423 protein-coding genes, 7 tRNA genes, 1 other RNA gene and 2 pseudogenes (2 of these 433 cut by a window edge) are annotated in these 458,831 nt (G+C 70.9%); 254 read left to right on the top strand and 179 right to left on the bottom strand.

The genetic code is table 11. From position 1 onward, the window contains the following. The 20 genes from DEJ20_RS10905 to DEJ20_RS10810 all read left to right on the top strand — a co-directional run. A protein-coding gene (locus tag DEJ20_RS10905) for a Cg1360 family ATP-synthase-associated protein (RefSeq protein ID WP_258377137.1) crosses the window boundary here: on the top strand, positions 1 to 478 show its 3' portion. It extends 14 nt beyond the left edge of the window; the window shows 478 of its 492 coding nt (coding positions 15-492); its start codon lies beyond the left edge, outside the window; the stop codon is at positions 476 to 478. Between the two features lie 107 nt (positions 479 to 585). Beyond that, on the top strand, positions 586 to 1,446 hold the full coding sequence (gene atpB, locus DEJ20_RS10900; protein ID WP_258377136.1) for a F0F1 ATP synthase subunit A: 861 nt from the start codon (positions 586 to 588) through the stop codon (positions 1,444 to 1,446). 61 nt (positions 1,447 to 1,507) lie between these two features. Then, positions 1,508 to 1,744 (top strand): ATP synthase F0 subunit C, encoded by a 237-nt coding sequence (gene atpE / locus DEJ20_RS10895; protein ID WP_027465781.1) that lies wholly within the window; start codon positions 1,508 to 1,510, stop codon positions 1,742 to 1,744. 9 nt (positions 1,745 to 1,753) lie between these two features. Then, positions 1,754 to 2,308 carry a F0F1 ATP synthase subunit B gene (locus tag DEJ20_RS10890; RefSeq protein WP_110859012.1) on the top strand — a complete coding sequence of 185 codons (555 nt, stop codon included), beginning with the start codon at positions 1,754 to 1,756 and terminating at the stop codon, positions 2,306 to 2,308. Positions 2,309 to 2,310: 2 nt separating this feature from the next. Then, positions 2,311 to 3,105 (top strand): F0F1 ATP synthase subunit delta, encoded by a 795-nt coding sequence (locus DEJ20_RS10885; RefSeq protein WP_111235089.1) that lies wholly within the window; start codon positions 2,311 to 2,313, stop codon positions 3,103 to 3,105. A 108-nt stretch (positions 3,106 to 3,213) separates the two neighbouring features. Beyond that, positions 3,214 to 4,842, top strand: a complete 1,629-nt coding sequence (gene atpA / locus DEJ20_RS10880) for a F0F1 ATP synthase subunit alpha (protein ID WP_110859011.1) — start codon at positions 3,214 to 3,216, stop codon at positions 4,840 to 4,842. Further along, positions 4,843 to 5,745, top strand: a complete 903-nt coding sequence (locus tag DEJ20_RS10875; protein ID WP_027465777.1) for a F0F1 ATP synthase subunit gamma — start codon at positions 4,843 to 4,845, stop codon at positions 5,743 to 5,745. Between the two features lie 47 nt (positions 5,746 to 5,792). Further along, on the top strand, positions 5,793 to 7,247 hold the full coding sequence (gene atpD / locus DEJ20_RS10870) for a F0F1 ATP synthase subunit beta (RefSeq protein WP_017885744.1): 1,455 nt from the start codon (positions 5,793 to 5,795) through the stop codon (positions 7,245 to 7,247). Position 7,248: 1 nt separating this feature from the next. After that, positions 7,249 to 7,512 carry a F0F1 ATP synthase subunit epsilon gene (locus DEJ20_RS10865; protein ID WP_027465776.1) on the top strand — a complete coding sequence of 88 codons (264 nt, stop codon included), beginning with the start codon at positions 7,249 to 7,251 and terminating at the stop codon, positions 7,510 to 7,512. After that, positions 7,509 to 8,279 carry a YaaA family protein gene (locus tag DEJ20_RS10860; protein ID WP_349815006.1) on the top strand — a complete coding sequence of 257 codons (771 nt, stop codon included), beginning with the start codon at positions 7,509 to 7,511 and terminating at the stop codon, positions 8,277 to 8,279. The genes DEJ20_RS10865 and DEJ20_RS10860 overlap by 4 nt, the downstream gene beginning before the upstream one ends. A 108-nt stretch (positions 8,280 to 8,387) precedes the next feature. Beyond that, positions 8,388 to 8,945 carry a hypothetical protein gene (locus DEJ20_RS10855; RefSeq protein ID WP_111235087.1) on the top strand — a complete coding sequence of 186 codons (558 nt, stop codon included), beginning with the start codon at positions 8,388 to 8,390 and terminating at the stop codon, positions 8,943 to 8,945. 55 nt (positions 8,946 to 9,000) lie between these two features. Further along, a complete protein-coding gene (locus tag DEJ20_RS10850; protein ID WP_111235086.1) occupies positions 9,001 to 9,783 on the top strand; it encodes an FHA domain-containing protein in 783 nt (260 codons plus the stop codon). Positions 9,784 to 9,786: 3 nt separating this feature from the next. Continuing rightward, positions 9,787 to 10,608: a PP2C family protein-serine/threonine phosphatase gene (locus DEJ20_RS10845; RefSeq protein ID WP_017885739.1), complete on the top strand. Its 822-nt coding sequence runs from the start codon at positions 9,787 to 9,789 to the stop codon at positions 10,606 to 10,608. A gap of 130 nt (positions 10,609 to 10,738) precedes the next feature. Next, the gene (locus DEJ20_RS10840; protein ID WP_111235085.1) at positions 10,739 to 12,151 is read left to right on the top strand and encodes a serine/threonine-protein kinase; all 1,413 of its coding nucleotides are present in this window, start codon (positions 10,739 to 10,741) and stop codon (positions 12,149 to 12,151) included. Beyond that, positions 12,124 to 18,021, top strand: a complete 5,898-nt coding sequence (locus tag DEJ20_RS10835; RefSeq protein WP_111235084.1) for an Ig-like domain-containing protein — start codon at positions 12,124 to 12,126, stop codon at positions 18,019 to 18,021. Before DEJ20_RS10840 ends, DEJ20_RS10835 begins: the two co-directional genes overlap by 28 nt. Before the next feature lie 69 nt (positions 18,022 to 18,090). Further along, on the top strand, positions 18,091 to 19,062 hold the full coding sequence (locus DEJ20_RS10830) for an AAA family ATPase (RefSeq protein ID WP_027465773.1): 972 nt from the start codon (positions 18,091 to 18,093) through the stop codon (positions 19,060 to 19,062). A gap of 98 nt (positions 19,063 to 19,160) precedes the next feature. Beyond that, positions 19,161 to 20,474: a DUF58 domain-containing protein gene (locus tag DEJ20_RS10825; RefSeq protein WP_258377135.1), complete on the top strand. Its 1,314-nt coding sequence runs from the start codon at positions 19,161 to 19,163 to the stop codon at positions 20,472 to 20,474. After that, on the top strand, positions 20,471 to 22,942 hold the full coding sequence (locus DEJ20_RS10820) for a TgpA N-terminal domain-containing protein (RefSeq protein WP_111235082.1): 2,472 nt from the start codon (positions 20,471 to 20,473) through the stop codon (positions 22,940 to 22,942). The genes DEJ20_RS10825 and DEJ20_RS10820 overlap by 4 nt, the downstream gene beginning before the upstream one ends. Beyond that, positions 22,939 to 24,936 (top strand): zinc-ribbon domain-containing protein, encoded by a 1,998-nt coding sequence (locus DEJ20_RS10815; RefSeq protein WP_111235081.1) that lies wholly within the window; start codon positions 22,939 to 22,941, stop codon positions 24,934 to 24,936. Before DEJ20_RS10820 ends, DEJ20_RS10815 begins: the two co-directional genes overlap by 4 nt. Positions 24,937 to 25,001: 65 nt before the next feature. Continuing rightward, positions 25,002 to 25,754, top strand: a complete 753-nt coding sequence (locus DEJ20_RS10810) for a hypothetical protein (RefSeq protein WP_111235080.1) — start codon at positions 25,002 to 25,004, stop codon at positions 25,752 to 25,754. A 34-nt stretch (positions 25,755 to 25,788) separates the two neighbouring features. On the opposite strand, the gene DEJ20_RS10805 is transcribed toward DEJ20_RS10810, so the two are convergent. Next, positions 25,789 to 26,781, bottom strand: a complete 993-nt coding sequence (locus DEJ20_RS10805; RefSeq protein ID WP_111235079.1) for an asparaginase — start codon at positions 26,779 to 26,781, stop codon at positions 25,789 to 25,791. Between the two features lie 34 nt (positions 26,782 to 26,815). Between DEJ20_RS10805 and DEJ20_RS10800 the strand changes: the two genes are divergently transcribed. The 12 genes from DEJ20_RS10800 to rbfA all read left to right on the top strand — a co-directional run bounded on the left by DEJ20_RS10800 (position 26,816) and on the right by rbfA (position 41,482). Continuing rightward, the gene (locus tag DEJ20_RS10800; protein ID WP_071404620.1) at positions 26,816 to 27,325 is read left to right on the top strand and encodes an OsmC family protein; all 510 of its coding nucleotides are present in this window, start codon (positions 26,816 to 26,818) and stop codon (positions 27,323 to 27,325) included. 6 nt (positions 27,326 to 27,331) lie between these two features. Further along, the gene (locus DEJ20_RS10795; RefSeq protein ID WP_071404621.1) at positions 27,332 to 28,303 is read left to right on the top strand and encodes an FKBP-type peptidyl-prolyl cis-trans isomerase; all 972 of its coding nucleotides are present in this window, start codon (positions 27,332 to 27,334) and stop codon (positions 28,301 to 28,303) included. Positions 28,304 to 28,305: 2 nt separating this feature from the next. Continuing rightward, positions 28,306 to 29,418, top strand: coding sequence for a 1-deoxy-D-xylulose-5-phosphate reductoisomerase (gene dxr, locus DEJ20_RS10790; RefSeq protein WP_111235078.1), 1,113 nt, complete (start codon positions 28,306 to 28,308; stop codon positions 29,416 to 29,418). Between the two features lie 128 nt (positions 29,419 to 29,546). After that, positions 29,547 to 30,881, top strand: a complete 1,335-nt coding sequence (locus DEJ20_RS10785) for a M50 family metallopeptidase (RefSeq protein ID WP_181431516.1) — start codon at positions 29,547 to 29,549, stop codon at positions 30,879 to 30,881. A 24-nt stretch (positions 30,882 to 30,905) separates the two neighbouring features. Then, a complete protein-coding gene (locus DEJ20_RS10780) occupies positions 30,906 to 32,384 on the top strand; it encodes a purine-cytosine permease family protein (RefSeq protein WP_111235076.1) in 1,479 nt (492 codons plus the stop codon). Next, positions 32,381 to 32,941: a cysteine hydrolase family protein gene (locus DEJ20_RS10775; RefSeq protein WP_111235075.1), complete on the top strand. Its 561-nt coding sequence runs from the start codon at positions 32,381 to 32,383 to the stop codon at positions 32,939 to 32,941. Before DEJ20_RS10780 ends, DEJ20_RS10775 begins: the two co-directional genes overlap by 4 nt. A 56-nt stretch (positions 32,942 to 32,997) precedes the next feature. After that, the gene (ispG, locus tag DEJ20_RS10770; RefSeq protein WP_181431515.1) at positions 32,998 to 34,152 is read left to right on the top strand and encodes a flavodoxin-dependent (E)-4-hydroxy-3-methylbut-2-enyl-diphosphate synthase; all 1,155 of its coding nucleotides are present in this window, start codon (positions 32,998 to 33,000) and stop codon (positions 34,150 to 34,152) included. A 486-nt stretch (positions 34,153 to 34,638) separates the two neighbouring features. After that, positions 34,639 to 36,390 (top strand): proline--tRNA ligase, encoded by a 1,752-nt coding sequence (locus tag DEJ20_RS10765; protein ID WP_111235073.1) that lies wholly within the window; start codon positions 34,639 to 34,641, stop codon positions 36,388 to 36,390. A gap of 203 nt (positions 36,391 to 36,593) precedes the next feature. Further along, a complete protein-coding gene (gene nusA / locus DEJ20_RS10760) occupies positions 36,594 to 37,589 on the top strand; it encodes a transcription termination factor NusA (protein ID WP_071414715.1) in 996 nt (331 codons plus the stop codon). Further along, positions 37,540 to 37,968 carry a YlxR family protein gene (locus DEJ20_RS10755; protein ID WP_349814992.1) on the top strand — a complete coding sequence of 143 codons (429 nt, stop codon included), beginning with the start codon at positions 37,540 to 37,542 and terminating at the stop codon, positions 37,966 to 37,968. Before nusA ends, DEJ20_RS10755 begins: the two co-directional genes overlap by 50 nt. A 74-nt stretch (positions 37,969 to 38,042) precedes the next feature. Continuing rightward, entirely contained in the window at positions 38,043 to 40,895 is a 2,853-nt protein-coding gene (gene infB, locus DEJ20_RS10750) for a translation initiation factor IF-2 (protein WP_111235071.1), read from the top strand. Positions 40,896 to 41,008: 113 nt separating this feature from the next. After that, positions 41,009 to 41,482 carry a 30S ribosome-binding factor RbfA gene (gene rbfA / locus DEJ20_RS10745; RefSeq protein WP_111235070.1) on the top strand — a complete coding sequence of 158 codons (474 nt, stop codon included), beginning with the start codon at positions 41,009 to 41,011 and terminating at the stop codon, positions 41,480 to 41,482. On the opposite strand, the gene DEJ20_RS10740 is transcribed toward rbfA, so the two are convergent. Further along, entirely contained in the window at positions 41,479 to 42,405 is a 927-nt protein-coding gene (locus tag DEJ20_RS10740; RefSeq protein WP_502866577.1) for an iron-sulfur binding domain-containing protein, read from the bottom strand. The two genes, rbfA and DEJ20_RS10740, sit on opposite strands and share 4 nt — an antisense overlap. 52 nt (positions 42,406 to 42,457) lie before the next feature. Here DEJ20_RS10740 and DEJ20_RS10735 point away from each other — a divergent pair, with 52 nt between their 5' ends. From DEJ20_RS10735 to DEJ20_RS10715, 5 genes are read left to right on the top strand one after another with little or no spacing between them, the layout of a single operon-like run. Continuing rightward, positions 42,458 to 42,904: a hypothetical protein gene (locus DEJ20_RS10735; RefSeq protein WP_051596740.1), complete on the top strand. Its 447-nt coding sequence runs from the start codon at positions 42,458 to 42,460 to the stop codon at positions 42,902 to 42,904. Between the two features lie 22 nt (positions 42,905 to 42,926). Next, positions 42,927 to 43,889: a tRNA pseudouridine(55) synthase TruB gene (gene truB, locus DEJ20_RS10730; protein ID WP_111235069.1), complete on the top strand. Its 963-nt coding sequence runs from the start codon at positions 42,927 to 42,929 to the stop codon at positions 43,887 to 43,889. Continuing rightward, positions 43,886 to 44,251, top strand: coding sequence for a hypothetical protein (locus DEJ20_RS10725; protein WP_071244774.1), 366 nt, complete (start codon positions 43,886 to 43,888; stop codon positions 44,249 to 44,251). The genes truB and DEJ20_RS10725 overlap by 4 nt, the downstream gene beginning before the upstream one ends. 45 nt (positions 44,252 to 44,296) lie before the next feature. Then, a complete protein-coding gene (locus DEJ20_RS10720) occupies positions 44,297 to 44,752 on the top strand; it encodes a hypothetical protein (protein ID WP_111235068.1) in 456 nt (151 codons plus the stop codon). 8 nt (positions 44,753 to 44,760) lie between these two features. Next, complete coding sequence (locus DEJ20_RS10715) at positions 44,761 to 45,723, top strand: bifunctional riboflavin kinase/FAD synthetase (RefSeq protein WP_111235165.1); 963 nt, start codon at positions 44,761 to 44,763, stop codon at positions 45,721 to 45,723. A gap of 115 nt (positions 45,724 to 45,838) precedes the next feature. Here the strand turns inward: DEJ20_RS10715 and DEJ20_RS10710 are convergent, their stop codons facing one another. Continuing rightward, positions 45,839 to 47,071, bottom strand: coding sequence for a DUF349 domain-containing protein (locus DEJ20_RS10710; protein ID WP_110864584.1), 1,233 nt, complete (start codon positions 47,069 to 47,071; stop codon positions 45,839 to 45,841). 113 nt (positions 47,072 to 47,184) lie between these two features. Then, complete coding sequence (locus DEJ20_RS10705) at positions 47,185 to 47,997, bottom strand: peptidylprolyl isomerase (RefSeq protein WP_111235067.1); 813 nt, start codon at positions 47,995 to 47,997, stop codon at positions 47,185 to 47,187. Between the two features lie 132 nt (positions 47,998 to 48,129). Here DEJ20_RS10705 and DEJ20_RS10700 point away from each other — a divergent pair, with 132 nt between their 5' ends. From DEJ20_RS10700 to aroB, 9 genes are all read left to right on the top strand, one after another. Continuing rightward, positions 48,130 to 49,482, top strand: a complete 1,353-nt coding sequence (locus DEJ20_RS10700; RefSeq protein ID WP_110891562.1) for a replication-associated recombination protein A — start codon at positions 48,130 to 48,132, stop codon at positions 49,480 to 49,482. Positions 49,483 to 49,716: 234 nt separating this feature from the next. Beyond that, the gene (rpsD, locus tag DEJ20_RS10695) at positions 49,717 to 50,346 is read left to right on the top strand and encodes a 30S ribosomal protein S4 (RefSeq protein ID WP_017887166.1); all 630 of its coding nucleotides are present in this window, start codon (positions 49,717 to 49,719) and stop codon (positions 50,344 to 50,346) included. 420 nt (positions 50,347 to 50,766) lie between these two features. Beyond that, positions 50,767 to 50,949 (top strand): hypothetical protein, encoded by a 183-nt coding sequence (locus DEJ20_RS10690; protein WP_027465751.1) that lies wholly within the window; start codon positions 50,767 to 50,769, stop codon positions 50,947 to 50,949. A 59-nt stretch (positions 50,950 to 51,008) separates the two neighbouring features. Continuing rightward, positions 51,009 to 53,666, top strand: coding sequence for an alanine--tRNA ligase (gene alaS / locus DEJ20_RS10685; RefSeq protein WP_111235066.1), 2,658 nt, complete (start codon positions 51,009 to 51,011; stop codon positions 53,664 to 53,666). A gap of 8 nt (positions 53,667 to 53,674) precedes the next feature. Next, positions 53,675 to 54,118 carry a Holliday junction resolvase RuvX gene (gene ruvX, locus DEJ20_RS10680; RefSeq protein WP_171907752.1) on the top strand — a complete coding sequence of 148 codons (444 nt, stop codon included), beginning with the start codon at positions 53,675 to 53,677 and terminating at the stop codon, positions 54,116 to 54,118. Positions 54,119 to 54,211: 93 nt separating this feature from the next. Next, positions 54,212 to 55,774: an endolytic transglycosylase MltG gene (gene mltG / locus DEJ20_RS10675; protein WP_146245405.1), complete on the top strand. Its 1,563-nt coding sequence runs from the start codon at positions 54,212 to 54,214 to the stop codon at positions 55,772 to 55,774. A 42-nt stretch (positions 55,775 to 55,816) separates the two neighbouring features. Further along, the gene (gene aroC, locus DEJ20_RS10670; protein ID WP_110858979.1) at positions 55,817 to 57,037 is read left to right on the top strand and encodes a chorismate synthase; all 1,221 of its coding nucleotides are present in this window, start codon (positions 55,817 to 55,819) and stop codon (positions 57,035 to 57,037) included. Next, positions 57,034 to 57,585, top strand: coding sequence for a shikimate kinase (locus DEJ20_RS10665; RefSeq protein WP_111235064.1), 552 nt, complete (start codon positions 57,034 to 57,036; stop codon positions 57,583 to 57,585). The genes aroC and DEJ20_RS10665 overlap by 4 nt, the downstream gene beginning before the upstream one ends. Continuing rightward, positions 57,582 to 58,679, top strand: a complete 1,098-nt coding sequence (gene aroB / locus DEJ20_RS10660) for a 3-dehydroquinate synthase (RefSeq protein WP_111235063.1) — start codon at positions 57,582 to 57,584, stop codon at positions 58,677 to 58,679. The genes DEJ20_RS10665 and aroB overlap by 4 nt, the downstream gene beginning before the upstream one ends. Positions 58,680 to 58,688: 9 nt before the next feature. On the opposite strand, the gene DEJ20_RS10655 is transcribed toward aroB, so the two are convergent. Beyond that, a complete protein-coding gene (locus DEJ20_RS10655) occupies positions 58,689 to 58,868 on the bottom strand; it encodes a hypothetical protein (protein WP_111235062.1) in 180 nt (59 codons plus the stop codon). A 466-nt stretch (positions 58,869 to 59,334) separates the two neighbouring features. On the opposite strand from DEJ20_RS10655, the gene DEJ20_RS10650 reads away from it, so the two are divergent. The 14 genes from DEJ20_RS10650 (at position 59,335) to DEJ20_RS10585 (ending at position 75,499) form a co-directional block, all read left to right on the top strand. Next, on the top strand, positions 59,335 to 61,026 hold the full coding sequence (locus DEJ20_RS10650) for an ABC1 kinase family protein (protein WP_111235060.1): 1,692 nt from the start codon (positions 59,335 to 59,337) through the stop codon (positions 61,024 to 61,026). Between the two features lie 110 nt (positions 61,027 to 61,136). After that, positions 61,137 to 61,700, top strand: coding sequence for an elongation factor P (gene efp / locus DEJ20_RS10645; RefSeq protein WP_027465745.1), 564 nt, complete (start codon positions 61,137 to 61,139; stop codon positions 61,698 to 61,700). Positions 61,701 to 61,711: 11 nt separating this feature from the next. Then, the gene (gene nusB / locus DEJ20_RS10640; RefSeq protein ID WP_027465744.1) at positions 61,712 to 62,164 is read left to right on the top strand and encodes a transcription antitermination factor NusB; all 453 of its coding nucleotides are present in this window, start codon (positions 61,712 to 61,714) and stop codon (positions 62,162 to 62,164) included. Between the two features lie 24 nt (positions 62,165 to 62,188). Next, positions 62,189 to 62,788, top strand: a complete 600-nt coding sequence (pyrR, locus tag DEJ20_RS10635) for a bifunctional pyr operon transcriptional regulator/uracil phosphoribosyltransferase PyrR (protein WP_017887177.1) — start codon at positions 62,189 to 62,191, stop codon at positions 62,786 to 62,788. Next, on the top strand, positions 62,788 to 63,762 hold the full coding sequence (locus DEJ20_RS10630; protein WP_111235059.1) for an aspartate carbamoyltransferase catalytic subunit: 975 nt from the start codon (positions 62,788 to 62,790) through the stop codon (positions 63,760 to 63,762). Before pyrR ends, DEJ20_RS10630 begins: the two co-directional genes overlap by 1 nt. Beyond that, positions 63,759 to 65,117 carry a dihydroorotase gene (locus tag DEJ20_RS10625; RefSeq protein WP_111235058.1) on the top strand — a complete coding sequence of 453 codons (1,359 nt, stop codon included), beginning with the start codon at positions 63,759 to 63,761 and terminating at the stop codon, positions 65,115 to 65,117. Before DEJ20_RS10630 ends, DEJ20_RS10625 begins: the two co-directional genes overlap by 4 nt. Next, entirely contained in the window at positions 65,114 to 65,677 is a 564-nt protein-coding gene (locus DEJ20_RS10620; RefSeq protein WP_051596738.1) for a PH-like domain-containing protein, read from the top strand. Before DEJ20_RS10625 ends, DEJ20_RS10620 begins: the two co-directional genes overlap by 4 nt. After that, positions 65,674 to 66,873, top strand: coding sequence for a glutamine-hydrolyzing carbamoyl-phosphate synthase small subunit (gene carA, locus DEJ20_RS10615; RefSeq protein WP_111235057.1), 1,200 nt, complete (start codon positions 65,674 to 65,676; stop codon positions 66,871 to 66,873). Before DEJ20_RS10620 ends, carA begins: the two co-directional genes overlap by 4 nt. Continuing rightward, the gene (gene carB, locus DEJ20_RS10610; RefSeq protein ID WP_111235056.1) at positions 66,873 to 70,166 is read left to right on the top strand and encodes a carbamoyl-phosphate synthase large subunit; all 3,294 of its coding nucleotides are present in this window, start codon (positions 66,873 to 66,875) and stop codon (positions 70,164 to 70,166) included. The genes carA and carB overlap by 1 nt, the downstream gene beginning before the upstream one ends. 11 nt (positions 70,167 to 70,177) lie before the next feature. After that, positions 70,178 to 71,062, top strand: a complete 885-nt coding sequence (gene pyrF, locus DEJ20_RS10605; protein ID WP_258377134.1) for an orotidine-5'-phosphate decarboxylase — start codon at positions 70,178 to 70,180, stop codon at positions 71,060 to 71,062. Next, the gene (gene gmk / locus DEJ20_RS10600; protein WP_258377133.1) at positions 71,059 to 71,982 is read left to right on the top strand and encodes a guanylate kinase; all 924 of its coding nucleotides are present in this window, start codon (positions 71,059 to 71,061) and stop codon (positions 71,980 to 71,982) included. Before pyrF ends, gmk begins: the two co-directional genes overlap by 4 nt. 27 nt (positions 71,983 to 72,009) lie before the next feature. After that, positions 72,010 to 72,273, top strand: a complete 264-nt coding sequence (gene rpoZ / locus DEJ20_RS10595) for a DNA-directed RNA polymerase subunit omega (RefSeq protein ID WP_017887186.1) — start codon at positions 72,010 to 72,012, stop codon at positions 72,271 to 72,273. A gap of 5 nt (positions 72,274 to 72,278) precedes the next feature. Next, positions 72,279 to 73,490, top strand: a complete 1,212-nt coding sequence (gene metK / locus DEJ20_RS10590) for a methionine adenosyltransferase (protein WP_111235054.1) — start codon at positions 72,279 to 72,281, stop codon at positions 73,488 to 73,490. An 8-nt stretch (positions 73,491 to 73,498) separates the two neighbouring features. Then, positions 73,499 to 75,499 carry a primosomal protein N' family DNA-binding protein gene (locus tag DEJ20_RS10585; protein ID WP_111235053.1) on the top strand — a complete coding sequence of 667 codons (2,001 nt, stop codon included), beginning with the start codon at positions 73,499 to 73,501 and terminating at the stop codon, positions 75,497 to 75,499. A 110-nt stretch (positions 75,500 to 75,609) separates the two neighbouring features. On the opposite strand, the gene DEJ20_RS10580 is transcribed toward DEJ20_RS10585, so the two are convergent. Then, on the bottom strand, positions 75,610 to 76,065 hold the full coding sequence (locus DEJ20_RS10580) for a DUF4383 domain-containing protein (protein WP_111235052.1): 456 nt from the start codon (positions 76,063 to 76,065) through the stop codon (positions 75,610 to 75,612). Positions 76,066 to 76,079: 14 nt separating this feature from the next. Beyond that, the gene (locus tag DEJ20_RS10575; RefSeq protein ID WP_111235051.1) at positions 76,080 to 76,409 is read right to left on the bottom strand and encodes a DUF8129 domain-containing protein; all 330 of its coding nucleotides are present in this window, start codon (positions 76,407 to 76,409) and stop codon (positions 76,080 to 76,082) included. A 134-nt stretch (positions 76,410 to 76,543) separates the two neighbouring features. On the opposite strand from DEJ20_RS10575, the gene DEJ20_RS10570 reads away from it, so the two are divergent. From DEJ20_RS10570 to DEJ20_RS10485, 18 genes are all read left to right on the top strand, one after another. Then, positions 76,544 to 77,479, top strand: coding sequence for a methionyl-tRNA formyltransferase (locus tag DEJ20_RS10570; RefSeq protein ID WP_111235050.1), 936 nt, complete (start codon positions 76,544 to 76,546; stop codon positions 77,477 to 77,479). Further along, complete coding sequence (locus DEJ20_RS10565) at positions 77,476 to 79,044, top strand: RsmB/NOP family class I SAM-dependent RNA methyltransferase (protein ID WP_258377132.1); 1,569 nt, start codon at positions 77,476 to 77,478, stop codon at positions 79,042 to 79,044. The genes DEJ20_RS10570 and DEJ20_RS10565 overlap by 4 nt, the downstream gene beginning before the upstream one ends. Before the next feature lie 34 nt (positions 79,045 to 79,078). Beyond that, positions 79,079 to 79,738: a ribulose-phosphate 3-epimerase gene (gene rpe / locus DEJ20_RS10560; RefSeq protein WP_111235049.1), complete on the top strand. Its 660-nt coding sequence runs from the start codon at positions 79,079 to 79,081 to the stop codon at positions 79,736 to 79,738. A 101-nt stretch (positions 79,739 to 79,839) separates the two neighbouring features. Further along, entirely contained in the window at positions 79,840 to 80,103 is a 264-nt protein-coding gene (locus DEJ20_RS10555) for a phosphoribosyl-ATP diphosphatase (RefSeq protein ID WP_027465728.1), read from the top strand. Positions 80,104 to 80,161: 58 nt separating this feature from the next. After that, on the top strand, positions 80,162 to 81,001 hold the full coding sequence (gene hisG / locus DEJ20_RS10550) for an ATP phosphoribosyltransferase (RefSeq protein WP_027465727.1): 840 nt from the start codon (positions 80,162 to 80,164) through the stop codon (positions 80,999 to 81,001). A gap of 11 nt (positions 81,002 to 81,012) precedes the next feature. Continuing rightward, complete coding sequence (gene hisF, locus DEJ20_RS10545) at positions 81,013 to 81,768, top strand: imidazole glycerol phosphate synthase subunit HisF (RefSeq protein WP_258374845.1); 756 nt, start codon at positions 81,013 to 81,015, stop codon at positions 81,766 to 81,768. A 25-nt stretch (positions 81,769 to 81,793) separates the two neighbouring features. Then, positions 81,794 to 82,192 carry a phosphoribosyl-AMP cyclohydrolase gene (gene hisI / locus DEJ20_RS10540; protein WP_027465725.1) on the top strand — a complete coding sequence of 133 codons (399 nt, stop codon included), beginning with the start codon at positions 81,794 to 81,796 and terminating at the stop codon, positions 82,190 to 82,192. Further along, the gene (locus tag DEJ20_RS10535; protein ID WP_111235047.1) at positions 82,189 to 83,733 is read left to right on the top strand and encodes an anthranilate synthase component I; all 1,545 of its coding nucleotides are present in this window, start codon (positions 82,189 to 82,191) and stop codon (positions 83,731 to 83,733) included. The genes hisI and DEJ20_RS10535 overlap by 4 nt, the downstream gene beginning before the upstream one ends. Then, entirely contained in the window at positions 83,730 to 84,428 is a 699-nt protein-coding gene (locus DEJ20_RS10530) for a Trp biosynthesis-associated membrane protein (protein WP_111235046.1), read from the top strand. The genes DEJ20_RS10535 and DEJ20_RS10530 overlap by 4 nt, the downstream gene beginning before the upstream one ends. Beyond that, positions 84,425 to 84,664 (top strand): HGxxPAAW family protein, encoded by a 240-nt coding sequence (locus tag DEJ20_RS10525; RefSeq protein ID WP_017887200.1) that lies wholly within the window; start codon positions 84,425 to 84,427, stop codon positions 84,662 to 84,664. The genes DEJ20_RS10530 and DEJ20_RS10525 overlap by 4 nt, the downstream gene beginning before the upstream one ends. A 19-nt stretch (positions 84,665 to 84,683) precedes the next feature. After that, on the top strand, positions 84,684 to 85,469 hold the full coding sequence (gene trpC, locus DEJ20_RS10520) for an indole-3-glycerol phosphate synthase TrpC (protein WP_111235163.1): 786 nt from the start codon (positions 84,684 to 84,686) through the stop codon (positions 85,467 to 85,469). A 127-nt stretch (positions 85,470 to 85,596) separates the two neighbouring features. Continuing rightward, the gene (trpB, locus tag DEJ20_RS10515) at positions 85,597 to 86,811 is read left to right on the top strand and encodes a tryptophan synthase subunit beta (RefSeq protein WP_071244754.1); all 1,215 of its coding nucleotides are present in this window, start codon (positions 85,597 to 85,599) and stop codon (positions 86,809 to 86,811) included. Beyond that, positions 86,808 to 87,602 (top strand): tryptophan synthase subunit alpha, encoded by a 795-nt coding sequence (trpA, locus tag DEJ20_RS10510; protein WP_111094250.1) that lies wholly within the window; start codon positions 86,808 to 86,810, stop codon positions 87,600 to 87,602. Before trpB ends, trpA begins: the two co-directional genes overlap by 4 nt. 96 nt (positions 87,603 to 87,698) lie before the next feature. Beyond that, positions 87,699 to 88,685, top strand: coding sequence for a prolipoprotein diacylglyceryl transferase (gene lgt / locus DEJ20_RS10505; RefSeq protein WP_071244753.1), 987 nt, complete (start codon positions 87,699 to 87,701; stop codon positions 88,683 to 88,685). A 225-nt stretch (positions 88,686 to 88,910) separates the two neighbouring features. Next, complete coding sequence (gene gltB / locus DEJ20_RS10500) at positions 88,911 to 93,515, top strand: glutamate synthase large subunit (RefSeq protein ID WP_502866575.1); 4,605 nt, start codon at positions 88,911 to 88,913, stop codon at positions 93,513 to 93,515. Then, positions 93,508 to 94,965, top strand: coding sequence for a glutamate synthase subunit beta (locus tag DEJ20_RS10495; RefSeq protein WP_111023053.1), 1,458 nt, complete (start codon positions 93,508 to 93,510; stop codon positions 94,963 to 94,965). Before gltB ends, DEJ20_RS10495 begins: the two co-directional genes overlap by 8 nt. A gap of 179 nt (positions 94,966 to 95,144) precedes the next feature. Continuing rightward, complete coding sequence (gene pyk / locus DEJ20_RS10490) at positions 95,145 to 96,590, top strand: pyruvate kinase (protein ID WP_017887208.1); 1,446 nt, start codon at positions 95,145 to 95,147, stop codon at positions 96,588 to 96,590. Between the two features lie 130 nt (positions 96,591 to 96,720). Beyond that, positions 96,721 to 97,815 (top strand): VIT1/CCC1 transporter family protein, encoded by a 1,095-nt coding sequence (locus DEJ20_RS10485; protein WP_071244751.1) that lies wholly within the window; start codon positions 96,721 to 96,723, stop codon positions 97,813 to 97,815. Between the two features lie 30 nt (positions 97,816 to 97,845). Here DEJ20_RS10485 and DEJ20_RS10480 read toward each other — a convergent pair whose 3' ends face one another. Next, positions 97,846 to 98,385, bottom strand: coding sequence for an HdeD family acid-resistance protein (locus DEJ20_RS10480; RefSeq protein ID WP_173033968.1), 540 nt, complete (start codon positions 98,383 to 98,385; stop codon positions 97,846 to 97,848). A gap of 151 nt (positions 98,386 to 98,536) precedes the next feature. Here DEJ20_RS10480 and exaC point away from each other — a divergent pair, with 151 nt between their 5' ends. After that, positions 98,537 to 100,078 (top strand): acetaldehyde dehydrogenase ExaC, encoded by a 1,542-nt coding sequence (exaC, locus tag DEJ20_RS10475; RefSeq protein WP_111235045.1) that lies wholly within the window; start codon positions 98,537 to 98,539, stop codon positions 100,076 to 100,078. Beyond that, positions 100,078 to 100,470, top strand: a complete 393-nt coding sequence (locus DEJ20_RS10470) for a DUF779 domain-containing protein (protein ID WP_111235044.1) — start codon at positions 100,078 to 100,080, stop codon at positions 100,468 to 100,470. Before exaC ends, DEJ20_RS10470 begins: the two co-directional genes overlap by 1 nt. Here DEJ20_RS10470 and DEJ20_RS10465 read toward each other — a convergent pair. The 3 genes and pseudogenes from DEJ20_RS10465 to DEJ20_RS10460 all read right to left on the bottom strand — a co-directional run bounded on the left by DEJ20_RS10465 (position 100,451) and on the right by DEJ20_RS10460 (position 102,104). Further along, on the bottom strand, positions 100,451 to 101,218 hold the full coding sequence (locus DEJ20_RS10465) for a tyrosine-type recombinase/integrase (RefSeq protein ID WP_181431514.1): 768 nt from the start codon (positions 101,216 to 101,218) through the stop codon (positions 100,451 to 100,453). The two genes, DEJ20_RS10470 and DEJ20_RS10465, sit on opposite strands and share 20 nt — an antisense overlap. Positions 101,219 to 101,470: 252 nt before the next feature. Continuing rightward, positions 101,471 to 101,542, bottom strand: a pseudogene (locus DEJ20_RS18125) (hypothetical protein); the annotation flags it as partial. Beyond that, entirely contained in the window at positions 101,517 to 102,104 is a 588-nt protein-coding gene (locus tag DEJ20_RS10460) for a helix-turn-helix domain-containing protein (protein ID WP_146245403.1), read from the bottom strand. The pseudogene DEJ20_RS18125 and the gene DEJ20_RS10460, both read right to left, overlap by 26 nt. Before the next feature lie 176 nt (positions 102,105 to 102,280). On the opposite strand from DEJ20_RS10460, the gene DEJ20_RS10455 reads away from it, so the two are divergent. The 6 genes from DEJ20_RS10455 to DEJ20_RS10430 all read left to right on the top strand — a co-directional run bounded on the left by DEJ20_RS10455 (position 102,281) and on the right by DEJ20_RS10430 (position 105,655). Further along, entirely contained in the window at positions 102,281 to 102,448 is a 168-nt protein-coding gene (locus DEJ20_RS10455; protein ID WP_284183325.1) for a helix-turn-helix domain-containing protein, read from the top strand. A gap of 432 nt (positions 102,449 to 102,880) precedes the next feature. Next, positions 102,881 to 103,222 (top strand): hypothetical protein, encoded by a 342-nt coding sequence (locus DEJ20_RS10450; RefSeq protein WP_146245402.1) that lies wholly within the window; start codon positions 102,881 to 102,883, stop codon positions 103,220 to 103,222. Continuing rightward, complete coding sequence (locus DEJ20_RS10445; protein WP_111235040.1) at positions 103,222 to 103,446, top strand: hypothetical protein; 225 nt, start codon at positions 103,222 to 103,224, stop codon at positions 103,444 to 103,446. Before DEJ20_RS10450 ends, DEJ20_RS10445 begins: the two co-directional genes overlap by 1 nt. A gap of 283 nt (positions 103,447 to 103,729) precedes the next feature. Beyond that, positions 103,730 to 104,032 (top strand): hypothetical protein, encoded by a 303-nt coding sequence (locus DEJ20_RS10440; protein ID WP_146245401.1) that lies wholly within the window; start codon positions 103,730 to 103,732, stop codon positions 104,030 to 104,032. Further along, a complete protein-coding gene (locus DEJ20_RS10435) occupies positions 104,029 to 105,087 on the top strand; it encodes an AAA family ATPase (RefSeq protein WP_111235038.1) in 1,059 nt (352 codons plus the stop codon). Before DEJ20_RS10440 ends, DEJ20_RS10435 begins: the two co-directional genes overlap by 4 nt. A gap of 154 nt (positions 105,088 to 105,241) precedes the next feature. Next, positions 105,242 to 105,655, top strand: coding sequence for a hypothetical protein (locus DEJ20_RS10430; protein ID WP_111235037.1), 414 nt, complete (start codon positions 105,242 to 105,244; stop codon positions 105,653 to 105,655). Here DEJ20_RS10430 and DEJ20_RS10425 read toward each other — a convergent pair. Then, positions 105,645 to 106,055 carry a hypothetical protein gene (locus DEJ20_RS10425; RefSeq protein WP_146245400.1) on the bottom strand — a complete coding sequence of 137 codons (411 nt, stop codon included), beginning with the start codon at positions 106,053 to 106,055 and terminating at the stop codon, positions 105,645 to 105,647. The two genes, DEJ20_RS10430 and DEJ20_RS10425, sit on opposite strands and share 11 nt — an antisense overlap. Positions 106,056 to 106,099: 44 nt before the next feature. Between DEJ20_RS10425 and DEJ20_RS10420 the strand changes: the two genes are divergently transcribed. From DEJ20_RS10420 to DEJ20_RS10385, 8 genes are all read left to right on the top strand, one after another. Beyond that, entirely contained in the window at positions 106,100 to 106,504 is a 405-nt protein-coding gene (locus DEJ20_RS10420) for an excisionase family DNA-binding protein (protein WP_111235035.1), read from the top strand. Then, a complete protein-coding gene (locus DEJ20_RS10415) occupies positions 106,501 to 107,106 on the top strand; it encodes a hypothetical protein (RefSeq protein ID WP_111235034.1) in 606 nt (201 codons plus the stop codon). The genes DEJ20_RS10420 and DEJ20_RS10415 overlap by 4 nt, the downstream gene beginning before the upstream one ends. A gap of 78 nt (positions 107,107 to 107,184) precedes the next feature. Then, positions 107,185 to 107,580, top strand: coding sequence for a P27 family phage terminase small subunit (locus tag DEJ20_RS10410; RefSeq protein ID WP_258377131.1), 396 nt, complete (start codon positions 107,185 to 107,187; stop codon positions 107,578 to 107,580). Positions 107,581 to 108,136: 556 nt separating this feature from the next. Then, complete coding sequence (locus DEJ20_RS10405) at positions 108,137 to 111,025, top strand: phage tail tape measure protein (protein WP_181431513.1); 2,889 nt, start codon at positions 108,137 to 108,139, stop codon at positions 111,023 to 111,025. A 242-nt stretch (positions 111,026 to 111,267) separates the two neighbouring features. Further along, on the top strand, positions 111,268 to 111,768 hold the full coding sequence (locus DEJ20_RS10400; protein WP_181431512.1) for an ImmA/IrrE family metallo-endopeptidase: 501 nt from the start codon (positions 111,268 to 111,270) through the stop codon (positions 111,766 to 111,768). Between the two features lie 163 nt (positions 111,769 to 111,931). Next, entirely contained in the window at positions 111,932 to 112,228 is a 297-nt protein-coding gene (locus tag DEJ20_RS10395) for a hypothetical protein (protein WP_146245399.1), read from the top strand. A gap of 56 nt (positions 112,229 to 112,284) precedes the next feature. Continuing rightward, entirely contained in the window at positions 112,285 to 112,791 is a 507-nt protein-coding gene (locus tag DEJ20_RS10390; protein WP_146245398.1) for a hypothetical protein, read from the top strand. 270 nt (positions 112,792 to 113,061) lie between these two features. Beyond that, positions 113,062 to 113,235 (top strand): hypothetical protein, encoded by a 174-nt coding sequence (locus DEJ20_RS10385; RefSeq protein WP_181431511.1) that lies wholly within the window; start codon positions 113,062 to 113,064, stop codon positions 113,233 to 113,235. A 6-nt stretch (positions 113,236 to 113,241) separates the two neighbouring features. Here DEJ20_RS10385 and DEJ20_RS10380 read toward each other — a convergent pair whose 3' ends face one another. Further along, positions 113,242 to 113,538, bottom strand: a complete 297-nt coding sequence (locus tag DEJ20_RS10380; RefSeq protein WP_111235160.1) for a hypothetical protein — start codon at positions 113,536 to 113,538, stop codon at positions 113,242 to 113,244. A 166-nt stretch (positions 113,539 to 113,704) separates the two neighbouring features. Here DEJ20_RS10380 and DEJ20_RS18095 point away from each other — a divergent pair, with 166 nt between their 5' ends. Further along, positions 113,705 to 114,061: a helix-turn-helix domain-containing protein gene (locus DEJ20_RS18095; RefSeq protein WP_349815005.1), complete on the top strand. Its 357-nt coding sequence runs from the start codon at positions 113,705 to 113,707 to the stop codon at positions 114,059 to 114,061. A gap of 192 nt (positions 114,062 to 114,253) precedes the next feature. Here DEJ20_RS18095 and DEJ20_RS10375 read toward each other — a convergent pair whose 3' ends face one another. Beyond that, positions 114,254 to 114,475 carry a hypothetical protein gene (locus tag DEJ20_RS10375; protein ID WP_258377130.1) on the bottom strand — a complete coding sequence of 74 codons (222 nt, stop codon included), beginning with the start codon at positions 114,473 to 114,475 and terminating at the stop codon, positions 114,254 to 114,256. Positions 114,476 to 114,631: 156 nt separating this feature from the next. Between DEJ20_RS10375 and DEJ20_RS10370 the strand changes: the two genes are divergently transcribed. Continuing rightward, positions 114,632 to 114,847, top strand: a complete 216-nt coding sequence (locus tag DEJ20_RS10370) for a helix-turn-helix domain-containing protein (RefSeq protein WP_111235026.1) — start codon at positions 114,632 to 114,634, stop codon at positions 114,845 to 114,847. Between the two features lie 3 nt (positions 114,848 to 114,850). On the opposite strand, the gene DEJ20_RS10365 is transcribed toward DEJ20_RS10370, so the two are convergent. Further along, on the bottom strand, positions 114,851 to 115,162 hold the full coding sequence (locus tag DEJ20_RS10365; protein WP_146245397.1) for a hypothetical protein: 312 nt from the start codon (positions 115,160 to 115,162) through the stop codon (positions 114,851 to 114,853). A 133-nt stretch (positions 115,163 to 115,295) separates the two neighbouring features. Between DEJ20_RS10365 and DEJ20_RS10360 the strand changes: the two are divergent. The 5 genes and pseudogenes from DEJ20_RS10360 to DEJ20_RS10340 form a co-directional block, all read left to right on the top strand. After that, positions 115,296 to 115,460, top strand: a pseudogene (locus DEJ20_RS10360) (DUF779 domain-containing protein); the annotation flags it as partial. Positions 115,461 to 115,512: 52 nt separating this feature from the next. After that, positions 115,513 to 116,682 carry a helix-turn-helix domain-containing protein gene (locus tag DEJ20_RS10355; RefSeq protein ID WP_146245396.1) on the top strand — a complete coding sequence of 390 codons (1,170 nt, stop codon included), beginning with the start codon at positions 115,513 to 115,515 and terminating at the stop codon, positions 116,680 to 116,682. A gap of 55 nt (positions 116,683 to 116,737) precedes the next feature. Next, positions 116,738 to 116,819 (top strand) — tRNA-Leu (locus DEJ20_RS10350). 129 nt (positions 116,820 to 116,948) lie between these two features. Further along, complete coding sequence (locus DEJ20_RS10345; protein WP_017887240.1) at positions 116,949 to 117,554, top strand: ANTAR domain-containing response regulator; 606 nt, start codon at positions 116,949 to 116,951, stop codon at positions 117,552 to 117,554. Between the two features lie 109 nt (positions 117,555 to 117,663). Continuing rightward, complete coding sequence (locus DEJ20_RS10340) at positions 117,664 to 118,134, top strand: GNAT family N-acetyltransferase (protein WP_111235024.1); 471 nt, start codon at positions 117,664 to 117,666, stop codon at positions 118,132 to 118,134. A gap of 32 nt (positions 118,135 to 118,166) precedes the next feature. Here DEJ20_RS10340 and DEJ20_RS10335 read toward each other — a convergent pair whose 3' ends face one another. Further along, on the bottom strand, positions 118,167 to 118,535 hold the full coding sequence (locus DEJ20_RS10335; RefSeq protein ID WP_051596794.1) for a PaaI family thioesterase: 369 nt from the start codon (positions 118,533 to 118,535) through the stop codon (positions 118,167 to 118,169). A gap of 128 nt (positions 118,536 to 118,663) precedes the next feature. On the opposite strand from DEJ20_RS10335, the gene polA reads away from it, so the two are divergent. The 7 genes from polA to DEJ20_RS10300 all read left to right on the top strand — a co-directional run bounded on the left by polA (position 118,664) and on the right by DEJ20_RS10300 (position 129,216). Next, positions 118,664 to 121,306, top strand: a complete 2,643-nt coding sequence (gene polA / locus DEJ20_RS10330; protein WP_258377129.1) for a DNA polymerase I — start codon at positions 118,664 to 118,666, stop codon at positions 121,304 to 121,306. Between the two features lie 50 nt (positions 121,307 to 121,356). Then, positions 121,357 to 123,036, top strand: a complete 1,680-nt coding sequence (locus tag DEJ20_RS10325; protein WP_111235022.1) for a DUF885 domain-containing protein — start codon at positions 121,357 to 121,359, stop codon at positions 123,034 to 123,036. 158 nt (positions 123,037 to 123,194) lie between these two features. Further along, positions 123,195 to 124,670 (top strand): 30S ribosomal protein S1, encoded by a 1,476-nt coding sequence (gene rpsA, locus DEJ20_RS10320; RefSeq protein WP_071403741.1) that lies wholly within the window; start codon positions 123,195 to 123,197, stop codon positions 124,668 to 124,670. Between the two features lie 92 nt (positions 124,671 to 124,762). Next, on the top strand, positions 124,763 to 125,365 hold the full coding sequence (coaE, locus tag DEJ20_RS10315) for a dephospho-CoA kinase (RefSeq protein ID WP_111235021.1): 603 nt from the start codon (positions 124,763 to 124,765) through the stop codon (positions 125,363 to 125,365). Next, the gene (locus DEJ20_RS10310) at positions 125,362 to 126,405 is read left to right on the top strand and encodes a BPSS1187 family protein (protein WP_111235020.1); all 1,044 of its coding nucleotides are present in this window, start codon (positions 125,362 to 125,364) and stop codon (positions 126,403 to 126,405) included. Before coaE ends, DEJ20_RS10310 begins: the two co-directional genes overlap by 4 nt. A gap of 22 nt (positions 126,406 to 126,427) precedes the next feature. Beyond that, a complete protein-coding gene (locus tag DEJ20_RS10305) occupies positions 126,428 to 127,924 on the top strand; it encodes a class I adenylate-forming enzyme family protein (RefSeq protein WP_111235019.1) in 1,497 nt (498 codons plus the stop codon). A 47-nt stretch (positions 127,925 to 127,971) separates the two neighbouring features. Then, on the top strand, positions 127,972 to 129,216 hold the full coding sequence (locus tag DEJ20_RS10300) for an acyltransferase (protein ID WP_181431509.1): 1,245 nt from the start codon (positions 127,972 to 127,974) through the stop codon (positions 129,214 to 129,216). A gap of 216 nt (positions 129,217 to 129,432) precedes the next feature. Here DEJ20_RS10300 and DEJ20_RS10295 read toward each other — a convergent pair whose 3' ends face one another. After that, positions 129,433 to 130,761, bottom strand: coding sequence for an MFS transporter (locus DEJ20_RS10295; RefSeq protein ID WP_071403746.1), 1,329 nt, complete (start codon positions 130,759 to 130,761; stop codon positions 129,433 to 129,435). Positions 130,762 to 130,931: 170 nt separating this feature from the next. Between DEJ20_RS10295 and uvrB the strand changes: the two genes are divergently transcribed. The 11 genes from uvrB (at position 130,932) to DEJ20_RS10240 (ending at position 145,094) form a co-directional block, all read left to right on the top strand. After that, complete coding sequence (gene uvrB / locus DEJ20_RS10290; RefSeq protein ID WP_071403981.1) at positions 130,932 to 133,004, top strand: excinuclease ABC subunit UvrB; 2,073 nt, start codon at positions 130,932 to 130,934, stop codon at positions 133,002 to 133,004. Then, on the top strand, positions 132,994 to 133,911 hold the full coding sequence (locus DEJ20_RS10285; protein ID WP_111235017.1) for an SDR family NAD(P)-dependent oxidoreductase: 918 nt from the start codon (positions 132,994 to 132,996) through the stop codon (positions 133,909 to 133,911). The genes uvrB and DEJ20_RS10285 overlap by 11 nt, the downstream gene beginning before the upstream one ends. A 48-nt stretch (positions 133,912 to 133,959) precedes the next feature. Beyond that, positions 133,960 to 136,989: an excinuclease ABC subunit UvrA gene (uvrA, locus tag DEJ20_RS10280; RefSeq protein WP_258377128.1), complete on the top strand. Its 3,030-nt coding sequence runs from the start codon at positions 133,960 to 133,962 to the stop codon at positions 136,987 to 136,989. Next, positions 136,990 to 139,032: an excinuclease ABC subunit UvrC gene (gene uvrC, locus DEJ20_RS10275; RefSeq protein ID WP_111235016.1), complete on the top strand. Its 2,043-nt coding sequence runs from the start codon at positions 136,990 to 136,992 to the stop codon at positions 139,030 to 139,032. It abuts the gene before it with no gap. A gap of 103 nt (positions 139,033 to 139,135) precedes the next feature. After that, positions 139,136 to 140,035 (top strand): RNase adapter RapZ, encoded by a 900-nt coding sequence (rapZ, locus tag DEJ20_RS10270; RefSeq protein ID WP_027465691.1) that lies wholly within the window; start codon positions 139,136 to 139,138, stop codon positions 140,033 to 140,035. A 75-nt stretch (positions 140,036 to 140,110) separates the two neighbouring features. Next, positions 140,111 to 141,091, top strand: coding sequence for a DNA-binding protein WhiA (gene whiA / locus DEJ20_RS10265; protein WP_027465690.1), 981 nt, complete (start codon positions 140,111 to 140,113; stop codon positions 141,089 to 141,091). Positions 141,092 to 141,360: 269 nt separating this feature from the next. Further along, complete coding sequence (gene gap / locus DEJ20_RS10260; RefSeq protein ID WP_027465689.1) at positions 141,361 to 142,365, top strand: type I glyceraldehyde-3-phosphate dehydrogenase; 1,005 nt, start codon at positions 141,361 to 141,363, stop codon at positions 142,363 to 142,365. A 3-nt stretch (positions 142,366 to 142,368) separates the two neighbouring features. Then, positions 142,369 to 143,586 carry a phosphoglycerate kinase gene (locus tag DEJ20_RS10255; protein ID WP_111235015.1) on the top strand — a complete coding sequence of 406 codons (1,218 nt, stop codon included), beginning with the start codon at positions 142,369 to 142,371 and terminating at the stop codon, positions 143,584 to 143,586. Then, positions 143,583 to 144,362 carry a triose-phosphate isomerase gene (tpiA, locus tag DEJ20_RS10250; protein ID WP_111235014.1) on the top strand — a complete coding sequence of 260 codons (780 nt, stop codon included), beginning with the start codon at positions 143,583 to 143,585 and terminating at the stop codon, positions 144,360 to 144,362. The genes DEJ20_RS10255 and tpiA overlap by 4 nt, the downstream gene beginning before the upstream one ends. Positions 144,363 to 144,470: 108 nt before the next feature. Beyond that, positions 144,471 to 144,722, top strand: a complete 252-nt coding sequence (gene secG, locus DEJ20_RS10245) for a preprotein translocase subunit SecG (RefSeq protein WP_017887256.1) — start codon at positions 144,471 to 144,473, stop codon at positions 144,720 to 144,722. A 3-nt stretch (positions 144,723 to 144,725) separates the two neighbouring features. Then, complete coding sequence (locus tag DEJ20_RS10240) at positions 144,726 to 145,094, top strand: RNA polymerase-binding protein RbpA (RefSeq protein ID WP_027465686.1); 369 nt, start codon at positions 144,726 to 144,728, stop codon at positions 145,092 to 145,094. Between the two features lie 422 nt (positions 145,095 to 145,516). Here the strand turns inward: DEJ20_RS10240 and pgl are convergent, their stop codons facing one another. The 6 genes from pgl to tkt form a co-directional block, all read right to left on the bottom strand. Continuing rightward, positions 145,517 to 146,287 (bottom strand): 6-phosphogluconolactonase, encoded by a 771-nt coding sequence (pgl, locus tag DEJ20_RS10235; RefSeq protein WP_027465685.1) that lies wholly within the window; start codon positions 146,285 to 146,287, stop codon positions 145,517 to 145,519. A gap of 100 nt (positions 146,288 to 146,387) precedes the next feature. Continuing rightward, entirely contained in the window at positions 146,388 to 147,332 is a 945-nt protein-coding gene (locus tag DEJ20_RS10230) for a glucose-6-phosphate dehydrogenase assembly protein OpcA (protein WP_071244913.1), read from the bottom strand. Continuing rightward, complete coding sequence (gene zwf, locus DEJ20_RS10225; protein WP_027465683.1) at positions 147,329 to 148,867, bottom strand: glucose-6-phosphate dehydrogenase; 1,539 nt, start codon at positions 148,865 to 148,867, stop codon at positions 147,329 to 147,331. The genes DEJ20_RS10230 and zwf overlap by 4 nt, the downstream gene beginning before the upstream one ends. A gap of 22 nt (positions 148,868 to 148,889) precedes the next feature. Next, positions 148,890 to 150,488, bottom strand: a complete 1,599-nt coding sequence (locus DEJ20_RS10220; protein WP_111235013.1) for a phosphoglucose isomerase-related protein — start codon at positions 150,486 to 150,488, stop codon at positions 148,890 to 148,892. Continuing rightward, the gene (gene tal, locus DEJ20_RS10215; protein ID WP_071403753.1) at positions 150,488 to 151,600 is read right to left on the bottom strand and encodes a transaldolase; all 1,113 of its coding nucleotides are present in this window, start codon (positions 151,598 to 151,600) and stop codon (positions 150,488 to 150,490) included. The genes DEJ20_RS10220 and tal overlap by 1 nt, the downstream gene beginning before the upstream one ends. Before the next feature lie 138 nt (positions 151,601 to 151,738). Further along, the gene (gene tkt, locus DEJ20_RS10210; protein ID WP_111235012.1) at positions 151,739 to 153,832 is read right to left on the bottom strand and encodes a transketolase; all 2,094 of its coding nucleotides are present in this window, start codon (positions 153,830 to 153,832) and stop codon (positions 151,739 to 151,741) included. Positions 153,833 to 154,256: 424 nt separating this feature from the next. On the opposite strand from tkt, the gene DEJ20_RS10205 reads away from it, so the two are divergent. Beyond that, on the top strand, positions 154,257 to 155,183 hold the full coding sequence (locus tag DEJ20_RS10205) for a heme o synthase (RefSeq protein WP_111235011.1): 927 nt from the start codon (positions 154,257 to 154,259) through the stop codon (positions 155,181 to 155,183). Between the two features lie 491 nt (positions 155,184 to 155,674). On the opposite strand, the gene DEJ20_RS10200 is transcribed toward DEJ20_RS10205, so the two are convergent. Then, on the bottom strand, positions 155,675 to 156,649 hold the full coding sequence (locus DEJ20_RS10200; protein WP_111235010.1) for a COX15/CtaA family protein: 975 nt from the start codon (positions 156,647 to 156,649) through the stop codon (positions 155,675 to 155,677). Between the two features lie 251 nt (positions 156,650 to 156,900). On the opposite strand from DEJ20_RS10200, the gene sufB reads away from it, so the two are divergent. Genes sufB through DEJ20_RS10175 form a run of 5 tightly spaced genes read left to right on the top strand, consistent with a single transcriptional unit; the run spans position 156,901 to position 161,116 of the window. Beyond that, positions 156,901 to 158,319, top strand: a complete 1,419-nt coding sequence (sufB, locus tag DEJ20_RS10195; RefSeq protein WP_071403757.1) for a Fe-S cluster assembly protein SufB — start codon at positions 156,901 to 156,903, stop codon at positions 158,317 to 158,319. Further along, positions 158,320 to 159,630 (top strand): Fe-S cluster assembly protein SufD, encoded by a 1,311-nt coding sequence (sufD, locus tag DEJ20_RS10190; protein WP_111235009.1) that lies wholly within the window; start codon positions 158,320 to 158,322, stop codon positions 159,628 to 159,630. After that, positions 159,630 to 159,956, top strand: a complete 327-nt coding sequence (locus DEJ20_RS10185) for a non-heme iron oxygenase ferredoxin subunit (RefSeq protein ID WP_372496365.1) — start codon at positions 159,630 to 159,632, stop codon at positions 159,954 to 159,956. The genes sufD and DEJ20_RS10185 overlap by 1 nt, the downstream gene beginning before the upstream one ends. A gap of 57 nt (positions 159,957 to 160,013) precedes the next feature. After that, positions 160,014 to 160,787, top strand: coding sequence for a Fe-S cluster assembly ATPase SufC (gene sufC / locus DEJ20_RS10180; RefSeq protein ID WP_071403760.1), 774 nt, complete (start codon positions 160,014 to 160,016; stop codon positions 160,785 to 160,787). Next, positions 160,787 to 161,116: a metal-sulfur cluster assembly factor gene (locus DEJ20_RS10175; RefSeq protein WP_017887270.1), complete on the top strand. Its 330-nt coding sequence runs from the start codon at positions 160,787 to 160,789 to the stop codon at positions 161,114 to 161,116. The genes sufC and DEJ20_RS10175 overlap by 1 nt, the downstream gene beginning before the upstream one ends. A 273-nt stretch (positions 161,117 to 161,389) precedes the next feature. On the opposite strand, the gene DEJ20_RS10170 is transcribed toward DEJ20_RS10175, so the two are convergent. Continuing rightward, positions 161,390 to 161,989: a biotin transporter BioY gene (locus DEJ20_RS10170; protein ID WP_111023032.1), complete on the bottom strand. Its 600-nt coding sequence runs from the start codon at positions 161,987 to 161,989 to the stop codon at positions 161,390 to 161,392. 115 nt (positions 161,990 to 162,104) lie between these two features. Between DEJ20_RS10170 and DEJ20_RS10165 the strand changes: the two genes are divergently transcribed. Further along, a complete protein-coding gene (locus DEJ20_RS10165) occupies positions 162,105 to 163,703 on the top strand; it encodes an ABC-F family ATP-binding cassette domain-containing protein (protein WP_027465675.1) in 1,599 nt (532 codons plus the stop codon). Between the two features lie 479 nt (positions 163,704 to 164,182). On the opposite strand, the gene DEJ20_RS10160 is transcribed toward DEJ20_RS10165, so the two are convergent. From DEJ20_RS10160 to DEJ20_RS10150, 3 genes are read right to left on the bottom strand one after another with little or no spacing between them, the layout of a single operon-like run. After that, entirely contained in the window at positions 164,183 to 165,166 is a 984-nt protein-coding gene (locus DEJ20_RS10160) for an SURF1 family cytochrome oxidase biogenesis protein (RefSeq protein WP_111235008.1), read from the bottom strand. Next, entirely contained in the window at positions 165,163 to 165,471 is a 309-nt protein-coding gene (locus DEJ20_RS10155) for a hypothetical protein (RefSeq protein ID WP_502866574.1), read from the bottom strand. Before DEJ20_RS10155 ends, DEJ20_RS10160 begins: the two co-directional genes overlap by 4 nt. Beyond that, positions 165,471 to 165,893 (bottom strand): DUF3099 domain-containing protein, encoded by a 423-nt coding sequence (locus tag DEJ20_RS10150; protein WP_051596733.1) that lies wholly within the window; start codon positions 165,891 to 165,893, stop codon positions 165,471 to 165,473. Before DEJ20_RS10150 ends, DEJ20_RS10155 begins: the two co-directional genes overlap by 1 nt. A gap of 165 nt (positions 165,894 to 166,058) precedes the next feature. Between DEJ20_RS10150 and fabG the strand changes: the two genes are divergently transcribed. Continuing rightward, the gene (fabG, locus tag DEJ20_RS10145; protein ID WP_071403764.1) at positions 166,059 to 166,772 is read left to right on the top strand and encodes a 3-oxoacyl-ACP reductase FabG; all 714 of its coding nucleotides are present in this window, start codon (positions 166,059 to 166,061) and stop codon (positions 166,770 to 166,772) included. Positions 166,773 to 166,784: 12 nt separating this feature from the next. On the opposite strand, the gene serB is transcribed toward fabG, so the two are convergent. Both serB and DEJ20_RS10135 read right to left on the bottom strand, forming a co-directional pair. Next, positions 166,785 to 167,423, bottom strand: a complete 639-nt coding sequence (serB, locus tag DEJ20_RS10140) for a phosphoserine phosphatase SerB (protein WP_111039106.1) — start codon at positions 167,421 to 167,423, stop codon at positions 166,785 to 166,787. A gap of 159 nt (positions 167,424 to 167,582) precedes the next feature. After that, on the bottom strand, positions 167,583 to 168,824 hold the full coding sequence (locus DEJ20_RS10135) for a glucose-1-phosphate adenylyltransferase (RefSeq protein WP_071244725.1): 1,242 nt from the start codon (positions 168,822 to 168,824) through the stop codon (positions 167,583 to 167,585). A gap of 47 nt (positions 168,825 to 168,871) precedes the next feature. Here DEJ20_RS10135 and glgA point away from each other — a divergent pair, with 47 nt between their 5' ends. The 3 genes from glgA (at position 168,872) to DEJ20_RS10120 (ending at position 171,214) form a co-directional block, all read left to right on the top strand. Next, a complete protein-coding gene (gene glgA, locus DEJ20_RS10130) occupies positions 168,872 to 170,071 on the top strand; it encodes a glycogen synthase (protein ID WP_111235007.1) in 1,200 nt (399 codons plus the stop codon). A 9-nt stretch (positions 170,072 to 170,080) separates the two neighbouring features. Continuing rightward, a complete protein-coding gene (locus tag DEJ20_RS10125; RefSeq protein ID WP_017887279.1) occupies positions 170,081 to 170,863 on the top strand; it encodes an ABC transporter ATP-binding protein in 783 nt (260 codons plus the stop codon). Between the two features lie 102 nt (positions 170,864 to 170,965). After that, positions 170,966 to 171,214 carry a type B 50S ribosomal protein L31 gene (locus DEJ20_RS10120; RefSeq protein ID WP_017887280.1) on the top strand — a complete coding sequence of 83 codons (249 nt, stop codon included), beginning with the start codon at positions 170,966 to 170,968 and terminating at the stop codon, positions 171,212 to 171,214. A gap of 177 nt (positions 171,215 to 171,391) precedes the next feature. Here DEJ20_RS10120 and DEJ20_RS10115 read toward each other — a convergent pair whose 3' ends face one another. After that, complete coding sequence (locus tag DEJ20_RS10115) at positions 171,392 to 172,138, bottom strand: 3'-5' exonuclease (protein ID WP_111223637.1); 747 nt, start codon at positions 172,136 to 172,138, stop codon at positions 171,392 to 171,394. A gap of 35 nt (positions 172,139 to 172,173) precedes the next feature. Next, the gene (gene treS / locus DEJ20_RS10110) at positions 172,174 to 173,883 is read right to left on the bottom strand and encodes a maltose alpha-D-glucosyltransferase (protein WP_111235158.1); all 1,710 of its coding nucleotides are present in this window, start codon (positions 173,881 to 173,883) and stop codon (positions 172,174 to 172,176) included. A 113-nt stretch (positions 173,884 to 173,996) separates the two neighbouring features. On the opposite strand from treS, the gene DEJ20_RS10105 reads away from it, so the two are divergent. Then, positions 173,997 to 174,989, top strand: a complete 993-nt coding sequence (locus DEJ20_RS10105) for an alpha/beta fold hydrolase (protein WP_258377127.1) — start codon at positions 173,997 to 173,999, stop codon at positions 174,987 to 174,989. 5 nt (positions 174,990 to 174,994) lie between these two features. Beyond that, positions 174,995 to 176,065, top strand: coding sequence for a glycosyltransferase family 4 protein (locus DEJ20_RS10100; RefSeq protein ID WP_111235157.1), 1,071 nt, complete (start codon positions 174,995 to 174,997; stop codon positions 176,063 to 176,065). Between the two features lie 138 nt (positions 176,066 to 176,203). Here DEJ20_RS10100 and DEJ20_RS10095 read toward each other — a convergent pair whose 3' ends face one another. The 3 genes from DEJ20_RS10095 to DEJ20_RS10085 form a co-directional block, all read right to left on the bottom strand. Next, positions 176,204 to 176,935, bottom strand: a complete 732-nt coding sequence (locus tag DEJ20_RS10095; RefSeq protein WP_111235006.1) for a hypothetical protein — start codon at positions 176,933 to 176,935, stop codon at positions 176,204 to 176,206. A 49-nt stretch (positions 176,936 to 176,984) separates the two neighbouring features. Continuing rightward, positions 176,985 to 177,623 (bottom strand): histidine phosphatase family protein, encoded by a 639-nt coding sequence (locus tag DEJ20_RS10090; RefSeq protein WP_111024980.1) that lies wholly within the window; start codon positions 177,621 to 177,623, stop codon positions 176,985 to 176,987. 106 nt (positions 177,624 to 177,729) lie between these two features. Beyond that, a complete protein-coding gene (locus DEJ20_RS10085) occupies positions 177,730 to 178,584 on the bottom strand; it encodes a Sir2 family NAD-dependent protein deacetylase (protein ID WP_111235156.1) in 855 nt (284 codons plus the stop codon). A gap of 230 nt (positions 178,585 to 178,814) precedes the next feature. Here DEJ20_RS10085 and DEJ20_RS10080 point away from each other — a divergent pair, with 230 nt between their 5' ends. After that, entirely contained in the window at positions 178,815 to 179,633 is an 819-nt protein-coding gene (locus tag DEJ20_RS10080; RefSeq protein ID WP_111046379.1) for a TrmH family RNA methyltransferase, read from the top strand. Here the strand turns inward: DEJ20_RS10080 and DEJ20_RS10075 are convergent. From DEJ20_RS10075 to DEJ20_RS10065, 3 genes are read right to left on the bottom strand one after another with little or no spacing between them, the layout of a single operon-like run. After that, a complete protein-coding gene (locus DEJ20_RS10075) occupies positions 179,630 to 181,240 on the bottom strand; it encodes an AtzH-like domain-containing protein (RefSeq protein WP_111236768.1) in 1,611 nt (536 codons plus the stop codon). The two genes, DEJ20_RS10080 and DEJ20_RS10075, sit on opposite strands and share 4 nt — an antisense overlap. Beyond that, the gene (locus DEJ20_RS10070; RefSeq protein ID WP_111236769.1) at positions 181,237 to 182,364 is read right to left on the bottom strand and encodes an acetamidase/formamidase family protein; all 1,128 of its coding nucleotides are present in this window, start codon (positions 182,362 to 182,364) and stop codon (positions 181,237 to 181,239) included. Before DEJ20_RS10070 ends, DEJ20_RS10075 begins: the two co-directional genes overlap by 4 nt. After that, complete coding sequence (locus DEJ20_RS10065; RefSeq protein ID WP_111236770.1) at positions 182,361 to 183,038, bottom strand: FadR/GntR family transcriptional regulator; 678 nt, start codon at positions 183,036 to 183,038, stop codon at positions 182,361 to 182,363. Before DEJ20_RS10065 ends, DEJ20_RS10070 begins: the two co-directional genes overlap by 4 nt. A gap of 219 nt (positions 183,039 to 183,257) precedes the next feature. On the opposite strand from DEJ20_RS10065, the gene DEJ20_RS10060 reads away from it, so the two are divergent. Next, positions 183,258 to 184,490, top strand: a complete 1,233-nt coding sequence (locus DEJ20_RS10060) for a D-alanyl-D-alanine carboxypeptidase family protein (RefSeq protein ID WP_146245521.1) — start codon at positions 183,258 to 183,260, stop codon at positions 184,488 to 184,490. 42 nt (positions 184,491 to 184,532) lie between these two features. Next, positions 184,533 to 185,867 (top strand): serine hydrolase domain-containing protein, encoded by a 1,335-nt coding sequence (locus DEJ20_RS10055; protein WP_181431665.1) that lies wholly within the window; start codon positions 184,533 to 184,535, stop codon positions 185,865 to 185,867. Positions 185,868 to 185,913: 46 nt separating this feature from the next. Here the strand turns inward: DEJ20_RS10055 and DEJ20_RS10050 are convergent, their stop codons facing one another. After that, entirely contained in the window at positions 185,914 to 186,708 is a 795-nt protein-coding gene (locus tag DEJ20_RS10050; RefSeq protein WP_071244716.1) for an SGNH/GDSL hydrolase family protein, read from the bottom strand. A gap of 23 nt (positions 186,709 to 186,731) precedes the next feature. Here DEJ20_RS10050 and DEJ20_RS10045 point away from each other — a divergent pair, with 23 nt between their 5' ends. The 7 genes from DEJ20_RS10045 to DEJ20_RS10015 all read left to right on the top strand — a co-directional run bounded on the left by DEJ20_RS10045 (position 186,732) and on the right by DEJ20_RS10015 (position 195,026). Continuing rightward, positions 186,732 to 187,895, top strand: a complete 1,164-nt coding sequence (locus DEJ20_RS10045; RefSeq protein ID WP_111236773.1) for an acyl-CoA dehydrogenase family protein — start codon at positions 186,732 to 186,734, stop codon at positions 187,893 to 187,895. 386 nt (positions 187,896 to 188,281) lie between these two features. Next, positions 188,282 to 189,526, top strand: coding sequence for a DNA polymerase IV (gene dinB / locus DEJ20_RS10040; protein WP_111236774.1), 1,245 nt, complete (start codon positions 188,282 to 188,284; stop codon positions 189,524 to 189,526). Positions 189,527 to 189,714: 188 nt separating this feature from the next. Next, a complete protein-coding gene (locus DEJ20_RS10035) occupies positions 189,715 to 191,505 on the top strand; it encodes a DEAD/DEAH box helicase (protein WP_111024996.1) in 1,791 nt (596 codons plus the stop codon). Between the two features lie 7 nt (positions 191,506 to 191,512). Further along, on the top strand, positions 191,513 to 191,722 hold the full coding sequence (locus DEJ20_RS10030; RefSeq protein WP_017887301.1) for a hypothetical protein: 210 nt from the start codon (positions 191,513 to 191,515) through the stop codon (positions 191,720 to 191,722). 32 nt (positions 191,723 to 191,754) lie between these two features. Continuing rightward, positions 191,755 to 193,083, top strand: a complete 1,329-nt coding sequence (locus tag DEJ20_RS10025; protein WP_111236775.1) for an NAD(P)/FAD-dependent oxidoreductase — start codon at positions 191,755 to 191,757, stop codon at positions 193,081 to 193,083. Positions 193,084 to 193,290: 207 nt separating this feature from the next. Then, entirely contained in the window at positions 193,291 to 194,430 is a 1,140-nt protein-coding gene (locus DEJ20_RS10020) for a zinc-dependent alcohol dehydrogenase (RefSeq protein WP_111236776.1), read from the top strand. An 11-nt stretch (positions 194,431 to 194,441) separates the two neighbouring features. Then, complete coding sequence (locus DEJ20_RS10015; protein WP_111055571.1) at positions 194,442 to 195,026, top strand: CxxCxxCC domain-containing protein; 585 nt, start codon at positions 194,442 to 194,444, stop codon at positions 195,024 to 195,026. Between the two features lie 429 nt (positions 195,027 to 195,455). Here the strand turns inward: DEJ20_RS10015 and DEJ20_RS10010 are convergent. Continuing rightward, positions 195,456 to 195,541 (bottom strand) — tRNA-Leu (locus tag DEJ20_RS10010). Between the two features lie 161 nt (positions 195,542 to 195,702). On the opposite strand from DEJ20_RS10010, the gene DEJ20_RS10005 reads away from it, so the two are divergent. The 3 genes from DEJ20_RS10005 (at position 195,703) to mshC (ending at position 199,165) form a co-directional block, all read left to right on the top strand. Then, positions 195,703 to 197,031 carry a M20/M25/M40 family metallo-hydrolase gene (locus DEJ20_RS10005; RefSeq protein WP_111236777.1) on the top strand — a complete coding sequence of 443 codons (1,329 nt, stop codon included), beginning with the start codon at positions 195,703 to 195,705 and terminating at the stop codon, positions 197,029 to 197,031. Between the two features lie 62 nt (positions 197,032 to 197,093). Then, a complete protein-coding gene (locus DEJ20_RS10000; protein ID WP_027465647.1) occupies positions 197,094 to 197,924 on the top strand; it encodes an undecaprenyl-diphosphate phosphatase in 831 nt (276 codons plus the stop codon). Beyond that, a complete protein-coding gene (gene mshC, locus DEJ20_RS09995) occupies positions 197,921 to 199,165 on the top strand; it encodes a cysteine--1-D-myo-inosityl 2-amino-2-deoxy-alpha-D-glucopyranoside ligase (RefSeq protein WP_111236778.1) in 1,245 nt (414 codons plus the stop codon). Before DEJ20_RS10000 ends, mshC begins: the two co-directional genes overlap by 4 nt. A gap of 371 nt (positions 199,166 to 199,536) precedes the next feature. On the opposite strand, the gene DEJ20_RS09990 is transcribed toward mshC, so the two are convergent. Beyond that, positions 199,537 to 200,460, bottom strand: a complete 924-nt coding sequence (locus tag DEJ20_RS09990) for a proteasome assembly chaperone family protein (RefSeq protein ID WP_027465645.1) — start codon at positions 200,458 to 200,460, stop codon at positions 199,537 to 199,539. A 147-nt stretch (positions 200,461 to 200,607) separates the two neighbouring features. Here DEJ20_RS09990 and DEJ20_RS09985 point away from each other — a divergent pair, with 147 nt between their 5' ends. The 9 genes from DEJ20_RS09985 to DEJ20_RS09945 all read left to right on the top strand — a co-directional run bounded on the left by DEJ20_RS09985 (position 200,608) and on the right by DEJ20_RS09945 (position 211,615). After that, positions 200,608 to 201,426, top strand: coding sequence for an HAD family hydrolase (locus tag DEJ20_RS09985; protein ID WP_258377282.1), 819 nt, complete (start codon positions 200,608 to 200,610; stop codon positions 201,424 to 201,426). Further along, the gene (locus DEJ20_RS09980) at positions 201,423 to 202,559 is read left to right on the top strand and encodes a tRNA (adenine-N1)-methyltransferase (protein ID WP_111236779.1); all 1,137 of its coding nucleotides are present in this window, start codon (positions 201,423 to 201,425) and stop codon (positions 202,557 to 202,559) included. Before DEJ20_RS09985 ends, DEJ20_RS09980 begins: the two co-directional genes overlap by 4 nt. Positions 202,560 to 202,601: 42 nt before the next feature. Then, positions 202,602 to 203,522, top strand: a complete 921-nt coding sequence (locus DEJ20_RS09975) for an FKBP-type peptidyl-prolyl cis-trans isomerase (protein WP_111236780.1) — start codon at positions 202,602 to 202,604, stop codon at positions 203,520 to 203,522. 71 nt (positions 203,523 to 203,593) lie between these two features. Further along, positions 203,594 to 204,646 (top strand): helix-turn-helix transcriptional regulator, encoded by a 1,053-nt coding sequence (locus DEJ20_RS09970; RefSeq protein ID WP_111236781.1) that lies wholly within the window; start codon positions 203,594 to 203,596, stop codon positions 204,644 to 204,646. Further along, positions 204,639 to 205,610, top strand: a complete 972-nt coding sequence (locus tag DEJ20_RS09965; protein WP_111236783.1) for a helix-turn-helix transcriptional regulator — start codon at positions 204,639 to 204,641, stop codon at positions 205,608 to 205,610. Before DEJ20_RS09970 ends, DEJ20_RS09965 begins: the two co-directional genes overlap by 8 nt. Before the next feature lie 752 nt (positions 205,611 to 206,362). Beyond that, positions 206,363 to 207,115: a twin-arginine translocase subunit TatC gene (tatC, locus tag DEJ20_RS09960; protein WP_111054254.1), complete on the top strand. Its 753-nt coding sequence runs from the start codon at positions 206,363 to 206,365 to the stop codon at positions 207,113 to 207,115. After that, positions 207,112 to 209,550, top strand: a complete 2,439-nt coding sequence (locus DEJ20_RS09955) for a DEAD/DEAH box helicase (RefSeq protein WP_071244709.1) — start codon at positions 207,112 to 207,114, stop codon at positions 209,548 to 209,550. The genes tatC and DEJ20_RS09955 overlap by 4 nt, the downstream gene beginning before the upstream one ends. 11 nt (positions 209,551 to 209,561) lie before the next feature. Then, a complete protein-coding gene (lnt, locus tag DEJ20_RS09950) occupies positions 209,562 to 211,154 on the top strand; it encodes an apolipoprotein N-acyltransferase (protein ID WP_258377238.1) in 1,593 nt (530 codons plus the stop codon). Between the two features lie 110 nt (positions 211,155 to 211,264). Continuing rightward, positions 211,265 to 211,615: an RNA polymerase-binding protein RbpA gene (locus DEJ20_RS09945; protein WP_027465636.1), complete on the top strand. Its 351-nt coding sequence runs from the start codon at positions 211,265 to 211,267 to the stop codon at positions 211,613 to 211,615. 72 nt (positions 211,616 to 211,687) lie between these two features. Here DEJ20_RS09945 and DEJ20_RS09940 read toward each other — a convergent pair whose 3' ends face one another. Both DEJ20_RS09940 and DEJ20_RS09935 read right to left on the bottom strand, forming a co-directional pair. Then, positions 211,688 to 212,890, bottom strand: a complete 1,203-nt coding sequence (locus tag DEJ20_RS09940) for an SPFH domain-containing protein (protein ID WP_111236229.1) — start codon at positions 212,888 to 212,890, stop codon at positions 211,688 to 211,690. Then, positions 212,887 to 213,360, bottom strand: coding sequence for an NfeD family protein (locus DEJ20_RS09935; RefSeq protein WP_035808305.1), 474 nt, complete (start codon positions 213,358 to 213,360; stop codon positions 212,887 to 212,889). The genes DEJ20_RS09940 and DEJ20_RS09935 overlap by 4 nt, the downstream gene beginning before the upstream one ends. Positions 213,361 to 213,514: 154 nt before the next feature. Between DEJ20_RS09935 and DEJ20_RS09930 the strand changes: the two genes are divergently transcribed. The 6 genes from DEJ20_RS09930 to DEJ20_RS09905 all read left to right on the top strand — a co-directional run bounded on the left by DEJ20_RS09930 (position 213,515) and on the right by DEJ20_RS09905 (position 218,740). After that, the gene (locus DEJ20_RS09930) at positions 213,515 to 214,276 is read left to right on the top strand and encodes an SDR family oxidoreductase (protein WP_027465633.1); all 762 of its coding nucleotides are present in this window, start codon (positions 213,515 to 213,517) and stop codon (positions 214,274 to 214,276) included. 10 nt (positions 214,277 to 214,286) lie between these two features. After that, positions 214,287 to 214,739, top strand: a complete 453-nt coding sequence (locus DEJ20_RS09925) for an NUDIX hydrolase (RefSeq protein ID WP_111236230.1) — start codon at positions 214,287 to 214,289, stop codon at positions 214,737 to 214,739. A gap of 91 nt (positions 214,740 to 214,830) precedes the next feature. Beyond that, on the top strand, positions 214,831 to 217,224 hold the full coding sequence (locus DEJ20_RS09920) for an ATP-binding cassette domain-containing protein (RefSeq protein WP_111236231.1): 2,394 nt from the start codon (positions 214,831 to 214,833) through the stop codon (positions 217,222 to 217,224). A 123-nt stretch (positions 217,225 to 217,347) separates the two neighbouring features. After that, positions 217,348 to 217,614, top strand: coding sequence for a DUF4190 domain-containing protein (locus tag DEJ20_RS09915; RefSeq protein WP_111236232.1), 267 nt, complete (start codon positions 217,348 to 217,350; stop codon positions 217,612 to 217,614). A gap of 127 nt (positions 217,615 to 217,741) precedes the next feature. Further along, positions 217,742 to 217,897, top strand: a complete 156-nt coding sequence (locus DEJ20_RS09910; RefSeq protein WP_163343611.1) for a hypothetical protein — start codon at positions 217,742 to 217,744, stop codon at positions 217,895 to 217,897. 240 nt (positions 217,898 to 218,137) lie between these two features. Beyond that, complete coding sequence (locus tag DEJ20_RS09905) at positions 218,138 to 218,740, top strand: copper resistance CopC family protein (RefSeq protein WP_181431618.1); 603 nt, start codon at positions 218,138 to 218,140, stop codon at positions 218,738 to 218,740. A gap of 15 nt (positions 218,741 to 218,755) precedes the next feature. On the opposite strand, the gene DEJ20_RS09900 is transcribed toward DEJ20_RS09905, so the two are convergent. Continuing rightward, positions 218,756 to 219,787, bottom strand: a complete 1,032-nt coding sequence (locus DEJ20_RS09900) for an alcohol dehydrogenase catalytic domain-containing protein (protein WP_111236234.1) — start codon at positions 219,785 to 219,787, stop codon at positions 218,756 to 218,758. 259 nt (positions 219,788 to 220,046) lie between these two features. On the opposite strand from DEJ20_RS09900, the gene DEJ20_RS09895 reads away from it, so the two are divergent. Then, on the top strand, positions 220,047 to 220,487 hold the full coding sequence (locus DEJ20_RS09895) for a GNAT family N-acetyltransferase (protein ID WP_027465627.1): 441 nt from the start codon (positions 220,047 to 220,049) through the stop codon (positions 220,485 to 220,487). Between the two features lie 31 nt (positions 220,488 to 220,518). Here the strand turns inward: DEJ20_RS09895 and DEJ20_RS09890 are convergent, their stop codons facing one another. Continuing rightward, positions 220,519 to 221,199, bottom strand: coding sequence for an SDR family NAD(P)-dependent oxidoreductase (locus DEJ20_RS09890; RefSeq protein ID WP_111236235.1), 681 nt, complete (start codon positions 221,197 to 221,199; stop codon positions 220,519 to 220,521). 102 nt (positions 221,200 to 221,301) lie between these two features. Here DEJ20_RS09890 and DEJ20_RS09885 point away from each other — a divergent pair, with 102 nt between their 5' ends. Next, complete coding sequence (locus DEJ20_RS09885) at positions 221,302 to 222,135, top strand: helix-turn-helix domain-containing protein (protein WP_181431619.1); 834 nt, start codon at positions 221,302 to 221,304, stop codon at positions 222,133 to 222,135. On the opposite strand, the gene DEJ20_RS09880 is transcribed toward DEJ20_RS09885, so the two are convergent. Next, positions 222,122 to 223,342: a beta-ketoacyl-[acyl-carrier-protein] synthase family protein gene (locus DEJ20_RS09880; protein WP_111236237.1), complete on the bottom strand. Its 1,221-nt coding sequence runs from the start codon at positions 223,340 to 223,342 to the stop codon at positions 222,122 to 222,124. The genes DEJ20_RS09885 and DEJ20_RS09880 overlap by 14 nt on opposite strands. Before the next feature lie 54 nt (positions 223,343 to 223,396). Between DEJ20_RS09880 and DEJ20_RS09875 the strand changes: the two genes are divergently transcribed. Then, positions 223,397 to 223,975, top strand: coding sequence for a TetR/AcrR family transcriptional regulator C-terminal domain-containing protein (locus DEJ20_RS09875; protein WP_111236238.1), 579 nt, complete (start codon positions 223,397 to 223,399; stop codon positions 223,973 to 223,975). Between the two features lie 62 nt (positions 223,976 to 224,037). Here DEJ20_RS09875 and dhaM read toward each other — a convergent pair whose 3' ends face one another. The 3 genes from dhaM to dhaK form a co-directional block, all read right to left on the bottom strand. Then, the gene (gene dhaM, locus DEJ20_RS09870; protein WP_111236239.1) at positions 224,038 to 224,772 is read right to left on the bottom strand and encodes a dihydroxyacetone kinase phosphoryl donor subunit DhaM; all 735 of its coding nucleotides are present in this window, start codon (positions 224,770 to 224,772) and stop codon (positions 224,038 to 224,040) included. Then, on the bottom strand, positions 224,769 to 225,395 hold the full coding sequence (gene dhaL, locus DEJ20_RS09865; protein WP_111030104.1) for a dihydroxyacetone kinase subunit DhaL: 627 nt from the start codon (positions 225,393 to 225,395) through the stop codon (positions 224,769 to 224,771). The genes dhaM and dhaL overlap by 4 nt, the downstream gene beginning before the upstream one ends. Positions 225,396 to 225,475: 80 nt before the next feature. Continuing rightward, positions 225,476 to 226,477 carry a dihydroxyacetone kinase subunit DhaK gene (dhaK, locus tag DEJ20_RS09860; protein ID WP_027465620.1) on the bottom strand — a complete coding sequence of 334 codons (1,002 nt, stop codon included), beginning with the start codon at positions 226,475 to 226,477 and terminating at the stop codon, positions 225,476 to 225,478. A gap of 315 nt (positions 226,478 to 226,792) precedes the next feature. Between dhaK and DEJ20_RS09855 the strand changes: the two genes are divergently transcribed. After that, a complete protein-coding gene (locus DEJ20_RS09855) occupies positions 226,793 to 227,518 on the top strand; it encodes an MIP/aquaporin family protein (RefSeq protein ID WP_111236240.1) in 726 nt (241 codons plus the stop codon). Between the two features lie 80 nt (positions 227,519 to 227,598). After that, a complete protein-coding gene (gene glpK / locus DEJ20_RS09850) occupies positions 227,599 to 229,110 on the top strand; it encodes a glycerol kinase GlpK (RefSeq protein ID WP_110860038.1) in 1,512 nt (503 codons plus the stop codon). 269 nt (positions 229,111 to 229,379) lie between these two features. Here glpK and trpD read toward each other — a convergent pair whose 3' ends face one another. Then, positions 229,380 to 230,435 carry an anthranilate phosphoribosyltransferase gene (trpD, locus tag DEJ20_RS09845; protein ID WP_111236241.1) on the bottom strand — a complete coding sequence of 352 codons (1,056 nt, stop codon included), beginning with the start codon at positions 230,433 to 230,435 and terminating at the stop codon, positions 229,380 to 229,382. A gap of 70 nt (positions 230,436 to 230,505) precedes the next feature. Here trpD and ctaE point away from each other — a divergent pair, with 70 nt between their 5' ends. From ctaE to DEJ20_RS09820, 5 genes are all read left to right on the top strand, one after another. Beyond that, on the top strand, positions 230,506 to 231,144 hold the full coding sequence (ctaE, locus tag DEJ20_RS09840) for an aa3-type cytochrome oxidase subunit III (protein WP_027465617.1): 639 nt from the start codon (positions 230,506 to 230,508) through the stop codon (positions 231,142 to 231,144). A 21-nt stretch (positions 231,145 to 231,165) separates the two neighbouring features. Beyond that, positions 231,166 to 231,975 (top strand): cytochrome bc1 complex diheme cytochrome c subunit, encoded by an 810-nt coding sequence (qcrC, locus tag DEJ20_RS09835; protein WP_111236242.1) that lies wholly within the window; start codon positions 231,166 to 231,168, stop codon positions 231,973 to 231,975. A 33-nt stretch (positions 231,976 to 232,008) separates the two neighbouring features. Continuing rightward, a complete protein-coding gene (qcrA, locus tag DEJ20_RS09830) occupies positions 232,009 to 233,073 on the top strand; it encodes a cytochrome bc1 complex Rieske iron-sulfur subunit (RefSeq protein WP_027465615.1) in 1,065 nt (354 codons plus the stop codon). Beyond that, complete coding sequence (gene qcrB, locus DEJ20_RS09825; protein WP_111236243.1) at positions 233,073 to 234,761, top strand: cytochrome bc1 complex cytochrome b subunit; 1,689 nt, start codon at positions 233,073 to 233,075, stop codon at positions 234,759 to 234,761. Before qcrA ends, qcrB begins: the two co-directional genes overlap by 1 nt. Positions 234,762 to 234,928: 167 nt before the next feature. Continuing rightward, complete coding sequence (locus tag DEJ20_RS09820; RefSeq protein WP_111236244.1) at positions 234,929 to 235,888, top strand: phosphodiesterase; 960 nt, start codon at positions 234,929 to 234,931, stop codon at positions 235,886 to 235,888. Between the two features lie 463 nt (positions 235,889 to 236,351). On the opposite strand, the gene DEJ20_RS09815 is transcribed toward DEJ20_RS09820, so the two are convergent. The 4 genes from DEJ20_RS09815 to DEJ20_RS09800 are packed head-to-tail and all read right to left on the bottom strand — an operon-like array spanning position 236,352 to position 240,490. Then, entirely contained in the window at positions 236,352 to 237,905 is a 1,554-nt protein-coding gene (locus DEJ20_RS09815; protein ID WP_111236245.1) for a stealth family protein, read from the bottom strand. Positions 237,906 to 237,954: 49 nt separating this feature from the next. Next, positions 237,955 to 238,377, bottom strand: coding sequence for a DUF6804 family protein (locus DEJ20_RS09810; protein ID WP_111236246.1), 423 nt, complete (start codon positions 238,375 to 238,377; stop codon positions 237,955 to 237,957). Beyond that, a complete protein-coding gene (locus DEJ20_RS09805) occupies positions 238,377 to 238,961 on the bottom strand; it encodes a GDSL-type esterase/lipase family protein (protein WP_111236247.1) in 585 nt (194 codons plus the stop codon). Before DEJ20_RS09805 ends, DEJ20_RS09810 begins: the two co-directional genes overlap by 1 nt. Further along, positions 238,958 to 240,490: an SDR family oxidoreductase gene (locus DEJ20_RS09800; RefSeq protein ID WP_258377239.1), complete on the bottom strand. Its 1,533-nt coding sequence runs from the start codon at positions 240,488 to 240,490 to the stop codon at positions 238,958 to 238,960. The genes DEJ20_RS09805 and DEJ20_RS09800 overlap by 4 nt, the downstream gene beginning before the upstream one ends. A gap of 43 nt (positions 240,491 to 240,533) precedes the next feature. On the opposite strand from DEJ20_RS09800, the gene deoC reads away from it, so the two are divergent. From deoC to DEJ20_RS09785, 3 genes are all read left to right on the top strand, one after another. Next, positions 240,534 to 241,265: a deoxyribose-phosphate aldolase gene (deoC, locus tag DEJ20_RS09795; RefSeq protein ID WP_111236249.1), complete on the top strand. Its 732-nt coding sequence runs from the start codon at positions 240,534 to 240,536 to the stop codon at positions 241,263 to 241,265. A gap of 159 nt (positions 241,266 to 241,424) precedes the next feature. Next, positions 241,425 to 242,378, top strand: a complete 954-nt coding sequence (locus DEJ20_RS09790) for an ROK family protein (protein ID WP_111236304.1) — start codon at positions 241,425 to 241,427, stop codon at positions 242,376 to 242,378. A gap of 196 nt (positions 242,379 to 242,574) precedes the next feature. After that, positions 242,575 to 243,147 (top strand): type IV toxin-antitoxin system AbiEi family antitoxin, encoded by a 573-nt coding sequence (locus tag DEJ20_RS09785; RefSeq protein ID WP_111236250.1) that lies wholly within the window; start codon positions 242,575 to 242,577, stop codon positions 243,145 to 243,147. Positions 243,148 to 243,458: 311 nt separating this feature from the next. Here DEJ20_RS09785 and DEJ20_RS09780 read toward each other — a convergent pair whose 3' ends face one another. The 17 genes from DEJ20_RS09780 to ybaK form a co-directional block, all read right to left on the bottom strand. Next, positions 243,459 to 245,783, bottom strand: a complete 2,325-nt coding sequence (locus DEJ20_RS09780; RefSeq protein WP_228513657.1) for a RelA/SpoT family protein — start codon at positions 245,781 to 245,783, stop codon at positions 243,459 to 243,461. A 69-nt stretch (positions 245,784 to 245,852) separates the two neighbouring features. Next, on the bottom strand, positions 245,853 to 246,200 hold the full coding sequence (locus tag DEJ20_RS09775; protein ID WP_071403840.1) for a rhodanese-like domain-containing protein: 348 nt from the start codon (positions 246,198 to 246,200) through the stop codon (positions 245,853 to 245,855). Further along, on the bottom strand, positions 246,200 to 247,204 hold the full coding sequence (gene secF / locus DEJ20_RS09770; RefSeq protein ID WP_071403841.1) for a protein translocase subunit SecF: 1,005 nt from the start codon (positions 247,202 to 247,204) through the stop codon (positions 246,200 to 246,202). The genes DEJ20_RS09775 and secF overlap by 1 nt, the downstream gene beginning before the upstream one ends. Then, entirely contained in the window at positions 247,204 to 248,955 is a 1,752-nt protein-coding gene (gene secD, locus DEJ20_RS09765; RefSeq protein ID WP_110860016.1) for a protein translocase subunit SecD, read from the bottom strand. Before secD ends, secF begins: the two co-directional genes overlap by 1 nt. 91 nt (positions 248,956 to 249,046) lie before the next feature. Further along, positions 249,047 to 249,448: a preprotein translocase subunit YajC gene (locus DEJ20_RS09760; RefSeq protein WP_051596726.1), complete on the bottom strand. Its 402-nt coding sequence runs from the start codon at positions 249,446 to 249,448 to the stop codon at positions 249,047 to 249,049. A gap of 90 nt (positions 249,449 to 249,538) precedes the next feature. After that, positions 249,539 to 250,582, bottom strand: a complete 1,044-nt coding sequence (ruvB, locus tag DEJ20_RS09755) for a Holliday junction branch migration DNA helicase RuvB (RefSeq protein WP_027465603.1) — start codon at positions 250,580 to 250,582, stop codon at positions 249,539 to 249,541. Then, entirely contained in the window at positions 250,579 to 251,199 is a 621-nt protein-coding gene (gene ruvA, locus DEJ20_RS09750) for a Holliday junction branch migration protein RuvA (RefSeq protein WP_071403844.1), read from the bottom strand. Before ruvA ends, ruvB begins: the two co-directional genes overlap by 4 nt. Next, complete coding sequence (ruvC, locus tag DEJ20_RS09745; protein ID WP_111236251.1) at positions 251,196 to 251,843, bottom strand: crossover junction endodeoxyribonuclease RuvC; 648 nt, start codon at positions 251,841 to 251,843, stop codon at positions 251,196 to 251,198. The genes ruvA and ruvC overlap by 4 nt, the downstream gene beginning before the upstream one ends. A gap of 2 nt (positions 251,844 to 251,845) precedes the next feature. Beyond that, positions 251,846 to 252,613: a YebC/PmpR family DNA-binding transcriptional regulator gene (locus DEJ20_RS09740; protein WP_017887357.1), complete on the bottom strand. Its 768-nt coding sequence runs from the start codon at positions 252,611 to 252,613 to the stop codon at positions 251,846 to 251,848. A gap of 119 nt (positions 252,614 to 252,732) precedes the next feature. Then, positions 252,733 to 253,344, bottom strand: coding sequence for a pyridoxal 5'-phosphate synthase glutaminase subunit PdxT (gene pdxT, locus DEJ20_RS09735; protein ID WP_111236252.1), 612 nt, complete (start codon positions 253,342 to 253,344; stop codon positions 252,733 to 252,735). Next, positions 253,334 to 254,254, bottom strand: coding sequence for a pyridoxal 5'-phosphate synthase lyase subunit PdxS (gene pdxS, locus DEJ20_RS09730; RefSeq protein ID WP_017887361.1), 921 nt, complete (start codon positions 254,252 to 254,254; stop codon positions 253,334 to 253,336). Before pdxS ends, pdxT begins: the two co-directional genes overlap by 11 nt. A gap of 13 nt (positions 254,255 to 254,267) precedes the next feature. Continuing rightward, positions 254,268 to 254,921 (bottom strand): HIT family protein, encoded by a 654-nt coding sequence (locus tag DEJ20_RS09725; protein WP_258377240.1) that lies wholly within the window; start codon positions 254,919 to 254,921, stop codon positions 254,268 to 254,270. After that, positions 254,921 to 256,942 (bottom strand): threonine--tRNA ligase, encoded by a 2,022-nt coding sequence (thrS, locus tag DEJ20_RS09720; protein WP_111236253.1) that lies wholly within the window; start codon positions 256,940 to 256,942, stop codon positions 254,921 to 254,923. The genes DEJ20_RS09725 and thrS overlap by 1 nt, the downstream gene beginning before the upstream one ends. A gap of 123 nt (positions 256,943 to 257,065) precedes the next feature. Further along, positions 257,066 to 257,608, bottom strand: a complete 543-nt coding sequence (locus DEJ20_RS09715; protein ID WP_017887364.1) for an adenine phosphoribosyltransferase — start codon at positions 257,606 to 257,608, stop codon at positions 257,066 to 257,068. 240 nt (positions 257,609 to 257,848) lie between these two features. Continuing rightward, on the bottom strand, positions 257,849 to 258,082 hold the full coding sequence (locus DEJ20_RS09710) for a hypothetical protein (protein WP_146245480.1): 234 nt from the start codon (positions 258,080 to 258,082) through the stop codon (positions 257,849 to 257,851). Between the two features lie 786 nt (positions 258,083 to 258,868). Next, positions 258,869 to 261,475, bottom strand: a complete 2,607-nt coding sequence (locus DEJ20_RS09705) for an ATP-dependent Clp protease ATP-binding subunit (protein WP_111236255.1) — start codon at positions 261,473 to 261,475, stop codon at positions 258,869 to 258,871. A gap of 96 nt (positions 261,476 to 261,571) precedes the next feature. After that, a complete protein-coding gene (gene ybaK / locus DEJ20_RS09700) occupies positions 261,572 to 262,057 on the bottom strand; it encodes a Cys-tRNA(Pro) deacylase (RefSeq protein WP_111236256.1) in 486 nt (161 codons plus the stop codon). Positions 262,058 to 262,123: 66 nt separating this feature from the next. Between ybaK and DEJ20_RS09695 the strand changes: the two genes are divergently transcribed. Both DEJ20_RS09695 and DEJ20_RS09690 read left to right on the top strand, forming a co-directional pair. Beyond that, complete coding sequence (locus tag DEJ20_RS09695) at positions 262,124 to 262,417, top strand: DUF6412 domain-containing protein (protein WP_111236257.1); 294 nt, start codon at positions 262,124 to 262,126, stop codon at positions 262,415 to 262,417. Between the two features lie 61 nt (positions 262,418 to 262,478). Beyond that, positions 262,479 to 263,216 (top strand): YidC/Oxa1 family membrane protein insertase, encoded by a 738-nt coding sequence (locus DEJ20_RS09690; protein ID WP_111236258.1) that lies wholly within the window; start codon positions 262,479 to 262,481, stop codon positions 263,214 to 263,216. Here the strand turns inward: DEJ20_RS09690 and DEJ20_RS09685 are convergent. After that, positions 263,213 to 263,428, bottom strand: coding sequence for a hypothetical protein (locus tag DEJ20_RS09685; protein WP_027465592.1), 216 nt, complete (start codon positions 263,426 to 263,428; stop codon positions 263,213 to 263,215). The genes DEJ20_RS09690 and DEJ20_RS09685 overlap by 4 nt on opposite strands. A 360-nt stretch (positions 263,429 to 263,788) precedes the next feature. Between DEJ20_RS09685 and DEJ20_RS09680 the strand changes: the two genes are divergently transcribed. Both DEJ20_RS09680 and DEJ20_RS09675 read left to right on the top strand, forming a co-directional pair. Then, the gene (locus DEJ20_RS09680) at positions 263,789 to 264,439 is read left to right on the top strand and encodes a hypothetical protein (protein WP_146245481.1); all 651 of its coding nucleotides are present in this window, start codon (positions 263,789 to 263,791) and stop codon (positions 264,437 to 264,439) included. A gap of 229 nt (positions 264,440 to 264,668) precedes the next feature. Next, positions 264,669 to 266,030: an MFS transporter gene (locus DEJ20_RS09675; protein WP_111236260.1), complete on the top strand. Its 1,362-nt coding sequence runs from the start codon at positions 264,669 to 264,671 to the stop codon at positions 266,028 to 266,030. 386 nt (positions 266,031 to 266,416) lie between these two features. Here the strand turns inward: DEJ20_RS09675 and DEJ20_RS09670 are convergent, their stop codons facing one another. Beyond that, entirely contained in the window at positions 266,417 to 268,501 is a 2,085-nt protein-coding gene (locus DEJ20_RS09670; protein ID WP_111236261.1) for an MSCRAMM family protein, read from the bottom strand. 207 nt (positions 268,502 to 268,708) lie between these two features. Continuing rightward, positions 268,709 to 269,188: an NUDIX hydrolase gene (locus DEJ20_RS09665; protein WP_111236262.1), complete on the bottom strand. Its 480-nt coding sequence runs from the start codon at positions 269,186 to 269,188 to the stop codon at positions 268,709 to 268,711. Between the two features lie 175 nt (positions 269,189 to 269,363). On the opposite strand from DEJ20_RS09665, the gene DEJ20_RS09660 reads away from it, so the two are divergent. Continuing rightward, positions 269,364 to 270,233 (top strand): universal stress protein, encoded by an 870-nt coding sequence (locus DEJ20_RS09660; protein ID WP_111236263.1) that lies wholly within the window; start codon positions 269,364 to 269,366, stop codon positions 270,231 to 270,233. Here DEJ20_RS09660 and DEJ20_RS09655 read toward each other — a convergent pair. The 3 genes from DEJ20_RS09655 to DEJ20_RS09645 form a co-directional block, all read right to left on the bottom strand. After that, complete coding sequence (locus DEJ20_RS09655; RefSeq protein ID WP_111236264.1) at positions 270,190 to 271,146, bottom strand: SGNH/GDSL hydrolase family protein; 957 nt, start codon at positions 271,144 to 271,146, stop codon at positions 270,190 to 270,192. The two genes, DEJ20_RS09660 and DEJ20_RS09655, sit on opposite strands and share 44 nt — an antisense overlap. Before the next feature lie 164 nt (positions 271,147 to 271,310). Next, on the bottom strand, positions 271,311 to 271,667 hold the full coding sequence (locus DEJ20_RS09650; RefSeq protein WP_110859982.1) for a PRC-barrel domain-containing protein: 357 nt from the start codon (positions 271,665 to 271,667) through the stop codon (positions 271,311 to 271,313). A gap of 50 nt (positions 271,668 to 271,717) precedes the next feature. Next, positions 271,718 to 272,701: a glycosyltransferase family 9 protein gene (locus tag DEJ20_RS09645; protein WP_111236265.1), complete on the bottom strand. Its 984-nt coding sequence runs from the start codon at positions 272,699 to 272,701 to the stop codon at positions 271,718 to 271,720. A gap of 100 nt (positions 272,702 to 272,801) precedes the next feature. Here DEJ20_RS09645 and DEJ20_RS09640 point away from each other — a divergent pair, with 100 nt between their 5' ends. The 7 genes from DEJ20_RS09640 to DEJ20_RS09610 all read left to right on the top strand — a co-directional run bounded on the left by DEJ20_RS09640 (position 272,802) and on the right by DEJ20_RS09610 (position 279,666). Next, on the top strand, positions 272,802 to 273,359 hold the full coding sequence (locus DEJ20_RS09640) for a D-glycero-alpha-D-manno-heptose-1,7-bisphosphate 7-phosphatase (protein WP_111236266.1): 558 nt from the start codon (positions 272,802 to 272,804) through the stop codon (positions 273,357 to 273,359). Then, entirely contained in the window at positions 273,356 to 274,435 is a 1,080-nt protein-coding gene (locus DEJ20_RS09635) for a glycosyltransferase family 9 protein (protein ID WP_111236267.1), read from the top strand. The genes DEJ20_RS09640 and DEJ20_RS09635 overlap by 4 nt, the downstream gene beginning before the upstream one ends. Before the next feature lie 87 nt (positions 274,436 to 274,522). Next, on the top strand, positions 274,523 to 275,524 hold the full coding sequence (locus tag DEJ20_RS09630) for a glycosyltransferase (RefSeq protein WP_111236268.1): 1,002 nt from the start codon (positions 274,523 to 274,525) through the stop codon (positions 275,522 to 275,524). Beyond that, positions 275,521 to 276,849, top strand: a complete 1,329-nt coding sequence (locus DEJ20_RS09625; RefSeq protein ID WP_111046034.1) for a glycosyltransferase — start codon at positions 275,521 to 275,523, stop codon at positions 276,847 to 276,849. The genes DEJ20_RS09630 and DEJ20_RS09625 overlap by 4 nt, the downstream gene beginning before the upstream one ends. Further along, positions 276,846 to 277,469 carry a D-sedoheptulose-7-phosphate isomerase gene (locus DEJ20_RS09620; protein ID WP_035808290.1) on the top strand — a complete coding sequence of 208 codons (624 nt, stop codon included), beginning with the start codon at positions 276,846 to 276,848 and terminating at the stop codon, positions 277,467 to 277,469. Before DEJ20_RS09625 ends, DEJ20_RS09620 begins: the two co-directional genes overlap by 4 nt. Beyond that, complete coding sequence (locus DEJ20_RS09615; protein ID WP_258377241.1) at positions 277,466 to 278,899, top strand: PfkB family carbohydrate kinase; 1,434 nt, start codon at positions 277,466 to 277,468, stop codon at positions 278,897 to 278,899. The genes DEJ20_RS09620 and DEJ20_RS09615 overlap by 4 nt, the downstream gene beginning before the upstream one ends. A 62-nt stretch (positions 278,900 to 278,961) precedes the next feature. Continuing rightward, positions 278,962 to 279,666, top strand: a complete 705-nt coding sequence (locus DEJ20_RS09610) for an SDR family oxidoreductase (protein WP_027465581.1) — start codon at positions 278,962 to 278,964, stop codon at positions 279,664 to 279,666. 734 nt (positions 279,667 to 280,400) lie between these two features. Here the strand turns inward: DEJ20_RS09610 and DEJ20_RS09605 are convergent. Then, a complete protein-coding gene (locus DEJ20_RS09605) occupies positions 280,401 to 281,489 on the bottom strand; it encodes a glycosyltransferase family 9 protein (RefSeq protein WP_111236269.1) in 1,089 nt (362 codons plus the stop codon). Between the two features lie 134 nt (positions 281,490 to 281,623). On the opposite strand from DEJ20_RS09605, the gene DEJ20_RS09600 reads away from it, so the two are divergent. From DEJ20_RS09600 to DEJ20_RS09585, 4 genes are all read left to right on the top strand, one after another. Continuing rightward, positions 281,624 to 283,135 carry an aldehyde dehydrogenase family protein gene (locus DEJ20_RS09600; protein ID WP_111236270.1) on the top strand — a complete coding sequence of 504 codons (1,512 nt, stop codon included), beginning with the start codon at positions 281,624 to 281,626 and terminating at the stop codon, positions 283,133 to 283,135. After that, the gene (rfaE2, locus tag DEJ20_RS09595; protein ID WP_111236271.1) at positions 283,132 to 284,625 is read left to right on the top strand and encodes a D-glycero-beta-D-manno-heptose 1-phosphate adenylyltransferase; all 1,494 of its coding nucleotides are present in this window, start codon (positions 283,132 to 283,134) and stop codon (positions 284,623 to 284,625) included. Before DEJ20_RS09600 ends, rfaE2 begins: the two co-directional genes overlap by 4 nt. Continuing rightward, positions 284,622 to 285,506, top strand: coding sequence for a glycosyltransferase family 2 protein (locus DEJ20_RS09590; RefSeq protein ID WP_111236272.1), 885 nt, complete (start codon positions 284,622 to 284,624; stop codon positions 285,504 to 285,506). Before rfaE2 ends, DEJ20_RS09590 begins: the two co-directional genes overlap by 4 nt. Before the next feature lie 93 nt (positions 285,507 to 285,599). After that, entirely contained in the window at positions 285,600 to 286,289 is a 690-nt protein-coding gene (locus tag DEJ20_RS09585; RefSeq protein ID WP_258377242.1) for a DedA family protein, read from the top strand. 116 nt (positions 286,290 to 286,405) lie between these two features. Here DEJ20_RS09585 and DEJ20_RS09580 read toward each other — a convergent pair whose 3' ends face one another. The 8 genes from DEJ20_RS09580 to DEJ20_RS09545 all read right to left on the bottom strand — a co-directional run bounded on the left by DEJ20_RS09580 (position 286,406) and on the right by DEJ20_RS09545 (position 295,582). Further along, positions 286,406 to 286,909, bottom strand: a complete 504-nt coding sequence (locus DEJ20_RS09580; protein WP_111236273.1) for a Dps family protein — start codon at positions 286,907 to 286,909, stop codon at positions 286,406 to 286,408. Between the two features lie 123 nt (positions 286,910 to 287,032). Continuing rightward, positions 287,033 to 287,455 carry an SIP domain-containing protein gene (locus tag DEJ20_RS09575; protein ID WP_111236274.1) on the bottom strand — a complete coding sequence of 141 codons (423 nt, stop codon included), beginning with the start codon at positions 287,453 to 287,455 and terminating at the stop codon, positions 287,033 to 287,035. Positions 287,456 to 287,484: 29 nt separating this feature from the next. Then, positions 287,485 to 288,129 (bottom strand): TetR/AcrR family transcriptional regulator, encoded by a 645-nt coding sequence (locus DEJ20_RS09570; RefSeq protein WP_111236275.1) that lies wholly within the window; start codon positions 288,127 to 288,129, stop codon positions 287,485 to 287,487. Then, the gene (locus tag DEJ20_RS09565; protein WP_111236276.1) at positions 288,126 to 290,222 is read right to left on the bottom strand and encodes a CocE/NonD family hydrolase; all 2,097 of its coding nucleotides are present in this window, start codon (positions 290,220 to 290,222) and stop codon (positions 288,126 to 288,128) included. Before DEJ20_RS09565 ends, DEJ20_RS09570 begins: the two co-directional genes overlap by 4 nt. Beyond that, positions 290,219 to 292,066, bottom strand: a complete 1,848-nt coding sequence (locus tag DEJ20_RS09560; RefSeq protein ID WP_111236277.1) for a dipeptide ABC transporter ATP-binding protein — start codon at positions 292,064 to 292,066, stop codon at positions 290,219 to 290,221. Before DEJ20_RS09560 ends, DEJ20_RS09565 begins: the two co-directional genes overlap by 4 nt. After that, a complete protein-coding gene (locus DEJ20_RS09555) occupies positions 292,063 to 292,950 on the bottom strand; it encodes an ABC transporter permease (RefSeq protein WP_111236278.1) in 888 nt (295 codons plus the stop codon). The genes DEJ20_RS09560 and DEJ20_RS09555 overlap by 4 nt, the downstream gene beginning before the upstream one ends. Beyond that, positions 292,947 to 293,984 (bottom strand): ABC transporter permease, encoded by a 1,038-nt coding sequence (locus tag DEJ20_RS09550; protein ID WP_111236279.1) that lies wholly within the window; start codon positions 293,982 to 293,984, stop codon positions 292,947 to 292,949. The genes DEJ20_RS09555 and DEJ20_RS09550 overlap by 4 nt, the downstream gene beginning before the upstream one ends. Continuing rightward, positions 293,981 to 295,582 (bottom strand): ABC transporter substrate-binding protein, encoded by a 1,602-nt coding sequence (locus DEJ20_RS09545; RefSeq protein WP_111236280.1) that lies wholly within the window; start codon positions 295,580 to 295,582, stop codon positions 293,981 to 293,983. The genes DEJ20_RS09550 and DEJ20_RS09545 overlap by 4 nt, the downstream gene beginning before the upstream one ends. A gap of 235 nt (positions 295,583 to 295,817) precedes the next feature. Between DEJ20_RS09545 and DEJ20_RS09540 the strand changes: the two genes are divergently transcribed. From DEJ20_RS09540 to DEJ20_RS09530, 3 genes are read left to right on the top strand one after another with little or no spacing between them, the layout of a single operon-like run. Further along, positions 295,818 to 296,411 (top strand): molybdopterin-dependent oxidoreductase, encoded by a 594-nt coding sequence (locus DEJ20_RS09540; RefSeq protein ID WP_027465568.1) that lies wholly within the window; start codon positions 295,818 to 295,820, stop codon positions 296,409 to 296,411. Beyond that, entirely contained in the window at positions 296,408 to 297,199 is a 792-nt protein-coding gene (locus tag DEJ20_RS09535) for a ferredoxin reductase (RefSeq protein ID WP_111236281.1), read from the top strand. Before DEJ20_RS09540 ends, DEJ20_RS09535 begins: the two co-directional genes overlap by 4 nt. After that, the gene (locus DEJ20_RS09530; RefSeq protein ID WP_111236282.1) at positions 297,199 to 297,468 is read left to right on the top strand and encodes a DUF6510 family protein; all 270 of its coding nucleotides are present in this window, start codon (positions 297,199 to 297,201) and stop codon (positions 297,466 to 297,468) included. The genes DEJ20_RS09535 and DEJ20_RS09530 overlap by 1 nt, the downstream gene beginning before the upstream one ends. Before the next feature lie 285 nt (positions 297,469 to 297,753). Here the strand turns inward: DEJ20_RS09530 and DEJ20_RS09525 are convergent. Next, positions 297,754 to 297,825: transfer RNA gene (locus DEJ20_RS09525), tRNA-Gly, on the bottom strand. Positions 297,826 to 297,958: 133 nt separating this feature from the next. Here DEJ20_RS09525 and DEJ20_RS09520 point away from each other — a divergent pair. Beyond that, the gene (locus DEJ20_RS09520; protein WP_027465565.1) at positions 297,959 to 298,165 is read left to right on the top strand and encodes a hypothetical protein; all 207 of its coding nucleotides are present in this window, start codon (positions 297,959 to 297,961) and stop codon (positions 298,163 to 298,165) included. 74 nt (positions 298,166 to 298,239) lie between these two features. Here DEJ20_RS09520 and DEJ20_RS09515 read toward each other — a convergent pair whose 3' ends face one another. The 7 genes from DEJ20_RS09515 to DEJ20_RS09485 all read right to left on the bottom strand — a co-directional run bounded on the left by DEJ20_RS09515 (position 298,240) and on the right by DEJ20_RS09485 (position 305,469). Further along, complete coding sequence (locus tag DEJ20_RS09515; protein WP_111236283.1) at positions 298,240 to 299,622, bottom strand: hypothetical protein; 1,383 nt, start codon at positions 299,620 to 299,622, stop codon at positions 298,240 to 298,242. Positions 299,623 to 299,687: 65 nt separating this feature from the next. Further along, positions 299,688 to 299,981 (bottom strand): hypothetical protein, encoded by a 294-nt coding sequence (locus DEJ20_RS09510; RefSeq protein ID WP_111236284.1) that lies wholly within the window; start codon positions 299,979 to 299,981, stop codon positions 299,688 to 299,690. Between the two features lie 9 nt (positions 299,982 to 299,990). Next, positions 299,991 to 300,860 (bottom strand): universal stress protein, encoded by an 870-nt coding sequence (locus DEJ20_RS09505; RefSeq protein WP_181431620.1) that lies wholly within the window; start codon positions 300,858 to 300,860, stop codon positions 299,991 to 299,993. Between the two features lie 88 nt (positions 300,861 to 300,948). Beyond that, a complete protein-coding gene (locus DEJ20_RS09500) occupies positions 300,949 to 302,055 on the bottom strand; it encodes a S1C family serine protease (protein WP_181431621.1) in 1,107 nt (368 codons plus the stop codon). Continuing rightward, positions 302,052 to 303,332 (bottom strand): arginine deiminase, encoded by a 1,281-nt coding sequence (locus tag DEJ20_RS09495; protein WP_111236287.1) that lies wholly within the window; start codon positions 303,330 to 303,332, stop codon positions 302,052 to 302,054. The genes DEJ20_RS09500 and DEJ20_RS09495 overlap by 4 nt, the downstream gene beginning before the upstream one ends. A 13-nt stretch (positions 303,333 to 303,345) precedes the next feature. Then, complete coding sequence (locus tag DEJ20_RS09490) at positions 303,346 to 304,830, bottom strand: basic amino acid/polyamine antiporter (RefSeq protein WP_111236288.1); 1,485 nt, start codon at positions 304,828 to 304,830, stop codon at positions 303,346 to 303,348. Between the two features lie 42 nt (positions 304,831 to 304,872). Continuing rightward, positions 304,873 to 305,469 carry an HdeD family acid-resistance protein gene (locus DEJ20_RS09485; RefSeq protein WP_181431622.1) on the bottom strand — a complete coding sequence of 199 codons (597 nt, stop codon included), beginning with the start codon at positions 305,467 to 305,469 and terminating at the stop codon, positions 304,873 to 304,875. Between the two features lie 214 nt (positions 305,470 to 305,683). On the opposite strand from DEJ20_RS09485, the gene DEJ20_RS09480 reads away from it, so the two are divergent. Then, positions 305,684 to 306,313, top strand: coding sequence for a DUF308 domain-containing protein (locus DEJ20_RS09480; protein WP_181431623.1), 630 nt, complete (start codon positions 305,684 to 305,686; stop codon positions 306,311 to 306,313). After that, positions 306,310 to 307,374: an AI-2E family transporter gene (locus DEJ20_RS09475; protein WP_111236291.1), complete on the top strand. Its 1,065-nt coding sequence runs from the start codon at positions 306,310 to 306,312 to the stop codon at positions 307,372 to 307,374. The genes DEJ20_RS09480 and DEJ20_RS09475 overlap by 4 nt, the downstream gene beginning before the upstream one ends. A gap of 12 nt (positions 307,375 to 307,386) precedes the next feature. Here DEJ20_RS09475 and DEJ20_RS09470 read toward each other — a convergent pair whose 3' ends face one another. Further along, the gene (locus tag DEJ20_RS09470) at positions 307,387 to 308,196 is read right to left on the bottom strand and encodes a class II glutamine amidotransferase (protein WP_258377244.1); all 810 of its coding nucleotides are present in this window, start codon (positions 308,194 to 308,196) and stop codon (positions 307,387 to 307,389) included. A 156-nt stretch (positions 308,197 to 308,352) separates the two neighbouring features. Here DEJ20_RS09470 and DEJ20_RS09465 point away from each other — a divergent pair, with 156 nt between their 5' ends. Continuing rightward, positions 308,353 to 309,096 carry an HpcH/HpaI aldolase family protein gene (locus DEJ20_RS09465; RefSeq protein ID WP_111236293.1) on the top strand — a complete coding sequence of 248 codons (744 nt, stop codon included), beginning with the start codon at positions 308,353 to 308,355 and terminating at the stop codon, positions 309,094 to 309,096. 184 nt (positions 309,097 to 309,280) lie between these two features. Continuing rightward, positions 309,281 to 310,936 (top strand): catalase, encoded by a 1,656-nt coding sequence (locus tag DEJ20_RS09460; protein ID WP_111236294.1) that lies wholly within the window; start codon positions 309,281 to 309,283, stop codon positions 310,934 to 310,936. 98 nt (positions 310,937 to 311,034) lie between these two features. On the opposite strand, the gene DEJ20_RS09455 is transcribed toward DEJ20_RS09460, so the two are convergent. After that, a complete protein-coding gene (locus tag DEJ20_RS09455) occupies positions 311,035 to 312,093 on the bottom strand; it encodes an NAD(P)-dependent alcohol dehydrogenase (RefSeq protein ID WP_111236295.1) in 1,059 nt (352 codons plus the stop codon). Positions 312,094 to 312,139: 46 nt separating this feature from the next. Here DEJ20_RS09455 and DEJ20_RS09450 point away from each other — a divergent pair, with 46 nt between their 5' ends. From DEJ20_RS09450 to DEJ20_RS09440, 3 genes are read left to right on the top strand one after another with little or no spacing between them, the layout of a single operon-like run. Then, a complete protein-coding gene (locus DEJ20_RS09450) occupies positions 312,140 to 312,715 on the top strand; it encodes a TetR/AcrR family transcriptional regulator (RefSeq protein ID WP_111236296.1) in 576 nt (191 codons plus the stop codon). A gap of 52 nt (positions 312,716 to 312,767) precedes the next feature. After that, positions 312,768 to 313,070, top strand: coding sequence for a DUF4190 domain-containing protein (locus DEJ20_RS09445; RefSeq protein WP_111236297.1), 303 nt, complete (start codon positions 312,768 to 312,770; stop codon positions 313,068 to 313,070). 30 nt (positions 313,071 to 313,100) lie between these two features. After that, on the top strand, positions 313,101 to 313,601 hold the full coding sequence (locus DEJ20_RS09440) for a GNAT family N-acetyltransferase (RefSeq protein WP_220035026.1): 501 nt from the start codon (positions 313,101 to 313,103) through the stop codon (positions 313,599 to 313,601). Positions 313,602 to 313,604: 3 nt separating this feature from the next. Here DEJ20_RS09440 and DEJ20_RS09435 read toward each other — a convergent pair whose 3' ends face one another. From DEJ20_RS09435 to DEJ20_RS09415, 5 genes are all read right to left on the bottom strand, one after another. After that, the gene (locus DEJ20_RS09435; RefSeq protein WP_111236298.1) at positions 313,605 to 314,657 is read right to left on the bottom strand and encodes a BLUF domain-containing protein; all 1,053 of its coding nucleotides are present in this window, start codon (positions 314,655 to 314,657) and stop codon (positions 313,605 to 313,607) included. A 246-nt stretch (positions 314,658 to 314,903) separates the two neighbouring features. Beyond that, on the bottom strand, positions 314,904 to 315,395 hold the full coding sequence (locus DEJ20_RS09430) for a hypothetical protein (protein WP_111236299.1): 492 nt from the start codon (positions 315,393 to 315,395) through the stop codon (positions 314,904 to 314,906). 42 nt (positions 315,396 to 315,437) lie between these two features. Next, complete coding sequence (locus DEJ20_RS09425) at positions 315,438 to 315,701, bottom strand: hypothetical protein (RefSeq protein ID WP_146245482.1); 264 nt, start codon at positions 315,699 to 315,701, stop codon at positions 315,438 to 315,440. Positions 315,702 to 315,734: 33 nt separating this feature from the next. Continuing rightward, entirely contained in the window at positions 315,735 to 315,881 is a 147-nt protein-coding gene (locus DEJ20_RS09420) for a hypothetical protein (protein ID WP_181431624.1), read from the bottom strand. Positions 315,882 to 316,046: 165 nt separating this feature from the next. Next, a complete protein-coding gene (locus DEJ20_RS09415) occupies positions 316,047 to 317,231 on the bottom strand; it encodes an MFS transporter (protein WP_181431625.1) in 1,185 nt (394 codons plus the stop codon). Between the two features lie 183 nt (positions 317,232 to 317,414). Here DEJ20_RS09415 and DEJ20_RS09410 point away from each other — a divergent pair, with 183 nt between their 5' ends. From DEJ20_RS09410 to DEJ20_RS09355, 12 genes are all read left to right on the top strand, one after another. Then, a complete protein-coding gene (locus DEJ20_RS09410) occupies positions 317,415 to 318,233 on the top strand; it encodes a GntR family transcriptional regulator (protein WP_111236302.1) in 819 nt (272 codons plus the stop codon). A gap of 195 nt (positions 318,234 to 318,428) precedes the next feature. Continuing rightward, positions 318,429 to 319,346 carry an ABC transporter permease gene (locus DEJ20_RS09405; RefSeq protein ID WP_110891720.1) on the top strand — a complete coding sequence of 306 codons (918 nt, stop codon included), beginning with the start codon at positions 318,429 to 318,431 and terminating at the stop codon, positions 319,344 to 319,346. Then, positions 319,343 to 320,212: an ABC transporter permease gene (locus DEJ20_RS09400; RefSeq protein WP_111236303.1), complete on the top strand. Its 870-nt coding sequence runs from the start codon at positions 319,343 to 319,345 to the stop codon at positions 320,210 to 320,212. The genes DEJ20_RS09405 and DEJ20_RS09400 overlap by 4 nt, the downstream gene beginning before the upstream one ends. A gap of 101 nt (positions 320,213 to 320,313) precedes the next feature. Then, positions 320,314 to 321,831: an ABC transporter substrate-binding protein gene (locus DEJ20_RS09395; RefSeq protein WP_111235873.1), complete on the top strand. Its 1,518-nt coding sequence runs from the start codon at positions 320,314 to 320,316 to the stop codon at positions 321,829 to 321,831. A gap of 10 nt (positions 321,832 to 321,841) precedes the next feature. Continuing rightward, on the top strand, positions 321,842 to 322,516 hold the full coding sequence (locus DEJ20_RS09390; protein WP_284183323.1) for a cysteine hydrolase family protein: 675 nt from the start codon (positions 321,842 to 321,844) through the stop codon (positions 322,514 to 322,516). A gap of 93 nt (positions 322,517 to 322,609) precedes the next feature. Further along, the gene (locus tag DEJ20_RS09385; protein ID WP_284183322.1) at positions 322,610 to 324,286 is read left to right on the top strand and encodes an ABC transporter ATP-binding protein; all 1,677 of its coding nucleotides are present in this window, start codon (positions 322,610 to 322,612) and stop codon (positions 324,284 to 324,286) included. 106 nt (positions 324,287 to 324,392) lie between these two features. Next, positions 324,393 to 325,076 (top strand): flavin reductase family protein, encoded by a 684-nt coding sequence (locus DEJ20_RS09380; protein ID WP_111235875.1) that lies wholly within the window; start codon positions 324,393 to 324,395, stop codon positions 325,074 to 325,076. A 131-nt stretch (positions 325,077 to 325,207) separates the two neighbouring features. Next, a complete protein-coding gene (locus DEJ20_RS09375) occupies positions 325,208 to 326,524 on the top strand; it encodes an NtaA/DmoA family FMN-dependent monooxygenase (protein ID WP_111235876.1) in 1,317 nt (438 codons plus the stop codon). 46 nt (positions 326,525 to 326,570) lie between these two features. Further along, positions 326,571 to 327,884 (top strand): NtaA/DmoA family FMN-dependent monooxygenase, encoded by a 1,314-nt coding sequence (locus DEJ20_RS09370; protein WP_111235877.1) that lies wholly within the window; start codon positions 326,571 to 326,573, stop codon positions 327,882 to 327,884. Positions 327,885 to 327,905: 21 nt separating this feature from the next. After that, the gene (locus tag DEJ20_RS09365) at positions 327,906 to 328,739 is read left to right on the top strand and encodes an alpha/beta fold hydrolase (RefSeq protein WP_111235878.1); all 834 of its coding nucleotides are present in this window, start codon (positions 327,906 to 327,908) and stop codon (positions 328,737 to 328,739) included. A 45-nt stretch (positions 328,740 to 328,784) separates the two neighbouring features. Then, positions 328,785 to 329,282 carry a flavin reductase family protein gene (locus DEJ20_RS09360; RefSeq protein ID WP_110894655.1) on the top strand — a complete coding sequence of 166 codons (498 nt, stop codon included), beginning with the start codon at positions 328,785 to 328,787 and terminating at the stop codon, positions 329,280 to 329,282. Beyond that, on the top strand, positions 329,279 to 329,794 hold the full coding sequence (locus DEJ20_RS09355) for an NADPH-dependent FMN reductase (RefSeq protein ID WP_111235879.1): 516 nt from the start codon (positions 329,279 to 329,281) through the stop codon (positions 329,792 to 329,794). The genes DEJ20_RS09360 and DEJ20_RS09355 overlap by 4 nt, the downstream gene beginning before the upstream one ends. Before the next feature lie 279 nt (positions 329,795 to 330,073). Here DEJ20_RS09355 and DEJ20_RS09350 read toward each other — a convergent pair. From DEJ20_RS09350 to DEJ20_RS09340, 3 genes are all read right to left on the bottom strand, one after another. Next, positions 330,074 to 330,148, bottom strand: a tRNA-Val gene (locus DEJ20_RS09350). A gap of 47 nt (positions 330,149 to 330,195) precedes the next feature. Next, positions 330,196 to 330,269, bottom strand: a tRNA-Cys gene (locus tag DEJ20_RS09345). Between the two features lie 82 nt (positions 330,270 to 330,351). Next, positions 330,352 to 330,423 (bottom strand) — tRNA-Gly (locus DEJ20_RS09340). 215 nt (positions 330,424 to 330,638) lie between these two features. Here DEJ20_RS09340 and DEJ20_RS09335 point away from each other — a divergent pair. From DEJ20_RS09335 to DEJ20_RS09315, 5 genes are all read left to right on the top strand, one after another. Further along, positions 330,639 to 330,711, top strand: a tRNA-Val gene (locus tag DEJ20_RS09335). Positions 330,712 to 330,825: 114 nt separating this feature from the next. Continuing rightward, the gene (locus DEJ20_RS09330) at positions 330,826 to 332,391 is read left to right on the top strand and encodes a DUF3375 family protein (protein ID WP_111235880.1); all 1,566 of its coding nucleotides are present in this window, start codon (positions 330,826 to 330,828) and stop codon (positions 332,389 to 332,391) included. After that, on the top strand, positions 332,388 to 333,167 hold the full coding sequence (locus DEJ20_RS09325) for a DUF4194 domain-containing protein (protein WP_111235881.1): 780 nt from the start codon (positions 332,388 to 332,390) through the stop codon (positions 333,165 to 333,167). Before DEJ20_RS09330 ends, DEJ20_RS09325 begins: the two co-directional genes overlap by 4 nt. After that, on the top strand, positions 333,164 to 336,532 hold the full coding sequence (locus DEJ20_RS09320) for an ATP-binding protein (protein ID WP_111235882.1): 3,369 nt from the start codon (positions 333,164 to 333,166) through the stop codon (positions 336,530 to 336,532). Before DEJ20_RS09325 ends, DEJ20_RS09320 begins: the two co-directional genes overlap by 4 nt. A 775-nt stretch (positions 336,533 to 337,307) precedes the next feature. After that, on the top strand, positions 337,308 to 337,622 hold the full coding sequence (locus DEJ20_RS09315; RefSeq protein ID WP_146245456.1) for a hypothetical protein: 315 nt from the start codon (positions 337,308 to 337,310) through the stop codon (positions 337,620 to 337,622). A 166-nt stretch (positions 337,623 to 337,788) separates the two neighbouring features. Here the strand turns inward: DEJ20_RS09315 and DEJ20_RS09310 are convergent, their stop codons facing one another. Continuing rightward, entirely contained in the window at positions 337,789 to 339,255 is a 1,467-nt protein-coding gene (locus DEJ20_RS09310) for a peptide MFS transporter (RefSeq protein ID WP_111110866.1), read from the bottom strand. A 197-nt stretch (positions 339,256 to 339,452) separates the two neighbouring features. Between DEJ20_RS09310 and DEJ20_RS09305 the strand changes: the two genes are divergently transcribed. Then, positions 339,453 to 341,591, top strand: a complete 2,139-nt coding sequence (locus tag DEJ20_RS09305) for an acyl-CoA dehydrogenase family protein (protein ID WP_111235883.1) — start codon at positions 339,453 to 339,455, stop codon at positions 341,589 to 341,591. A 67-nt stretch (positions 341,592 to 341,658) separates the two neighbouring features. Here DEJ20_RS09305 and csrA read toward each other — a convergent pair whose 3' ends face one another. The 13 genes from csrA to DEJ20_RS09240 all read right to left on the bottom strand — a co-directional run bounded on the left by csrA (position 341,659) and on the right by DEJ20_RS09240 (position 352,334). Next, positions 341,659 to 341,937, bottom strand: a complete 279-nt coding sequence (gene csrA / locus DEJ20_RS09300; protein ID WP_111235884.1) for a carbon storage regulator CsrA — start codon at positions 341,935 to 341,937, stop codon at positions 341,659 to 341,661. A gap of 4 nt (positions 341,938 to 341,941) precedes the next feature. After that, positions 341,942 to 342,907: a hypothetical protein gene (locus DEJ20_RS09295; RefSeq protein ID WP_111235885.1), complete on the bottom strand. Its 966-nt coding sequence runs from the start codon at positions 342,905 to 342,907 to the stop codon at positions 341,942 to 341,944. After that, entirely contained in the window at positions 342,882 to 344,936 is a 2,055-nt protein-coding gene (locus tag DEJ20_RS09290) for a flagellar biosynthesis protein FlhA (RefSeq protein ID WP_111235886.1), read from the bottom strand. Before DEJ20_RS09290 ends, DEJ20_RS09295 begins: the two co-directional genes overlap by 26 nt. Further along, on the bottom strand, positions 344,933 to 346,126 hold the full coding sequence (locus DEJ20_RS09285) for an EscU/YscU/HrcU family type III secretion system export apparatus switch protein (protein WP_111123016.1): 1,194 nt from the start codon (positions 346,124 to 346,126) through the stop codon (positions 344,933 to 344,935). The genes DEJ20_RS09290 and DEJ20_RS09285 overlap by 4 nt, the downstream gene beginning before the upstream one ends. A 4-nt stretch (positions 346,127 to 346,130) precedes the next feature. Then, the gene (locus DEJ20_RS09280; RefSeq protein WP_110894673.1) at positions 346,131 to 346,889 is read right to left on the bottom strand and encodes a flagellar biosynthetic protein FliR; all 759 of its coding nucleotides are present in this window, start codon (positions 346,887 to 346,889) and stop codon (positions 346,131 to 346,133) included. Next, a complete protein-coding gene (locus tag DEJ20_RS09275) occupies positions 346,889 to 347,164 on the bottom strand; it encodes a flagellar biosynthetic protein FliQ (protein WP_027465541.1) in 276 nt (91 codons plus the stop codon). The genes DEJ20_RS09280 and DEJ20_RS09275 overlap by 1 nt, the downstream gene beginning before the upstream one ends. A gap of 9 nt (positions 347,165 to 347,173) precedes the next feature. Then, a complete protein-coding gene (fliP, locus tag DEJ20_RS09270) occupies positions 347,174 to 348,010 on the bottom strand; it encodes a flagellar type III secretion system pore protein FliP (RefSeq protein ID WP_027465540.1) in 837 nt (278 codons plus the stop codon). Further along, positions 348,007 to 348,567, bottom strand: coding sequence for a FliO/MopB family protein (locus DEJ20_RS09265; RefSeq protein ID WP_027465539.1), 561 nt, complete (start codon positions 348,565 to 348,567; stop codon positions 348,007 to 348,009). The genes fliP and DEJ20_RS09265 overlap by 4 nt, the downstream gene beginning before the upstream one ends. A gap of 9 nt (positions 348,568 to 348,576) precedes the next feature. Further along, entirely contained in the window at positions 348,577 to 349,281 is a 705-nt protein-coding gene (gene fliN / locus DEJ20_RS09260) for a flagellar motor switch protein FliN (RefSeq protein WP_111235887.1), read from the bottom strand. Then, positions 349,281 to 350,159: a flagellar motor switch protein FliM gene (locus tag DEJ20_RS09255; protein ID WP_084740413.1), complete on the bottom strand. Its 879-nt coding sequence runs from the start codon at positions 350,157 to 350,159 to the stop codon at positions 349,281 to 349,283. Before DEJ20_RS09255 ends, fliN begins: the two co-directional genes overlap by 1 nt. A gap of 120 nt (positions 350,160 to 350,279) precedes the next feature. After that, positions 350,280 to 351,209, bottom strand: coding sequence for an OmpA/MotB family protein (locus DEJ20_RS09250; protein WP_111235888.1), 930 nt, complete (start codon positions 351,207 to 351,209; stop codon positions 350,280 to 350,282). A gap of 2 nt (positions 351,210 to 351,211) precedes the next feature. Continuing rightward, a complete protein-coding gene (locus DEJ20_RS09245) occupies positions 351,212 to 352,036 on the bottom strand; it encodes a motility protein A (protein ID WP_111235889.1) in 825 nt (274 codons plus the stop codon). Position 352,037: 1 nt separating this feature from the next. Then, positions 352,038 to 352,334 (bottom strand): flagellar FlbD family protein, encoded by a 297-nt coding sequence (locus DEJ20_RS09240; RefSeq protein ID WP_027465534.1) that lies wholly within the window; start codon positions 352,332 to 352,334, stop codon positions 352,038 to 352,040. 241 nt (positions 352,335 to 352,575) lie between these two features. On the opposite strand from DEJ20_RS09240, the gene DEJ20_RS09235 reads away from it, so the two are divergent. The 7 genes from DEJ20_RS09235 to DEJ20_RS09205 all read left to right on the top strand — a co-directional run bounded on the left by DEJ20_RS09235 (position 352,576) and on the right by DEJ20_RS09205 (position 360,165). Next, the gene (locus DEJ20_RS09235; protein WP_111235890.1) at positions 352,576 to 353,412 is read left to right on the top strand and encodes a DUF4397 domain-containing protein; all 837 of its coding nucleotides are present in this window, start codon (positions 352,576 to 352,578) and stop codon (positions 353,410 to 353,412) included. A 2-nt stretch (positions 353,413 to 353,414) separates the two neighbouring features. Then, on the top strand, positions 353,415 to 354,059 hold the full coding sequence (locus tag DEJ20_RS09230) for a class F sortase (RefSeq protein WP_181431586.1): 645 nt from the start codon (positions 353,415 to 353,417) through the stop codon (positions 354,057 to 354,059). 68 nt (positions 354,060 to 354,127) lie between these two features. Beyond that, positions 354,128 to 354,673 carry an RNA polymerase sigma factor gene (locus DEJ20_RS09225; protein ID WP_111235892.1) on the top strand — a complete coding sequence of 182 codons (546 nt, stop codon included), beginning with the start codon at positions 354,128 to 354,130 and terminating at the stop codon, positions 354,671 to 354,673. After that, positions 354,670 to 355,467, top strand: coding sequence for an anti-sigma factor (locus tag DEJ20_RS09220; RefSeq protein ID WP_111235893.1), 798 nt, complete (start codon positions 354,670 to 354,672; stop codon positions 355,465 to 355,467). Before DEJ20_RS09225 ends, DEJ20_RS09220 begins: the two co-directional genes overlap by 4 nt. A 110-nt stretch (positions 355,468 to 355,577) precedes the next feature. Then, complete coding sequence (locus DEJ20_RS09215) at positions 355,578 to 357,146, top strand: helix-turn-helix domain-containing protein (RefSeq protein ID WP_181431587.1); 1,569 nt, start codon at positions 355,578 to 355,580, stop codon at positions 357,144 to 357,146. 146 nt (positions 357,147 to 357,292) lie between these two features. Then, positions 357,293 to 358,426: a DUF475 domain-containing protein gene (locus DEJ20_RS09210; RefSeq protein WP_111235894.1), complete on the top strand. Its 1,134-nt coding sequence runs from the start codon at positions 357,293 to 357,295 to the stop codon at positions 358,424 to 358,426. Between the two features lie 137 nt (positions 358,427 to 358,563). After that, positions 358,564 to 360,165: a Na+/H+ antiporter gene (locus DEJ20_RS09205; protein WP_111235953.1), complete on the top strand. Its 1,602-nt coding sequence runs from the start codon at positions 358,564 to 358,566 to the stop codon at positions 360,163 to 360,165. 168 nt (positions 360,166 to 360,333) lie between these two features. Here DEJ20_RS09205 and DEJ20_RS09200 read toward each other — a convergent pair whose 3' ends face one another. The 19 genes from DEJ20_RS09200 to DEJ20_RS09110 form a co-directional block, all read right to left on the bottom strand. Further along, entirely contained in the window at positions 360,334 to 360,717 is a 384-nt protein-coding gene (locus tag DEJ20_RS09200; RefSeq protein ID WP_111235895.1) for a hypothetical protein, read from the bottom strand. 54 nt (positions 360,718 to 360,771) lie between these two features. Next, positions 360,772 to 360,945 (bottom strand): hypothetical protein, encoded by a 174-nt coding sequence (locus DEJ20_RS09195; RefSeq protein WP_181431589.1) that lies wholly within the window; start codon positions 360,943 to 360,945, stop codon positions 360,772 to 360,774. Positions 360,946 to 361,142: 197 nt separating this feature from the next. Next, positions 361,143 to 362,318 carry a flagellar hook protein FlgE gene (locus DEJ20_RS09190; protein WP_111235896.1) on the bottom strand — a complete coding sequence of 392 codons (1,176 nt, stop codon included), beginning with the start codon at positions 362,316 to 362,318 and terminating at the stop codon, positions 361,143 to 361,145. Positions 362,319 to 362,408: 90 nt separating this feature from the next. After that, positions 362,409 to 362,852 carry a flagellar hook assembly protein FlgD gene (locus tag DEJ20_RS09185; protein ID WP_071403921.1) on the bottom strand — a complete coding sequence of 148 codons (444 nt, stop codon included), beginning with the start codon at positions 362,850 to 362,852 and terminating at the stop codon, positions 362,409 to 362,411. 25 nt (positions 362,853 to 362,877) lie between these two features. Beyond that, on the bottom strand, positions 362,878 to 364,272 hold the full coding sequence (locus tag DEJ20_RS09180; RefSeq protein WP_111235897.1) for a flagellar hook-length control protein FliK: 1,395 nt from the start codon (positions 364,270 to 364,272) through the stop codon (positions 362,878 to 362,880). Beyond that, positions 364,269 to 365,006 carry a C40 family peptidase gene (locus DEJ20_RS09175; RefSeq protein WP_111235898.1) on the bottom strand — a complete coding sequence of 246 codons (738 nt, stop codon included), beginning with the start codon at positions 365,004 to 365,006 and terminating at the stop codon, positions 364,269 to 364,271. The genes DEJ20_RS09180 and DEJ20_RS09175 overlap by 4 nt, the downstream gene beginning before the upstream one ends. Continuing rightward, complete coding sequence (locus DEJ20_RS09170) at positions 365,003 to 365,434, bottom strand: flagellar FliJ family protein (protein WP_111235899.1); 432 nt, start codon at positions 365,432 to 365,434, stop codon at positions 365,003 to 365,005. The genes DEJ20_RS09175 and DEJ20_RS09170 overlap by 4 nt, the downstream gene beginning before the upstream one ends. Beyond that, positions 365,434 to 366,777: a FliI/YscN family ATPase gene (locus tag DEJ20_RS09165; protein WP_111235900.1), complete on the bottom strand. Its 1,344-nt coding sequence runs from the start codon at positions 366,775 to 366,777 to the stop codon at positions 365,434 to 365,436. Before DEJ20_RS09165 ends, DEJ20_RS09170 begins: the two co-directional genes overlap by 1 nt. Further along, positions 366,774 to 367,448 carry a FliH/SctL family protein gene (locus tag DEJ20_RS09160; protein WP_111235901.1) on the bottom strand — a complete coding sequence of 225 codons (675 nt, stop codon included), beginning with the start codon at positions 367,446 to 367,448 and terminating at the stop codon, positions 366,774 to 366,776. Before DEJ20_RS09160 ends, DEJ20_RS09165 begins: the two co-directional genes overlap by 4 nt. Further along, positions 367,441 to 368,481, bottom strand: coding sequence for a flagellar motor switch protein FliG (gene fliG / locus DEJ20_RS09155; RefSeq protein ID WP_111235954.1), 1,041 nt, complete (start codon positions 368,479 to 368,481; stop codon positions 367,441 to 367,443). Before fliG ends, DEJ20_RS09160 begins: the two co-directional genes overlap by 8 nt. 8 nt (positions 368,482 to 368,489) lie before the next feature. After that, entirely contained in the window at positions 368,490 to 370,160 is a 1,671-nt protein-coding gene (gene fliF, locus DEJ20_RS09150) for a flagellar basal-body MS-ring/collar protein FliF (RefSeq protein WP_111235902.1), read from the bottom strand. Continuing rightward, positions 370,160 to 370,501, bottom strand: a complete 342-nt coding sequence (gene fliE / locus DEJ20_RS09145; protein WP_071244597.1) for a flagellar hook-basal body complex protein FliE — start codon at positions 370,499 to 370,501, stop codon at positions 370,160 to 370,162. Before fliE ends, fliF begins: the two co-directional genes overlap by 1 nt. After that, positions 370,501 to 370,896, bottom strand: coding sequence for a flagellar basal body rod protein FlgC (locus DEJ20_RS09140; RefSeq protein ID WP_017886136.1), 396 nt, complete (start codon positions 370,894 to 370,896; stop codon positions 370,501 to 370,503). Before DEJ20_RS09140 ends, fliE begins: the two co-directional genes overlap by 1 nt. Continuing rightward, positions 370,893 to 371,237 (bottom strand): flagellar basal body protein, encoded by a 345-nt coding sequence (locus DEJ20_RS09135; RefSeq protein WP_017886135.1) that lies wholly within the window; start codon positions 371,235 to 371,237, stop codon positions 370,893 to 370,895. Before DEJ20_RS09135 ends, DEJ20_RS09140 begins: the two co-directional genes overlap by 4 nt. 510 nt (positions 371,238 to 371,747) lie before the next feature. Then, positions 371,748 to 372,074 (bottom strand): hypothetical protein, encoded by a 327-nt coding sequence (locus DEJ20_RS09130; protein ID WP_111235903.1) that lies wholly within the window; start codon positions 372,072 to 372,074, stop codon positions 371,748 to 371,750. After that, positions 372,064 to 372,537, bottom strand: a complete 474-nt coding sequence (fliS, locus tag DEJ20_RS09125; protein WP_111235904.1) for a flagellar export chaperone FliS — start codon at positions 372,535 to 372,537, stop codon at positions 372,064 to 372,066. Before fliS ends, DEJ20_RS09130 begins: the two co-directional genes overlap by 11 nt. Before the next feature lie 11 nt (positions 372,538 to 372,548). Further along, positions 372,549 to 373,937, bottom strand: coding sequence for a flagellar filament capping protein FliD (fliD, locus tag DEJ20_RS09120; protein ID WP_258377207.1), 1,389 nt, complete (start codon positions 373,935 to 373,937; stop codon positions 372,549 to 372,551). 103 nt (positions 373,938 to 374,040) lie between these two features. After that, positions 374,041 to 374,880 carry a flagellin N-terminal helical domain-containing protein gene (locus tag DEJ20_RS09115; protein WP_181420034.1) on the bottom strand — a complete coding sequence of 280 codons (840 nt, stop codon included), beginning with the start codon at positions 374,878 to 374,880 and terminating at the stop codon, positions 374,041 to 374,043. A gap of 118 nt (positions 374,881 to 374,998) precedes the next feature. After that, positions 374,999 to 375,814: a sigma-70 family RNA polymerase sigma factor gene (locus DEJ20_RS09110; protein ID WP_027465507.1), complete on the bottom strand. Its 816-nt coding sequence runs from the start codon at positions 375,812 to 375,814 to the stop codon at positions 374,999 to 375,001. 444 nt (positions 375,815 to 376,258) lie between these two features. Between DEJ20_RS09110 and DEJ20_RS09105 the strand changes: the two genes are divergently transcribed. The 5 genes from DEJ20_RS09105 (at position 376,259) to DEJ20_RS09085 (ending at position 380,595) form a co-directional block, all read left to right on the top strand. After that, entirely contained in the window at positions 376,259 to 376,744 is a 486-nt protein-coding gene (locus DEJ20_RS09105) for a flagellar protein FlgN (RefSeq protein WP_111235905.1), read from the top strand. 4 nt (positions 376,745 to 376,748) lie between these two features. After that, positions 376,749 to 378,170, top strand: coding sequence for a flagellar hook-associated protein FlgK (gene flgK, locus DEJ20_RS09100; RefSeq protein ID WP_111235906.1), 1,422 nt, complete (start codon positions 376,749 to 376,751; stop codon positions 378,168 to 378,170). A 2-nt stretch (positions 378,171 to 378,172) separates the two neighbouring features. After that, positions 378,173 to 379,054, top strand: coding sequence for a flagellin N-terminal helical domain-containing protein (locus tag DEJ20_RS09095; protein WP_111235907.1), 882 nt, complete (start codon positions 378,173 to 378,175; stop codon positions 379,052 to 379,054). Next, positions 379,051 to 379,419: a flagellar assembly protein FliW gene (gene fliW, locus DEJ20_RS09090; protein WP_111235908.1), complete on the top strand. Its 369-nt coding sequence runs from the start codon at positions 379,051 to 379,053 to the stop codon at positions 379,417 to 379,419. Before DEJ20_RS09095 ends, fliW begins: the two co-directional genes overlap by 4 nt. 255 nt (positions 379,420 to 379,674) lie before the next feature. Continuing rightward, positions 379,675 to 380,595, top strand: coding sequence for a hypothetical protein (locus DEJ20_RS09085; protein WP_111235909.1), 921 nt, complete (start codon positions 379,675 to 379,677; stop codon positions 380,593 to 380,595). Between the two features lie 17 nt (positions 380,596 to 380,612). Here DEJ20_RS09085 and DEJ20_RS09080 read toward each other — a convergent pair whose 3' ends face one another. Further along, positions 380,613 to 381,260 carry a hypothetical protein gene (locus DEJ20_RS09080; RefSeq protein ID WP_111235910.1) on the bottom strand — a complete coding sequence of 216 codons (648 nt, stop codon included), beginning with the start codon at positions 381,258 to 381,260 and terminating at the stop codon, positions 380,613 to 380,615. Between the two features lie 38 nt (positions 381,261 to 381,298). On the opposite strand from DEJ20_RS09080, the gene DEJ20_RS09075 reads away from it, so the two are divergent. After that, complete coding sequence (locus DEJ20_RS09075) at positions 381,299 to 382,171, top strand: hypothetical protein (RefSeq protein ID WP_181431590.1); 873 nt, start codon at positions 381,299 to 381,301, stop codon at positions 382,169 to 382,171. 94 nt (positions 382,172 to 382,265) lie between these two features. On the opposite strand, the gene DEJ20_RS09070 is transcribed toward DEJ20_RS09075, so the two are convergent. Then, complete coding sequence (locus DEJ20_RS09070) at positions 382,266 to 383,234, bottom strand: beta-ketoacyl-ACP synthase III (RefSeq protein ID WP_027465501.1); 969 nt, start codon at positions 383,232 to 383,234, stop codon at positions 382,266 to 382,268. Positions 383,235 to 383,307: 73 nt separating this feature from the next. Beyond that, a complete protein-coding gene (locus DEJ20_RS09065; RefSeq protein WP_111235911.1) occupies positions 383,308 to 383,715 on the bottom strand; it encodes a ChaB family protein in 408 nt (135 codons plus the stop codon). A gap of 99 nt (positions 383,716 to 383,814) precedes the next feature. On the opposite strand from DEJ20_RS09065, the gene DEJ20_RS09060 reads away from it, so the two are divergent. After that, on the top strand, positions 383,815 to 384,786 hold the full coding sequence (locus tag DEJ20_RS09060; RefSeq protein WP_111046145.1) for an aldo/keto reductase: 972 nt from the start codon (positions 383,815 to 383,817) through the stop codon (positions 384,784 to 384,786). A 268-nt stretch (positions 384,787 to 385,054) separates the two neighbouring features. Here the strand turns inward: DEJ20_RS09060 and DEJ20_RS09055 are convergent, their stop codons facing one another. Together DEJ20_RS09055 and zapE are read right to left on the bottom strand one after the other, a co-directional pair. After that, positions 385,055 to 386,329: an ammonium transporter gene (locus tag DEJ20_RS09055; protein WP_110859596.1), complete on the bottom strand. Its 1,275-nt coding sequence runs from the start codon at positions 386,327 to 386,329 to the stop codon at positions 385,055 to 385,057. Positions 386,330 to 386,540: 211 nt separating this feature from the next. Further along, on the bottom strand, positions 386,541 to 387,563 hold the full coding sequence (gene zapE, locus DEJ20_RS09050) for a cell division protein ZapE (RefSeq protein WP_111235912.1): 1,023 nt from the start codon (positions 387,561 to 387,563) through the stop codon (positions 386,541 to 386,543). 155 nt (positions 387,564 to 387,718) lie between these two features. Here zapE and DEJ20_RS09045 point away from each other — a divergent pair, with 155 nt between their 5' ends. Then, entirely contained in the window at positions 387,719 to 388,630 is a 912-nt protein-coding gene (locus tag DEJ20_RS09045) for a sulfurtransferase (protein ID WP_111235913.1), read from the top strand. Beyond that, on the top strand, positions 388,627 to 389,085 hold the full coding sequence (locus DEJ20_RS09040) for a SufE family protein (RefSeq protein WP_027465483.1): 459 nt from the start codon (positions 388,627 to 388,629) through the stop codon (positions 389,083 to 389,085). Before DEJ20_RS09045 ends, DEJ20_RS09040 begins: the two co-directional genes overlap by 4 nt. 72 nt (positions 389,086 to 389,157) lie before the next feature. Here the strand turns inward: DEJ20_RS09040 and DEJ20_RS09035 are convergent, their stop codons facing one another. Continuing rightward, positions 389,158 to 390,381, bottom strand: coding sequence for an alpha/beta fold hydrolase (locus DEJ20_RS09035; RefSeq protein WP_111235914.1), 1,224 nt, complete (start codon positions 390,379 to 390,381; stop codon positions 389,158 to 389,160). A 23-nt stretch (positions 390,382 to 390,404) separates the two neighbouring features. On the opposite strand from DEJ20_RS09035, the gene DEJ20_RS09030 reads away from it, so the two are divergent. From DEJ20_RS09030 to DEJ20_RS09015, 4 genes are all read left to right on the top strand, one after another. Then, entirely contained in the window at positions 390,405 to 390,986 is a 582-nt protein-coding gene (locus tag DEJ20_RS09030; RefSeq protein WP_017886108.1) for a DUF3000 domain-containing protein, read from the top strand. Beyond that, positions 390,983 to 392,269 carry an HRDC domain-containing protein gene (locus DEJ20_RS09025; protein ID WP_502866595.1) on the top strand — a complete coding sequence of 429 codons (1,287 nt, stop codon included), beginning with the start codon at positions 390,983 to 390,985 and terminating at the stop codon, positions 392,267 to 392,269. Before DEJ20_RS09030 ends, DEJ20_RS09025 begins: the two co-directional genes overlap by 4 nt. A gap of 128 nt (positions 392,270 to 392,397) precedes the next feature. Further along, entirely contained in the window at positions 392,398 to 393,615 is a 1,218-nt protein-coding gene (locus DEJ20_RS09020; protein ID WP_111235915.1) for a thiolase family protein, read from the top strand. 2 nt (positions 393,616 to 393,617) lie between these two features. Next, positions 393,618 to 395,756: a 3-hydroxyacyl-CoA dehydrogenase NAD-binding domain-containing protein gene (locus DEJ20_RS09015; protein ID WP_111235916.1), complete on the top strand. Its 2,139-nt coding sequence runs from the start codon at positions 393,618 to 393,620 to the stop codon at positions 395,754 to 395,756. 66 nt (positions 395,757 to 395,822) lie between these two features. Here DEJ20_RS09015 and DEJ20_RS09010 read toward each other — a convergent pair whose 3' ends face one another. From DEJ20_RS09010 to dut, 6 genes are all read right to left on the bottom strand, one after another. Further along, on the bottom strand, positions 395,823 to 396,410 hold the full coding sequence (locus DEJ20_RS09010; protein WP_146245457.1) for a hypothetical protein: 588 nt from the start codon (positions 396,408 to 396,410) through the stop codon (positions 395,823 to 395,825). 305 nt (positions 396,411 to 396,715) lie between these two features. Next, positions 396,716 to 398,653 (bottom strand): 1-deoxy-D-xylulose-5-phosphate synthase, encoded by a 1,938-nt coding sequence (dxs, locus tag DEJ20_RS09005; protein ID WP_111235918.1) that lies wholly within the window; start codon positions 398,651 to 398,653, stop codon positions 396,716 to 396,718. Positions 398,654 to 398,786: 133 nt separating this feature from the next. Next, entirely contained in the window at positions 398,787 to 401,603 is a 2,817-nt protein-coding gene (gene acnA, locus DEJ20_RS09000) for an aconitate hydratase AcnA (protein ID WP_111235919.1), read from the bottom strand. 128 nt (positions 401,604 to 401,731) lie between these two features. After that, entirely contained in the window at positions 401,732 to 402,511 is a 780-nt protein-coding gene (locus DEJ20_RS08995) for a DUF3159 domain-containing protein (RefSeq protein WP_111235920.1), read from the bottom strand. 32 nt (positions 402,512 to 402,543) lie between these two features. Further along, complete coding sequence (locus DEJ20_RS08990; protein WP_027465470.1) at positions 402,544 to 403,266, bottom strand: DUF3710 domain-containing protein; 723 nt, start codon at positions 403,264 to 403,266, stop codon at positions 402,544 to 402,546. Next, positions 403,263 to 403,754: a dUTP diphosphatase gene (dut, locus tag DEJ20_RS08985; protein WP_111235921.1), complete on the bottom strand. Its 492-nt coding sequence runs from the start codon at positions 403,752 to 403,754 to the stop codon at positions 403,263 to 403,265. Before dut ends, DEJ20_RS08990 begins: the two co-directional genes overlap by 4 nt. A 63-nt stretch (positions 403,755 to 403,817) precedes the next feature. On the opposite strand from dut, the gene DEJ20_RS08980 reads away from it, so the two are divergent. Next, positions 403,818 to 404,249, top strand: coding sequence for a DUF3093 domain-containing protein (locus DEJ20_RS08980; RefSeq protein ID WP_110859581.1), 432 nt, complete (start codon positions 403,818 to 403,820; stop codon positions 404,247 to 404,249). 135 nt (positions 404,250 to 404,384) lie between these two features. Here the strand turns inward: DEJ20_RS08980 and DEJ20_RS08975 are convergent, their stop codons facing one another. Then, a complete protein-coding gene (locus DEJ20_RS08975; protein WP_017886098.1) occupies positions 404,385 to 404,684 on the bottom strand; it encodes a DUF4193 domain-containing protein in 300 nt (99 codons plus the stop codon). A 298-nt stretch (positions 404,685 to 404,982) separates the two neighbouring features. Between DEJ20_RS08975 and sepH the strand changes: the two genes are divergently transcribed. Beyond that, complete coding sequence (gene sepH / locus DEJ20_RS08970) at positions 404,983 to 406,011, top strand: septation protein SepH (protein WP_181431591.1); 1,029 nt, start codon at positions 404,983 to 404,985, stop codon at positions 406,009 to 406,011. Between the two features lie 34 nt (positions 406,012 to 406,045). Here the strand turns inward: sepH and DEJ20_RS08965 are convergent, their stop codons facing one another. Beyond that, positions 406,046 to 407,212 (bottom strand): alkaline phosphatase family protein, encoded by a 1,167-nt coding sequence (locus DEJ20_RS08965; RefSeq protein WP_181431592.1) that lies wholly within the window; start codon positions 407,210 to 407,212, stop codon positions 406,046 to 406,048. Positions 407,213 to 407,255: 43 nt separating this feature from the next. Between DEJ20_RS08965 and DEJ20_RS08960 the strand changes: the two genes are divergently transcribed. Further along, the gene (locus DEJ20_RS08960) at positions 407,256 to 409,742 is read left to right on the top strand and encodes a DNA gyrase/topoisomerase IV subunit A (RefSeq protein WP_111235958.1); all 2,487 of its coding nucleotides are present in this window, start codon (positions 407,256 to 407,258) and stop codon (positions 409,740 to 409,742) included. 282 nt (positions 409,743 to 410,024) lie between these two features. Here the strand turns inward: DEJ20_RS08960 and DEJ20_RS08955 are convergent, their stop codons facing one another. After that, a complete protein-coding gene (locus DEJ20_RS08955; protein WP_071244557.1) occupies positions 410,025 to 412,151 on the bottom strand; it encodes a DNA gyrase/topoisomerase IV subunit B in 2,127 nt (708 codons plus the stop codon). A 167-nt stretch (positions 412,152 to 412,318) separates the two neighbouring features. Here DEJ20_RS08955 and DEJ20_RS08950 point away from each other — a divergent pair, with 167 nt between their 5' ends. Next, positions 412,319 to 412,543 carry a DUF7455 domain-containing protein gene (locus tag DEJ20_RS08950; protein ID WP_111235923.1) on the top strand — a complete coding sequence of 75 codons (225 nt, stop codon included), beginning with the start codon at positions 412,319 to 412,321 and terminating at the stop codon, positions 412,541 to 412,543. A 94-nt stretch (positions 412,544 to 412,637) separates the two neighbouring features. Here the strand turns inward: DEJ20_RS08950 and DEJ20_RS08945 are convergent, their stop codons facing one another. From DEJ20_RS08945 to DEJ20_RS08925, 5 genes are all read right to left on the bottom strand, one after another. Further along, positions 412,638 to 413,411, bottom strand: coding sequence for a type 1 glutamine amidotransferase (locus tag DEJ20_RS08945; protein ID WP_111235924.1), 774 nt, complete (start codon positions 413,409 to 413,411; stop codon positions 412,638 to 412,640). Beyond that, positions 413,408 to 414,667: a MurT ligase domain-containing protein gene (locus DEJ20_RS08940; protein WP_111235925.1), complete on the bottom strand. Its 1,260-nt coding sequence runs from the start codon at positions 414,665 to 414,667 to the stop codon at positions 413,408 to 413,410. Before DEJ20_RS08940 ends, DEJ20_RS08945 begins: the two co-directional genes overlap by 4 nt. A gap of 6 nt (positions 414,668 to 414,673) precedes the next feature. After that, positions 414,674 to 415,933 carry an RNA polymerase sigma factor gene (locus DEJ20_RS08935; RefSeq protein WP_027465462.1) on the bottom strand — a complete coding sequence of 420 codons (1,260 nt, stop codon included), beginning with the start codon at positions 415,931 to 415,933 and terminating at the stop codon, positions 414,674 to 414,676. 193 nt (positions 415,934 to 416,126) lie between these two features. Continuing rightward, positions 416,127 to 417,446, bottom strand: coding sequence for an MFS transporter (locus tag DEJ20_RS08930; RefSeq protein ID WP_071403956.1), 1,320 nt, complete (start codon positions 417,444 to 417,446; stop codon positions 416,127 to 416,129). A gap of 157 nt (positions 417,447 to 417,603) precedes the next feature. After that, positions 417,604 to 418,533 carry a proteasome assembly chaperone family protein gene (locus DEJ20_RS08925; protein WP_027465460.1) on the bottom strand — a complete coding sequence of 310 codons (930 nt, stop codon included), beginning with the start codon at positions 418,531 to 418,533 and terminating at the stop codon, positions 417,604 to 417,606. Between the two features lie 76 nt (positions 418,534 to 418,609). On the opposite strand from DEJ20_RS08925, the gene DEJ20_RS08920 reads away from it, so the two are divergent. The 3 genes from DEJ20_RS08920 to sucB all read left to right on the top strand — a co-directional run bounded on the left by DEJ20_RS08920 (position 418,610) and on the right by sucB (position 423,212). Further along, the gene (locus DEJ20_RS08920; RefSeq protein WP_111235926.1) at positions 418,610 to 420,100 is read left to right on the top strand and encodes a leucyl aminopeptidase; all 1,491 of its coding nucleotides are present in this window, start codon (positions 418,610 to 418,612) and stop codon (positions 420,098 to 420,100) included. A gap of 156 nt (positions 420,101 to 420,256) precedes the next feature. Beyond that, complete coding sequence (lpdA, locus tag DEJ20_RS08915; RefSeq protein WP_027465458.1) at positions 420,257 to 421,630, top strand: dihydrolipoyl dehydrogenase; 1,374 nt, start codon at positions 420,257 to 420,259, stop codon at positions 421,628 to 421,630. Positions 421,631 to 421,703: 73 nt separating this feature from the next. Further along, positions 421,704 to 423,212, top strand: coding sequence for a 2-oxoglutarate dehydrogenase, E2 component, dihydrolipoamide succinyltransferase (sucB, locus tag DEJ20_RS08910; protein WP_111235927.1), 1,509 nt, complete (start codon positions 421,704 to 421,706; stop codon positions 423,210 to 423,212). A gap of 101 nt (positions 423,213 to 423,313) precedes the next feature. Here sucB and DEJ20_RS08905 read toward each other — a convergent pair whose 3' ends face one another. After that, positions 423,314 to 424,141 (bottom strand): hypothetical protein, encoded by an 828-nt coding sequence (locus DEJ20_RS08905; RefSeq protein ID WP_146245458.1) that lies wholly within the window; start codon positions 424,139 to 424,141, stop codon positions 423,314 to 423,316. A gap of 128 nt (positions 424,142 to 424,269) precedes the next feature. Here DEJ20_RS08905 and DEJ20_RS08900 point away from each other — a divergent pair, with 128 nt between their 5' ends. Further along, complete coding sequence (locus tag DEJ20_RS08900; RefSeq protein ID WP_111110728.1) at positions 424,270 to 424,986, top strand: DUF4191 domain-containing protein; 717 nt, start codon at positions 424,270 to 424,272, stop codon at positions 424,984 to 424,986. 559 nt (positions 424,987 to 425,545) lie between these two features. Here DEJ20_RS08900 and DEJ20_RS08895 read toward each other — a convergent pair. Further along, the gene (locus tag DEJ20_RS08895; RefSeq protein ID WP_071244549.1) at positions 425,546 to 426,001 is read right to left on the bottom strand and encodes an RDD family protein; all 456 of its coding nucleotides are present in this window, start codon (positions 425,999 to 426,001) and stop codon (positions 425,546 to 425,548) included. A 141-nt stretch (positions 426,002 to 426,142) separates the two neighbouring features. Here DEJ20_RS08895 and glnA (DEJ20_RS08890) point away from each other — a divergent pair, with 141 nt between their 5' ends. After that, on the top strand, positions 426,143 to 427,567 hold the full coding sequence (gene glnA, locus DEJ20_RS08890) for a type I glutamate--ammonia ligase (protein WP_027465453.1): 1,425 nt from the start codon (positions 426,143 to 426,145) through the stop codon (positions 427,565 to 427,567). 440 nt (positions 427,568 to 428,007) lie between these two features. Here the strand turns inward: glnA (DEJ20_RS08890) and DEJ20_RS08885 are convergent, their stop codons facing one another. The 6 genes from DEJ20_RS08885 to DEJ20_RS08860 all read right to left on the bottom strand — a co-directional run bounded on the left by DEJ20_RS08885 (position 428,008) and on the right by DEJ20_RS08860 (position 437,823). Beyond that, entirely contained in the window at positions 428,008 to 429,435 is a 1,428-nt protein-coding gene (locus DEJ20_RS08885) for a UDP-glucose dehydrogenase family protein (protein ID WP_111235929.1), read from the bottom strand. After that, complete coding sequence (locus DEJ20_RS08880) at positions 429,432 to 431,012, bottom strand: glycoside hydrolase family 26 protein (protein ID WP_111235930.1); 1,581 nt, start codon at positions 431,010 to 431,012, stop codon at positions 429,432 to 429,434. The genes DEJ20_RS08885 and DEJ20_RS08880 overlap by 4 nt, the downstream gene beginning before the upstream one ends. After that, positions 431,005 to 432,645 carry a glycosyltransferase family 2 protein gene (locus DEJ20_RS08875; protein ID WP_111235931.1) on the bottom strand — a complete coding sequence of 547 codons (1,641 nt, stop codon included), beginning with the start codon at positions 432,643 to 432,645 and terminating at the stop codon, positions 431,005 to 431,007. Before DEJ20_RS08875 ends, DEJ20_RS08880 begins: the two co-directional genes overlap by 8 nt. Before the next feature lie 547 nt (positions 432,646 to 433,192). Then, positions 433,193 to 436,144, bottom strand: a complete 2,952-nt coding sequence (locus DEJ20_RS08870) for a bifunctional [glutamine synthetase] adenylyltransferase/[glutamine synthetase]-adenylyl-L-tyrosine phosphorylase (protein ID WP_111235932.1) — start codon at positions 436,142 to 436,144, stop codon at positions 433,193 to 433,195. A gap of 36 nt (positions 436,145 to 436,180) precedes the next feature. Then, a complete protein-coding gene (gene glnA, locus DEJ20_RS08865) occupies positions 436,181 to 437,518 on the bottom strand; it encodes a type I glutamate--ammonia ligase (RefSeq protein WP_027465449.1) in 1,338 nt (445 codons plus the stop codon). Positions 437,519 to 437,643: 125 nt separating this feature from the next. After that, positions 437,644 to 437,823: an SPOR domain-containing protein gene (locus DEJ20_RS08860; RefSeq protein WP_111023013.1), complete on the bottom strand. Its 180-nt coding sequence runs from the start codon at positions 437,821 to 437,823 to the stop codon at positions 437,644 to 437,646. Between the two features lie 149 nt (positions 437,824 to 437,972). Between DEJ20_RS08860 and map the strand changes: the two genes are divergently transcribed. The 3 genes from map to rnpB all read left to right on the top strand — a co-directional run bounded on the left by map (position 437,973) and on the right by rnpB (position 440,128). Next, complete coding sequence (gene map / locus DEJ20_RS08855; protein ID WP_071403965.1) at positions 437,973 to 438,836, top strand: type I methionyl aminopeptidase; 864 nt, start codon at positions 437,973 to 437,975, stop codon at positions 438,834 to 438,836. 41 nt (positions 438,837 to 438,877) lie between these two features. Next, entirely contained in the window at positions 438,878 to 439,627 is a 750-nt protein-coding gene (gene ppgK, locus DEJ20_RS08850; protein WP_027465446.1) for a polyphosphate--glucose phosphotransferase, read from the top strand. Positions 439,628 to 439,767: 140 nt separating this feature from the next. Further along, an RNA gene (gene rnpB, locus DEJ20_RS08845) (RNase P RNA component class A) lies at positions 439,768 to 440,128 on the top strand. A 221-nt stretch (positions 440,129 to 440,349) separates the two neighbouring features. Here rnpB and DEJ20_RS08840 read toward each other — a convergent pair. From DEJ20_RS08840 to DEJ20_RS08795, 10 genes are all read right to left on the bottom strand, one after another. Then, entirely contained in the window at positions 440,350 to 441,084 is a 735-nt protein-coding gene (locus DEJ20_RS08840) for a zinc ribbon domain-containing protein (RefSeq protein ID WP_027465445.1), read from the bottom strand. Between the two features lie 2 nt (positions 441,085 to 441,086). Then, a complete protein-coding gene (locus tag DEJ20_RS08835) occupies positions 441,087 to 441,932 on the bottom strand; it encodes a Nif3-like dinuclear metal center hexameric protein (protein WP_111235933.1) in 846 nt (281 codons plus the stop codon). 130 nt (positions 441,933 to 442,062) lie between these two features. Further along, a complete protein-coding gene (locus DEJ20_RS08830) occupies positions 442,063 to 443,178 on the bottom strand; it encodes a hypothetical protein (RefSeq protein WP_111235934.1) in 1,116 nt (371 codons plus the stop codon). A gap of 107 nt (positions 443,179 to 443,285) precedes the next feature. Next, the gene (locus tag DEJ20_RS08825) at positions 443,286 to 443,891 is read right to left on the bottom strand and encodes an RBBP9/YdeN family alpha/beta hydrolase (RefSeq protein ID WP_111235935.1); all 606 of its coding nucleotides are present in this window, start codon (positions 443,889 to 443,891) and stop codon (positions 443,286 to 443,288) included. A gap of 64 nt (positions 443,892 to 443,955) precedes the next feature. Beyond that, positions 443,956 to 444,939 (bottom strand): helix-turn-helix transcriptional regulator, encoded by a 984-nt coding sequence (locus DEJ20_RS08820; RefSeq protein ID WP_111235936.1) that lies wholly within the window; start codon positions 444,937 to 444,939, stop codon positions 443,956 to 443,958. Between the two features lie 130 nt (positions 444,940 to 445,069). Further along, positions 445,070 to 445,483, bottom strand: coding sequence for an ATP-binding protein (locus DEJ20_RS08815; protein ID WP_111235937.1), 414 nt, complete (start codon positions 445,481 to 445,483; stop codon positions 445,070 to 445,072). Beyond that, on the bottom strand, positions 445,483 to 445,818 hold the full coding sequence (locus DEJ20_RS08810) for an STAS domain-containing protein (protein ID WP_017886068.1): 336 nt from the start codon (positions 445,816 to 445,818) through the stop codon (positions 445,483 to 445,485). Before DEJ20_RS08810 ends, DEJ20_RS08815 begins: the two co-directional genes overlap by 1 nt. A gap of 59 nt (positions 445,819 to 445,877) precedes the next feature. Further along, the gene (locus DEJ20_RS08805; RefSeq protein ID WP_258377208.1) at positions 445,878 to 447,071 is read right to left on the bottom strand and encodes a multidrug effflux MFS transporter; all 1,194 of its coding nucleotides are present in this window, start codon (positions 447,069 to 447,071) and stop codon (positions 445,878 to 445,880) included. 180 nt (positions 447,072 to 447,251) lie between these two features. After that, entirely contained in the window at positions 447,252 to 449,909 is a 2,658-nt protein-coding gene (locus DEJ20_RS08800; RefSeq protein ID WP_111235939.1) for a phosphoenolpyruvate carboxylase, read from the bottom strand. A 163-nt stretch (positions 449,910 to 450,072) separates the two neighbouring features. Then, positions 450,073 to 450,765 carry a biliverdin-producing heme oxygenase gene (locus DEJ20_RS08795; RefSeq protein WP_111235940.1) on the bottom strand — a complete coding sequence of 231 codons (693 nt, stop codon included), beginning with the start codon at positions 450,763 to 450,765 and terminating at the stop codon, positions 450,073 to 450,075. Between the two features lie 84 nt (positions 450,766 to 450,849). Here DEJ20_RS08795 and DEJ20_RS08790 point away from each other — a divergent pair, with 84 nt between their 5' ends. Beyond that, positions 450,850 to 451,695, top strand: a complete 846-nt coding sequence (locus tag DEJ20_RS08790) for a siderophore-interacting protein (RefSeq protein WP_071244536.1) — start codon at positions 450,850 to 450,852, stop codon at positions 451,693 to 451,695. Between the two features lie 683 nt (positions 451,696 to 452,378). Then, positions 452,379 to 452,945 (top strand): GIY-YIG nuclease family protein, encoded by a 567-nt coding sequence (locus DEJ20_RS08785; protein ID WP_181431593.1) that lies wholly within the window; start codon positions 452,379 to 452,381, stop codon positions 452,943 to 452,945. 47 nt (positions 452,946 to 452,992) lie between these two features. On the opposite strand, the gene DEJ20_RS08780 is transcribed toward DEJ20_RS08785, so the two are convergent. The 4 genes from DEJ20_RS08780 to DEJ20_RS08765 all read right to left on the bottom strand — a co-directional run bounded on the left by DEJ20_RS08780 (position 452,993) and on the right by DEJ20_RS08765 (position 457,371). Continuing rightward, positions 452,993 to 454,543, bottom strand: a complete 1,551-nt coding sequence (locus DEJ20_RS08780) for a GMC family oxidoreductase (protein ID WP_111235941.1) — start codon at positions 454,541 to 454,543, stop codon at positions 452,993 to 452,995. Beyond that, on the bottom strand, positions 454,540 to 455,925 hold the full coding sequence (locus tag DEJ20_RS08775; protein WP_181431594.1) for an alpha/beta fold hydrolase: 1,386 nt from the start codon (positions 455,923 to 455,925) through the stop codon (positions 454,540 to 454,542). Before DEJ20_RS08775 ends, DEJ20_RS08780 begins: the two co-directional genes overlap by 4 nt. Positions 455,926 to 456,007: 82 nt before the next feature. After that, complete coding sequence (locus DEJ20_RS08770; protein ID WP_111235943.1) at positions 456,008 to 457,006, bottom strand: putative endonuclease domain-containing protein; 999 nt, start codon at positions 457,004 to 457,006, stop codon at positions 456,008 to 456,010. 113 nt (positions 457,007 to 457,119) lie between these two features. After that, positions 457,120 to 457,371, bottom strand: coding sequence for a DUF4287 domain-containing protein (locus tag DEJ20_RS08765; RefSeq protein ID WP_111235944.1), 252 nt, complete (start codon positions 457,369 to 457,371; stop codon positions 457,120 to 457,122). Between the two features lie 154 nt (positions 457,372 to 457,525). Here DEJ20_RS08765 and DEJ20_RS08760 point away from each other — a divergent pair, with 154 nt between their 5' ends. Together DEJ20_RS08760 and DEJ20_RS08755 are read left to right on the top strand one after the other, a co-directional pair. Beyond that, a complete protein-coding gene (locus DEJ20_RS08760) occupies positions 457,526 to 458,641 on the top strand; it encodes an amino acid ABC transporter permease (protein WP_111235945.1) in 1,116 nt (371 codons plus the stop codon). Continuing rightward, on the top strand, positions 458,641 to 458,831 hold the start of the coding sequence (locus tag DEJ20_RS08755; protein WP_111235946.1) for an amino acid ABC transporter ATP-binding protein. 583 nt of this gene lie beyond the right edge of the window; 191 of the gene's 774 nt are visible here — the first part of the coding sequence; its start codon is at positions 458,641 to 458,643; its stop codon lies off the right edge, out of view. Before DEJ20_RS08760 ends, DEJ20_RS08755 begins: the two co-directional genes overlap by 1 nt.

Genomic DNA, 458,831 nt, shown 5'->3' with positions numbered 1-458,831 from the left:
CGCGCTCGACCACGTCCGGCCGGTGTTCCGCCGCATCATCACCTGGGGAGCGGTCCTCGCCGTCGCCCTGGCGGTGGTCGGCGGGCTCATCGGGTTCCTCGTCGCGGACGGCCCCGGACTGGTCGGGGGACTGCTCGGCGCGGTGCTGAGCGTCGTGTTCCTCGGGCTCACCGCGGTCAGTGTCCTCGTCGCGCTGCGCGTCTCGAAGGGCCAGATGATCTCCGGTGCCTTCTTCGGCATCGTGATGGGCACCTGGCTGCTCAAGTTCATCGTCTTCATCGTGCTGCTGGTCCTGCTCAAGGACCGCGACTGGGTCGACTTCCCGGTGCTGGCGATCGTGATCATCGCGGGGGTCGTCGGCTCCCTGGTGATCGACGTCGTCGCCGTCGCGAAGGCCCGCATCCCGATCGGCGTCCGGCTGCCGGGCGACGGCCTCGACGACTCCGCGGACGCTGGGAACCCGACCCCCCGCATCTGAGAAGCCGGGAAGCCTCTCGCACCTGATAGGCTTCTCGGAGTCCGCTACCGGAGCCTTTCGCTCGGGGCGGGCGAGCCTCCACAACGTCCACCATCGCGTGCCATGATGTGCGCGCGCCGACACAGGAGACAGCGCTGCTATCCCACGCTCTTCCCCTGTCCCTCTCCGCTGCGGTTGACACCGTCGCGGCGGGGAGCAGCAAGGCCGCCGAGTTCCATGGTCCGTCGATCAACGAGTTCTTCCCGGATGCGATCTTCTTCGCCGGGACGCCGTTCGAGATCGATCGGGTCGTCCTCATCCGCTTCTTCGCCGTCGCCGTGCTCCTGGTGTTCGCGTTCGTGGGTACCCGTGCACTGAAGCTCGTGCCGAACCGCGGTCAGGCGTTCATCGAGTACGCGTTCGACGTCGTCCGTCGCAACACCTTCGACAACCTCGGAGAGAAGGACGGCAAGCGTTTCCTGCCGCTCCTGGCGACGATCTTCTTCGGCGTGCTGTTCATGAACCTGACCGGTCTGATCCCGTTCATGAACCTCGCCGGCACCAGCCGCATCGCGATGCCGATGATCCTCGCGATCGTCGCGTACCTCGCCTTCATCTACGCCGGTCTCCGCAAGCACCCGGGCACGTTCCTCAAGAACTCGCTCTTCCCGCCCGGGGTGCCGTGGCCGCTGTACATCATCGTGACGCCGATCGAGCTCGTCTCCACCTTCGTGCTCCGTCCCGTCACCCTGACGCTGCGACTCCTGATGAACATGGTCGTGGGGCACCTGCTCCTCGTGCTGTTCTTCTCGGCCACGCAGTTCTTCTTCTTCGACGCTTCGCTCGGCTTCAAGGCCTTCGGCGTCGGGACCATCGCGTTCGGCATCGCGTTCAGCTTCTTCGAGGTCCTCGTCGCGCTGCTGCAGGCCTACGTCTTCATGCTCCTCACCGCCGTCTACATCCAGCTGGCGCTGGCCGACGAGCACTGATTCCTCACTGACCCCCTACGGGACCGGCGACCGTCGGACCCGCACCTCGAAAGGAAAACACGTGGACGCAACGACCGTTCTCGCGGAGATCAACGGCAACATCGCGACGGTTGGCTACGGCCTCGCAGCGATCGGCCCGGCCATCGGTGTCGGCATCGTCGTCGGTAAGACGATCGAGTCCGTCGCTCGCCAGCCCGAGCTCCAGGGCCGCCTGACGACCCTCATGTACATCGGTATCGCCTTCACCGAGGCCCTGGCCTTCATCGGTATCGCCACGTACTTCATCTTCACCAACTAAGGTTCCTCGATGCAGAACGCACTCATCATCGCGGCGGAGGAAGCGCACAATCCGCTGATCCCGCCGGTGTACGACATCGTGTGGTCGGCGCTCGCCTTCGTCATCATCTTCCTGGTGATGTGGCGTGTCGTCACGCCGCGCATCACGAAGATGCTCGATGAGCGCACCGAGGCCATCGAGGGCGGCATCAAGAAGGCCGAGGCCGCTCAGGAGCAGGCTGCCGCTGCGCTCGACGAGTACAACAAGCAGCTCGCCGATGCACGCGCCGAGGCGTCGCGCATCCGTGAGCAGGCCCGCGCCGACGCCACGGCGATCGGCAACGAGGTCCGCGAGCAGGCGGCCGCCGATGCAGCACGCATCACGGCCAACGCCCAGGCGCAGATCGAGGCCGAGCGCCAGAGCGCCGTCCAGGCACTCCGGTCCGAAGTGGGCACCCTCGCGCTGGACCTCGCGTCCGGTGTGATCGGTGAGTCTCTCAAGGACGACGCAAAGTCGACCGCAGTGGTCGACCGCTTCCTCGCCGACCTCGAGGCCTCGCAGGCCACGAAGACGGGGGAGCACTGAGCATGCGCAGCGCTACCAGAGAAGCACTCGCGTCCACCAGGGCGGTGCTGTCGGACCTCGGTCCGAGCGCCGGCCTGGCCGCGGGTGCCGAGATCCTCGCCTCCGGGCGTGCGATCGCCGGTGCGCCGCAGCTGCTCGGGCTGCTGTCCGACCCCACGGCCGACGCGGCCGGCAAGAAGGTCCTCATCGACCGTGTCTTCGCCGGACAGTCGGACGCGACGCGTGCGGTCCTGACCGCGGTGGCCGGCTCGCGCTGGTCCTCGCAGCAGGACTTGCTCGCCGGCATCGAGGACGCGGGCATCCGCGCCGTCGCCGCCACCGCGGGTCCGGACTCGTCGATCGAGTCGGAGCTGTTCGCCTTCGAGACCGCCGTCCGCTCGGACGCCGGCCTCGAGCTGGCGCTCGGTACCAAGCTCGGCAGCCCCGAGCAGAAGGGCGCGCTCGTCGAGCGGCTCCTCGGTGCCAAGGCATCGGAGCAGACGATCACGATCGTGTCGGCCCTGGTGCAGCAGCCCCGCGGTCGCCGCCTCGGTGAGATCGTCCGTGATGCCTCGCGCATCGTGGCCGAGCAGGCCGGCAAGCTCGTCGCGACCGTCGTCACGGCGACGCCACTGACCCCCGCCCAGTCGGCCCGCGTCACGCGCGGTCTGTCCGAGCGGTACGGCAAGGACATCAGCATCAACCAGGTCGTCGACCCCACGGTCGTCGGCGGGGTCCGGGTGCAGATCGGCGGCGACGTCATCGACGGCACCGTGTCCACGCGACTCTCGGAGCTCCGGCTCCAGCTCGCCGGCTAGGCGTACGGTCGAAGCCGCTCCTCCCCAAGTCCACAACGGGAACTGCCGAGTCCGGCAGCGTCACCCTCTCGGAGCCGAAGGGCCCCGGAAAACCACAAGGAAAATCCCATGGCAGACATCACCATCAGCCCCGATGAGATCCGTGATGCCCTGAAGGACTTCGTCTCGAACTACGAGCCGACGAAGGCCTCCACGGCCGAGGTCGGGCACGTCACCGACGCCGGTGACGGCATCGCCCACGTCGAGGGTCTCCCCGGCGTCATGGCGAACGAGCTCATCCGTTTCCAGGACGGCACGCTCGGCCTGGCGCAGAACCTCGACGAAGACGAGATCGGCGCCATCGTGCTCGGCGAGTTCGGCGGCATCGAGGAGGGCATGGAGGTCACCCGTACGGGTGAGGTCCTCTCCGCCCCCGTCGGCGACGCCTTCCTCGGTCGCGTCGTCGACCCGCTCGGCGCCCCGATCGACGGTCTCGGCGAGATCGCCGCAGAGGGCCGTCGTGCCCTCGAACTCCAGGCCCCCGGCGTCATGGCCCGCAAGTCGGTCCACCAGCCGCTGCAGACCGGCATCAAGGCCATCGACGCGATGATCCCCGTCGGCCGTGGTCAGCGTCAGCTGATCATCGGCGACCGCCAGACCGGCAAGACGGCGATCGCGATCGACACGATCATCAACCAGAAGGCCAACTGGGAGTCCGGCGACGAGGAGAAGCAGGTCCGCTGCATCTACGTCGCCATCGGTCAGAAGGGCTCCACGATCGCCTCCGTCAAGGGTGCGCTCGAGGACGCCGGTGCGATGGAGTACACCACCATCGTCGCCGCTCCGGCCTCCGACCCGGCCGGCTTCAAGTACCTCGCCCCGTACACCGGTTCGGCCATCGGCCAGCACTGGATGTACCAGGGCAAGCACGTCCTCATCATCTTCGATGACCTGTCGAAGCAGGCCGAGGCCTACCGTGCGGTGTCGCTCCTCCTGCGTCGTCCGCCGGGCCGCGAGGCCTACCCGGGTGACGTCTTCTACCTGCACTCCCGTCTGCTGGAGCGTTGCGCGAAGCTGTCCGACGAGCTCGGCGCCGGTTCGATGACGGGCCTCCCGATCATCGAGACCAAGGCGAACGACGTCTCGGCGTACATCCCGACCAACGTCATCTCCATCACCGACGGCCAGATCTTCCTGCAGTCGGACCTCTTCAACGCGAACCAGCGTCCGGCCGTCGACGTGGGCATCTCGGTGTCCCGCGTCGGTGGTGACGCCCAGGTGAAGTCGATCAAGAAGGTCTCCGGCACGCTGAAGCTCGAGCTGGCGCAGTACCGCTCGCTCGAGGCGTTCGCGATGTTCGCGTCCGACCTCGACCAGGCGTCGCGTCGTCAGCTGGAGCGCGGTGCACGTCTGACCGAGCTCCTCAAGCAGCCGCAGTACTCGCCGTACCCGGTCGAGGAGCAGGTCGTCTCGATCTGGGCGGGCACGAACGGCAAGCTCGACACCGTCCCGGTGCCGGACGTGCTCCGCTTCGAGTCCGAACTGCTCGACCACCTGCGTCGCAACTCCGACGTCCTCACGACCCTGCGCGAGACGAACCAGCTCAGCGACGAGACCGTCGCCGAGATGGACAAGCAGATCGACGAGTTCACGAAGAGCTTCCAGACGAGCGACGGCAAGACCCTCGGCTCCGAGCAGTTCGACGCGGCTGACGCCGAGGACGTCGACCAGGAGCAGATCGTCAAGGGTCGTCGCTAGATGGCAGCGCAGGTCCGGGTCTACCGCCAGCGGATCAAGTCGGCGAAGACCACGAAGAAGGTCACCCGCGCCATGGAGCTGATCTCGGCGTCGCGGATCCAGAAGGCGCAGGCCCGCATGGCTGCGTCCGGTCCGTACTCGCGGGCCGTCACGCGCGCGGTGTCGGCCGTGGCGACGTTCTCGAACGTCGACCACGTGCTGACCACCGAGCCGGAGTCGTCGACCCGTGCAGCCGTCGTGCTCTTCACCTCGGACCGCGGCCTGAACGGCGCGTTCAGCACGAACGTCCTCAAGCAGGGCGAGGAGCTCGCCTCCCTGCTCCGCAGCGAGGGCAAGGACGTCGTCTACTACCTGGTCGGCCGCAAGTCCGTCGGGTACTTCGCGTTCCGTGAGCGTCCGTCCGAGCAGCAGTGGGTCGGCAACACCGACCAGCCGGAGTTCTCGACGGCCAAGGAGATCGGCGACGCCGTCGTGGCGAAGTTCCTCCAGGACACCGCTGACGGCGGCGTGGACGAGATCCACATCGTGTTCAACCGGTTCATCAGCCTGGCGACCCAGGAGCCGCAGGTCGTTCGCCTGCTGCCCCTCGAGGTCGTCGAGGGCATCGACGAGCCCGAGGGCAACGAGCCCCTGCCGCTCTACGAGTTCGAGCCGGACGCCGATGCGGTGCTCGACTCGCTGCTCCCGGTCTACATCGAGAGCCGCATCTTCAACGCCATGCTGCAGTCGGCTGCTTCCGAGCACGCCGCGCGTCAGAAGGCGATGAAGGCGGCCAGCGACAACGCCGACTCGCTGATCCGTGACTTCACCCGACTCGCGAACAACGCGCGTCAGGCGGAGATCACCCAGCAGATCTCCGAGATCGTCGGCGGCGCCGACGCCCTCTCGTCGAAGAAGAAGTAGTCCGCGTCGTTCGCGGACAGATACCCACCCTCAGGAAGGCACCAGCCATGACCGACACCGCAACCACCGCGGTCGAGACGTCGTCGGCGCCCGGTGTCGGCCGGATCGCCCGTGTCACGGGCCCCGTCGTCGACATCGAGTTCCCCCACGACGCAATCCCGGAGATGTACAACCTCCTGTTCACGACCATCACCATCGGTGACTCGTCGCAGGAGATCGGCCTCGAGGTCGCCCAGCACCTCGGCGACGACCTCGTCCGTGCCATCTCCCTGAAGCCGACCGACGGCCTGGTCCGTGGCCAGGAGGTCCGTGACTCGGGCGCTCCGATCTCGGTCCCCGTCGGCGACGTCACCAAGGGCAAGGTCTTCGACGTCCTCGGGAACGTGCTCAACACGGACGAGAAGCTCGAGATCACCGAGCGCTGGCCGATCCACCGCAAGGCTCCGGCCTTCGACCAGCTCGAGTCCAAGACCTCGATGTTCGAGACCGGCATCAAGTCCATCGACCTCCTCACCCCGTACGTGCAGGGTGGCAAGATCGGCCTCTTCGGTGGTGCGGGCGTCGGCAAGACCGTCCTCATCCAGGAGATGATCCAGCGCGTCGCGCAGGACCACGGCGGTGTCTCGGTGTTCGCCGGTGTCGGTGAGCGCACCCGAGAGGGCAACGACCTCATCGGTGAGATGGAAGAGGCGGGTGTCTTCGACAAGACGGCCCTCGTGTTCGGCCAGATGGACGAGCCGCCGGGAACGCGTCTCCGCGTGGCCCTGTCGGCGCTGACGATGGCGGAGTACTTCCGCGATGTCCAGAAGCAGGACGTGCTCCTCTTCATCGACAACATCTTCCGCTTCACGCAGGCCGGCTCCGAGGTCTCGACGCTGCTCGGCCGTATGCCGTCCGCCGTGGGCTACCAGCCCAACCTCGCCGACGAGATGGGTGTGCTCCAGGAGCGCATCACCTCGACGCGTGGTCACTCGATCACCTCGCTGCAGGCGATCTACGTGCCGGCTGACGACTACACCGACCCGGCTCCGGCCACCACGTTCGCGCACCTCGACGCGACGACCGAGCTCTCCCGTGAGATCGCATCGCAGGGTCTGTACCCCGCGATCGACCCGCTGGCGTCGACGTCGCGCATCATGGACCCGCGCTACCTGGGTGCCGACCACTACGAGACGGCCACGCGCGTCAAGCAGATCCTCCAGAAGAACAAGGAACTGCAGGAGATCATCGCCATCCTCGGTGTCGACGAGCTCTCTGAAGAGGACAAGATCACGGTCGAGCGCGCTCGTCGTATCCAGCAGTTCCTCTCGCAGAACACCTACATGGCGAAGAAGTTCACGGGTGTCGAGGGCTCTACGGTGCCGCTCAAGGACACCATCGAGTCCTTCCGCGCCATCGCCGACGGCGAGTTCGACCACGTTGCGACCCAGGCGTTCTTCAACGTCGGTGGGATCAACGACGTGGAAGAGAAGTGGGCTCAGATCCAGAAGGAGAACCGCTGACATGGCGGGTCTCAGCGTGAGCGTCGTCTCGGCCGACCGTGAGGTCTGGTCGGGCGACACCACCATGGTCGTCGCACGGACGACAGAGGGCCAGATCGGCATCCTCGCCGGACACGAGCCGATGCTCGCGATCCTGGCGCAGGGTCAGGTCCGCATCACGCGGGCCGATGGGTCGACCGTCGCGGTCGACGCCGAGGACGGCTTCCTGTCGGTCGAGCACGACACGGTGACGATCGTCGCGCGGCAGGCCGCGCTGGCGTCCTGACCGGACTGACCGTCCTGCTCCCGCCTTCGGAGACGAAGCGGGAGGGCGGGGACACGAGCCGCACGCTCGATCTGCGTGCGCTCTCGTTCCCGGAACTGGCCGATGAGCGGGCCGCGGTGATCACCGCGGCCCGCTTCGTCAGTTCCGAGGAGTCCTCGGCCAGGACGGCGCTCAAGCTCGGTCCGAAGTCGATCGCCGAGCGGTTCCGGAACCTCGAGCTCGACACCTCGGGCACCATGCCCGCGATCGAGCGGTACACCGGGGTCCTCTACGACCCGTTGGGCGCGCAGGACGCGGATGCGGCGACCCGTGCGTGGTGGGCGGAGCACGTGATCGTGCAGTCCGCGATGTTCGGCCCGATCGGCGCCGGTGACCCGATCCCGGCGTACCGGCTCTCGCACGACTCCCGGCTCGGCTCGATCCGGTTGGCCGCGCACTGGCCCGCGGTGTCGACCCGTTCACTGCTGACCCGTGCGGACGGCCTGGTGCTCGACCTGCGGTCCGAGGGGTACCGGCAGCTCGGTCCCGTGTCCGGAGCGGTGGCACCACGGGTGGTGAGCGTCGACGGCTCCGGTCGTCGTCGTGCACTGAACCACTGGAACAAGACCGCGAAGGGCCGCCTGGTGGCGCTGCTCGCCCGCACCGGCGCGAGCATCGGCAGCATGGACGACCTGGTCGGCTGGGCGGCCGCGAACGGCGTGGTCGTCGAGCGCAACGAGGGCGGCTGGGACCTGGTCGCCGAGAGCCTGGAGCCCGTCGCCGTCTGAGCGGGGGTCCGCCGGCTCGTCCTCCACAGGCGTGGGTGGGGCAGCTCCGGTCCACAGATGGCCGGGGCGCCCCTGCCTGGAGGCCCGCACCACGCTTCGATGGCGTGCATGATCCCTCTCACGGCACAGTCCGGCCCCGGCTCCGCAGTCCGTTTCCCTCGCGAGATCGCCGCGGCGGTCACCCTCCCCGCTGCGGCGGCCGCGCTGGTCGCGCCCGGTCGCGCCGACCTGTCGACGGCCGCTGCGACGGCCGTGGTGACCGCGTGCGGGGCGCTCGCGCCCCGGATGGCCCTGGTGCCGTTCATCGCGGCGCAGGACACGCCGGATCCTCGGTCGATCCGAGTGTTCGACCCCTTCGCGGACCCGACACCGCCGGCGCTCCACGGTTTCGGCCCGGCTCCCGATCGGGCCCGCCTGCGCCTCGCGGGTGACCGGTGCGCCGACGCGTGGCGGGTGTGGCGGGCGCAGGACGGCCCGTTCGACGGGTCATCGGGCGCTGCGGGCGCCCTGTCGCTCGGCGCCTGGTGTGCGTGGGCGCTCGGGTCGTGGGCCCGGGCGGAGACGCGTGCGCGGTACGCCCTCGAGACCTGCGCGGACGACCCGCTCGCGGGCCTCGTCCTGCGCTCGGTCGTCGCGGGCAGCGGGCCGTCGTGGGAGCGTCGATGACGTGGGGTCGACCGGATCGTCTACGGTGGGGGAGACCACACTGGGAGGGCTCCGGTTGCGCGACGACGACATCGAGGACACCGTCATCCGGCGACCCAGACGATCGCTGGGCGACCGGGCGGCGGACGCCATCGACGACACCGTCATCCGCGGCGCAGGTCCCGTCGTCCCCGGAGCCGGTCCCGACTCCGACCCTGGGTCCGACGACGGGGTCCTCGGTGACACGGTCATCCGGCCCGCGCCCGGGGCACCCGGCCAGCCACCGGCAGCGCTGGACGACGTCGATCCGGAGGACACCGTCGTCCGGGTGCCGGCGCGACCCGGCGCCGGAGCGAGCCCGTTCGTGGGTGCTGCCCCGGGCCTCCCGTCCGTCCCGGCGGTACCCGCCGCCCCCACGGCACGCGTGCCCTCGATCCGCATCGGTGACCGCACCTTCCGGCTCGACCACCCGGTGGTCATCGGCCGACGGCCGTCGCTGCCGCGCGTCACCCGTGGCCCGCAGCCCGAACTCGTGACCGTGCGGTCGGCGTACGGGCAGGTGTCGTCGTCCCACGTCCGGATGCACGCCGAGGGTGAAGCCGTCGTCGTGCAGGACCTCCGGTCCACGAACGGGACCGTCGTCCGCCCGGCCGGGGCACCCGCCTACCGCATGGCGTCGGGTGCGTCGATCGTCGCGCTGACGGGTACGGTAGTCGAGATCGGTGACGGCAACGCCATCGAGGTCCTCTCGCCGTACCTCCGGGTCGCACCGACGGCAGAGGGGCTGCCTCCGGTTCCCCCGTGGCCCTCCGATCAGACAGCACACGGCACGCCCCGACCCACCAGAGAGCGATCCTGACACGTGACCGAACTCGGCCGAGCAGCCACTGCGCACGCCATCGACGTCCCCGGTGCCGACGGCGCCACCCTGACACTCTCGTGGGGAGCTGCGACCGACGTCGGTCGGCGGCGTGACCACAATGAGGACAGCTACATCGTGGGCGCGCCGTTCTTCGTCGTCGCCGACGGCATGGGCGGGCACCTCGCGGGCGACCGTGCCAGTGACGCGGTCGTGCGTCGGCTCGAGCAGGTGACGGCCGAACCGTTCACCACGCGTCAGGGCATCCAGCGTGCGCTGCTCCTCGCGACAGCGGACATCGAGCGTGCAGCCGGCGGCAACGCCATCGGCGCGGGCACCACCGTCACCGGGATCGCGCTCGTGGCGTCGCTCGGGCAGCCCGCTGCCCTCGTGTTCAACGTCGGCGACTCCCGCACCTACCGCATCGAGGACGGTGTGCTCCGCCGCGTCACCGTCGACCACTCGGTGGTGCAGGAGATGGTGGACGCCGGCCTGCTGCGTGCCGAGGACGCCGAGCAGCACCCGGACAGCAACGTCATCACGCGTGCGGTCGGCTTCGGCGAACCGCCGGCGCCGGACTGGTGGACCCTGCCCCTGCGGGCCGGCGACCGCTACATCGTCTGCTCCGACGGGCTCACCAAGGAGCTCGGCGACGCCGGGATCGCGCGGATCGCGGCACGTGAGCCGGGCGCGCAGGACCTCGCAGAGCGCCTGGTCGGCGACGCCGTCGTGGCCGGCGGTCGTGACAACGTCACCGTGGTGGTGCTGCAGGTCGATGCCGCACCGGACGACGGCGACCTCGAGGACACGCTGCCGCGCCACTAGCTGGCCCCCGAACTGGGGGAACACGTCGAGCTGTGGGGGATCGGCGTGCGGAATGTCGGTCACCCACGCTTCGTACAATGACATGGCCACGTCGAGAGAGCTGGCCGCTCGGCCGGGGGAGGAGAGGACCATGGCGAGACGCCTGCCGTCCAACCCGCCCGTGATCGGCGGTTTCAGTCCCGTGCACGTCCTCGGGTCCGGTGGCTTCGCGGACGTCTTCCTCTACGAGCAGGACATGCCCCGACGACAGGTCGCGGTGAAGGTGCTGCTGGACGAGGTCGTCGACGACCGCGTCCGGCAGATGTTCCAGGCCGAGGCCAACCTGATGGCCCGGCTCAGCACGCACCCGTCGATCCTCACCGTCCTCCAGGCCAGCGTCGCCGCCGACGGTCGGCCCTACCTGGTCATGGAGCTCTGCTCCTCGTCCCTCAGTGAGCGCTACCGCCGCGAACCGATCCCGGTGTCCGAGGTGCTGTCGATCGGCATCCGCATCGGGTCGGCGCTCGAGACCGCACACCGCGAGGGCGTGCTGCACCGCGACATCAAGCCGTCGAACATCCTGCTGACGGCCTACGGCAACCCCGTGCTCTCCGACTTCGGCATCGCCGCGACGATCGGGGGCACCGACCCCGACGAGCCCATCGGCATGTCGATCCCCTGGTCCGCGCCCGAGGTCCTCATCGACGAGTCGCGCGGCACGATCCAGTCCGAGGTGTACTCACTCGCGGCGACCGTGTACTCGCTCCTCGCCGGGCGCAGCCCGTTCGAGATCCGTGGCGGCAAGAACGGTGCGAACGACCTGATGCACCGGATCGACAAGGGCGGCGTGAAGCCCACCGGTCGCACCGACGTGCCGCCCTCGCTGGAGCGCCTGCTCGCCTCGGCGCTGTCCCGGAAGCCGCAGGGACGCCCGGCAACGGTGATGGAACTCGTGCGCGGGTTCCAGCAGGTCGAGGCCGAGCTCGGCATCCCGCAGACGTCCGCCGACGTCGCGGTCGAGGCGTGGGCGATCTCGACGCCGACCCCGCACGGTGACCGCACCGTGATCCGTGAGCTGCAGCCACCCACCCGGGTCGGCGGGCGTCGTCGGACCCGTCGCGCGGTGCAGGGCGGGGTCGTGCCCGGCGGTTCGCACAGCGTCGGCACCGTGCACCGCACCGGGTCCGTCACCCGTGCCCGGCGCCGGACCCGTTCGACCCTGGTCTGGGCGACGTCCCTCGCCGTCGTCGTGGTCGCCGCCCTCGCGATCGCCACGGTCGTCGTCGTCGGTCGGCTCGGCGCCGGGGCGATCCCGGTCGTGGCCGAGGTCCGTGCCGAGCCGTCGCCGCAGTCCGTGTCCTTCAGCTGGACCGACCCGGGGCTGCGCAGCGGCGACACGTACGTCATCTCGTCCAACGGGTCATCGAGCCAGCAGACCGGCACGACGTTCGTCGTCTCCGGCGAGCGGGGCGACGAGGAGTGCATCGCCGTCGCCGTGAACCGCGACGGCAAGACGGGTGCTGCGAGCGCGCAGAAGTGCGCGACGATCGGGAGCGCCGGGTGATCCGCGCCCTCCTCGCGAAGCACCGCTCCGCCGCCGTGACGACCGGTGCCTCGGTGCTCGTCGCCGCCGTCGTCGCGACCACGGCCATCGTCTCCACCGGGTACCACACGCAACGCGTCGACCTCGGCGACGGCACCGTCTGGGTGCCCTCGGCCGAGTACGGCGCGGTCGGCCGGGCGAACACCGGCATCCTGCAGCTCAACACCGCGGTCGAGACGGCCAGCGACGACCTGTCCGTGCTGCAGCGCGGCTCCACGGTCTACAGCGTCGACGAGACCAAGGGCACGGTCGCCCGGGTCGACGTCGCCGACGCAACCGTGGGTGATGCGATCACCCTGCCTGCCGGGACGCCGCAGGTCTTCTTCGCGGGCGACACCGCGGTCATCGGCAACGCGGACACGGGCGAGCTCTGGGCGACCCCCGCGAGCGACCTCGCCGAGTTCGACGCGTCGACCAAGGCAGATCTGACCCTGGGCGCCGACACCGTCTTCGACGCCTCCGACGGCCACGTCGCGGTCTACTCCGCGAAGACCGGGACGGCGTCGCTGGTCGACGTCGGCGCGACACTCAGCGTCGCCGAACGGTGGAAGGTCGACATGGACCGGGGCGACGAGTTCCAGGTCGCCACGTTCGACGGGCACCTCGCCGTGCTCGACCGCACGCGCGGTGCCCTGTCGGTCGACGGCCGCACGGTCGAGCTCGGCGACCGGGTCGGGTCGTCGCCGGCCCTCCAGCGGTCCTCCGACAGCACGGCCCAGGTCACGGTCGCGGGCACGGCGGGCCTGGTCCGCGTCAGCGCCTCCGGCGCAGTGGACGCGACCGCGCTCCAGGTGTCCGGACGAGCTGCGCGGCCCTACGTCGACGGCTCCTGCACGTACGCGGCGTGGGCGGGCGGGCAGGCGATCGACACGTGTGACGGCAACGCGCTGCAGCGGCTGGCGAGCACCGGCGGCACGAGCGAACTGCAGATCCTGCACAACGGCGACACCGTCGTCGCCAACGACCCGACGAGTGGCCGGTCCTGGGCGATCGACCGGAGCGGTCAGCTCATCGACAACTGGGCCGACCTGGTCAAGCAGGACGACGAGCAGCAGCAGGAGCAGGTCTCCGACGACGACCCCGAGGTCGACAAGGACCAGAAGCCGCCGGTGGCGGTGGACGACGAACTGGGCGCTCGTCCGGGCCGCACCACGAGCCTCCCGGTCCTGCTCAACGACTACGACCCGAACGGTGACCCGATCATCGTGAGCGAGGTCGGGGCCATCTCGAAGTCCGCCGGCCGCGTCGCGATCGTGGGAGACGGCCAACGTCTGCAGGTCACGCTGTCGTCGCGCGCCACCGGGACCGTGACGTTCCCGTACACGATCACCGACGGCAACGGCGGATCGGACACCGCGACCGTCCGGGTCAGCGTGCGCCCCGACGGTCAGAACGAGGCGCCGCGGCAGGTCCGTGACACCTCGGCCGACGTCGTCCAGAACGGGCACGTCGTCTCGAACGTCCTCGGCGACTGGGTCGACCCGGACGGCGACCCGGTGTACCTGGAGTCGGCGACCGCGTCGAACGGCGACCGGGTGTCCACCACGCCGGACGGCCTGCTCGACTTCCGGAACGACAGCGGCCGGACCGGAGAGCGCCCCGTGCAGCTGGTCGTGAGCGACGGACGCGCCGACGGCCGGGGTGCCCTGACGGTACGGGTGGCAAAGCAGGGCACCGTCCCGCTGCGCGCCGATCCGTTCCCCGTGTCCGGGTACGCCGGCAAGGCCTTCACGGTCGAGCCGCTCGACCACGTGCGCGGTGGCAACGGCACCGTGACGCTGACGAGCGTGTCGTCGGCGTCCGGGCTCACCGTCACCCCGAGCTACGACGCCGGCACGTTCCGGGTGCAGGGGGAGCGGGCCGGCGACCACCAGCTCGAGTACACGGTGACGGACGGCGTGAAGACGTCGAGCGGCATCGTCCGCGTGACCGTCCTCGCGCCACCGGACGCCTCGACGGCGCCGATCACCACGCCGAAGACGGTGTTCGTGAACACCCTGTCGACCAAGGACACGGACGTCACCGCGACCGACATCGACCCGGCGGGTGGTGTGCTGCTCGTGACGGCGCTCGACGGACCCCCACGGGGCAGCGGCGTGCAGGCGAGCATCCTCGACCAGCACACGGTCCGTGTCACGCTCACGGCGCCCCTCGACGGTCCGGTCTCGTTCGGGTACACGGAGACGAACGGCCTGGCGTCGTCGCCGGGCACGATCACGGTCGTCGAGATCCCGAAGCCCGACCGCATCCAGCCCCCGGTCGCCCAGCCGGACAGCGCCACCGTCCGTGTCGGCGACGTCGCGAACATCGACGTGCTCGGCAACGACACCCAGCCCGAGGGCGAGCCGTTGACGCTGGAGCCCGAACTGGTGCAGAACGTCCCCGGTGACGGCGGCCTGCTGTTCGTCTCCGGCGACCACCTGCGCTACCTCGCCCCGAAGACGCCGGGCAACTACACCGCCGTCTACCGGGTCGCTGGCCCGGACGGCCAGTACGCCGACGCCGCCGTGTCGATCTCGGTGCGCGAGCGCGACGCCGCCACGAACAACCCTCCCGTCCCGCAGACCGTCACCGCGCGCGTCGTCGCCGGGTCGTCGGTGCGGGTCAACGTGCCGTTGAACGGGATCGACCCGGACGGCGACTCCGTCCAGCTGGTCGGCGTGGGCTCCAACCCCGACAAGGGGTCGGTCTCGGACGTCGCCTCGGACGCCCTGACCTACGAGGCGGGCGACTACTCGGCCGGTACCGACGAGTTCACCTACACCGTCGTCGATGCCCTCGGGGCCCGCGCCACCGGCACCGTGCGGGTGGGCATCGCGCCCCGCGCCGAGCAGGCCTCGAACCCCGTGGCCGAGGCCGACCACGTCACGATCCGCCCCGGTGGGTCGGTGACGGTGCGCGTCCTGCAGAACGACTCCGACCCCGAAGGTGGGCAGCTGACCGTCGCGCAGGCCGAGCCGACGGCAGAGGACGTCACGGCGAAGGTCCTCCGGAAGCAGCAGATCCGTGTCACGCCCCCGAAGTCGGCGAAGCGCGGTGACTTCGCGGTGCTCTACACCGTCGCGAACAGCAGCGGGGGATCGAGCACGGCCTTCCTCACGGTGACCGTCGACCCCGATGCCCAGCCGCTCCGGCCCGAGGTCGACGACACGACGCTCGACCTGCAGGACATCCTGCACCGGCAGAGCGTGACGGTCGACGTGCTCGACAACGTCTTCTTCGCCGAGGGCACCGCTGCCGACCTCCGGGTCGGGGTCGTCCCCGGCTACGGCGACACCGCGACGCCCACCGACGACGGCCGCATCACCGTCCGGTTGACCGACGACTCGCAGGTGATCCCGTTCTCTGTGGCCCGGGTCGACCACCCGGACATCGTCTCCTACGGCTTCATCAACGTGCCGGGCTTCGACGACGCCCTGCCCCAGATCAACCGCAGCGCCGGTGCGGTCACGGTGAAGAGCGAGGCCACCGTCCGCATCCCGCTGCAGGACTTCGTCGTGACGGCGAACGGCGAGACCGCGAAGATCACCGACCGCGGCACGGTCAAGGCCACCCACGCCAACGGGCAGAGCCTGGTGGTGGACTCGTCGACGCTGCAGTTCACGTCGTCGAAGCTCTACTACGGCAAGGCGTCGATCTCGTTCGAGGTCACCGACGGGTCGTCGGCGAACGGCGGCAAGGGCCGCGTCGCCACGCTCGTGCTCCCGATCACGGTCACGCCCCGGTCGAACCAGCCGCCGGCGTTCACGGGATCCTCGCTCGAGATGCAGCCGGGTGAGACGCGCAAGATCGACCTGACGAAGCTGACCGACTACCCGTACCCCAGGGACCTGCCGGAGCTCCGGTACTCGATCGTCGGCCGGCCCGCCGCGGGGACGACCGCGTCGATCGCGAAGCAGCAGCTCACGATCTCGGTCGCCGACACCGCGAAGAAGAACACCACCGCGTCGATCGGGATCGGTGTCGCGGACGACGCCAACACCGGTCGCGCCGGCACCGTCACCGTCGGCGTCGTCGCCTCCACACGCCCCGTGGTCCAGCCCGGTGCCGACCGCTCGGTGACGAAGCGCGGGGCGACCACCACCATCGACGTGCTCACGAACGACCAGCCGACCAACCCGTTCCCGGGTGAGCGGTTGCGCGTCGTGAACATCCGGGGTCTGTCCGGCGGACTGCCGAGCGGCGTCACCGTGACCCCGAGCGGCGACCGCACGCGCCTGCAGGTCTCGGTCGCCGACACCGCGAAGCCCGGCGACGCCCACCTGCAGTACCAGGTGGCGGACGCGACGAACGACCCCGACCGGTACGTCTGGGGCGACGTCACGATCTCGGTGCAGGACGTCCCGGACGCTCCCGGAGCGCCCACCCGCACCGGCTCCTACGACGGCGGTCAGGTCACGCTCACGTGGTCGACCCCGCAGGGGAACAACTCGCCGATCACGGGTTACCGCGTCGTCGGGACCAACGGCGTCTCGAAGAACTGCGGGACCGCGACGGTGTGCACGATCACCGGGCTCGACCCGAAGGCGTCCTACCGGTTCCAGGTCGTGGCGACCAACGCGATCGGTGATTCGAAGCCCTCGTCCCGCTCGGGGCCGATGAGTGCGGACTTCGTGCCGGCTCCGCCGAAGGGCATCACGGTCACGCCGAGCACGGCGACGCCGAACCAGCTCGACGTCAAGTGGGGCAAGGTGTCCGCGCCGAACAACGGCAGCGCGGTCGACGACTACATCGTCACGATCGAGGGCCCCGGCCTGTCGACCACGCGGCACACCGGCACCGCCACGAGCACCTCGTTCACCGGCGCCCAGAGCGCAGCCCAGTACAAGGTCACCGTGTCCGCCCGCAACGCCGCCGACCGCAACGGCACCGTCGTGCAGTGGAACTCCGCGTCCGCCACCGGGAGTGCCGTCGGGACACCCGGTGTGCCGACGCTGAACGCGTCGCGCGACGTGTCGCCTGGGCGGACCAACGTGTCGCTCAGTGCGGCCGAGAACGACTGGGCCGGGGGCGGTCGAACGCTCACGATCGTGCGGTACCCGCCCGGGGCGAACATCCCGAGCGGTTGCTCGACCACCGGCTCGGACAAGCGCTGGGACGGCGGCAGCGCCAACGACACGCTGAACTCGAACGGCAACTTCCAGTACGTCGCGCTCGCCGACAACGGTCTGTTCTGCACGCCGAGCCGTGCGGCGTCCGTGCAGGGGTACTCCGCTCCGGGGACGGCGTCGGCCGACATCGGCGTCGAGCGGTTCAGCGAGGACGACGGCACGTACGCGATCCGCATCCGGAACCCGCGCGCCCAGCCGAGCCCCAACGGATCGATCGACCACTACGCCTACTCGGTCAACGGTGGCGGCCTCGTGTCTTTCGGCGGGAACGGCTCCTGGGTCACCGGTGCCGCGTTCGGCTCGACGGTGAGCGTGACCGTGGTGGCCTGCGCGGACGGCACGTCCAACTTCTGCGGGGACGGCTCCACGGTGGGCGGGCTGCGTCCGGTGCAGACCCGTGCCACGCTGCCGGACTCCGTCACGGCCGGGACACAACTGACGGTGACTGCGCCTCCGCAGAACGCCGGGCTCCAGCCGACCGGCTACCGCGTCGTCTTCTGCGCCTCTCGGTACTACCAGCTCTGCGGAGAGGGCACGGTCTACGCGCCGGACGCCCTGCCGACGGTCGAGGACGCACCGCTGTCGCGTTACGTGTACGTCGCGGCGATCGTCGACGGCCACGAGGACCCGAACCCGCCGAGCGCGCCGATCGATGCGGCACCCGAACCCGAGCAGCCCGCTCCGGAGCAGCCCGCCCCGGAACCCGCTCCCGGCGGCTGACGCCCGCCCGGCCTGCCACGACCCTCCCGCCGCCGCACACCTCCCGCCACGACCGAAGGACCACCCCGCATGAGCATGACCCCGGAGCAGGCCACCTGGTTCGCAGACGTCGCAGGCCGCATCGTGACCAACGTCGAGCAGGTGCTCCTCGGGAAGACGTTCGTGATCCGCCTCGCGGTCACGGCGATGCTCAGCGAGGGGCACCTGCTCCTCGAGGACGTCCCCGGAACGGGCAAGACGAGCCTCGCCCGGGCAATGGCGCAGAGCGTGCAGGGCACCACGAACCGCATCCAGTTCACCCCGGACCTGCTGCCGGGCGACATCACCGGCATCAGTGTCTACGACCAACGGACGCAGGAGTTCGACTTCCACCGCGGGCCGGTCTTCGCGAACATCGTGCTCGCCGACGAGATCAACCGTGCGAGCCCGAAGACCCAGTCCGCTCTGCTCGAGGCGATGGAGGAGTCCGCGATCACGGTCGACGGCGTCAACCACCGTCTCGCCGCGCCCTTCATGGTCATCGCGACCCAGAACCCGATCGAGCAGGCCGGAACCTACCGTCTGCCCGAGGCGCAGCTCGACCGCTTCCTCATGAAGACGTCCATCGGCTACCCCGACCACGCCGCGACGGTGAAGATCCTCGAGACCTCGTCGGCTCCGTCCGCGTCGGTCCCGCTCGCGAGCGTCGTGCCCGCCGCGACCATCACCGAGATGGCCGCCCTGGCCCGCACCGTGCACGTCGACGCCGTGATCGCCGACTACGTCGCCCGTCTGGTGGACGCGACCCGCTCGGCGAGCGAGGTCCGGCTCGGCGTGAGCGTCCGTGGGGCGATGGGCCTGATCCGTGCTTCCCGTGTCCTCGCGGCGCTGAGCGGCCGGCACTACGTCACGCCGGACGACGTGAAGGCGCTGGCCGTCCCGGTCCTCGCGCATCGCCTGGTGCTCGACGCCGAGGCCGAGTTCGACGGCGTCAGCGCACCGAGCGTCATCGCGCAGCTCCTGGTGGAGACCCCGCCGCCCGCCGACCGAGTCACGACGTGACGGACCGCCGGCCCGTCTCCACGCGCTCGCGCCGTCCGTCCTCGACGCGGTCGCGTCGTGGCACGACGGGGTACGAGCGCACGGGGACGGTCACCGGCATGACCAACGTCCGGACGCGCATCGTCGGTGACCGCGAGGGCGTCGCAGCGGATGCGGTCATCGGGATCGTCCGGCTCTGGGCAACGGCCTGGAGGCTCGTCCTGCGTCTCTGGGGCGAGGTCTCGTCCGTCGTCACCGGGCTCGGGTGGACGGTCGCCGCGCTGACGCTCGTCGCGTTCGTGGCCGGCTACCGCTTCGGTCTGCGGGAGGTCGTCGTCGTCGGGTTCGCCGGCGCCGTGCTCGCGGTGGTCGCTGCGGTGGCGTTGATCGGCCGGTCGCGGCTGGTGATCCGGATGCGGCTGCCCCAGCACCGTGTGGCGGTCGGCGACGACGCCGGCGTGATCATCACGGCCGAGAACCCCACGCGCCTGCCGTCGGTGCCGACCACTGTCGAGGTGCCGGTCGGATCCGGTCTGGTCGACGTCGCGATCCCGGCCATCGGGCCGCACGGCACCTTCGAGCGGCAGGTCCCCGTCCCGACGCTCCGCCGCGGGGTGCTCGACGTCGGTCCCGTGACGGGGGTCCGCGCCGACCCCGTGGGACTCGTCCGCCGCGAACTCGTCTGGACCGCCCGCGAGCAGGTCATCGTGCACCCGCGCACCATCGCGATCCCGTCGACGAGCACCGGGCTGGTGCGTGACCTCGAGGGGCAGGCGACGACGGACCTGTCGCCCGCGGACATCGCCTTCCACGCCATCCGCGAGTACATGCCCGGCGACGACCCGCGCACCATCCACTGGAAGTCGACCGCCAAGTCCGGCGCGCTCATGGTCCGGCAGTTCGAGGACACCCGTCGCTCGCACCTCGTCGTCGCGCTCGGCATCGCCCGCGGTGAGTTCGCCGACGACGAGGAGTTCGAGCTCGCGGTGAGCGCGGCCGCCTCCCTCGGCGCGCGGGCGATCCGTGACGGCCGTGAGGTCTCGGTCGTGGTGTCCCAGCGCACGCCGGAGTTCGCGAAGCGTGCCGTGTACGCCGTGCGGACGCTCCCCACCGTGACGCCGACGCGCCTGCTCGACGACTTCGCCTCGGTCGGCCTCGCCGACGCGTGCCTGCCGATCGCCGAGGTCTCCCGGATCGTCGGGAGCGACACCGAGGGCATCTCCGTCGCGTTCCTCGTGGTGGGGTCGACCGTCGGCCTGGCCGCGCTCAGGCTCGCCGCCACGCGGTTCCCGGTCGGGGTGGAGGTCGTCGCGGTGATCTGCGAGCCCGAGGCCCAGCCGCGGTTCCTGCGCGTCGCGGGTCTGACGGTGATGACCATCGGCTACCTGGACGACCTCCGGCACGCCCTGCACCGATCGGCGTCGGCAGCATGAGCGCCGCACCCGTGACCACCCCGGCCCCGGACCGGGCGAGGCGCTCGACCCGACGTTCCGACCGTCGCGACGCACGGCGGCTCGTGCCGTTCCGGCTCGCCGGCGGCACGCTGGCGGTCTGGCTGTTGCTGGCCGTCGCGAGCACGTCCTGGTGGCCGGTGTACCGGGACGGCGCGATGATCACAGCCGCCTTCACGGCGATCGTCATCGGGACGGTCGTCGCGCTCCTCGGCACCCTGTTCCGGCTGCCGATGGCCGTCGTGGCGATCGCGACCGTCGCTGCCTTCACGCTCACCGGCGTCCCCGCCGCCGTGCCGAGTCAGGCCAACGGCCTCCTGCCCACCGGACGCGGACTCCTCGACCTCTTCGCCGGCGTCGCCCTCGGCTGGAAGCAGCTGGTGACCATCAGCCTGCCGGTGGGCTCCTACGAGGCGCTCCTCGTGCCGTACTTCGTGACGCTGCTGGTGGCCACGGTGGCCGCCGTGAGCGTGGCGACCCGCGCCTCCAGGCAGGAACTCGCGAGCATCCCGGCACTGGTGCTCTTCGCGGTGGGCGTGGTCGTCGGGCCGAGCCGGCTCGACACGTCGATCCTGACCGCGGTCGTCCTGGTCGGCCTCGCCCTCGTCTGGGCGCTGACCGTGCGGCACGCGCGTCGCGCGGTCGCGGTGGCGACCACCATCGGGTCACGCGTGCCGGTCGGGCGGTCGATCCTCCGCCCCGCCCTCGTGGGAACCGGCACCATCGTGGCCGCGGCGGTCGTCGCGACCGGACTCGGCCTGGTGGCACCTCCGTCCGGTGAGCGCACGGTCGCACGCACCGACGTCGTGAAGCCGTTCGACCCACGCGACTACGTCAGTCCGCTCAGCGGGTTCCGCGCCTACGAGGAGTCCACAGCCTCGGACGCGACCCAGCTCCGGGTGACCGGTCTGCCCGAGGGCGGGTTCGTCCGCATCGCGACGCTCGACACCTACGACGGCGTCGTCTACCGCGTCGGCGGGACAGACGGCTCCGCCGGCTCGGGCACCTTCGAACGGGTACCGACCGCGGTCGACGTCCGTGGCGTCCGGGGCACCACGGTCGACGTCGGCGTGACGGTCGACGGGTACCGCGGTGTGTGGTTGCCGACGGTCGGCGACCTGGAGCGCGTGGAGTTCACCGGGCAGGACGCCGACGACGAGCGTGGAGCCTTCTTCTACAACGGATCGACCGGCACCGGCGCCGTGGTCGGCGGAGTGGGGGACGGCACCTCCTACGACCTGACGGCGGTGCTGCCCGACCAGCCGACCGAACGACAGCTGGCCACCGCGCGGCCGGGGAGCGCCGCCGTGCCCACCGCCCGGGACGTCCCCGACGCCGTGCGCGACACCGTGGAGTCCACGACGGAGGACGTGTCGGCACCCGGTGCGAAGCTCCTCGCCGCGGTGCAGTCCCTGCAGCGGAACGGGTACGTCAGCCACGGTGTCGGCGACGACCGGATGAGTCGGTCCGGTCACGGTGCCGACCGTGTCCAGGAGCTCCTCACCGCACCCCTGATGATCGGGGACCAGGAGCAGTACGCCGCGGCGGCCGCACTGATGGCGGACGAGATCGGGTTCCCCGCACGGGTCGTGATGGGTTTCTCGGCCGGTGGAGACTCGGGCCGCGACGGCACCGCAGCGCGTGGCGGGACGACGACCTTCCGTGGGTCCGACGTCACGGCCCGCATCGAGGTGGACACCGCGCAGTGGGGATGGGTGATGCTCAACCCCAACCCCGAGGTGCGCGAGATCCCGAACGAGCAGCAGCAGACACCGCAGCCGGTCACCCGACCGGAGACGGTGGTGCCGCCGCCCCCGGTCGACCAGCAGGATCAAGACCAGCAGACGCCGCCCGAGAGCGACCGGAACACGCCGCCGGTGCAGCCGCTCTGGCTCCAGATCCTGCTCGCGGTGCTGCCCTGGGCCCTCGGGACCCTCGGCGTGGTCGCCCTCGTCCTGCTGCCGTTCGCCGTGATCGTGCTGCTGAAGCGCCTGCGGCGCCGACGACGGCGGAACACCACCACGCCCCGCGGCCGCATCGTCGGCGCCTGGGACGAGTACCGTGACGCACTGCTCGACCGCGGGCACGACGTGCGACGGTCCGCCACCCGACGCGAAGCCGTGGTCGGTGCACCGGGCGACGGCGGCACCGGACTCGCCGCGCTGGCCGACCGTGCGGTGTTCGGTCCGAGCGACGCCGACCAGACCACCGCCGATCGCATGTGGGCGGCGACGGACGACGCGATCGGTTCGCTCCGGACGGGGCGGACCCGGCGGGAGCGGTTCCGCACCGCCGTCTCGCTCCGGTCCCTGCGGGGAACGGGGCGTCGTCCGACCGCACGGTCGCGTCGGAGGACCGACGGCCAGGCTGCGTCGGGGCACGGCGACTACGATGTCCAGAGGCCGGACGAGCGTCGTGGACGGCCGAGTGAGGACAGAGGCACCACGTGATCAGATGCGAACACTGCGGATCGATGCTCCCGGACGGAGCGATCTTCTGCGGTGAGTGCGGACGCGCGGTCACCGCCGCCGCGAGCCGTCGCCCGGTCGCGCCGGCCCCCGTCGAACAGGCACCGCCGCCACCGTTGCAGCAGCCCGACGCCCACGGCCGACGGTCCGACCCGGCCTCCGACGCCTGGTTGCCCGAAGCCACGCTCGATCCCGCCACGCGTGCCTGGCTCACCGGTGCCGACCGTCGCGGGACCGAACCGCCGGCACCCGTGCCGGTGCAGCGTCCCGACGACTTCGCCCCGCGCCAGGCCCCCTCCCACGTGCACGGTGCCGGGTCCGGGCTCGAGGACCGGTCGGGTGCGCCGGGCCAGTCCGAACCTCCCCTCGATCCCGACGCATACCCGTCTGAAGCGCTCGATGCCGACGACCCCGAGCGCACCCGCATCGCCCCGGCTCCCGGTCGCCCCGAGACGCCCGAGGACCCGATCCGTGATGCTCCGTCGTCGGTCCCGGACCAGGCGGCGCGACAGCCTGTCGAGTCCCAGCCCGTCATGCCCCAGCCCGTCGAGCCGCAGCCCGCTGCCGAGCCCTCCGTGCCGGTGTGGGCGCCGCCCGCTGCCACCGCACCCCCGGCGGCACCCGCCGGGCCGTCCTGGTGGGTCGGTCGCGGTACCCCGGCTGCCGAGGCGCCCGCCGAGCCGGTCGTCCCGCCGATGCCGGGAGCACCCGCCGAACCTGCTTCCGAACAGGACGTTGCGGCTCCTTCGCCCGACGAACACGGCGCCCAGTACCCACAGGACGCACAGCAACCCCGGGACGCACAGGGTGCCCGGGACGCGTCCGAACCGGAGCCCGACGAAGCGATCGTGGCCGCGTCGGAGACGAGCGCCACCGACGATCAGCCGCCCGTCGTGTCGCCCCCGCAGCCCGGGGACACCGCCGTGGTCGAGCCGCTGATCGACCGTCGACCGCCCCGTCCGGCCCCGCTCGTCACCCCGGGCATGCACGAGACGGCCATCTGCCACGTCTGCGGCAACCGGCTCGAACCCGACGACATCTTCTGCGGCGAGTGCGGAGCCGTCCGTCCGGCGGTCACCGCGGCCTTCACCGGCCCGGTCATGCCGCTGCCGATGACCCGACCCGACTGGGCAGCCGAGGAGTCCGACGGGCCGCAGGCCGCCGACTCGGGCAACGCTGCGGACGAGCCGGACGAGTCCGACGCGGGTTCGGCCGAGTCCGCGGGTTCGGCCGAGTCCGCGGGTTCGAACGAGTCCGACGAGCGCGCTGCAGGCGACGAGCCGGACGACGAGATCCCGGTGGGCGACGATTCCCTGCGCGCCGAGGTCGAGCAGTCCGATGCCGGCCGACGCCCCCGTGGGGCGCACGCTGCCCCGATGATCGAGCCCGATCCGCCGACCGAGGCGTCTGCCGTGCCGCGCACGCCGATCCCGCCGGTGCCCGGTTCCGCCACCGTCCCCTCCTCGGTGCCGTCCGCCACCACCACGGGCGTGCCCTCTGCTGCACCGCTGCCCCCGATCCCGGGAGCGACCGGACCCGCACTGCCGCTCCCGCCAGTCGACCGGTCGGAGTCGCACGTGGCGGCCGATGCGGTCGACGACCCCGACGAGGACGTCGACGAGACGCGCATCGTCGCGAAGACCCCGACCCGGGCACCGTTCGTGCTGCACTTCAGCACGGGGGAGCGGCTCGGCGTCCACGGCACGGGCCTGCTCGGCCGACTGCCGCGACCGCAGCCGGGGGAGCGGTACGACGACCTGCTGACCGTGCACGACCCGGGCAAGTCCGTGTCGAAGACGCACCTCGAGCTCGGCCGCGACGGCGACGACCTGTGGGTCTCGGACCGTTTCTCCGGCAACGGCACGGTCGTGCGCCACATCGACGGATCGATCCGTCGCTGCGAGCCCGGTCGGCGGTACCGCGTCGAACGCGGCGCACGAGTCGACATCGGTGAGCAGTTCTTCCTGGTGCAGTAGGCGACTTCTCCACAGATCGGGTCCCGGGCCAGCGCTGGGCTGCTCGTTCCTGGTGCGATGGGGGCATGTCCCGGTTCACCGCTCGTTGCCTGATCGTGGGCGCCGCGGTCGCGCTCGTCGTGGCCGGGGTCCTCGCGCCGATCAGCGGCGCGGGGCAGGGCGTCCTGCTCGGCGCGGGTGCGTGCTGCGCCCTGGTCGACGTGGTGCTGCACCGTTCGGCCTCGGCGGACCCCGGGACCCTTCCGGTCGCGGTCGTCGCGCCGGCCGAGCTTGATCAGCCCGCCGAGCCCGGACAGCTCGGCGTGCCCGAGGCGCTGACGGGCACGGTCCCCGAGGACGGCGACGGCACGCCGGCACTCGTCCTCGGGCACGGTCCGGGCGGACGCGTGCTCCGGGTCGATGCCACGTCCCACGTCGTGGTCGTCGGTGCCGGAGCACTCGCCGTCGCGGTGTTCCGCGGGCTCGCCGAGCAGCTCCGAGCCGCTGCCGTCCACACCGAAGAGGACCTGCGTCGGGCCGATGCTCCCGAGCTCCTCGACGCAGTCGGGACCGGCAGCGACGATGCAGCCCCGAGCACCCTGTCAGCGAGCACGCTGCCGTCGGGGACCTCCGTCGTGGTGCGGATGGGCGCCGACGGTCGACCGCACGGCTCCGTGGTGCTCGTGGCCGGACTCGGATCGGCGCCCCGTCAGAGGGACGTCACCGTCGAGGTCTCACGGTACGGGTGCTCCGTCCGTCGACCGGACGACCACGCGGTCGTCCGGGTGTCCCCGGCGCTGCCGGTCCTCGTCCCCGACCCGGCGAGCGCCGATCGATGACCAGCGCCGAGCAAGGACCAGCGCCGAGCAACGATCAGCGCAACCCGGCGCCGACCCGCACCGCGCCGACGGGTACGCCACCGCCGAGCACCCGCTCGCCGGTCGCCTCGAGCACCTCGGCCACCCCGTCCGACGCGACGAGCCCGTTCCGCTCGAGCAGCGCCAGGGCCGCCAGGGTGCCGGCCCGCTGCGAGCCGTCGAGCACCTTCACGGCCACGGCGGCGCCTCCGGGCAACCCCATGACCATGACGCCCTCGGCACCGAGCTTCGCCAGCACCTGCAGGCGCTCGATGGTGACCGTGTTCGCGCGTCCGACGCCGTCGATCGCCCACGGGTGCGCCAGGACCGCGTCGGTCAGCGCGGCGGAGTCATTGTCGGCCCGCGCCACGACACCGGCGAACCCGCGTGCCAGCCCCGTCAGGGTGAGCGGGAACACGGGGGCGCCGCAGCCGTCCGTACCGACCAGGTCGACGGTCTCGTGCGTGTACTCCTCGACCACGGCACGCACCCGCTGCTGCAACGGGTGCTCGATGTCCAGGTACGTGGCTTCGTCCCAGCCGTTCACCCGGCAGGCCGCGAGCATGCCGGCGTGCTTGCCGGAGCAGTTCATCGCCAGTCGGCGGGGGCCGTCCATCGTCCTGGCGGTCCCGCGGTCGAAGGGCATGTCGGGTGGGCAGCCGAGGTCGGACTCGACGTGGTCGAAGGACTCGAGCATGTGCAGGGCGAGCGCCTGGTGCGCCGCGGTGCCGGCGTGGCTCGCGGTGGTGAGGACGAGTTCCTCGTCGGAGAACAGCGCACCGGCACGTCGGACGGCCAGGGCCTGGAACGGCTTCATGGTGGAACGCGGGTAGATGCTCGCGGTCACGTCGCCCACGGAGTCGATGACGGTGCCGGTCGCGTCGACGACGACGCCGGCGCCGACGTGCCGGCTCTCGTCGAACCCTGAGCGTTCGAGCACCGCCAGCTCGACGGAACCGTCGGCGGTGAGAGGATGGCGATCACTGCGGACTTCGGGGCTCACCGTCATGCCGCCATGCTAGCCAAGGCGAAGGGGCGCACCCGTGCACGACCACTCCTACGAGGTCTCCGTCAGCTGGACCGGCGACCGCGGGACCGGCACCTCCGGGTACCGCGACTACGGCCGCGAACACGTGGTCTCGGCGACCGGCAAGCCGGATGTCCCCGGATCCGCCGACCCGACGTTCCGCGGGGACCGTGACCGCTGGAACCCCGAGGAGATGGTGGTCGCGGCGCTGGCCCAGTGCCACATGCTCAGCTACCTGCACGTCGCGGTCACGAAGGGCTTCACCGTCGTCGACTACCAGGACACCGCGACCGCGTCGCTCCGCCTGAACCGCGACGGTTCGGGTGAACTGACCGAGGCGACCCTGCACCCGGTCGTCACGATCCTCGAGGCCGACCGGGTCGCGGACGCCGAAGCAGCACACGTCACCGCGAACGAGCTCTGCTTCATCGCGCGGTCCGTGGCGTTCCCGGTGCACCACGAGCCGCAGCTGGTCGTCCGACCTGCGTCATTGGCAGGGGACTCTTCGACAGGTGGGGCAGACTAGGTCCTCGTGAAGCGTCTCCGCCTGCTCCCGATCGCCATCGTCCCCGCCGTCGTGCTGGGACTCGCCGCCTGCTCCGGCTCCGGCTCGAACGGGTCCTCGGCTTCGCCGACCCCGTCGGCCAGCGCCACTGCCTCGGCGATCACCTCCTGCCCCGACCCGGGCAAGTCGTCCGATGCCATCAAGGCGACCGGCTCGTTCGGTGGGCCGAAGGCCCCGACCGTGAAGTTCTCGTCCGGCCTGTCCGCGAAGACGCCGCAGGCCACCCGCCTCGTGAAGGGCAAGGGTGCGGCGCTCGACGAGGGCGACTACGCGCAGGTCTCCTACAGCGTGTACGAGGCATCGGACGCCAAGAAGCTCGGCACCGTCGGCTTCGACGAGGGCAACCCGCAGGTGCTCTCCGTCGGCGGATCGGGCTTCGGCGCGCTCCTCGCCTGCTCGAAGGTGGGCGACCGGGTCGCCGCGGTCGGACAGTCCTCGGCGCTCGGCTTCAACACCGGCGGCGAGATCGTCGTCGTCGCCGACGTCGTCGCGCAGACCCCGACCAAGGCGACCGGCACCCCGCAGGACCAGGACCCGGGCCTGCCCACGGTCAAGGACAAGGCCTCGGGCGAGCCGGAGATCACGGTCCCCGACGGCGTGAAGGCGCCCACGAAGACCACGGTCGAGGTGCTCAAGCAGGGCGACGGCACCGAGATCGCCGACGGCGACACCGCACTCGTGCAGTACAAGGGCGTCGTCTACGACACCGGCAAGGAGTTCGACTCCTCGTGGTCGAAGGGTGTCCCCACCACCTTCACCGTGTCGGAGAGCGCGCTCATCAAGGGCTTCGTCACCGGGCTCGTCGGGCAGAAGGTCGGCTCGCAGGTCCTGATCGTCGCCACGCCGGAGGACGCCTACGGCGCGAACCCGCAAGAGGGCTCGGGCATCCCGAAGAACGCCACGCTCGTCTTCGTGGTCGACATCCTCGCCAAGGGCTGACCGTGACGGACCGCCGCCTCGGCAGCACCGGTCCTGATCGTCGGCGGATCGTCGTCCTCGGCAGCACCGGCTCGATCGGCACCCAGGCGCTCGACGTCGTCGCCCGCAACCCCGACCGGTTCGAGGTCGTCGGGCTCACCGCCGGCAGCAACCGCGACCTCGTCGCCGAGCAGGCCGCTCGGTTCGGGGTCCGCGACACGGCGTTCGGCGCGGCCGACTCGGAGCAGCTCGTCCGGAGCGTCGAGGCCGACCTCGTCCTGAACGGCATCACCGGCTCGGTCGGCCTCGGCCCGACGCTCGCGGCGCTCGAGAGCGGTGCCGTGCTCGCCCTCGCGAACAAGGAGAGCCTGATCGTCGGCGGCTCCCTCGTGCAGCAGGCCGCGGCGCCCGGGCAGATCGTGCCCGTGGACAGCGAGCACTCCGCCATCGCGCAGGCGCTGCGCTCCGGCGCCGACGCCGAGGTGCAGCGGCTCGTCCTGACGGCGAGCGGCGGCCCGTTCCGCGGGCGCACCCGCGAGCAGCTCCGCGACGTCACCCCCGCCCAGGCACTGGCGCACCCGACCTGGGACATGGGTCTCGTCGTGACGACGAACTCCGCGACCCTGGTCAACAAGGGCCTCGAGGTCATCGAGGCCCACCTGCTCTTCGACGTGCCGTACGACCGCATCGACGTCACCGTGCACGCGCAGTCGATCGTGCACTCGATGGTCGAGTTCGTCGACGGCTCCACCATCGCCCAGGCGTCGCCGCCGGACATGCGGCTGCCGATCGCGCTCGGCCTGGCCTGGCCGGACCGGGTGCCCGGCGTCGGCGTGCCGCTCGACTGGACGACCGCGAGCACGTGGACGTTCGAGCCGCTCGACCAGGACGCCTTCGGCGCCGTCGCCCTCGCGAAGCGGGTGGGTGAGCTGGGCGGGACGTTCCCGGCCGTGTTCAACGCCGCGAACGAGCAGGCCGTCGCCGCGTTCCACGCGGGTGCGATCGGCTTCCTCGACATCGTCGCCACGGTCGAGCGCATCGTGGAGGAGCACACCGCGGGGGAGCCGTCACTCGACGGCGTGCTCGCGGCGGAGCAGTGGGCCCGCGCCGCTGCGGACCGCGCGCTGACCCGCTGACGCGAGTCGCGCCTCCCGTCCGACGCGGAGGCGGCAGACCGCGGACGTGACGCACAGGCCTGGAGGCCCAGCTCGCCTCTCAGACGGCGCTCGGCTCCGTCATGGAATCAGTCCCGTACTCTTTCCCGGTGATCGTCGAATCCGTCCTGCTCTTCGTCCTCGGCGTGGTCGTCTTCATCATCGGCCTGCTGGTCTCGATCGGACTCCACGAGCTGGGGCACCTGTCCTTCGCGAAGCTCTTCAACGTCAAGGTGACGCAGTACTCGCTGGGCTTCGGCAAGGCGATGTGGTCGTTCAAGCGCGGTGAAACCGAGTACGGGATCCGCCCGATCCTGCTCGGTGGGTACATCTCGATGGTCGGCATGCTGAAGCCGCGCGCCTCGGGTCGGGCGAACGCCATCACGAACACCGGCATGTACGGCGCGTTCGTGCAGGACGCCCGCCAGGCCAGCGCCGAGCAGATCGCGGACTCCGGCGGTGACGACTCCCGCGCCTTCTACCGCCTGACGCCCTGGAAGCGGATCATCGTGATGGTCGCGGGCCCGGCGATGAACCTGGTGATCGGCATCGTGCTGTTCGGTGTGCTGCTGTGCGGGTTCGGGGCGCCGACGACGACCTTCACGTCGAGCGTCGGGTGCGTGCTGCCGAACAGCCAGACGACCGAGTGCTCGCCCGGCGACGCGGTGTCCCCGGCGAAGCAGGCCGGCATCGAGTCCGGTGACGTCGTGCTCTCGGTGAACGGTGAGCAGGACCCGACGATCACCCGCGTCTCCGAGGTCTTCCAGGAGTCCGCCGGTGAGCAGGTCACCGTGGTGGTCGAGCGCGACGGTGCCCGGAAGACCCTCGAGATCACCCCGACGACCGCCACCCGCGACGTCTACGACGCCGAGGGCAAGGTCGTCGAGAACGACGACGGCACCACGAAGACCCAGCGCGTCGGCGTGGTCGGCGTCAGCATCGGGCAGTCCCTGGTGCGGCAGTCCCCGGCCGAGGTGCTGCCCGCGACCGGCGCCCAGATCGCGGCGTCGGCGCACCTGATCATCGACCTGCCGCAGCGCCTGGTCGCGGTGTGGAACGCCGCGTTCGGTGCCCAGGAGCGGTCGCAGGACAGCCCCGTGTCGGTGGTGGGCGTGGGCCGTGCGATCGGCGAGGTCTCGTCGATGAGCGGTGTCCCCGTGGTCGACAAGGCGTACACGATCCTCGGGCTGCTGGCCTCGCTCAACATCGGCCTGTTCGTGTTGAACATGGTGCCGCTGCTGCCACTCGACGGCGGACACATCGCGGGTGCGCTCTGGGAAGCGATCAAGCGACGGTCGTTCAAGCTCGTCGGCAAGGCGGACCCGGGCCCCATCGACCTGGCGAAGACGATGCCCCTCACGATGGTCGTGGTGGTGCTGTTGGCGGGGATGAGCGCGCTGCTGATCTACGCCGACATCGTGCGGCCGGTGAACCTGTTCGGGTAGTCGCTCCGGCGTTACGATCAGCGGATGACCACAGCCGCCCCGAACCCTCCCGAGGTTCGCACCGTCGAGCGCCAGGGCCTCGACGTCATCGCCGAGTCCGATCGGAAGGGCACCCCACGGGGACTGTTCTGGCCGTGGTTCGCGGCGAACATCTCCGTCCTCGGCCTCGCCTACGGGTCGTTCGTCCTCGACTTCGGGATCTCGCTGGCTCAGGCGACGATCGTCTCGGTCATCGGGGTCGCCTTCTCGTTCCTGCTCTGCGGCATCGTCGCGATCGCCGGCAAGCGCGGGTCGGCGCCGACGATGGTGCTCAGCCGCGCGGCCTTCGGGGTCCGCGGGAACCGACTGCCCTCGTTCCTCAGCTGGGTGCTGACCGTCGGGTGGGAGACCTCGCTCGCCGCGGCGGCCGTGCTCGCCACCTCGACGGTGTTCACCGAGCTCGGGTGGGACGGCGGCGTGCTGACGAAGGTCGTCGCCCTCGTCGTGGTCGCGGCCCTCATCGTCGGCGCCGGGATCGCCGGGTTCGACGTCATCATGCGTCTGCAGGCCGTCATCACCGTCGTCACGGCCGTACTGACCGTCGTCTACATCGTGCTCGCTGCGCCGACGATCGACTTCGCGACGCTGGGTGCTCTGCCGTCGGGCAGCGCCCAGAGCGTGACCGGGGCCCTCGTCCTGGTGATGACCGGCTTCGGACTCGGCTGGGTGAACGCCGCGGCCGACTACTCCCGGTACCTGCCCCGTTCGGCCTCGACCCGTGGGGTCGTCGGGTGGACCACGTTCAGCGGCGCCCTCGCGCCGGCGATCCTCGTGGTGATCGGTGTCATGCTCGCCGGGTCGTCGCCGGACCTGCAGGCAGCGATCGCGAACGACCCGATCGGCGCCCTGACGACGATCCTGCCGGTGTGGTTCCTGATCCCGTTCGCGATCGTCGCGATCCTGGGGCTCGTCGGCGGTGCGGTGCTCGACATCTACTCGTCCGGACTGGCGCTCCTGAGCGTCGGCGTGAAGATCCCGCGTCCGGTCGCCGCCGGGGTCGACGGCCTGTTCATGGTCGCCGGCGCCGTGTACATCGCGTTCTTCGCCTCGAGTTTCGTCGCGCCGTTCCAGGCCTTCCTCATCACCCTCGGCGTGCCGATCGCCGCCTGGGCCGGCATCTTCGTCGCTGACGTCGTCCTGCGACGCCGCGCGTACGCGGAGGCCGAACTCGACGACCGTCACGGACGCTACGGCGACGTCCGGTGGCTGCCGATCGCGCTCGTCGTGCTCGGCACCGCGCTCGGCTGGGGTCTGGTCACGAACACCCTCGGCGTGCCGTCCTGGCTCAACTGGCAGGGCTACCTGCTCGGCCCGTTCGGCCTCGGCGGACGCGAGGGGCCCTGGGCGTACGCGAACCTCGGCGTCCTCGTCGCCCTGCTCGTCGGGTTCCTCGGCACGCTGCTGTTCGCGCGCGGGTCGATCCGCCACCAGGAAGCGCTCGGCACGCCGGACGATCTGCGATGAGCGCGGAGATCCCCGACGACGCCTGGCTCGTCGTGATCGACATGCAGCAGGTCTTCACGGGCGAGAACCCGTGGGCCGCCCCACGCTACGACCACGCGGGCGCCGGCATCGAGCGACTCCTGCCGCGGTTCACGGGCCGCACGGTGTTCACCCGCTTCGTGGCACCCGCGCACCCCGCGGGTGCGTGGGTGCCCTACTACCGCGACTGGCCCTTCGCGCTGGTGCCGGACGCCGACCCCCTGTACGCGCTCACCGAGCCCTTCGCGTCGGCCGCCGCGGACCGGAACGACCCCGTCGTGACGGAACCCACCTTCGGCAAGTGGGGGACGAGCCTCCAGGCCGTCGTCGGCGACCACCCGCACCTGGTGCTGACGGGGGTGTCGACCGACTGCTGCGTGCTGTCGACCGCGCTGGCGGCGGCCGACGCCGGTGCGACGGTGACCGTCGTGGCCGACGCCTGCGCCGGCGGGACCGACGCGGACCACGACCGTGCGCTCGCGGTGATGCGGCTCTACGCCCCGCTCATCACGGTCGTCGACTCGGTCAGGGAGCTCTGAACGGACGCACGGGGACCGGACCCGGCACGGTCAGACCGAGCGCGTAGAGTGCTCACGTGCCCGCAGTCAACCTCGGTATGCCCAAGTCCCCCGAAACCCTCGCTCCGCGTCGCAAGTCGCGGCAGATCCGGGTCGGCAAGGTACTCGTGGGCGGCGACGCCCCGGTGTCCGTGCAGTCGATGACCACGACGCAGACCACCAACATCAACGCGACGCTGCAGCAGATCGCCGAGCTCACGGCCTCGGGCTGCGACATCGTCCGGGTCGCCGTGCCCACGCAGGACGACGCCGACGCGCTGGCGATCATCGCGAAGAAGTCGCAGATCCCCGTGATCGCCGACATCCACTTCCAGCCGAAGTACGTCTTCCAGGCGATCGACGCCGGCTGTGCTGCCGTCCGTGTGAACCCGGGCAACATCCGCAAGTTCGACGACCAGGTCGGCGCGATCGCCAAGGCAGCCAAGGACGCCGGCGTCTCGCTCCGCATCGGCGTGAACGCGGGGTCGCTCGAGCCGAGCCTGCTGCAGAAGTACGGCAAGGCCACCCCCGAGGCGCTCGTCGAGTCCGCCGTGTGGGAAGCCTCCCTGTTCGAGGAGCACGACTTCCACGACTTCAAGATCTCGGTCAAGCACAACGACCCGATCGTGATGGTCAAGGCCTACCGCCAGCTCGCGGCCGCCGGTGACTGGCCGCTGCACCTCGGCGTGACCGAGGCCGGCCCGGAGTTCCAGGGCACCATCAAGAGCGCCACCGCGTTCGGCATCCTGCTGGCCGAGGGCATCGGCGACACCATCCGTGTGTCGCTCTCCGCCCCGCCCGCACAAGAGGTCAAGGTCGGCCTGCAGATCTTGCAGTCGCTCAACCTGCGCGAGCGCAAGCTCGAGATCGTCTCCTGCCCGAGCTGCGGTCGCGCGCAGGTCGACGTGTACCAGCTCGCGAACGACGTCACGAAGGGGCTCGAGGGCATGACCGTCCCGCTCCGTGTCGCCGTCATGGGCTGCGTCGTGAACGGCCCGGGCGAGGCGCGCGAGGCCGACCTCGGCGTCGCCTCGGGCAACGGCAAGGGGCAGATCTTCGTCAAGGGCCAGGTCGTCAAGACCGTGCCCGAGGCCGAGATCGTCCAGACGCTCATCGACGAGGCGAACCGGATCGCGGACGAGATGGGTCCCGCCGCCGCCACCGGCACGCTCCAGGTGATCATGGCGCCGTAGGCGCGACCACCCTCCAGACCGGAGGTCCGGTGCCAGCTGGCACCGGGCCTCCGGTCCGTCGTCGTGGTGCGCCAGCGCCGATCGGCACGGTGCGCGCTTCGCGCTTCCGTGCCGGGTTGATCGCCCGGTGCGAGCCTGCAGGCGCGCACGCAGCGGCTGGCGCCGCACCGGCCGATGAACCTCGCACCGTGTGTCTCTGCCCCGCGTTGCCGGCGACGCCCGCCGCACGGGCGACGTGCGCGCCGCACCGGGGACCGGCCCGGAGGCCCGCTGCGGCTGCTCGACGCGCATCCCCTCCGCACGGTGCGGACTTCGCGAGCGGCCGCCGGGTTGATCGCCCCGTGCGAGCCTGCAAGCGCGCACGCAGCGGCTGGAGCCGCACGAGCCAGCGAACCGCGCACCGTGCCGAGCCGCGCCGCTCGCGCCCAGCGGCGGGGACACCGCAGGGAACCCGCGCCGTCGGCCCGTCGCCACTAGGCTGGCCCCGTGGTCACACGGCTTTCGCATCTGTTCCTCCGTACGCTCCGCGACGACCCCTCCGACGCCGAGGTGACGAGCCACAAGCTGCTCGTCCGCGCCGGGTACGTCCGTCGCCAGTCCCCGGGGATCTTCGCCTGGCTGCCGCTCGGACTCCGGGTGCGCGCCAAGATCGAGGCGATCATCCGCGACGAGATGGTCGCCGCCGGTGCGCAGGAGGTCCTGCTGCCCGCGCTCCTGCCGCGTGAGCCGTACGAGGCCACGAACCGCTGGACCGAGTACGGCGACGGCATGTTCCGCCTGCAGGACCGCAAGGGTTCCGACTACCTGCTCGCCCCCACGCACGAGGAGATGTTCGCGCTCCTGGTGAAGGACCTGTACTCGTCCTACAAGGACCTGCCGGTCACGCTGTTCCAGATCCAGGACAAGTACCGCGACGAGGCCCGGCCCCGCGCCGGGCTCCTGCGCGGCCGCGAGTTCACCATGAAGGACGCGTACTCGTTCGACCTCACCGACGAGGGCCTCGAGCGCAGCTACCAGGTCATGCGCGACGCGTACGAGAAGATCTTCGCCCGCCTCGGCCTCGACTACGTCATCGTCAAGGCCGACGCCGGCGCGATGGGCGGCTCGAAGTCCGAGGAGTTCCTGCACCCGATCGGCGTCGGCGAGGACACCTTCGTCCGCAGCGCCGGCGGCTACGCGGCCAACGTCGAGGCGTACGTCACCCCCGTCCCCGAGTCGCTGCCGATCGAGGGTCAGCCGGAGCCCGTGCTGCTGCCGGCGTCGGACACCCCGACGATCGACACGCTCGTCGCCCACGCGAACCAGGTCGCGCCGCGCGAGGGCGCACCGTGGACCGCGGCCGACACGCTGAAGAACGTCGTCCTGGCGCTCACCCACCTCGACGGCACGCGCGAGGTCGTGGTCGTCGGCCTGCCCGGTGACCGTGACGTCGACCTGAAGCGCGCCGAGGTGTCGTTCGCCCCGGCCGAGGTCGAGGCCGCCGGCGACGACGACTTCAAGAAGCACCGGGGCCTGGTGAAGGGCTACATCGGCCCGCAGGTCCTCGGCGCCGACAGCGCCACCGGCATCCGCTACTTCGTCGACCCGCGTGTGGTCGACGGCACGAGCTGGATCACCGGCGCCAACGAGCGCGGCGTGCACGTGTCCGGCCTCGTCGCCGGCCGTGACTTCGTGGCCGACGGTGTCGTCGAGGTCTCCGACGTCCGCGCCGGTGACCCGTCCCCGGACGGCTCCGGTCCGCTCGAGACCGCGCGCGGCATGGAGATCGGGCACGTCTTCCAGCTCGGCCGCAAGTACGCCGAGGCGCTCGGTCTCAAGGTGCAGGACGAGAACGGCAAGCTCGCGACGGTCACGATGGGCTCGTACGGCATCGGCGTGACCCGCATCCTCGCGATCCTGGCCGAGTCCCACAACGACGAGAAGGGCCTGGTCTGGCCGAAGAACGTCGCGCCGTTCGACGTGCACATCGTCGCCACCGGCCGTGACCAGGTCGCCTACGAGCTGGCGGCGTCCGTCGTCGCCGAGCTCGAGGGCGAGCGGTTCGACGTGCTGTACGACGACCGCCCCAAGGTCTCGCCCGGCGTGAAGCTCCGCGACGCCGAGCTGCTCGGCATGCCGATCGTCGTCGTCGCCGGCCGCGGCGCCGCCGAGGGCGTCGTCGAGCTGTGGGACCGCGCGAGCGGCGACCGCCGCGACGTGCCGGTGGCCGACCTGCTCGACGCGGTCCGCGCGATCTAGACGCGACCCCTGACGGACGGGCGCGCCCCGCTCAGCGGTGACGCGCCAGCGTCACGCGGGGCGCGCCGACCGAGCCTGCGAGGGAGGGGTGCGACGCCGCCACGGGCCTCCTGTCCGTCTCCTGGTTCTGGGGTACGCTTGTGGCCGACTTCTGCGCAGTTCCACCCCGCAGGAGCGACTCATCTGAATACGGAGGCACCTCGGTGAAGATCGATCTCGCAGTCCTGCGACTCATGGAGCGCGAGCGGGAGATCCCGTTCGACGAGCTCGTCCAGATCATCGAATCTGCCATCCTGACCGCCTACCAGAAGCACGCCGACGAGAACGGCGAGCCGGCCCACGCGCAGTCGCGTGTGGAGCTCGACCGCAAGTCCGGCGAGGTCAGCGTCTACGTCCCCGAGCTCGACGACGAGGGCACCGTCATCGGTGAAGCCGTCGACCAGCCGAGCGACTTCGGACGCATCGCGGCCTTCGCGGCGAAGCAGGTCATCAACCAGCGCCTGCGCGACATCGGCGACGACAAGATCCTCGGCGAGTTCCGCGGCAAGGAAGGCGACATCGTCGCGGGCGTGGTCCAGCAGGGCCCGAACCCGAAGATGGTGCACGTCGACCTCGGCACGATCGAGGCGATCCTGCCGCCCGAAGAGCAGGTGCCGGGGGAGTCGTACAAGCACGGCTCCCGCATCCGCGTCTACGTGACGAGCGTCGCCCGTGGCAACAAGGGCCCGCAGATCATCGTGTCGCGCACCCACCCCGGCCTCGTCCGCAAGCTCTTCGCACTCGAGGTCCCGGAGATCGCGTCCGGTGTCGTCGAGATCACCTCGCTCGCCCGCGAGGCCGGCCACCGCACGAAGATCGCCGTCAAGGCGAACGAGCCCGGCGTGAACGCGAAGGGTGCCTGCATCGGCGAGCTCGGCGCACGTGTCCGGGCCGTCACGAACGAGCTCGGTGCCGAGAAGATCGACATCGTCGACTACTCGTCTGACCTCGCATCGTTCGTCGCGAGCGCCCTGTCGCCGGCCAAGGTGACGAGCGCGTTCGTGCTCGACGCCTCGACGAAGGCCGTCCGCGCGCTCGTGCCGGACTACCAGCTGTCGCTCGCGATCGGCAAGGAGGGGCAGAACGCCCGCCTCGCCGCGAAGCTCACCGGTGCCCGCATCGACATCCAGCCGGACTCCATCCTGGACGGCGAGGACTAGGACGATTTCGCTCCCGGCGCGCCTGCGAGGGCGCGCCGGATCGCGCACGTCCGAGGCAAGGAGTAGAGTGGTTCCCGTCAGAACGTGCATCGGCAGTCGTCGTCGCGCTTCCCGATCCTCCCTCCTCCGAGTCGTCGCCCTGAGCGACGGCCGTGTCGTGGCGGATCCGAAGGCAGTCATGCCGGGCCGGGGAGCATGGCTCACCCCGACCGTCGATGCCTACGATCTGGCCGTCAAGCGCAGGGCTTTCCGCCGTGCGCTCCGGTTGGATCGCGATCCCGACACGTCCGCGGTGCTCGACCACATCGTCGGTCTCCCACAGGAGCCGACCGAGCGCCCGGACATGACAGAACAGGCTGAACGGCTTATGGACAACTGATGAGCGGCTCGAAATGAGACCCGTCATCCATTGAGTCCTGCCCCTTTACGGGGTGGGACCCGTGAAGGAGAACAGTGGCTAAACCACGCGTACACGAGATCGCAAGCGAACTCGGCGTCGACAGCAAGACCGCACTCGAGAAGCTCAAGGAGCTCGGCGAGTTCGTCCGGGGTGCCAGCTCGAGCATCGAGCCCCCCGTGGCACGGAAGCTCCGTGCCGCCCTCCAGGCAGACGGCGCCCCCGCGGCGAAGCCCGCCGCCTCGGCCTCCGCGCCGAGCGCACCCGCCAAGGCCAGCGCGCCGAAGTCGAGTGCACCCAAGCCCGGCGGCCCCCGTCCGGGTCCGGTTCGTCCGGCACCGGCTCCCGAGCCCGAGGCCCCGGCAGCACCCGCTGCCGACGTGCCCGCGCCGGCCGCACCGAAGTCCGTCGCCCAGCGACAGGCCGAGGCCGAGGCCGCGCAGAAGGCCCGCGCCGAGAAGCAGGCCGCTGAGAAGCAGGCCGCCGAGCAGGCAGGCGGGTCGGCCGATGGTGCTCCGAAGTCCGACGCCGTGAAGCCGGGCACCAGCCCGAAGGCTCCCGCGGCCGCCGGTCCGAAGCCGGGTGGCCCCAAGCCCGGCGCACGTCCGGGCAACAACCCGTACTCGTCGAACCAGGGCATGGGCTCGCGCCCGCCGCGCCCCGGCAACAACCCGTACTCGTCCAACCAGGGCATGGGCCAGCGCCCCGCCGCCGGCGCAGCCGGTGGCGGTGGCATCCCGCGTCCGCAGCCCCCGCGTCCGGGCACGCCCCGTCCGGGTGCTCCGCGTCCGGGTGGTCCCGGTCAGGGCAACCGTCCCAACGGCTTCGGGCAGCGCCCGGGCCAGGGTGGTGGCCGTGGTGGCCCCGGTGCCCGTCCGGGTGCCGGCGGCGGTGCCGGTGGCGGCTTCCCGCGTCCGGCCTTCAGCGGCCCGCGTCCCGCCGGTGGCGGTGGCCGTGGTCGTGGCCCCGGTGGTGGTACCGCCGGTGCGTTCGGTCGCGGTGGCGGCAAGAGCCGTGCCCGCAAGTCGAAGCGGACGAAGCGCGCCGAGTACGAGATGCGTCAGGCCCCGTCGCTCGGCGGTGTGCAGGTCCCTCGCGGCGACGGCAACACGGTCGTCCGACTCCGTCGTGGTGCGAGCATCTCGGACTTCGCGGACAAGATCGACGCAATGCCCGGCAACCTCGTGACGGTGCTGTTCCACCTCGGTGAGATGGCGACCGCGACCGAGTCGCTGGACGAGGCAACGTTCGAGGTCCTCGGTGACGAGCTGGGCTACAAGATCCAGATCGTCTCGCCCGAGGACGAGGACAAGGAGCTCCTCGAGGGCTTCGACATCGACCTCGACGCAGAACTCGAGGACGAAGACGACGACGTGCTGCAGCAGCGGCCGCCGGTGGTCACCGTCATGGGTCACGTCGACCACGGCAAGACCCGCCTCCTCGACGCGATCCGCAACTCGAAGGTCGTCGAGGGCGAGGCCGGTGGCATCACCCAGCACATCGGTGCGTACCAGATCGTCGCGCAGCACGAGGGCATCGACCGCCCGATCACCTTCATCGACACCCCCGGTCACGAGGCCTTCACGGCCATGCGTGCCCGTGGTGCCCAGGTGACGGACATCGCGATCCTCGTGGTCGCGGCGGACGACGGCATCATGCCGCAGACCATCGAGGCGTTGAACCACGCGCAGTCGGCCGGTGTGCCGATCGTCGTCGCGGTCAACAAGATCGACAAGGAAGACGCGAACCCCGCCAAGGTCCGTCAGCAGCTCACCGAGTACAACCTGGTGGCCGAGGAGTACGGCGGCGACGTCATGTTCGTCGACGTGTCGGCGCGGCAGAACATCGGCATCCAGGAGCTCCTGGACGCCGTGCTGCTCACCGCGGACGCCGGTCTCGACCTGCGTGCGAACCCCGACAAGGACGCCCGTGGTGTCGCGATCGAGGCCCGGCTCGACAAGGGTCGCGGTGCAGTCGCCACGGTCCTCATCCAGTCCGGCACGCTCCACGTCGGTGACGCCATCGTGGCGGGCACGGCCTACGGCCGAGTCCGTGCGATGACGGACGAGAACGGAGTCGCGGTCAAGGCCGCGACGCCGAGCCGCCCGGTCCAGGTGCAGGGTCTGTCCTCGGTGCCCCGCGCCGGTGACACCTTCCTCGTCACCGAAGAGGACCGCACGGCGCGTCAGATCGCTGAGAAGCGTGAAGCCGCCGAGCGCAACGCCCTGCTGGCGAAGTCGCGCAAGCGCATCTCGCTCGAGGACTTCACCCGTGCGCTCGAAGAGGGCAAGGTCGAGTCGCTCAACCTCATCATCAAGGGTGATGTCTCCGGTGCCGTCGAGGCACTCGAGCAGTCGCTCCTGGACATCGAGGTCGACGACAGCGTCCAGCTCCGCATCCTGCACCGCGGTGTCGGTGCGATCACGGAGTCGGACATCGACCTCGCCACGATCGACAACGCCATCGTCATCGGCTTCAATGTCCGTCCGGACGTCAAGGCCCGTGAGCGTGCGGCGCGCGAAGGCATCGACGTGCGCTTCTACTCGGTCATCTACAACGCACTCGACGACATCGAGCAGTCCCTCAAGGGCATGCTCAAGCCCGAGTACGAAGAGGTCCAGTCGGGCGTCGCCGAGATCCGCGAGGTGTTCCGTTCCTCGAAGTTCGGCAACATCGCGGGTGTCATCGTCCGCTCCGGCACGATCACGCGCAACGCCAAGGCGCGCGTCATCCGCGAGGGTGTGGTGGTCGCCGATGGCCTGGCCATCGAGTCACTGCGTCGCTTCAAGGACGACGTGACCGAGGTCCGCACGGACTTCGAAGCCGGTATCGGTCTGGGCAAGTTCAACGACATCCAGATCGGCGACGAGGTCGAGACGACCGAACTCGTCGAGAAGCCGCGCGACTGATCGCGTGACTCCTCTGGGCCCCGGCCTCCCCACGCGGGAGGCCGGGGCCCGACCCCTTTCCCACGCAGGACCACCGGCGGGAAGCGTCCCGCCACTGCCTCAGGAGGCACCTAATGGCCGATCCGCAGCGCGCACGCAAGATGGCGGACCGCATCAAGGAAGTCGTCGCACGTCGACTCGACAAGGGTCTGCGGGACCCGCGACTCGGGTTCGTCACGATCACCGACGTCCGTGTGACCGGCGACCTGCAGCACGCGTCGATCTTCTACACCGTCTACGGCACCGACGAGGAGCGTGCAGACTCCGCCGCGGCGCTCAAGGCCGCGACCGGCATGCTCCGGTCCGAGGTCGGCAAGAACATCACCGCCCGGCTCACGCCGTCGCTCGAGTTCATCGCCGACGCCCTGCCCGAGACCTCGGCGCACATGGAGGACCTGCTCGTTCAGGCCCAGGTGCGCGACGAGCAGGTCCGCGCAGCCTCGGTCGGTGCGACGTACGCCGGCGACGCCGACCCGTACAAGCGCGACGAGGACGAGGACGCCGACGACGCTGCCGAGACCGACGGCTCCGCCGAGCCGCGTTCCTAGACCCCGGGCAGCTGGTAGCCGCTCGCGTCGTCCCCGACGGCCAGTCCGTCTCGCAGGAGCGACGCGAGCGCCCGATCGCGCTGATCGGCGTCCGGCCACACCGGTTCGATCTCGGACCGGGTGACCGGCACGTCGCTGGCGCGCAGCTCGGCCATGATCAGGCCGCGCACCTGGCGGTCACTGCCGGCGAACTTCGCCTGCCGCGGAGCCCGCGGCCCGTCGTGCTCCGGGTACCCGGCCGCACGCCACGCGCAGCGGTCCGCGATCGGGCATGCATCGCACGCGGGGGAGCGGGACACGCACACGAGTGCGCCGAGCTCCATCACTGCGGCGTTCGTGGTGGCTGCGTCGTCGCGGTCCGCCGGCAGCACGGACTCCATCAGCGGGAGGTCCTGCTTCGCCTTCGCCGGCCCGGGTTCGCCCTGGCCGAGGACCGCACGTGCGAGCACGCGGCGCACGTTGACGTCGACGACCGGGTGCCGGTCGCCGTACGCGAAGACCGCGACGGCGCGGGCGGTGTAGTCGCCGATGCCCGGCAGGGCGAGCAGGGCGCCGACGTCGCGGGGCACGACGTTGCCGTGGTCGGTCGCGATGGCGGTCGCCGCCGCGTGCAGCGCGAGCGCGCGTCTCGGGTAGCCGAGCCGGTCCCAGGCACGCACCGCCTCGGACGGGGGCGAGTCCGCGAGGTCGCGAGGCGTCGGCCACCGGGTGAGCCACGCCTCCAGACGGGGGATCACGCGCGCGACCTGCGTCTGCTGCAGCATGATCTCGCTGACGAGCGTCCCCCACGCGGGGAAGCCGGAGCGGCGCCACGGCAGGTCCCGCGCCTGCTGCCGGAACCACGCGATCAGCGGGGTCGCGATGTCGGGCCGTTCCGGCGTGGCCGGCTCCTGCACACCGCGTTGCGCGGTCGGTTTGTCCACATCCGGTCTGGAGGCCCGACTCGCGTTCACCTCGACAGCCTACGGTGGACGCATGGCACGCTGGGCACCCGAAGAGACCGACACGATGGCTGCGATCGCTGCAGAGGCGATCGCGCAGGTCGGCACGAACCGCACCGTCATCGGCGTCGACGGGCAGGACGGCACCGACCTCGAGCGGGTCGCGGCCGCGCTCGTCACCGGTTTCGAGCAGCACGGGGTCTCCGCGATGGCGGCCGCCGCGCCGTCCGCCGACCAGGACACGCTCCGGTCCGACCTGGTGACGCCCTTCCGCACGACCGGAGCCGGTGACGGTGTCCTGATCGTGCACGGTCGGGGCGTCCTCGCCCCCGGGGTGCGAACCCTGTGGCGCTGGTCGCTGTGGGTCGAGCAGGAGTCCGGCCGACTCGAGCGCCGTGCCGACGTGAAGATCGCGGCCTCCGCGGTCCTTGACGTCACCGATCCCGAGCATCCCCGCCGCGAGTGGAACGACGCCTGCTGACCGGCGCTGGTAATCTCGCCTGGTGCTCGAAACCGCGCCGGACGGCATCCTCCTCGTCGACAAACCGCAGGGGATCTCCAGCCACCGGGTGGTCTCCATCGCCCGTCGGCGCCTCGGCCTGAAGAAGGTCGGCCACGCCGGCACCCTCGACCCCATGGCCACCGGGCTGCTGCTGCTCGGCATCGGGCCGTCCACCCGGTTGCTCACGCACCTGGTGGGCCTCGACAAGACCTACACGGCGACCATCCGGCTCGGTGTCTCCACGGACTCCGACGACGCCGACGGCACGCCGACCGCTGCTGTCGGTGTGGCCGCTGCCGACGTCTCAGACGATGCCGTCGAGACCGCCGTCGCAGCACAGCGGGGCGTGATCGACCAGGTCCCGTCCACGGTCAGCGCGATCAAGGTCGACGGGCGCCGTGCCTACGACCTGGCGCGCAAGGGCGAGGCGGTGGAGCTCAAGTCCCGCACGGTGACCATCTCGCAGTTCGACGTGACGACGCGGAACGAGCGGACCGTCCCCGTCGGCGGCACCGACGTCGCCGTGGTGGACCTCGACGTCGTCGTGACCTGCTCGTCGGGCACCTACGTCCGCGCGCTCGCCCGTGACGTCGGCGCGGCCCTCGGCACCGGAGCGCACCTCGTCGCGCTCCGGCGGACCCGCGTCGGACCGTTCGACGTGCAGGACGCCATCGACCTCGAGGACGACGCCGTCGACGTCCGCGCCGCGCTCGCACGTCCGGCGGACATCGCCCGGCGACTCTTCTCGTCGGTGACGCTCGACGCAGCCTCAGCGAAGGACCTCACCGACGGCAAGCGCGTCGCGGCCGAGCACCCCGACTCGGACGGTCCGGTGGCAGCGGTCACGGCGTCAGACGACCGGCTGGTCGGCCTCGTCTCCGTCCGCCGGGGACTGCTCCGGGTCATCACGAACTTCCCGACGCCCGGTGCGTCGTCCTCCTCGCAGACCGGAGCCCGCGCGTGATCGAGTGGTACATGTGGGTGCAGCTGGTGCTCGCCGTGGTGGTGGGGCTCTTCGCGGTCGTCGTGGGGTTCATCGGCTGGAAGCCGAACGACTACACCGTCGGTGCCCTCGTGCTCATCGAACTGCTGCTCCTGGTGCAGGGCGTCATCTCGATCGTGCTGCCGGCGACGGGCAGCCCGCCCGACGGCAACGCGCTCGAGTTCGGGGTGTACGCCGTGTCGGTGCTGCTCGTCCCACCGGCCGCGGTCGTGTGGGCACTGATCGACCGCACGAAGTGGAGCACCGTGGTGCTCGGTGCCGGGGCCTTCACCGTCGCGGTGATGGTCTACCGGATGTACCAGATCTGGTTCGCGCTGAACTGACGCCGGAGGTCATGCGCGCAGCCGCGCGTCGGTAGAATCGGTGCAATGGCGACCAGATCCTCACTCGCGACCGGCATCGGCCGCGTCCTCATCGCCGTGTACGGCATCCTCGCGCTGGCGGCGACCGGACGCAGCGTCGTGCAGATCATCGAGAAGTTCTCGTTCGCACCGTTCGCGTACACACTCAGTGCCATCGCTGCCGTCGTCTACATCGTGGCGATGATCGCCCTCATCGTGCCCGGCCGGTTCTGGTACCGGGTCGCCTGCGTCACGATCGTGTTCGAGATGACCGGCGTGCTCGTCATCGGCACCCTGTCGCTGTTCGACCGCCAGCTGTTCCCCGACGACACCATCTGGTCGTACTACGGCTTGGGCTACGCCTTCGCGCCGCTCGTGCTGCCGATCGCCGGGCTCTGGTGGCTCCGCAAGCACCACCGCACCGCGGTCACTGAGTCATCGGAACCGGCTGCGTCCTCGTCCACCGCCCCGGCGAGCGAGTAGGAGTGGCCGTGCAGTTCTACGAGGACACCGCCGACGTGGCGGACGGGTTCGGGCCGAGCGCGGTCACCATCGGCAAGTTCGACGGCGTGCACGTCGGGCACCGTGCCGTCATCGCACACCTCGAGCGTGCCGCCCGCGAGCAACACCTCGTGGCGACCGTCGTCACGTTCGACCGCCACCCGCTCAACGTCATCGACCCGCCGCACGTCCCGCCGGCCCTGACGAGCACCGCGCAGCGCCGCGAACTGCTCGAGGACGCCGGGGTCGACGCCACCCTGCTGCTCCGGTTCGACCAGGAACTGCAGTCGAAGTCGCCCGAGGCGTTCGTGTCCGAGATCCTCGTCGACACCCTGCACGCCCGGCTCGTCTTCGTCGGCAGCGACTTCCGCTTCGGTGCGAAGGGCGCCGGTGACGTCGCGCTGCTGCGTGCCCTGGGGGAGCAGCACGGCTTCACCGTCGAGCTCATCGACGACGTGGACCTCATCGACGACGTCCGACCCGACGGTGAGCGCCGGGTGTCCTCCACCTGGATCCGGGAGCTCCTGGGCCAGGGCCGCGTTGCCGAGGCAGCTCGCCTCCTCGGGCGCGAACACGCCGTGCGGAGCGTCGTGGTGCACGGCAACCAGCGCGGCCGGGCGATGGGGTACCCCACCGCGAACCTCGACCCGGCGTGCGAGGGCTTCGTCCCCGCCGACGGCGTCTACGCCGCCCGGGTGCTGCACGACGGCACCGTCTACCCGGCAGCGGTGTCGGTCGGCAACAACCCGACGTTCGAGGGTGTGCCGGCGAAGCAGATCGAGGCGCACCTGCTCGACGTCGACATCGACCTGTACGGCGATCGGATCTCGGTGCTCTTCGTGTCGTACGTGCGCGGCATGGTGAAGTTCTCGTCGATGGACGAGCTCGCCGCGCAGATGCGGCAGGACGACCTGGACATCCGGCTGCTGCTCGGACTGCCCGCGCCGGTCTGACCTGCCGAGCACGCTGACTCGGCCAGCACGCTGGTCCGGCTCGCCTGCTGGTTCCCCGTACGAACGACGCCCCCGTGACCGATCGGTCACGGGGGCGTCGTTCGTGGTGCGAGGCTCAGCCGCCGAGTGCGTCGAGCCAGATCTTGCGGGCGTCGAGGGCTTCCTGCGCGTCCTTGATCTTCCGGGCGTCACCGGTGGCCTGCGCCGCAGCCAGCTCGGACTGGAGCTTGCCGATCGCGTCTTCCAACTGGCTCGCGAGTCCGTTCTGACGGGCCTTGCGCTCCGGGTTCGATTCCTTCCAGTGCGCGTCCTCGAGCCCACGGACGTGGTCCTCGATTGCACGCAGGCGGTCCTCGACCCGACGGACGTCACCGCGGGGGACCTTGCCGATCTCGTCCCAGCGGCGCTGGATGCCGGTGAGGGTCTTGCGCGCGGCGACCCGGTCCGTCGCCTGCAGGAGCGGCTCGGCCTCGGTCAGCAGGGCCTGCTTCGCCTCGAGGTTGGCGGAGAACTCTTCGTTCTCGGCTGCGCTCTCGGCGTGGCGCTGCTCGAACAGCACGTCTCCGGCGGCCTTGAAGCGCGCCCAGAGTGCGTCGTCGTGGCGCTTGCCGGCACGTCCGGCGTTCTTCCAGTCGTCGAGCAGCTGGCGGTAGTCGGGGATCGCGTCGGAACCGCGGGGCGCGAGGGCCTCGGCCTGCGCCACGAGCTCCTGCTTGCGGGTCCGGGCGTCACGGTGCTGTGCGTCCAGCTCGGAGTAGAAGGCACGACGGTGCTGGTCGACGGTGGACCGCGCTGCGCGGAATCGCTTCCACAGGTCGTTCGCCTCGTTCTTGGGGATCCGCGGCCCGTCGTGCTGGTGCTGCTGCCAGCGCGCGAACACGTCGTCGAGCTGCGCCGTGATCTGCTTCCACTGCGCGCGTGCGGGGTCCACCGCGGCGAGTGCCTCGGCTTCCTCCACCAGGGCGGTGCGGTGCGCCAGGGCGTCCTGCAGGGCCTGCTGCGCCTGCTCCGCCTGCTCCTTGGTGAGCGAGCCGAGCTGCTCGGCGAGAACGCCCACGCGGGTCTCGAGCGACTTGATGTCACCCACCACCCGCGCGTCGGCGACCAGGGCCGTCAGGTGCTCGACCGTCCGGGCGACGTCGTTCGCCGACGCACCGCGCTGGACACGCTGCTCGGCGATCTTCACCTGCCCCTCGAGGTCGGCGTACTTCCGCGCGAAGTAGGCGAGGGCTTCTTCGGGGGTGGCGTCCGGGTACTCACCGACAGCACGTTCGGTCTCTTCGTACCGGACGTACACGGTCCCGTTCTCGTCGACCCGCCCCCAGGTCGTTGCTTCGTCAGATCCCACAGGTCTCGCCTCGATCGTGGTCGTGCATCGCCGACGTCACCGTCGGCACGGTCAGGTCGTCAGCCTATTGCACGGACGGGCTCCGCCGCCCGACCGGTGCGACGGGTTGTGGACTACTTCTGCTCCGCGATGGTCGCGTCGGTGATCTTCGTCGCCACCTTCGGCTCACCGGTGCCGTCGCTGCCGGGGGACGCGATGCCCTTCGAGGCGATCTTCGACTCGAGCTCGGACAGCCCGCTCGTGACCTTGCCGACGACCGTGTAGCCGCCCGTGGAGCCGTCGAGCGTGGTGTCCCCGTAGACGATGAAGAACTGCGTCGACTGCGAGTACGGGGAGTCCGACCGCGCGATCGCGATGGTGCCCTTCTCGTAGACGCCGTCCTCCGGCACGTTCTCGAGCGGGCCGTACTCGAAGCCGGCGTCGCCGGTGCCGTCGCCGTTCGCGGAGCCGCACTGCAGGAACTTCAGCCCGTCGCTGTCGGCGAGCCGGTGGCAGGTGGTGCCGTTGTAGAACTGCTCACGGATCAACGAGATCTCGGCACTTGCGGCCTGCGGTGCCTTCGCGCCGTCCAGCTCGATGCCGAGGTCGATGCTCTTGTTGAGCGTGAGCGTACCGGTCCAGGTCGCGCCCTTCGCGATCGACTTGCTCGGCACGTCGCCGGTGTTGCCGGCCGTGGCGCTGGCCGACGGCGTGGCCGTCGACGACGCAGAGGCGCTCGGGGCCGGTGCGTCCGACCCCCGCGACCCGGCGAAGGCGAGCTGCGACCCGGTGGCGAGGGCCGCGACGAGGACGAGGGCACCGGCGCCGATCAGGTTGTCCCGCACGCGGCGGCGTCGCTGCCGCTCGTGGAGGCCCTGGCGGGCCTGGTAGAGGCGGAGGCGCTCGCGCGCCTCGCGGTTGTCACGCGCTGGGTTCTTCGGTGCCACGGTGCTGGTCTGCCCTCTCGTCGCAGTGTGCAACGAGCGTAGCCGAACGGTCACCACCACCACCTGGCGGGAGGCGCGGCCTGCGTCGGTGGACCGGCCTACGATTGCAGGATGGCAGCGGATCGTTCGGGAATGCACGCGCCCACCACGGGTGGTCGCGCCGGTCTCGCGCAGGGTTCCGTCCCGCTCGCCGTCCGGATGCGCCCCACCAGCCTCGACGAGGTCGCCGGTCAGCAGCACCTGCTCGGCCGGGGTTCGCCCCTGGTGCAGCTGGCCACCGGCACGCGTGAGAACCCCGGCGGGGTCTCCGTGATCCTGTGGGGCCCGCCCGGCACCGGCAAGACCACGCTGGCACAGGCCATCGCCCGGCAGTCCGGTCGCGAGTTCGTCGAGCTCTCGGCCGTGACCGCCGGCGTGAAGGACGTGCGCGAGGTCATGGAGAAGGCCCTGACCCACCGCGACCTGTACGGGTCGACCACGGTGCTGTTCCTCGACGAGATCCACCGGTTCAGCAAGGCCCAGCAGGACGCCCTGCTGCCCGGGGTCGAGAACGGGTGGGTGATCCTGATCGCCGCCACCACCGAGAACCCGTCGTTCTCGGTGATCTCGCCGCTGCTGTCCCGCTCGCTGCTCCTGACGCTCAAACCGCTCACCGATCCCGACCTCGGCATGCTCGTCGACCGCGCGGTGGAGGACCCCCGCGGGCTCGGCGGTGCCGTCGTCCTCGGTGACGAAGCCCGCAGTGCGATCATCCGCCTCGCGTCCGGCGACGCCCGACGTGCCCTCACCGCGCTCGAGGCAGCGGCGGCGTCGGCCACCGCCGCACAGGACGAGGACGACGAAACGGTGCCCGTCGTCGACGCCGACACCGTCGCCGCCGCGGTCGACCGGGCCCTGCTGCGTTACGACCGACAGGGCGACGAGCACTACGACGTCATCAGCGCGTTCATCAAGTCGGTGCGGGGGAGCGACGTCGACGCCGCCCTGCACTACCTCGCCCGGATGATCGAGGCCGGCGAGGACTCCCGGTTCATCGCGCGGCGGATCATCATCTCCGCGTCCGAGGACATCGGCATGGCCGACCCGCAGGCGCTGCCCATCGCGGTCGCCGCGGCCCAGGCCGTGCAGCTCATCGGGATGCCCGAGGGGCGGATCCCGCTGGCCGAGGCGGTCGTGTACCTGGCGACGGCGCCGAAGTCGAACGCCGCCTACAACGGCGTGAACCAGGCCATGGCGGACGTGAAGGCGGGGCGCATGGGCACGGTCCCGATGCACCTGCGCGACGCGCACTACGCCGGGGCGAAGCGCCTCGGGCACGGCAAGGGGTACGTCTACTCCCACGACGCCGAGCACGGTGTCGCCGAGCAGCAGTACCTGCCCGACGCCCTCGAGGGCACCGAGTACTACACGCCGACGGCCAACGGCTACGAGCGCGAGGTCGGGCCGCGGCTCGAACGACTCCGGAAGATCACACGCGGGCACTAGTGGCGGTGCTTCTGCGCTCGCCCCGATGCTGCTAGCATTGCCGGGCCTACGTCCTGGTCCTCGAGCACGGCTGCGTCGAGGACAGAGTGCCACTCCGGTGGTACGGGGGCAGAGGTTCGGACTGTAGCCGTCCGATCCCACAGGCTCATCCCTCTGGATCCCGTCGTCGGGGCCACCGGCACTCGCGTGCCCGGCTTCCGGTGAGTATTCAGTTCGAACAGAGAAAAGGACCCTGTGTCTACCAAGTCACGTACCCGCAGCAAGACCCGCCTGTCGCGCGCACTCGGCATCCCGCTGACGCCGAAGGCTGCCCGTTACCTCGAGAAGCGCCCCTACGGGCCCGGTGAGCACGGCCGGACGCGCCGTCGTGCGGACAGCGACTACGCCGTCCGCCTCCGTGAGAAGCAGCGTCTGCGCGCCCAGTACGGCATCCGCGAGAAGCAGCTCCGCATCGTCTTCGAAGAGGCCCGCAAGACGAAGGGCCTGACCGGTGAGAACCTGGTCGAGCTCCTCGAGCAGCGCCTCGACGCCCTCGTGGTCCGTGCCGGCTTCGCCCGCACCACCGCGCAGGCCCGTCAGTTGATCGTGCACCGCCACATCCTGGTCGACGGCAAGCTCGTCGACCGTCCCTCCTTCCGCGTCAAGGAGGGCCAGCTGATCCACGTCAAGGCGAAGTCCGAGTCGATGGAGCCCTTCCAGGTCGCCGCTGCCGGTGGCCACCAGGAAGTCCTCCCGAAGGTCCCGGGCTACCTCGAGGTCGAGATCGAGAAGCTCCAGGCCCGCCTCGTGCGTCGCCCGAAGCGCGCCGAGGTCCCCGTGACCTGTGAAGTGCAGCTCGTCGTCGAGTACTACGCAGCTCGCTGATCCACTGATCACGCCCGAACGGCGGGTCGTCCTCTCGAGGGCGACCCGCCGTTCGGCGTTCCGGCACCGGCGACGCTTCGCAACACGCCGTCGTCTCGGCGACGCCCCTCCGGGTGCGCGAGACGCCTCTGGTTTCGGCGGCGTCCTGCCGACACGACGGCGTCTTGTGTGGGGCAGTGGACGTGAGCAGGGCGGAGGGGAGGCGCGGGGTGCGCCGTGCGCGCGGCCTCCAGCCCGGCCCCTGGTCGGTCCGCAACACGCCGTCGTCTCATCGACGCGCCTCCGGGTGCGCGAGACGCCTCTGGTTTCGGCGGCGTCCTGCCGACACGACGGCGTCTTGCGGACGGGGACGCGCGGAAGTGCCCGGCGACTAAGCTTGTCCGGGCATGCACCGCCCGGGTGCACAGAGGGAGAGGCACCGTGAAGCAGCTGTTCTTCGTCGCCGTCGGCATCGTCATCGGGTTCGCCGTCGCACACCGGGTCGCCCAGACCTCCGGTGGCGCCCGGCTCTTCGCCGAGGTGAACGCCAAGACGAAGGCCTTCACGGGTGCCGTCGCGGACGGCTACCGGTCGCGCGAGGCCGAGCTCCGTACCGACGTCTGAGCGCTCCGACCGAGCAGCCACGACCCTCCTCCACCCACGACCTGAACCCAGGAAGCACCATGCAGACCGCAGAGATCCGCCGCCGTTGGCTCCAGTACTTCGGTGACCGCGGCCACACCGTCGTCCCGTCCGCGTCCCTCGTCTCCGACGACCCGTCGCTCCTCTTCACGGTCGCCGGCATGGTGCCGTTCATCCCGTACCTGACCGGTCTCATCCCGGCGCCGTTCCCGCGGGCGACGAGCGTGCAGAAGTGCATCCGCACGAACGACATCGAAGAGGTCGGCAAGACCCCGCGCCACGGCACGTTCTTCCAGATGAACGGCAACTTCTCGTTCGGCGACTACTTCAAGGAGCAGGCGATCCAGTTCGCCTGGGAGTTCCTGACCAAGCCGGAGACCGACGGTGGGCTCGGCTTCTCGCCCGACGACCTCTGGGTCACCGTCTACGAAGAGGACGACGAGGCGATCGGCTTCTGGAAGCAGCACTCGTCGCTGCCCGACGAGCGGATCCAGCGGCTCGGCAAGGACACCAACTACTGGTCGACCGGACAGCCCGGACCCGCGGGTCCCTGCTCGGAGATCTTCTTCGACCGTGGCCCCGAGTACGGCATCGACGGCGGCCCGGCGACGGACGACGACCGCTACGTCGAGATCTGGAACCTCGTCTTCATGCAGTACCAGATCGCCGACGTGCGGTCGAAGTACGACTTCGAGATCACCGGCGAGCTGCCGAACAAGAACATCGACACCGGCATGGGGCTCGAGCGCGTCGCCTTCATCAAGCAGGGCGTCGACAACATGTACGAGATCGACCAGGTGCGCCCGGTGCTCGACCGCGCGGCCGAGATCTCCGGTCGTCGCTACGGCGCCGTGCAAGAGGACGACGTGCGGATGCGCGTCATCGCCGACCACGTCCGTTCCTCGCTGATGCTCATCGCCGACGGCGTGAGCCCGTCGAACGAGGGCCGCGGGTACATCCTCCGTCGTCTGCTCCGTCGCACCGTCCGCGCGATGCGTCTGCTCGGTGTCGAGGCGCCCACGTTCCCCGAGCTCTTCCCGGCGTCCCGCGACGCCATGCGCGACGCCTACCCCGAGGTGGCGTCCGACTACGACCGGATCTCCCGCATCGCCTACGCGGAAGAGGAGACCTTCCTCCGCACCCTGGCGCAGGGCACGACCATCCTCGACGTCGCCGTCGAGCGCGCGAAGCAGGACGGCGCCCCGTCGATCGGCGGCGACACGGCGTTCCTGCTGCACGACACCTTCGGGTTCCCCATCGACCTGACGATGGAGATGGCCGAGGAAGCCGGGGTCCACGTCGACCGCACGGCGTTCGAGACCCTGATGTCCGAGCAGCGTGCCCGGGCGAAGGCCGACGCGAAGAGCAAGAAGACCGCGATCGCCGACCTGAGCGTGTACAGCGCGTTCCGGGCCAAGGGCGAGACGACGTTCCTCGGCTACGACGCGCTCGAGGCCGAGACGCGCGTGCTCGGCATCATCGTCGGCGGTGTGAGCGTCGACCGTGCGGTCGCCGGTGACATCGCCGAGGTCATCCTCGGCGAGACCTCGCTGTACGCCGAGTCTGGCGGCCAGGACGCCGACCAGGGCTCGATCGTCGGCAACGGGTTCGACCTCGAGGTCCTCGACGTCCAGCGACCGGTCTCCGGGCTGTGGAGCCACACCGTGCAGGTCCGCTCCGGCGAGGTCGGTGTCGGCGACGCCGCGAGCACCGTCGTCGACGCGGAGTACCGCCGCGGTGCGACCCAGGCGCACTCCGCGACGCACCTGGTGAACGCGGCCCTCCGCGACATCCTCGGGCCGGAGGCGCTGCAGGCCGGTTCGTACAACAAGTCCGGCTACATGCGCCTCGACTTCTCGTGGTCGCAGCCGGTCTCGCTCGAGACGCGCTCCGAGATCGAGGAGGTCGTGAACACCGCGATCCGCACCGACCTCGAGGTCTCCACGCGCATCCTGCCCATCGACGAGGCGAAGGCCCTCGGGGCGCAGGCCCTGTTCGGTGAGAAGTACGGCGCCGAGGTCCGCATGGTCGACATCGGCGGCCCGTGGTCCCGCGAGCTCTGCGGTGGCACGCACGTCGCCTCGAGCGCGCAGATCGGGCTCGTCAACCTGGTGGGGGAGTCGAGCGTCGGTTCGACGAACCGCCGCGTCGAGGCGCTGGTCGGGCTCGAGGGGTTCCGCGACCTCGCCGTCGAGCGCACGATCGTGTCGCAGCTCTCCAGCGCGCTCAAGGCTCCCCGTGCCGACCTGCCGGCCCGCGTGCAGAACCTGATGGAGGACCTCCGGTCCGCCCAGAAGAAGCTCGCCGAGTACGAGTCGGCGAACCTGCAGCAGCGCGTGCCCGCAATCGCCCGGAACGCCACCACGGTCGGTGCAACGACCGTGGTCGCCGAGACGGTCGACGGGCTGCAGTCCGGCGACGACCTGCGCTCGCTCGCCACCGGCGTCCGCGGCCAGCTCGGTGACGGCGCAGCCGTCGTCGTTCTCGGTGCCGTCGTGGGCGGCAAGCCGATCGTGATCGTCGCGACCAACGACGCCGCCCGTGCTGCGGGCGTGCAGGCGGGCCCCCTCGCGAAGGAGGCCGCCGGCGTGCTCGGTGGCGGTGGCGGTGGCAAGCCGGACCTGGCGCAGGGCGGCGGGACCGACGCGGCAGCGCTCCCCGCGGCGCTGCGTGCCGTGACCGCACGGCTCGCGGGCTGACCGTGGGCATCCGGTCCGGGCGGCGGCTCGGCGTGGACGTCGGACGCGCCCGGATCGGGGTCGCCGTGTGCGACCGCGACGGCCTGCTGGCGACGCCGGTCGAGACCGTCCGTCGCGACGACTCGAAGGACCTCCGGCGCATCCTCGAGCTCGCGGACGAGTACGACGTGCTCGAGGTCGTCGTCGGACTGCCGCTGTCCATGTCGGGTGGGGACACGGCCTCGACCGAGGACGCCCGCGTGTTCGCGGCCCGGATCGCGGCACGTCGGCCGGTGCGCCTGGTCGACGAACGACTGTCGACGGTGACCGCCCAGCGAGGGCTGCACCAGGCCGGGAAGAACACGAAGAAGTCCCGGGCCGTGATCGACCAAGCAGCCGCTGTTATCATTCTGCAACACGCGCTCGACCACGAGCGCAGTGCCGGTGCCCCTCCGGGCACCACGCTTCCCTGACAGGGCTGCCCGGTACCGCACATGGGTGCTCTCGTCGTCAGCTGTGAGGACGACGGTGCCCAGGTGGAGTTCCCGACCGAGAGACCGAGGACGTTGGCAGACGATCTGGACTGGAACGCGATCATCGCGCCCGGCAACGACGCCGAGCGGCGGAAGGCGACTTCCGACCGCACGACAGGCACCGATGACCGCGACGACGCTGGTCCGGTGACCCCACCGCCGGCGCCTCCGATGTCCCGACGCGAAGCCCGCGCCCTCGAGGCCGAACGGGCCCGCGTCGCAGCGACCGAGGAGCCGCCGGCCGCCGAACGGACCACCGAGGCCCCGGCAGCCGCACGCGGCGAACGCCCGGCGTCCCCCGCCGACGCACCGATCGCCACCCGACCCGAAGACCTGCACCCCGAGGTCGCCGCACTGCTGACCGGCGAGCTGCCGACCGAGCCCGCGGTGACCGCCGCGGCCGGCGGATCCAACGCCCACGGGACGGACGACGGTGACGCGACCGGCGGCGGTGGTGCCGCGGGAGGCGGCGGACGCGGGGGACGAGGCGGCGGAGGACGCGCCTCCAGGCCGCCCCGCGAGCCACGGCCGAAGCGCCGGCGCGGACCGCTCGTCGCGGGGCTCGTCATCGTCGCTGTCGTGCTCGCTGCCGGGGTCGGGGCGTACACGTTCGCCGCACCCAAGATCCAGCAGCTCATCGCGGCGATCAGCGGCGCGCAGGAGCCCGACGACTACACGGGCGACGGCACCTCGAAGGTGACAATCACCATCAAGCAGGGCGACATCGGCGAGAACGTCGCCGCGACGCTGCAGCGCAGCGGCGTCGTCAAGGACTCGAAGGTGTTCTACAAGCTCCTGCTGGCCTCGCCGGACGTGCAGTTCCAGCCCGGTTCGTACGCGCTGAAGAAGCAGATGAGCTCGAAGTCGGCGCTGGCGGCCCTGCAGGACAAGGACAACCGCGTCCAGGCGTCGATCATCATCCCGGAGGGCACGGCACTCGCCGACATCAAGGCCGGGATGGTCTCGAAGGCCGGCCTGACCGAGAAGCAGGTCGACGCGGCCGCGAAGGACCTGTCGGCCTACGACCTGCCGTCCGGCGTCACGACGCTCGAGGGCTGGCTCTTCCCCGCCACCTACCCGATCAACCCGGGCTGGACCGCCGAGCAGTACTTCAAGTCCATGGTCGACACCATGAAGGAGCACCTGGCCGCCGCCGGCGTCAAGGAGGCCGACCAGGAACGCACCATCGTCTTCGCGTCGCTGGTGCAGAAGGAAGCCGGTCTCGCGGCCGACTACCCCAAGGTCGCCCGCGTGTTCCAGAACCGCCTCGACCAGGGGATGAAGCTGCAGTCCGACGCCACGGTCGCGTACGGCACGGGCAACACGCACACGGTGACGACCACGGACGCCGAGCGTGCGGACGCCTCGAACGAGTACAACACCTACGTGCACGAGGGGCTGCCGCCCGCACCGATCTCGAACCCCGGGGACATCGCGATCAAGGCCGTGACGAACGAGGCCCCGGGCAAGTGGCTGTACTTCGTGACGGTCGACCTGGAGTCGGGCAAGACCGTCTTCTCGGACACCTACGACCAGCACCTGGTGGCGGTCGAGCAGTTCCGGTCCTGGCTGCGGGCGCACCCCGAGTACCAGTAAGCGACGACGTCGCACGGACGAACGCTGTGGGAGGATTGCGGCATGCTTCGTTGGTTGACTGCTGGTGAGTCCCACGGACCCGAACTGATCGCCATGCTCGAGGGCCTGCCCGCGGGTGTCCCGGTGTCGTTCGAGTCCATCCGTGCCGATCTCGCGCGCCGCAAGCTCGGCTACGGCCGTGGCTCGCGGATGAAGTTCGAGCAGGACGAGCTGCACGTGTCCGGCGGTGTCCGGCACGGCTACTCGCTCGGCAGCCCCATCGCGATCCGCATCGGCAACACCGAGTGGCCGAAGTGGGTCGAGGTCATGAACCCCGAGCCGATCGAGTCCACCGAGATGTCCCGCGGGCGGAGCGCGCCGCTCACCCGACCGCGTCCGGGTCACGCCGACCTGGTCGGCATGCAGAAGTACGGCTTCGACGAAGCGCGCCCGATCCTGGAGCGTGCGAGCGCCCGCGAGACCGCCGCACGCGTGGCGCTCGGTGCCGTCGCCAAGTCGTTCCTGGCCGAACTCGGCATCCGCTCGGTGGCACACACCCTGCAGGTCGGGACCGTCCGGGTCCCCGACGGCACGGACCTGCCGCTGCCCGACGACGTGGACCGCCTCGACGAGGACCAGCTGCGCTGCTTCGACGCCGAGACCTCCGCACGCATGGTCACCGAGGTCGAGGCCGCGAAGAAGGACGGCGACACCCTCGGCGGCGTCGTCGAGGTGCTGTTCTACGGTGTCCCGCCGGGCCTCGGCTCGCACGTGCACTGGGACCGCCGGCTCGATGCCCGCCTCGCCGCGGCGATCATGGGGATCCAGGCCATCAAGGGGGTCGAGGTCGGTGACGGCTTCGCGACCGCCGGCCGCCGGGGCTCCGCCGCGCACGACGAGCTGTACCGCGAGGACGGCGAGATCTACCGCACGAGCGACCGCGCCGGCGGGACCGAGGGTGGGATGTCCACGGGCACCGTGCTGCGCGTCCGCGCCGGGATGAAGCCGATCGCGACCATCCCGCACGCCCTGCACACGGTGGACGTCGTCTCCGGTGAGGACGCCTCGGCGCACCACCAGCGCTCGGACGTCTGCGCCGTGCCGGCTGCGGGTGTCGTCGCCGAGGCGATGGTGGCCCTGGTGCTCGCCGACGCAGTGCTCGAGAAGTTCGGCGGCGACAACGTCGTCGAGACGAAGCGCAACCTCGACGCCTACCTCGCCGCGATCCCGGAGACCCTGCGCACGCGCCGGACCGAACCGTCGGCGACGTCGACCGACCTGTGAGCACCGACGTCCGACGCGCCGACGCGCCCGTGGTCGTCATCGGCCCGATGGGCGCCGGCAAGTCGAGCGTCGGCAAGCGGGTGGCGAAGGCCCTCGGCGTCCCGTTCACGGACACCGACCGGGTCATCGTGCGCGAGCACGGGCCGATCCCCGGGATATTCGCCGACCGCGGTGAGCCGGCGTTCCGCGCGCTCGAGGCCCAGGCGGTCCGGGCAGCGCTCGCCACCGGCGGCGTGATCGCCGTGGGTGGGGGAGCCGTCACCCACGCGGACACCCGGCAGGCCCTGAGCGGGGCGCGCATCGTCCTGCTCACCGTCTCGCCCGAGGCCGTCGCCGACCGGATCGCCGGGTCCGACCGGCCCCTGCTGGCGAACGGCGGGATCGACGCCTGGCAGACGATCATGGACGAGCGGGCCGCCACCTACGCCGAGCTCGCGCACGTCGTGGTCGACACGTCCCGCCGGCCGATGTCCCGCGTGGTCGACGAGGTCGTCACGTGGCTGCGCAGCACGACCACCAGCACCACCAGCACCGAAGGAGCACCGTGACCGAGTCGACCCTGCCCGCCGGGACCACCGAGATCCGGGTCGGCGGTGACGACGGCTACACGGTGGCCGTCGGCACGGACCTGCTCGGCGCCCTGCCCGCGATCCTGGGCCCGCGCGTCGCCAAGGTCCTCATCGTGCACTCGCCGACGCTCGGTGCCCGGGCGAACGAGCTCCGGGCGCTGCTGGTCGAGGCCGGGCTCGAAGCCCTGATCGCCGAGGTCCCCGACGCCGAGGGTGCCAAGCGCGTCGAGGTCGCGGCGTTCTGCTGGCAGATCATGGGGCAGGCCGACTTCACCCGCACCGACGCGGTGATCGGCCTCGGTGGCGGCGCCGTCACCGACCTGGCCGGCTTCGTCGCCGCGACCTGGCTGCGCGGTGTGCCGTACGTGGCCGTCCCGACCAGCGTGCTCGGCATGGTGGACGCCAGCGTCGGCGGCAAGACGGGCATCAACACGAACGAGGGCAAGAACCTGGTGGGCGCCTTCTACGCTCCACGTGCCGTCGTCGTGGACCTCGACCTCGCCCGCACGCTGCCGCGCAACGAGATCCTGACCGGGTTCGCCGAGATCGTGAAGGCCGGGTTCATCGCCGTGCCCGAGATCCTGGACATCGTCGAGGCCGACGTCGACCGGGTCACCGACCCGACGACCCTGGAGTTCCGCCGGGTCGTCGAGCTGGCCATCGCGCTCAAGGCCGAGGTCGTCTCGGACGACTTCACGGAGCAAGGGCGACGCGAGATCCTGAACTACGGGCACACCCTCGGGCACGCGATCGAGCACGCCGAGCGGTACCAGTGGCGCCACGGCGCAGCGGTGTCGGTCGGCATGGTGTTCGCCGCCGAACTCGCCCGACTCACCGGGCACCTGGACGACGCCACGGTCGACCGGCACCGGGCGATCCTCGAGTCGCTCGAACTGCCGACCTCGTACGGCGTCGGGCGCTGGCAGGGGCTGCTCGCCACCATGCGTCGTGACAAGAAGGCCCGTGCCGGCATGCTGCGGTTCATCATCCTGGACGGCGTCGGCAAGCCCGTCGTGCTCGAGGGCCCCGAGGACCACCTGCTCTTCACCGCCTACCAGGAGGTCGGCGTCTAGCCACCCCGGTCAGCGCAGGACCCGGCGCGTCCTGCGCCACCACCAGGTGACGCGCGTCGAGACGGTGACCACACCGGTGCGCTGGGATTCCCGCCATTCGTCGACGGTGGCGCCGTGGTCCCAGGCGAAGAGGACGTCGTCGTCCTCGTCGAGGTCGGGCGCGTCGGGGAGCGGTCGCAGGAACGACATCAGTCGGAGGCCCTTCGTTCGTCGTCGTCATGTGCCTGGTCGGCGCTGGCTCGCCTGCGGAGCGCTCGGCTCGCGAGTCGGCGATCGGCCTTCGACCACCACGGTACGGTCTCCAGGTCTCGGAGCACCGTTGTGGAAATGTCGTATGTGTTCATGTCCGGCCGCTGCGTGACGGCCCAGGTGAACCGAAGCCAGGCATGGTCACGATCGGACGTCCGTCGACTCTGGAACGCCCCGAAGCAGCTGACGACGGCCGCGACGATCGCCGCTCCGGCGGCGATGCACGCCGCGGTCAGTGCTGTCTCCACAGCACGAGTGTCTCGCTCCAGGACCGAGCCCCGCGCCGGGCCCGCGCCGACCTGTGGAAGCCGCGCCGGGCCTCCAGGCTGTGGAGGAGGATGGGCGGCGCGACGGACCGGGCCACCCGCACGCTGCGGACCCAGCACCGGGGAGCAGACTGGCGGGCGTGCCCACCCCACCCCGACTGAGCGACCTCTCCGGCCCGCGCGATGCCGACACCGGCACCCTGCGCTCCCGTGGTCGACGCTTCACGGAACTCCTCTCGATCGCCCGCCGCCACCACCTGGTGCCGTTCCGTCGTCTCGACTTCTCGCACGACCCGGCCACCTCGGAGCTGCGTCGCGACCAGGCCGAGCACCTGCGCCGGGCGCTCGAGGAAGCCGGTGGCGGGTTCGTGAAGATGGGCCAGCTGCTCTCCACCCGCGACGACCTGCTGCCCGAGGAGTGGACCGAGGGACTCGCCCACCTGCAGCGGAACGTCACGGCGGCGCCGGCGGACGAGGTCCGTGCGCTCCTCGAGCAGGAGCTCGGCGCCCCGGTCGACCAGGTCTTCGCGACCTTCGACCCGGTGCCCGTCGCAGCGGCGTCCATCGCGCAGGTGCACCGCGCGCGGCTGCCCGACGGCACCGCGGTCGCCGTCAAGGTGCAGCGGCCGGGGATCGACGCAGCGGTGCGCCGCGACGTGGACATCGCACTGCGGGTCGTCCGGTTCATGGCCCGGTGGTCGACCGAGGCGCGACAGGTCGGCGTGCAGGACATCGCCGGCCAGTACGCGGACGACCTGATCCGGCAGGTCGACTTCGTCTCCGAGCTCCGGAACCTCACCGCGCTGCGTGCGGCCCAGGCCCGCAGCGCGCGTCCGGACGAGGTCCGGTTCCCGGATCCCTACCCGGACCTGTCCGGCCGGCGTGTGCTCGTGATGGAGTTCCTGGAGGGCGACACGCTCAGCGCGATCCGCGCCGAGCGTTCGGAGCGCGACCTCGACGCGCCGATGCGCGCCATCCTCCGCGCCTTCCTGCGCCAGGTCGTCTTCGACGGCCTGTACCACGCGGACCTGCACCCGGGGAACGTCCTGGTGCTGCCCGACGGGCGGCCCGCGTTGATCGACTTCGGATCGGTCGGGAGGCTCGACCCGGGTCTCCGGGACACGGTCCAGGACCTGTTGGCCGCCTACCTGCAGGACGACACGTCCCGGATCGCCGATGCGGTCCTGCGGATGGCACCCGTGCGCGATGCGCACGACGAGCCCGACTTCCGTCGTGACATCGCCCGCTTCGTCGCAGACGAGCTCGGCCCGGGTGCGCGCATCGGTGTCGACACCGTGGACGACGCGGTCGAGGTCTTCGGGCGGTACCGGTTGAAGCCGCCGCCGGACTTCGTCGCCGCGGCCCGTGCCCTGGCCATCTTCGAGGGCACGCTCCGCACGCTCGCGCCGTCGTTCGACCTGCTCGAGGAGTCCCGCGGACTCGCCCGGGAGCAGATCACCGACCAGCTCCGGCCGGGCAAGCTCCGCGACCTCGCGGCGAAGGAGCTGCTCGGCGTCGTGTCGGCTGCCCGTCGCCTGCCCCGCCGGGTGGACCGCATCGGCGAGGCGATCGAGACCGGCCGGTTCACGGTGAACATCCGGCTCTTCGCGGACAGCCGCGACCGGCAGCTCGTGTCCGGCATGATCCGGCGCATCCTGCTCGTGCTGCTCGGCGCGGGAGCGGGGATCCTGGCGATCGTCTACCTGTCGTTGCCGGCGCGACCGACGGCGGCCCTGTCCACGGGGGTCGCGGGCGGGTTGCTCGGGGGAGCGGCGGTGGTGCTGCTCGTCTGGGCGGCGATCGACGCCTGGCTCGCCCGACGGCGACGCTGACCGCGGCGCGCACCGCTCCGGCCGCCGGGCGGGCGTCCGCTACACTCGTCCGGGGCCGTCCGCGGCCCGAGGACACTTCACAACACGACCGAACGGGACACCGACGACTCATGGCCAGTACCACAGACATCAAGAACGGCGCCGTTCTCATCATCGACGGCCAGCTGTGGTCGGTCGTCGAGTTCCAGCACGTCAAGCCGGGCAAGGGCGGCGCGTTCGTCCGCACGAAGCTCAAGAACGTCGTCTCCGGCAAGGTCGTCGACCGCACGTTCAACGCCGGCGCGAAGATCGACACCGCGACCGTCGACCGTCGGGACTACCAGTTCCTCTACGAGGACGGCGACTCCTACGTGTTCATGGACACCGACACCTACGACCAGATCCCGGTCTCCGCGACCGTGGTCGGCGACGCCAAGAACTACCTGCTCGAGTCCGCGATGGTCACCATCGCGATGAACGAGGGCAACCCGCTGTACGTCGAGCTCCCGACGTCGATCGTCACCGAGGTCGAGACCGAGCCGGGCCTGCAGGGCGACCGTTCCTCCGGCGGCACCAAGGACGCGACCATCATCGCGACCGGCCACCGCATCCAGGTCCCGCTGTACCTGGAGAGCGGCACCCTGGTGAAGATCGACACGCGCGACGGCAGCTTCCTCGGCCGCGTCAACTCCTAGGCGCTGACCGTATGAGTGCTCGTTCGAAGGCCCGCAAGCGCGCCCTCGACATGCTGTACGTGGCCGAGGTGCGCGAGCTGCCGATCGCGGACGTGCTCGCCACCGAGACGGTCCGGCACCTGGACCAGCCGGAGCGTGCCTCCAGCTGGGACTACGCGCGTCAGATCGTCACCGGTGTCGACGATGCTCGTCACGAGATCGACTCCGTCATCGTCGACCACGCCCAGGGCTGGTCGATCGCCCGGATGCCGGTCCTCGACCGCTGCATCCTCCGGATGGCCGTGTGGGAGCTCCGGTTCAACCCGGAGGTGCCCGACGCCGTCGCCATCGCCGAGGCGGTCGAGCTCGCGCAGTCGCTGTCCACCGAGGACTCGGCGGGCTTCGTCAACGGCGTGCTCGGGGCCGTCGCCGGCGGTCGTGCACCGTCCGGTCGGACGGTCGCAGGAGACCAGGAGTCCCGGTAGGGTTGACCACGTCAGCATCCTTTAATGCCGTCCAGTGAGGCGGGGAAGGGGGTCGACGTGGGAACCAGAACGGTCCTGCAACAGCCCGACATCACGCGTGCCCTGACACGCATCGCGCACGAGATCCTCGAAGCCAACCACGGGGGCTCGGACCTCGTGCTCCTCGGCATCCCGACCCGCGGCGCCGTCCTGGCTGAACGCCTCGGCCGGATCCTGGCCGGCATCGAGCCGGAGTGGTCCTCGGCCGCCGGCGGCATCGGGACGGAGCGTGTCGGCACGCTCGACGTCACCATGCACCGCGACGACCTCGGCCACGGCATCGGCCGTGCACCCCACCGGACGGTGATCCCGGCCGGCGGCATCGACGGCAAGGTCGTCGTGCTCGTCGACGACGTGCTGTACTCCGGCCGCACCGTCCGCGCCGCGCTCGACGCGCTGCAGGGCATCGGGCGGCCGCGTGCCGTCCGGCTCGCCGTGCTCGTCGACCGCGGCCACCGCGAGCTGCCGATCCGTGCGGACCACGTGGGCAAGAACCTGCCGACCGCGTCCGACGAGCGGGTCACGCTGCACCTGGCCGAGACCGACGGCGACGACACCGTGTTCATCGAGCAGGGGGTGGCGTGATGCGGCACCTGCTCTCCACCGCCGACCTGTCCCGCGACCAGGCCGTCCACATCCTCGACGTCGCCGAGGAGATGGCCGAGGTCAACACGCGCGAGGTCCGGAAGCTCCCGGCCCTGCGCGGCAAGACCGTGGTGAACCTGTTCTTCGAGGACTCCACGCGCACGCGCATCTCGTTCGAGGCCGCCGCGAAGCGCCTGTCCGCCGACGTCCTGAACTTCGCCGCGAAGGGCTCGAGCGTCTCGAAGGGCGAATCCCTGAAGGACACCGTGCAGACCCTCGGCGCGATGGGCATCGACGGCATCGTCATGCGCCACGGTGCATCGGGCGCGCCGCGGGTGCTCGCCGACGCCGACTGGATCGACGTGCCGGTGATCAACGCCGGTGACGGGACCCACGAGCACCCGACGCAGGCGCTGCTCGACGCCTTCACCATGCGCCGCCGCCTGCACGGCGCCGGCTCGCGCGGCCAGGGCCTCGACGGCGTGCGCGTCCTGATCATCGGCGACGTGCTGCACAGCCGTGTGGCCCGGTCGAACGCCTGGCTGCTCCGGACCCTCGGCGCGAGCGTGACCTTCGCCGCGCCGCCGACGCTGCTGCCCGCCACACCGACCCCCTTCGGTGCCGCGGTGCACCACGACCTCGACACCGCCCTGGCCGAGGACCCGGACGTCGTCATGACGCTCCGCATCCAGCAGGAGCGGATGAACGACGCCTTCTTCCCGAACCCGCGCGAGTACACGCGGCACTGGGGCCTGACGGCGGCGCGCTTCGGTCGGCTGTCCGAGCGCACGCTGATCATGCACCCCGGTCCGATGAACCGCGGGCTCGAGATCGCCGGCGTCGCCGCCGACGACCCCCGTTCGACCGTCGTCGAGCAGGTCGAGAACGGCGTCTCGGTCCGGATGGCCGTCCTCTACCTCGCCCTGACGGGCAGTGCCGGCACCGGCACCGACGCGAAGGAGTCCGCCGCATGACCGCTCACCTGATCCGTGGCGCGCAGCTGGTCGACGGCTCGCGTGCCGACATCCGTCTGGAGGGTGGGCGCATCACCGCGGTCGGGTCCGGTCTCGACACGGCCGGCGCCGCCACCGTGGACGCGGACGGCCTCATCGCCCTGCCCGGCCTCGTGGACCTCCACACGCACCTGCGTGAGCCCGGCCACGAGGAGTCCGAGACCGTCCTCACCGGCTCGCGTGCCGCGGCCGCCGGTGGCTTCACCGCCGTGAACGCCATGGCCAACTCGAGCCCCGTCGCGGACACCGCCGGGGTCGTCGAGCAGGTCCAGGCCCTCGGTGACGACGCCGGCTACGTGACGGTCCGCCCGATCGGCGCCGTGTCACAGGGGCTGCAGGGCACGCACCTGTCCGAGATCGGCGCGATGGCGACGTCGCGTGCGAAGGTCCGAGTGTTCTCGGACGACGGCTCGTGCGTGGCCGACCCGCTGCTCATGCGCCGCGCACTCGAGTACATCAAGGGCTTCGGTGGGGTGCTCGCGCAGCACGCCCAGGAGCCCCGGCTGACCATCGGCGCGCAGATGAACGAGGGCCGACTGTCCTCGGAGCTCGGCCTCGCCGGGTGGCCCGCCGTCGCGGAAGAGGCGATCATCGCCCGCGACGTCCTGCTCGCCGACCACGTCGGAGCACGCCTGCACGTCTGCCACGTCTCGACGGCCGGCAGCGTCGAGGTCCTCCGGTGGGCGAAGTCCCGCGGCATCGACGTCACGGCCGAGGTCACCCCGCACCACCTCGTGCTCACCGAGGACCTCATCGCCGGCCACGACGGTGCGCCGGGCTACGACGCCCGCTACAAGGTGAACCCGCCGCTCCGCGCCCGCGAAGACGTCGAGGCGCTCCGCGCGGCCCTGGCCGACGGCACCATCGACATCGTCGCGACCGACCATGCGCCGCACACCGCCGAGGCGAAGTGCTGCGAGTGGCCCGCCGCGGCGAACGGCATGGTCGGCCTCGAATCCGCGCTGAGCGTCGTGCAGGCCGCCGTGGTCGACGACGGCCGGCTCGACTGGGCCGACGTCGCCCGGGTGCTGTCCGAGGCGCCGGCGCGGATCGGCCAGGTCGAGGGGCACGGGCAGCGGATCGCCGCGGGCGCCCCCGCCGAGATCACGCTCTACGACCCGTCGGCCAGCCGGGAGTTCGCGGTCACCGACCTCGCCGGGCAGTCGCAGAACTCGCCGTACCTCGGCATGACCCTGCCTGGCCGGGTCGTCGCGACCTTCCACCAGGGGTACGCGACGGTGCTCGACGGCCGGGTCGTCGACGCGGACACGATCGCGGCCCACGCCGCGGCGCTCCGGACAGGGGCGCGCGCATGAGCGGCGACGCGCAGCGCTGGCTCCTCGGCGCGGTGATCCTGCTCGCGGTCGCCGCCCTGTTCGTCGCGATGGCGCGCACCTGGCGGACGCGGACCAGGAAGCAGGCGGAAGCCGTGCCTCCAGTCCGGGTGCCGGCCGACCTGGCACCGGCGGTCGGGTCGTGGGACGGGTTCACCGTCGCGACGACCCGCGCCGACCAGCCGTTGGAACGCATCACCGCAGGCGGCCTCGGGTTCCGCGGCCGCGGCGGGGTGACGGTCCACGCGACCGGCGTGGTGATGCGCCTCGCCGGTACCGACGACCGCTGGATCGCGCGCGACGCGGTCCGCGGCGCCGACCGCTCCACGTGGGCGATCGACCGAGTGGTCGAACCCGGGGGACTGGTCCGTCTGCGATGGACGGCGACCGGCGCCGCAGGTGCGACGGACCTGGACACCTACTTCCGGTTCCCGGAGGGCGACGCAGCCGCGCTGCACGCCCTGCAGGGACTGACCGAGACCGGGCCGCAGGCGACTGCGGCCGATGCTCCGCGAACCGCGGGCGAAGGGAAGAAAGCATGACACGCGAACGGGCCGTCCTGGTCCTCGAAGACGGCACCCGGTACGACGGCTGGGCCTACGGCGCCCGTGGGCGCACGCTCGGCGAGGTGGTCTTCGCGACCGGCATGACCGGCTACCAGGAGACGCTGACCGACCCCTCCTACGCCGGACAGATCGTGGTGCAGACCGCGCCGCACATCGGCAACACCGGGGTGAACGACGAGGACCCCGAGTCCCGTCGCATCTGGGTCGCCGGGTACGTGGTGCGCGACCCCAGCCGCGTGGTGTCGAACCACCGCGCGAACGCCACGCTCGACGACCACCTGGTGCGCGACGGCATCGTCGGCATCTCCGGCATCGACACCCGCGCACTCACCCGCCGCATCCGTGACGCCGGCGCCATGAAGGGCGGCGTCTTCAGCGGTGCGGACGCGGCGCTGTCGGCCGAGTCGCAGCTGGACGCGGTCGTGTCGCAGGCGACGATGGCCGGCGCGAGCTTCTCGGCGGTCGTGTCCACCCCGGAGACCTACGTCGTCCCCGCCGTCGGCGAGCAGATCGGCACCCTGGCCGTGCTCGACCTCGGCGTGAAGGCCTCGACCACCCGGTACCTCGCCGCCCGCGGCTTCGAGGTGCACGTGGTGCCGCAGGACATCTCCGCTGCGGAGCTGGAAACCCTCGCACCGGACGCCCTGTTCTACTCGAACGGCCCCGGCGACCCCGCCGCGTCGGACGCACAGGTGGAACTGCTGCAGGACAGCCTGCGCTCCGGCCGGCCGTTCTTCGGCATCTGCTTCGGCAACCAGCTGCTCGGCCGCGCGCTCGGCTTCGGCACCTACAAGCTGCCCTTCGGCCACCGCGGCATCAACCAGCCGGTGCTCGACACGATCACCGGCAAGGTCGAGATCACGAGCCAGAACCACGGCTTCGCGGTCGACGCGCCCCTCGGCGAGGTCCTCGAGTCCCCGGCCGGGTTCGGTCGGGTCGAGGTCTCGCACTACTCGCTGAACGACAACGTGGTCGAGGGCCTCCGCGCGCTCGACGTGCCGGCGTTCAGCGTGCAGTACCACCCCGAGGCCGCCGCCGGACCGCACGACAGCATGTACCTCTTCGACCGGTTCGCGGACATGGTGCGCGAGCGTCGCGACGGGGAGCCGCTCGACGCGGCCACCGCCGATGCCACGACCCCCGCAGCAGACATCACCAAGGAAGCGAACTGATGCCCAAGCGCGCAGACATCAACTCCGTCCTCGTCATCGGCTCCGGCCCGATCGTCATCGGTCAGGCCGCCGAGTTCGACTACTCCGGCACCCAGGCGTGCCGTGTCCTCCGGGCCGAGGGCGTCCGGGTCATCCTGGTCAACCCGAACCCGGCGACGATCATGACCGACCCCGACTTCGCCGACGCGACCTACATCGAGCCGATCACGAACGCGTCGCTCGAGGAGATCATCCGCATCGAGAAGCCGGACGCCGTCCTGCCGACCCTCGGCGGCCAGACGGCCCTGAACGCGGCCATCGCGCTCGACGAGGCCGGCATCCTCGCGAAGCACGGCGTCGAGCTCATCGGTGCCAAGGTCGAGGCGATCCAGCGCGGCGAGGACCGCCAGCTCTTCAAGGAGCTCGTCCTCGAGTCCGGCGCCGACGTCGCCCGCAGCCACATCGCGCACACGTTGGAGGAAGCGAAGGAGTTCGCGAAGGACCTCGGGTACCCGCTGGTCGTCCGTCCGTCCTTCACCATGGGTGGCCTCGGCTCGGGCTTCGCCTACAACGAGGCCGAACTCGTCCGCTTCGTCGGTGACGGGCTGCAGTCCAGCCCGACGACCGAGGTCCTGCTCGAGGAGTCCATCCTCGGCTGGAAGGAGTACGAGCTCGAGCTGATGCGCGACAACTACGACAACACCGTCGTCATCTGCTCCATCGAGAACGTCGACCCGGTCGGTGTCCACACCGGTGACTCGATCACGGTCGCCCCCGCGCTGACGCTGACCGACCGCGAGTACCAGAACATGCGGAACATCGGCATCGACATCATCCGTCGCGTCGGCGTCGACACCGGTGGCTGCAACATCCAGTTCGCCGTCGACCCGTCGAACGGCCGCGTCATCGTCATCGAGATGAACCCCCGCGTGTCCCGCTCGTCGGCCCTCGCGTCGAAGGCCACGGGCTTCCCGATCGCCAAGATCGCCGCGAAGCTCGCGATCGGCTACCGGCTCGACGAGATCGAGAACGACATCACGAAGGTCACCCCGGCGAGCTTCGAGCCGACGCTGGACTACGTGGTCGTGAAGACCCCGCGGTTCGCGTTCGAGAAGTTCCCGGCCGCCGACGCCACCCTCACCACGACGATGAAGAGCGTCGGCGAGGCGATGGCCATCGGCCGGAACTACGCCACGGCACTGCAGAAGTCGCTGCGCTCGCTCGAGAAGCGCGGGTCGAGCTTCCACTGGGACACCCCGGCGGCCGAGCTCGACAAGGACGCCCTGCTGGCGAAGTCGTCGATCCCGACCGACGGCCGCATCGTCACGGTCCAGCAGGCGCTGGTCGCGGGCGCCACCGCGGACGAGGTCTTCGAGGCCACCAAGATCGACCCCTGGTTCATCGACCAGATCGTGCTCATCAACGAGGTTGCCGACGAGGTCCGGGCCGCCGACCCCCTCGACGCGGACACGATGCGCTGGGCGAAGGAGCACGGCTTCAGCGACGCCCAGATCGCGAGCCTGCGCAGCACGGATGCGGCACCGGTCTCCGAGCAGCAGGTCCGTGACGAGCGGCACGCCCAGGGCATCCGACCGGTCTTCAAGACGGTCGACACCTGCGCGGGCGAGTTCCCCGCCCTGACGCCGTACCACTACTCGTCGTACGACACCGAGACCGAGATCACGCCGAGCGACCGCAAGAAGGTCGTGATCCTCGGCTCCGGCCCGAACCGCATCGGACAGGGCGTCGAGTTCGACTACTCCTGCGTGCACGCGTCCTTCGCGCTGAGCGCCGCCGGGTTCGAGACGATCATGATCAACTGCAACCCCGAGACCGTGTCGACCGACTACGACACCTCGGACCGCCTGTACTTCGAACCGCTGACCGCCGAGGACGTCCTCGAGGTCATCGAGGCCGAGGCCGCGTCCGGCGAACTCGTCGGCGTCGTCGTGCAGCTCGGTGGACAGACCGCCCTCGGCCTGGCGAAGCCGCTCGAGGCTGCGGGCATCCCGATCCTCGGCACCAGCCCCACCGCGATCGACTCGGCCGAGGAGCGCGGACAGTTCTCCGCCATCCTCGACGCCGCCGGGCTGCTCGCGCCGCGGAACGGCACCGCCCACGACCTGGCCAGCGCGACCACGGTGGCCGAGGAGATCGGGTACCCCGTCCTCGTCCGCCCGTCGTTCGTGCTCGGCGGCCGCGGCATGGAGATCCTCTACGACTCCCCGTCGCTCGCGGACTACTTCGACCGGATGGCCGACCAGGCGATCATCGGCCCGGAGCTCCCGCTGCTGGTCGACCGGTTCCTGGACGACGCCGTGGAGATCGACGTCGACGCGCTCTTCGACGGCGAGCGGCTCTACATCGGCGGCATCATGGAGCACCTCGAAGAGGCCGGCATCCACTCCGGCGACTCGGCCTGCACCCTGCCCCCGGTCGGCCTCGGCCGCGCGGAGATCCAGGGCGTCGTCGACGCGACCGAGAAGATCGCCCGCGGCATCGGTGTGCAGGGCCTGCTCAACGTCCAGTTCGCCATCGGCGCCGGCGTGCTCTACGTCCTCGAGGCGAACCCGCGCGCCAGCCGCACGGTGCCCTTCGTCTCGAAGGCGCTCGGCATCCCGCTGGCCAAGGCCGCGTCCCGCATCATGACCGGCACCACGGTCGCCGAGCTCGTCGCCGAGGGCATGCTGCCCGAGCGTGACGGGGCGTTCGTCCCCGCACAGTCGCCGGTCGCCGTGAAGGAGGCCGTGCTGCCCTTCCGTCGCTTCCGCACCCGTGAAGGCCAGGTCGTCGACTCGGTGCTCAGCCCCGAGATGCGCTCCACCGGCGAGGTCATGGGCATCGACCGCGACTTCCCGCGGGCGTTCCTCAAGTCGCAGGACGCCGCGTACGGCGGCCTGCCGACCAGCGGCACGGTCTTCGTGAGCGTCGCCGACACCGACAAGCGCGCGATCGTGCTGCCGGTGCACCGCCTGCAGCAGCTCGGCTTCACGATCATCGCGACCGAGGGCACGGCGGAGATCCTCCGCCGCAACGGCATCGAGGTCGGGATCGTCGGCAAGTACAGCCAGGGCGGCGAGAGCGTCGTCGACCTGCTCGCCAGGGGCGAGGTCGACATCGTCATCAACACGCCGTCGGGTGCCGCCGGTCGTGCGGACGGGTACGAGATCCGTGCGGCCACCGTCGCGGCGGACAAGCCGCTGTTCACGACGATCGCGCAGATCGGGGCGGCCGTCGCGGCGATCGAGACGATCGGTTCGCCGCTCAACGTCCGCAGCCTGCAGGACTACGCGCTCGAGCGCGCGACCTGGTGACGGCTGCCAGCGTGGCAACGACCTGGTCGGGAGGCCCGGCCTCCTTCGGTGACCGCCTCGCGTCCGCCATGGGGGAGCGTTCACCGCTCTGCGTCGGGATCGACCCCCACGCCGCCACCCTGGCGGCGTGGGGGCTCGCCCGCGACGAGCGGGGCCTGACGGCGTTCGGCGCGACCCTGGTCGATGCGGCCGCCGGCCGCGCGGCGATCGTGAAGCCGCAGGTCGCCTTCTTCGAGGCGGCGGGGGTGGCGGGCTACCGTGCGCTCGACGCGACGATCCGCCGGGCACGCGATGCGGGCCTCCTGGTCGTCGCCGACGTGAAGCGAGGCGACATCGGCACGACCGGTGACGACTACGCGCTGGCGTGGCTGGACCGCGACGGGCCGTTCGCGGCCGACGCGATGACGGTGTCGCCGTACCTCGGGTACGGCTCGCTCCGGGGCACGATCGACGTCGCGCGCCGGAACGGTGCCGGGGTCTTCGTGCTCGCGGCGACGAGCAACCCCGAGGCGCGGGTGCTGCAGACCGCGGTGCTCGCCGAGGGACCGCGTACCGGCCGGACGGTCGCGGCCGGTATCGTCTTGGACGTGGCAGACGACAACCGGTCCGTGGGTGATCAGGCCCTCGGCGACGTCGGGCTCGTGCTCGGCGCGACCCTTCACCTCGACGACTTCGGCATCGACGCGGACGCGATCGGCACCGCGCCGGTCCTCGCCCCGGGCTTCGGTGCCCAGGGCGCTCGCATCGAGGACCTCCGCGCGCTGTACGGCGCCCGTGCCGAGCAGGTGCTCGTGAGCGAGTCGCGCGGCCTGCTGACCGACGGCCCGGACGGCGTCGCGGCGCTCGTCACCGAGCGCGCCGACCGCATCCGCACCGCACTGGCGGCGGCAGCGTGACCGACGAGCACGAGGGCCTGCCCGCCCACCGGACCCCGCCAGAGGTGGACCGCGTCGCCGCGGCGAAGGCCGCCGTCGCCGCGCGACGCGCCCGGGCCGCGGTGAAGGCCGCGATCGCCTCGGGGGAGCGCTCCGCACTCGACGTCGCCCGCGCCGCGTGGGACGACTCGCTGGTCGAGACGACCTCGGCGGAACGCTCGCTGCGGGTCCGTGACCTGCTCGTCAGCCTGCCGGGGATCGGCCCCGCACGAGCCGAGGCGATCATGGGGACCCTGCGGATCGCCCCGTCGAAGCGCCTCGGTGGCCTGGGGACCCGGCAGCGGACCGCCCTGGCGGACTGGCTCGCCGCCCGCGGTCGCAAGCGTGGTGCCTCGAAGCTCATCGTGCTCGCCGGACCCACCGCGGTCGGCAAGGGCACGGTCAGCGCGCACATCCGACAGCACTACCCGGACGTCAACCTCAGCGTCTCCGCCACCACCCGGAAGCCCCGCCCCGGCGAGGTCGACGGCGTGCACTACTACTTCGTGGACGACGACGAGTTCGACCGCATGATCCGCGACCGCGAGCTGCTCGAGTGGGCGACCGTCCACAACTCGTACCGCTACGGCACCCCGCGCCCGCCGATCGACCGCGCGCTCGACGCCGGCGAGAAGGTCATGCTGGAGATCGACCTGCAGGGCGCCCGGCAGGTCCGCGACGCCATGCCCGAGGCGGTGCTCGTGTTCCTGCTGCCCCCGACGTGGGAGGAACTGGTGCGCCGGCTCATCGGCCGCGGGACCGAATCTGCGGAGGAACAAGCCCGTCGCCTCGAGACCGCGAAGGTCGAGCTGGCCGCCCAGGACGAGTTCGACGTGCGGATCGTGAACTCCGATGTCGGCACCGCGGCACGCGAGGTCGTAGACTTGTTCTCTGCGCCCTGACGGGTGCACTGACTTCGAGGAGACACCATGGCCAACCCCCAGGGCATCATCGACCCGCCCATCGACGACCTGCTCAGCAAGGTCGAGTCGAAGTACGCGCTCGTCATCTTCGCGTCCAAGCGCGCCCGCCAGATCAACGACTACTACGCCGACCTGCACGAGGGCTCGCTCTTCGACAACGTCGGACCGCTCGTCGACTCGACGATCGACGACAAGCCGCTGTCCGTCGCGCTCCACGAGATCAACGAGGACAAGCTCACCGTCACCAAGCAGCAGCAGCCCACCGACTGATCCCGGTGACTGCAGCTGCTCTCCGCCTCTTCACGTCCGAGTCGGTGACCGAGGGGCACCCCGACAAGATCTGCGACCAGATCTCGGACAGCATCCTCGACGCACTGCTGACGGTCGACCCGAACGCGCGCGTCGCCGTCGAGACGATGGTGACCACCGGGCTCGTGCACGTCGCCGGCGAGGTCACGACCTCCGGCTACGTCGAGATCCCCAAGCTCGTCCGTGACGTCATCACCGGCATCGGCTACAACTCGTCGGACGTCTCGTTCGACGGCGCCACCTGCGGTGTCGAGGTCTCGATCGGCGCCCAGTCGCCCGACATCGCGCAGGGTGTGGACGAGTCGCTCGACTCCCGCACCGGTGCGGTCGACCCGGTCGACCGTCAGGGCGCCGGCGACCAGGGCATCATGTTCGGCTTCGCGACGAACGAGACCCCCGAGTACATGCCGGTCGCGATCTGGCTGGCGCACCGCCTGGCCGAGCGCCTCGCCGCGGTCCGCAAGTCGGGCGAGCTGTCGTTCCTGCGTCCGGACGGCAAGACCCAGGTCACCATCGGGTACGACGGCGTCGTGCCGAAGACCGTCGAGACCGTCGTGCTCTCCACGCAGCACTCGCCGAGCGTCACGCTCGACGAGCTCACCGCGGCGATCACCGAGCACGTGATCCGTCCGGTCCTCGACCTGGTCGACCTCGACTCGTCAAACGTCGACGTCATCGTGAACCCGACCGGTCGTTTCGAGATCGGTGGCCCCCAGGGCGACGCCGGGCTCACCGGCCGCAAGGTGATCGTCGACACCTACGGCGGGGCCTCCCGTCACGGTGGCGGCGCGTTCAGCGGCAAGGACCCGTCGAAGGTCGACCGATCGGCGGCGTACGCGCTGCGCTGGGTCGCCAAGAACGCGGTCGCCGCGGGGCTGGCCGACCGGCTCGAGGTGCAGGTCGCGTACGCGATCGGCCGCGCGAAGCCCGTCGGGCTGTACGTCGAGACCTTCGGCACCGGACACGTCGACGACGCCACGATCGAGGCCGCCATCCGCCAGGTCTTCGACCTGCGTCCGGCCGCGATCATCCGCGACCTCGACCTGCTCCGACCGATCTACGCGCAGACCGCGACGTACGGCCACTTCGGCCGCGAGCTCCCCGGGTTCACGTGGGAGCAGCTCGACCGTGTCGAGGAACTCCGCGCCGCCGCAGGACTCGTCGCCGCGACCGTCTGAAGCACCGCGTGACCACCGTCGCGCGCGTCGTCCTCGACTCGCCGCTCCCGCAGTTGGACCGTCTGTTCGACTACCGGGTGCCGGCCGAGCTCGAGGACGACTGCGTCGCGGGGGTCCGCGTCAAGGTGCCGCTGCGCACCGGGGCACGGATGTCCGACGGCTACGTGGTCGAGATCGTCACCGAGGGGACGGTGTTGGCTGATACGACCTTCCCGGGTGAGCTCAGCCAGATCGAGGCCGTCCTGTCCCCGGTGCCCGTCCTGGCGCCGGAGATCTGGACTCTCGCGCGTGCCGTTGCCGACCGGGCAGCGGGTGTCGCTTCCGACGTCCTGCGCCTGGCCGTGCCACCGCGGCAGGTGCGCGCCGAGAAGGCCTGGCTCGCCCGGGACACCGCCTGGTCGCCGCCGCCGGTGACCGCCCCGCCCGTCACCGGCTACGCCGACGGCGTCCTGGAGGCCGTGGTGACGGAGCACGGGCGCGCCGCGGTCGCCGCCGTGCCCCAGCCCGTGGCGATGGGCGACGGGGACGAGCCGGTCTGGGTCCCGGGGTGGGCCGCGACGCTCGCCCAGGCCGCCGCACACACGGTGGCGGCCGAGCAGTCCGCGGTGATCGCCGTGCCGGACTTCCGCGACGTCATCGACCTCGAGCGCGCCCTGCTCGCCGTGCTGCCGCCGGAACGGGTGTTGCGGTTCGACGCCAAGCAGACGAACGGGCAGCGCGCGAAGGCCCTGCTGCAGGCCCGCACGCACCCGGTGGTCGCGATCGGCAACCGCACGGCGATGTACGCACCGGCGACCGAGCTCGGGCTGATCGCCATGTGGGACGACGGCGACGCCTCGTTCATCGAGCAGCGCGCGCCGTACGTGCACACGCGCGACGTCGCCCTGGTGCGGGCCGCCCAGTCCGGTGCCGCCCTGCTGTTCGTCTCGCACGCGCGGAGCACCGACGTGCAGCGCCTGGTCGAGCTGCACTGGCTGCAGGACGTCGTGCCCTACCGCGTGAAGACCCCGAAGGTCATCCCCACCGTGCAGCAGACCGGGGCCGAGGGGTTCGCCGCACAGGCGCGCATCCCGAGCTCTGCGTGGCGTGCCGCGCGCGAGGCCAGCCAGCACGGTGCCGTCCTGGTGCAGGTCGCGAGCCCGGGCTTCGGCACCGGCCTGGTCTGTGCCGAGTGCGGCGAACGCGCGCACTGCCGGGTCTGCGGCGGGCCGCTCGGCAGCCCGCACCGTGGAGCCACGCCCCAGTGCCGCTTCTGCGGCGCGCTGGCCGTCGGGTTCCGCTGCCCGACGTGCGGCAACGGCACCGTGAAGCCGGTCGGCCAGGGCGCACAGCGCACCGCGGAGGAGCTCGGGCGAGCGTTCCCCGGTACCCGGATCATCGTCGCCGACGGCTCTCGCCCGCTCGACGAGGTCCCCGCCCGCCCGTCCGTCGTCGTCGCCACCCGTGGGGCCGAGCCGTCGGTGCCGGGCGGCTACGCCTGCGTGCTGCTGCTCGACGGCGAGAAGATGCTCGCCCGCGAAGGGCTGCGGGTGCAGGAGGACGTGCTGCGCTTCTGGACGAACGCCGCCGCGAAGTCGTCTCCCGGTGCCGAGGTGTACCTGGTCGGGATCGGCGGTCGTCTGGCGTCGGCGATGGCCCTGTGGCGACTCGACGGACCCGCGCACGACGAACTCACCGACCGCCGCGAACTCCACTTCCCGCCGGCGGTCCGGGTGGCGACGATGACCGGCACCGACGAAGCCGTCACCGCTGCGGTCGAAGCGCTCGGCGACGCCGTCGTCGGTCCGGTGCTCGGCCCGGTCCCGGTCGAGGACGACACGTTGCCGGGCACGGTCCGGGCCATCGTGCGGTTCCCGTACGCGCATGGGGCCGAGGTCGCCGCGACGCTCAAGGCCGAGGTGATCCGGCGCTCGTCGACCCGGCGGGTGCTGAAGGGCGGCAACCGCCGACGCGCCGCTCCGACGCTGCGGGTGCGGTTGGACGACGCCGAACCGTTCTCCGAGGTCTGATCCGGCCCGACTGTGTGCGCCCGACGCAGAACGACACCGTCGACGTCGTGCGACGTCGGCGGTGTCGTTCGGGGTCTGCCGCCGTGCGGCGACCGGCTGGTGCTGGCCGGTCAGGCGTTGACGGGCCGACGACGCTCGCGCGGCAGCACGACGCCGAGGGCGACCATGCCGATGGCGAGCACGAGGTGCAGCCAGTTGTCGGCGTTGTTCAGCGGGACGAAGTTCGCACCCGAGCTGTGGCCGGCGGTGAACAGGCCGTAGATCCACAGCACGAAGTAGACGATCCCGCCGATCACGAGGTACATCCGCGAGCCGGAGGCGCGGTTGGCGGCGAGCAGTCCGACGACGCCGAACAGCAGGTGCACGATGTTGTGCAGCACGGACACCTGGAAGATGCCGAGCAGCATGCCCATCGACTCGTGTCCGGCCCCGGCCAGGTCACCGGTCGTGATGCCGGGGATGAACCCGGCGATCCCGACGAGCAGGAACACGATGCCGACCACGAGGGCGGCCTTCTGGACGGACGAACCGGCGTAGCGGTTGGTGGCGGTGGTGACGTCGCTCATGGTGTCTCCTGATCTCAGCGCGGTTGCGCGGGGTTGGTGGGCACGCCGTGGGAGGGCGGGTTGATCGTCGGACCGGCGGTGGCCGGCGTGACGTCCGCCGGTGCCGAGGCCCCCGCGGACGTCTCGGGGAGGTGCTCCGGCACGGAACCGGTCGGCTCCGCACCGCCGTCCAGGGCCTCGATCCGGTGACGGATCCGCTCCAGCACCGGCAACCGTGCGCCGTGGGCCTTCTCGTGGTCGAGCAGCACCTCGAGCTGCTCGCGGTCGAGGGCCGTCAGGTGCTCCGTCAGGTTGCCGAGCGGGACGTGGTCGAAGTCCGGGATGGGCAGGTCTCGGTCGGTCATGGTGCTCCTTCCGTCGATGCAGCCAGAACGTACGCAGCCCACGCTCTGCTGGTGCACAGGCAGCGTCGAGCACCGCGTGCTCCGGACAGGCGGTCGGGGTCGGGTGGGCCCGTCGGCGTGGGAGGATCGAACCCATGCGTCTCGTCGTCGCCGGCAGCCCCGCTGCGGCCGTCCCCACCCTCCGCCGTCTGGCGGCGTCCGACCACGAGATCGTCGCGGTGCTCACGCGGCCGGCCACCCCGCAGGGCCGCAAGCGTGTCCTCACCCCGACCCCGGTGGCCGTCGTCGCCGCGGAGCTCGGACTGCCCGTGATCGAGGCCTCGCGCGTCGACGACGCCGTCACCGCCCGGATCGCGGACCTCGACGTCGACCTCGGCGTGATCGTCGCCTACGGCGCACTGCTCCGCCGCCCGGCCCTCGACGCCCCGCGGCACGGGTGGATCAACCTGCACTTCTCCGACCTGCCGGCGTACCGCGGTGCGGCTCCCGTGCAGCGTGCGGTGATGGCCGGCGACCTCCGCACCGCCGCCACCGTCTTCCAGCTGGTCGAGGCGCTCGATGCCGGACCGGTGTACGCCGCCCTGCCCTTCGAGATCGACCCCGAGGCGACCTCGGGCGAGGTCCTCGCGGCGATGGCCGAGGTCGGCGCCGACGTGGTGGCGGGCGTCGTGGACACCATCGCCGCCGGTACCGCCGTCGCGACCGAGCAGTCCGGCGAGCCCACCCTCGCCCCGAAGCTCACGATCGACGACGGCCGCATCGACTTCGCCGCGCCCGCCACCGTCGTGCACGCGCGGCTGCGCGGGGTCACGCCCGAGCCCGGCGCGTACGCCCACCTGGGCGAGACACGCGTGAAGCTGCTCCGCAGCAGGATGGAGCCAGGAGGCGCGCAGGACCCCGCCCCGTCGCTCGCGCCCGGTGCGCTCGCACTCCACGGCGGTCGGCTGCTGATCGGGACCGCCGACACCCCGCTCGTGCTGCTCGAGGTGCAGCCGGCGGGCAAGAAGGCGATGGACGCCGCCGCCTGGGCCCGCGGCCTCGGCCAACTGGACGGGAAGGTCCTCGCATGAGCCCCCAGACGAAGCCCCAGGGTGCCCGCCGCGACCCGCGTCCGGCCAGCGCCCGCCGCGTGGCGTTCGACGTGCTCCGCGCCGTGCAGGTCGACGACGCCTACGCGAACCTGCTGCTGCCGACGCGCATCCGCCGCGCCGGGCTCACCGCCCGCGACGCCGGGTTCGCGACCGAGCTCACCTACGGGTCGATCCGGATGCTCGGCCGCTACGACGTGATCATCGCGCTGGCCTCCGGTCGCCGGGCCGAGAACATCGAGGCGGACGTCCTCGACGTGATGCGCCTCGGTGCCCACCAGCTGCTCGCCATGCGCACGCCGACGCACGCCGCCGTCGACGCCACGGTCGAGCTCGCCCGAGAGGTCGGTGCCCGCCGCGCGACCGGGTTCGTGAACGCCGTGATGCGCAAGATCGCCGCCCGCACCGATCAGGAGTGGGACGCCCTGATCACCGAGGGCCGCGCCGGGGACGCCCTGCTCGCCACCCGCTGGTCGCACCCGGTTTGGGTCGTCTCGGCGCTCCGCGACGCCCTGGCCGCCGAACGCTCCCGCGACGAGCTCGCCGCCCTGCTCGCCGCCGACAACGCCGCGCCCCGGGTGCAGCTCGCGGCCCTGCCCGGACTCGCCACCGACGAGGACATCGCCACCGCGACCGCCCGCACCGCCCCGGACGACGACACCGACGCCGCGTTCGCCGACGCGACCGGTGCGGACGACGTGCCCGCGGCCCTGGTGCCCGCCGACGACGAACCGGAGGCCGACGGCGCGACCGGCACCGTGCCTCCCGTCCGGGCCGACGAGCCCGTCGTGCAGGCGGACGCCGCGCCGGTGTCGCCCGTCGGCATCCGCGGCATCAGCGGCGACCCGGCGCGCGTGCCGGGCGTCGCCGCCGGACGCCTGCGTGTGCAGGACGAGGGGTCGCAGCTCGCCGCGCTGGCGCTGAGCCGCTCGTCGGACGTGCGTGCGGGGGAGCGGTGGCTCGACATGTGCGCCGGACCCGGCGGCAAGGCCGCGCTGCTCGCCGCCGAGGCGCAGCAGGGTGGGGCGACCCTGGTCGCCAACGAACTCGTGCCCGCCCGCGCCGGACTCGTGCGGAACGCCCTCGGTGTGTTCGGCGACCACGTGCGCGTCGTCGAGGGTGACGCCCGTCGGTACGGGCGCGACGGCACCGGGATGACCTTCGACCGCATCCTGCTCGACGCCCCGTGCACCGGGCTGGGCGCGCTGCGTCGTCGACCGGAGGCACGCTGGCGGAAGCTCCCCGAGGACGTCGAAGAGCTCGCTGCCCTGCAGACCGAACTGCTCGACGCCGCCGTCCGGGTGCTCGCACCGGGCGGGACCCTGGCGTACGTGACGTGCTCGCCGCACCTGGCCGAGACCCGCGGGCAGGTCGACGCGCTGATGGGGCGGCACGGCGACCGGCTCGAGCAGCTCGACACCGCCACGATCGTCCGGGGTGTCGCCGCACGCGACCCCGAGATCGCGGACGGCGCCACCGCGCAGCTGTGGCCGCACCGCATCGGGACGGACGCGATGTTCATCGCGCTGTTCCGCCGCGTCGACTGAGGCCCGGCCCACGGCACGCCGGTAGGCTTGCCCGGTGACGATCCGCATCTCGCCGAGCATCCTGTCCGCCGACTTCGCGAACCTCGAGCGCGAACTTCAGCGCATCGAGACCGCCGACCTGGTGCACGTCGACGTGATGGACAACCACTTCGTCCCGAACCTGACGCTCGGGCTGCCGATCGTCCAGCGCCTGCAGCAGGTGTCGCCGGTTCCGCTCGACGTGCACCTGATGGTGACCGACGCCGACGTCAACGCCCCGAAGTACGCCGAGACCGGTGCATCGAGCGTCACGTTCCACTTCGAGGCAGCCGCCGACCCGGTGGCGACCGCCGCGGCGATCCGGTCGAACGGTGCTCGGGCCGCCGTCGCCGTGAAGCCCGGTACCCCGATCACGCAGGTGCTGCACCACCTCGACGCCTACGACATGATCCTGCTGATGACGGTCGAGCCCGGGTTCGGCGGCCAGTCCTTCATGCCGTCCGTGATGCCGAAGCTCGCCGACGCCCGCGCCGCCGTCGACGCGTCCGGGCTCGACGTCTGGCTCGAGGTGGACGGCGGGATCGCGGTCGACACCGTGCCCGAGGCCGTCCGGAGCGGTGCCGACACCCTGGTGGCGGGCTCCGCGGTGTACGGCGGCGAACCCGCCGCGCGCATCGCCGACCTGCGCGAGGCTGCCGCTCGGGCGCGCTCGTGACCGGGGGAGCGCCGGAGCGCACCGGCGTCACCGAGGCGACCACTGCCTCCCGTCCGGACGGTGCGTCGGCAGCGTCAGCGGAGACCGGTAGCCTGGACTCCGTGAAGACGTTCGACGACCTGTTCCAGGAGCTCACCGAGAAGGCGCGCACGCGCCCCGAGGGCTCCGGCACCGTCGCCGAACTGGACGCCGGCGTGCACCAGATCGGCAAGAAGATCGTGGAGGAAGCCGCCGAGGTCTGGATGGCGGCCGAGTACGAGGGCGACGAGCGCACCTCGGAGGAGATCTCGCAGCTGATCTACCACCTCCAGGTCCTCATGGTCGCCAAGGGGCTCACCCCGGCGGACGTCTGGCGACATCTGTAGGAAGCGCCGCCCGGCGCACCGACGACCGCCGACGACCCCACAGAAAGCAGACCCACTGATGCTCCGCATCGCCGTGCCCAACAAGGGCTCCCTGTCCGAGACCGCGTCCGACATGCTGCGGGAGGCCGGGTACGCCGGTCGCCGCGACCCGAAGGCGCTGCACCTGCTCGACGAGCGCAACGGCGTCGAGTTCTTCTTCCTCCGCCCGCGGGACATCGCCACGTACGTGGGGTCCGGCGCGCTCGACGTCGGCATCACCGGCCGCGACCTGCTGCTCGACTCCGGGTCCGAGGCGCACGAGGTCGACGCGCTCGGCTTCGCCGACTCCACCTTCCGGTTCGCCGGCACCCCGGGTCGGTTCGCCTCGCTGCAGGATCTCGACGGCGTGCGTGTGGCCACGAGCTACCCCGGACTGGTCGGTGCGTTCCTCGCCGAGCACGGGGTCAGCTCCACGCTCGTGAAGCTCGACGGCGCGGTCGAGAGCGCCGTCCGGCTCGGGGTCGCCGACGCCGTGGCCGACGTCGTGTCGACGGGCAGCACGCTCCGGCAGGCGGGCCTCGAGATCTTCGGCCCGGTGATCCTCGAGTCGACCGCGGTGCTCGTCTCCACCGACGAGACCATCCCGGGCATCGACGTCCTGCGCCGACGCCTGCAGGGCGTGCTCGTCGCCCGTGGCTACGTGATGCTCGACTACGACGTCCCCACGGCCCTGCTCGAGCAGGCGACGGCGGTGGCGTCCGGCATCGAGTCGCCCACCGTGTCGCCGCTGCACGACCGCGACTGGGCGGCGGTCCGCGTGATGATCCCGCGCGACGACGCGAACCTCATCATGGACGCGCTCTACGACCTCGGCGCCCGGGCGATCCTCGTCAGCCCGATCCACGCCGCACGCCTGTGACCGCCGGTGGCGTGTCGGTCCGGGTCATCCCGTGCCTCGACGTCAAGGGCGGCCGCGTCGTCAAGGGCGTCAACTTCCTGGACCTCCAGGACGCCGGTGACCCCGTCGAGCTCGCGGCCCGGTACTACGAGCAGGGTGCCGACGAGCTGACCTTCCTCGACGTCGGCGCCACGGTCGAGAACCGGGCGACGATGTACGACACCGTGACCCGGACGGCCGAGCAGGTCTTCATCCCGCTCACCGTCGGCGGCGGGGTGCGCAGTGTGGACGACGTCTCGCGGCTGCAGCAGTGCGGCGCGGACAAGATCGGCGTGAACAGCGCAGCGATCGCCCGGCACGAGCTCATCGGCGAGATCGCCGACCGGTTCGGTGCCCAGGCCGTCGTGCTGTCGCTCGACGTCAAGCGCGCCGACCGGATGCCGTCGGGCTTCGTGGTCACCACCCACGGCGGGCGGACCGAGTCCGACCTCGACGCCATCGCGTGGGCACGCGAGGCTGTCGAGCGCGGCGCGGGGGAGCTGCTCGTCAACTCCATCGACGCCGACGGCACGAAGAACGGGTTCGACCTCGAACTCGTGGCCGCGGTGCGCGCCGTCTCGTCGGTCCCGGTGATCGCCTCGGGAGGCGCGGGTCGCGTCGAGCACTTCGCCCCGGCCGTCGACGCGGGTGCCGATGCAGTCCTCGCCGCCAGCGTCTTCCACCGTGGCGAGATGACCGTGGGGGACGTCAAGGCCGCGCTCCGCGCGACCGGTCACGCCGTCCGCTGATCCGCCGCCGTAGGCTAGGAGCCTCATGACCGACAGCACCAGCACCGACACCGAGGCGGTCCTCGACCGCGCACGCTTCGGTGCGGACGGCCTGCTCCCCGCCATCGTGCAGGAGGAATCGTCGAAGGACGTCCTCATGCTCGGGTACATGGACCGGGAAGCCCTCCGCCGCACCCTCACCGAGGGCCGTGTGACCTTCTGGTCGCGGTCGCGGAACGAGTACTGGCGGAAGGGCGACACCTCGGGACACGCCCAGTACGTCCGGGGCGCTGCGCTGGACTGCGACGACGACACGCTCCTCGTCACGGTGCAGCAGGTCGGGGCGGCGTGCCACACCGGTGCGCACCGGTGCTTCGACGTCGACCCGCTCGCGCCCGTGACCATGTCCGCTCCGGCGGACACGGCCGTGGAGCCGACCCGATGACCACCGCGACGATCTCGGAGACCCCGCACACGACCTCCCGACCGGAGTTCGACGGGCTGCTCGGCGACCACCGTGTCCTGCCGGTCGTCCGCGCGCTGTACGGCGACAGCGAGACGCCGGTCGGCGTCTACCGCAAGCTCGCCGACGGCCGCCCCGGGTCCTTCCTGCTCGAGTCCGCCGGTCAGGGTGGCCTGTGGTCGCGCTGGTCGTTCGTCGGCGTGCGGAGCTTCGGCGTCCTGACGCAGGACGGCGACCGCGCGGCCTGGATCGACACCGGCATCGACGCCGAGCGCGCCGTCGGGTCGCTCGACGGCGCTCCCCTCGAGGTCCTCGCACGGTTGCACGAGCGCTGGGCCACGCCGCGGGTGCCCGGCTCGCCGCCGCTCGTCGGCGGCACCGTCGGCTTCATCGGGTGGGAGGCCGTGCGCCAGCTCGAGCACCTGCCGAACGTGCCGCCGGCGGACTTCGACGTCCCCGGACAGGCCCTGTCCTTCGTCTCCGAGCTCGCCGCGCTCGATCACCGCACCGGTCTCGTGCTGCTCATTGCGAGCGTCCTGAACGACGGCACCGACGACGCGGACACGCTCTGGGCGGACGCGCAGCAGCGCCTCGACCGCATGCAGGGCGACCTGGTCCAGCCGAGCGTCGCGACCGTGGCCGAGGCCTTCGAGATCGCCGAGCCGACCCCGACCCACCGCACGAGCCCGGCCGACTACATGGCGGCCGTCGAGCGCTCGAAGGGCTTCATCCGCGACGGTGACGTGTTCCAGGTCGTCATCTCGCAGCGGTTCGACCACGAGGTCACGGCCGACCCGCTCGACGTCTACCGGGTGCTCCGGACGCTGAACCCGAGCCCGTACATGTACTTCCTCGCCCTCGCGGACACCGCCGACGAGCGGTTCTGGATCGTCGGCGCATCACCGGAGGCGCTGGTCAAGGTGCAGGGCGACCGGGCCATCACGCACCCGATCGCCGGGTCCCGCCCGCGCGGTGCCACCCCGGAAGCGGACGTCCACCTCGGCGAGGACCTGCTCGGCGACCCGAAGGAGCGCGCCGAGCACCTGATGCTCGTCGACCTCGCGCGCAACGACCTGCAGAAGGTGTGCGAGCCCGGCACCGTCAGCGTCACCGAGTTCATGACCGTCGAGCGGTTCAGCCACATCATGCACCTGGTGTCGAGCGTCGAGGGGCGGCTGCGTCCCGAGGCCTCGGCGATCGACGTGTTCCAGGCGACGTTCCCGGCAGGCACGCTCTCGGGCGCGCCGAAGCCGCGTGCGCTCGAGATCATCGACGAGCTCGAGCCGGCGAAGCGCGGTGCGTACGCCGGTGTCGTCGGGTACTTCGACTTCGCCGGTGACGCCGACCTGGCGATCGCGATCCGGACCGCCCTGATCAAGGACGGCGTGGCCCGCGTGCAGGCCGGGGCCGGACTCGTGGCGGACTCCGACCCGGAGACCGAGCACGTCGAGGCCGTCAACAAGGCCGCCGCCCCGCTGCGTGCCGTCGCCACGGCCAACCGGATGCGCGAGGTCCGCTCGTGAAGCGCTCGCGTCCGATCGTGGTCGTCGCCGGGCTCCTGGTCGCCGGCGTCATCATGCTCGCCTGGACCCAGACCTGGTTCACCGTCCGCCTGCACGCGGGTGCCGCCGTCACCTCGACGGTCTCGGCAGACGGGGCGGCGGTCGTGCCGCAGTACACCGCGCTGGCGATCGCGAGCCTCGCGCTCTTCCTGGCGATGACCATCGCAGGACGGGTGCTGCGCATCGTGCTCGCCGCCGTCGAGATCCTGCTCGGCCTCGGGGTGGTCGTCAGCGGGATCACCGCCCTCCGTGACCCGATCGCCGCTGCACGCGGTGCCGTCGGCGAGGTCGCCGGGGTCAGTGACCTCGGCGCCGTCCGCGGTGTCGTGTCGAGCGTCTCCGTGAGCCCGTGGCCCGCCGTCGGGATCGCGGGCGGCGTGCTCGCCGTGCTGCTCGGCGTGGTCGTCATCGTGGTCCAGCGCGCCTGGCCCGGCCCGAGCCGGAAGTACGGTGCCGCCACCGCCGGAGCCGCCGCAGCAGCACGTGCAGCAGCACCCGTCCAGCGCGACGCGGTCGTCGACTGGGACGACCTGAGCGCGGGCGTGGACCCGACCACCGCCGACGGCGCGGGCGCGGTGGCGCCGAGTGACGACACGGTAGGATCGACAGGGCGTCGCTCGACCGACGACGCCGGAGCAGAACGAGGAGCACCGTGAGCAACACTGAGCCCGCAGAACTCGGCGAAGGCCACTCGCCGGCCGCCTGGACCGCCGTCGTGATCATGCTGATCGGATTCGCGGCAGGCACGCTGTTCTTCTGGTTCGACCAGCCGTGGGGCGTCTGGGCCTCCGCTGGCGTCGTCCTCATCGGCCTCATCGTCGGTGGCGTGATGAAGAAGGCCGGCTACGGCGTCGACGGTCCGAAGTTCGTCCCCAAGCACCACGGCGAGTAGGGGTCTCCCGATGCCGAACGTGCTCGAGACCCTCGTCGCGGGCGCGCTCGAGGACGCAGCCGCCCGTCGTGTCGACCGTCCGTACTCGGACGTCGAACGCGACCTCGACCGGGTGGCGTCGCCGCTCGACGCCCTCGCGTTCCTCAGCCCGGGCGACCGGGTGAAGATCATCGCCGAGGTCAAGCGCGCCAGCCCGTCCCGCGGGTCGATGGCCGCGATCGCCGACCCGGCCGCCCTCGCGGCGGACTACGAGCGTGGCGGGGCCTCGACGATCAGCGTCCTGACCGAGGGCCGCAAGTTCCTCGGCAGCCTCGCCGACCTCGAAGCCGTGAAGGCCCGAGTCGGGGTCCCCGTGCTCCGCAAGGACTTCATCGCCGACCCGTACCAGGTGATCGAGGCCCGGGCGTCCGGAGCCGACGTGGTGCTGCTCATCGTGGCGGCGCTCGAGCAGGCCCGCCTGGTCGAACTGCACACCCTGGCCGAAGAACTCGGCATGCGCGTGCTGGTCGAGGCGCACTCCGGTGACGAGGTCACGCGTGGCCTCGACGCCGGTGCTCGCATCCTCGGCGTCAACGCCCGTGACCTGACCGACTTCTCGCTCGACCGCGACCTGTTCGGGTCGCTCGCCGACCGCATCCCGGCCGGGGTCGTGCGGGTCGCCGAGTCCGCGGTCTCCGGTCCGGCCGACGTCGCCCACTACCGTGCAGCGGGCGCCGACGTCGTGCTGGTGGGCGAAGCGCTCGTGACGGGTGACGACCCCGCCGCGACCCTGACGTCGTTCGTCGACGCCGCCGACCAGGCCTGACCGGCCCGGCGGGCCGCTGACCAGCGGCCCGGACCGCCCACGCATCGAGGCCGCCGACCGCGGCCGCACGTTCCACCCGTCCGACGCGGCCGACCAGCCGCGTCGGACTCGTCCCGGGAGACACATCGTGACCTCACTCCGCGACCTGCACGGCCCCTACTTCGGTGACTTCGGCGGACGCTTCGTCCCCGAGTCCCTCGTCCTCGCGCTCGACGAGCTCGAGGCCGCCTTCCGCCAGGCCTGGGCGGACCCGGCGTTCCGTGCGGAGCTCGACGAGCTGCAGCGCGACTACACCGGGCGCCCCTCGATCATCACCGAGGTGCCGCGGTTCGCGAAGCACGCCGGTGGTGCTCGGGTGATCCTGAAGCGCGAGGACCTGAACCACACCGGGTCCCACAAGATCAACAACGTCCTCGGGCAGGCCCTCGTCGCCCGTCGGCTCGGCAAGACCCGCCTGATCGCCGAGACCGGTGCCGGCCAGCACGGCGTCGCCACGGCGACCGCCGCAGCACTGTTCGGCATGGAGTGCGTCGTCTACATGGGCGCCGTGGACACCGAGCGACAGGCCCTCAACGTGGCCCGGATGCGCCTGCTCGGCGCCGAGGTCATCCCCGTCGAGACCGGTTCGCGCACCCTGAAGGACGCCATCAACGACGCCCTGCGCGACTGGGTCGCCAACGTCGAGTCGACGCACTACCTGCTCGGCACGGTCGCCGGTCCGCACCCGTTCCCCGAGATGGTGCGCGAGTTCCACAAGGTCATCGGCGAGGAAGCCCGCCAGCAGGTCCTCGACCGCGTCGGTCGCCTGCCCGACGCCGTCGCGGCCTGCGTCGGCGGCGGCTCGAACGCGATGGGCATCTTCGAGGCGTTCCTCGACGACGAGTCCGTCGCACTGCACGGCTTCGAGGCCGGTGGCGACGGCGTCGAGACCGGTCGGCACGCGGCGAGCATCACGCTCGGTCGCGAGGGGGTGCTGCAGGGCGCGAAGTCGTACCTGATGCAGGACGAGGACGGCCAGACGATCGAGAGCCACAGCATCTCCGCCGGACTCGACTACCCGAGCGTCGGACCGGAGCACGCGTACCTGGCGTCGATCGGCCGCGCGAAGTACCAGCCGATCACCGACACCGAGGCGATGGAGGCCTTCCGCCTGCTGAGCCAGACCGAGGGCATCATCCCGGCGATCGAGTCGTCCCACGCCCTCGCCGGTGCGATGAAGCTCGGCAAAGAGCTCGGCCCCGAGGGTGTCGTGCTCGTGAACCTGTCCGGCCGGGGTGACAAGGACGTCGCGTCCGCCAGTCGCTACTTCGGCATCCTCGACGAGAACGCGGTGCAGCTGTGACCACGAACCGGACCGTCGCCACGACGATCGACACCGCCAACGCCGAGCGCGCCGGAGCCGTCGTCGGCTACCTGCCCGCGGGGTACCCGAACCTGCAGACCAGCGTCGACGCCGCCGTCGCCCTCGCCGAGAACGGCGTGGACGTCATCGAGTTCGGCCTGCCGTACTCCGACCCGGTGATGGACGGCCCCGTGATCCAGCGGGCGGCCGAGGAGAGCCTGGCGAACGGCTTCCGGGTCGCACAGGTCTTCGACGCCGTGCAGCAGATCACCGAGCGGGCCGACGTGCCGGTGCTCGTCATGACGTACTGGAACCCGGTGCTGCGCTACGGCGTGGACCGCTTCGCCGACGACCTCGTCGCCGCCGGAGCCGCCGGCCTCATCACGCCCGACCTCATCCCCGACGAGGCCTCCGCGTGGACCGAGGCCTCCGAGCGGACCGGGCTCGACCGGGTCTTCCTCGCCGCGCCGTCCTCGTCGGACGAGCGCATGCGCCAAGCGGTCCAGGCCAGCCGTGGGTTCGTGTACGCCGTCTCGACGATGGGTGTGACCGGTGCACGGGCCGGGGTCGACGTCGCCGCACGCACGGTGGTGTCGCGCCTGCGCGACGCCGGGGTCGAGCGCACCTGCGTCGGTCTCGGGATCTCGACGGCCGAGCAGGTCGGTGAGGTCCTCGAGTACGCCGACGGTGCCATCGTCGGGTCCGCGTTCGTCCGCGCGCTTGCCGACCTCGGTGTGCAGGGTGTGGCCGACCGTGCCGCCGACCTCGCCACCGGCGCCCGCCGCCGCTAGTCCAGTTCCTGTCCGGCCCGCGACCCGCGCTACAGTGAGCGAGGCCGACGCCACGTCGACCGCGCCCCGTCAGTTCCGAAAGGCGACAGCACCTCCATGCCCCTCCTGAGCATCCCGAGCCCGAGCACCGCCTGGCAGTACTTCGACCTGACCGCCTGGCTGCGCGACGCGTTCGGCTGGTCGCTGCCCCTCGACTTCCGCATCCACGCGTACGCGATCTGCATCCTGATCGGGATCGTCGCCGCGGTCGTCCTGGCGAACCGCCGACTCAACGCCCGTGGTGTCGAACGCTGGATCATCATCGACATCGCGATCTGGGCCGTCCCCGCCGGCATCATCGGCGGTCGTCTCTTCCACGTGTTCACCCACGTGTCCGACTACTTCGGCCCCGGCATCGACCCGCTGTCCTTCCTGTACATCTGGGAGGGCGGGCTCGCCATCTTCGGCGCGCTCATCCTCGGGTCGGTCGGCGCGTGGATCGGCTGCCGCCAGGTGGGCCTGCGGTTCACGTCGTTCATCGACGCCGTGGTGCCGGGCGTCCTGCTCGCACAGGCCTTCGGCCGTCTGGGCAACTACTTCAACCAGGAGCTCTTCGGCATGCCGACGAGCCTGCCCTGGGGCCTCGAGATCGACTCGAGCAACGCCGCGTTCCCGAAGGGCCTGCCCGAGGGCACGCTGTTCCACCCGACCTTCCTGTACGAGATCATCTGGAACGTCCTCGGTGTCGTCGTCATCCTCTTCCTGGCGCGCAAGTTCACGCTGCAGTGGGGCAAGGTCCTCGGCCTGTACCTGATCTGGTACGGCGCCGGGCGCTCGGTGCTCGAGTCCATCCGCGTCGACACGAGCGAGACCTTCTTCGGCGTCCGCACCAACGTGTGGGTGGCCCTCGCCGCGGTCGTGATCGGCATCCTGATCTTCGTGGTGCAGAGCCGCCGGCACACCGGCAAGGAGCCGAGCCCGTACCTGCCGGGTCGCGGGCCCCGTCCGACCTCCGTTGTAGACTCCGAGGACACCTTCTCGGAGCACGATGACGACGCAGCAGACGGCGTCACGAGCGACGAACCGGTCACGACCACTCGCTGATCCCGTGGTGGGAGCACCCGCTCCCGACGACCCACCGGTCACGCGCAGTACCACCAGCAGCAGCAGCAACAGACGGTCTCCGCCACAAGCGGGGCCCAGCAACCTCGCCGGCCGGCAGGGCAACTCACTGACGGCGGGCACGGGCACCAGTCCCGCCCGCTCGGGCGGAACGCACCACCGGGCCACCGCTGTCCCTGTTCCACTTCCTCGTGAGGACGGTTCCCCATGGCGCTCCAGCCAACCCAGCCCTCGGCACCGACGAGCCTCGTGCCGCCGCACCGCCGCTTCTCCGCGATCCCGGACGCGACGGGCATGTACGACCCGGCGAACGAGAAGGACGCCTGCGGTCTCGCGATGGTCGCGACCCTGCGCGGTACGCCCGGGCACGACATCGTCGACGCGGCCCTCGGTGCGCTCCGGAACCTCGAGCACCGCGGTGCCGTGGGCTCCGACGCGGGCACCGGTGACGGCGCGGGCATCCTGTGCCAGGTGCCCGACGAGTTCCTCCGGGCCGTCGTGCCCTTCGAGCTGCCGGCAGCGGGGGAGTACGCCGTCGGTACCGCCTACCTGCCCCTGGACGACGACGCGCGCCACGCGGTGAAGGGCGCCGTCGAGCGGCTCGCCCGCGAAGAGGGCCTGAAGGTCCTCGGGTGGCGCGAGGTCCCGGTGCGTCCGGAGGTCCTCGGCACGCTGGCCCGTGCCGCGATGCCGGCGTTCGAGCAGCTGTTCGTCGCCTCCATCCGGCACGACGTGCACGGTGCATCGTGGAGCGGCATCGCGCTGGACCGCCAGGCCTTCCGGCTCCGCAAGCGCGCCGAGCACGACAACGACCTGTACTTCATGTCGCTGTCGAGCCGCACCATGGTCTACAAGGGCATGGTCACGACGCTCCAGCTCGAGCCGTTCTACCCGGACCTCAGCGACGAGCGCTTCGCGTCGAAGCTCGCGATCGTGCACTCGCGCTACTCCACCAACACGTTCCCGTCGTGGCCGCTCGCGCAGCCGTTCCGGACGATCGCCCACAACGGTGAGATCAACACCGTGCGCGGCAACCGCAACTGGATGCGCGCCCGCCAGTCGCAGCTCGAGAGCGAACTGCTCGGCGACATGGCCCCGCTGCTGCCCATCGTGAGCCCGGGGGCGAGCGACTCGGCCTCGTTCGACGAGGTCCTCGAGCTGCTGACCCTGACCGGCCGGACCCTGCCGCATGCCGTGTCGATGATGGTGCCCGAGGCGTGGGAGAACCAGGTCGGGATGGACCCGGACCTCCGCGCGTTCTACGAGTACCACTCGATGCTCATGGAGCCGTGGGACGGTCCCGCCGCGATCACCTTCACCGACGGCTCGCTCGTCGGCGCCACCCTCGACCGCAACGGCCTGCGCCCCGGACGCTTCCTGGTCACCGACGACGGCCTCATCGTGATGGGCTCCGAGACCGGGGTCATCGACGTGCCGGCCGCCAAGGTCGTGCGCAAGGGCCGCCTGCGTCCGGGCCGGATGTTCCTGGTGGACACCGAGGCCGGCCGCATCATCGAGGACGACGAGGTCAAGCGCGAGCTCGCCGCCTCCGGTCCCTGGGGCGACTGGCTCGAAGCCGGACGCATCAACCTCAACGACCTGCCGGAGCGCGAGCACATCGTGCACACCCCGGCGTCGGTCACCCGTCGTCAGCGCGCGTTCGGGTACACCGAGGAAGAAGTCCGCATCCTGCTGCGCCCGATGGCGGCAGCGGGTGCCGAACCCCTCGGCGCGATGGGCTCGGACACCCCGATCGCCGTGCTGTCGGAGCGTCCGCGCCTGCTCTTCGACTACTTCACGCAGCAGTTCGCGCAGGTGACCAACCCGCCGCTCGACTCGATCCGCGAGCAGGTCATCACCTCGATGGGGATGGGACTCGGTCCGGAGCGCAACCTGCTCTCCGCCGGTCCCGAGCACGCGAAGCAGATCACGCTCGACTTCCCGGTGATCGACAACGACCAGCTCGCCAAGGTCCAGCACTTCGAGACCGAGTCGGGTCGCCACCTGACCGTCACGATCAAGGGTCTGTACCGCGTCGACGCCGGCAAGAAGGCGATGCAGAAGCGCATCGCCGCCGTGTGCGACGAGGTCGACGCCGCGATCGAGTCCGGCAAGCAGTTCATCGTGCTGTCCGACCGCGACGGCAACTCCGAGCAGGCACCGGTGCCGAGCCTCCTGCTCCTCGCAGCGGTCCACCACCACCTGATCCGCACCGAGCAGCGCATGAAGGTTGGGCTCATCGTCGAGGCGGGCGACGTGCGCGAGGTCCACCACGTGGCGACCCTCATCGGGTACGGCGCCTCGGCGATCAACCCGTACCTGGCGATGGAGACCTGCGAGAACCTGGTCCGCGCCGGCATGATCCCCGGGATCACCCCGGAGCAGGCCGTCAAGAACGTCATCAAGGCGCTCGGCAAGGGCGTGCTGAAGATCATGTCGAAGATGGGCATCTCCACGGTGTCCAGCTACGCCGGTGCGCAGGCGTTCGAGGCCGTCGGGCTCAGCCAGGAGTTCGTCGACAAGTACTTCACGGGCACCTCGTCGATCCTGGGCGGCGTCGACATCGACGTCATCGCCAAGGAGAACGCCGAGCGGCACGCCCAGGCGTACCCGCAGGACGGTGCGGTGCTGTCCCACGAGCGGCTGCAGATCGGTGGCGAGTACCAGTGGCGCCGTCAGGGCCCGCCGCACCTGTTCAACCCGGACACGGTGTTCCGCCTGCAGCACGCCACCCGTGCCCGCCGGTACGACATCTTCCGCGAGTACTCCAGCGCCGTGGACGACCAGTCCGAGCAGCTCATGACGCTCCGCGGGCTGTTCCGGTTCAAGCAGGGCGCTCGGAAGCCCATCGCACTCGACGAGGTCGAGTCGATCGAGTCGATCGTCAAGCGGTTCAACACCGGTGCGATGTCCTACGGGTCCATCTCGAAGGAGGCCCACGAGACGCTCGCCATCGCGATGAACCGACTCGGTGGCCGATCGAACACGGGCGAGGGCGGCGAGGACGTCGACCGACTCCTCGACCCCGAGCGCCGCAGCGCGATCAAGCAGGTCGCCTCCGGCCGGTTCGGCGTGACGAGCATGTACCTCACGCACGCCACCGACATCCAGCTCAAGATGGCGCAGGGCGCGAAGCCCGGCGAGGGCGGTCAGCTGCCCCCGGCGAAGGTCTACCCGTGGGTGGCCCGCACCCGGCACGCGACAGCTGGCGTCGGCCTCATCTCGCCGCCGCCGCACCACGACATCTACTCGATCGAGGACCTCAAGCAGCTGATCTTCGACGTCAAGCGCGCCAACCCGGCCGCCCGCGTCCACGTGAAGCTCGTGAGTCAGTCCGGCATCGGTGCGGTCGCGGCCGGTGTGACGAAGGCCCTGGCCGACGTCGTGCTCGTGTCCGGCCACGACGGCGGCACCGGCGCGAGCCCGCTGAACTCGCTCAAGCACGCCGGCACCCCGTGGGAGATCGGCCTGGCCGAGACCCAGCAGACGCTCATGCTGAACGGCATGCGCGACCGCGTCGTCGTGCAGGTGGACGGGCAGATGAAGACCGGGCGCGACGTCGTCGTGGCCGCGTTGCTCGGTGCCGAGGAGTACGGCTTCGCGACCGCCCCGCTCGTGGTCGAGGGCTGCATCCTGATGCGCGTCTGCCACCTGGACACCTGCCCGGTCGGCGTCGCCACGCAGAACCCCGAGCTCCGCAAGCGGTTCTCCGGCAAGCCAGAGTTCGTCGTGAACTTCTTCGAGTTCATCGCGCAAGAGGTCCGCGAGCTCCTCGCCGAGCTCGGCTTCCGCAGCCTCGACGAGGCGATCGGGCAGACCGACGCGCTCGACGTCGACCGTGCCGTCGAGCACTGGAAGGCCTCCGGGCTCGACCTCGCGCCGGTGCTCAAGGGACCGCACTTCGACGACGCCGAACCGCGCCGCCACCACCGCGAGCAGGACCACGAGCTGGACCAGCACTTCGACGTGCAGCTCATCCAGCAGACCGCGGACGTGCTCGACCACGGCGGTTCGATCGCGCTCGACCTGCCCATCCGCAACACCGAGCGCGCCGTCGGCACCATGCTCGGCCACCAGGTGACCCTGCGGCACGGCGAACACGGTCTGCCGAACGGTTCGATCGACGTGACGCTGCGCGGTTCCGCCGGGCAGTCGCTCGGCGCGTTCCTGCCGGCGGGCATCACGCTGCGGCTCGTCGGCGACAGCAACGACTACGTCGGCAAGGGGCTCTCCGGCGGCCAGATCGTCGTCCGCCCCGACGCCGGTTCGGGCTTCGACCCCGCCGAGAACGTCATCGCCGGCAACGTCATCGGGTACGGCGCCACCCAGGGCAGCATGTTCATCCGCGGCATCGTGGGCGAGCGGTTCCTGGTGCGGAACTCCGGTGCCACGGCCGTCGTCGAGGGCGTGGGCGACCATGCGCTCGAGTACATGACGGGCGGGCTCGCGCTCATCCTCGGCGAGACCGGCCGGAACCTCGGTGCCGGCATGTCCGGTGGAACGGCGTACGTCCGTGGGCTCCGCGAGGAGCACGTGAACACCGACGCCCTGGCGTCCGGCGAGCTCCGGCTCGAGGCGCTCGACAGCGCCGACGTCGAGATCGTCACCGACCTGCTCACCCGGCACGCCGACGAGACGGGGTCGACGCTCGCGTCCGACCTGCTGGCGTCCGGAGACCTGAGCGACTTCGTCAAGGTGCTGCCGCGCGACTACGCTGCGGTGCTCGAGACGCGCAGACAGGCCGTCGACGAGGGGCTCGACCCCGACGGTGACATCGTTTGGAACAGGATCATGGAGGTGACCGGTGGCTGACCCCAAGGGATTCCTGAAGGTCCAGGAACGCGAACTCCCGCCCCGGCGACCCGTGCCCGTGCGGCTCATGGACTGGAAAGAGGTCTACGAGCAGCAGGAGTCCGGCGTCTTGAAGCGCCAGGCCGGCCGCTGCATGGACTGCGGCGTGCCGTTCTGCCACCAGGGCTGCCCGCTCGGCAACCTGATCCCGGAGTGGAACGACCTGACGTGGCGCGGTGAGGGCCGCCAGGCGATCGAGCGCCTGCACGAGACGAACAACTTCCCGGAGTTCACGGGTCGGCTCTGCCCCGCCCCGTGCGAGTCGTCGTGCGTGCTCGGCATCAACCAGCCCCCGGTGACGATCAAGCAGGTCGAGGTCTCGATCATCGACCAGGCGTTCCAGAACGGCTGGGTCACGCCGCACCCGCCGGAGCGCCTGACGGGCAAGACCGTCGCCGTCGTGGGCTCCGGCCCCGCCGGGCTCGCCGCCGCGCAGCAGCTCACGCGTGCCGGCCACACGGTCGCCGTCTACGAGCGGGACGACCGCATCGGCGGCCTGCTCCGCTACGGCATCCCGGACTTCAAGATGGAGAAGCGCCAGATCGACGCGCGCCTCGCCCAGATGCAGGCCGAGGGCACCCGGTTCCGTGCCGGGGTCGAGATCGGCAAGGACATCACCTGGGACGACCTGAAGTCGCGCTACGACGCGGTCGTCGTCGCCACCGGTGCAACGGTGCCGCGCGACCTGCCGATCCCGGGGCGCGACCTCGAGGGCGTGCACTTCGCCATGGACTACCTGGTCCAGCAGAACAAGGCGAACGCGGGCACGACGGTCGACAACCAGATCACTGCCGAGGGCAAGCACGTCGTCGTCATCGGCGGCGGCGACACCGGCGCGGACTGCATCGGCACCGCCCACCGCCAGGGCGCGTTGAGCGTGACGAACCTGGCGATCGGCAAGCAGCCGCCGCTCGAGCGTCCGTCCGACCAGCCGTGGCCGATGTTCCCGACCGTGTTCGAGATCACGAGCGCCCACGAAGAGGGCGGCGAGCGGCACTTCCTCGCCTCCACCGTCGAGTTCCTGTCGAACGACGCCGGCGAGGTCCGCGCACTGCGGGTCGCCGAGACCGAGTACCTCGACGGCCGACGGGTCCCGAAGGCGGGCAGCGAGCGGGAGATCCCGGCCGATCTCGTCCTCATCGCGATGGGCTTCACCGGCCCCGAGTCGGACACGATCGAGCCGCAGCTCGGTCTGCCGACCACGGTCTCCGGGGCGCTCGACCGCCGTGCCGACTACGCGACCAACGAGGCCGGCGTGTTCGTCGCCGGCGACGCGGGTCGTGGGCAGTCGCTCATCGTGTGGGCGATCGCCGAGGGCCGTGCCGCGGCCGCGCAGGTCGACGAGTACCTCGAAGGCTCCACGATCCTGCCTGCACCGGTCAAGGCGACCGACCGGGCGATCTCCGTCTGATGTCGGACGCGCACCAGATGTCGGACCGCCGCCGGACGGCGGACCGTCTCCACCAGATGCTCACGCTCCCGTGAGCGTGAGGCCACCAGCACTCGGTAGGGTGCTGGTGGCCTCGCTTCGTTCCGCGCGGCCCCACAGCGCGGAAACCCAAGCTCCATCCACCACCACGAAGGAATCCATTGAGACGCGCAAAGATCGTTTCGACGCTCGGACCGGCAACGTCGGACTACGAGACCGTCAAGGAGATCATCGAAGCGGGCGTCGACGTCGCCCGCCTCAACCTCAGCCACGGTGACTACAGCGTCCACGAGGCCAACTACGTCAACGTCCGTCGTGCCGCCGAAGAACTCGGCAAGCCCGTCGCGATCCTCGTCGACCTGCAGGGTCCGAAGATCCGTCTGGCACGGTTCGCCGACGGCCCGCACGACCTGGCGGTCGGTGACATCTTCACCATCACGACCGAGGACGTCCCCGGCTCGAAGGAGATCTGCGGCACGACGTTCAAGGGCCTGCCGCAGGACGTCAAGCCCGGCGACCCGCTGCTCATCGACGACGGCCGTGTCCGCCTCCGTGTCCTCGACACCGACGGCGTGCGGGTCCGCACCGAGGTGGTCGTCCCCGGTACGGTGTCCAACAACAAGGGCATCAACCTGCCCGGTGTCGCCGTCAACGTCCCCGCGCTGAGCGAGAAGGACGAGGCCGACCTGCGCTGGGCGATCCGCCAGGGCGCCGACCTCATCGCGCTGTCGTTCGTGCGCAACGCGAGCGACGTCGTGCGTGCCCACGAGATCATGGACGAAGAGGGCAAGCGCCTGCCGGTCATCGCCAAGGTCGAGAAGCCCCAGGCGGTGGACGCGCTCGAGGAGATCATCGACGCCTTCGACAGCATCATGGTCGCCCGCGGTGACCTCGGCGTCGAGCTCCCGCTCGAGGCCGTCCCGATCGTGCAGAAGCGCGCCGTCGAGCTGTCCCGCCGCATGGCGAAGCCGGTCATCGTCGCGACGCAGATGCTCGAGTCGATGATCTCGTCGCCGATCCCCACCCGCGCCGAGACGTCCGACGTCGCGAACGCCGTCCTCGACGGTGCCGACGCGGTCATGCTGTCCGGCGAGACGAGCGTCGGTGAGTACCCGGTGCAGACCGTCCGCACCATGGCCCGCATCGTCGAGTCCACCGAGGACCACGGTCTCGAGCGCATCGCCCCGCTCGGCACCAAGCCGCGCACCCTCGGTGGTGCGATCACCCTCGCCGCCGTCGAGATCGCCGAGTTCACCGAGGCCTCGTACCTCTGCGTCTTCACCGAGTCCGGTGACTCGGCCCGACGCATGTCGCGCCTGCGCCACGGTCTGCCGATCATCGCCTTCACCCCGAACGAGGCCACGCGCCGCCGGATGGCCCTCACCTGGGGTGTCCGTTCGTTCCTGGTGGAGCGGAAGACCCATACCGACGAGCTCTTCTCGCAGGTGGACGACGTCCTCCTCGAGAACGGCCTGGCCGCCCCCGGCGACCGCGTCATCGTGACGGCCGGGTCCCCTCCCGGCATCGAGGGCTCGACGAACGACCTGCGCGTGCACCGGGTGGGCGACGCCCACGCCGAGGCCGCCCCGGCGTACGTCCGGGACTGATCCGTCGGATCCGTCGCCACCAGGGCGCGGACGGGAGGCACGGTGCGCGCAGCACCGACCGCTTCCGGTCCGCGCCCTGCCGCGTCTCCACGGCCCTGGTGGTGACCGGACGTCGGCCGCAGGCGGCAGGATGGTCGCTGTGAGCCTCCGATCCGACACCCCGGCGCCGCGCGCCGACGTCCGCCGCTGGCGTCGCTACCTGGCCGACGAACGTGCCGAGGCGGCCGTGTACCGCAACCTCGCTGCCCGCCGTTCCGGCGAGGAGCGCGAGATCCTCGCCGCGCTGGCCGAGGCCGAGGGACGGCACGCCGACCACTGGCTCGACCTGCTCGGCGACGACGTCGGACGGCCGCAGCGGGGGAGCCTGCGCACCCGGGTGCTCGCCGTGCTCGCAAAGCGGTTCGGGTCGGTCTTCGTCCTCGCGCTCATGCAGCGCGCCGAGGACCGCTCGCCGTACGCCGACGACTCGGACGCGACCGCGCGGATGGCCGCCGACGAGCGGATCCACGGCGAGGTCGTGCGCGGGCTCGCGAACCGGGGCCGGATGCGGCTGTCCGGCACGTTCCGGGCGGCGGTGTTCGGCGCGAACGACGGCCTGGTGTCCAACCTGGCGCTCATCATCGGCATCAGTGCCTCGGGGGCCGACCGGCACTTCGTGCTGCTGAGCGGCATCGCCGGCCTGCTCGCCGGCGCGTTGTCGATGGGGGCGGGGGAGTACGTCTCCGTCCGGTCGCAACGCGAACTGCTCGAGGCGTCCGCGCCGCACCCCGAGGCCGGCAGGGCGGTGTCGGACCTCGACGTCGACGCGAACGAGCTCGCGCTGGTCTACCGCGCGCGCGGGATGTCCGAGGCCGAGGCGACCGAGCACGCCGCCCAGGTGCTGTCCGGCATCGGTGAGCGGCGGCCGGCGACGGGTTCGACCGCGGTCGCGGACGACCACGAGGCGGTCGGCACCGGGCTGAGCGCCGCGGTGTCGAGCTTCTGCTTCTTCGCCTCGGGCGCGATCATCCCGGTGCTGCCGTTCCTGTTCGGCATGCAGGGGTGGCCGGCGATCGCGGTGGCCGGTGGGCTGGTGGGCATCGCCCTGCTCGGCACCGGTGCCGTCGTCGGCGTGCTCAGCGGAGCGTCCCCCGGCAAGCGGGCCTTCCGGCAGCTCGCCATCGGGTTCGGTGCGGCGATCGTCACCTACGCACTCGGGCTGCTCTTCGGCACCGGCTCGGCCTAGCGGCGGACGGTGGCTACCGGCGGACGGCGGCTACCGGCGGACGGCGGCCCGCGGCGGCAGGAGCAGCAGGGCCGCGGCCCCGACGACGATGAGCGCGATGCCCGCGAAGACCATGAAGACGGTGAGCGCGAGTCCGGGCGCGACGAGCACGACGATGCCCCCGATGATCGACAGCACGCCGCTGACGACGGTCGGGACGCGTGACGATCCCGGGTGGCCGACGAAGCCGCCGACGATCGCGGCGACCCCCTCGATCAGGAACCCGACCCCGGCGAGCACGGCGTAGACGACGAGCGGGATCGCCGGGTCGAGCAGCGTCACGAGCCCCGCGACCGCGACCAGGCCGCCGACGATGCCGGACGTCCACCGCCACACCGGCCGGGTGCCGTGGCCCCGCACCGCGGCGAAGACGCGCAGTGCCCCGGCCACGACGAGGTACACGCCGAACAGCAGCGCCACGAGCACGAGCGACGGGCGGGGCCAGACGATGGCCACGATGCCCAGTGCGATGGCGACGACGGCGGTGACGACGACGAACACCCGGAACGTCCTGACGGCACGAGAATCCACGAGCGCTCCTCCCTGATCGCCAGCGCTGGTGCCCAGCACGCTACCCGTCGGAGCCGGGGGCCGTGCAACGACCTGCAACCCGCGCAGTCGTACCGTGCGGAGCAGGCGCGCGACCCGTGCGCCCCGACAGCGTCGTCGAAAGGGCACCACCATGACCATCGCACCCTCGCCCACCAGCTACGCCGCACCCGGCGAGCCCGGCTCCCTGGTCGAGTACCGATCCCGGTACGACCACTTCATCGGCGGCGAGTACGTGCCGTCCGCCAGCGGGCAGTACTTCGAGAACCCGACGCCCGTCACCGGCAAGGTCTTCACCGAGGTCGCACGCGGCGACTCCACGGACGTCGACCGCGCCGTCGCCGCCGGGTGGAAGGCGTTCCCGGCCTGGGGCCGGACGAGCGCGGCCGAGCGCGCCGTCATCCTCAACAAGATCGCCGACCGCATGGAGGAGCACCTCGAGATGCTCGCCGTCGCGGAGACGTGGGAGAACGGCAAGCCGATCCGCGAGACCCTCGGCGCCGACATCCCGCTCGCCATCGACCACTTCCGGTACTTCGCCGGGGCGATCCGTGCACAGGAGGGCTCCGCCGGCGAGATCGACCACGACACCGTGGCGTACCACTTCCACGAACCGCTCGGCGTCGTCGGGCAGATCATCCCCTGGAACTTCCCGATCCTGATGGCGGTGTGGAAGCTCGCACCGGCCCTCGCCGCCGGCAACTGCGTCGTGCTGAAGCCCGCCGAGCAGACCCCGGCGTCCATCCACGTGCTCGTCGAGCTCATCCGCGACCTGCTGCCCGCCGGGGTGCTCAACGTCGTCAACGGCTTCGGCATCGAGGTCGGCGCACCGCTCGCGCAGCACCCGGACATCCGGAAGATCGCCTTCACGGGGGAGACCACCACCGGGCGGCTGATCATGCAGTACGCCTCGCAGAGCCTCATCCCGGTGACGCTCGAGCTCGGCGGCAAGAGCCCGAACGTGTTCTTCCCCGACGTGGCGGCCGAGAAGGACTCCTTCTACGACAAGGCGCTCGAGGGCTTCACGTTCTTCAACCTCAACCAGGGCGAGGTCTGCACGTGTCCGTCCCGGGCACTCGTGGCGAAGGAGATCTACGACGCGTTCGTCGCCGACGGCCTGGAGCGCGTCCGTGCCGTCAAGCAGGGCCATCCGCTCGACCTGTCGACGATGATCGGCGCCCAGGCGTCCAACGACCAGCTCGAGAAGATCCTGAGCTACATCGACATCGGCAAGCAGGAGGGCGCGAAGCTCCTGACCGGTGGCGAGCGCGCCGACCTGGGCGGCGAACTCTCCGGCGGCTACTACGTCACGCCGACGGTGTTCGAGGGCGACAACTCGATGCGGATCTTCCAGGAGGAGATCTTCGGGCCCGTGCTCGCGCTGACGTCCTTCAGCGGCTACGACGACGCGATCGCCACGGCCAACGACACCCTGTACGGGCTCGGCGCCGGGGTGTGGAGCCGTGACGTCACGACCCTGTACCGCGCCGGACGTGACATCCAGGCCGGGCGGGTGTGGTCGAACACGTACCACCAGTACCCGGCGGGTGCGGCCTTCGGTGGCTACAAGCAGTCTGGCATCGGGCGCGAGAACCACAAGATGATGCTCGACCACTACCAGCAGACGAAGAACCTGCTCGTCTCCTACGCCGATGGACCGATGGGCTTCTTCTGATGCCCGACACCGCACGCGTCGCGGTGACGCCGGCGGCGGGGGAGCTCCTGCGCGCCCTCACCGCCCGGCACGGCCCGCTGATGTTCCACCAATCCGGCGGCTGCTGCGACGGCTCGAGCCCGATGTGCTACCCCGTCGGCATGTTCCGGACCGGCCCGGGGGACGTCCTGCTCGGCGCGTTGCAGGTGGACGGCCTCGACCCGGTCGAGGTGTACATGTCGGTGTCGCAGTTCGAGTACTGGAAGTACACGCACCTGACGATCGACGTGGTCGACGGTCGGGGCGGCGGGTTCTCGGTGGAAAGTCCTGATGGGAAGCGCTTCTTGACCCGCTCACGCATGCTCACGGAACCCGAACTGGAAGCCCTAGGGCTCACGCCTCAGCGGCGATAGTCCGCAGATCGTCCGCAGAATGCTCGGTCGACCCGATCAGGTCCGCAGCTGCGGACTTGGTTCGGTCGGCTGCGTCTGGGAACAGATGGGCGTAAGTGCTGAGAGTGATCGTCGGAGACGCGTGCCCCATCGCTCGTGCGACAGACACTGCGTCGAGTCCAGCGCGGATGAGGCCTGACGCGTAGAAGTGCCGGTAGTCGTGCGGGGTGAGGCCAACCACTCCTGCTGCCGCACAGGCCTTGTTGAACCACGCTCGAAGGGCAGCGGGGGAGGGCGGATCGCCTGGCAGGAACCAACCGCCCTCGTAGACGCCTTGCTCGCTGAGGTGCACGCCGAGCCGGTTCATGAGCGCATCGGGTGCCGGGATGCTGCGCTCACTCCCATGCTTGGGCGCGCAGATCTCGCGTCGGCCGGTGCGGTTCTGAATCTGTCGCGCAACGTGGACAGTCCTGCGCATGAAGTCGACGTCGCTCACCTGAACTGCGGAGGCTTCACCGATGCGCATGCCGGCGAAGGCCATCAGGTCGAGCAGTGGCAGCAAAAAAGGCTCCGCGAGCTCTCGGATTGCTCCTACCTCTGCGGGTGTTGGGATCCGCATCGTGTGCTCGAGCTTGCGGACTGCGGGAAGCCGAAGCCCGAGAGTGGGGTCTTTGCCGAGGTAGCCGTCGAGAACCGCGCCGCGCAGCGCGCCGCGGACGTACTTCACTCGGGTGCGAACAGTTGAGGCTGCAAGGTCCTGTTCGAGCACCTTGATCCATGACTCCGCATGCGAGCGCTTCAGCTTCCCGAACGGAACATCTCGGAACGTGCACGACGCTATTGCACGGTCCGCCGCCCTGACCGTACCTTCGGTCCAAACCTGGCGGGGTGCCCACTCGGCATAGAACGACGCGAGAGTGGATCGGGAGGCTTTGGGATCGACGTACGAGCCAGTTCGCACAGAGGTGGTGACCTCATCGAGCCAGTCCTGTGCATCTCGCTTCCGGGGGAAGTGCCTTGCGTGTTCCTTGCCCTCGTCGTCTCGGTAGCGGGCTCGCCACGATCCGTTAGCGCGCTGTCGGATGCTCGCCATCAGATGCCTCTCCGAACGTGAACTGCACGTCGTTGGCACGCGTCAGCTCTGTCTTCTCGATCCCCTCGAGCAGTGCCGTACCGAACGGCCCGCCTTGGTCGGCCAGTGATCGAACCATCGGCAAGTGTTCCTTGGCGAGGTCGTAGACCAGCTCCACTGGAGTCTCCCGAAGATCCCATTCGAGCCCGCGCACCGCCCCTTCGTCCAGTGTGGACGTGGGCATCTGGTTCAGCTCTTCAACCATCTGGCGCTGCAGTCGGAGAACCTTCTCCGCTTGCAGTACGAGTTCGCGTTGGGCTTGCTGCAGCTGAGTCTGAGTGACCAGGTACTCGAACTCGCCCGCGGGCGCTGTGATGCTCACGATGCTCTGAAGGTCGAGCACCCGCACCAGATCCTCTGCTTCAGCGAGACGCAGGGGGCGCTTGCCCTGCTCGATGGACCAGACGGTGGTCTGCGACCACTTCCAGCCGTGTTCGGTCATCGCCTCCGCAATGTCCTTCTGCGAGCGGGCTCCCCGGAGCTGCTGGAGGTTCTGCCCGATTTGCTTGTCGCTGGCTGCCATGTTCTCGACGGTACAGCAAGACACCGTAACCAACAACACGATTTGGATCACATCGACCCGTACTCGTAAATCACGTGTTACAGTGATATCAAGTCAGCGACGACACTCTCACACCATAAGGAGCGAGCATGAGTACCACTGCCCCTGATCTCCCGACACGTCGGATCCGGAGCCTGATGACCCTGGCGGAGACCGCCGCGGCCCTTCGCAAGAAGGAGTCGCAGCTGCGTTGGATGATTGCGCAGAACTCTGCGCCGCCTCACGCCAAGGTCGGCGGACGAATCATGTTCGACGCCGACGGTGTCGCGGCATGGCTCGACGAGCAGTTCACGGAAGCGTCCTGAACCTGCCAGACCGCGCGATCGACGAAAGCCTCGCGCCCCCCGCCTACGGCGACCCGACTGGCGAACAAGCCGTCAGGAACATCCTGACGGGCGCCGATTGGTCGCCGCACGCCGACTGGAAGTTGGTCGGCCCGTGGCGTGACGACAAGCATCCCATCACGGTGCTGCTCGACTCGCGTCTCGCCCTAGAGCTCCTGAAGTTCCTCGGACGCCAAGCCGAGATGAAGGAGACCAGACGGGGACGGAACGTCCGTGCTCGTCTCAAGAAGACGGCCCCAGGTGCGCCAACACCCGGGGCCAAGTCCAACCAGTAACCATCACGAAACCGAAGGACAAAAGACATTGTCTCTCAACAACAAGATCATCTCACGCCCCACCGACATCCACGCAAGCGCCCCTTCGGGGGACGCTGTAGCTGCGCGGGTCGGCACCGTGACGCTCGAACTGAAGGGCTGGCACCACAAGCAGTGGAAGCAGCCTGACCCCAACGGTCTTTACAGGGTCATCAGCACGCACCGCCGGTACGAGGGCAACCGCGAAGAGATCAGCGCGATGCCCGACGCGACGACATGGGGTCACCTGACGCCGGTCGAGTACCAGCTGCACACGACTCCGGGGTACCAGTGGGGCGACTACCCGCAGGATGAGGTGACCAGCCGCCCCAACGAGTTCGTCATGACGTACGTCGGCTTGTACAAGCTCGTCGGCTACTCCTTCGACCCGGGGGAAGGGGTCATCACCGGGAAGTTCGAGCGAGTCGAGGTGGACGCCTGATGGACGACGTGATCAAGCTCGTCGACATCGAGATGACTCTGACCGGACGCGCCGAAGTGATCATCGACGCTCAGCCGAGCCAATTCAGCGACGGTTACTCGCTCATCCTGACGCCATCCGAAGCGCTGCGATTGGCTCACGCCATCGTCGCTCGCGTCTCCGATGTGCGGACTCAGCCGCTCGCCGTGCCCATGCTGGTCCCGACTCTGCAGGTGGCTGCCTGATGCCGGCGGGCAAGACGACGGTCGACGGGTTCGCGGTGCTCGCCATCAACGGCGTTGTGGGGCTGCGTGCCGAACGTCCCCTGACGGAGCTAGCTGGGGACCAGGCACGACGCCTGGCTATCTGCCTGCTCGAAGCTGCGCAAGACGCCGAACGTCCGGAGCCGCCTGAGTGGCCGTAGGCCAGTCCGGCACCAGGAAGCCCCCAGATCCTCGACAGAACGAGGACGAGGGGGCTTTCTCGTACCCGGACACCATCGCCCTCTCGCCGGCCGCAGAGCGGTACATGCACCAGCTGGCGATCGACCTCACAGCTGGCGTCGTCGAGCTCAGGCAGCTGCCGCCCTCGCTTCGGCAGTTCTACGTCTTCGCGTTCGAGCAGGGGAGCGCGTCACGGCAACCCGAAGTCGACCACGCCAACGACGACGCAGACCGGCTCTACGCCGAAGTGTGCCGACGCCAGCCGTCGCGTGACCACGAGACAACGAATGCCTTCCTCGAGGCGCAAAAGCACCGCGGTGCAGAAGCCGCAGCAGAACGAGCGGCCGAGATCCGCGCCCAGATCTACTCCGGACAGGAGACCCAATGACCCGACCCCCAACCACCTTCGATGCCCGCTGGCTGATGGCGCAGGACTTTCCGCCCACCCAGTACGTCGTCCCCGGCATCATCCCCGAAGGCATGACCCTGCTCGTCGCAGCGCCGAAGATCGGCAAGAGCTGGCTAGTGCTCGGACTGGCGCTCTCGCTCCACGTTGGCGAGAAAGCGCTTGGCGGTGTACCTACGGGCGCGCCCCGCCCTGTCTTGTATCTCGCACTCGAAGACGGTCCCCGTCGCCTGCAGCAGCGCATTCGCACGCTGAACCCGGAGGTGGTCACCCCGCGGCTTGAGTTCGTCACGGCGCTCGAAGGCGGTCAAGTGATCCCTGCCATCAAGGAGTTCATCTCCCGCAACATCGACCAGAACCCCGTCGTCATCCTCGACACCCTCGGGAAGGTGCTTCCGAGTACCGCAGCAACGAAGTCGCAGTACGCCGCGGACTACGAGTTCCTGGGCGCGCTCAAGGCCACCACAGACGCGGAACCGGGCTCGTCCCTCATCATCGTCCACCACACCCGGAAGAGCGGCGGAGAGGACTTCCTGGACGCTGTGAGCGGCACCCAGGGCATCGCAGGAGCAGCTGACACCGTTCTCGTGTTGCGCCGTGAGCGACAGGAGCAGAGTGCGACGCTGCACGTCACCTCACGCGATGCGAAAGAAGGTGAGTACGCGCTGCTGCTGTCCGACTCCGGGGCCTGGGCACTCAACGGCGGAGGGCTGGAAGCTGCCCGCGCTGCTGCTGACGCAATCAAGGTGTCCGCAGGAGTGGGGGATCGGATGGCCGACATCATCGGCGTCGTCTACCAGGCCGATGCCCCCGTCTCCCGCCAAGAGATTCAGCACCTGCTGCCGACGATCCCGGTGACGCAGCTCGACGTGTACCTCAAGCGCGCGGTCGACGCGAAGCGCATCTCGAAGCCATCTCGGGGCCTCTATGGCCCTGCTGTTAGTTCCGTTAGATCTGTTAGTTCCGAAGACGGTTCTAACACTCCTAACGCTTCTAACACCCCTTACGAGAGCGACGTGTTCGAGGGCGTGGCATGAACCCGATCACCGTCGCCTGCCCCGACTGCTCAGCCGCAGCAGTCATCGACATCTCAGGCCCAGGCGTCTCCCACGCCGTCCTCGAGCACGACGACACATGCCCGCGACTCAACCACCCAGCCTTCGGGCTGCACCACGACCGATCGGACCGCTCATGACCAACGAAAGCCGCAGCTGGCTCAAGACCTACCTGGACGAGCTGGAGACAGCCGGCAACAAGGTGCTTACTCAGCTCTACGAAGACAGCGAAGGAATCCCGAGCACCGTCGTCGGAGCCGGATCCATCAGCCTCGCTGGCTACGCGCTCGCCAGCCAACTCGCGACCGTCACCGACGATCCTGACCAGATGGTGCAAACCGTTGTGGACCACCACGCGCTTGCGACAGTCAAGCTCGGCCCCGATGCGTGGCCCGACGTGTTGTACGGCGCGCTCCTGCATGTCGCGATGCTTTACCTCGAGCCCGCGTACAAGGCCTCGGACGATACCGATCTCGACATGCGCGCTGCCGCAAAGCAGTGGTGGGCGACCTTCGAGGAGGCGATGGATGGTGGTCTTGCTAGCTCTTGAGTTTTCCCGTGACGAACGCCAGCAAGTAGTCAAAGCGTGTCGGCTTCAGCTCTGGCTTCTGGGCAGCCTTCGCGGCCCCTGCCAGACGCGCGCGTTCCGCCTCTCGAGCTTCGAGTTCGAACCCGCTCACCAACCACGTGAGGAACAACATCGAACCTCCGATCACCCACCAGAAGAGGCCCCAAGCCACCCAATCGAGGTCATCGCCGATTCCCGACTCGTTTGCTCCGACGACGACCATCGCGGTCAGTGCAAGCGCGGCGACGATCGTCGAGCCAACCACAACGGCGTACCAGAGGCGGATGCGCAGTCGTGCTCGCGCGCTCCGACCTTCGAGGGCGACGCCGAGGAGCAGGACGGGTATCACCGTGGCGAGTGCGGAGCACGTTGCAAGAGTCACGGTCCGCACTGTCGGACGAACCGACGTCGCCGTAAGGAGCGCTCATGATCCGGCAGGCGAGAGATTTGGTGCATGGCACTGAAGGTCCGGTTGTCCTCATTTCGGCTCGAGCGGCAGCGTGGTTGATTCGGTATGCGGAGCTCGAGCGCTACCACGAAGCGCATAGAGGCCAAGATGCGGAGATAGATCAGTCACTGATTGCTTTGAAAGTCGCTGCTTTGTCTTGGAGAAGTGCCGCAACCGGAACCAGCAATGCGCCAAGGCCGGAACTTGCTACACAATCAGACTGGCTCAGCACCAAACAAGCAGCTGACGCCCTCGCGATGACAGATCGTGCAATCCGCAAGGCAATCCGTGAGAACAGACTCAAAGCGAACAGGGTAGGTCGCGCCTACCGAATCAACCGCGAACAACTCGCGCACTTCAAAGCACGAAAGGAACCAGCATGACCACGCCCCGCACCAAGCAGCACGAGCTGGCAGAGGCCACCCGGCAGCAGTACCAGCGTCGCGTCGACGAGATCCGCAACGACCGACGCTTCACCCCCGAAGCCAAGCAGCAGGTCATCGCCAAGCTCTACCGCGACACCAACCACCAGCTTGGACAGCTGCGCGACGAACGAGACGCCACACTCAGTAGCCGCCGCACTGCACTCGAAGCAGAGATGTTCGGCCTACCGAAGTACGCATCCACATCCGACACGCTCTCGTACCGCGACGCGCTCGACAGGGCCAGCCGAGCCGAAGACGGTGCGGCGCTGGCTGCTCTCTACGACACGGCAGCCATCAGCAACGACACCATCCTCGCCAAAGCCATCCTCGCGAAGGCCTACGGAGACGGTGAAGTCGACGTCATCAACCGATACCTCGAAGACCACTCCATCCTCGAGACCAAAGCGCAGGAGCTGTGGGACATCCGCTACGGCGACGAGGCTGCAGGGCAGACACTGCAGAACACCCTCAACGACTTCGCGTTCCAAGCTGACAAGCCCACCGAGATCCGCGCCCTCTCCGACTCGCTGATCGAACAGGTCGCAGAGGCAAGCGAGTGACCCAGGGGGATGCACCTCAGCGGCGTCCGGGCCAGTACCTCCGGGGCGGGCGCGTCTCTCTCCGTGACAGCAGAACGCTTGGCCCTGCGCCTGCTGCTGCTCAGGATTGGAGCGGAAGTGACTGATTCAAACGACACCGGAAGTGCAGTGCGGACGCCCCGCGGTTTGAACGCCGCGGGGCGTCGTCTTTGGGATGCCGGCACTTCGGAGTTCGAGTGGGCTCAACACGAACTGGCGATGCTCGAAGAGGCTTGCCGCACACGGGATCGAATTGTCGAGCTCGACGCTGCGGTGAAGGCTGACGGTTTGATGATCGCCTCTCCGCAGGGCTCTCGAGTGCACCCAGGTGTCGGGGAGGCGCGTCAGCAGCGCCTGACGTTGGCGAGGCTGCTGGCTACCCTCGGCATCCCGCCGTTGGAGGACGACAACCTGCCGGCGGCGCGCAGGGTGCGCGGCGTCTACGGGATGCGCTGATGCCTCGGCGTAGGTCGGCAGGAATCAGCGGACCCATTTGGCTGTCGGAGTTCGTCGAGGCGGACTGGCCTGGGCGCTGTTCGTTGGAGCGCCTGAGGGCGTGGCGTGCAGCGCAACGTGCCGGGGCGACTGACATCCCCGGTGCAGCATCCGCGGCTCGTGCTGCACGTAGGGCGCTCGTTCATCCCACGGATTGCCCGGTGCATCCACTGCCTGCTGTGCGTCCCTCTGGGTGGAACCGAGGGTCGGAAAAGACCGTCTTCACACTTATCGGCCCTGACGATTCGACTTCAACGGAAGAGGTAGTTAACGATTCACCTCGGCATCACGAGTTGCGGCAAGCGTTTGAAGAATGGTTGCAACGGCTCGGTTGATTCGGCAGATGCTTCACGCTATCCCACGATAGAATCGACACGTAAGTAAGCCCGCCGGAAACCACCCGGGCGTGAACGAGATGAGAAGTCTCGGCGCGCTCGGGTCCCCGGCGGGTTTTTTTGTGCGCCTTGATTCTCCGGTTGGAGATGAAGGAATGGTCGAAAGGATCACAAGCGTAACGTTGACCGCTCAGGTCGCGGGTTACGTGCAGGGGTTCGCGCAAGCGGAATCTGCGAACCGCAAGGTGTCGAAGTCCGCTGAGGACGCGAAGCAGAAGTTTGAGCAGCAGAACCAGGCGATGGAGCAGGTTGGCCGCGGCCTGACGGCTTTCAGTGCGGTTGCACTCGCTGCGGTGGGTATCGCGGTGGCGAAGTACACCGAGTTCGACAAGCAGATGTCTGCGGTGCAGGCGGCGACGCATGAGACCGCCGCGAACATGAACTTGCTGCGTGACGCGGCTATCGATGCTGGGGGCGCGACTGCGTTCTCTGCTCAGGAGGCTGCTCGCGGGATCGAAGAGCTCGCGAAGGCGGGTATCCAAACTAAGGACGTTCTGAACGGCGGTCTGAAGGGCTCGCTGGATCTCGCTGCGGCGGGGTCGCTCGATGTTGGCGAAGCGGCGGAGACCGCAGCAACCGCGATGACGCAGTTCGGCAAGTCCGGTTCGGAAGTTCCCCACATCGCCGACCTTCTCGCGGCTGGGGCTGGCAAGGCGCAGGGGACCGTCCACGATCTCGGTGAGGCGCTGAACCAGGCTGGCTTGGTTGCGAACCAGACGGGTCTTTCGATCGAGGAAACCACTGGCGGGCTAGCAGCATTCGCTAAGGCTGGCCTGACTGGTTCCGACGCCGGCACGTCGTTCAAGTCGATGCTGCAGGCGTTGACTCCGAACTCGAAGCAGGCCGCTGATGTGATGGATCAGCTTGGCATCAGCGCGTACGACTCGCAGGGCAACTTCATCGGGCTCGCGCAGTACGCGGGGGTTCTGCAGGACGCACTGAAGGGCATGTCCGTTGAGCAGCAGAACGCTGCCCTCAAGACGATATTCGGCTCCGACGCCGTGCGTGCTGCATCGGTCCTGTTCGAGCAGGGACAGTCGGGCGTGCAGGGGTGGATCGACAAGGTCAACGACTCCGGGTACGCCGCTGAGACTGCTGCGATCATGCAGGACAACCTGGCCGGCGACCTCGAGAAGCTGGGCGGCGCGTTCGATACTGCTGCGATCAAGGCTGGTGCCGCTGCTGATGGCACGCTGCGTCCACTGGTGCAGCTGGTGACGAGCATGGTGGATGCGTTCTCGGACGCTCCACCGATCGTCCAGTCCACGGCACTGACCCTGACGGCGATCGCAGGCGCTGCGGCGCTTGCTGCGGGCGGCTTCCTGCTGGCGATTCCGAAGATCGCCGAGTTCAAGCTGGCGCTCGACACGTTGCAGGGGTCGTCGATCCCTGCGGTGTCGAAGGGTGTCGAGTCCGTCCGTGGGGCCGTTACCCGCTCGGGTGCCGCCATGAAGGCCGTGGCGACGTTCCTGACCGGCCCGTGGGGTGTCGCTCTGGCAGCGGCCACGGTCAGCGTGGACCTGCTGAGCAAGTACATCGAGTCGCTGCAGGCCAGCTCGGACGAGCTCACCAACAGCCTCGTCACGGCCAAAGACGCATCGGATGTCTTTGAGACTGCCGCTCAGGGCAAGGGCTTCAAGTATTGGACGGCTGACGTCGCTGGGCAGCTGAAGGATCTGCCGGCGGTGCTCGACAACATCGACGAGCGCAACACGAACGTCATGGCCCGGTTCAACTCCGACTATTTTGGCGCAACGGACGCCATCAAGGATGTCGGTGAGCAGCTTGGCGTGCTCGCGGCAACGGACCTTCCCGCAGCGCAGCATGCGTTCTCGCTGCTCGCTGCGGAGACGGACGGCTCCAAGGGCCAGCTCGAGACGCTGCTCAACGCTATGCCTGCCTACAAGAAGGCTCTGACCGAGCAGGCGACCGCGCTGGGTGAGTCGGACAGCATGCACAACCTACTGGCGCTTGCTCAGGAAGACTCCGCGACGGTTGCCAAGGAAACCGGCGATGCGTACCTGGAAGAGCAGGACAAGGTTGAGCAGCTGACCGATCAGCTGAACCAGCTGCTCGAGTCGTTCAACGATGTCAATGGCGCGAATCAGGACGCGGTGTCGTCGAACGCCGATTACCAGGCTGGCCTTGCCGGTATTTCCGAAGAGGTTGAGCGGCAGAAGGAAGCGTACGAAGAGTCGCACAAGACTCTCGACGGCTTCAAGTTGTCGTTGGATCAGAGCACGGAGTCGGGTTCCGCGAACGCATCAATGCTGTCTGATGTGGCTGGTAAGGCGCAGGAGGCGGCTAAGGCGCAGTTCGAGGTGGATTCGTCCACGATGTCGTCGAAGGATGCTGCGGACAAGTACATTGCGACGCTGCGTGATCAGCGTGCGAAGTTCATTGAGTCGGCTACTGCGGCGGGGTTCAACAAGGCTGAGGTGAAGAAGCTCGCCGATCAGGTGTTCGCTTTGCCGTCGTCGAAGGACATCAAGATCCTGGCGGAAACGTCGGATGCGCAGAACAAAATCAACAACCTGATCACGTTGAACAATGGGCGCGTGGTTCGCATTTCGGTGCAGGCCACGAATGACAGCCCGGCTTCGTCGTGGACTGGTGGTGTGACGAAGGCTGACGGTGGCCTGGTCGACTACTACGCCGACGGCGGCATGCGCGAGAACCACCTTGCGGAGATTGCGCCTGCGGGTGCGTGGCGGGTGTGGGCCGAACCGGAAACAGGCGGTGAGGCGTACATCCCGCTCGCACCGTCGAAGCGTGCTCGTTCGTTGGCGGTGTGGGAAGAGACGGGGAAGCGGCTGCAAGCGTTCGCGTCGGGCGGGTTCAACATCCCGACCACGCAGCCAGCCGCGCCGTACTTCTCGATGCCCGTGCAGGCGGCTGGTTATGACGGCCCGTCGTCGGTGGCGTTCTCGTTCCCGTCGTCCGGGAACCAGCAGAAAGACATGGACGAAGCGATGTTCCTGCTGCGTACGAAGATTCGAGGGGGTCGCTGAGTCTCTCGTCATCCGGGTACGCACCGTCACGGTGCGTACCCGGGTGTTTTGGCCTAGAGCTCCGCGGGCTTCCAAGTGCGCGCCTGAACCGCGCCAGTCCCGCACCCGATCGCTAAGGCGGTGCGCTCGACGGGCGTCTGACGGTGGAAGCGCCGACGGCGGGGCTCGAAGGGTCGTACCGACGAAAGGTGAGCAAGATGCTACAGTCCGGGTCAGATGACCGGCTAGCCGAGGACGTGGATGTGAACGAGCTGCAGCTTGAGGCAGAACGCGATGCGAAGGCGTTAGTTGCGGGCATCCCCGAAGGGGGGTGGCGGACGGTCAACCCGGTTGCCGTCGCTGCTTCGCTGGGTGTGAAAGTTTTCGACGCGGACCTTCCCGAAAATGTTGCAGGGGTACTGCGTAAAAATCCCGCCGATGACGGCGCTATATATATCCAGCGCCTTGACCATCCGCGGCGGAAGCGTTTTACTGCTGCTCACGAGATTGGGCATGTCGTCTTGCGCCAGAAGCGCGACGAATGGAACGAAGTCGCCCTGGTGGACAAGCGCGACGAGTTGGCGACAAGGGGTACAAATGCGGACGAGCAGTACGCTAATGCCTTTGCCGCTGCACTCCTGATGCCCCAAGAATACCTATCCGAGATGTTGAATTTCGGCTTCTCCACGCGAGAGATAGCCGCGAACCTGAATGTTTCGGCTGAATCCCTGAGCTATCGACTAGCAAACCTTGGGATGGCGTAGGTAAGTGTCACAGGGGCAAGCGGGGGGCGAAGACCGGCGCTCCCAGATCGATGAATGGATCCAAGCGGCTTCAGCGAAGCCTGTGATTGAATCCGAGTTTCAGCCTCAGCATAAGCGCAAATCGCTTTGGGGGTGGTTGCTCGGATTCTTCCGCACGAAGGACATGAGTCCGGAGGACATCCTTCTCGACGGAATTAGGTTCGACCATCAGCTGAAGAAGTTGTTTGCGTTTCTGATCATCGTGGCTGTTGTTGGGCAAATAATCGTAGCCGACGTCCTACTTGTCATGTATCTGTCCGGCAGGTTCGATCCGGCGGCGGACTCGGCTGTTCTCATTGCATGGTTCAGTGCTGGCGTCGTGGAGATCGTCGGCTTGATGGCAATCGTTACCAGGTATCTATTCCCAAGCCTCGACGGCAAGACCGATCCTGACAAGAAGCGAAAGAAGCGGAAGAGTTGACAGGCGTCGTATACCTTGCGGGAAGAATCGACAAGAATGACTGGCGGCACGATTACGTGCTCGGCCTGCAGACTATTTTGTCTAACAGTGAGGTGATGCATTGGGGACTGCCGGCTATCCTTCCGAGGATCGCTGAGCGGCAGTTGGCTTACGCCGGTCCTTTTTTCGTATCGGATGACCATGGCTGCGCGCACGGCCGCTGCACTCATGGTGCGGCAGCTGAAGGATGCCTTGAAGGATATCTTCCGGACGGCATGACTAAAGAGGACCACAGAGCTCTCGTAGCTGAGCGTTGCCGTCTCGGCATAGAACGGTCAGACGACATTTTCTTCTGGTTCGAGGATCTCAAGGGCTTCGGCTCCTTGGTTGAGCTCGGCATCGCGATCGGTATGTCCAAAAGTGTGCACGTTTACACCAAGTCGTTAGAGGAACTCGACGAACTATGGTTCGGGCAGGCGCTGATAGCGTCGACGTCAGTTCATCGGGCCACGGACGTGCATTCTGCTGTCCAGCAATTCCTGTTCGACGTTGAAGCGAAGCCTCGAGAGCTGCTGGCGTTGTAGTCGAGCTGCGATGCGCCGCTCGACACCGATCGCCCTGTGTGCTTCAATTCACTCCTACAGACCCACGCTGACTAACGTGTTGAGCGTTCGCCCCACTCGACGAGCACTGCGTCGGGCGTGATTGCCAGCGCACGTGCCTGGATGCGAAGAAGTCTGTCTGGGAGCTGACGCAGGACCGGAAGGCCGCGGAGGTTCAAGCCCTCTCTGCCTCGTCGAGCGCCTCCCGAACTGGGAGGCGCGGAACGACGGCAGGGCAGCCAAACTCCCCGTATGGGAATCGTCCTTTTCGTCCTCGGCATCTTCATCACCTACTGGGTCGTGCAAGCGGCAGTGCTGAGCGCCCTCAACGACCACTACAAGACACGAGTCCACTTCGAGCTGACGGGCGAGTGGAAGCCGGGACACTGGAACAAAAAGACGGTGCCGAAGCGAGTGAGCAGCTAGACAACTTCAGCGGCGGCGAGACCGGTCCTTCAGCGTCCGGTTCTTGACTGCCGCACGCCAGCACCAGACCTGCTGCAGCCGGCCCTGCCAAGTCACCTGCACAAGAGCCGCGACCGGCGTGTGAGCGATCGCGAAACCCTTCAGCCGCAGCAGCCCTGCGTGCTGGTAACGGATCCACACGTACACCGGGCGTGGTGTCGCGAGCCGTTCTCCCGGCCCTTCGATGTGCTCCGGCCCTAGCCCATACGGCTCGTCCAACGTGACGTCGGGGTGCTCCGGGGGAGCCCACTTGTGCTCGGGCATGCGGCAGATCTTGCGCGATGCCTCCGACACGCAGCCTTCCAACCGGGACTGTGCTCGCTGCGCATCACCGCGGCTTCCGCGAGCGTTGTCAAGGGGTTCCGCTTAACCCGGCGAGGTTCTAGCGTTCGCAGTGGTCGCCGTCCCGGGCCGCAGCATCCTCAACGCGATGAAGGATCCGCCCATGACCCCCGATCCGTCCGCAGCGCTAAGCCGTTTGCACGCACGAATCGACCTGACCCCAGCAAGCCGGGTGTCGGCGGCATCGCTCGCAGCAGCCGGCTTCAGCCTTAGCGAGCTCCGAACGTTCCTCGAGACGCAAACGCGGAACTCTTCCACTACGTTCATTCTGAACCACCGACTCGATGCAGTTCGTCGAGAGCTGAGCACGGAGAACGTCGACATCCCTACTGCGGCCCGCCGATGGGGTTTCCTCCACCTCGGACGGTTCAGCGCCGTGTACACCCATCGACACGGGGAAACCCCAACTGAAACCGCTGCTGGCGCGGCCAGTGCAGGGTGTTGACAATGCGAACCACGATCTACGTGAACGGTGCGCGACTCGACCCGCAACCGCTGCGCTACTGCCCCTCGCTGGACGCTAACGGCGACGTCCGGCTGACGCTGCCCGGCAACCCCCTGGAATACCGGATCGCCGGATGGTCGGAACGAGGCGAGCCACGGGCGATGTACTTACGCCCGGCAGGCACGCGCTAGTTCAGCGGTACCGAGGTGACTCCTGCGACAGCGCCCGCAGCCATCGCAGTCCTTCTTCCTGCGTGATGATCGGCTTCCTACCTGCCTTGGTGGGGTAGGACGGGATCAGATCGCCGTTGTCGATCGCTTTGCGGATCGTGTCAACCGACAGGTCGACAGCGTTCGCAAAGTTGGGGATCGAGTAGGCGAGCCGATCGGTGCAGGATGGCTCGAGCTCGTGCATGTGTCCATGGTCCTCGGAGCGGGACCGTAACGCCATAGTCAAATTTGGCGTATTACCGCTGGATCTGACGGATTATGGGCAGTTTCAGGGTCAAAGACACACCCGTCCTCTTAGACGTGCGCAACGGTGATTGAACGGTCACGTAGGTTGCGCCGCATGGACGAGCAAGCGTTGACGGTCACCGAGCTCGCTGCGTGGCTGCAGATCTCCGAGTGGAAGGCGCGGGAACTGGGGAAGGATCCCCTGTTCCCGTCCTTCCGCAACGGCAACCAGCACCGCTTCTGGCCCTCCGAGGTCAAAGCCTGGACTCAGCAGCCACGGGATCCGTGGAAGCAGTCGGCCCGTTCCCTGGGCCGCAAGCGCAACCGGTGAGGCTCAGCCGAGAGGTCCGCGTGACCACCACCGTCCCTGGGTGAACTGGTAGGTGTCGCCACCAGCGAGCACGGCCACCGGGTCGTTCTCCTTCGATCGCAACTCCGTCATCGGCTCGCCGGCGGTGCGTTCCAGGTCCTGCACTGCTTCTATCGCGCTCGTCACCCATCCGATGCTCCGAGGATGCTTTCGAGCTTCGTGTGCGCGCTCCTGCTCGTCTAGCCAGAACTCGAAGATTCGGACCTGCAGGTCTAGCCCCTGGTCGTTGGTGCCGCGGGAAGTCGCCGCGATCAGCGCAGCTTGACGGTTATTCATGGCGGAACCCTAGTCCGCAGCGAGTCCGCAAGAGGAACCCGAAGCGCCCTCACTGCACAACCCTCGGCTCGGAGCGCATCCGCACCAAACCGGGCGGCGCAACCAAGTACACCGAGAGACAACAGCCGCCGCCGAGTACTGGAAGTACACGCACCTGACGATCGACGTCGTCGACGGTCGGGGCGGCGGGTTCTCGGTCGAGGTCCCGGAAGGCAAACGGTTCCTCACCCGGTCGCGGATGTTCGACGACGCCGAGCTCGCCGATCTCGGCATGGTCCCGCGGGTGGCCCGGACGTAGGCTGACCGCACGCGTCGCGACGGAGCGGCGGGTGGGGTCGATCGGAGGACGCATGCGCGCACCCGGTCGGCTCCGCCCGCTCGTCGCCGCATCGTGGCAGCGGTCCGCCCGGGTCGACCCCGACGCCGCCCCGGTCCTCGCCCTCGGCGACGACGAACTCGACGCCGTCCGGCACGACGGCCCCCTCGCCACCCTGCTGCCGGTGGTCCGCCGGCTGCTGCTCGACGACTCCCGCTCGGCCGGGTGCGTCGTCGCCGTCGCGGACGCCGCGGGCCGTCTCGTCTGGGTCGACGGCGCCCGCTCCACGCGTCGCGCCGCCGAGGACATGGGCTTCGTCCCCGGGGCCGACTGGGCGGAGGACCGCGTCGGCACCAGCGCGCCCGGCACGGCACTGCGCCTGGACCGTCCGGTGCAGATCCGCTCCGACGAGCACTACGCGAACGCCGTCAAGCCGTTCTCGTGCACGGCCGTCCCGGTGCACGACGTGAGCGGTGCCACCGTCGGGGTGCTCGACCTGACGGGCGACGACCGCGCCGTCGAGCGGCACACGCTGTCGCTGCTCGCCGCCACGGTCGCCGCAGCCGAGGCCCAGCTCGCCCTCGCCGCGGTCCGCCCCCGGGCACGGACACCCCGCGTACCGTCGGCCGAGCTGACCGTGCTCGGGACCGACACCGCCGTGCTCCGGATCGCCGACCGCCGGGTCGAGCTGTCCGCCCGGCACTCGGAACTGCTCGTCGTGCTCGCCGCGCACCCCGCCGGCCTCGCAGCGACCGACCTCGCCGCCGCCGTCTACGGCGACCCGGGCGCGGTCGTCACCCTGCGCGCCGAGATCGTCCGGCTCCGGCGGGTCCTCGCGCAGCACGCGCCGGACGTGACCGTGACGTCGCGGCCGTACCGGGTGACCGGGGTCCGGACCGACGTCGACGGCGTGCTGTCCGCGCTCGAACGCGGGGCGCGCCTCCAGGCCGTCGACCGGTACGCGGGACCGGTCCTGCCGGGCTCCGCCGCACCCGGCGTCGACGCGGTCCGTGACCTGGTGCGGCTGCGGTTCCGCGAGTCGGTCGTCGCCGACGGCGGCGTCGACGCCCTGCTCGCGTGGGCGCGCACCCCGGACGGTGCGACCGACGCGCTCGTGCTCCGCGCGCTGCTCGCGGTGCTGCCGCGGCGGTCGCCGCGACGGGCCGGTCTCGTGGCGGCGATCGAGGCGCTCGAGGGCTCCTGAGACGGTCGACGACGGGCCGGGAGGCGCGGGTCGGGCTGGTAGTGTTGGCCTCCTCGCGAGTGTGGTGGAATCGGCAGACACGGGGCACTCAAAATGCTCTGCCTCACGGCGTGCGGGTTCAAGTCCCGCCACTCGTACGAAGTCGCTCACGGCGAGCGGGGCTGTTCCGGACCCGCGTCCCGCCACTCGTACCAAGCTGCTCATCCGTCTGATCGATCTGCGTGGTCTGGGATACGGCACTTCCGACGTCTAGTAGGCTTTCGTCCGTGAGTGACACAGAAGCAACAGCACCAGCACCCCGTCGCGTCGTCGTCGCCGAGGACGAGTCGCTCATCCGCCTCGACATCGTGGAGATCCTCCGCGACAACGGGTTCGACGTGGTCGGTGAAGCCGGTGACGGTGAGACCGCCGTCCAGCTCGCGACCGACCTCCGCCCCGACCTCGTCGTGATGGACGTCAAGATGCCCCAGCTCGACGGCATCTCCGCAGCCGAGAAGCTGTCCAAGAACCACATCGCGCCCGTCGTCCTGCTGACCGCGTTCAGCCAGAAGGACCTCGTCGAGCGTGCCACCGAGGCCGGCGCGCTGGCCTACGTGGTCAAGCCCTTCACCCCGAACGACCTGCTCCCCGCGATCGAGATCGCCCTCTCGCGGTACCAGCAGATCATCACGCTCGAGGCCGAGGTCGCCGACCTCGTCGAGCGCTTCGAGACCCGCAAGCTCGTCGACCGCGCCAAGGGCCTGCTGAACGAGAAGATGGGCCTCACCGAGCCCGAGGCGTTCCGCTGGATCCAGAAGGCCTCGATGGACCGCCGCCTGACCATGCACGACGTCGCGAAGGCGATCATCGAGCAGCTCAGCGCCAAGAAGTAGTCCAGCGCACCACCGTCGCTCACGGAACGCCGCCGGACCCCTTGGGGTCGGCGGCGTTCCTGCGTCCGGGGGTGGGGCGTGTTCCGCGACCACCTGGCAGGCTGGAGCCATGGACGACGTGGTGATCCGGGCCTCCCGGCCTGACGACATGCCGGCGGTGGCGGACCTGCGGTGGCGGTGGAGCGTCGACGAGGACGGCCGCTCGCCGGTGCAGACGCCGGAGGATTACCGCAGGGCGATGACGGACTTCGCCGCCCGTCACCGGGAGTCGCACCGGTGCGTGGTCGCCGAGCGGGACGGTGTGGTGCTCGGCATGGCGTGGCTGGCGGTCCACCCGCGACCGCCGGCGCCGCACGTCGACCGTGATCGGTTCGCCGCTGAGCTGCAGACGGTCTACGTGCACCCGGAGCTGCGTGGTTCCGGCGTCGCCGGACGGCTCGTCACGGCCCTGCTCCAGGTCGCCGACGAACTCGGCGTGGAGCGGACGTCGGTGCACTCGAGCGTGGACGGCGAGCGGCTCTACCGGAGGCTCGGGTTCGGCGACGCCCGCCTGTTGCTGCAGCGGCCGCCGGAGGACTGAGTCGTCGGTCCGTCGATCCGTCGGTCCGTCGGTCAGCGACGCTCGCGGATCATGTTCGTGATCCGGACGGTGGAGCACCGGCGACCCTGGTCGTCGGTCAGGACGATCTCGTGGGTGGTGAGGGTGCCGCCCAGGTGGATGGCGGTGCACGTACCGGTGACGATGCCGCTCGTGGCGCTGCGGGAGTGCGAGGCGCTGAGCTCGATGCCGACGGCGTAGCGGCCGGGCCCGGCGTGCACGTTCGCGGCCATCGAACCGAGGCTCTCCGCGAGGACGACGTAGGCGCCGCCGTGCAGCAGGCCGACCGGCTGGCGGTTGCCCTCGACGGGGATCGAACCGACCGCCCGCTCAGCCGAGAGCTCGGTGATGACCATGCCCATCTTCTCGGCCAGCTCACCCATGCCGCGTTCGTCGAGGCGGGGATCGATCGTGGTCGATGTGGTGTCGTCGGTCACGGTCTGCGTCGACCTTCCGTGTCAGCGGGCGTCGGTAGGCTGTCCGGGTGTCGGACTCCGCAAAGCCTACCCTCATGGTCATCGACGGCCACTCGCTCGCCTTCCGGGCCTTCTACGCGCTGCCGGTCGACAGCTTCGTGAACCGCGAGGGGCAGCACACCAACGCGATCCACGGCTTCATCTCGATGCTGCTGATGCTCCTGCAGCGCGAGAAGCCCACCCACCTGGCGGTGGCGTTCGACATCTCCCGGTTCTCGTTCCGCACGCGTGAGTACGCCGAGTACAAGGGCACCCGCTCGGAGACCCCGGCTGAGTTCAAGGGGCAGATCCCGCTCCTCCAGCAGGCGCTCGAGGCGATGGGCATCACCACCGTCACGAAAGAGGACTACGAGGCCGACGACATCCTCGCGACCCTCTCCAAGCAGGGTGCCGACCAGGGCTTCACGGTCTACGTGGTCTCCGGTGACCGCGACTCGATCCAGCTCGTCAACGACGACGTCACGCTGCTCTACCCGTCGGTCCGCGGTGTCTCCGAACTCACACGCTACGACCGCGACAAGGTCTACGAGCGGTACGGCATCGAGCCCCACCAGTACCCGGACATCGCGGCCCTGGTCGGCGAGACCAGCGACAACCTGATCGGCATCGACAAGGTCGGCGAGAAGACCGCGGTCAAGTGGGTGACCCAGTACGGGTCGCTCGACGGCGTCCTCGAGCACGCCGACGAGATCAAGGGTGTCGTCGGCAACAACCTGCGCGAGCAGCAGGACCGGGCGATCCGGAACCGCCGGCTCAACCGCCTGGTCACCGACGTCGAGCTGCCCGTCGGTCCCGCCGACGTCGCACTCCGCCCGGTCGACGAGACCGCGGTGCGCGAGCTCTTCGCCAAGCTGCAGTTCCGCACGCTGCTCGACCGCGTCTTCAAGGTCGCCGGGTCGGGCGACCCTGCCGAGCCCGCGGCCGAGGGCACCGTCACGGACGGCGCGCCGACCCCGCCGCCCGTCAAGACCCTGATCGACGAAGAGCTCGGCTACTGGCTCGAGCGCCGCAACGCGACCGAGGCGGCGAACGGCTACGGCGTCGCGGTCGAGGTCATCGACGGACGCCTCAGCGCCATCGGCATCGCGACCCACGACGACGCCGTGCTGGTACCGGGCGGCAGCGGCGCGAAGGACTACGAGCAGCTCTCGGCCTGGTTCGCCTCCGACGCCCCGAAGCACTTCCACGACGCCAAGGCCGCCATCAAGGCCCTCGGCACCGCCGGCTTCGTCGTGAACGGCATCGCTGGCGACGCACGGATCATGGGGTGGCTCGCGCAGCCCGGCAAGCAGGGACAGCCGCTGTCCGACCTCGTCTACCAGGAGCTCGGCGAAGAACTGCCGACGGCCGACCCGAACCAGCTGGTCCCCGAGACCGACCCGGTCAACGTCGGGGTGCACGCGTGGTTCGTGCTCCGCGTCACCACGGCCCTGCGCGCCCGGATCGACGCGTCCTCGCTGCAGGTCCTCGACGACATCGAGCTGCCGCTCGTGTCGGTGCTGGCCGGCATGGAGACCATCGGCGTCGGCATCGACCGCCCGGTGCTCACCGGCCTGTCGAAGGAACTGGGGGAGCGCGCCGCCGAACTCGCGCAGCAGGCCTTCGCCGAGATCGGGCACGAGGTCAACCTCGGGTCGCCGAAGCAGCTGCAGGAGGTCCTGTTCACCGAGCTCGCGATGCCGAAGACCCGCAAGACCAAGACCGGGTTCTCGACCGACGCCGCGAGCCTGACCGACCTGCAGGAACAGCACCCGCACCCGTTCCTCGGGCTCCTGCTGCAGCACCGCGACGCCACGAAGCTCCGGCAGATCGTCGACACACTCGACGCCGCCGTGGTCGACGGGCGCATCCACACCCGCTACGAGCAGACCGGTACGAGCACCGGCCGGGTCTCGTCGACCGACCCGAACCTGCAGAACATCCCGGTGAAGACGGCCGTCGGTCGCCGGATCCGGTCGGCGTTCGCGGTCGCTGAGCCGTACACGACGCTCGTCACCGCCGACTACTCGCAGATCGAGATGCGCATCATGGCGCACCTCTCCGGCGACCCGGGGCTCATCCAGGCCTTCAACGAGGGCGAGGACCTGCACCGCTTCGTCGGCGCCCGGGTGTTCGGCGTCGATCCGTCCGAGGTCTCCAACGAGATGCGCACCAAGGTCAAGGCGATGTCCTACGGCCTGGCCTACGGGTTGAGTGCCTTCGGTCTGTCGAAGCAGCTGCGCATCGAGCAGTCCGAGGCCCGGACCCTGATGACCGAGTACTTCGCCCGCTTCGGCGCGGTGCGCGACTACCTGCGCAACGTCGTCGAGCAGGCGCGCGAGGACGGCTACACCGAGACGATCTTCGGACGCCGCCGCCCGTTCCCCGACCTGAAGAGCCCGAACCGGGTCCTGCGCGAGAACGCCGAACGCGCCGCGCTGAACGCCCCGATCCAGGGTTCGGCCGCCGACATCATCAAGATCGCGATGCTCGGGGTCGCCGACGACCTGCGCGAAGGCGAGCTGCAGTCGCACCTGCTGCTCCAGGTGCACGACGAGCTCATCCTCGAGGTCGCGCCCGGTGAGCAGGAGCGTGTCGAGGAGATCCTCCGCACCCGGATGGGCAGCGCCGCCGAGCTGAGCGTCCCGCTCGACGTTTCGGTCGGTGTGGGACCGAACTGGGAGAGCGCCGCCCACTGACCCGGGTGGACCGGGAGTCCCGCCGACCCGCGGGTCGGTAGGGTCGGGGCATGAGCGAAGAGCGTCCTGTCCGCCAGCCGTCCGCCGTCGACCGCGTCGCCGAGGACTGGGTCACCACCCTCGTCGACCTCGACCCGACGACCGCCACGTACATCGGCGTCCCGGGGCGCACGGGGGAGTACGGCGACACCTCGCCCGCCGGCGCCGCCGCGATGGCCGAGGCCGCGCGCGGTGCGAAGCGTGCGCTCGACGCCGCTCCCGCCGTCGACTCGGTGGACCAGGTGACGAAGGCCGACCTCGGCGCCGAGCTGGACCTGGTGCAGGAGTCGTACGAGCGCAAGCTGCACCTCCGTGACCTCAACGTCATCGCGAGCCCGGCGCAGTCGGTCCGCGAGATCATCGACCTGATGCCGACCGCGACCGAGGGCGACTGGCAGGACATCGCGAGCCGACTGCACGCGCTGCCCGACGCCCTCGAGGGCATCCGCGAGACCCTGCTCGAGGGCACCCGCGAGGACGTCACCCCGGCCAAGCGCCAGGTCGCCCTGGTCGCCGAGCAGGCAGCCCGGAACGGCGCCGAGGACGGCTTCTTCGCCCGCCTCGCCGAAGGTGCAGCGTTCGACGACGGTTCGCCGGTGCCGGACACCCTCCGCGCCGAGCTCACCCGCGGGGCCCAGGTCGCCTCGGCCGCGTACCGCTCGCTCGGGCAGTTCCTGGAGCACGAGCTGCTGCCGCTCGCCACCCCCGTGGACGCCGTCGGCCGCGAAGCATACGAGTTGCACTCGCGCCGGTTCCTCGGTGCGGTCGTCGACCTCGACGAGACGTACGAGTGGGGCCTCGAGGAACTCGCGCGCATGCGGGACGAGCAGGAGCGCATCGCCGACCGCATCGAGTCCGGCGCGAGTGTCGCCCGTGCGATCGAGGTGCTCGACACCGACCCGTCCCGGATCCTGCACGGCACCGACGCCCTGCAGCGGTGGATGCAGGAGACGAGCGACGCGTCGATCGCCGCGATGGCCGGCACCTACTTCGACATCCCGGACCCGATCCGTCGCCTGGAGTGCCGGATCGCCCCCACGCAGGAGGGCGGCATCTACTACAGCGGCCCCTCCGACGACTTCTCCCGTGCCGGCCGCATGTGGTGGTCCGTGCCCGAGGGCGTCACCGAGTTCGGCACCTGGCGCGAGAAGACCACGGTCTACCACGAGGGCGTCCCCGGACACCACCTGCAGATCAGCCAGGGCGTCTACAACCGCGGCGAGCTGAACACGTGGCGCCGGCAGTTGTCCGGGTCCTCCGGGCACGTCGAGGGCTGGGCGCTGTACGCCGAGCGGCTGATGGAACAGCTCGGGTTCCTCGACGACGACGGCGACCGGCTCGGCATGCTCGACGGGCAGCGCATGCGTGCGGCCCGCGTCGTGCTCGACATCGGCGTGCACCTGCAGAAGACGAACCCCGACGGCGGCGGCTGGACGTGGGAGTACGCGCTCGACTTCATGGGGCAGAACGTGAACATGGACCCCGCGTTCGTCCGGTTCGAGGTCGCCCGGTACTTCGGGTGGCCGGGGCAGGCGCCCTCGTACAAGGTGGGTCAGCGCGTCTGGGAGTCCATCCGCGACGAGGTCGCCGTCCGCGAGGGAGCCGCCTTCGACCTGAAGGCGTTCCACCACCGTGCGCTCTCCCTCGGCAGCATCGGCCTCGACACCCTGCGGACCGCCCTGGTCGGGTGACGCGCCGTCGACACGCCCGGTTGTGGGGCCTCCGCCGGTGCGGTTAGACTTGTGCGGCGCAATCCGCGCCACTCAATCAATCGCCACGGCGGTGCACCACGGGGGCCGAGCCCCCGCACGCCATGGCCCGACTCATGTCCGTTCGGAGCAATCTCTACATGACAACCACTACGACCAAGGCTCCTAAGCAGGTCGCCATCAACGACATCGGTTCGGCTGATGACTTCCTGGCCGAGGTCGAGAAGACCCTGAAGTTCTTCAACGACGGTGATCTCATCTCCGGCACCGTCGTGAAGATCGACCGCGACGAGGTCCTCCTCGACGTCGGTTACAAGACCGAGGGCGTCATCCCCTCGCGCGAGCTCTCGATCAAGCACGACGTCGACCCCAACGAGGTCGTCGAGGTCGGCGACGAGGTCGAGGCCCTGGTTCTCCAGAAGGAGGACAAGGAAGGCCGCCTCATCCTGTCGAAGAAGCGCGCGCAGTACGAGCGTGCGTGGGGCGACGTCGAGAAGATCAAGGAGTCCGACGGCGTCGTGACCGGGACGGTCATCGAGGTCGTCAAGGGCGGTCTCATCGTCGACATCGGCCTCCGTGGCTTCCTCCCCGCCTCGCTCATCGAGCTCCGTCGTGTCCGCGACCTCACGCCGTACCTCGGCCAGGAGATCGAGGCCAAGATCCTCGAGCTCGACAAGAACCGCAACAACGTGGTCCTGTCGCGCCGTGCGCTCCTCGAGCAGACGCAGTCCGAGTCCCGGACGACGTTCCTCAACAACCTCCACAAGGGCCAGGTCCGCAAGGGCATCGTGTCCTCGATCGTCAACTTCGGTGCGTTCGTGGACCTCGGCGGCGTCGACGGTCTCGTCCACGTCTCCGAGCTCAGCTGGAAGCACATCGAGCACGCCAGCGAGGTCGTCGAGGTCGGTCAGGAAGTCACCGTCGAGATCCTCGAGGTCGACCTGGACCGCGAGCGCGTGTCGCTCTCGCTCAAGGCGACGCAGGAGGACCCGTGGCAGGTCTTCGCCCGCACCCACGCGATCGGTCAGATCGCACCGGGCAAGGTCACGAAGCTCGTCCCGTTCGGTGCCTTCGTCCGCGTTGCCGACGGCATCGAGGGCCTCGTGCACATCTCGGAGCTCTCGAACAAGCACGTCGAGCTCGCCGAGCAGGTCGTCTCGGTCAACGACGAGGTCTTCGTCAAGATCATCGACATCGACCTCGACCGTCGCCGCATCTCGCTCAGCCTCAAGCAGGCGAACGAGGGCGTCGACCCGGAGAGCGACGAGTTCGACCCGGCGCTCTACGGCATGCCGACCGAGTACGACGACAAGGGTGACTACAAGTACCCCGAGGGCTTCGACCCGGAGACCAACGAGTGGCTCGAGGGCTACGACACGCAGCGCACCGAGTGGGAGGGCCAGTACGCGGCCGCCCAGGGGCGTTGGGAAGCCCACAAGGCGCAGGTCGCGAAGACCATCGCCGACGAGGCGCAGGGTGGCTTCGACCTCCCGGCCACGGCTTCCTCGTCGTCGTCGACCTCGTCGTTCGCCGGCGAGACGGGTGGCGCGAGCCCCCTGGCCGACGACGCGTCGCTCGCTGCACTCCGCGAGAAGCTCAGCTCGACCAACAACTGATCGAGCGGTTCGTCCCGACCGGAAGCCCGGCACCCCTGACAGGGTGCCGGGCTTCCGGCGTTTCCGGGCATCGGGGTCGTTACCCTGTTGCCGTGCACATCATCGGACTCACGGGCGGCATCGCCGCGGGCAAGTCGACCGTCTCCCGGCGCTGGGCCGAGCACGGGGCCGTCGTCGTCGACGCAGATCGACTGGCGCGGGACGCCGTGGCACCGGGCAGCCCGGGCCTGGCGCAGGTCACCGAGCGGTTCGGTCCGTCGGTGATCGCCGCCGACGGTTCCCTCGACCGGCCGGCGCTCGGGTCGGTCGTGTTCGCGGACCCCGCGGCGCGGAAGGACCTCGAAGCCATCACGCACCCCGAGGTCTGGCGGCTCGCGCAGCAGGCGTTCGACGCCGCCGAGGCCGCCGAACCCGACGCCGTGGTGGTCTACGACGTGCCGTTGCTCGCCGAGGCTCGCGGCTCGCGTCCGCTCCGGTTCGACGCAGTCGTGGTGGTCGACGCCCCTGCGGCGCAGCGCATCGAGCGGCTCGTCGAGCACCGCGGGATGCCCCGTGACGAGGCCGAGCGTCGCGTCGCCGCCCAGGCGAGCGACGCCGACCGTCTCGCCCTCGCCGACCACGTCGTCGACGCCACAGGGACGCTCGAGCAGACGATCCGCTCCGCTGACGAGGTGTGGGCGCGGATCACTCCATGAGCCACCGCCTGCTGCTCGTCCTCGCCGCGATCGTCCTCGTGGCGATCGGGGCCGCCTCGCTCGTCGCCGCGAACGTCCTCGGTGCCCAGCGTGTGGCGGACAACGGCCGGGTCGCGGTGCACGAACGGCCGTCGGGTGACGAACACGGGCCCGAGGGGGAGTTCCACCGGTTCCGGCTCGGAACGGTGAACGGTGAGCGGCTCACGCCGAACCGGGACGACTTCGCCGCGCGCACCTCGGCCGACGGTCCGCTCCTGCTGTTCCTGCCGGCGACCCGATCCCGTCCCGCGGAGTACCAGCGGTTCCTCGGAGCCGCCCTGGCCGACGGGTACCACGTGCTCGGACTCGACTACTGGAACCTGGGCCGCACCCTGTCCGGCACGTGTGAGGCCGACGCACGCTGCTACGGCATGGTGCAGCGGAACCGCTTCGACGGCACGCGGCCCTCGGCGTTCAGTGCGGTGAGTCCGGCCGGGTCGATCGTCTCGCGCTTCCGGGACGCCGTCGCGTACCTCGACGACCACGACCCCGACGGCGGTTGGGGGCGGTTCGTCCAGGGCGACGACCGCATCGTCTGGAACGACATCGTCGTGGCCGGGCACTCGCAGGGCGGCGGAGAGGCGGCGTACATCGCCCACATCCGCAGTGTCCACGGCGCGCTGATGTTCTCGTCACCCGTGGAGTCCCGCGGGCCGGCACACGCAGCGTGGATGGACCGCCCGGGCCGGACACCGGTGGACCGGATGTACGCCATCGACGACGTCCGTGACACGTTCGGCCCCCGCATCACCGGTTCGTGGGACGTCCTCGGGTTGAGCGGTGTGTCCGGACCGTTCGAGACGGACACCGCACCGCCACTCGCCGGAGCGGACCCGCACGCGATCCTCACCGACCTCGGCGGCGAGGGCAAGGCGCACTCCCTGATCATCAAGGACTCGACGCCGCTCACCCGTGACGGCGTCCCCCGGATGCTCCCGCTGTGGCAGTGGATGCTGCACCGGTTCTCCACAGATCCCGCTGTTCCCTCTGACCGCTCATAGCGTCGCGCAATAGCCTTCCTGCGTGCAGCCCGTTCGTGATGAACCCGACCTGCGCTCGCTCATCCGGGCCCGTGCGGCCGACGGGGGCGTGCGCCACTTCCTCGAGGACGCCCGCTCCGAGCGCGTCCTCACGTACCGCGCGCTCGACGACGCGGTGACCGCCTGGTCGCGGACCTTCGACGCGATCGGCATCGCCCCGTCGGGTGCCGTCCTGGTCGACGTGGGTGACCCGCTCGCGTTCGCGGTCGTGCACCTGAGCGCCGTCGCCTCCGGTCGCCGCGCGATCCCCGTCGACACCGGCCAGCCGGCCACCGAGCCCGGCCGTCTCGCCGACCTCATCGGCGGAGCGTCCATCGTCGTGTCGGACCGCGCGGTGGACGCGACCGTCGCCGGGGCGCCGGCGAGCGGGATCGACCCCGCCACGTTCCTCCCGACCGCCGTCCGTGACGGCGACCTGCCCGCCGACAGCCCGCACGCGCCGGGCCAGGGGTCCGTCGTGCTGTTCACCTCCGGTTCGACCGGCACGCCGAAGGGCGTCGAGCTGCCCGAGACGCAGCTGCTGTTCGTCGCCCGGGCCGTCGCACGGCACAACCGGCTCGTGCCGGACGACCGCGGGTTCAACTCCTTGCCGCTGTTCCACGTCAACGCCGAGGTGGTCGGGCTGCTCGCGACGCTCGTCGCCGGCGCGACCCTGGTGCTCGACCGGCGCTTCCGTCGCACCGGGTTCTGGGACCTGCTCGCCGAACGACGGATCACCTGGCTGAACGCCGTCCCGGCCGTCCTGGCCGTCCTGGCGAAGACCGGGCCGCTCGAGTTCCCGTCGGGCCTGCGGTTCGTGCGCAGTGCGTCGGCACCGCTGCCCGATCCCGTGCGCGCCGCGCTCGGCGACGTGCCGCTCGTCGTGAGCTGGGGCATGACCGAGGGCGCCTCGCAGATCACGGCGACCCCGCTCGACGAACCGGCCCGGCCCGGTACCGTCGGGGTGCCGGTCGGGTCCGAGGTGCAGGTCCGCGACGAGGACGGGGCGCTCCTGCCTTCCGACGAGATCGGCGCGCTGTGGGTGCGTGGCGAGGGGATCGTCCGCGGCTACCTGGGTGGCCGCGCGTCCGAGCGGTTCGACGCCGACGGCTGGCTCCACACCGGTGACGTCGGCTCCGTCAGCACCGACGGCTGGGTGTCCCTGGCCGGACGCTCCGACGACGTCATCAACCGCGGTGGTGAGAAGGTCTACCCGTCCGAGGTCGAGGACGTCCTGCTCGGCGACCCACGCGTGCTCGAGGCGGTCGTCGTCGGTCGCCCCGACGACGTGCTCGGTGCCGTCCCGATCGCCTACGTGATCCCGCAGCCCGACGAACCCGTCGACCACGCAGCCCTCGTGGCCGACCTCGTGGCCCGGGCCGAGGCACACCTGACCCGGTTCCGCCGACCGGTCGAGGTCATCGTCGTGCCCGACCTGCCGCGTGCGCCCACCGGCAAGGTGCAGCGCGCGAAGGTCCGGACGATGGCCCGACCCTCGTGAACGGGTCGTCACGCGTGTTCCCTGCGTCGACCGGCGACGAGCCGGGGGTGCAGACGCCGACGCGCACGGCCGAGGGCAAGCCCCGGCACCTGTACGAGGTCGACGTGCTCCGCATCCTCACGTTCGCGTGCGTGATCGGGGTGCACACCACGAGCCACACCGCGGCCACCGACGACGTCGGGCTGAACGCGCTGCTCGCCCTGCTGCACTTCACCCGGCTGGTCTTCTTCTCGCTGACCGCGTTCGTGCTCGTGTACAGCTACACCTTGCGCCCGAGGCCGATGGCGCAGTTCTGGCCGAAGCGGTTCCTGCTCGTGGGCGTGCCGTACCTGGCGTGGTCGTTCGTCTACGTCGCGGCGGCGTGGCTGCTGAGCCCCGCCCGCCGTGGCGACGTCCCCGACTTGGTGCGCACCGCGGCCGAGGGCATCGTCACCGGCACCTCGTGGTACCACCTGTACTTCCTGCTCGTGACCATGCAGGTGTACCTGCTCCTGCCGGTGATCGTCTGGCTGGTACGCCGGACCCGCGGGCACCACGTGACCGTGCTGGTCGTGGCGCTCCTGCTCCAGCTGGTGGTGTTCGCCGGGTACAAGTACTTCCCGGCGAGCGACGCGTGGATGCAGGGGTACCAGAAGCAGTTCTTCTTCTCGTACGTCTTCTTCATCGTCTCGGGGGCGATCGCCGCCGACCACGCGGACGCGTTCCTGCGGTTCATCCGGGTCCACCGGCGCCCGGTCCTGTGGGCGTTCGCCGGCGTCGGGGGGCTGACCCTCGGCGTGTGGGCGCTCCAGGTGGGCCTCGGGCAGTCCCTCTACGCCGCGGGCACGCCGCTGCAGCCGATCCAGGTGATCTGGAGCACCGCGGTGTTCGTCGGGTTCCTGGCGATCGGCGCCGCATGGGCGGACCGCCGGCGACCCGGGAGCCGAACCGCCCGGTTCGTCGACTACGCGTCCGACCGCTCCTTCGGCATCTTCCTGAGCCATCCGTTCCTCATCTGGATCCTGCTCTACGGCGACAGCTGGCTCGAAGCCGTCGTGCCACGACCATGGCTCACCCTCGTCACGTACCTGCTCGTGCTGGTGCTGTCCGTCGCGGTGACCGAGTTGTTCCGGTGGACGCCGCTCAGCGTGCCGCTGACCGGGCGGCCGTCGTTGTCGTCGCGGGCATCGCGAGCGGCACGGGCGCGTCGATCCGAAGGCGCGGCGGTGCCGCAGCGGTCGCCGGAACCGGTGGAGCCGGACGACGCCCTCGTCGGCGAGACCGACGACGTCGGGCGGCGCGCCGCGCGCTGAGCGCTCGCCCGCACGGCGCAGCTCTCGTGCGAGGTTCCGTCCGTGGTGCGATGGTGACGCCGTCCCACGGGGTCCGGAACCTCGCACCAGCCGTGCGGGGCGGTGGACACGTGGCGCGGCGGCCGGGAGGCACGTGGCGGGCCCGACCCGTGCCTCCCGGCCGTCGCGTGCTGACCACCAGGGCCGGCGCACGTTCCGCGCACCGGCTGCCGGCCGTCAGGCCGAGCGCTGCTCGGCCTTCGGGGTGCCGATCTCGAGCACACCGTCGGTGGACGTCAGCCGCTGGGGCTTCATGAACCACGCGACGACGGCCGCGGCTCCGAGCAGGACGCAGGAGAGCGCGAAGGGCACCTGCCACCCCGAGGCGTCGATGAGCAGGCCGAACACGATGGGCGAGACCACACCGGCGATGCCGAACCCGGTGTTCATGAACCCCGAGGCCGTGCCCGACCACTGCGGCGCCACGTCCATCGGGATCGCCCAGAGGTTGGCGTTGCAGAGCTCGAGGAAGAAGAACGACAGGGCCAGCGAGATCGTCGCGACGAGCAGGCCCTGCCCGATCACGAGCGGGATGAGGCAGAGGAGCGAGCCGCCGAGCCCGATCACCAGGATGGTCCGGCGGGCGTTCCGGGTGTTCCCGCCGCGGTGGATGATGCGGTCGCTGAGCATCCCGCCGACCGTGTCCCCGACGACACCGGCCAGCAGGATGAGGGTGGTGAACAGGGCGAAGTCGCCGATCTCCAGGCCGTAGGTGGAGCTGAGGAAGGTCGGGAGCCACGTGAGGAACACCCAGAGGGTCCAGCCGTACCCGAAGTCGACGAAGGTGACCGGCAGGATCTGCTTCGCCATCTGGCGCCACGGCACCGGGGGACGGGTCGCGCGGGTCTCGACCGGCGGGAGCTCGGCGAGCTCGACCTGCGTGATGCCCTTCGCGGACTCGGGCTTGTCGCGGAACCAGACGAACCAGACGACCGCCCACGCCAGGGACAGCACCGCGGTGGCGAAGAACGCCCAGCGCCAGCTGCCCGTCGCGCCGATCACCCACGCGACGATGAGCGGCGCCAGGGCGTTGCCGAGCCGCGCCGCGGAGTGCACCACGCCCTGGGCGAAGCCGTTCCGGTCGCGGGGGATCCACCGGCTCATCGCCTGCGTGGCGGTCGGGAACGCGGCGGCCTCGCTCAGCCCGAGCAGGGCCCGTGCGGCGAAGAGGGTCCAGAAGCCGACCGCGAACCCGGTCCAGAGCGTCGCGACGCCCCAGATCACCGTGATGACGAAGAGCGCCCTGCGCGGGCCGAACTTCTCGCTGATCGTGCCGCCGAACACCTGCAGCAGTGCGTACGGCAACGAGAACGCGGAGACGATGAGGCCGGCGGTCGCCTCGTTGAACCCGAACTCCTCGGTGATGTGCGGCAGCGCGGTCGAGATGTTCGTCCGGTCGATGTACGAGATCGCGTACATGCAGCAGAGCAGGACGAGCACACGCCCGCGGATGCGTCCGCGGAACGGGGTGCCCTTGATCGGTGCGGCCGGGGTCGCCGTGGTCATGAGGCCTCTTCGGGGGAGTGGGAAGGAGTCGGGTGACTGAACGGATCGGACGGTATTCCTGGTCACTATCCGTCGACTTGGAGCCTGCTTGCAGCGGACAATACGCCGAGGGCGAGCAGCGGTCCTCGGTGTCAGGGGTGCCGACTAGCGTTGTCGCCATGGGTGTTGCGATCGAACCGACCCGAGCGGTGCGTCCGTTCGAGGTCATCAGCGAGTACTCGCCGAGTGGCGACCAGCCCGCGGCCATCGCGGAACTCGCCGGGCGGATCAACGCCGGTGAGACCGACGTCGTGCTGCTGGGCGCGACCGGTACCGGCAAGTCGGCGACGACCGCGTGGCTCATCGAGCAGGTGCAGCGGCCGACGCTCGTGCTCGCGCACAACAAGACGCTCGCGGCCCAGCTCGCCAACGAGTTCCGCAGCCTGATGCCGAACAACGCGGTCGAGTACTTCGTCTCGTACTACGACTACTACCAGCCCGAGGCGTACGTCCCGCAGACGGACACCTTCATCGAGAAGGACTCCTCGGTCAACGCCGAGGTCGAACGACTCCGGCACTCCACGACGAACTCGCTGCTCAGCCGTCGCGACACCGTGGTGGTGTCCACCGTCTCCTGCATCTACGGTCTCGGTACCCCCGAGCAGTACATGAACGCATCGGTCGCGCTCCACGTGGGCCAGACGATCTCCCGCGACCAGCTCGTCCGCAAGTTCGTCGCCATGCAGTACCAGCGCAACGACGTCGACTTCGCCCGGGGCACGTTCCGGGTGCGCGGCGACACCATCGAGATCATCCCGATGTACGAAGAGCACGCGATCCGCATCGAGATGTTCGGTGACGAGATCGAAGCGCTCTCCTCGCTGCACCCCCTCACCGGCAACGTCATCGACGACCTGCCCGCCGTCTCGATCTTCCCGGCCTCGCACTACGTCGCGGACACCGACGTGATGCACCGGGCGATCGCCTCCATCAAGGAAGAACTCGCGGAACGGCTCGCCGAGCTCGAGGGCCAGGGCAAGCTGCTCGAGGCCCAGCGGCTCCGGATGCGCACCACGTTCGACATAGAAATGATGGAGCAGATCGGGTTCTGCTCGGGCATCGAGAACTACTCGCGGCACATGGACGGCCGTGGCCCGGGCGAAGCCCCGCACTGCCTCATCGACTACTTCCCCGACGACTTCCTCATCGTCATCGACGAGTCGCACGTCACCGTGCCGCAGATCGGCGCGATGTACGAGGGCGACGCCTCGCGCAAGCGCACCCTCGTCGAGCACGGGTTCCGCCTGCCGAGCGCGATGGACAACCGCCCCCTCAAGTGGGAGGAGTTCCTCGAGCGCGTCGGGCAGAAGGTCTACCTGTCGGCCACCCCCGGGCGCTACGAGCTCGGGGTCACCGACAGCGTCGTCGAGCAGATCATCCGCCCGACCGGCCTGATCGACCCCGAGATCGTGGTCAAGCCGAGCGACGGCCAGATCGACGACCTGCTCGAGGAGATCAAGCAGCGGGTCGAAAAGGACGAACGCGTCCTCGTCACCACGCTGACCAAGCGCATGGCGGAAGAACTCACCGACTTCCTCGGGAACGCGGGCGTGCGCGTCCGGTACCTGCACTCCGACGTCGACACCCTCAAGCGCGTCGAGCTGCTGACCGAGCTGCGGCAGGGTGTCTACGACGTGCTCGTCGGCATCAACCTGCTGCGCGAGGGCCTCGACCTGCCCGAGGTGTCGCTCGTCGCGATCCTCGACGCCGACAAGGAAGGCTTCCTCCGCTCGTCGACGTCGCTCATCCAGACGATCGGTCGCGCTGCCCGCAACGTGTCGGGCCAGGTGCTCATGTACGCCGACAAGATGACCGACTCGATGAAGACCGCGATCGAGGAGACCGATCGCCGTCGTGAGAAGCAGGTCGCCTACAACCTGGAGCGGGGCATCGACCCCCAGCCGCTGCGCAAGAAGATCGCGGACATCACCGAGGTCCTGCAGCGCGAGAACGACGACACGAAGGCCCTCCTGCAGGGTCGCCCCGGCACCGACGGCCGTCGGTCGCCCACGCCGAACCTCAAACGCGGTGGCATCGCGGGCGAGGGCGCGACGCAGCTCGGTGCTACCATCGCCGATCTGAACGACCAGATGCTGCAGGCGGCGGCCGAGCTGAAGTTCGAGCTCGCGGCGCGACTGCGCGACGAGGTGCAGGACCTGAAGAAGGCCCTGCGCCAGATGGAGTCGGCCGGGCATGTCAGCTGACGGTGCCCGCACGGTCGTCGTGACCGGTGCGAGTGCCGGGCTCGGGTACCACGCCGCCGAGCAGCTCGCCGCGGCGGGGCACCGTGTGGTGCTGGCGACCCGCGATCGTGGTCGGGCCGACGCCGCCGAGCGCAGCATCCGGCGGCACGTCGACGGAGCCTCGCTCGCCCACGTCCACCTCGACCTCGCCGACCTCGACTCGGTCGCCGCCGCCGCCGACGAACTGGCCGCGCTGGAACCCGACGGCGTCGACGCGGTCGTGAACAACGCCGGGGTCGTCGGGGCGTCCACGCGGGGGAGCACGGCGCAGGGCACCGAACTGCAGATCGGCACGAACCACCTCGGGCACTTCGCGTGGACCGCCGGGGTCCTGCCCCTGCTCGAACGACGAGCCGGCCGGGTCGTGCACCTCGGGTCGATCGCTCACCGGTTCGCACAGCTCGAGACGACCGATCCGCTCGGGGTCGGTCGGTACTCGAGCCACCGCCAGTACGCCAGGAGCAAGCTCGCGGTGATGCTGTTCGGCTTCGAGCTCGCCGAACGACTGGCCGATTCGGAATCGTCCGTGTTGAGCGTCGTCGCGCACCCAGGCCTGTCGCTCGACCGACTGTCCCCGGCCCGCCCGGACGTCAGCTCGACACGACCCGAGCCCGAGTGGATCCGCCCGGCGCAGCGCGTCGTCGCCCAGGGCAAGGACGTCGGCGCCCAGCCGCTCGTGCACGCGGCCGTCGGTGCGGACGTGCACTCGGGGGAGTACTGGGGCCCGGCCGGCTGGATGCAGCTCCGTGGCCCGGCCACGGTGGTCGCAGCCGAACCACGGGCGCACGACCGCACGGTCGCAGCACAGCTCTGGGCCGCGAGTGAGCGTGCATCCGGCGTCGCGTTCGCTCTCGACGCACTCGTCTGACCCTCCATCCAGGCCGAATGTCGGTGCCGCTTCGTAGAATCGACGACGATGACCATCACATCTGACCCCGGTACCTCGACGTCGGGCCGGAACGCCTTCGGCGAGCCCGCTGACCTCCACCTCCCCGGCGGGACCGCACCGCACAGCACCTCCACGCTCAGCGTGCGCGGCGCCCGCGTGCACAACCTCCGTGACGTCGACCTCGAGATCCCGCGCGACTCGCTCGTCGTCTTCACCGGCCTCTCCGGCTCGGGCAAGTCCTCGCTGGCGTTCGACACGATCTTCGCCGAGGGGCAGCGCCGGTACGTCGAGTCGTTGTCCGCCTACGCGCGCCAGTTTCTCGGCCAGGTCGACCGCCCCGACGTCGACTTCATCGAGGGGCTCTCGCCGGCGGTGTCGATCGACCAGAAGTCGACCAACCGCAACCCCCGGTCGACGGTCGGCACGATCACCGAGGTCTACGACTACATGCGTCTGCTCTGGGCGCGCATCGGGGTCCCGCACTGCCCGACGTGCGGCGAGGTGATCAGCAAGCAGACCGTGCAGCAGATCGCCGACCAGCTCATGCAGTTCGAGACCGGCACCCGGTTCCAGGTCCTCGCGCCCGTCATCTCCAAGAAGAAGGGCGAGTTCGTCGACCTCTTCCAGGAGCTCGCGGCGTCCGGGTACGCCCGCGCGATCGTGGACGGGGAGCGCATCCAGCTCAGCGACCCGCCCAAGCTCAAGAAGCAGGTCAAGCACGACATCTCGGTCATCGTCGACCGCCTGGTGGCGAGCGACGACATCCTCGGCCGTCTCACCGACTCGCTCGAGACCGCCCTGCGCCTGACCGACGGTACCGTCGGCATCGACTTGGTGGACCACGAGGGGCGCGGAGCGGTCCGGACCTACTCCGAGAACCTCTCCTGCCCGAACAACCACCCGCTCGCGCTCACCGAGATCGAGCCGCGCACGTTCTCGTTCAACGCGCCGTTCGGTGCCTGCCCCGAGTGCTCCGGCCTCGGGACGCGCATGTCGGTCGACCCCGACCTGGTGCTCGGCGACCCCGAAGCCTCGTTGCGTGACGGCGTCCTGTTGCCCTGGACCGGGACGAGCGGGCTGTACTCCTACTTCGAGAAGCTGCTCGGCGGCCTCGGCAAGGAGCTCGGCTTCTCGCTCGACACCCCGTGGAACCAGCTCGACCCCGCCGTGCAGGCGTCGATCCTGACCGGCAAGGACTTCCAGGTGTCGGTCTCCTGGCGCAACCGGTTCGGCCGCGAGATGCGGTACACGAGCGGGTTCGAGGGCGTCATGCCCTACATCGAGCGCAAGTTCGCCGAGGCCGAGTCGGACTCGCAGCGGCAGCGCTTCCAGGGCTACCTGCGCGAGGTCCCGTGCCCGGTGTGCGAGGGCACCCGTCTCAAGCCCGAGGTGCTCGCGGTGACGGTCAACGACCGCAGCATCGCGGACGTCACCGACATGTCGCTCGACAACGCGTACTCGTTCATGGACGAGCTGACGCTGACCGACCGCGAAGCGCACATCGCCGCCGCGGTCCTCCGCGAGATCCGCGCACGCCTCGAGTTCCTGCTCGAGGTCGGCCTGAACTACCTCACGCTCGCGCGTGGTGCCGGTGGTCTCTCCGGCGGCGAGGCGCAGCGCATCCGCCTGGCGACGCAGATCGGATCCGGGCTGACCGGTGTGCTCTACGTGCTCGACGAGCCGAGCATCGGCCTGCACCAGCGCGACAACCGTCGACTCATCGACACCCTGGTCAAGCTCAAGGACCTCGGCAACACGCTCATCGTCGTCGAGCACGACGAGGACACGATCCGCACGGCCGACTGGGTCGTCGACATCGGCCCCGGCGCCGGTGTGAACGGCGGCAACGTCGTGCACTCCGGTTCGTACGAGGGCATCATCGAGAACCGTGAGTCGATCACCGGTGACTACCTCGCCGGCCGACGCGCGATCGAGGTGCCGGCCGAGCGTCGCAAGGTCAACCTGAAGCGCGCCATCACCGTGCAGGGCGCCCGGGCGAACAACCTCAAGTCGATCGACGCGGACTTCCCCCTCGGTGTGTTCACCGCGGTCACGGGCGTCAGCGGGTCCGGCAAGTCGACGCTGGTGAACGACATCCTGTACAAGGTGCTCGCCAACCAGCTCAACGGCGCACGGCACATCGCGGGCAAGCACACGCGGGTGAAGGGCCTCGACCAGCTCGACAAGGTCGTGCACGTCGACCAGGCACCGATCGGCCGCACGCCGCGCTCGAACCCGGCGACCTACACGGGCGTGTTCGACCGCATCCGCCAGCTGTTCGCCGAGACGCAAGAGGCGAAGACCCGCGGCTACCAGCCCGGCCGCTTCAGCTTCAACGTCAAGGGCGGCCGCTGCGAGAACTGCGCGGGCGACGGCACGATCAAGATCGAGATGAACTTCCTGCCCGACGTCTACGTCGCGTGTGAGGTCTGCGGTGGTGCGCGCTACAACCGCGAGACGCTCCAGGTGCACTACAAGGGCAAGAACATCTCCGAGGTCCTCGACATGCCGATCAGCGAGGCGGCCGAGTTCTTCGAGCCGATCTCGGCGATCCACCGGTACATGGCGACGCTCGTCGACGTGGGCCTCGGCTACGTGCGCCTCGGCCAGAGCGCGACCACGCTCTCCGGCGGCGAGGCGCAGCGCGTCAAGCTCGCCACCGAGCTGCAGCGTCGCTCGAACGGCCGCACGGTCTACGTGCTCGACGAGCCGACCACCGGTCTGCACTTCGAGGACGTCCGCAAGCTGCTCCTCGTGCTGCAGAGCCTGGTCGACAAGGGCAACACCGTCATCACGATCGAGCACAACCTCGACGTCATCAAGTCCGCCGACTGGCTGATCGACATGGGACCCGAGGGCGGTTCCGGTGGTGGCACGGTCCTGGCGACGGGTACCCCGGAGCACGTGGCGACCGTGCCGGAGAGCCACACCGGTGTCTTCCTGCGCGAGATCTTCGACGCGCAGGACGCCCGGGTCGGCAAGCAGCAGGCGGTGGGCGCACGGCAGGCCACACAGAAGCAGCAGGGCACGAGCAAGCAGAAGGCGGGTGCTCGGTAGGTGGCGGACACCGTCCCGTGGCGTCCGAAGGCGGGGGAGATCCCGACCGACCCGGGCGTCTACCGTTGGCGTGACGAAGCCGGTCGGGTGCTCTACGTCGGCAAGGCGAAGAACCTCCGCGCCCGGCTGAGCAACTACTTCGCGCCGCTGCCGACGCTGCACGAGCGCACGCGGCGCATGGTCCTGACGGCACGCAGCGTCGAGTGGACGACGGTCGGCTCCGAGATCGAGGCGCTCCAGCTGGAGTACACCTGGATCAAGGAGTTCGACCCGCCGTTCAACGTCAAGTTCCGCGACGACAAGTCGTACCCGTACATGGCGGTCACCCTGGGTGACGAGGCACCGCGGGTGATGGTGACGCGCAACCGCAAGATCAAGGGCGCGAAGTACTTCGGTCCGTACCCGAAGATCTGGGCGGTGCACGACACCATCGACTTGATGATCAAGGTGTTCCCGATCCGCACGTGTTCGGACTCGTCGTACAAGAAGGCGATGCAGACGGGCCGTCCGTGCTTCCCGGGGCAGATCGGCAAGTGCGGTGGCCCGTGCTCGCAGAAGGTCACGATCGAGGAGCACCGTGCCCTCGTCGAGGAGTTCGTGCGCTTCATGAACTCCTACGACCGCCGGGTCATCACCGAGCTCCGGCAGCGCATGGGGGCCTCGGCCGACGCGATGCAGTACGAGCAGGCCGCGAAGTACCGCGACCAGGTCGAGGCGCTCGAAGCCGTGCTCGAGAAGTCCGCCGTGGTGCTCCGCGACTCGGTCGACCTCGACCTGTTCGGCATCGCGGAGGACGAGCTCGCTGCGGCCGTGCAGCTGTTCTCGGTGCGTGGTGGCCGCATCCGCGGTGTCCGCGGCTGGGTGGTCGACAAGGAGCTCGACATCGCCACCGGCGACCTCGTCGAGCAGATCGTGCAGGGCGTCTACGTCACCGACGAGCCCCCGCGCGAGGTCGTCGTCCCCGAGCTGCCCGAGGACGCCGACGCGCTCCAGGAGTGGCTCAGCAAGCGCCGGAACGGGCGCGGCACGAAGCTCAGCACGGCACAGCGCGGCGATCGCGCCGGGCTCGCCCGGACGGCCGCGCAGAACGCCGGGCAGGCGCTCATGCTCTACAAGACCAAGCGTTCGGCCGACTACACCACCCGGGCCGCAGCACTGGCCGACATCCAGGACGCCCTCGGCATGACCGAGGCGCCGCTCCGCATGGAGTGCTACGACATCTCGCACCTGCAGGGCACGAACGTCGTCGCGTCGATGGTGGTGTTCGAGGACGGCCTGCCGCGCAAGGACCAGTACCGCCGGTACTCGATCGCCGAGACCACCGACGACACCGACAGCATGTACCAGGTGCTCTCGCGGCGCCTGGCGCGGCTGGACGAGGACGCCGAGCTGCCGGACGTGCCCGACGTCACGACCGACGAGGTCGTCGAGGGGTCGAAGCCGACGAAACGGTTCGCGTACCGCCCCCAGCTGCTCATCGTCGACGGCGGCCAGCCCCAGGTGCAGGCCGCGAAGCGCGCGATGGACGAAGCCGGCGTGCACGACATCGCCCTGGTCGGCATCGCGAAGCGGCTCGAGGAGCTCTGGCTGCCCGACGACGACTTCCCGGTCATCCTGCCCCGCAACTCCGAGGCGCTCTTCCTCATCCAGCGCATCCGCGACGAGGCGCACCGGTTCGCGATCACCCACCAGCGCAGCAAGCGGAAGCGCGACGTCCGGTCGCGGTTGTCCGAGATCCCCGGTCTCGGCCCGAGCCGCGTCAACGCCCTGCTGAAGCACTTCGGCTCGGTCGCCCGGCTGCGTGAAGCCACGGCCGAGGACATCGGTGAGGTGAACGGCATCGGTCCGGCGACCGCTGCCGCGGTGGTCTCGAAGCTGGCCCAGGCGCCGACGAGCGCACCCGCCGCGAGCGCGTCCAGCGCCCCCGAACCGGACGCCGACGCGATCGCCGACACCGGGACCGCGGCTGGGACCGGATCCGATCCCGGAGGCCCGGTGCGGGTCCCCGAGGTGACCGACGACGGTCCGCAGCGACCGTCGTGACGAACCCCGCGCCTCCCGGCCGCCACCGGGCGGTAGCCTGGTCCGGCAGCCGAGACCTCCCCGGGCGACGCGCCCGGGCCGCCACGACGGAGCCCACTCCCAGATGACCGACAGCGCCACCGCGACCACCCACGCGTCGCAGCACGACATCCTCATCGTCACCGGCATGTCCGGGGCCGGGCGGTCCACCGTCGGCAAGGCCCTCGAAGACCTGGGCTGGTACGTCGTCGACAACCTGCCCACGCAGATGCTGGCCCCGCTGACCGAGCTGGCCGACCGCGCGGGGGAGAAGATCCCGAAGATCGCCACGGTGGTCGACGTCCGCGGCGGGCGGTTCTTCACCGACCCCGAGCACGCGGTCGAGCAGGTCCGCTCGAGCACCTCCGCGCGGGTCCGGGTGCTGTTCCTCGAAGCCACCGACGCCGTGCTGGTCCGGCGCTTCGAGCAGGTCCGTCGACCCCACCCGCTCCAGGGCGAGGACACCCTGCTCGACGGGATCGCCCGCGAACGTGCGCGTCTCGCCGGCCTCCGCGAGGCGTCCGACGTGGTGATCGACACCTCCGACCTCAACATCCACCAGCTCGCGAACACCGTGATCGAGCACTTCGCCGACGAGCACTTCGTGGGTGTCCAGGTCACGCTGATGAGCTTCGGGTTCAAGTACGGTCTGCCCGCCGACGCCGACATGGTGGCCGACGTGCGGTTCCTCCCGAACCCCTACTGGGTGCCGGAACTGCGGCCCCACACCGGGCTCGACCAGCCGGTCTCGGACTACGTGCTGGCGCAGGCCGGAGCCCGTCCGTTCGTCGATCGCTACGCCTCCGTCCTCGAGCCGGTGTTCGAGGGGTACCAGCGCGAGAACAAAAGACACGCTACGATCGCCATCGGCTGTACCGGCGGGAAGCACCGCTCGGTCGCCATCGTCGCCGAGTTGGCGAACCTCCTCCGCGGGATGCCAGGCGTCGCCGTGCGTGTGAAGAACCGAGATCTCGGCCGGGAGTGACCGTCCCTCCGGCCGCTCCCACGCCCGTGCCGCCGGATCTGCGGGAACCACTGAACGAACGTTAGGAATGATGCTGTGCCGTTGACTGCCGAGGTCAAGGACGAACTGGCCAGGGTCGCCGTGAACCGCAACACGGTCCGCGCCGCCGAACTGGCCACGATCCTCCGGTTCGCTGGTGGTCTGCACGTCATCTCGGGCCGCATCGCGGTCGAGGTCGAGCTCGACACCCGGATCATCGTGCACCGGGTCCGCAAGGACCTCGCCGAGCTCTACGGCGTGCGCAGCGAGGCGTCGGTGGGCTCGTCGGCGTCCGCCCGCCGCGGGACCCGCTACCTGGTCCGCGTGCTCGAGGCGGGGGAGACCCTCGCCCGCCAGACCGGCCTGATGGACGCCCGTCGCCGCCCCGTCCGCGGGCTGCCGAACCGCCTCACCACGGGCAACCGTGAGGACCTCGCCGCCATCTGGCGCGGCGCCTTCCTCGCCTCCGGCACCCTGACGGACCCGGGCCGGGCCGCCGCGCTCGAGGTCACGTGCCCCGGCAACGAGGCCGCGATGGCCCTCGTCGGTGCCGCCTCGCGTCTCGGTGTCGCCGCGAAGGGCCGCGAGGTCCGCGGCGTGCACCGCGTCGTGATCCGCGACGGTGAGGCCATCGGGCAGATGCTGACCGTCATGGGTGCCGCGCGCACCACCGCCGACTGGGAGGAGATGCGCCAGCGTCGGGAGGTCCGTGCGACCGCGAACCGCCTGGTCAACTTCGACGACGCGAACCTGCGCCGTTCCGCGCAGGCCGCCGTGGCCGCCTGCGCCCGCGTCGAGCGGGCGCTCGAGATCCTCGGCGACGAGGTCCCCGACCACCTGCAGTACGCCGGCACGCTGCGCCTGCAGCACCGCGACGCCTCGCTCGACGAGCTCGGCCAGCACGCGGACCCGCCCATGACCAAGGACGCCATCGCCGGCCGCATCCGTCGCCTGCTGGCGATGGCCGACAAGCGGGCCTCCGACCTCGGCATCCCGGGCACCGAAGCGAGCGTTCCCGAGGAGCTCGAAGGGGCCTGAGAGCGGTCTGTCGACCCTGCGGACGGGAGGCGCGGTGCCAGCTGGCACCGCGCCTCCCGTCCGTTTCCCGGCCCGTTCTCGGACCCGTTCCCGGCCTGGTCGGCGACCGTCCGGACGGACCGTCATCCCGCTCGGGCACGCAGTGTCCGACTGCTAGGGTCGTTACGGCGACGTTACGGGGCGTATCGTCCACCACACGCGGACCCGCCAGGGTGCGCGACTCCCGAAAGCAGCGCCCCCTGGGCGCTCCACACTCACCAGGAGATCCATTGACCGTCAAGATCGGTATCAACGGCTTCGGCCGAATCGGCCGTAACTTCTTCCGGGCCGCCCTCGCGAAGGGCTCCGACCTCGAGATCGTGGCGGTGAACGACCTCACCGACAACGCGTCGCTCGCCAACCTGCTGAAGTTCGACTCCATCACGGGCAAGCTCCCCGCGACCGTCGAGCTCGACGGCGACAACATCGTCGTCGACGGCAAGGCCATCAAGGTCCTCGCCGAGCGCGATCCCGCCAACCTCCCCTGGGGCGAGCTGGGCGTCGACATCGTCATCGAGTCGACCGGTTTCTTCACCAAGGCCGCCGATGCGCAGAAGCACATCGACGCCGGTGCCAAGAAGGTCATCATCTCCGCGCCGGCCTCCGGTGACGACGTCACCATCGTGCTCGGCGTGAACGAGGGTCAGTACGACCCCGCGAACCACCACATCATCTCGAACGCGTCCTGCACCACGAACAGCCTCGCGCCGCTCGCCAAGGTGTTCCACGACAAGTTCGGCATCGAGCGTGGCCTCATGACGACGGTGCACGCCTACACCGCCGACCAGAACCTGCAGGACGGTCCGCACAAGGACCCCCGTCGTGCCCGTGCCGCGGCCCTGAACATCGTGCCGACCTCGACCGGTGCTGCGAAGGCCATCGGCCTCGTGCTCCCCGAGCTCGCCGGCAAGCTGGACGGCTTCGCGCTGCGCGTCCCGGTCCCCACCGGGTCGATCACCGACCTCACCCTCGAGACCAAGTCCGAGGTCACCGTCGACGAGATCAACGCCGCCTACAAGGAGGCCGCAGAGGGCCCCCTCAAGGGCATCCTGCTCTACAGCGAGGACCCGCTGGTGTCGACCGACATCACCACGGACCCGCACTCCTCGATCTACGACTCCGGCCTGACCAAGGTCATCGGCGGCCTCGTGAAGATCACCTCGTGGTACGACAACGAGTGGGGCTACTCGAACCGCCTCGTCGACCTCACCGAGTACGTCGGCGAGCGTCTGTAACACATGGCCCTCCGCACCCTCGAGGACCTCGGCGACCTCGCCGGCAAGCGCGTCGTCGTCCGTTGTGACCTGAACGTCCCGCTCAAGGACGGCACGATCACGGACGACGGCCGCGTCCGCGCGTCGCTGACCACGCTGAACACCCTCGTCAACGCCGGCGCACGCGTCATCGTGATCTCGCACCTGGGCCGCCCCGACGGGGAGCCCAAGCCCGAGTTCTCGCTCGCACCGGTGGCCCAGCGGCTCTCCGAGCTGCTCGGCAAAGAGGTCACGTTCGTCGGCGAGACCGTCGGCGACGAAGCGACCGCCGCGGCCGAGGCCCTCGGGGACGGCGACGTCCTGCTGCTCGAGAACCTCCGCTTCAACCCGGAGGAGACCTCGAAGGACGCCGCCGAGCGCGGTGCCTTCGCGGACCGCATCGCCGCCCTCGGTGATGCCTTCGTCTCCGACGGCTTCGGTGTCGTGCACCGCAAGCAGGCCTCGGTCTACGAGCTCGCGTCCGCACTGCCCAGTGCGGCCGGTTCGTTGATCGAGACCGAGCTGCGCGTGCTCGAGCGTCTGACCAAGGACCCGGAGCGCCCCTACACGGTGGTGCTCGGCGGTTCGAAGGTCAGCGACAAGCTCGGTGTCATCGACCACATCCTGCCGAAGGTCGACACCCTCTGCATCGGTGGCGGCATGCTCTTCACGTTCCTCGCGGCCCAGGGCCACGGGGTCGCGAAGTCGCTGCTCGAGGCCGACCAGCTCGACGTCGTCCGCGAGTACCTCTCGCGGGCGAAGGAACTCGGTGTGACCATCGATCTGCCGACCGACGTCGTGGTGGCCTCCGGCTTCGCGGCCGACGCCGACCACGAGACGGTGACGGCCGACGCCATCGAGTCCTCGTCGTTCGGCACGGACGGCATCGGCCTCGACATCGGCCCGGAGACCGCAGCGCGGTTCGCCTCGGCCGTCTCGGGTTCGAAGACCGTGTTCTGGAACGGCCCGATGGGCGTGTTCGAGTTCCCGGCCTTCGCCGCCGGCACGAAGACCGTCGCGCAGGCGCTGACCGAGGTCGACGGCCTCGGTGTCGTCGGTGGTGGCGACTCCGCTGCCGCCGTGCGGTCGCTCGGCTTCTCGGACGACCAGTTCGGCCACATCTCGACCGGTGGCGGTGCGAGTCTCGAGTTCCTCGAGGGCAAGTCGCTGCCCGGTCTCGAAGCACTGGGGTGGACTGCATGACGCGCACACCACTGATCGCCGGCAACTGGAAGATGAATCTCGATCATCTCCAGGCCATCGCGACCGTGCAGAAGCTCGCATGGACGCTCAAGGACGCCCGGCACGTCTTCGACGACGTCGAGGTCGCGGTGTTCCCGCCGTTCACCGACCTGCGGAGCGTGCAGACGCTCATCTCGGCCGACAAGCTGCCGATCCACTTCGGTGCGCAGGACCTGTCGCAGTTCGACTCCGGCGCCTACACCGGTGACGTCTCCGGCGCGTTCCTCGCGGCACTCGACGCCCAGTACGTCATCGTCGGCCACTCCGAGCGGCGCACGCTGCACGGTGAGACCGACGAGGTCGTCGCGGCGAAGACCGCAGCGGCCGTCAAGCACGGTCTCGTCCCCGTGGTGTGCGTCGGCGAGACCGGCGAGCAGCGCGAGGAGCGCGGGGCCGGCGTCGTGCCGGTCGAGCAGCTCCGCGTCGTGCTCGACGCGGTCGAGCCCGCCGACATCGTCGTGGCGTACGAGCCCGTCTGGGCCATCGGCTCCGGCCAGGCGGCCACGGCCGAGCAGGCGCAGGACGAATGCGCGGCCATCCGTCGTGGCATCGCAGCAGCCTGGGGCGACCAGGCTGCTGCCGACACCCGAGTGCTCTACGGCGGCTCGGTCAAGTCGGGCAACATCGCGGGGTTCCTCCGCGAGCCCGACATCGACGGCGCGCTCGTCGGTGGTGCTTCGCTCGACGTGCAGGAGTTCGCGGCCATCGCCCGGTTCCGTCAGCACGTCGGGCTGTAGTCCACAGGCGTCGTCGCGGGCAGTCGTCCGCACCACTCCCGTCCAGGTACCGGCCGTGCTCCGCGCGGCCGGTACACTGGTACGGCTGACTGACACGAAAGGTACGTCGTGGCGATACTCTCCGTCGTGCTGCAGGTCCTGCTCGCAATCACGAGCCTCCTGCTCACGCTCCTCATCCTGCTGCACAAGGGCCGCGGTGGTGGCCTCTCCGACATGTTCGGCGGTGGGGTCACGAGCAACCTCGGTGCGTCCGGCGTGGCCGAGCGCAACCTCAACCGCATCACGGTGATCCTCGGTCTGGTCTGGATCGTCTCCATCATCGTGCTCGGTCTCATCAACAAGTTCACGGCGGGGGTCTGATCCATGGCAAGCGGAGGAAGTGCAATCCGAGGGTCTCGCGTCGGCGCGGGACCGATGGGCGAACAGGACCGCGGGGTCCAGGCAGAGCGCGTGGCGATCTCGTACTGGGACGCCCTCGGCAACGAGGTCGTGCGGTACTTCGCCGCGAACCTGCCCGACGAAGAGATCCCCGAGACGGTGGACTCGCCGTCGAGTGGTCTGCCGGCCGGGCGTGACAAGGAGAACCCTCCCGTGGTCTCCAAGACGGAGCCCTACAAGACCCACCTCGCGTACGTGAAGGAACGCCGCACCGAGGAAGAGGCAGCGCAGCTCCTCGAGGACGCGCTCCAGCAGCTCCGAGAGCGTCGCGGCACCGCGGCGAAGAAGGCCTAGCGCACACACGCTGACGAAGGCCCCTGCACCGATGGTGCGGGGGCCTTCATGTGTCCGGGGCACGGGTGGCTCGCTCGCCGAGAGGTCACGACATGCCGCGTGCGGTGCGCGGTGGTGGCGCGAACTGTCGCCTGCGGCGCCCGCAGTCGACAGTTCGTGACCACTCGGTGTCGCACCAGCGGGGCGTCGTGACCGCTCGGCTGTCGGGGTGACGCGCCGAGTGCCGGTTCGTCGAGCGGTCACGACACGCCGCGTGCGCCGCGCGGTCGTGACACGAACTGTCGCCTGCGGCGCCTGCAGCCGACAGTTCGTGACCCCTCGACGCAGGCGCTCGGGCGGGGCGCGCAGTGGGCGCGACCACAGACGGACGGGAGGCCCGGTGCCAGCTGGCACCGGGCCTCCCGTCCGTCAGGAACGCGCGTCTAGTACGTCGACGCGATCAGGTTCTCGGGGACGTCGCGCGCGGCGTCCTGGTCCACGAAGAAGACCGTGCGCTTGCGACCCTGCACGCCACCCACGGGGACGTCCTCGATCGACGCACCGGCGAGGGCCAGCCCGAGGACCGAGGCCTTCTCGGCACCGGAGAGGATCACCCAGACGCGCTGCGAGGCGTTGATCACCGGGAAGGTGACGGTCAGACGCTGCGGAGGCGGCTTGGGGGAGTCGTCGACCGACACGACGGCACGGTCGGTGACGGTGAGCTGCGGGAACTCCGGGAAGAGCGAGGCGGTGTGTCCGTCGGGACCGACGCCGAGCAGCGTGATGTCGAAGCGCGGAGCGACGGCGCCCTCGGGTGCGGCGTCCTGCAGCTCGCGCTCGTACTGGGTCGCCGCGGCCTCGATGTCGAGCCCGCCGTCCGACGCCGGCATCGGGTGGATGTTCGACGCGGGGATGTCGACGTGGTCGAAGAAGTCGGTCTGCGTGCCGATCGTGTTGCGGTCTGCGTCGTCCGCCGGAACCCAGCGCTCGTCGACCCACCAGACGTGCACCTTCGACCAGTCGACGCTCTCGCGCGCCGGCGACTGGCCGATCGCGGCGAGGACCAGGGAGGACACCGAGCCACCGCTGATCGCGATGTCGGCACGCTCCTGCTCGTCGAGCACGTCGATGATCTTGGTGATGAAGCGTGCGGCGACCGAAGCGCCGAGGGCCTGCTTGTCCGGGTGCACGAGCACCCGCCGTTCGTTGGTCACGTGACTCCCGTGTTCGTGGCGGCCGACCGGTCGTCCGACCGCCTTCGGTCCGGTCGGGCCGCCTGCACCAGACAGGCGGCCCGACCGTGTGGGGTGTTGATCAGCGGGCGATGGTCTCGCGCAGCTGGGGCACCCCGTGCTTGACGACGTCTCCGAAGAGGACGTCCGGGTCGAGTCTACGGAGTTCCTCGGCCAGGCAGTCGCGCAGGTTGCGGCGTGGCAGCGACAGGTCGTGCGTCGGCTGCCCGGGCATCGAGAGCGTGGCGACGTCCACCAGGGACCGCTCGAGCTCGATGGTGCCGGACTCGCGCACGAGCTTCACCCCGTGGATGCCGCTCGACCCCGTCGCGCGCGGCGACGTGACGACGGACACCGGCACCCGGAGCTGCAGCTGGAGCCAGGCGGCGAGGAGGATCGTCGACGGGCTGTCGGACGCTCCGGAGACCTCGACCGCGGTGATCGGCTCGTACGGCGGCTGGTCGAGCGCCGCGGCGAGCTGGTTCCGCCACAGGGTCAGACGGGTCCAAGCGAAGTCGGTGTCGCCCGGCACGTAGGACGCACCGAGCGCCTCGATCGCGCCGTTGGGGTCCTTCTGCGCGGCCGCGTCGGTGATCCGTCGCTGCGCGATGCGGCCGAGGGCCGACGCCGCGGGCTGCTCGGGAGCGGTCTGCGGCCACCAGGCCACGACGGGTGCGTCCGGCAGCAGGAGGCCGGTGACCAGGCTCTCCTCGTCGGTCGCGGTCTCGCCGTACGCACGGAGGACGATGACCTCGCTCGCACCCGCGTCGCTGCCGACGCGGATCTGCGCGTCGAGGCGGCCGGGAGACTTCGTGTCACCGCTGTTCTTCGAGACGATGATCACGCGCATCGGGTGCTCGCGGGACGCCTCGTTCGCCGCCTCGATCGCCTCTTCCTCGTGGCCGAGGGCCGTCGAGATGATGAGCGTCAGCACGCGGCCGAGGGCGACGGCGCCGCCCTCTTCGCGGATGCGGACGAGCTTCTTCTGGATCTTCGACACCGTGGTGTCGGGCATGTCGATCTTCACGGACGCCTCCAGGTCCGACCGTCGCGGGCGAGCAGGGCGTCGGCGGACGCCGGGCCCCACGTGCCGGGACGGTACTGCTCGGGCTGGCCCTGCGTGGCCCAGAACTCCTCGATGGGGTCGAGGATCTTCCAGGACAGCTCGACCTCCTGGTGCCGCGGGAACAGCGGCGGGTCACCGAGGAGCACGTCGAGGATGAGTCGCTCGTACGCCTCGGGGGATGCTTCGGTGAACGCGTGGCCGTAGCCGAAGTCCATCGTCACGTCACGCACCTGGGTGCCGACGCCGGGGACCTTCGAGCCGAAGCGGAGCGTGACGCCCTCGTCCGGCTGGACACGGATGACGAGCGCGTTCTGGCCGAGCGGGGACTGCGTGTTGCCGTAGACGTCCTCGGGGACGCGCTTGAACACGATCGCGATCTCGGTCACACGGCGGCCCAGACGCTTGCCGGCGCGCAGGTAGAACGGGACGCCCTGCCAGCGACGCGTGGCGATGTCGAGCTTGATCGCCGCGTACGTCTCGGTGCCGGACTCCGGGTTCATCCCGGCCTCTTCGAGGAAGCCGAGCACCTTCTCGCCGCCCTGCCAGCCGCCGTCGTACTGCCCGCGGGCAGTGGCGGTCGACAGGTCCTCGGGCAGGCGCACCGCGGAGAGCACCTTCTCCTTCTCGGCGCGCAGGTCGGCGGCCTTGAACGAGACGGGCTCCTCCATCGCGGTGAGCGCGAGGAGCTGCAGCAGGTGGTTCTGGATGACGTCGCGCGCCGCACCGATGCCGTCGTAGTACGCGGCACGTCCGGCGACGCCGATGTCCTCGGCCATCGTGATCTGCACGTGGTCGACGTAGTTCGAGTTCCAGATGGGTTCGTACATCTGGTTCGCGAACCGGAGCGTCAGGAGGTTCTGGACCGTTTCCTTGCCGAGGTAGTGGTCGATGCGGAACACGTCGTCGGGCGCGAAGACGCTCTCGACGATCGCGTTGAGCTCGCGCGCGGTGCGGAGGTCGGAACCGAACGGCTTCTCGACGACCACGCGGCTCCAGGAGCCCTCGCGCTTCTCGGTCAGCCCGGACAGCTTCAGCTGCTCGGTGACGACCGGGAACATCTTCGGCGGGATGGACAGGTAGAACGCGTGGTTGCCCAGCGTCCCGCGCTCGGCGTCGAGGTCGTCGACGGTGCGCTTGAGCTCGCGGAACGCCTCGGGGTCGTCGAACGAGCCCTGGACGAAGCGGATGCCCTGTTCGAGCTGACGCCAGACGTCCTCGTCGAACGGGGTGCGCGAGTGCTCCTTGACGGCGTCGTGGACGAGCTGGGAGAAGTCTTGGTCCTCCCAGTCGCGACGAGCGAATCCGACGAGCGCGAACCCCGGGGGCAGGAGCCCCCGGTTGGCCAGGTCGTAGACCGCGGGCATCAGCTTCTTGCGTGACAGGTCGCCCGTCACGCCGAAGATGATGAGCGTGCTCGGTCCCGCGATCCGGTTCAGTCGACGATCCGTCGGCAGCCGGAGCGGGTTGTGCTCCGGGGTGATTGCCACCGGTGACATGAGTCGGTGAACTCCTTACGAGTCAGTGGGAGACGGCGGACGCGATCGCCGCGGTGGCGGCGTGGACGTCCGACGTCGTGAGGGTGAGGACCGGCCGGCCGTGCTCGGCGAGGACGCTCGCGTCGCCGGCTGCCTGGGCCCGGAGAAGCTGCCCGAACGTGAACGGCCGACCCGGGATCGCCAGGTCCTCCGCTTCGTCGGCGACGATCTGCAGGAACACTCCCGTGGCGGGGCCGCCCTTGTGGTACTGGCCGGTCGAGTGCAGGAACCGCGGACCGTATCCGAAGGTGACGGGGCGCTCCGTGCGCGCCGCGATCGCGTCGCGCAGCGACTCGAGGCTGCTGTTCGTGGTTCGGTCGACGTACGCCTGCACCGACACGTAGCCGGTCGGGTCGAGTGCGGACAGGAGGCCCGACACGGCTTCCGAGAGCGTCGCACCGACCGCGAGTCCGGGCGTCGCGCGGACGGCGATGCCGTCCTCGGAGAACGCCGGCTCGGCAGGAGCGGGGCGGTCGTCGAGGAGCGCGCGGGTCGCGACCTTGGCGGCCTCGACGTCGGGCTGGTCGAACGGGTTGATGCCGAGCAGGCGACCGGCGACCGCGACGGCGTACTCCCAGACGAGGATCTGGCCTCCGAGCGTGCCGGTGATCTCGACCTCGCCCTCGACCACGTGACGCTCGTCCTCGCGCGAACCGACCAGGCGGATGACCTGCACGTCGGGCAGGCCAGCGGTGACCTCGGGGGAGTCGGCGTGCAGCACGACGGGCAGCAGACCGCGGCCGTCCTTGCCGGTCGACTCCGCGATCAGCTGTTCGACCCAGTCGCCGAAACCGACGATGTGCGTGCCGTCGGGCACGATGGCGATCTTGTCGCGCAGCGGCTCGGTGCCCGCGAGGACCGCACCGAGCACGAGCCCGGGGTTCTCGTCCAGGTCGACCGAGAGCAGCGCGGAGATCGCGTCGGCCTCGTCGAGGAGCTCCGCGATGTCCGCTCCCGCGAGCCCGGACGGCACGAGGCCGAAGGCGGTGAGCGCGGAGTAGCGGCCGCCGACCGTGGGGTCGGCGGTGAAGACGCGGTAGCCGGCGTCGATCGCAGTGGCCTCGAGCGCGGAGCCCGGGTCGGTGACGACGACGATGCGGCGGGCCGGGTCGATGCCGGCGTCGCGGAAGGCCTGCTCGTAGACACGACGCTGCGAATCGGTCTCGAGCGTCGAGCCGGACTTCGACGAGACCACGAGCACGGTGCGCTCGAGGTCGGTCGTCACGGCCGCGCGGACCTGTGCGGGGTCGGTCGAGTCGAGGACCGTGAGGGGCACGCCGGCGGTGCGCGTGATGACCTCGGGTGCGAGGGACGAGCCGCCCATGCCGGCGAGGACGACGTGGTCGACCCCTTCGGCACGGAGCGACTCGCGCAGCGCGGTCACCTCGGCGACGAGCGGGCGGGAGACCGAGACGGCCTCCACCCAGCCGAGGCGCTTCGACGCCTCGGCCTCGGCGGTCATTCCCCACAGATCGGCGTCCTGGGCGGTGATGCCCGAGGCCACCAGGTCAGCGACGAGCCGCGGGACCACCTGTTCGATGGCCCGCGCGGCGTCGCCGCTGGCTGCGATGGAAACCGTCACTACTTGGCGCCCTCGAGCGCTGCCTTGACGGTGTCGACGAGCTCGCCCCAGGAGACGTTGAACTTGTCCACGCCCTCCTTCTCGAGCAGTGCGACGACCTCGTCGTAGTCGACGCCCTGTGCGGCGAGCTGGTCGAGGACCTGCTGCGCCTGGTCGAACGTGCCGGCGATGGCGTCGCCGTGGATCTCACCGTGGTCGAACGTGGCGTCGAGCGTCTTGCCCGGCATCGTGTTGACGGTGTTCGGGGCGGCGAGCTCGGTCACGTAGAGCGTGTCGGGGAGCGACGGGTCCTTGACACCGGTCGAGGCCCAGAGCGGACGCTGCGTGTTGGCGCCGGACTCGAGCAGGCCGAGGGCACGCTCGGAGGCGAACGCCTCGGTCCAGACCTGGTAGGCGAGCTGCGCGTTGGCGATGCCGGCCTTCGACTTGAGGGCCTTGGCCTCGTCGGTGCCGACGGCGTCCAGGCGCTTGTCGATCTCGGAGTCGACGCGCGACACGAAGAAGGACGCGACCGAGTGGATCTTGGAGAGGTCGTGGCCGGCGGCCTTGGCCTTCTCGAGCCCACCGAGGTAGGCGTCGATGACGGCGCGGTAGCGCTCGAGCGAGAAGATCAGGGTGACGTTGACGGAGATGCCGGCGCCGATGACCTCGGTGATCGCCTCGAGACCCTCGAGCGTCGCCGGGATCTTGATGAGGACGTTCTCCTTGCCGACCTTCTCGAACAGGAACTTGGCCTGCTCGATGGTCTTGGCGGTGTCGTGCGCGAGGCCCGGCTCGACCTCGATCGAGACGCGGCCGTCGAAGCCCTTGGTCTCGTCGTAGATCGGCTTGAAGACGTCGGAGGCGTTCGCGACGTCCTGCGTGGTGATCGCGAAGATCGCGTCGGTGACGTCGGTGCCCGCAGCGGCGAGCTCCTTGACCTGCGAGTCGTAGCGCTCGCCCTTGGCCAGGGCCGACGCGAAGATCGTCGGGTTCGTCGTCACACCGACGACGTTCTTCTGCTCGATGAGCTCGGTGAGCTTGCCGGTCTCGAGGAGCTCGCGGGAGAGGTCGTCGAGCCAGATGCTCACGCCGACCGCGGAGAGGGCGGCGGTGGGGGTGTTCTCAGCCATGTGTTTCTCTTCTTCTTTCATCGACGGGTCCGTGAGGACCGTGAGTCGGGGTTTCGGGGACGGGAGGCCCGTGGCGGAACCGAGCCGGGCCTCCCGGAAGAAGGGCCGGATCCGGAAACCGGACCCGGCCCTTCCAGGTCAGGAAGCTGCGATCGATTCCTTCGCGGCGGCCACGACGTGCTCCGTCGTGAAGCCGAACTCCTTGAAGAGCGTCTGGTAGTCGGCCGAGGCACCGAAGTGCTCGATCGAGACGCTGCGGCCCTTGTCGCCGACGATGTCGCGCCAGCTCATGGCGATGCCGGCCTCGACCGACACGCGAGCGGTGACGTCCTTCGGGAGCACCTGGTCCTGGTAGTTCTCGGACTGGGCGCGGAACCACTCGATCGACGGCGCGCTCACGACGCGGGCGTTGATGCCCTCGGCCTTGAGCTGCTCGCGAGCATCGACCGCGATCTGGACCTCGGAACCGGTCGCGATGAGGATGACGTCCGGGGTGCCGTTGGGCGCCTCGGCCAGGATGTACGCACCCTTGGCGACGTTCTTCGCCGAGGCGAAGACCTCACCGGAGGCGTCACCCTCGCCACGCTCGAACACGGGGAGGTTCTGACGGCTCAGCGCGATGCCGGCCGGGCGGTCGGTGTGCTTGAGCATCTCGAGCCACGCGTACGCGACCTCGTTGGCGTCGGCCGGGCGGACGACGTCGAGACCGGGGATCGCACGGAGCGACGAGACCTGCTCGATCGGCTGGTGCGTCGGGCCGTCCTCGCCGAGGGCGATGGAGTCGTGGGTCCAGACGTAGATCGCCGGCGCCTGCATGAGCGCGGCGAGACGGACCGCCGGACGCATGTAGTCGCTGAAGATGAGGAACGTGCCACCGAAGGGGCGGGTGTTCCCGTGCAGGACGATGCCGTTGAGGATCGAGCCCATGGCGTGCTCGCGGATGCCGAAGTGCAGCACGCGGCCGTACGGGTCGGTGCTCCACGTCGACGTCGAGGCCTCGGCCGGACCGAAGGACTTGGCGCCCTCGATCGTGGTGAGGTTCGACTCGGCGAGGTCGGCCGAACCGCCCCAGAACTCGGGCATCAGCGGCGCGATGGCGTTGATGACCTTGCCGGAAGCGGCACGGGTCGAGACGGCCTTGTCGGTCGGGAAGACCGGGAGCGCTGCTTCGAGGCCCTCCGGGAGCTCCTTCGACTGGACACGGTCGAACAGCGCCTTCTTGTCGGCGTTGGCCGCGGCCCACGCGTCGAAGGACTTCTGCCACTCGGCGTGCTCGGCCTGGCCCTTGGCGACGGCGCCGCGGGTGTACTCGAGGACCTCGGGCGCGACCTCGAAGGTCTTGTCGGTGTCGAAGCCGAGGACCTCCTTGAGGCCCTTGATCTCATCGGCGCCGAGCGCCGAACCGTGGATCTTGCCCGAGTTCTGCTTGGTCGGCGACGGCCAGCCGATGATCGTCTTGAGGACGATGAGCGACGGCTTGTCGGTGACCTGCTTGGCGGCCTCGATCGCGGCGTGGAGCTCCTCGACGTCCTCGGAGTACTCGCCGGTCTTCTTCCAGTCGACGATCTGGACGTGCCAGCCGAGCGCCTCGTAGCGGTCGGCGACGCTCTCGGAGAACGCGATGTCGGTGTTGTCCTCGATCGAGATCTGGTTCGAGTCGTAGAACGCGATGAGATTGCCGAGCTGCTGACGGCCGGCGAGCGAGCCGGACTCGTTCGTCACGCCTTCCTGCATGTCACCGTCGCCGGCGATCACGTAGGTGTAGTGGTCGAACGGCGACTGGCCGGCCGGGGTCTCCGGGTCGAACAGGCCGCGCTCGAAGCGCTGGGCGTAGGCGAAGCCGACCGAGGACGCGAGGCCCTGGCCGAGCGGGCCCGTGGTGATCTCGACACCGTCGGTGTGGCCGTACTCCGGGTGACCCGGGGTCTTCGAGCCCCACTTGCGCAGGTGCTGCAGGTCGTCGATCTCGAGCCCGTAGCCGTGCAGGTAGAACTGCACGTACTGGAGGATCGAGGCGTGACCGGCGGAGAGGATGAAGCGGTCGCGGCCGATCCAGGTGGAGTCGCTCGGGTCGCGACGCATCACCTTCTGGAAGAGCAGGTGGGCGAGCGGAGCGAGGCTCATCGCGGTGCCGGGGTGACCGTTGCCGGCGGCCTCGACCGAGTCGGCGGCGAGAACGCGGGCCGTGTCGACGGCCTTCCGGTCGATGGCGTCCCAGGTGAATTCAGCCACTTGGATGTTGACCCTTCTTGATGCGACATGTGCGAGGGCTCGTGCCATCGCACGGACATGTGGCCATCCCGGGGCCGAGTCGTGTCGCCGTCTAGCGGCGGCCGACCGGCTCATCGCGGCCGACGTCATCGGGGCGCGCACTGCGGGAGGGCGTGTCCAGCATAGTGACCCGGTACTCAGAAGGGGTTCAGGTGACCCCCGATGTTCACACCGGGGTGGCCATCGACGGTCGATCCGGGCGTGTCGAGCGCGTCCGGATCACGCCGGGATGTCGGAGCGGGGCACCGTCGCGGCGCTTCCATCCCGTAAACTGGTCGGGACCCGTGGACATTCCGGGTCAGCGCATGCCCGGACGCCGTCGCAGTCGTCCACCGAGTGTGCGAGCTGATGCGAACAGACTGAGGTTCTCTTGCCGACTGCCACCGTGACCCGGCCCGACACCGATCGACCCCGATCGCCGCTGTCCCGCAAGGTCCGTGCGTACGTCTCGTTGACGAAGCCGCGCGTGATGGAGCTGCTGCTCGTCACCACGGCACCGACGATGTTCCTCGCCGAACGCGGCGTCCCCGACCTGTGGCTCGTCTTCTGGACGATGCTCGGCGGAGCGATGTCGGCCGGTTCGGCGTCGGCCTTCAACTGCTACATCGACCGCGACATCGACCGGCTGATGAAGCGGACCAGCACCCGCCCGCTCGTCACCGGTGAACTGTCCGACCGCGAGGCGCTCGTGTTCTCGTGGGTGCTCGGCGTCCTGTCGACCGCGGTGCTCGGCTTCCTGGTGAACTGGCTCGCCGCCGCGCTGAGCGTCATCGCCATCCTCATCTACGTGTTCGTCTACACCCTGTGGCTCAAGCGCCGCACCCCGCAGAACATCGTCTGGGGCGGCTCGGCCGGCTGCATGCCCGTGCTCATCGGCTGGGCGGGAGTCACCGGGTCGCTGACCTGGACCCCGGTCATCCTGTTCATGGTGATCTTCCTGTGGACGCCGCCGCACTACTGGCCGCTGTCGATGAAGTACCGCGACGACTACGACGCGGCCGACGTGCCGATGCTCGCCGTGGTCCGTGGCCGCACCGTCGTCGGCCTGCAGGTCGTGCTCTACGCGTGGGCGACGCTCGTCTGCTCGCTCCTGCTCATCCCGGTCGGGCACATGGGGCCGCTCTACACGGTCGTCGCGCTGGCTGGCGGCATCTGGTTCGTCGTCGAGTCGCACCGCCTGTACTCGCGGGCCATCCAGCACGTCGAGCACGTGCAGCCGATGCGGGTCTTCCACAGCTCGATCACGTACCTGACGCTGCTCTTCATCGCCGTGGGCATCGACCCGCTGCTGCCGCAGGTCTTCACCTTCTAGGCGGTCGAGCGGGCGCCCGCGCGCGCTCGGTCCGCAGGACGCCGTCGTGTCGATTCGACGCCGTCGTGTCCTGCTGACGTCGTCATGTCCGGTTGACACCGTCGTGTCCTGTTGACGCCGTCGTGTCTGCACGACGCCGCCACCCCGCCGAGACGCCGCCGAACCCGGCGGCGTCTCGTGCGTTCAGCGGCGTAGCGGCAGGACACCGGCGTCCTGCGTCGGCCACGAGGCGGCCTGGAGGCGCGGTGCGGGCCCGCCACGGGCCTCCCGTCCGGCGTGACGGCCGTCGGCCGCGGGGCGGACGCGAGTCGCTGCGTACCGCGCGTGGTGCGGATGTCGAGCGACGAAGTCGATGTCGTGCGACGTCCGCGGTGTCGTTCCGCGTCGTCAGCGCCCGCCCGTCCACGTCCGCCACAAACGCGACACCCCACGAGTCGAACGACTCGTGGGGTGTCGGAGAACGGGTGTCGAGCGCGCGACGCGCCCGGGCGTCAGGCGTCGATGGGTTCCCGGACGGCGTCTCGGCCAGCCGAGGCCCGCGTCGACAGCACCACGGCGGTCACCGCACCGACGAGCAACCCGGCGAGCACCATGTGCGTGCCGACGAGCCCGACGGGCAGACCCGTGCGCGCCTGCGTGAGGCCGACCGCGATCTGCAGGAACTCGACGACGAGCAGCAGCAGCGGCCACTTGCTCGGTCGGCCCAGGCGGACGGCTCCGATGACGAGCACCAGGGTCAGGGCGAAGAGGGCGTACGCGGGCCAGGCGTGCACGTGCTCCATGACCGCGGGGTCGAACCCGGTGCGGTGCAGACGCCCTCCGTCGACCGCGGCGTCGGCTCCGGCGTGCGGGCCGCTGCCGGTGGTCAGGATGCCGACGAGGACGGTCACGACGACGGCGGCGACGGTGCCGCGGACGACACCCGTGTACCAGCGCGGGACGAGGCGCTGAGCGGTGCGCGGGCCGTGCGTGGTGCGGTAGACCAGCGCAGCGGTGACCGAGGTGAGGGCAGCGGAGACGACGAAGTGCAGCCCGACCACGAAGGGGTTCAGGTTCGTCCAGACGCTCATGCCGCCGATGACGGCCTGCACCGGGATCGCGACGCCCTGAGCGAACGCCAGCCAGAAGAGTTCGGGGCGCGTGCGGAGCATCCGGACGACCGCGAGGAACATCGCGACGGCCACGAGCACGAGCACGAAGGTGAGCAGACGGTTGCCGAACTCGATGATGCCGTGGATGCCCATCTCCGGCGTGGAGACGAGCGAATCGGCCGTGCACTTGGGCCAGGTGGGGCATCCGAGTCCCGAGGCGGTGAGGCGCACGAGGCCCCCGGTGCCGATCAGCACGACCTCGACCACGAAGGACGCCCAGGCCAGTGCGACGACGCGACGGTCGACCACGCGGGGGAGCGACCACCACCGTCCGGTCCGGAGATCCTGCTCGACGGGGGATCCGACGCGTGTCACGAGGGTGGTGCCTTCCTGTTGTTCCGTGCAGTGAACCTGTAGGATTCGAGGGTTCAGCAGCAGTCAAGTCTAGGCAGGCGCCGGCTCCGAATGGGCCGAGATCGCCGATCACTCCACGGACTGCGTGGAACCATTGTCGTTGCGAGGGAGCAGCACCGGGTCCGCATGTCAGCGGTCCGCGGTGGAATGGCGTCCAGACGCCACGGGTTCACACCTGTAACGCTGTCCCGCGAGAAGGAAACGAGGAGACCATGTCCGACGTGCTCATCGACCGTCCCGAGCTCGAAGGGCTCGGCCAATACGAGTTCGGCTGGTCCGACTCCGACTCGGCAGGGTCCTCCGCCCGTCGTGGGATCTCGGAAGAGGTCGTCACCGACATCTCGAACCTCAAGGACGAGCCCGAGTGGATGCTGAAGAACCGCCTCAAGGGGCTGTCGCTCTTCGGCCGCAAGCCGATGCCGACGTGGGGTGCCGACCTGACGGGCATCGACTTCGACAACATCAAGTACTTCGTGCGCTCCACGGAGAAGCAGGCGCAGTCGTGGGAAGACCTCCCCGAGGACATCCGTGCGACCTACGAGAAGCTCGGCATCCCCGAGGCCGAGCGCCAGCGCCTCGTCGCCGGTGTCGCCGCCCAGTACGAGTCCGAGGTCGTCTACCACCAGATCCGCGAGGACCTGGAGCAGCAGGGCGTCATCTTCATGGACACCGACACGGCGCTCCGTGAGCACCCGGAGCTGTTCGAGGAGTACTTCGGCACCGTGATCCCGGCCGGCGACAACAAGTTCGCCGCGCTGAACACGGCCGTCTGGTCCGGTGGCTCGTTCGTCTACGTCCCGAAGGGCGTCCACGTCGAGATCCCGCTGCAGGCGTACTTCCGGATCAACACCGAGAACATGGGCCAGTTCGAGCGGACGCTGATCATCGCGGACGAGGACTCGTACGTCCACTACATCGAGGGCTGCACCGCCCCGATCTACAAGTCCGACTCGCTGCACTCGGCCGTCGTCGAGATCATCGTGAAGAAGAACGCCCGCGTTCGGTACACGACGATCCAGAACTGGTCGAACAACGTCTACAACCTCGTCACCAAGCGTGCGATCGCACACGAGGGCGCGACGATGGAGTGGATCGACGGCAACATCGGGTCCAAGGTCACGATGAAGTACCCGTCGATCTACCTCGCCGGCGAGCACGCCAAGGGCGAGACGCTCTCCGTCGCCTTCGCGGGCCCCGGCCAGCACCAGGACGCCGGCGCGAAGATGATCCACATGGCGCCGTACACCACGTCGTCGATCGTCTCGAAGTCGATCGCCCGTGGTGGCGGTCGTGCGGGCTACCGCGGTGAGGTCCGGGTCGACCCGGCCGCGCACCACGCCGCCAACACCGTGCGCTGCGATGCCCTGCTGGTCGACACGATCAGCCGGAGCGACACCTACCCGGCGATCGACATCCGTGTCGACGACGTGCAGCTGGGGCACGAGGCCACGGTCTCGCGTGTCAGCGAGGAGCAGCTCTTCTACCTCATGTCCCGCGGCATGGCCGAGGACGAGGCGATGGCGATGATCGTCCGTGGCTTCATCGAGCCGATCGCCCGCGAACTCCCGATGGAGTACGCACTCGAACTCAACAAGCTCATCGAGATGAGCATGGAAGGATCCGTCGGCTAGATGTCCAGCACCACCCCTCCCCACATCGACCAGCCGATCGAGCCCGCTGCCGCCGCGCAGGGCGGCACCCAGCACGGCGCCGGAGCCCACTCCGACGGCGGCTGGGACGCCCCCGACAAGAAGGTGCCGGTCCAGACCCGCTCCGAGCGGTTCCAGTCCGGCGACGTCGAGGCGTTCCCGAAGGTCACCGGCCGAGAGGTCAACTGGAAGTTCGCGCCGCTCGCCAAGCTCCAGCCGCTGCTGGACGGCGGACTCGACGGATCCGCCTACCCGTACCTCGCCCGCCAGTCCGAGGGTGCCGACGTCGAGTGGGGCCGCAGCGACGACCCCCGCGTCGGCTCCGCCGGCCTGCCCGAGGACCGCGCCTCGGCCGCAGCCTGGTCCGCGCGTGACGCTGTCCTGGCGATCACGATCAAGGCCACCGAGGCGCACGAGTTCATCACCGTGACCCGCTCCGACTTCGGGTCGCAGCCCCGCGCTGCGCACACGGTCATCACGGCCGAGCCGAACGCCCAGGGCATCGTCGTGCTCGACAACCGCGGCAGCGCCCTGCTGAGCGAGAACGTCGAGATCGTCGCGCAACAGAATTCGCGACTGACCGTCGTCAGCCTGCAGGACTGGGACGACGACGCGGTGCACGTCTCGACCCACTTCGCCGAGGTCGGCCGTGATGCCTTCCTCAAGCACGTCGTGGTCTCGCTCGGCGGCGACGTCATCCGGGTCAACCCCTCGACGCACCTCGGTGCGCAGGGCGCCGACACGGAGATGTACGGCGTGTACTTCGCCGACGCCGGCCAGTACATCGAGCAGCAGGTCTACGTGAACCACGACGCGCCCAACACGCGCGGTCGGGTCAACTACAAGGGCGCGCTGCAGGGCCAGGGCGCGCACACCGTCTGGATCGGTGACGTCCTGATCGGCCGCGCCGGTGACGGCACCGACTCGTACGAGCAGAACCGCAACCTCGTGCTGACGGACGGCACCCGCGCCGACAGCATCCCGAACCTCGAGATCGAGACGGGCAACATCGAGGGCGCCGGCCACGCGAGTGCGACCGGTCGCTTCGACGACGAGCAGCTGTTCTACCTGCAGTCCCGCGGCGTCCCGGAAGAAGAAGCCCGGCGCCTCGTCGTGCTCGGCTTCCTGGTCGAGGTCATCCAGAAGATCGGTGCACCCGAGCTCGAGGAACGCCTCATCGCCGCGGTCGAGCAGGAGCTGGCCGAGGGCCGTTCGGTCATCGCCGCACCGGCCGAGGCGGGCGACGCACAGGCCGCCGCAGTGCAGTCCGACGGCGCGGAGGCCACCGCCTGATGGCCGAGAAGGTCTGCGCCGAAGCCGACATCGCGGTGGACAGCCCGATGCGGGTGGTCGTCGGCGGCACGGCGGTCGCGATCGTGAAGGACTCGTCCGGCACGGTCCACGCCATCGGCGACACCTGCACGCACGGCGACATCTCGCTGGCCGAGGGCTTCGTCGAGGGTGACTCGCTGGAGTGCTGGGCCCACGGGTCCCGCTTCTCGCTGGCCACCGGCAAGCCGCAGAACTTCCCGGCCTACGAGCCCGTCCCGGTCTTCCGGGTCGAGGTCCGCGACGGCGACGTCTACGTCGACGTGCAGGACGTCGTCCCGGTCGACTGAGCACCCCCAACACTTCCCGCGGCTGACGCCGCACACAGCTGCAACCGAAGGAACGCAATGTCCACTCTGGAAATCCGTGACCTCAAGGTCTCGATCGACACCGATCAGGGCACCAAGGAGATCCTGAAGGGTGTCGACCTCACCATCAACGAGGGCGAGATCCACGCGATCATGGGGCCGAACGGCTCCGGCAAGTCCACCCTGGCGTACACGATCGCCGGTCACCCGCGGTACAACGTCGTCGGTGGCACGATCACCCTCGACGGCGAGGACGTCCTCGCGATGAGCGTCGACGAGCGTGCCCGTGCCGGCATGTTCCTGGCGATGCAGTACCCGGTCGAGATCCCCGGCGTCACGGTGTCGAACTTCCTCCGCACCGCCAAGACGGCGATCGACGGCGAGGCTCCGGCGCTCCGTGGCTGGATCAAGGAACTCCGCCAGTCGATGGCCGACCTGAAGATGGACTCGTCGTTCGCCGAGCGCAACGTCAACGAGGGCTTCTCCGGTGGCGAGAAGAAGCGCCACGAGATCATGCAGCTCGAGCTGCTCAAGCCGAAGTTCGCCGTCCTCGACGAGACCGACTCCGGCCTCGACGTCGACGCGCTGAAGATCGTCTCCGAGGGCGTCAACCGCGCCAAGGCCGCGACCGGCCTCGGTGTGCTGCTCATCACGCACTACACGCGCATCCTCCGCTACATCAAGCCGGACTTCGTGCACGTGTTCGTCGCCGGCAAGATCGCGGAGCAGGGCGGCCCCGAGCTCGCCGACCGCCTCGAGAACGAGGGCTACGACCGCTACGTGCAGGTCGCCGCCGCCGAGGCGCAGGCCTGATGATCGCCGCACTCGCTCCCGACAAGTTCGACGAGGTCGTCGAGGGCCTGAAGGAGGTCCAGGACCCGGAGCTCGGCGTGAACATCGTCGACCTCGGCCTGATCTACGACCTCGCCTGGGACGACGACGCCAACGCGCTCGTCATCAGCATGACGCTCACCAGCGCCGGCTGCCCCCTGACCGACGTCATCGAGGGTGACACCGCGAACGCCCTCGACGGCATCGTGGACGCCTTCCGGATCAACTGGGTCTGGATGCCGCCGTGGGGTCCGGAACGGATCACCGACGACGGACGCGAGATGATGCGCGCCCTCGGGTTCGCGATCTAGTCGCGACCCACTACGGACGGGAGGCGCGGTGCCAGCTGGCACCGCGCCTCCCGTCCGTCTGTGCGCATGCCACGCGCCGCTGAGTGGTCGCGACCATCCGCTCAGGTTCGCCGAGTGGTCACGTTCTGTCGGCTGACAGCGCTCCAGGCGACGGAATGCGACCACTCGGCGTCTGGACGGCGGGGAGTCGTGACCGACCGCCGGGCCGGTCACCTGCGCTGGACGCAGAACGGCCCCGCACCGATCGGTGCGGGGCCGTTCTCGTGCCAGGCCTCAGCGACGACCGACGGCCTTCCACGCGAGCGGCAGGATGCCGGCGGCGATGAGGGCCTTGGCGATGCCACCGACGATGAACGGGTACAGGCCGGCGGCGAGCACCGACTGGACGTCGTTCGGGGCGCCGAGCTGGCCGAGCGCCACGGCCAGGTACGGCAGGCCGGTCACGAACGGGATGGCACTCGCGAGCAGCATCGCGACCGCCGCGCGACCGACGTGGCGGTCCCAGTTGCGGCGGGCGAGCCAGCCGACGAGCCCGGCGGCCGGGATGAAGCCGATGACGTACCCGAAGCTCGGCAGGGCCAGGGCCTGCAGGCCGCCCTGCATGTCGGCGAAGAACGGGGCACCCGCGAGTCCGGCGACGGCGTAGACGAGCAGCGAGAGCATGCCGCGACGTGCGCCGAGCGTCGCGCCGACGAGCACGACGGCGAGCGTCTGCCCGGTGATCGGGACCGGCCACATCGGGACCTCGAGCTGCGCCATCGCGGCGGTGAACAGGGCTCCGCCGGCGACGAGGGCGGCGTCGGTGGCCAGCCCGTGCGTGCGCAGACGGTCGGCGAGGACTGCGCGGGGAGCGAACCCGGTGGCGTTCGTCATGGATTCTCCTAGAATGGACTGCTGGTTCCGTTCGGAACCATCGGTCCCGTCAGCGTAGCGGTGCACCTCACGCACACACCGTTGTGCAAACCCACCAACTGATTGGACGTCCACTGTGCTTGCCGTGCACGAACTCGAGATCCGCGTCGGAGCTCGTCTCCTCATGGAGGACGTGTCCTTCCGTGTCGAGAAGGGCGACAAGATCGGACTCGTCGGCCGCAACGGCGCGGGGAAGACGACGATGACCAAGGCCCTCGCGGGCGAGACGCAGCCCACCGGCGGCAAGATCGAGCGCGGCGGTGAGATCGGCTACCTGCCGCAGGATCCCCGCTCCGGTGACCCGGAGGAGACCGCGCGGAAGCGCATCCTCGACGCCCGTGGGCTCGGCGAGCTCGTGGAGGGCATCCGCCTCGCGACCCTCGACATGGCGAGTGACGACGCGGCCGTGGCGGAGAAGGCGATGCGGCGCTACAGCCGCCTCGACGACCAGTTCAACGCGCTCGGTGGCTACGCTGCCGAGGCCGAGGCGGCGTCGATCGCCTCGAACCTCAAGCTGCCGGACCGCATCCTCGACCAGCAGCTCAAGACGCTCTCGGGTGGTCAGCGCCGCCGCATCGAGCTCGCCCGGATCCTGTTCTCGGACGCCGAGACGATGATCCTCGACGAGCCGACCAACCACCTCGACGCCGACTCGGTCGTGTGGCTCCGCGAGCACCTGAAGACCTACCCCGGTGGCGTCATCATCATCTCCCACGACGTGGAGCTCGTCGACGAGGTCGTGAACCGCGTCTTCTACCTGGACGCCAACCGCCAGACCATCGACATCTACAACATGGGCTGGAAGCTGTACCAGCGGCAGCGCGTCGCCGACGAGGAGCGTCGCCGCAAGGAGCGCGCGGGCGCCGAGAAGAAGGCCGCCACGCTCAAGGACCAGGCCGCGCGCTTCGGTGCCAAGGCGTCCAAGGCAGCGGCCGCGCACCAGATGGTCGCGCGTGCCGACAAGCTGCTCGCCGGCCTCGAGGACGAGCGTGTCGCCGACCGGGTCGCGAAGATCCGCTTCCCCACCCCCGCCCCGTGCGGCCGCACCCCGCTGATGGCCGAGGGGCTGTCGAAGTCGTACGGGTCGCTCGAGATCTTTGCGGGTGTCGACCTGGCGATCGACCGCGGTTCGCGCGTGGTCATCCTCGGCTTCAACGGTGCGGGCAAGACGACCCTGCTGCGCATCCTGGCGGGAGCCGACCAGCCCGATACGGGCGAGATCCAGCCCGGTCACGGTCTGCGCATCGGGTACTACGCGCAGGAGCACGAGAACATCGACATCAACCGCACCGTGATCGAGAACATGGTGTCGGCGTCGACGGACCTCAACGAGACCGAGGCCCGGCGGGTGCTCGGCTCGTTCCTGTTCACGGGCGACGACGGCTACAAGAAGGCGGGCGTCCTGTCCGGTGGTGAGAAGACGCGTCTGTCGCTCGCGATGATCGTGGTCTCCGGCGCGAACGTCCTGCTGCTCGACGAGCCGACGAACAACCTGGACCCGGCTTCGCGCGAGGAGATCCTCAACGCCCTGGCCGGCTTCGAGGGTGCGGTCGTCCTGGTGTCCCACGACGCCGGCGCCGTCGAGGCGCTCAACCCCGAGCGCGTCCTGCTGCTGCCGGACGGCACCGAGGACCACTGGAACAAGGACTACGCGGAGCTCATCGAGCTCGCGTAGCTGCCGCGCGTGTGGTCGGGCGAGGCCCGTCCGCACGGTGCGGCGTTCGCGGTCCGGTGCGGCTATGCGTGCTGGGTGGCCGTTTGTGGCGCTGCACGGTGCGCGGAAGCGCGCACGGGGTTGCGGGGTGCGCACGGAGCGGCCGGGAGGCGCGGTGCCGGTCGTGTGTCGCGCCTCCCGTCCGCACGGTGCCGCGTTCGCCATCCGGTGCGGTGTTGCGTGCTGGGTGCCCGCTTGTGGCGCTGCACGGTGCGCGGAAGCGCGCACGGGTTGCGAGGTGCGCACGGTGCGGCCTGGAGGCGCGGTGCCGGTCGTGCGCCGCGCCTCCCGTCCGCATGGTGCCGCGTTCGCCATCCGGTGCGGGGTTGCGTGCTGGGTGTCCGCTCGTGGCGGTGCACGGCGCGCAGAAGCGCGCACGGGGTTGCGAGGTCCGCACGGTGCGCTGACGCGCACACGCGGCCGCGCCTCAGCACGACGCGTCAGCGACGTGACGCGATGAGCTCGTCCTCGATCTCGGCGTCGGTCTTCGGCTTCGCGTTCTTGCGGCGTTCGCGCTCGAGGGCGCGCTCGCGCTCCTCCGGGTCGTCCTGGTTGAGGTTCCGGTACTCCTGCACCATCACGTACGCCAGGAACCCGAAACCCCCGGCGGCGAACAGGAACCACTGGATGAAGTAGCTGAGGTGCAGCCCCGTGTCGGCGTTCGGACGCTCCCAGCCGAGCGGGCGGGCCTCGGTCGGGGCGGGGGACTCGGAGGCGAGTTGCCCGTACGCGCCCGTCCAGATCGGGTCGTCGACCTTGTTCGCCACGTCGGTCAGGGTGACCGACTGCACCTGGTCGGTGTCCTTCGGGTCGGAGCGGCCGGGGATGCGCGGTTCGCTCTGCTGCAGGCGGACGATCGCGGTGACCTCGCCCGACGGGGGAGCGGGCACGTGGTCGGGGGCGTCCTGGGCGTTGCCGGTCGGCACCCACCCGCGGTCGACGATGAAGGCGCGGCCCTCGGACGTGACCAGGGGCGTCAGGACCTCGAACCCGGGCTGCCCGTTGTGCACGCGGTTGCGCACGAGCAGCTGCGAGTCGACGTCGTAGCGGCCGGTCACGGCGACCCGGAGCCACTCCTGCTCGTCCTGCCAGCTCGAGGCCTTCGGCAGCGCCCGGTCGAGGGGGACGGGGGTGTGGTCGTAGTTCTGCGCGACCTGCTCGTTCTGCCGGACGGCCTCGTTGCGGCGGTCCCACTGCCACATGCCGAACAGGGCGCACACGATGGCGAAGGCGACGGCGATCGCGAAGTAGCCGAGCCAGCGGCGGCTCCGGACGAAGCGCCAGCCGACGAACGGTTCGTCGGGGTCCCGACCGGACGAGCCCGACCTGGCGTCGTCGGTCGAGCCGGAACCCGCCGCGGCGCGCTGCAGCTTGGCGGCGTGCTTGCGGCCGTACCGGGACTGCGGGTCGAAGCCGTCGGTCATCGCGAGGTGCCGGTGGAGCGCACCCCGACGTCGTTCTTCGGCGCCGCGGTCGACTCGCGCTCATCGTCGAGACGGTCGACGTCCTCGTGCATGCCGGTGACGCGCACCGGGAAGGAGCGGGACCGCAGGTAGTCGGCGAGGAAGTCGCGGTGTTCTTCGCACGCGGCCCAGATCTTCACGCGGTCGATCGCGTGGATCCGGGGGTTGCGCCAGTTCACCCGCCACCCGGCCGTCGACACGCAGCCGGCACGCGAGCACACCGGGGTGGATCCGGGTTCGGTCTGCAGGTCGAACGTCGCACCCATCAGCGGGGTCCCCACATCTTCGATCGGTCGCCGTTGCGCTGCCACTCGTCCTGCGCGTGCTGCGCCTGCTGGCGGAGGCGGTCCTGCTCGTCGCGGTAGGCCTGGGCCCGGGCGTCCTCCTGCTGTTCCCGGAGGCGCGGGTCGACGGCGTCGTAGAGCTCGATGGATCCGGCGGGGGAGATCATGTCGCTCTCGGTCCGGCTGCCGGCGTTCGCGATGACGACGGCCACCCAGGGGATCACGGCGGCGAGGACGATCGGGATGACCGCGAGCCACGAGTGCCAGATCGAGTACACGAGCACGGCGGAGATGAAGAGGACCACTCGGATGGCCATCTGCCAGACGTAGCGGGACAGGCGGTGCGCCCGGTCCTGCTCCGGTGTGTCCGGCAGCGACGTGATGCTCGTGTGCGTGCTCTTCATACAGATGGTCTCCGTCTACCCGTGGTCAAGCCTAATCCCGCCGGACCGATCGTGGGTGCGCCGCGCGCGAACCGGCGGGGTGGTCCGCTCCGGTACGCTCGTCCGGGCGTGTCCGCCGGGTCCCCGGCACCGCGTGCCGAGCAGATCCCACCGAACGGAGCGACCATGAGCACCCCCCGTACCGTCCTCATCACCGGCGGCAACCGCGGCATCGGGCACGCGCTGGCCGAGCGGTTCGTCGCAGCCGGCCACCGGGTCGCCGTGACGTCGCGCAGCGGTCAGGGTGGTCCCGAGGGCGCGCTGACGGTGCAGGCCGACATCACTGACACGGCCTCCGTCGACGCGGCGTTCACGCAGGTCGAGGCCGAGCTCGGTCCGATCGAGGTCCTCGTCGCGAACGCCGGCATCACGAACGACCAGCTGCTCCTCCGCATGTCCGAGGACGACTTCACCAGCGTCGTCGACACGAACCTCACGGGCACCTTCCGCGTCGTCAAGCGCGCCACGAAGGGCATGATGAAGGCCAAGTTCGGCCGCATCGTGCTGATGTCGAGCGTCGTGGGCGCCTACGGCCAGATCGGCCAGGTCAACTACGCGTCCTCGAAGGCCGCCCTGGTCGGCATGGCCCGGTCGATCACGCGTGAGCTCGGTTCGCGCGGCATCACCGCCAACGTCGTGGCGCCCGGCTTCATCCAGACGGACATGACCGCCGCGCTCTCCGAGGAGCTGCAGGCCGAGTTCAAGAAGGCGATCCCGGCCGCCCGCTACGGCACGGTCGACGACGTCGCGGACGCCACGCTGTTCCTGGCGAGCGACGGCGCCGGGTACGTCTCCGGTGCGATCATCCCGGTCGACGGCGGCCTCGGGATGGGCCACTAGCCCTCGGACTGATCAGCCGCGCAGGCCGAGCGTCGCGAGCACGGCGGACAGGTCACGGTCGACGACCGCGACGTCCGCCTGCTCCCGCACGCGCGGCTTCGCGTCGAACGCCACCGAGAGCGCGGCGACGCGCATCATCTCGAGGTCGTTCGCGCCGTCACCGATCGCGATGGTCCGTGCCGGGTCGACCCCGTCGGCGTCCGCCCACTCGCGGAGCGCGACGGCCTTGGCGTGCGCGTCGACCACGTCGCCGAGCACGCGGCCGGTGAGCACGCCGTCGGTGACCTCGAGGCGGTTCGCCCGGCAGTGGTCGAGGCCGAGCTGCTCGGCGAACGGGTCGAGCACCTCGTGGAACCCGCCCGACACCACGCCGACGGTGCCGCCTGCGGCGTGCACCCCACGGACGAGCTGGTCGGCGCCCCGCGTCACACGGACCGCCTGCTGTGCGCGGACGAAGACGTCTGCCTGGAGGCCCGCAAGCGTCGCGACACGCTCCCGGAGGCTCTCGGCGAAGTCGAGTTCCCCGCGCATGGCGCGCTCCGTGATCGCCGCCACCTGTGGTCGGGTCCCGGCGCTGTCGGCGAGCAGTTCGATCACCTCGTCCTCGAGGAGCGTGGAATCGGCATCGAGGACGACGAGGAAGCGGGGCACGCACCAACGGTACCGACTGACGGAGGCACGGCCGCGTCCGTGACGCGAGCCGTGCCTCCAGGCCGTCCGTCCGGGGCTGCGCCCCGGGTGTCTGCTTGCCTACGCGTCGACGCGGACGCCCTTGCCGACGCATGGGCGGAGCCCGGACTCGGTGACGGATCAGGCGTCGACGCGGACGCCCTTGCCGACCACGGTGATGCCGGACTCGGTGACTGTGAAGCCGCGCGCTTCGTCGGCCTCGCGGTCGACGCCGACCTGCGCGCCCGGTGCGAGGACGACGTCCTTGTCGAGGATGGCGCGGTTGACGACCGCGCCGGCGCCGATGGTGGCGCGCTCGAAGACGATCGAGTCGAGGACCTTCGCGCCGGAGTCGATCGAGCACCAGGGCCCGATCATGCTGCGCTCGACCTGCGCACCCGACACCAGGCAGCCGAGCGACACGAGCGAGTCCACCGTGGACCCGGTGTTGCCGTTCGCGTCGCGGACGAACTTCGCCGGCGGCAGGTTCGTCTGCTGGTTGAAGATCGGCCAGTCCTGGTTGTACAGGTTGAAGACCGGGACGGGCGCGATGAGGTCCATGTGGGCGTCGAAGAACGAGTCGATGGTGCCCACGTCGCGCCAGTAGTACTTGTCGCGGTCGGTGGAACCGGGGACCTCGTTGCGCTGCAGGTCGTACACGCCGGCGTCGCCGCGGTTGACGAAGTCGGGGACGATGTCGCCGCCCATGTCGTGCGCGGACGTCTCGAGCTGGCCGTCCCGCAGGACCGCGTCGACGAGGGCGTCCGCGTTGAACACGTAGTTGCCCATCGAGGCCAGGATCTCGCCGGGGGAGTCGGCCAGGCCGACGGCGTCCTTCGGCTTCTCGAGGAACGCCTCGATCTTCGTGGGGTCGTCGTCGGCCACCTGGATCACGCCGAACTGGTCGGCGAGCCCGATCGGCTGACGGATCGCCGCCACCGTCGCACTGCGGCCGGAGGCGATGTGCGCCTCGACCATCTGGTGGAAGTCCATCCGGTACACGTGGTCCGCACCGACGACGACCACGATGTCGGGGCGTTCGTCGCGCAGCAGGTTGAGCGACTGCAGGATCGCGTCGGCCGAGCCGGCGAACCAGCGCTTGCCGAGCCGCTGCTGCGCGGGGACGGACGCGACGTAGGAGCCGAGCAGCCCCTCCATGCGCCACGTCTCCGCGACGTGCCGGTCGAGACTGTGCGACTTGTACTGGGTCAGGACGACGATCTTCTGCAGACCGGAGTTGACCAGGTTCGACAGTGCGAAGTCGATGAGACGGAAGTTGCCGCCGAACGGGACGGCGGGCTTCGCGCGATCGGCCGTGAGCGGCATGAGTCGTTTGCCCTCGCCGCCGGCGAGCACGATGCCGAAGACCTTCTTTGGTGCCATGCCGCTCACAGTAGGCGTCAGCACTGGGAACCGGTTACGTTGAACCAGTGCGAGTCGATCTGCTGACCAGGGAGTATCCGCCGGAGGTCTACGGCGGAGCGGGTGTCCACGTGTCCGAACTCACCGCCGCGTTGCGGTCGGGGACGGACACGGAAGTCCGTGTCCGGGCCTTCGGGGCCTTCCGTGACGAACCCGACGTGTGGGGCTACCGGACCCCAGACGGCCTCGGCCAGGCGAACGGCGCGCTGCAGGCCCTCGGCACCGACGTGGCCATCGCGGCCGACGTCGAGGGTGCCGACCTCGTGCACTCGCACACCTGGTACGCGAACTCCGCAGGCCGGATCGCGCAGCTGACCTACGGCATCCCGCACATCGTGACCGCCCACAGCCTCGAGCCGCTCCGCCCGTGGAAGGCCGAGCAGCTCGGCGGCGGCTACCGCCTGTCCAGCTGGATGGAGCGCGAGGCGTTCGAACACGCCGACGGCGTCATCGCGGTCTCGAAGGCCATGCGTGCGGACATCCTGCGCTCGTACCCGTCGATCGACCCGGCGAAGGTCCACGTCGTCTACAACGGCATCGACATCGACGCGTGGAAGCCGAGCGTCGACGAGGACGCCGTGCGTGCCCTCGGCATCGACCCGACGCGCCCGAGCGTCGTGTTCGTCGGACGGATCACCCGGCAGAAGGGCCTGCCGTACCTGCTCCGCGCCGTGGCGTCGCTGCCGTCGGACGTGCAGATCGTGCTGTGCGCCGGCGCGCCGGACACCCCCGAGATCCTGGCCGAGGTCACCGAGCTCGTCGAGGGCCTCCGCGCGGAACGTGAAGGCGTCGTCTGGATCGACCGGATGCTCGCGCACGAGGAGATCGTGAACGTGCTGTCCTCGGGCACCGTGTTCGTCTGCCCGTCGGTGTACGAGCCGCTCGGCATCGTGAACCTCGAGGCCATGGCGTGCGGCATCCCCGTCGTCGGCACCGGCACCGGGGGCATCCCCGAGGTCGTCGCCGACGGGCTCACCGGCCGCATCGTCCCGATCGACCAGGTGCAGGACGGCACCGGCACCCCGACTGACCCCGACCGCTTCGTGGCCGACCTCGCCGCGACCCTCACCGAGGTGCTCGCCGACGAGGGGCTGGCGAAGCTCATGGGACGCGCCGGACGGCTCCGTGTCGAGACCGAGTTCACCTGGGACGCGATCGCCACCAGGACACGGCAGGTCTACGACCGGGTGCTCGGCCAGAACCCGTAGGCTGGTCGCATGCCCTCGGTCGTGCGCTTGTCAGACGTCTCCGTGGTCCGCAACGGGGCCACCATCCTCGACGCGATCTCGTGGGAGGTGCAGGACGACGAACGCTGGGTCGTGCTCGGCGCGAACGGCGCCGGCAAGACGACGCTGCTGCAGGTGGCCGGTGCCCAGACGTTCCCGACCTCGGGTGACGTCGAGGTGCTCGGCACCGAACTCGGCGGCGCCGACCTGTTCGAGCTCCGCCCGCGCATCGGCTTCGCGTCGACCGCGTTGGCCCGTCGCATCCCGGTGACCGAGAAGGTCATCGACGTCGTGCTCACCGCGGCGTACTCGGTGACGGGCCGCTGGAACGAGGAGTACGAGGAGCTCGACGTCCGCCGTGCGCAGCGCGTGCTCGAGGAGTGGGGCCTGGGGTCCTTCACCGATCGCACGTTCGGCGACCTGAGCGACGGTGAGCAGAAGCGCGTGCAGATCGCCCGTGCCGTGATGACCGACCCGGAGATCCTGTTCCTCGACGAACCGGCCGCGTCGCTCGACCTCGGCGCCCGTGAGAGCCTCGTCCGCACCCTCGGCGGCTACGCCCAGAGCGCGGACTCGCCGGCCATCGTCATCGTGACCCACCACGTCGAGGAGATCCCGGCCGGGTTCACCCACGCGCTCGTCCTCGCCGACGGCCACGTGCAGGCCGCCGGCCCCATCGACGAGGTCCTGACGGACCAGACCCTGACCGAGGCGTTCGGCATCGACCTCTCGGTCACCAAGGACGCCGGTCGCTACACGGCACGCGCCGCGTAGCGCTGCGATCCCGCCGTCTCTCTGGTATCGTGGACGGCTGGCGCAAGCCGACGACTTCCCGCGCAGTTCGCGCAATCCCATCACCGCTATCGAGGAATCTCCATGAAGACCGACACCCACCCCGAGTACCGCGCCATCGTCTTCCGCGACCTGGCCTCCGGTGAGACGTTCCTGACGCGTTCGACCGCGAACAGCGACAAGACCATCGAGCTCGACGGTGCGACCTACCCGGTCATCGACGTCGAGATCTCGTCCGCTTCGCACCCGTTCTACACGGGCAAGCAGCGCATCCTCGACTCGGCCGGTCGCGTCGAGAAGTTCAACCAGCGCTTCAAGGGCTTCAGCAAGTAAGCAGCCCCCACGCAACGCCCACGGGCGGTCCTCCTCCGGGAGGGCCGCCCGTTCGCGTTGTGCGGCGTTTCCGGCCGGCGCTGTACTCGGACACAAGACACCGGTGTTCACGCGTCACACGCGGTCTGCGGGTGTTCGGCGCGCGAACACCGGTGCTTTGCGAGGGGCAGGGCGAGGTCAAGCGCCGTTGCGGTGGGGCCAGCGGCCGTCGGCGGTGAACGTCGGGTCGCGCTTCTTGCGCATGTAGTCCTGGAACGAGGTGGCCTGTTCGGCGCACCAGCCGACCTGCTTGCGGTGGAGTTCCTCGGCGGAGATGCCGAGCTCGTCCGGGTACTTGCCCGCGATGGCCTGGGCGACACGCCCGGCAGCGATCGCGTCGGCTCCGGCGTCGTGCGCGTCGTCGAGTGTGACGCCGTAGAGCTCGGACGCGGCCTCGAGCGTGCGCTTGCCCTTGCGGAAGGTGTCGAGCGCCTTGTCGATCACCAGCGGGTCGACGACGTTGCCGATGACGGGGGAGGCGAACCCGTGCCGCTTCGCTTCGCGGTCGAGGACGGTGAGGTCGTACGGGGCGTTGTAGATCACCAGGGGGATGCCCCGGGCGAACACGGCCTCGATCGCGGCGATGATCTCGGCGACGACCTCGGCCGCAGGGCGTCCCTCGGCCTGGGCACGCTCGGTGGTGTAGCCGTGCACGGCGGCGGCGCCCTCCGGGATCGGGACGCCGGGGTCCGCGATCCAGGCACCCTCGACGATGGAGGCCCCGGTCATGTCGATGAGCCCGACGTGGGCGGTGACGATGCGGGCCGTCTCGACGTCGACCCCGGTGGTCTCGAGGTCGAAGACGCCCAGCGCGTGCCACCAGGGCCGACCCGTGAGGTCCTGGGACGGAGCGGGCGCGTCGAGCTGTGCTGTGGGGAACGTCACGCGGTCAGGCTAACGGGACGCACCGACACCCCCGACTACCGGGTCGGCGCGCCGACGTGCAGCCAGTAGAACGACTGCGTGCCCATGGTGAGCGTGACGGTGCCGTCCTCGTCGAACGACGGGAACGAGCTGCCGCCGAACAGGTCGTAGAGCGGGCGCCCCGCGAACTCCGGAGCGGAGATCGTGACCGAGGTCGGGTTCGTCGCGAACGAGAACACGCACAGGACGTCCTCGGCGGAGGGGCCGAACTGCTGGCCGGAGCCCTCCCACGAGCGGACGAAGGCGAGCACCGAGTCGTTCGAGGTCTCCTGCACGTGCAGGGATCCGAGGCCGAACACCGGGTGGGCCTTGCGCGTGTGGATGACGTTCCGGACCCAGTGCAGCAGCGAGCGCGACTGGGCGAGCTGCGCCTCGACGTTCACCTGCGCGTAGTTGTACACGAGCGACTGCACGACGGGCAGGTAGAGCTTGCCCGGGTCGGCGGTGGAGAAGCCGGCGTTGCGGTCCGGCGTCCACTGCATCGGCGTGCGCGAGGAGTCGCGGTCCGGCAGCCAGATGTTGTCGCCCATCCCGATCTCGTCGCCGTAGTACAGGAACGGCGAACCGGGCAGCGAGAACAGCAGCGCGTGGATGAGCTCGAGCTCCGCGCGCGAGTTGTCGAGCAGGGGAGCGAGGCGTCGGCGGATACCGATGTTCGAGCGCATCCGCGGGTCGTAGCCGTACCAGCCGTACATCGCCTGGCGGTACTCCTCGCTCACCATCTCGAGCGTGAGCTCGTCGTGGTTGCGGAGGAAGACCCCCCACGCCGCACTGGCAGGCACGTCGAGGGTCTCCGACAGGATCGCCTTGAGCTCGGCGGCGTGCTGGGCACGGAGCGAGTAGAAGATGCGCGGCATGACCGGGAAGTCGAACGCCATGTGGCACTCGGGCTCCTCGTCGGTGCCGAAGAACGCCGCGGTCTCACGCGGCCACTGGTTCGCCTCGGCCAGGAGCACGCGGCCGGGGTACTCGTCGTCGACCATCGCGCGGAGCTTCTTGATGAACTCGTGGGTCTCCGGCTCGCCCTCGCCGTTGCCCTCTTCCGACTCGAACAGGTACGGGATCGCGTCGAGCCGGAGCCCGTCGACGCCCATGTCGAGCCAGTGCCGGACGACGTCGTAGATCGCCTCGATGACCGCGGGGTTCTCGAAGTTCAGGTCGGGCTGGTGCGAGAAGAAGCGGTGGAAGAAGAACTGGCGTCGGACCGGGTCGAAGGTCCAGTTGGACTCCTCGGTGTCGACGAAGATGATGCGGATGTTCGAGTAGTCCTCGTCCGTGTCCCGCCAGACGTAGAAGTCGCCGTAGGGGCCGTCCGGGTCCTCGCGGGACTGCTGGAACCACTCGTGCTGGTCGCTGGTGTGGTTGATCACCATGTCGATCACGATGCGCATGTTCCGCTCGTGCGACTTCGTCACGAGCTCGCGGAAGTCGTCGAGCGTGCCGAACTCCGGCAGGATTGCCCGGTAGTCGGAGATGTCGTACCCGCCGTCGCGCATCGGCGACTGGAAGAACGGCGGCAGCCACAGGGCGTCCACGCCGAGCCACTGCAGGTAGTCGAGCTTGCCGATCACGCCCTGGATGTCGCCGATGCCGTCCCCGTTGGAGTCGACGAACGACCGGATCATGCACTCGTAGAAGACCGAGCGCTTGTACCACTGCGGGTCGAGCGTCAGGCCGGGCAGCTGGATCGGGGCTGTGAAGGTCACCGTGCTCCTCGTCGTCATCGACGGACCGGTCGACGGCCCGCCCCGGACACGATAGGCGCGAGATGCTGCGGGTGTCCGGGGTTTCGTGCGGTTCGCTCCCTAGACTGGCGCGGATGCAACCGCCCGTGCTCTCCCCGTACCAGTCGTTGATGGCCGCCACCCCGGTCGTGCACCGGGCCGTCCAGGTCGACGGCCGGACCACGCACTACTGGGTCTACGGGCCCGAGGACGCGGATAGCACCGTGCTCGCCGTGCACGGGTTCCGCGGGGACCACCACGGCCTCGAGACCATCGCCGCGCACCTGCAGGGTGTGCGGGTGATCGTGCCCGACCTGCCCGGCTTCGGCGTGTCCGATCCGCTGCCGGTGTCGGACATCGATGCGTACGTGGCCTGGCTGACCGGGTTCCACGCCGCGCTCGGGCTCGGCCGCGACACCGTGGTGCTCGGGCACTCGTTCGGGTCGATCGTGGTGTCGGCCACCGTCGCCGCCGGGCTCGACACCCGACTGCTCGTCCTCGTCAACCCCATCGCCGCCCCGGCCCTGCAGGGACCGCGTGCCGTGGGGACCGCGATCGCGATCGGGTACTACCGCGCCGGCGCGGTGCTGCCGAAGCCGATCGGGCTCGGGATCCTGCGGAACGGCGCGATCGTCCGGGCGATGAGCATCGCGATGCTGAAGTCCCACGACCCCGCGGTCCGCCGGTGGGTGCACGACCAGCACGACCGGTACTTCTCGGCCTTCGCGAACCGCACGAGCGTGCTCGAGGCGTTCCGCACCTCGGTCACCCATGACGTCTCCGAGTACGCCGACCGGATCCACGTGCCCGTGCTGCTCGTCGCGGCCGAGCACGACGACATCACCGCCGTCCCCGAACAGCGCGCACTCGCCGAGGGTCTGCGCGACGCCGAGCTCGTCGTGATCCCGGGGGTCGGCCACCTCGTGCACTACGAGACGCCGGCTCCGGCCGCGGCGGCGGTGCTCCGCCGGATGGCGGACACGACCGGGCGTGCCGGACGCCAGGGACGCACTGGACGCGGCGCGGCGGCGACGGACAGCCGACCGTCGGGGGCGGGGCGGGCCTCCCGGACGGCGGACGCGTCGTGACGCGCCTGCGCATCGGCATCGACTGCCGGTACGTGCGGATCGGTCGGCACGACGGCATCAGCCGGTTCACCGCGGGGGTCGTCGCGCACCTGCCGGACCGGCACGACTACGTGCTGCTCGTCAGCGACGAGCGCCAGCTCGAGTCGCTGCCGAGGGACCTGCCGTGGGAGCTGCTGCCCGCGCCGACGGACGCGGGGGAGCCGCTCGTCGCCCGGCGCGTCAACCGGCTCGGGCTCGACGCGGTGTTCTCGCCCATGCAGACGATGGGGTCGCGGGGGCGCCGGTACGCGCTCGTCCTGACGCTGCACGACCTGATCTACTACCGCAACCGCACGCCCCCGCGGGAGTTCTCGTGGCCGCTGCGGCTCGGCTGGCGCGCGTTCCACCTGTCCTGGGCGCCGCAGCGGTTCCTGCTGAACGGCGCCGACGGGGTCGTGACGGTGTCCGAGACGACCGCCGGGCTGATCGCCGAGCACCGGCTGACGAAGCGACCCGTGACGGTCGCCTACAACGCGGCCGACCCGGCGACACCGCGGGTGGCCGGAGCGCCACGCCGACGGTCGCTCGTCTACATGGGTTCGTTCATGCCGTACAAGAACGTCGAGACCCTGGCGGCGGCGCTGCCGCTCCTCGGGGCGGACTGGACGCTGCACTGCATGTCGCGGGTGTCCGACGCCGACCGGACACGGCTCGAGGCGCTGGCTCCCACGGGGACGATCGTGTTCCACGACGGCGCCACCGATCAGGAGTACCTGTCCGTGCTCCGTTCGGCCACCGCGCTGGCGACCGCGTCGTACGACGAGGGGTTCGGCATCCCGCTCGTCGAGGCGATGGGCGTCGGGACCCCGGTCGTCGTCAGCGACATCCCGATCTTCCGGGAGATCGGCGGCTCCGCGGCGGAGTACTTCGATCCGGCATCGCCGTCCTCGGTCGCCGCGGCCGTCCGGCGGGTCGAGGAACGGTGGGACGAGGCCTCGCGGCAGTCGATCGAGCGTGCCGGCCGGTTCCGGTGGCAGGACTCGGCGGAGCAGGTCGTCCGGGCAGTCGAGCGGGCCGTGGGGGACCGGCGGGGCTGAGAGCGGGTGCGGGTGCGTGCGCGCGGGCTCGCGGTTCGTGACGACGCGGAACGACGATGTCGATGTCGTACGACGTCGACCGTGTCGTTCCACGTCGGACGCGCCACCGCCGCGCCACCCCGCGCGACCACCACACCGTCACTCCGGCGCGATGACCTGCACGTCCGCCCCGGGGAACACCTTCTGCGTCTCCTCGGTGACCCGCGACACGATCGGCGGCACCGCGGCGCCCCGACCCGGGGTCCGCACGACGATCGACTGGTCGCGCGCGGCGTCGGACGGGTCGCCGCCGCGCTCCCACGAGCAACGGACCTCCGTCACACCGCCGATGTGGTCGAGCGTGTTCGCCAGTGCCAGGCGCTTCGCCGCGACCCCACCGGCACCGGTGACGCCGATCTCCAGGGTGCCGAGGTCGGCGACCACGACGACGCGGACACCGTTGCCACCGGACTCGTCGGCTGCGCGGCTGATGGCGGCGACCAGGTCACGCCGGGCGGCGGGGTCGAGCGCCGGGTCCGCCCGGACCGAGGCGATGGCGTCGTAGCTCGCGAACGCCGTCTTCGACGGGGCATGGTGCCGCACGTCGGTGACGCCGGGCAGCGCACGCACGCGCGTGTCGAACCGGTCGAGCGCCACGTCCGGCCGTGGGAAGACCCCGCCTATGCCGTTCTGGACGCTCCCGATGATCGAGCCGAGCACCACGGCGATGACCGCGACCACCGCGAGGGTGCTGCCGCCGATGATGAACCAGGTGCGGGCCCGGGTGCGGGTGGGGACGCTCGCCGTCTCGGGGCCGAACACCCGGTCGAGATCGTCGGCCTGCTGGTCGAGGGCGTGCTGGCCGTGTCGGCTGGTTCCGTCGTCGGACATGTGGCTCCCCTCACCCCGGTGTGCGGGTGCGTCGGAGCCTAGTCCCCGGTCAGCCCCGGCGCTCCAAGGGGTTCTGGTACTCGAACGCGGACCCTCCGGTGGCGTCGGACACGTCGTCGATCGGGTCGTCGAACCGGACGAGTTCGGCGTGGAAGCGCTCGGGGTCCCACCGGAACGAGTGGATGGATCCGTTCCGGATCGGGGTGTTGCGGCGGTCGGCGGTGCCGGGGGCTGCGGCGTTCACGACACTGCGGATCACCGCGCCGTGGGTCGCGACCACGACGACGCCGGCATCGAACCGGACCGCGATCTCACCGAGGGTCTCGGTGACGCGGGCGAGCAGCGCGGAGCGGGACTCCCGACCGGGGATGTCGTCGTGCGGGTACCGTGCCGACACCTCGTCGTCGGTCAGGCCCTCGGCCTCGCCGTAGGAGCGCTCGGCCAGGCCCGGGTACGTCGTCGGTGCGTCGAGGCCCAGGCGGTCGGCGATGATCGCGCCCGTCTCGGCCGCACGGGACAGCGGGGAGGCGACGACCGCGTCGAACGGCCGACGGGTCAGGAGCTCGGCGGCCTCGGCGGCCTGCCGTCGTCCGGTGTCGTTGAGCGGGATGTCGGTCGAGCCCTGGATGCGGCGTTGCGCGTTCCAGTCGGTCTCGCCGTGCCGGACGAGGTACAGGAGGGTCGTCACCCGTCGATCTTCGCAGACGCGAACGGCAGGCCCGTCCGGCGGCAGCGCTCACGCGGCCCCGTCCGAGGACCGCGACCGCGCAGGCTCGTCCGGCGACCGCGACCCGCTAGTCGGTCGATGACGCCGCGCTGAGCCGCTCCGCCAGGTGCACGAGCGTCTCGGTGGTACCGGCGTCGAGCTTCACGGCCGCCCGCCGGTCACTGCGGGTCTCGCCGCGGTTCACGATGACCACCAGGTTCTTGCGGCGCGCAGCGTGGTCGACCAGCCGCACGCCCGAGTTCACGGTGAGGGACGACCCGACGACAAGCAGCGCGTCGGCGTCGGCGACGATCGACACGGCCTCGCGGAACTTCTCGGCCGGCACGAACTCGCCGAAGAAGACGACGTCGGGCTTCAGGTCGCCGCCGCACACGGTGCACGCGGGCACGACGAACCGTTCGACGTCGGTGATCTCGACGTCACCGTCCGGCTGCAGCTGCACGGACCCGGGCTCGTCGATCCAGGGGTTCTCGCGGTCGATGGTGGCGGCGAGGTCGGAGCGGGAGAACACCTGGCCGCACCGCAGGCACACGGCGCGGTCCATCGAGCCGTGGATCTCGACGACGCGGCGGGACCCGGCGCGCAGGTGCAGGCCGTCGACGTTCTGCGTGATGACCCCGGCGACGATCCCGGCGTCCTCGAGTGCGGCGAGCGCCCGGTGTCCGTCGTTCGGCACGGCGGCCGCGAAGCTCCGCCAGCCCAGGTGGGATCCGGCCCAGTAACGCTGGCGCTTCGCGGGGTCGGCCAGGAACTCCTGGAACGTCATGGGCTTGCGCACCACCCGTCCGGCACCGCGGTAGTCGGGGATGCCGGAGTCGGTGCTCAGACCGGCACCGGAGAGCACGGCGATCCGCTTGCCGCCGAGCACCTCGACGACGCGGTCCAGGTCGTCGGCGGTCACCGACCCGGCGGCCGCCCCGATGGTCGGTCCGGTCGTCGACGCAGCATCATCCAGCACCCTGTTCACGGTACCCTCAACACCCGACCGTCCCGGTCGCTTCCCAGGCGGAGCGCATCCTCGGCGGACCCGCCCGGCGGCAGCCCGGACCCGCCCGTCGGCCCGGACCCGCGCCGACCCCGGGCCGCCGGACCCGCGCCGCCCAGGCCCGCCGGACCCACCCGCCGCCCCCGCACCACACCGAAACGAGCCCCGTGCACCCCGTCCGCATCGACTCCCTCGACGATCCCCGCCTCGACGACTTCGCCCGTCTGACCGACGTGGCACTCCGCCGGGTCTCGGAGCCCGAGGGCGGCCTGTACATCGCCGAGTCGAACACGGTCATCGAGCGCGCGGTCCGCGCCGGGCACGTGCCGCGGAGCATCCTGGTGCAGGAGAAGTGGCTCGACAGCGTCCTGCCCCTGGTCGCGGAGCACGACGGGCCGGTCTTCGTCGGCGCCGACGCCCTGCTCGAGGAGCTCACCGGCTTCCGGATGCACCGCGGTGCGATCGCCGCGATGCAGCGTCCCGAGCTGCCGAGTGTCGCCGACGTGGTGCGGGACGCGAAAGTCGTCGTCGTGCTCGAGGACATCGTCGACCACACGAACGTCGGCGCGGTGTTCCGCAGCGTCGCCGGCCTCGGCGCCGACGCGGTGCTCGTCAGCCCGCGGTGTGCCGACCCGCTGTACCGCCGGAGCGTCCGGGTGAGCATGGGCACCGTCCTGCAGGTGCCGTGGACCCGCATCGGCGACTGGCCGGCGGCTGGTGAGGAACTCCGCGCGCAGGGCTTCCACCTGGCCGCGATGGCGCTGACCGACGAGTCGATCGACCTCGACGCCTTCGTGGCGGACCTGCCCGACAAGGTCGCGCTCGTGATGGGCACCGAGGGGCAGGGGCTGACGCCGGCCGCGATCGCCTCGGCCGACACGACCGTCCGGATCCCGATGGCGCACGGCGTCGACTCGCTCAACGTGGCCGCGGCGAGCGCCGTCGGTCTCTGGGCGGTCACCCACGCCCGGCGGCTCGCCTCCTAGCGCACCACCGAGACGGTCGGGAGGCCCGGGGCGGCCTGGTCCGGCAGCATGCGCCCGGCGCGGATCACCAGGGCGCGGTCGGTGGCTGGCCCGCCCACCAGGCAGACGCCGACGGGCGCGCCGTCCACGGTCAACACCGGTGCGCTCACCGCGGGCAGGCCGCCGACGCTCGCGAGCGCGGTCATCGCCGTCGTCGCGGTCCGGGTGTGCTCGAGCGCAGCGGTGTCCGCGTCGAGCAGCGGCGCGGGTCCGGGCACGGTCGGGAACAGCAGGGTCCGACCGGCGAGGGCACGGCGGATCGTCGCCCGCACCTCGTCGAGGCGTGCGACGGCGTCGGCGGTCGCGTCGGGGTCGTTCGCGCGTGCCGCCCGGAACCGGTCACCGACGACGGTGCTCAGGGCGCCGGGGTGCGCGTCGATCCAGGGGCCGTGGGCGGCGAGTGCCTCGGCGGCCTGGACGAGCCGCATCTGCTCCTGCAGTGCTGCGGGGTCCGGGATGCCGAGGTCGCGCAGCCGGACGGTCGCGACGGGTTCGTCGAGTGTGTCGACGAAGGCGGTGAAGGACCGGGCGACGGCCGGTTCGACGAGTGCGACGAGTTCCTCGGGGACGACGAGCACGGTCGCGTCGGGCACCCCTGCCGGCGCGGGCGGCGGCACGGTGGCGTCGAGGGCGGCGAGCAGCACACCGGGGCTCCGCGTGAGCCACCCGACGGTGTCGAACGACGGCGCGAGCGGGAGCAGCCCGTCGCGGGACACCGTGCCGTGGGTCGTCCGGAGGCCCCAGAGTCCCTGGTACGAGGCGGGGACCCGCACCGATCCCGCGGTGTCCGTGCCGATCCCGATCTCGGCCGTCCCGAGGCCGACGGCCGATGCGGATCCGCTGGACGAGCCTCCAGGCAGTCGTGTGGGAGCCGCGCTGTTCGGCGGCGTGCCGTGGTGCGCGTTCCGGCCCGTCAGGTTGTAGGCGAACTCGTCGGTGCGTGCGATGCCGCGGATCGCGGCGCCGGCGGCGAGGAGCGCGGTGACCGCTGCGGCGGGCGCGGTCTCGACGGGGGCCTCGCGCAGGTGGGTCGGGTTGCCCGCGCCGACCGGCTGGCCGGGGACGGCGTAGAGGTCCTTGACGGCGACGGTCAGGCCGTCGAGCGGTCCGGAGGCGGTGGGGGCGACGAGTGGGTCGCCCACGGCCCGCCAGACGGTGGTGTCGACGGCCTTCGGGCGGCCGGTGACGTGAGCCGCTTCGATGCGCCAGCGGGGGCCGGCGACGGTGTCGCCGTCGCGGCGCCAGAGCTGGGTCTGGAGGCCTTCCCCACCCGCGGCGAACCGGGACACCGACACGACGAGGGCGCGGTCCTCGGTCAGGGGGCGGACCTCGACGTGCGTCAGCGACCGGGTCGCGACCCCACCCCGTGCCCCGCGGAACGCGCTGATCGCGTCGTGCCCGACGAGCAGGCCGCGGTCGTCACCGCGCATCGAGCCGGGGGAGTCGACGAAGGCGGCGTCGAGGCCGTCGAGGTCGTTCGCCAGCAGGGCGGTCTCGTAGGCGTCGAGCGCCTCGAGCAGGCCTTCGGGCGCGGCGTCGGGCGCGGGCGACGTCGGGGGCGTGGTCATCGGGCGGGCTCCTCGAAGTCGGCCTTGCGGATGCGGGCGTGGACACCGGTGACCAGGTCCACCACTTGCGAGATGTTGAAGTCGGTCGCGGCGGACAGGTACGCGTACGCCAGGTGGCGTTCCATGCCCCAGCGCGCGCCGAGGATCGCGACGGCGTGCCGGACGCACTGCCGGACGGCCTCGTCGAGGTCGGGGTCCATGCCGGTGGGCACGAGGAACTCCTGCGTCTCGGCGACGGGCCAGACCAGGTCCCCGAAGCGCGCGGCGGCCTCGGCGGCCGGGGTCAGGTCGAAGCGGATCGTCGCGCGGAGCGAGGCCTCCATCGCGGTGAGTGCGACCTCGCCGTCGCCCTGGGCGAAGTGCGGGTCACCGACGTGGGCGAGCGCGCCGGGGACGAGCACCGGCAGGTGCAGCTGCGACCCGGCCTGCAGCAGGTTGACGTCGATGTTGCCGCCGTGGCGACCGGGCGGGACGGAGTGCAGCCGCTCCCCGGGGGTGGCGACGCCCATGATCCCGAGGAACGGGGCGAGGGGGAAGTGCGCGAAGCGGTCGCCGACGGCGGTGAGCGGGATGCGGCCCCGCCGGCCCTGGTCGGTGTCGACGACGTCGGCGAAGACGCTCACCGTCGTGCCGTCGACCGGGAACTCACCGTGCAGGGCGCCGCGGCCGTGCCGGTTCGACACGACGCCGTAGTGCACCCGGGGCAGGGTCTCGAGGACCGTCATCGTCAGCACGTCACCCGGACGGGCACCGCGCACCGCGATCGGCCCGGACACCACGTGTGGACCGTCCGCCGCGGGGTCCCGGTGGCCGGAGCGGGCGATCGCGACGGCGTCAGCGAGGACGTGACCCGGAGCGACGCCGTGGTCGCCGAACCACGCCACGGGATCGCTGCCCTGGTCGGGGAGGATCCCCTCGTGGCTGACGGTGTCGATGGTGACCGACTCGCCGGGGCCGATCGTCAGGGCCGGGGTGTCACCGTCGCTCGGCAGTCGGCCCCAGAGGACGGCCTCCGGGTCGACGGGCAGGGAGTGGTCACCGCGGACGGGTCCGGTGCCGGGCTGCAGGGTCGCCACCGCGGGGGCGGTGGTCTGGTGTGCAGTGGTGCGGTGTGTGGTGGTCATCGGTCCGTCCTCCGTTCGACCAGGTGGGCCACGTCGGCGAGGTGGTCGGCCATCGCCCGCGTCGCGCCCGCGACGTCGTGCTCCCGGACCCGCTCGAGGATCCGCTCGTGCCACTCGAACGACGACCGGCGCCCCTCGCTGGTGCTGTGCGAGCGGGCACGGACGTCCTGCACCCAACCGCTGCTGAGCTCGCACAACGACACGAGCAGGGGGTTGCCCGAGGTGCGGGCGACCTGCACGTGGAAGGCGACGTCCTGGGCGAGCGACTCCTCCGGGCTCAGACCAGCGTGCGTCGCGGCGAGGATGCGTTCCAGGGTGAGCAGGTCGGCCTCGCCAGCCCGCGCCGCCGCGAGTCCGGCGACCTGCGGCTCCACGACGGTCCGGAACTCGGCGACGTGCTCGGCCCGGTGGTCCAGGTCGTCACGGTGGTGGTCGAGCAGGGCGGACGCTTCCTCCGGTCGCGGCAGCACGACGGTGCCACGACCAGGGGTCCGGGAGACCAGGCGACGGCGCTCGAGTTCCTGCAGCGCCTCGCGGATGGTCGTTCGGGACACGGCGAGGTCCTCGGCGAGGGTGCGCTCCGGCGGCAGCTTGTCGCCGGGCTGCAGGTCGTCGAGCACGAGCGTGCCGAGGTGGGCGGCGGTCGCCGCGCTCAGGGTCCGTCCACGGTGCATGCCCTCGACCGTAGGGCCGGTTGGTCTGCTTGGTTCATTGGTACGACCATCTTTTACACGGCCGTCACACGTTGCGTCGGGACCGGGAACACGGCGGGGAACGGTGGAGCGCCGTCGTCGCGGCCGACTCCGACGGCGCAGCGACCCCGGCTCCGGAACGGCAGCCCGACCAGCCCGTCGCAGCCTCGGCCGAGGCGCGGACCGGTACGCTCGGGTCCCGTGTCACGAGTCGTCCGCCGCCCCCGCTCCGCCGTCCGGAGGCCGGTCACGATCTCGGTGGTCGCCGTCCTGCTCCTGGTGGCCGGGTACCTCGTCGCCGCGGCCGTCGTGCCGTTCGGCCCGGCGAGCGCCAGCACCACCACGTACTCAGCACCGAAGACGACCGTCCCGGCCCTGAGCTTCCCGGGGTACGGCGCGACTGCGGTCGAAGCGACGGACTTCCCGGAGAGCCTGCGCACCAGCGGTGACACGAAGCCCCGGTCGATCGCGAGCATCACGAAGGTCGTCACGGCGCTCGTGGTGCTGGACGAGAAGCCGATGGCCGCGGGGGAGTCCGGCCCGTCCATCCGCTTCACGGAGCAGATGGAGGGCCTGTACGCCAAGTACGCGGCGCAGAACGGCGAGGTCGCCCCGATGCCCGCCGGCCTGAAGCTCACCGAGCACCAGACGTTCCAGGTGATGCTGATGAAGTCGGCGAACAACTACGCCGGTGCGCTCGCCATCTGGGCGTTCGGCTCGATCGCCGCCTACGAGCACGCGGCGAACGACTGGCTCGACGAACACGGCCTGGACGACACCACGATCCACGAGCCGACCGGCCTCGACCCGGACAACACCTCGACCGCCACCGACCTGGTCGAGCTCGGGCAGCTCGCGCTGGCGAACCCGGTCGTGAAGGACATCGTCGGTACCCGGGACGTCACGATCCCGACGGTCGGCGAGATCGAGAACTCGAACAAGCTCCTCGGGCTCGACGGCATCGAGGGGATCAAGACCGGCACCCTCGACGAAGCCGGCGCCTGTCTGCTGTTCGCGGCGACGTACGAGCGCGGCGGCAGGGACGTCACCGTCGTCGGGGTGATGCTCGGCGGTGTCGACCACGACTCCCTCGACGTCGACGTGCAGCGGTTGCTGCGGTCCGTGGCGGACAACTTCCAGGTGGTGACGCTCACGCACCAGGGGCAGACCTTCGGCACCTTCTCGACCCCGTGGCAGGACGAGGCCGACGCGGTCACGACGAAGGCCGCCGAGGTGCTCGTGTGGGGCAAGACGACCGTCACCGCGAAGGCGAAGCTCGAGCAGGTGACCTTCGGCACGAAGGGCGAGCGGGTCGGGCAGGTGCGGTTCCGCATCTCCGACCACGACCCGGTCACGGTGCCGCTCGTGCTCGAACGCACGATCGACGACCCCGGCGTCTGGTGGCGCTGGACGAACCCGTTCCAGGGGGCGTGACGCCCGTCGTCCGCCGACCGTAGAGTCGGTCGGGTGACGACGATGACGACGTTCCCCCGGACCACCCCCGCCGCCCTCGGCATCGATCCCGGCGGCGTGACCGCCCTGCTCGACGCCCTCGAGTCGACGCCCGCCGTGGAGCCGCACAGCATCATGTTGCTGCGGCACGGCCAGGTCGCGGCCGAGGGCTGGTGGCAGCCCTACGCCGCGGACCACGTGCACCTGCTCTACTCGCTGAGCAAGAGCTTCACCGCCGCCGGGGTCGGCATCGCCGTCCGGGCGGGCCTGATCGACCTCGACGCGACCGTGCTGTCGTACTTCCCGGAGCTCGACGCCGACGTCACCGACGAACGCAGTCGCCGCATCCGCGTCCGGCACCTGCTCGCGATGGCGAGCGGCCACCGCGAGGAGACGATCGACCGCGCCCAGGCCCTCGACCCGACGAACACGGTGCGCGGGTTCCTGCTGGTCCCGCCGGACGAGGAGCCCGGCACGGTCTTCGCCTACAACCAGCCGTGCACGTACACGCTCGCCGAGATCGTCCGGCGCGTGACGGGCGGCTCCCTCGTCGCGTGGCTCCGCCCGCACCTGCTCGATCCGCTCGGCATCGACGACCTCGCCTGGCGCCGCGACGACACCGGCGCGGAGCTCGGCTACAGCGGGTGCTACGCGCCGACCGACGCGGTCGCCAAGCTCGGCCAGCTGTACCTGCAGGGCGGCGTCTGGGACGGCGAGCGGATCCTCGACGCCGACTGGGTCGAGCAGGCGACCAGCACGCAGGTCGCCAACCCGGACGAGGCCAACCCCGACTGGTCCCAGGGTTACGGCTTCCAGTTCTGGATGGCCCGCCACGGCTTCCGCGGCGACGGCGCCTACGGCCAGTTCTGCGTCGTCCTGCCAGAGCAGGACGTCGTCCTCGCGATGACCGGTCAGAGCCTCGACATGCAGGCCGTCCTCGACGCGGTCTGGGAACACCTGCTGCCCGCCGTCGACCGCGCGTCCGACGCGTCCTCGGCATCCGTCCTGGAGGCCCGGCTCGCCTCCCTGGGACTGCCCGCCGTCGACGGCGGGCCGCTGCAGGGCCTCGCCGACGCCGGTCCGCTGGCCCGCGACGGCGACGGGTGGCGGCTCACGCTCGACGTCGACGGCGGCTCCCTGTCGGTGCCTGTCGGGCAGGGGGAGTGGGCCGTGGAGGGCCCGCTCGCCGCGAGCGGTGCCGTCGCTGACGACGGGACGGTCCGTGTCGACGTGCGGTTCGTCGAGACCCCGCACCTGGCGCACGTCCGGATCGACCCCGCCACGGGATCGACGACGACGAGCTGGCAGACCGAGCCGCTGCACGACGGACCGCTCACGCTGCGGCGCCCAGGGGACTGAGGGCCCGCGGCTCCGCGGCCTCTCGTCCCTCGGCCCCGCGCCGCGTCTACGGGGTGTCGGAGGGGTGCTCGGTGACGATCTGCAGCTCGGGTCGCTTCGCCGACACCCCGTCGCCGGACGAGGTGTGCTTGATGCGCCGGACCACCCACGGCACCAGGTACTCCCTGGCCCAGCCGAGGTCCTCGGCGCGGGCCTCGCGCCACGGCCGAGCCTCGAGCGGGTCCGGGTTGAACGGTTCGAGCCCGTGGGGCACACCGAGGGTGTCGAGCACCGCCGCGGCGATCGTCGAGTGGCCCATCGGGGAGTGGTGCAGCCGGTCGGGAGCCCACATCCGCGGGTCCCGGAGCACCCGGAGTGCCCACATGTTCGCCACCAGGGCGCCGTGCTTCAGGGCGATGGCGTGCAGGTTCTCGTTGTAGATCGCCGTCTTGCCGCGGACCATGCCGAGCACCGGGGTCATCCCGACGTCCGGGCCGGTGAACAGCACGACGGTGGCTCCGTCGCGGCGCAGGTCGGCCACGAGCCGGTCCACGCGCTCGGCGAGCTCGTCCGGGTCCGAGCCGGGGCGGATGATGTCGTTGCCGCCGGCGGACACCGTGATCAGGTCCGGGTGCAGGGCGACGGCGGCCTCGGCCTGCTCGTCGATGATCTGCTGCAGCAACCGCCCGCGGATCGCGAGGTTCGCGTAGGCGAAATCGTCGGTCTGGTGTGCGAGCACCTCGGCGACGCGGTCCGCCCAGCCGCGGTTGCCGCCCGGGACGGTGGGGTCGGGGTCCCCGATGCCCTCGGTGAACGAGTCACCGATCGCGACGTACCTGGTCCAAGGATGACGATCTGACACGTCCCGGACCCTAGTCTCGTGGCATGACGAAGGCCAACACGGACGCCGTCGGCTGGTCGGTGCCGGACGAGATGCTCAGCCGCATCGCCGAGCGCGCCCCCGGCTACGACGCCGCGAACGCGTTCTGCACCGAGGACCTCGACGAGCTCCGCGCCGCCGGCTACCTGCGGATCGGCGTCCCCGTCGAGCAGGGCGGGGCGGGCCTCGGCCTCCGCGCCACCGCACGGGTGCAGCGCGCCCTCGCCCAGGCCGCACCGGCGACGGCACTCGGCCTCGGCATGCACCAGGTGTGGGTGCAGGCGGCCCGCGCCGTCCGTGCGCGAGGCGAGTCGTTCCTCCAGGCCGTCACCGACCACGCTGCGGACGACCACCTGCTCGCATTCGGGGTGAGCGAACCCGGCAACGACGCCGTGCTGTTCGACTCGTCGACGACTGCGGAGCCGGACGGCGACGGCGGCTACCGGTTCACCGGGACGAAGGTCTTCACGTCCCTCGCACCGGCGTGGGACGTCATGAGCGTCTTCGGCAAGGACACCTCGGGGCCGGAGCCACGGCTCGTGCACGGGTTCGTCCTGCGGTCGGACGGCGACGTCGAGCACCTGGACGACTGGGACACGCTCGGGATGCGCGCGACGCAGAGCCGCACCACGAAGCTGCTCGGCGTGCAGGTCCCCGCCGACCGCATCGTCCGGTCGCTGCCGGTCGGGCCGAACCAGGATCCGCTCGTGTTCGGCATCTTCGCGTCGTTCGAGCTCCTCATCGCCTCGGTGTACGCCGGGATCGCGGAGCGGGCGATCGCGCTCGCGGCGACCGCCGTGGCGGGGCGGACCGGGGCCGACGGCACCCCGCGGTCGCAGGACCCCGACGTGCGCCGGGCGATCGCCGACCTGCGCGGTTCGGTCGACGCGATCACGCTGCAGGTCGACTCGCTGGCTCGGTCGGTCGACGAGCTCGACGACCTCGGAGCCCGCTGGTTTCCGCTGCTCGTCGGAACCAAGGCCCGGGCCGTGGACACCGCGCAGCACGTCGTGGACGAGGCCATGCGCGTCGTCGGTGGCTCGGCGTTCCGGTCGTCGAGCGAGCTGGCGCGGCTGGCGCGGGACGTCCGGGCGGGGCAGTACCACCCGTCGTCGTGGGACTCCGCGGCGCGGACGATCGCCGCGTCGGTGCTCGGCCCGCTCGGCTGAGCGCTGCGCTCGCACGGTGCGAGGTTGGCGTGGCCGCGCACGGTGCCGGGTCCGTCGGCCGGTGCGAGCTTGCCCGCTCGGTGCTGCCCTGTGGCGCCGCACCGTGCAACCAACCCGGCACCGAGTCGCGAAGGCCGCACGGTGCGGTGGGCGTGACGGCGGCGTGGCGCGGCCGCGCACGGTGCCGGGTCGGTCGGCCGGTGCGAGCTTGCCCGCTCAGTGCGGCCCTGTGGCGCCGCATGGTGCAACCAACTCGGCACCGAGTCGCGAAGGGCGCACGGTGCGACGGTGGGCGAGCAACCGCGCACGACGGGACGAACCTCGCACCGAGCGGCCGTGAGCACGCCCCGCACGGCGATGTCGGCGGCGCCTGGCATCATCTCGGTGTGAGCAAGCAGGACGGACGGAACCGCCTCGTCTCCGACGCACCGGTGGACGACGTCTCGGCGACCGTGCTGCACGTCGACATGGACGCCTTCTTCGCCTCCGTCGAACTGCTCGACCGCCCCGACCTCGTGGGGCTGCCGGTCATCGTCGGGCACGACTCCGACCGCTCCGTCGTCACCGCCGCCACCTACGAAGCCCGTCGCTACGGCGTCAACTCCGCGATGCCGATGGCCGTCGCCAAGCGCCGCTGCCCGAACGCCGTCATCGTCGAACCGCACTTCGAGAAGTACCGGGCGCAGTCCGCCGCGGTGATGGCGATCTTCGACCGGTTCACCCCGCGGGTCGAGCGGCTCGGCATCGACGAGGCGTTCCTCGACGTCGCCGGCGCCCTCCGCCTGTACGGCACCCCGTGGCAGATCGGCCAGGCGATCCGCCGCGCGGTCTTCGCCGAGACCGGTCTGCACTGCTCCGTCGGTGCGGCATCGACGAAGTTCGTCGCGAAGCTCGCCTCCAGCCGGTCGAAGCCGGACGGCCTGCTCGTGGTGCCCGCCGCCGACACCGTGGCGTTCCTGCACCCGCAGCCCGTGTCCGCGCTCTGGGGCGTCGGCGGCAAGACGCAGGAGACGCTCGAACGCCGGGGCATCCGCACGGTCGGCGACCTGGCGAACACCCCGCTCGGGTCACTGGTGTCGGCACTCGGCCCGGCCGGTGGGCAGCGGCTGCACGACCTGTCGTGGGGTCGCGATCCACGCGTGGTCGACACCGGCGTCGGTGAGAAGTCGATCGGGCACGAGGTCACGTTCGGCCGCGACCTGACCGAGCGCGACGACGTTGCCCGTGAACTCCTGCGCCTGGCCGACAAGGTCGCCGTCCGCCTGCGCCAGGCCGACGTGCAGGCCCGGACCGTGGCACTGAAGGTCCGGTACACCGACTTCACCACCCTCACCCGGTCGCGCACCCTGGCGGAGCCCACCGACGTCGCGAAGCGCCTCCACCGCGAAGCCGTCGAGCTGTACGACGTGCTGCACCGACCGGGCAACCAGATCCGACTGATCGGGGTGCGCGGCGAAAACCTCGTGCCCGCGGCCGCGAGCAACGCCCTATGGGACGACGACGCGCCGTGGCGCGACACCGAGACCACGGTCGACGCGGTCGCCGCACGCTTCGGCGCCGGCGTGCTGCGACCGGCATCCCTGGTCCGCCGGACCCCCGACGGCGGCGTCCCGCACGCTCGGCAGGACTGACGGTGGCGGTAGAATCGGGTTCAGTGAGCGCAGCGGAGTACGAAGACCAGCAGCCCGCCACGCTGTGGGCGGAGTCGGGTGACGACCAGTCCGGCGCAGGCGGATCGTCGCCGACGCACGACGGCAGCCAGGCGGACCAAACCCAGGCGCACGGTGACGCAGCCCGTGCCGAAGCCGATGCCGCGGCCCTGGCCGAAGCGGCCGGCAACTCCGCCGTCCAGCACCTCTCGCCGGCGTTCCCGGACCGGGCCGCCTGGGGCACGGCCTCGAAGCTCCGCGCCTGGCAGATCGAAGCACTCACGAAGTACTTCGAGAAGGAACCCCGCGACTTCCTCACGGCCGCGACCCCCGGCGCCGGCAAGACCACCTTCGCGCTGCGGCTGGCGACCGAGCTCCTCGCCCGCGGCACCGTCGACCGCATCGTCGTCGTGGCCCCGACCGAGCACCTGAAGCGCCAGTGGGCCGACTCCGCCGACCGTGTGGGCATCCGGATCGACCCGATGTTCAAGAACGGCGACGGCATGTTCGGCCGGCACTACCAGGGCGTGGCGATCACGTACGCCCAGGTCGGCATGAACCCCGAGGTGCACAAGCGCATCACCGAGGGCGGCCGCACCCTGGTCGTCCTCGACGAGGTCCACCACGGTGGCGACGCCCTGACGTGGGGGGACGGCATCCGAGAGGCGTTCTCCGGCGCCACCCGCCGGCTCTCGCTGTCGGGGACCCCGTTCCGGTCCGACACCGCGCCGATCCCGTTCGTGCAGTACGCCCCCGACGAGCAGGGCATCCGCACCTCGATCTCCGACTACAACTACGGCTACGGCCGAGCCCTGAAGGACGGCGTCGTCCGGCCGGTGCTGTTCATGGCCTACGCCGGACAGATGCGCTGGAAGACCCGGATGGGCGACGAGATGTCGGCGTCCCTGGGCGAACAGGTCACGAAGGACATCACGGCCCAGGCCTGGCGCACCGCCCTGTCACCCGAGGGCGAGTGGATGCCGGCCGTGCTCTCCGCCGCCGACAAGCGCCTGACCGAGGTCCGTCGTGGTGTGCCCGACGCCGGCGGCCTGGTCATCGCCACCGACACCACCACGGCACGTGCCTACGCCCGGATCCTGCAGCAGATCACGGGGGAGCGTCCCACCGTGGTCCTGTCCGACGAGGCCGCCGGCTCGAGCCGCATCAGCGCGTTCGCCGACGACACCTCGCGCTGGATGGTCGCCGTCCGCATGGTGTCCGAAGGTGTCGACGTCCCACGGCTCTGCGTCGGGGTCTACGCCACGAGCGCGAGCACGCCGCTGTTCTTCGCCCAGGTGATCGGCCGCTTCGTGCGTGCCCGTCGCCGCGGCGAGACCGCGAGTGTCTTCCTGCCGAGCGTCCCCGGCCTGATGGCCCTCGCCGCCACCCTCGAGCTCGAGCGCGACCACGCCCTCGACCGCCCGAAGGACGCCGACGACGGCATGTACAACCCCGAAGACGCCATGGTCGCCGAGGCCAACAAGGAAGACCGCGCGTCCGAGAGCCTGCTCGAGGTCCAGCCGTTCGAGGCACTCGACTCGCAGGCGTCCTTCGACCGTGTCCTCTACGACGGCGGTGAGTTCGGCACCGGCGGTGAGGTCGGTTCCCTCGAGGAACTCGACTTCATCGGCATCCCCGGGCTGCTCGAACCCGACCAGGTGCGCGACCTCCTGCGTGCCCGTCAGGCGACGCAGGCGAAGCGCTCCAAGGGCCGCACGGCCAAGGACGGCATGCCGAAAGCGCCCGAGCCCGACCGCCCGATGTACATGACCATCAAGGAGCAGCGCACCGAGCTCGCCCGGCTCGTGTCGATCTGGTCCCGGCACTCGAACGAACCGCACGGTTCGATCCACGCTGAACTCCGACGGATCAGCGGTGGCCCGGCCGTGGCGCAGGCGAGCATCGAGCAGATCCAGAAGCGCATCGACATCCTGCGCTCCCGCATCGGCGGACGACGGTGACCGCGGCGTGATCGAGCCGGTCGACGACCGCACCTGGTACGTCAAGCGCGACCCCGAGGCGTCACCCGAGGCGATCATCGACCGCTTCGGCGGCGGCTACCGACTGCGCCGCTTCTCCCTCACCGAGTCCCGTCGCACCCCGCACGGGGTGTTCACCGGACCCGAACTGGCCGAGACCGCGTGGTGGCGGCTCCGCGACAGGCCGCGGAACTCATGACGCGCCAAGCCAAAGTCCGGTAGACCGGAGGAATGGCAGACTCGATCCCTCACGTCCTCGTCCTCGGCGGCGGCTCCGCTGGCTACACCACGGTCAAGCAGCTCCAGAAGCACGCGGCCACGGTGCCCATGCGCATCACCCTGGTGGACCAGAACACCTACTACACGTACCTGCCGTTCCTGCCCGAGGTCGCCGGTGGCCACATCGCGCCGAAGGACGTCACCGTCGAGCTGCGCCGTGCACTGCGCAAGACCCGGGTGATCCAGGGCAAGGTCACCGCGATCTCCTCGGCGGACAAGACCGTCTCGATCGCGACCGCCGGCGGCGACGACCGTACCCTCGGCTACGACCACCTCGTCGTCGCCCTCGGTTCCGTCACCCGCACCTTCCCGACCCCCGGGCTCGAGGAGTACGGCGTCGGCTTCAAGAGCGTCGAAGAGGCCGCCTACGTGCGCGCCAAGCTCCTCGACAACATCGCGAAGGCCGCTGCCACCCGTGACGAGGACGAGCGTCGCCGTCTGCTGACCAGCGTCTTCGTCGGCGGTGGCTACACGGGCGTCGAGGCGATCGGTGAGCTGTTCGACGTGTCGCAGGCCGCCATCAAGACCTACCCGTCGCTCGCCGGCGAGCAGCCGCGCTGGGTGCTCATCGACGCCCTCGACCGCGTCGCTCCCGAGGTCGGCCCGGAGCTGTCCAAGTGGACGCTCGAGTCGCTCCGTGCCCGTGGCATCGACGTCCGCCTGAAGACCACCATGCCGAGCGCCGAGGGCGGTGTCGTCAAGTTCTCCGACGGCGACGAGTTCGCCACCGGTCTGCTCGTCTGGACCGCGGGCGTCAAGCCGAACCCGCTCCTCGACGCCTCCGACCTGCCGCGCGGGCCGAAGGGCCACCTCGCGGCGAACGCGAAGCTCCAGGTCGAGCCCGAGGACACCCACCAGGTCGTCGAGGGCGTCTGGGGCCTGGGTGACGTCGCGCAGGTGCCCGACCTGACCGCCGACAAGCAGCCGGCGTTCTACCCGCCGAACGCGCAGAACGCCGTGCGCCAGGCCGTGGTCGCCGCCGACAACATCGTCGCGACCATCACCGGCAAGCCGCTCGAGGAGTACCGCCACCCCTCCATCGGCACCGTCGCGTCGTACGGTGTCGGCAAGGGGGCCGCGAACATCAAGGGCATCAAGATGACCAACCTGCTCGCGTGGCTCGCGCACCGCGCGTACCACGTGTACGCGATGCCGACCCTGAACCGGAAGGCCCGCATCATCATCGGCTGGATCACCGGTGCCGTGTCGGGTCGCGACGCGACCTCGCTCATCAAGGAGACGGACCCGCGACGCAACTTCGTCGAGGCGTCGAAGAGCTAGGAGACGGAACGCGGCATCAGGCCGCAACTTCGTCGAGGCGTCGAAGAGCTAGACGCACCCACAGATCGGACGGGAGGCGCGGTGCCAGCTGGCACCGCGCCTCCCGTCCGTCTGTGCGGACGTCCACCGGCTGTCCGCCATCTGCGGTCCTGTGTCCGTTCCAACGTCGCGCGCGCCAGCGTGGACGGACGAGCGAGAGGAGCGTCCATGCGCGCCATGACGTACCGCGGCCCCTACCGGGTCCGCGTCGAGGAGAAGCCGGACCCACGGATCCAACACCCGAACGACGCCGTGGTCCGCGTCGAGCGGGCGGCGATCTGCGGGTCGGACCTGCACCTGTACCACGGCATGATGCCCGACACCCGCGTCGGGCACACGTTCGGCCACGAGTTCATCGGGGTCGTCGAGCAGGTCGGCTCGTCCGTCGAGACCCTGTCGGTCGGGGACCGCGTGATGGTCCCGTTCCACATCTCGTGCGGGACCTGCTGGTTCTGCGCCCGTGGCCTGTTCACGAACTGCCACAACGTCAACCCGAACGCCACCGCAGTCGGCGGGATCTTCGGCTACTCGCACACCACGGGCGGCTACGACGGCGGGCAGGCGGAGCGCGTGCGGGTGCCGTTCGCCGACGTCGGCCCGCAGGTGATCCCGGACTGGCTCGACGACGAGGACGCTCTGATGATGACGGACGCCCTGGGCACCGGGTACTTCGGGGCGCAGCTGGCGTCGATCCGCGAGGGCGACACCGTCGTGGTGCTCGGTGCCGGGCCGGTCGGCCTGTTCTCCGCGGCGTCGGCGTGGTTCATGGGAGCCGGCCGGGTGATCGTCGTCGACCAGCTCGAGTACCGGCTCGAGAAGGCCCGGAGCTTCGCGCACGCTGAGACGATCAACTTCGCCGAGGTCGACGACGTCGTGCTCGAGATGAAGAAGCAGACCGACTTCCTGGGTGCGGACAGTGTGATCGACGCCGTCGGAGCCGAGGCGGACGGCAACTTCACCCAGCAGGTCACCGCCTCGAAGCTGAAGCTGCAGGGCGGGTCCCCGACGGCGCTCAACTGGGCGATCGACGGTGTTCGCAAGGGCGGCACGGTCTCGGCGGTCGGCGCGTACGGGCCGATCCCGAGCGCGGTGAAGTTCGGGGACGCGATGAACAAGGGCGTCACGATCCACACGAACCAGGCGCACGTGAAGCGCCAGTGGCCGCGGTTGCTCGAGCACATCCAGGCTGGGCACTTCAAGCCGAGCGACATCATCACGCACCGCATCCCCCTCGAGCACATCGCCGAGGGGTACCACCTGTTCTCGTCCAAGCTCGACGGTTGCATCAAGACCGTCGTCGTGCCGTGAGGAGGCCCGACATGTCCGACCACACCCCGTACATCGCCGATCCACCCCGACGGGTGCCGTCGGCCGAGGAACTCCGTGCCCGCATCCCGGGGTGGGGGAGCGACCTCGACCCGGCGGACCGGCCGTCCGTCCCGAAGCTCTCCCGCGAGGCCGGTTCGGCCACCGGAGCCCACTGGGACCTCCCGCCGCAGCAGGACGGTGCGCACGGCCGGGAGCGCTCGATCGAGCACGCCCACGTGACGCCGGTGTTCGGCACCGCGCAGCCCCTGCACGGCGTCGCCGGGATCGTCCGGCGGTACGCCTACCGGCGGTTCAGCGAGGGCCGCCTGGCGCACTGGATGCTGCTCGTCGTGGGGGACCGCCTGGACGTCGCGACGCACCGGGTGACCGATGCGCTGCGGGGTCGGCCGGACCGGGTGATCAGCGAGACCGGTGTCGCGGCGGAGCGTGGGAACCACCCTGTTGCGTCGCGCCTGGGGTCGAGTCGGTCGGACTGGCGGCACCAGGTGCTCGACCCGGTGGTCGCGAACTGGGGCTGGCTGGCGGCGCTCGGCGCCGTCGTGCTGGTGGTGCGGCGGGTGCGCCGCTCGCGCTGATCGCGCGCGGTGCGCGCGGGGCTCGCAGCACGGTGCGGCGTTGCCCACTCGGTGCGAACGTGTTCCGTCACACGGAGTGCGCAACCTCGCACCGTCTCGCGACGCGCGCCCACTGCGGCCGGGAGGCGCGCTCCGGCCCCGCCCCGCGCCTCCCGTCCGCACGTCCCACGTCCACAGCCCGCCCTCCTGCGCCTGCCCCGACCGCCCCGAGCGCAGCGAGGTGGCGCGGAGATCGCCCTGAGCGCAGCGAAGTGGCGCCGGCGCGGAGGTCGCCCTGAGCGCAGCGAAGTGGCACGTGGATCGCCCTGAGCGCAGCGAAGTGGCGCCCCAGAGGCGGTGACGCCCTGAGCGCAGCGATGGCGGCACTCGCCGGGAAGACACAACAGAAAATGCCCCCCGACCGAAAGGTCAGGGGGCACGCATTTCCTGTGTCCGAGAGGGGACTTGAACCCCTACGCCCTAATACGGGCACTAGCACCTCAAGCTAGCGCGTCTACCAATTCCGCCACCCGGACAGGGTGTCTGGTGTCTGTTTCCCGGGTTGAACCCGGCGTTCCTGCCGAGAGAAGACACTAGCACGGGTCTGAACGCGCGATGAACACGGTCGCGCATCCCGGGCGAGTCCTGCGCGCGCTGTCCCGGCGACGGGGTCGGTGCCGACCGATACCGTGGAGCCATGACGAACCCGGAGCCCTCCGAGCCGCAGTCCGTGCCCGAGCTCGAGGCCACCGCGGCGATCGCCCGCGACCTCATCCGCATCGACACGACGAACTGGGGCGAGGGGAAGTCCCGTGGGGAGACGGAGGCAGCTCACTACGTCGAGGACAAGCTCCGCGCGCTGGGCCTCGAGCCGCAGTTGTTCGAGTCGGAGCCAGACCGGGTGAGCGTCGTGGCGCGGGTGCCGGGTCGGAACCGTGACGAGCCGGCGCTCGTGGTCCACGGGCACCTCGACGTGGTGCCGGCGGATCCGGCGAACTGGTCGGTCGACCCGTTCGGCGGTGTGGTCAAGGACGGTTCGCTGTGGGGGCGGGGCGCCGTCGACATGAAGAACATGGACGCGATGATGCTCACGTCGCTGGCGGACGTCATCGAACAGCACGGTGCGCCGGAGCGTGACCTGGTGATCGCGTACTTCGCCGACGAAGAGGCCGGGGGAGTCCTGGGGTCCCACCACGTGGTCGACCAGCACCCGGAGGTCTTCGCGGGGGCGTCGGCGGCGATCAGCGAGGTCGGCGGGTACTCGATCACGCTCGGTGACCGTCGCGCCTACCTGCTGCAGACCGGCGAGAAGGCGCTCATGTGGGTGAAGCTGATCGCGCGCGGCACCGCTGCCCACGGCTCGCACGTGATCCGCGACAACGCCGTCACGAAGCTCGCGGCGGCGGTCGCCCGGATCGGCAGCGAGGAGTGGCCCGTCCGGCTCTCGGCCACGACGGACGCGATGGTGGCCGAGGTGGCACGGTTCCTCGGGGTCGACCCGACGGTCACCGGCCCGGACGAGGTCGCCCTGGCCACCGGCTCGGCGTCGCGGTTCATCCACGCCGCGCTGCACACCACGTCGAACCCGACGGTGCTGACCGCCGGCTACAAGCACAACGTGATCCCGGACACCGCCGAGGCCCTGGTGGACATCCGCTGCCTGCCGGGTGACGAGGAGACCGTGCTCGAGCGGGTGCGGGAGCTCGCCGGGCCCGACGTCGAGGTGGTCATGTCGTTCCGCGACATCGGCCTCGAGCAGGACTTCGGCGGCCCGCTGGTCGACGCCGTCCGCGACGTCCTCGGCCGGCACGACCCGGGCGCCCCGGTCCTGCCGTACCTGCTGTCCGGCGGCACCGACAACAAGGCGCTCTCGACGCTCGGCATCGCGGGGTACGGTTTCGTGCCGCTGCAGCTGCCGGCCGGTGTCGACTTCCCCGCGATGTTCCACGGCGTGGACGAGCGGGTGCCGCTCGACTCGCTGGCGTTCGGTCGGCGGGTGCTGGGCGACCTGCTCGCCACGTACTGATATTGTTCATGGTCGCCGTCGTGGCGGTGCCCTGACCGACCTCCCCCTGAAAGGCCCGTGCGATGCACATCCTCGAGGCGATCTTCCTCGGCTTCGTCCAGGGGCTCACCGAGTTCCTGCCGGTGTCCTCCAGCGCGCACCTGCGCATCGTGGGGCTCTTCCTGCCCGACGCGAAGGACCCCGGTGCGGCCTTCACCGCCGTGACGCAGCTCGGCACCGAGACCGCGGTGCTCATCTACTTCTGGAAGGACATCACCCGGATCATCGGGCGGTGGTTCCGGTCGGTGGTCAAGCGTGACGTGCCGAAGGGCGACCCTGACGTCCGGCTCGGCTGGCTGGTGATCCTCGGCACGATCCCGATCGGGGTCGCCGGGCTCCTGCTCAAGGACTCGATCGAGACCACGTTCCGGTCGCTCTGGATCGTCGCGATCGTCCTCATCGTGTTCGGTGTCGTGCTCGGGGTGCTCGACAGGGTGGGCCGCAAGGAGCGCCGGATCGAGCAGATGACGTTCCGTGGTGGTCTGCTCATCGGCCTGGCGCAGATGCTCGCCCTGGTGCCCGGTGTGTCCCGTTCCGGTGCGACGGTGTCGATGGGTCTCGCCCTCGGGTACACCCGCCCGGCGGCCGCGCGCTTCGCGTTCCTGCTGGCGATCCCGGCGGTGTTCCTGTCCGGGTTCTACGAGGCCGCGACGAGCCTCGGCGACCACGGCTCGCCGTTCGGACTCGCCGACACGCTCATCGCCACCGTCGTCGCGTTCGTGGTCGGGTTCGTCGTGATCGCGGCGTTCATGAACTACATCAGCAAGCGCAGCTTCATGCCCTTCGTCGTTTACCGGATCGCACTCGGTATCGTGCTCATCGTGTTGTTGTCGCTCGGAGTGATCCAGCCGTGAGGGCCTGGCAGGCCCCATCCGTCCCCGACGTCCCCGGCGCCGCGCCCCGACCGGTCGTCCACGACACCGCAACGGGCAAGCCGGTGGACCCCGCCCGCGACGAGGACCGTGCCGCGCTGTACGTCTGTGGGATCACGCCGTACGACGCCACGCACCTCGGCCACGCGGCGACCTACCTGGCGTTCGACACGCTCGGCCGTGCCTGGCGTGACGCGGGGCTCGACGTCGAGTACGCGCAGAACGTCACTGACGTGGACGACCCGCTGCTCGAGCGTGCCGCCCGCGATGGCGTCGACTGGCGTGCCCTGGCGGCTGAGCAGGTCGACCTGTTCCGCCGCGACATGGAGTCGCTCCGGATCCTGCCGCCGGACGACTTCGTGGCCGTCACCGACGAGGTCGAGCGCGTTGCCGAGGCGGTCTCGTTCCTGCAGGAGTCCGGCTACGCGTACGAGGTCCCGACCGACGGCGCCGAGGGCGACGACCTGTACTTCGACGTGAACCGCCCGACCGACGCATGGACCCTCGGTGGCGAGAGCGGCCTGGACCGCGAGACGATGCTCGCCCTCGCAGCCGAACGCGGCGGCGACCCGGATCGTCCGGGCAAGCGCGACCCGCTCGACCCGCTGCTGTGGCGCGCCGCGCGTGACGGCGAGCCGGCCTGGGACACCGAGATCGGCCCCGGTCGCCCCGGCTGGCACATCGAGTGCAGCGTCATCGCCGGTGACCGCCTCGGGCTGCCGATCAGCGTGCAGGGCGGCGGGAGCGACCTCGTCTTCCCGCACCACGAGATGAGCGCCGGGCACGCTGCTGCCCTCGCGCACCAGCCCCTCGCGAACGCGTTCGTGCACACCGGGATGATCGCTTACCAGGGCACGAAGATCTCGAAGTCGCTCGGCAACCTCGTCACCGTGCGCGGGCTGCTCGACGACGGCGCCGACCCCCGTGCCATCCGGCTCGCACTGCTGTCGCACAAGTACTCCGACGACTGGGAGTGGTTCGACACCGAGCTGACGAGCGCCCAGACGCGGCTCGCCGGCTGGGACGCCTGGGCCTCGGGAGCCTCCGCCGGGCACGCCGACGACGCAGCGGACGTCGCGGCACGCATCCGCGCGCGGGTCTCCGACGACCTGGACACCCCCGGTGCCGTTGCTGCGGTCGACACGGCGATCGCCGGCGGCACGGCGTGCACGCCGGAGCTCCTCGACCTGATCGACGCGCTGCTCGGCATCCGCCTGGCCTGACGGGGGCCGCGACACGGTCGCGTGCGCGCCGCCGAGGGGTCAGGAACTGTCGCCCGGGCGGGCCGCAGCCGACAGTTCGCGACCACTCGCCGGAGGTGAGCGGGGTGTCGTGACCGTTCGCGGTCGCCGGACGGGAGGCCCGTGGCGAGGCCGACACGCGCCTCCCGTCCGCCGTGTGGTCGCGACACGTCGCGTGCGCGCCGCCGAGGGGTCAGGAACTGTCGCCGGGGCGGTCGGCAGCCGACAGTTCGCGACCACTCGCCGGACGTGAGCGGGGTGTCGTGACCGCACGCCGCACGCCGCACGCCCACCACGGACAGGAGGCACGGTGGCAGCCGGCACCGTGCCTCCTGTCCGTCAGCGGGTGACGGCTACTGCTGGGGCCGCCACGGCCCCTCGCCACCGGCGGTGCCGCCGTCCTTGCCGTCCTTGCGCTCACGGCGACGGAGGTACTGCTCGAACTCCTGCGCGATGGCGTCACCCGAGGCCTCGGGGGAGTCGACTGTGTCGCGCGCCTGCTCGAGCTGCCCGATGTAGGACGCCATGTCCTCGTCGTCGGCGGCGAGGGCGTCGATGCCCTCTTCCCACTCGGTGGCGTCGTCGAGCAGCGACCCACGGGGCACCGTGACGTCCGTGAGCTCCTCGATCTTGTCGAGCAGCGAGAGCGTGGCCTTGGGCGAGGGCGAGTTGTGCACGTAGTGCGGCACCGAGGCCCACAGGGACAGCGTGGTCAGCCCGGCCTTGTCCATGGCGTCGGCGAGGACCCCGAGGATGCCCGTCGGGCCCTCGTACGAGGACTTGTCGACGTCGAAGGCGGCGCGGACACCGGCGTTCTCGCTCGACACGAACACCGAGATCGGCCGGGTGTGCGGGACGTCGGCGAGCATCGCACCGACGAAGACGACTGCGTCGATCGAGTAGACGTCCGCCAGGTCGATGATCTCCGAGCAGAAGCCCCGCCAGGTGCGCGAGGGTTCCGGGCCGACGAGGACGAAGACGTCACGGTCGGTGGGGGAGCCGGTGGCGCCGATGACCGGACGGCCCTCGGCACCGGGGCCGTGCAGCACGATCCGGGGCCACTGCACGCCGCGGTCGCCGTTGTCGTCGGTGCCGACGGTGGGTCGGTTGAACTGGTAGTCGACGTACCGCTCGCCGTCGAGCTCACGCAGCTCGTCGAGCCCGAGCGACTCGACGATGCGACGCGCCAGACCGCTCGCGGCCTCGCCGGCGTCGTTCCAGCCCTCGAAGGCGACGACGAGCAAGCGACCGTCGCTGAAGGGGGAGTGCTGTGGCACGGAGCGGACCTCCTGGTGGTGGAGCGGAGCGGGGCGGGAGCGATGCCCCCGGCCGGACACGATTCAGGCATCCACTGTAGGCCCAGGGGGTGTCGGCGCACGCGCGCGTCCGCGCCCAGCGGAACGGCCCCGGTAGACTCGTCGCCCGTGACCGCGCATCCTCCTGCCCTCGTCCCGCCCGCAGCCGTGCTGTGGGACATGGACGGCACGATCATCGACACCGAGCCGATCTGGCAGCGGTCCCAGGTCGACCTGACGAACCGCTACGGCGCCGAGTGGACCCACGAGGACGGCCTGTCCCTGGTCGGGTCCGGCCTCGAGCGCTCCGGTGAGCTCCTGCGCGCCAAGGGCGTCGACATGGAGGTCGAGGAGATCATCCAGTGGATGACCGACTACGTCATGGAGCACCTGCGCGCCGGTGAACTGCCCTGGCGGCCGGGTGCCCGTGAGCTCGTCGAGGAGCTCCACGCCCGCGGCATCCCGACCGCCCTGGTCACGATGTCCCGTCGCAAGATGGCGCTCGTCGCCGCCGAGGCCCTGGGCGAACGCGGCTTCCGCGTCGTCGTGGCCGGCGACGACGTCGACCGCCCGAAGCCGTTCCCGGACGCGTACCTGTCCGCCGCGGCGCAGCTCGGCGTCGAGCCCACCGCGTGCGTCGCGATCGAGGACTCCGCCACCGGCGTCGCGTCGGCCGTCGCCTCCGGCGCCGTCACGGTCGCCGTCGAGCACATCGTCCCGCTGTCCGAGATCGCCGGCGGCGACGTGCACCTGACCACCCTGGCGGGCGTCGACGTCGACCGTCTGGTCGAGTTGACGACGCCGGCACTGGCCGCACGCGCTGCGCAGGCTGGGCCCACGCCGCCGGTTCCGGACCGACGCGCCAGCGGTGGGACGGCCGTGCCGGTGGGGAGAGGCGCGGTGCCGGACCCGGCGCACGCTGCGGACACCGAAGGGGTCACCCGATGAGCCACACCGACGACGCACGCGACGAGGCGGACGTGAGCCGCGCCTCCAGTCCGACCGCGGATCCGACCGCAGCCCTCCCGCACACCGCGGGCGGCGCACCGCACACGCCGCCGCGCGGCCCGTTCCGGGCCGGCGACCGGGTGCAGCTGACCGGTCCGAAGGGCAAGCTCACGACGCTGTCGCTCGAGACCGCGGGTGAGTACCACACGCACCGCGGGGTGCTCCGGCACGACGACGTCATCGGCCAGCCCGACGGCTCCGTCATCCGGGCGAGCACCGGTGACGAGTACCTCGCGCTCCGTCCGCTGCTCAACGACTACGTCATGTCGATGCCGCGTGGTGCCGCGATCGTCTACCCGAAGGACGCGGCGCAGATCGTGGCCTTCGCGGACGTCTTCCCCGGGGCCCGCGTGGTCGAGGCCGGCGTCGGCTCGGGGGCGCTGTCGCTGTTCCTGCTCCGCGCGATCGGCCCGACCGGGCAGCTGCAGTCGTTCGAGCGCCGCGAGGAGTTCGCGGCGATCGCGAAGGGCAACGTCGGCACCTTCCTCGGCGCGGTCCCGGACAACTGGTCCGTCACCGTCGGCGACCTGGTCGAGTCGCTGCCCGACGCGACCGAGCCGCAGAGCATCGACCGGGTCGTGCTCGACATGCTCGCGCCGTGGGAGTGCGTGGACGCCGCGGCCGACGCCCTCGTGCCCGGCGGACTCATCGTCTGCTACGTCGCGACCGTCACGCAGCTGTCCCGCACGGCCGAGGCCCTGCGCGACACCGGGCGCTTCACCGACCCGATGCCGAGCGAGACCCTGGTGCGCACCTGGCACGTCGAGGGCCTCGCCGTCCGCCCGGACCACCGCATGGTCGGGCACACCGGATTCCTCATCACGGCACGACGCCTGGCCGACGGCACCGTGCTGCCGAACCTGAAGCGCCGCGCGGGCAAGGCGGAGTTCTCGGACGAGGACATCGAGGCCTGGACCCCCGGCGCCGTGGGCGAGCGGGCGACGAGCGACAAGAAGCTCCGCAAGGTCGCCCGGCAGTCGGCGGCGCAGGCGCGCAAGGTCGCGGCGGCCGAGGCGTCGTCCGCGGCGGACGGTGCTGTGGCTCCGTCCGGGGCCGTCGAGGACGAACGGTAGGCTGACGGCGTGCCCGTCCTGCATCGAACGGAAAGAGGGTCCGTGCGCACCATCCCCGCACTCCTGGTCACCATCGGTCTCGCGGTGTCGCTCACCGCCTGCGCCTCGAACGGTGCCGGCACCACGCCCTCGAGCTGTGCCGCTCCCGGCGCCGCGTCCGAAGCGGTGACCGCCACTGGCAAGTTCGGCTCGGAGCCGAAGGTGAACGTGCCGAAGGGCCTGACCACCAAGGGCACGCAGGTTTCCGTGCTGAAGCAGGGCTCCGGTCGCACGATCGACGACGGCACCCCCGTCCTGGTCGAGTACACCCTGGTCGACGGTTCCACCGGCGAGGTCGCCCAGACGAGCGGCTACTCGGGCCAGACGGCACCGATCACCGCCGGTGCGAGCAACTACGGGGCCCTCGGTGCCTCGCTGCAGTGCGCCCGCGTCGGCGACCGCCTGGCGGTGGCCCTGCCGAAGAGCGCCCTGAGCAGCACCGGCGGCACCGCTGGCAGCTCCTCGTCGGGGAAGACCGAGGACGCCGTGATTGCCGTCATCGACGTCAAGCGCGCCTTCGACGCCCGTGCCACCGGCACCCCGCAGCTCGCCGGCGACAAGATGCCGGCCGTGGTGCTCGCACCGTCCGGCGCCCCCGGCATCACGATCCCGTCGTGGAGCGCCCCGAAGTCGAACGAGACGCACCTGCTCCGCAAGGGCGACGGCCGCGAGCTCACCGCGAAGGACACCGCGGTCATCAAGTACACCGCCGTCACCTGGGGTGCCGACCCGTCCGTCGCCGGCTCCAGCTGGACCGACGGATCCGGTGCGCAGGCCATCCCGCTCACCAAGGGCCAGGTGGACGAGGGCGTCCGGACCGCCATCGTCGGGCACCACGTCGGGGACCAGGTCCTGGCCATCGTCAACCAGCAGGGGACCGCGTACGCGTACGTGATCGACGTCCTCGGGGCGATCTCGAACTGACCCGGTCCGACCGTCCACGGACCGCGGCGCGGGTGCACTCCGGTGCACCCGCGCTGCCGTAGGATCGGCTCGTGCCAGCGACCCGTGTGCCCCGTGTGCCCGCCGAGGAGCGGCTGTTCAGCCTCGTGCTCGCGCTGCTCTCGACGGAGTCCGGGCTGACCAAGGCCGAGATCCTGGCCAACGTGCAGGGGTACCGGCAGCGGTTCTCGACCGGTGGCGACAACGCCTCGCTCGAGCGCCAGTTCGAACGCGACAAGGACGACGTCCGCGAGCTCGGCATCCCCCTCGAGACCATCGAGACCCCGGGTGCCGCGGGCAACAACCAGACGCTCCGGTACCGGATACCGAAGGGCGAGTACGACCTGCCCGTCGACGTCCGCTTCACCCCGGACGAATCCGCGCTGCTGTCCCTGGCCGCGATGGCCTGGCGCGAAGGTGCACTGTCCGCCGACTCCCGCCGCGGCCTGTTGAAGGTCCGCTCGGCCGGTGCCGAGGACGACGACGGTGCCCTGCAGCTCGGGGTGGACGCCTACGCCCCGCGGCTCCGCGCCCGGGATGCCTCGTTCGAGCCGCTCCGTTCCGCGCTCGACCGCGGTGCAGCCGTGCGCTTCGACTACATCACGCCGGGGCAGCACGACGCCCGTCGGCGCGAAGTGGCTCCGCTCGCCCTGGTGCAGCACGGCGGCCGGTGGATGCTCGCCGCCCACGAGTTCGCGACGGACTCGGACAGGAACTACCTGCTGGCCCGCATCGTCGGACCCGTCACCCAGTACGAGGTCGGGCAGCACACCGCTCCCGTCGGCGCGGGGGAGCGCACCCTCGCCGAGCTCGAGCGGATCTGGGCAGAGCGCACCGCGCGCATCGCCGTGACGCCGGGTTCAGACGCCGAACGCCGACTGACCCGTCGCCGCGACACCGAGACCGACGCCGACGGCGCGCTCGTGCTGCACCACGTCGACCCGCAGATCCTCGCCGAGGAACTCGCCGCCTTCGGGCCCGAGGTCCGGGTGCTCGAGCCCGACGACCTGCGGTCACGGGTCGAAGAGCGCCTCCGGGCACTCGTGCGTGACCACACCGACGACGACCGTGCTGCAGCCCCCGGAGAGGACCCCGTTCGTGGCTGACGCCCAACCCCTGCAGGCGCAGGACAAGCTCGCGTTCCTGCTCGCCCTGGTGCCGTACCTGATCGACCGCGAGCGGGTCTCGGTGGCCGAGGCCGCTCGGCACTTCGGTGTGCCCGAGGCCCGCATCCGGCGCGCCGTCGAACTCATCGCGGTGTCCGGGGTGCCCGGCGAGACGATGCAGTACCAGCACGGCGACCTGTTCGACATCGCCTGGGACGACTTCGACCAGAACGACATGATCGTGCTGACCAACCTGGTGGCGATCGACGACTCACCGCGTCTGTCGGCTCGTGAGGCGTCGGCGCTCATCGCCGGTCTGCAGTACCTGTCCGCGCTGCCCGAGGCCGCCGACCGTGACGCCATCCGCGCGCTGATGGCCAAGCTGTCCCGCGGTGCCGGGGGAGCGACGTCGACCGTCGCCGTCGGGCAGGACCTGCACGACGTCGCCCTCGCCACCATCCGCCGGGCGATGTCCGACGGCCGCGGCCTGGTCTTCGAGTACGCCGGACCGCGGACCCAGGGCGGCACCCGACGGGTCGACCCGCTCCGGGTCGAGTCCATCGACACCGACTGGTACCTGCGCGCGTGGGACCTCGACCGGCAGGCGCTCCGGACGTTCCGGCTCGATCGCATGTCCGAGGCCCGGGTCGACGACCGCCCGGCCGAGAAGACCATCGACCAGGTCGTGATCCCGGACACGCTGTTCCAGCAGGCCGCCGACGACGTCATCGTCACGGTGGAACTCGACTCCACGTCACTGCCCCTGGTCGCCGACTTCCTGTCCGACACCGCCGACGCGCCCGACGGTGACGGTCGTGTGCGCATCCGGCTCGCGGCGTCGCACGGGTTCGACGGGGTGGTCCGGCTCGTCGCCGGGTTGCCCGGTCGTGCCGTGGTGCTCGACCCGCCAGCGGCCCGTGACGCGGTGCGCGACTTCGCGGCCGCTGCCCTCGCCGCCGGCTGAGGTCTGCCGCTGCAGTCCCTCCGAGCGCTGCACGTTCCGACCGGGTACGCCCGATCCTGCACGGTATGCCTGATCTCGCCAGGTACGCCCGATCTCGCACGGTGGACCTCGGGTACCTGGTTGTTCCGGGCGTACCTGGTGTGATCTTCCGACCCGGTATGCCCGTTCCCGCCAGGTATGCCCGAACTCGCCAGGTAAGCCCGATGTCGCACGGCACGCCCGATCCCGCACGGTGAAGCTCGGGTAGCTGGTCGTTCCGGGCGTACCTGGGGTGTTGCTCCGACCAGGTACGCCCGATCTCGCCAGGTATGCCCGATCCGGCACGGTGAACTTCGGATACCTGGTCGTTCCGGGCGTACCTGGTGTGTTGATCCGACCAGGTATGCCCGATTCCCGCACGGTGAAGCTCGGGTACCTGGTGGTTCCGGGCGTACCTGGTGTGTTGCTCCGACCAGGTACGCCCGGTCTCGCTCGGTACGCCCGATCCCGCACGGCGGACCTCGGGTACCTGGTCGTTCCGGGCGTACCTGGTGTGTTGTTCCGACCAGGTACGCCCGATCCCGCCCGCCCACTCGCCCGCCCGCTCGCCAAACGCCCGCCCGCCGCCCGCCCACCGCCCACCCGCCACGCGGCCGCGCCGACCCCCGGCGGACTGTCGGTCCCGACCCCGTAAGATCGAGCACATGGCTTCGACGACCGCGCGCGGGCGAGCGAAGCGGCAGGGGCGCCAGAAGACCGACGCCGAAGGCCGCATGTCGCTCGGGCAGCACCTCATCGAGCTGCGCAACCGTCTCTTCCGCGCAGTCGTGGCGATCGTCGTCGGTGCGATCGGCGGCTGGTTCCTCACCCCGTGGGTGCTCGACGCGCTCCGGGCACCGGTGACCGAGCTCGCCAAGGTCGGCGGACACACGGCCGAGCTGAACTTCCCGATGATCACCGGGGCGTTCGACCTGAAGCTGCAGATCGCGATCACCATCGGCGTCGTCATCGCGAGCCCGGTCTGGCTCTACCAGATCTGGGCGTTCATCGTGCCCGCGCTGGTCCGGCGCGAGCGGCAGTACGTCTGGGGCTTCCTCGGCACCGCGATCCCGCTGTTCTTCGCCGGATGCTACTTCGGGTGGTACATCCTGCCGCACGTGGTCGGCATCCTCGGCAGCTTCGTGTCGAGCCAGGACACCTCGATCGTCGATGCGAAGGCGTACTACGACTTCGTCATCAAGCTCATCGTCGCGGTCGGCATCGCGTTCGTGCTGCCGGTGTTCATCGTGCTGCTGAACTTCGTCGGGGTGCTGTCGGCCTCCGCGATCATCAAGAGCTGGCGCGTCGCGATCCTCTGCATCCTGGTCTTCTGCGCCATCGTCACCCCGAGCGCCGACGTCATCTCGATGTTCCTGCTGGCCATCCCGATGACCGTGCTGTACATCGCGGCCTGCTTCATCGCGTGGATCCACGACCGCCGTCTGGCCAAGCGCCAGGCGAAGCTCGACGAGGAGTACGACCTGTGAGCGGCACGAGTGCGGCTGAGCGGTTCGCCGCGGCCAAGGTGCGCAACCGGTCGCGCAACCTCGAGCTCTTCCGGACGGACCTGCGGTTCGACCTCGACCCGTTCCAGTTCGCCGCCTGCGACTCGCTCGACCAGGGCCGCAGCGTCCTCGTCGCCGCCCCGACCGGAGCCGGCAAGACCATCGTGGCCGAGTTCGCCATCTGGCTCGCCATGCGCCAGCCGACGGCGAAGGTCTTCTACACGACGCCGATGAAGGCACTGAGCAACCAGAAGTACGCCGAGCTCGTCGACGTCTACGGTGAGTCCGAGGTCGGGCTGCTCACCGGCGACACGAACGTGAACCCCCGCGCCCGCGTCGTCGTGATGACGACCGAGGTGCTCCGGAACATGATCTACGCCGACTCGGACCTGCTCGACGACCTCGCCTGGGTGGTCCTCGACGAGGTGCACTACCTCGCCGACCGGTTCCGCGGTGCCGTGTGGGAAGAGGTCATCCTGCACCTCCCGACCGAGGTCCGCCTGGTCTCGCTCAGCGCGACGGTGTCCAACGCCGAGGAGTTCGGCGACTGGCTGCAGACCGTCCGCGGCGACACGGACGTCATCGTCTCCGAGGACCGTCCCGTGCCGCTCGAGCAGCACGTCCTGGTCGGTTCGAAGATGGTCGACCTGTTCGACTCGAGCGGTGCCGCGGCGACGAATCGCGTGAACCCCGAACTGCTCCGCATGGTCGGCGGCGGTTCGCGGAGCGAGCGGAACGGCGGCGGCCACCGCGGCCGACGCGGTCGTGGTGGCTACCCCGAGCGCCGTGGGCCCCGCACCGAGAAGGTGCACCGCGAACAGATCGCGCACATGCTCGACGAGCGGATGCTCCTGCCCGCGATCTTCTTCGTGTTCAGCCGCAACGGTTGCGACCAGGGCGTCCGCAACGTCCTGCGCTCGGGGCTGTCCCTGACGACGGTGCAGGAGCGCAACGAGATCCGCGAGACGGCGGAGTACCACTGCCGCACCCTGCTCGACGAAGACCTGGCCGTCCTCGGCTACTGGGAGTGGCTCGAAGGGCTCGAGCGCGGGGTCGCGGCGCACCACGCCGGCCTGCTCCCCGCCTTCAAGGAGGTCGTCGAGAACCTCTTCCAGCGCAAGCTCCTGAAGGTCGTGTTCGCCACCGAGACGCTGGCGCTCGGCGTGAACATGCCGGCGCGCACCGTCGTGCTCGAGAAGCTCGAGAAGTTCAACGGCGAAGCCCGTGTGCCGATCACCCCGGGGGAGTACACGCAGCTCACCGGTCGTGCCGGTCGTCGTGGCATCGACGTCGAGGGGCACTCGGTCATCCAGTGGACCGACGGGCTCGACCCGCAGGCCGTCGCGTCGCTGGCCAGCCGTCGCACGTACCCGCTCAACTCGTCGTTCAAGCCGACCTACAACATGGCCGTCAATCTGATCGACCAGTTCGGCCGGCAGCGCACGCGCGAGGTCCTCGAGACGTCGTTCGCCCAGTTCCAGGCCGACCGATCGGTGGTCGACCTCGCCCGCAAGGTCCGCTCGCAGCAGGAATCCCTCGACGGCTACCGCGAGGCGATGCAGTGCCACCTCGGCGACTTCACCGAGTACTCGGCGCTCCGTCGCGAACTCTCCGACCTCGAGCGCACGAACGTGCCCGGCGGTCGCGAGGCGTCGCACGGCGCCCGCCAGGAACGCCAGGCCGCGATCACGGCGGTCCGCCGCCAGCTGCAGCGCCACCCCTGCCACGCCTGCCCCGAACGCGAGGCGCACGCCCGCTGGTCCGAGCGCTGGTGGAAGCTCAAGCGCGCCAACGACAAGCTCGTCCAGCAGATCCGGTCCCGCACGGGCGCCGTCGCGACGACCTTCGACCGTGTCACCGAGGTCCTGCTCGAGCTCGGCTACCTGGTGGACGCCGGCAACGGCGAAGCCACGGTGGCCGCGGGTGGCCGTCGCCTGCAGCGCATCTACGGCGACCGCGACCTGCTCGTCGCCGAGTGCCTCGAAGCGGGGGTCTGGAAGGACCTCACCCCGGCACAGCTCGCCGCCATGGCCGCGACGATCATCTACCAGCCCCGCCGCGAGGACGCGCCCGGCACGGAGCACGCCCTGCCCCGCGGTGCGTTCCGCCCCGCGCTCGACGAGACACTGACCATCTGGTCGCGCCTGGACGACATCGAACGTGCGGCGCGCCTGGCCGGTTCGCAGCCGCCGACCCCCGCGATGGCCGTCGGCATGTTCCGCTGGGCCTCGGGCTCGGCCCTCGACGACGTCCTCCGCACCCTCGACCTGCCGGCTGGCGACTTCGTCCGCTGGTCGAAGCAGGTCATCGACCTGCTCGACCAGATCCGGAACGCCGGCGACGACGAACTCGCCCAGACCGCCCGACGGGCGACGGACGCGGTTCGCCGCGGCATCGTCGCCTACGCGGCGGTCTGACTGGAGGCCCGGTGCGGGTTCCGGAGACCAGTGTGCGCGGGCTGCCCGCTCGCGTCGGCCGCGGGGCGGTCGCGACCGGCCCGTTCGCCGCGTTGCCGCTGGGCACCGCGCTGCCGTTGGCCGTCATCGGTGGGATCCTCTTCGCGCTCGCGTTCCCGTCGCCCGGGTGGTGGTTCCTCGCCTACCCGGCACTCGCCTGCATGCTGCTCGCGGTGATGGGGCAGCGGGCGCGGCGCGCGGCGTGGATCGGCTACCTCGCCGGCGCGGCGTTCTGGATCCCGGCCATCTCGTGGGCCGGTCGCTACCTGGGGCCGGTCCCGTGGTTCGCACTCGCCCTGCTCGAAGCCGCGTTCTTCGCGCTCGGCAGTGTCGCCATCGCCCTGGCGTACCTCTGGGTCGCCCGCGTGGTGCCCTCGACCGCCGGACGCGTGTGGGGCCTCCCGGCTATCGTCGCCGCCCTCTGGACCGGACGCGAGTGGTTCTCGGGGAGCTGGCCGTACGGCGGTTTCGCCTGGGGGCGGGTCGGCCTGTCGCAGTCGCAGGGGCCGTTCACGCACCTGGCCGCGTACGTCGGCGTCCTCGGGCTAACGTTCATCGTCGTGTACTGCGTCGCGGTCGTGGTGTCGCTCGCGCTCGTGGCACCCCGTGTGCCGGGCGCGACGCTCCGGCTGCCCGTGCGGGTGGCGACGGCGGGTCTGCTCGTCGCGGCGGTCCTGGCCGTGCCGGCGTGGCCGACGGCGACGAGCGGCACGATCCGGGTCGAGTCGGTGCAGGGCAACGGTCCCGCGGGCTACTTCGACCGTGCGGAGCCCGGCGACGTCCTGGCGGCGCAGGTCGCGGCGACGGACGTGGACGCGAAGGGTGTGGACCTGGTCGTCTGGCCCGAGGCAGGTGCGGAGTACGACCCGCGCCAGCAGCCGGTCATCGCCTCCGCCCTCGACTCGGTGGTCGACTCGCTCGACGCCCCGATCGTCGCGGGTGCCATCACGCAGACCCCGTCGGGGGTGCTGCACAACACGTCGTTCGTGTGGACCGCCGACGGCTGGCAGTCGTCCTACGACAAGAAGCGTCCGGTGCCGTTCGGCGAGTACGTGCCTGACCGCTGGTTCTTCTCCAAGCTCGCGCCGTCGCTGATCGGCCTGTTGCAGCGCGACTACACGCCGGGGACGAAGCCGAACGTGCTCTCCGTCGCGGGCATCCGTGCCGGCATCTCGATCTGCTTCGACATCGTCGACGACGGGCTGACCGCCGACATGGTGCGCGGGGGAGCGCAGGTGATCCTCGCGCAGACGAACAACGCCGACTTCTCGGGCACCGACGAGAACCTGCAGCAGCTCGAGATCGCGCGGATGCGGGCCATCGAGACCGGCCGGTCGCTCGTGAACATCTCGACCGTCGGAGCGTCCCAGGTCATCGACCCGAGCGGCCGCACGATCGACCGGGTGCCGGAGTACACCGCGACGTCGATGGTGACCGACGTGCCGCTCGGCACGTCCACCACCCCGGCGTCGATCCTGTCCGGCTCGATCACGCTCCTGCTCTCCCTCGGCGGCCTCCTCGTGCTCCTCGCCTGCGCGCCCTGGGGTCGTCGCACCCGCTCCTGATCGGACTCGCCGCGCCCAGCCACTGGGAACGGACTGTGAATGCGCCGGTACGGGATTGATGGGGCGTGGGACAGTGTTGTGGAGGGCAGACGAGCGAGAGGAGCACACACATGGCTGATCGGAGTCTCCGCGGCATGCGGCTCGGGAGTCAGAGTCTCCAGAGCGAAGAGGGCGTCGAGCTCTCGGATCGCAAGCGTGCGGTCTACCAGACGGATTCGGGTGAGACGTTCGACATCGTCTTCTCCGCTGACGCGGACGTCCCCCAGACCTGGTCGGAGCCGCGCTCCGGTCGCGAGGGCCGGCTGCTCGGCGACGACGGGATCCCCGTCGAGGTCGCCGAAGAGGACGTGAAGGCACCCCGCACCCACTGGGACATGCTGCTCGAGCGCCGCTCGCGCGAAGAACTCGAGGAGCTCCTCGAAGAGCGCCTGCAGGTACTCCGCGCACGACGCGGCGCCTGACACCACCGAACACACGACGACGCCCGCCCCGGTTCCCCGGGGCGGGCGTCGTCGTTCGTTCGTACCGGAGCGTCAGCGTCGACCGGAGCCGTCGCTGGTCCGGTGACCGGAGGCGTCGTCGCCCGGCGTGGGCGGAGTGTCCCCGACCTGCTCGGCGGTCGCGTCGTCGGCGGCCGCGAGGTGCGCGTCGACACTGCGGTTCGACTCCGCCAGGCGCGCGTCGAGGTCGGACTCGGGGACGATGTCCGCGGCGGTGGCGTCCGCACGCGGCATCGTGGTGTCCGCCGCTGCGGTGTTCGCCAGGCTCTCGTTCGCGAGCTTCGAGATCCGGGACAGGAAGTCCGTGCCACCGGCGCCGCCGGCGACCGGACCGGCGCCGCCACCGCGGCTGGCGCTGAAGCCCTTCGCGATGCCGGACAGCGCCTCGGTGAACTCGCTCGGGATCATCCAGAGCTTGTTCGAGGTGCCCTCAGCGATCTTCGGCAGGGTCTGCAGGTACTGGTAGGACAGCAGCTTCTCGTCCGGGTCACCGGTGTGGATGGCTTCGAACACGGTCGCGATGGCCTGGGCTTCACCCTCGGCGCGGAGCACCTGTGCCTTGGCGTCACCCTCGGCGGCCAGGATCGCGGCCTGCCGCTGCCCCTCGGCCTCGAGGATCTGGGACTGCTTGGTGCCCTCGGCCTGCAGGATCGCGGCACGACGGCTGCGCTCGGCACGGAGTTGCTGTTCCATGGCGTCCTGGATGGACACGGGCGGCTCGATGGCCTTCAACTCGACTCGGCCGACGCGGATGCCCCACTTGCCCGTGGCTTCGTCGAGGACGACGCGGAGCTGGCCGTTGATGTTGTCGCGGCTGGTCAGCGCCTCTTCGAGGTTCAGGCCACCGACGACGTTGCGGAGGGTGGTCGTGGTGAGCTGCTCGACGGCGCCGAGGTAGTTCGCGATCTCGTACGTCGCGGCGCGGGCGTCGGTCACCTGGAAGTAGACGACGGTGTCGATCGAGACCACCAGGTTGTCCTCGGTGATCACGGGCTGCGGCGGGAACGAGACGACCTGCTCACGCATGTCCAGCAGCGGCCGCAGGCGGTCGATGAACGGGACCAGAAGGTTCAGGCCCGGGTTGAGGGTTTTGTGGTACTTGCCGAGTCGCTCGACGATCCCCGCGGTGGCCTGGGGGACGATCCGGATGGCCTTCGCCAGGACGACGATCACGAAGATGACGACGACGAGGATGAGCACGAGCAGTGCGATCGTCCCCGGGGAGATGCTGGTCACGAGGTGGCCCTTTCTGCGAGGCGCACGACCGCGGTCGACCCCTCGATCGACTCGACGACCACGGGGGTCCCGAGTGGCGGTGTGCGGTCGACGGAGTCCGCGGCGAACCGTGCACTCCAGGTCTCGCCGTTGGCCAGGCGCACCTGGCCGGGGCTGGAGGAGGTGAAGGCGACCGCGACCGTGCCGGGGAGCCCGATGAGCCCCTCGACGTTGGTGCGGTGCGGGTCGGCACCGCGGCCGAGCGCGACGAGCAGGCGCGGTCGGACGAGCGACAGCAGCACGAGTGCAGCGACCGCGGCGACGATGGCGGACAGCCACCACGGGGCGCCGAGCAACGCGGCGATCAACCCGCCGGCGGCACCCGCCGCGAGCATGATGAAGATGAAGTCGAGGGTGAAGATCTCGACCACGCCCAGGAGCAACACCAGGCCGATCCAGACGGTGCTCTGGATCCAATCGATTCCGTTCACGCGATCTCCCTCCCTCGGTCGCGCGCGGCGGCTCGCTGCGTCGCGACAGCCGGTACAACTCCGTTCAACATATCAGGGCCGTCCGACGGTCGTGCAGGCGATTGGTAGGCTCGGTGCGCCCGACCGGCCGGAACCAGACCTGGAGAACACGACTGTGAGCAACCCCCTCGCCCCCGGATCCCTCACCGACAAGCGCGCCGTCGTCACCGGTTCGTCCCGTGGCATCGGCGCCGACACCGTCGGGTACCTCGCCGAGGCCGGTGCGAAGGTCGTCGTGAACTACCGCAACAAGGCCAAGCGCGCGGAGCAGATCGCCGAGAAGATCGTCGAGGCGGGCGGTTCCGCCCTGGCCGTCGGCGCCGACCTCACCGAGCACGCCTCCGTGCAGGCCCTCGTCGACACCGTCGTCCAGGAGTGGGGCGGCATCGACCTGCTCGTGCTCAACGCCTCCGGCGGCATGGAGTCCGGCGTCGGCGAGGACTACGCGCTCCGCCTGAACCGCGACGCGCAGGTCGACATGCTGCAGACCGCCGTGCCGCACATGCCCGCCGGGTCCCGCGTGGTGTTCGTCACGAGCCACCAGGCGCACTTCGTCGAGACCGCCGAGACGATGGACGAGTACGTCCCGGTCGCCAAGAGCAAGCGCGCCGGAGAACTCGCCCTCCGTGAGCTCATCCCGCAGCTCGAGGCCGCCGGCATCGAGTTCGTCGTCGTCTCCGGCGACATGATCGAGGGCACGATCACCGCGACGCTGCTGAACCGCCTGAACCCCGGCGCGATCGAGGGTCGTCGGCAGGAGGTCGGCAAGCTCTACAGCGTGTCCGAGTTCGCGGCCGAGATCGCCCTGGCCGCCGTCGAGCCGATCCCCGCCGACCACACCAAGCTGGTCGGCGACGTCAGCGGCTTCGTCGGCTAACGTCGGGCGGGTGACCGCCAAGCCCGGCCTGCGCCGCACCTCCCGCATCCTGCTGCTCGACCCCGAGGGCCGCGTGTTCCTGATGGACACGAAGTCGCCCTCGTCGGACGGAGCCCACCGCTGGATCACGCCGGGTGGCGGGGTCGACCCGGGGGAGTCCCACCGCGACGCCGCGATCCGCGAGCTGCGCGAGGAGACCGGCATCGTCATCGACGAACCCGGCGAGCCGGTGTGGTCCTGGGACTTCACGGTCGTGTGGGACCTCGCCGACCACGACCGCGGGCACGCCGAGTTCTACGTCGTCCGCACGCCCGGCTTCGAGCTGTCCGACGCCGAGTGGACCGACGACGAGCGCGTCGACATCCTCGCCTCGCGGTGGTGGACCGCCGACGAACTCGAGGCGACCGACGAGGAGTTCGAACCCGCCGAGCTGCCGGACCTGGTGCGCCGTCACGGCGCCTGAGCACCGCACCACGGCCTGAGGGCCGACCCAGGACCGGACGGGAGGCCCGTGGCGGCCCCGCCACGGGCCTCCCGTCGGTACGCTGACCCGCATGCACACCGATCCGGTCGACGACGACCCCACCGGCGCCGACGCGCACCCTGCCGACCGGCATGACCGGATCCGGGTGCGCGGTGCCCGCGCGAACAACCTGCGCGACGTCGACGTGGACCTGCCGAAGCGGCGGCTCACGGTGTTCACCGGGGTCTCCGGCTCGGGCAAGAGCTCGCTCGTGTTCGGCACCGTCGCCGCCGAGTCGCAGCGGATGATCAACGAGACCTACAGCGCGTTCGTGCAGGGGTTCATGCCCTCGCTCGCGCGTCCCGACGTCGACCTGCTGGACGGCCTGACCACCGCGATCGTCGTCGACCAGGAGCGCATCGGCGCCGACCCGCGCTCCACCGTCGGCACGGCCACGGACGCGAACGCGATGCTGCGCGTGCTGTTCAGCCGACTCGGTCAGCCGCACATCGGGGGGCCGAACGCGTTCTCGTTCAACCTCGCCACCGTGACGGCCGGGGGAGCCATCACGGTGCAGAAGGGTGCGGACGCGAAGGCCCAGAAGGTCTCGTTCACACGGCTCGGCGGCATGTGCGCCGACTGCGAGGGTCGGGGGCTGGTGAACGACATCGATCTGACGCAGCTGTTCGACGACACGAAGTCGCTCGGGGACGGCGCGCTCACGATCCCCGGGTACGGCACCGACGGGTGGAACGTGCGGCTGTACGCCGAGTCGGGCTACTTCGACCGCGACACCCCGATCCGCGACTTCACCGAGCAGGAGCGGCAGGACTTCCTGTACCGCGAGCCGACGAAGCAGAAGATCGCCGGCATCAACATGACCTACGAGGGGCTCGTGCACCGGGTCCGCCGGTCGTTCCTGCAGAAGGACCGCGAGGCGATGCAGCCGCACATCCGGGCCTTCGTCGACCGTGCGGTGACCTTCACGACGTGTCCGGCCTGCGACGGGACCCGGTTGAACGACACCGCCCGTTCGTCGAGGATCGCGGGCCGTAGCATCGCCGACGTCTGCGCGATGCAGATCACCGACGCCGTCAGCTGGCTGCGGGGTCTGGACGACCCGGGGGTCGGGCCGTTGCTCGAGGGGCTCCGTGACCTGCTCGAGTCCTTCGTCGAGATCGGACTCGGCTACCTGTCGCTCGACCGCCCGACCGGCACGCTGTCCGGGGGAGAGGGGCAGCGCGTGAAGATGGTGAAGCACCTCGGCTCCTCGCTCAGTGACGTCACCTACGTGTTCGACGAGCCGAGCACGGGGCTGCACCCGCACGACATCGAGCGGATGAACGAACTGCTCGTCCGGTTGCGCGACAAGGGCAACACCGTCCTGGTCGTCGAGCACAAGCCCGAGGTCATCGTGATCGCCGACCACGTCGTCGACCTCGGGCCCGGTGCCGGATCCGGCGGTGGGACGCTCTGCTACCAGGGGTCCGTCGAGGGGCTGCGTGTCAGCGGGACCGTGACCGGTCGGCACCTGGACGACCGCGTCACCGTGAAGTCCGAGGTCCGTCGTCCGGACGGGGCGATCGCGATCCGCGGCGCCTCGGCCCACAACCTGCACGACGTCGACGTGGACATCCCCACCGGGGTGCTCACCGTCGTCACAGGGGTCGCCGGCTCGGGCAAGAGCACGCTCGTCCGCGGGTCGCTGGCCCGGCGCGACGACGTGGTCGCCATCGACCAGAGCGGGATCCGTGGCTCACGGCGGAGCAACCCGGCGACGTACACCGGCCTGCTCGAGCCGATCCGGAAGGCCTTCGCGAAGGCCAACGGCGTGAAGCCCGCACTGTTCAGCGCCAACTCCGAGGGTGCCTGCCCGGCGTGCAACGGTGCCGGTGTCGTGTACACCGACCTCGGCATGATGGCGGGCGTCGCGAGCCCCTGCGTCGAGTGCGACGGCAAACGGTTCGACCAGTCCGTGCTCGGCTACCACCTGGGCGGGAAGGACATCAGCGAGGTCCTCGGCATGTCCGTCGCCGACGCGTTGGCGTTCTTCGCAGCGGGGGAGTCCGCACTGCCGGCCGCCCACACGATCCTCGCCCGGCTCGCAGACGTGGGGCTCGGCTACCTGACGATCGGACAGCCGCTCACCACGTTGTCCGGGGGAGAGCGGCAGCGGCTCAAGCTCGCGACGCACCTCGGTGACCGGGGCGGCGTGGTGGTGCTCGACGAGCCGACCGCAGGCCTGCACCTGGCCGACGTCGAGCAGTTGCTCGGCCTGCTCGACCGGCTCGTCGACGCCGGCCGGACGGTCGTCGTGATCGAGCACCACCAGGCCGTGATGGCGCACGCCGACTGGATCATCGACCTCGGGCCGGGCGCCGGGCACGACGGCGGGCGGATCGTGTTCGAGGGGACGCCAGCTGAACTCGTGGCGGCGCGGTCGACGTTGACCGGGCAGCACCTGGCGGCGTACGTCGGAGCCTGAGGCTGGAGTCAGGCTCGAGCGGCGAATCTGGGCACCAGCCGTGTGTGAGGACTAGCGTTCTGACTGACGCTCACGATCGGCTACCCGGCCTGGATCGGCGTCTTGACCAGAAGGAGCTCCACCATGTCCAACCCCGGCAACGCGCCCGCGCAGTCGAACACCTTCGCCATCGTCTCCCTGGTGCTCGGCATCGTCGGGACCGTCGTGGGTCTGTTCGTGCCGATCGTCGGCGTCATCGGCGGCATCGTCGGTCTCGTGCTCGGAATCTCTGCGCGCAAGCGTGGCGGCAGCCGCGGGATGATCATGGCGGGCATCATCCTGTCGATCGTGGCCATCGTCATCGGCGTGATCGGTTTCATCCTCAACGCGGTGGCGCTGTCGAACATGTGAGTGGTGCGCTTCGCATCGTGAGCAGCAATGGTCGAGTCCTGTGGATGGACTCGACCATTGCTGCTCACGAGGTGTCTCCGGCGCCGAGCCTGCAGCTGTCCAGGAACCCGGGCGTAGCGTCCGGCGCATGAGCTACAGCCAGCCTGACCCAGCCGAAGAGACCACCCAGAGCGAGTCGCCGGAGCAGCCCGACACCGACCAGGACACCCTGGAGGAACAGGGCGGCGAGCCGGCGGCGCTCGAGATCGACGCCGACGACGTCCCGACGAAGCCCGCCGACTGACGCCGCGTCACCCCGTGAGCAGAAGAGGTCGAGTCCGTACTCCGGACTCGACCTTTTCTGCTCACGAAGCGCTCACGCCGGACTCCTGGCCAAGCGCCGATAATGCATATTATGTCAACTCAGGCTTATGTCGACTCAGGTGTTCCTGCCCTGCCCGCTCGGCTGACGGGACGCTCGACATCACTTCCCTAGCGTGGACGCGTGCACGATCACCGAGATGACCAACGCCGCTCACGAACCGTGACACCCCGGGTCCTGTTCGCCGTCGCCCTGTCCGCGTTCCTCGTGCTGATCGGCACGCCACCTGCATCGGCGCACGCAGCACTGACCTCGAGTGATCCGGCGGACGGCGCCACCGTGGCTGCCGACCTTGAGCGAGTGAAACTCACCTTCAGCGAGGCGCCGCTGGCCGGGCTCGAAGCCGGTCTGCGCATCGAGGTCCGCGACGGCGGCGGCACCGACGAGTCCTCCGGAGCGGCGACCGTCGACGGCACCACTATGTCAAAGGCGGTGTCGCTCTCCCCCGGCCCGCACACCCTCGTCTGGCGGTACGTCTCCCCCGACGGCCATCCGATCGAGGGGCAGCTCGCGTTCTCGGTGGAACCGGCCGCATCCCCGACGGTCCCACCCACGACGACGAGCCCGACGACCGTCCCCACATCGTCCTCGGAACCGACGGCAGCGGCAGCGGGAGCCGCACCGAACACGGGTGCCGGAACGCACGCGCACGGCCACGGTGGCCCGGCACTCCTGTTCGGGGTCGTCGGGATCCTGGCAGTGCTCGTCATCGGCGCGGTCGTGCTCCGCATCCGCCGGGGCGCGGACGCGCGGACCGAGGGGTGACGGGACGCCCGAGCCTCAGAACACGGCCACGGTCATGCCCGACGAGGTCGCAGGGCGGTCCATCGCGACGAGCGCCTCGGGCAGGTCGTCGAAGCCGATCGTGCGGCCGATCGTCTCCTCCGGACGCAGCCGCCCGGCCACGACGGCCTTGAGCATCGCGCCGTACTCCCCGACCGCTGCGCCGTGGCTGCCGAGCAGTTCGAGTTCGTCCGCGATGACCCGGCCCATCGGGATCGCCGGAGCGGCTTCGTCGTCGAGGAGCAGCCCGACCTGCACGTGCCGGCCGCGCGGACGCAGGGACGCCACGGCGGCGACGGAGGTGGCACGGCTGCCGTAGGCGTCGAGCGAGACGTGCGCTCCGCCACCCGTGCGGGATCGGACCGTCGTGACGGCATCGTCGTCCATCAGCACGGTGTCGGCGCCCAGGGCCGCGGCGCGCTCGAGTGCGGCCGTGGAGACGTCGACGGCGACGACGTGCGCGCCGGCGGCCACGGCGACCATGACCGCGGAGAGCCCGACTCCGCCGCAGCCGTAGACCACGACCCACTCCCCTGCTGCGACGCGCCCTCGGGCGTGCAGGGCGTGGAACGCGGTGCCGAATCGGCATCCGAGCGCCGCCGCCACCGCGAAGTCCACGGCGTCGGGCAGCGCGACGAGGTTCAGGTCGGCGTGCGGGACGACCAGGGAGTCCGCGTACGAGCCCTGCAGGTCGAACCCGGGCTGCTGCTGGGCGGTGCACACCTGGGTGGCGCCGTCGAGGCACTCGGCGCAGGTGCCGCAGGCGAACACGAACGGTGCCGTCACACGGTCACCCACGGCGAAGCGCTGGACGCCCGTGCCGATCGACGCGACGACGCCGGCGAACTCGTGGCCGGGCACGTGCGGCAGCCGGACCGAGTCGTCGTGGCCCTTCCAGGCGTGCCAGTCACTGCGGCAGACGCCGGTGGCGGCCACCCGCACGACGACACCGTGGTCCGGCGCCACGGGCTCCGGCAGGTCGACGATCGAGGGGACGGAACCGAACTGGTCGTACTGGACGGCGCGCATGCGGCCATCCTGACAGACGCCGGACGCCGGACGCCGGACGCCGGACGCCGGACGCCGGACGCCCGACGCCCGACGCCCGACGACCGACGCCCGACGACCGACGGCGGACCAGTGCGACCAACCGCCCGAGGCGACCCGTCCGCCGGGGTCCCCACGGGCCTCCAGGCCGACGGCCACCCGACCATCCGACCACGCGAGCGGTCCACCGCACCCCGATCGGCCGTTGCGCCGCAGGCGCGTCCGCCGGTTGACTCGTCACGTGACCGATCTGCGCTTCTCCGCCGACCCCGCCGACCTCGACGTCGACCGCGTGCACCGCTGGCTGAGCGAGGAGTCGTACTGGGCCCGCGGTCGTGACCGGGCGACGCAGGAGGCGATCATCGCCGGCTCCCGGAACTTCGGCGTGTACGACGCGACGACCGGCGCGCAGCTCGGCTACGCGCGGGTGATCACCGACGGCGTGACGTTCGGGTGGCTCGCCGACGTGTTCGTGGACCCCGACGCCCGGGGTCGCGGCGTCGGGGTCGCACTCGTGCGCGGCGTGACCGAGGCGGTCGAGCCGCTCGGCCTGAAGCGCTTCGCCCTGTTCACCGCGGATGCCCACGGGCTGTACGAGCGGTTCGGGTTCCGCCCGCTGCCCGACCCGGACGGCTGGATGATGCGCCCCGGGCCGGGGTTCGGCGCCGACGTGCACGACTGACGGGGCGCGGGCGCACACGGAGCGCTGCCCCTCAGTACTCGATGCGGCCCTCGCGGTTGTGGAACTCCCCCGTCGGCCCGTCGGTGCCGATCGTCGCGAGCATGACCGTGGCGTCGGTGCCCTCGGTGATCGTCTGGTGTCCGCCGAACCCGTTGAACTCCGTCGCGGTGTAGCCCGGGTCGCTCGCGTTCACCCGGAACCCGGGCAGGTTCTTCGCGTACTGCGCAGTCAGCGCGATCACGGCCGCCTTCGACGCCGCGTACGGCACCGACGGCACCACGTACTCGTCGTGCCCCGGTGTCGTCAGCCAGCGCGGGAACCCCACCCCCGACGAGACGTTCACGATGACGGGCGCCGCGGAACGTCGCAGCAGGGGCAGCGCGGCCTGGGTCACCCGGACGATGCCGGTGACGTTGGTGTCGAGCACGGTCGCCATCGCGCTCGCGTCGAGGTCGTCGACCCCGAACGAGGTGCCGAGGATCCCGGCGTTGTTCACGAGGACGTCGAGGTCGGGGATGGTCGCGATCGCCGCGTCGATGCTGGCCTGGTCGGTGACGTCCAGCTGCACGACGTGGGCGCCGAGTGCGCGGGCGTCGTCGCCGCTGGCGGGGTCGCGCATGCCGGCGTAGACGGTGTGGCCGGCTTCGAGCAGTCGGCGTGCGGTCTCGAGTCCGAGGCTGCGGTTGGCCCCGGTGATCAGTGTCGTTGTCATGCGCCCAGCCTGCCCCCGCCGGCCCGGCTCCCCCAGGCACGGTGCGACGGTGGGACCGGCAGTACCAGGACGGACTGGAGGCGCGGGGCGATGATGGTGGACATGAGCGAGTTCGCGAACGTGTTGCGTTCCTGGCGTGACCGGGTGCGTCCCGAGGCGGTCGGCCTGCCGGCCGGCCCCGGCAGACGGACCCCTGGGCTCCGCCGGGAGGAGCTCGCCGCGCTGGCGGGCGTGAGCGTCGACTACGTCGTCCGCCTCGAGCAGGGCCGGGCGACGAACCCGTCGCCGCAGCTGCTCGCCGCCCTCGCGACGGCGCTCCGGCTGTCGTCCGAGGAGCGGGACCACCTGTGCAGGGTGGCAGGCGTCGCCCCGCCGTCGCGTCAGGTGGTGCCGCGGCACATCACGCCGGGTGTGCAGCGGCTGGTCGACCGGCTCGGCGACGTGCCGCTCGCGGTGTTCACGGCGACCCACGACATCGTGCTCTGGAACGAGTTGTGGGCCGCGATGAACGGCGACCCCTCGCGGTACGTCGGGCTCGATCGCAACCTGGTGTGGCGGCACTTCACGCAGGAGCGCGACGGGGTGGATTGGGACGACGAGCACCAGGAGGAGTTCTCGAGCGACCTCGCCGCCGACCTGCGGCAGGCGTACGGGCGCTACCCGGCGGACCGTGACCTGGCGGACCTGGTCGAACGGCTGTTGCGGGAGTCCCCCGAGTTCGCCCGCCGCTGGGAGACCGGCCGGATCGCCGAGCACCGTGCGAGCCGCAAGGTCGTGCACACCCCCGTCGGGCCGGTGGAGATCGACTGCGACGTGCTGAGCGTCCCCGGCGGTGACCTGCGGATCGTCGTCTACACGGTCGTACCGGGCTCCGAGGACGCCGCGAAGCTCGACCTGCTCCGGGTCACCGGCCTGCAGGAGCTCACGCCGCGGTGAACACCAGCGACGCGTTCTGACCGCCGAACCCGAACGAGTTGTTCAACGCCGCACGGAGCGGAGCGGTCCGGGCGGTGCCGGAGACGACGTCGAGGTCCACCTCGGGGTCGAGCCGGTCGAGGTTCAGGGTCGGTGGCACGGTCCCGGTCTCGAGCGCCCGCAGGGTCAGGATCGCCTCGACCGCGCCGGCAGCGCCGAACATGTGCCCGATGGCGCTCTTCGGAGCGGTGACCAGCGCTCCGGTCCCCACCGCACGGCTGATGGCGGCCGCCTCGCCGACGTCGCCGACCGGGGTGCCGGTGGCGTGCGCGTTCACGTGGTCGACGTCGGCACCGGTGAGTCCCGCCATCCGGATCGCGGCGCGCATCGCCCGCTCCTGCTCGCTGCCGTCCGCCAGCGGTGCGGTGATGTGGTGCGCGTCCGAGGTGATCCCCCACCCGGCGAGTGTGCCGTGCGACCGCTGCCCCCGGGCGGCGGCGTGGTCGGCGCGCTCGAGCACGACGATGCCGGCGCCCTCGCCGAGGACGAAGCCGCGGCGGTCGGCGTCGAACGGCCGCGACAGGGTCGTCGGGTCGTCGCCGTCGGGCTTCGCGAGGGCCTGCGACTGGGCGAACGACGCCATCGTCACCGGGGTGACGGCGGCCTCGGTCCCGCCGGTGATGACGACGTCGGCCTCACCGGTGGCGATGAGTCGCGCGGCGGTGGCGATGGCCTCCGCACCAGAGGCACATGCCGACACCGTCGTGTAGGTGCCTCCCCGCGCCCCGTACGTGATGCTGATCTGCGCGGCGGCACCGTTCGCCATGAGCATCGGCACCGTGCGCGGTGAGACCCGCCGGGCTCCCGACGCACCGAGCACGTCGTGGGCGTCGAGGAGCGTCTCCACTCCCCCGATCCCGGTGCCGATGACCACGGCGAGGCGGTCGCCCTCCACTGCGGGGGCACCGGCGTCGGCCCAGGCCTCGTCCGCGGCGACGAGTGCCAGCTGCTGACTGCGGTCGAGACGGTTGGCACGGACCCGCCCGAGCGACCCCTCGGCGTCGAGTGCGGCATCGGCTCCGACCCTGATGGGCACCTGGTCCCAGAGCGCTCCGTCGCGGTGCAGGGCTCGGACGCCGGAGCGACCGGCCACCAGGGCGTCCCAGAGCGGCGCGACGCCGTGGCCGAAGGGTGAGACCGCGCCGTGGCCGGTGATGACGATGTCCACGGGAACTCCTCTTGTACGTTGAACAAGTTGAGTTGTACCACGTACAATTCCGACATGGCAACCACGGTGGACGGCTCCGGCACGGCACGCGGCGCGGCGACACGGGCGAAGATCCTGGCGGCGACGGCCGGACTGCTCAGCGCGGGCGCTCGGAGCGTCACCGTCAGCGAGGTCGCCCGGGCCGCGGGTGTCTACCCGAACCAGATCACGCACCACTACGGCTCGAAGGACCGCCTGGTGCTCGACGCCGCGTTCGCGCTGTTCCTCCGCGACACCACGCGGCTGCAGGCGGCCGGCCGGCGCGCCCGCTCGGCGGAGTCGTTCCGACAGGTCCTCGCACGCACCGCCCTCGCGATGCCGTCGACCCCGCTCGTGGTCCGCGCGCTCGGGGCCGCCGGGGACGACCCGGCGCAGCGTGAGCGGGTGCGACTGCTGCTCGCCGTGCTGTTCCGGCAGTCCGAGCGTTACCTGGAACGCGTCGTCGCGGACCAGGGCTGGACGAGCCCGAGCGGCGTCGCCCGGGACGCCCGCACGTTCTGGAGCGCGGTGTTCGGTGCCACCCTGCTCGCGGACGCCGGGGTCACCGGCGGCCCCTCGGACCTCGACCTTGCGGGGACGATCTCGATCCGTTGACCGGGGCGAGCACCGCCGCCGGGGTCTCCCCCGGCGGCGCTGTCACTCGCCCGGCGGCGGTGTCACTCGCCGAAGCCGGACCGGACCAGTTCCACCAGGGCGTCGACCGCGGCCTGCGCGTCCTGGCCGGTCGCGTCGATCGACACCCTCGCACCCTTCGGCAGCGCCAGGGCCATGATCGCCAGCAGGCTCTTCGCGTCCACGCCGTTGACGTGCACGCTCGCGTCGTACTTCGCCGCCGTCTTCACGAACTCGGCGGCGGGCCGGGCGTGCAGCCCGGTCTCGTTCACCAGCTCGACCGACGCGCTGACGCGGTCGGAGCCGGCCGCGTCGCCGACGGGGGCAGCCCCGTCGGCCGGCCCCGTGCCTCCAGGCTGGTCACCGGACTGATGGGAGGCGGTGCTCGCGTCCGCCTCGGAACCCGCGGCCGACGCCGCGGCGGCCAGCACCGCGTCGGCGTCACCGCCCGTCTGGGCGGCGACCGCGGCCGCCACCGTTCCCTCGACCAACGGGGCCTGCGACACGTGGACGCGTGCGCGGACGTCGTCGTCCAGGAAGTCGAGCGCGGTGTCGGTCGTCAGGTAGGCGGAGCCGAGGTCGCACAGCACCACGACGGCGTCCGCCTCGGCGAGTTCCTCGATGCCGGCGGTGATCGCCTCGAACGAGGTGCCGATGCCGCCGTCGTCCGTACCGCCCGCGGCGACGAGCGGTACGTCCGCAGCCATCTGCCGGGCCAGTTCGACGGTGCCCGTCGCGATCGCCGCGCTGTGCGAGACGACCAGGATGCCGACGGTCACGCTGCGTCCACCGCTGCGCGCAGGATGTACGCGGTCGACTGCGCACCGGGGTCGCGGTACCCGATCGCGCGGTCGCCCAGGTAGCTCGCGCGACCCTTGTGGGCGACGAGCGGCTCGGTGTCCGCCGCACCCTGCGCGGCGGCGTCGGCTGCTGCGGTGAGCACGGCCTTCGGGTCGTCGCCGGCACCGGCAGCCGCTGCTGCGGCGTCGACCGCGGGGCTCCACGCGTCGACCATCGTCTTGTCGCCGACCGCGGCCTTGCCACGGGACACGACCCCGTCGCGGGCGGCGGTGAGGACGGCGACGAGGGTGTCCGCGTCGAGTTCGGCCGCGTCACCGGCAGCCTGCGCCGCCTTCAGGTAGGCGGTGCCGAAGAGCGGGCCGGCCGCCCCGCCCACGGTGGAGATGAGCTTCGTCGCGACGGTCTTGAGCACGGCACCAGGGGTGTCGAAGGACCCGGAGTCAACGGCCTCGAGCACGGCCCGGAACCCGCGGTCGAGGTTCTCACCGTGGTCGCCGTCCCCGATCTCACGGTCGAGCGTGACGAGCTCGGCGCGGTGTTCGTCGATCGTCGCGGCGGTGCGACGGACCCAGTCGATGGCCCATGCGGTGTCGAGCGCCAATGCGGTTCCCTTCGTGTGTCGGGCCCGGTGGCCCGGTGTCGTGGTCCGGTGGTCGAGCGGCCGTGGTCGGTCGCGGTCGCTCAGCGTCCCCAGCGCAGGGCCGGGGTCTCCACCGGGGCGTCCCAGAGGGCCGTGAGTTCGTCGTCGAGCACCGTGACGGTGAGCGAGAACCCCTGCATCTCGAGGGACGTGACGTAGTCGCCGACCAAACTACGCGTGACCTGGTAGCCGCGGTCGGAGAGGACCTCCGCGGCGCGTCGGTACGCGATGTAGAGCTCGGACAGCGGGGTGCCGCCCATGCCGTTCACCAGGAGCAGCAGCGACGACCCGGCCGGGGCGTCGAGGTCGGTCAGGATCGGTTCGAGCACGCGGTCGACCAGCTCGTCCGCCGGTGCCATCGCGATCCGCTCGCGGCCGGGCTCGCCGTGGATGCCGATGCCGAGCTCGACCTCGTCGTCGGCCAGCACGAACGACGGCTCCCCCGCGTGCGGGACGGTTCCCGATGCCAGTGCGAGCCCCATCGACCGCGTGACGTCGTTGACGTGCCGGGCCACGGCGGCGACCGCGTCCAGGTCGTCCCCGCGCTCGGCGGCGGCGCCGGCGCACTTCTCCACCACGACGGTCCCGGCGACACCGCGACGTCCGGCGGTGAACAGGGAGTCCTGCACCGCGACGTCGTCGTCCACCACGACGGACTCGACGCGGACGTCGTCCATCGCCGCGAGTTCGGCGGCCGTCTCGAAGTTGAGCACGTCGCCGGTGTAGTTCTTCACGATGTGCAGCACGCCCGCACCGCCGTCGACGGCCTTCGTCGCGGCGACGATCGGGTCGGGCGTCGGGCTCGTGAACACCGGGCCGGGCACCGCGGCGTCGAGCATGCCGTACCCGACGAAGCCGGCGTGCAGCGGCTCGTGGCCGCTGCCACCGCCGCTGACGATCCCGACCTTGCCGGCGACGGGTGCGTCAGCGCGGTGCAGGTGGATCGGGTCCTCGACCAGGACGACGTGTCCGGCGTGTGCCCGGGCGAAGCCCCGGACGGTCTCCTCGACCACGGCCTGCGGGTCGTTGATGAGCTTCTTCATGAGGTGCCTCCACGGGTACGGGGTCGAACCGTGGCGGTCACACCGCGCGTCGTCGACCGGAGTGGGCCCAATCTACATCGACGGCACGGGCGGCCGTCCGCTCCCGATGCACGTTCGTGCAGTGCGCCGAGGACGCGCCACCGGCTCGGGATCGTGCAGGGGACACTCGTCCTGCACGTTCGTGCACGATGCCGCACTTCGCTCACGAATTCATCGCCCGGCTGTGAGCGTCGTCACTATGGTTGGCCTCAATCACTCAACGGGGAGTGCGGCGCAGCACGGCCGGACCCCCACCTCACGCACTGGAGGTCACCGATGGACGACATCGGCGTCAAGTTCCTGTCCGAGCTCGTCGGTACGGCGATGCTCATCATCCTGGGTGGCGGCGTCGTCGCCGCCGTGTCGCTGGCGAAGTCGAAGGGCTTCGGAGCCGGGTTCCTGATGGTCACGATCGGCTGGGGCTTCGCGGTCTTCGCCGGTGTCACCGTGTCCTACAAGTCCGGCGGACAGCTCAACCCCGCGGTCAGCCTCGCGCAGGCGATCCTCGGCAACATCTCCGTCGGCGAGATGTTCCTGTTCTGGCTCGCCCAGCTGATCGGCGCGATCATCGGTGCGGTCATCGTCTGGCTCGCCTACAAGCAGCACTTCGACGAGGAGCCCGACGCGGCCGCCAAGCTCGGCGTCTTCTCTACCGGCCCCGCGATCCGCTCGTACGGCTGGAACCTCGTCACGGAGATCATCGGCACCTTCGTGCTGGTCTTCGTCGTCATCGCGTTCACCAACGGGCAGACCCCGTCGGAGCTCGGTGCGATCCCGGTCGCCTTCCTCGTGATCGCGATCGGTGTCAGCCTCGGTGGCCCCACCGGCTACGCCATCAACCCGGCCCGTGACCTCGGCCCCCGCATCGCGCACGCCCTCCTGCCCATCAAGGGCAAGGGCTCGAGCGACTGGGCCTACGCCTGGGTGCCGGTCGTCGGACCGCTCATCGGTGGCGCCATCGCCGCCGGGCTTTCCTACGCGCTGCTGCCCGTCGTCAGCTGATCCACCCCCACCCCGAAGGCGTGGACGGCCGTTCCGCACGACCGACCGCGCACCGCACCGAACACCCGTAAGGAGCACCAATGGCCGACTACATCGTCGCCATCGACCAGGGCACGACCTCGACCCGAGCAATCGTGTTCGACCACTCCGGTTCGATCATCTCGACCGGGCAGAAGGAACACGAGCAGATCTTCCCGCGCGCCGGGTGGGTCGAGCACGACCCCGCCGAGATCTGGGACAACACCCGCGAGGTGATCGGTCAGGCACTGTCGCGTGCCGACATCACGCGGCATGACGTCGCAGCCGTCGGCATCACCAACCAGCGCGAGACCGCCGTCGTCTGGGACAAGACCACCGGCAAGCCGATCTACAACGCGATCGTCTGGCAGGACACCCGCACGCAGGCGCTCGTCGACAAGCTCGCCGACGGTGACACCGACAAGTACAAGGCCATCGTCGGCCTGCCGCTCGCGACCTACTTCGCCGGCACCAAGATCATGTGGATCCTCGAGAACGTCGAGGGTGCTCGTGAGAAGGCCGAGGCGGGCGACCTGCTCTTCGGCACCACCGACACCTGGGTCCTCTGGAACCTGACGGGCGGCGTCGACGGCGGCGTGCACAAGACCGACGTCACGAACGCGTCCCGCACGCTGTTCATGGACCTCGAGACGCTGCAGTGGCGCGACGACATCCTCGCCGACTTCGGCGTGCCGAAGTCGATGCTCCCCGAGATCGTCAGCTCCTCCGAGGTCTACGGGCACGTCGAGTCCTCGAGCCTGCTGCGCGAGGTCCCGATCGCCGGCATCCTCGGCGACCAGCAGGCCGCGACCTTCGGCCAGGCCGCGTTCGACCAGGGCGAGTCGAAGAACACCTACGGCACCGGCAACTTCCTGATCTTCAACACCGGTACCGAGATCGTCCGCTCCGAGAACGGCCTGCTCACCACCGTCGGCTACAAGCTCGGCGACCAGGAGACGCACTACGCCCTCGAGGGTTCGATCGCCGTCACGGGCTCGCTCATCCAGTGGCTCCGCGACAACCTCGGTCTGATCGGCAGCGCCCCGGAGGTCGAGGCCCTGGCCAAGACCGTCGAGGACAACGGCGGCGTGTACTTCGTGCCGGCGTTCTCCGGGCTCTTCGCGCCGTACTGGCGTCCGGACGCCCGCGGCGCGATCGTCGGCCTCACCCGCTACGTCAACAAGGGCCACATCGCGCGTGCCGCCCTCGAGGCGACGGCGCTGCAGACCCGCGAGGTGCTCGACGCGGTCAACGCCGACTCCGGCGTGGACCTGACCGAGCTCAAGGTCGACGGCGGCATGACCGCGAACAGCGAGCTCATGCAGTTCCAGGCCGACATCCTCAACGTGCCGGTCGTCCGTCCGGTCGTCGCGGAGACGACGGCGCTCGGTGCGGCCTACGCCGCCGGTCTCGCGGTCGGCTTCTGGGCCAACCTCGACGAGCTCCGTGCCAACTGGCAGGAGGACAAGCGCTGGGAGCCCCAGCTCGACGCCGCCGAGCGCGAGCGCACGCTCCGCCTGTGGAAGAAGGCCGTCACGAAGACCTTCGACTGGGTCGACGAGGACGTGCAGTAACGAAGCAGGCGCACGCTGACCGCGTGCACTGAACGCACCGACGGGAGGCCCGGTGCCGGTTCCAGGAACCGGCACCGGGCCTCCTGTGCGTTGCGTCTCCTGCGCGCTGTCCGTGGTCGGCCGGTCGTCGGGTGGTTGCCGGCACGGCACGGTGCGGGCCTGTTCGCCGGGTGCAGCGGTGACTGCCGGGTGCGCGCTCGTGGCGCAGCACCGACCCGTCAGGCTCGCACCGGGTGAGGCACCGCGCACGGTGCGCGGAGCGACGTGGACTACGCGGCGGGAGCTGCGCCGACCCAATCAGCCAGTTTGCGCGCACCGGCGCCGGAGTCGAGCGCCTCGGCGGCGACGACGAGCTGTTCGCGGAAGCGCTGCAGGATCGGCCGGTCGGACTCGGTCGGGTCCTGCGCGAGCCGGAACGAGACGAGGCCGGCCGCGGCGTTCAGCAGGACGATGTCACGGACGGGTCCGGTCTCCCCCGCGAGCACCCGGTGGACCACGGCGGCGTTGTGCTCGGGGTCGCCGCCGAGCAGGTCCTCCGTGCGTGCCCGGGCGATGCCGAGGTCGCGCGGGTCGAGGTCGTGCTCGGTCACGCGGCCGCCGGAGACCTCCCAGATGTGGCTGTGCCCGGTGGTGGTCAGCTCGTCGAGACCGTCGTCGCCGCGGAACACGAGGGCCGTCGCGCCGCGCGTCTGAAACACGCCCGTGATGATCGGGACGAGGTCGAGCTGGGCGACACCCACGGCGTTGGCCTCGCACCGTGCGGGGTTGACGAGCGGGCCGAGGAAGTTGAACACCGTCGGCACGCCGATCTCCCGCCGGACCGGGCCTGCGTGGGCGAAACCGGGGTGGAACGCGTTGGCGAAGGCGAAGGTCAGCCCGACACGCCGGAAGGTGTCCGCGACACGCGCGGCGTCCATCGTGAGATCGAGTCCGAGGGCGGCGAGCACGTCGCTCGAGCCGGACTTCGACGAGCTTGCCTTGTTGCCGTGCTTGACGACCGGGACCCCGGCGGCCGCGATCACGATGGCCGCCATGGTCGAGACGTTCACGGTGCCGACCACGTCGCCACCGGTGCCGACGATGTCGAGCGCCATCGGGTCGACGTCGAGCGGAACCGCGGCGTCCAGGATCGCGTCGCGGAACCCGACGACCTCGTCGACGGTCTCGCCCTTCGCGCGGAGCGTCACGGCGAAGGCTGCGATCTGTGCCTGGGTGGCGCGCCCGTGCACGATCTCCTCCATGGCCCATGTGGATTGCCTGATCGTCAGGTCCTCGCGCGCCATGAGCGCGCTGATCACTGCTGGCCAAGAAAGTGCGTCAGGCATGGCTCGATCGTAGTGAATTCGAGAGACCCGCCAGTCTCCTGCGAAAACACTGGCGGGGGTTTCGGCCATAATGGAGGACGTGACTAGCACCTCTCTCTCCAGATCAGCCAGCGGTCCGGCCCTCAACAGGCCGAACGCCGTGGCCGTGGGGACGATCGTGTGGCTGGGCAGCGAGGTCATGTTCTTCGCCGGCCTGTTCGCGATCTACTTCACGCTCCGCAGCACGTCCCCTGAGCTCTGGGCGACCGAGACCGCGAAGCTCGAGGTGCCCTTCGCCTCCGTGAACACGATCATCCTGGTGCTGTCCAGCTTCGCCTGCCAGTTCGCCGTGTTCGCTGCGGAGCGCTTCCAGGTGCACCGGACGAGCTGGAACCCGCGCCACTGGGGCATGACGGAGTGGTTCTTCGTCACCTACGCGATGGGCGCGATCTTCGTCTGCGGCCAGATCTTCGAGTACGCCAACCTCTGGCACGAGGGCGTGACGCTCTCCTCCAGCGCCTACGGCTCGGCGTTCTACATGACCACCGGGTTCCACGGGCTCCACGTGACCGGTGGCCTCATCGCCTTCCTGCTGACGCTCGGCCGCGGTTTCGCCGCCAAGAACTTCGGCCACAAGGAAGCGACCACCGCCATCGTCGTGTCGTACTACTGGCACTTCGTCGACGTCGTGTGGATCTTCCTCTTCGCCGTCATCTACCTTCTCAAGTAGGAACTGGACACCCCCCAGCACATGTTCAACAGAACCAAGTCCAAGAAGGGCCGCCGTTCACCGATGGCGACCGTGTCGCTCATCGTCGTGGGTCTCATGACCACCGGTGGCGCGTACGCACTGTTCAGCTCCACGGCGAACGCCGACGACAGCACGAGCACCGTCGCCGCCTCGAGCCAGTCGCAGGTGAACGAGGGCGAGAAGCTCTTCGCCTCGAACTGCGCCACCTGCCACGGCCTCTCCGCGCAGGGCACGAGCGAGGGTCCGTCCCTCATCGGTGTCGGTGCCGCGTCGGTCGACTTCCAGGTCGGCACCGGCCGCATGCCGATGGCCGCTCAGGGCCCGCAGGCCGAAGAGAAGCCCGCGCAGTTCACGGACGAGCAGGTCGACGCGCTCGCGCAGTACGTGGCCTCCCTCGGCCCCGGCCCGTCGGTCCCGTCCACCGAACTCACCAACGGTGAGGAAGGCGACGCTGCCGAAGGCGCCGAGTTGTTCCGCATCAACTGCGCCATGTGCCACAACGTGGCCGGTGCCGGTGGTGCGCTGACCGAGGGCAAGTACGCCCCGAACCTCCAGACGGTCTCCGGCAAGCACATCTACGAGGCCATGCTCACCGGCCCGCAGAACATGCCGGTCTTCAACGACCTGAACCTGACGCCGGAGCAGAAGGCCGACATCATCACGTACCTCAAGTACGTGCAGGACAACAAGTCCCCCGGTGGCTTCGCACTCGGCTCCCTGGGGCCGGTCGCCGAGGGTCTGTTCATCTGGATCTTCGGACTCGGCGCGGTCGTCGCGATGACCGTCTGGCTGACCGCGAAGTCCAACTGATCGTCCGTGTCGAACGACACTGAAGGGAACACCATGGCAGAGCACGACGACGAGACGCTGAACTCGTCCTCGGCTGTCGAGAAGCACGGCACGACCACCTCCCCCGGGATCGCGGTCCTCCCCGTCGACCCGTTCGAGAACCCGGGCGAGCCGCCGCACCGCCCGCGTCGCACCGACGTCGACCCGAAGAAGCAGCGCCTGGCCGAGCGCCAGGTCGCCGCCTACTTCTACCTGTCGATCGTCGGCAGCGTCCTGTCGATCGCGGCGTACGTCGCCTTCCCGATCGATCCGAGCGACTTCGGGACGGTCCGCACCGCGAACCTCTTCCTGGGCTTGTCGATCGCCCTCGCGCTCCTCGCCCTCGGCCTCGGCGCCGTCTACTGGTCGAAGTCGCTCGTCGTCGACCGTGAGATCACCGAGCTCCGCCACGGCACCCGCGGCACCGACGCGACCCGTGCCAAGGCGGTCGAGGCGTTCCAGCTCGCCGACAAGGAGTCCGGCTTCAGCCGTCGCAAGCTGATCCGCAACTCGATGATCGGTGCCCTGGCAGCGTTCCCGCTCCCCGGCATCGTCCTGGTCCGTGACCTCGCTCCGGCCGAGGACCCCAACGAGCTGCTCCGCCACACCTTCTGGAAGCAGGGCCTGCGCCTGACGAAGGACCCGACGGGTCTGCCGATCAAGGCCTCCGACGTCACCATCGGTTCGGTGTTCCACGTCATCCCCGAGGGGATGCTCGAGTCCGAGCACATGCTGGAAGAGAAGGCGAAGGCCTCCGTCCTCCTGATGCGTCTCGACCCGAAGGACCTCAACCCGTCCAAGGGCCACGAGAACTGGGGCTACGACGGCATCGTCGCGTACTCCAAGATCTGCACCCACGTCGGTTGCCCCGTCGCGCTCTACGAACAGCAGACGCACCACCTGCTGTGCCCGTGCCACCAGTCCACCTTCGATGTCTCGAACAACTGCGAGGTCATCTTCGGTCCGGCAGCACGCCCCCTCCCCCAACTTCCGATCGCGATCGACGACGACGGCTACCTGGTTGCCCAGAGCGACTTCCACGAGCCGGTCGGACCGTCCTTCTGGGAGCGTGAACGCTGATGACCAGCACCACCACCACCGCACCGAACACGTCGACGAACAAGCCGGCACCGGAGCGCGGATCCCGCATCATCGGCGGGGTCGCCAACTACATCGACGAGCGCACCAGCATCTCGGGCCTCGTCAAGGAAGTCGGCCGGAAGATCTTCCCGGACCACTGGAGCTTCATGCTCGGCGAGGTGGCGCTGTACAGCTTCGTCGTCGTGCTGCTCTCCGGGACCTTCCTGACCTTCTTCTTCCAGGCGTCCATGACCGAGGTCGTCTACAACGGCTCGTACGTCCCGCTCAAGGGCGTGGCGATGTCGACGGCCCTGCAGTCCACGCTCGACATCTCGTTCGACATCCGCGGCGGACTCTTCGTCCGTCAGGTCCACCACTGGGCGGCCCTGCTGTTCGTGGCGTCGATCATGCTGCACATGGCCCGCGTGTTCTTCACCGGTGCCTTCCGCAAGCCCCGTGAGCTCAACTGGGTCTTCGGCTTCCTGCTCTGGGTCCTCGCCATGGCCGAGGGCTTCACCGGCTACTCGCTCCCCGACGACCTGCTCTCCGGAAACGGTCTGCGGATCATCGTCGGCATGATCGAGGGTGTCCCGGTGATCGGCGTCTGGATCGCCTACCTGTTGTTCGGTGGCGAGTTCCCGGGGACCGACATCGTCGGCCGCCTGTACACGCTGCACATCCTGCTGCTGCCGGCGATCCTCGTCGCGGTGCTCGGTGTCCACCTGGTGCTCGTCGTGATCAACAAGCACACGCAGTTCGCCGGTCCGGGCAAGACCAACGAGAACGTCGTCGGTGTCCCGATCCTCCCGGCGTTCGCCGCGAAGGCCGGTGGGTTCTTCTTCATCGTCGCGGGCATCCTGGCCCTCATCGCGTCGCTGTTCACGATCAACCCGATCTGGAACTACGGCCCGTACGACCCCTCCCCGGTGTCCGCCGGTACCCAGCCCGACTGGTACATCGGCTTCGCCGACGGCGCGCTCCGACTGGTCCCGCCGCACTGGGAGGTCGTGTGGTTCGGCTACACGGTGTCGTTCAACATCCTGGCGCCGATCGCGGTCCTGGTGCTGCTCATCCTGGCGATCCTGCTCTACCCCTTCATCGAGGCGTGGGTCACGGGCGACAAGCGTGAGCACCACATCCTCGACCGCCCGCGCAACGCCCCGACGCGCACGGCGTTCGGTGCCGCTGGCATCACGCTCTACGCCAGCCTCTGGGCGGCAGCCTCGTCGGACATCATCGCGACGCACTTCCTGGTGTCGATCGAACACGTGATCCACGTGATCCAGGCAACGACCGTCCTCGGTCCGTTCATCGCCTTCTGGATCACGAAGCGTGTCTGCCTCGCCCTCCAGAAGAAGGACCGCGAGATCGTCCTGCACGGCTACGAGTCGGGCCGCATCGTCCGACTCCCCCACGGTGAGTACATCGAGGTGCACGAGCAGCTCGACGAGTACGAGCGGTGGAAGCTCCTGCAGTTCAACGACTACAAGCCGCTGATGATCCGCCCGAACGCCAAGGGCAAGATCACGGGTCTGCAGAAGGTCCGCGCTGGCGTCTCCCGCTTCTTCTTCGAAGACCGCATCGAGCCGGTCTCGAAGGCAGAGCTCGAGGCAGCGCACGCCGCGCACCACGGCCCGAGTCTCGAGGGCGGCCACCAGGCTCCTCAGGTCGGCCCCGGCGATCACTGATCGGTAGCGCACGAAGAAACCCCCGTCACGAAGTGGCGGGGGTTTCTTCGTCCACACCGCGAAACGCCGCCCCCAGTTCACGGCTGGTTCACTCTCGCGTGCTGGACTCGTCCAGGACGGTGTGGCAACGTGTTGCACCACGCATCCGCCAACGGAATGAGACCCCGATGGACAGCCGGACGGCCGAACACCCCAGGCCGAACCACTTCCTCCTCCACCTCAGCGACACGCACCTCGTCTCCGGGGACCGCGACCTGTACGGCGACGTCGACTCCGCCGCTCGACTCACGCAGATCGTCGCGGACATCGAAGCCTCGGGCACGCGTCCCGAAGCGATCGTCGTCACCGGCGACGTGGCCGACAAGGGCGAGCCGGGCGCGTACGCCCGTGTCCGCGAGATCCTCGAGCCGGCCGCGCAGCGCATCGGTGCACAGCTGATCTGGGCGATGGGCAACCACGACGAGCGCGGCGCCTTCCGCCAGGAGCTCTTCGGCCTGCAGCCCACCGATCGCCCGGTCGACTTCGTCTACGACGTCAACGGCCTCCGCGTGATCACCCTCGACACGAGTGTGCCGGGTCACCACCACGGCGAGGTCTCCTCCGAGCAGCTCGACTGGCTCGCCGAGGTCCTCTCCGAGGCAGCGCCGCACGGCACCATCCTCGCGATGCACCACCCACCCGTGCCGAGCGTCCAGGACCTCACCGTCCTCGTCGAGTTGCGCGACCAGCAGGCCCTGGCCGAGGTCGTCGAGGGTAGCGACGTCCTCGCCATCATCGCCGGTCATCTGCACTACTCGACCAGTGCCGTGTTCGCCGGCATCCCGGTGTCCGTCGCCAGCGCCACCTGCTACACCCAGGACCTCACGGAGTACCAGGGCGGCACCCGCGGACGAGACGGTGCGCAGTCGTTCAACCTCGTGCACGTCTACGGGCACAACGTCGTCCACTCGGTGGTGCCGATCGGGCACTACGCCACGGTTGGACAGCCCGTCTCCGCGCTCGAGACCGAGGCGAAGCTCGCCGCGCACGGCGTGACGATCCCGGCGGCCGTCGAGCCGGCACCGGTCACCTCGAGCATCCCGGTGTTCACGCTCGACTCGGTGCCCGTCTCCCCCGTCCACCGGTAGCGCCGGTGCACTTCGAGCGCAGAAGAGGTCGGGTCCGTCATGCGGACCCGACCTCTTCTGCTCACGAAGGGTCGGCGCGGGCACGCCCGCGGCGGTGGACCCACCGTGAGGCGGCCGGGAGGCCCCTGGCGGGGTCGACTCGCGCCTCCCGCCCCGTGGGGTGGTCGCGACTCACCGCAGGTGCTGTGTCGCGTGGTCATGTTCTGTTGGTTGGGGGCGCCCAGGTCGACGGTCTGTGACCGCTCGGCGAGGCGCTGGCGGGATGTTGTGACCGGTGCCGCGTCCGAACCACGTGGCTGAGTTCCGGCGCCGGGCTCGCAGGCTCGCCCGGAGCGCCCCAGCAGGCCGCTGGCGCGTCCTAAGCGCTGGGACGCTCCCAGCAGGACGCTGGCGCGTCCTAGACGCCCTGTGGGACCGGGCTCGCAGGCTCGCCCGGAGCGCCCCAGCAGGCCGCTGGCGCGTCCTAAGCGCTGGGGCGCTCCCACGGCGCGGGGAACGGGAAGTACCGCTCGAGGAAGTCCGTCACGCGCTGCGTGCGCTCCTCGTCGCTGACCTCCGGGAAGCTGCCGTCGTTGAGGCAGAAGAAGTCGGCGTTCCGCTTCTTCAGCAGCTCGTCGAGCGACCGGAGCCCGGACTGCATCGTGGTGTCGATGTAGCGCACGTCGGCGGTCTCCTGCACGATGGCCCGACCGGTGAGCAGCGAGTAGTAGTGGTAGAGCGAGTTCGTCACCGAGATGTTGTCTGCGGCCCGGAAGCGCGAGGCTGCCGTCGATGCGAACTCGTCGGCGAACTCGTGCTCCATCTCGGTCATGATCGAGGCGCGCAAGGGCGTCGGGGCGTGCTCGAGGTGCCGGGTCGTCACTGCGCCGAAGCGCTGCTGCAGCAGACGACGGTTCACGCGGGCGGAGTTCTCGAAACCGCTGCGTGCGGGGTTGTTCGACCCGAGCCCGATGCGGGTGGTGGCGAGGATGAACTTCGTCACCGATCCGGGGCTGAAGAACATCGACGGGTCGGTCAGGCGCCCGAAGAACATGTCGTCGTTCGAGTAGATGAAGTGCTCGCTGATGCCCGGGATGTGGTGCAACTGCGACTCGACCGCCTGCGAGTTGTGGGTCGGCAGCACGGACGGGTCGGCAAAGAACTCCTCGCTGCGGACGATGCGGACCTTCGGGTGCTCGGCGAGCCAGTGCGGCGCCGGGGAGTCCGTCGCGATGTAGATCTGGCGGATCCACGGCGCGAAGGTGTGCACCGAGCGGAGCGCGTACTTCAGCTCGTCGATCTGGCGGAACCGGGCCGGGGCGTCGTCACCCTCGCCGAGGACGGCGTTCGACTGTGCGGCCTGGCGGGCGCGCTGGTACTCGATGGCGTTGCCGTCGACCCACGAGAAGACGATGTCGATCGGGAACCGGATGTCCGAGACGTGGTCGTCGAACATGTGCTCGACGGTGCGCCAGGTGCGGCCGTAGCGTTCGATGTCGACGAGGACGAACTCGTCGATCGGCAGGCTGCGACGCATCAGGGCGTTCTCGACGGGAGCGAGGACCTCGGTGTCGGTGACGCGCCAGAACTCGAGCTGGACGCTCGTCTCGGCGCCGTAGCGCAGGCGTCCGAGCGGTTCGAGCCGCGGGCGGAACACGCGGAGCACGGGTTCTTCGACGGAGCCGAGTCCGTCGTCCTGCACGAGCACGGCCGGCTTGCCCGGGGGCTTCGCGTAGAAGGGCTCGTTGACGGCCGCGGACATCACGGCGCTCTCGGCGCGCTGGCGGTCACGCTCGTCGAGGGCGATCACCGGACGCTGGTCGTTGCCGCGGATGAGCAGGTGGTCGACGTCAGCCGCGGTGAGCGCGTCGTCGAGGAACAGCAGGTCCTCGATCATCGACTGCTGCGGCGTGAGGTGTCCGTTGATCAGGGTCAGTCGCCCCTTGCGGACGACGACGTCGGATCGGTCGAGACCGCCGGAGGACGGTCGAGGGTTCAGCAGAGGACTCTCGGTCACCGGCTCGGTCTCGTCGTTCATCCATGCCCTTCGGGTCGTGCGGTCGGGTCCTGTACCCGACCTGCCGATCCTACCGTCCGTCCGACTCGCGGGGCACCTTGACGACGATGCCCACCACGATGAACAGCGCGGCGGCCACCAGCTGCAGTGCCGCCCACACCTGTCCGGGGATCGGCACCGTGACGAGCGGGTTCCAGCAGACGGCGACGGCGGCCATGAGCAGGGCGGCCCACCAGACCTTCCCGCGCACGCTGAAGACGAGCACGATCAACGCGAGCACCGTGACGCCCCAGCGGGCGAAGACGAAGCCCGACGAGTCGACGATGGCGACGCAGGCAAGCAGCACGATCGCCGCGATCATCGACGGTGCCAGTGCGGGGCGGGTGAAGGGCGGCGTGGTGCGGGCACCGTTGGCGGGTGCGGGTCGAGGAGCCCCTGCGGGCACGCCGTGCTGGGACGACCCCACCGGGGGCCGCCCCTTGCGTGCGGCCATCAGTCCGCGGAGCCGTCGAGGTCGATCGCCTGGATCGACCGCGACATCGGCGGCAGGTCGCGGACGCGCTCGAGCGCCGGCACCAGTTCACCGACCAGCGCGCGGTACCCGTCTTCGGTCAGGTGCAGGCCGTCCTCGGTGAAGCGGGCGTCCAGGTGGTCGCCGTCGGCCAGGGCGGGCCAGACGTCGAGGTACTGCGCGTGGCACGTGGCGACGAACTGACGGAGGTGCCGGTTGGCCTGCTCGATCTTCGTGGCGTACTCGGCCTGCCGGGGCAGGATCGACACGAGCAGCAGGCGCACGCCCGGCAGCTCGCGGCGGAGCGTGACCAGGATGGTCTCGACGTTGCGGACCACGTGCTCGGCGCTGGCGCGGTGGTTGCCGAAGTCGTTCGTACCGATGAGCAGCACGATCACCTCGGGCTGTTCCGCGACGACGGCGTCGAGGCGCGTCAGCACGCCGTCGGTCGTGTCGCCGCCGATGCCCTGGTTCAGCGTGTGCTCGTCGGGGAGCCATGTCTCCCAGTCACCCTGTTCGGTGATGCTGTCCCCCAGGAAGAGGACGGGGCTGCGGTCGTCGGTCATGCTGCCTCCTCGTGCGCCGGCTCGGGGGTCTCGGTCTGCTGCGTCCGGTTGCGCTGCGTGGACTCGGTGTGGTCGGACTCCCGCTCGGCGGCGGCGGTGATGCGCTCGACCATACCGGGGAAGATGATGCCGTGGAACGGCAGGATGCCGTACCAGTACAGCCGCCCGGCCAGTCCCTGCGGGAAGTAGATCGCCCGCTGGTGGTAGTCGCTGCCGCCGTCGGGGTTCGGTGTGACGGTCATCTCGAGCCACGCACGACCGGGTGACTTGAACTCGGCGCGAAGCCGCAGGTACCGGCCGCGCTCCAGCCGTTCGACGCGCCACCAGTCGAGCGCGTCGCCCTGTTCCAGGCGCTGCTGGTCGCGACGCCCGCGGTTCAGGCCGACGCCGCCGGCGATCTTGTCCATCCAACCGCGGGCAACCCAGGCGAGCGGGAACGAGTACCAGCCGTTGTCGCCGCCGATCGACTCGACGACGCGCCAGACGTCCTCGGCGGAGGCACTGGAGTGCCGCTTCCGGTCGTCGACGTAGACCGTGTGCCCGGCCCAGTCCGGGTCGTTCGGCATCGGGTCGGCCGAGGCGCTCGAGAGCGTCGCGCTGCGCCAGCTCGTCTGCACCTGGCCGGTGCGCATCTTGTTCAGCGCGAGGCGGACGGCCCGACGGTACGAGGTGAGCCCGCCCTCGGGCTGCGGCACGACGTCGTCGATGTCGTGCTCGCGCTGCACGCACTCGAACTGCAGCGACTCGATGATCGGCGTCGCGAGCTTGCGCGGGATCGGGGTGACGGCGTTGAACCAGTGTGCCGCGAGGCGCGGGGTGAGCACCGGCAGGACCGTGATCGGGCGCTGGGGCAGCTTGGCCTCGACCGCGTAGCCGTTCAGCATCTGGCCGTACCGCAGGACGTCTGGGCCGCCGATGTCGAAGGTGCGGTTGACGTCGGCGGGGACGTCGAGCGCGGCAACCAGGTAGTACAGGACGTCGCGGACCGCGATCGGCTGGATGTGGTTGCGGACCCAGCGCGGCGCGGGCATCCACGGCAGCACGTCGGTCAAGTGCCGGATCATCTCGAACGAGGTGCTGCCCGAACCGATCACGACCCCGGCCTGGTACGCCACCGTCGGCACGCCCGAGCCGAGGAGGATCTCCCCCACCTCCTTGCGGCTGCGGAGGTGTTTCGACAGCTCGCCGTCCGGGTGCAGTCCGCCCAGGTAGACGAACCGGCTGACGCCGGCCGCCTTCGCCTCGTGTGCCATGGTCTCGGCGGCCTCGCGCTCGGCCGACTCGAAGTCGCCGTCGGCCCCCATCGCGTGGGCCAGGTAGTAGACCGCCTCGACCCCGTCGACGGCGGCACGCACCGCCTCGGCGTCCTGGAGGTCGCCCTCGGCGACGTCGACCTCACTGCTCCACGGGACGTCCTGGAGCTTCCGGGGGTTGCGCACGAACACCCGGACGGAGTGGCCGGCTTCGAGGAGACGAGGGACGAGACGACCACCGATGTACCCGGTGGCGCCGGTGACGAGGACCTGCATGCCCTGCACGCTACGCGGCACGCCTGACGGGTAGGCTTGCCGAGTGGACAACGCAGCCTTCCCCGTCACCGTCGATGCCGTCCGCGGCCTCATCGACCACGCGATCCTGAAGCCCGAACTCACCCGCGCGGACGTCGACGCCCAGCTCGACGAAGCCGCCGCCCACCGCGTCTTCAGCGTCTGCGTCCGTCCGAGCGACGTCGCCCACGCCGTCGAGCGCCTCACGGGCACCGGCGTCGGCGTCGGCACGGTGATCGGCTTCCCCCACGGCACCACGTCCACCGCGGCGAAGGTCGCCGAGTCGCTGCAGGCCCTGGCCGACGGCGCGTTCGAGCTCGACATGGTGCAGAACATCGGCGCGGCGAAGTCGGGCGACTGGCAGCGCGTCGAGCAGGACGTCCGCGCGGTCGTCGACGCCGCCGGCGACACCGTCGTCAAGGTGATCCTCGAGACCGCGTTCCTGACCGACGACGAGATCGTCGCGGCCTCGCGTGCGGCACAGACCGCCGGCGCCGCCTTCGTGAAGACCTCGACCGGGTTCGCCGGCGGTGGCGCGACGGCCGAGCACATCGCCCTCATGCGCCGCACGGTCGGTGCCGACACCGGCGTGAAGGCCTCCGGCGGCGTCCGCGGGCTCGACACCCTGCTCGAGGTGGTCGAGGCGGGCGCGAACCGCATCGGCACGAGCGCATCGGCCCGCATCCTCGACGAGGTCGCGCACCGCGCCGAGACGGGTGCCGCCTCGGCGCTCGGCGACGACACGACGTCCTACTGAACCCACGGGCTGAGCCGACCGGCTGAGCCGGCGCGTCCAGCCCACCTGTCCCACCCCCCCCACCCAGCACGACCCACCACGACCAGGCCGGTGCCCACCGGACGCGACGACGCGTCGGTGACCCGCACCGTGCCTCCAGACCGCCGCATCGGAGCGCGCATGTCCAGCACCGCACCCCAGTCCCCCGCCCTCGCCCTGGCCGTCGACCTCGGCGGCACGAAGGTCGAGGCCGCGCTCGTCACCGACCAGGGCGTCGTGCTGCCGGCGACCCGGTTCCGCAGCCCCACCGGGCCGCAGCGCACCTCGGACGAGCTGCAGGCCGCCGTCGACGAGGTCGTCACGGCCGCGCTCGGCGCGCTGCCCGCCGACGCGACGCTCGTCGGCGTCGGCGTCGGTTCCGCCGGCCCCGTCGACGAGGAGCACGGCCTCGTCTCCCCGCTCAACATGCCGGTCTGGCGTGGCCACCCGCTGCGCGACCGGATCGCGGCGCTCGTGCCGGACGACGTCCCGGTGACGCTCCGCATGGACGGCCTGGCGATCACCCTCGCCGAGCACTGGGTCGGCGCGGCCCAGGGCTACGAGCACGTCATGGGCATGATCGTCTCCACCGGTGTCGGCGGCGGGCTCATCCTGCACGGTCGCACCGTCAGCGGACCGACGGGCAACGCCGGCCACATCGGCCACGTCGAGTGCGGCGGCTACGACGACCCCTGCGCCTGCGGGGGCACCGGTTGCCTCGAGGCGATCGCCAGCGGCCCGAAGACCGTGGCCTGGGCACGTCGTCAGGGCTTCGCGGGCACGACCGGCGAGGAGCTCTCGGCCGCCTACGTCGCCGGCGACGAGATCGCCGTCGCCGCGGTGCAGCGGAGCGGCCGTGCCCTCGGGCAGGCCATCGCCGCCGCCACGAGCCTGGTCGACCTCGAGATCGTCGCCATCGGTGGCGGGTTCTCGCACGTCACGCCCGACCTGTTCGAGTACGCCCGGCAGGCCGTGGCTGAGCGTGTCGAGTTCGGGTTCGTCACGAAGGTGCAGATCGTGCCGACCGGGTTGTCCCAGGACGGTCCGCTCATCGGTGCCGCGGCCCTCGTGCACCGCGCCGACGTCCTGCGCTGAGCGCGCGCGTCCCGTCCGGCCGGGCCCGATCCGGCGGGCGGCCGTCGGTTGGTTGCGTCGTCGACGTGGCCCACGCCGTGGACGTGACCGGCGACGGCCTGGAGGCGCGGTGCGGGCCCGCCACGGGCCTCCCGGCCGGTGCGTGGCTTGTCCACAGGCCTGTCGGTCGCGTGCGCAGGTCGGGCAGGATGTGCGGGTGCCCCGCCCGCGACTGCTGACCAGTGACGACTGGCCGGAGCCCGAGCTGCGTGCGGCGGTCCTGGCCGGCGAGCTGGTCGCCGTCGGTCCCTGCTGGGCCTCCCCCGCTGAGCCGCAGACGCCGTCGTTGCGCGCCGCCGCTGCCGCCTGGGTCCTGCGGGACGCGCGCCTGATCGCCTGCACGCTGACCGCCGCGTGGATCTGGGGTGCGGTGTCGCGACCGCCGGTGCCGCTCGATGCCTGCATCCCGCCCCAGGTCCGCGTCCACGTCGGGCCGGACGTGCGCCTGCGGGAGGTCCGGATCGACGTCGACGACACCGTCGAGCTCTCGCGGCTGCGGGTCACGCTGCCGGCGCGGACCACGGTCGACCTGCTCCGGACGCCGGGCCCCTCAGCCGGTGCGTTCGGGGAGGCCGAGGCGACGGCCGTGCACGGGCTGCTCGCGATCGGGGCGGTCACGGCCGACGAGCTGCGGGCGCGCCTGAGGTCCCTCGGGACGATCCCCATGGTGCGGCAGGCCGAGCGGCGGTTGCGGGGGCTGCAGGGCGTGGCTGGGGGTGCTGTCCGGTAGGGGTCGCGCGCTGGGTGCGGGCGCGGGTGGTCACAACACCCCGCTCACGTCCGCCGAGTGGTCAAGAACCGTCGGTTGGCAGGGCCGCAGGCGACAGTTCGTGACCGCTCGGCGGTGCCCGCGCGACGAGTCGTGACCGGTCGGCGGGCGGGAGGCGCGGGGCGGGGCCGCCACGGGCCTCCCGGTCCGGCGCGTGCGAGCGGTCAGGACACCCGGCTCACGTTCGCCGAGTGGTCGCGAACTGTCGGCTGGCCGGGCTGCAGCCGACAGTTTCTGACCGGTCGACGGACGGGCCGCGCGGGGCGGGGCTGCTAGCCGGCGCTGACGCGGTAGACGTCGTAGACGGCGTCGATGCGTCGCACCGCGTTGAGCACGCGGTCGAGGTGGATGGTGTCACCCATCTCGAACACGAACCGGCTGAGCGCGAGACGGTCGGATGAGGTCGAAACCGTCGCGGACAGTATGTTCACGTGGTGGTCGGTCAGCACCCGGGTGACGTCGCTGAGCAGGCCCGACCGATCGAGCGCCTCGATCTGGATCTGCACCAGGAACACCGACTTCGACGACGGGGCCCACTCGACCTCGATCATCCGGTCGGGTTCGTTCATGAGCGACTTCACGTTGGTGCACGACGACTGGTGCACCGAGACGCCCTGGCCGCGGGTGATGAAGCCCACGATCTGGTCGCCCGGCACCGGCGTGCAGCACTTCGCGAGCTTCACGAGGATGTCGGGCGCACCGCGGACCAGTACGCCGCTGTCGCTCGTGCGCAGCTGCCGACTGGTGACCTGGCGCGGGAACGCGAGTTCGGGTTCGTCCGTCTCGGTCTCGGTCTGGACGTTGCCGAGGACCTTCTCGATCACCGACTGCGTCGAGACGTGGCCCTCGCCGATGGCGGCGTACAGGGCGGAGACGTCCTCGTACCGCATCGACGAGGCGACCTCGGCGATGCTGTCCTGGCTCATGATGCGCTGGAGCGGCAGGTTCTGCTTGCGCATCGCCCGGGCGATGGCGTCGCGACCCTGCTCGATCGCCTCTTCGCGGCGCTCCTTGGTGAACCACTGCTTGATCTTGTTGCGCGCGCGGGGGCTGCGGACGAACTGCAGCCAGTCCTGCGAGGGGCCGGAATCGGGGTTCTTCGACGTGAAGATCTCGACGACGTCGCCGCTGGACAACTGGCTCTCGAGCGGGACCAGGCGGCCGTTGACCTTCGCACCCATCGTGCGGTGGCCGATCTCGGTGTGCACGGCGTAGGCGAAGTCGACCGGGGTGGCTCCCGCGGGGAGCCCGATGACCTTGCCCTGCGGCGTGAAGACGTAGGTCTCCTTGGCGCCGATCTCGTAGCGCAGGGAGTCGAGGAACTCGCCCGGGTCGCTGGTCTCGGCCTGCCAGTCGGTGATGTGGGCGAGCCACGCCATGTCCTGGTCGTCCGTGGTCGACGAGGTACCGGCGTCACGGCCGGCAGCGCGCTGCTTGTACTTCCAGTGGGCGGCGACACCGAACTCGGCGCGCTGGTGCATCTCGTGCGTGCGGATCTGGATCTCGACCGCACGACCCTGCGGTCCGAGCACCGTGGTGTGCAGCGACTGGTACAGGTTGAACTTGGGGGTCGCGATGTAGTCCTTGAAGCGACCGGGCAGCGGGGTCCAGCGGGCGTGCACCGAGCCGAGCATGGCGTAGCAGTCGCGCACGGTCGGCACGAGCACGCGGATGCCGACGAGGTCGTAGATCTCGTCGAACTCGCGACCCCGCACGATCATCTTCTGGTAGATCGAGTAGTACTGCTTCGGCCGACCCATGACGTCACCGCGGACCTTGGCGGCCTTCAGGTCCTTCTTCAGGGTGCCGATGACGTTCTGGACGAACTGCTCGCGCTTCGGCTGGCGTTCCTTGACCAGGCTGTCGATCTCGACGTAGAGCTTCGGGTGGAGGACGGCGAACGACAGGTCTTCGAGCTCGAGCTTGATCATCTGGATGCCGAGCCGGTGCGCGAGCGGCGCGTAGATCTCCAGCGTTTCCTTCGCCTTGCGCGTGGCGGAGGTCGACTCGACGAAGCCCCAGGTGCGGGCGTTGTGCAGGCGGTCGGCGAGCTTGATGACGAGGACGCGGATGTCCTTCGACATGGCGATGACCATCTTGCGGACGGTCTCGGCCTGGGCGCTGTCGCCGTACTTGACCTTGTCGAGCTTGGTGACGCCGTCGACGAGCATCGCGATCTCGTCGCCGAAGTCGGCCCGTAGCTGGTCGAGCTGGTAGTCGGTGTCCTCCACCGTGTCGTGCAGGAGCGCGGCCGCGATGGTGATCGTGCCGATGCCGAGGTCGGCCAGGATCTGCGCGACCGCGACGGGGTGCGTGATGTACGGCTCACCGGACTTGCGCTTCTGTCCGTCGTGCGCGCGCTCGGCCACTGAGTACGCCCGCTCGATGAGCGTCACGTCGGCCTTGGGGTGGTGTGAGCGGACCGTGCGGATCAGCGTGTCCACCGCGCCGGCCGGCTGGGCGCGCGAGAACAGGCGCGGCAGCAGCGAGCGGAGGGAACCGAGGTTGCCGGTGGTGTTCGGACCGATCGGGCTCGAGGGCCGCGGGGCGGAACCCGGGCGGCTCGGCGCGGACGGCTCTTCGCGGGTGTCCGTCATGATGCGCCTCCGAGGACTCGGTCCGAGAGCTCGATCCGAGCTCGATCCGACAAGACTACGCGTCCCCGGTCAGTGCCCGTGACGCGGTTCGCCCTGGGCGTCGCGCTCCACCGGTGCCCCCGCCTGCTCCCAGGCGAGCATGCCGCCGGAGAGGTTCACGGCCGGGACCCCGGACTGCTCGAGCGCCGCGACGATGCGCGATGAACGGCCGCCGGAGTGGCAGACGATGATGGCCGGCTGGTCGCCGCCGTCGATCTCCTGCCAGCGGTCCACGAACTCCGACATCGGGACGAGCGTGGCCTGCGGGGCGTGGACCTCGTCCCACTCCCCCTGCTCGCGGACGTCGAACAGACGGGCTCCGGCGTCGATGCGGCGCTGGGCCTCGGCGACGTCGATCTCCTGGATCTCGATGGGCATCAGACGTTCGCCTCTGCTGCATCGACCTCGCGCCGGCGCTTCTCGGCCGCCGCGGTCTTCTTGGCGTCCGACTCCTTGATCTTCGGCTCGTTCTCGCGCAGCTGCGCGTACATCGGCGACGCGATGAAGATCGTCGAGTAGGTGCCGACGATGATGCCGATGAACAGCGCGAGGGAGATGTCGCGCAGGGTACCGGCGCCGAGCACGTACGACCCGATGAAGAGGATCGCCGCGACCGGCAGCAGCGCCACGACCGAGGTGTTGATCGATCGGACGAGGGTCTGGTTCACCGCGAGATTGACCGACTGCTTGAACGTCCGGATGGATTCCTGCGCGGTGTTCTCACGCACCTTGTCGAAGACCACCACGGTGTCGTAGAGCGAGTACCCGAGGATCGTCAGGAAGCCGATGACCGCCGCGGGCGTGACCTCGAGCCCGACGATGCCGTACACGCCGGCCGTGATGAGCAGGTCGTGCAGCAGCGCCGCCATCGCGGACAACGACATCTTCCAGGTGCGGAAGTACAGCGTCATGAAGACCGCGGCGAGGGCGAGGAAGATCACGAGACCACGGATGGCCTGCGCGAGCACGTCGGCACCCCACGTCGCGCCGATGAAGGTCGCGGCGACCTGGCTCTCGGGGACGTCGTAGGCCTTGGCCAGGGCGTCCTGCACCTCGGTCGTCTGCCGGTCGGTGAGCTGCCCGGTCTGCACGCGGATGCCGTGCGTGCCGAGCTGCGAGACGCGCGGGATCGACTCCGGGACGACGTCCTCGACGGTCTCGGTGGCGATGTTCTGGTCGAGCGTCTTGACGTCGGAGATCGTGAACTCCGAGCCCCCGGTGAACTCGATGCCGAGCTGGTACCCGCCACGGAGCCACGGGGTCACCAGGGAGATCAGGATCATCGCGAGAGCGATGAGGTACCAGGTCTTCCGGCGCCCGATGATGTCGTACGACCGCTTCCCCGTGTAGAGGTCGCTGCCGAACTGGCTGAAGCTGGCCATCAGTCGTCCTTCCCGTCCGGCGTCGAGCCGTTGTCGCCGGAGGCCTGCTGGGCCTTCCGCTCCGCGATCGTCTGTCGGCGCTGTGCCTCACCGGCACTGCGCTGGCGCTTGCCGTCCACGACCGGTGCGCGGAACTGCGCGCGCCCCCGGTAGACGGCACCGAGTGCTGCCGGGTCGAGACCGCTGAACCGGTGCCCCTCACCGAAGAACCGGCTGCGGGCGATGAGCTGCATCATCGGGTGGGTGAAGAGCGCGACCACCACGATGTCGATCAGGGTCGTGAGGAGCAGCGTGAACGCGAAGCCCTTCACGTCGGCGACCGCGAGCACGTACAGCGTGACGGCGGCGAGGAAGTTCACCGCGTCGGACGCCAGGATCGTGCGGAGGGCGCGCTTCCAGCCGGACTCGACCGCGCTCTCGAGGGCACGGCCGTCGCGGAGTTCGTCACGGATGCGCTCGAAGTAGACGATGAACGAGTCCGCCGTGATGCCGATCGCGACGATCAGACCCGCCACACCCGCCAACGAGAGGCGGTAGTCGACGCGCCAGGACATGATCGCGATCACCAGGTAGGTGAGCACCGCGGCGATCCCGAGCGACAGCACCGTGACGAACGCCAGCGCCCGGTACTGGATGACCGAGTAGATGATCACCAGGATCAGACCGATCAGACCGGCGACGAGGCCACCGATGAGCTGCGCGGTACCGAGCGTCGCCGAGATGTTCTCGTTCGACTGCACCTGGAAGTTGATCGGCAGCGCACCGTACTTGAGCTGGTCCGCAAGGGTCTTCGACGACTCGGCCGTGAACGACCCGGTGATCTGCGCCTTGCCGTTCGTGATCGCGGAGTTCGTCGTCGGAGCGGTGATGACCGAACCGTCGAGCACGATCGCGAACTGGTTCTGCGGCTGCTGGAGCGAGACGAGACGGTTCGTGACGGTGCGGAAGTCCTTCGAGCCCTCGCCGTTGAACGTCAGGTTGACGGCCCACTGGCCCGTCGACGTGCCCTGCGAGTCGGTGGCGAGACCCGAGGTGGCGTTGCTGATGTCGGCACCGGAGACCTCGACCGGACCGAGGATGTACTTCCCCGCGCCGTCCTGGTCACACGTGACCAGGGGCTCGTCGTCGGGCGCCGTGGTGACATCGTCCGGAGCCGCGCAGTTGTAGTTGGTGTACAGGTCCTGCAGCTTCGGCGTGACCCAGTTCAGGTCGCTCGCGTTCGTCGGCTTCGCGCTCGGCGTCGCGGCGAGCGAGGCGGGCGGCGAGTACGGCGTGGCCGATGCGGTGCCCTTGCCGTCGTCACCGACGGCGGAGTTCGTCGCGGCCTCGGTGAAGAGCACCGGGCGGAAGGTCAGCTTCGCGGCTGCCTCGATACGGTCGATCGTGGCCTTGTCGGGGCGACCCGGGATCGAGACGACGATGTTGTTCGCACCCTGGGTGTTGATCTCCGACTCGGAGACACCGGTGGCGTCGATGCGCTGGCGGATGATGTTCACCGCCTGCTGCAGCTGCTGCGAGGTGACGGAGTCGCCCTCGGTGTTCTGCGCCGCGAGGGTCAGCTGCGTGCCGCCCTGCAGGTCCAGAGCCAGCTCCGGCACCCAGCTCGCGCCCTGGTACCACTTGTCGGTGTCGTCCTTCGAAGAGCCGGCGAGGATCGACGCGGCGGTGTTCACGCCGGCGAGGATCGCCATCAGGATCACCAACCAGGTGAGCGAGCGCAGCGCCTTCTTGACGGGTGTCGATCGTGCCACCGGTCGTCTCGTCTTTCTGTTCAGGACCGTCGGCACACCGTGCGACGGCAGAGGGAAGCCGCCGGGTCAGACGACCCGGCGGCCGAGGGCGTCAGTCGTCGGACTTGCGCTTCGTGGCGTCGGTCTCGTCGACGCGGTCGGTGTCGACCCGCTCGCCGTAGACCGGCTCACCGTTGAGCTCGGCCACCGGCTTCGGCTCGTCCTCGGTGGTCGTGGTGGTCTCGACATCGGACGCGTTGTCGTCGACGACGCGCGACAGGGTCTGGCGGTGCACGGTGACGATGGTCCCCGGTGCGATCTCGACGTCAGCGGTGACCTTCTCCTCGTTCACGGAGAGGAGCGTGCCGTAGAGGCCGAAGGACAGCATGACCTTGGCGCCCGGGACCATCTTGTCCACGAGTTCGGCCTGCTGCTTCTTGCGCTTGCGGCTGTTGTAGAACATGAAGGCCGCGAACGCCACGACGATGACGATGAGGATGACTTCTTGACCCATGATGCGTTGCCTTCTCTGGTTGCTCGGTTTCGGGCCGTAGCAGTCTAGGGCACGCCGGTGTCCGTGGCATGTCACCCGACTGATCGGCGGTCAGGCGGTGGGTTCCGGGTCGTCGAAGAGCCCCGGCTGCCCGCCGTCGCCCTGCCCCGGGGTGAGACCGAGGTGCCGCCAGGCCCGCGGTGTCGCGATGCGCCCGCGGGGGGTGCGGGTCACGAGACCGACCCGGACGAGGAACGGTTCGACGACCGACTCGATCGTCTCGGACTCCTCGCCGACGGAGACGGCGAGGGTGTTCAGACCGACCGGGCCCCCGTCGAACCGGGTCAGCATGGTCTCGACCACGGCCCGGTCGAGCCGGTCGAGCCCGAGTTCGTCGACGTCGTACAGGTCGAGTGCACCCTGGACCGCGGCCATGCCGTCGGTGGTGCGGTGCACGAGGGCGTAGTCGCGCACCCGGCGGAGCAGGCGGTTCGCGATGCGCGGAGTGCCGCGGGAGCGTCCGGCGATCTCGCGCAGGGCGGTCCGGTCGATGTCGAGTTCGAGCAGGTGGGCCGCACGGATCAGGACCTGCTCGAGCTCGTCCTTCTCGTAGAACTCGAGGTGGGCGGTGAACCCGAAGCGGTCGCGCAGCGGGTTCGGCAGCAGGCCGGCCCGGGTGGTGGCGCCGACGAGCGTGAACGGTGCGAGGTCGAGGGGGATGCTCGTGGCACCCGCACCCTTGCCCACCATCACGTCGATGCGGAAGTCCTCCATCGCCAGGTAGAGCATCTCCTCTGCCGAGCGGGCCATGCGGTGGATCTCGTCGATGAACAGCACTTCGCCCGGGACCAGGGACGACAGCACGGCGGCGAGGTCACCGGCGTGCTGGATCGCCGGCCCGCTCGACATGCGCAGCGGTCGGCCGGTCTCGTGCGCGACGATCATCGCGAGCGTGGTCTTGCCGAGGCCGGGAGGACCCGCCATCAGGATGTGGTCGGGCGTGCGCTCCTGCATGCCCGCGGCCTTGAGGAGCAGGTCGAGCTGCCCGCGGACCTTGCGCTGGCCGACGAACTCGTCGAGCGAGCGGGGCCGGAGCGCGCCTTCGAACGCGAGTTCCTCCTGCGACTCGGCGCCGGCGGACGTGATGCCGCTCACCGGCCGGCTGCCGCGGGTCGGAGTGCGCCGAGGGCGGCACGGAGCAGGGCCTGGGTGCCCATCGCGGCGGCACCAGGCTCGTTGGCGACGGCGTCGTCGACCGCGGACTGTGCCGCGTCCTCGCGCCAGCCGAGGCCGATGAGCGCCGAGACGACGTCGACCGCGGCGGGGTGGACTGCGGTCCCCCGTGCTGCCGCGACCACGGCAGCCTGCTCGAAGGCCACGAGCTTGCCGGAGAGCGCGACGATGATGAGCTTGGCGGTCTTCGGGCCGATGCCGGAGACCTTGCGGAACGCACCGTCGTCCTCGTTCGCGACGGCGTTCGCGATCTGTGCAGGGTCCATGTGGGCCAGGACGCCCATCGCGGACTTCGGGCCGACGCCGGAGACCCCGCGGAGCAGGTCGAACACCTGCAGCGCGTCGGTCGACTCGAAGCCGAAGAGCAGGTGCTCGTCCTCGCGCACGATCATGGCGGTCCGCACGAACACCTCGGACCCGTGGCGCATCGTCAGCGCGTGTGCGGGGGTCACGGTGACGGCGTACCCGACTCCCCCGACCTCGATCACCACGGCCGAGCCGGCGATGTCGATGCAGGTGCCCCGGAGACTCGCGATCATGCTCCGAGCCTAGGGCCGCCCACCGACGACGCCGACCTGCCACGCTGCGGGCGGGCCGCGGCGGCGGCCGCGCGGGCCAGCGGCGAGTCGACGGTGCCGCCCTGGGCGTCCCGCCAGGCGCGCTGTGCGGGGGTGAGGTTCGTGGCACGCGAGCCGGCGGCGTCGGGTGATCCGAGCCTCCAGGCATGGCACACGGCCAACGCGAGCGCGTCGGCGGCGTCGGCCGGCTTCGGAGCCTCGTCGAGCCCGAGCACGCGCGCGATCATGGTCTGCACCTGCCGCTTGTCGGCGTTGCCGTAGCCGGTGACGGCGGCCTTGACCTCGGAGGGGGTGTGCAGCCCGACGGGCAGGCCGCGGACGGCCGCGGCGTGCAGCGCCAGGCCGGCGGCCTGCGCGGTGCCCATCACGGTGCGGACGTTCGCCTGCGCGAACACCCGCTCGACGGCCACCGCATCGGGGTGGTGCTCGTCGATCTCGGCCGCGATGCCGTCGGCGATGCGGAGCAGCCGCTGCTCGAGCGGCATGTCCGGCGGGGTGCGCACGACCGTCACGTGGACGAGTCGTGCGCGCCGGTTCGGTGCGACCTCGACGACGCCGACGCCGCACCGGGTGAGCCCGGGGTCCACCCCGAGCACACGGAGCACGGCTACTCGCCCTCGTCCTCGTCGAGCTCGGCCTGCACGTCCGCGGGGATGTCGAAGTTCGAGTAGACGTTCTGCACGTCGTCCGAGTCCTCGAGCGCGTCGATCAGACGGAACACCTTGCGGGCGGTCTCGGCGTCGACCGGGACCTTGAGGCCGGGCACGAACTCGGCGTCGGCGGAGTCGTAGTCGATGCCGGCGTCCTGCAGGGCGGTGCGGGCGGCGACCAGGTCGCTCGCCTCGGTGATGATCTCGAAGCCGCCACCCTGGTCGATGACGTCCTCGACACCGGCGTCCAGCACCGCGGTCATCACGGTGTCCTCGTCGAGGCCGTCGGTCTTCGTGACCGAGATGACGCCCTTGCGCGAGAAGTTGTAGGCGACGCTGCCCGGGTCGGCCATGGTGCCGCCGTTGCGCGACATCGCGGTCCGCACCTCGGCCGCGGCACGGTTCTTGTTGTCCGTGAGGCACTCGATGAGCATCGCGACGCCGTTGGGGCCGTAGCCCTCGTACATGATCGTCGTGTACTCGATGGTCTCGCCCGTGAGACCGGCACCGCGCTTGACGGCGCGGTCGATGTTGTCGTTGGGGACCGAGGTCTTCTTCGCCTTCTGCACGGCGTCGACCAGGGTCGGGTTGCCGGACATGTCGGCACCGCCCATCTTCGCGGCGACCTCGATGTTCTTGATCAGCTTGGCGAACGACTTGGCACGGCGCTGGTCGATGACCGCCTTCTTGTGCTTGGTCGTTGCCCACTTGGAATGCCCGGACACGGTTCTCCTTGCGTCTTGCGGAAAGTCCCGCTCAGTTTAGCGGCCCTGTGGGCCGAACACCGGCCTGGAGGCGCGGCGCGGCTTCCGTCCCGCCGGTGCGGCGGGTGGACGGTCACGCCTCAGGCGCTGCGCACCAGGTCGAGGAAGCGGCGGTGGAAGCGGTCCTCGCCCGCGACCTCGGGGTGGAACGCACTCGCGATGACGTTGCCCTGCTGCACGGCGACGACCTGGCCGTCGGGCAGTGCGCCGAGGACGTGGACGTCGTCGCCGCGCTGCTCCACGACGGGGGCCCGGATGAACACCGCGTGCACCGGGGCCTCACCGAGGTCGGGCATCGGGATGTCGATCTCGAACGAGTCGTTCTGCGCACCGAACGCGTTGCGGCGAACGGTGGTGTCGAGCACGTCGAGGGTCTGCTGCCCGTGGATGCCGTCGGTGATCCGCGACGACAGCATGATCATGCCGGCGCAGGTGCCGTAGGTGGGCAGACCACCGCGGATCGCGTCGGCGAGGGGCTCGGCGATGCCGAACGCGCGGGACAGCTTGTCCATCACGCTCGACTCGCCCCCGGGGATCACGACGCCGTCGAGGGTCTCGATCTCCTCGGGGCGTCGGAGCGGCACCACGTCGGCGCCGAGTTCGGTCAGCGAGGCGATGTGCTCGCGGAAGTCACCCTGCAGCGCCAGGACCCCGATGCGGGGCCGAGTGCCGCTCGTCGGACTACCAGCCACGCTCGGCGAGGCGGTGCGGTGCGGGGACGTCGGCGACGTTGATGCCGACCATCGCCTCGCCCAGACCACGGGAGACCTCGGCGATGACCTTGGGGTCGTCGTGGAAGGTCGTCGCCTTGACGATCGCGGCGGCACGCGCTGCCGGGTCGCCGGACTTGAAGATGCCGGAACCGACGAAGACACCGTCGGCGCCGAGCTGCATCATCATCGCGGCGTCGGCCGGGGTGGCGACACCACCGGCGGTGAAGAGGACGACGGGGAGCTTGCCGGTACGGGCGACTTCCTGCACGACGTCGATCGGGGCCTGGAGCTCCTTGGCGGCGACGTAGAGCTCGTCGTCACGCAGGTTGCGGAGCGCCGCGATCTCCTTGGTGATGGTGCGGATGTGCTTGGTGGCCTCGGACACGTCGCCCGTGCCGGCCTCGCCCTTGGAACGGATCATGGCCGCGCCCTCGGTGATGCGACGGAGCGCCTCGCCCAGGTTGGTGGCACCGCAGACGAAGGGGGTGGTGAACTTCCACTTGTCGATGTGGTTCACGTAGTCGGCCGGTGACAGCACCTCGGACTCGTCGATGTAGTCGACGCCGAGCTCCTGCAGCACCTGCGCCTCGACGAAGTGGCCGATGCGGGCCTTCGCCATGACGGGGATCGACACCGCGGCGATGATCTCCTCGATCATCGAGGGGTCGGACATGCGGGCGACGCCGCCCTGCGCACGGATGTCGGCGGGGACGCGCTCGAGGGCCATGACGGCGGTCGCACCGGCTTCTTCCGCGATGCGGGCCTGCTCGGCGTCCACGACGTCCATGATCACGCCGCCCTTGAGCATCTCGGCGAGTCCGCGCTTGACGCGGTCGGAGCCGGTGATCGAGGTGCCAGGGGTGCCGGAGGTGCTGGTGCTGTCGCTCATGATGCCGACCAGTCTAGTGCGCCCGGGGCCACCCGTCGGCGACGAGTCGGCGGGTCTCGCCGAGCAACTGCGACATGGACTTGGTCCGGGCGATGATCGGGAAGAAGTTCGCGTCCGACTGCCACCGCGGGACGATGTGCTGGTGCAGGTGTGCGGCCACGCCCGCGCCGGCGACCTCGCCCTGGTTCATGCCGATGTTGAAGCCGTCGCAGTGCGAGACCTCGCGCAGCACCCGCATCGCGGTCTGGGTCAGCTCGCCGATCTCGCGCAGTTCGTCCGGCGTCGCCTCGTCGTAGAGCGGGACGTGCCGGTACGGGCAGACGAGCAGGTGCCCGTTGTTGTACGGGAACAGGTTGAGCAGCACGTAGGCGTGCTCGCCCCGGGCCACGATCAGGGCGTCCTCGTCGGACATCCGCGGGGCTTCGCAGAACGGGCAGTCGTCGTCGTGCCCGCGACCCCGGCCTTCGCGGCCGGCGTCGATGTAGGCCATCCGGTGCGGGTTCCAGAGCCGCTGGAACGTGTCCGGGACGGCTGCACCGGTGGCCGCGTCGCGGATCACCAGCGGATCGGTGTCCGCGCCTTCGGATCCCGCGGCGGCGGTGGGACCGGCCACGTCATCGACGTGACCGGTCCCCGCGGCCTGCTCCGGGCCTCCTGGGAGGGCCATCAGACCTGCGCGCGCTCGCGGATCGCGGTGAGGATGCGGTCCACGGCCTCGTCGACGGGCACCGCGTTGTCCTGGCGGCCGTCGCGGAAACGGAAGCTCACGGCGCCGGCGTCACGGTCGTCGCCACCGGCGATGAGCTGGAACGGCACCTTCGCTTTGGTGTGCGTGCGGATCTTCTTCTGCATGCGGTCGTCCGAGTGGTCGACCTCGGCCCGGACGCCGTGCGCGCGGAGCTTCGCGATGACCTCGTCGAGGTAGTCGCCGTACTCGGCCGCGACCGGGATGCCGACGACCTGGACGGGCGACAGCCACGCCGGGAACGCACCCGCGTAGTGCTCGGTGAGGACCCCGAAGAAGCGCTCGATCGAGCCGAACAGCGCGCGGTGGATCATCACCGGACGCTGGCGGGAGCCGTCGGCCGCGGTGTAGTCGATGCCGAAGCGCTCGGGCAGGTTGAAGTCGAGCTGCACGGTCGACATCTGCCACGTGCGGCCGATGGCGTCGCGGGCCTGCACCGAGATCTTCGGGCCGTAGAACGCCGCACCGGCGGGGTCCGGCACCAGTTCGAGGCCGGACTCCTCGGCGACCTCGCGCAGGGTGTTCGTCGCGACGTCCCAGATCTCGTCGTCGCCGACGTACTTCTCCGGGTCCTTCGTCGACAGCTCGAGGTAGAAGTCGTCGAGGCCGTAGTCGCGCAGGAGCGAGAGCACGAACTCGAGGGTCGTGGTCAGCTCCTCCTTCATCTTCTCCTGCGTGGTGAAGATGTGCGCGTCGTCCTGGGTCATGCCGCGCACGCGGGTCAGCCCGTGGATGACGCCGGACTTCTCGTTGCGGTACACCGTGCCGAACTCGAACATCCGGAGCGGCAGGTCGCGGTAGGAGCGGGGCTGCGACCGGTACGCCAGGATGTGCATCGGGCAGTTCATCGGCTTGAGGTAGTAGTCGGCGCCCTGCCGGGTGACGTTGCCGTCCTCGTCCTTCGCCTCGTCCATGTGCATGGCCGGGAACATGCCGTCCTTGTACCAGCCGAGGTGCCCGGAGGTCTCGAACAGGTCGCCCTTGGTGATGTGCGGCGTGTAGACGAACGAGTAGCCGTTCTCCTCGTGCCGACGGCGCGAGTAGTCCTCCATCTCGCGGCGGATGATGCCGCCCTTCGGGTGGAAGATCGCCAGGCCGGAACCGATCTCGTCGGGGAACGAGAACAGGTCGAGTTCGGCGCCGAGCTTGCGGTGGTCGCGCTTGGCGGCTTCCTCGAGGCGCACCAGGTACGCCTTGAGCTGGTCCTTGTCGGGCCAGGCGGTGCCGTAGATGCGCTGCAGCTGCGGGTTCTTCTCGGAGCCGCGCCAGTACGCGGCGGCGACGCGCATGAGTTTGGCGGCGTTGCCGATCCAGCGGGTGTGCGGAACGTGCGGGCCGCGGCAGAGGTCCTGCCAGAGCACCTCGCCCGACTTCGGGTCGACGTTCTCGTACACGGTGAGCTCGCCGGCACCGACCTCGACGCTCTCGCCGGAGTCGCCGTCGGACGCCGCACCCTTGAGGCCGATGAGCTCCTGCTTGTAGGGCTCCCCCGCCATCAGTTCGCGTGCCTGCTCGTCGGTGACGACCACGCGACGGAAGCGCTGGGCCTGCTTGACGATGCGGTCCATGCCCTTCTCGATCGCCTTGAGGTCTTCGGGGGTGAAGGGCTCAGCGACGTCGAAGTCGTAGTAGAAGCCGTCGGTGACGGGCGGTCCGATGCCGAGCTTGGCGTCCGGGTTGATCTGCTGCACGGCCTGCGCCAGCACGTGGGCTGCCGAGTGCCGCAGGATGTCGAGCCCGTCCTGCTCCTGCAGGGTGACGGCCTCGGCGGTCTCGCCGGCCTGCACGTCCGCCGCGAGGTCCTTCAGGACACCGTCGACACGGATCGCGACGACGCCGCGCTCACCGTCGAAGAGCTCGGTGCCGGTCGTGGTCGTCGTCGCGGTCCGGGGCTCGGGTGCCTGGGGAAGCTCGGCGGGCGCGGGTGCGACTGACTCGGTCACGATGATGGGACTCCTCGATCGAAATGGTGCGTCAAGACTAGTGCGAGACGTGCTCGCGTGCGGACGCCGGGGACGCGTCTGTGGAGAAGACGGATGCTGCCCCGACCGCGCAGTTGCCCGCGATCAGGCCGGGACGGCGCCGAGCGTCGCGACGGGCAGCCGCGGCTCGAGACGCTCGCGCCCGTTCAGGCCGTCGAGCTCGAGCAGGGCGGCGAAGCCGATGGCCTGGTACCCGGCGCGTTCGAGCAGCGTGATGGTGGCCGCGCCGGTCCCGCCGGTGGCCAGGACGTCGTCGACGACGAGCACCCGCGTGCCGGCGGGCAGCTGACCCGGTCGCAGTTCGAGTTCGGCCTCGCCGTACTCCAGCGCGTACTGCTCGCTGAGGACCTCGCCGGGGAGCTTCCCCGCCTTGCGCACGGTGAGCACGCCGACCTGGTGCTGGGCGGCGATGCCCCCGGCCAGTGCGAAGCCCCGGGCCTCGATGCCGGCGACCGCGTCGAACCCGGCTCCGACCGCGAACGGTGCCGCGAGTGCTTCGCACACGCGGCCGAACGCGACGGCGTCGGAGAACACCGGCGTCACGTCACGGAAGAGCACCCCCGGCTTCGGGAAGTCCGGCACGAGGGCGGTGAGGCGTTCGACGAGTGCAGCTGCGGTTTCGGTCACCCGCCAACGGTACGGGAGGCCCGGGGTGCGTCCGACACGTCGGCGCACGGTGCGAGGGTGGTCGCCTCGTGCGGGGCCGACCGTTCGCTGCACGGTGCGGGCTTCGTCGGACGGTTCGACGAAGATGGCTCGGTGCGAGGTTGTTTCCTCGCACCGAGCCGTTCAGGCCGCACGGGCTCCGGAATGACGCACGGTGCGTGCGCGACGCCGACGACAGCGCCGGCGACGCAGCGCCGCGGGTCAGCGCCACATCCGCATGGCGGCGCCCTGGGTGATCCAGTCGGTTTCACGCTGCTGGCGTTCGCGCTCGAGGCGGGCCAGCGTGGCGAGGTCGACCTCGGGCCGCTCCTTGCGGGTGCGTCGGCTCCAGATGATGAGCGACATCCCGACTCGGAGTGCGATGCGGTCGGCGAGTGAGACCCGGCGGCGCACCGCGCGGGTATCGGGTGGACGGGTGGTGGTCTTCGTGGACACGGTGTTCCCCTTCAGGGCACGGCAGAGCTGCCCGTGTGTCGGGCAGGACGAATCCGCCCGGGTTGCGGGCAGCAGGAATTGAATGCGTGAGAATGCACTCCGGGATGGTCCGGAAATGTTCGGACAACGATCGCGGAATGCTCGTCGACACCGAGAGCGTCGCACTGTCCACCGACATTCTTCCGGGGTCGTCCGCGCAGATCGGACGGCACGCATCGACGAGCCGACGAGCCGTTCAGCAGACAAACGAACCGGTGCTGCGCGAGCCTGATCGGCTCAGCGCACGGTGCCCGGGGGCACAGGTGTCAGGAGAGTGGGACGCCCCGGGTCAGCGGACGCGGAACGGGGTACCGACGCGTCCGCGGATTCCACGGAACGGAGTGGTCGTTGAGATCATCATGGTCGGCCCCCTTTCGGTCACGAGCTGGCGGAGTCGTCCGGGTCGAATGTTCGACCGTTCGCGACGAGTGAACACTATCGGCACCGCAATTCGGAGCGCAACCCCTTTTCCGGAAAACATCCGGAATTGCATTCCCGAACAGGCTGATCACGGTGCGAGGTTGGTGTTCTCGTGTCGACGAGCCGGCTGCGTGCCGAGTTCCCGTCGTGCACCGGAGCCGTGCCTCCCGGCTGCACCGTGCGCAGTCGGCGGACCGGTGGCAGCCTGCGCGCTCGGTGCGGGCTCGCAGGCGCGCACGGTGCGGGCAACCTCGCACCGTGTGACGGAGCACGACGAAGGCCCGGTACCGAATCGGTACCGGGCCCTCGTGTGTGCGTGCGGCCGGACTAGACCGCCGCGTGCTCCGCGACGCTCGCCGTCAGGGCATCACCCTCGACGTCGATCCGCACGGTGTCACCCGCGGTGACCCCGCCCTCGACCACCAGGGTCGCGATGCGGTCGTCGACCTCGCGCTGGATGAGCCGACGGAGCGGGCGGGCGCCGTACTCCGGCTCGTACCCGTGCTCGGCGAGCCAGTCGACCGCCGCGTCGGACACCGACAGGAGCATGTCCTGTGCGACGAGCCGGAGCGCCGTGTCCTGCAGCAGCAGCGACACGATCGACGCGATCTGGGACCGGTCGAGCTTGCGGAACAGCACGATCTCATCGATGCGGTTGATGAACTCGGGCCGCATCGCCTCGCGCAGCTTGCCCATCACGCGGGCCCGCAGGTCGTCTTCGGCGTAGCCGTCCGTCGCGCCGACCGGGGAGAACCCGAGCGCTCCCGAGCGGGAGGCGAGGAACTCCGAGCCGATGTTCGACGTCATGATGACGACCGTGTTCCGGAAGTCGACCGTCCGCCCCTGCCCGTCGGTGAGCCGGCCGTCGTCGAGCACCTGCAGCAGCAGGTTGAAGACGTCCGGGTGGGCCTTCTCGACCTCGTCGAGCAGGATCACCGAGTACGGGTTGCGGCGGACACGCTCGGTAAGCTGGCCGGCTTCGTCGTAGCCGACGTACCCGGGAGGGGCACCGACCAGGCGGGAGACGGTGTGGCGTTCGCCGAACTCGCTCATGTCGAAGCGGAGCATGGCGGACTCGTCACCGAACAGCGACGACGCCAGGGCCTTCGCGAGTTCGGTCTTGCCGACGCCCGTCGGTCCGAGGAACAGGAAGCTGCCCACCGGACGACGCGGGTCGCCCATGCCGGTCCGGCTGCGTCGCACCGCCTTCGCGATCGCCCGCACGGCGTCGTCCTGGCCGACGACTCGGTCGTGCAGCTCGGACTCGAGCGCGGCGAGCCGCGTCTTGTCGGCCGAGCCGAGGCGGGTCACCGGGATCCCGGTCGCGCGCGACACGACGGCGGCGATGTCGGCCTCCGTGATCGACGTGTCCGCCGATTCCGGACGGGAGGCGCGGCTGGCGTCCGCCGACGAGGCGGCGGTGATCCGGGCCTCCAGTCCGACGATCTCGTCGCGCAGGTCGGACGCTTCCTCGTAGTGCTCCTCGGCGACCGCGCGGTCCTTGCGGGCCGTCAGGTCGGTGACCTGGGCACGCAGCGCCTCGACGTCGACGTCGCCCGACAGGGCGAGGCGACGGCGTGCACCGGCCTGGTCGATGAGGTCGATGGCCTTGTCCGGCAGGTGCCGGTCGGTCACGTAGCGGTGCGAGAGCTCGACGGCGGCGCGGAGTGCCTCGGGCGTGTAGACGACGCCGTGGTGCTCCTCGTAGCGCGGGGCGAGGCCGGTCAGGATCGCGACGGCGTCCTCGACGTTCGGCTCCCCCACCGTGACGGGCTGGAACCGGCGCTCGAGCGCGGCGTCCTTCTCGATCCGGCGGTACTCGTTGAGCGTCGTCGCGCCGACCAGGTGCAGGTCGCCGCGGGCGAGCCGGGGCTTGAGGATGTTGCCGGCGTCCATCGAGCCGCCCTCGCCGCCGCCACCGGCGCCGACGACGGTGTGGAGCTCGTCGACGAAGACGATGAGCTCGTCGGCGTGCGCCGCGATCTCGTCCATCGCCTTGGTCAGACGCTCCTCGAAGTCGCCGCGGTAGCGGGTGCCGGAGAGCATGCCGGGCAGGTCGAGCGCGACGACCCGCTTGCCCTGCAGCAGGGCGGGGACGTCACCGTCGACGATGCGCTGGGCGAGGCCCTCGACGATCGCGGTCTTGCCGACGCCGGGCTCACCGATCAGCACCGGGTTGTTCTTGGTGCGACGGAGCAGGATCTCGACGGTCTGCTCGATCTCGTCGGCGCGGCCGATCACCGGGTCGACGTGCCCGTCGCGGGCGCGCTGGGTCAGGTCGGTGCCGAACTGGTCGAGCGTCGGGGTGTCGCTGTCGGTGGCCTGGTCGGTGCCGACGGCGTCGTTGGTTCCGGGCATGGGGCGCCCCTCTCGTGCTGCTGCCGCGGCCTGCTGGGCGTAGTCCTGCATGACCTGCGGGGTGATCCCGGCGCTGGCGAGCAGCTGGCCGGTCACGGTCTCCTGGTCCATCACGAGCGCGAAGAAGACGTGCTCGGGGTCGGTGTAGGTGCTGCCGAAGCCCCGCGCGGCCTGCGTCGCCTCGACGAGGATGCGCTGGGCGGTGCCGGTCAGTGCCGGCCGGCCGGTCTGCTCGGCCAGCGGCTCGTGCGCCATCGGCAGGCGCTGCTCGATCTCTTCGGCGAGTCGCTGGGGGTCGACCCCGGCGGAACGCACGACGGCGTCGAACGGTTCGGTGCGGACGAGCACGTGCAGGATGTGCAGTGCGTCGATCTCGCGCTGCCCCTGCGCGACCGCGTACTCGGCGGTGTGCTGGAGCAGCTCGTGGGTCCGGCGGCTGAGCAGCCGGGTGATGTCGACCGGTCGACCGAATGCGCGGACGCGCTGCTGGTCACCGGTGCGCTGTGCCGCGAGCAGGCGGGCGAGGAACTCGTCGAACGAGTCGTTGCCACCGGTCGGGCCGAACGTCTCTGGCAAAGGGACCTCCTGGGGAACTTGAGTGCCTTCGACTCAATGCAACGCAGGAGGGCCCGGGTCATTCCCGGGTCCGGAAAAAACTTGCGGCGACTCGACTCAGGTCCGCGCGATGGGCGCGGCGACCGCCTCGGTGATCCGCGCGAGGTCCGTCGGTGCCACCTCGACGTCGAAGCCGCGACGTCCGCCGGACACGAAGATGCTCGCGTACGACAGCGCCGACTCGTCGAGCACGGTGCGGAGCCGGGTCTTCTGGCCGACCGGGCTGATGCCGCCGACCACGTAGCCCGTGCGTTTCTCGGCGAGGGCGGGATCGGCCAGCGTCGCCTTCTTGCCCCCGACCGCGGCGGCGATCGCCTTGAGGTCGAGCCGGTTCGCCACCGGCACGATCGCGACGGCGAGGGTGCCGTCGACGGAGACGACGAGGGTCTTGAAGACCTGCTCCTCGCGCAGCCCGAGGGCGGCGGCCGCCTCTTCTCCGAAGTTGGTGGCGCTCTCGTGGTGCTCGTACACGTGCGGCGTGTACGGGACCCCGGCCGCCTCGAGCGCGACGGCCGCTGGGGTGCTCGGCGAACCTGCGGTCATGCCGTGATCCTCCCCCGCCGCACCTTCCGGTCCTCGACGGCACGCGGGCGTTACGCTGAACGGACCATGACCGCCGTCCTGCTGCTGCTCCGCGCCACCGCCGCGCTGGTGCTCGGCGACCCGGCCGCCGGGGTGCTGCCCCTGCTGGCTGTGGCGGCACTCGGGCTGACCGCGGTCGCCGTGACCGTCGTCGTCGCCCGGCTGCTCGTCGCGGTGCTGGCAGCCGTCCTCGGGGTCGGCTCGGCATCCGTGTCGGACCGGTCGGCGGTGCCCGACCTGGTCACCCGGATCGGGTGGAGCCACCCCGACGCCGACGGCCACGTCCGCTCACGGGCACCGGGGTTCGCGACCCCGGCCTGACCACCGACCGGTGGCCGGGCCGCTCGCGCACCCCGCTGACCCACCACCGATCGGAACCGTCATGGACCTGTCCACCCTGCCCCTCGTCGGCCCGCTGCTGCACGGCGGCGCGGACCTCGTCACCGCCCTCACCGCGGTGCTCTCCCCCGTCGCCGGCTCGTTCGCCGCGGCGATCGCCGTCGTGCTCCTCACCCTGGCCGTCCGCCTGGTGCTCGTCCCCCTGTCCGTGCTGCAGGTGCGGGCCGAGCGGGACCGCCGGCGCCTCGCACCACAGCTCGCGGCGCTGCGGAAGCGGTACGGCCGCGACACCCAGCGCCTGCAGCGGGCGATGCAGCAGCTGTACACCGACGAGAAGGTCTCGCCGCTGGCCGGCTGCCTGCCCGTCCTGGCGCAGGCACCCGTCGTGTCGCTCGTCTACACCCTGTTCACGCACGCCTCGATCGGCGGCACCGTGAACGCCATGCTCGACGCGACGCTCGTCGGGGTCCCGCTCGGCCACTCGCTCATCGTCACCCTGACCTCGCCGCTGTGGGTGCACGCCTGGGTGGTGCTGGTCCTGCTGGCGGTGCTGGCGGTCGTCGTCGAGCTCAGCCGTCGGTCGAACGCGCACTGGAACCCGGTGCCGGCGCCGGAGCCGGGCGTCCCCGGCGCCGCCGCGACCGCCGCCGTGGGTCGGTACGTGCCGTTCGTCACGGTCGTGTTCGCGGCGATCGCACCGCTCGCCGCCGCGCTCTACGTCGTGACGAGTGCGGCCTGGACCTACGGCGAACGCGCCGTGCTGCGACGGGTGGTCCGCTAGCCGCCCTGGCCCTCCTGCTGCGGTCCCTGGTCGACCGGGTCGTACTCGGTGCCGCGGCCCTGCTCCTCGTCGGCGGTCGGCACGTGGCGTTCCGTGCCGGCACCGCCGGGGCTGGTCGCGACGTAGTCGGCCTCGCCGGACTGGGTGTCGTGGCTCAGCGGCTCGAGGGTCTCGGCGTCGGCGTCGTGCTGCGGCATGGGGTCGGTGCTCATGCACCACGCCTACTCCCTCGTTCTGGGTGCGCGCGCACGGCTGCGCGGTGCCACGATGGACCCGTCCACGCGACCGGCAGAGCGGGAGTGCGCATGGCCCACGACGACGTGGCAGCGGAACGGGCACGGCTCGAGGCCGTCGCCTGGGGAGCAGGATCGAGCCCGGCGGACGCGGCGCGCGCCCGGATCGCCCTGCAGGACCTGGAACGCGGACGGCGACCCCGCGCGCGTGCGGTCGCGACGACGCGGGATCCCCTGCCGGGAGGCCCGGATCCGGTCCGCACGTCCGTCCCGTCCGCGACGCGATCGGGTCCAGGGCCCGTACCGGTGCCCGTGTCCTCGCCCGCTGACGCGGTGCCCGTGTCCTTCCCCGCCGGCGCGGCGGCGGTGCCTGCCGGCGCCGACGTGTCGGAGGCGACCGGCGGCGCTGGGGGCGACCACGTCGACGACGCGCGGGGCGACGGCGGGGACGAGCCGGGCCTCCAGGCCGAGCCGACCGAGCGATCGCGGTGGCGGCGGTGGCTGTGGACGGAGCGACCACGCGCCTGGATCGCGGGCGGCGCGGCTGCGGCGGTGGGCGTCGCGTTCGCCGCCGGGACGCTCGTCGGGACCGCGCGACCGGACGTCGCCGCAGCGCCGAGCGTCACGCCGACAGCGGGGACGATCACGCTCGAACAGCTGCTCGACGTCCCGCAGACGTACGCCGACCAGCTGCCGGGGCCGGTCGCTGCGCCGGTGAGCCTGCACACGACGCGACTGGTCTTCACGAACCGGGCGCTCGACGGCGGGACCGCCGAGACCCCCTGGAACGTCTGGGCCGGCATCGGGACCGACCGGTCGACGATCTGCCTGGTGGCGACGGCGGACCGCATCGAGTCGTCGACGGCGTGCTTCCCGCGGCAGGCGGCGCTGCACGGATCGGTGTCGATGTCCGCGCAGTCCCGGAGCGGCACGTTGACGATCGAGCTGCGCGGCGGCGGGGTCCAGGGCCGGGTGACGAACGAGTACTGAGCGGCGGACCGGCAGCTGAGTGTTTCGTTGGAGCGCTCCGATGTATTTGCTGGATGCCCTCGCGAGAGCCGTTCCGTCGTGCAACACTGGATGAGCGCACTCGTCGTGGAGTCGTACCCACATCATCCACATCCGCCAGCGAGCGCGCCCCGCAGACCCTCCCGGTCACCGCCGTCAGAACGATCGGCATCGTCGCGCGCTCCACCGTGCCTCGGAGGAGGTCAGCAGCGTGTCCACCAACACCACCACCTCGGCCGTGTCGACCCACACGCGGCCGATCACCGTCACCAGTCAGTCCATCGTCGGCATCGCCGTGCTCGGACTGGCCACGTTCTTCGCCATCACCACCGAGCTCATGCCCGTCGGGCTGCTCGGCACGATGAGCGCCGACCTCGGCGTGACCGAGGCCACCATGGGCATCGTCATCACCGTGTACGCCGCGGCCGTCGCGCTCCTCGCGCTGCCGCTCACCGCGTTCACCGCGAAGCTGCCCCGCAAGACCGTGCTCGTCGCCACGCTCGTCGGCTACACCGTGTCGAACCTGATGGTCGCGCTCGCACCGTCGTTCGCCGTGGTCTGCGCCGGACGCGTCGTCGGCGGCATCGCGCACGCACTGTTCTTCTCGGTCGCCTCGGCGTACGCCACCCGGATCGTCCCGCCACGGCTGGCGGGACGGGCGATCGCGTTCGTGTACTCGGGCAGCTCGCTCGGGTTCGTGCTCGGCGTGCCCGTCGCGACCTGGGTCGCGCAGCACATCGGCTGGCGCCAGGCCGTGTTCTCCGTCGGTGTCGCCGCAGCGGCACTCGCGGTCGTCGCCCTGCTGTTCCTGCCCGCCGTCCGCGGCGCCTCGTCGCCGCACATCGGGTCGCCGAAGGCCTGGGCGCGCACCGGACTGCTGTCCGTCGTGATCGCCGACATGCTGCTGTTCGGCGGGCACTACGTCGTCTACACCTACATCGGGCCGTACGCGATCGACGCCGGGCTCGACGCCGGCATGGTCAGCGGGGCGCTGCTCGTGCTCGGTGGCACCGGTGTCGTCGGGCTCTGGCTCGCCGGCATGTTCGTCGACCGTGCGCCCCGGCAGACGCTGATCGCCTCGGTCGCCGTGATGGTCGTGGCCTTCGCGGCGATGCCGTTCGTGCACGGCTCCCTGATCGGGACGATGGTCGTCGCGGGGGTCTGGATGGCCGCGAACGGCACGACCGGCACGCTCTTCATGGCCGCGGCGATCCGAGCCGGAGGCGTCTCCCCCGACATCGCCGGCGCGCTGGTCAACGGCGCGTCGAACATCGGCATCGCCGGTGGTGCGGCGTTCGGCGGGCAGGCCCTCGGGATCGTCGGGCTGCAGTACCTGCCGTTCGCCGGCGCCGCGGTGCTGGTCGGCGCACTCGGGGTCGTCGTGCTGGCGCGCCGTGGGTTCCCGGTGCACACGCACACGCAGGAGCACCTGTCGACCTCGTCCATCGAGGCCATCACGTCGTCGCTCGCGGTCGTCACCACGTCGGTGCCGGTCGTCGGGCGGGCGATCCAGACGGTCACGGGGTCGATCGGCGTCGTCACGGGTTCGGTGCGGCGGCCGCGGACGCGCTAGGGGCGGGCGCGGGCACGGTCCGGGCGGCGAGGTCGGCGCGTCGAGCGGTCACGACTTGCCGTTGACGGGGCGTCGGGGTCGCACGAACTGTCGTCTGACGGGTCGGCGGGCGACGGTTCGTGACCCCTCGGCGAACGCGGGCGGCGTGTTGTGCGACCGCGGTGCGCGACGGTTCGTGGCACCTCGGCGTATCCGGGCGGCGTGTTGTGCGACCGCGGCGAAGGCGTGCGGCCCGGCCCCGAGTGGTCACGACATGCCGTTGACGGGGCGTCGGGGTAGCACGAACTGTCGTCTGACGGGTCCGCGGGCGACAGTTCGTGACCCCTCGGCGGACCCCGGCGGCGTGTTGTGCGACCGCGGCCGCCGCCACGGCGCCCGCCGCGCGGTCAGTCCTGCAGGTGGTCCGTGCGGCGGCGGTTGCGCACCGCACGGTAGGTCAGCAGCGCCGCACCGAGCAGCACGAGCACACCGGCGGCGATGAGCCCAGGCCCGAGGTCCGCCCCCGTGTAGGCCAGCGGCCCACCGTCCCCAGCGTCGCCCTGGCCCGACACCGGTGCGGAGCCCGAGCCCGAGCCGGCGGGGCCGGTCGGAGCCACCGAAGGAGAGCCACTCGGCGACGGCGACGGCGACGGAGCAGGAGCCGGCGCCGGACCCGCCGCAGCCCGCACCACGAACGCCAGCGGCGTCGCGGCCCCGGACTCCGGGGTGACGACGGTCGCCGTCTCGGCCCCCTCGACGTCGACCGAGACGACGTACTCGGTCGTGGGCTCCAGTCCGGTCAGGTCGAACGCACCGTCGTCGTCCGTGACGACCGACACGGGATCGCCGGACGTCGGGTCCGTCGGAGTCGCGACGACCCCGACGTCCGGAACGGGTTCGCCGTTCGTGTCGACGACCGTGCCGGGCTGGTCGGTCGTGACCTCGGCGGCTGCGGCTGCGGAGGCGAACGGCAGGTCCGACGAAGCACGCTCGCCGGCGACGGCTGTCACACCGGTGTTCGAGGTCGCCCCGGTCGCCCCCGGCTCCGGTCGTTCGGTCCGGACGGTGTACGTGCCCGCCGCGGTGGCGAAGACGTACCGACCGTCAGCGTCGGTCTCCGTCGCCGCGACCACGGCGCCCGTGCCGTCGACGAGTTCGACCACCGCTCCAGCGGGCACGGGTGCACCGTCGAGCGAGACCACACCGGCGACCGTCGCGACGACGGCGGCCGCGGCATCGATCTCCTCGGGGACTACCGGTGCCGCGTCGTCGTCGCCGGTGGTGATGGTCACAGGCGGCTCGTCGGCGACGGACACGTCGAGCTCGGTGTCCGCCGGCAGGTCCGAGCCGGTGTAGACGCCGTCGCTGTTCGTCGTCGTGTCGACGAGGATGTCCCCGGAGTCCGGGTCGGTGATGACGACCTCGAGGTTCGAGACCGGTCGGCCGTCCTCGTCGACCACGGTGCCGATGACCGACACGGTGTCTTCCGGCGACGTGAACGCGAAGTCGGCCTGCTGGTCCACGCCGCCCGGCGAGCCGGTCTGCGCGAGGGAGACCCGAGCGGGCTGGTCAGGGCCCTCGGCACCGTCCGGCGGGGTGATCTCGACGCGGTAGTTCGCGATGACCGGCAGCTGCGGGAACGCGTAGGTGCCGTCGGCGTTGGTCGTCGTCGTGTACACGGTGCCGCGCGGGGCGGTGACGCGGACGATCGCCCCGGGGATCGGCGCTCCGTCGAGGGTCGCCGTGCCGGTGATCGCGGCGGTGCGGTTGGCGAACCAGGTCTGGTACACCGGGAATCCGCTGCGCTGCTGGTAGGTGATCGTCAGGCTGGTGAGCGAGACGGTCGGCGTGAACCATGCCGTGGCGCCGGCGGTGTCGACCGCGCCGGTGTTCCCCGTCAGGGTCCGGGTGGCTGGATCCCAGGTGGGCCGGTCCTGCCCGGTCGTGCCGTCGGGGTCGGCGGTGCACGACGGTCCTCCGGCGACGGCGGCCGAGCACGAGTTGTAGGAGCTCACGTGGCCGAGCTGATCGCCGGTCGCGGCGCCACCCCCGGAGACGGTGGCCGAGATGGTCGCCCGGTCGGCGTCGACGTCGCCGAGCACGAACGACCAGCTCCGGGCACCCGGTGTCGGCTCCGCGAACGTGTAGGTGGTCTTCGAGGCACCGGACGTGGGCGAGTCGACGTTCGGCCGCTGGTTCATGTAGGTCTTGCCGCGGCTCGTCCCGTAGACCGCGCCGGGCGGGGTCGCGGCGGACTGCCAGGTCGATGCCCCGCTGACGACGGTCGACTGCCGGGAGTCAGACGTGAAGGTCGTCTCGGGGAACCCGGCGAGCGTCATCGTGCCGGTGTAGGCCCGGCTCGCTCCGCTGAGGGTGAAGGTCCCCCAGTTGCCGACCGGCTCCGCCGACGCACTGGTCGCGCCGCCGATCGCGAGTCCTGCTCCGAGTGCCAGGGCCGTCAGCCCCGCCGTGACCGCGCGCCAGCGCCGCATGCGTACTCCCCTGATGTGGCGCCGGGGAACCCGACACCCACTCAGACTATCCAGCGGGCGCGGCTCGTGTCCGGGGCACGACACGAGCAAGAACGCTCCGCCGAGTGGTCACGACCTGCCGCGCGCCGATCGCCGAGTGGCCGAGAAGTGTCGTCTGGAGGCCCGCCGGACGACAGTTCGTGACCCCTCGAGGGACACGACGGCGCGTCAGGAACTGTCAGCACCGCAGCCGAGCGCGGCCAGGGCGTCGAGCGCCGCGACCTGGCCGGCCACCACCAGCTCCCGCGCCTCGTCGAGGCCGGCCCACCGCGCGTCGTCCACCTCGGGCACCTCCACGAACCGCCCCGACCCGCGCTGCAGCTCGAGCCGCACGGTGTTGCTCCGCACGGTGTCGACCGAGAACCCCGACGCCCGTGCCGCGAAGACCCGCACGCGCTTGCCCGACGCCTGCCGGAACTCCCCCAGGTCGGTCAGGTCCGCGGCGCTCACCGGTGCGGGCACGCCGATCTCCTCGGCGAACTCACGCAGTGCGGTGCCGAGCGGCTCCTCGCCCGCCTCGACCAGCCCCTTCGGGATCGACCAGGCACGCGGCCGGTTCCGCCAGAACGGTCCGCCCATGTGCGCGAGGAAGACCTCGGGCCCGGACGGACCCGTCCGGTGCAGCAACAGTCCGGCGCTCACGACCACGCCCCGAGACTACGCAGACCCGGCCGGGAGGCCCGGATCACCACACACGCGCCGCGCACCACCCGACGTGCCCGGTTCCACCGCCGGTTCCCCACGTCCGCCCGGGAGTACCGTGTGGCGCACGGAGCGCCGTGTGACGCCCCCGGAGGACCTGCGATGGAGGAGGCCGATCGGGATGGACGAACGATGGACGACGGTGACGCTGGCCGCGGACGCCGCGATGCCGCACGACGAGGCGCTGCGGTGGATCGCCGCCCGCGCGGACAGCGGGATCGAGCGGATCCGGATCATCGGTGCCGACCCGGCGATCGAGGGCCCCGGACCGGTCGCCGACCGCCTGGCCGAGGCCGCTCGCGCAGCCCTGCCCGGAGCCACCGTCGAGGTGCACCGGCACGCCGGGCCGTTCGCCAGTGCCCTGGTCGAGGAGTCCGACGGCGGTGACCTCCTGGTGATCGGGACCTTCCGGAGCCGACGGGGTTCGACCGCCGGCGGCGACCCGGCGCGCGTGGCGGTCCGTGCCGCCGTGCCGACCGTGATCGTCCCCGAGGGGCCGCACCCGATCGACGGCGACGTGGTGCTGGCCGTCGAGGAACCCATCGACGAACGGGCCGTCTCGATCGCCGTGGCCGAGGCCGTCCGACTGCACCGACGACTGACGCTGCTCCGGGCGTGGGAGATGCCCGTGCTGACCCGGACCGGGCTCACCGACTTCGCCGAGGACCCCCTGCGGTGGCGCGCCCGGAACGCCGAACTGCTGCAGCGGGTCACCGAGGACCTGACCGCGCGGTTCCCGGCGGTGCGGATCCGGCCGCTGCTCGTGGAGGGACACCCGGGGCACGCCATCGCATCGCGCACCCGGCGGGCGTCGCTCGTGGTGCTCGGACGGGGGCACGTGCGGGTGCAGTCCGGCGCGCTGCTCCACGACGTGGTGCGGGAGACTGCGGCACCGGTCTGCGTCGTCCCACCGGCGGCCCACACGGACGGCGCGGGGTCCGGACGGGTCAGCCGGCGAGTTCCCGGATCGCGTCGGCCATTTGGTCGGTGAGGTACGCGACACCGCGGCCGTTCGGGTGCAGGGCGCCGGCCTTCAGGTCGATGCGTCGCAGGTCGCTCGAGCCGGTCAGGCTGACACCGGCGACGTAGCGCTCGTCCGCCGGGGCGCAGGCCGAGTGGGCCTCGGTGCGTTCGAGGACGTCGACGAACCGCACCCCGGCGGCGTCGGCGGCGGATGCGGACACGGCGTCGAGCTCCTCCTGCACACCGTGCAGGTACGCCACGTCGTCGTCGGTGAACGGGAAGGTGTCCGAGGGGAACGACCCCGCGAGCGTGCCGAGGTCGAGCGCCGAGCGGAAGCAGCCCTTCGCCGGGGTGTGCTCGGCGTCCGGGAAGATCGCCGGGTACCCGAGGAACACGACCACGGCGTTCGGCGCGGCCCGTTGCACCGCTGCCAGGGTGTCGGCGATCCCGAGCGCGACCCGCGACTGGATCTTCACCTTGAGCTGGTCCTCACCGTCCTGCACGAGCGTGCTCTCGCAGGACGGCGCGTCACGTCCGGAGAACACCGGGCCGTCGGCCGAGATCGCCAGGCACGACGCGGCCGTGCCGAACAGGTCCGCGTCGTTGCCGCCGATCGTCAGGGTCACGAGCCGGGTGCGCGAGGACAGGGACTCGATCTGCGGGGGGACGCCTTTGAACTGGTGTCCGGTCGTGACGTCCTCGCTGGTGGCGCCCGCACACGTGACGTCGGTCAGGTCGAGGCCGAACCGCGCCGCGAGCCGGTGCGGGTAGTCACGGGCCGACTGCACGCACGCGCTCGTGGGCAGCCGGGTCCGGTCACCCAGCCCGTAGCCGGCCGAGTACGAGTCACCGAGGGCCACGTACTCGCTGCCGGGCGGGAGGTCGGCGAGCGGCTCGGTCGGGTCGTCCGGCACCGGGTAGGGCTGCGGAACGGGCCACATCGGCGCGGCGGACGCGGGATGCGCCCCGCCCGGAACCGCGACACCGGCCACCACCAGACCGACGACGGCGACCGCTGCCAGGGCGGCGAGCAGCGTCGTACGGGCGGTGCGGAGCAGTTGCGGCCTCCGGGCGGGTGCGGCGGATCGGGTGGGGCGGGACGGGCTCAGCGGCGTCCGAGTCGGCGTTCGCCACCGCTGCCGGTGCGGTACTCCAGCCCGTAGTGCTGGAACAGCTCTGGCTCGGTCGCGGCGTCGAGCTCGCCGTCGGTCGAGATCGACGGGGCGTCCTTGACGAGCTTCTTCGGGAACGTCACACGCAGGTGCTTCGGGGCGACGGTGGCGCCGAACAGCGGGACGAAGACGAGCTTCTGGAACCCGACCACGCCGGTGGTCAGGGCACCGAACGCCGGCTCGGACGTGGCGGTGTCGTAGTAGATGCTCTCGAGCGTGCCGACCTTGTCGTCGGCCTCGTCGACGACCGGCAGACCGATCCAGTCACGGATGTTCGCGGCTTCGAACACGAAGGACTCCCTCCGAGCGTCCGGCAGGTCCGGGTGGCTCTCGGTCGACGCTACCGCCCGGCCGCCTGAGCGGTCACCCGGAGCCGGTCCACCGCGCCGAGCACGTCGTCCGCGGTCACGGCCAGGATCGCCGGGTCCGGGTCCTCGGCGAAGACGTCGCCGCGACGGACCGAAGCGTCGGTGAGCACGATGTGCGGGCCGGTCGACGGCGGGCCCCACGCCTCGGGCGGTGCCGGGCCGAACAGCACGACCGAGGGCACCCCGTACGCGGTCGCCAGGTGCGCGGCGCCGGTGTCGACCGTGACGACGAGCCGCGCCGCGGCGATCACCGCGGCGAAGGCCTGCAGGTCCAGGGTGCCGGCCAGGACCGCCTCCGGCGCCAGACCGGCCGCGTCGGCGACGGCACGGGCGCGCACGACGTCGTCCGAGCCTCCTGTCAGGACCACGTCGGCACCGCGCGCCTGCAGTCCGCGCACCACGTCGGCGAAGCGGTCCGTCGGCCAGTGCCGCGCACCGTGGAAGGCACCAACGTGCACGACGGCCGCGTCGGCGACCACCGGCGGCTCGGCGGGGCGGTCGATGTGCACCTCAGTCGCGTCCGCCTGGATGCCGTGCCACGTCAGCAGGTCCGCCCAGCGGTCGCGCTCGTGCACGTCGTCGGGCCACTCCGGGCCCTCGTAACCGTGGGTCGGGTCGGCGTGCCCGATGACCCGGCGCGGGCCGAGCGCGGCGACGAGGTCCGAGGACTCCGGGCCGGAGCCGTGCAGGTTGACGGCGACGTCGACGGCACCGTGCGGCACCGCGATCGGGTGGTCGAGACCGTGCTGGGCCAGGTGGACGTCCACCGCCGGCACGAGTTCGACGACCGGCGCCAGCCACGCCGTGGTGGCCAGGGTGATGCGGTGGTCGGGGAACGCGCGGCGGAGGGCGTGCAGTGCGGGGACGGCGACGAGCAGGTCGCCGAGCTTGATGGCACGGAGGACGAGCAGTTCCGGGCGTCCGTCGGAGTCGGGCAGGTTCTCGAGGGCGGTCACTGCCGCGACGGTAGACCCGACACGCTGACGGTCCTGCCGGGACCGCGCTCCGCGGCTCTTCCTGGGGCGGTCCCCGGTCGTGGACCGGTAGTCACGGAGCATGGCCCTCGCACCGGACCGCGTCATCCGCGGCCTGCTCCTCGACCGCGACGACACCCTCGTGGTGGACGTCCCGTACAACGCCGACCCGCACCTGGTCGTCCCCGTCCCCGGTGCACGCCGCGCCGTCGAACGGGCACGTGCCGCCGGGTTGCAGCTCGGCGTCGTCACGAACCAGTCGGTGATCGCGAAGGGCATGGCCACGCGCGAGCAGGTCGACGCCACCAACGCCCGGGTCGACGAGCTCGTCGGCCCGTTCGACGTGTGGTGCGTCTGCCCGCACGACGCCGACGACGACTGCGCCTGCCGGAAGCCCCTGCCAGGGATGGTCCTCGACGCCGCCGAGCGGCTCGGCATCCCGCCGGAGTCGATCGTCGTCGTCGGTGACATCGGCGCCGACGTGCAGGCCGCGCGGAACGCCGGCGCGCAGGGCATCCTCGTGCCCACCCCGCGCACCCGCCGTCAGGAGATCGACGAGGCCGACACCGTCGCCGCGGACCTGAACGAGGCCGTCACCCTGGTGCTCGCGCACGTCGGCAGCGTGGCGGACCGGGCGTGAGCGCCGGTCGGCGCGTCCTCGTCGCCCGACTCGACTCCTTCGGCGACGTCCTGGTCGCCGGACCCGCGGTCCGCGCGGTCGCCGCCGGTGCCGCGCACGTGACGATGCTGTGCGGACCACAGGGGGCGCCGGCCGCCGACCTGCTGCCCGGCATCGACCGGGTGCGGGTGTGGGCGGCACCGTGGGTCACCGAGACCGCACGCCCGATCGACGACGCCCTGCTCGCCGAGTTCCGCGCGCTGGTCGCCGAGGAGCAGCCCGACGAGGCCGTCGTCCTGACGTCCTTCCACCAGTCGCCCCTGCCCCTCGCGCTGCTCCTGCGCCTGGCCGGGGTCCCCCGGGTCTCCGGCGCCTCGGTCGACCACCCCGGGTCCCTGCTCGACGTGCGGCTGCGCCCCGGCGAGGACCTGCCCGAGGACCTCCCCGAGCCCGAGCGCGCGCTGCGGATCGCCGAGGCGGCCGGCTTCCGGCTGCCGCCGGACGACGACGGGAGGCTCGCGGTGCGGCACGACGCCGTCCTGCCCCCGCCCGTGGCCGGCCTCGACCGCTACGTGGTCGTCCACCCCGGAGCCAGCGTCCCGGCACGGTCGTGGCCGGAGTCCCACCACCGTGCGCTCGTCGCCGCCTACGCCGAGCGCGGCGTCCCCGTCGTCGTCACCGGCTCCCCCGGCGAACGCGCGCTGACCGCCGCCGTGGCGGGCGACACCGGCATCGACCTCGGCGGCCGCACCAGCCCCGCCGAACTCGCGGCCGTCCTCGCCGGCGCCGAGGTCGTCGTCGTCGGGAACACCGGTCCGGCTCACCTCGGCGCGGCCGTCGGGGCGCCCATCGTGAGTCTGTTCTCGCCCGTCGTCCCCGCCGTGAAGTGGGCGCCGTACGCCCCGCTGGTCGAACTGCTCGGCGACCAGGCCGCACCGTGTCGGCTCAGCCGCGCTCGCGAGTGCCCGGTCCCCGACCACCCGTGCCTGTCCGGAGTGCGCATCGCGGACGTCCTGGACGCCCACGAACGGCTCCTCGACCGCGTTTCGCGGACTGATCGGAGAAGTCTGCGGGGCGGCTCAGAAGGCGCTGCGTAGCGTGCGCCACTGCTTCTCCTGCTCCTTCTCCTGCTGCTCCGGCAGCGGCGGGGAGCGAGCCCATCGACACCGACCGGAAGGCCCTGCATGCGGATCCTCGTGTGGCACGTGCACGGCGGCTGGATGGACGCCTTCGTCCGCGGCCCCCACGAGTACCTCATCCCGACCACCCCGGCTCGCGACGCCTGGGGACTCGGCCGCGGCGGGCGCGCGTGGCCGGACTCCGCGATCGAGATCGACCCGGCCGACGTCGCCGAGGCCGACGTCGACGTGGTCGTCCTGCAGCGCACCGAGGAGCTCGAGGAAGCCCGCCGTCTGCTTGGCGGCCGCGACGTCCCGATCGTCTTCGTGGAGCACAACGCCCCCCGGGTCGACGTGCCGAACAGCGTGCACCCGATGCGCGACCGCGACGACCTGACGATCGCGCACGTGACGCACTGGAACGCCCTGATGTGGGACTGCGGCACCACCCGGACCACCGTCGTCGAGCACGGCGTCGTCGACCCCGGCCCGCTGTACACCGGTGCGCTCGAGCGCCTCGGCGTCGTCATCAACGAACCCGTCCGGCGCAACCGTGTCGTCGGCACCGACCTGCTCCCCCGCTTCGCCGAGGTCGCCCCGGTCGACGTCTGGGGCATCGGGACCGAGCGGCTGCCGGAGCTCGGCTTCGGCGACCGCGTGGTCGCGCAGGGCGACGTCCAGGCCGACCCCATGCACGCGGCCTTGGCCGTACGGCGGGCCTACGTGCACCCGAACCGCTGGACCTCGCTCGGCCTGTCGCTCATCGAGTCGATGCACATGGCCATGCCCGTCCTGGTGCTCGCGACGACGGACGCGGCCCGCACGGTCCCGGGTGAGGCCGGGGCGATCGCGACCGACGTCGAGGAGCTGGTGCGGGCCTCCAGGCTGCTGCTGGAGGACCCGGACGAGGCGCGCCGACGGGGGCTCGTGGCGCGTGAGGCCGTGCTCGCACGGCACGCGCTCGGTCGGTTCCTGGCCGACTGGGACGACCTGCTCGACGACGCCGTCGCGCGCGGTGCGCGACGGAACCGTGCGGCGGGAGCCGCGCTCGAAGGGAGCCTCGGATGAAGATCGCCATGGTGTCCGAGCACGCGAGTCCGCTCGCCGTGCTCGGCGGGGTCGACGCGGGTGGGCAGAACGTCCACGTCGCCGAACTGTCCGGTGCGCTGGCCGACCGCGGCCACCACGTGACCGTCTACACGCGGCGCGACGACGCGTCGCAGCCGGTCCGTGTGCCCCTGCGTCCCGGCGTGGACGTCGTGCACGTCGACGCCGGTCCCGCGCGTGCCGTGCCGAAGGACGAGCTGTTCCCGTTCATGGGGACGTTCGCGTCGGTGCTCGCCGCCGAGTGGTTCCTCGACCGTCCCGACGTGGTGCACGCGCACTTCTGGATGTCGGGCCACGCCGCTCTCGACGCGGTGACGCAGGTGCAGGCCCGGACCGGTGGCGTGCGGATCCCGGTGGTGCAGACCTTCCACGCCCTGGGTGTCGTGAAGCGCCGGCACCAGGGTGCCGCGGACACCAGCCCGGCCGAGCGCGAGTGGGTCGAACCCGCCGTCGGCCGGAGCGTCGACCAGGTCGTCGCGACGTGCTCGGACGAGGCGTTCGAGCTCAAGGCCCTCGGCGTTCCGTTGCACCGCATCTCCGTCGTGCCGTGCGGCGTCGACGTGTCGCTCTTCCGTCCGGACGGCCCCGTCGAACAGCGCGACCGTCCGCTCCGGGTGCTCACCGCCTCACGACTCGTGCAGCGGAAGGGCGTCGGGACGACGATCGCCGCTCTCGCCGCGCTGGTCGAACAGGGCCGTGACGTCGAGCTCGTCGTCGTCGGCGGTGCCGGTGTCGCCGGTGCCGACCTGGTGGACGACCCCGAGTACCAGCGCCTCGACGCACTCGCCCGGTCGCTCGGAGTGCGCGACCACGTGACGTTCCGCGGGCAGCTCGGCCAGCACGACATGCCGGCGGTCTACCGCAGCGCCGACGTCGTCGTCTGTGCCCCCTGGTACGAGCCGTTCGGCATCGTGCCGCTCGAGGCGATGGCCTGCGGTCGCCCGGTGGTCGCGTCGAGCGTCGGCGGGCTCATCGACACCGTCGTCGAGGACGCCACCGGCCTGCACGTGCCGCCGCGCGACGAGACCGCGGTCGCCGAGGCCGTCGGCGCACTGCTCGACGACCCGGAGCGCCGCGAGGCGTACGGCCGTGCCGGTCGGCAGCGCGCCGAGTCCCGCTACACCTGGCAGAAGGTCGCGGCCGACAGCGAACGCGTCTACGAGCGCCTGCTCGCCGGCGCGACGTCGTCCGCCAGCACCACCGGGCCCGCCGCCGGCCGCTCGCGCACCACCCACGCCGGCCGGGTCACCCGCGCCGCGCAGTCGACGGAGAGGACCGCACGATGACCATCGACCAGCAGACCGGGCTCGAGGACCGCGCCGTCACCGACAGCGCTCGGGTCGTCGTCGACCACGTCGCGGCGTCGGTCCCCGTGATCGCCTCCCTCGTCGACCACCGGGACCACATCGCCGAGTGGGCGGACGACATCGCCGGGCGGCTCGTCGCCGGGCGTCGGCTGCTCGCCGCGGGCAACGGCGGCTCGGCTGCCGAGGCGCAGCACCTGACGTCCGAGCTCACCGGCCGCTTCGAGGGCGACCGACCGGCGTACTCGGCCATCTCGCTGCACGCCGAGACCTCCGCCGTCACCGCGATCGGGAACGACTACGGCTACGACCAGGTGTTCGCGCGGCAGGTGTCGGCGCACGCCCGTGCCGGTGACGTCCTCGTGCTGCTGTCGACGAGCGGCAAGAGCCCGAACCTGCTGCGGGCCGCCGAGGCCGCACGTGCCGTGGGCGCCCGCTCCCTCGCGCTGACCGGGTCCGGACCGAACCCGCTCGCCGACCTGGTCGACGACGCGATCTGCATCGAGGGGCCGTCTGCCAACGTGCAGGAGGCGCAGCTCGTCCTGGTGCACGCGCTCTGCAAGGCGATGGAGCCGACGCTGCGTCGCGGGGGCCGTCGATGAGCGGGCCCGCCGCCGTCGCTCCGCGTTCCGGTGCCGCCGGTGGCCGTTCCGCCGGACCGCGCTTCCGCATCGCCGTCGTCGGGGACACCCTGCTCGACGTCGACGTGTCCGGCACGAGCGAGCGCCTGAGCCCGGACGCCCCCGTCCCCGTGGTGGACGTCGCCACCGACGACCGCCGCGCCGGTGGTGCCGGGCTCGTCGCGACGATGCTCGCCCGCGACGGCCACGACGTCACCCTGGTCACCGTCCTGAGCGACGACGGCCGTGCTCAGGAGATCCGTGACCTGCTGCCCGACGTCACGATCGTCGCCGGGCCGTCCGGGGTCGCCACCCCCGTGAAGACCCGGGTGCGTGTCGTCGACCACGCCCTCGTCCGGATCGACGAGGGCTGCGCGACCCCGCCCGTGCCCGAGGCCACCGACGCGATGACCGCCGCTCTCGACGGGGTCGACGCGATCGTCGTCGCCGACTACGGCCGCGGTGTCGCCGCTGCCCCGGCACTCCGTGACGCCCTCACCCGTGCGGCCGAGCGCCTGCCGGTGGTCTGGGACCCGCACCCCAAGGGCGCCCCGCCCGTCCCCGGCACCACCGTCGCAACCCCGAACGCTGCCGAGGCGCGACGCTTCACCGACGTCGAGGGACACGGTGTGCCCTTCGCGACCGTCGCCGCCGCCCGGCTCGTCGAGCAGTGGCAGGCCGGCGCCGTCGCGGTGACGATGGGTGACCGCGGTGCGCTGCTCGCCGACGCCCAGGGCGACAGCCGCTTCGTGCCGGCTCCGTCCGTCAGCGCCGGGGACCCCTGCGGTGCCGGCGACCGGCTCGCCGCGGGCGTCGCCGTCGCACTGGCCTCGGGGGCGGACGTCCCCGACGCCGTCTCCGCCGGGGTGGTCGCCGCGTCCGAGTACCTGGCCGCCGGCGGCGTCACCGCGCTCTTCGCCGACGACGGGCCCGCGCCGCTCGCCGTGCCCGGGGCCGACCGGGACGCCATGCGCCTCGTGCACGACGTCCGGAGCGCCGGCGGCACCGTCGTCGCGACCGGAGGCTGCTTCGACCTGCTGCACGCCGGGCACGCCCGCACCCTGTCGGCCGCCCGCGCACTCGGCGACTGCCTGATCGTGTGCCTCAACTCGGACTCGTCCGTCCGCGCGCTGAAGGGCCCGGACCGGCCGATCATGACCCAGGACGACCGGGTCGAGCTGCTCCTGGCGCTCGACTGCGTCGACGCCGTCGTGGTGTTCGACGAGTCCACCCCCGACGAGGCCCTGCGCCGCTTCCGCCCGGACGTCTGGGCCAAGGGCGGCGACTACACCGCGAGCGAACTGCCCGAGACGGCGACCCTCGCCGAGTGGGGTGGCCGCGTCGTCACCGTGCCGTTCCACCCGGGCCGCTCGACCACTCGGCTCGCCGCCGCGATCGAACGCGTCGGGTGAGCGTCCGCTCGCCGTTCCACACCAGCTCGACCACTTCCCGCACCACTACGCAAAGGACATCCATGCCCGTCCCCACCACCCCCATCGGCCGCGTCCTCGTCACCGGCGGCGCCTCCGGACTCGGCGCCGCCGTCGTGGCCGCCGTCACCGAGGCCGGCGGCACCCCGATCGTCCTCGACCTGCGGATCGACGCCGTCCCCGAGGGCGTCGACGCCGTCGCCGTGGACGTCTCGGACACCGACGCCGTCGAGCAGGCGGTCCGTGACGCCGCCGAGCGGCACGGTGGCCTCGACGCCGTCGTCACCGCCGCGGGCATCGACACCCCCGCCCCGATCGACGCGATCTCGTCCGGCAAGTGGGAGCAGATCGTCGGCGTCAACCTGATCGGCACCGCGTCCACCGTGCGCGCCGCCCTGCCCGCCCTCGAGGCCACGCACGGCCGCGTCGTCACGATCTCGTCGTCGCTCGCCCTGCGCGGCGTCGGCGACGGCACCGCGTACTCGGCGTCGAAGTTCGGCGTCCGCGGGTTCTCGCAGGCGCTGGCCGCCGAGACCGCCGGACGCATCGGCGTGACCAACATCATCCCCGCCGGGATGCGGACGAACTTCTTCGCCGACCGGACCGAGCAGTACAAGCCGGGCCCGGACGCGCAGCTCATCGAGCCGGAGTACGTCGCGAACTCGATCATCTTCGCGCTGTCGCAGCCGGCTGGCTGTGAGATCCGCGAGCTGTCGATCATGCCGGCGACGGAGCCGAGCTGGCCGTAGTCGCTCGCCGCTGACGGACGGGAGGCGCGGTGCCGGCTGGCACCGCGCCTCCCGTGTGTGCGTGTGCCGGGTCCCGTGCACGGTGCACGGTGCACGATGCGTGGCGCGTCGCCTGGTGCAGCGTTGACGGCTGGGTCCGCGCTTGCAGCGCCGCACGCAGCGGTGAATCGCGCACGGGGTGACGGCGTGCGCACTGTGCGGCCGGGAGGCGCGTTGCGGGCTGGCAGCGGGCCTCCCGTCCGGCGTCCGGTCGCGTACCGTGCACGGTGCGCGGTGCGTCGCCTGGTGCAGCGTTGGCGGCTGGGTGTGCGCTTGCAGCGCCGCACGCAGCGGGTAACCACGCACGGGGTGACGGCGTGCGCACGGTGCGGCCGGGAGGCGCGTTGCGGGCTGGCAGCGGGCCCCCCGTCCGGCGTCCGGTCGCGTACCGTGCACGGTGCGCGGTGCGTCGCCTGGTGCAGCGTTGACGGCTGGGTCCGCGCTTGCAGCGCCGCACGCAGCGGTGAACCGCGCACGGGGTGACGGTGCGCGCACTGTGCGGCCGGGAGGCGCGTTGCGGGCTGGCAGCGGGCCTCCCGTCCGGCGTCCGGTCGCGTACCGTGCACGGTGCGCGGTGCGTCGCCTGGTGCAGCGTTGACGGCTGGGTGCGCGCTTCCAGCGCCGCACGCAGCGGGCAACCACGCACGGGGTGACGGCGTGCGCACGAGACCGAAGCTCGCACGGTGCGAGGCTCGTCAGACCGTGCGGAGCAGGTCCTCGACGTCGGCGAGGACGGCCTCCGGCTCGACCTGGTCCACGTAGGACGGGTCGTGCTCGCACCGCTCGGCGGTCCAGCCGACCTGGGTGACGTCCGCGCCGCAGACCGGGCACTGCGTCACGAAGGACAGGTGCACCCGGTGCCGACCGCGGTCGAACGGCCCGGCGTTGATCACGTTGCCGAACCAGAACACCCCGACGGTCGGGGTGCCGACGGCCACGGCGAGGTGCCGCGGACCGGAGTCGTCGCCGACCATGACGTCGGCGGCGGCGAGGACGTCGGGGAGTTCCCGCAACGGCAGCGACGCGGTGAGGTCGTGCAGGCGCTCCCGCAGCTCGGTCGGCAGCGACGCGACGATGGCGGACGACGCCGGCACGTCCGAGTCGTCGCCCACGAGCACCACGTCGTCCCCCGCGGCGAGCCGGGCACGGGCGACCTCGGCGAAGCGCGAGGGGCTCCAGCGGCGACGCGGGTCGGTGGCGCCGGGATGGATCGCGACGAGTCGTCCCCGGACCCCGAGGCGCTGCCGGACCCCGGCCCGCGCGGCCTCGGGGACGTGCAGTCGGGGGTCGAGGGTGACCGGTTCGGCGCCGGCGAGCGAGGACACCTCGAGCGCCCGGACGACCTCGTGCTGGTAGTAGACGTAGCGGACCCAGCGTTCCAGGACCTCGGCGTCCTCGGTGGCGGTGCCCACGGTGTGGCGTGCGCCGAGCCGGAGCAGGAACGGGTTCGAGTTGCGGCCACCGCCGTGCACCTGCACCGCGAGGTCGAAGCGCCCGTGCAGCCGGTCGAAGAAGTCCTGCTCGGTGGGTGCGCCGTCGCCGGAGTCCCGGACGCCGGGCACGACGGGGAGCTCCTCGTAGGCGTGCACGGCCTCGGTGCGACCCTCGAGCACCGGCCGCGCCGTCGGTGCCCCGAGCAGCGTGATCCGGGCTCCGGGGTACGCGGCGGTCAGCGCCTCGACCGCCGGGAGAGCGAACATCAGGTCGCCCAGTCCCCCACCGCGGAGCACCGCGATCTCGCTGACACCGTCGAACCGTTCTCCGCCCACACCGATCTGTTGCACAGCTCCACGTCTACCGGTCGGACCCGTCCGGACGCCCAGCAGCGCCCCCGGATGGACGAGAAGCGCGATGCCGTGACCGCACACAGCGGGGCACGAGCACCGTGTGAGGCCCCGCCCGCCTCCGGAAGGACCCCATGACGATCGCACCCCCCGCCGCCGACGACCTCGTGGTGACCGACCCCGTGAACGGATCGATCGCGTCCACCGTGCGCCGCTCGACCGAGGACGACGTCCGCAACGCCGTCGCCCGCGCCCGTGCCGCCGCCGGTGCCTGGGCCCGGACCGCGCCGGCCGAGCGCGGTGCCCTGCTGCACGCTGCGGCCGAGCACCTCCGTGCCCACGCGCAGGAGCTGGCGGACCTGAACACCCGCGAGACCGGCAAGGTGCCCGGCGACGCACTGGGCGGGGTCGAGGCTGGCATCGGCACGCTCGTGCAGTACGCCGAGCTCGGGCCGGTGCACCGGGGTGAGGCCCTGCGCGGGCAGTTCGGTGCCGCTGACTGGTCGGTGCCGCACCCGCGCGGCGTGGTGCTCGCCCTGACGCCGTGGAACGACCCGGTCGCCGTGGCCTGCGGGATCCTCGGCGCAGCGATCGTCACGGGCAACACCGTGGTGCACAAGGGCAGCGAACGCTGCCCGGCGACCTTCGCCCGACTCAACGCGCTGCTCGCCGAGGTCCTGCCGGACGGCGTGCTCATCGGTGTCGACGGCGACGCGACCACAGGCGAGCTGCTCCTGGCGCAGGAGGGCATCGACGTCTACGCGCACGTCGGGTCGACCGCCACCGGTGACCGCCTGAGCGAGGTGGCTGCGACCACCCGCGCCCACGTCATCCGCGAGAACGGCGGCAACGACCCCGTCGTCGTCGACACCGACGTCGACCCGGATTGGGCCGCCGCACAGGTCGCTCTCGGCGCGTTCGCGAACACCGGCCAGATCTGCACCAGCGTCGAACGGGTGTACGTGCACCAGGACGTCGCCGAGCCCTTCGTCGCCGCGCTGGTCGCCGAGGCGGAGCGCCGCACGGCCGCACCCGCCGCCGAGTTCGGGCCGCTCGTGGACGACCGGCTGCGCGAGCTCGTGCAGCGCCACGTCGACGACGCGATCGCCCGCGGCGCCTCGGCCCGGACCGGTGGTGTCACGCCCGGCGGGCTCGGATCGTTCTACCCGGCGACCGTCCTGACCGACTGCACGGACGACATGCTCGTGCTGACCGAGGAGACCTTCGGCCCGATCGCCCCGGTGCGCGTCGTGTCGGACTTCGCGGAGGGCCTCCGGCTCGCCGCGGCCGACCGCTACGGCCTCGCCGCCACCGTGCTGACGAACGACACCGCGCACGCGCTCCGTGCCGCGGCCGAGCTGCCTGTCGGCACCGTCAAGGTGAACGCCGTGTTCGGTGGCGCTCCGGGCGGCAGCGCCCAGCCCCGCGGTGCCTCGGGCGCCGGGTTCGGGTACGGCCCGCACCTGCTCGACGAGATGACGACCACGACGGTGGTGCACCTCGAGGCCGCACCGCCGCGCCGCACAGCCGAGCCGTCGACCGCAGCAGCCGGCAGCACCGCAGCCACCAGCAGCACCGCCACCGGCCCCGCAGCCGCTGCCGGCGCCACCGCCGGCAGCGCCGACACCGTGGGAGGCACCCGATGACCGCCGACGTCCGGCTGGTCCGTGACCTCGTCGCCACGATCGACGACCGCGAACCCCTCGTCGTCGTCATCGGCGACTGCATCCTCGACCGCTGGACCGTCGGCGAGGCCGAGCGGGTCTCCCGCGAGGCCCCGGCCCCCGTCGTCCGCGTCACCGAGACCATCGCGGTGCCCGGCGGCGCGGCGAACACGGCCGTGAACGCCCGCGCCCTCGGCGCCCGGGTCCGCATGGTCGGGCTCATCGGCGACGACGAGGCCGGGGACGTCCTGCGCCAGCGGCTTGAGGCTGCCGGCGTCGACACGTCGTTCCTGGTCGAGATCCCCGGCGCCCGCACCACGACGAAGTCGCGCGTGGTCGGTGGGGACCGCGTCGTGGTCCGGGTCGACGAGCTCGCCGCGACCCCGACCGCCGAGCACGGCGAACGCCTCGCCCGCTCGGTGGCCCGTGCCGTCCGGTGCGCCGACGCCGCGGTCGTGTGCGACTACGGCCTGGGTGTCCGCGCCGAGGACGTCGTGCCGATGCTCGACCGTGACCGCCCCGGTGCCGTCGTGGTCGACGCCCACGACCTGACCCGCTGGGCCGCGCTGCACCCCGACCTCGTCACGCCGAACGCCGGTGAGACCGCCGCCCTGCTCGGCACGGAGCTCGGCACCGGTGCCGACCGCGTCGGCACCGTCGTCGCGGCCCGTGCCGACGTGCTCGCCCGCAGCGGAGCCCGTGCCGCGGTGGTCACGCTCGACCGCGACGGCACCGTGCTGCTCGAGCCCGGGTCCGACCAGGGGTTCCGCACGCGTGCGACGCCCGCTTCGGAGCAGCAGGCCTCCGGCGCCGGTGACACCTTCTGCGCGGCCGCGACCGTCGCCCTCGCCGTGCAGGCACCCCTGCGCGACGCCGTCGCCGTCGCCCAGGCCGCTGCCGACGTCGTGGTCCGCGAGGCCGGCACGTCCGTCTGCACCGCCGCCGCCCTGCTCGACTCGGTGACCGCGCCGGCGGCGACCGTGGTCGACCACGACGAGCTCGCCACCGCGGTCGAGGCCGCACGGCAGGCCGGCCGCCGCGTGGTCTTCACGAACGGCTGCTTCGACGTCGTGCACCGCGGGCACACCACGTACCTGCGCCAGGCCCGTGATCTGGGCGACCTGCTCGTCGTCGCGCTGAACGACGACGACTCGGTGCGCCGGCTGAAGGGCCCGGAGCGGCCGATCAACCCGGCCGAGGACCGCGCCGGCGTGCTCGCCGCGCTGGCCTGCGTCGACCTGGTCACGGTGTTCGCGACGGACACCCCCATCCCGCTCATCGAACGGCTGCGCCCCGAGGTCTACGTCAAGGGCGGGGACTACTCCCCCGAGATGCTGACCGAGACCGAGGTCGTGCGCGGCTACGGCGGCGAGGTCGTCATGGTCGACTACGTGCCCGAGCACTCCACCAGCGCCGTCGTGCGTCGGATCCGCGAAGCCGCTGCGCGGCCCGAACCGGACCCGGCACCGTGACCGCCCGCTGGTCCGGGTCCTGGGCGAAGGCCCCCGATCCAGCGGACACGAGCACGATCGACGTCGACGTGCTCATCCCGACCGTCGGCAGGCCGGCCGAACTCGCCACGACGCTCGCCGGCCTCGCCGCCCAGACCGACGTCGACCTGCGCGTCGTGCTGAGCGACCAGTCCGCGGACGGAGACGCCGCCAGCGCGCCGGCGGTCGCCGCGATGCTCCGCGTCCTGGAGGCGCAGGGCCGGCCCGTCACGCTCCTCACCCACCCGGAACGGCGTGGCCTGGCAGAGCACCGGCAGTTCCTCCTCGACCACGCCGAGGCAGCCGCGGTGCTGTTCCTCGACGACGACGTCTGGCTCGAGCCGGGGTCGATCGCGCGGATGCTGGACGCGCTGCGCACCTTGGGCTGCGGGTTCGTCGGCAGCGCCGTGCAGGGCCTGTCGTACCTGCAGGACCGTCGCCCGCACGAGACCTCGGTGTTCGAGCGGTGGGACGGCCCGGTCGTGCCCGAGGTGGTGCGCCGCGGGACCCCCGGATTCGACCGCTGGTCACTGCACAACGCCGCGAACCCGACGCACGTCGCCGCCGACCTCGACCTGCGCCCCGGCGAGTGGGTGCCCTACCGCGTCGCGTGGATCGGTGCCTGCGCGCTGTACGACCGCCGTGCGCTCGAGGAGGTCGGGGGCTTCCGGTTCTGGGACACCCTGCCGCCCGAGCACGCCGGCGAGGACGTCGTCGCGCAGTGGCGGGTGATGGAACGGTTCGGCGGTGCGGGCATCATGCCCTCGGGTGCCGTGCACCTGGAGGCCCCGACCACCGTCGTCGACCGCCGGGTGGACGCACCGGACGTGGTCTTCGCGGACGGGAACGTCATACCGCAGTAGGGGGTGGTCGAGACCGCCGCGGGATGGCCAGCGCGCGTCGGCTCCGTAGCGTCGTCCTCGTCGGCGAGTTCCGTCGGCGGGAGGGAGTACCCCGTGTTCGACCAGATCACCCCGCTCGTCGTCGAGCTGGCCGCGAGTCCGCTCGTCTACGTCGTCCTCTTCGCCCTGTGCCTGGTGGACGGCTTCTTCCCGCCGGTGCCGAGCGAGTCCGCCCTGGTCGCGATCGCCGCCATCGCCGCGACGTCCGGACAGCCCGTCCTCGCCGTGGTGCTCGTCGCCGCCGCCCTCGGAGCGATCGCCGGCGACTCGATCGCGTACTGGATCGGGCGCCGGATCGGGTTCGCCCGGCTGGCCCGGTCGAAGCGACCACGGATCGCGGCGGCCTTCGCGTTCGCCGAGCGGCAGATGCAGCGCCGCTCCGCCAGCCTCATCCTGACCGGGCGCTTCATCCCGGTCGGCCGGGTCGCGGTCAACATGACCGCCGGAGCGACCCGGCTGTCCTACCGCCGGTTCCTCGCGATCAGCGCGATCGCGGGGCTGGCGTGGTCGGCGGTGTCGATCGGGATCGCCCTGGCCGCGTCGAGCGTGCTGCACGAACCGATCGTCGCCGCCCTGGTGTCGATGGTGGTCGCCGCCGGGCTCGGGATCGCGGTCGACCGGGTGCTCGGTACCATCAGCCGCAAGCGCGAATCCCGCGAAGCCCGCGCCGCACGTGCCGCCACCCTTCCCGCAACACGCCGTCGTCCTCCCGAGACGCCGCCATGTGCGGCGGCGTCTCGCTGACGAGACGGCGCCGAACCGACACGACGGCGTCTCACCGGAACGAGACGTGACTGCAGACGGACGGGAGGCCCGGTGCCAGCTGGCACCGGGCCTCCCGTCAGAGGTGTGGTCGCGACTCAGGCGGCGAGGTGCGCCTGCAGGAACCAGCGGTCCTTGGTCAGCGCGCGCTCGATCTCGATCGCGACGTCCTGGCTGTTGAGGTCGACCTCGTCGAGGCCGTCGACCGCACGGCGGACCTGCAGCAGCGCGGCGTCGATCTGGGCGATCACCTCGGTGATGGTGACGTCCGAGTTCTGGAAGCCCTGCGACAGCGGCGGCAGGGTGGTGTTCGCGGCGACGGTCGCGATGCGCGAGTCGACCGGCAGGCCGAGGGCGACGATGCGCTCCGCAGCCTTGTCCGCGTAGTCCTGCGCTTGCTCGACGATCTCGTCCAGGAGCTCGTGCACGCCGACGAAGTTGCGGCCACGGACGTGCCAGTGGGCCTGCTTGCCGTTGACGACGAGCGCCTCGAGGTCGATGACGACGGGGGCGAGGAACTGGGCGACCCCGGCTGCGAGCTCCGGCGTGGTCGAGAACGGGGACGTGGTGCTGGGGGTGGTGGTGCTGCTCTGCGTGGTCATGTCGTTTCCTCCTCCGTCGTGGCTACACCCGCGTGCCTGGCCCTGTCCGGACCGGCGCGGTGCTGCCGATGGTCACAACCATGCCCGCCTCTCTTGCATGCCGCAAGGAAGAGCAGGCTCCCCTTACCCGCCGTACTCGACCTGCACCTGCTGGCCGGCGTCGCTGAGTTCGAGCTGCACCATGGACCGTGCGCGCTCTATCCACGGGCTGTCAGCGCACCCGATCCACACCGAGGTGCGGGGCTCGCAGCCCGTCACGCACCACTCGGCGGCCCACCCGGTCAGGGCGTGTGCGAGGGCTTCGCCGTGGTCCGCGAAGACCAGCGGAGCGACGGCCGAGCTGCGGGCGCTCCGGACCAGCCAGGTCACGGTGACGCGCGGCGGGGCCGGCAGGATGCGGATCTGCTCGTCGAGGGCGACCTCGACGAAGACCTGCCCGTACGCGTTCTCGGGGAGTTCGTCGAGCTGGCGGTGGATCTCGACGAGGTCCTCGGCACCGCCCGCGATGAGGATGCGTTCGCTGGGCTGCCGCCGGGTCCGTGCCATGTGGCAACGGTAAGGGAAGCCTTACCTCATCACAAGGGGGAACGACCGGTTCCGGCGATGTCCACAGCGGGCACACCGAGTTCGTGTGACAGGAACCGCCACATCCACGACAGGGCAACCCCGTTCGTGAGCCCCGGGACGCCCTGGGCGATCTGGGTCGCGACGCCGTCGCTGTACGCGGCGAGCTGCAGCGCGACGGTGTCGGCGTCGGCGTCGATGAACACCCCGGCGTCCACCCCGCGCCGGATGACCCGCACCAGGCACGCCTCCCAGACGCGGATGCGTTCGGCGTACTCGGCGGCCACCTCGGGCCGCCGGACCACCGCGGTCCAGTAGTCGGACCAGATCCGCCAGTGCTGCCGGACCTGCTCGGTGTCGCCGAACAGCGGGGCGACGAGCATCCGCAGCCCCACCAGGACGTCGGGTTCGGCATCGACGGCCGCGACGATGGCGCCGTAGAAGCGCTCCGTCTCGAGCACCACGACCTCGTTGAGGATCTCCGCGACGCTGCCGAAGTGGTACGTCACGGTGCCGACGGAGACGCCGGCCTCGGCCGCGATGTCGCGCAGTCCGGTGGCACCGACGCCGTTCCGGACGATCACCGCGCGGGCGGCCTCGACGATCATCGCGCGTCGGACCTCCGGCCGCTGCCGGACGCGTGCCGCCGCGGTCACGCCGAGGTCCGTGGGACGTCGTCGACGAAGGTCCGCTCCGTGACGAGCACCTCGGGTTCGTCGGACCCGCCGTCGCGTGCCCAGGCGCGCACGGTGTTGACGACGTGGAAGGTGTGGGCGTCGGCGGTGACCTCGGACGTCGTCTCGAGGCGCGCGGCCCACTCCGGCTTCGTCAACCCGATCGCCCAGCGGGAACTCGCCCGTGCGCTGGTCGGGTCGTCGGAGCGGATCCGGTACGTCTCGCGGGCGTCCTCGGTGAACACGAGGCCGTCCGGGTAGACGCGCCCGCCGCCGTACCCGGGGTCGACGTCGAGCGTCCACTCCCCCGTCTCGACGTCGTGCGTGACCGTGCGCTGCGGCAGCGGGTCGGCCGGCGCGACGCGCTCGATAACGAGGGGCTCGGACCGTTCGGGCTCGGCGAAGACCACCCCGTCGTCGGTCGACCGGGTCCAGGTGGGCAGGGTGACGCTCGAGGCGGTCGGGTCGATCGTCACCGTGGCCTCGACGCCGTGCGGCCACACCCACGGCCAGTAGGACGACGAGACCGCGATGCGCAGCCGGTGTCCGGCGGCGAACCGGTGTCCGGTCGAGACCAGGCGGACGGGCAGTTCGGCGGGCGTCCCGGGCACGAGCACGTCGTCGCGGTCCATGCCGTCGCGCTTCGCGGCGTTCAGCACCCCGCGCGTGACGAGCGTCGACGAACCGTCCGGTGCGACGTCGCAGAGCCGCACGGTCAGGGTGGCGCGGGGCTGGTCGCTCGTGACGGACAAGCGCACGAGCACGTTGCCGAGCAGGTCGAACGCCTTGCCGACGGGCAGGTCGAAGGTGACCGACCGGCCGTCCTCGGCACGCTGGTCCGGCGGCAGGTCGGTGGCGTTGCCGAACGGGAAGAACCGACCGGCGTCCACCCCGGTGTGCTGCGGCGACCGCACCCCGACCGGTCCGAGGTCACCGCCCCGCAGGGCGGCGAGCGGCAGGACGCGCTCGTGGGTCGCGGCGGAGGGCCACGCCTCGGCACCGATCCAGCGACCGCGGCGACCGGCGTAGTAGGGGGCGGGGGCTTCGCCCTCGTTGATCCAGGCCCGCAGTGCGGGGTCGTCCTCGACGCCGGTGTCGACCCCGCGCAGCCAGCGGTCCCACCACCGCAGGGTCTCCTGCAGGAACCCGATCGACGGCCCCGGCGCGAGCCCACGATCCGGGTACTGGTGCGACCACGGGCCGACGATGCCCTTCACGGGGGCGCTGACGTGGTCGACGAGCCGGAGCACGGCGTCCCGGTACGGGTCCGCCCAGCCACCGACGGCGAGCACCGCGGCGCGGATGCCGTCGTAGTCCTCGGCCGCGCTGCCGTGCCGCCAGTAGTCGTCGCGCTCCTGGTGCGCCAGCCACACCGGCGTCATCGGGCGGTTCGCCTCGAGACGTTCCCGCCAGCGGTCGATCCACCCGGCGCCGACGACCTCGGGCCGGGGCGGCCGGGAGTTGAAGGCGAACATGGTCGCGCCCCAGGCCGCCATGTCGATGCCGAGCACGGCGCCGCCGACGTAGTGCACGTCGTTGTCGTACCGGTCGTCCGTCGAGCAGACCGTCACGATGGCCTTGAGGGCGGCGGGTGCCCGGGCCGCGAGCTGCAGCGCGTTGAAGCCGCCCCACGAGATGCCGAACATGCCGACGGCGCCGGTCGACCACGGCTGCTCGGCGAGCCACGCGATCACGGCCTCGCCGTCGAGCAGCTCCTGCTCGCTGTACTCGTCGTCGAAGAACCCGTCGGACGAACCGGTGCCGCGGATGTCGACCCGCACCGAGGCGTACCCGTGCTGGGCGTACCAGGGGTGCCGCTCCGAGTCGCGCGGTGCGGTCCAGTCGTCGAGCCGGTACGGCAGGTACTCGAGCAGCACCGGCGTCGGGTCGCTGGGCGCACCCGACTGCGTCGGCGACTGCGACGGTGCCCAGATCCGGGCGTGCAGCCGCACACCGTCGGGCATCGGGATCCACTCGTCGCGGACCGTCACGCCCGCGGGCAGCGAGCCGGGGTCGCCGATGGCGGTGAAGGTGGCGGCGGCGGTGCCGTGGTCGGTGCCGTCGTCGGTCGTCATGCGTCCTCCCAGTTGCGGGTGCGGTGTCCGTCACCGTGGTCGGTCCAGCCGTCGGCGTGCCGCCAGCGCGGCACCCCGTCACCGACGTCGGGCAGGGTCGTGCTGCCGGGTTCGAGCGTCGCCGCGAGCAGCGTCGACGTGTACGGGTGGTTCGGGCCGGTGAACACCCGCTCGGTCGGTCCGATCTCGACGATCCGACCACCCGTCATCACCGCGACCCGGTCCGCGACGCCCCGCACCACGGCGAGGTCGTGGCTGATGAACAGGCAGGCGAGGCCCCGCTCGCGCTGCAGGTCGGCCAGCAGCGCGAGGATCCCCGCCTGCACCTGCACGTCGAGCGCCGTGGTGATCTCGTCGGCGATCACGAGCGACGGCTCCGCCGCGAGTGCGCGCGCGATCCCGACACGCTGGCGCTGCCCACCGGACAGCTGCGCGGGCAGCCGGTCGGCGAACTCCGGCCCGAGCCCGACCTGGCTGAGCAGGGCCCCGACGCGCTCGCGCGAGGACGAGCCGCTGAACAGCCGAAGCGGCCGCGCGACGGCTGCGCCCACGGTGCGCCGCGGGTTGAGCGACGTGTCCGCGTTCTGGAACACGAGCTGCACGGCGCGCCGCAGGGCAGGCGCGCGGCCGGCGATCGGCTCGCGCAGGTCGCCGCGGGTCGTGCCGTCGTCGTACGTGAACGTCCCCGACTCGGCCGGTACCAGGCCGGCCAGCGCCGTCGCGAGCGTCGACTTGCCGCTGCCGGACTCGCCGACGACGGCGAGGGTCTCGTGCGCGGCGATCGTGAACGAGACGCCGTCGACGGCGGCCGGCAGGCCGCGGCCGTACCGGATCACCAGGTCGTCCGCGGTCACCACGGGGCGGGCGGGACCTCCGGGAGGCGCGGTGCCGTTGGCCGTGGAGCCGACCGCCCCGGGGACGGTCGCGTCGTCGGACACGTGCCCCGCGCCTCTCCCCATCGGCACGGCCGACTCGCCGCTGGCGCGTCGATCCGGAACCGGCGATGTGGGCCCAGGCCGCCGCCCGTCCGGCACCGCGGCCAGCAGGGCGCGCGTGTACTCGTGCTGCGGCGCGGCGAAGAGCGCCGCCGTGGCGGCGTGCTCGACGACCTCGCCGTCGCGCATCACGGCGATCTCGTCCGCCATGGCGGACACCACCCCGAGGTCGTGGCTGACGAGCAGGACGGCCATGCCGAGCTGCCGACCGAGGTCGGCGACCAGGTCGAGCACCGCGGCCTGCGTGACCACGTCGAGGGCGGTGGTCGGCTCGTCGAGGACGAGCACGCGCGGCCGGGCGGCGACGGCCATCGCGATGGCGATGCGCTGCTGCTGCCCGCCGGACAACTGGTGCGGGTACCGACGGACGATCCTCTCGGGGTCCGGCAGCCGGACCAGCCGGACCAGCTCGGCGACGCGTTCGGGGCCGTCGGGCTCGCCGTGGGCGCGGAGGGCCTCGCGGATCTGTTCGCCGACGCGCATCGACGGGGTGAGCGCCTGTCCGGCGTTCTGGGCGACGACCGAGGCGGTGCCGCCGCGGAGCGCCCGGCGGCCGGCCGGCGACAGGGCGAACACGTCGGCGCCGTCGACGCGGACCGTCCCGCCGTCGATCGCCGACCCGGCGCGCAGGTGTGCGAGGAGCGTCCGCGCGACGGTCGACTTGCCGCTGCCGGACTCGCCGACCAGGCCGAGGGTGCGACCGGCCTCGATCGCGAACGAGACACTCCGGACGACGGGGACCCGTCGCTTGCCGGCGGCGTACGAGATGGACAGGTCGTCCACGCGGACGATCGCGTCGGGCACGGTCGCCGTCGCGGCGGACGTCGTGCCGGTGTCGGTGCGGGTCATGCGCTGACTCCCTGCTCGGCGCGGTCGACGCCGAGCGACTTGCTCAGGCCGTCGGCCGCGAGGTTCAGTCCGATCACCAGCGTGGCGAGGGCCACGATCGGGGCGAGGGTGCCGAGCGGCACCACGGTGAGCGCGGTGCGGTTCTCCTGCACCATCAGGCCCCAGTCCGGGGTCGGTGGGTTCGCGCCGAAGCCCAGGAAGGACAGCGACGCGACGAGCAGCACGATCCACGAGGCCCGCATCGCGTACTCGACGAGCACGACGTCGAGCACGTTCGGCAGGATCTCGCGGAACACGATCGACAGCGGCCGCTCGCCCCGGGCACGGGCCGCCGTGACGTAGTCCTGGGTGATCACGGTGCGCGCGGCGCCGCGGACGACCCGGGTCACCGCGGGGGCGTAGACGACCGTGACGGCGAGGACGATGACCCAGAGGCCGGCGTCGAAGACCGTCACGACGACCAGGAGCGCGAGGATCGACGGCACGCTGAGCAGGGCGTCGACGACGCGCATGACGACCTCGTCGAACCAGTTGTCGGCGTAGGCGGTGACGCAGCCGAGCACGGTGCCGACCGCGACGGCGATCGTGGTGGCCAGGAAGGTCACGGACAGCGCGTACCGGCCGCCGTTCAGGGTGCGGGAGAGCACGTCCCGGCCGTACTGGTCGGTGCCGAGCCAGTGCGTCCACGTCGGACCGGCGAGCACGTCGCCGGCGTTCGTGGCGACCGGGTCGTGCCCGGCGATCACCGGCGCGAGCAGGGCGAGGACCACGTGCAGGGCGATGAGGCCGAGGCCGATGCGCAGCGCCGTCGACCCGCGCAGGGGTGCGAGCGCGCCGGCGAGCACGTCGCGTCCGACGCGGCGGCGGGGTGCGGTGGCGGTCATGCGGCGGCCTTCCTGGTGCTGCGGGCGCTGCGGGCGCTGCGGGTGCGCGTGCGCGGTCGTCGCTGGCGGGTCCGCAGCTTCGGGTCGAGTGCGAGCGCGACGAGGTCGGCGGCCAGGTTGCAGACGACGTAGATCAGGGCGCTCAGCAGGGCGATCGCCTCGATGGTGGGCAGGTCGCGGTTGAACACCGACTCGAGCATGAGCTTGCCCATCCCCGGGTAGTTGAAGACGTTCTCGACGACCACGACACCGCCGAGCAGCCACGCGACGTTGAGCGCAACGACGTTGAGTGTCGGCAGCAGGGCGCTCGGCACCGCGTGCTTCCACACCACCCGGCGCATCGTCAGGCCCTTGAGCTCGGCCGTCGTGACGAACTCCGACGCCATCACGTCGATGGTCGACGAGCGAGCCGTCCGCACGATGTAGGCGGCCATCGCGAGCGTCAGCACGATGATCGGCAGCCAGATGGTGGGCAGCAGCTCGGCGACGGTGGCGTCGCTCCCCCGCAGCACGACGGCGGGGAAGACCGGCAGGCCGATCGCGAACAGCAGCACCAGGACGGTGGCGACCATGAACTCCGGCACGCTCATCACGACCAGGCTGACGATCGAGATCACCCTGTCGCTCGGACGGCCCCGGCGGACACCGGCGACGACACCGAGCGTCAGGGACACCGTGACGCCGACGAGCATCGCGGGCACGGCGATGAGCATGCTGTTCCGGAAGGCTGTGAACAGCGTCGGGGCGACCGGTTCCCCGCTGACGAGCGAGGTGCCGAAGTCGCCGTGCACCGCGCCGCCGAGCCACTGCAGGTAGCGGAGCCAGACGTTCTGGTCGAGGCCGAGGGTCTCGCGCAGTTGCTTGACGGCGTCGGGGGTGGCGTTCTGCCCGAGCAGCTGCTGGGCGACGTCACCGGGGAGCGCCTGCACCGCCAGGAACACGAAGAGCGAGGCGAGCACCACGGTCAGCACGGCGATGCCGACGCGGCGGAGGACGGGGACGAGGACGTCCGACGGTGTGTTCGTGGTCGTCATCGGCGCAGTCCGATCCGCAGGTAGTCGAACTCGAAGCCGTACTCCGAGTAGTTCACGACGTCGCGGGACAACCCCACGAGCCGGTCGCCGAACATCGGCGTCATGTCGGCACCGTCCTCGACGACGAGCCGCTGGGCGTCCTGGTACAGGCTGAGCCGCTTGGCGTCGTCCATCTCGGCGCGGGCATCGTCGAGCAGCCCGTCGAAGGTCTCGTTCGACCAGGCGCTCTCGTTGTACGACGACCCCGAGCGGAAGATCTGGTTGAGCAGCTGGTCGATCGGCCGCCCCGTGAACCAGTAGCTCACCATGAGCGGCTTCTGCATCCAGATCTGCGTGTAGTACGAGTCCGAGCTGGCGTTGCGGACGGTCAGACGGATGCCCGCGTCGGCGACGGCGTCGCGGTAGGCGACGGCCATCGGGGTGAACACCGACTCGTAGCTCGACGTGTAGATCGCGGCGCGGAAGTCCTCGCGCCCGGCCTGCTTGAGCAGCGCCCGGGCCTTGTCGGGGTCGTACTCGCGGTGGTCGTCGACGAACGCGGCGAGCTGCGGCGGCACGGGGTTGTCCCAACCTGCCGAACCGGTGCCCTGCAGTGCGGTGTCGACGATCTTCCGGGGGTCGTAGGCCAGCTTCATCGCCTGGCGCACCCGCGGGTCGCTGAACTCGTCGCTCGTGGCGAGCATCGGGATCGTGTACCACTGGGCGTTCTTCGACCGGGCGACGGTGGCGCGGTCGGACGCCGACACGACCCGGGCGGTGGCGAAGTCCAGGTTGGTCTGCGAGATGAGGTCGATCTGCCCGGCGAGCAGGGCGTTCACCCGCGCGGTGGTGTCCTGGATCGAGTAGAAGTCGATGCCGTCGAGCGCCGGGCGGCCGGCGAAGTGGTCCGCGAACGCCTCGACGCTGCCGGCACCGGCGGGGGTGAACGACGACAGCCGGAACGGCCCCGTCCCGATCCCGGTGCGGCCGATGTCGGCGATGGCGTCGGCCGGCACGATGTAGCACTGGTAGGCCGTGAGCAGCGACGGGAACTCGGCGTTCGGCTTCGTCAGCGAGAAGCGCAGCGTGTACGGGTCGACGGCGCGCATCGAGTCGGCGTCCATGACCTCGCCGAGCACCCCGGCCTGCGGGCTGCCGGTCTTCTCGTCGAGGATGTGCCGGATGCTCGCGATGGCGTCGTCGGCGGTGAACCGGGACCCGTCGTGGAAGACCACGCCCCGGCGGAGCGCGAAGGTCCACTCGGTGCCGTCGGCGTTCGCGGACCACTCCTCGGCCAGGTCCGGCACCGGGGTGCCCTGCTGGTCGAGCTTGACGAGCCGGTTGTACAGCGCGCCGAGGTACTCGTAGGCCGACAGCGAGCTCGCGGAGTCGAGGGTCTCGGCGGCGGACGCGGCGGGCCGTGCGATGCGCAGGCGTCCGCCGCGACGGGCGACGCCGGTGGCCGCGGCCTCGGGGATCGTGGGGGTGCCGGCGGTCGCACCGGAGCTGCACCCGGCGAGCGTGAGCAGGCCGAGGCCGGCCAGACCGGCGGCGCCGGTGATGAGCGCCCGACGGCTCGGACCGTGGGCATTGCGGGGTTCGGGGACGATGGGCTGCATTCGGGGTGACCCCTCCTGTAATCGTTCCGGTGAACGATAGAGGTCCTCGGCCGATCCCCCAAGCCCGCTCCTGGCGGTCGGGTCGGGACCGGGGGTGCCGAGAACGGCGGACCGCTGGGGATCCGCCCCCGGGGACGACCGTTCCGTGCACGGGTGGAACGTTTACCAACCCGTTACACGGCACCGCCCGGCACACGGCATGATCGGGAACGCACCGACGTCCCCGAGGAGGACCATGGCCACGTTCACCCGCGGGTTCGGCGGTCGACGCGACGACCGCGACGACACCCGCATCCCGCCCGGTCAGACCCTGGTCCGCGACTGGCCCGTCCTGTCCGCGGGGGCGACGCCCGACATCGAGCCGACCGACTGGGCCTTCTCGATCCGCACCGAGTCCGGCCTGCACCAGTGGACCTGGGACGAGGTGCACGCACTCGGCGTCGAGGACGTCACCGTCGACATCCACTGCGTCACGCACTGGACCAAGCTCGACATGCCGTGGCGGGGTGTCCCGCTCGACCGCCTGTTCGCGGACGTCGAGACCGAACTCGACTACTGCATGGTGCACAGCTACGGCGGCTACACGACCAACGTCCCGCTCGACGAGCTGCTCGACGGCAAGTCCTGGATCGCGTTCGAGGCCGACGGCGAGCCCCTGACGCCCGAGCACGGTGGGCCCGCCCGCCTGCTGGTCCCCCACCTGTACTTCTGGAAGAGCGCCAAGTGGGTGCGCGGCATCGTCATGCAGTCCGACGACGAGCCCGGCTTCTGGGAGAACGCGGGCTACAACCTGCACGGCGACCCGTGGAAGGAAGAGCGGTACTGGTGACGCTCCCCGACACCGGCCTGGAGGCACGGATCACCCCCGTCGCTCGTCCCGCCACCCGCAGGCGACCGGCCTGGCACGCCGCCACCGTCGCGTCCGTCAGCCGCGAGACGACGAACGCGCGGCGGATCGTCCTCGACGTCCCCACCTGGCCGGGCAACGACCCCGGGCAGCACCTGGACCTGCGACTGACCGCCGAGGACGGCTACCAGGCACAGCGCTCGTACTCGATCGCGTCGGCCGGCCCCGCGACCGACGTCGTGCTCGCGGTCGACCGGGTGGACGGGGGCGAGGTCTCCCCGTTCCTCGTCGACACCGTCGAGGTCGGCGACGCGCTCGAGGTCCACGGACCCCTGGGCGGCTGGTTCGTCTGGCGGCCGGGCGAGTCCACCCGTCCGGTGCAGCTCATCGCCGGCGGCTCCGGCATCGTGCCGCTCGTCGCGATGGTGACCGCCCACGCCGAGGCGGACGACCCGGCGCCCTTCCGGCTCCTCGCGGCCGTCCGCACACCGGACGACGTGTTCTTCCGTGCGGAACTCGACCAGGCGCTCGCGAGCCGGGCACCGCTCGAGGTGACCCACGTGTACAGCCGCACCGCGCCTCCAGGCTCGACCGTGCCGGCCGGACGGCTGACGCGGGACGCGCTCGCTGCCGCGGTGATCCCGCCGGACGCGGGCGCCCTGGTCTACGTGTGCGGGTCGACGCCGTTCGTCGAGCAGGTGCTGCGCTGGCTCACCGACCTCGGGCACGACACGAGTGACGTCCGCGCCGAGCGGTTCGGGGGCAACTGATGGTCGTCGTGGACGGCAACGCGCTGGCGGGGACGCTGGCCGACAGCCTGGGGCCCGAGCCGACCGTGGTCGCCCTGCGGTGCGCCGGGTGCGGGTCACTCGGGGTGCTCGGGCAGACCACCGTCTACCGCTCCGCGATGGGGTCGGTGGCGCGCTGCCGCGGGTGCGACACGGTGCTCGTCACGGTCGTCGAGTCCGGAGCCCGGCGGTGGGTGGGGTTGCCCGGTGCACGCACGATGGCGGCTTCCATACCGGACGGCATCGAGTAGCACAAGGCTCGCGCGGCGGGTCGTGCGGCTTTCTTGCGGGTTCCCGCAACCCTGGATCTGGTTCCCACCCGAACGGGGGACCGCTCCGGATACATCCTCGGAACTGCGCCGGGCCACCCACCCGGCACGTCCCAGTGGGGGCAGGGTCGCCTCCGCGCCCGGTGGGCGCGGGTACCCGAAGCCTGCGCCCGCCGGGCCCCCACGCCTTCGGTGCTGCGACGCCCCCCAAACGACGGAACCCCCGCCGCTCTTCCGAGCGACGGGGGTTCCGGTCTTCCTGTTCTGAGCGGATGACGAGATTCGAACTCGCGACCCTCACCTTGGCAAGGTGATGCGCTACCACTGCGCCACATCCGCATTCACACGCCGTGCTGGCCGTGCGGAGATGACTCTACCCGATGACGGGCGGCATCAGCGGTTCCGGTGAAGGTTCCGGGCGTGTCCGGCGCGGCGCGGGCCGTCCGTCAGGTCGACGGAGTTCGATCGGACCATGAGCTACGTGCACGACAATCCCGGCGGAACCGAGGCCCACGGCGTCGACCTGGTCGACGGCGACGCCCCCGCGATCCGGATCCTGGTGCACGGCGACCTGCCGACCACGATCGAGCACGAGGGCCGCACCTGGCTCGCGACGGGCGACGCCCACGACGCGGGCGACGACGACACCCCGCCGATCGCGATCTACCGCCCGGTGTGAACCGGCGGGCCCGGCTGGGCTGACCGATCCGGGTGTGCCGGTTGGCCGGGCCGTGGGCCGGTTTCGCCGGGCCGTCAGTGGCCGCGGACGTCACCCGTCAGGATCGCGTGCTCGACACCCGCTGACAGCTCGTCGTGCAGGGCGTCCGCGAAGAACTCGCCGGCACCCAGGCTGATGAGGTGCGCAACCGCAGCCTCGGCGGCCGGGAACCCGGGCTCCCACTCGTCGTGGAGGAACGCGCGGACGTGTCCGGACTCGTGCACGACGACCACGCCGATGTGCTCGTGCCGGGTGCCGTCCTCGAGCACGGCGTCGAAGACGATGGGCTCGGTGTCCTCGCCGAGCTCCTCGAGCACGACGGTGCCGGTGCCTGGCCACTCCGTCCGGTACGGCGGCAGGTCGGGTGCGTGCAGGTGCCCGGCGAGCTCGTCCGACGCCGACTCGATGTGTCCGGTGGACAGGTACTCGTCGACGACGTCGTGGATGCGGGCGTGCAGGTCCGGCTCGTACTGCCACCAGCGCTGGTGCACGGTGCGGAGCCACTCCTGGGTCGCGGCGTCGGCCGAGGCCGAGATCCCCACGAGCTGCGGTGCGGTGCCGGGCGAACCGACGACCTCGAGCTGTTCGTCGTGCGTCTCGACCGTGATCGACCCGGTGGTCTCGTCCGGGTGCACGCCGTGGACGTCCTCGGGCGCGGCGGCCCAGATGCTGGCGGGGAGCTTCGGCGGCAGGTCGAACGGCACCGCGATCGCCGGTTGCGTCATCGCGTGGTCGATCGCGTCGCCGAGGTGCACCTCGTCCGACCGGGACCCCATCACGATGCCACCGGCCGGCGGCACGAGCGACAGGCGTTCCAGGTCGTCCGGCGCTGCGTTCATCGAGGTGAGCACCGCGGTGTCGGCCCACTGCACGAACGCGCCGGCTGACCGGTCGTCCTCGCCGAACGGCACGTCCCACACCGTCGGGTCCGTCAGCACCCAGGATGCGGTGCGACCGGCCGGACCGTGGCGGACGGCGTCGACGATCGCCGGCACCAGTCCGGGCAGCCCCCGGTACGTGGGACGGACCGTGAGCCGGTCGACGGCGAGCAGGTCGGGCTTGCCGAGCATCTCGGCGGCGTGGGTCTGCAGCGAGAAGAACGTCTCCCCTGTCGCGTCCTGCGCGGCGACGGCGGACGCGAAGGACCCGGCGACGTCGGACACCTGGTAGCCGAGGACCAGTGCCTCGAGCGACTCCGGTGCCCGGCTCGTGAACGCGGTGACCTCGGCGACGGAGACCGCCTCGGTCTCGTCGTCGTCGGTGATCGGGACGCGGACGTCGATCACCCACCGGTCGACGTCCTGTCCGGGGTAGGCGTCACCGTCCTCGTCCGAGATCGTGATGTGCACCAGGCGCAGGGAACCGTCCCAGGCGTGGTGGACGTGCTGGGCGATGGCGGCATCGGGGTCGTCGTTCACGGACGCAACGGTACCGGTGCACCCGGCGTGCGTGCGCCGGTGCACCGCGCCGTGACGATCGCCGCTCAGATCAGGGCGCGGGCGGCGAGTACGACGGCCGCTCCCCCGACGGTCAGTGCCGCGAGCACCGACAGCACCACCGCGACGGTGTCCCGTCGGGCAGGGGCACTCGAGCGGACGGCACCGGCGACGAGCTGCTGTGCCGCTGCCAGGGACACTGCGCTGCTGAGCGGCCGGTCGTCCTGGTCGAACGCCAGGAACCGCTCACGGACGTGCAGCACCAGCCCCAGGCTGGTCCCGTGGTCGCGCGCCACCCACGACTTCGGTCCCTGTTGCTCCCAGCGGACGGCGGTGTGCATCGTCCGGACTCACGCTCGGTGGACGACGACGGGGCAGGTGGCGTGCTGCGCGCACTCCTGGCTGACCGAGCCGATGAGCAGCCCGCGGAACCCTCCGAGCCCGCGGTTGCCGAGCACGAGGAACGCTGCGTCGCGACCGGCTTCGATGAGGACCTCCGCCGCGGGGCCCTCGGCCGTCTCGCTGGTGACCTGGACGTCGTCGCCCCCCAGGTCCGCCACGACGTCGAGCGCCCTCGCCGCCGTCGCCTTCGCGTCCCCGTCCGGTGACCAGTGGTCGAACGGGGGTTCGTCACGGTTCAGTGTCCTCGGCCACTCCCAGCTCGTGACGGTGCGGACGGAGGAACCGAGGCGTCTGGCCACGGTCACCGCGAACCGGAGCGCCTCCCAGGACTCCCCCGATCCGTCGACCCCGACAACGATGGTCCCCGACCCGGTGACGCGCCGCGTCGGGTCCCGGTGGATCATGATCGGGCAGGGGGCGTGCTGCATGCAGGCCGTGCTCACCGAACCGAGGAGCAGCCCGCGGAACCCTCCCTGACCCCGACTGCCGACCACGAGGAGGGCCGCGACCGCCGCCGACTCGACCAGGACCTGGGCGGCGCCACCTTCGACGCTGCGGGTCGTGACCGTCCCGGCGTCCAGCCGTTCCTGCCCGATCTGCTCCTCCGCGTGCGCACGGATCTCCTCGGCATCGTGCAACGGCGACCAGCTCGACCCTGCCGGCGGCGCACTCCAGCTCGTCGGCCACCGCCACGTCGTCACGACGTCCACCGATGCCCCGAGCCGGTCCGCCATCGTCAACGCGGCGGCCAGTGCTCCGACGGAGGCGTCGGAGCCGTCGTAGCCGACGACGATCCGATTGGGTTCTCGTTCTGCCATCTCGTTCTGTCCTTCGTTCTGGATGTGCTCGGTGGGCGTTCCGCACGGCGTCCTGCACGGCGTCCTCGACGGCGTCATCACGGCGTCGTCACGGCGTCGTCGCTGCTCGGAGGGTCAAGGTCGTGGTGCGCTCTCGGCCGTCATGGACGAGGGTGACGGCGAACCGGTCGCCGCTCGCGTTGGTCGCCTCCAGGAAGGTGACCGTCTCCGGATGGAGTACGTCGACGCCCTCGATGGCGGTGATCACATCCCCGACGACGATGCCCGCACGGTCGGCAGCACCGCGCGCCGTGACCTCCGTGACCTGCAGCCCCGGACCGACGACGCCGGTCCGTTGTCGGACGACCACGGGCACGGTCTGCATCCCGAGGGTCGGGTGGGCGACCTCGCCGTCCGTGCGGAGCGCCTCGGCGATCTGCCTGGCCACGGCCGCCGGGACGGCGAAGCCGATCCCGATGCTGCCGCTGCCCTCGCCGTTCGTGGTCGGCACGGTCGCGATCGCCGTGTTGATGCCGACGAGACGTCCGTCGCAGTCCACGAGTGCACCTCCGGAGTTGCCGGGGTTGATCGATGCGTCCGTCTGGATCGCACCGGTCAACACCGTGGTGCCGGTGCCGTCCGCCGTCGGCACCGGGACACTGCGCCCGAGTGCGCTGACCACACCCGTGGTGACCGATCCCGACAGCCCCAGCGGAGCGCCGAGTGCGACGACGGGTTCGCCGACGACGAGCCGATTCGAGTCGCCCCAGTCGAGCGCCGGCAGCCGGCGGTCCGGTTCGGTGCGCAGGACCGCGAGGTCGGTCCGCGGATCACGACCGACGATCTCGGCGGGGAGTTCCGTACCGTCGTCGAGGCGCACCCTGATGCGTCCACCGCTTCCCTCCGCGATGACGTGGTCGTTGGTCAACACGATCCCGGACGGGTCGATGACCTCACCGCTGCCCGAGCCCTCGCCGCTCGGCGAGCTGACCTCGATGGTCACGACGCTCGGCAGCACCCGTCGAGCGACGTCGGCGGCGTTGCAGACCGCCGCGGTGGTCGTGCGGCCGGCCCCCGCTTCGTCCGTCCTCGCCTCGTTCCGCGACCCGATCCAGCCGGCGAGGGTGCCGACGGCGAGCACGGCGACCACACTCGCTCCGAAGAAGAGCCAGGAACGGGCCCGGCCGGGTTCGGGTCCGGACCGTGGAGCGCTCACGCGGGCAACGGGTCGCGCAGGAGCGGACACGTCATGCAGTGACCACCGCCTCGTCCGCGTCCGAGCTCGGCCCCCCGGATCGTGCGGACCTCGACGCCGGCCCGGGAGAGCAGGTCGTTGGTCAGCGTGTTCCGGTCGTAGGCGTAGACCACACCCGGTTCGAGTGCGACGACGTTGTTCGCGCTGTCCCACTGCTGGCGTTCCGCGGCGTACTCGTCGCCGCCGGTGTCCACGACGCGGAGGCCGTCGATGTGCATCGCGGCAGCGACCACGTCGAGGAACGGTTCCGTCTCCTCGACGACGTGCACCGATCCCGTGCGGCCGGGCAGCAGGGTGAACGGTTTGATGTGGTCGACGATCTGCCGGTAGACGGTCACGACGTCGACGTCCGCGAAGGTGAGGACGGTGTCGAGGTGCATCGCCGCCCGGAGCTTCGGCATCCCGGCGACGATCACCCGTTCCGCCTCGCCCCGGTCGAACAGCGCGGCGGCGACCTGCGTGATCGCGTGTCGTGACGTCCGTTCGCTCATGCCGATCAGCACGACCCCGTTGCCGACCGGCAGGACGTCGCCACCCTCGAAGGTCGCGAGCCCCCAGTCCCGCTCGGGGTCGCCCCACACCACGTGGTCGAGCGCCGGGGCGAAGGCCGGGTGGAAGGAGTAGATCGCCTTCATCAGCAGCGTCTCGTCGTGTCGAGCGGGCCAGTACAGGGGGTTGAGCGTCACCGCCCCGTTGATCCAGCAGGTGGTGTCGCGGGTGTAGAGCATGTTCGGCAGCGGCGGCATGAGGTAGTCCGCTGCCGAGGCGTTCCCGTGCAGGCGAAGGTAGCCGGGACGACCGTCCGGTTCCAGGTCCTCGACGTTCAGCCCCCCGATGAGCACCTCGGCCAGGCCCTTGTCGGTGTACCCGCCGAGGTGCTGCATCGTGGCGTCGACGAGGAGCGGACCGACCTCGTTGGGGGTGATCTTGCGCTCGAGGAGCCAGTCCCGGGCCCCCGGGACGCCGAGGGTCTCCTCGAGGACACGGTGGAGTTCCAGCACCTCGACGCCCTGGCCCTCGAGGTCGCGGACGAACGCACGGTGGTCCTCCTGCGCGTTCTCCACCCACAGGACGTCGTCGAAGAGCAGTGCGTCGTTGTTGCTCGGGGTCAGTCGCGCGTGTGCCAGTCCGGGCTCGCACACCAGGACCCTCCGCAGCCTGCCCACCTCGGAGAACGCGCCGAACGCGGGGGCGGCGGACGTCTCGTCGCCGGTGGTGGTGGTGGTCTCCGTGGTCATGGGGGTTCCCTTCTCAGAGTGTGATGGAGCCGGTGCCGAGCCCGATGATCGCCGCGACCGCACCGACCACCGACAGGACGCAGAGGACCCGTTCGGCGGTCGTGAACACGCGCAGTGCGCGCTCCCGACGTGCGATCACGTAGAGGATCGTCGCGGGTGCGTAGATCAAGAACGACAGGAGCAGGTACTGGGGGCCGGCCGCCACGACGAGGAACACCGTGTAGACGACCGCGACGACGGCCGCGACGAGCTGTCTCCGGGTGAGACCGCCCACCGCTCCGGCAGGTTCGACCCCGCCGTGCGCGCGCCGCGACCACCGTGGGATCCCGAACTGCACGGCGTACAGGGCGGAGAGGAAGTACGGGATCAGCGACAGCGAGCTGCAGAGCTCGAGCATGGACGTCAGGGCGTCGTCGGAGAACATCGTGATCACCAGGAAGACCTGGATGAGGCCACTGGTGAACAGCAGCGCCATCCACGGCGTGCCGTGACGGTTCACGCGGGTCAGGAACCGGGGTGCGTCCTCCTGCCGAGCGGCCTGGAACAGCACCTCGCTCGACATCAGGGTCCACGCCAGGTACGCACCGAGGACCGAGACGACGAGTCCGATGTTGATCAGCACGGCTCCCCACGGGCCCACGATCTCGCCGAACACGCCGGCCATCGACGGCTGCCGCAACCCCCGCAGCTCGGCGGCGGGCAGCGCGGCGAACGAGACCAGCGTGACGAGCGCGAAGACGGCGAGGACCCCGAGGAACCCGCTGAGCGTCGCCCGCCCGATGTCCTCGCGTCGACGTGCGTACCGGGAGTAGACGGTGGCTCCCTCGACGCCGAGGAAGACGAACACCGTGATGAGCATCGTCGAACGGACCTGGCTGAACAGCTCACCCGCGCTCGGCTCGGCGCCGCCCCAGAGGTTCAGTTGGAAGGTGTCCCAGTGCGTGCCGACGATCGCACCGACGACCAGGAACAGCACGATCGGGACGAGCTTCGCGACGGTCACGATCGTGTTCAGCGCCGCGGCGTTCTTCGTCCCGCGCAGGACGAACAGGTGGAACGCCCAGAGCATGGCCGAGGTGACCGCCACGGACAGCAGCGTGTCCCCTTCACCGAAGGCGGGCAGCACGGAGCCGATGGTCGAGCCGATCAGGACCCAGTAGGTGACGTTGCCCACGCAGGCGCTCGCCCAGTACCCGAAGGCGGAGAAGAAGCCCAGGTAGTTGCCGAACCCCGCTTTCGCGTAGGCGAAGATGCCGGCGTCGAGGTCGGGCCGGTGCGTCGAGAGCGCCTGGAACACGAACACGAGCATCAGCATCCCGACGCCCGCCACCACCCACGCGATGACGGTCGCGATGACGCCGGCTCCGGTGGCGAAGTTGCGCGGGAGCGAGAACACGCCCGCCCCGACCATCGACCCGACCACCATGGCGGCGAGTGCGACCACCGACAGCGTGCGGTCCTCGCTCGTCACGGGCGCCTGTTGCTCCTGCACTGCCATCTGCTTCCCTCTCTCGTGGGTCGCTCGGAGTCGGTCGTCCGGCTACCGGTCGGCTGCGACGGTCGTTTCGGGTGTGGTGGAGGCGGGACGGCCCCAGCTGAACGCTGCGGTGAGCTGGACGACCCCGAAGACCATGAGCACGCTGCCCACGGCGGCGACGGTCAGCAGCGCGCCCAGGAAGGGCAGGTTGATCACGAGGATTCCGCTCAGCACGCTCAGGACGGCGAGCACCGCGGTCAGGGCCCGGTGCCCCTGCGCCGGTGAGTACACCATCGCGATGCCTTCGAGGATCCAGGCGAACCCGATGAGCAACGCCACCCAGCGCACGCCGATCGGTGGGAGGACGATCGCGACGATGCCACCGGCGACCACGAGCAGCCCGAGCACGACCAGCCCGAGGCGTCGCCACCACACCCTCGATGACGTCATCGCGGCGCGGAACACCATCGCTGCCCCGGACACCACCAGGTAGGTCCCGAACACCCACGCGACCGCGAAGAGCGTCGCGTGCGGCAGGACCAGCGCAGCCAGCCCGGTGAGGATCCCGACGACCCCGACGACGCCGAGTGCCAGGCGGAGCCTGCTGCCGACCGCCGACGAGGACCCAGCCCCGTCGTCGACCGCTCTGTCGACACTCATGTCCGCCCGACCTTCCCTGGAGGTCCCGACTGGTGCTGGTGGTGCTGGCGGTGCGAGACCGCGCTCGGAGTCCGTATTGCGGACAGGCCTACACCCGAACCTGAGGAGTCGTCCACCTTCGATGCGCACGCATGGGACCGAACCCGACCAGGCGAAGCGGTGTACGAACCCCGTCAAGGAGCGACGCCGCTCCGCACGGGCGGGAGGCACGGGTATGTCGAGGACAGGCGAGGAACACGTCGGCGCCGGAGCCCGAGCACGTGGTGGCCCGGCCCCACGACGGGCGCGGCAGGGCATGGTGCTCGTGATCACCGGGATCGCCGGCTTCATCATCGCGATCCTGATCCTCACCCGCCCACCCGCTGCGCTCGACGCCGAGGTGCACCTGCTCGGCTCGTACATGGTGCTGTCGGGCCTGCTCCGCATCGGCCGGGCACAGGTGGGAGACGGGATGGCCCTCGTCCGTCGCGTCATCCACGGGGTCCTCGGCACACTCGTCCTCGTCGCCGGTGTCGTCGCCGTCGTGCACCCACCCGGCCAGCTCAGTGCCTGGGTCACGCTGATCGCGATCGCCTGGGTGCTCGAGGCAGCCGTCATCCTCACCGGCTCCACGTTCTCGGTCGCGAGGGGGTTGACGCTCATCGCCGCGGTCCTGTGCATCTGCATCGCCGTCGCACTGATCTCCTACCCGGTCATCGGTGTGGGTGCCGCGACGGCCTCGAGCGCGGTGTTCCTCGTGCTGTTCTCCGCGGCCCAGCTCTTCGAGGGGATCCTCGTCTGGCTCCCGCCGCGCTCCGAGACGATCGCCGTCGGCGGCGAGGACACCCCACACCGACGCCGATGACCAACCACGGGGAACGCCGGACCGCGACGACGTCCTTCGCCGTCGTCGTCGCCGGGGCCGTCCTGGGCGTCGCCGGGGTCAAGGCGCTCTCGTGGCTGGTCGCGCCGTGCCTCCTCGCCCTGGTGATCGTCGTCCTGACCCGCCCACTGTCTCGTCGGCTCGGTGCACGCGGTGCCCCCGCGGTGGTCGGCATCGCGGCCGCCTTCGTCACCGGGCTCGGGATGATCGTGGTGCTCGTCGCCGTCGTCGCCTTCGCGGCCGTGCGGCTCACCGCGGTCGTCCGTGCCTACCGCTCCGACCTCGAGACGCTGGTCCTCCGAGCGCACAGGGTGCTGACGGAAGCCGGTCTGACCGACGCACAGTCCCACGGCCTCACCGACGTCATCACGCCGGACCGCCTGCTGCGGTGGTCCGCCTCGGTCGCGCCGTCGCTGGTCAGCGTGGGCGCGACGGTCGTCTTCTTCCTCGGACTGCTCCTGTTCCTGTCGATCGAAGCGACCCAGGTCGATCAGCGGCTCGCGGGCATCCGACGTGCTCGGCCGGCGATCGCGGCAGCCTTGACGGAGTCGGCGCGGCTCACCCGACGGTACTTCGCGGTCACCACCGCACTGGCCGTGGTGGTCGGGGCACTCGATGCGGTCCTGCTCGCTGCGCTCGGGGTCCCGTACCCGGTCCTGTGGGGCGTGCTTGCGGCCGCGTGCAACTTCATCCCCTACGTCGGGTTCGTCATCGGCCTGGTGCCGCCGGCGTTGATCGCGCTCCTCGACAGCGGGCCCGAGCTGGCGATCGTGATCGTGATCGTCTACGTCGTGCTGAACTCCGTCGTCACCACCATCGTCCCGGCCAAGGTCGTCGGTGACGTCGTCGGGATCAGCATGTCCGCGACGGTGGTCTCCCTGGTGTTCTGGGCCTGGGTCCTCGGTCCGATCGGTTCGGTCCTCGCCGTACCGTGCACGCTCGTGGTCAAGGGCGTCCTCGTGGACGCCGACCCGCGCGCACGATTCCTGGCGCCGCTGCTGAACTCCCGGAAGAAGAACACCTCGGAACAGCGCGCCCGGTGAGCGACGCGGTTCTCACTCGGGTGGAACGGGTCGGAACGGCACCTCGACGGAATCGGTGCCGATCGTCACCGCCGTGCCGGCCGGGACCTCTCGCCAGAGTCCCGGGAGCGCGACCAACGGCTCGGAGACGACCACCCGCGCGTTCTCGGGCATGTGCGCCAACCGCCCCACCTCCGGGTACAGCTGCCGGACCGATCCGACGTCCGAACTGATGAACAGCGAGTTCGCGGTCCCCGCGGTCGAGTAGCGGACGGCCGTCAGCGTCTCGCCGTCGGTGAGCCCGATCGTCATCTGCAGGGCGCCCTCGATCCCGGCAGCACTCGCGACCGACTCCACGAACCCCGCCATGCGTTCCAGCCCGCCGACCGGGTCCTCCTCGAGGCCGAAGGTCAGTGCGAGATGGAACATGAGTTCGGAGTCGGTGGATCCGAGGATGCACGGGAACAGGTCGTCGCGGACCGCGGCGAGCAGCTGCCGACGGACCACGGCGAAGTCCCTGATGAAGCCGTTGTGCACGAACAGGCGGTTGCCGTACCGGAACGGGTGGCTGTTCGTCTCCTGGATCGGGGTGCCGGTCGCCGCCCGGACGTGCGCCAGGAACAGCCCGCTCGACACCTCGGACGCGAGTTCGCGGAGGTTCTCGTCCCCCCACGCGGGCGCGGCACTCCGGAAGAGGGTCGGTCGGTCGCGCCGTCCGTACCACCCCAGACCCGTTCCGTCACCGTTCGGAGCCGGGGTCTCCGGTGAGTGGAAACGACTCTGCTCGATCAGCGAGCGCTCAGTGTCGTAGATGAGCTCTCGCGGCTCGATCGGATCTCCCACGTACCCCAGCCACCGACACATGCGAGCCTCCCCGGCTTCGTCGCCCGACGCCCTGAGTCAAGCACCATCGCGTGCCGAGCGCCCGCCCGCGCCCCGGTAGCCTGACCGGCACGGCCGCGATCGAGCGATGGCGCCGACGAACGACGGAGGACCACGGTGCCAGCACTCGGAGACGGCCGCGCCGACGGCGTGTGGTGCACGCTCGGCGAACCCCGCACCACCGCGCAGATCGCGCAGAACGGGTTCGCCTGGCTCGGTCTCGACGCCCAGCACGGCGCCTTCGACGACGCCACGCTCCTGGCGACGATGCCGGCGCTCGCCGCGGTCGCTCCGCAGGTCCCCGTCGCGATTCGTGTCGCCGAGGGCTCGGACGCAGCGATCGGCCGTGCGCTCGACCTCGGCGCCGACATCGTCATCGTCCCGATGATCGAGACCGTCGAGCAGGCCGAGCACGCCGTCCGTGCCGCGCACTACCCACCGCGGGGCCGACGGAGCTGGGGGCCGATGGCGGGACTCTGGGGCGGCCCGGCACCGTCCGCCGACGCTGCCGACCCCGAGGTGTGGGTGATGCTCGAGACACCCGAGGGCCTCCGTGCCGCCGAGCAGATCCTGGCGGTCCCGGGCGTCTCGGCGGTGTTCGTCGGCCCCTTCGACCTGTCGATCGGACTGGGCATCGAGCTGGACGCACTGCTGCACGACGACGGCGCACTCCCCGCGATCGTCGCCGCCGCCCGCCGGGCGGGCAAGCACACCGGCGCCTTCGCCGGCGATCTGGCCCGTGCCGAACGGCTCCGCGCACTCGGGTTCGACCGTGTCGCCGTCGTCACCGACGGCACCCTACTGGCCCACGGTGCGGCCGCGGTGCTCGGCGCAGCAGCCACCGGTCGCACCTCGTACTGACGGGTCGTCAGCGGCGAAGTACTGACGGGCCGTCAGCGGCGAAGTACTGGCGGGCCGTCAGCGGCGGCCGCACCGGCGACCGGTCCTCGTCCGCGTCCTCGACCCCGCTGAGAGGGCGTGCCCGCGCCCCGGTCCACACTCGGTCGGGAACCCGAGCCGACCGCGACCGCAGAGAGGACGAGACATGACCGACGTCTCCAGCCAACCGCCCGCCGAGGGCGACGACCGCCGCATCCTGACGAACCGCCAGGGCCACCCCGTCTACGACAACCAGAACCAGCGCACCGTCGGAGCCCGTGGCCCGGCGACGCTCGAGAACTACCAGTTCCTCGAGAAGATCAGCCACTTCGACCGCGAACGGATCCCGGAGCGGGTCGTGCACGCTCGCGGTGCCGTCGCGTTCGGGTACTTCGAGGCCACCGGCACGTGGGGTGACGAATCCATCGCGAAGTACACCCGCGCGAAGCTGTTCCAGGAGGCCGGCAAGCGCACCGACCTGGCGATCCGGTTCTCCACCGTGATCGGCGGCCGTGACTCCTCCGAGGCCGCCCGCGACCCGCGCGGCTTCGCCGTGAAGTTCTACACCGAGGACGGCAACTGGGACCTCGTGGGCAACAACCTCGGCGTCTTCTTCATCCGCGACGCCATCAAGTTCCCCGACGTCATCCACTCCCTCAAGCCCGACCCCGTGACCTTCCGGCAGGAGCCGGCGCGCATCTTCGACTTCATGTCGCAGACCCCCGAGTCGATGCACATGCTCGTCAACCTGTTCAGCCCGCGCGGCATCCCGGCGAACTACCGCACCCAGCAAGGCTTCGGCGTGAACACCTACAAGTGGGTGAACGCGGACGGCGACACCAAGCTCGTCAAGTACCACTGGATCCCGTCGGTGGGCGTGTCGTCGATGACCGAGGCCGACGCCGCCGCCGTGCAGGCCGGCGACCTCGGGCACGCGTCGAAGGACCTGTACGAGGCGATCGAACGTGGTGAGTACCCCGAGTGGGAGCTCCGCGTGCAGCTCATGGACGACCACGACCACCCCGAGCTCGACTTCGACCCGCTCGACGACACGAAGGTGTGGCCGGAGAACGAGTTCCCGCCGAAGCCCGTCGGCAAGATGGTCCTGAACCGCAACGTCACGAACCACTTCGCCGAGAACGAGCAGCTGTCCTTCGGCACCGGGGTGCTCGTCGACGGCCTGGACTTCTCCGACGACAAGATGCTCGTCGGCCGCACGTTCTCGTACTCGGACACGCAGCGCTACCGCGTCGGCCCGAACTACCTGCAGCTGCCGGTGAACGCCCCGAAGAACGGTGCCGTCGCGACCAACCAGCGCGACGGACAGATGGCGTACCATCAGGACCACGGCGGCGAGAACCCGTACGTCAACTACGAGCCGTCGATCACCGGCGGCCTGCGCGAGGCGGAGTACCCGACCCACGACGACCAGGGGCCAGAGATCGTCGGGCGTCTCACCCGCAAGCGGATCCCCCGGACGAACGACTACACCCAGGCCGGCCAGCGCTACCTGCTCCTGCAGGACTGGGAGCGCGACGAGCTCGTCGCGAACTTCGTCGACCTCATCTCGCAGGCGGCCCGTCCGGTGCAGGAGCGCATGCTCTGGCACTTCTACATGGTCGAGGACGACCTGGGTCGTCGCGTCGGCGATGGCCTCGGCATCACCCTCGACGAGGTGCGGAACCTGCCCCCGCTGCAGTCCCAGACGCTCAGCGACGACGAGCTCGCCCGCCTGGCGAACCTGGGCCACAACGGCTCCCGCGACGTCGAGGGCCTGATGATGACGCACTGCGTCCCTGACGAACGCGCCGTGCGCGTCTGAGACGCGACCCCAGGACGGACGGGAGGCCCGGTGCCAGCTGGCACCGGGCCTCCCGTCCGTCCGTGGCGGAGACCGAAGGGTCCGCTCGCCACCCGGGGTCAGGCCGGCTCGGGCACGTCGAGGTCAAGGAGGTCGAGCACGAAGCGGTAGCGCACGTCACCGCGCGCCAGGCGCTCGACGGCCGTGGCGACGGCGGCGGCGGGCAGGACCTCGACGTCCGCGACGATGCCGTGCTCGCCACAGAAGTCGAGCAGGTCCTGCGTCCAGCGGTGGCCGCCGCTGCCCGCCGACGCGAGGCGCTTGCGCCCGATCAGCAGGTCGGTCGTCGCGACCGTCACGGGGCCGAGGTGTCCGAGGCTGAAGAGCGTGCCGTCCAGGTCGAGCACCCCGAGGTACGGGCCCAGGTCGTGCTCCACGGCGACGGTGTCGAGGACGACGTCGAGGGAGCCGCGTGCGGCCTGCATCGCTGCCCGGTCTGTCGACACCACGACGTGGTCGGCCCCGAGCCGCTCGGCGTCCGCGGCCTTGGCCGGCGTCGTGGTGAACGCGGTGACCTCGGCGCCGAGCGCTCGCGCGAGCCGGACCGCGAGGTGCCCCAGACCGCCGATCCCGACCACGCCGAGGCGGGTCCCCGGGCCGACCCCGACGGAACGCATCGGTTCCCAGACCGTGATGCCGGCGCACATCAGGGGCGCCACGGACGCCGGGTCCAGCGCGGCCGGACGGTGGTACACGAACCGGTCCCGCACGACGTACCGGCCGGCCCAGGCACCGGCCGTGACGGAGCCGTCGACGCGGTCCCGGCCCGCGTACGTCAGCGTCGGGAACTCGACGCAGAAGTTCTCCTGCCCGCGGCGGCACATCGCGCACGTGCCGCACGAGTCGACGATGTTGCCGACCGCGACCGGGTCCCCGGCGCGGAAGTCGGTGACCGCCGTGCCGACGGCCACGACCTCGCCGACGAACTCGTGGCCCGGCACGATCGGGAACGTCCCGCCCTGCTCCGGTGGCGTGGCGAGGGCGTGCAGGTCGCTGTGGCAGACCCCGCAGAACGTCACGCGGACGTCGACGTCATCGGGTCGGAGGTCGCGTCGGAGGAGCGGGGCCGGGTGGAGGGGATCGTGGAGCGCATCGGACACGAGTGCGGTGGTGAGCATGAACCCGATACTACCTACTAGTTGGTAGCCCCGTAGGATCGGTAGCGTGAGCACCGCAGACGACACCCGCGCCCGCATCCTCGACGCGGCCACCACCGAGTTCGCGGAGCACGGCATCGCGGGCGCGCGAGTCGACCGCATCGCCGAGCGTTCCGGCATGAGCAAGCCGATGATCTACACGTACTTCGGCGGGAAGAGCACGCTCTTCGACGCCGTCTTCCGCGCCCACGTCCTCGGCAACGGCGACCGTGTGCCGTTCGACGCCGCCGACCTGCCCGGGTACGCGGCACGGTTGTACGACGACTACCTGGCCGACCCGGCGCTCGTGCGACTGCTCGTGTGGAAGCGCCTCGAGCAGGACGGGGCCGGATACCTGTACCCGGGGTTCGAGGAGCACGACGAGCAGCACCTGCGGGAGATCGCGGCCGAACAGCGTGCCGGACGGGTGCGCGACGACCTCGAGCCGATCGACCTCTGGGCACTGCTCATCGCCAGTGCGGCGACCTGGGCCCAGGGCTCCATCACCGTGGTCGCGACGGCCGAGGACTCCCCCGCCGAGCACGATCGGCGGCGGGGGGCCCTCGTTCGCTACGTCGAGGGAGCGGTGCGGCCTCCGGCGTGAGCCTCGATCAGGGGTGCGCGGAGCGGTCGACGCCGACCCTAGGCTGGCCGACGTGACCGACCTCGCTCCTGACCAGTCCGCGCCGAGCGCCGCCGGGTCCCCCGCATCGGCAGCCGTGCCGCTACCGCCCCTGAGCCTGCTCGCTGTGGTGGCGATCGCCCTCGCGTTCGTGGCACCGATCGGCGGTCTCGTCGTCGGGTTCATCGCGCGCCGCGACGTGCGACTGACCGGTGAGCGGGGTGACGGCATCGCGTTCGCGGCGATCCTGATCGGGGCGACGCTGACGTTGTTCGGGGTCATCGTGCCGCTGTTCCTCGGCGGTGCGGGGTTCTTCGACCTGGATCTCCAGCTCTGAGCACCGGACGCCGGTCGCTACCCTGACCGAGTGGGGAACGATGCTGATGTCTCGACGCTGATCCGGCCGGGGACACTCGCTGATGCGGATGCGATCGCCCATGTGCACACGGTGTCGTGGCGAGAGACGTACGGCCGGTTCGTCGACGACCCGGACACGAGCCCGTGGTTCGACGCGGGTCGCCGGGTCGACATGTGGCGGTCGACGCTCGCGAGCCCTGATGTCCGAGGGGTCGTCCAGGTCGCCCTGGACAGCACTGCGGTCGTTGGCTTCGCCGCGGCGCAGGTGACTCCCGAGCCGGATGCCGTCCGCCCCGAGGAACTGACGACGCTCTACGTCCTGGCACGTGCGCACGGGACCGGAGCCGGCCAGGCACTCCTCGACACCGTGCTCGCCGACCGTCCGGCGTCGCTGTGGGTGGCCGCGGACAACCCGCGGGCGCACGCCTTCTACCGGCGGAACGGCTTCACGCCCGACGGTGCGGAGTCGGCGTTCGGACCGATCCCCCGGACCGTGCGTCTGGTGCGCTGAACGTCAGTCCACTGCCGGCGCGGAGATGTCCCAGACGGTGGTCTCCTCGTACTGCTCCGACCAGCCGCGGCGCATCCGGGCGGCGGCACGGTCGAACGCGTCGACGACGTCGGTGTCCGGCGTCAGGAGCGCCTGCAGGCGGATGCCGTCGTAGAGGGCGAGCAGCTGCTGCGCACCGCGGACCGGGTCCATCGTCGCCGGTTCGCGGCCGGCGCGGACGTCCTCCTGGAGCGCGGCGCGGACGGTCTCGCGGAACTGCAGGTACGCGGACCGGTAGTAGTCGGCGCCATCCGTCGACGGGTCGGTCGAGACGGCGAGCGTCGCGGCGATCAGACGCATGAGGGACGGGTCCTCGGCGTGGGCGGAGAGCAGCGCGTGCAGGAATGCCACGGTGCCCTTCTCACCGGCGAGCGGCAGCAGCGGTGCAGACACGGCGCGGGTCCACCGCATCACGGCCGCGGCGAGCAGCGCGGGCTCGGACGGGAAGAGCTCGAGGATCTCGGACTGTCGCATCCCCGACCGGGCCGCGACGCCCTCGAGCGAGAAGCGTGAGAGTCCGCCGTCGTGGAGGACGGCGATCGCACCGTTGATCGCCCGGGTGCGCGGGACCTCCTCGTCCGCGGCGTTCTGGTTCGTCAGCGGTGCCAGCGGGTGCTTCCGGAACCAGTCCAGCAGGGCGCGAGCCCGGGAAGCACCGAACGCAGGATCGGTCGGGCGACCCGCGCTGAACAGGTCGCTGAACCCCGGCACGTCCTGCATCAGGGGGTCGAGGGACTGGAACGCCATCGACCAGTCCGGGAACGAGCGCTGGGCGATCGGTTCGTCGAGCAGCACCCGGACGTTCGTGTGCCGCGGGTCGGCCCGGACCTGGTCGAAGCGCTCGCGGACGACGTCGTCCTCGCCCTCGATGATCCCGATGCAGTTGTCGTCGCGGTGCGCGAGCATGCCGGTGACGCCGAGCCGGGTGTTCTTCTCGCGGCCGACCGCCAGGATCTGCGCGAGTTCGGAATCCGTGATCGGACGGGTCTGGGTGCTGGTGTAGACGAGCGATCGCATGGTGCTGCTTCCTGGTCGGACGGTCCCCCGGTGTGAGGGAGGCGCCGCCGTGTCGAACCCGAATCGACTCGACGGCACCTCGTGGTCACCGTAACCAGCGGCGACCACCTTCACTGCGACGCAAGACGGTCCGTGGCTGCTCGGCACCCGGGGGATGCCGACCTCTGAATGGAACCATCCGGCCGAGTCCGGCGGTACCCCCACAATGGGGAACGCGCGTTCTCCGGCCGTTGATCGGGGTTCGCGTCAGTGCGCGCGGTCGCCCGACGGGGGCGTCTCGACGATGCGTTCGCCCGTCGTCGGGTCCCACCCGATGGTGCGGGGTTCCGCCGCTCGCGGGCGTCGTTCCTCGCACGGGAAGAACGGCCGAGCGCTGGGCAGGTAGCTGAGCACCGCGGCGACGACGGTGCAGACGGCGTCGACGAGGCTCCAGTCCACACCGTCGGTGGCGATGGCGAACGCTGCGCTGCAGGCAGTCAGCCCGGCGATGATCGCGAGCCAGAGTCGCGCGTTGCCGGAGCCTCGTCCCATCCGCGCCGCCAGCCACACGAACAGTGCCGACCAGGCGAGGACGAGGACGAGCCCGAGCGAAGCCCCGATGATCGCGCCGCCGGCTTCGCGCATGGACACGACGATGCCAGGTGCGGCGGCCACGAGGCTGATGATGACGGACGCCCACCAGAGCGCCACGGCGATCGTGACGACCCGCGGCATGCGCTGTTCGGTCTGCTGTGCCATCAGGTGCTTCCCCGTCGTTCCGCCGGATGCGGCTCGACGATCCTACGGTGACGGCTGACGCGCTCCGGCCCTGCGCGATCGGCGGAGGACGACCAGTCCCACGGTCAGCCCGGCTGCTGTCAGTGCTGGTGTCACGAACCACCCGATCCCGATCGGCGACGCCCTGTCAGCGGGCGCGTCGACGCCGAGGAGCAAGTGCAGCACCAGGAGCGGGAGCACGACAGTCGCCGTCCAGGACGCGATCACCAGCACGGTGAGCAGGACCACTGCGCCCCGGTGCGAAGCCGTCCCGGGAGCGTTGGGCATGCAACCATCCAACCAGCGGCCTGGTGCGATGCCCTAGGGGCGGTAGTCCTCACGACGTGGCGGGACCTGCGCCGCGTGCGAATCGGTGAACGGCTTCGCGCCCCGCATCCCGCCCATGGTCTTCGCGACCGTCGTGAGCAACCAGCCCAGTCCTCGTGCCACGGTGCTCAAGATCTTCATGGTGCCCCCTCGTCGGACAGCCCTGTACCGTCGTTCCGCTGTTCACGCTACCGCCGACACCGACCGTTGGCTCATGGACGGAACCGATCTTCCGCGCATCGGAGCGCCGACGACGACGGTTCAGGCAAGCACTCGAGGCCGAGACAGGCCACTGACTCCGGCGGGCTACGCGTCCCGCCGAGCAGCAGCCGCCGACGGCAACCGCGATGCCACGAGCGTCCCGACGAGCGCCACCACCGCGAAGGCCGCGAACCCGAACGGCAGCCCGATCGCGCTGCCGACACCACCGACGACGAGCGGTCCGACGGCGTCCCCGGTCTCACGCCCGAGCTCCGCTGAACCCATGGTGCGACCGAGCCGATCCGGCGGTGTCGTCCCGGCGAGGTGCGCGAACGCGACGGGTGTCAGCGTGGCGACACCGGCCCCGGCGAGCAGCGCCGCGATGAAGACGGCCACTGCCGAGGGTGCGACGGCGACCACCAGGAACGCAGCGGCAACCGCGGCCGTCCCGGCCACACCCGCCACCCCGGTGCCGAGACGCCCGGCGTCGTGCAGTCGACCGGCGACGGGCTGTACGAGCGACGACGTCACCGCGAGGACGGCGACCGCGAGTGTCGACACCAGGAGCGGGATGCCGACCTCGGTGCCGAGCGCCGGGAGCATCCCCGTCAGGGCGCCGATCGCAGCGCTACCGACGGCCAGGACGACGACCGGGATCAGGAACTGGCGGTCCGTGGCCGCTCGGACCATCACGGCGAGTGTTGCCCGCTGCCGGGGCAGGGGCACGATCGGCTCGACGGCGACGAGCACCGCCACCGCCGTCACGAGGGCCATCACGACGAGGATCCCGAAGAGCCACTGCGTGCTGCCGAACTGCACCACGAGTGCACCGATGACCGGTCCCCCGGCGTAGCCGAGACCCTTCCACGAGCCGTACCGACCGAAGTACGTCCCGCGACGGTGCGCCGGAACGAGGCGCGCGACCGCAGCCGACGAGGCCGGCGAGAACGCGGAGGCGCCGGCACCCTGCAGCAGACGGGCGAGCCCGAGCCAGAACGGGCCGGCCCCGAAGACGCCGATGAGCGAAGCCGCCGCGAAGACGACGAGTCCGCCGACGATCACCGGTCGCGGCCCGATGCGGTCGGACAGTGCGCCGAAGACCGGCTTGAGGACGAGCTCGGCGACGTCGTACAACGCCAGGAAGAGCCCCAGCCACGCGAGCGTCAAACCGAGTTCGAGGTGCTCGCCGCCGACCGCCGCGGCGATGCCGTTCGCACCGAAGGCGGTCACGAACCCCGCGGCGTACAGCGGAGCGAGCCGAGGGGGCGTGGTCGTCGACAGGGCGGTCACGTGCCCACCCTGGCCGACCCGAGGCCGGACCGCCAACGTCGGGCGTGTCCGACGTCCGACGAACCGCGCAACAAGCGAAATCAACACGTAACACGCGCTGCAGTTGGCCGACACGCGTCGTCCATAGGGTCGACCACACCGACGGCGGCGCTGCCACCATCGGCTTCGGACTGGAGACGCGACATGGACACGCACACGGAACTCACCGAGGCCATCGCCCGTGCCCGGAGCGGGAGCGGTCAACGCATCCGGGAACTCCTGCAGTCCTCCCCTCGGCGGGCCCACGTGCTCCTCCGAGCGAGCATCCGCCGTGGCGTGCTCTCCGCCGGGAGACCGCTCGAGGAGCAGAACCTCATCATGTCGATGATGATGAGCCGCACCAGCATCCGCTCAGCACTGTCGATGCTCGGCGCAGAAGGCCTCATCGAACGCCGGCAGCGCGTCGGGACGAGCGTCGTCGCGTCGATCTCCGAGCTGCCGTTGTTGGAGCTCCTGCCGATCGGCGGCTGGACCCGTGCAGAGGAGGACCCGGACCGGCCCTCGGTGTCCCTCGAACTGACCGAGCTCGAGCGCGCGACGGTGCTGGCCGACGAACACATCCGCAGCCGGTTGGAGATCGACGACGACTCCGTGCTCATGCGGGAGGACCTCGTCACCCGCGGCGGCGAACCACTCGGCGTGCTCGTCGGGTACTACCCCCTGGACGCGCCGACCCTGCTCGTGGACGACGACGACCGGGACGCCCGGATCAACGCGATGCGCCAGGTCGCACTGTCCCACGTCGAGGCGACGGTGGAGGCCGTGAACTGCGACGAGCGCACCGCGAAGGTCCTGAAGGTCGCCGTCGGTGCCGCAATTCTGGTGCGCGAGACACTCGTGCGCGGCGCAGACGGCCGCGTCGGCATGCTGGCCTACGGCCACTACCGCGGCGACCGGGTGGCGCTGTGGGCGAAGCACGAGGACGTGCCCGCGATGCTCAACACACAGACGCCCTCGCACTGAGCCGAGCGACCGCGCGCGCCGCCCCGCACGGCAGGCGCGGTCGGCGGAAACCCCGCGGATCCGCGTGTTCATGCGGATCCGCGGCGCGCAATCAAGCGTTACCGACAGGTCACGGTGCGGAATCAATCGGCACATAGCGTCACCTGCACACCGAGGGGATCACCTCGGCACACGCCCAGAAGGAAGGACCGTCCCATGGTGCGGTTCATCGGCTCCCGCGTCACGCGGATCGTCGTCACGGTCCTCGCCGTGTTGACGTTCGCCTTCGTGCTCGCCCGACTGACCGGCGACCCGGTCCGGCTCATGCTGCCCGACCAGGCGACCCAAGCCGACGTCGAGGCCGCCCGGCACAGCCTCGGCCTCGACCGACCGCTGCTCGTGCAGTACGTCGACTTCATGGCCGGTGCGTTCCGCGGCGACCTCGGTGACTCGATCCGTCAAGGGCAGTCCGCACTCGGCCTCGTCCTCGAGCGACTCCCGAACACCGTCGAGCTCGCCCTGACGTCGTTCGTGATCGGCTTCGCGCTCGCCGTGGCGCTCGCGGTGGTCGCCGAGACCACCGGGAGCAAGCGGCTCCGCTCGACCCTGATGTGGCTCGCGACGGTGCGGCAGGCGATCCCGCCCTACTTGTTCGGCATCCTCCTGGTGCTCGTCTTCTCGGTCTCGCTGGGGCTCCTGCCGGCGATCGGCCGCACGAGCTACGCGAGCTTCGTGCTCCCCGTCGCGACGATGGCGACCTTCGAAGTGGCCCTGTACCTCCGGCTCATCTCGTCCTCCTTCGACGAGTCCCGGGCCCTCGACTACGTCCGGACCGCCCGTGCGAAGGGTGTCTCCCGCGGCCGGATCGTGGTGCGGCACATGCTCCCGAATGCGCTCCTCCCGGTCATCACGATCGCCGGCATCAACCTCGGTGTGCTGATGGGCGGCACGGTGGTGCTCGAGATGGTCTTCAACTGGCCCGGTCTCGGACGCCTGATCGTGCAGGGCGTCACCGAACGGGACTACCCGATCGTGCAGGCCGGTGTCGTGCTCATCGCGATGCTCTTCGTCGCCATCAACTTCATCGTCGACATGCTCTACGCGGTGCTCGACCCCCGAGTGAGGCTCTCATGACCCAGGCAACGACCCGGCTCAGAACCCGCACCCAGGCGCGGTCGCTCACCGCCGGACTCGTCGGCGCAGCACCCTCGCTCGTCGTCGCGACCGTCATGCTCGCCATCGTCGCGCTGGTCGTGATCGTGGTGCCGTTCCTCCCCGGTTTCAATCCGTACTCGCAGGACCTCGCGAGTGCGCAGCAGACGCCGTTCACGAGCGGCGCACACCTGATGGGCACCGACGCACTGGGTCGTGACCTCCTCAGCCGGCTGTCGGTGGCGACTCGCACCTCGCTCGTCGTGGCGTTCGGCGCCGTGCTCATCTCCATGGTGCTCGGCCTGGCGATCGGGCTGGTCGCAGGCTGGCGCCGCGGTCGTCTCGACGCGTTCCTGATGGGCGTCGCGGACGTGCAGCTCTCGATCCCCGTCGTCCTGCTCCTCATCGTGCTGGTCGCCGCACTCGGCTCGAGCACCACCCTGCTGGTGGTGATGCTCGGGCTGACGAACTGGGTCGGCTACGGCCGTGTCTCCCGGTCGATCGCCGTGTCCCTGCGGGAGCGTGAGTTCGTCACGGCCGTCACCGCGGCCGGCGGGTCCGGGTGGTGGGTCATCAGCCGCCACCTGCTGCCGAACGTGCTGCCGCAGATCGCGATCCTCGCCGCATTCGAGGTCGGCACGGTGATCACGATCGAGTCCTCGCTGTCCTTCATCGGCCTCGGCATCCAGCCGCCGACTCCCAGCCTCGGTGGACTCATCGCCGACGGCCAGAACTACCTGCAGACCAACCCCGCGCTCGTCGTCCTGCCCGCACTGATGATCCTGATGGTCATCGGTGGGGTCCAGTTCGTCTCGCAGGGCCTGTCCGCGCGCCGCTCGCGTCGCTGACGGACGGGAGGCGCGCCCGCCTCCGCCACGGACCGCACGTCCGGTACTCCCACCCCGCCCTACCCCCCTCCTCACCCCGCTCCCGAAGGGATCACCCCCTCATGGCATCACCCCGGATCCACCGACTGTTCGTCGCGGTCGGCCTCACCGGCGCCGCAGCACTCGTGCTCACCGGCTGCTCGGGCTTCTCGTCCGCCGACGCCGGCAGCGGCTCGACCACCAAGGACACCGTCACCGCCGCACTCACCGCGGAGCCGTCGACCCTCGACCCGGTGTTCGACACGAACCTGCAGTCGCTCAACGTCTTCGAGAACGTCTTCGACCAGCTCACGACCATCGGGAAGGACGGCAGCGTCGAGCCGGGCCTGGCGACGGAGTGGACCCACGACGACGCTCTGACGACGTGGACGTTCACACTCCGTGACGACGCCGAGTTCTCCGACGGGTCCCCCGTCACCGCCGACGACGTGGTCTACACGTACGAGACCGCGATGAAGGACCCCGAGTCGAACCTCGGCGGCTACATGACCGCGATCGACTCCCTCGAGGCGACCGACGACACCACCGTCGTCTTCCACCTGAACACCCCGTACGCGCCGTTCGACCGGCAGGTCACCCTGGTGTCGATCCTGCCCGAGGCGATCTACTCCGAGGGTGCGAAGGCCTTCGGCCAGAAGCCGGTCGGATCCGGTCCGTACGAGGTCGTGAAGTGGACTCGCGGCGACTCCATCACGCTGAAGCGGAACCCGGACTACTGGGGCAAGCAGGGCACCTACGAGAACGTCGTGTTCCAGTTCGTGCCGGACGAGACCACCCGCGCCAACTCCGTGCAGTCCGGTGACCTCGACATCGCCCTGCTCGGACCGGCCAGCGTCGGCGCCGCGAAGTCGTCCGACGCCGTCGACGTCGTCGACACCAAGTCCAACCGGGTCATCTACACCGGCTTCAACGCCACCGCGAAGTGGCTCGACGACCCCGACTTCCGCAAGGCCGTCAGCCTCGCCGTCGACCGCGACGCGATCTCGGAGAAGCTCATGGCCGGCACGACCGAGCCGGCCAGTCAGCTCGTCGCGTCGGTGACCCAGGGCTACGACGACTCGATCGAACCCACGGAGCAGGACGTCGCCCAGGCGAAGGAGCTCGTCAAGGCCTCCGGGTACGACGGCTCCACCATCACGCTGAGCTACCCGACGACCACGCTGCCGCAGATCCAGCAGCTCGCCCAGTCGGTCCAGCAGTACCTCGAGGCGGTGGGCATCACGGTGAAGCTCGACGGCCAGGAGTTCTCGACGTTCTCGTCGAACTGGTTCGCGAGCAAGTTCTCCGGCCTGTACATCTACGCGTTCGCCCCGTCGGTGCTGGACGCCGACCTGCCGCTCACGATGCTCACGAAGTCCGGCGGTCAGGGCTACGCGAAGAACCCCGAGATCGACGCGCTGCTCGAGCAGGAGCTCGCGGAACCTGACGAGGCGGCCCGCAACGCCGACCTCGGCAAGGTGTCGACGATCGTCGACGACAACACGTACTACGCACCGCTCATCGCCGACACGTACACGTACGGCGTCACCAAGGGGCTCGACTGGGCGCCCCGTCCCAACGGCATGATCCTCTTCGACTAGGAGTCACACGATGACCACCACCATCCCCACCGAGAACACCGCCGTCATCGTCGTCGACATGCAACGCGCGTTCTTCGACAACGACGACTCGCTCGGACGCGCCGGCATCGACGTCACCCCGCTCCGGCACGCGATCCCCGGCACCGTCGCCCTCGTCGACGCCGCCCGCGCGGCCGGCGTCCCGGTGATCTTCACCCGCTACGTCTACATGCCCGGCATGGTCGACTTCGGCGTCACGAAGGGCGCCAAGGCGTCCGACCGCATCGCCGCGAACTCCCTCGGGTACGGCACCGACGAGATCGAGCTCATCCCCGAGCTCGATGCACGGCCCGACGAGGTCGTGATCGACAAGTCCCGCCCGAGCGCGTTCTACGGCACCCGGCTGGAGCCCGTCCTGACCGGGCTCGGCGTCCGGAACCTGGTGGTCTGCGGCGTGACGACGAACATCTGCGTCGAGACCACCGTCCGCGACGCCGGTCAGCGCGACTACGCCACGTACGTCGTGCGGGACGCGGTCGCCGAGTTCACGCCGGAGCGGAACCACTTCGCCCTGTTCGGCATGGGCTGGTCGTTCGGTGAGGTCGTCGAGCTCGCCGACGTCGAGACCTCGTGGGGCGGCACGCCGTCCTTCCGGGGCACGCCCCAGCCGCGCGTGGAGACCCCGCTCCCCACCATCGCGGTCTAGTTCCCCCCCCCCCCCCCCCCGCACGGGCCGGTCGATCGGCCGGCCCGTGCGCCCTCGCCCCGCACCCTCCGCTCCCGTCCCGAAGGCAGCCCCATGACGCAGCAGCCGCTCCTGTCCGTCCGCGACCTGGCCGTGACGTTCACGACACCGTCCGGTGAGTTCGAGGCGATCCGCCGGGTGTCGTTCGACCTGGCCGCCGGGGAGACCCTGGCGATCGTCGGCGAGTCCGGCTCGGGCAAGTCGACGACCGCCGCCAGCGTCAACCGCCTGCTCGCCGACAACGGCCGGATCTCGGACGGCAGCATCACCTTCGACGGCGTTCCGGTTCACGACGCCCCCGAGCGCACCATGACCGGCATCCGCGGCAAGGGCATCGGCCTGGTGCCGCAGGACCCGATGTCGAACCTCGACCCGATCCACCGCGTCGGCACCCAGATCCGCGAGGCGCTCGAGGTGCACGGCATCGCCAAGGGCGCGGCCGCACGGACCCGGGTCGTCGAGTTGCTCGAGATGGTCGGCATCCCCGAGCCGGAGCGCCGCGCCCGCCAGTACCCGCACGAGCTCTCCGGTGGCATGCGGCAGCGCGTGCTCATCGCGATGGGGCTCGCCTGCCGCCCGAAGCTCCTCATCGCCGACGAGCCGACGAGTGCCCTCGACGTCACCGTGCAGCGGACCATCCTCGACGAGCTCGACCGGTTGACGAGCGAGCTCGGCACCGCCGTGCTCCTGATCACCCACGACCTGCCGCTCGCCGCCGAACGTGCCGACACGATCCTCGTGATGTACCGCGGGGAGGTCGTCGAGCAGGGCCGTGCCGCCGGGATACTCGCACGACCGGAACACGAGTACACCCAGCGGCTCCTCGCAGCCGCCCCGGACTTCGGTTCCGTGCGGCTCGTCGGCGACGGCCCCGTCACGACGGCTGCACGCTCGACCGGCCCCGACATCGCGGTGGCGGCTGCCGAGCCGCTCGTCCGGCTCACCGACGTCCGCAAGGAGTACCCGATCCGCTCCGGCGGCTGGCGACGGCAGGACCCCTTCGTCGCCGTGGCCGGCTCGACCTTCGACATCGCCCGCGGCGAGACCGTCGCGGTCGTCGGCGGCTCCGGGTCCGGCAAGTCGACGACCGCGAAGATGGTCCTGGCGCTCGAACAGCAGACGAGCGGCTCGATCACGTTCGCCGGCGCCGAGGTCTCCGGGCTGCGCGGAGCGGACCTGATGCGGTTCCGCAGTCGCGTGCAGCCGGTGTTCCAGAACCCGTACGGCTCGCTCGACGCCCGTTGGACCGTCCGTCGAAGCATCGAGGAACCGATGGTCCTGCACGGCATCGGCGACGCAGCGAGCCGGAGGTCCCGCGCGCTCGACCTGCTCGACCGGGTCGCCCTGCCGGCGGCGACGGCCGACAAGCTCCCGAACGAGATGTCCGGAGGGCAGCTCCAGCGCGTCGCCATCGCCCGCGCCCTCGCACTCCAGACCGACCTCGTGGTCCTCGACGAGGCCGTCTCCGCGCTCGACGTCGTGGTGCAGGAACAGATCCTCGAGCTGCTCGTCGAACTGCAGCAGGAGCTCGGGCTGGCGTACCTGTTCATCAGTCACGACCTGGCCGTCGTCCGGATGGTGTCGCACCGTGTGCACGTCATGGACCACGGCCAGGTCGTCGAGTCGGGCACACCCGACCAGATCTTCGGCGCCCCGCAACACGAGTACACGCGGACACTGCTCCGAGCGATCCCCGGAGCACGCGTGCTGGACGACGACCGCGCGGCCTGAGCCGGGCACTGTGACCGGCTGCCCCCGGGAGGCGCACCGACCCACCGGACCCACACCGAGCCTCCCGGCCGACCCGTCCCACGAACGCGCCCCAGGAGGCCACCGCATGTACCTCGACACCTCGTCCGAGCACGTCGACTTCATCTGGATGATCAAGAACGCGGTCGTGCCGCGGCCGATCGCCTGGATCGGGTCGGTTGCACCCGACGGCGGGTACAACCTCGCCCCGTACAGCTACTTCCAGCTCGTCACGATGGACCCGCCGATGCTCATGGTGTCCTTCACGGGCAGCAAGGACACGCTCGACAACATCCGGCACACCGGGGACTTCGTCGTGAACCTGGTCACGGAGGGCTTCGAGGCGGACCAGACGGACACCGCCGCGCTGTTCGACGCCGACGTCGACGAAGCGGCCCTGCTCGGACTCGACACCACGCCGAGCACCGTCGTCACCCCGCCGCGCCTGGCCGGTGCGAAGGTCGCCCTGGAGTGCCGGGCGACCGAGGAGAAGGAGATGCCCGGCGCGACGCTCGTGTTCGCCGAGGTGGTCGGCGTGCACACCGACGACGGCGTCCTCGACGACCGAGGGCGGATCGACATCGAGCGCTACCGCCCCGTCGGCCGGCTCGGCGGCGCGCTCTACACGACCATCACCTCGGCCTACCGGATCCCGGTGCCGTCGGCCGAAGCGGTGCTCGCCGGACACCGCTCCGGCGTATTGGCGGGAACGGTGGCGGACCGGACCACCAGTACGCCCGAGCCGCAGGCGGAAATCCCCACCACCGCCTGAAACCCCTGTTCAGGCGGCGGTACCGGCGACCGATTGCACGCGTAATCGAATCCTCACGGAGCAGTGGTCGCGGCGAAATCGCGCCCTGCTCGAATGGTCACACCACCACCTCAGTCCCCTCTGGAGCACGAATGGCAGCCGACCCCTTCCACCTCGCGTGGTTCACCCCGTTCAAGACGCCCGCGTGGAAGTCCCCCTGGGCCGCCGACACCCCGCTCACCTGGCTCAACGGTGAGTACTACATGGACATGGCCCGCTCGCTCGAGCGCGCCGGTTTCGACTTCATGATGTTCGAGGACTCCACGCTCGTCAGCGACACCTACGGCGGCAGCACCGAGAACGACCTGAAGCACGGGCTGCACTCCCCCAAGGGCGACCCGGTACCGCTCCTGCCGATGCTCGCGCAGGTCACCCAGCACATGGGGTTCATCGCGACGATGTCGACGTCGTTCTACCCGCCGTTCCTCGTCGCCCGCGTGATGGCCACCATGGACCACCTCACGAGGGGGCGAGTCGGCTGGAACGTCGTCACCAGCTCGGAGGACCTCGCCGGGCAGAACTACGGCCTCGACCACCTGCTCCCGCACGACGAGCGCTACGAGATGGCGGACGAGTTCATCACCGTGGTCAAGGAGCTCTGGGACTCCTGGGAGCCGGGCGCGATCGTCGCCGACCGCGAGACCGGGTACCTCGCCGACCACACGAAGGTCCACCCGATCCACCACGACGGGAAGTACTTCAAGGTCCGCGGACCACTCAACCTTCCGGCCGGACCGCAGGGCCACCCCGTCATCTGCCAGGCCGGCGGCTCACCCAAGGGCCGCGACTTCGCATCCCGGCACGCCAACGTGCTGCTCTCGGCCCCGAAGGGCGTCGACCAGATGCGGGAGTACCGCGACGACATCCGCGCCCGGGCCGTCGGGCACGGCCGGGACGCCGACGACGTCAAGGTGATGTACATCGTCCAGCCCGTCCTCGGCGAGACGCAGGCGGACGCCGAGGAGATCGCTCGGCGTCGAAACGAGCTCACCCAGGACCAGATCGAGACGATCCTCGGCATCATGTCGATCACCACGGAGGTCGACTTCAAGCAGTTCGACCTCGATGCCCCGCTCCCCGACGACGTCAGCACCAACGGGCACCAGTCGGGGCTCGAGCAGTTCCGGAAGCGCACCCAGGGCAAGACGATCCGCGAGGCCCTGATGGGGCAGCAGACCGAAGCCGTCGAGCTCGTCGGGACGCCGGCCTCGGTCGCGGCGCAGATGGACGAGGTCATGGAAGCCGTCGGCGGCGACGGGTTCCTGATCCGCGGTGAACCGGTGCGCACCCACTCCCGCCGGTACATCGACGAGATCGCGTCCGGCCTGGCGCCGGAGCTCCGCAGGCGGGGACTGATCCGGAGCGACTACCCCGAGTCCACGTTCAAGGCGAACCTCGCCGCGTTCTGATCCGGACCAGATCCGCGGACGACGTCCGCGGACGACAGGAGTATTCATGACCGCTTCACCCTTCCACCTCGGGTGGTTCTGCAACGGCACCTCGGTGCCCGCATGGGCACAACCGTTCTCCGGCTCGATCGGCGACGACTGGCAGGACGCCCAGATCTTCGTCGACCTGGCCAGGGCGATGGAGCGCGCGAAGTTCGACTACGTCCTCATCGAGGACAACACCTTCGTCGGCGACCGCTACGGCGACTCGATGGAGGTCTACTTGAAGTACGCGATGCAAGCGCCGCGGCAGGACCCGATGATCGTCGCGACGCTGCTCGCCCAGGCGACCGAACGGCTCGGGATCATCGCCACCGCCGGCACGTTCGCGTACCACCCCTACCTGCTCGCTCGCATGGCAGGCACGCTCGACCAGTTGTCGAAGGGCCGGTTCGGCGTCAACGTGGTGACCGGAACGAGCGACCGCGCGCTGCAGAACTACGGACACGACGGGATGGACGAGCACGATTCCCGGTACGACGTGGCCGAGGACTTCGTCCGGGCGATGACCGCGCTCTTCGACACGTGGGAGCCGAGAGCCGTGGTCGCGGACCGCAGGACGTCGACCTTCGCCGACCACACCAAGGTCCGGTACGCCGACCACCGCGGCTCCCACTTCTCGACCCGCGGGCCGCTGAACTCCGGGCCCTCGCCCCAGGGCCGCCCGGTCATCTCGCAGGCCGGCGGGTCGCCGCGCGGCATCGCGTTCGCCGCGCAGCACGCCGACACGATCGTCGCGATCCACTCGTCGCCGGAGAAGGCGCGCGACTACCGGGACCGCGTGCGGGACGCTGCCGCCGCCGCCGGACGGGATCCGGACGAGGTGAAGGTGCTCTTCGGCGTCTGGCCGATCGTCGGGTCGAGCGAGGCCGAGGCCAGGCAGCGCGCGGACGAGCGCGTGCGACTGGCGATGGACAACATCGACATCCCGCTCGCGACCATGTCGAAGTCCACGGACATCGACTTCTCGACCGTGCCCCTCGACACCCCGCTCGGCGAGCTCGACCTGGCCACGAACGGCACCCAGAACTTCGCGCTCTACCGGGACCGCAACGCCACGCTGACGCTCCGAGAGGCGGTCGCGAAGGAGGCCGGCGGTGCCGGTCCGTCGCTCGTCGGCTCGGTCGAGCAGGTCGCCGACCAGCTCGAGGCGTTCGCGGACGTCTCCGGTGGGGACGGCTTCCTGATCGGCACGAACGGCGTCACCCGGCGGTTCATCGCCGAGGTCTGCGACGGGCTCGTCCCCGAACTCCAGGCACGCGGGCTGACCCGCACCGAGTACGACCACGAGCACCTGCGGGACAACCTGCGGGCATTCTGACTCCTCTTGGAAGGAACCAACATGCGCGGATACATCGACACCGACTGGGGCCAAGTGCACTACCGGGCCGGGGGCCCCGCTCCCGAGGCGGCTGCGAGCGTGATCGCGATGTACCACGAGTCGCCGCGCACCTCGGCGGTCTACGACCCCGTGCTCGAGGCCTTCCCTGAGGACGTCGCCGTGCTCGCGTTCGACACCCCGGGGTTCGGGCAGTCCGACGACGCACCGGCCGACCGACCCCTCGGCGACTACGCGACCGTGCTGCTGCAGGCACTCGACGGGCTCGGTGTCGGACCGTTCCTGCCGGTCGGCATGAAGACCGGCTCGGCCCTCGTCACGGCGATGGCCGTCGCGGCCGGAGCGGACCGGGTGCCCGGGGCCGTGCTCTACGCGCAGGAGGAGCCGGACGATGCCGCGTTCGAACACTGGGCGAACGACTGGGCGCCGCCGATCGCGTTCCCGGCGGACGGGTCGACCCTGACGAAGCTCTACGCGAAGAACGTCGGCCTGTACGGCACCGACAACCCACGGGTGCTCTACGAGGCCGTCGCGGACACGATCGCGAACGCCGACCGCTACGCCTCGGTCTACCCGGCGGTGTTCCGCGGCCACCGGCAGACGTGGGAGGACATGCACGCGCTCGTCGCGGCCGGCGTGCACCTCACGGTCCTCGAACCGCCGGCCGCGCAGTTCACTCCCGACGATCCGATCGTGTTCGGCGTCGTCCCTGGCACGAACGTCGTCCCGATGCCGTCGACCGGGCAGTTCCCGGCGCTCGCCACGGATGCGTTCGTCGCGGCAGTGACCGGCGCGCTCGACCGCGCCGGTCTACGAGCCCACGTACTGGCGGACTGAGCGCCGCACCCGACTCCCGTTCGACCCCTTCCCGAAGGAGCACCGATGTTCACCTCTCCGTCCACCGCCGATCCTGCCCTGCTCCGTCAGGCGTTCTCGGGCTTCCCGTGCGGCGTCGCCGCCCTGTCCGCGGTCGTCGATGACGAGCCGACCGTCCTCGTCGCGTCGTCCTTCACGGTCGGCGTCTCGCAGGACCCGCCACTCGTCATGTTCGCCGTGCAGCACACCTCCACGACCTGGCCGGCCCTCGCCGACGCCCCGTCGATCGGAGTCTCGATCCTCGGGGAACGGCACGAACCGGTCACCCGCCAGCTCGCGTCCAGGGACAAGTCGGTGCGCTTCATCGGCGTCGACACCATGATCTCGGACACCGGATCGGTCTTCCTCGAGGGGGCGCCGATCTGGCTCGACTGCTCCGTGGAGCACACCTACCCGGCCGGCGACCACGACATCGTCGTGCTCAGGGTCAACGGTCTGCTCTCCGACTTCACACACAGCCCGCTCGTGTGGCACCGGTCGTCGTTCGCGAAGCTCAGCGCATGAACAGCCCCACCGTGACCGTGGTCGCGGGGAACCCGAAGCCGTCCTCTCGGACGCTCGAGGCCGCTCAGCTGGTCGCGACGGCGATCACCGGGACCCCACCCACCACCGTCATCGACGTGATCGACATCGGTCCCGGTCTGCTCGGTTGGGGTGACCCTGCGGTGACCGAGGCGGTCCGGGCCGTCGCGGTGTCAGACCTCGTCGTCATCGCGTCCCCGACGTTCAAGGCCACGTACTCGGGGGTGCTCAAGCTGTTCCTCGACCAGTTCGCATCCGGCGACGGCATGGCGGGCGTGACCGCGGTGCCGCTGATGCTCGGAGCCGGACCGGCCCACCACCTCGCCCCCGAACTGCTGCTCAAGCCCGTGCTCGTCGAGCTCGGTGCGGTCGTCCCGGTGCAGGGGTTGTACCTGTCCGATCGCGGGTTCACCGAGCCCGGCGCACTCGACCCGTGGCTCACGCGCTGGCGCCCGGCGATCACCACGATGCTGTCCAGTCGAGACCGAAGCTGATGGACCGGCTCGAGTGGTTGTTCGACGCGCAGTCATCAGTTGCCAGGCTGCGTTGAAGTGAACCATCCGTAACGCGAACGCGCGCCGTGCGCCGTCGAGGGCCCTCACGAGGGGTCGTGCTCGGTGTTCACCCCGTGGACCACGTGCGTCCTGCTCAGCAAAGCAACCGGCCCCCGTGGCCCCTCGTCGTCGACCGACGATCGGTCCGACCGGCCGTCTGAATCCCGGGACGAAGAAAGCCCCCGACCGGACCTGGTGGTCCTGCCGGGGGCTTCGTGGTGGTGGGCGATACTGGGATCGAACCAGTGACCTCTTCCGTGTCAGGGAAGCGCGCTACCGCTGCGCCAATCGCCCAAGTCCCTGCGTGGACCGGAGTCCATCAAGGTCTTGGAGGGTGGATCTGGAGGTGGGGACGGGATTCGAACCCGCGTGGACGGCTTTGCAGGCCGCTGCCTAGCCTCTCGGCCACCCCACCATCGAGGTTCACGTCTCCGTGAGTACCCGAACGGTGGGATACCCTCTGGTGAGTCGCGGGCCTTCGAGAAGACCCACACTCGAGCGGATGACGAGATTCGAACTCGCGACCCTCACCTTGGCAAGGTGATGCGCTACCACTGCGCCACATCCGCACTTGTCGTTCCGCTGTCGCGGCGACGACGTAAACTCTATACGCACCGGGGCACTTCCACCAAAATCCTCCCCGTTCACCGGGCGTGTCCCCCGAGTTCATGCGGATCGGGGCGGTTCGACACCCCCTGCGGACAGCGCGCCACACCCGGGCCGCGCGACGTGTTCGATGCACCGCCGGACTTCCGCTAGTATCGATCCGCACGAACAGTGCAGGGGGCGATTGGCGCAGTTGGTAGCGCGCTTCGTTCACACCGAAGAGGTCATCAGTTCGAGTCTGGTATCGCCCACGTAGCAACACGAACACCACCGACAAGAGCCCGACGCAGCAGCGTCGGGCTCTTGTCATCTCATCAGGCCGCAGCACGCGGCCGGACCACCAGCACGATCGGACGAAGGGGCGCATGACCGACGTCGACCTCGAGTTCGCCCGGGTCCGAGCGGTCCTCGACCGTCCGACCCTGCGGCTCATGTCCCGGCCGACCAGCGCCACGGTCCTCGCCGTGTTCCGTACGGTCTTCGACCGCGACGTGCAGTACGTCCCGGCCGACCGCATGCACCTGCAGGTCGAGGAGCACGTCGCGCGCCTGCAGGCGGCGGGTGCCCGCGTGCCCGCCAGCGACCAGGCGGTGTCGACGGCCAGCGAGCAGAGCGGCAGTGAGCAGACCGGCAGCGAGCAGGAGACCCGCCCGAACGGCCGCGCGCTGTGCCGCGAGTGGGTCGGCGCTCAGTGGCTCGTCCGCTCGAACTCCCCCGACGGCGACGAGCAGTACTCCCTGACCAGCCACGCGCTCGAGGCCCTGAGCCTCGTGGACGCCCTGTCGGCCGACCGCGCCCTGATCAGCGAGAGCCGGCTGGCGATGATCGTCGACGCCGTGCACCGGTGGGCCGCCCGCGCCGAACCCGACCCCGACGTGCAGATCCGACGGATCGACGCCCAGATCGCCGAGCTGCAGGCCGAGCGGGAGCGCCTGGAGCACGGCGACGACGTCGTGGCCGTCGACGACGACCGGATGCGCGACGGGTACACGAACATCTCCGACCTGATCCGACAGCTGCCGAGCGACTTCAAGCGCGTGGAGGAAGCGGTCGCGACGATGCACCGCTCGATCGTCGAGGACTTCCGGCAAGAGGTCCGCCCCATCGGCGAGATCCTCGACGACTACCTGGCGCGCACGGACAACCTGATGGAAGCGACGCCCGAGGGCCGTGCCTTCGAGGGCGCCTTCGAACTGCTGCGGGACGACGCCCTGCTCCTGCGGCTCCGTGACGACATCGCGACGATCCTGGCGCACCCGTTCGCGCAGGGCCTCGGAGCCGGCGAGCGTCGGGCCTTCCGCAACACCGTGACGATCCTGCGCCAGGGCATCGAGGACGTCCTCGCCCAGCGCCGTCAGCTCACCGCCACGCTCCGCGACCAGATCGTCGCCCACGACGTGGTGCGCGACCGCGAGCTCGACGCCGTGCTCCGTTCGATCAACCGCGGCCTCGCCACCCTGATGGACCAGGGCGGCGCGCGCGACCGCATCCCGCTGCCGCTCCTGCCTGCGGCCGCCGAGGTCGGCACGCTGCGCGAGCGCTTCTACGACCCGGACGCCGAGTCCGTGCCGCCGCCCATCGAGGAACCCGACGACGACGTCTTCGAGGACCTCGACGTCGAGATGCTCCGCATGCACGGTGGGCCGCTCCTGAGCGAGCTGCGCGCGGCACTCCGCTTCGCCGAGGCCGACTCCAGCGTCGACGCGTTCCACGGGCTGCCGCCCGAGCAGCGCCGACCGGTCGAGCTCTTCGGCCTCGCGCACCTGCTGACAGGGCGCGACGACTTCGAGTCCGCCGCGCACGTCGCCGAGCACCGCACGGTCCGCCCCGACGGCACCGCGATCACCTTCCACATGCCCACCGCTGCGCTCGACGACGAGCACCGTCCGGTCGGCGACGCACACGACGAGAACGCACAGGAGGCACGGTGAGCGACACGACGCCGGCACCGGTCGACGACACGGTCCCCTACGACGACCCCGCATCCGTGATGCAGGACGACGAGCGTGACGAGTCCAGCTTCGCCCTCTTCGAGGGCGACGAGGGCCGGCTCGACGAGCACCAGCGACGCGCCCTGGTGGCCCTGCTGCGGCACTCGTACGTCAGCTCCCGCACGCACCCCGACGAGTGGCGCGCGGTGCTCGACGCCGAGTACCAGCTGCGGTCCCGCCTGAACGACCTGTTCCTCGAGTTGCACGTCGACCGTGACCGCGAGGTCGCTTGGAAGCGCCAGGCCCGGTCGGAGAGCCAGCGCCGCGCGTTCCCGACCCTGCTCCGCGACCTGCCGTACACCCGCGAGGAGACGATCGTCCTCGTCTACCTGCGGATGCGCCTGCGCGCCGACGCCCGACCGGGCCCGGACCAGGTCGTCGTGGACCGCTCCGAGATCCTCGGGCACGTGGCGGGCTTCCGTCCGGCGACCGCGACCGACCGCACCCGCGACGAGGGCCGGGTGGCGAAGGCGATCGAGCGCCTCGTGACCGCACGCATCCTGATCCGCACCTCCGACCCGGACCGCTTCCGGGTGGCGAGCGTCGTCGAGGTGCTGCTCCCCCTGGAGCGCCTGCTCGAACTGGACGCCTGGCTGCGGACCACCACCGCGCAGGGTGGGGCGACCGCCCCGGGCGGCGAGCCGACCGACGGGGACGACCCGGGCCTCCCGACTGACGACACCGACACCGACGACGAAGGCGAGACGGAAGCGTGACCGACACGTTCGAGATCCCGGCGCTCTTCGACACGGTCGCGCAGTGGCGCGCCGAGTCGATGCAGGTCGTCAACTGGGGCGGGTTCCACGGCCACCGGCAGGTCGAGCTCTCCGGCACGGCGACGCTCATCTCCGGCGCCTCGGGCACCGGCAAGTCCACGCTGATGGACGCCTACCTGGCCGTGATGATGCCGTCCGACGTGCCGTTCAACGGCGCCTCCAACGACGCCACCACCGGCCGCGCGCGCAGCGCCGACCAGCGCAACCTGCTCACGTACCTGCGCGGCAAGGTCGACACCCGGCGCGACCCGGAGACCGGCAGTCTGCGCGACGTGAACCTGCGCGGCGACGACCAGACCACCTGGGGCGCTGCGGCGGTCACGTTCCGGAACGACGACGAGCGGCGCTTCACGGTGCTGCGTGCGTACATCGTGCCGAAGCGCGCCCGCGGGGTCGGCGACATCCAGATGACCATGGCGACGGTCGACGACACCTTCGACCTGCGCCGGCTCGAGGAGTTCGTGCCGTCGCGGTTCCACCACCTCGAGCTGACCGGCCGCGTGCCGGGGCTCGTCATCCGCGACACCTACCAGGAGCTCGCGTACACGCTGCAGACCCGGCTGGGCATCGGTGACTCCGGCGGCGGCAACCGCGCGATGCACCTGCTCGCCCGGATCCAGGCCGGCCAGCACCTGCCGACCGTCGACGCGCTGTACAAGTCGCTCGTGCTCGAGACCCCGGGCACGTACGAGGCGGCCGACCGGGCCCTCGCGCACTTCTCCGCACTCGACGAGGCGTACGAGGCGATGGACACTGAGGAGCGCAAGGTCCGCATCCTCTCCCCCATCACCGACCTGCACGACGAGATCTCGCGCGCGACCGAAGCCGCTGCGGCCCTGGACGGCATCGCGACCGGCGCCGAGGTGTCGCCGTTCGCGCACTGGACGGCCTCGCGGAAGCGCGACCTGCTCGACGCCGAGGTGTCGCGCAACGCCCGCGAGCGCACGGCATCGCGCGCCGAGGTCGCCGCGGCCGAGGCCCGGCACGCCGCCGTCGAGATCGAGCTGCGCGACGCCGAGTCCCGGCTCCGCGACCAGGGCGGCAACGCGCTCGCCCAGCTCGAGGACCGCATCGAACGGCTGACCCGCGAGCGCGACGCCGTGGTCCGCACCCGCGCCACGTTCGACGAGCGCACCGCGGTGCTCGGCACGTCCGTCGCGACCGAGGCCGACTTCACCGCCGCGCAGCGCAGCTCGCACGAGTTCCTCGGGTCGTACGCCGACGCGCGCACCGCCCTCGACGAGCGGCGCGACGCCCTGACCCGCGAGGAGTACCCGCTCCTCGACCGCGAACGGTCCCTGCGGCAGGAGCGCCAGTCGCTCGAGCACCGGCAGGGCGCCATGCCGCTGCCGATGCACGAGGCCCGGCTCGCGATGGCCCGCGCCGCCGGCATCGACCCGGCCGAACTGCCCTTCGTGGCGGAACTGCTCGACGTGCTGCCCGGCGAGGAGCGCTGGCGCACGGCCATCGAGTCCGTCCTGGCGCCCGTCGCCCGCACGCTGCTCGTCGACCAGGACCGCCTCGGCGACTTCAGCGAGGCGATCGACGCACTGCGCCTGCCCGTCCGCGTGCAGTTCGAGGGTGTGCCGACCGGCCCGCACCTGGACCTCGACGGCGACCCGGCGATGGTGTCCGGCAAGCTCGCCATCAAGCCGTCGCCGTTCAGCACCTGGGTGCGCGAGCGGATCGAGTCCGACCGAACCGACGCCCGCTGTGTCGCCTCGGCGTCCGACCTCGGCGGTGGTGGCCGCCGGGTCACCGAGTCCGGGCAGCTCCGCGACGGTCGTCGTGGCGCGCACGGTGACCGCCGCCAGTCGAACGTCATCGGCTTCACGAACGAGGCCCGCGTCGCCGCGGTCGAGCAGGAGCTCGCCTCGATCGCGCAGGACCTCGCCACGCTCGAGGCCCGCCGCACCGACGTCGCGCAGGACCTCACCGCGCTCGACGTGCTCCGCGCCGCGCACCAGCACGTGGTCGACGCCACGTGGGCCGCGATCGACGTCGACGGGCTGGGGACGTCCCTCGCCCGGCTCGACGAGGAACGGCAGGCGCTGCTCGCCGCCGACGACGGCCTCCGGACGCTCCGGGCCTCGGTCGCCCGGCTCCGGAAGTCCCTCGACGAGGCTGCCGACCGTCGCTCCGCTGCACGACTGTCGGTCCAGCGGCTCGAGGAGCGCCACGCGGTGCTCGTCGACGGCCAGGACGCCGCCGCCGAGATCCTCGAGCGCTTCGAGTCCTCGCCCGGTTCGCTGCCGGACGACCAGCAGGCCCGCCTGCTCGAGGAGACCTTCGAGGAGATCGGCGCCCCGGACGGCGTCGACGGGTTCGACGACGCCACGCGACGGCTGAAGCGCCGGCTCGAGGAGCGGCTCACGCAGGCGCTCGACGGTGCCGCGGCGGCCTCGACCTCGTTGACGCTGACGTTCCAGCGGTACCAGGACGCCTGGCCCGACCCGAACCTCGGCACCGGCGTCGCGTCGTACCCCGATTACCACGCGATCCTCGACCAGATCGTGGCGACCGGCCTGCACGCGCGTCGGAGCGAGTGGCGTCGACGCCTGTCGCAGTGGAGCGGCGAGGACCTCGTCCCGCTCGCCGGCGCCTTCGACCGCGCCGTCGTCGAGATCGAGGAGCGCCTCGAGCCGGTCAACGAGATCCTGCGGGAGCTGCCGTTCGGCGCGAACCGGGACCGCCTGAAGATCCAGATCCGCCGGGTCACCCGCGAGGACGTCACCGCCTTCCGCCGCGAGCTCCGCGCCCTGTCCGCATCGGTCGACACCGAACTGACCGACGACGTGCTGGAGACCCGGTTCCGACGGCTCCGGCGCTTCATGGCGGTCATCCGGCCCGACCCGGACGCCGCCCGGGGCCGCACCACCCAGCGCGACGCGGTGCTCGACGTCCGCCGGCACATGGAGATCACGGCCGTCCGGTACGACACCGACGGCAACGACCTCGGGGTGTACTCGTCACTCGGCGACAAGTCCGGTGGTGAGACGCAGGAGCTCGTGGCGTTCATCGTCGGCGCCGCGCTGCGCTACCAGCTCGGTGACGAGACGCGTCCCCGGCCCCGGTTCGCGCCGGTGTTCCTCGACGAGGCGTTCATCAAGGCGGACTCGGAGTTCGCCGGCCGTGCGGTCACCGCGTGGCTCCGGCTCGGGTTCCAGCTCGTCGTGAGTGCGCCGCTCGACAAGGTCACGGCGCTCGAGCCGTCGATGGAGCGGCTGCTGTCGATGCGCAAGCACCCCGAGACGGGCCACTCGTCCATCACCGAGATCGCCCGGGTGGAGCCGGCCGCCGTCTGACGCGGCCGGGTCTCGTCGCGCGTGTCGGCTGGTCAAGACACCCCGCTCGGTTCCGCCGAACGGTCACGAACCGTCGGATGGCGGCGGCGCGGCCGACAGTTCGCGACCACTCGGCGCGCGGCAGGCGGGGTGTCCTGACCACCCGGCCCGCGCTCTGGACGCGACCGACAGCGGCCTGGAGGCGCGGTGCGGGGCCGCCACGGGCCTCCCGGCCGTCGTCCCGCCGGTCGCAACACCCCGCTCACCTCCGCGCGCTGGTCACGACGCGTCGCCTGGCGGCGGCGCGGCCGACAGTTCGCGACCACTCGACGCGCCGCAGGCGGGGTGTCCTGACCACCCGGCCCGCGCTCTGGTCGCGACCGACAGCAGCCTGGAGGCGCGGTGCGGGCCCGCCACGGGCCTCCCGGCCGTCGTCCCGCCGGTCGCAACACCCCGCTCACCTTCGCCGAGGGGTCACGAACCGTCGGATGGCGGCGGCGCAGCCGACAGTTCGTGACCACTCGACGCGCGGCAGGCGGGGTGTCCTGACCACCCGGCCCGCGCTCTGGACGCGACCGACAGCCGCCTGGAGGCGCGGTGCGGGTCCGCCACGGGCCTCCCGGCCGCCCTTCCGCCGGTCGCAACACCCCGCTCACCTCCGCGCGCTGGTCACGACGCGTCGCCTGGCGGCGGCGCGGCCGACAGTTCGTGACCACTCGACGCCCTGCAGGCGGGGGGTCCTGACCGCCCGCCTGCAGGGCCGTCAGCGTGTCGACAGGTGCCGCACAGACGTTCCGTGACCACTCGCCGCTACGGTGAGGGCGTGTTCGGACGCCGCCGCTCCCCCAGTCCCCGCCCCGACGACGCTCCCGGTCTCGGCATCGGTGCCCTCGTGCAGGTCATCGACACCGATCGGGGTGGCGAGCAGTGGGCCGACGAGCCGATCGGGGTGATCGTGGCTCCCGGCGGGAGTCAGATCGGCGGGACACAGCGCACGTGGACCGTCGCCTTCGATGAGCCCGCGTACACGAAGGACGGCCGCGGCCCCTTCGAGCGCGCGACCGTCCTGAGTCGTCAGCTGGTGCCGGTCACGACCGACAGCGGCGAGTAGTCCGGGTCAGGGACTCAGTACTCCTCGGAGCCGCTCTTCATCATGGCCGCGACGGCCATGCAGCACCCGACGCCACCGAGGACGCCGACGCCGATGATGATCCCTGCGATGAGTTCGAGCATGGGTGGTGACTCCTTGGTTGCTTCGGCGTGTGGCTCCGCTCAGGTTACCGGATGCCGCGCATGAGCCGCAGCACCGGCTTGGCCAGGAGCAGCAGGACCACGCCCACCACGACGGCGACCAGGCCGAGGATCGTGAAGTACGGGGCCTCGTCCGCCGGGTCGTAGTAGCGGGACAGCACCCCGGTGACGGCGGTGCCGAGCGACACCGACAGGAAGAACAGCGCGACCATCTGCGTCTGGAACTTCGGCGGCGCGAGCTTCGTGGCGACGGACTGGCCGACGGGCGAGAGCAGCAGCTCGGCGAGCGTGAACACCAGCAGGATGCCGACGAGTGCGAGCAGCGGGGTGCCGTTCTCGCCCGAACCGGTGAACGGCAGGAAGAGCAGGAACGCGAGCCCCATGATCCCGGTGCCGAGGGCGAACTTCGTCGGGGTGGACGGCTGGCGGTCGCCGAGCTTGGTCCACAGCGCCGCGAACACGCCGGACAGCACGATGATGAAGACCGGGTTGATCGACTGCACCCACGACACCGGCATCTCCCAGCCGAACAGCGAGCGGTCGAGACGCTCGTCGGAGTAGACCGTCACGACGGTGAACTGCTGCTGGTAGAGCGACCAGAACACGGCGCTGCCGATGAACAGCGGGATGAACGCGAAGACCCGCGAACGCTCGTCACGGGTGATGCCGCTCGACAGGATGACCACGAAGTAGCCGATGGTGGCCAGCACGACGACCGCCACCACGACGGTGGGCAGGTTGCCGACGTTGAGCAGGCCGGTCAGCACGGCGACGACGATGACGACGAGCGCGACGACGACGCCGGCACCGATGAGCGGCAGACGCCGGCGGTCGACGGGGTTCGCCACGTGGCGGACGACCTCGGGCAGCTTCTTCCGCCGGATCGCGTACTGCACCAGGCCCGCCGCCATGCCGACGGCGGCGAGGCCGAAGCCCCAGTGGAAGCCGAGCGAGCTCTGCAGCAGCCCGGTGAGCAGCGGCCCGAAGAACGCCCCGAGGTTCACGCCGAGGTAGTAGAGCGAGAAGCCGGCGTCGCGACGTGGGTCCTCGCGGCTGTAGAGGCCGCCGACGATCGTGGTGGCGGTGGCCTTGAGCCCGCCGGACCCGAGCGCGATGAGCACGAGGCCGACCCCGACCCCGGCCACCCCGGGGATGAGCGCGAGGGCGATGTGCCCGAGCATCACGACGATCGCGCTGCCGAACAGGGTCCGGTCCGCACCGATCAGCCGGTCGGCGATCCACGCCCCGATGATCGTGAACAGGTAGACCGCGCCGCCGTATGCACCCATGATGCCGGTGGCGATGCCCTTGTCGATCCCCAGGCCGCCCTGCGTGACCGTGTAGTACATGTAGATGAGGACGATGCCCTGCATCCCGTAGAACGAGAACCGCTCCCAGAGCTCCACGGCGAACGGTGTCGAGAGCTCGAACGGTTGCCCGAAGAAGGTGCGTCCGGGACGGCCTTCGCGGTCCGCGGGGGTGGTACGTGACATGGCGGCCAGTCTGCCCCTGGCCGGGTGGGCACGCCCAATCGTCGAACTCCGCTCAGGTCTTTGGAGGGTTCCCACGACCTCGTGACGGCACCGGCGACACGGGTTGTGCGGCCCGCACGGCGTTCCCGCCACTGTCGGCACGGGTGTCTAGCGTGGACGGTGCAACACGGACACCGCAGTTCAGGAGGACTCCGCCCATGGTCGACACCGCACCCGCCCAGCGCACCACCCCCACCAGCGGCAGCGACACCGCGCCGGACGTCGACGTGCAGCACGCCGCGCCGAACGCCGACGCCGCCGGCGACCCGGCAGCGGGCACCCCGACCGCCGGCACGGACACCGACGTCCGCATCGACGTCGAGCTGGTGCAGGAGCTCCTGCTCGGACGCTGGGCCGAGGACCGCCGGATCTCCCGGCGGCTCGCGCTCGACCCCGCGATGCAGAAGATCGAGGGCCAGCCGATCCCCGAGCACCGGGCACGCGTGCTCGAGCAGCTCCGGACCCTGGTCGACGCCGGGGCGATCCAGCGCCCCTACCCCGCCGAGTTCGGCGGCCAGAGCAACCACGGCGGCAACCTGGCGGCGTTCGAGGAGCTCGTCACCGCCGACCCGTCGATGCAGATCAAGGCCGGGGTGCAGTGGGGACTGTTCGGGTCCGCCGTGCACCACCTGGGCACCGAGGCGAACCACCGCGAGTTCCTGCCGGGCATCGTCTCGTTCGAGGTCCCCGGCTGCTTCGCGATGACCGAGACCGGCCACGGCTCGGACGTGCAGAGCATCGCCACGACGGCCACGTACGACCCCGCGACCGAGGAGTTCGAGATCCACACGCCGTTCCGTGGCGCGTGGAAGGACTACATCGGCAACGCTGCCCTGCACGGCCACGCCGCCGTCGTGTTCGCGAAGCTCGTGACCGCCGGCGTCGACCACGGCGTGCACGCGTTCTACGTCCCGCTCCGCGACGCCGAGGGGGCGTTCCTGCCCGGCGTCAGTGGTGAGGACGACGGCCCCAAGGGCGGCCTGAACGGCATCGACAACGGCCGGCTCGCGTTCGACCACGTCCGGGTCCCCCGCACGAACCTGCTGAACCGCTACGGCGACGTCGCCGCGGACGGCACCTACTCGTCGCCGATCGCCTCGCCCGGCCGCCGGTTCTTCACGATGCTCGGCACCCTGGTGCAGGGCCGGGTGTCACTCGACGGCGCCGCGGTCGTCGCGCAGAAGATCGCGCTGCAGATCGCCCTGACCTACGCGATGCAGCGCCGTCAGTTCCCCACCGGTGACGGCACCGAGGGCGTGCTGCTCGACTACGGCCGGCACCAGCGCCGCCTCATCCCGCGCCTGGCGACGGTGTTCGCGCAGTCGTTCGCGCACGAGAAGCTCCTGCGCACGTTCGACGACGTCTTCAGCGGGCGCGAGGACACCCCGGAGCGCCGGGAGGACCTGGAGACCCAGGCCGCGGCGTTCAAGTCGATGTCGACCTGGTCGGCGCTCGACACCCTGCAGGAGGCCCGCGAGGCCTGCGGCGGTGCCGGGTTCCTCGCCGAGAACCGTCTGACCGGGCTCCGCGCCGACCTCGACGTCTACGTGACGTTCGAGGGCGACAACACCGTGCTGCTGCAGCTCGTCGGCAAGCGCCTGCTCACCGAGTTCCGCGCGAAGGCCCCGAAGGACCCGGCGTCCACCGCGAAGTTCGTGGCGGCCGTCGCGGCGTCGAAGCTGGCCGACGCGTCCGGCATCCGTCGCCTCGGCCAGACCGTGGCGGACCGCGGCTCCCTGGCCGCCAGCGTCGCCGACCTGCAGGACCCCCGCACGCAGCGCGAGCTGCTCGCCGGCCGGGTCGACACCATGGTCGCCGAGATCGGCATGCGGCTGGCGTCGGCCGGCAAGGACCGAGCCCGCGCCGCCCGACTGCTGAACCGCTCGCAGCACGAGCTCATCGAGGCGTCGAAGGCGCACGCCGAGCTCATGCAGTGGGACGCCTTCACCGAGGCGCTCGACGAGGTGACCGAGGGCGACACCCGCCGTGTACTCGTCTGGCTGCGCGACCTGTTCGCACTCGGCCTGCTCGAGGAGCACCTGGACTGGTACCTGCTGCACGGCCGGCTGTCGGCGCAGCGTGCCCGTGCGGTGTCGGCGTACATCGACCGGCTCGTCGCCCGGGTCCGGCCGATCGTGCCGCAGCTGATCGAGACCTTCGGGTACGAGCCCGGTCACGTCCGGGCGCCGATCGCGCTCGGTGCCGAGCAGGCCCGACAGGACGAGGCACGCGCCTGGTTCGCCGCCGAGGCCGCCGCCGGCCGCCTGCCCGAACAGGAGAAGAAGCCCCGCCCGTGACGGACGTGCAGCCCCGTCCTTGACGAACACGCGGCCGCGCCCGTGACGGGCGTGGCCGTGTCGGCCGCTAGGAGCCGGTCGGCTCCGGCGGAGTCGGGCCGTCCGCGGCAGCCCCGCCGCGGGCCCCGAGCGCCGCGCGCAGCTGCGCCTCGGCGTCGTCACCGGCAGCAGCGGCCTCGGCGTTCGCCTCGGCGACCGCACGCACGACCTCTTCGCGCTGGATCTTCACCCCGCGCGGGGCGTCGATGCCGATCCGGACGCCGTCGCCCCGGGAGTCGAGCACCGTGATGACGATGTCGTCGCCGACGAGGATCCGCTCGCCGACCTTCCGCGTGAGTACCAGCACCCGTTCAGCCTAGCGACACGACGGGGAGCCCCAGCAGGTCCACCGACCCGGGCGTGGCGGTCTCCCCCGCACCGATCGCCACGACACCGACCACGGGCAGCCGCGAGGCCACCGCGGACACCATCGCGGCCGAGTCCGCCGGCTTCCGCCCGACGTCGACCACGACCCACACCTGGTCGGCCTGCAGTGCGTCGCCGGTCGCCCGGTCGTCCCACGCGGCGACGGCGAGCACGGCGTGCCCGTCCCGGACACCGTCGGCCCGCGCCAGGATCGCCGCACGACGGTCGGCGGCGTCCGTCGGCCGGAGCGCGTGCCGCAGGGCGAAGAGCCCGGCGGCCGCGTCGACGTCGTTCGGCCGCCCGACCAGGAGCACCAGGTCGCCGTCCGCGGACCGCACGGCGGGCGCGGTGGACCGGGCCACCGGAGCAGGCGAGGGCGCGTCGAGGACGCGGGACGGGCCTCCCGACCCTTTCTCGACGACCGGCTGCGCGACGGCCACCGCCTGCGTGTCGACCACCGTCTGCGCGTCGGCGGCGGCCTGGAGGCGCGGGTCGACCCCCACGGGTGCGTCCGGCTCGGCCGGCGCGCGCGTCGGGCGCGGGGCGCTCGGCGTGATCCCGTCCGCCTGGAACCCGTCGAGCACCGACGCGAAGGCGTCGGCCCGCGTCGTCGCGGTGCCGTCGGTGCCGGCGATGCGTGCCTCGGCCGCCTCGGCGTCGGCGAGCAGCGCGGCGATGCCGACGCGCTGCACGGGCGAGTCGGCGATGACGACCCGGGCGGTGGGCTGGTCCCCCGGTTCCGGCACCTCGACGGTGGCCTCGACGTGCGCCTTGCGGAACAGCCCGCCGAAGCCCGGCGTGGTCACGCGTTCGGCCGCGACGATCCGTGCACCCGCGCCGAACTCGGTCCGGACCGCGTCGCGGAGGGACTCGAGCGTGGCGCCGCTACGCTGCAATCGGGTCGGCGGCACGGACCACTCCCACGGTCTCGATGGTGGAGCCCGCGGCGGTGGCCTCCTGGTAGGACAGCACCGGGAGCCCGTTCGACTGGGCGGCGACCATGCGGTGCACGGCCGGGCGGAGCTGCGGGGCGCAGACCAGGACGGCGGCGAGCCCCTGGTCCTCCACGGAGCGCACGGCGTCGCGGACGGAGCCCAGGACCTGCTCGATGCGGTGCGCGTCGAGCACGATCTGGCTGCCCTGCTCGGACGGCCGGAGCCCCTCGAGCATCGACTGCTCGAGCATCGGGTCGATCATGATGACGCGCAGGGTGCCGGCGTCGGTGTGCCGGGCGGCGAGGGCCGGTCCGAGGGCTGCACGGGCGGACTCGACGAGCCCCTCGGGGTCGGTCGACACCTTGGCGCGGAGCGTGAGGGCCTCGCAGATCCGGCCGAGGTCGTTGATCGGCACGCGCTCGGCGAGCAGGCCCTGCAGCACGCGCTGCAGCTCGGCCATCGAGAGCATGCCGGGGACGAGTTCCTCGACCGCGGCGGGGTTGACCTGCTTGACGCCCTCGGTCAGGACCTTGACGTCCTCGCGGGTGAGCAGGCGAGCGGCGTTGTCGCCGATGACCGCCTGCAGGTGGGTGACGAGCACGGAGACCCGGTCGATCACGGTCGCGCCGGTCATCTCGGCGGCGTGCCGGAGCTCGGCGGGCACCCACTTGCCGGTCAGGCCGAACACCGGCTCGACGGTCGAGGTGCCGGGCAGACCGTCCAGGTGGTCGCCGAGCGCCAGGACGCTGCGGGCGGGCGCGGTGCCCCGACCGGCCTCGACCCCGGCGATCCGGATGGCGTACGTCGACGGCGGCAGGTCGATCGAGTCGCGGGTGCGGACCGGCGGGACGACGATGCCCATGTCGATCGCGATCTTGCGGCGGAGGGCACGCACCCGGCCGAGCAGGTCGTCGGAGGCACCGGACACCATGTCGACCAGGTCGGGGGCGAGCAGGATCTCGAGGGCGTGCACGCGCATCTGCTCGAGCAGGTCCTCCGGGGTGTCGCCGGTCGGTGCGGCGGCCGCGAGTGCCTGCTGCTGGGCGGCCTCGGCCTCGGCCCGGGCGGCGTTCCGGCCGATGCGCCAGCCCGTGAAGAGCAGGGTCGCGCCGACGAGCAGGAAGGGCAGGATCGGCATGCCGGGGATGAACCCCATCGCGATCGCGGCGACGCCGGCGATCATCAGGGCGTTCCGCGACTGCGACAGCTGCGTCGCGGCCGAGGACCCCATCTCGGACTCCGCGCCGGACCGCGTGACGATCATGCCCGTGGACACCGCCATCAGCAGCGCGGGGATCTGCGTCACCAGGCCGTCGCCGATCGTCAGGATGCCGTACTTCGACAGGGCGTCGGTGACGGACAGTCCGTTCTGCAGCATGCCGATCGCGATGCCGCCGATCAGGTTGATGATGATGATCAGGATGCCGGCGATCGCGTCGCCCTTGACGAACTTCGACGCACCGTCCATCGCACCGTAGAAGTCGGCCTCCGCGGACACCGCGGCGCGGCGCTCCTTGGCTTCCTGGTCGGTGATCAGCCCGGCGTTCAGGTCGGCGTCGATGGCCATCTGCTTGCCCGGCATCGCGTCGAGGGTGAAGCGTGCCCCGACCTCGGCGACGCGCTCGGCACCCTTCGTCACCACGACGAACTGGATGACGATGAGGATCAGGAAGATGACCGCGCCGATGATGATCGACCCGGAGACGGCGACGTGGCCGAACGCCTGGATGACGTCGCCGGCGAAGCCCTCGCCGAGCACCAGCCGGGTGGACGCCACGTTGAGGCCGAGCCGGAACAGCGTCGCGACGAGCAGCAGGGACGGGAACACCGAGAAGTCGAGCGGCTTCTTCACGAACAGCGTCGTGAGCAGGATCACCAGCGCCAGCAGGATGTTGATGATGATCAGGAAGTCGAGCAGGAACGACGGCACCGGCAGGATCAGCAGCAGGATGATGCCGACGATGAACACCGGGACGACGAGCTTCGGCAGGTCCTTGCGGTTCATGCGGGGAGTCCTTCGGTCTGGTTCTCTGCGATGCGCGGTGTGCGGAGCTTGCGGGGGCGGAGGTCACCGGTCAGGGTGGCGGGGTCGATGACGCTCGCGACCTCGTCCGGCGTGGTCGGCCGTGGCGGCGCGTGCGTGCCGGCCGCGGTGCCACGGGCCTTGAGCGCCATCACGAAGGACAGGACGCGGGCCACCGGCGTGTACAGGTCGACCGGGATCTCGTGCCCGAGCTCGCACGCGGCGTGCAGCGCCCGGGTGAGCGGGACGTCGCGGACGATCGGCACCCGCTCTTCCTCGGCACGGGCGCGGATCACGTCGGCGACCGGACCGGCCCCCTTCGCCACCACCCGGGGCGCCGACTTGCCTGGCTCGTACTTGATCGCGACGGCGTAGTGGGTCGGGTTCGTCATCACGACGTCCGCGGTGCCGATGGCCTGGATCATCCGGTTGCGGCTCATCGCGAGCTGACGGGAGCGGCGCTGCGACTTCACCAGCGGGTCGCCGTCGCTCCGCTTGTTCTCGTCCTTGACCTCGCGCTTGGTCATCATCGTGCGCTTCCGGTTGCGGCGGATCACCACGAACACGTCGAGGGCAGCGAGGACGAGCCCGGCGACGATCGCGGCGCGCAGCAGCGTGCCCGACCCGGCGGCGGCGGCCTCGAGGACGGCCGACAGCGGCAGCGAGCCGCTCGTCATCAGGACCGGCATGAGCCCCTGCACCGCGAACCACAGGACGAGCCCGACGACGGCGGTCTTCAGCAGCGCCTTCGCCCCGTTCCAGAGCGCCTGGGTGCCGAACACGCGCTTCAGTCCGGCGACGGGATCGAAGTGGTCGGGCTGCGGCGTCATCTTGCGGAAGTGCACCCCGCCCTGGGTGACGGCAGCGGCGAGCACCGCGACCGCGACGACCGCGAGCATCGGGCCGAGGGTCGCGCCCATCGAACCGAGGGCGTCGGCGAGCAGGGCCTGCACGGCACCGAGCTCGGGGTCCTCGATGACCCGCTGCACGGCGAGGAGCTGGTCCTGCCCGGCAGCCGCGGCGTTGCCGATCGCCGCCGGGATCATGAGCGCCGCCACGGCGATCCCGATCCACGCACCGAGGTCCTGCGAGCGACCGATCTGGCCCTTCTCGTGCACCTCGCGCATCCGCTGCTGGGTTGCCTGTTCGGAACGTTCTCCGCTGTCGGACACGTCGTCACCCCCGTCCCGTGATCGCCTCGACGGCGTCGCCGGTCAGCGAGGACACCACCGAGGGCAGGGCCATGAAGAGCGCGCCGGCGAACAGGACGGTCAGGCCGATCTTGATCGGGAAGCCCATCTGGAACGCGTTGAGCGCCGGTGCCACGCGGGTCAGCAGCCCGAGGCCGACGTCGGCCAGGAACAGCACGACGACGAGCGGACCGGCGATCTGCAGGGTGGCGAGGAACATCTGCGACATCGCGGTCACGAGCATCGACGCGAGCCCGTCGACCGCGAAGGTGCCGGTGAGCGGCACGGCGTCGAACGACCGCACCAGACCGCCGACGATGAGCTGGTAGCCGCCCGAGGTGAAGAGCAGCGCGAGCGCGGTCATCTGGAACAGGCGGGTGAACTGGGCGCCGTTGACCTGGGACTGCGGGTCGAACGCCTGCGCGAGCGTGAACCCGCCGAACAGGTCGATGAGCGCACCCGCCGACTGCACGGCGGCGAACACCAGGAACACCAGGAACCCGAGGGACAGCCCGACGACGAGCTGGGTGAGCAGGGCGAGCAGGAACGGCCCCGTCTCGAGCGACTCGTAGCCGACGGCGACGCGCGGGGCGACGCCGATGGCGAGCCCCAGCCCGAGGATCACCTTCACCGTGCCGGGGAACGCCCGGTACGAGAACGGCGGCGCGATGACGAAGAACGCGACGAGCCGGACGCCGGCGAGCATGGTCGCCTCCAGACGGTCGGCGTCGATGCTGAGCTCCATCAACCGGCCCCGAGCAGCTTCGGGATCATGTCGAAGGCGACGTGCGTGAACGCGATCATCTCCGAGATCATCCAGTTGCCGCAGACCACCAGGGCGATCGCGACGGCGACGGCCTTCGGCACGAACGAGAGCGTCACCTCCTGGATCTGCGTCACCGACTGGAACAGCGAGATCGCGAAGCCGACGACGAGCGAGGTGATGAGCACCGGGGCGGCGAGCTTGCCGGACACCAGGAGCGCCTGGAGCACGAGGTCGATGACTGCCTGCTGGTTCATGCGTGCCCCCTAGACAACGTGGTAGCTCTCGATGAGCGACGTGATGATGAGGCCCCAGCCGTCGACCAGCACGAAGAGCAGGATCTTGAACGGCAGCGAGATCATGACCGGCGGGAGCATCATCATGCCCATCGACATCAGGGCTGCGGAGACGACGAGGTCGATCACCAGGAACGGGATGAAGATGACGAACCCGATGATGAACGCGCTGCGGAGCTCCGAGATGATGAACGCCGGGATCACCGTCGTCATCGGCACGTCGGCCATCGACTTCGGGTTGTCGAGCCCGGCGGCGCGGGTGATCAGGGCGACGTCCTCGTCGCGGGTCTGGTGGAGCATGAAGGTCCGCAGGGGCTTCGTGCCGATCTCGACGGCCTGGTTGAAGTCGAGGTGCCCGGCCAGGTAGGGCTGCAGGGCGTCGTCGTTGATGTGCCCGAGCACCGGTGCCATCACGAACAGCGACAGGAACAGCGCAAGTCCGGCGATCACCTGGTTCGGCGGGATCGACTGCAGCCCGAGCGCGTTCCGGGTCATCGCGAGCACGACGAAGATCTTGGTGAACGACGTCATCATGAGCATCAGCGCGGGTGCGACGCTCAGCAGCGTGATGCCGATGAGCGTCACCACGGCCGACGACGGGGTGCCGTCCGGGCCGTTCACGCTGACGCTGAAATCACCGGTCGCGGGGGCGGTCGGGGTCGCCGGGGCGGTGGGTTCGACGACACCGGCGGCGTGCGCACCGGTCGTCGTGAGCATCAGGAACCCGGCCACGACCGCCAGGCCGAGCAGGACGAGGGCGACGAGTCGACCCGACCGTGCCAGCCGGTGCGGCCCTGCCGCGGTCACCCGGCCCGCCGGTTCCGCAGCGCGGCCGCGGCCTGGCGCCAGGTGTCGACCGACAGGATCGAGCCCTGCAGCTGCTGCGCGCTCGGCACGGCGCGCTGCGGGCGACGGTTGCGCGGGCGCATCGGCAGCGGCGCGACGGCGCTGGTCGCGTCGGTCGCCCGGGTCACGTCGTCCGTGCCTGCCGGGAGGCCCGTGGTGGCGTCCGACTGCTGCGCGAGTTCCCGACCGAACGCGTCGGCCGACGGGGCGGGACGCACGGGCAGCGCCACCGGTCCGGTCACGATGGTGAGTTCCGGCGCGGGCGCCTGCCCGCTGGTGAGCAGGTTGACCCCGTGCTCGGACACGCCGAGCACGAGCCGCTCCCCCTCGACGTCGACCACGACGACGCTCGCCTTGCCGCCGATGCCCTGCCGACCGACGACCTCGACGGTCGCGGCACGGCGGCCCGACGGCTTGCCCGAGAAGCGCTTGCGGCTCGCGCGGTGCAGCACCCACATGAGGGCGAGCACGACGCCGAGCGAGAGCGCGACGCGGAGGGTGACGACGAGGGTGTCCACGTGCGGGTCTCAGACGCTCTCGGCGACGTCGAGGATGCGGGTGATCCGGACCGCGTAGTCCTGGTCGACGACGACGACCTCGCCGTGCGCGATGAGGCGGCCGTTCAGCAGGACGTCGGCGGGGGCACCGGCACTGCGGTCGAGCTCGACGACGGCGCCGGGCTCCATGCCGAGCACGTCGCGGACCGACATCCGAGTGCGGCCGATCTCGACCGTCAGGGTCATCTCGACGTTGTTGATCCGGCCGAGGTTGCCGGCGGGCAGGTTCGCCACGACGGGCGCCGACACCGTGCCGTTCTCGCGGATCCGGATGCCGAACCACCCGGCGGGCAGGCCACCGGCGGTCAGTTCGAACACGACGGTGTCCGGGTCGGCCAGCAGTGACGCGGCCGACTCGCGGTTCGCCTCGCCGAGCACCCCGACGCCGAGGACCCCGGCCGCGGCCTCGAGCGACGGACGCAGCACGTCGGTGACGGCCACGATGCCGTGGTCGGTGCCTCCGGCGGCCGTGATCGCCTCGAGGTCGGTGAGCACGAGCGCCAGATCGGCCGACAGGCCGCCGACGAACGAGGCGACCACGGCGTCCGTCGCCGCGTCGAGCACGACCGGTGTCGCGCCTCCAGGCAGGAGCACCGCGGTCAAGGGGGCGGCCGTCGGGAGCTGCGCCGCGAGCGACTCGGCCGCTGCGGTGTGGAGGGTGGTCGTTTCGGTCATCAGTGCTGCTCCGTGCTCGTGGTGGTGACGACGATGCCGGCGAGGCGCGAGCCGTTCGCGCCGACCGCGGCGGTGCCGACGGGTTCGCCGTCGACCGCGATGGTGAGGGGCCGGTGCTGCGGGTGCGGCAGCGGCAGGACGTCGCCGACGGCAAGCCGCAGGACCTGCGTCGGCAGGACCGCGGCCGGGGCGAACCGCAGGCTGACGCCCACGGGAACGCTCTCGAGCTGCGCGTCGAGCAGGGCTCGGGCGTCGGCGGGCGACACGTGCGCTGCGGCCTCGCCGAGCTGCGGCAGGACGGCCTCGGCCGGCAGGGCCAGCGTGCCGGGGGCGATGCGGTCGCCGACCCGGATCGAGAACGAGGCGACGATCATCAGGTCGCCCTTCTGCGCGGCCTGGGCGAACTGGCTGTTGAACTGGAACCCGCCGACCGTGACGTCCTGCGCGAGCAGCCCGCCGAACGAGTAACGGAGGTCGTCGAGGGCGTCCTCGACGATCTTGCGGACCAGGGCCTGCTCGATGGGCGTGAAGGTGCGGTCCGGCGTCGGCAGCGGCTTGGAGGCGCCCAGCGCGTGCGACACCCACGTCAGCGCGGCGTCGAGCGGGACCTGCAGCACGCCCTTCGGGGTCAGGCCGGTGATGGGCAGCAGCACCATGCCGGTGAGCGCGGGCAGCGACGCGGCGTACTCGTCGTACGTCGTCATCTCCACCTGCTCGCAGGTGACCTGGCTGACCGCGCGGACCTTCGCCGTCAGCTGCGTGCCCCACTGGCGCGCGAACGTCTCGAAGGCGAGCTCGAGGACCCGGGCGTGCTCACGGGCCAGCGTCGACGGGCGCGCGAAGTCGTACACCTCGGGCGCTGGCAGGGTCTCGGTCACGGGTGCGTCTATCGGTCACCTGTGGGGCACCCGTCAGTGCTGTACCCCGTAGTGGGGCGGTGGCGTCAGCGCTGGTGCCCTTCGCGCGCTGCGTGTCTCAGCCCTGCTGCGCTGGGTCTCTCAGCCCTGCTGCGCTCCGTCCTGTGCCTTCGCCAGCGCCGGCATGAGGGCGCTGACGTCCTGGTCGGCGTTCGACAGGACCACGATGTCGACCCGCCGGTTCAGCGCGAGGTCCTGCTCGGTGCCGCCCTTCGCCAGTGGCCGGCTCGACCCGAACCCGACGCTCTGCACGTGGTCGCCAGGCATCCCGCCCCGCTCGACCAGGTCGCGCAGGACCCCGGTCGCCCGCGCGGCGCTGAGCTCCCAGTTCGTGGCGTACGGCGCGGTCGAGTTCCGCTGGTCGGCGTGCCCCTCGACGCTGACGTCGTGGTCGGAGGTCTTCAGCACCGGCGCGATGGCGTCCATGATCGACCGCGCCTGGTCGGACAGGTCCGCGCTGTTCGTGCCGAAGTACGTCTCGCTGCCGATCAACCGGACGATCAGGCCGCGGGCGTCCACGGTGAACTGGACGTTCTCGGTCTGGCCCGCCTTCGCCAGGTTGCGCTGGATCGCACGCTCGAGCTTCGTCAGGTCGTCGAGCTCGCGCTTCGCCTCGGCGAGGTCCTGCTTCGTCGCCGTCGTCGGCACCACCGTCGACGCGGGGTCGACGTTGGTGTCCTTCGTGCCCGACGACGCCGTCGAGTGGTCGGCCTGTGACTTGTCCGTCGAGTAGCCGGAGCCGTCCTCGACCTGGTCCTTCGTCACGACGGTCCCGCTCGCGGTGTCGATCTTCTGCGAGTCGACCTCGCCGAAGCCGGTGGCGAGCGACTGCTTCAGCTGGATGTACTTCTCCTGGTCGACGGTGGACATCGCGAAGAGCACCAGGAACATGCACATCAGCACCGTGATCATGTCCATGTACGACGCCATCCAGCGCTCGTCGGGGTGCTCGGCCTCGTCGTGGGACTTCTTCGCGCGACCGCGGCCGCGGCCCCGGGGGTTGGCGCTCACGGTCAGGCCGCCAGCTGCTGGTCGTCGGCCGCGTCGGCCTTCTTGCCGGCCTTGCCGCCCTTGCCGTCCGTGTCGGCGCGGGCGGCGGGCGGGACCATGGCCTTCAGCCGCTCACCGAGCAGGCGGGGCTGGCTGCCGGCCTGCACCGCGAGCAGCCCCTCCATCAGGAGCGTCTGGCGGTCCGACTCGAGCTGGGCGAGCTTGCGGAGCTTGCCGCCGATCGGCAGCCACATGAAGTTCGCGGTCAGCAGGCCCCACAGGGTGGCGACGAACGCGCTCGCGATCAGCGGTCCGAGCTCGTCGGGCTTGCCGAGGTTCGCGAGCACGTGGGTCAGCGACACCACGGTGCCGATGATGCCGACGGTCGGGGCGAAGCCGCCGAGGCCCATGAAGAACGCGCTCGCGCTCCGGGTCGGGGCCGCGTTCGACTCGATCTCGTCCTCGAGCAGGATCCGCAGCTCGTCGCCGTCGGTGCCGTCCGCGATGTTCTGCAGCGCCTTCTTCATGAACGGGTCGTCGTGCTTGTCGGCCTCCTGCTCGAGGGCGAGCAGGCCGTTGGCACGGGCGGTCTCGGCGAGCCCGACGACGTCGTCGATGACCGAGGCCGGCGGGGTGACCTTGCCGGTGAACGCCTTCGGGACCGCCTTGAAGCTGGCGATCGCGTCCTTGAGCGTGGTGCTCGCGATGCCGCAGCCGATGGTGGCGCCGAACACGAGCAGCATCGGCGCGGGCAGGAAGAGTCCACCGAGCTCGACGTGCTCCATCTGGACCATGCCGAACAGGGCGCCGAAGGCGAGCAGGATGCCGACGATCGTTGCGATGTCCACGTCAGCGACCCCCGTCCAGCGCGCGACCGTGCTGCGTGGAGCGGAGCGCGGCGACCGGGGCGAGCGTCGGCTGCGGGCCGGTGTTCGTGCGGGGGGCCTGGTCGGTGCCGTAGGCCATCCCGACGATGCGGGCGCGGTACGCGGCGATCAGGTCGATGACGTCGGCCATCGACTCCCGCACGATGTACTTCGCGCCGTCGACCATGATGAGCGTCGTGTCCGGCGTCTCCTGGATGCGCTCCACGAGATCGGGGTTCACAGCGAATCCGCTGCCGTTCAGTCGTGTGACGACGATCATGGCCCGTCCTGGTTCTCGATCGTCCCGCCGCCGTCCGTGGGGCGGGATGCGGGCCCGTCCGTGGGCCTGCACGGAGGACTATCGGCCGGTGCGACGGGTGCGTTAGCGACGCGGTCGGGCCGTCTCAGCTGATCCCCAGGAAATCGCTGCATCCGATCGGGGTGCTCCGGCGGTAGTGGGGGTACGACGTCGAGGACGACGTCGTCCGCACCGGCGCGGACAGGCCCGAAGGAGACACGTCATGCGCAAGACACTCGCCACCGGCCTCAGCGCCGGTGTCCTGTTCGCCGCCGCTGCGGCCGTACTGCCCGCGACCGCTGCGACCGCCGCCACCGGCGAGGCGACGCTCTCGGTCCTCCACGCCGTGCCGGACGTGACCGTCGACGTCTACCTCGACGGTGAACGTGCCATCGACGACTTCACCCCGGGCACCCTCGCCGGCCCGATGATGGTGCCGGCCGGTGCGCACCAGCTCGCGATCACCGCCTCGGACGCCACCGACGCGTCGAAGCCGACCATCGGCCCGGCGGACGTCTCGTTCGACGCCGGTGGCAACTACACCGCCGTCGCCCACGACGCCACGGACGGGTCACCCACCGCCACGGTGTTCACCAACGACACCTCGGCCGTCGCGGCCGGCCAGGGACGCCTGGTCGTCCGGCACGTCGCCGCTGCACCGGCCGTCGACGTCCTCGCCGGTGGGAAGGCCGTCATGTCGAACCTGTCGAACCCCGACGAGCAGGCACTCGAGCTGCCGGCCGGCACCGTGTCGGCGACCGTCGCCGCCACCGGGACCACCGACCCCGTGATCGGCCCGGCGGACGTCGCGGTCACCGCGGGCTCGTCGACCATCGTCTACGCCTGGGGCAGCCTGGACGACGACGACCTCGCCCTCGCCACGCAGACGATCACGGACCTCGGTGGCACGCCGAACGGCGTCCCCGCCGGGAACGCCGGTCTCGTGGCCACGAACGACCAGGACCCCCTGCCCCTGGTCGGCGCAGCGGCGGCCGTACTGGCCGCCGCTGCCGCGATCGGGGCCGTGGTGCTCCGCCGCCGGCACGCAGCGACCCGCTGAACGTGCCACGCCCCGTGCGGTCCGCCACGGTGACGCTCGTCGTCGCCGTGGCGGCCGCCGCCCTGACCGGGTGCTCGTCGGCCGGGACCACCCCCGGCGGGCAGCCGTCCGTCCTGACGACCACCACCCCCACACCGGTCCCGTCGGCGTTCTCGACCGAGGTGCCGCAGCAGGCCGCCACGATCCCCCCGGTCCGGGACGCCCCCGCCCCGACCACCATCACCGTCGACCACGCCGGCATCAGCGCGCCGGTCCGTCCGGAGGGGGTCGACGAGGACGGCGCGATGGCGCTCCCGCCCGACCCGGCCACCGCGGGCTGGTACCGGTTCGGTGCCGCACCGTCGTCCACCGAGGGCACCGTCGTCATCGCGGCACACGTCGACGCGGTCGGCTACGGCATCGGCCCGTTCTCCCGGCTCGGCGACGCCCCGACCGGCACCCTGGTCATCCTGACCGACGCGGACGGTGCCGAGACCGCGTGGCGGATCGACTCCGTCAGCATGCTCGAGAAGCGGGGACTCCCCTGGGGCGAGGTGTTCCGTGACGACGGACCACGACGGCTCGTCCTGGTGACCTGCGGTGGGACGTTCGACGCAGCCACCGGACACTACGAGAGCAACCTCGTCGTCACCGCGGTCCCGGCCTGACCGTGGCGACGATCCGCCCCCTACGATCGGATCGTGGTCGACGACGACCGCGCCAGCGACAGGAAGACGTGACGACCATCCTCCCGGACGACAGCGAGCTCTCGGACGCGTTCCGCGCCGGGGGCGAGCACGCCCTGCGAGCCGTCTACGAACGGTGGTCGTCGCTCGTGTACTCGCTGGCCCTGCGCGCCCTGGCCGACCCGGCCGCCGCGGAGGACGTCACGCAGCAGGTCTTCGTGAAGGCCTGGCAGCGCAGCACGAGCTACGACCCCGGCCGCGCCCCGCTCGGCGCGTGGCTGGTCGGCATCACCCGGAACTGCATCGCCGACGCGCAGAACGAGCGTCGCCGGCACGCCAGCGCCGCCGACCCGGACGTGGTCGAGGAGACCACCCCGGCGCCGGAACCGGCCTTCGACCTGGCCGAACGCGCACTGGTCGCCGGCGAGCTCGACCGGCTCGACGAGGTCCCACGACGCGTGATGCGACTGGCGTTCTACGACGACCTCAGCCATCGTGAGATCGCCGAACGGCTCGAACTGCCGCTGGGCACCGTCAAGAGCCACATCCACCGAAGTCTGGCTCGGCTCCGAACACGTCTGGAGGTGATCGAATGAAGCACGTCGACGACGAGACGCTGGCGATGCTCGCGGTCTCCGACCAGGTCGCCGCGGACGACGTCGCCGAGCACCTGGCGTCCTGCGACCGGTGCCGCGACGAGGTGGCCGCGCTGCAGCGGGTCGCCGCGGTGACCCGGGCGTCCGAGGACGTCACGCTGGCCGCGCCCCCGGAGCACGTGTGGGAGCGGATCGCGGCCGAGATCGCCCGGACGCCGCAGCAGACCGCGGCGTCGGCGACCGACCCCGGACGAGCGGCCGAACGCGCGTCTGTCGCCACACCGTCCGACGCGCAGCACCACGCCGTGGCCCGCCGACCCCGATCCCGTCCCCGTCGTCGCCGAGCCCTCGCCATCGCGATCGCCGGCGTCGGTGTCCTGGCCGTCGTCCTCGGCATCGGTGTGGCGTCGGGGATCGTCCCCGGACTCCCCCGCGGCGACACCGAGACCGTCCTGGCGAACACCGAGCTCGCCGCACTGCCCGGTTGGTCGGGGACGACCGGCCGCGCCGAACTCGAACGTGACCAGGACGGCCGTGTGACCCTGGTCGTCGACCTGCACGGTGAGCGCGGTCGCTCCGGCACCGGACCGCTGCGCGAGGTCTGGATGATGCGGTCGGACCTGGGCGGACTCGTGAGCGTCGGCTACCTCGACGGCGACCAGGGCCGCTTCACGGTGCCCGACGGCGTCGACACCGCGGAGTTCCCGGTCGTCGACGTCTCGGCCGAGGCCGACGACGGCGACCCGGCGCACTCCGGCGACTCGATCGTCCGGGGCACCCTGACCGATCCCTGAGCAGTTTCGTCCCCCGAAATTCCCAACTGTGACGTATTCGAGACCTCAGGACGCGCAACGGGTGTCGATCTTCCATCGGTTTATCTCATGAGCGTGTTAGCGTGGCGCGCATGACCGACACCACCACCGTCGTCTCGCCGGCATCTCCGGCGACCGCAGCACCCCTCCGTGAGGTCGGCGCCCTGATCCGGGGCGCCCGCAAGGGCCGCAGCATGACGCAGGCCCAGCTCGCCGAACGCGTCGGCACCAGCCAGAGCGCCATCAACCGCATCGAGCAGGGCGGGCAGAACCTGTCCCTCGAGATGCTCACCCGCATCAGCGACGCCCTCGACCAGCAGATCGTCTCGATCGGCGGCGCCCCGCAGCGTGCCCACCTGCGCGTCCAGGGCGGCCGGAAGCTCAGCGGCTCCATCGCGGTGAACTCGAGCAAGAACGCCGCCGTGGCGCTGCTCTGCGCCTCGCTGCTCAACCGCGGCGTGACCCGGCTGCACAAGGTCGCTCGGATCGTCGAGGTCGACCGCATCATCGACGTGCTCCGCAGCCTCGGCGCGAGCGTCACCTGGTCGGAGGACGGCGAGACCCTCGAGATCGTCGCCCCCGATGACCTGCACCTCGACGCGATCGACGCCGACGCCGCCCGCCGCACCCGCAGCGTGCTCATGTTCCTCGGTCCGCTCAGCGGCCGGTACGAGTCCTTCCGCCTGCCCTACGCCGGCGGCTGCGACCTCGGCACCCGCACGGTCGAGCCGCACCTCATCGCGCTCCGTCCGTTCGGCGTGGACGTCGAGGCGACCTCCGGTTGGTACGAGGTCGACGTCGCGAACCAGGCCGTCCCCACCAAGTCGGTCGTGCTCACCGAGCGCGGCGACACCGTGACCGAGAACGCGATCCTGGCCGCCGCCGCCCGCGACGGCGAGACCGTCATCCGGAACGCCAGCCCCAACTACATGGTGCAGGACCTCTGCTTCTTCCTCGAGCTGCTCGGGGTGCAGATCGAGGGCATCGGCACCACCACGCTGCGCATCACCGGCAAGAGCCGCATCGACGAGGTCGTGGACTACTGGCCGAGCGAGGACCCAGTCGAGGCGATGAGCCTGCTGACCGCCGGCATCGTCACCGCGTCGACCCTCACCGTGACGCGTGCGCCGATCGAGTTCCTCGAGATCGAGCTCGCGACCCTGGCCGAGATGGGCCTGCGCTTCGACGTCACCGAGGAGTACGCCGCCGCCAACGGCCGCACCCGCCTCGTCGACATCACGGTGTACCCGTCCGAGCTGCACGCGCCGATCGACAAGATCCACGCGATGCCGTTCCCCGGCCTGAACATCGACAACCTGCCGTTCTTCGTCGTGATCGCGGCCATGGCCGAGGGCACCACGCTCGTGCACGACTGGGTCTACGAGGGCCGGGCGATCCACCTGCTCGACCTCACCCGACTGGGCGCGAGCGTCACCCTGCGTGACCCGCACCGCCTCGACGTCACCGGTCCGACGCACTTCTCCGGTGCCGAGATCAGCTGCCCGCCGGCGCTGCGGCCCGCCGTGGTGATCCTGCTGGCGATGCTCGCGGCGAAGGGCGAGAGCGTCCTGCGCAACGTCGGCATCATCGCCCGTGGCTACGAGCAGCTGCAGGAGCGCCTCAACTCGCTCGGCGCGTCCATCGAGACGTTCCACGACTGACGCGACCACCCGCCCGCGCGACCTGACGGCCCGTCCCCGCAAGTGGGGACGGGCCGTCACCCGTTCTGCGGGGTCCCCACGGGCCTCCAGGCCGATGCCCAGGAGCGCTCCATGCGCCGCCCAGCCCGACCGTGCTGGATGGGCAGATGGCCACGAGATCACTCCTGACCGTCCCCCTGCTCATCACCGTCGCGGCCGCCGCGGCGGCCTGGCTGGTGCTCGGCCCCGCCGCAGCGCTCGCCTTCGTCGCCCTCGCGTTCCTCGAGATCGCGATGGCCGCGGACTCGTCCGTGCCGATGGCCGGCATCGCCGGGCGCCTGCACTCCCCCGCCCGCCGGCTGTTCCTGTCGCTCGGGATCGTCGCGGGCGTGCTCGCGATGCGCCTGCTCCTACCGCCGGCCGCCGTCGCGGTCGGTGACGCGACCGACCCGGCCAGCTCGGTCGAGGAAGCCGTCTTCGCGCCCGGCTCGTTCTCCGCGCACCTGGCCGAGGTGCGTCCGGCCCTCGCCGCCTTCGGCGCCGCGTTCATCTGGCAGGTCTTCGCCGAGTACCTGTTCAACACCGACCGCGCGTCCCGCAGGTCGTGGCTGGGCAGCCTGGAGGCACGACTCGCCTCCGTCGCGCGACCCCGCGTCTGGTCGCTGGTCACCGCTGCGACGGGGGTCGTCGTGACTTCCGTGCTCGTCGGGTCGCGCTCCGGCTGGGCCGCCGGTGCGCTGCTGCCGGTCGCGCTCGGTGGGGTGGCCGGCATCGCCGCGTACCTCGTGTCGAAGCGGACCGCGGCCTGGGCGCTGCGTCCGGACCCCGGAGGCGGCGGGTCGGACACGGCGTCGATCGGGGTGGGCCGCGGAGCCTGGCGCATCCACCTGTACGCATCGACGGTCGTGTTCGAGCGGGGGCTCGTGGTGTTCATGCTCTTCGAGATCCTCGACGGCGTGTACAGCCTGTCGGGGTCCGGGCCGCTCGGGTCGGACGGGCTCGGGGCGCTGGAGCAGGCCGCCGTCGCCATCGGGGCGATCGGGGTGGGCGCGGTGTTCCTGGCCCGCCTGACCTCGCGGGTCGACCAGGCTGCGGGGCTCAAGCGGCTGCGGTACCTGAAGGCCGGGGCGGCGTACGTGCTCGGGGTGCTGTCGGTGCTGCTGTGGGCGAGTCTGCTCGTGCCGATCCCGGGCGTCGTCGTGGGGTGGTTCGGGACCGTCGTGATCGGATCGGCGCTGGTGAGCTCCCTGCCGTGGCGCGCGTGGTGGCGGCGGGTGGTGCGGCGGCCGCGGGCGGTGTGACGCGGCGGCTCGTGACGGGTCCTGCGCCGTGGTGCGGCGCGTCGTCCGGCTGTGGTGCGGCGCGTCGTCCGGCTGTTCTGGAAGGATCCACCGTGGATCGGCGTTGACTGGCGGGTCGGACGACGATCGGAGTGCACGTGCTGGGACCGGAACTGGTGGTCGTGCTCGGCCTCGCCATCGCACTGACGGCGGCCGTGGCCGACCGGATCCGGATCGCACCACCCGTGCTGCTCCTGGTCTTCGGTGCGCTGCTCGGGCTCGTGCCGGAGTTCGCGGACGTCGAGCTCCCCGCCGAGGCCGTGCTCCTGCTGTTCCTGCCGGCGCTGCTCTACTGGGAGAGCCTGACGACGTCGCTCCGCGAGATCCGGAAGAACCTGCGCGGCATCGTCCTGATGGGCACCCTGCTCGTCGTGGTCACGGCCGGTGCCGTCGCCGTGCTGCTGCACCTGCTCGGGATGCCGTGGGGGCCGGCCTGGGTGCTCGGCGCCGCGGTCGCCCCGACCGACGCGACGGCGGTCGGCGTGCTCACGAAGATGCTGCCGCGGCGGAACGTCACGGTGCTCCGCGCCGAGAGCCTGGTGAACGACGGCACCACCCTGGTGGTCTACGGCATCGCGGTGGCCGTCACCGTCGGGACGCAGGAACTCACGTTCTGGGGCGTGTCCGGCATGCTCGTCCTGTCGTACATCGGCGGGGTCGCCGCCGGGCTCGCCGCCGCCTGGATCGGGACGATGGTGCTGCGACGCGTCGACACCGTCGTGCTCGAGAACCTCGTCACCCTGCTCGTGCCCTTCGCGGCCTTCCTGGCCGCCGAGGCCATCGGTGCCTCCGGTGTGCTCGCCGTCGTGGCGGCCGGCATCGTCGTCAGCCAGGTCGGCCCGAAGCTGGACCGTGCCGAGACCCGCCAGCAGGTGCGCGCGTTCTGGTCGTTCCTGACCTTCCTGCTCAACGGCGCGCTGTTCGTCCTGGTCGGCATCGAGGCGATGGTCGCCGCACGTGCACTGGACCCCGCCGACCTGCTGCGTGGGACCGGGATCGTCTTCGCGGTCGCGGTGCTGCTCGTCATCGTGCGGTTCGCGTTCCTCAACGCCGCGGGCGGGACCATCTGGCTCGTCACCCGGCGCACCGGCGGAGAACCGCGCGAGGGGCATCGCGACCGGCTCGTCAGCGGCTTCGCCGGGTTCCGGGGCGCGGTGTCGCTCGCCATGGCCGTCGCCGTGCCGCGCACCCTCGAGTCCGGCGGCGACTTCCCCGAGCGGGACCTCATCGTCTTCGTCACCGCCGGCGTGGTCATCGTCACGATCGTCGGGCAGGCGCTCGTGCTGCCGGCCGTCCTGCGTCGCGCCGCGCTGCCCGAGGACGAGTCCGTCAGCGAGGAACGTCGCTACGCCGAACGCACCGCCATCGAGGAGGCGCTCGATGCACTCCCCCGTCTCGCACGGTCGACCGGAGCCGATCGTGCCACCGTCGATCGCCTGCGGAAGGACTACGAGGCGCACCTCGACGTGATCGAGGCCCGCGAAGGGGACGACGACGACCACCCCGCGCTGCAGCGGCACGACAACGCGGTCGCCCTCGAGCTCGCACTCGTCCAGCACAAGGCGAACACCCTGTTGCGCCTGCGCGACGCGGACGAGATCGACGACCTGGTACTGCGTCAGGTGCGCGCCGGGTACGACGCGGAAGAGGCGCGGCTGGACGGCATCGAATCGGTGGCGTCGCCGCCCACGTCGTCGTAGGGCGACTCCGGGCGCACCTGGTCGAATCGGGCGTACCCGGTCGGTCGTTCCGACCAAGTACGCCCGTTTCCCGTTCCCATCGCAGCCGTTATGGGAAGGAACGCACCCGCTCATGTGCGCCGCCGCAGCCAGACGCCCGTGTGATGCCCCGTCCGGCTCGACGTGTGCTCAGCGCGAGAGTCCGACCGACACAGCCGCCGTCGACGGACCACCGCACCGCTCGTCCTGGTCGCCCTGCTCGTCGCGGACCCAGTGCAGCGCAACTGGTCGGCTGAGGAGCAGACGGTCCTCGCGGTCGTAGACAGCGACCCGGCCCACCGTCGGGATGCCGGAATCTGCCGTCGTCCGCCAGACGGCACCGCCGGGCACGGGCGTGGGCGACGGCTCCGGCGCGACACCGACGGGGACCAGCGGTGGGTCCGACGGAGTCGGCGGCGTGCAGCGTGCTCCCCCACACGTGCGGACGAGGGCGACGTCGCTCAGGTCCCGGGCGTCTCCGGTGACCGTCACCTCCACCGTGTTGAACCACGCTGACGACTTCTCCTGCACCATCCACCAACGCCACCGCTCCGTACGACGCGCGACACACCCGGTCAGCGCTCCGGTTCAGACGTCCGAGAGCCGACGCCCGGTCAGCGCGTCGTTCCAGCTCGTGCGGCCGCCGGGAGCACGCGACTCGTGCACGCCGTCGTGGCCGCGCGGTCGATCACACCGCCAGCGGTCGAAGACGCTCCAGCAGCGGTGGTCGGACTGGTGGTCGGTGTCGGGGTTCTCGCGCATCGCACCGATGAGACGTCACGACGCGCCGTTTCGTCACGAACCGTCGCCGAACTCCCTGCTCCACGAACGACGGTGAGCAGGAACGGTCGAGTCCCCCTTCGGTACCCGACCGTTCCTGCTCACCAAGCGCACGACGACGCGAGCGGGCGCGACGCGAGCGGGCGCGACGCGAGCGCCCGCGACGCGAACCCCCGCGCCTAGCGCTTCAGGTTCGTGAGCTCCTGCAGCACCTCGTCCGAGGTGGTGATGATGCGCGCGTTCGCCTGGAACCCGCGCTGCGCGACGATCAGGTTCGTGAACTCCTGCGACAGGTCGACGTTCGACATCTCGAGCGTCCCCGCAGCGAGCGAACCGACGCCCGCCGAGCCGGGACCGCCGACCGTCGCACCGCCCGAGTTCGCGGTGGCGCGGTAGCCCGACGCCCCGGTCTTCTCGAGGCCGGCCGGGTTGGCGAACGTGGCGAGGGCGATGCGGCCGAGCGCGAGCGACGCGCCGTTCGAGAACGTGCCGGTGACGGTGCCGTCCTTCGAGATCGAGTAGCCCTGCAGCGCGCCGGCCTCGCGGCCGTTCTGCGAGCCGATCGCCGCGGTGTTGAGCGAGGCGAACCCGGTCAGGTCGCCCATGTCGACGCGGATGCCCCCGACGGCGAGGGTGCCGCCGGCGGCCAGCTTGCCGTCGGTGCCGAAGGTCAGCGAGGTCGTCGCCGTGGTGCCCTGGCCGTTGCGCCCGGTGACGTCCCAGCCGTCGGCGGTGCGCGTGTAGGCGAGCGACATCGTGTGCTTGGCGCCCGAGGCGTCGTACACGGTGGCCTCGCGGGTGATGGTCTGGCCGACGGCCGTCTCGGACGGCAGGTTGCCGGCGACGGTGGCGGCGGTGGTGCGGACCGCCGGGGCCGCGGCGTCGAGCGGCAGCGTGATGTCGGACAGCTGGCCGTTCTCGTTGACGACGCCGTTCGTGGCCGGGTAGCCCTGCACGATCTTGCCGTCGGCGGTGACCAGGCGGCCGTTGGCGTCGAAGTCGAACGCACCGGCGCGGGTGTAGACGGTGTCGTTGCCCAGGCGGGTGACGAAGAAGCCGTCGCCCGAGATCATCAGGTCGGTGGCCTTGCCGGTGGCCTGCGCCGAGCCCTGCGAGAAGTTCGTGGAGACCCCGGCGACCTGCACGCCCAGGCCGATCTGGGCCGGGTTCGTGCCGCCGATGCCGGTCTGCGGTCCGCCGGCACCCTGGGTCATCTGCGACAGGGTGTCCTGGAACACGGTCGTCGACGACTTGAAGCCGACGGTGTTCACGTTGGCGATGTTGTTGCCGGTGACGTCGAGCATCTGCTGGTGGGAGCGGAGGCCGGAGATCCCGGAGTAGAGCGAGCGGAGCATGGTGCGTCCTTTCGGAGAGGCAGGAAGAGCGAGGAAGAACGAGGAAGAGCGAGGAAGAACGAGGAAGAACGAAGAACGGAGGAGCGGGCGTCAGGACGCCGGAGCGGTGGTGGTGATGCCGGAGATCACGTCGAGAGCGACCTCCTTCCCGTTCACGGTGACCGTGGGGACGCTGTTCGCGTACGACACGGCCGAGGCGGTCCCGGTGACGGACTTGCCCGAGTCGGCGTCGGTGTAGCTGACCTGCTTGCCGACGAGGTTCGCTGCGGCGATGCGCATCTGGAGCGAGAAGTTCTCGTTCCCCGTCGTGGTCTGGTTGGTGATCTGCTCCATCATCGCGAGCTGCGTCTGCTGGCCGATCATCTGGTTGGTGTCCATCGGCGACGACGGGTCCTGGTTGCGCAGCTGCGTGACGAGCAGCTTCATGAAGACCTCGGAGTCCATCGTCTGGGACTTCTGGGCGGTGGAGTTCGCGGCGAGGGCCGCGGCCTGCGCGGTCGGGTCGACGCTGCCGGTGATGCCGTCGATGGGCATGGTGCGTTCCTGTTCGTGAGCCGGATCAGGCGAGGACGTCGAGTCCCGCGGTGCGGATGGAGGGCGTGTGGGCGGTGGGCTGCGGACGCGGAGTGACCCGCGCCTCCAGGCCGGGGTCGCCAGGCAGCGCACGTGCGGCCGAACGCTCGTCGCGACCCGGCGCGTCCTGCGGCTGGTTCTGCGACGACAGGTCGAGCGTGGTGCTCACACCGGTGCCGGCGGCGTCGCGCCGCAGGTCCGGCAGGACCTGACGGACGGCCTCGCGGCCGGCGTCCGAGGCGGCGAACAGCTCGACGTGCATGCCGTGCGCGGTGACGTGCGCGCGGACCGTGACCGGGCCGAGGCTGTCCGGCACGACCTGCACGGTGACGACGTGCTCGCCGGGGCCGGCCTGTGCGAGCGAGAACACCGGTCGCGCCAGCTGCTGGGCGAGCGGCGCCGGGGACGGCGCGGTCGCCGCGGCGGGCGCAGTGGTCGGCGTCGTCGCCATGACGAACGGCGTCTCGCCTCCGCGCGTCGGGGCAACGGCCGGGAGGCCCGGATCACCCGGCGTCGACGCCTGCTGCTCCGTCCCGTGGCCGGCTCGGGAGCCGGGGCCGGCTGCCGGGGCGGCAGTGACGACCGGCGCCTGGGCCGGCGTCACGGTCCCGGTGTCGCCGTCGGCGGTGCGGGTGGCGGCGGGGGCCGCGATGGCGGCAGCGGCCGTCGGGGCGGTGGTCGCCGGGTCGGTCGCGGCCCTGGTCGTCGACGCAGCGGTCGTCGCGGGGGTGGCGTCGGCGACGGTCCTCGCGGCAGCGGCCGGAGACACGGTGCCGGCGGGCGTCACGGCAGGCGTCGCCGCGGCGGCGGTCGCCGGCCGGGTCGTCGCAGCGGCAGCCGTCTCCGGTGCCACGCCCGACGCCGGTGCCTGCTGCGGAGTCGTCGTGGCGGGGGCGGTGGTCGGCGCCGCAGTCGACGGGACCGGCGTCGACGTGTCCCCCTCCACCGACGGTGGTGTCGTGGTCGTGGTGTTGGTCGTTCCGGCGGTCACCCCTGCGGCCACGACGGCGTGTGGGTCGCCGGCGGGCGTCTCGGCGGCGCGGCTGGCCGGAGCGATCGGTGCGGCCACGGTCACGAGTCCAGCGGCGAGCAGCGCCTGCGCGTCGACGGGGGCTGCCTCGGTCGCGGGCACCGGCTGGTCCGATGCGGACGCGGACGCAGGCGCCGAGGCAGCCGTGCTCGGCGTCGCGGCCGAGCCGTCCGCCGTGCGGCCGTCGGTGTCGTCCCGCCCGGCGGCACCGTCTCCGGGGCGCCGCTCGGTCGCGACGGCGGCGGTCAGCGCTGCGCCGAAGGACCCGGCAGCAGCGGGGTCGGACAGCGCACCCCGAGTGGAGCCCGGCGCGGTGGGCACGGACGGCTGGGTGGCGATGGTCAGGCTCATGCGGCGCTCCCGGACTGCATCATGGACAGCAGCGCGGCGGTCTGCAGGTCGGTCGCGGAACGCGCTGCCGAGACGGTCGGCGCAGCGACGGCCGCCGGGGCCGCCTGTGCCGGGACGATCCGGCGGATGGTCGCGATGTCGGCGTCGGAGTACCAGTTGTCGACGATCCGGACGTCCTTGCCGGGGCGCGGCGCGTGCAGCACCTTGCCGTCGCCGACGTAGATGACGACGTGGCCCTCGCCCTTCGGGATGATCAGGTCGCCCGGCTGCGCGTCCTTCAGGGAGCCGACCTCGACGCCCATCTTCGCCTGGTCCGGCACGACCCGGGGCATCGTGACCCCGAGGTCCTTGAAGACCGTCTGCACCAGGCCCGAGCAGTCCATGCCCGCGGTCGTCTCCCCGCCGAACACGTACGGCACGCCGAGGTACTTCTTCGCGTCGGCCACGACGTCTGCGCCGGTCGCACCACTGCCGGTGGCGAGGGTGCCGGCCCCGGCGTCGACCGAGGTCGCCGGGGCACGGGTGGCCGTCGGGGTCGATGCGGCGGTCGCACCGGCAGCGCTCCCGGCGCCGGTCGTGCCGTCGGCGGTGGCGAGGGCATCGGCGAAGGCCGACGATCCCGCGGCACCGCTGGTGGCGGAGGCGCTCGGAGCAGCCGTGGCCGTGCCGCCGCGCAGCGTGTCGATCTGGGACCGGATCTCCGAGATCCGGGAGAGCACCGCTTCGACGCTCATCGGGCACCACCTTCCGTGCGGCGTCGTGCCGCGATCTCGTCGAGGGCGTTCTGTTCGGTCCGGAGTTCCTCGGCCGCCTGCTGCTCGGTGTGCTTGCCCTCGAGCTTCTCGAGGCCGACGGCGGCGCGCCGGGCAGCGGTGTAGTCCCGCTGCGCCCGGTCGGCGTCGGCACGGCGGTTCTGCACCACGGCGTCGAGCTCCTCGAGCATCCCGCGGGTCGCGGCACGGGCTGCGGCGACGGCGCTCAGGGTGGCGGCGTCCTGGATCGGCTGGGCGTCCTCGCTGTCGGCGAGGCTCCGGCGTGCGGCGATCCGGGCGTCGGCGGCGTCACGGACGCGCTCGTTCGCGGTGGCCAGCGTGGCGGCGGCACGGTCCTGTTCGGTGTGGCGCAGGCGCAGGAGCCCGGCGAGCGGGAAACGGCGGGCCATCACGACACCCCCAGCTGCTGCACGAGGCCGCCGAGGCGCTGCCAGGACGCGTCGGCCGTGGCCCGCTCGTCCATGCCCTGGCGCAGGAACGCGTCGATCGATCCCTGGTGGTCGACGGCGGCGTCCACGAGCGGGTTCGACCCGCGCTGGTACGCACCGACGTCGAGCAGGTCCTGGGCACCGGCGCGGGCGGCCATCACCTTCCGCAGCACGGTGGCGGCGGCACGCTGCTCGGGTCGGGTGACCTTCGAGGCGACGCGGGACACCGAGCCGAGGGCGTCGACCGACGGGAAGTGCCCGGTGATCGCGAGCTTGCGGTCGAGCACGACGTGGCCGTCCAGGATGCTGCGAGCGGCGTCGGCGATCGGCTCGTTGTGGTCGTCCCCGTCGACCAGCACGGTGTACATGCCCGTGATGCTGCCGACGCGGTCGGTCCCAGCGCGCTCGAGCAGCCCGGCGAGCACCGAGAACGTCGACGGCGGGTAGCCCCGGGTGGCCGGCGGCTCTCCGACCGACAGCCCGATCTCGCGCTGCGCCATCGCGACACGGGTGAGCGAGTCCATCATGAGCACGACGTCCTGGCCGGCGTCGCGGAACGACTCCGCGATGCGGGTGGCCACGAACGCGGCGCGCAGGCGCATGAGCGCCGGTTCGTCGGAGGTCGACACGACGACGATCGAGCGGGCGAGCCCCTCGGGTCCCAGGTCGTCCTCCAGGAACTCGCGCACCTCGCGGCCGCGCTCCCCCACCAGGGCGATGACGTTGACGGCCGCGTCGCTCCCGCGCGCGATCATCGACAGCAGCGACGACTTGCCCACGCCGGACCCGGCGAACAGGCCCATGCGCTGCCCGCGGCCGACGGTGGTCAGGGTGTCGAGCACGCGGACGCCGAGCTGCATCGGGGTGTCGATGCGGGTCCGGGCCATCGCGCTCGGGGTGTCGTGGTCGAGCGGGACCCGGGTGACCGCTTCGCCGCCGGGACCCTCGAGCGGGCCGCGGTCGTCGATCGGTCGGCCGAGTCCGTCGAGCACGCGGCCGAACAGACCGGATCCGGTCGGCACGAGCACCGGGCGGCCGGTCGGACGCGCCGGGGTGCCCGCGGTCACGCCGGTCAGGCGGCCGAGCGGCATGCAGCGGACGCCCGAGGCATCGGTGGCGACGACCTCGACCGCGGTCTGTTCGCCGTCCTCGGCGCCGACCGTGACGACCTCGCCGACGCGGGCGTCGAGCCCGGCGATCGTCAGCCCCAGGCCGACGGCGCTCGTGACGACACCGACCCGCTGGGGGGCGGCCCGCAGGAGCGCCTCGTCGAGGCCGCGCGGACGGAGCAGCGTGGCGGTCACCGGTCGGCTCCTGTCGCGTCGACACCGAGGGCGGTTCGGGCGCGGTCGAGCGCCGTGGCAATGCGCGCGTCGAGCATGCCGTCCGGCAGGTCGACGACGGCGTCGCCGTCGCGCAGGGCGCCGTCGGCGACGACCGGCACCGGCAGGTCGAGGCCGGCGACGCGCGCGGCGTCCGCCGGGCTCAGCCGGACGGCCACCGGGACCGTGCGGTCGACGGACGCGAGCGCCCGCCGGACGGTGGCCTCGGCGCCGGACGCGATCCGGGCCTCCCGGCTGCCCTGTCCGTCCGGATCGTCGACGACGGTCGCGTCGTGTGCGGGCCTGGAGGCGCGGACCACGTTGCCGACGATCGCCTCGGCCAGGTCGACTGCCGCACTCGCGACCGACGCCTCGGCGTCCGCCAGGACGGGTGCGACCGTGGAGAGCATGGCGTTCGTGGCGGCGTCGAGGACCGCGATCCGGCGTGCCGTGTCGGCCTGCAGGGCGGTGATCCGCGCGGCGTGCTCGGCCTCGAGCCGGGCGCGCAGGGCGTCGGTCTCGGCCTGCGCGGCCCGCAGGCCGGCGGTGTAGCCGGCCGCGTGCCCGCGGACGTCCGCGCTCGACGCACGCTCGCGGCCGGCGGGGTCGGCGAGCACCGGGAAGGCGACGCGGTGCACGACGGTGTCAGTCAACGAGCTCGTCCTCCTCGGCGCGGTGCACGGTGACGACGCCCTGGGCCTCGAGCTCGCGCACGGAGCGGACGACCTCGGCGCGGGCTTCCTCGACCTGCGAGACGCGGACCGGGCCCATGGCCTGCAATTCGTCGTCGAGCAGTTCGCGGTTGCGCTCGGACACGTTCGCGCGGATCGTCTCGACGACCGGCCCGGCTGCGCCCTTCATGGCGGTCGCGAGGATCTTCGAGTCGATGCCGCGCAGCACCTGCTGGATGTCGCGGGACTCGAGCTTCACGATGTCCTCGAAGGTGAGCATGCGGGAGCGGATGTCCTCGGCGAGCTCCGGGTCGCGGGCTTCGAGTCCCTCGAGCACGGCCTTCTCGGTCGCGACGTCCGAGCGGTTGATGATGTCGACCAGGGGCGCGATGCCACCGACGACCTCGACGCTCTCGCGCGGCGACACGACGGCCCCGGCGCGCTGGCGGAGCACACCGGCGACGATGCCGACGGCCTCGGGGGTCGCGCTGCCCATCGTGGCGAAGGCCTGGGCGACGTCGGTGCGGACGCGCTCGTCGATCCCGGCGAGCACGGCACTGGCCTGCCCGGGGCCCAGATGGGCGAGCACGAGGGCGATCGTCTGCGGCAGCTCGCCCTCGAGCAGGGAGATGACCTGGCCGGGTTCGGCGTCGTCGAGGAAGTCGAACGACTGGCCGGCGAGGTTCGAGGCCAGACGGTCCATCACGCCGGCGGCCCGCTCGGCGCCGAACGACGCCTCGAGCAGCCCGAGGGCGGTCTCCTTGCCGCCGCGCTTCTGCAGTCGGCCGCTCATCGTGATCCGGTGGAACTCCGACAGCGTCTGGTCGACGACGGTGTCCTCGACGCGGCGCATCCGGACGATCTCGGCGGAGATCTCCTCGGCCTCCATCTCGGTGAACTGCTTCATCACCTCGGCGGCGCGGTCGGTCTCCATCTGCATGAGGATGAGCGCGACCTTCTGCGCACCGGTCAGGGCACGGTCGCTCGGACCGGGACCGCCGCCGGGGCTCGGCATCAGCGCGCTCACACCGGTGCCCGGTCGTCCAGGAGCCCGCGCAGGAGCTCGGCGGTGCGCTTCGGGTCGCGCTCGGCCAGGGCGGAGATGTCCTGACGGCGGCGCTCGGCGGTGATCTCCTCGGTCGTCAACACCTCGGTGGGGGCGTCGCCGGCGGGCGTCGCCGACAGCACGGCGGTCGGGGCGTCGCCGGCACCGAGCGTCGCCCGGTCGTCGACGCCGTCCATCGCGAGGGGCAGCTGGAACGTCTCACCGGCGAAGGCGTCGAGCTCGCCGAGGTCGACGGCCTCGCGCTCCTGCTTCCGGTTGCGGCGGGCGACGAAGAACATGATCGCGATGACCGCGAGGACGATGCCGATCACGATGCCGGCGGTGCGGATCGACGACCACAGTGCTTCCTGCTGGTCGGCCTTCTGCTGCGCTTCCAGGGCCTTGGCGGCCTGGTCGGAGGCGCTGGTGTCGAAGTCCATCATCGCGACCTTGACCTGGTCGCCACGGTCCTGGTCGACACCCGCGGCGGCGGACACCAGGTCGTTGATGCTCTGCAGGTTCGCGTTCTGCACGGCGTCGGCCTTCGAGTTCAGCGCGACCGAGATGGTCTGCCGGTCGAGCCCGCCCGAGGGGATCTGCGTGGTCTCGGTGGTGTGGTCGACGGCGTTGTTCTTCGTCGCCGATTCGTTCTTGTACCCGTCGTCGCCGGTGCCGCTCGTCGCGGTGCCGTTCGGGACGGCGATGTTGTCCGGACCGAGGACCCCCGTCGCGCCGGTCCCCGCACCGGAGCCCGCGCCGTACTCCTCGGTGGTGCTCGACTCGTTCAGCGCGACCGGGCCCGACGTGGGAGACGTGTAGCGCTCGGACGTCCGGGTGCCGGACTCCTGGTTCATCGTCCCGGAGACCACGACGGTCGCGTTGCCGACGCCGAGCGTGGTGTCGAGCAGGTCCTGGATCTTCTTGCTCGTCGCCGCGTCGTAGTCGGCCGCCTGGTCCGCGCCGCTGCCGGTCGCACCGGTGCCGACGGCGGACAGGGTCTGGCCTTTCGCGTCGACGACCGAGACGTCGGTGGGCTGCATGCCCTCGACCGAGGCGCTCGTCAGGTGCACGATGGCCTGCACCTGGTCGGTGCTCAGCTGCGTGCCGTTGTCGGTCGCGATGAACACCGACGCGGTCGGGTCCTTCTCCTCGGAGACGAACACCGACTTCTCCGGGATCGCGAGCTGCACGGTGGCGGTCTGCACGCCGTCCATCGCGCCGATGGTCTTGGCGAGCTCGCCCTCCATCGCGCGCTTGTAGGTGACGTCCTGCTGGAACTCCGAGCTGGTCACGCCCATCTTGTCGAGCAGCGAGTAGCCGCCCTCGTTCGACGACGGCAGGCCGTTCGACGCCGCCTTGAGGCGCTCCGAGTACACCTGCGCCTGCGGAACGAGGATCGTCGCGCCGCCGTCGGTGAGCTGGAACGGCACACCGTCGGTCTGCAGCTGGTCCGTGATGGAGCTCGCGTCGGCCGCGGCGAGCCCGGTGAAGAGCGGGGCGTAGGACGCCTTGCCGAGCCAGGACGCGAGGGCGATCCCACCGAGCACGAGTGCCGCGATCGCCAGGATCGCGATGGTGCGCTGGGCGGCGGAGAAGCCCTTCACGTAGGCGCTGAGGCGCGCGAAGACGTTCTTGACGGCGACGGGCATCAGGCCTGCATCCTCATGATCTCGTTGAAGGCGTCGACGCCCTTGTTGCGGACGGCGGAAACGAGCTCGAGCGTGACCTGCGCGCGGGTGGCGGCGATCGTGGCGTCGTGGATGTCGTCGAGGTTGCCGGTCACGGCCTTGAGCGCGAGGGTCTTCGAGTCGCTCTGCAACGACTGCAGCCCGTCGACGGCGTTGCCGAGGCTCGCGGCGAACCCGCTGCCGTCGGTCGTCGCGCCGGCGGCTGCGGTGGCGTTCGTGCTGTCGCTGGACGTCCCCGACACACTGGTCAGGGCGTTCGTCATCGCGTTGGTGGTCACACCGTTCACGGCGTCGATGGGCATCAGTTCTTCCCGATCTGCAGTGCCGCCTCGTAGGCGGTCTTGGCACGGTCGACCACGGCGGCGTTCGCCTGGTAGCCGCGCTGGGCCATGATGAGGTCCGCCATCTGCGTGCCGAGGTCGATGTCGGGCATGCGGACGTAGCCCTCCTCGTTCGCGAGCGGGTTGTCCGGGTCGTAGGTCACACGGCCGGCGGCGCTGCCGAACGCGGCGCCCTTGACGTAGGCGCCGGAGACGCCGGCGCCCTCCTGCACCTCGACGTAGCGCGCCTGGAACGCGGTGTCGTCCATCGACTTCACGGTGTTCGCGTTGGCGATGTTGTCCGAGACGGCGTCGAGCCACTTCCGGTGCACGGTCAGACCGGTGCTCGCGATGCCGATCGCGTCGAAGGTCGTCACGAGTTCGTCCGCATCGCCGCACGGACGCTGGTGAGCTCGGAGTTCATCGCCTGCGTCGCGAACTGGTACCGCAGCACGGTGTCGATGTTCGACAGCGTCTCCTCATCGAGGTTGACGTTGTTGCCGTTCGTGTTCGTCGGCTCGAGGCTGCGCGCCATCGTCGGCGTGGTGGCGCCGTCGCCGTCCACGATCGACTTCGCCAGGGCGTCCTCGAACTGGACCTTCTCGGCGTGGTAGTTCGTCGTGTTGATGTTCGCGATGTTGTTCGCGATCACCTTCTGGCGCATCGACAGACCGTCGAGTGCGCTCTGCAGCGCGACGCTCGTCACGGAATCGAACACGAAGGGTCCCCTCGTCAGGCGTCGTCGGTGCGACGTCGCCGTGCGGTGGTGGCCGATCCCTGGCCGAACTGGTGAGCGATCCGTGCTCGAATGGCGCTATCGGAGCCCGTCGTCCGCCGCGTTAGGCGTCGCCCCGAACGGGGGGCGGTGGGGCGGTGGGGCTGTGGGTGCGGGTGCGGGCCGGTGTCGCTCGTTGCGCGTGCGGTTGGTTGCACGCGCGCGGGAGCGACACAGTCGACGTCGTACGACGACGACATCGTCGCCCCGTGCACGCGCCACCAGTTGTCCGCGCGCGGAAGCGACACCGCCGACGTCGTACGACAACGACGACGTCGCCCGTTGCGCGCGCCGGCAGTTGCACGCGCGCACGAACGACAGGGTCGCCGTCGTCCGACCGCGACATCGTCGCTCCGTGCAGACGCTGCAGGTTGCGGACGCGGACGGTTGCACGCGCGCACGAGCGACAGGGTCGCCGTCGTACGACGACGACATCGTCGCTCGGGGCGCGGGTCAGGCGGAAGCGTCGAGGTACACGGAGCCGCGGGGCTCGCGCGTGGCGTCGACGGCGCGCAGGGCACCGAGGTGCTCCAGCGTCGAGCGGCGGTCCGCTTCGAGCACCGTCATGCGGTCCCGCTGCGCGGCGAGCAGCCGGGAGGCCCGTCCCACCAGGTCACGCGGCAGCGGTCCCAGCCCGGCCGGCTCCGACCACCCGGCCACGGCCGTGGAGTCGGCCGCCTGCCCGGCGGCGTCGTGCTCCAGGGAGGCGAGCAGGGCCTCCCATGCGGCTCGTCCGTCCGTCTGCTCAGGCGACAGCTCTGCGGAGGACTCAGGCGACACCGAGGGCTCCCCCGGTCGGCTGCTGGTTGGCGGGCGTCGCGGGCAGCGACGCGGCTGCCTCGTGCCACGACTGACGCAGCGGCTCGAGGATCCGGATGCAGTCGCGGGTGGCCTGCACGTCGCGGTGCACGTTCGCCGTGATGAGCGAGGTGGAGGCGTAGTTGTAGACGGCGAGCAGGCCCTCGCCGCCGTCCCAGACGTCGATCCGGAGCGTGCTCGAGAGCTCGCCGACGATCGCCTGGGCGTGCAGGAGCTGCTCGCGCGCCGACTCCCAGTCGCTGGCGACCTGCGCGGCCTCGGCACGGTGCAGGTCGAGCAGCAGCCGGTCGTAGAGCATCGTCACGAGCTGGGCCGGCGTCGCCGACAGCACGGCCTCGTTCGTGTACTGGGCACGACGCTGGTCGGTGACGGTGCGCGGCTGGGCGGCCTGGCGGAAGGCGGCTGCCTGGAAGTCGAAGGTCATGGTCGTTCCCGTCAGCTCGACGTCGAGGCGAGCTGGCTGGCGAGCCAGCTCGACTGCGACTGGAGCTTGCTGAGGCTGGTCTCGAGGGATGAGTAGAGGGTCTGCAGGGCGGCCCGGCGCATCGTCAGCCGGTCGGTCCAGCTGTCGATCTGGGTGTTGAGGTCCTTGGCGACGGCCTGCTGCCCGGTGATGGACGTGGTGACCGAGCCGTCGTACTTGTCGGACGCGGCGGTGGCCGCGGCGCCGACGTTCGCGGCGACACCGGAGAGCATCGCCTGGGTGGCCTTCGGGTCGGCGGCGAGAGCCTTCTGGAAGACCTCCGGGTCGAAGGTGAAGCTGCCGTCCTTCGTGATCACGATGCCGATCGTCGACGGCGACTTGCCGTCGACGGGGGCGGACATCGTGCTCGTGAGCCGCTGCACGGCGTCGCGGGACGCACCGTCGCCGAGCAGGACGCCGGCCTTCGTCGTCGTGGTGCCGGACGTCGCGCTGGTCGAGCTCGACACCGCGGTGTTCGTCTTGTAGTACGCGGCGACCGCGTTCATCGCGTCGACGAGCCCGGACGCCACGGACTGGGCCTTGGTCGTGTCCTGCGCGACCGTCACGGTGACGGGTTCGGTGGTGGCCTTCGACACGGTGACGTCGAGCCCGGGGACGAGCCCGGTGAAGGTGTTCGTGGCGCTCGTGACCGTCTGCGCGGCGGCGGTGCCGGCCCAGAGGGTGACGCTGGCGTCGGTCGCCGCGGTGACGACGGCGGCACCGGTCTCGGTGAGGACGTTCGTCGCGGTGCCCGCCGCCACGTCGTCGGCACCGCCCCGGTACACCTGGAAGCCGCCGGCCGCCCCGGTCTTGGCGGACGTGAGCTGCAGGCGGTAGAGCTTGCTGCCGTCGGCGTCGGTGCCGGCGGAGACCTTCGTCGCGGTGACGCCCGCACCGGACTTGTTCAGGGCCGACACGGCGTCGTCGAGCGAACCGGACGCCGGCGTCACAGTGGTGGACTTGCCGTCGGCGCCCACGATCGTGATCGGCTGCGCACCGGTCGACCACGTCGACATCGCGGCCGTGACCCCGACCTGGGCCGAGGCGGTGGAACCGACGGTGAAGCTGATGGAGCCGGCGGTCGCCCCGGTACCGGTGACGGCGGTGACGCTCGGCGCGGTGCTCGTCGCGGCGAAGAGGTCGAGCGACGAGGCCTTCGCGGCGTCCGCGGCCTTCGTGGCGAGCCCCTGGATCAACCCGTTGAGCGTCTGCAGTGACGAGATGAACGAGTTGGTGGTGGTGAGCTTGTTCTTGAGCAGGGTCTGCGGGACCCCCTCGACGCTCATCAGCGAGTTGATGAGGTCGGTCGTCTTGAGACCGCTGACCAGACCGTCGATCGCGAGGCTGGTGCTCGAGGACACGGACGAGGACATCGTCGACACTCCCTGGCGTCGTGGAGGTGGTCAGGACGGCGGGGTTCGTCCTCCGGGCCCGATGGGGCTCGGAGGACGAACCACGTGATGGCTAGCGCAGGAGCGAGAGCACGCCCTGGGTGCTCTGGTTCGCCTGCGCGAGCATCGAGGTGCCGGCCTGGCTGAGGATGTTGTCGCGCGTGTACTTGACCATCTCCTCCGCCATGTCGACGTCGGTGATGCGCGAGGAGGCAGCGGTGAGGTTCTCCTTGGCCACGTTCGTCACGTTGATGGCGTGGTCGAAGCGGTTCTGGACGGCACCGATGCTCGAACGAGCCGAGGAGACGTACTTGATCTGCTCGTCGATCGCGGTGATGGCGGCCTGAGCGTTCGTCGCCGAGTCGAAGGTGAGCGCGCCGACCGCGGTCGACACGGACTCCACGTTCGACTTCGACAGGTCCACGTCGATCTGGCTCGCCGCGTCGCCGTTCGCGCCGACCTGGAACTTCAGGACGCCTGCGGTGCCGGCGGAGCCGTCGAGCAGGTTGATGCCGTTGAAGTTGGTCGACTCCGAGATGCGGGTGAGCTCCTTGGTGAGCTCGCCGACCTCGGTGGTGATCGCCTTGCGGGAGTCCTCGTTGTTCGAGTCGTTGCCGGCCTGCACTGCCAGGTCGCGCATGCGCTGGAGGATCGAGTGGGTCTCGGTGAGGCCACCTTCAGCGGTCTGCACGACGGAGATGCCGTCCTGCGCGTTGCGGGCGGCGACCGTGAGGCCACCGACCTGGGACTTCAGCCCCTCGGAGATCGACAGACCGGCAGCGTCGTCGGCAGCACGGTTGATGCGGAGACCCGACGAGAGCTTCTCGAGGGACTTCGACAGGTCGTTCTGCGTCGCGTTGAGGTTCCGGTACGTGTTGAGTGCCGAGAGGTTGGTGTTGATGGACATACCCATGGTGGTTTCCTCCGTGAATGTGGGTCGTACGTCGGCCCGTCCGTGGGCTGACATGGATGACTCTCGACCGGTTGCCGGGAGTCGTTAGGGGATCGGCGGAGAAGTTTCCGCCGACGTCTCAACTCGCCGCGACGGCCGGGCCGGACGCGGCGTCGTGCACGGCACGGGCGACACCGGCGGCGGCGTTCGTGGCGACACGGGCGAGGTAGGCGCTGCGGCGGGCCGCGGTGGTGCGGCTCGCGGGCTCGACGGTGGTGCCGTCGCCGTAGTGGGCGGCGAGACCGTCGTGGAGCAGGCGCATCGCCTCGGAGCGCTGCTGCGAGACGGCCGAGTGCGTGATGCCGAGCTCGGCGGCGACGTCGGTGACCGAGCGGTCGCCGAAGTACACGGCCTCGACGATGAAGCGCATCCGCTCCGGCAGGGCCTCGACCGCGGCGCGGAGGTACCGGCGCTTCTCGGTCTCGAGCAGGTCGTCCCCGGGGAGCGGCAGGTCCGCGGCGACGAGGTCGTGCACCGTCTCGTCGAGCGGCGCGACGGTCCGGGCGGCATCGCTCATCGCGTCGACGGCGGTCTGCTTGTCGACGCCCATGGCATCGGCGATCTCCTGCGCACCGACGCTCCGGCCGAGGCGAGCGGACAGGGCCTCCTGCGTGGCCAGGGTCTCGCGGATCCGCTTCCGGGTGCCGCGGGAGGCCCAGTCGGCCGAGCGCATGTCGTCGGCCAGCGCGCCGGCGATCCGGGTGCGGGCGTACGCGCCGAACGGCACACCGAGGGTGGGGTCGAAGGCCTCGGCGGCTGCGACGAGTGCGAGCGATCCGACGGCGGCGAGGTCGTCGCGGTCCAGGTGCGTCGCCCGGGAGCGGACGTCGGCCACGATGTAGCCCACGAGCGGGAGGTGCTCCACGATCATCGCGTTGCGTTCGGTGCGGTCCATGCTGTTCCCCTGGTCGACCTGACGTGTGTCGGCTCACCCGTCCGTGGGCGCGACGGACGCCGGCCTCGGATGGCCGGTGCGTACGCCGAAGACCCGCCCGGGTCCCTCCGAGCGGTACACCCCGCATCGTTCCCGAGCGGTTCCGGGTGTCCCCCGGGGTGCGTTCTGAATGTATCGGCTGGCAATGCGCTGAACAGGTGCTCAACCGTCCCCAGTGCGGGGGTGTCAGGCCCGGATTCCGGTCGGCATTTGGGGGGACTCGGGGTGGGGAACGACCGTTCTTGTCCCCCGTCAGGGGTCATCGGGTCACAGTCCCGCCGAGTACGGGTGACGGCACTCGGCCGCCGGGGCTTACGGTCGCGGTCACCAGGTCGATAGGTCCCGGTGTCCGCAGGATGACGGACCGGGGACCACCCCCGACGAACCACCACCTGGGAGGAGCTGATGAGCGTGAACGACCTGTCCGCCGTGCTCTGGCGCGAACGCGAGCTGCTCGAACTGCTCACCTTCAAGCTCGAGGAGGAGCAGCTCCTGCTCACCGCGGGCCGCTCCCGCTGGGTGTCGCACGCCAGCCGCGAGGTCGAGCAGGTCCTCGACCGGCTCCGCAGCACCGGTCTCGAGCGCGCCGCGCAGAGCGCCGAGGTCGCCGAGGAGTGGGGCGTCCCCGCCGACGCTCCCCTGCGCGACGTCGTCGCCGCGGCACCGAACGGGCCGTGGGGCGAGATCCTGTCGTCGCACCTCACCGCGATGGTCGAGCTGACCACCCAGATCGGCGCCCTGCGCGACGAGAACGACCGGTTCCTGCGTGCAGCCGCCCAGGCCACCGAGGAGACCCTGGCTGGGGCCGTCACCGGTGCCGCCACCTACGACGCCAGTGGCACGTCCGGCGCAGGCCAGGACGGCGCGCGCCTGTTCGAGGGGACGCTGTAACACCGTGGTCAGCACCTTCGGATCCCTCGCGACCGCTTACTCCGGCCTCGCCGCCGCCCGCGCCGGCATCGACGTCACCGGTCAGAACATCGCGAACGCCGGCACCGCCGGCTACACCCGGCAGCGCGTCACGCAGAACTCGATCCCCGCGACCCAGACCGGGTTCATGCGGGGCACCGCCGCCCTCGCCGGACAGGGCGTCTCGGTCGACGGCATCGCCCGCCTGGCGTCCCTGACGCTCGACGCCGGTGTCCGCGTCGCCGCCGGCTCGTCTGCCTACGCCGATGCCCGCGCCACTGCGCTCTCCGCCCTCGAGACCGGGTTGCACGAGCCCGGCAAGGACGGCCTGAGCGCCAAGCTCGACGCGTTCTGGTCGTCCTGGAGCGGGCTCGCCAGCCACCCCGACGACCCGGGTGCCGCCAGCGCCGTGCTCGGGGCCGCCGGCATCGTCGTCGCCGCCCTGGCCGCCGGCTCGAAGGCCGTCGACGCGCAGTGGTCCTCGGTGCGCGGCACCCTGACCGGGCAGGTCGCCCAGCTGAACGGCGCCGCGGAGCAGGTCGCCGACCTGAACGGCCGGATCCGCACCGCGCTCGCCTCGGGCGGCAACGCCAACGAGCTGCTCGACCAGCGCGACCAGCTCACGCAGCAGATCGCCACGCTCGCCGGCGGCACCACCCGGACGAATGCCGACGGCACGGTCGACGTGCTCCTCGGCGGCAACCCGCTCGTGCAGGGCACCGATGCCCGCTCGGTCGCTCTCGGCGGCGCCGAGCGTCTCGCCGACGGCGCCGCGGTCACCCTGACCTGGACCACCGGCACGGCCGGGGCGGTCGGCCTGAGCGGCGGGTCGATCGGTGGCGCCCTCGCGGTCCTCGCACCCGCGTCCGGCACCGGCACGGGCGGCGCACTCGCCGAGGCCTCCGTGTCCTACGACGCCGTGGCCACGCGGCTCGCCACCACCGTGAACACCCTGCACGCCGCCGGGACCACCCCGGCCGGCACCACCGGCGCACCCTTCTTCTCCGTGGCGGCCGGCGTCCCCGCCGCTCAGGCACTCGGCGTCGTCCCCACGGACGCCAGCGGGCTGGCGACGCGGAACGCGGCAGGGGAACTCGACGACTCGTTCGCCGATGCGCTCGCGCGACTCGGGGCGTCGTCGGACGGTGCCGACCAGGTCTGGGCGACGTTCGTGGCGGGGGTGGGCACCGCCTCCAGGTCGGCGACGTCGGAATCGACGATGACCGGACTCGCGCTCACCAACGCGCGCAACCAGCAGCAGTTCAGCGCCGGCGTCGACCTCGACGAGGAGAACGTCAACCTGCTGAGCTACCAGCACGCGTACCAGGGCGCGGCGCGCGTCCTGACCGCGGTCGACGAGATGCTCGACACCATCATCAACCGCGTCGGACTCGTCGGGAGGGGCTGATCGTGATCACCCGTGTGACCACCCAGATGTCGATGGCGGCCGCGTCGGCCCGGCTGCAGGCCGGTGCCGCGCGGGTCGCCGAGCTCACCGAACAGGCCACGACGCTGCGTGCGATCCAGAAGCCCTCGGACGACCCGGTCGGCACCGCGTCGTCGATGCAGGTGCGCAAGGAGCAGGCCGCCGCAGCGCAGTACTCGCGGAACGCGGACGACGCCGCGGCGTGGCTCGCGACCACCGACAGTGCGCTGTCCGGCGTGTACTCGGTGCTCAACAACGTCCGCGACCTCACGGTGCGGGCCGCGAACTCGGGCACGATGAGCGACACCGACCGCGACGCGTTCGTCACGCAGTTCCGGTCGCTCAAGGCCGACCTCGAGGCACGTGCCAACACCACCTACGGCACCCGTTCGGTGTTCGCGGGATCGTCGACCGCCGCTGTCGCCTACGACCCCGCGACGGGTTGGGCGGCATCGGGCACCGACGTGTCCCGTCGGGTCGGCGACGGCACCACGGTGCGGGTCGACACCTCCGGCACCGCGGTCTTCGGATCCGGCGACGACTCGGTGTTCGGCATGATCGACTCCATCGTCAGTGACCTGCAGAACGGGGTGAACTTGAACGCTCGCATCGGGGACGTCGACACGGCGCTCGGGACCGTCCGCGGCGCCCAGGCCGACGTCGGCGTCCGGCACGCCGCCGCACTCGCGGCGCAGGACTCGCTGAAGTCCGCGACCGTCTCGCTCGAGAGCCGCCGTGCCGGCATCGAGGACGTCGACCTCGCGAAGGCCGTCCTCGACCTGCAGGTACAGCAGACCAACTACCAGGCAGCCCTCGCCGTCACCGCGAAGGTCCTGCAGCCGACCCTGATGGACTACCTCCGATGAGCATCTCCCTGACCTTCGCCGTCCCGCCGTTCGGGCTCGCTCCCGCCGCGGCCTTCGAGCTGTCGCCGATCGACGGTGCCGAGGGGCTGTTCACGCTCGTCGGCGACGACGCACGGCTGTTCCTGCTCGACGCCGCGGTGCACCTGCCGTCGTACGCGCCGGAGCTCACCGACGAGCAGGCCGCCGGGCTCGGGCTGACCGACCCCGCCGACGCGATGCTGCTGGTGGTCGCGAACCCCGGCGCGTCCGGCACCACGGTCAACCTGCTCGCGCCGATCGTCGTGAACGCCCGGACGGCCGTGGGCGCGCAGGTCATCCTCGAGGAGCAGGACCTGCCGCTGCGGGCGGAGCTCGCGCGGGTGTAGGCGCGCGCGGCGGCGGCTTCGCACCCGTTCTGCGACATTCCACCAGTCGTTCCCGGCGTGGATCGTCGGAAGATGTGCACGCAGATGTTGCGTGTGCATGTGACGACAAGACACGAGTCGTTCGACGCGTGGATCGTCGCAAGATGCACACGCATTGCAGCTGGTCAGTCCTGCACAGGTCGTCGTCGCCGCCCGGCTTTCCACAGATCGGGCGATGGCGTGCGCTGAACCACGATGTTCGGCGAGCCTGGTGCCATGTCCAGAGCGAACGACGTCGAACTGATCCGTACGACGGGTGCGACCTCCGCCGAACGCCGCTCGCTCGAGCGCGATGTCCGCCGCGGACGGTACGAACGCCTCCGCCCCGGCGTCCTCGTCCGCCCGGATGCCCTCGACGGGATGCATCCTGGTGAGCAGCACCACGTGCTCGTCCGGGCCTCGACGCACCGACTCCGAGCGACCGATGTCGTCTCACACCAGTCTGCGTGCGCAGTCCTCGGGCTCCCGTTGATCGGGGCAGCACCGCCCAAGGTGCACCTCACCGATCCGACCACGTCGCACACCCGTGTCACGGCGTGGTTCGTCCGGCACGGTGCACAGGGGCGGCCGCCCGCAGTCCTCGTCGATCAGCAGGCGACACCCACGACGACGGCCGCGAGAACCGCCATCGACGTCGCTGCGACACGCTCCTTGCTCGAAGCGCTCCCCGTCGTCGATGCCGTGCTCTCCCGTCGGCTCGCCGACCGTGAGGCGTTGGACGCGGAACACGCATCGCTGGCCTTCGCCCTGACCAAGGCGGGGATCGCCGTGTGGATGGGCTCGGCGCTGTCGGGGTCACCGGCGGAGTCGGTGTGCCGCGTCCGCTTCCGCGAACTCGGGGTGCCGGAGCCGGTGCAGCAGCACGTGTTCGCCCGGGTCGGATCGGCCACTGCGGTCGTGGACTTCTGGTTCCCGGACCAGGGCGTGGTGGTCGAGGTCGACGGCCGCGCGAAGTACGAGGACCCGGCGCTGCTCGACGGGCGATCCACCGCCGACGCGCACTGGCGCGAGAAACGTCGCGAGGACTTCATCCGGTCGTTCCCCGAGGTCCGGGCGGTCGTGCGGCTCTCGTGGGCCGACCTGATGCAGCCCGACCGGGTGCGGGCTGCCCTCCGGCGCGCGGGCGTCCCGTGCTGAGGGTGCGTGCCCGACGATCAGCGCGGGCGGTGAGGCGCATCCGGGTGGTACGTGCGCTGACGCTCGACCGTCGGCCGAGCGGACGATCCCCCGGTGTCGACCGCCCCACCGACCACCACCTCGCCGACTCCCACGCGCACGCCACGGACCGGCCCGGCGCCCTTGACCACGCCGCCGCGGTGGTCCGGGTCGGGTTCGCGGTGGTCGCCGCCCTCCTCGAGCTCGACGTCCCGCACGGACACCGGCCCGAGTACCTGCGCCCCCGCGCCGATGCGAGCCGGCCCCTCGACGAGACACCCGGCGGTCAGGCGAGCCCGACCACCGATCACGACGTCGGACCCGTCCGCGACGACGGTCACCGGTCCCGGACCGAGTTCGGCTCCCGCGCCGATGTGCACGGTCGCCGCCGACGCGACGACGGTCACGGGTCCGGGGCCCAGGCGCACACCGGCAGCCAGCGTGATCGCCCCACCGTGACGGGTCTCGAGTGTCGTGGACGGGTAGAGCACCACGCCGGGCAGGACCGACACGCCCACCCCGATCAGGACGGACGCCGGATCGAGCACCCGGACCGCGGGCGCGAGGGCGCGGACCTCTGCGACGGGCAGGAACCCGGCTGCACGACGGGCATCGTCGAGGGCTCGCTGCGCGCGGTCAGTGTCCATCCAGCGAGCCTCTCACGTGTGCGGCGTACGGTGATCGCATGGCCCGCGCCCCGAAGGACCAGTCGATCGTGCCCCTGCCGACCGCACCGGTCTCCCCCACCACGTCCGACCCCCGAACGCAGCAGGTCCAGCCCACGGGCTGGGCGAAGTGGCTCGATCGGGTCATCAGTGTGCAGCGTCCCGTCGTGGTCGCGCACGTCAACGCGATCCGTCGCCGCAAGCCCGACGCGACCCCCGCCGAGGTGATCCAGATCCTCGAGCGGCAGTACCTGGCCGCCGTCACGACCGGCGGCGCCGCGGTCGGTGCGAGTGCAGTGATCCCCGGGGTCGGGATGGCCGCTGCGCTCGGACTGAGCGGCGCCGAGACGGTCGGGTTCCTCGAGACCACCGCGCTGTTCGCACAGTCGGTGACCGAGGTGCACGGCATCGCGCTGGACGACCCGGAGCGCGCCCGCACCCTGGTGATGGCGATGATCCTCGGCGCACCGGGTACGCAGCTCATCAAGCAGCTCGCAGGTCAGGCCGCCGGCGGTCAGGCCCGGACCGCGTTCTGGGGCGAGATGGTGACGTCCTCGCTGCCGAAGCAGGTCGTCAACGGCATCGGCGGACAGGTCCGTGACCAGTTCATCAAGCGCTTCGCCATCCGGCAGGGCGGTTCCGTCCTCGGCCGCGCGCTGCCGTTCGGCATCGGAGCGGCGGTCGGCGGTCTGGGGAACCACGCCCTGGGGCGCAAGGTGATCCAGGCGTCGCGGACCGGGTTCGGCATGCCGCCGGCGGAGTTCCCGATCGTGTTGACGGTCACCCCGGCTGCCGAGAAGACCCGGCGCGCCCTGCCGTGGAAGCGCGGCGCGGGCAAGGACCAGGACCTCTGGACCGAGCCGGGCCAGGACGACCCCCGCTCGAAGCGCTAGTCGCAACGACCCGGACGGGCCCGACGCCACGACCACGAGGAACCCGGGCACGGATGCTGAGCAGCCGAGCCCGGGCCGTTCGTGCAACTGCGCGCTAGAAGGACCGCACCGGCGTCGTCACGACCTGCCCGGCGTGGGCGAACCCGCCACCGAACCCGAACAGCAGAGCAGGTACCCCCTCCGGAAGGTCGCCGCGCTCCCACGCCTTCGACAGGCCGAGCGGCACACTGGCGGCCGAGGTGTTCCCGGACTCGACGACGTCGCGGATGACGAATTTTGACTCCCCACCGAGCGCGGTCACGAGCGGCTCGATGATCCGCAGGTTGGCCTGGTGGAACGCGAACACCTCGATGTCGTCCATCGAGAGCCCGGCGGCCTCGACGACCTTGCGGGCGTGCCCCTCGGCCTCGGTGATGGCCCACCGGTAGATCGAGCGACCCTCCTGGTTGAACCGCCCGGGCGACCCCTCGACACGGACGGCGTCGAGCAGGTGCGGGACGCTCCCCCACGACACCGGGCCGATCTCGGGCGTCTCGGCGACCCCGAGCACGGCGGCGCCGGCCCCGTCACCGACGAGCACGCAGGTCGACCGGTCGGTCCAGTCGGCGATTCCGGACAGCACCTCGGACCCGATGACGAGCGCGACGTCGGCCGAACCGGTGCGGATGGACTGGTCGGCGAGCCCGAGCGCGTACTCGAACCCGCTGCACGCGGTGTTGATGTCGATCGGCGCCGGGCCGTTCGTCATGCCGAGTGCGGCGGCGACCCGACCTGCCGTGTACGGCGCGCGGTCCTGGTGGGTGGTGGAGGCGACGATGACGAGTCCGACGGCCGAGGGCGACACCCCGGCGTCGGCGAGGGCACGGCGTCCGGCCTCGATCGCCATCGACGTGACGGTGTCGTCGGGCCCGGCGATCCGACGGGTTTGGATCCCGGTCCGGGTGCGGATCCACTCGTCGTTCGTGTCGACCATCGTCGAGAGCTCGTCGTTGGTCAGGACGCGTTCGGGCTGGTGGTGTCCGAACCCGAGGATCCGGCTGCCGCGGAGTGCTGGGATGTTCATCGTCGGCACGTTACCCCCTCACCCCGTCGCCGCATGCCGACCGGGGAATGGACGGCGCCCCACCCGCCCATGGTCACTTCCGGGCTTCAGCGGTCGCGCGGTCGTTCGCCTTGCCGATCGCCTCGACCAGCTCGTCCTTCGTCATCTTCGAGCGGCCGCTGACGTCGAGCCGCTTCGCGACGTCCATCAGATGCGCCTTCGAGGCGTTCGCGTCGACACCGCCCTCGGTCTTCCCGGATGAGCCCGAGCTAGCACCACGCGAACCGGCGGCAGCGGAGTCGGACGGCCCGGAGGACTCCTTCTCCTCCCAGTGGTCGCCGACCTTCTCGTACTCGTGCTTCACGGCGGCGAACGCGGTGCGGTGCGCCCGCTCACCCGGGCCGTACGTCTCGTTCGCCGAGTCCAGTGTCTTCTCGAAGATCTCCTGCGCGTGCTCCGGAGACCGCTGCAGGGTGCTGGGGATCTCGTCCTTGGCTGGCATGGCTGCTCCTCTCGAGTGGTCCTCCCTGACTACTCCCCACCACTCGACCGGTACTCCCAGGGCCTGGCGCCGCCAGCGCGTCACGAGTAGACCCGTCTCATGGACTACACACACCTCGGTCGCACCGGTCTGTCCGTCTCCCGCGCCGTGCTCGGCACGATGAACTTCGGCCCGGAGACCAGCGAGGACGACTCGCACGCGATCATGGACCGGGCCCACGAGCTCGGCGTCAACTTCTTCGACACCGCCAACGGCTACGGCGGCTCGGTGGGCAAGGGTGCCACCGAGGAGATCATCGGACGGTGGTTCGCCAAGGGTGGCGGTCGCCGCGAGAAGACGGTCCTCGCCACGAAGGTCTACGGCGAGATGACCGACTGGCCGAACGGCGGCAAGCTCAGCGCGCTGAACATCCGGCAGTCGCTCGACGCGAGCCTGCAGCGGCTGCAGACCGACCACATCGACCTGTACCAGTTCCACCACGTCGACCGTGCGACGCCGTGGGACGAGATCTGGCAGGCGATCGACGTCGCCGTGCAGCAGGGCAAGGTCCTGTACGTCGGCTCGTCGAACTTCGCCGGGTGGCACATCGCCCAGGCGCAGGAGGCAGCGAAGCGCCGGAACACCTTCGGCCTGGTCAGCGAGCAGTCGATCTACAACCTCGTGGTCCGCGACGTCGAGCGCGAGGTCCTGCCCGCCGCCCGCGCGTACGGCCTCGGCGTGATCCCCTGGTCGCCGCTGCAGGGCGGCCTGCTCGGCGGCGTCATCGAGAAGACCGAGAACGGCTCCCGTCGACTGTCCGGCCGCAGCGCCGAGTACGTCGAAGCGCACCGTGACCAGCTGCAGTCGTACGAGTCGTTCGCGAAGGAGCTCGGCCACACGCCGGGCGAGCTGGCCCTCGCCTGGCTGCTGCACCAGCCCGGCGTCACCGCGCCGATCACCGGCCCCCGCACGATGGAGCAGTGGGAGTCCGCGGTCCGCGCCGTCGACATCCGCCTCGACCAGCGTGCGCTGGACCGTCTCGACGAGATCTTCCCGGGGCACGAGACCTCGCCGGAGGACTACGCCTGGTGACGGAACCGACGGAACCGACGGAATCGACGGAATCGACGGAACCGACAGGTCGCTGACGCGACCATCTGCCTGGAGGCGCGGTGCGGGTCCGACCCGCACCTGGGCCCACGCCGGCCGGTTCCGGGCCGACGCGCCAGCGGCGGACCGGCCGTGACCGGTGGGGAGCCTCCCGTCCGTGGTCACGTCGAGAACGCGACCAACGGAACGACGACGGGCCCCGCGCTGCTGTGTGCGCGGGGCCCGTCGTCGTGCGGGTGGTGCCTGGTGACTAGCGGACGCTGACCGGGCTGTCGTCGGTCTGCTCGTAGAGGACGTAGCCCTCTTCGCCGTGGACGGCGGTGTCGATGCCCGCGACCTCGTCCTCGGTCTTGACGCGGAAGCCCATCGTCTTCTCGATCGCGAACCCGATGACCAGGGCGAGCACGAACGAGTAGACGCCGACGGCGAGGGCCGCTGCGGCCTGCTTGCCGAGCTGCTCGAACGAGCCGGAGTAGATCAGGCCGGTGTCGTTGGCGAAGAAGCCGAGGAACAGCGTGCCGAAGATGCCGCCGACCAGGTGGACGCCGACCACGTCGAGCGAGTCGTCGAAGCCCAGGCGGTACTTCCAGTCGATGGCGAAGCAGCAGACGATGCCGGCGAGGAAGCCGAGCAGGATGCCCCAGCCCGGGGTCAGCGCGGCACAGGCCGGGGTGATCGCGACGAGGCCGGTGACGGCACCCGATGCGGCACCGACGGAGGTGGCCTTGCCGTCCTTGAGCTTCTCGATGAGCAGCCAGCCGAGGATTGCGGCGGCCGGGGCGGCGAGGGTGTTCACCCAGGCGATCGCGGCGATGCCGTCAGCAGCGCCCTCGGAGCCGGCGTTGAAGCCGAACCAGCCGAACCACAGGATGGCGGCACCGAGCAGGACGAAGGGCGGGTTGTGCGGCTTGTGCGCACCCTTGGCGAAGCCGACGCGCTTGCCGAGCACGATCGCCAGGGCCAGACCCGCTGCACCGGCGTTGATGTGCACCGCGGTGCCGCCGGCGAAGTCGATGACGCCCCACGTTGCGGCCCAGCCGGAGGTCAGGTTGAAGACCCACGAGGCGACCGGGAAGTAGACGACCGTGACCCACACGCCGGCGAAGACCATCCACGCGCCGAACTTTGCGCGGTCGGCGATGGCGCCGGAGATGAGCGCGACGGTGATGATCGCGAACGTCGCCTGGAACCCGACGAAGGCCATCGACGGGTACGCCGCCTGGATGTTCGAGGACTGTGCCTCCTCGAAGGCCTGACCGAGGCCGATCTGGTTCCAGTCGATGCTGAAGAACCCGACCACGCCGGAGACCGCCGTGCCGTCGCCGTGGTTGGCGAAGGCGATCGCGTAGCCGTAGACCACCCAGAGCACGCTCACGAGCGCGATCGCACCGAACGACATCATCATCATGGAGATGACGGACTTGGCCTTCACCAAGCCGCCGTAGAAGAAGGCCAGGCCGGGTGTCATGAACAACACCAGCGCAGCCATCACCAACACGAACGTCGTGTTGCCCTGATCAAGCATCTGCTCACCTCTCGATTGCACGAGCGGCTCTTGGACCGCCTCGGGTGTCACAGAGTCTGGCGAGGCGAGGTTTCACGAGGGAGCACGAACTGTTTCGCGGATGTAACGCGACCACGCCGTTTGTAAACGTCGTGTTTCCGACGGCCCGATGTCCCCTGCACGAGGGGCAGGAGACCGCCGTGGACAGATCGGTCCGGTCTGCGAGCGACGGTCAGGCGCGGGTGAGCGCCACCACGCGGGACGCGGCGCGCAGGTACTTCTTGCGGTACCCGCCCTCGAGCATCACGTCGGGGTACACCTGGTCGAGCGGGGTGCCCGACGCGACGATGCGGACCTGCGCGTCGTACAGCCGGTCCACCAGGGCGACCCAGCGCAGCGCGTCGGTCTGGTCGGTGAAGGCCCGGACGTCGGTGAGCCCGACGGCGTCGAGGTCCTCGACCAGCGCGACGTACTTCGACGGGTGCACCGAACCCAGGTGCGCGATCACCTCGCCGAAGTCGTCGAGCGTCACGGTGCCGGACGGCAGCGCGGCGGGCACGTCGGACACCACCTGCGCCGACTCGTCCACGGCACGTCGGCGGTAGTCCAGGCCGTCGATGCGCATGGTGTCGAAGCGGTCCGACATCGCCTGGATCTCGCGCAGGAAGTCCTGCGCGGCGAAGCGCCCCTCGCCCAGGGCGCCCGGGGGCGTGTTCGACGTCGCGGCGAAGCGGGTGCCGGTCTCGGTCAGTTCCTTGATGAGCCGGGTCATCACCATCGTGTCGCCCGGGTCGTCGAGCTCGAACTCGTCGATGCACACCAGTGCGGTGCCGCGGAGCAGGTCGACCGTCCCCTGGAACCCCAGGGCGCCCACGAGCGCGGTGTACTCGATGAAGGTGCCGAACGTCTTCCGGCCGGTGGCCGCGTGGTAGGCGGCCGCGAGCAGGTGGGTCTTGCCGACACCGAAGCCGCCGTCCAGGTACACGCCGGACTTCGCCGCGGGTTCCGCCGCCTGCTTCCGACGCCCGAACAGCCCGCGCCGCGGGGCCTCCGTCGGACCGGCGGCCACGAACGCGGCGACGGCATCGCGGACCGAGGCCTGCGAGTCGTAGTCCGGGTCCGGCCGGTACGAGTCGAACGACGCGTCCGTGAACTGCGGCGGGGGCACGAGCGCCGCAGCCATCTGCTGCGGCGTCACCTGGGGATCACGGTCGACGAGGTGAGCGGGCAATCGGGGAACCCTTCCGGGAAGCATGTCGTGGGGTGTCACGTTGCGTCAGGAGCACGGTACGTCCGCGTACCGTTGCCCACAGGCACCGACGCCCGATCCTAGTCCGGCGCCAGCAGCACGCACCCGGGCACCAAGCCCGCCCCGCACCACGCTCCCCCGCACCCCTGGAGGTACCCCCGATGACCGCACCGGTCGACCCGTCCGAGAAGTTCGCCGCCTACGCGCACCCGGAGCGCCTCGTCTCCACCGAGTGGCTGCAGGAGCAACTCGACGCCGGGGCCGGCGCCCCCGACCTGGTGGTCGTCGAGTCCGACGAGGACGTCCTGCTCTACGAGACGGGACACATCCCGGGCGCCGTGAAGATCGACTGGCACACCGACCTCAACGACCCGGTGCAGCGCGACTACATCGACGGCGCCGCGTTCGCCGAACTGCTCGGCGGCAAGGGCATCGGCCGCGACACCACCGTCGTGATCTACGGCGACAAGAACAACTGGTGGGCGGCGTACGCCCTCTGGGTGTTCACCCTGTTCGGTCACGAGGACGTCCGCCTGCTCGACGGCGGTCGCGGCAAGTGGATCGCCGAGGACCGCGCCGTGACCACCGACGAGACCCCGGTCACGCCCGTCGAGTACCCCGTCGTCGAGCGTCACGACGAGCCCGTCCGCGCCTTCAAGGACGACGTCCTCGCGCACCTCGGCAAGCCGCTCATCGACGTCCGCAGCGCCCCGGAGTACAGCGGGGAGCGCACGACCGCGCCCGACTACCCGGAAGAGGGCGCGCTGCGCGGCGGCCACGTCCCCACCGCCGTGAACATCCCCTGGGCGACGGCCGCCGCCCCCGACGGCACCTTCAAGACGCGCGACGAGCTCGACGCCGTCTACCGTGACGGCGCCGGCATCGGTGACGCCGACGAGGTCATCGCCTACTGCCGCATCGGTGAGCGCTCGAGCCACACCTGGTTCGTCCTGCAGCACCTGCTCGGCTACGACAACGTCCGCAACTACGACGGCTCGTGGACCGAGTGGGGCAGCGCCGTCCGCGTCCCCATCGTGCAGGGATCCGAGCCGGGTACTGTTCCCAACCGATGAACGCCAGCACCGACGCACCACTCCCCGCCACCCTCGCCGAGATCCGCGATGACTTCCTCGCCCTGGGCCAGAAGGACCGCCTGCAGCTCCTGCTCGAGTTCTCGAACGAGCTGCCGGCACTGCCCGAACGCCTGCAGGGGCACGAGGACGAGCTCGAACGCGTCGAGGAGTGCCAGTCCCCCGTCTTCATCACCGTGACGGTGGGCGAGGACGGCGACGCCCCGGACGTGGTCCGGATGCACGCCACCGCCCCGCGCGAGGCGCCGACCACCCGCGGCTTCGCCTCGATCCTGGCGCAGGGACTGTCCGGCCTCACCGTCGAGCAGGTGCTCGCCGTGCCGACGGACTACCCGCTGACCATCGGTCTGTCCGAGGCGGTCAGCCCGCTGCGGATCCGCGGCATGGTGGGCATGCTCGGACGCGTGCAGCGTCAGGTGCAGGCGGCGGTCGCGTAGACGCGACCCGTTGACGGACGGGAGGCGCGGTGCCAGCTGGCACCGCGCCTCCCGTCTGTCCTCCGGTTGCGTCTACCGCGCGCTGGCCGCGCCGCGCCGCTGGACCACCTCGGTGAGCCACGCGAGGATCCGGGCGTCGAACCAGTCGGCGTCGTGGTTCCAGAGCTTGGTGTGCCGGGCCGTGGTCTGGATCTCGAGCCGCACCAGGTCGGGCCGCGCGCGGGCCAGGTCGTGCGAGGCCGAGGACGGCACGAACCCGTCGTCGTCGCTGTGCAGCAGCAGGATCGGCACCGTGAGCTCGTCGGCGCGCGTGACCATGTCGAGCTCGCGCAGGTCGACAGGTGCCTGGAGCCCGGCGAGCCGGTGCAGCACCGGCGTGCGGAGCAGACGTTGCGCGACCTTGCGCACCGGACGCGGCAGACGCAGGAGCTGGCTCTGCGACTTCAGCACCGCGTGCCAGTCGACCACCGGGGACTCGAGGACCACCCCGTCGACCAGGCCGGCGAAGCGCGAGCGGAGCAGGGTCTGCAGCACGACGGCGCCGCCCATCGACCAGCCCATGAGCACGACGCTCTGGGCGTCCTGCGCGGTGAGCCAGCGGAGGACGGAGTCGACGTCCTCCCACTCGGTGCTGCCGAGGCCGTAGCGGCCGTCGACGCTCGGCGGGGCGACGCCGTCGTTCCGCCACGAGGCGAGCACGACCGAGTACCCGGCAGCACGGAAGACGGGGACGGCGCGGATCGTCTCGGCACGCGTGACGCCACGGCCGTGCACCAGGACGGCCCAGGGCGCTGCCGGGTCGTCGGCGCGGACGACCCAGGCGGGGGCGGGCCCGTTCGGGGTGGGGATGTCGACGTCCTCGACGGGCACGTCGAGCTCGCCGGGGGTCAGGTAGAACCAGCCACCCCAGCGACCGCGACGGGCGGCGGTGGGGTCGCCGGCGTCGATCGCGATGATGCGGCGCGTGACGGTGGTGTCGGTCGTGCCGAGGACCTCGCCGACGCGCATGTGTCCGGTACCGCCGCCGAACCAGAGCGAGTAGCGGCCCTGCAGCTCGGTGTCGGCCGTGCGCTCGATCGTGACGGTCTTCCGGACCGGGTCGACGGCGTGGATCGGGACGCGTTCGTTGCGCTTGCGGTCGGGGGTGACGACGGCACGGGCGACGGCGGCGACGAAGCCACCGATGACGGCCGTCCCCACCGCGGCAGCTGCCAGACCGGCGCCGAGTGCGATGAACCCGGCCGATCGAGCGGTCTCCTGGACGACGTCCTCGGCGGGTCGCGCGGATCGGGACATGGCCCGGAGCCTAGTCTGCATGTGTGTCCGAAACCCGAGAGCCCGACGCCTTCGCGCGGCTCCGCGCGTTCGTGTCCGGCGGCAGCGGCCGTGCCGAGACCACCGTCACCGAGATCCCCTCGCCGACCCGGATCGCACCGTTCTCGATCGCCCTTGCGGCGGACGTGTCCGGCACCGCGCACGGCGTCGAGTCGGACCTGGGCACCGGCCGGTTCATCGCCCTGTACGACCCGGAAGAACCCGAGGGCTGGGGCGGCGCGTTCCGTGTCGTCTCGTTCGCCCAGGCACCGCTCGAGCCGGAGATCGGCGTCGACGAGTTCGTCGCCGACGTCACCTGGAGCTGGCTCGTCGACGCGCTCGAGTCGCACGGTGCGACGTACGACCACGCCTCGGGCACGGCCACCAAGATCATCTCGCGCGGGTACGGCGACCTCGCCGCACAGGGCGACGGCGCCCAGCTGGAACTCCGCGCGTCGTGGACACCACGCGGCGACGACCTCACCGCACACGTCCGGGCCTGGCAGGACATCGTCGCCATGCTCGCCGGTCTGCCTCCCGCATCGGACGGCGTGACCCTGCTGGCCCCGAGGAGGCTCGCCAAGTGACCGACCCCGCTCCCCAGGACGCCGCTGGATCGACCGGCCCGGCTGCGCCCGCAGCCGCTGCCGGCCCCGCCTTCGAGGCGTCGCACGACGCCGTCAAGGTCATCGACACCCGCGAGGACTACCTCGAGGCGGTCGCCGCCATCGCCGCCGGCCACGGCCCCGTCGCGGTCGACGCCGAGCGCGCCAGCGGCTACCGCTACTCGCAGCGCGCGTACCTGATCCAGGTCTTCCGCCGCGGTGCCGGTGCGTTCCTGTTCGACCCGATCCCGATCGGCGAGTTCTCGGAGCTGCAGGCCGCCATCGTCGACGAGGAGTGGCTGTTCCACGCCGCCTCGCAGGACCTGCCGTGCCTGCAGGAGGTCGGCCTCGTCCCGACGCGCATCTTCGACACCGAGCTCGGTGCCCGGATCGCCGGGTTCCCCCGCGTCGGCCTCGGCGCCGTCGTCGAGCAGCTGCTCGGCATCACCCTGGCCAAGGCGCACTCGGCCGCCGACTGGTCGACCCGTCCCCTGCCGCAGTCGTGGCTCGTCTACGCGTCGCTCGACGTCGAGCTGCTGCCCGACCTCCGCGATGCCCTCGCCGAGAAGCTCGACGAGGCCGGCAAGACCCGGATCGCCCAGGAGGAGTTCGACGCGGTCCTGCACCGTGCGCCGAAGCCCGCCCGTGCCGAGCCCTGGCGTCGCCTGTCCGGCATGCACGCGCTCCGTGGTGCGCGAGCACTGGCGATCGCCCGGTCGCTCTGGCTCGCCCGCGACGAGTACGCCCGACAGGCGGACATCGCCCCCGGGCGCACGATCCCCGACTCGGCGATCGTCGCCGCCGCGGCCGCTGCACCCGAGTCCCGCGCCGAACTCGGTGCGCTGAAGACCTTCACGGGTCGCGCCAGCCGTTCCGAGCTCGACCGCTGGTGGGCCGCCGTCGAGGAAGGTCGCACCACCGAGGACCTCCCCCGTCTGCGCGGTGCCGGCGAGGCAACCCTGCCCCCGCCCCGCGCCTGGGCGGACCGCAACCCGGCCGCCGACCGCCGGTACAAGGCCGCGCGCGCCGCGGTGACGAAGCGTGCCGAGGAGCTCGACATCCCGCTCGAGAACCTGCTCACACCGGAGACCCTCCGGCTCGTGTCGTGGGCACCGCCGTCGCCGCCGTCGACCGAGCTGGTCGGCGCCGCCCTCGCCGAGCACGACGCCCGCCCGTGGCAGGTCGAGGAACTCGCGTCGATCATCGCGTCGGCCTTTGTCGCTGCTGCACAGCGGCCCGCGGCGACGGACGACGACGAGTCGTAGGAACTGCCCAACCGGCATGCGGCCGCCCAGGCTGGGGGCATAGCGTCGGGAGAGTCGCCGGGCGAGGCCCGGCCAGGCCGGAGCGACCTGCGTTCCGGCCCGATCGATGAGGATCTGGGAGGCCCGGATTGCCAAAGGCATCAGACGTCGTGTTCGTGGACGGCGTTCGCACACCGTTCGGACGAGCCGGCGAGAAGGGGGTGTTCTGGAAGACCCGGTCCGACGACCTCGCGGTGCACGCGATGCGCGGACTGCTCGACCGGAACGCCTTCGACACCGCAGCCGTGGACGACGTCGCCGTCGCGGCGACCACGCAGCAGGGTGACCAGGGGCTGACGCTCGGCCGCACGGTCGGCATGCTCGCTGGTCTGCCGAAGTCGGTGCCCGGCTACGCGATCGACCGCATGTGCGCCGGTGCCATGACGAGCGTCACGACGCTCGCGGGTGCCATCGCCTTCGGCGCCGCCGACGTCGCGATCGCCGGTGGTGTCGAGCACATGGGCCGGCACCCGATGGGCTTCAACGCCGACCCGAACCCGCGTTTCGTCGCGGAGCGCATGGTCTCGAGCGACGCCCTCGTCATGGGCGCCACCGCCGAACGCCTGCACGACCGCTTCCCCGCGATCACGAAGGACCGCACGGACGCCTACGCCGTCCAGTCCCAGCAGCGCTACGCCGCCGCCTGGGCGAACGGCAAGCTCCAGCCGGACGTCATCCCGGTCGAGGTCAACAAGGGCGACGGCTGGGACGTCGTCAGCACCGACGAGCCGCCGCGGCCGGGGACCACCCTGGAGGCGCTGGCCGCGTTGAAGACGCCGTTCCGGCCCCACGGACGGGTCACCGCCGGCAACGCCGCCGGTCTGAACGACGGTGCCACCATGAGCCTGCTCGCGTCCGAGGACGGTGCGAAGCAGCACGGGCTGTCGACGAAGATGCGCATGGTCTCGTTCGCCTTCGCCGGTGTCGAGCCCGAGGTGATGGGCGTCGGCCCGGTCCCCGCGACCGACAAGGCCCTCTCGAAGGCCGGCCTGTCGATCGACGACATCGGCCTGTTCGAGATCAACGAGGCGTTCGCCGTCCAGGTGCTCGCGTTCCTCGACAACTACGGCATCGCCCAGGACTCCCCGAACGTGAACGCCTGGGGCGGCGCGATCGCCGTCGGCCACCCGCTCGCGTCGAGTGGTGTCCGGCTGATGAACCAGCTCGCCGCACAGTTCGCCGAGCGACCGGACGTCAAGTACGGCATCACCACGATGTGCATCGGGCTCGGCCAGGGCGGCACCGTCATCTGGGAGAACCCGAACCACAGCAAGTCGGCCGAGCGTTCGGCTCGGAAGGGGGCGTGACCATGACCATCGTCGACAACGACCGACTGGCCGAACTCAGCGAGGACGAGGTCGTCACGCACTCGTTCGTCAAGCACGTCACGATGCCCTCGGGTGGCACGCTGGCGCTCATCACGCTCGACAACGGCAAGGACTACAAGCGGCCGAACACCCTCGGGCCCCGCACGCTCCGTGAGCTGTCCGGCGTGCTCGACACCCTGAAGACCGAGGCCGCCGCCGGCACGATCCAGGGCGTCGCGATCACCGGCAAGGAGTACTGCTTCGCCGCCGGCGCCGACCTGTCGCAGGCAGCGGCGGTCCCGTCGCGCGAGGCCGCCCACGACCTGGCCGCCCTCGGGCACGCCACGCTCCGCAAGTTCGCCGACCTCGGGGTGCCGTCGTTCGCGTTCGTGAACACCCTGGCGCTCGGTGGTGGGCTCGAGATCGCCCTGCACTGCACCTACCGGGCGTTCTCGTCCGCGGCGCAGGGCATCGGCCTGCCCGAGGTGTTCCTCGGCATCATCCCCGGCTGGGGCGGGGCCACTCTGCTCCCCCGGTTGATCGGTCCCGAGAAGGCGCTGCGCGTCATCATCGAGAACCCGCTCAAGAACAACCGCCTGATGGACGGTCCGGCCGCGGTCGAGATCGGCATCGGCGACGTGCTCGTCCCCTCCGTCACGTTCCTGCCCTCGGCGGTGGCGTGGGCCGACGGCGTGATCGCCGGAACCACCAAGGTGGTGCGGAAGAACGAGCCGGGCCTGCTCGAGAAGGCCGCCTGGGGCACCGTCGTCAAGGTCGCCCGCGGGCAGGTCGCGTCGAAGATCGGCACCGTGCCGAAGTCGCCGTTCCGGGCGCTCGACCTCGTCGCCGCCGCCAAGTCCGGTTCGCTCGACGAACGCTTCGCCGACGAGGACGAGGCCCTCGCCGACCTCATCTCGGGCGACCAGTTCGCCGCGTCGATGTACGCCTTCGATCTCGTGCAGAAGCGCGCGAAGAAGCCCGTCGGCGCTCCCGAGGGCGTCGAACCGAAGAAGATCACGAAGGTCGGCGTCCTCGGCGCCGGGCTCATGGCGTCGCAGTTCGCGCTGCTGTTCGCCCGACGCCTGGGCGTCCCCGTCGTCATCACCGACGTCGACCAGTCCCGTGTCGACGCCGGCGTCGAGCGGATCCGCGGCGAGGTCGCGAAGCTGCTCGACAAGGGCCGGATCTCCCCCGACGACGCGAACCGCATCACCGCGCTCGTCAGCGGGTCGGTGTCCTACGACGCCTTCGCCGACGCCGACTGGGTGATCGAGGCCGTCTTCGAGGAGATGACCGTCAAGCAGGAGGTCTTCCGCAAGATCGAACAGGTCATCGCACCGGACGCCATCCTCGCCACGAACACGTCGTCGCTCTCCGTCGACGAGATGGCGTCGGTGCTCACCAACCCGGAGCGACTCGTCGGCTTCCACTTCTTCAACCCGGTCGCGGTCATGCCGCTGCTCGAGGTGGTGCGCGCGGCGAAGACCTCGGACGAGGCCCTCGTCACCGCACTCGCCGTCGCGAAGACCCTGAAGAAGACCGCGATCATCACCGCAGACCAGCCGGGCTTCGTCGTCAACCGGGTGCTCGCACGGGTGCTCGGCGAGGCGATGCGCGGCGTGGAAGAGGGCACCTCGTTCGACACCGTCGCCCAGGGGGCCGCACCGCTCGGCCTGCCGATGTCACCGTTCGAGCTGCTCGAGCTCGTCGGGCTGCCGGTCGGCGCGCACGTGCTCGACTCGCACCACGCGGCCTGGCCGGAGCGCTTCTACCCCGGTGACGGGCTGAAGAAGATCGCCGAGCACGGGACGATCCTGACCCGCGACAAGAAGGGCAACGCGACCGGGTACGACCCCGCCGCCGTGAAGCTCGTCGCGCCGTCCAAGAAGGACGCGAAGCCGGTGGACGCCGCCGAGATGCAGCGCCGGTTCGAGGACGCCCTGGCCGACGAGCTGCACCGCATGCTCGAGGACCGGGTCGTCGAGCACGTCGAGGAGATCGACCTCGGGCTCATCCTCGGTGCGGGTTACCCGTTCCAGGCCGGTGGGATCAGCCCGTACCTCGACCGTTCCGGTGCGTCCGAGCGGGTCTTCGGCGGCACGTTCCACGAGCCGCGGATCGTCGGCCCCGCCTCCCGCTAGAGCCGATCCGGCGCCGGCGCCACCGTCTCCGACAGCAGCCCGGACGTCTGCTACCGTGCGCCGCCGTCAGCCGCCGATGCAGTCGTTGCTGCCACTGAAGCACGGCGGCACCGACGGCCGGGGTGCCGGCGGCTCGGGCGGCTCGTTGTCGTACGACGTGAAGTAGTCGCCGCTGTGCGTCACGACGAGCACGTAGTCCGCCCCGCTCGCCCGCACGGCGTCGTCGCGTCGGTCGACGCCGATTCCCGGCGCGGACTGCACGACGGACGACCCGTCCGGCTGCCACAGTCCGAGTGACTGGTCCCAACCACGGACCCGGACGACCGCGAACCGGTCCTGGCTGACATCGCTGCCGAGCGAGATCGACTGCCGCCCACCGACATCGACCAAGGACGGTGTCGATCCGTCCGGCCGGATCGCCTGCGCCACGAGGTCCTCGTCGGTCAGGCCGCCCGCACGAAGCACTGGGCCGACGGTGCGCACCGCGTCGACCGGTGTGGTGGCACCGTCGATCGTGTAGACCGCTCCGGCGTCGATCCGGCACGTGGTTCCTGCAGCGGGCTGGAAGAAGCCGGAGTTGCTCGCGGGCCCGCAGGAGTCGGTCCAGGTGGCATCGACCCGGTGGACCGCTGCCCCGCCCTCCCAATCGATCACGCGGTGCATCGTCTGTCTGGCACCGACCCGAGCATCAGCACCGAGCTCCGGCGAGACCGAACCGCCGTTCATCGCCGAACACCCCGAAGTCAGCGCCAACACGGCGAGGCAGAGCCCCACCGTCATCGTCCTGAGCCCCCGTCGCATGTGGCGATCCTGCCAGACGTCCCCGTGGCACATGCCCCTCGCGGCATGGCAGCACGGCGGCAAGGCGGCCTCCCACCGAACCAGGTTCCGGACACAGCACCGCGGAGGAACGTGGTGCCGTGTCCGGAACCTGGTTCCGCGCGGTCAGCCGTCAGTGGTCAGCGGTCGGACGCCGCCGACTCACGGGACCGCGCGGGCTTCGCCTGCGGCAACTTCGTCCCGACGACCTGGTCGATGACGTCGCGGGCGATCGCCTGCGCCGTCAGTCCCGCGTCAGTGAGGATCTGCGACCGGGTCGCGTGGTCGATGAACGCGTCGGGCAGCCCGAGCTCGTTCACCCCGGTGTCGACCCCGGCAGCGCGCAGGTCCTGCCGTAGCCGGGTCCCGACGCCGCCGACCCGCACGCCGTCCTCGATGGTGATCACGAGCCGGTGCGTCCGCGACAGCTCGATCAGCGACACCGGGATCGGCACCACCCAGCGCGGGTCCACGACGGTGACCCCGATGCCCTGCGCCTCGAGCAGCGCCGCGGCCTCGAGTGCCACCGGCACCATCGACCCGACGGCGACGAAGAGCACGTCCTCGACGTCGTCTGCGGCGGCGTGCAGGACGTCCACGCCATCGGGGAGACGACGGACTGCGGGGATGTCCGGTCCGACCTGCCCCTTGGACCACCGCAGCACGGTCGGGGCGTCGTCGACGGCGATCGCCTCGCGGAACTCCTCGCGCAGGGTCGCAGCATCGCGGGGCGCGGCGATCCGGATCCCCGGCACGACCTGCAGCAGCGCGAGGTCCCACATGCCGTGGTGCGAGGGGCCGTCCGGGCCGGTGATGCCGGCACGGTCGAGCACGAACGTCACGCCGGCCTTGTGCAGGGCGACGTCCATCAGCACCTGGTCGAACGCGCGGTTCAGGAAGGTCGCGTAGAGCGCCACCACGGGGTGGAGTCCCCCGTAGGCCAGGCCCGCGGCGGTCGTCACGGCGTGCTGCTCGGCGATGCCGACGTCGTACACGCGGTCGGGGTGCTGCTCCTGGAACAGGTGGAGCCCGGTCGGCCGGAGCATCGCCGCCGTGATGGCGACGACCCGAGGGTCGGAGGCACCGGCATCGGCCAAGGAGGACGCGAACACCGAGGTCCACGACGGTCCCGATGCGGCGTCGAGCGACTCCCCCGTCTCCGGGTCGATGTGCCCGACGGCGTGGAACTGGTCGGCCTGGTCGCGCAGGGCGGGCTCGAAGCCGTGGCCCTTCTCGGTGATCGCGTGCACGATCACGGGAGCGCCGTACTCCTTTGCCTGCCGGAGTGCTGCCTCCATCGCCTGCTGGTCGTGCCCGTTCACCGGGCCGATGTACTTGATGTCGAGGTTCGAGTACAGCGCCTCGTTGTTCGTCAGCCGCGACAGGAAGCCGTGCAGGCCACCGCGCATGCCGCGGTACACCGCACGACCCGGAGCGCCGAACCGCGCAGCCACGGCCTGCGTGCCCTCGTACAGGGCGCGGTACTCGCGGCGGGTGCGCACGGAGCTCAGGAACCGTGCCATGCCACCGATCGTCGGGGCGTACGAGCGGCCGTTGTCGTTGACGACGATGACCAGGCGCCGGTCGTTGTCGTCGGAGATGTTGTTGAGCGCCTCCCACGTCATCCCGCCGGTGAGGGCGCCGTCCCCCACCACCGCGACGACGGTGCGGTCGGTCTGCCCGGTCTGCCCGAACGCGCGGGAGATGCCGTCGGCCCACGAGAGCGACGACGACGCGTGCGAGGACTCGACGATGTCGTGCTCGGACTCGCTCCGCTGCGGGTAGCCGGCGATGCCGCCGCGTTCGCGCAGCTTCGAGAAGTCCTGGCGCCCCGTGACGAGCTTGTGCACGTACGACTGGTGCCCGGTGTCGAAGACGAACGGGTCGTTCGGCGAGTCGAACACGCGGTGCATCGCGAGCGTCAGCTCCACGACGCCGAGGTTCGGCCCGAGGTGCCCACCGGTCTTCGCGACCTCGGCGACCAGGAAGCGCCGGATCTCGGCGGCGAGGTCGGTCATCTGCGCGTCGGAGAGACGCTTCAGGTCGCGCGGCGACGTGATGCTGGCGAGCAGGCTCACGGGCGCTCCTTTCGTGGGTACCAAGCCATCACCCTATTCCCGCTACCGGGTGACGGACTGGAGGCCCGTGGCGGTGTCGCCACGGGCCTCCAGTCCGTCCTGTGGTCGCGTCAGCGACCCGCGCGCACGTCGCTCAGACGAGCGAGCGGAGCACGTACTGCAGGATGCCGCCGTTGCGGTAGTAGTCGGCCTCGCCGGGGGTGTCGATGCGGACCACCGCGTCGAACTCGATCGGCTGCTTGCCGGCCGGCGAGTGCTCGCTCGGCGTCGCGGTGACGTGCACCGTCTTCGGGGTGCGGCCCTCGTTGAGCTCGGTCAGCCCGGAGATCGAGACGACCTCGGTGCCGTCGAGCCCGAGGGACTCGACCGTCTCGCCCGCCGGGAACTGCAGCGGGACGACGCCCATGCCGATGAGGTTGGAGCGGTGGATCCGCTCGAAGCTCTCGGTGATGACCGCACGGACACCGAGCAGGTTCGTGCCCTTGGCCGCCCAGTCACGGGACGAGCCGGAGCCGTACTCCTTGCCGCCGAAGATGACGAGCGGGATGCCCTGCTCCTGGTAGTGCTGCGAGGCGTCGTAGATGAACGACTGCGCACCGTCCGGCGTCGTGAAGTCACGGGTGTAGCCGCCCTCCACGCCGTCGAGCAGCTGGTTGCGCAGACGGATGTTCGCGAACGTGCCGCGGATCATGACCTCGTGGTTGCCGCGACGCGAGCCGTAGGAGTTGAAGTCCTTGCGGTCGACGCCGTGCTCAGCGAGGTACTGGCCGGCGGGGCTGTCTGCCTTGATCGAACCGGCCGGCGAGATGTGGTCGGTCGTGACCGAGTCGCCGAGCTTCGCGAGCACCCGGGCGCCGGAGATGTCCGACACCGCGTCAGGCTGCATCGTCATGCCCTCGAAGTACGGGGGCCTCCGGACGTAGGTCGACTCCTGGTCCCACTCGAAGGTGTCACCGGTCGGGGTCGGCAGGTTCTTCCAGCGGTCGTCGCCCTCGAACACGGAGCCGTACTCGTGGGTGAACATCTCGGTGTCGATCGACTCGTCGATGACCTGCTGCACCTCGGCCGCGTCGGGCCAGATGTCGGTGAGGTAGACGTCGTTGCCGTCCTGGTCGGTGCCGAGGGCGTCCTTGTCGAAGTCGAAGTGCATCGACCCGGCGAGGGCGTAGGCGATGACCAGCGGCGGGGACGCCAGGTAGTTCATCTTGACGTCGGGGTTGATCCGGCCCTCGAAGTTGCGGTTGCCCGAGAGCACCGCGGTGACGGCGAGGTCGTTGTCCTGCACGGCCTGCGAGATCTCCTCGGGCAGCGGGCCCGAGTTGCCGATGCAGGTGGTGCAGCCGTAGCCGACCGTGTAGAAGCCGAGCTGCTCGAGGTAGGTGGTGAGACCGGCCTTCTCGTAGTAGTCGGTGACCACCTTGGAGCCGGGCGCGAGGGTGGTCTTCACCCAGGGCTTCGCGGTGAGGCCCTTCTTCGCGGCGTTCCGGGCGAGGATGCCGGCGGCCATCATCACCGACGGGTTCGACGTGTTCGTGCACGATGTGATGGCGGCGATCGCGACGGCACCGTGGTCGATCGTGAACGGGTCGGCCCCGTCCATCGCGACCTTCGTCGGCGCCGAGGCGGTCGACGGTGCGCTCGACACGTGCACGTGCTCGTGCAGTGCCGTGTCCTCGTTCGTCGAACCGGCGGCGATCGGGTCGGAGGCCGGGAACGTCTCCTCGACCGCGTCGTCGAGGTCGGTCTGCTCGGACGGCGTCGTGTAGTTGTTCAGGTCGAGCTCGAACTGGCTCTTCGCGTTCGTGAGCTCGATGCGGTCCTGCGGACGCTTCGGGCCCGAGATGGAGGGCACGACCGTGGAGAGGTCGAGCTCCATGTACTCGGAGTAGTTCGGCTCGACCGAGGCGTCGTGCCACAGGCCCTGGGCCTTGGAGTACGCCTCGACCAGGGCGATCTGCGCCTCGTCGCGACCGGTCAGCCGCAGGTAGTCCAGCGTGACGTCGTCGACCGGGAAGATCGCTGCCGTCGAACCGAACTCGGGCGACATGTTGCCGATGGTGGCGCGGTTGGCGAGCGGGACGGCGCCGACGCCCTCGCCGTAGAACTCGACGAACTTGCCGACGACGCCGTGCTTGCGGAGCTCCTGCGTGATGGTGAGCACCACGTCGGTCGCGGTCACGCCGGCCGGGATCTCACCGGAGAGCTTGAAGCCGACGACCTTCGGGATGAGCATCGACACGGGCTGGCCGAGCATCGCGGCCTCGGCCTCGATGCCGCCGACGCCCCAGCCGAGCACGCCGAGGCCGTTCACCATCGTGGTGTGCGAGTCGGTACCGACCAGGGTGTCCGGGTACGCGTAGGTCTCGCCGTCGAAGTCGCGCGTGTAGGTGACCTTCGCCAGGTACTCGATGTTGACCTGGTGGACGATGCCGGTGCCCGGCGGGACGACCTTGAAGTCCTCGAACGCGGTCTGGCCCCAGCGGAGGAACTGGTAGCGCTCACCGTTCCGCTCGTACTCGAGGTCCGTGTTGCGCTGCAGGGCGTCCGTGCTGCCGAACAGGTCGGCGATGACGGAGTGGTCGATGACCATCTCGGCCGGGGACAGCGGGTTGATCTTGTTCGGGTCGCCGCCGATGTCCGCCATGGCCTCACGCATGGTGGCGAGGTCGACGATGCACGGCACACCCGTGAAGTCCTGCATGACGACGCGCGCCGGCGAGAACTGGATCTCGGTGTCGGGTTCCGCGTCGGGCCGCCAGGAGCCGAGCGCCCGGATCTGTCCCTCGGTGACGTTCTTGCCGTCCTCGGTGCGGAGGAGGTTCTCGAGCAGCACCTTCAGGCTGTAGGGCAACTTCTCGTGCCCGGGAACCGAGTCGATCCGGTGGATCGCGTAGTCGACACCCCCAACCGACAGTGTGTCCTTCGAGCCGAAGCTATTGACTGCAGCCACCGTGCCGCCTCCCTACTGATCGGTTTGCCCTCATCCTCGCGGGCCGTGGACCGTCCCACCAGCAAGGCAAACCTAATCCCGAGGACGCGTGCGCGCCCTGCGAGAACTATCTTGATGTCGAGAGAACTCTACACCGGGGCGACGTCGTCGCGTCGGACGAACACGGTGCGGACCAGCAGCCAGGTCACCCAGAGCACCGCCGCGTACAGTGGCACCCCGAGGATGAGCTTCAGCCCGGCGAGCAGTTCGACCTGCGCCGTCAGGTACAGCGGGACCTCCACCGCGAGCCGGACCGCGAACAGGCCGACCCAGATCCAGGTGGCGACCGTCAGGACGCGGCGCTTCACCGGGTCGGCGCGCCAGTCGACGTGCGAGCCGTCCTCGTTCGCCGGCAGCAGGAACCCGACGACGAGTCCGATGAGCGGCCAGCGGATCGCCAGCGTGATCAGCAGCCCGACGAGCCAGACCGCGTTGATGACGATCCCGGGGATGAAGTTGCTCTCCGCGCGGCCGGTGATGAGCGCGAGGCCGGCCGAGACCGCGACGCCGAGGATGCCCGCGAACGACATCGTCACCGACTGCCGCTGCAGCAGCCGGAGCACCACGAACACCAGGCCGACCGCCACCGGGATCACGACGCTCGGCACGAGCTCCTTCGTGATCGCGTAGACGACCAGGAACGCGAACCCGGGCAGCACCGACTCGGCGAGGCCGCGCACCCCGCCGACCGCGCCGAGGAGCGCCCGGCCGGACGGCGCCTCACCGGGTGCCACGCGAGCGATGCCGGCGTTCTGCACGGCGTCGCGGAACTGCGCGGAGAACGACGGCGCCACCGATGACTCAGGTGCCGGTGCAGCGGGGTCGGAGCCAGCCGTCTCGGGTCGTGGGGTGTCGTCGTGGTCCGGCACCGTGCCTCCAGGCGGGGTTGGTCGTCAGTCGGTCAGATCGCGGTCTGCGTCGACTTGGGCATGTGCAGCGGGATGAGGTCGCGCGGCGGCATCGGCGTCGTGCCGCGCACGACGACGACGCTGCGGAACAGCTCCTCGATCTCGCTCGCGTCGTCGGGCTGCTCGGCGGCCTTGCCGGCGATCACACCGCGCAGGAACCAGCGCGGGCCGTCGACGCCGACGAAGCGGGCCGGGCGGGAGCCGGCGGTGCCGCCGTCGCCGTCCACGGCGACCGGGACGGACGCGCGGAGCTCGGGGCCGAACGGGCCGTCGACCTCGGTCACGACACCGCCCTGGCGCTCGATCTGCTCGGCGATCTGGGCGCGGATCTCGTGCCACAGGCCGGTGGACCGGGGTGCCGCGAACGGCTGGACCTGCAGCGTGGACTCGTCGTAGTCGAGCCCGACCGCGACGACGCGCTGCGAGCCCTCCTCGACCTCGAGGCGCAGGTGCAGGCCCTCGCGCGGGAGCACCTTCACCCCGCCCAGGTCGACGTAGGGGCGGACCAGGTTCGCCTCGGTCTCGTCGTGGGGGCCGTTCTCGGCCCGGTCCTCCGGAGCGGACTTGTCCGTCGGGGCGACCGCGTCGACCTCGTCGAGGTCCGCGTCGGCATCCGTCGCGATGTCGACCTCGGGGGACGTGTCCGCGACCTCGATGTCGTCGGCGACGGCGTCCGCCACCTCGACCTCGTCCCGCTTGCGTCGGCCGAACTTCATGCGCGCGTTCCTTCCTGAGCGTCTGCGGCGGCACCGGTCACGGCGTCGCTCCGGTCACCGTAGCCCGACGAGCCGAACCCGCCCTGTCCGCGGACGCTGTCCGGCAGGTCGTCGACCCGGGTGTAGGTCACCTGCGGCACGGGCATCACGATCAACTGTGCGATGCGGTCGCCGACGTGCACCTCGTACGGCTCCGTCTGGTCGGTGTTGAGCAGGGCGACCTTGATCTCCCCGCGGTAGCCGGAGTCGACGGTGCCAGGGCTGTTCACGATCGTGATGCCGTGCTTCGCCGCCAGGCCGCTCCGCGGGACCACGAACGCGGCGTAGCCCTCGGGCAGCGCGATGCGCAGCCCCGTGGCGGCCAGGTGTCGTTCCCCCGGCTGCAGCACGAAGGCCTCGGTGGAGGCGAGATCGGCACCCGCGTCGCCGGGGTGGGCGTGGCCGGGAGCGTGCTCCCCGGTCCAGAGGACGTCGACTGGTTCGGTCACGTGACGAGGGTAGTGCAGCCGTGACCGTTCCGTGACCTCGCTCGCTCGTGATCGAATGGACCCGTGACCCTGTACCGCGAACGACTCTGGGCCCCGCCCGCCCTCTACCTGGCGACGGCGCTCGTCATCCCCGCCACCCTGCTCGTCTTCCTCCCCATCAGCGTCCTGGCCGGCGTCCTCGTGGCGATCGGGATGGAGCTCGGGGTCCTGGTCCTCCTGTGGGCACTCGCACCCACCATCGAGGTCACCGACACCGAGTTCCGCGCGGGCAAGGCACACCTCCCCCGCACGCTCGTCGGCACGACCGAGGCGTTCGAGGGCGCGGCGGCCACCGAGCAGCGTGGGCCGGCACTCGACGCCCGCGCCTGGACCCTCTTCCGAGGCTACGTCCGCGGGGTCGTCAAGGTCGAGGTGCGCGACGACGCGGACCCGACGCCCTACTGGCTGGTCAGTGTCCGGCACCCGGGCAAGGTCGTCGAGGCGCTGCGGTCCTGACGGACCACGGCCCACGGCCCACGGCCTGGAGGCGCGGCTCGGCCCCGCCCCGCAGCAGACGACGAAGGCCCCGCATCCCTGGAGGATGCGGGGCCTTCGCTGATCGTTGCGTCGAGAGCGAAGCGTCTGTGCTCGCTAGAGCGAAGCGCACTCCGCGCAGACCGGTCCGAGCTTCGACTCGTGGTCGAGCTGGGAGCGGTGCTTCACGAGGAAGCACTCGACGCAGGTGAACTCGTCGACCTGCGGGGGCAGCACCACGACGTCGAGGTCGACGTCGCTGAGGTCCTGCCCGGCGAGTTCGAAGCTGCCGGGGTTGTCGGAATCATCGTCGACGACCCCCGACATCTTGTCGGGAACGCGCTCCTTGAGGGCCTCGATCGACTCTGAGTCAGAGTTGTCGTCGGTCTTCCGGGGGGCGTCGTAATCGGTGGCCATGCCCATCCATTTCTCGTATCGAGAGGTCGTCGCCGGGTGATCGGCGGCGACAGTTTGCACCACGCCCCGCCAGAGCGCAAACCGAGTGCTGCGGCGGGTCGTGCTGGCTGTGCAACCCACGACCGGAACCGGACATTCCCGACACCCGTTGCCGGAGCGCCGTCTGCCCGGGACCGGCCGTGCGGATGTCCGCGGCACGCCCGTGCGCCTCCCCGGAAACCGCGCGTCGTCCCTGCATACTCACGGGGTACGACAGCAGGACCGTACGCGACGCTGGGAAGGCGGAACCATGCAAGACGTGAGAGTCATCGGAGTCGAGTCCGGCGCACTCCTCCTGGCGACCGACGGCGGCACCGAGTTCCGGTTGCCCGTCACGTCGTCGCTGGCAGGCCAGGTGCGCCAGGCGAACCCCGACGCCGGTCCGCAGAAGCGGGTCTCCCCGAAGGACGTCCAGGCGCGCATCCGTGGTGGCGCCGACGCCGCCGACGTGGCCGCCGCGCTCGACGTCGACGTCGAGTACGTCCGCCGCTTCGAGGGCCCGGTCCTCGCCGAGCGCGCCTTCATCCTCGATGCCTCGCACCGCGTGCCGGTCACCCCGGTCGACGACGAGGCCCCCGACACCTTCGGCCCCGCGATCACCGCGAAGCTCGAGGCCGGCGAGGCCACCGCGATCACCTGGGGCTCCTGGAAGCACCCGGAGAACGGCTGGCAGGTCCGCGTCCGCTACACCGCTGGCGAGGTCGAGCACGACGCCCAGTGGCACTTCGACCCCAAGACCTCGACCCTGGCGCCGGACAACGGCGACGCGCACCGGCTGTCGCACACCGACGACGAGGGCATCGCCCCGCGCCTGCGTGCTGTCGAGTTCGAGCAGCAGGACGACGACGGCACCCGCTTCGACTCCGGTGCGTTCCGCGTCGACGAGCCGGAACAGCCGGCCGCCGAGCCCGAGCCGTCCCAGCACGCCCCGCTCCGTGCACCGCTGCCCCGCATCGGCCAGGCCGCTGTGGAAGAGCGTGCTCCCGGCAACGAGACCGCCGACCTGCTCGAGGCGCTCCGCCGCCGCCGCGGTGAGCGCGAAGCAGCGTCCTTCGGCGAACAGCGCGACGAGTCCGCCCGCGGCACGTCCATCAGCGTCGTCGACATCCCGCTGCAGGGCTTCGAGGACGGCGGCGCGCACGACACCGCACCGCAGTCGGCCGACACCCGTCCGGCCTCGGCGCCGGAGCCCGAGAGCCGTGGCGAACGCAAGAAGCGCAACCGCCGCTCGATGCCGAGCTGGGACGAGATCGTCTTCGGCACCCGCCCGGACGACGACCCCGCCTGATCGGCACGCTCACCGACCGTCGGCGCTGACGCCCCTAGTGGGCGAACGCGCCGGCGAGCCGGAGCGGCACGATCGTCTCCTCGTCGGTCATCGCCCCGTGCTGGCCGATCATGCGCTTCGGCGTCTCGTCCTCGCGCAGGGCACGGTCGTCGTTGAACGCCCACGAGCCGCGTGCCACGACGAGCACGTCGCCGATGCGCGGCACCACCTGGTCGGACACCTGCCCGAACCACCCGGCCTCGATCGCCTCGGCACGGCTGGCGACGGAGGCCTTCTTGCCGTAGCGGGCCCGGAACGCGCCGACCAGGGCGCGGACGTCGGTACCGGGTGCGACGGTGAGCTGGCGGCAGCGCGGGTCACCCGCGACGCCGACGACGTCGGTGAGCAGCAGCGGGTCGATGGCGATGTTCGCGTGGTCCGGCACGTCGAGCACCCCGTGGTCCGCCGTCACCAGGACCCCCACGTCGTCGGCGGCCCGGGCATCGAGGCGGGCGAGTTCCCCGTCGAGCAGCTCGAGGGCGGCCGTCCACCGGTCGGACTGCCAGCCGTACTTGTGCCCGATCGAGTCGAGCTCCGGCACGTACAGGTAGACGAGCGAGCGGCCGGTGGCGGTCTCGGCCAGTGCGGCGTCGACACGCTGCGGGATGGTGTCCGCCGACACGTACCGGGCGCCGCCGAGCACGTTCGCGGTCATCCCGGACGAGCGGTACCGGTCCGGCCCGACGACGACGGGGTCGAGCCCGAGCTCCGCGGCCCGGGTGAACAGGGTCTGCGTCAGGAACCAGTCGGCGGGCACCTCGGTGTCCCAGCCGCCGAGCAGGTTCATCACGGCACCGGTGTCCGGGTTCCAGCCGCTGTACCCGACGACGCCGTGGGTGCCGGGCGAGCGGCCGGTGGTCAGGGTGCTCAGCGCCGCCGCCGTCGTCGTCGGGAACCCGCTCCGCAGCTTCTTCGCGGTGCCGGTGCCCTTCGCACCGGTCAACCAGCGGGCGTGCCCGGCGCGCGCCGCCAGCGCGGCGGAACCGAGGCCGTCGACCAGCACGACGATCGCCGAGCGGGCGGGGCGGAGGGTGATCCGGGCCTCCAGGCCGTCGTTCCGCAACCACGCGTCGTCCGCAGCGCCGAGCGCCACGAGGCAACTCGGGAAGACGTCGGCGAGGTTCGCGACGGCGTCGGGGGCCGTCGGTACGCTTGTTCCCATCCCACGAGTCTCCCAGACGACTCCGGTTCTCCAGAAAGGTGCCATGGCACGCACGGACGTAGTCGGCCTGCCCGACGGTGAGCGCATCGAGGACGTCGACGTCTCCGAGGAGATGCAGGGCTCCTTCCTCGAGTACGCGTACTCCGTCATCTACTCGCGGGCGCTGCCCGACGCCCGCGACGGCCTGAAGCCGGTGCAGCGTCGCATCCTGTACCAGATGGCCGAGATGGGGCTGCGGCCCGACCGCGGACACGTCAAGAGCGCCCGCGTCACCGGCGAGGTGATGGGCAAGCTGCACCCCCACGGCGACGGCGCGATCTACGACGCGCTGGTCCGCATGGCCCAGCCGTTCACGATGCGCGTGCCGCTCGTCGACGGTCACGGCAACTTCGGCTCCCTCGACGACGGCCCCGCTGCCGCCCGGTACACCGAGGCGCGGCTCGCCGAACCGTCGATGGCGATGACCGAGGGCCTGGGCGAGGACGTCGTCGACTTCGTCCCGAACTACGACAACCAGATCATGCAGCCGGGCGTGCTGCCGGCGGCGTTCCCGAACCTGCTCGTCAACGGTGCCTCCGGCATCGCGGTCGGCATGGCGACGAACATGGCGCCGCACAACCTGGGCGAAGTGGTCGAGGCCGCGAAGCACCTGCTCATGAACCCGCAGGCCAGCCTCGAAGAGCTCATGGAGTTCGTGCCCGGCCCCGACCTGCCGTCCGGCGGCACGATCGTCGGGCTCTCCGGGGTCCGCGACGCCTACGCGACCGGCCGTGGTTCGTTCCGCACCCGCGCCAAGGTGAGCGTCGAGAACCTCACCCCGCGCAAGGTCGGGCTCGTCGTCACCGAGCTGCCGTACCTGGTCGGCCCCGAACGCGTCATCGAGAAGATCAAGGACGGCGTCCAGTCCAAGAAGCTCGTCGGCATCTCGGACGTCAACGACCTGACCGACCGCAACCACGGGCTCCGGCTCGTCATCGGCATCAAGAGCGGCTTCAACCCCACCGCCGTGCTCGAGCAGCTCTACAAGCACACCCCGCTCGAGGACGGCTTCGGCATCAACAACGTCGCCCTGGTCGGCGGGTCGCCGCGCACCCTCGGGCTCCGTGAGCTGCTCGACGTCTACGTGCAGCACCGGCTCCACGTCGTCACCCGCCGGTCGCAGTACCGGCTGGCACGACGCAAGGAACGGCTGCACCTGGTCGAGGGCCTGCTCATCGCGATCCTCGACATCGACGAGGTCATCCAGGTCATCCGCACCTCCGACGACTCCGAGGCTGCGCGCAACCGCCTGCGCGACGTCTTCGACCTGTCCGAGGTGCAGGCCGAGTACATCCTCGAGCTGCGCCTGCGCCGCCTGACGAAGTTCTCGCGGATGGAGCTCGAGGCGGAGCGCGACCAGCTGCTCGCCGACATCGCCGCCCTCGAAGAACTCCTGGCGTCCGACGAACGGCTCCGCGCGCAGGTCGCCCTCGAGCTGACCGAGGTGTCCGACAGGTTCGCGACCCCGCGCCGCACGCTGCTCACCGAGGCCGACGCCCCGGTGAAGGGCGGTCGGAAGGCCGCGGTCGACCCGGAGTCCCTGCAGATCGCCGACTCCCCCTGCCGCGTGCTGCTCTCGACCACCGGACGGCTCATCCGCGTCGACATCCCGACGTCGGAGCTCGGCATCGTCCGCGTGCCGAAGCGCTCGAAGCACGACGCCGTCCGCTCCGCCGTGGTGAGCACGGTGCGGGGGCAGATCGGCGCGATCACCTCGACCGGACGGGTCCTCCGGCTCTCCCCCGTCGACGTCCCCGCCGTGCCGCCCGCCGCGGTCCGGCTCGACGCCGGCGTCCGGGTCACCGACTTCCTGGCGCTCACCAAGGGCGAGACGGTCGTGGCGATCGTCGACCTGTCCGGCGCGTCCTCGGACTCGCTGGCGATCGGCACCGCACACGGCGTGGTCAAGCGCGTCGTCCCCGGTGCCTGGCCGGACAAGCCCGAGTTCGTCGCCATCGGCCTGAAGCCCGGCGACCAGGTGGTCGGCGCTGCGCAGGCGCCCGAGTCCGACGACCTGGTGTTCATCAGCTCGAACGCGCAGCTGCTGCGGTTCCCGGCGTCCGTGGTCCGGGCGCAGGGGCTGCCCGCCGGTGGTGTGGCCGGCATGGCACTCGCCGACGGCGCCTCGGTGATCTGGTTCGGCTCGGTCGCACGCTCCGACGACGCCGTGGTCGCCACGGTGTCCACCACCTCGACAGCCCTGCCCGGCACCGACGCCGGTCGCGCCAAGGTCTCGGCGCTGTCGGAGTTCCCGGCGAAGGGCCGCGCCACCCAGGGTGTCCGGGCGCACGCGTTCCTGAAGGGCGAGGACGGGCTGACCGTGGGCTGGGCGGGCATCGCGCCGCCGCACGCCGTCGGCACGGACGGCGCCGCGCGGACCCTGCCCGACTGGCTGTCGAAGCGTGACGGCTCGGGTGCCCCGCTCGAGGCGGTCATCGGCTCGATCGGCGGCAGCGCCGCGACGCTCGACGGCACCGTCGGCGAGGCGTAGGCGCGCGCTGGCGTCCGCCACGTTTCGCGCCTGGCGACACCTCACGCCCTGCGGGCCCCGTGAGGTGTCGCCCAGCGCGTGAGAACGCAGACCGCAGCGGCCTGGAGGCGCGGGGCGGCCCCGCCACGGGCCTCCCGTCCGCCGTCGCGAAAGCTTTCGCGGCGCCGCTTTCGCGGCACCGTTTCGCGCTGAGCGACACATCACGGGTGCGCGGCCGCGTGAACTGTCGCTCAACGCGTGAGCACGCGCCGACCGCCTCTCTGCGGCCGGACCGCCCGCGCGCTACGCGTCGATGCGGTCGCGGTCCAGGCCCTCGCCGGCCAGGATGAACTCCTTGCGCGGCGCGACGTCGTTGCCCATGAGCAGCTCGAACACCTTCGCAGCACCCTCGGCATGGGTCACGTTCACCCGGCGCAGGGTGCGGTGCGCGCGGTCCATCGTGGTCTCCGCCAGCTGGTCCGCGTCCATCTCGCCGAGGCCCTTGTACCGCTGGATCGGCTCCTGGTACTTCTTGCCCGTCTTCTCGAGCTTCTTCAGCACCGTCTGCAGCTCCTGTTCGGAGTACGTGTACAGCGTGTCGTTCGGCTTGCCGCGGTTCACCACGACGACCCGGTGCAGCGGCGGCACCGCGGCGAAGACCCGGCCCTGCTCGATCATCGGCCGCATGTACCGGAAGAACAGCGTCAGCAGCAGCGTGCGGATGTGGGCGCCGTCGACGTCGGCGTCCGACATGATGATGATCTTGCCGTACCGGGCCTGGTCGATGTCGAACGTGCGGCCCGAACCGGCGCCGATGACCTGGATGATCGACGCGCACTCGACGTTCGAGAGCATGTCCGACACGGACGCCTTCTGCACGTTGAGGATCTTGCCGCGGATCGGCAGCAACGCCTGGTACTCGCTGTTGCGGGCGAGCTTCGCGGTGCCCAGGGCCGAGTCACCTTCGACGATGAAGAGCTCGGTGCCCTCGGTCTCCTGCGAGCGGCAGTCGGCGAGCTTCGTCGGCAGCGAGGAGTTCTCGAGCGCGTTCTTGCGGCGCTGCGTCTCCTTGTGTGCCCGCGCCGAGATGCGGGTCTTCATCTCGGACACGACCTTCTCGAGCAGGGCGGCCGACTGTGCCTTCTCGGTGCGCTGCGTCGAGGTGAGGATCTCGGTGATGCGCTTCGACACGACCTGGTCGACGATCTTCCGGACCGCCGGGGTGCCGAGGATCTCCTTCGTCTGCCCCTCGAACTGCGGCTCGGGCAACCGCACCGTCAGCACGGCGGTCATGCCGGCGAGGACGTCGTCCTTGTCGAGCTTGTCCTGCCCGACCTTGAGCTTGCGGGCGTTCGCCTCGACCTGGGCGCGGACGGCCTTGACGACGCCCGACTCGAACCCGGCCTGGTGGGTGCCGCCCTTGGGCGTCGCGATGATGTTGACGAAGCTGCGGAACACGGTCTCGTAGCCACTGCCCCAGCGGAGCGCCAGGTCGACCTCGCACTCGCGCTCGACCGAGGTGGAGACCATGTGGCCCTTGTCGTCGAGCATCGGCACGGTCTCGGTGAAGGTGCCGGTCCCCTGCACGCGCCAGACGTCGGTGAGGGGGCTGTCGACGGCGAGGTGCTCGACGAACTCACCGATCCCGCCCTCGTACCGGAAGCGCTCGACCACCGGCCCGGCGGCCACGGTGGTCCCCGTCGCCTCGGCCCGGGCGGCAGCGGCGTCGATCGACGCCGCGCGCTCGTCGGTGATGGTGATGCCGAGCCCGGGCACGAGGAACGCGGTCTGCCGTGCACGGGTGACCAGGTCGTCGGTGCTGAACCGGGCGTCGGCGGTGAAGATCTGGCGGTCCGCCCAGTAGCGGATCCGGGACCCGGTGACACCCTTCTTGACCTTGCCCACCACACGGAGCTCACTGCCCGAGGTGAAGGGCGCGAACGGAGCGTCCGGGCCGATGCCCTTGCTGTCGTCGAAGATGCCCGGCTCACCGCGGTGGAACGACATGGCGTAGGTCTTGCCGCCCCGGTCGACCTCGACGTCGAGGCGCTCCGACAGCGCGTTCACGACCGAGGCGCCGACGCCGTGCAGGCCACCCGAGGCCGCGTACGACCCCGAGCCGAACTTGCCGCCGGCGTGCAACTTGGTGAACACGACCTCGACCCCGGTCAGGCCGGTCTTCGGTTCGACGTCGACGGGGATGCCCCGGGCGGTGTCCCGGACCTCGACCGAGCCGTCGGCATGGAGCACGACGCCGATCTCGTCACCGTGTCCCGCGAGGGCTTCGTCGACCGAGTTGTCGATGATCTCCCACAGGCAGTGCATGAGGCCCCGGGAGTCCGTCGAGCCGATGTACATGCCCGGCCGCTTCCGGACCGCCTCGAGCCCTTCGAGGACGGAGAGATGACGTGCGGAGTAGTCGGAGCTCACCGTCGGAGTTTACCGAGCGGCACCGACAGCACCGTGTGGACACTCGCACTGGGGCCAAGCGATCCGCGCTGAGCGAAACAGGGCCCGACAATGCGTCGCTCTCAGGCATCACGTGTTGAAATGGTGCAACCACCCGGCACCACCTGCGATCCGTGAGGAGCACAGCAATGACCCAGACCGTGCAGGACCCCTCCATCGACGAAGTCAGCAACCACCAGCTGACCGCCGCCGACCGTTGCGACAGCTGCGGGGCGCAGGCCTACATCCGAGCCACCATGGCGAGCGGCGAGCTCTACTTCTGCGCCCACCACGGCGCCGAGTTCAAGGACAAGCTCGCGGCGACCGCCATCGAGTGGCACGACGAGAGCAGCCGACTCTACGAGTCGAAGTAGTCGCGACCGACACGAAGACGGGAGGCGCGGTGCCAGCTGGCACCGCGCCTCCCGTCTTCGCGTGAACGCGTTCCACGTCCGGAGCAAGCCGCCGTCAGGCGATGCGCTTGAACGCCTTGTCGACGTAGCGGTCGACCGTCGCTCGCGCTTCACGTGCGTAGCGGTCGATGGTCGCCGTGCGCTCGGCGTCCGGTGCGTACTCACGGCCGAGCCGCGCGGTCGCTGCGGCGAGGACACCGTCGGTCAGCTGCGGATTGAGCGGCAGGACCGGACCCTGGGTGTGCGTCCCGAAGGAGTTCCCGACGATCGCGCCCTCGACCGGGGAGCCGGCCTGGTTGCCGCCGCCGGAGACGACGTCGGCGAAGGGGGTGACCCCGGCTGCGAGCTCGATGCGGGTTGCGTGGTCCTCGAAGCCGGCGAGACGCTTCGGTACTCCGGGGAGCAGCGGGTACCGGGTCTCGAGGACGAAGTAGTTCACGCGGCGCTCAGCACCGCGGACGGCACGGGCGTCGAACACGCCGAAGCCAGCGACCGGCGCACCCTCGGTCAGCACGACCTCGTTCGTCGCGAGGTCGAACCCACCGCCGACGGCGAGCACCGGCACACCGTCGGTCGCGAACGCACGGAGTGCTCCCCCGATGCGTGTGACGTCATCGCCCAGGGAACGCATCGCGCTGAGCGGACCGTTGCCGATGACGACGACGTCCGCCGTGGTCGGCAGGTCGTCACCGGGCGCGTACTCGAGGACCCGGGTCTCGATGTCCGCCGCGGCCGCACGGCGGACCAGCGCCGCGACGTTCCCACGGTCGCCCGAGACGCCCATCTGCCGGGGGTAGACGTGCAGGATCGTCAGCCGATCGGCCGTCATGCGGTCTTCTCCATGTCCGGGTGGCCGAGGGCCTTGCGGGCGATCATCATGATCTCGTAGTTGACGATGAAGTTCTTCGTCCCACGGGTCGTCGAGCCGAGCTGCTCCATGTGCTTGATGGCCGCTTCGACGTCGGGCTCGACCCGGCCGATGCGGACACCGGCGTGCTCGAGCGCGATCGCGATCTGCCACGCCTTGTCACCGGAGACGACGTCCACGTGGTCGAGCTTCGAGAAGTCGATGTCGTAGATCCAGGAGATGTCGGGCGTGCCCTCGTCGATCGCCATGAGGACCTGCTCGGGCTGGTCCGGCAGGGCGTCGAGGTTGAGCTGCAGGCTCGCGGCGTTCTTGAACATCGTGAACTCGGCGGACTCACCCGCGATGGGGAGTCGCTCGCCACGGCCGTACGCGGGCTTCATCGTGCCGAAGGCCTCGGTCACGGCATCGGCGCGGAACTGCGCACCGAGGGCCGCACTCGCCGTCGCGGTGGCAGCAGCGGCGTCGACCGCGTAGTGCAGGCCGCGGGCGGGCAGGCGGACCGGGATCTCGGCGCCGTCGAAGCGGATCGTCGCGCCGTCGCCAGTGTGGGCCACGACCTCGGCGTCGGCGGTGTGCTGGGCACGGTCGCCGGCGTCGAACGAGTCGGCGTTCTGCAGACCGTTCGGCGCCGCGGCGATGACCTCGTCGCTCGCACCGAACCGCAGGACGCGCTGCCCGGGGGTGCCCGTGTAGCCGTCGAGGAACTGGTCGTCGTGGTTCGTGATGACGTTCGCCGTCGACAGTGCGGCGGTGTCGAGCATCATCGTCGCCACGCGCTCGGTCTCGAAGAACCGGTACAGCTGGTCGACCTGCACGTTGAGCATCGTCACCGTCGAGGGCGACAGGATCCCGGCGAGCTCGACCGCGAAGGCCTCGTCGACCTCGAGGATGCCGATGTCCGCCTTCAGGCGACCGGTCAGCGAGACCTCGGACAGCAGGGCCGACGCGATGCCCTGCGGCAGGTTCGCGCCGGACGGGTTCGTGAAGACCCGCAGCCCGTGGGCCCGCACGATGTCGGAGATCATGTGCGTCGTCGTCGACTTGCCGTTCGACCCGAGCACGAAGACGACGCCGTTCGGGAACTGCTTCGTCACGTGCTGCAGGAAGTCCGGCACGAGCTTCAGGACGATGTACCCGGGGTAGGCGGACCCGCCGCCCCGCGCACGGGCGAGGGCACGGAGGATCCGCCCGATCAGGATCGGGATGAAGAAGCGCATGCCGGCTTACTCGAGGTAGTCGCGCAGCGACTGCGACCGCGACGGGTGGCGGAGCTTCGCCATCGTCTTGGACTCGATCTGACGGATGCGCTCACGCGTCACGCCGAACGTGTCACCGATCTGGTCGAGCGTCTTCGGCTGGCCGTCACCGAGGCCGAAGCGCATGCGGATGACGCCCGCCTCCCGCTCGGACAGGGAGTCGAGCAGGCTCTCGAGCTGCTTCTGCAGCATCGTGAAGCCCACCGCGTCGGCCGGCACGACCGCCTCGGTGTCCTCGATGAGGTCACCGAACTCCGAGTCGCCGTCCTCGCCCAGGGGCGTGTGCAGCGAGATCGGCTCGCGGCCGTACTTCTGGACCTCGACGACCTTCTCCGGGGTCATGTCGAGCTCGCGGGCGAGCTCTTCCGGAGTGGGTTCGCGACCGAGGTCCTGCAGCATCTGCCGCTGGACGCGGGCGAGCTTGTTGATGACCTCGACCATGTGCACCGGGATGCGGATGGTGCGGGCCTGGTCGGCCATGGCACGGGTGATGGCCTGACGGATCCACCACGTCGCGTAGGTCGAGAACTTGAAGCCCTTGGTGTAGTCGAACTTCTCGACCGCACGGATCAGGCCCAGGTTGCCCTCCTGGATGAGGTCCAGGAACTGCATGCCACGACCGGTGTAGCGCTTCGCGAGCGAGACGACCAGGCGGAGGTTCGCACCGAGCAGGTGCGACTTCGCACGCTGACCGTCACGGGCGACCCAGCGCAGTTCACGCTCGGCGGGCTTCGAGAGCCCCGTCGCGTGCTGCAGCTTGTCCTCGGCGAACAGGCCGGCCTCGATGCGCATCGCGAGCTCGACCTCCTGCTCGGCGTTGAGCAGGGCGACCTTGCCGATCTGCTTCAGGTAGTCCTTCACCGGGTCGGCGGTGGCACCCGTGATGGTCGTCGAGTAGACCGGCGCCTCGTCGTCGTCGGTCTGCGAGATGACGAGCGCACCGGCGGCGACCGCGGCAGCGGCGTCCGGCTTGGCCGTCTTGTCGTCGGTGTCGTCGGCCTCGTCGGTCGGCTCCTCGACGGGCTCGTCGGAGGCGATCGCCTCGTCGACGGCGTCGGTCTTCTTCGCCTTGGGCGCCGCCTTCTTGGCGGGCGCCTTCTTGGCGGGGGCCTTCGTGGCGCGCTTCTTCGGCGCTGCGGTGCCCTCGGTGTCCGTGGCGTCCTCTGCCACAGCGCCCTCGGGCTCGGTGTCCTTCGTGGGATCGATCGTCGTGCTCCGGGCAGCCATGCGATCACCTCTCTCGTCGTGCCACGTTCGTGGGGTCGTGGCCTCCCTCGCCGCCCAGGTCCCGCGCCGCAGTCCCCCGCGTCGTACGAGTCCTACCGTTCCGGGCAGCACTAGGACCCATGTCAAGTCCCCCGAGTTCACCGGCGCACCGAAGTGTTCCGACAGACAGGGGTCCCGAACGGGTCCGTGATCATTATTGCACGTGCCGCTTCCGCAGGCGTGCAACGAGTGCAACCCAGAGTGGCCCGACGCGTATTCCCTCTTCCGAGTGCAGCACGCGGCGGGTCCGACGGCGGGCGTGCAGGAGCATCCCGACGCCGAAACCGACCACGACGTACTGCACGGTGAGGGCGATCCGGAAGTTCTCCCAGGCGAACACCTCGGTGCCCGAAGCCCGCGCAGCGACGTCGAGGACGACGCCGATCAGGTACATCATCACGAAGGCCGCCAGGAACCCGCCGACGTTCACCACGCCGTTCGCCGAGCCGAGCGATCCGACCGGGTTGAAGGTCCGGGCGAAGTCGAAACCGATCAGGGAACCGGGCCCGCCGATCCCCATCGCGACGACGAGCAGCACGAGCAACCACGTCGGCGGGTGCCCGGGCCAGAGCAGGATCGCCGTCCAGAGCACCGCGAGCAGGACGACCACGCCGAGCACCAGGTTCGACCGACGCATCGGGAACCGCGCACAGAGCACGCCGAGCACCGGACCGGCGACGAACCCGACGACCACGATGATCGTGAGGAACCCCGCTGCCTCACCCGGGGAGTACCCGAGCCCCCGGAGCATCGGCACGCCCCACAGCAGCGAGAACACCGTGCCCGAGGACTGGGTGACGTAGTGCGACCAGAACCCGAGTTGCGTGCCCGGGCGCCGGAGCGCGTGCCCGAAGGTGCTGAACGCGGCACCCCACGAGTGCGGCAGCGGGATGGTGTCCGTCCGCACCGGCACGGGACCGTTCCGCACGAAGACCGCGGCGAGCACCAGGCCGACAGCGCTGGCCGCGGCCGCGACGCCGAACGCCGGGGTCCAGCCCACCGTGTGCAGGAGCACCGCGAAGGGGAACGCCGACAGGATCTGGCCGATCTGCCCGAGGTTGCCCGTCCACTGCGAGATCTGCGGCAGGATCCGGCCGCTGAACCACATCGGCACCAGGCGGATCACCGAGATGAAGGTCATCGCGTCACCGGCACCGACGAGCACCCGCCCCGCGATCGCCGGCCCGATCGACGGGGACACCGCGACGATCGCCTGTCCGACGACCAGCAGCGCGGCGCCGAGGAGCACCAGCCGGCGGGGGCCCACGCGGTCGAGGGCGATCCCCACCGGGATCTGCAGCCCCGCGTAGACGGCGATCTGCACGACGGCGAGGGTGGACAGGACCGCGGCGGAGACGGCGAACCGGTCCTGCGCGTCGACGCCGGACACCCCGAGCGAGGACCGCTGCACCACGGCGAGGACGTACGCGAGGACCGCGACGCCCCAGATCAGGAAGGCACGACGGGAGTTCACCGGACCAGGCTACCGACGCGTCCCCGCGTCGATGCGCGACGAGCGTCGTCGACGCGCGTCACGTCGTGCGGGCGACCGGAGGGCGGCCTGGAGGCGCGGTGCGGGGCCGCCACGGGCCTCCAGGCCGCCCTGTGGGGACGTCCGGATCCCGCGACGGTCAGTCGGTCGCGTCGCCCTGGGTGCGCCGGTCGGCGAGGAAGCGCTCGAGCTCGGCCGCGATGGCGTCGGCGGTCGGCACCTCGCCGTCGACGCCGGTGAGCGGCGATGCGACGGGGTTGCCCTCCATGTACGTGTCGTGCCGCTCCTCGAGCACGGAGACCAGGCGCTGCAGCTCGGGGTTGCCGGCCACCTGCTCCTCGACGCGGGTGAGGAACTCGCGACCCGACTCGCGCAGGGCGTCGGTCGGGAAGATGAGCCCGGTCGCGGCGGCGATGCCGGACAGGGCTGCGACGGCGGCGTCGGGGAACTCGGTGTCGGACAGGTAGTGCGGCACGAGCAGCACGAGCCCGGTGACCTGGGCACCAGTCTCGGCGAGGCGGTGCTCGACCAGGTGCAGGACGTTCGCCGGCGCCTGGGTCTCGGGCTTCCAGACGCTCATCTGCTCGACGAGGTCGGCCCGGGTGCCGGAGACGGTCAGGCTGATCGGACGGGTGTGCGGGACCGGCATCGGGATGGACTGCACCCACGTGGTGTCGGCGACCTGCAGGTCGGCGGCGAGCCCGGTGACTGCGCGGACGAAGCGGTTCCACTGGAAGTCCGGCTCGTAGCCCGACAGGAACAGGAACGGCTGGCCGATCTCGTCGCGCACCAGGTGCAGGGCCAGACGGGGCGGCTCGACGGCGCTGATGTGGTCGTGCTCGAAGGTGATGACCGGGCGACGGGCCCGCCAGTCGAGCAGCACGTCCGGGTCGAACTCGGCGACGAGTTCGGTGTCGAGGTCCTCGAGGATCGAGTTCGTCACCTGCGCGACGGCCGATCCGGCATCGGCGAAGCCGGTCAGCCCGGCGATCAGGTGCAACCCTGCTGGCACGGTCGGGGCGTCCGCGTCGAACGTGTAGAGCTCCTCGGGGTGGTTCACCGTCCCCATGCTAGGCGGGGCCTCCGACGTCCCCGGTGCGCGACGACCACGCCGACAGCGAACAGGCCGTCGGTAGGGTTGGAGCATGGTCCGACCGACGCTCTCCACCACCAGTTCACCCCCCGAGACCACCACCGCCGACGTGCTCGTCGTCGGGGTCCGCCCGGGCTCGTCCGGCGAGGCCGACAGCACCGCCGTGCTCGCTCCCACCGCCCTCGGCACGCTCGATGCCCTCGCCGGCCTCGACCTCGCCGCGATCGGGGTCACCGGCGCGAAGGACCAGCTCGTCCGCCTGCCCGCCAGCGGCGTCGGTGCGAAGTCGGTCGCGCTGATCGGGCTCGGCTCCGCCACGGGTGCCGCGGCGATCCGCGCTGCGGCCGGCAGCGCCGTGCGACAGCTCCCCCGCGTCGACTCGATCACGCTCGCCCTGCCCACCGACTCGGCCGAGCTCGTCGACGCCGCCCTCGAGGGCGCGGCGCTCGGCGCGTACGCCTTCACCCGGCACAAGGGCACCGGCACCAAGGCCCCGGCCCGCGGCGACCAGCGCATCGAGGTCGTCGCCCCCGCCGACGTCGCAGCCGACGCCGCCGTGCGCCCCGCGATCGTCGCAGACGCCGCGTCGCTCGTGCGCGACCTCGTGAACACCGCCGCGGGCGACCTCGGGCCGCAGGACGTCGCCGACGTCGCGACCGGGTTCGCCTCGGACCTGCCGCTCACCGTCGAGGTCCTCGACGAGCAGGCGCTCGAGGAGCAGGGCTTCGGCGGCATCCTCGGTGTCGGCCGCGGTTCGGCGCGTCCCCCGCGCCTGGTCGTCGTCCGGTACGCGCCGGAGTCCGCCACGAAGCACCTCGCCCTGGTGGGCAAGGGCATCACCTTCGACTCGGGCGGCCTCTCGCTCAAGCCCGCGGCGTCGATGCTCGGCATGAAGACCGACATGACCGGTGCCGCCACGGTGCTCGCCGCGACCGTCGCCGCCGCCCGCCTGGGGCTGAACGTGCGCGTGACCGCGTGGCTCGCCCTCGCCGAGAACATGCCCTCCGGCACCGCGACCCGCCCGGGCGACGTCCTGACGCTGAAGAACGGCACCACGGTCGAGGTCACGAACACCGACGCCGAGGGCCGCCTGGTGCTCGGCGACGGGATGGCCGCCGCGTCGCTCGAGCAGCCCGACGCGCTCGTCGACGTCGCCACGCTGACCGGCGCCCAGGTCGTCGCGCTCGGCGACCGCACCACCGGCCTGATGGGCAGCGACGACCTCGTCGCGAAGGTCCGCGCCGTCGCCGAGGGCGTCTCGGAGCCGATCTGGCCGATGCCGCTGCCCGAGGAACTCGAGGCACGACTGTCCAGCGACGTCGCCGACATCGTCAACGCCACGGTCGGCAACCCGGCCGGCGGCATGCTGCTCGCGGGCAAGTTCCTCGAGCGCTTCGCCGGCGAGGGTGTCCCCTGGGCGCACCTCGACATCGCGGGTCCGTCGGAGAACACGGGCGGCGGGTACGCCTGGTTGGGCAAGGGTGCGACGGGTGTGATGGTCCGGACGCTCATCGCTCTCGCAGAAGACCTCCAGTCCGAGTAGTAGGTTTGGTACCGGTGGGATCGGCGCACCGACGCGCCTCCCACCGGTACTGCACGGGACGGGACCGGAACCACGCGGTCCGACCGTCGGACGCCGCCCTCCGCGGTGTCCACGTAGGGCCCGATCGGCCCGACACGCACGAGGGAGTTGCACCAGGTGACGGAACAGACTTACGACGTCGTTGTCCTCGGTGGCGGGAGTGGTGGGTACGCCGCTGCGCTCCGGGCCGCCGAACTCGGCATGAGCGTCGCGCTCATCGAGGGCGACAAGCTCGGAGGGACGTGCCTGCACCGCGGCTGCATCCCGACCAAGGCGCTGCTGCACGCCGCCGAGATCGCCGACGGCACGCGTGACGCCGAGAAGTACGGCGTGATCGCGGAGTTCGCCGGGGTCGACGTGCCCAAGGTGATCGACTACCAGCAGGGCGTCATCAACTCCAAGTACAAGGGCCTGCAGGGCCTGATCAAGGCCCGCGGCATCACCGTGGTCGAGGGCTGGGGTCGTCTGACCTCGCAGAACACCGTGCAGGTCGGCGACCAGACCGTCACCGGCAAGAACATCGTGCTCGCGACCGGCTCCTACTCGAAGTCCCTGCCGGGGCTCGAGATCGGCGGCCGCGTGATCACCAGCGAGACCGCGCTCCGCATGGACTACGTCCCGAACAAGGTCGTCATCCTGGGCGGCGGCGTCATCGGCGTCGAGTTCGCCAGCGTCTGGAAGTCCTTCGGGGCCGAGGTCACCATCGTCGAGGGCCTGCCGCACCTGGTCCCCGCCGAGGACGAGTCGATGTCGAAGCAGCTCGAGCGTGCGTTCCGCAAGCGCGGCATCGAGTTCTCGCTCGGTGTCCGGTTCCAGGGCGTCGAGCAGCACGAGAACGGCGTCGTCGTCACGCTCGAGGACGGCAAGACCTTCGACGGTGACGTCCTGCTCGTCGCCGTCGGCCGTGGCCCGGTCACGCAGAACGTCGGTTACGACGAGGTCGGCGTGGCGATGGACCGCGGGTTCGTCACCACGAACGAGCGTCTCGCCACGAACATCCCGAACGTCTACGCCGTCGGCGACATCGTCCCCGGCCTGCAGCTCGCGCACCGCGGCTTCCAGCAGGGCATCTTCGTCGCCGAGGAGATCGCCGGCCTCAACCCGGTGGTCATCGAGGACAAGAACATCCCGAAGATCACCTACTCCGACCCCGAGGTCGCGTCGGTCGGGCTCTCGCAGGCCAAGGCCGAGGAGCAGTACGGCGCCGACAAGGTCGACTCGTACGAGTACAACCTGGCCGGCAACGGCAAGAGCCACATCATCGGGACCTCCGGCTCCGTCAAGGTCGTGCGCGTCGTGGACGGCCCCGTCGTCGGCGTCAGCATGATCGGCGCCCGCGTCGGCGAGCTCATCGGCGAAGCCCAGCTCGCCGTGAACTGGGAGGCCTACCCGGAGGACATCGCTCCCCTGGTGCACGGTCACCCGACCCAGAACGAAGCCCTCGGCGAGGCGTTCCTGCACCTCGCGGGCAAGCCGCTGCACGCGCTGTGACCGGCACCGGGCAGCGCACTGTGACAATGACATCAACAACCACTGCAATCCCCCGCGAAGAGGAGTCCACCCGATGAGCGAATCCGTCAACCTCCCGGCGCTCGGCGAGAGCGTCACCGAGGGCACGGTGACCCGATGGCTGAAGAACGTCGGTGACCGGGTCGAGGTCGACGAGCCGCTGCTCGAGGTCTCCACCGACAAGGTCGACACCGAGATCCCGTCGCCGATCGCCGGTGTCGTCGAGGAGATCCTGGTGCAGGAGGACGAGACCGTCGAGGTCGGCACCGCCCTCGTGAAGATCGGTGACGGCTCCAGCTCGTCGGACGGCGGATCGGACTCGTCCGGCGCCTCCGACGCGAACGCCGCCGCTGCCGAGGCGGAGGAGCCCGAGGCCGCTCCGAGCACGGAGCAGGAGGCCGAGACCCCCGCGCCCGAGCCCACCGAGCCCGAGCCCGCTCCCGCCGGTCAGACGCAGCCCGCCGCCCCGCAGGCACCGTCCGCCCCGCCCGCGGCAGCGCCGGTCCCGGCCGCCGCGCCGGTCCCGCCGCCCGCAGCCGCTCCGCCGGCTGCCGTGCCGGCCCAGGCCGCTCCGGCAGCCGCGCCGGCTCCGGCATCCGCGCCGAGCGCCACGGCCGCCGCCGCGGTGCCGAACCCCACGCAGGACGGCGCAGCCTCCGGTTACGTCACCCCGCTGGTGCGCAAGCTCGCCAACGAGCAGGGTGTCGACCTGTCCACGGTCACGGGTTCCGGTGTCGGGGGGCGCATCCGCAAGGAGGACGTCCTCGCCGCCGCCGCGAAGGCCCCGGCCGCCTCGGCCGCAGCAGCACCCGCCGCCGCGTCCGGCCCGTTCGTCGCCGAGGTCTCGCCGCTGCGCGGGACCCGCGAGAAGATGACCCGCCTGCGCAAGGTGGTCGCCGAGCGTGCCGTGCAGTCGATGACCTCGACCGCACAGCTCACGAGCGTCGTCGAGGTCGACGTCACGAAGGTGGCGCAGTTCCGTGACGCCCACAAGGCGGAGTTCCTCGAGAAGACCGGCTCGAAGCTCTCCTTCATGCCGTTCTTCGCCCTCGCGGCGTCCGAGGCACTGAAGGCCCACCCGAAGATCAACTCCACGGTCGACGGCGACGAGATCGTCTACCCGGAGACAGAGAACGTCTCCATCGCGGTGGACACCGAGCGCGGCCTGCTGACCCCGGTCATCAAGGACGCGGCCTCGCTGGACCTGGCGCAGTTCTCGAAGTCCATCGCGGACCTCGCCGAGCGCACCCGGAACAACCAGCTCAAGCCCGACGAGCTCGCTGGCGGCACGTTCACGCTGACCAACACCGGTTCGCGTGGCGCGCTGTTCGACACCCCCGTGGTGTTCCTGCCACAGTCGGCGATCCTCGGCACCGGCATCGTCACGAAGCGCCCGGCGGTCGTGAAGGTCGACGGCCAGGAGGCCATCGCCATCCGCTCGTTCGTCTACCTGGCGCTGTCGTACGACCACCGGATCATCGACGGTGCAGACGCCTCGCGGTACCTCGTCGCGGTGAAGAACCGTCTCGAAGAGGGCAACTTCGCCCCGAACCTCGGGTACTGATCACCAGCAGCACGGCCGACGGCCCCGGTTCCCCTCGTGGGAGCCGGGGCCGTTCCCGTTCCGGGGCGGGATCGGCGTCACCCGCCGCGTCACCCGCCGCGTCACCCGCCGCCGAGCATGGTCAGGGCGGCGACCACCGACCCGACGGCGACGACGAGTCCCACGAGCACGCGGCGGAGCGGGAGTCGTCGTGCGGCTCCGAGCGGGACCCCGTGCTCGACCACGTCCCGCAGGCGCTCGAACAGTCCGTCCTGCCCGTCCGGTGTCGGCGGTGCGGCGAACACGAGGTCGCTCGGCACAGGGGTCCAGCGGAACGGCCGGGGCGCGGCGGCGGCACGGACGACGTCGAGTGCTGCTCGTGCGCTCGGCCCGTCGCCGTCGACGGCGTCCTGCAGCGCGTCGAGCACCGGTTGCTGGGCGGGATCAGTCGGGTCGACGCGGTCCCACACCGCCCGGGCTGCGAGCACGAGGGTCCGGGTCGCGTCGGTCGAGTGCGCGGTGCGCGTCGGGTGTGCGGTGCGCGTCGGGGTCGTCGTGTTTGTCTGGTCCGTCGGGCTCGTCGCGTTCGTCGGGCGGTCGCAGAGCACGACGGCGCCGGCGTCGTCCACCAGCACGTCGTCGATGCTGGCTGCACCGAGCAGGACCGCGCCGTCGTGCACCGCCACCAGGAGCTCCAGGAGCGGGACCGTCAGGGTCACCGCGACCCCGGTGGTCGGGGTGCCGAGCCGGTCGAGTGCCGGCACGAGCGGCGTGCCCGTGGGCCGGTCGAGGTCGACCACGAGACGCCCCGTCGGGGTCCGACCGACCGCGGCCACCGGGACGAGGTGGCGCTCGGCGGCCGCGGAGCGGTCGGCGACCCAGGTGAGCACGTCGTGCTCGTCGCCCGCTGCGATCCAGCGATCCGGGTGGTGGTCGGTGCTCGTCTCCATGGTGACCAGCGTGGCGGTGGCGCGGTGGGCCTCCAGGCTCTCCCGCACCACCTGTGGACAAGACGTGTTCGCGCACAGCCGGACACGCGACGGTCTCCCCCGGCGCACGGAGGCCGTATCCTGTTCGCATGGCACGCAGCTCTTCCACAGACAAGAAGGCGAAGGAGCCGGGGCGTCTCAAGCAGATGTTCCAGGTCTTCCAGATGACCCGAAAGGCCGACCCGTCGTCGGTCTGGTGGTTCGCCCTCGCCTTCGTCGGTCCGGTCGTCCTCGGTGTCCTGCTGGCGCTGCTCCTGCCGGGGCAGAACTGGCTCGCGATCATCCTGTGGATCGTCGCCGGTGTGCTGCTCGGTGTGCTGCTCTTCCTCATCGTGCTGGGTCGTCTGGCCGAGCGTGCCGCGTACTCGCAGATCGAAGGCCAGCCCGGCGCCGTCGGTGCCGTGCTGTCGAACTCGCTGCGTCGCCAGTGGCGCTCGAGCGAGATGCCGGTCGCGGTGCACGGGCGCTCGCAGGCAGCGGTCTACCGCGCCGTGGGTCGCCCGGGGGTCGTCCTGATCACCGAGGGCCAGCGTGGCAACCTCAACCGCCAGGTCGACGAGGAGCGCCGCAAGGTCCAGCGCATCGTCCCGAACGTCGCCGTGCACGTGCTGCACGTGGGTGACGGCACCGGTGAGAGCCTGACGCTGCACAAGCTGCCCCGCGCCATGAACAAGCTCAAGAAGTCGCTGAACCGCAACGAGGTCCTGGCGGTCGCGAACCGTCTCGACTCGCTGACGCAGAGCCCAGCGGCCTCGATCCCGAAGGGCATGGACCCGATGCGGGCCCGCGCCGGACGGCCGCGCTGACCGAAGTCCGCCGCACACGAGGACGCCCCCGACCAGTTCTGGTCGGGGGCGTTCTCGTGTGCGGAGGCCGCGGGGCCGGGGTGTGCGCGAGGCCCGCACCGTGCGACCTTCGCCGCACCGTGCGAGGTTGCTAGCTCGGTGCGGGACTCCGGCGGCGCACGGGGCAGGCAAGCTCGCACCCGATGAGCAACCTCGCACGGTGCGAGGGCCAGCGGCGGAGGCCCGGCGCGCAACCTCGCACGGTGCGAGGGCGCGGCACCGGCCCTGAACCGTGCGAGGTTGTCGGCTCGGTGCGATACTCCGACGGCGCACGGGGCAGGCAAGCTCGCACCCGATGAGCAACCTCGCACGGTGCGAGGGCCAGCGGCGGAGGCCCGGCGCGCAACCTCGCACGGTGCGACGGCGCGGCACCGGCCCTGAACCGTGCGAGGTTGTCGGCTCGGTGCGAGACTCCGACGGCGCACCGGGCAGGCAAGCTCGCACCCGATGAGCAACCTCGCACGGTGCGAGGGCGCGGACGAGAGCCACGGCCCGCGCGCCGCACCCGCGGCCGACGCGATCAGCGGCGGACGAGCACCGTCCCCGCGATGCGGTCGTGCGCACCCCGGCTGTCGCGGTCGATGATGAGCGCCGGGACCACCAGGCAGAGCAGCACCGTCCGGAGGATCGGCCGCCACACCCCCACGTAGCCTCCACGCATCGGGACGACCCGCAGTCCGACGCAGATGTGGCCGAACGACCCGGACAGCAGGCAGATGAACACGATCTGCAGCACGGCGAAGATGGCGATCTGCACCCAGGAGTGCGCGATGTCGCCCGAACCGTTCACCGGCGACCAGACCCCGGTGACGTAGGCGACCAGGTCAGCAAGTGCGCCGTCGATCAGGAGCGCGACGACCCGCCGCCCGATCCGCCCGACACTCCGGGGCCCGGACTCGGGCAGCCCGAGGTCCTTGCCCGGCCATCCGTCCGGGTGCTCGGAAGGCGCGGACGGACTGGGAGTGCTGCGGGCCATGGTCCCCAGCGTAGGCGACGGCCCGGGCGTAACACGCCCGAAACAAACCAGTCATGTCCGGGAAACCCCGTGTCAATAGCCTCGTCGGAGGTGCCTTGACCGGTGCCTCCGACATCACCCAACCCATTGGAGATCGGCCCCATGTTCAGCGATTCCTCCGAGGTCCTGGCCTTCATCAAGGACACCGACGTCAAGTTCCTCGACATCCGCTTCACGGACCTGCCCGGTGTGCAGCAGCACTTCAACATCCCGGCATCCACCGTCGACGAGGACTTCTTCTCGGTCGGCCAGCTGTTCGACGGCTCCTCCATCCGCGGCTTCGCGTCGATCCACGAGTCCGACATGCAGCTGATCCCCGATGTCACCACGGCGTACGTCGACCAGTTCCGCGCCGAGCGCACGCTCATCATGATCTTCGACATCTACAACCCGCGGAACGGCGAGATCTACGGCCGCGACCCGCGCCAGGTGGCGAAGAAGGCCGAGAAGTACCTCGCGTCGACGGGCATCGCGGACACCGCGTTCTTCGCCCCCGAGGCCGAGTTCTACATCTTCGACGACGTCCGCTACTCGGTCACGCAGAACGAGTCCTTCTACGCGGTCGACTCCGAAGAGGGCGCTTGGAACACCGGTCGTGACGAAGAGGGCGGCAACCTCGCCAACAAGACCCCGTACAAGGGCGGCTACTTCCCCGTGTCGCCGGTCGACAAGACCGCCGACCTGCGCGACGACATCACCCTCAAGCTGATCGACGCCGGCTTCGAGCTCGAGCGCTCGCACCACGAGGTGGGCACCGGCGGCCAGCAGGAGATCAACTACAAGTTCGACACGATGGTCCACGCTGCGGACGACATCCTGAAGTTCAAGTACATCGTCAAGAACACGGCCGACCAGTGGGGCAAGGTCGCCACGTTCATGCCGAAGCCGCTCTTCGGCGACAACGGCTCGGGCATGCACACCCACCAGTCGCTCTGGTCGGACGGCAAGCCGCTCTTCTACGACGAGAACGGCTACGGCGGTCTGTCGGACCTCGCCCGCTGGTACATCGGCGGCATCCTGAAGCACGCCTCGGCGCTGCTCGCCTTCACCAACCCGTCGATCAACTCGTACCACCGTCTGGTCAAGGGCTTCGAGGCCCCGGTCAACCTGGTCTACTCGGCCGGCAACCGCTCGGCGGCGATCCGCATCCCGATCACGGGCACCAACCCGAAGGCCAAGCGCATCGAGTTCCGCGCGCCCGACGCCTCCGGCAACCCGTACCTCGCCTTCGCCGCGCAGCTGATGGCGGGCCTCGACGGCATCCAGAACCGCATCGAGCCGCACGAGCCGGTGGACAAGGACCTCTACGAGCTCCCGCCCGAGGAAGCAAAGGGCATCCCCCAGGTCCCCGGCTCCCTCGACGAGGCGCTCGACGCGCTCGAGGCGGACCACGAGTTCCTCACGAAGGGCAACGTCTTCACCGAGGACCTCATCCAGACCTGGATCGACTACAAGCGTGAGAACGAGATCCTCCCGCTGGCCCAGCGCCCGCACCCGTTCGAGTACGAGCTGTACTTCGGCGTCTGAGTTCCCTGCTCGCCACGAAGGGCCCCGCACCGTCAGGTGCGGGGCCCTTCGCCGTGCCGGCCACGTTTCGGGCTGGGCGACACCGCACGGGCTGCGCCGCCCGTGAGGTGTCGCTCAGCGCGAGAGGACGCTGCCACCGTGCGCGCGGGGTGCGGACGCGACCGCCTGGAGGCCCGGTGCCGGTCCGGCGGGCGGGTACCGGGCCTCCAGGCGGTCGCGACGCACGTTCCTTCCCATCGCAGCCGGACTGGAAAGCGGAATCGGGCGTCCCTGATCAGAACTTCCGACCAGGGACGCCCGAGTCGACCAGGGACGCCCGATCCGACCAGGTACGCCCGATTCGACCAGGTACGCCCGGAACCGCCCGGACAGAACAGGCCCCGGGCGCACGGGAACGGGGCCCGCGCCGCCCGGCACGGACCCCGTCTCGCGAACGGTGACTAGCGGCTCGTGGCCAACGCGTCGTTCGTCCCCGCTGCGACGCTCACGGGTGCACCCGTGACCGGCGTGGGACGTCCCAGGGAACGGACGGTCCACCCCGCTTTCACCCAGTCGAGGACCGGGAGGCAGTTGCGCGCGTCGATGACGACGCGGCGCCCGACGAGGTCGCCGAGGGCGACCGGGTCGGCGGTGATGATGTCGTCCCACTCGGTGAGCACGAGGACGACGTCGGCGCCCTCGATCGCGTCCGTCATCGAGGCGGCGTAGCTCAGCGTCGGGAACGAGCGCTTCGCGGGCTCCATCGCCTCGGGGTCCCAGAGCGTCACCTGGGCGCCGCGGAGGTGCAGCGCGGCGGCGACGTTCAGCGCCGGGGAGTCCCGGACGTCGTCGGTCAGGGGCTTGAACGCGGCACCGATGACGGCCACGCGACGGTTGAGCACCGATCCCCCGGCCGAGTCGATCGCCATGTCGATGACCCGCTGGCGCTGCCCCATGTTGATCTCGTCGACCTGCTGCATGAGGCCGACGACCTGGCCCGCGCCGATCTCGTTCGCGCGGTACATGAGCGCCCGGATGTCCTTCGGCAGGCAGCCGCCGCCGAAGCCGAGGCCGGCGTTCAGGAACTTGCGGCCGATGCGGGCGTCGTGGCCGAGGGCATCGGCGAGCGTGGAGACGTCGGCGCCGGTGATGGCGCACATCTCGGAGATCGCGTTGATGAACGAGATCTTCGTGGCGAGGAACGCGTTGGCGCTCACCTTGACGAGTTCCGCGGTGGCGAGGTCGGTGGTGATGACCGGGGTGCCCTCGCTGATCGGCGCGGCGTAGACCTCGCGGATCACGGCGTCGGCGGCTTCGGAGGCTCCACCCCAGACCAGACGGTCCGGGTGCAGGGTGTCCTCGACGGCCTTGCCCTCACGCAGGAACTCGGGATTCCAGATGAGCTCCGCGTCGATGCCGGCGGGGGTGAACTCGCGGACGATGCCGCGGAGTCGCGAGGCGGTGCCGACCGGGACCGTCGACTTGCCGACGATGAGGCCCGGGTGGGTGAGGTTCTCGGCGACGCCACGGGTGGCGCTCTCCACGTAGGCGAGGTTCGCCGCGTGCGATCCGGCCTTCTGCGGGGTGCCGACGCAGACGAAGTGGACGTCCGCAGCGGCCACGGCCGAGGCGATGTCCGCCGTGAAGCGGAGCTTGCCGCTGGCGACGTGCTTCGTGATGAGCTCGGGCAGCCCGGGCTCGAAGAACGGGACCTCACCGGCGGACAGTGCGGCGAGCTTCGACGGGTCGATGTCGACACCGATGGTCTCGAAGCCCATCTCGGCCATGGCGGCCGCGTGGGTGGCGCCGAGGTAGCCGGTGCCGATGACGCTGATGACGGGTGCGGGGCGGGTGTCGGCCGATGCGGTCGACTTCTTGGACTCGCTCATTGCGTAACCTCCTGCAGGTCGTAGTCGATGTCGTTGCGCTTGATGCCCTCGGCGAAGGCCTTGAGGGAATCGGCGCGGGAGTTGAGACGCCAGTCGTTCGTGGTGCGCTTGCCGTCGATGATGGTGGTCGCGGTCTCGCTGAAGTACGCGAAGCCGACGATGTCCTTGTTGGCGGGGTCCGCCAGCGCATCGAAGAGCGAGTTGATCCACTGCGTCTTCTGCGGGTTCGCGACACTGGTGCCGGTCTCGGTCGCCCCGATCTCGTTGAGCATGATGCCCTTGCCCGGCGCGATCTGCCGGAGCTGCGCGAGCGTCGCTCCGAAGGTCGTGGCGAACGTCGGCTGCTCGGTGGCGTCGCGGTAGTAGCCGCTCATGCCGACCCAGTCCACGTAGTCCGCACCCGGGTAGTACTGCTGCATGTAGTCGAGCGTCTGGTACTTCGTGTTGCCGAGCTTGTCGATGCGGCTCGGGGACCAGTCCCAGATGACGTACTGATTCGCGCCGTTCGCCTGGAAGACGTCGTGCACGTGCTTCCACATCTTCTTGTAGGAGCCGGCCGGGTTCTTCTGGGCGTCACCCTCGGACCAGTTGTACCAGGAGCCGTTCATCTCGTGATCGAGACGGATGACCATCGGCTGCCCGTTGGCCGCCAGCGCCTTGGCGTACTTCGTCAGGTAGGCGTCGAACGACCCGCCGGAGATGTCCTCGTTGGTGTACCCGGGGACGTACTTCTGGTCGTTGCCGGTCTGTGCCGGCACCGTCTCCCACGTCATGAGCGGGACACGACCGTTGGCCCAGGAGCGCTGCACCGCGGTGGCGTTGAACTCCTGGTCGAAGCCCTGGAAGAAGCCCGTCATGTTCGACGCGGTGCCGACCTGACGGGAGACCTCGTCGTACTCGGCCCAGTTGAACGGGGACTGCGCGGTGTACAGGCCGTACCAGCGCGACTGCTGGCCGAGGATCTCGGCCTTGGTCGGCGTGACGATCGGGGTGGCACCCGGATCGGTCGAGGGACCGGGGTTCGGCTTCGAGCCGCCACCGTTGCCGGAGCCGGACCCGGATCCGTTGCCGGAACCCGATCCGCTGCCGGACCCGTTGTTGGACGAGCCCGAGCCGGAACCGGACCCGCCGGCGGAACCGGTGCCGGCCCCGCCGGAACCCGAGCCACCGCTGCCGGAACCCGCGGCGTTGACGTTCGACGAGCCTCCCGAGTCCTTCGCGGCACCGAGCTGGGACTGCAGCGACGCGATCTGCGCCTTGAGTTCCGAGATCTGGTCGCCACGCGACCCGGCCTGGGCCGTGCGGGAGTCGAGCTTGCCCTCGAGCGACCAGATGCGCTCCTGGGCGGCGTCGAGCTGCGTCTGCAACTCGGCGGCGGACACCTTCTTGACCTTCGGCGCCTCGACGCCGAGTGCCTGGTGCACGGCGGTCGAGACGGGGCCGGTGGGCGAGATCCACACCGACCAGGTGATGAGGCCGAGCGCCAGCACGATGGCCGTCGTGCCGATGGCCGTCCGGCGGGCGTGCTTGCTGGACTGCGCCCACCAAGCACTCGAGGAACGGATGATGTCAGACAATGAGGAACGCCTCCAGGGCGAAGATCGCGATGCCGATCACGTACGGGATCGCTGCGTACGGGTTGTACCGGCGGGCTCGGGCGGGGGCCGGCGCGGCTGCTCGCTGGGCCTCCTGCTGCGCGACCGCGGCTGCGGCCTCGCGGCGGGTGGCGAGCACGGTGGTGGTGGAGTTGGTCGCCGCGTCGGCACCGAAGAGCTCGTCGAACGCACGGTCGACGGCCACCTGGTCGACGGTCTCGAGCGGAGCGGGCAAACCCGATCCCGATCCCGCCGAGCCTGCGTCCGCACCGTTGATCCGGGCACGTTCGGCGTCGATCGGGCTGACCGGGATCTGCGCCGTGGAGGACAGCGGCTGGACGGCGTCCGCCGGGTCCTCCTGCATCGGACCACCGGCGTAGGCGCCGGCCCGGGTCCCCCAGCCGGACGCGTGCGCCAGGCGGAAGAAGCCGATGAGCCGGATCGGCATCAGGAAGAACGTCGACACGATGATGAACATCGGCAGGCGGAAGAAGTCGCTCGGCTTCTCGGACAGGTGCCGCATCTGGCGGATCGCCATGCTCAGGACGCTCGAGATCACCATGAGCGCCGCGACGTAGACGAAACCGGTCGAGAAGCCGTACTGCGACAGGATGCCCTGGTACAGGTTCTCGCCCTGGCCGGTGAAGGCACGGTAGATCCAGCCGGCGATCACGCCGAAGAGCATGAACGGCAGGATGATGTCGGTGATGAAGAACGCCGCCAGGATCGGGGCGTGGCCGAGCATCCAGGGCAGCATCCGCAGCGTGTTGTACTGCGAGCCGCGGGCCCAGCGGAGCTGCTGCTTGAACAGCTTCTTCACCTGGAGCGGGGCGTCCGTGTAGACCAGCGACGTGTACTGGTAGACGGTCCGGTACCCCTCCTTGAGCGTGAGGTTCGTCAGCGTCCGGTCGTCTGAGACCTCGAGGAACACGCCCATGAACTTCTCGTGCATGAACCGGTCCATCACCCGCATGAGGATGCTCCGGCGGAACGCGATGGTGCGCCCGGGCAGGCAGCCGATCTGCCCGAGGACACTCTGTGCCGGCATCGAGTAGAGCGCCCGCGAGTTCTCGAGCCAGTCGGCCCAGCGGGTGATCCAGCTGCGCTCCGGTTCGAGGATGCGCTGCCGGGTCGTCACGCCACCGACGGACTCGTCGGCGAACGGCCTGAGGAGTTCCTCGAGCGCGCCGGGGGTCCAGACGGTGTCGGAGTCGACCAGCACGGTGATGTCGCCGTTGGACATCTCGGTGCCGACCTTGACGGCGTTGCGCTTGCCCGGGATGGGCGTGTGGGTCCAGCGGACGAGCGGGGCGAACTCGTCGCAGACCTCTTCGAGCGCCTCGTTGCGAGCACCGTTGATGACGACGATGATCTCGCCGGGCTGCTGCTCGACCATGCGTCCGATGACGTCACGGAAGAGGTCGAGCGGTTCGTCCACGACGGGGACGACGACGCTGGTGGTACCGACGAAAGTGCCGGTGAAGGGGCGGTAGCGGGCGGAGATGACGACCTTGAGCAACCAGAGCAACCAGATCACCGCGGAGTACACGGCGAACAGGTAGAACTCGGGGTGCCCTTCGACCATCTGCCTGATCTGCAGAATGAAGGTGAACACTGATCCCTGCTTCAACGTTCGAGGTGGAGATTCCGCTTCATCGGGGAATCAGGGCCGGTTCGGGTGATGCAATTGATGCAGAACCTGAACGCGCGCGCAACGCGGCCCCCGTCCGGGGGCGTTACGGCCGCGTTACGGGGTACACACTGGTCCCCCTCTCGGCCGGTCGGAGCGGTCCCCCGTCGTGCTGACAGCACTCCTGCGGACCGTGCCTCGAAGCGGGCTCGCCCCGATGGGCGACAGGTGCGGCCTGGAGGCACGGGTCGGGTCCAACGGAAAGCCCCGGTCAGCAGGTGGTCACGGAGCGTGCCGGGGGGCACCGGAAATGGTCCCCTGGCGGTCCGGTGGGAGTTCGGTCACGGCGCGGTAACGAGCCGTACTCCGCTTCGAACAGGGGTACGAACGGGGTGACGTCGGGGGACGGCGCGCGACACGGAGAATTAACCTTCGACGGCTGCTCAGGGCGGGTCCGTCCGCGGACGCTCGGGCGTGTCGCGAGGTGCTCAGCGCTGCGTCGGCGGCGGACCAGGCACCGTGTCCGGGCGGGTCAGGCGCCGTAGAACTCGCGCTCGAACACCTGTCGTGCGCGCCGCGTGACGCCGAGGTAGTCGTCCTCGAGGCGGCTCGCGGAGCCCGGCGGGTACTCCATCAGGCGGGCGACGCCCTCGAGCTGGACGCGGTCCACCGGCAGCACGTCGGTGGTCTTCCCCGACCACAGCACGAGCGCGCTGCGTGTGCGCGACGCGAAGCGCCAGGCAGCCCCGAGTCGCTCGCCGTCCTCGGCGCCGACGAGTCCGGCGTCGACCGCGGCGTCGAGCGCCTCGAGCGTCGACGTGGTCCGGAGCGACGGGATCTCGAGCGCGTGCTGCAGCTGCAGGAGCTGCACGAACCACTCGACGTCGCTGAGCGATCCCCGGCCGAGCTTGAGGTGCCGGGCGGGGTCGGCGCCGCGGGGCAGCCGCTCCGACTCGACGCGGGCCTTGATGCGGCGGACCTCGCGCACCTGGTGGTCGTCGATCCGCTCGGGGTACCGGGTGCGGTCGGCGAGGTGCTCGAAGTCGCGAAGGAGCCGTGCGTCACCGACGGCACCGCGGGCGCGGAGGAGCGCCTGCGCCTCCCACGTGAGCGACCAGCGGGCGTAGTAGGCGCCGTAGGACTCGAGCGTCCGCACGACGGGACCGTTCTTGCCCTCGGGGCGCAGGTCGATGTCGAGGTCGAGCGGGTGGATCGTGTCCTCGGTCAGGCGGTTGAGCTCGCGCACGACGGTCTGGGCCGCCCGGGACGCGATCTCGGGTGCCAGGTCGGGGGCCCGGTACACGTACAGCACGTCGGCGTCCGACCCGAAGCCGAGTTCCCGACCGCCGTACCGGCCCATCGCGATGATGCCGAACTCGAAGCCCTCGGGGGCGTCACGGCGGGCGAGCGCGAGGGCTCCGGCAAGGGTCGCCTCGGTGACGTCGCTCAGGGCCGGGCCCAGGCCGTCGACGTCGAGGGAGCCGAGCACGGCGGCCATGCCGAGCCGCAGGGTCTCCCGACGTCGAGCCGACCGGAGCAGCGCCGCGGAGCCGTCCACGTCGTTGCCGTGCCGGGCGGTGGTCGCGGTCATCTCGGCGAGCAGGGAGTCGATCGGCCGCGGACGCAGGAGCGCCTCGGGTTCGTCGAGCCAGGCGACCGCCTCGGGGAACCGCTCGAGCAGCCCGGACAGGAACGCCGACTCGGACAGCACGGTGGTGAGCGAGTGTGCGGCACCGGACGAGTCCCGCAGCATGCGGAGGAACCAGCTCGACTCCCCCAGGCCGTCGCTCAGCCGGCGGAAGGCCAGCAGCGCGCGGTCCGGTGCCGGCCCCTCAGCCATCCAGCGCAGGAGCACCGGGAGCAGGTTCCGCTGGATCGCCGCGCGCCGGCTCGTGCCCTGCGTCAGGGCGCGGATGTGGCCGACGGCTCCGGCGGGGTCGACGAACCCGACACCGGCGAGCCGGTCGACGACCTGGTCGTTGGTCAGGACGATCTCGTCCTCGGTGGAGGCCACCGCGGACAGCAGCGGCCGGTAGAACAGGCGCTCGTGCAGCCCGCGGACCTCGAGCTTCACGGCGCGCCAGCGGGCCTCGAGCGCCGGGGCCGACGCGGCGACACCGCTCGACCGGGCGAGCACCCGCAGCTCCTCTTCGTCGGAGGGCATGAGGTGCGTGCGCTGCAGTCGCCGGAGCTGGATGCGGTGCTCCAGCACCCGGAGCAGGGCGTAGTCCGGGCCGAACCGGGCGGCCTCGGCACGGCCGACGTACCCGGCGTCGGTCAGGGCGTCCATGGCCTCGAGCGTCGACCGCACCCGCACGGACGGGTCGTCACGGCCGTGCACGAGCTGCAGGAGCTGCACGGTGAACTCGACGTCCCGCAGGCCACCGGGGCCGAGCTTGAGCTGGCGGTCGACGTCGGCGTCCGGGATGTGCTCCGTCACCCGCTCGCGCATGCGCTGCACCGACTCGACGAACCCCGGACGGGTGGAGGAGTTCCACACGAACGACGCGACGGCCTCGGCGTACCGGGCACCGAGGTCGGCGGACCCGGCGATCGGCCGGGCCTTGAGCAGCGCCTGGAACTCCCACCCCTTCGCCCAGCGCTCGTAGTACGCCACGTGCGAGTCGAGGGTGCGCACGAGTGCGCCGTCCTTGCCCTCGGGCCGGAGGTTCGCGTCGACCTCCCACAGGGCGGGCTCGGCGGCGAGGTCGGTGATCGCGTGCATGGCGGCGATCGCGATGCGGGTGGAGACGAGCACGGCCCGGTCGGTGGGGACGTCGTCGGTGGGCTCGGTGACGAAGATGACGTCGACGTCGCTGACGTAGTTGAGCTCGCGGGCACCGGCCTTGCCCATGGCGATCACCGCGAGCGGGGTCGCCGCGACGTCGGCCGCGGGGAACGGGACCTCGCGCCGGGCGATGTCGACCGCGACGTCGAGGGTGGCTCCCGCCAGGTCGGCGAGGCCGGCAGCCACCGCCGGGAACGCGTCCGTCGGCACGGGGTGCAGCACGTCGAACAGGGCGATCTGGGCCAGGTGCCGGCGGTAGCGCACGCGCAGGCGCATCCGGGCGTCCTCACCCGTGGCGCCGTCGACGGCCTCGGTCAGCGACGCGGTGTACCGCTCCTGCGACCACGGTTCGCCGACCGGTTCGAGCAGCAGTGCCAGCTCGGCCGGACGCCGGTGCAGGAACTCCCCGAGGCCGATCGAGGCGCCGAGCAGGCGGATCAGTCTCTCGGTCGCGGCGTCGTCCGTCAGGACGGGGCGGAGCTCGTCCGGTGCGCGCTCGAGCAACCGCTCGAGCATCCGCAGGGCGCCGTCCGGATCAGCGGTGCCGCCCCAGAGCGCGGCAGACCCGGCGACCGGCAGCGGCACGTCGGGGCCGAACCGGGCCTCCAGGTCGGCAGCCCGCTCGAGGCTCTCCGACAGCTCGGCGAACCCCAGACGGGCCAGCTCCGAACGTGACGTCGTCGTCCGACCGGTCATGTGGAACGTGCTCCCGAGGGGTCAGGGCGCTCGGCTCTAGAGCGCGCCGAGGTTGGTGTCGAGCTCGAACGGGGTGACCTGGTCGCGGTAGCGCTTCCACTCCTGCCGCTTGTTGAGCAGCACGAAGTTGAACACCTGCTCGCCGAGGGTCTCGGCCACCAGCTCGGAGTCCTCCATGAGGCTCAGGGCGTGGTCGAGGCTCGCGGGCAACTGGCTGTAGCCCAGGGCCCGGCGCTCCGAGTCGCTGAGGCTCCACACGTTGTCCTCGGCCTCGGCGGGGAGCTCGTACTCTTCCTCGATGCCCTTGAGGCCGGCGGCGAGCAGCAGCGAGTACGCCAGGTACGGGTTCGCCGCCGAGTCGATGCCGCGGTACTCGATCCGCGAGGACTGGCCCTTGTTCGGCTTGTAGAGCGGCACGCGCACCAGGGCCGAGCGGTTGTTGTGGCCCCAGGTCACGAAGGACGGGGCCTCGTCGCCGCCCCAGAGCCGCTTGTACGAGTTGACGAACTGGTTCGTCACGGCGGTGATCTCCGGCGCGTGCTTGAGCACGCCGGCGATGAAGTGCTTGGCCGTCTGCGACAGCTGGTACTGGCCACCGGCCTCGTAGAAGGCGTTCTGGTCGCCCTCGAACAGCGAGACGTGGGTGTGCATGCCGGAACCCGGCTGGCCGGAGATCGGCTTCGGCATGAACGTCGCGTAGACGCCCTGCTCGATCGCCACTTCCTTCACCACGGTGCGGAACGTCATGATGTTGTCCGCCATCGTCAGTGCGTCGGCGTAGCGGAGGTCGATCTCGTTCTGCCCGGGGCCTGCCTCGTGGTGCGAGAACTCGACCGAGATGCCGAGGTCCTCGAGCATCCGGACCGACCGGCGGCGGAAGTCGTGCGCGCTGCCGCCGGGGACGTTGTCGAAGTAGCCGGCCTGGTCGACGGGCTGCGGGCCGCCGTCCTTCCACTCGCGGCTCTTCAGCAGGTAGAACTCGATCTCGGGGTGCGTGTAGAACGTGAACCCGCGGTCGCTCGCCCGCGCCAGGGTGCGCTTCAGCACGTTGCGCGGGTCGGCCACGGCGGGCTGCCCGTCCGGCGTCGTGATGTCGCAGAACATCCGCGCGGTGGGGTCGATCTCGCCGCGCCACGGCAGGATCTGGAAGGTCGAGGGGTCCGGGTGCGCCAGGACGTCGGCCTCGTACGAACGGGTGAGGCCCTCGATCGCGGAGCCGTCGAACCCGATGCCCTCGGCGAACGCGCCCTCGACCTCGGCCGGGGCGATCGCCACCGACTTCAGCGTCCCGATGACGTCCGTGAACCAGAGTCGGATGAACTTGATGCCGCGCTCCTCGATGGTGCGGAGCACGAAGTCCGTCTGCTTGTCCATGCACGACCTTTCCGTGTATCGGGTGGCCGCGGGCGGGCCTCGTCCCAGGCTAGTGGTCCGGCGGTGTGCGCGGGGCCGTGCGACGCGCCGTCACCAGGGCGTCGGCGGGGCGCCGGCCGCGGTGCTCAGCGGTCCTCGGCGTCCCACTTCTCGTTGTTCGCGGCGATGCGGTCGAGCGCGTGCTGCGCCTCCTCGCGCGTCGCGAACGGGCCGATCCGGTCGCGCTGCGGCGACTGCGGGCCCTGCTCGACCTGGCCGGTCTTGTCGTTGAACCACCACTGGGACTCGATGCGTTCTTCGCTCATGCCGCCCACCGTACCCACGTCACCGCCTGGAGGCCCGGTGCCGGTCCGGCGGACCGGCACCGGGCCTCCAGGCAGCCACGCCCACCCCGTCCGGCCGCACCGTGGGGCGGTTGCGCTCGGCGCGTCGGGCCGCGGCTAGAGTGGTCCGCATGCCCCGGGACGAACACGGACACCTGACCGCCGGCCGCATCTCCCCGCACCGCGCCGTCCCGAAGGACATCGAGCGTCCGGAGTACGTCGGGAAGGTCGAGCCCCACGAACACGGTCTCGGTGACACCTACACACCGGACGAGGTCGAGCGCATCCGGGTCGCCGGACGCATCGCGTCGCAGGCCATCGACGCCGTCGGCGAGGCCATCCGCCCCGGTGTGACCACCGACGAGCTGGACCGGATCGGGCACGAGTTCGTCGTCGCGCACGGCGCCTACCCCTCCACGCTCGGCTACCGCGGCTACCCGAAGTCGCTCTGCTCGAGCCTCAACGAGGTCATCTGCCACGGCATCCCCGACGACACCGTCCTGCAGGAGGGCGACCTCGTCAACATCGACATCACCGCCTACAAGGACGGCATGCACGGCGACACGAACCGGACGTTCGTCGTCGGGCAGGCAGCGCCCGAGGTTTCGGACCTGGTCACCCGCACCGAAGAGGCACTGCGTCGCGGCATCAAGGCCGTCGCCCCGGGCCGGCAGGTCAACGTGATCGGTCGTGCCATCGAGGCGTACGCGAAGCGCTTCGGCTACGGCGTCGTCCGCGACTACACCGGGCACGGCGTCGGTCGGGCGTTCCACTCCGGCCTGATCATCCCCCACTACGACGCACCGCAGTACGACACGGTGATCGAACCCGGCATGGTGTTCACCATCGAACCCATGCTCACGCTCGGCGGCATCGAGGCCGACATCTGGTCCGACGACTGGACGGTCTCGACCCGTGACAAGTCGTGGACCGCGCAGTTCGAGCACACCCTCGTCGTCACCGAACGCGGCGCGGAGCTCCTCACCGTCTCCTGACCGGACACCTCCGGCAGGCAACCGAAAGGCACGACAACCTCATGACCTCCCTCGCAGTCGGCGTCGACATCGGTGGTACGGGCATCAAGGGCGCGATCGTCGACGTCGCGTCCGGCGCCCTCACCACGGACCGCATCAAGAAGGCCACGCCCGAGGGCGGGAAGCCCCAGGACATCACGGCGGTCGTCAAGGAGATCATCGGCGAGCTCGCCCCCGGTGACGACGTCCCCGTCGGCGTCTGCTTCCCGGCGATCGTGCGGGACGGCAAGACGATGTCCGCCGCGAACGTGTCGAAGAAGTGGATCGGCTTCGAGGCCGAGGCACTGTTCGAGAAGGAACTCGGCCGCTCCATCCACTTCGTCAACGACGCCGACGCCGCCGGGTTCGCCGAGCAGCAGTTCGGCGCGGCCAAGGGCAAGGACGGCCTGGTCATCGTGACGACGCTCGGCACCGGCATCGGCACCGCGCTCATCAACGACGGCGTGCTCATCGTCAACTCGGAGCTCGGGCACCTGGAGATCGAGGGGCACGACGCCGAGTCGCGCGCCTCGTTCGCCGCCAAGGAGCGCGACGACCTGTCGTGGAAGCACTGGGCGAAGCGTCTGCAGAAGTACTACTCGACGCTCGAGGCGCTGCTCTCCCCCGAGCTCTTCGTCGTCGGCGGTGGGGTCTCGAAGCAGTACGAGGAGTTCCTCCCGCTGCTCGACCTGCAGGCCGACATCATCCCCGCGACGCTCCGCAACAACGCCGGCATCATCGGCGCTGCGACCCTGGCAGCGCGCAGCGTCTAGTCCGGGTCGGCATACCTGGTCGAATCGGGCGTACCTGGTCGGAACTTCCGACCAGGTATGCCCGTTCTCATCAGGTGCCCGCCCCGTCGGGCACCCCTCGCATCGGGCGCCGCGGAGCCGGGTAGACTCGCCCCAGCGAATGGGTCGGTGAGACGGTCGCGTCGCTCCCCCGGGAGCGCCGAGGAACGTCCGGGCTCCACAGAGCAGGGCGGTGGGTAACACCCACCCGGAGCAATCCGCGAGACAGTGCCACAGAAAGCAGACCGCCGGCGGAGACGCCGGTAAGGGTGAAACGGTGGTGTAAGAGACCACCAGGGGTCCGGGTGACCGGATCCGCTCGGTAAACCTCGCCCGGAGCAAGGTCAGACAGAGGACGTTGAGGCTGCTCGCCGAGTCCTCGGGTAGACCGCTGGAGGCCGACGGCAACGTCGGTCCGAGAGAGATGGCCGTCACCGCCGTGCAAGCGGCGGGACAGAACCCGGCGTACGGCCGGCCCATTCGCCCCCTTCTCCGTGCCGCAGGCCTCCCGTCAGGCGGGCGCGCGTGGTCACGACTCCCCGCTCAGGTTCGCCGAGTGGTCACCAACTGTCGGCCGGCAGGGCCTCAGCCGACGGTTCGTGCCCGCTCGGCGCGACGCACGCGACGCGTTGTGACCAGCCCACGACGGACAGGAGGCGCGGTGCCGGCGGGCACCGCGCCTCCTGTCCGGACGTCGCTCGCGTCTACAGCCCGGACTCGGCCGTCCGCACCAGGATCGCGTCGCTGTCGGGGCACAGCACCACGTCGTCGGGCGCAGCCCGGCGGATGGTCTGCAGGTCGGAGTTGTTGAGCGCCACACCCGAGGCCGTCGACACGCCGCCCTGCAGCAGCGAGGCACCGAAGCCGTAACGGGCACGCTGCCGGTCGTACAGGGCGAGCAGCTCGGCCGGCACCTTGGCAGCGACGTCGGCGCGGGCCTGCTCGGCCGACTCGCGGTCGGCCGTGAGCCGGGCGATCTCCGCGTCGCGCTCGGCGACCAGACCACCGCGGGCGGCCTCGACGTCGGCGAGCTTGGCCTCGATGTCGCCGACCCGGGCGCGGAGCCCGTCGAGGTTCTCCATGATCTCGAGTTCGGCGGTCTCGAGGCCGCCGATGCGCCGCTGCAGCGAGTCGAGCTCACTCTGCAGTCCGGCGGCGTCCTTCGCGTTCGCGACGTTCTGCAGCATCGTCGTGTCGCGCTCGACGCGGGCCTGCGCGACCGCGGTGTCGGACTCCAGGCGGGCGAGGTCGCGCTCGGCGTCCTCGACCTCGCCGGTGGCGGCGACGAGTTCGCTCCGGAGCGCCGCGGCCTGCTTGCTCAGCTCGGTCAGCTGGTCGCCCTTCTGCAACGACGTGATGCGGTGCGCGATGCGCGTGACGTCGTTGTCGAGACGCTGGACGTCGAGGAGGATGACCTGGTCCTCGGGTGCTGCCTTCATGGTCAGGCTCCTTCTGTGGGGGTGGTGGGTTCGGCGGCCGGCAGGACGGCGAAGTCCCACGGGTCGGTGCGGAGGTCGCTCACGGTGACGCGGACCCCGGCCCGGGTGCGCAGCTGCTCTGCGGCGACGTCGAGCCAGAGCCACTCGGTGGCCCAGTGCGAGGTGTCGATGAGCGCCGGCCCGCTGCCGAGGAGCGCCTGTTCGCGGAACTCCGAGGCCGGGTGGTGCCGCAGGTCGCTCGTGATGTAGACGTCGGCGTCGAGCACGGCGGGGTGGCCGAGCAGCGAGTCGCCCGCACCCGCGCAGAGCGCCACGGTGCGGACGGGCTGGTCGAAGTCGCCGGAGACGCGGACCCCGGTCGCGGTGGGCGGCAGCAGGTCGACGAGCTTCCGGGCGAGGGCGCCGAGGGTCGTCCCCTCGGGCAGCACCCCGACTCGGCCGATGCCGGTGTCGGGGTCGGCTCCGGCGTCGAGCGGGCGCTGCTCGGTGAGCCCGAGGCGGTCAGCGAGGACGGCCGAGGTGCCGGTCGTCACGACGTCGGCGTTGGTGTGCGCCGCGAGCAGGGCGCTGTCGCCACGCAGGAGGGTCGCGAGGACGCTGCCCTTGTAGGTCGACTCGGCGATCGTCGTCACCCCGCGGAGCAGCAGCGGGTGGTGCGTGAGCAGGAGCCCAGCACCGAGTTCGACGGCTTCCCGTGCGGTGGCGGGGACCGCGTCGACGGCGAGGTGCACGTGCTCGACGGTCGCGTCCGGGTCGCCGGCGACGAGCCCGACGGAGTCCCACGACTCGGCACCGGCGGCGGGCCACAGGTCCTCGATCACGGCCTGGAGTTCGCGGAGCGTCGGCATCCCGTCAGTGTACCGAGGCGACCGCCCCGCACGGGGCAGCCGGTCCGTGTGGGGTGATCCGGGCCTCCAGGCAGTGCGGCCGGAAGCAGTGCGCCGGAAGCGGTGCAGCCGACAGCGCCGCGGCCGCGGGTCAGCGACGACCGAGCAGGCCGAGCAGGCGGTCGACGAGTCGCGACCACCAGCCGGCCGGGGCCGGCGCTGCCGCCGTGTCGGTGTCGGCGGCGGTGTCGGTGTCGGTGTCGGCTCCCGTCGCGTCCGCGACAGGAGCCGGGACGACGGGTGCGGCGACGGCGTCAGGCAGGACGACCGGCGTGCTCGCGGTGACGCCCTGGTGCGCGGTGAGCGCGGCGGCGAAGGCCGCACGGTCGATGACCGTCGGCCCGGTGGCGGGCAGGACGAGCGGGGTCGGTCGCGTGGCCGCCGACACCGGGGACACGGCCGGGAGGCCCAGCACCGGCCGGACGGGTTCGTCGCGTTCCGGGGTGACGAGTTCCACCACCGGCGCGGCTTCCGCGGTGGGTGCGGGTGCCTGCGCTGCTGCGGGGACGCTCCGTGCTGCGCGGGTCGGCACGGGGGCCACCCGGGTGACGAGCGCCACGGGCGCGGTCGCTGCGCGGCGGGCTGCGGCGCGGTCGCGGCGGTCCGCCTCGGCGGCGGCATCGGTCAGCAGGTCGGCGAAGACGGTGTGGGCGAAGGCGCGGGCGGCCGTCACCTCGGGGTCGTCGGAGTCGGCGACGGTGGCCTCCCACGCGGCGAGGCGAGCCAGGTCCTCGTCACGGCGGCGGACCTCGTCCTCGAGCAGGACGATGCGCTCGATGCTGCTGCGGCCCGTGGACGAGGACACCTCCACCGCGAGGTCCTCGATGCGCAGGGCCAGACGCTCCGGCGGCTCCGGGAACGACGGGGCGCAGACCGCGGCGTGGCGGGCGCGGTCGCGGCGGAACGCGGGGGCGGCGGGTGTCGACGGGATCGTCTCGTCGACCGGTGCCGGGGTGGCGACGTGCGCCGGAGCGGTCGTCGGGTCGACGGTCGTCGCGGCGGGGGCCGTCGCGTCGACGGTCGCTTCGTCGGCGGTCGAGGTGCTGCTCGCGGCGTGTCCGGGGCGCTGCACGGGGCCGGTGACGGGCGGGACGACGAGGTCCGGCACGTACGGGGCACGGGTCGCCGGTGCGTCGCGGAGCCACTCCTCGAGCTCGCGGCCGAACGGGTCCACGAGCGGGGTGCGTGCGCCGGACTGGGTCTCCATGCTCGAAGGATAAATATCGCGTGGGCCGAAACGCGGGACATCGCCGGAGTGTCGCTGCACCGCCTGCCATATCGGCGCGGAGTTGAGTGGCGTGTCGAGCCCCGTGGTCACCGAGGTTGGCGGAGGCCGTCCTCGAACACCCGCAGCAGTTCCCGTCCCGCGGGCCAGGCACCGACGCCACTCGCGACGTTCACGTGCCCGAGGGCGCCGACACGGACGACGTCTGCGCTCATCGCGTCGGCGAACACGAGGGCCCGGTCCGTGTTGCAGTACGGGTCGTCGTCGCTCACGACGAGGCGCGTCGGGACCTGCTGGGCCGGGGGCACCGAGCGCGGTGCCACGAAGCCCGATGCCTCGTCCGGGAACGTGTCGCCGAGCGGGTCGGGCGGGGCGACGAGGAAGGCACCGCCGACGAGCGCGGGAGCACCCGCCGTGGTGGCGAGCCAGTCGGCGACGGCCAGGACACCGAGGCTGTGGGCGATGAGGACCGGGGGCTCCGCGCACGAGGCCACGGCCGTCGAGATCGCGGCGCGCCAGTCGTCCGAGTCCGGGTCGCTCCACGAGGTGGGGGCGATGCGGACGGCGGCGCGCTGCTGCTGGTGGTCGTGCTGGTCGCGCTCGTCCTGCTGCTCCCGCTCCCAGACGGACTGCCAGTGGTCCGGGTCCGAGTTCCAGATGCCGGGGACGATCACCCACGGTCGCGGTCTGCTCACCCGGGCAGCGTAGCGAACCGGCGAGGCGCCGTTCCGGAGTGTGACGTGCGGCGCCCTGCCCGGCTCAGAGCTGCGGAACCGCGCCCCGGGGTTGCTGCAGCGTGTCGCGCGGGTACTGCCCGAAGCGCGATGCGTACGCCGCCGAGAACCGGCCGAGGTGCGCGAAGCCCCAGCGCAGCGCCACGCTCGCCACGGTCAGGTCGCCCGCCGACGCGCGTCGGAGTTCTTCGTGCACGCGGTCCAGGCGGATCCCCCGGAGCAGCGCGTTCGGCGCCGTGCCGACCTGCCGCTGGAACGCCTGCTGCAGCCCCCGGACGCTCAGGCCGACGTGCTGGGCGACGTCGGTCGTGGTCACGGGCGTGTGGGCGAAGGCGTGCATGAACTCCACGGCCTCGCGGACGCGACCCGTGGCTCCCTGTGGCAGCGCGACGTCGGGGGCGATGGAGTCGTGCGGGAACGTGTCGAGGAACGCCAGCGCGGTCTCACGAACGGTCTCGGCGAGGGCCAGCGCGGTGAGTGGTGCCGGGCCGAGCACGATCGCTGCGGCTCGTTGCACCCGGGCGTTCCAGGCGCGGAGGTCCTCCGGCCGGGGCGCCGCGGTGTGGTCGAACACGAGGGGGCCGGGCCGGGTGCCGTGCACCTCGGCGGCGACGCCCTCCAGGTACGTGCGGTCGAACTGCACGAGGCTCTGGCGGACGTCCTGCAGGTCGAACACGAACGGACGCCGCGTCGGGAACACCCGTGGCGTCCCCGGTGCGAAGTCGACCTCCTGGCGACCGACGTCGACGCGGCCACCGCCGTCCGACGTCCACATCACGACGTACTCGTCGGGGACCTCGACCTCGCCCTGCATCCGCCCGTCGAACCGGGTGGAGCGGAACGTCATCGTGTCGTCGCCGACGACCTGGAACCGGTACGCGAACGGACGATCGGTCCGGGACGCCGAGAACCCCGTGCTCTCGTAGGCCTCTTCGTACAGTTGCACGGCCGCGTCGAGTCCGGTGCCGGACGTCTCGAACCGGATCCGGGGATCAGGCTCGACAGTCATCGCGCGAATCGTGACACGGTGTCCAGGATGCGCGGCAATCGGCGATCCGTCATTGCGGTTTACGGCCCACGGAGTGCGCTGGGCGGACGACCGGTGCGGCGCCGTCGATGCGCGACGGCCGTGCTCCCGCTCAGTGCCGGGAGCGCAGCACCGTCCAACGGTTCCGTTCGGCGACGCGTTCGTACCGCAGGTCGTCGACGACCATGCGGACGAGGGCGAGCCCGCGACCACCCTCGGCGAAGTCGTCGGGCAGCACGGCGGCGTCCGGATCCACCGTGGCCGCGACCCCGTCGTCGGACAGCAGCGCCTGGAAGCGCTCGTCGCCGATCTCGAGCCGGAGCTCGCACGACACACCGTTCGGGCGAGCGCCGTGCTCGATGACGTTCGAGGTGAGTTCGACGAGGGCGAGTTCCAGGGCCATCCGGTCCTCGGCGGCGACGGACGGCTCGTGCTGCCACACGCCCGCGAGGAAGTCGTGCACGGCCGACACGTCGTCCGGAGGGCACGCCAGTGCGAGCATGTGCTCGGCGACGGGGGCGGTCATCACCAGTCGGTCACCGCGGCGTCCCCGTCGGGGTACGTCCGCAGGATCTTGTCGATGTTGGAGAGCTTGAGCACCATCTGGACCTGTTCCGACGGCGCCGCGATGCGGAGGTCGCCGCCGGCCTGCCGCGCGGTCTTCAGGCTGCCGACCAGGGCGCCGAGGCCGGAGGAGTCCATGAACTCGACCCCGGAGAGCTCGACCACGAGCCGCGATCGCCCGTTGCCGACGATCTGTGCAACGGTCTCGCGGAACGTGGGCGCGGAGACCATGTTGAGCCGGCCGCTGCACTCCAGGACGGCGGTGTCGGTCTCCGCCTCGTGTACGACGATGTCCATCTCGGTGGGTCTCCTCAGATCGGTGCGCCTTGCAACCAGCAACCTACCGGCTCCGACCCTCAGTTGTGGGACCGGTTTCGCCGCGTCGCCGTCACCTGCACCACGACGGCCGCGGCCATCAGCGCTGCCATCACCCCGCCCATCGCGAGTGCGGTGCCGCCGAGGGCTCCCGCGAGTGGGGTGCCGAGACCGCCGATGCCGAAGGTGAGGCCACCCTGCAGCGCGGCCGCGGTGCCCGGGTGCGCCGAGCCGACGTGCTGCGTGCGGGTCATCGCCGCCGGCAGGACGAAGCCCCACGCGGCCGTCACGACCGCGAGCGCGCACCACACCGGCACCGGCCCGAGTCCGAGGAGCGCCGACACGAGCACGGCCGTGGCCCCGACCGTCCCGACGACCAGGCCCAGGGTCAGCAGGGCGTCCTCGGTGAACCGTCCGACGAGCCGACCGAACAGCACCGTCGTGACGATCATCATCGACGCGTTCGTGGCGAAGACCAGCGTGTACAGCCCCTCGGAGAACCCGAACTCCGACTGGAACACGAACGAGCTCGTCGCGATGTAGGCGAAGAACCCCACCGTCGACAGCACCCCGCTCAGCACGTAGGCCCGGAACCGCGGGATCGCCAGGAGCTCGCGGATGCGCTGCCCGTTGGCCGCGAACCCGACGCCGCCGCGTCGCTCCGGCGGCAGGGTCTCGCGGAACCGCAGCACCACGGCCACGAAGAACACGGCGCCGAGCACGGCCAGCACGACGAACATGAGCCGCCACGTGCCGACCGTCAGCACCGCTCCCCCGGCCAGCGGGGCCACCACGGGTCCGACCGCGTTGATGGCCGCGAGCGTGCCGAACACCTTCGCCATCCGGGTGCCGCTCGTCACGTCGGACACCATCGCCCGACCGGCCACGGCCCCCGCAGCACCGGCGAGTCCCTGGGGGACGCGGGCCACCACCAGCGTCGCGACGTCGGGGGCGAGCGCGAGGGCGAACAGGGCGGTCCCGACGACGAGCATCGGCCGACGACCGATCCCGTCACTCACCGGTCCGACGAGCAGCTGGCCGACCGCGAAGGCCACGAGGAACGCCGTGAGCGACAGCTGCACGGCGCCCGGCGTGGTGCCGAGGTCGCGTGCGATGGCCGGGAGCGCGGGGATGTACATGTCGGTCGCGAACGGCGAGACCCCGACGATGAGCGCCAGCGGCACGATCGGGGGCAGCACGGTCGTCGTCGGTCCCAGCCTGCGCTCCGTCGTCACCTCGGACACGCTACGCGTCCCCGAATCGATTCGACGGGCACTTCGTGAGCAGGAACGGTCGGGTCGCGGTGCCGGAGGCGACCGTTGCTGCTCACGAAGCGCGGCCCGGGACGTGCGCGCGGACGGACGGGAGGCCCGGTGCCAGCTGGCACCGGGCCTCCCGTCCGTCGGGTGGGGGCGTCAGCCCGTGTTCTGCAGGCCGGCGGCGATCCCGTTGACGGTGAGCAGCAGGAGCCGGTGGTCGGCGTCCGTCGGGTCGGTGCTGCCGGACGTGCGGATGGCGCGCAGCGCACGGAGCTGCAGGTGCGACAGCGCGTCGACGTACGGGCTGCGCAGGCGCACGGCGCGGGCGAGGACGGGTCGGTCCTCGAGCACGTCGCTGCCGCCGGAGACGCGGAGCACCCAGTCGCGGGTGCGGACCATCTCGTCGAGCACCTTCGCGGCGAGGTCGTCACGGTCGGCGAGCTCGAGGTACCGGCGGGCGATGTGCTCGTCGGTCTTCGCGAGCGACATCTCGACGTTCTTGATCATCGCGGCGAAGAGCGGCCACTCGGCGTACGCGGCGCGGAGCACGTCGACGTCGCCGACGGCCTCGAGCGCGGAGCCGAGCCCGTACCAGCCGGCGAGGTTGATGCGCGCCTGCGTCCACGAGAAGACCCACGGGATGGCGCGGAGGTCCTCCAGCGACTCCACCGACAGTCCACGACGGGCCGGGCGGGAACCGAGGGGCAGCAGGCCGATCTCCTCCATCGGGGTGACCCGGGCGAACCACGGCGCGAAACCGTCGGCCTTGACCAGGTCGTAGAAGGCGACGCGCGAGACGTCGTCGAGCTGCTGGGCGAGGTCGGCGAACCGGGCGGCCGCGGCGGCGGTGCGCGCCTCGTTCGAGGGCGACGACGCGAACAGCGTCGCCGAGGCCATCTGCTCGAGGTGGCGGGCCGCGATGTCCTGGTCGCCGTACTGGGCGAAGATGACCTCGCCCTGCTCGGTGAGCTTGAGGCGACCGTCGATCGACCCCGGCGGCTGCGCGAGGACGGCCTCGTTGGCGGGACCGCCACCGCGGCCGAGCGAACCGCCCCGGCCGTGGAACAGGGTCAGCTCGATGTCGTTGTCTCGGGCCCAGTCGGCGATGCGGGCCTGGGCGTCGTACAGCGCCAGGTTCGCGGACACCGGGCCGACGTCCTTCGACGAGTCCGAGTAGCCGAGCATGACCTCGAGCCGACGGCCGGTCGCGGCGAGGCGTCGCTGGAACGCCTCGGTGCGGACGGCCTCGTCGAGGATGTCGACGCTGGCGTGCAGGTCGGCGAAGGTCTCGAACAGCGGGATGACGTCGAGCACCGGCGCGGCCTCGGCGGACCCGAGTGCGGCGACCGCGAGTTCGTGCACGTTCGCCAGGTCCGCCGGGGACTGCGTGAAGGACACGATGTACCGGTTCGCCGCGCGGACGCCGTAACGGGACTGCAGCCCGGCGATCGTGCGGAAGACGGCGAGGACCTCTTCGGTGGTCTCGCTCAGTTCGCCACCGGCGCGGATCTCGGCCAGGGCCGTGCGGTGCACCTGCGAGTGCTGGCGGACCTCGAGCTCGGCCAGGTGGAACCCGAAGGTCTCGACCTGCCAGATCAGGTTCTGCAGCTCGCCGTTCGCCGGGCGGATCGCGCCGGCGGCGATGAGCGACGCCTGGATGGTGCGGAGGTCTGCCAGCAGCGCCTCGGGGCCGTCGTAGGCCAGCGGCGTGGTGCCGGTCCGGGTGGCGTCGATGCGCGCGGCGACGAACAGGAGCGCACGACGGTGGGTCTCGTTCGGTGCTCGGACACCGATGCGCTCGGCGATGCCCGGGTCGAGGGACTCCTGCGCGGCGACGAGGGCGGTGAGGCCGGCGTCGGCGGGGGTGTCGCTCGCGTCGAGGGTCAGGGCGCTGCCGATGCGGGTGGTCGCGCGGGCGAGGCCGAGCAGGATGTGCTCCGCCGCGATCTCGGCGGCCTGGCGGGTGACGTCGGCCGTCACGTGCGGGTTGCCGTCGCGGTCGCCGCCGATCCAGGTGCCGAAGCGCACGAACGCGGGCGCGATCACGGAAGCGCGGCCGGCGTCGTCGCCCTGCAGCCGGTCGTCGAGCAGGCGGTACACCTGCGGGACGATCTCGAACAGGGTCTGGTCGAACACGCTCATCGCGGTGCGGACCTCGTCGAGCGGGGCCGGCCGGGTCGTGCGGAGCGGCGAGGTGCGCAGGAGGGTCGTGATCTCCTCGAGCAGGCGGCGCTCGTTCTCGGCGCGGGCCGTCGCGTTCCGGGCGCGGTCGCGCTCGTCGATGAGGTCCGTGATGCGGCGGACACCCGTGGTGACCGCGCGGCGGCGGGCCTCGGTCGGGTGGGCCGTCAGCACCGGGTGGAACCGCAGGGTGCGGAGGCGCTCGGCGGCCTCGGCCTCGCCGACCTCGGCGACGAGCTCGGCGTAGGTGGCGGGGAACGAGTCGCCGGCCACACCGCCGTCGTCACCGCGCTGCCGGAGGACCCGCACGCGGTGGTGCTCCTCGGCCAGGTTCGTCAGGTGGAAGTACGTGGTGAACGCCTGTGCCACGGCCTCGGCGCGTTCGGCCGACATGCCCGAGACGATCGCCTGGGCACGCGCTGCGCCCTCGGCGTGGTCGCCCTCGTAGGCGTCGATCACGGCGGCGCGCAACGACTCCACGTCGTGGAGCAGTTCGTCGCCCCCGTTCTCCCGCAGCACCCGGCCGAGGAGGTTGCCGAGGTACCGGACGTCGGCGCGCAGGTCACTGTCGACCGCACCGCTGACGTCGTCCCGCGCGCGCTCGTGGCGTGCAGATCCGTCGATCGCCGTCATGGAGTCCTTTCCGGGTCGTCCGGGAGGCTGGTCCCGGGTCCCAGCAGCGTATCGGCACCCGGGGGCGCATGACGTCGACCGTCCGGACGGACGCGGGGCCGGGCGGAAGCGCGCAGCCGCTGCGGGGTCGGGGGGTCCGGCCGCGGGGACCGCCGCTGTGCGGTCAGGCCGTGACGGCGGCGACCGTCGTGTCCCTCGGCTCCTGACGGAACGGAGCACGGCGGGCATCGAGGCCGGCGAGCAGCCCCCGGTTCAGCTCGTAGGCGAGCTCGACCTCGGCGATCACCCGCTCCTGCTCCTCGGCCGTCCAGGGCGCGGCGTCGAGCTGGGCCCGGTAGGTGTGCTCGAAGTCGCTCGGGTCGGCGACCTGGTCGAAGATGTAGAAGAGGACACCGTTCGTGTCGAACCCGAACCGCTCGGCCAGCACCTGCCCGATGACGTGCCCGCCGGACACGTCACCGAGGTACCGCGTGTAGTGGTGTGCGACGAAGCCGCCGGGCCACTCCGCCGCGACCTCGTTGAGGCGTCGCACGTACGCGGTCGTCGCGGGCAGCGGGCACACCAGCTCGGGCCAGTCCGGGCCGATCAGGTACTCGAGGTCGGCACGGATCGCCGGCATCCGGGTGAGCTGCGCGGTGACGAACGGCGCCGCCACGGGGTGGTCGGCCATGCGTTCCGCCGCCCGCTCGAGCGCGTCGTACACGAAGGCGTACTGTCCGAGCAGGTCCGCGTAGTCGGCGACGTCGCAGTCGCCGCCGAGCAGGTCCTGCATGAAGCCGCTCGTGGCCGAGGCACCGTGCGAGCGCCGCGTGCGACGCCGCAGCAGCTCGGAGAACGGGATGACGGTCGAGTCCATGAGGTAAGGCTAACCTTAGTGCTGCGCGCGTCAAGCAGGGATCACCCAGGTGGCGCCGAACCCGCGAGAGGAAGCTCCCCCACGATGAGCTCGAAACCCAAACGCCCCCAGCACGTCTTCGTCGTCGACCGCACCGAACGGCTCTCGCCCCACATGGTGCGCGTGCACCTGGGCGGCTCGGCCTTCGAGGACTTCGTCGCCCAGGCCGACCCCGACCGGCTCGGCTCGACCGACAAGTACGTCAAGCTCCTGCTCGCGAAGCCGTCGCTCGGACTCGTGCCGCCGTACGACCTCGAGGCCCTGCGCGAGACCCTGCCGAAGCACGACCGCCCCGCCCGCCGCACCTACACGGTGCGCGCGGTCGACCACGCCACGCGGACCATCGCGATCGACTTCGTCGTGCACGGCGACGAGGGCCTCGCCGGTCCCTGGGCAGCGTCCGCGCAGCCGGGCGATCGACTCGCCCTGTCCGGGCCCGGTGGTGGCTACGCGCCCACCACGGACCCGGCCGTCACGCACGTGCTGCTCGGTGACGACAGCGCCCTGCCCGCGATCGGCGCAGCACTCGAGTCGATGCCCGACTCCGCCACCGGGGTCGCCCTGGTCGAGGTGGCCGGGCCCGCGGACGAGCAGGACCTCCGGCACCCGGCCGGGGTCGACCTGCGGTGGCTGCACCGGGACGCCACCGGCGCCCAGCCGGGCACGCTCCTGCTGGAGACAGCCCGCGGGCTGCCGCGTGCCTCCCGGCCGGTCCAGGTCTTCGCGCACGGCGAGCGGACCGCGATGAAGGCGATCCGTCGGCTGCTGCAGGACGACTGGGGGCTGGAGAAGCGCGAGATGTCGTTGTCGGCGTACTGGGCGCTCGGTCGCGGTGAGGACGAGTTCCAGGAGGAGAAGCGCGAGCCCGTCGGGGTGATCTTCACCGATTGACGGCGGCCTGCGTGCCTGTTCTTTCCCAGAGCGGGCGCGATGGCTGGTGGAAACGGGCGTACCTCGTCGGAAGAACGGACCAGGTACGCCCGTTCTCGGTCGGCACGCCCGTTCTCGGTCGGTACGCCCGATCTCGGGCGGTACGCCCGTCGGCCGGGGCGCCCGGTTCCCGCAGGTACGCCCGTTCCTTCCCAGAACGCGCGCGATGGCTGGTGGAATCGGGCGTACCTGGTCGGAAGAACGGACCAGGTACGCCCGATTCGACCAGGTACGCCCGATCTCGGTCGGCATGCCCGTTCTCGGTCGGGGCGGCCGGCGGCCGGGCGCGCGGTACCCGCAGGTACGCCCGATCCTTCCCAGAACGCGCGCGATGGCTGGTGGGAACGGGCGTACCTGGTCGGAAGAACGCACCAGGTACGCCCGATTCGACCAGGTACGCCCGTTCTCGGTCGGCACGCCCGGATCGGCCGACGTGCGGGGCACCCGGTTCCCGCAGGTACGCCCGATCTTTCCCAGAACGGGCGCGATGGCTGGTGGGAACGGGCATACCTGGTCGGAAGAACGGACCAGGGACGCCCGATTCGACCAGGGACGCCCGATTCGACCAGGGACGCCCGATTCGACCAACGCGCAGGGGCCGGGAGGCCCGGGGCACGTCGGTGGGTCGGGCTAGCGTTCGGCGCATGGTCACCTCCTCGTGCTGCGTGCCGGGTTGCGCGGGCGTGCTCGCGGACGGGCTCGCGGGCGTCCCCCTGTGCGGCGCGCACGTCGCGTTCGTCGCCGACCTCGCGGCCGAACACCCCGGCATCGAGGACGCCCTGCCCGGCCCGTGCCCGACGTGCGGGTCACGGATCGGGGTGCGGTACCCCTCCGGTGTGGTGTGCGCCCGGTGCGAGTGGCGGTGGGGCGACGTGCCGGACGGTGACCTCGCTCCCCCACGGGTCGACGTCGTCTACTACCTGCGGATGCGCGACGACTTCGGCGACCGCATCAAGATCGGCACGACGATGAACCCCCGGCAGCGGCTCGCGGCGATCCCGCACCAGGACCTGCTCGCATTCGAGCGCGGTGACCGGACCCTCGAACGCCGACGGCACGCCGCGTTCGCCGCCAGCCGGTACCCGGGTACCGAGTGGTTCAGGGTGACGCCGGAACTCCTGGCCCACGTGGACACCGTCGCCGCCGGCGTCGACGACCCGTGGGACCTGCACGCCCGGTGGACGAGCGAGGCGCTCGCGCTGCGGGGCTGAGCCGTGCCCGGGCGGTCGGCGCGGGTTCAGCCGGTCGGGGCGCCGGCTCAGGCCGCCTGCAGCATGCGGTCGGCGGTGCGGAGCGAGAGCGCCATGATCGTCAGCGCCGGGTTCGCGATGACCGCGCTCGGGAACACCGAGTTGTCGGCGATCCACAGGTTCGGGACGTCCCACGAGCGGCCGTCCTGGTCAACGACGGAGCTCTCGCGGTCCGTGCCCATCCGCGCGGTGCCGATGGTGTGCGCCGTACGTTCGAGCACCCGGACGTCCTGACCGCCAGCGGCCTCCACGATGGTCGTCATCGTGCGGACCGCGTGGCGGCGGATCGCCTCTTCGTTGGAGCCCGGGGTGAACGAGACCCGGGCACGCGGGACACCGTGCTCGTCGAGTTCGTCGGTCAGCTCGAGCCGGTTGTCGTCGTACGGCAGGCACTCGGCGTTGATGCCGACGCCGGCCGAGAACGGGTAGTCCTGCAGCGCCCGGACGAGCTCGGCACCGCGGAGTCCGCCACCCCGGACCAGCGAGGTCGCGAAGGTCTGCGGCTGCACGCCCAGGCTCTGGATGAGGTAGCCGCCCGCGAAGTCGGCGTCTGCCGGTCGGACAAAGTCCTCGGTGATGATCGACGACGGGTACCCGCGGTACGAGCGCATCGACTCGTCGAACCGCGCCCACACCTGGGTGGCTCCGTGCGCCGTGAAGTTCCGGCCGACCTGCCCGCTGCCGTTCGCGACACCGGTGTGCAGCAGCAGTCGCGGCGTCTCGACACCGCCCGCGGCGAGGACGAGTGACCGGCAGCGCTGGCGGTGCTCGCGCCCGTCGGCGGTGTACAGGACCGCCTCGACCCGTCCCGCCGCGTCGAGCTCGATGCCGTGCACGAAGGACTCCGGGCGGATCTCGGCACCGAACGCCACGGCGGCGGGCAGGTAGGTCGTGTCCATCGACACCTTCGAGCCGTTGCGGCAGCCCTGGTGGCAGGAGCCGCAGGACACGCAGGCCTGGCGCAGCCCGTGGTGTTCCTGGTGCCGGTCCTCGGTGGTGAGGCCGACCGGGGCGTCGGTCGCGGTGATCCCGGCCGCCGCGGTGCCGCGCATCATCATGTCCGACGAGGCGTTCCGGGCCGGCGGGCGCATCCGGTAGCGACGGGACGGGTCCCACGGGTAGTGCTCGGGGCCGGCGACACCGACGTCGTGCTCGACCTGCTCGATCCAGCCGGTGAGCTCGGCGTGGCTGATCGGCCAGTCCTGCCCCGCGCCGCTCTCGGTCCGCAGCCGCAGGTCGTGCTCGCTCGGCCGCGGCGTGAACGCACCCCAGTGCAGCGTCGAACCGCCGACGCCCGTGCCGCTGTTGTTCGGGCCGAAGGCCGTGGGGGCTCCGCCGCCGCTCAGCCGCTCGTCCATCCAGTTGATGTCACCGGGGGCGGCGACCTCGTCCGGCACGTGGTCGCCCGGCTCGGTGTTGCGGCCGGCCTCGAGCGCGACGACCGTCAGGCCACGGCGCGCCAGCGATGCGAGGAGCGGTGCTCCCCCGGCCCCGGTGCCGACCACCACCACGTCGACGACGTCGTCCGTGCCGTACGTGCGTTGTCCGTCGAGTCTCATCGTGCTGCTCCGGTCGTCGGTGCGGTGTCCATCGTGGCGGCGGTACCGGGGCCGGCCGGGGCCTCGGGTTCCCAGGCCTCGCGCTCGCCCGCCGCGAGCAGCTGGAAGCCCTGCTTGCGGACGCCGTCACCGCCGTTGGCGTAGCCGTCGAAGTCGATGGCGGCCATGGTGGCGGGGTGTGCGAGCCAGTGCTTCACGAGGTCGACGCTGGCGTCCTCGAACCACGCGCGCAGCTGCTCGGCGTCGAGATCACCGTCGGCGCGGTACCGCCCGGCAGCCACGGACTCGAGGGCCTGGTCGAGCACGCCGTCGCGGGCGGGTGCGGCGAGCACGTCGAGCGCGGCACGGTAGGCCTCGGCGTCCACCGGCAGGCCGTCCGGCCGCCAGCCGTCGCCGAGCCCCGCGGCCAGCTGCGCGTCGACCCGCAGTGCCAGGTCGACCTGGTCGGTGCCGGGCTGCGGGACGACGATCCGCGCGACGGCACGCAGGGTGTCCAACTGCGTCGGCGTCAGCGCGTGGGGTGCCGCCGACGGGTCGTCGGGCAGGGCCCGCTGGGCCAGCAGCCCCCGCGTCCGGGCGCTGACCCGCGGTGAGGCGATCACGCGGGCGTGCTCGACGGGGACGACCGGGGAGCCGGTAACCCGGCGCTGCCAGAAGTCGCGGATGCGCTCGGCCACGGCCTCGGGCTGTTCCCAGGGCAGCAGGTGGGCGGCGCCGTCGACGACGTGGAGCTCGCTGTTCGGCCAGTGCGGCAGGGTCAGGCGACGCTGGGCGTCGGCATCGAGGTCGCCGTCCTCGGCGCCGGCGAGCACCAGGGCGGGCACCGGGTTCGGTGCGGCGTCCGACCAGTCCTCGCGGCTGCCGCGGGACAGCCAGTCCGTCCAGGCCGCGGGGTCGGTCCGCTCGACGTCCTGCACCGCCGCGATGTGGCGCGCGGGCGCCAGGGGTGCCGCGGTGTTGGCGGCGATGAACTCCGCGGCGTCCTCGGCGCCGATCGGGCCACCGGCAGCCCACGACAGCATCGTCCAGCGGCGGTCGTCGTCCATCGGCTCCGGGGCGAGCGGGGACGCGGCGAGGAGCACGACGGCCCGCAGCCCGAACAGGCCGTTCGCGCCGGAGATCGTACGGTCGGCCACCACCGTGGCGACCTTGCCGCCCATCGAGTGCCCGAGGAGCATCCACTCCGTCGAGCCGCTCGCCCCGATCGCGCTCTCCACCAGGACGGCCATCTCCTCGACGGTGGTGCCGGACGACGCCGGGCTGCGACCGAAGCCGGGCAGGTCGATGCCGATCAGGTCGAGTTCGCCGACGAGTTCGGCGCGCAGCAGCGCGAACTCCTCGGAGCTCGCGCCGAGGGCATGGAGACAGAAGGCGGTGGTCACCATGTATACCTACCGGCCGCTCGCGACCGCTCCCAGCCGGGTCGTACCCCGTCGCACCGCGCGTGTACCCCGATCGGCGGCGTCACCGGGCGTACGCGTCGACGAACAGCGCGCCCCGGAGCTCGCGCAGGGTGTCCGCCAGCCGGTCGACGGTCCGGCCGGAGATGCCCGAGACCTGCAGGTCGTACGGGCCGAGCGCCGGCAGCCGTCCGGTGCGGATGCGGACGACCTCCCACCCCACGGCGCGGACGGCGCGGTCCTTCTTCCGGTCGGTCTCCTGCCGCGGTCCGACGTGCTCGAGTCCGTGCCGACCGGTGGAGTCGTACTCGATGGCGACGCGGAGCTCGGGAAGGATGATGTCCGGCCAGGCCTCGACGTGGTCGAAGAACGGCCGGTCGAGTCGGATGGCGGAGTGGTCGTAGGTGAACGCGAACCGCTCGGACAGCATGCCCCGGAGTTCGGCTTCGACCGCCGAGGCCGTCGCCGGGGCGCAGACGCTCGTGAACGATTCACCCGACGGCAGCCGCGGGGTCTTCGGGCAGATCGTGCGCGGAGCGGACTGGGCGGCCCGACGGGGTGCACCACCGGCCGACCCGGCCGACCCGGCCGACCCGGCGACGGGCCGACGGGACCGGGAACGGCTCGACGCGACGGCTCCGGCCGGGACCCCGCGCACCGGAGCCGCCGGCAGCGTCTGTCGTCCGGAACTCCGGACGACCCGCTGCGGCACGGGTACCGCCTGGGGCCAGTCCGACGGCAGCACCGGCCACCGCTGCGGCTGGGCCTGCACCGCACACTCGGGGCACCAGACGGAGCGGCGGCGTTCACGGCCCGGGCGGGACCGCTGTTCGGACGGGGTCGCGACGAAGACGTGCCCGACGTCGCACTCCCAGGTGAGCAGGACCTCGGCCGCCGGGGGGACCTGGGTCAGGACGACGCCGTGGTTCCAGTCGGGGTGGTACTGCCGGATGAGCACCGGGTACGGCGCCCAGTCGGCGCGGAACTGTCCGACGGCGTACGGCACCGCTTCGCCGCGCGACCACTGTCGGCGGCGCCACCACGCATCGACGGGTTCGGCCACGCCCCCACGCTAGGAACGACCACCGACACCCGCCGCACCACGCGGCGCGACCGACACCGCCGCACCACGCACCGCGACCGACACCGCCGCGGCACCACACCACGCAAAACCGCTCAGGGGGCCAACGCGTGCTTCACGTAGGCGACCAGGGCGTTCGCGTGCCCGTGCCCGAGGCCGTGCTCGGCCTTGAGCCACCCGACGACCTCCATGTGCTGGTGGTCGTCGAGCCGGTCCGCGACCAGGTCGAGCCACTCCTGCACCGGGCGCCCGTACGTCGTCTCGATGCTCGGGAAGTAGGACGCCGGACCCTTCACCTTGGTGCCGTCCGCCGGGGGCACCGGGGCGGTCACACGATGCGCTGTCATGGCGCAACGGTAGCGCTCCGTCGGCCGTCACGGAACGTCACGCAGGACACCGTTTCGTGACGCCGCGTTGCGCCGGATGGCCGGGTGTTGCGTCGCGTGGCGGGGTGTTGCGCGAGGCGTTGTCGGTGCCGCCCAGGCCTCCTACGGTCGCGACATGACCGAGACCACCAGGGCCCCGCAGTGGGAGGCGACCAGCGTCGACGACGCGGGCCGGACGACCGGGGCGAGCCGCGCCTCCAGGCCGGAGACCGCGACCATCGACGCGGCCGGACACGCCGCACTCGACCGTTCCGTCGTGCCGTTGCGGCACCCGCTGCGGTGGATCGCCGCGGCCCTCGTGCTCGTCGTGCTGCTGAACTTCGGCGAGACGCTGTTCACGAACGAGCAGTGGGGCTGGCCGGCCGTCGGCAAGTGGCTGTTCAGTCCGGCGGTCCTGACCGGCCTGCAGCTGACGCTCACCGCCACCGCGCTGAGCGCCGTGATCAGCTTCGCCGGCGGGATCCTGGTGGCCATCGCCCGGCTGTCGCACAACCCGGTGCTGTCCGGGCTGGCGTGGGGGTACGTGTGGCTGTTCCGGTCGGTGCCGCTCATCCTGGTGCTGGTGTTCCTGTACAACCTCGGGTCGCTGTACCCGACCATCGGCATCGGGATCCCCTTCGGGCCGCAGTTCGAGGTGCCGACCGCGAACCTGCTCGGCGACCTGGCGATCGGGGTCATCGGGCTGAGCCTCAGTGAGATCGCCTACGCGTCCGAGATCGTCCGTGCCGGGGTGCTCGCCGTCGACCACGGCCAGCACGAGGCCGCGCAGGCACTCGGGCTCCCCCGTCGCCGGCAGTTCGTGCGGGTGATCATGCCGCAGGCGCTGCGGTCGATCGTTCCGGCGTTCGTGAACCAGGTCGTCGGTCTGCTGAAGGCCTCGTCGCTGCTGTTCTACGTGTCGCTGCTCGACCTGTTCGGCGTGGTGCAGAACCTGTCGAGCACGTACCCGGGCGACATCATCCCGCTGCTCGTCGTCGCCACCATCTGGTACCTCGTGCTCACCAGCGCGGTCTCGATCGTGCAGTACTACGTCGAGCGGTGGACGGCCCGCGGGTCGGTCCGTGCGCTGCCGCCGACACCGTGGCAGCGGGTGCGGAGCGCGCTGCGGGCCGGCGGGACCGGACGTGGTCCGGGACGGCCTGGAGGCGCGGGTCGCCGCACACAGGCAGCCGCCGCCGAGCGCGCGGTCGCGTCCGGGTCTGCTTCCACCGTCGACGACAGGAGCATCTGATGAGCGCCGCCATCGCGATCCACGGAGCCGTCAAGGCGTTCGGGGACAGCGTCGTCATCGACGGCATCGACCTGTTGATGCCGTCCGGCAGCGTGACCGTCGTCCTCGGCCCCTCCGGTTCCGGCAAGTCCACGCTGCTCCGGGCGGTCAACCACCTCGAACCGCTCGACCGCGGGGTCGTCACCGTCGG

The organism is Curtobacterium sp. MCSS17_005, from assembly GCF_003234225.2.
In the GTDB taxonomy this organism is placed as follows: domain Bacteria; phylum Actinomycetota; class Actinomycetes; order Actinomycetales; family Microbacteriaceae; genus Curtobacterium; species Curtobacterium flaccumfaciens.
The sequence above is the reverse complement of the archived record's forward strand: the minus strand, read 5'-3'. Positions and strand labels throughout refer to the sequence as shown.

Excerpts from the sequence above, each read along its gene's own strand:
- DEJ20_RS09580 (WP_111236273.1), bottom strand. The coding sequence starts at position 286,909 with ATGACCACGCAGAGCAGCACCACCACCCCCAGCACCACGTCCCCGTTC.
- DEJ20_RS09015 (WP_111235916.1), top strand. The coding sequence starts at position 393,618 with ATGACCATCGTCGACAACGACCGACTGGCCGAACTCAGCGAGGACGAG.
- DEJ20_RS09355 (WP_111235879.1), top strand. The coding sequence starts at position 329,279 with ATGAACAGCCCCACCGTGACCGTGGTCGCGGGGAACCCGAAGCCGTCC.
- DEJ20_RS09190 (WP_111235896.1), bottom strand. The coding sequence starts at position 362,318 with ATGCTCCGCTCGCTCTACTCCGGGATCTCCGGCCTCCGCTCCCACCAG.
- sufB (WP_071403757.1), top strand. The coding sequence starts at position 156,901 with ATGTCCGACGTGCTCATCGACCGTCCCGAGCTCGAAGGGCTCGGCCAA.
- DEJ20_RS10890 (WP_110859012.1), top strand. The coding sequence starts at position 1,754 with ATGCAGAACGCACTCATCATCGCGGCGGAGGAAGCGCACAATCCGCTG.
- DEJ20_RS10005 (WP_111236777.1), top strand. The coding sequence starts at position 195,703 with ATGACGAACCCGGAGCCCTCCGAGCCGCAGTCCGTGCCCGAGCTCGAG.
- DEJ20_RS09310 (WP_111110866.1), bottom strand. The coding sequence starts at position 339,255 with ATGTCACGTACCACCCCCGCGGACCGCGAAGGCCGTCCCGGACGCACC.
- DEJ20_RS09065 (WP_111235911.1), bottom strand. The coding sequence starts at position 383,715 with ATGCCAGCCAAGGACGAGATCCCCAGCACCCTGCAGCGGTCTCCGGAG.
- DEJ20_RS10175 (WP_017887270.1), top strand. The coding sequence starts at position 160,787 with ATGATCGCCGCACTCGCTCCCGACAAGTTCGACGAGGTCGTCGAGGGC.
- DEJ20_RS08800 (WP_111235939.1), bottom strand. The coding sequence starts at position 449,909 with ATGACGGCGATCGACGGATCTGCACGCCACGAGCGCGCGCGGGACGAC.
- DEJ20_RS10000 (WP_027465647.1), top strand. The coding sequence starts at position 197,094 with ATGCACATCCTCGAGGCGATCTTCCTCGGCTTCGTCCAGGGGCTCACC.
- glnA (WP_027465453.1), top strand. The coding sequence starts at position 426,143 with ATGTTCAGCGATTCCTCCGAGGTCCTGGCCTTCATCAAGGACACCGAC.
- sufD (WP_111235009.1), top strand. The coding sequence starts at position 158,320 with ATGTCCAGCACCACCCCTCCCCACATCGACCAGCCGATCGAGCCCGCT.
- DEJ20_RS08950 (WP_111235923.1), top strand. The coding sequence starts at position 412,319 with ATGACCCAGACCGTGCAGGACCCCTCCATCGACGAAGTCAGCAACCAC.
- DEJ20_RS10285 (WP_111235017.1), top strand. The coding sequence starts at position 132,994 with ATGTCAGCTGACGGTGCCCGCACGGTCGTCGTGACCGGTGCGAGTGCC.
- DEJ20_RS10025 (WP_111236775.1), top strand. The coding sequence starts at position 191,755 with ATGGCAGACTCGATCCCTCACGTCCTCGTCCTCGGCGGCGGCTCCGCT.
- DEJ20_RS10395 (WP_146245399.1), top strand. The coding sequence starts at position 111,932 with ATGAGTCCGGAGGACATCCTTCTCGACGGAATTAGGTTCGACCATCAG.
- DEJ20_RS09420 (WP_181431624.1), bottom strand. The coding sequence starts at position 315,881 with ATGAAGATCTTGAGCACCGTGGCACGAGGACTGGGCTGGTTGCTCACG.
- DEJ20_RS08935 (WP_027465462.1), bottom strand. The coding sequence starts at position 415,933 with ATGGCTGCCCGGAGCACGACGATCGATCCCACGAAGGACACCGAGCCC.
- fliF (WP_111235902.1), bottom strand. The coding sequence starts at position 370,160 with ATGCCCGTCGCCGTCAAGAACGTCTTCGCGCGCCTCAGCGCCTACGTG.
- DEJ20_RS10310 (WP_111235020.1), top strand. The coding sequence starts at position 125,362 with ATGAGCCACCGCCTGCTGCTCGTCCTCGCCGCGATCGTCCTCGTGGCG.
- ppgK (WP_027465446.1), top strand. The coding sequence starts at position 438,878 with ATGACCTCCCTCGCAGTCGGCGTCGACATCGGTGGTACGGGCATCAAG.
- DEJ20_RS10780 (WP_111235076.1), top strand. The coding sequence starts at position 30,906 with ATGACCACAGCCGCCCCGAACCCTCCCGAGGTTCGCACCGTCGAGCGC.
- DEJ20_RS09365 (WP_111235878.1), top strand. The coding sequence starts at position 327,906 with ATGCGCGGATACATCGACACCGACTGGGGCCAAGTGCACTACCGGGCC.
- DEJ20_RS10820 (WP_111235082.1), top strand. The coding sequence starts at position 20,471 with ATGAGCGCCGCACCCGTGACCACCCCGGCCCCGGACCGGGCGAGGCGC.
- aroC (WP_110858979.1), top strand. The coding sequence starts at position 55,817 with ATGCTTCGTTGGTTGACTGCTGGTGAGTCCCACGGACCCGAACTGATC.
- DEJ20_RS10825 (WP_258377135.1), top strand. The coding sequence starts at position 19,161 with ATGACCAACGTCCGGACGCGCATCGTCGGTGACCGCGAGGGCGTCGCA.
- DEJ20_RS09395 (WP_111235873.1), top strand. The coding sequence starts at position 320,314 with ATGGCATCACCCCGGATCCACCGACTGTTCGTCGCGGTCGGCCTCACC.
- DEJ20_RS08835 (WP_111235933.1), bottom strand. The coding sequence starts at position 441,932 with ATGCCGACGCTCCGCGAACTCCAGGCCGTGATCGAGGACCTGTGGCCC.
- DEJ20_RS10625 (WP_111235058.1), top strand. The coding sequence starts at position 63,759 with ATGACCGCTCACCTGATCCGTGGCGCGCAGCTGGTCGACGGCTCGCGT.
- DEJ20_RS09455 (WP_111236295.1), bottom strand. The coding sequence starts at position 312,093 with ATGCTCACCACCGCACTCGTGTCCGATGCGCTCCACGATCCCCTCCAC.
- DEJ20_RS09530 (WP_111236282.1), top strand. The coding sequence starts at position 297,199 with ATGGTCGTCGTGGACGGCAACGCGCTGGCGGGGACGCTGGCCGACAGC.
- DEJ20_RS10380 (WP_111235160.1), bottom strand. The coding sequence starts at position 113,538 with ATGCCCGAGCACAAGTGGGCTCCCCCGGAGCACCCCGACGTCACGTTG.
- DEJ20_RS10355 (WP_146245396.1), top strand. The coding sequence starts at position 115,513 with ATGCGCGCACCCGGTCGGCTCCGCCCGCTCGTCGCCGCATCGTGGCAG.
- DEJ20_RS09670 (WP_111236261.1), bottom strand. The coding sequence starts at position 268,501 with ATGCGGCGCTGGCGCGCGGTCACGGCGGGGCTGACGGCCCTGGCACTC.
- nusB (WP_027465744.1), top strand. The coding sequence starts at position 61,712 with ATGAGTGCTCGTTCGAAGGCCCGCAAGCGCGCCCTCGACATGCTGTAC.
- DEJ20_RS09690 (WP_111236258.1), top strand. The coding sequence starts at position 262,479 with ATGGACCTGTCCACCCTGCCCCTCGTCGGCCCGCTGCTGCACGGCGGC.
- gltB (WP_502866575.1), top strand. The coding sequence starts at position 88,911 with ATGGCGCTCCAGCCAACCCAGCCCTCGGCACCGACGAGCCTCGTGCCG.
- DEJ20_RS10015 (WP_111055571.1), top strand. The coding sequence starts at position 194,442 with ATGTCCGACCACACCCCGTACATCGCCGATCCACCCCGACGGGTGCCG.
- rfaE2 (WP_111236271.1), top strand. The coding sequence starts at position 283,132 with ATGACCGCCGACGTCCGGCTGGTCCGTGACCTCGTCGCCACGATCGAC.
- DEJ20_RS18095 (WP_349815005.1), top strand. The coding sequence starts at position 113,705 with ATGAAGGATCCGCCCATGACCCCCGATCCGTCCGCAGCGCTAAGCCGT.
- DEJ20_RS09615 (WP_258377241.1), top strand. The coding sequence starts at position 277,466 with ATGAGCGGGCCCGCCGCCGTCGCTCCGCGTTCCGGTGCCGCCGGTGGC.
- DEJ20_RS09170 (WP_111235899.1), bottom strand. The coding sequence starts at position 365,434 with ATGGCCCGCCGTTTCCCGCTCGCCGGGCTCCTGCGCCTGCGCCACACC.
- DEJ20_RS08815 (WP_111235937.1), bottom strand. The coding sequence starts at position 445,483 with ATGACCGCCCCCGTCGCCGAGCACATGCTCGCACTGGCGTGCCCTCCG.
- hisG (WP_027465727.1), top strand. The coding sequence starts at position 80,162 with ATGCTCCGCATCGCCGTGCCCAACAAGGGCTCCCTGTCCGAGACCGCG.
- DEJ20_RS09220 (WP_111235893.1), top strand. The coding sequence starts at position 354,670 with ATGAAGCACGTCGACGACGAGACGCTGGCGATGCTCGCGGTCTCCGAC.
- DEJ20_RS08870 (WP_111235932.1), bottom strand. The coding sequence starts at position 436,144 with ATGACCGGTCGGACGACGACGTCACGTTCGGAGCTGGCCCGTCTGGGG.
- DEJ20_RS10255 (WP_111235015.1), top strand. The coding sequence starts at position 142,369 with ATGGCCCTCCGCACCCTCGAGGACCTCGGCGACCTCGCCGGCAAGCGC.
- DEJ20_RS09055 (WP_110859596.1), bottom strand. The coding sequence starts at position 386,329 with ATGCTTGATCAGGGCAACACGACGTTCGTGTTGGTGATGGCTGCGCTG.
- DEJ20_RS09855 (WP_111236240.1), top strand. The coding sequence starts at position 226,793 with ATGGACGACATCGGCGTCAAGTTCCTGTCCGAGCTCGTCGGTACGGCG.
- DEJ20_RS08830 (WP_111235934.1), bottom strand. The coding sequence starts at position 443,178 with ATGGAGACCCAGTCCGGCGCACGCACCCCGCTCGTGGACCCGTTCGGC.
- DEJ20_RS09610 (WP_027465581.1), top strand. The coding sequence starts at position 278,962 with ATGCCCGTCCCCACCACCCCCATCGGCCGCGTCCTCGTCACCGGCGGC.
- DEJ20_RS08765 (WP_111235944.1), bottom strand. The coding sequence starts at position 457,371 with ATGACAGCGCATCGTGTGACCGCCCCGGTGCCCCCGGCGGACGGCACC.
- DEJ20_RS09910 (WP_163343611.1), top strand. The coding sequence starts at position 217,742 with ATGAGCTACAGCCAGCCTGACCCAGCCGAAGAGACCACCCAGAGCGAG.
- tpiA (WP_111235014.1), top strand. The coding sequence starts at position 143,583 with ATGACGCGCACACCACTGATCGCCGGCAACTGGAAGATGAATCTCGAT.
- fliS (WP_111235904.1), bottom strand. The coding sequence starts at position 372,537 with ATGACCTTCGACTTCCAGGCAGCCGCCTTCCGCCAGGCCGCCCAGCCG.
- DEJ20_RS10700 (WP_110891562.1), top strand. The coding sequence starts at position 48,130 with ATGCACGCGCCCACCACGGGTGGTCGCGCCGGTCTCGCGCAGGGTTCC.
- DEJ20_RS09775 (WP_071403840.1), bottom strand. The coding sequence starts at position 246,200 with ATGCCCATCGAGATCCAGGAGATCGACGTCGCCGAGGCCCAGCGCCGC.
- DEJ20_RS08945 (WP_111235924.1), bottom strand. The coding sequence starts at position 413,411 with ATGACGGCCGATCGGCTGACGATCCTGCACGTCTACCCCCGGCAGATG.
- DEJ20_RS09280 (WP_110894673.1), bottom strand. The coding sequence starts at position 346,889 with ATGGAGCTCAGCATCGACGCCGACCGTCTGGAGGCGACCATGCTCGCC.
- polA (WP_258377129.1), top strand. The coding sequence starts at position 118,664 with ATGGTCATCGACGGCCACTCGCTCGCCTTCCGGGCCTTCTACGCGCTG.
- exaC (WP_111235045.1), top strand. The coding sequence starts at position 98,537 with ATGACCATCGCACCCTCGCCCACCAGCTACGCCGCACCCGGCGAGCCC.
- ctaE (WP_027465617.1), top strand. The coding sequence starts at position 230,506 with ATGGAGGACGTGACTAGCACCTCTCTCTCCAGATCAGCCAGCGGTCCG.
- DEJ20_RS09035 (WP_111235914.1), bottom strand. The coding sequence starts at position 390,381 with ATGTCCCGATCCGCGCGACCCGCCGAGGACGTCGTCCAGGAGACCGCT.
- DEJ20_RS10485 (WP_071244751.1), top strand. The coding sequence starts at position 96,721 with ATGGTCGCTGTGAGCCTCCGATCCGACACCCCGGCGCCGCGCGCCGAC.
- DEJ20_RS09600 (WP_111236270.1), top strand. The coding sequence starts at position 281,624 with ATGACGATCGCACCCCCCGCCGCCGACGACCTCGTGGTGACCGACCCC.
- DEJ20_RS10170 (WP_111023032.1), bottom strand. The coding sequence starts at position 161,989 with ATGACGAACGCCACCGGGTTCGCTCCCCGCGCAGTCCTCGCCGACCGT.
- DEJ20_RS09545 (WP_111236280.1), bottom strand. The coding sequence starts at position 295,582 with ATGCAGCCCATCGTCCCCGAACCCCGCAATGCCCACGGTCCGAGCCGT.
- DEJ20_RS09115 (WP_181420034.1), bottom strand. The coding sequence starts at position 374,880 with ATGGGTATGTCCATCAACACCAACCTCTCGGCACTCAACACGTACCGG.
- DEJ20_RS08905 (WP_146245458.1), bottom strand. The coding sequence starts at position 424,141 with ATGGAGACGAGCACCGACCACCACCCGGATCGCTGGATCGCAGCGGGC.
- fabG (WP_071403764.1), top strand. The coding sequence starts at position 166,059 with ATGAGCACCCCCCGTACCGTCCTCATCACCGGCGGCAACCGCGGCATC.
- DEJ20_RS10075 (WP_111236768.1), bottom strand. The coding sequence starts at position 181,240 with ATGACCACGCCCCCGACGTCGCCCGCGCCCGACGCCGCGCCCGAAGGC.
- DEJ20_RS09060 (WP_111046145.1), top strand. The coding sequence starts at position 383,815 with ATGGACTACACACACCTCGGTCGCACCGGTCTGTCCGTCTCCCGCGCC.
- DEJ20_RS10045 (WP_111236773.1), top strand. The coding sequence starts at position 186,732 with ATGACGAAGGCCAACACGGACGCCGTCGGCTGGTCGGTGCCGGACGAG.
- DEJ20_RS09175 (WP_111235898.1), bottom strand. The coding sequence starts at position 365,006 with ATGAGCGTCGAAGCGGTGCTCTCCCGGATCTCGGAGATCCGGTCCCAG.
- DEJ20_RS09080 (WP_111235910.1), bottom strand. The coding sequence starts at position 381,260 with ATGGACACTGACCGCGCGCAGCGAGCCCTCGACGATGCCCGTCGTGCA.
- DEJ20_RS10440 (WP_146245401.1), top strand. The coding sequence starts at position 103,730 with ATGCACCAGCTGGCGATCGACCTCACAGCTGGCGTCGTCGAGCTCAGG.
- DEJ20_RS09630 (WP_111236268.1), top strand. The coding sequence starts at position 274,523 with ATGCGGATCCTCGTGTGGCACGTGCACGGCGGCTGGATGGACGCCTTC.
- DEJ20_RS08810 (WP_017886068.1), bottom strand. The coding sequence starts at position 445,818 with ATGGACATCGTCGTACACGAGGCGGAGACCGACACCGCCGTCCTGGAG.
- DEJ20_RS10445 (WP_111235040.1), top strand. The coding sequence starts at position 103,222 with ATGGACGACGTGATCAAGCTCGTCGACATCGAGATGACTCTGACCGGA.
- DEJ20_RS09405 (WP_110891720.1), top strand. The coding sequence starts at position 318,429 with ATGGTGCGGTTCATCGGCTCCCGCGTCACGCGGATCGTCGTCACGGTC.
- DEJ20_RS10840 (WP_111235085.1), top strand. The coding sequence starts at position 10,739 with ATGGCGAGACGCCTGCCGTCCAACCCGCCCGTGATCGGCGGTTTCAGT.
- DEJ20_RS09915 (WP_111236232.1), top strand. The coding sequence starts at position 217,348 with ATGTCCAACCCCGGCAACGCGCCCGCGCAGTCGAACACCTTCGCCATC.
- DEJ20_RS08925 (WP_027465460.1), bottom strand. The coding sequence starts at position 418,533 with ATGGGGACGGTGAACCACCCCGAGGAGCTCTACACGTTCGACGCGGAC.
- DEJ20_RS10325 (WP_111235022.1), top strand. The coding sequence starts at position 121,357 with ATGAGCGAAGAGCGTCCTGTCCGCCAGCCGTCCGCCGTCGACCGCGTC.
- DEJ20_RS09305 (WP_111235883.1), top strand. The coding sequence starts at position 339,453 with ATGGTCGACACCGCACCCGCCCAGCGCACCACCCCCACCAGCGGCAGC.
- ruvA (WP_071403844.1), bottom strand. The coding sequence starts at position 251,199 with ATGATCGCGAGTCTCCGGGGCACCTGCATCGACATCGCCGGCTCGGCC.
- DEJ20_RS10020 (WP_111236776.1), top strand. The coding sequence starts at position 193,291 with ATGCGCGCCATGACGTACCGCGGCCCCTACCGGGTCCGCGTCGAGGAG.
- ybaK (WP_111236256.1), bottom strand. The coding sequence starts at position 262,057 with ATGACCGCAGGTTCGCCGAGCACCCCAGCGGCCGTCGCGCTCGAGGCG.
- DEJ20_RS09240 (WP_027465534.1), bottom strand. The coding sequence starts at position 352,334 with ATGATCGTCGTCACACGACTGAACGGCAGCGGATTCGCTGTGAACCCC.
- DEJ20_RS10135 (WP_071244725.1), bottom strand. The coding sequence starts at position 168,824 with ATGGCACCAAAGAAGGTCTTCGGCATCGTGCTCGCCGGCGGCGAGGGC.
- DEJ20_RS09660 (WP_111236263.1), top strand. The coding sequence starts at position 269,364 with ATGGACGAACGATGGACGACGGTGACGCTGGCCGCGGACGCCGCGATG.
- DEJ20_RS09555 (WP_111236278.1), bottom strand. The coding sequence starts at position 292,950 with ATGACCGCCACCGCACCCCGCCGCCGCGTCGGACGCGACGTGCTCGCC.
- DEJ20_RS10055 (WP_181431665.1), top strand. The coding sequence starts at position 184,533 with ATGACGACGTTCCCCCGGACCACCCCCGCCGCCCTCGGCATCGATCCC.
- DEJ20_RS10120 (WP_017887280.1), top strand. The coding sequence starts at position 170,966 with ATGAAGACCGACACCCACCCCGAGTACCGCGCCATCGTCTTCCGCGAC.
- DEJ20_RS09110 (WP_027465507.1), bottom strand. The coding sequence starts at position 375,814 with ATGGACCGCACCGAACGCAACGCGATGATCGTGGAGCACCTCCCGCTC.
- uvrA (WP_258377128.1), top strand. The coding sequence starts at position 133,960 with ATGACCATCACATCTGACCCCGGTACCTCGACGTCGGGCCGGAACGCC.
- DEJ20_RS09490 (WP_111236288.1), bottom strand. The coding sequence starts at position 304,830 with ATGGCAGTGCAGGAGCAACAGGCGCCCGTGACGAGCGAGGACCGCACG.
- qcrA (WP_027465615.1), top strand. The coding sequence starts at position 232,009 with ATGGCAGAGCACGACGACGAGACGCTGAACTCGTCCTCGGCTGTCGAG.
- DEJ20_RS09235 (WP_111235890.1), top strand. The coding sequence starts at position 352,576 with ATGCGCAAGACACTCGCCACCGGCCTCAGCGCCGGTGTCCTGTTCGCC.
- DEJ20_RS09540 (WP_027465568.1), top strand. The coding sequence starts at position 295,818 with ATGGCCACGTTCACCCGCGGGTTCGGCGGTCGACGCGACGACCGCGAC.
- DEJ20_RS10775 (WP_111235075.1), top strand. The coding sequence starts at position 32,381 with ATGAGCGCGGAGATCCCCGACGACGCCTGGCTCGTCGTGATCGACATG.
- DEJ20_RS10885 (WP_111235089.1), top strand. The coding sequence starts at position 2,311 with ATGCGCAGCGCTACCAGAGAAGCACTCGCGTCCACCAGGGCGGTGCTG.
- DEJ20_RS10460 (WP_146245403.1), bottom strand. The coding sequence starts at position 102,104 with ATGGCAGCCAGCGACAAGCAAATCGGGCAGAACCTCCAGCAGCTCCGG.
- DEJ20_RS08920 (WP_111235926.1), top strand. The coding sequence starts at position 418,610 with ATGGTCCGACCGACGCTCTCCACCACCAGTTCACCCCCCGAGACCACC.
- DEJ20_RS10875 (WP_027465777.1), top strand. The coding sequence starts at position 4,843 with ATGGCAGCGCAGGTCCGGGTCTACCGCCAGCGGATCAAGTCGGCGAAG.
- rbfA (WP_111235070.1), top strand. The coding sequence starts at position 41,009 with ATGGCCGATCCGCAGCGCGCACGCAAGATGGCGGACCGCATCAAGGAA.
- map (WP_071403965.1), top strand. The coding sequence starts at position 437,973 with ATGCCCCGGGACGAACACGGACACCTGACCGCCGGCCGCATCTCCCCG.
- pyrR (WP_017887177.1), top strand. The coding sequence starts at position 62,189 with ATGCCGTCCAGTGAGGCGGGGAAGGGGGTCGACGTGGGAACCAGAACG.
- DEJ20_RS09485 (WP_181431622.1), bottom strand. The coding sequence starts at position 305,469 with ATGAGTGTCGACAGAGCGGTCGACGACGGGGCTGGGTCCTCGTCGGCG.
- fliE (WP_071244597.1), bottom strand. The coding sequence starts at position 370,501 with ATGCCCATCGACGCCGTGAACGGTGTGACCACCAACGCGATGACGAAC.
- DEJ20_RS09475 (WP_111236291.1), top strand. The coding sequence starts at position 306,310 with ATGACCAACCACGGGGAACGCCGGACCGCGACGACGTCCTTCGCCGTC.
- trpD (WP_111236241.1), bottom strand. The coding sequence starts at position 230,435 with ATGCCTGACGCACTTTCTTGGCCAGCAGTGATCAGCGCGCTCATGGCG.
- DEJ20_RS09875 (WP_111236238.1), top strand. The coding sequence starts at position 223,397 with ATGGCAACCACGGTGGACGGCTCCGGCACGGCACGCGGCGCGGCGACA.
- DEJ20_RS08960 (WP_111235958.1), top strand. The coding sequence starts at position 407,256 with ATGGCACGCACGGACGTAGTCGGCCTGCCCGACGGTGAGCGCATCGAG.
- DEJ20_RS09495 (WP_111236287.1), bottom strand. The coding sequence starts at position 303,332 with ATGACCACGGAGACCACCACCACCACCGGCGACGAGACGTCCGCCGCC.
- DEJ20_RS10155 (WP_502866574.1), bottom strand. The coding sequence starts at position 165,471 with ATGGGTGCGACGTTCGACCTGCAGACCGAACCCGGATCCACCCCGGTG.
- DEJ20_RS08795 (WP_111235940.1), bottom strand. The coding sequence starts at position 450,765 with ATGGACTCGACCGTCATCCCGTTCTCCGAGCTGCTGCGGCGTCGCACG.
- DEJ20_RS10580 (WP_111235052.1), bottom strand. The coding sequence starts at position 76,065 with ATGAGCGACGTCACCACCGCCACCAACCGCTACGCCGGTTCGTCCGTC.
- DEJ20_RS09820 (WP_111236244.1), top strand. The coding sequence starts at position 234,929 with ATGGACAGCCGGACGGCCGAACACCCCAGGCCGAACCACTTCCTCCTC.
- DEJ20_RS10535 (WP_111235047.1), top strand. The coding sequence starts at position 82,189 with ATGACCACCGCGACGATCTCGGAGACCCCGCACACGACCTCCCGACCG.
- sufC (WP_071403760.1), top strand. The coding sequence starts at position 160,014 with ATGTCCACTCTGGAAATCCGTGACCTCAAGGTCTCGATCGACACCGAT.
- DEJ20_RS08860 (WP_111023013.1), bottom strand. The coding sequence starts at position 437,823 with ATGAGCGAAGAACGCATCGAGTCCCAGTGGTGGTTCAACGACAAGACC.
- DEJ20_RS09805 (WP_111236247.1), bottom strand. The coding sequence starts at position 238,961 with ATGACCGACGACCGCAGCCCCGTCCTCTTCCTGGGGGACAGCATCACC.
- DEJ20_RS09800 (WP_258377239.1), bottom strand. The coding sequence starts at position 240,490 with ATGCAGGTCCTCGTCACCGGCGCCACCGGGTACATCGGTGGTCGTCTC.
- DEJ20_RS10830 (WP_027465773.1), top strand. The coding sequence starts at position 18,091 with ATGAGCATGACCCCGGAGCAGGCCACCTGGTTCGCAGACGTCGCAGGC.
- DEJ20_RS08785 (WP_181431593.1), top strand. The coding sequence starts at position 452,379 with ATGGTCACCTCCTCGTGCTGCGTGCCGGGTTGCGCGGGCGTGCTCGCG.
- DEJ20_RS09375 (WP_111235876.1), top strand. The coding sequence starts at position 325,208 with ATGGCAGCCGACCCCTTCCACCTCGCGTGGTTCACCCCGTTCAAGACG.
- DEJ20_RS09370 (WP_111235877.1), top strand. The coding sequence starts at position 326,571 with ATGACCGCTTCACCCTTCCACCTCGGGTGGTTCTGCAACGGCACCTCG.
- tal (WP_071403753.1), bottom strand. The coding sequence starts at position 151,600 with ATGGCTGAGAACACCCCCACCGCCGCCCTCTCCGCGGTCGGCGTGAGC.
- DEJ20_RS10415 (WP_111235034.1), top strand. The coding sequence starts at position 106,501 with ATGACCACGCCCCGCACCAAGCAGCACGAGCTGGCAGAGGCCACCCGG.
- DEJ20_RS10735 (WP_051596740.1), top strand. The coding sequence starts at position 42,458 with ATGGCACGCTGGGCACCCGAAGAGACCGACACGATGGCTGCGATCGCT.
- DEJ20_RS09460 (WP_111236294.1), top strand. The coding sequence starts at position 309,281 with ATGACCGACGTCTCCAGCCAACCGCCCGCCGAGGGCGACGACCGCCGC.
- DEJ20_RS09380 (WP_111235875.1), top strand. The coding sequence starts at position 324,393 with ATGTACCTCGACACCTCGTCCGAGCACGTCGACTTCATCTGGATGATC.
- fliG (WP_111235954.1), bottom strand. The coding sequence starts at position 368,481 with ATGCCGAGCCCCGGCGGCGGTCCCGGTCCGAGCGACCGTGCCCTGACC.
- DEJ20_RS09655 (WP_111236264.1), bottom strand. The coding sequence starts at position 271,146 with ATGTGGCCCGTTCCGCAGCCCTACCCGGTGCCGGACGACCCGACCGAG.
- DEJ20_RS09290 (WP_111235886.1), bottom strand. The coding sequence starts at position 344,936 with ATGAACCGCAAGGACCTGCCGAAGCTCGTCGTCCCGGTGTTCATCGTC.
- DEJ20_RS09760 (WP_051596726.1), bottom strand. The coding sequence starts at position 249,448 with ATGGGTCAAGAAGTCATCCTCATCGTCATCGTCGTGGCGTTCGCGGCC.
- DEJ20_RS10570 (WP_111235050.1), top strand. The coding sequence starts at position 76,544 with ATGCGTCTCGTCGTCGCCGGCAGCCCCGCTGCGGCCGTCCCCACCCTC.
- DEJ20_RS09945 (WP_027465636.1), top strand. The coding sequence starts at position 211,265 with ATGGCTGATCGGAGTCTCCGCGGCATGCGGCTCGGGAGTCAGAGTCTC.
- DEJ20_RS09575 (WP_111236274.1), bottom strand. The coding sequence starts at position 287,455 with ATGGCACGGACCCGGCGGCAGCCCAGCGAACGCATCCTCATCGCGGGC.
- DEJ20_RS10295 (WP_071403746.1), bottom strand. The coding sequence starts at position 130,761 with ATGACCACGGCGACCCCGGCCGCACCGATCAAGGGCACCCCGTTCCGC.
- atpA (WP_110859011.1), top strand. The coding sequence starts at position 3,214 with ATGGCAGACATCACCATCAGCCCCGATGAGATCCGTGATGCCCTGAAG.
- DEJ20_RS08965 (WP_181431592.1), bottom strand. The coding sequence starts at position 407,212 with ATGGGAACAAGCGTACCGACGGCCCCCGACGCCGTCGCGAACCTCGCC.
- DEJ20_RS09075 (WP_181431590.1), top strand. The coding sequence starts at position 381,299 with ATGGCCCGCGCCCCGAAGGACCAGTCGATCGTGCCCCTGCCGACCGCA.
- efp (WP_027465745.1), top strand. The coding sequence starts at position 61,137 with ATGGCCAGTACCACAGACATCAAGAACGGCGCCGTTCTCATCATCGAC.
- DEJ20_RS08900 (WP_111110728.1), top strand. The coding sequence starts at position 424,270 with ATGGCACGCAGCTCTTCCACAGACAAGAAGGCGAAGGAGCCGGGGCGT.
- carA (WP_111235057.1), top strand. The coding sequence starts at position 65,674 with ATGACACGCGAACGGGCCGTCCTGGTCCTCGAAGACGGCACCCGGTAC.
- DEJ20_RS09210 (WP_111235894.1), top strand. The coding sequence starts at position 357,293 with ATGGCCACGAGATCACTCCTGACCGTCCCCCTGCTCATCACCGTCGCG.
- DEJ20_RS09505 (WP_181431620.1), bottom strand. The coding sequence starts at position 300,860 with ATGGCAGAACGAGAACCCAATCGGATCGTCGTCGGCTACGACGGCTCC.
- DEJ20_RS10630 (WP_111235059.1), top strand. The coding sequence starts at position 62,788 with ATGCGGCACCTGCTCTCCACCGCCGACCTGTCCCGCGACCAGGCCGTC.
- DEJ20_RS08975 (WP_017886098.1), bottom strand. The coding sequence starts at position 404,684 with ATGGCCACCGATTACGACGCCCCCCGGAAGACCGACGACAACTCTGAC.
- DEJ20_RS08790 (WP_071244536.1), top strand. The coding sequence starts at position 450,850 with ATGAGCTCGAAACCCAAACGCCCCCAGCACGTCTTCGTCGTCGACCGC.
- glpK (WP_110860038.1), top strand. The coding sequence starts at position 227,599 with ATGGCCGACTACATCGTCGCCATCGACCAGGGCACGACCTCGACCCGA.
- glnA (WP_027465449.1), bottom strand. The coding sequence starts at position 437,518 with ATGGACAAGCAGACGGACTTCGTGCTCCGCACCATCGAGGAGCGCGGC.
- DEJ20_RS09425 (WP_146245482.1), bottom strand. The coding sequence starts at position 315,701 with ATGCCCAACGCTCCCGGGACGGCTTCGCACCGGGGCGCAGTGGTCCTG.
- DEJ20_RS08895 (WP_071244549.1), bottom strand. The coding sequence starts at position 426,001 with ATGGCCCGCAGCACTCCCAGTCCGTCCGCGCCTTCCGAGCACCCGGAC.
- DEJ20_RS10810 (WP_111235080.1), top strand. The coding sequence starts at position 25,002 with ATGTCCCGGTTCACCGCTCGTTGCCTGATCGTGGGCGCCGCGGTCGCG.
- DEJ20_RS08940 (WP_111235925.1), bottom strand. The coding sequence starts at position 414,667 with ATGCGCTTCTTCATCCCGATCCTGATCGGGCGGATCCTCCGTGCCCTC.
- DEJ20_RS10240 (WP_027465686.1), top strand. The coding sequence starts at position 144,726 with ATGGCAAGCGGAGGAAGTGCAATCCGAGGGTCTCGCGTCGGCGCGGGA.
- DEJ20_RS09435 (WP_111236298.1), bottom strand. The coding sequence starts at position 314,657 with ATGCGATCGCTCGTCTACACCAGCACCCAGACCCGTCCGATCACGGAT.
- DEJ20_RS10185 (WP_372496365.1), top strand. The coding sequence starts at position 159,630 with ATGGCCGAGAAGGTCTGCGCCGAAGCCGACATCGCGGTGGACAGCCCG.
- DEJ20_RS09780 (WP_228513657.1), bottom strand. The coding sequence starts at position 245,783 with ATGACGGACACCCGCGAAGAGCCGTCCGCGCCGAGCCGCCCGGGTTCC.
- DEJ20_RS09195 (WP_181431589.1), bottom strand. The coding sequence starts at position 360,945 with ATGCGCGAGAACCCCGACACCGACCACCAGTCCGACCACCGCTGCTGG.
- DEJ20_RS08780 (WP_111235941.1), bottom strand. The coding sequence starts at position 454,543 with ATGAGACTCGACGGACAACGCACGTACGGCACGGACGACGTCGTCGAC.
- DEJ20_RS09565 (WP_111236276.1), bottom strand. The coding sequence starts at position 290,222 with ATGACGACCGACGACGGCACCGACCACGGCACCGCCGCCGCCACCTTC.
- DEJ20_RS10160 (WP_111235008.1), bottom strand. The coding sequence starts at position 165,166 with ATGACCGACGGCTTCGACCCGCAGTCCCGGTACGGCCGCAAGCACGCC.
- DEJ20_RS10720 (WP_111235068.1), top strand. The coding sequence starts at position 44,297 with ATGGCGACCAGATCCTCACTCGCGACCGGCATCGGCCGCGTCCTCATC.
- DEJ20_RS09410 (WP_111236302.1), top strand. The coding sequence starts at position 317,415 with ATGGACACGCACACGGAACTCACCGAGGCCATCGCCCGTGCCCGGAGC.
- DEJ20_RS09810 (WP_111236246.1), bottom strand. The coding sequence starts at position 238,377 with ATGGCCGCACGCAAGGGGCGGCCCCCGGTGGGGTCGTCCCAGCACGGC.
- DEJ20_RS09430 (WP_111236299.1), bottom strand. The coding sequence starts at position 315,395 with ATGGCACAGCAGACCGAACAGCGCATGCCGCGGGTCGTCACGATCGCC.
- DEJ20_RS09685 (WP_027465592.1), bottom strand. The coding sequence starts at position 263,428 with ATGAGCACCGACCCCATGCCGCAGCACGACGCCGACGCCGAGACCCTC.
- DEJ20_RS09215 (WP_181431587.1), top strand. The coding sequence starts at position 355,578 with ATGACCGACACCACCACCGTCGTCTCGCCGGCATCTCCGGCGACCGCA.
- DEJ20_RS09900 (WP_111236234.1), bottom strand. The coding sequence starts at position 219,787 with ATGCGCGCCGTCCAGTACGACCAGTTCGGTTCCGTCCCCTCGATCGTC.
- DEJ20_RS10620 (WP_051596738.1), top strand. The coding sequence starts at position 65,114 with ATGAGCGGCGACGCGCAGCGCTGGCTCCTCGGCGCGGTGATCCTGCTC.
- DEJ20_RS10150 (WP_051596733.1), bottom strand. The coding sequence starts at position 165,893 with ATGAAGAGCACGCACACGAGCATCACGTCGCTGCCGGACACACCGGAG.
- DEJ20_RS09695 (WP_111236257.1), top strand. The coding sequence starts at position 262,124 with ATGACCGCCGTCCTGCTGCTGCTCCGCGCCACCGCCGCGCTGGTGCTC.
- DEJ20_RS10435 (WP_111235038.1), top strand. The coding sequence starts at position 104,029 with ATGACCCGACCCCCAACCACCTTCGATGCCCGCTGGCTGATGGCGCAG.
- DEJ20_RS09980 (WP_111236779.1), top strand. The coding sequence starts at position 201,423 with ATGAGCCACACCGACGACGCACGCGACGAGGCGGACGTGAGCCGCGCC.
- DEJ20_RS09045 (WP_111235913.1), top strand. The coding sequence starts at position 387,719 with ATGACCGCACCGGTCGACCCGTCCGAGAAGTTCGCCGCCTACGCGCAC.
- qcrC (WP_111236242.1), top strand. The coding sequence starts at position 231,166 with ATGTTCAACAGAACCAAGTCCAAGAAGGGCCGCCGTTCACCGATGGCG.
- pdxS (WP_017887361.1), bottom strand. The coding sequence starts at position 254,254 with ATGAGCGACAGCACCAGCACCTCCGGCACCCCTGGCACCTCGATCACC.
- DEJ20_RS09385 (WP_284183322.1), top strand. The coding sequence starts at position 322,610 with ATGACGCAGCAGCCGCTCCTGTCCGTCCGCGACCTGGCCGTGACGTTC.
- DEJ20_RS10335 (WP_051596794.1), bottom strand. The coding sequence starts at position 118,535 with ATGGGTGAGCTGGCCGAGAAGATGGGCATGGTCATCACCGAGCTCTCG.
- DEJ20_RS09275 (WP_027465541.1), bottom strand. The coding sequence starts at position 347,164 with ATGAACCAGCAGGCAGTCATCGACCTCGTGCTCCAGGCGCTCCTGGTG.
- hisI (WP_027465725.1), top strand. The coding sequence starts at position 81,794 with ATGACCGACAGCACCAGCACCGACACCGAGGCGGTCCTCGACCGCGCA.
- DEJ20_RS10470 (WP_111235044.1), top strand. The coding sequence starts at position 100,078 with ATGCCCGACACCGCACGCGTCGCGGTGACGCCGGCGGCGGGGGAGCTC.
- DEJ20_RS10375 (WP_258377130.1), bottom strand. The coding sequence starts at position 114,475 with ATGCACGAGCTCGAGCCATCCTGCACCGATCGGCTCGCCTACTCGATC.
- DEJ20_RS09640 (WP_111236266.1), top strand. The coding sequence starts at position 272,802 with ATGGCCCTCGCACCGGACCGCGTCATCCGCGGCCTGCTCCTCGACCGC.
- DEJ20_RS09200 (WP_111235895.1), bottom strand. The coding sequence starts at position 360,717 with ATGGTGCAGGAGAAGTCGTCAGCGTGGTTCAACACGGTGGAGGTGACG.
- rapZ (WP_027465691.1), top strand. The coding sequence starts at position 139,136 with ATGACCGACAGCGCCACCGCGACCACCCACGCGTCGCAGCACGACATC.
- DEJ20_RS10455 (WP_284183325.1), top strand. The coding sequence starts at position 102,281 with ATGACCCTGGCGGAGACCGCCGCGGCCCTTCGCAAGAAGGAGTCGCAG.
- DEJ20_RS09885 (WP_181431619.1), top strand. The coding sequence starts at position 221,302 with ATGAGCGAGTTCGCGAACGTGTTGCGTTCCTGGCGTGACCGGGTGCGT.
- DEJ20_RS10805 (WP_111235079.1), bottom strand. The coding sequence starts at position 26,781 with ATGACGGTGAGCCCCGAAGTCCGCAGTGATCGCCATCCTCTCACCGCC.
- qcrB (WP_111236243.1), top strand. The coding sequence starts at position 233,073 with ATGACCAGCACCACCACCACCGCACCGAACACGTCGACGAACAAGCCG.
- DEJ20_RS09105 (WP_111235905.1), top strand. The coding sequence starts at position 376,259 with ATGAGCGTGAACGACCTGTCCGCCGTGCTCTGGCGCGAACGCGAGCTG.
- secF (WP_071403841.1), bottom strand. The coding sequence starts at position 247,204 with ATGGCCAGCTTCAGCCAGTTCGGCAGCGACCTCTACACGGGGAAGCGG.
- DEJ20_RS10365 (WP_146245397.1), bottom strand. The coding sequence starts at position 115,162 with ATGAATAACCGTCAAGCTGCGCTGATCGCGGCGACTTCCCGCGGCACC.
- DEJ20_RS10070 (WP_111236769.1), bottom strand. The coding sequence starts at position 182,364 with ATGACCACCACACACCGCACCACTGCACACCAGACCACCGCCCCCGCG.
- zwf (WP_027465683.1), bottom strand. The coding sequence starts at position 148,867 with ATGTCACCGGTGGCAATCACCCCGGAGCACAACCCGCTCCGGCTGCCG.
- DEJ20_RS10655 (WP_111235062.1), bottom strand. The coding sequence starts at position 58,868 with ATGTCGTTCCTGCGACCGCTCCCCGACGCGCCCGACCTCGACGAGGAC.
- DEJ20_RS10065 (WP_111236770.1), bottom strand. The coding sequence starts at position 183,038 with ATGCACCGTGGACGGACCCTGAGCGCGGCGACCGCCGCCCACCTCGGC.
- DEJ20_RS09620 (WP_035808290.1), top strand. The coding sequence starts at position 276,846 with ATGACCATCGACCAGCAGACCGGGCTCGAGGACCGCGCCGTCACCGAC.
- DEJ20_RS09510 (WP_111236284.1), bottom strand. The coding sequence starts at position 299,981 with ATGCACACCGCCGTCCGCTGGGAGCAACAGGGACCGAAGTCGTGGGTG.
- DEJ20_RS09815 (WP_111236245.1), bottom strand. The coding sequence starts at position 237,905 with ATGAACGACGAGACCGAGCCGGTGACCGAGAGTCCTCTGCTGAACCCT.
- alaS (WP_111235066.1), top strand. The coding sequence starts at position 51,009 with ATGCAGACCGCAGAGATCCGCCGCCGTTGGCTCCAGTACTTCGGTGAC.
- atpD (WP_017885744.1), top strand. The coding sequence starts at position 5,793 with ATGACCGACACCGCAACCACCGCGGTCGAGACGTCGTCGGCGCCCGGT.
- DEJ20_RS09070 (WP_027465501.1), bottom strand. The coding sequence starts at position 383,234 with ATGAACATCCCAGCACTCCGCGGCAGCCGGATCCTCGGGTTCGGACAC.
- carB (WP_111235056.1), top strand. The coding sequence starts at position 66,873 with ATGCCCAAGCGCGCAGACATCAACTCCGTCCTCGTCATCGGCTCCGGC.
- rpsA (WP_071403741.1), top strand. The coding sequence starts at position 123,195 with ATGACAACCACTACGACCAAGGCTCCTAAGCAGGTCGCCATCAACGAC.
- DEJ20_RS09520 (WP_027465565.1), top strand. The coding sequence starts at position 297,959 with ATGAGCTACGTGCACGACAATCCCGGCGGAACCGAGGCCCACGGCGTC.
- DEJ20_RS10855 (WP_111235087.1), top strand. The coding sequence starts at position 8,388 with ATGATCCCTCTCACGGCACAGTCCGGCCCCGGCTCCGCAGTCCGTTTC.
- DEJ20_RS09920 (WP_111236231.1), top strand. The coding sequence starts at position 214,831 with ATGCACACCGATCCGGTCGACGACGACCCCACCGGCGCCGACGCGCAC.
- sucB (WP_111235927.1), top strand. The coding sequence starts at position 421,704 with ATGAGCGAATCCGTCAACCTCCCGGCGCTCGGCGAGAGCGTCACCGAG.
- DEJ20_RS10385 (WP_181431511.1), top strand. The coding sequence starts at position 113,062 with ATGGGAATCGTCCTTTTCGTCCTCGGCATCTTCATCACCTACTGGGTC.
- rpoZ (WP_017887186.1), top strand. The coding sequence starts at position 72,010 with ATGGCCAACCCCCAGGGCATCATCGACCCGCCCATCGACGACCTGCTC.
- DEJ20_RS09040 (WP_027465483.1), top strand. The coding sequence starts at position 388,627 with ATGAACGCCAGCACCGACGCACCACTCCCCGCCACCCTCGCCGAGATC.
- DEJ20_RS08760 (WP_111235945.1), top strand. The coding sequence starts at position 457,526 with ATGACCGAGACCACCAGGGCCCCGCAGTGGGAGGCGACCAGCGTCGAC.
- dhaK (WP_027465620.1), bottom strand. The coding sequence starts at position 226,477 with ATGAAGAAGCTCATCAACGACCCGCAGGCCGTGGTCGAGGAGACCGTC.
- lgt (WP_071244753.1), top strand. The coding sequence starts at position 87,699 with ATGCCCCTCCTGAGCATCCCGAGCCCGAGCACCGCCTGGCAGTACTTC.
- fliN (WP_111235887.1), bottom strand. The coding sequence starts at position 349,281 with ATGACCGAAACGACCACCCTCCACACCGCAGCGGCCGAGTCGCTCGCG.
- DEJ20_RS10095 (WP_111235006.1), bottom strand. The coding sequence starts at position 176,935 with ATGTCCGACGACGGAACCAGCCGACACGGCCAGCACGCCCTCGACCAG.
- DEJ20_RS08840 (WP_027465445.1), bottom strand. The coding sequence starts at position 441,084 with ATGAAGGCAGCACCCGAGGACCAGGTCATCCTCCTCGACGTCCAGCGT.
- DEJ20_RS09725 (WP_258377240.1), bottom strand. The coding sequence starts at position 254,921 with ATGGCCCTCCCAGGAGGCCCGGAGCAGGCCGCGGGGACCGGTCACGTC.
- DEJ20_RS09890 (WP_111236235.1), bottom strand. The coding sequence starts at position 221,199 with ATGACAACGACACTGATCACCGGGGCCAACCGCAGCCTCGGACTCGAG.
- DEJ20_RS09790 (WP_111236304.1), top strand. The coding sequence starts at position 241,425 with ATGTCCAGCACCGCACCCCAGTCCCCCGCCCTCGCCCTGGCCGTCGAC.
- DEJ20_RS10125 (WP_017887279.1), top strand. The coding sequence starts at position 170,081 with ATGCCCTCGGTCGTGCGCTTGTCAGACGTCTCCGTGGTCCGCAACGGG.
- DEJ20_RS09400 (WP_111236303.1), top strand. The coding sequence starts at position 319,343 with ATGACCCAGGCAACGACCCGGCTCAGAACCCGCACCCAGGCGCGGTCG.
- DEJ20_RS09560 (WP_111236277.1), bottom strand. The coding sequence starts at position 292,066 with ATGACCCGCACCGACACCGGCACGACGTCCGCCGCGACGGCGACCGTG.
- DEJ20_RS09625 (WP_111046034.1), top strand. The coding sequence starts at position 275,521 with ATGAAGATCGCCATGGTGTCCGAGCACGCGAGTCCGCTCGCCGTGCTC.
- DEJ20_RS10575 (WP_111235051.1), bottom strand. The coding sequence starts at position 76,409 with ATGACCGACCGAGACCTGCCCATCCCGGACTTCGACCACGTCCCGCTC.
- DEJ20_RS09390 (WP_284183323.1), top strand. The coding sequence starts at position 321,842 with ATGACCACCACCATCCCCACCGAGAACACCGCCGTCATCGTCGTCGAC.
- DEJ20_RS08990 (WP_027465470.1), bottom strand. The coding sequence starts at position 403,266 with ATGAAGTTCGGCCGACGCAAGCGGGACGAGGTCGAGGTGGCGGACGCC.
- DEJ20_RS10105 (WP_258377127.1), top strand. The coding sequence starts at position 173,997 with ATGCAACCGCCCGTGCTCTCCCCGTACCAGTCGTTGATGGCCGCCACC.
- DEJ20_RS09360 (WP_110894655.1), top strand. The coding sequence starts at position 328,785 with ATGTTCACCTCTCCGTCCACCGCCGATCCTGCCCTGCTCCGTCAGGCG.
- DEJ20_RS10865 (WP_027465776.1), top strand. The coding sequence starts at position 7,249 with ATGGCGGGTCTCAGCGTGAGCGTCGTCTCGGCCGACCGTGAGGTCTGG.
- DEJ20_RS09085 (WP_111235909.1), top strand. The coding sequence starts at position 379,675 with ATGTCCAGAGCGAACGACGTCGAACTGATCCGTACGACGGGTGCGACC.
- DEJ20_RS09480 (WP_181431623.1), top strand. The coding sequence starts at position 305,684 with ATGTCGAGGACAGGCGAGGAACACGTCGGCGCCGGAGCCCGAGCACGT.
- DEJ20_RS10565 (WP_258377132.1), top strand. The coding sequence starts at position 77,476 with ATGAGCCCCCAGACGAAGCCCCAGGGTGCCCGCCGCGACCCGCGTCCG.
- fliW (WP_111235908.1), top strand. The coding sequence starts at position 379,051 with ATGAGCATCTCCCTGACCTTCGCCGTCCCGCCGTTCGGGCTCGCTCCC.
- DEJ20_RS10420 (WP_111235035.1), top strand. The coding sequence starts at position 106,100 with ATGATCCGGCAGGCGAGAGATTTGGTGCATGGCACTGAAGGTCCGGTT.
- DEJ20_RS09330 (WP_111235880.1), top strand. The coding sequence starts at position 330,826 with ATGACCGACGTCGACCTCGAGTTCGCCCGGGTCCGAGCGGTCCTCGAC.
- DEJ20_RS10370 (WP_111235026.1), top strand. The coding sequence starts at position 114,632 with ATGGACGAGCAAGCGTTGACGGTCACCGAGCTCGCTGCGTGGCTGCAG.
- DEJ20_RS08820 (WP_111235936.1), bottom strand. The coding sequence starts at position 444,939 with ATGACTGTCGAGCCTGATCCCCGGATCCGGTTCGAGACGTCCGGCACC.
- DEJ20_RS09180 (WP_111235897.1), bottom strand. The coding sequence starts at position 364,272 with ATGAGCCTGACCATCGCCACCCAGCCGTCCGTGCCCACCGCGCCGGGC.
- DEJ20_RS10430 (WP_111235037.1), top strand. The coding sequence starts at position 105,242 with ATGACCAACGAAAGCCGCAGCTGGCTCAAGACCTACCTGGACGAGCTG.
- DEJ20_RS10340 (WP_111235024.1), top strand. The coding sequence starts at position 117,664 with ATGGACGACGTGGTGATCCGGGCCTCCCGGCCTGACGACATGCCGGCG.
- DEJ20_RS09550 (WP_111236279.1), bottom strand. The coding sequence starts at position 293,984 with ATGACGACCACGAACACACCGTCGGACGTCCTCGTCCCCGTCCTCCGC.
- zapE (WP_111235912.1), bottom strand. The coding sequence starts at position 387,563 with ATGCTTCCCGGAAGGGTTCCCCGATTGCCCGCTCACCTCGTCGACCGT.
- tatC (WP_111054254.1), top strand. The coding sequence starts at position 206,363 with ATGTCGCTCGGGCAGCACCTCATCGAGCTGCGCAACCGTCTCTTCCGC.
- DEJ20_RS09185 (WP_071403921.1), bottom strand. The coding sequence starts at position 362,852 with ATGCCCATCGACGGCATCACCGGCAGCGTCGACCCGACCGCGCAGGCC.
- DEJ20_RS08885 (WP_111235929.1), bottom strand. The coding sequence starts at position 429,435 with ATGAGCGAGTCCAAGAAGTCGACCGCATCGGCCGACACCCGCCCCGCA.